We start from the raw sequence: 461,373 nt of genomic DNA, 5'->3' as shown, positions 1-461,373 counted from the left end.
CTTTACACGACAAAAAGTTACGGTTGATGACCTTAACCCTTATTGGAGTCCAGGTCATGCCGACACTATGAAGCGCAGGGTGGCAGCATCTAAATCCGGTTTATTTTTGCCGCTATCTGATAAATATGAAGTTATAGCTATGCCAGGAGCTGTAGGTGGCGCTAACTGGGGTAACACGGCATCAAACCCTAAAAAGGGAATAGTTTACGTAGCATCCATGAATCATGGTTCTATTTATAAGTTAACTAAAACCCCGCCGCGCAATACGCCAATGTCTTCAGTTGCATTATCGGCAGCGCAAACTGCTTACGTACAAAATTGCCAAACCTGCCACGGCGCTAACCGCGAAGGTGCAGTTGGCCCGGCAATAAACAATATTGCGGCCCGCATTAATTTGGATGCTTTTAAATCTTTGGTAGCTACGGGTAAAGGCCAGATGCCTCCTTTTGCGCATATAGACGAGACTACGTTAGCGGGGATCTACAGCTTTATTACAGGCAGAGGAGTCGGCGGCCCTCCTGCCGGAGCGGGTGGTGCAAGGCCCGGCGCTTTTGGCGGTGCGCCGCGCGCAGCTACTGTACCTCAAGGACCGGTAGTAGCTACCGGAGGCGCGCCTGACGCCGTTGCGTTTAATGCGCAAAGGCCCACTAAAACCATGAATGACTACCCGGAAGGCGTTGCTAATTTTGACAGGTATACCACACCTTATGGCCTTGCAAACACAGATCTGGTGAGCCCGCCGTGGACAACCATTACCGCATACGATCTTAATAAAGGTGTAGTGCTTTGGAAAAAACCCTTCGGGCAAGACGAGCGAATTCCTTTAAAAGCGGGTCAGGAAGAAATGGGAGTACCTGCGGGATCGCAGCGCAAAAGTATGATAGTAACCGCTACAGGTGTACTATTTGCTACTATAGCCAACGGACAGTTATACGCATTTGATGCAGATAACGGTAAGCTTTTATGGAAATACAACCTGCCTAAAGACACAGACGCACCAATGACTACCTATCAGGTTAACGGCAAGCAGTACCTGGTAGTTCCGGCCATGAGCGCGTTTGGGGTTGAAGCGGGCGCCCGTGCAAAAATACCCGGCCTTTACCCTGCGGGATATATGGTGTTTGCATTACCTGATAAAAAGAAATAAATTGCTTAACCAATTGAAGAAGAACAGCCAATTACACACAATCTAAATAGAGAAAAAATGAAACGTACTATTTCAACCCTACTGTTAGCCGGCCTGGCTGCATTTTCGTACGGGCAGGATTTTAACGGTGACTTTAACGGCAAGAGCGTAAACCTTAAGCCCGATTATGTATTTAAAGGATCGGCACTTACGGGATGGCACACGTTAGGGAACGCTAACTGGCAGGCTAATAATGGCGTTATAACAGCAAAGGCAAGCGGTACCGGTTATCTTATTTCAGACAAATCTTTTCAGGATGTGGGTATCCGTACGCTATTTAAACCTGATGCCAGTACCGAGGTAGGGTTTTTATTTCGTCTTGAAAAAACAGCCGACGGTATGCAGGGCATCCTTGTGTCTTCAAAAGGTGGCGAAATAGGATCATACAAAGTAAAACTCGATGCGCAGGGCAAGGAAAAAAGTCGCGAAAAGCTACGCAATGTTAACGGTATAATTCGTCAGGCACCTGTGATTGACCCTAATGCACCTGCAAGGGGCGCCGGTGGGCCTGGTGGCACAGGCCCTCGTCCCGGAGGACCGGGCGGACCGGGTAGCGCAGGCGCGGCAACTGTTCAGTTACCATTAACCCGCCCTAATACGGCTGTTAAACCCGGCGAATGGAACCAGTTTGAAGATATACTTGACCTTGACGTGATGCGCGCCTACTTTAATGACGGTGGCGAGAATATGACGGCAACTGAAGAGAGCAACGGTTTTGGCGCGATAGCTTTGATGGTAAACGGCAGCGGCGAAGTACAATTTAGTGAATTTGGTTACACCGATGTTGCTATGAAAAAAATGCCGGATGAAAAGAGTTCGTCGCGCTTTAAAGTTCAGCATATACAGGATATGTATTACTCATGGGCAGCTGGAGCAGGCGATTTTAACCGCGATGGAATCATGGACGTGGTTGCGGGTCCAATAATTTATTATGGACCTGATTTTACAAAATCGCGCGAGATTGAATTTGCGTCATCAGTAAGTCCGTCAAAAAACTTTACAGCTTATAACTGCCAATATACTTATGATTTTAACGGAGATGGCTGGCCGGATGTGTTAACAGGCCCTTCAACAAGTTCATTATTTATTAACCCTAAAGGAGAATCGCGTCGTTGGGAGAAATACACAGTTGTACCTGGCGTACAATCAGAAATAACTCTGTTTAAAGATATTGACGGCGACGGCAAACCCGAATTGATATATGGAGGCGGCGGACAAATGAAGTTTGCCAAACCCGACCCTGCGGACCCAACAAAACCATGGATCCAAACAGCCATATCAGAGCGCGGCACATCCAATGCCCACGGTATTGGAGTAGGTGACGTAAACGGCGATGGACTGTTAGATGTGCTGAATGTTAACGGCTGGTGGGAACATCCAAAAAATTATGATGGCAAAGCATTATGGGAATATCATCCCCAGGCTTTTGGCCGTTACGGACACCGCGGATCGCACGTAGGTGGTTCTGCAATGGGTGTTTATGATGTTAACGGCGATAAATTGAATGATGTAGTTACCAGCCTGAATGCACACGGTTTCGGCTTGGCATGGTTTGAACAAAAACGCGATGCTGCCGGTAAAATATCATTTGTTAGACACATGATAGCAGACGATTATTCTACAAAGAACGCCGGCGACGTAACCTTTTCTGAAGCGCATGGCGCCGCATTTGCAGATATTGATGGCGACGGCATAATGGATTTCATTACGGGCAAACGCTACTATAGCCACCTGGACACGTTTTTAGATCCGGACCCATACGGAGCACCGGTTGTATATGTGTACAAAACCGTACGCGATGCCAAAGCACCGGGCGGTGCCAAATTTGTTCCCGAACTGGTGCACAACCGTTCGGGTGTGGGATCAGATGTGTTGGCCACAGATTTGAATAAAGATGGCGCTGTTGATATTGTTACCGCAACAAATCGTGGCGTGTTTATCTATTGGAATACACCTAAAGCGGGAGCAAAAGCTACCGCAGCTAAAAAATAATTTTCGGCTAATTTTAGTACATCAAGCCTTCCTGAATTATCGGGGAGGCTTTTTTGGTTTTAGGCAGTTAAAAAATCAGGTCGTGCCGAACTTGTTTCAGCACTCATCATCCAAGGCACCTTGCTATTAACCATTTGAGATGCCGAAACAAGTTCGGCATGACTTGCGTTAATGTATTAAAACCAGATTTGCATTTATCGTATATTGCAGCAATTCCGAATTAAACATGTTGATCAAAATATATCCCGAAAATCCTAACGAGAAAACCATCCAGCAGGTGGTGGAAGTATTGCGCCGGGGCGGATTGATCATCTACCCTACTGATACGGTGTATGGGTTGGGATGCGATATAACCAATCATAAGGCCATTGAGCAAATAGCTAAGATCAGAAACATAAAACTGGAAAAAGCCAATTTCTCTTTTGTATGTTATGATCTGAGCCATATATCCGACTATATAAAACCTATTGATAATGCCACTTTTCGCGTGTTGAAAAAGGCTTTACCGGGGCCGTTTACCTTTATTTTTAATGCCAATAACAATGTGCCCAAGCTGTTGAGTTCCAATAAAAAAACGGTGGGTATACGCGTGCCCGATAATAACATTGCCCGCTGTATTGTAAAAGAACTTGGCAACCCTATCCTATCCACCTCAATACACGATGATGATGAGGTGATCGAATACTCCACCGACCCTGAACTTATCCATGAAAAGTACCAGGATCTGGTTGATCTGGTGATAGACGGCGGTTATGGAGACAATGTACCATCTACGGTTGTTGACTGCACTTCCGGCGACTTTGAGATCGTTCGTGAAGGTAAGGGTGAGCTGGAGACGTATTTGTAAATGATTTATTTTAAATACTGTAGTCAGAGACTACAGGCATAGTCATTCAGCGTTATTACAGCATTTGCATTTTATATTACCTAATTGGGTTTCGTTACATTTTATTGTACTTTCGATAAGCCAAATCTCGTCAAAATGAAAAAATCACTATTTATGAAATTTGTGTTGCTCAGCTGTTTATTTCTGTTCAGCGATGAATTGTTTGCCCAAGTCGGTGCAATGCCCAATAACAATGGGATGATCAGTCGCCGTACCGATACCCTGGTATATAAAACCAGCGCTTACGTTATCCAGCCAAATGATAAATTAGATGATCTGTTAAAACGTTTACCCGGCATAACGGTTGATAACCAGGGCAAAATATATGCGCAGGACGAAAGACTGCAACGGCTATTGCTTGACGGCGAGGAGTTTTTCAGCGATGATCCACTCTCTGCCGCGCATGTTTTACGTGCCGACAAAGTAGATAAAATTATGATCTATTGGAGGTGGAGCGATCAGGCGGCTTTTACAGGTGCTGAGGACAATATTAAAATTAAGACAATAAACGTTATATTAAAAAAGTAATAAAAACCTGCAAGACTGATAGTTGGCTATCACAAGTAGTTGGCAGCCCAATGTTTAGTCGCCTCCGGAGTTTAATTCTTTAGCGGATTCCCGGAACGGTTTTAGGTTTAATGTCGGGGTTTTTGAATACTATTTTAAACCCGCTACCTTCCTTTTTTCTAATGGCCGGATTATCGGTTGGCAAAATCACGCCACGGACCCGTCTTTGTATAAATTGAATAAGATCATAATCAGTGGCTGATTGGATAAAATCGAAAGAAGGCCGGTTATCTGCCATAAAATTTTCAAGTTGCTTGCCTTGATATCCTGTTATTCTGCCTACCAAATCTTTAGTAAACCTGTTGTCTATTATATCATCGTTGTACCGGCTTACAAATACCTGTTGCAAGCGCCGTGCATTTTTACCCTCCTTGCTAAAATTGCTGTAAAGTGCATCAAGGCTAAGGCCCACACCCATATGCCGGTAATCACCATTGAATGAAAACAAATGGCTGTTGTCGCCTATACGGTATATTTGCTTGTAGTTTTCCTGATTTTTTCTAAATTGCGCTAATGGGCTTAACCTATGGCCGTTTATTGTTGCCTCGGACAATACACGTGAAAGTGGTTGTAAAGTAATTGCAAAAAGAGTTTGACCACTAACTATAGTTGTATCGGTTTTACAGTTAAAAAAAACAGTTACCAGCGTATCGCCCTTACTGCCGTTAATTTTAAAGTTCCCCTTAACATCAGTTAACGTTAATTTTTGGATTGAGATATTTTTAACAATTGCTCCACTTAAAGGGGTTAGACTGTCGTTAACCGAGCCGGATATGGACTGGCCAAATGATACATGAATGCTTAGCAAAAACAAAAGCGGCAGACAAAAGGGTAAACGTTTGACGTGATAATTTTTGGCTTGCAGCATTAATGGTCAAGGTAAAAAGGTACTTGGAAGCAAGTAAATTTACTAAATTCATCAAGTTAAAACAAGACAAGTAGCCTCATCGATTTGTGCTGTTGCGGTCTCTGACCCAACGACTTTATAGAGCCGCTCTGAAAAAAAGAGATTTCACGCTGTTGCAAAAGTGTTGCTAAACTGTTGCTATTGTGTTGCTAAAGCGTTGCACAAAAACAAAGACCAATAATTTATATTTATTTGATAATGAGGAAATTATTTGATTTACAGATAATTCTCAGGCTTAAATTACCAACAAACAAAAATGGTTAATAAACTGATATACAGATAATTGAACTTTATTTTTTTGGGGGACGCATTTTTTTTGCAACACCTCTTTTTAAATAGTTTTGTCGTATTTGATCTTCAGGTCTTGAATCTTTTCCATCTTGCCTAATACCTGGTTCACTTTAGTTTTCCGTATGCTTATTTGAAGGGTGCAAAGGGTATCAAATTGCTGGCTTAAAAGGGTTAGATTATTCTCTTTAACCAAACGCATCACATCGTTCATCTGCTCATGGGCAAACTGGAGGTCGTATATATCCTGTGTAGATTTTTCAATTATGGTAGCATTATCAAGAGCATCCATTGCGGCCTGCTTATAGGCGTTGATAAGCCCGGGAACGCCCAGTAGCGTGCCGCCGAAGTAACGCACAACAACAATCAGCACATTAGTTACATCGCGGGAAAGCAGCACATTCAGAATCGGTCTGCCGGCCGTGCCGGACGGTTCGCCATCATCGTTTACACGAAAAACGGAGCGGTCTGTTCCCTGGCGCATTGCCCAGCAATGGTGGTTAGCTTTTGGGTGTTCTGCCTTTAGGCGGGTTACTACATCCTTGATTTCGGCATCAGATGTAATTGGAAAGGCAAAAGCCATAAACTTACTGCCGCGGTCACGAAATACACCCTCAGAATTAGTTTTTATAGTTACGTAGGTATCGTCAAACAGCATACAGCAAAACTACGCGTTATACCATATCTCCAACAGGTCATCACCTGATGGATGTTCATCATGCTTAGCACCTGTTACTTGTGGCGCGGGTATGCCCTTTTCTAAAATGGTTGTGCCTGTAAAAACGCGCGCTTCATCCCACATACCCGCCTCTATAAAAGTTCGCAGCGTATTCGCGCCACCCTCGACAATAACCGACTGAATATCCTGCAGATACAGTTGGTACATTATATATTGCGGTACATACCGGTCAAAATCTTCCAGGGCTATGTACTTATTTTTACCAACTGTTTTGGTCTCCACCTGGTTAAATATCAGTGTCTCAACCGAGTTGTCAAACATGTGCAGGCTATGATTCAACTCCAACCTGCGGTCTATGACAACCCGCTTAGGATTTCTGCCGTTACCATAGCGTACATTCAGTTGCGGGTTATCAATAGCAGCTGTGTTTTTACCCACCAGCACAGCGTCCTCTTCACCCCGCCATTGGTGCACCAACTTGCGCGACTCCAGGCCCGTTATCCACAACTGTCTCTTATCATCAGGCGCAAAGAAGCCGTCGGCAGTTTGTGCCCATTTTAAAATAATGTAGGGGCGGTGCTTTTGTACCCGGGTAAAGAAGCGACGGTTAAGGTCGCGGCAGTCCTGCTCCAACACGCCTAAAGTTACGCTAATCCCTGCCTCTTGCAGTTTTTCGATGCCTTTACCGTCCACCTGGTCAAACGGATCGCGGCAGCCAACTACCACTTTAGGGATGCGGTGCTTAATGATCAGATCGGCGCAAGGCGGTGTTTTGCCGTAATGCGCGCAGGGCTCCAGGGAAACGTAAATTGTGGAGTGCCGGAGTAACTCCTCACCATTCTCAAACCGTTTAAGGGCATCATTTACAGCATTAACTTCTGCATGCGGGCCGCCGTACTTTTGGTGCAACCCCTCGCCTATTAATTTGCCGTCATGAACTATAACTGCACCAACCATTGGGTTAGGGCTAACCACGCCTTTGCCCAAAGCGGCAAGGTCAAGGCAACGGCGCATATACAATTCGTCAGTCGGCATGGTACAAAAGTAGCTTTTTATGTTACTTTGCGCTATGGAAACCGTTAAAGATGTATTTGCTGCCTACAGAAATGGATTACAGTCTTTGTATGATGTGCGGGAAGCTGATGCAATAGCCTTAACGGTACTTAAAGAGGTTACAGGTAAATCAAATGCTTATTTAAAGGCATTTCCAGATTATGAAATTACCGCTGCCATAAAGGTTAAGCCGAAGGAAATTCTGGATCAGTTAATAACAGGACAACCACTTCAATATGTGCTTGGGCATACAGAGTTTTATGGTCTTCCATTTAAAGTAAATCCATCTGTATTGATACCCCGGCCGGAAACAGAAGAATTGGTTGATTGGGTATTAAATAGCGATCTGCCGCCATCAGCTATTAATATTTTAGATATTGGCACCGGCAGCGGTTGTATTGCTATCAGCTTAAAAAAGAATTTGCAGCATGCGACGGTGTGGGCAATAGATATATCAGCAACAGCACTAAGAACGGCTAAAGAAAATGCTGAGCTGAACAGTGTTCCGATTAATTTTGTTGAAGCAGATGTATTAAACTTATCATCTACAACCCAAAACCTGCAACTCAAATACGACCTTATAATATCCAACCCTCCCTACGTTACCCCGACTGACAAGGAACTGATGCACATTAACGTAACCGATTTTGAGCCGCATACGGCGCTGTTTGTATCGCAACAAGATCCATTATTGTTTTATAAAGCGATAGCAGACTTAGCTACTGACCAGCTGGTTAAAGGCGGCCTGTTGTTTTTTGAGATAAATGAGAGTTATGGCATTGAAACGGTTAGTATGCTGACAAATAAGGGGTTTAAAGAAATTGAATTACGAAAAGACATGAGCGGTCGGGATAGGATGATAAAAGCGGTCTTGTAATATTTTTTGTAACTTTATACATCTGAATCATCTGCCATGGAAAAACAAAAATTTCACTACGCCACTGTATCCGAAGCTATAGCGCAATTACGCAAACAAGGCTTCACCTGCGATTTTAATCTTAAACAAAACCAATTGTTGGTTGGCGAACAAGCCTATACTGCCGATGAATTTGAAATTGTGGATGTATACCGATATGAAGGACAATCAGATCCAGGAGATGAAGCCACAGTTTACGCCCTGGCATCACCATCCGGCTTAAAAGGCATACTGGTATCTGGTTATGGCGCGTCGAGCGATGAGGCCTCAGAAGATACTTTAAAACGTCTTCATTATAAGTATCAACAATCAGCCGGTCAAAATTAAACGAGCTAAATATAAAAGCTATTAAATTTGCCAAGCTCCGGGTTATAATTATATTAGCCATCAGTAAAACGGATACCTACCCCACATCCGTGCTATTGAGGATAACTAATGATCAACCTTCGTTTGCAAATTTGCGGTATTTTAAAGCAGTGTTGCTGGTTAACACTTTTACTCATAAGCCCATGCTCTGCCCAAACCCCACAAATTGACAGTGTAAAATCAGAACTTAAAAAGAACCTTCCCGATACCGTGCGCATTAGGCTATTAAAAAAAATGGCCACCGCCTACACTCCTATTGATCTGAAACAACGGTTGTACTATGCTGCCCTGAGTAAAGATCTGGCGGTTAAAATACACGACGATAAATCTGTAGCCGACGCCTTTTTAAATATGGGCGTAGCTTACACCATCCGCGGAATTAACGACAGCGCTATTTATTATTACAACAAAGCTTATAATCAGGCCGAGGAAAGTAAATACGACATGGTTATGGGCAAGTGCCTGTCCAATTTAGGCCTGCTTAATGATAGGCTGGACAACGACAAGGAAGCTATACAATATTATTTTAGGGGATTGGAAGTATTTAAGCGGATGAAATATTCGCCCGGAATAAACCAGTGTTACATTAATATCGGTTCGCTTTATTCTGACCTCGGTCAGAACGAAGTTGCGAAAAGTTACTTTGAACAAAGTCTGAAAATTGCTACTGCAGAAAAAGATGAAAAGGGAATTGCCTACGGATTATTTACGCTTGGCAGCTGTTATCAGGCGCTTAAAAAAGACCAACTTGCATTAACTTACCTTAATAAAAGCCTTGCCATTAGAAAAAAACTGAACGACGACAACGGAATAGGTGTAGTGCAAAGGGCTAAAGGGCTCGCTTATTATCATCTTAAAAACTATAGTGAAGCCATAGCCAATATAGATAGCGCGCGCATCACCATGCAAAAGTTGGGCGATAAATACCAGGAGGCAGCAATGATGCTGGCATCAATTGATGTGTATTTAGCCATGGGGAATAAAGATAAAGCGGAATATTATGGGCTAAATGGATTGCAGATAACCCGGGACATAGCGTCAAAATCCGGCACTTCATTGTTTTTAGAAAAACTGGTGAGTGTTTACAAAAGCAAAAACGACATACCAAGTGCGTTCAAATATCAATCAGAATATGTAGTAATTCAGGATAGCATAAAAATTGAGAAGCAGCTAAAAGACGTAACGCTTGCAGAAATTAAACGCACCAGGAGTGAGAATGCCGCTCTCTCCGACAACAATAGGGCCATATCATCAGAAAACACAAGTTATCTTACAAAATTACAGCAGTATACTAATATTCTTATAGTTATTGCGGCGATACTGGCGTCAGTTGTGCTGATTGTGATTGTGTTGTACAGGCGTAACAAGGAAAAGCAATTAGCCAACCAGCAGTTGCTCCACCAAAAGGAAGAAATAGCGCAGATAAACAAAGAACTTGAGTATCTTAATGAAGAGATAAATACCCAAATGGAGCTTACATCGGCTCAAAATACAGAACTGGAAAGGCTTAACGCGGTAAAAAACAAATTCTTCTCTATCATCTCGCATGATCTGCGTGGGCCGCTTAATACCCTGCAATCCTTATTTAGCATTTATCGTGAGGGCGATATAAAAGAAAGCGAGTTACGCATGCTGCTTGTCCGTTTAGAAGACACTATATTAACTACGGGTGCATTTTTGGATAACCTATTAGAGTGGTCAAAAAGCCAGTTGGAAGGCATAGTTGTTCGGGCTGTTGATTTTAATATAACGGATACAATAACAGACAACGTGCATTTGTTTAAAACCAAAATAGACCTAAAAGGGCTCAAGGTGACCAATAAGGTTAAACAACCTGTTTTTGTATATGCCGATCCGAATATGGTAAGGCTCGTGGTACGAAACCTTTTATCAAACAGCGTAAAGTTTTGTCAAAACGGCGACAAAATAGAAATAGCGGCCAACATTGAAGGCGACAGGGCCATTATCATTATAAAAGATACCGGACCAGGTATCAGTGAAGCCGAGGTGGAAAAACTATTCAGTTTAGAGCACGCTATCAGCACCAGTGACCAGGGCGAAAAAGGTAATAGATTGGGTTTGATACTTTGCCGCGATATGATCGTTCAAAACGGAGGCACACTGACACTTGAGACGAAGCTAAACCACGGAACTGCCTTCAGGATAGATCTACCTGCGGGTAAGCCATCAGGTACACTATTTTAACAAGGCATCTTTTTCTTTGGCGAAAACGTTATAAACCAGTTTATCCAAAAGGGAAGGTAAAACTTTGCTTAGTAAAACGGTTAACTTGCCCTGACCCGTCATAATTAAAGTGCGAGCCCTGTTCTCCACGCCATCAACAATAACAGCGGCAACCTGCTCTGCTGTCATCATTTTCTCTTCATGCAAAGTACTCTCTCCTTGTTGCACGCCATTTTTGTTCAGCGCCGTATTACGGATGTTTGAGGCGGTAAACCCCGGGCAGGCCGTAAGCACATGAACGCCTGTTCTTAAATTCTCTACCCTTAATGCGTCTAAAAAACCATTCATAGCAAATTTTGACGCCGAATAACCTGTGCGGCCGGGTAAACCTTTATAACCTGCAATTGATGATACACCTACCAGCGTTCCCTTTGTTTTTAAAAGCTCGGGCATGGCGTATTTAGTGCAGTATACCATTCCCCAAAAGTTAACGTCCATTAATGATTTAAGCACCTGTACATCTGTATCCTTAAACAGCGCGCGCATAGATATACCTGCATTGTTTATCAACACATCTATTTTGCCAAAAGTTAAAATGGTTTGCTTAATTAAATGCTCACAGTCAGTTTCTGAAACAACGTCACACTGCACAGCTACTACCTTCGCAGCATATTGCTTTTCAAGAGATTGCGCTATTTCGCACAGTGCTACGTACTGTCGCGCACCCAACACCAGGTTGGCGCCGCGTTTTGCAAATTCAATGGCTAATGCTTTGCCGATGCCCGAAGAGGCGCCGGTTATAATAACTGTTTTATCCTTCAACTTCATATTGCGCCGGGTACAGCTGTATGCCCGGTACTTTTATCTCAGGCAGTTTAAACAGGTACTTGGAGGCGAATATAATCATAGCACCATAAAAATGCTTTATGAACGCCCAGCTAAATTTTGGATTGTACTGGCTTTTAAAGTTGATAACATATGTTTTTGGGTAATAGTAGTTTTTTAAACCCGCCAAACGCATTCTGTAGGACAGGTCAATATCATAACCATACAATTGGAAACGCTCATCAAAACCACCAATCTCATTAAATACATTTCTGCGTACCAGCATAAACGCGCCGTTCAGAATATCTATCTCAGAGGTTTGGAACTCCTGAACCCACTCTTTGTTATTACGATTGGTTAGGCGCGATTTTGGAAATTGCTTTGCCAGACCGGTCAGTTTAAAGAAGCTTATCCAGGGCTTTGTAAGCCCACGGTTTGACTCCTGAAGAAATGTTCCTTGAGGCCCTAACATGCGCACACCCAAGCCACTAACATCCTCATGTTCATTCATATAGTCAGTGACCTTTTCTAAGGTCTCTTTTCCTAAAATAACGTCAGGGTTGACTAATAAAATATACTCTCCTCTTGAAGCCTGTATACCCCGGTTAGCTGCCTTGGCTATCCCCTCATTAATGTTGTTGGTTATCAGCCTAAACTGCGGGTAATCTGCGGTAAGTACTTCAACGGTGTTGTCTGTAGATGCATTATCTACTATAATTACTTCATTATCAACCCCATTTGCGGATTTAATTAAAGAATTAAGCGTAAGCTTTAACAGATCACATCTGTTATGATTTACTACAACTACAGATAATTTCATACTACTTGGTTAATGAGTTTTCATACGGAACACGCGTTACAATAGACCTCCCTAAAGTGATCTCATCAACGTACTCTAACTCACCTCCAAATGCTATGCCACGGGCAATAGTTGAAATGTTTATGTTGAAATGTTTTAATTTTTTGTGCAGATAGAAAATAGTAGTATCTCCCTCCATGGTAGCGCTAAGGGCAAATATCACTTCTTTAACCTCACCATCCGTTAGCCGCTCTATTAAAGAATCAACCTGCAGATCTGCCGGGCCTATGCCATCCATGGGCGAAATCAAGCCGCCCAATACGTGATATAAGCCGTTAAACTGGCTGGTATTCTCAATAGCCATAACGTCCCGTGTGTCCTCAACAACGCAAATAACGCTGACATCACGCTTTGGCGATGAACAGATCTCGCATATAGCCTGATCGGATATGTTGTGGCAACGACTGCAAAACTGTATTTCGTTGCGCAACTTAGTAATAGCATGGCTGAATTGCTCTACCTCCTGCTTATTTTGGTTAAGCAGGTGCAGCACCAAACGCAACGCTGTTTTTTGCCCTACCCCGGGTAGTTTGGCAAATTCGGCAACTGCGTTTTCCAAAAGTTTGGATGAGAAATTCATATGGCGAAGATAGGTAATAGTCGGGAAGTCGGGAAGTCTGAAAGTCTAATGAGTTTAAATTATGGAGACTTACACATTTCGGAAATAACTTTAATTTGGAATGTATTTTCGTTATCTATACCTTGTCGTCAAACTTTCGGACTAACGGACTTTCCGACTTCCGTAATAAAAAGCAAATATGTCATCTGGAGTATTATTATCTTTTATAATTGGCTATTTCCTGGTACTACTGGTTATCTCGTGGATAACATCACGCAAATCAGCAGATAACGATACGTTTTTCTCTGCTAACCGCAATTCCAAATGGTATTTGGTGGCGTTTGGCATGATAGGTACCGCGCTTAGCGGAGTAACCTTTATTTCTGTACCCGGTAAAGTTGGTGCACCAAGTGGCGACCAATTTGCTTATTTCCAGTTTATTTTAGGTAACGCTGCAGGTTTTATAGTGGTTGCAACAGTATTGCTGCCTTTGTATTACCGCATGAAGCTAACCTCTATTTACAGTTATATTGAGCATGCTTTGGGTACGTGGAGTTACAAAACTGCAGCAGGTATATTTTTGCTAAGCCGTACCATTGGCTCAGCTTTCAGGCTTTACCTGGTGGTTATTGTTTTGCAGCATTTTATTTTTGACAGCTACGGCATACCGTTTTTTGCTACCGTAATAATTTGTTTGTTGCTGATATGGGCCTACACATTTAAAGGTGGCCTTAAAACCATTATTATAACAGACAGTTTGCAAACGTTGTTCCTTGTATCATCCGTTTTCTTGTCCATCTACTTTATTTGCCGCAGCCTTGATATGAGTGTGTTTGAGGCAGTGGAAGCGGTAAAAAACAGCAGCTATTCTAAAATATTTTTCTTTGATGATTTCATGACCAGCCACTTCCACATCGGCAAGCAGTTTATAGGCGGCATTTTTATTACCATCGGCATGGTTGGCCTTGATCAGGACCTGATGCAAAAAAATCTCAGTTTAAAAAACATCGGCGAAGCGCAAAAAAACATGTTCAGCTTTACCGGGGTGTTTGTGGTGATCAATATCTTCTTTTTATGCGTTGGCGCTATGCTGTATATGTATGCGGCCAAGTACGGTGTTACTGTTGAAAAAACCGACTATCTGTACCCTACCATTGCGCTGAAGTATCTTGGGGTTATACCGGCAATAGTTTTTATGCTTGGGTTAACTGCGGCTACTTTTGCCACTACAGATTCAGCGCTTACGGCGCTCACCACATCTTTTTGTGTTGACTTTTTAAACTTCAATAAGGGCAAAGATGTCAACAGTAAAGCAAATGTGGCTACGCGGCATTACGTTCACGTAGGCTTCTCAGTTTTGCTATTATTAACGATAGTTATCTTTAATGCTATAAACAACGATGCGGTTGTTAGCGCTATCTTCAAAGTAGCATCTTACACATATGGGCCGTTGCTCGGTCTGTATTCATTTGGCTTATTTATGGCCAATAGGCAGGTAAGGGATAAGTTGGTACCGTTTATTTGCCTGATATCGCCGGCAATATGTTATTATCTAAGCTCGCACTCAACAGCGCTTTTTGGTTATACATTTGATAACGAATTAATATTGGTAAACGGCCTGATAACTTTTATAGGGCTGTTTATTACATCAACAGCAAAAAGTGGGAAACTTAGCGCCTGATTTACAGAAAGAATTTTTGAAACAGATATACATTATTAAGGTTTAAAGAGATATGACCGGAGACGAAAAATTAAGAAGAGCATTTGATAACAAGAACTGGCAAGAGATAAAGGTTACCGACTCATGGCAGATATTTAAAATAATGGCCGAATTTGTTGACGGCTTTGAAAAACTGGCTAAAATTGGCCCATGCGTATCTATTTTTGGATCTGCACGTACCAAAACCGATCATATGTACTATCAGATGGCCGAAGATATTGCCCGTTTACTTTCGGAAAGAGGTTACGGAGTAATATCTGGCGGCGGGCCGGGAATTATGGAAGCCGCCAACAAAGGCGCTTACGAGGCCGGCGGTAAATCTGTAGGATTGAATATTGAACTACCTTTTGAGCAGTTTCATAATAAATATATAGACAGGGATAAGATTTTGGAGTTTGATTACTTTTTCATTCGTAAAGTAATGTTCATGAAATACTCGCAGGGTTTTATTGTGCTGCCAGGTGGTTTTGGCACAATGGACGAGGCGTTTGAAGCGATGACACTGATACAGACAGGTAAGATAGCCCGTTTCCCGATAGTGTTTGTAGGCACCGATTACTGGGGCGGTTTGTTTGATTGGGTATCAAAAAACATGCTTGAAAAAGAACACAACATACATCCGGACGATTTGAACCTATACCGTTTAGTTGATACCGCAGAAGAAGCAACTGAACATGTTTTCCGTTTCTATGATAAGTATGTATTGAAACCTAATTTTTAATCAATCACTTATCTTAATTAATGGAACTACCCGAAAAGCAAAAGAAAGCAAGCCTGGGCTTTATTTTTGCCACTTTACTTATTGATGTTATGGGCTTGGGTATTATTATACCTGTTGTACCCAAACTGATTGCACATCTTATACACGGCAACATTAGCGATGCTTCAGCTTATGCAGGCTGGCTTACGGCAGCTTATGCGATAATGCAGTTTGCATGCGCCCCTTTTATAGGAAATTTAAGTGACAAGTTTGGCCGCAGGCCGGTGTTGTTATTTTCTTTGTTAGGGTTTGGTGTTGACTATTTGTTTTCTGCTTTTGCACCAACGATCGCCTGGTTATTTGTAGGGCGAATTGTAGCAGGTATTACAGGAGCCAGTTTCACCACAGCCACCGCCTATATAGCTGATGTAAGCGCGCCTGAGAAGCGCGCGCAAAACTTCGGAATGATTGGAGTGGCTTTTGGTCTCGGCTTTATTATAGGGCCTGTAATTGGCGGCGTACTGGGCAAGCATGATATGCATTACCCGTTTATAGCCGCGGCTTTATTGGCTTTTGCCAATGCAACATACGGATACTTTATGCTACCAGAATCATTACCTATTGAGCACAGGCGACCGCTTGACCTAAAAAAGATCAATCCGTTTACATCTGTTTTTCAATTAAGAAAATATGATTCCGTAGTTGGCCTGGCTGTTGTTTTATTTTTGGTTTATTTTGCTGCACAAGCCGTACAAAGCGTATGGACATTTTATACCATGTATAAGTTTCATTGGAACGAAGACTGGGTGGGTTACTCTTTAGGTTTTGTTGGATTGATGATAGCGGTGGTGCAGGGCGGTTTGATAAGAATAATATTACCGAAACTTGGCGAGCAGCGCAGCATTTGGGTGGGCTTGTTATTATACGCTGTAGGATTAATGCTCTTTGCATTTGCCACAACAGGCTGGATGATGTTTGCAATATTGGTTCCCTACTGCCTTGGCGGTATAGCCGGGCCGGCCATACAGGGTTATATGAGTAATAAGGTGCCCGCAAATGAGCAGGGTAATTTACAAGGCGGCCTTACCGGGTTAATGAGCCTGAGCTCTATATTCGGGCCATTGGTGATGACAGAGTCTTTTTATTACTTTACGCGGCCTGATAATAAAGTGCATTTTCCGGGGGCACCGTTTGCAATTGGCTCGCTTTTAATGCTGATAGGGGCATTATTAGCGATAAGAAGTTTTAAAAGAAACACAAAGTTAACTTAGTGGTTATTAGTAAAATTTAACTTCGGCCTTTTAAAATATGTCTGCACAACTTCCGCCTGAGTCTGATAATGTTTCTGCAAAAAAACCCGGCAAAAAGCGCTCGGCGGCATTAGGTTTTATTTTTATCACCATTTTTATTGACGTGTTGGGTTTGGGTATAATTGTACCTGTATTACCTAAGCTTTTAGAAACACTTGGCCATATAGATGTAAGCACAGCTTCAAAATACAGCGGCTGGCTCAATTTTGTATATGCCAGTATGCAACTGCTGTTTGCCTCAATTATAGGCGGCCTTAGCGATAAATATGGTAGGCGCCCGGTACTCCTCATCTCTTTATTTGGCTTTAGTATAGATTATCTGTTTATGGCCTTCGCCCCTTCTATCGCCTGGTTGTTTGTGGGCCGGTTTATAGCAGGTGTTGCCGGTGCAAGTAATGCTACGGCCACGGCCTATATTTCTGATATCAGTACCGGCCATAAACGTGCTGCAAACTTTGGTTTAGTGGGTGCCGCTTCGGGTTTTGGCTTTATTATTGGCATTGGACTGGGTGCCTATCTGGGCGACCTCAATTTAAAATTTCCGTTCCTGGCTGCCGCCGGGTTTGCATTTTTTAATGCTTTGTACGGATTCTTTGTACTGCCGGAATCATTAAAACCACAGCACCGCCGCAATTTTGAATGGCGCCGGGCAAATCCTGTAGGTGCATTGATTACCATTTTTAAACGCCACCCTGAATTGGGGGGATTAATAAGTGTGCTTACGCTGGTTTACACGGCGCAAAAATCCGTAGAGTACCTTTTATCGTTCTATCTATTTGAGAAGTTTGAGTGGACGCTAAACAGCGTAGGAACATTGGGTATTTTTATCGGTGTGTTGCTTGTTGCCATACAGGGAGGACTGATCCGTTACACCATACCTAAATTTGGTCAGCAAAAAAATATAGTGGCAGGGTTGATTTTTTATGCAGTCGGGCTTATTCTAATAGCATTTGCAACCCAGGGATGGATGATGTATTTGTTTATGATCCCTTATTGTCTTGGTGGTATAGGCGGCCCGGCTTTGCAGGCATTTGCTACAGAAAAGGTTGCTAAAAACGAGCAGGGTGAACTACAGGGAGCAATAACGATTGTTAACAGCCTGAGTGTTATTATAGGCCCCTTGCTGTTTGGTTATACGTTTTATGCCTCTACTAATAAAAATGGCGCGTGGTATTTCCCAGGCTTTTCCTACCTGATAGGCGCCTTAATGGTGTTAATTGCGATGTTTATTGTGATAAGAAGTTTCAGAAAGGCTGATGCTGCCAAGCATAAGCGCGTGCCTAATCCAGTCCGCTTACCCCTCCAGAAATAACAAACTTCATCATATCAGCTGCATTTCTATCAATGGGTTTAACTTTATCTGCAGCTATAATTACAACTTGCCCTGCAAACGAGTAGGAATAAGGAAAATAAACCGCTACATCCCCCGGCAGCCCAAGTTTTGTTAGATCTTTTTGAACCAAAAAACCTATTTTTTTTAAGCCGACCTCGTTTACTTCAACAATTACTGCCTCGTTAAACTTCTTTTCGTCGCCTACAAAAGCAACAGTCAAATCTTTTATAGATGAGTATAGAAATTTAAATAACGGCAGCTTATTGATCCATCTGTTAAACCATTTTTTAATGGGATCAGTAATTACATTGGTTACCAGCACGCCGGCAATCATTATCACAACAATAACGTTTAGAATACCCAATCCGGGAATATGGATGGGTTCGCCTTCTTTATCAGCTAAGATAACATCACTTAAATTAAGGGCGTTATCAATTGTTGATACTGCCCAATAGATCAAAAACATAGCGGCGCCGATAGGAATAACAACTATCACACCTTTCAGAAAATAATTTAACAGCGCCCCAAGTATCCTCTTCATGTTTTCCGAATATTTCTACTCGTAAAAGTACACCCTTTTTACGCGTTGTGAAATATTAGTTAAAATTTCATAGGGTATGGTTCCAATTTGGGTGGCCAACTCCTCTATACGATATTCATTATTGAAAACTATAACGTCATCCCCTTCTTCTACATTTAGCGCAGTAACATCTATCATGGTCATATCCATTGATATATTGCCTATGGTGGGGACAAGGGTACCGTTAACTAACATTTTGCCAACGCCATTGCCAAATGCGCGCAAGTAGCCATCTGCGTAACCTATACGCACTGTGGCTATTTTGCCGTTATCAGCCATCAAACCTTTTCGCGAGTAACCTATCGTATCCCCGGCATTCACCTTGCGCACTTGCGAAACGCTGGTTTTCAAAGTAGCAATGGGTTGTAAGCCACTTTCTGTAGGCGATACAGCTGCATCAACACCATATAAGCCAATCCCTAACCTCACCATATCATACTGTGCTGCGGGCCAGCGCGTAATACCTGATGTATTGCACAGGTGTTTAATTACTTTATATCCTAAAGCTTCCTCTATCTTTTTATAGGCGGCGTCAAACCGTTTTATCTGCGTCTCGGTAAAACCGTCGTGCTCCGCGGCATCGCTTGCTACCAGATGAGAGAATACCGATTTAACCTGTATGTACTTGTTTATTTCAAGCATATCACAAAGCGTATCAACCTCAAACTCTTCAAAACCAAGGCGATGCATACCCGTATCTAACTTAATATGTACCGGGTAGGCAGAAATTTCATTCAGCTGGGCATATTTAACAAATTCATCCAACAAACCAAAGCTGTACATAACCGGCTCCAATTTATATTCAATCAGTTTATCAAATGCAGAATATTCGGTGTTCATTACTGCTATAGGCAGCGTTATGCCGGTTTGTCGCAAAGAAACTCCTTCATCCGCGTAAGCAACAGCCAGGTAATCTACTTTGTTATATTGCAGCATATTAGCCAACTCAAAAGTCCCGCTGCCGTATGAGAATGCTTTTACCATGGCCATGACCTTAACACCTGGTTTTATTTTGGCCTTATAATAATTCAGATTATTAAGCAAAGCATTCAAATTGATCTCCATCACGGTCTCGTGGTTTTTCTGCGATAGCAATCTGCTTATCCGTTCAAACTCAAAACTGCGCGAGCCTTTTATCAGGATGGTCTCGTCTCTAAACCGTAAGCTACTTAGTTTAGCCAGTAAGGCATTGGTATCAGCAAAAAAATGCTTTTCTGGCACATCAATGGCATCCTGCCTTCTCATAAGGGCGTCTCCCACGCCAATAAACCTGTCTATGGTTTTACTATGCACAAGCTCAGCCACCTGTTTATACAATAGATCATCCGTCAATCCCGACTGAAAGATATCAGATAGAATAAGTGTCTTCTTTTTATGCTGATTTTGTTGATTTAGAAAATTAAGTGCAATCTCCAAAGATTGGATATCAGAATTATAAGTATCATCAATAACAGAGCAATCATTTGTCCCGGTTTTAAGCTCCAGGCGCATACTCACGGGACTAAGCCGCTCAATACGCTTATCAGCTTCAACCGCCGAATAACCCAATGCCAGCATTGTTGCCCAGCAAGTTATAGCGTTCTCAACAGAGGCCTCGTCAGTAAATGGAATAAGGCACTCTATTTCCTGCTCTTTGTATTTTGCCCGCAAGTAGTAATTTTTGGAGATAACCGTCTCGCTGAAAACGTACAGATCAGCCTGCCTGAAGGTGCGGCTCCAGGTAAAACAGGTGTCAGCTATTATTTCGTCTTTGTAATCTGTTACCTGGTCGTAATTATAAATTACCAATCTGCAGCCAACAAATAACTTCAATTTTTCGCGCACTTTGCCTTTAAAATCCTCAAAGCCTTCATTGTGGGCAGGGCCCAAATGGGTAAGTACACCAACCGACGGTTTGATAATCTGTTTTAACCGCTCCATTTCACCAGGCACAGAAATACCGGCCTCAAAAATGCCCAATTCGTTTTTTTCAGTCATTTGCCACACAGACAGGGGCACCCCTATTTGCGAGTTATAGCTTTTGGGGTTACGCACTACATTTTTATCAATGGCAAATAACTGGTATAGCCATTCTTTTACAATAGTTTTGCCATTACTGCCTGTAATGCCTATTACTTCAATATTAAAGCGATCGCGATGATAGGTAGCCAATTGCTGCAATGCAGAAAGCACATCAGGTACGATAAGGAAGTTTGCAAGAGGTAACTTTATCTCAGGCCCTTGCTTTACTACAAAATTTCGAATACCGGCAGCGTAAGCCTCGGCAATAAAGGCATGCCCATTGCGCCTGCCGCTCAGTGCAAAAAACAAACCATCGGCAGCATTGGTAATGCGGCGGCTGTCAGTAAGCAATACGTTTATAACGTCATCTATAATAATATCGCCTTCGGCCTTAATAATATCTTTAACCTGCTGAATGGAGTACTGATTGCTGAGCATATATGACGCTAATTTGCTTATATTTCTGCCAATAGAAGAAATTTTTGGCATTTTTGGTTTTAATGGACGTTCCGAAAAAACAAAAAATAATTGATGAGAAGCTTGCGCTTGACAAGGCCGGGCATTATTGTGCCTACCAGGAGCGCTCACAACAGGAAGTTAGAGATAAATTATACGAGTGGGGTCTTTGGCCTGCCGCGGTAGAAAACATAATTGTAAAGCTTATTGGTGATGGCTTTTTAAATGAAGAACGCTTTGCTAAAGCATATGCTACAGGTAAATTCAGGCAGAAGGCCTGGGGCAAAATTAAAATAAAACAGGGTCTTAAACTAAAGAAGGTGCCTGATGTTTTGATAAAGAAAGCGCTAAACGGAATTAATTACGATGACTACCTGGAAACCTTGCGCATTATAATTGAAAAGAAATCGACTATATTGAACGAAAGCAATGCTTATAAACGCCGTTATAAGCTGCAACAATACGCGTTGGGCCGTGGCTTTGAAAGCGATCTGATAACGGAGGTTTTGAAAGACAGCGAGTTATAAAAACATTCAAAAAAAATATAGTTTTCCCTTGCAGAATATCCTTTTCTGTCTATATTTGCACTCCGCAAACGCGAATGTGTTGAACGGAAATACAAAATGCGAAAGTAGCTCAGTTGGTAGAGCACGACCTTGCCAAGGTCGGGGTCGCGAGTTCGAATCTCGTCTTTCGCTCCAATAACTCCCTTCTGAACTAACAGAGGGGTTTTATTTTTAAAAGGTTAACGCCTGCTCAGATGGTGGAACTGGTAGACACGCAGGACTTAAAATCCTGTTCCCGTAAACGGAGTGCGGGTTCGATTCCCGCTCTGAGTACAAAGCCTGATACACGCCCGTATCGGGCTTTGTTGTTTTAATACGTTAGATCAAGATTACTGTACCTATTGAGGCTTTTTACATTAGACGTTCTTTCCGGACTTGTTTTGTTTTTCAGGTTGAGGTACCTGCGGCGATTCATTTGATTTAGCTAACGAGATCAACCCTCCCATAGCTCCCAGATTCATTGAGTCTAATGCAGAACTTGGTACAATAACCATAGACCCTTTTTCTTTTAACCCTTCAAACAACATATTCATCCCTCTAAGATGCAAGGCCACCGGATTATTAACATAGTGCAGGCTTGCCTCTGCAATTTCTGTTTCGGCAGTCCCAAGTATAACCCTTGCTCTACGTTCTCTCTCTGCCTGTGCCTCCTTGCTCATGGCATCGTTTAGATTTCAAAATTTAATCTTTTTTAACACCAAACCTGTAAGAAATTCTGACTTTTGAAAGTATGAAGCCTGGTAAACGCCCTATATAGGCATTGTTGTGTTAAATAAATTACAGTTTAATTCTTACATCTGCCAACTCAAGGCACGGTATTGGCATACTGTAACAGACTATGAAATTGATACTGTTAGGCATCGTTTTTTGTGCAGTTATAAATACAGCTGCTGCACAAAACCAAACCCCCACTCCTATCGCTGTAAAAAACAGACCGGATGAGCTGATGGATCCTAAAAAAGACATTCCGGCAAATATCTTAGCGCTACAGCAATCTTCTATATTTTTAAGATCTCTTGATGTTAGTGGCCTAACTCAAACCTTCAATAACCCTGGACCGTTAACCGTTTTTTTACCAGCCGACAGCGCGTTTAATAAATTATCGCCCGGTATGCTGGATGCCCTGTTAACGCCTAAAAAAAAGCACGATCTAATTTCTTTAATAACTTACCATGTTTTACCGGGTAAAGTTTCTGCTAAAAATATTGCTAAAGAAATAGGTCGGGGCAAAGGACTGGCTGTTTTTAGAACACTCTCAGGCGCCTCGCTAAAAGCACAGTTTGACGAGAGCGGAAATATTATACTGATTGACGAAGCTGGTGGTAAAAGTACTATTCAAAAAAGCGATCTGAAACAGCATAATGGCCTGATACATCTGGTCTCGGCTGCGTTGATACCTAAAATAAAACAGATTTAAATTTATTTCATAGACTATAAAAAATTGCAAATGTGAGCTTTTAGCGCGAGTAACAAATTAACTTTAATGCAAATCAAAAGAATCGGCTTTTTTGGACACAAGTATAACCGCTCACATATACATCTGATTTATAAATTAACATTTGTCTATCAAATATATTATCTTTGGTAGCAAACGGGAAGCGATCAAGACGCTTATCTTAACTACCCTAAAATCCGTTTACCTTTAAATAAATAAGGTGACCTGATTTAATACAAAACTTAAACCGTTGCATAGACATGGAGAACCAAATTCTTGACAAGAAAAACAGATACATTCTTTTCCTATGTGTATTTTTCTTTGGTTTCCTTTTGTTCAAAAATTACCAATACCAATTGTTTGATAACCTAGACCCATCATGGATCTTTACATTAAATTATGCGTCTTCGCACAATTTAATGTATGGTAACGACATTGTATTTACTTACGGTCCTTTAGGATTTCTTGGATATAATAGCATTGTCGCCGGACTGGATATTCCTTTGCTACTCCTTTCTATTATTATAAAAAGTGGGTATTCAATTTATTTCTTTTTTATAATCGCTGATGTTGCTAATAAAATAATAAAAAACGAGTCGAAAGATTTGTCAACGGTTGTCAAATATATTTTGGTACCCTGGTTTTTTTTTAAATTCGCAGTGTACGGTGAATTCACAATATTTTTTTTGATATGTCTAATTCATTCAACGATAGTGATTCTTTCGGATCGTTTACAATCGCCGCTGTTCGCGTTCCTGGCATTTAAAAAAACACTTGTTGCCGCATTTACAGGTTTTACAACATCAATGCTTTTTTTTGTAAAGGTTAGCTTCTTCCCTTTTTTAATTTTAGTGTCTTTTTTAGTATTAATGGCATTTCTAATTAAGAAACAAGGAAAGAATAGTATTATTTTCTTGATATCCGCGATAACGACTTTTACTGTTATTTATTTATCAACTAATATCAATTTATCAGGCTACCTTCTCAATTCTTTAGAAATCATTAATGGATACAAAAAGGCCAATCAAATATTTACGTGGCCCAACTATAGTTACGATGTATACCTGAGCATCGCACTAATACTACTTTCCACGGGATTGCTGTTAACAAAAACTCCGGTTGAATTTGTTAAAAAGAATATTCTATTACTTCCGTTGTTCTTTCTGACCATTTATTTTCTATTTATATATTCTTACACCCGTGGTTTTACCGGAGGACTTATATTCAATGTGTCGTTCTTTGCTATAATTTTATTTTGGTTATCCACTCTTCACGGCAATGATGTTGTCTCACGGCAGTCTAACAATGTCATAATATTGATTCTCTTCCTGAGCTTTGTATTTTACGCGGATAAAACCAGCGTCATTCAGAAAAAAACTTTCTACAGTAAGATACCTTCAAAATTTTTAAATAAATCTGAAACTTTTGACATATACCCTTACTTAACATCTCTTTGCTATAGCAACGGATTAAGGTATTTACCCCGACCTGTTTTGCAGTCATACTCCGCTTATACGAAGAAATTAGATTCATTAGATGCCTCTTTCTTTGCTAATAAAAAAGTAGATAACATCATTTTTCATAGTAATAAAACTGGAGAATTTGGCGGGATTAACACAATTGATGGTAGATATTTTATGTATGATGAGCCTTTAAGTAAATTAGAGATTTTAAAAAGTTATTACGTTAAGAATCAAATTAACGATTCCTTATTTATCGCTTCCAAACGACAGAAACGTTTGTCACTCAATTTAAAGTTAATAAGGAGAAAAGTAATTAAGCTTAATGAAGTTTACCAGGTAAACGCAGATAGCAACAAACTTTTATTTTTTATAGCTACAGTTGATTATACTAGGAAATCAAAATTACTTTCGCTGATTAAGCGCATGCCTTATTTAAGGGTAAAACTATTTTTGGATGGCGGAAGAGATACTACTTTTAATTTAGTATCGGATTTACTTCAACATCCATGTGTGTTAAACAAATACTGCGCAGATTATAACGACTACTTTAAGTTAATGAATACTTCTTCCACTCTTACTAAGTTACCAAATATACGGGGTATAAAATTTCTTGCCAACGTAGGCTCTTACCAAGATGTGATTGATTTTAAGGTGTACGAAGCTTTGTGAGTTATGCTTTTAAAAGGATGCATATCGTCAGGAAAAAATTAATTTTCTCTAAATCAAAATAGAATGCTCAAATTAAGTGTAGTAATACCTGCTTACAACGAAGAGGAGACGATTACCGAAACGATTACCACGCTTTATCAACGGTTATCTGAGGAAAATATTGATCATGAAATTATTGTAATAAACGATAATTCAAAAGATGCCACATTAGAAATTTTAACAAATCTTTCTTTAACCATTCCGTCTTTAAAGTTTTTTACTAATACCGGACTAAATGGCTTTGGCTTTGCGGTGCGTTACGGTTTAGAGCGTTTTGAGGGAGACTGCGTAGCAGTAATGATGGCAGACCTTTCTGACAGTCCTGACGATTTGGTTAAGTATTATTATACAATGCTTGCTAACAAAGTGGATTGCGTATTTGGATCGCGATTTATAAAAGGAGGCAAAGTTTATGACTACCCTAAGTTGAAATTAATCATCAACCGTATAGCAAACGCTATTATTAATATTAGCCTCGGCATTGGTTATAATGATTCAACTAATGCTTTTAAGTTATATAGAAGGCATACAATAGATGGTATAAAACCATTTTTAGCACCCCACTTTAACTTAACAATTGAATTACCATTAAAGGCTATAGTCCGAGGTTATAGTTATGTGGTGGTTCCTAATACCTGGCGAAACCGAAAAGCCGGTAGATCTAATTTAAATATAAAGGAAATGGGTAGCCGCTACCTTTTTATTTTATTATATGTACTTATTGAAAAGTTTTTTTCAAAAAGTGACTTTAAAAAGAAATGGGACTAATTAAAAATACTCTTTGACAAGTTTACCGGCACTTACAATTATATTATGCCAATTTTTCAATTATATAATTCAAATGATACATGAAAATATTGATTACCGGTATTTGCGGTTTTGTTGGATCTTCAATCGCAAAAGAATTACTCAAAGACAATCCTGGTGCAGAAATTTTCGGAGTAGATAATTTTTCTAGGTCAGGAAGTTGGATTAATAAACCAATTCTTGAAAGTATAGGCATAGAGATCTACCACGCAGACGTGCGCCAAGCCAGCGATTTGCAGGTTCTGCCACGGGCAGATTGGGTTATTGACGCAGCCGCAAACCCAAGCGTGTTAGCAGGAGTGGACGGCAAGACCAGTACGCTACAGTTAATTGAAAATAATTTATTTGGCACCATTAATTTATTAGAATATTGTAAGAAACATACCGCGGGCTTTATCTTACTATCTACCAGCAGGGTTTATTCAATACCACCACTTGCTTCTCTTAAAGTTAAAACAGTGAACGGTGGGTACGTACCTGATGAGAACCAGCATTTTGTAACAGGTTTAAGCGGTGCCGGAGTATCTGAAAATTTCTCAACAGCATCGCCAATCTCTTTATACGGCTGTACAAAACTTAGTTCAGAGCAGTTAGCTTTAGAGTATGGCATAACATTTGGTTTTCCTGTATGGATAAATCGTTGTGGGGTTATGGCCGGAGCTGGGCAATTTGGTCATCCGGGGCAGGGAATTTTCGCCTATTGGATACATAGTTTCAAAGAACAAAAAGAACTTAAATATATTGGATTTAATGGTACCGGTAGCCAGGTAAGAGACTGTTTGCACCCTAAGGATTTGATCCCATTATTTAAAAAACAATTTATGGAAGCACTATTAAGCACCCAACCACGCATAATCAACATAAGCGGGGGGATTGAAAATAGCATGTCTTTAGCTCAATTAACACATTGGTGTGTAAAAAGATACGGAGAAAAACAGATTATTTCAAGCAATACAGAACGCCCATTTGATATTCCATGGATGGTGCTTGATTACTCAAATGCAAAAAAAACATGGGATTGGGCACCAAAAACCTCAATAACAGAAATCTGTGAGGAAATAGCGGGTTTCGCCGAAACTCAAAATAATTGGTGTGATATTTCATCTTCTTAATTGTAGACTGCCGATCTATCTTTTACATACTTTGAAATCTGACCTATGACGACAAACTGCAACTAACCAATAAATGTATCATTAACAATGTAATAAGAATTGGTAAAATGTAGGCGTTTTAAGCTAAAAGTTATGTATCACAAAACCGTTTTTATTAATTAGGGAGCACTATTTTCTTATTGTTAGCTACTTGATTTTTAAAACAGCCAGACACATTTCTTGGCAAAACAGTCTTTTTAAATTGAGTCTTTAACTGGTGAGATGCCATTTAAATCTACTTTTTTATGACAAACCGATAACTTAGGTTTTGCGTAATTTTGATAAACACAATAAAAAATATGAGAAAGATAGCAGCAAGCCTGTTAATATTATTTAGCATAGTTGCGGTAGGTTGCCAGGATAGCAATGGCCAGCAGGTTAAAAGAACATTGGCCAAAACCGATGCGGAGTGGAAAAAGATACTTACGCCTAACCAATACCATATTATGGTTGAAAGCGGTACCGAGCAACCGTTTCAAAATGCCTATCATGATAATCACCAAAAAGGTGTATATGTTAGCGCAGCAACCGGCGAAGTCCTTTTTTCATCAGAAGATAAATTTGATAGCGGAACGGGTTGGCCCAGTTTTGTAAAACCCGTTGATGCTAAAAAAGTAGAAATAGTTGTAGACAACAGCTACGGCATGGAGCGCGACGAAGTTATTGAGCGTAGCACCGGCTTGCATTTGGGCCATGTGTTTGATGATGGCCCTAAGTCTCGCGGCGGCAAAAGATACTGCATGAATTCGGGTGCGCTTAAATTTATCAAGCAGTAAGCCTTCTGTTTACGTTAATTGAAGGTCGCACTTGTTGCGGCCTTCTAACACCACTCTCAAAATTTAGCGCTGCAGTAAGGTCTATCCAATCAGGGTTAACAGGCCTGATCATTCTTTCTTTTTGCGGGCGGGTGTATGTACTTACCATTTTAAAGCGCTCCATCGCCATCTCTTCGTTATTTATCTCTTCAAAATAAACCAGGCGATTTAGCTGCTTTGAGTTATCAAAGAACAAAGTAGGCATCTCATTATAAAATTTGATGGTTTTTAACAGGTCTGAACACAGGCCAACATGCAGGTTATTGCGGTTTCTGTCGGTGATGATATAAATAAAGCGCTTCATTTGATAATAAAATTTGCTGATGAAAAAATAATTACTAACTTTATGAGCATAAAATTACTAATTATTTTAGCAATTCCAAGTTTTATGGCAAATATTTCTTTAAATATTAAATTCCTCCGGAAGAAAAAAGGTCTTACCCAGCAACAGTTTGCAGATGAGGTAGGTATAAAACGGTCATTAGTGGGTGCGTATGAAGAAGAACGCGCAGAACCCAAGTATGACTTACTAAAAAAAATAGCAATATATTTTGATATTAGTCTTGACGACTTTATTAATGAAGAAATAAACGAAAAATGGGCGCCCAAACCGAAAGGCAATCCTGATAATTTGCGCATTCTCAGCATATCAGTAGATAAAGAAGATAACGAGAATATAGAAATGGTGCCTGTAAAAGCCGCCGCCGGTTATTTAAATGGATATGCTGATCCGGAATATGTGGCCAAGCTGCCCAAGTTCTATTTGCCGATGTTTAAACAAGGGACTTACCGGGCTTTTGAAATTAATGGCGACTCTATGCTGCCGCTAACATCAGGCACAACCATAATAGGCGAATATGTTGAGAACTGGGCAGATGTTAAACCCGGCCAAACGTATGTGGTGGTATCAAAAACGGAAGGCGTGGTTTATAAACGCATAGGCAATAAATTTAAAGACAATAAGAAACTAAAGCTGGTATCAGACAATCCTGTTTACGATCCTTACGAAATAAACGGGGAGGATGTGCTTGAATTATGGAAGGCCAAAGCCTATATATCTATGCAATTACCAGAGCCTACGCCAGAGCCTACCATGGAAAGCCTCACCAATATGATGGCGCAGATGCAAAGATCAATAAGCAATTTACAGCAAAATAAAAATTAGATCATTCTATTGCGGGGATAAATAATGGCGTCAAAAGTTGATGATTTTATACAGCAACATTTAAGTTACATAGTAAAAATTAAACCTTTAGCGTATACCTTTATCTTACACTAAAACAATAAAAACCGTAGAAAAATGAAAAAAGTATTATTAGTAGGCGCTTTCGTATTAGGCATCAGCGCTGTTAGCTTCGCACAAGGCGGTGGCCAGGGCGGCGGCAGAAGAGGTGGTACACCTGAACAACAAATTGAGCGTTTAAAAACTTCAGTTACAGGTATCACCGATGATCAAACAGCTAAATTAATGGTTGTTTACCAAACTGCTGCTAAAAGCAGAGATAGTTTAACTACTGCTTTAAATGGCGATTTTGGTGCTATGAGAGAAAAAATGGCTCCGATTACTGCAGCTACGACCGCAAAGTTAAAAACTATTTTAACTGCTGACCAGTTTGCAGCTTACGAAAAAGCACAAGCCGCACGTATGCAAGGTGGTGGCGGTCCTCGCTAATTTACCTCTTATGTTCTAATAAAAAAGCCTTCCCTAATTCCGGAAGGCTTTTTTATTGTTCCAATATTTTTTAAGAAAAAAAATCCGCCCTGATAAAATCAGGACGGAAACAAAAACTAAAAAGGGTAACTTGTAATGTGCTTATTTAATAGCTTGAAAAAAAGCAAGGCCTTCATTTGGAACTGCTTTCAAAATAACCTCTTTATTTCCTTTTACCAGGTCAACAAAATAAACCAATGGCTCTACAGTAGTATTTTCGTATTGTATAACATGGCTAACAGTATAGTCGGCGTATTTAGCTTTAATCTCTTTACGGTTAGTTTCAGGTAAAAGCAATAAAGATACTTCTTGGGTGCGACCAAGGTAATCTCCTTCAAGGTCATAAAATGCAGTGAATTTTCCGCTTTCGGTAACAAACTCAACTTTTTGGCAGTTTGGAGTTACTGTCCAAACAACATTTGAAGCATTTTCAAATTCGGCAGAGAATTTGGTAAGTGCAGTATATGATACGTTTTTCTCACCATCAGCTTTAGCTTTTTTTCCACCATCTGCGAACGCAGTTACACTAAACATTGTAGCGATTGCTGCTGTAATAAATAATTTTTTCATAGTCTTAAATTTTAAATCCATAACAAAAGTAAGGCAACGTTAATGATTTGGCAAATAAATTTGAATTTTTATGAAAATTTCATAACAATGGGTAATAAGGGATGCTATTTTTTCATATTTTCAAACAACAAGGTGTACAAATTACAATATCTTCAATCAGCTTAGTGTATAAAATACAATAAGAAAATTCAATTGTGTAACAAACACACTAACATAAACCTAAAACAGACCAAAAAGTGCCAAATTTTAATTCTAACGCCATTTTTACACCAATTTAACACAATGACACTTTGCTGACAAACGTGTTTTTTACTGCGATTTTACCGTAATTTCAGTTATAAAATTCTACCCGTTTTGAACTAAAATTTAACTGAAAAGGCTTCATTTTCAACAAAATCCTTTAACGATTTGCTATTCAAATTATCATATCGTAATATTGCGATATAATAATGGGCGTAACACGTACAGATATATTCTCTGATGAGCAAAACCGTTTAGCGGTTATGCTGAAAGCTATTGCGCATCCGGCACGCATTGCTATCCTGGAACACATTATAAAAGCCAATGCCTGTATTTGCGGTGATTTGGTAGATGAACTGGGACTTGCGCAAGCAACCATATCGCAACACTTAAAAGAACTGAAAAATGCAGGGCTTATACAAGGCACCATTGAAGGTGCAAGCGTTTGCTACTGTATTGAGCCTAAGGCCTGGGCCATGTTAAAAACAAACTTGAATAAGTTTTTCGATTCGTATACCGAGCCTAAAAGCTGCTGCTAAAAAAATTTGAATACAACCATCGTAATATTGCAATAACACATTATATACAGTTAGCATGGAAACAATAAAATGGCAAATGTTTAAAGAACAATTAATTGCCAATACAGCGTTAACGCTACAATTTAAATACGCCGAAGACAAATGGGTAGGTGCCGCTTATCATATAACAGAGATAAAACAAGCACCCATCACCTCTGTAGACTGTGGTGGCGTAATGAATGCCTGGACCGAAATTATAGTGCAGCTTTGGGAACCTTTGGGTAAAGCAACAGAAAGAGCCATGCAAGTAAGCAAAGCGCTATCTATAATTACTGTGGTTGAAAAAGCTTTACCCTTAAACCCAAATGGCATAGTTAAAATAGAGTTTGGTAACTCAAAATTTGATACGCGGCAAATGCTGCCGCAGGCTTTGCTTATTGAGGGAGATAATCTTGTGGTGGATCTTCGGCCCGACACAGTGCAGTGCAAGGCAATTGAAAGAGGTGGCAGCTGCGGTACCGATGAAAAAGGCGATGAGTGCTGCACACCCGTTACAGCAGCTAAACCAATTACCCAATTAAAAAATCTGGCGGTTGCTACTGATTGTTGTACACCTGGTTCGGGCTGCTGTTAAATGTTAGCCGTTATTATTAAATATAAAAAGGCAATTGTAATCACAACATCAGTTGTGGTTTTGCAATTGATCTTTGGTTGGGATGCAAAATTCTTCATCATCAATCTTATATGGTTATTAGTGTAATTTATATATATGAAGAAAGTTTTAGTACTATGCACAGGCAATAGCTGTCGCAGCCAAATGGCACACGGATATTTACAGTTTTTTGCTGGTGATGCCGCACAGATCTACAGCGCGGGTATAGAAACCCATGGCGTTAACCCTAAGGCCATTAAGGTTATGGCAGAAGATGATATCGATATATCCGGTAATACATCCAACAATGTGAACGAATACGCCGCTATAGATTTTGATGCAGTTATAACCGTATGTGATAATGCTAACGAGGCTTGCCCCTACTTCCCCGGTAATGTGCAGCGCTTTCATCAAAACTTTCCTGACCCTGCAAAGGCAACAGGTTCGGCAGAGCAAATACTGGATGAGTTTAGAAGCGTGAGAAATATGGTAAAAGCTTACTCAGCAGATTTTGTGCTCAAGCATCTTCAATAACGAGTATTTTGTATAAACTGTTAATAATAAGCCTGATATTTATTAATAAGTATGGGGCGTATTGTTAATTAGTGGTAGCTGCTATCGCTCAGGCTTACATCTATACATATGGTTAACACCCTATTGCGATTATAATTGTTTATATTGCACAAGCTCCCGCTTTATAAACCATTACAATTTTAATTGATGAAGACACGGTATTGTGCATTATTGCAGAAATTCTGCTTACGTTTTTTTGCATTCCTTTGTCTTCCTCTTTTTTCATTTGCAGAAGATCCCGCTATATTAAAATCTGATTCGCTTTACCGAAAAGCCGACTACCGGCAAGCTATTTCTGTTTTAGAAGCTCGGCTTACCCTGGCTCAAAAAAACAAAGAAAACGTCATCAAAATAGTTCTGTATAATAGTTTAGGCAAGGCTTATTCACAATTGGGCGAAAGTGTTGAAGCACTGAAGAATTATCAGCTGGCTATAAAAATGACCGAAGTAACCGGCGACAAACAACGCACCGGGAAGATCTTAAAAAACATAGGCGCACTTTACGAGGAACAGAAAAACTTCACGCAGGCCCTATCCTACTATGATAAGGCACAGGATATAGCCATAGCAATTAAAGATCAATCGTTATTAGCCGACTGTTATAATAACAGGGGTATTATTTACGAACAGCAATTGAAATATGATAATGCCTTGGCGGTTTATAAAAAAGCGCTTGCTATTTACCAAAAGCTGAACATACCTGACAGGATAGCGCTTAGCTTAAATAATATTGGTATCGTATATAAATTCCAGAAAAAATTTCCCCAATCGCTTGAGTATTATAACCGGTCGCTTATATATTCTGAAAAATTGGGTGATCGTTTTTTTGTGGCCGCTAACCTTAATAATATGGGCAATGTGTATGCCTTAATGAGCAATTACCCTAAAGCAATAGAATTTAATACCAGAGGCTTAAAAATTGCCGAAGATATTAAAGCGACCAATATTATGGTAGAAGCTTACGGTAGCCTGGCAGATGATTATGCGGGAATAGGTGATTTGCAAAAAGCTTTAGAACTAAAGAATAAATTTATTGCCGTTAAAGACGAATATATCAATGTGGAACGCTCAAGCCAAATGGCAGAAATGCAAACCCGCTATGAAACCGAGAAAAAGGAAAATCAGATCGTCACATTAAAACAACAACAGCAAATAAGCTCGCTTAATATTGAACAGCAGCAATTGCAGCTGCAAAAAAGAAATTACCAGGTATTAACTATAACAGGTGTAACTATCAGTTTGGTAATTTTTGGCTATTTGTACAATAATCGGCAGCGCGCAAGGCAGCAATTAGATAAACTGAAGGCGATAGCCGACACCGAAAAACAAGAACGCACACGTATTGCTAAAGATATACATGATGATATGGGCTCGGGCCTGTCAAAGATCATTTTGATGTCGGGCATGATAGAGGAGAAAATAAAAACAAGCGGCTACGGAACTAAAGAGATCAGCAGCATAAAGCAAATATCGCAGGAGTTGGTAGACAATATGCGCGATCTTATTTGGGTGCTTAACCCGGAAAATGCTACCCTTGATAATTTGGTGGCACGTATACGCGAGCACTGTTCAGACTACCTTGACGGCCTGTTGGTTAAAACTGAGTTGGATATACAACACGATGTGCCTTATGTGCGCATATCGCAACAAACACAGCGCAATATATTCTTAACCATTAAAGAAGCCCTGCACAATTGTGTGAAACATGCCAATTGCGACAAAATAACTATCGGGCTTACTTTTAAGGACGGCTTGCTAACCGTTAGCGTTACAGATAGTGGTAAAGGCTTTGAAGCCGATGAGTTGAAACGCAAAGGCAATGGGTTGCGTAATATGCAGCAGCGGATGCAATCAATAGGCGGAAAATTTACAATTAACTCCGGCTTGGGCCAGGGTACAACCATACAAACCAGTATACAACTGGCTTAACACGAATATGCCCCAATACCATAATACTACTTTAGTGTAATTGATGGTATTGTTATATAGGTATAATTTTATAGCATGGCAATAAATGTGGCGATAATAGAAGACCAGCAGGACCTGCGCGATGTGCTTGTGGTACTTATAAATGGCAGCAGCGGGTTTAGTTGTGCCGGCGCATTTGAAAATGCGGAGGACGCCATCACTTCCATCCCCTTGCTTAACCCGGATGTGGTTTTGGTAGACATCCACCTGCCCGGCCAATCAGGCATAAGCTGTGTTGGTAAGTTAAAGCAACAATGTATAGATACACACTTCGTAATGTGTACTTCGCTTGAAGATAACGAAAGCATATTCAACGCCCTTAAAGCGGGCGCAGCAGGGTATATCTCAAAATCATCTTCGCCTGTAAAAATACTGGATGCCATTACCGACGCCTATAATGGCGGCGCGCCCATGAGCAGCCAGATAGCACGCAAGGTAGTTGCTTCGTTTCAACCCGATAAAAACGCTAATTCAGAATTACAGAAACTATCGGTGCGTGAACAAGAGATCTTACAGTACCTGTCAAAAGGTTATCGTTATAAAGAAATATCGGGCCTTTTGTTTATCAGCATAGAAACAGTACGCAAACACATCCACAATATTTATGATAAGCTGCAGGTAAACTCCCGTACTGATGCGCTTAATAAAATTACTAAAGGCGGTATCACCTGGTAACGCTCCGACCCTTACAATTACAACTAAAGTGTAATTGATGCCCACCCGCTTGCTGATTAGGTTTGAGAAATAAAAAATCACCCTTAAAAGCAAAATCATGGAAACACTAAAACAAAGTATTTATTACGCCTTTACCTGCTGCATACTGTTGAGCGCCGTAAGCTGCAAAAAAGACAAACAATCTAACGAACCGACCTTTACCTGCGCCAATTGCAAAACCGCACCCGATGCGAAGGCTGAAAACAACGTTATAAGCAAAGGCGTTTACAAAGGCGTAGTAGTAGGTTCAACCGGAACCATTAGTATTGACGTATTGAACGGAGGCTCAACCATTGCGGCTACCTTAGTATTAGACGGACAAACCATCAATTTAAGTTCTACCGCAGTGTGGGCAAGCGGTACACCGTTAACTGCAGGCTTTACCGGTACTGCTGGCGGTCAAAACTACTCTTTCACTTTTACTGTGCAGGCTAATGGCACCAACCCATCTACATCTTCTTACACTATTCCGGGTCACCCTACTATTTCTTTTCAACTCATTAAAGAAACCTCAGACAATTTGATAAAATGCTACCTGGGTACAACCGAAGGGAAAAAGAATTCGGGCGTGTTGCAAAGCTCGGTGCTTAATATCATTACTTCCGGCAAAACCAACACTTGGTTTGGTTTGTCAAAAGACAATGCTTCGGGCTCTATCTCTACTTCAGATGGCACCATAAGCGGCAACACCATTAACTGCAACTGCGGCCCTACCACTACTGTTACCGGTACCATTACGTCTGACCAGATTGACGGAACTTACAAAGGATCAGACAATCAAGGAACATTTACAGCTAAACGCACACTTTAATCGTCTTATCACATAAAAAATGAAAAAGATCAGTTTATTGCCATTGCTGCTACTGTTAACGGCAACGCAAATTAAGGCACAGGAGACAGTAAAAGAATTATCAAAACAGGCTTATAAAGGTTATTTATACGATGTTAAAAACACAAACAACGCGTTAAGCATCACCTATAAAATACCTGGAGAAAAAAAGAACAGCGATGCACTGTTTGAAACGTACAGTTTTGATGCCGCCAACAAATTTGTTAAAGTGGAGAACACCAATGTGGCAAAAGAGGAAAAACCGGATATAAATGTTACTCAGTTTTTTGCCTATGTGGGTGGTTCATCATCATTTGATGTATTAAGCATGAAATTAAAGCTTAACCGTAAAGAGCTTATAAAAAGCTGGAGCCATGAAAAGCAGGCTTACGTAGTTAGCAAGGTGTTAAAGAACGAGGCCATTAAACCTAAAAACGATAACGGTAAAACTTACAAAGGCTATGCTTCTTTTGTAACCGAAACGCAAGGCGCCCAGGATGATCTGTTTATCCTGGCAGCTAATGACAACAAAGACAAAAAACTGGGTAACCAATACTATGTTTTGAATGTGAACAGCAATCTGGAAATAAAAGAAACGCCTGTTGAGCTGACCGGCGCACAAACGCTGGTGTATTGCGACCAATTACAGGGAAGCAATGATGTTGTAATGGTATTTGCACCCGAAAAAGGTAACGGCGATGCAAGCAGCTACACGTATTTAAGATACAGCCAAAAGGGTGAATTTAAAACGAAGGCCACTTTTAAAAGTCCATCAACCAACCTGCTTATTATGAACGTAAACGAAGCCATGGGCTCGATTTACTTCTGCGGCACATCTACCAAATCATCCGATGCTTTCGACGAAGTCTTTTCAGAATTTGCATCTATTTACAATCCCGGCTCTACGCAGGGCGGCGCAAATAAGGTTGATATTAAATGGCAAAAAAATGCTGAGGAAAAAATGGACAGCTTTCATTTGCTTAAGTTTACCGGCAACCAACTTGATTTTGCCTCGACAGCCGCCATAGATGCTTTTAAATCAAAGTTTGTAGCATCGGGTAAAGGCGCATCGGTATATAAAGGCAACAGGTTTTTTGTTGAGAATTTCTTCATCACACCCAACCAGGAATATTTAATAGCCGGGCAATTAACAAGTTCTGTTAATATGGGCATGGGTAATCCGGTAAAATCTTACGAAGATCTGGTTTGCCTTTATTTTGACAAGGCAGGGCAACTTAAAACGCAGTTCGGTGTAGGTAAGCTTAACAACGATAAAAAGAGCGAGATCTTTGATATGCTCCAGGATTTTCGCCTGAGTAAAGACGGAAAGAGCATTTATTGGGAAATTCAGGAAGTTAAAGGCGTTAAGGGATACCAATCGTTTTTAAACGCGTACTATGATGGTTCGCCTTCATTATACGCAGTGTATTTCCCGCGCATTGCAAAAATTGATCTGGCTGCCAATACAATTGGCGAGTTCAAAACCCTTGGCGATGAGAAATATTACCTGCGCAAAGATTTCAAATCATACTTTAACAAAGCCGAAAACAGCGTAACCTATTTAGGTCACGACGAAGATTTTAAAAAGCTTTGGCTGGCTAAATATGTATTTGATTAATAAGATATTTTGACTAAAAAGCCGCTTATTTATACGTAAGCGGCTTTTTTAATAGCAGTTAAACACCGTATTGCTCATCCGTCACCTGTTCCATCCAGTCAACCGGCGATCCGTTAAGTTTTTCTTGTATAGCTATGTGGCTCATGGCCGTAGTAGCTGTGGCACCGTGCCAATGCTTTTCGCCGGGCGAAAAATATACTACATCGCCCTGGCTGATATCCAGCCGTTCCTCTCCCTCGCGCTGTACCCAGCCTGCACCTGCTGTAACAATTAGCGTCTGACCCAATGGATGCGTATGCCAGGCAGTGCGCGCTCCGGGCTCAAAAGTAACAAGTGCCATGGCAACGCGGGCAGGCTCGGGCGGGGCAAATAACGGGTCGATACGTACTGAGCCGGTAAAATATTCTAAAGGGCCTTTTCCCGAAGATTGCGAGCCGCTGCGTTTTATTTCCATGGTATATTGATTTATTAGTACAACCAAGATAATTAAAGTTTAGTTTCTCGCGGTAACAATATTACATCACCACGTTAAAATTGAAATAATAACACACCTTGGCGCGTTATTTGCATTTCGAGGGGGAATGAGAAGAAGCTATTTAGCTTATGGCATTATTTTATTGTGGTTAGCAGCAAGTGTGAGCTGTGGCCCTATACGTTCAGTGGGAAGGAATCCCAAGGGTGCCGCACTTAATGGGTGGGACACCTTGCCGAATTACAAAAAAGGCGCTTTTCAAAACCTCAGCGAACGGCTCGACTCGGCAGTCACTTACAAGCGCTGGCTCTTTCTGCATAAGCGGCCCTCCACCATCCGACCATCAAAACCGCTGCCATGGGTTAAAACTGACCTCAAAGCATTGGCTGCTCCTGCCCCTACCGTTGTTTGGTTCGGTCACTCCTCTTTGCTGATCAAAACCGGGCAGGGTAATATCCTTATTGATCCTATTTTTAGTAATCATGCGGGGCCGGTACCAGGCCTGGTTACGGCTTTTAAAGGCACCACGAACTATAACGCCGAGGACATGCCGCCAATTGATGTGCTCATTATATCGCATGACCATTATGATCATCTTGATTTTCGCACGCTGAAAAAATTAAAAAATCGCATTAAAATGGCCATAGTGCCGGTGGGTGTAGGCGCAGATCTGCGTTACTGGGGGTTTGACGGTAAAAAGATCATCGAACTAAACTGGAACCAATCTGCAACGTTACCAGGTGGCCTTACAATAACGGCCGCCCCTGCACAGCACAAAAGCAATCGAACAACCTACAATACAGCCAATAAAACACTTTGGGCAGCATATGTAATACAGGCAGGCCAATACAAGTTATTTTATGGTGGCGATGGCGGCTATGGGCCGCATTTTAAGCAAATAGGTAAGCAATATGGCCCTTTTGACCTTGCACTATTAGAATGCGGGCAATACAGCCCAAATTGGGCATGGACGCACCTTACATTCGGCGAAACTGCCAAGGCAGCCACCGACCTGCAGGCGCGTTTGCTACAACCTATCCACTGGGGCAAATTTGTAGCTGCCGATCATCCCTGGAACGAACCTATAGAAAAATTGATCCCGGCAGCTGAAAAGGCGGGGATTGCGTTAAACGTTCCGCGTATTGGCGAGCCATATACTTTGGGTGATGCGCCTAAGCGTACTGTTTGGTGGGATTTTGAATGAGGTAATAATTAGCATTAAGAATCCAAATAGTTGGGCCATCCTTTCCTATATCATAAGTTAGTTTATCTTTGGGCTCAATTTTGAAAAATATATATAATGGCAAAAGCATCCGAAATTAAAGTAGGCAATATACTACGCTTCAATGGCGAACTGGTAACCGTTACTGAAGTAATGCACCGCACCCCGGGAAAAGGTGGGGCATTTTATCTGGACAAGTTTAGAAATATTAAAACCGGTAAAATTGTAGAGGCACGTTTAGGCACAGACGAGCAAGTAGAGATTTGCCGTGTTGAAACCAATGACTTTCAATACTTGTATGAAGATGGCGATTTTATGGTGATTATGGACAATGTAAGCTTTGAGCAGCATACCATTCCGAAAGCACTTTTTGGCCCGGCTGTAAAATTTCTGAAAGAAGGCATGAGCGTGATCGTTTCGTTTGAAAGCGAAGAACCCATTATGGCGCAGGCCCCTAATTTTGTAGAACTGGAAATTACCTACTCAGAGCCCGCAGTTAAAGGTGATACCTCATCGGGCGCACTTAAGTTGGCAACAACAGATAATGGCATTGAAGTTAGAGTTCCTCTTTTTGTGAACCAAGGCGATAAAATAAGGGTAGATACACGCACCGGAGAATATACCGAGCGAGTAAAATAAGCATATTTAACTGCACAAAAAAGCCGGTAACTAACAATTACCGGCTTTTTGATTATGCATGATATCAACAAAAAACCCGACCATTTCTGATCGGGTTTCATTCTATTAAGAGCGTAATCTCTTAGTTTTTTGGCTTTACGTAAACGTAAGCGTTTGGATAATGACCATGTTTTTTATAGTATGCTTTGCGGTAAGCCGCACGTTCTCTTTTTTCGCGGGCCTTGCGGGTTTCGTTACCTACAACGTAACCGCCGCCTGCACCAATGGCACCTCCAATTAACGCGCCGCCCACATTTTTACCTGCAATGCCGCCAACAACTGCGCCGGCTGCACCACCAATTATTGCGCCTTTACCCTGGTCGCTTACCTGTGCTTTTGCCAGGTTGCCTGTAAACATTAACGAGGCTACAATTCCGGTATATAAAATTAGCTTTTTCATAAGTATCTTGATATTATTTTCAGAAGATAGGCAAATAGCAAGCCAGTAGTAAATTATGGAGGTAACAATTTACTATAGCGATGGCAATGTATGGTATAGTGGTCGATTAGCATACTTAAATTATACTTCTTGCGTTAAATATGTCAGATTGGTATAGGCATAAAAGCTGGTCGAAGTCAGATGAAGAATATTTCTTCGCAAAGCTTGCACGCGCAAGAAAATATAGTCGTGCTCAATATTTGAAAATTCAGGCAATCGAATTAACTGCAACCGAAAATCCTCAGCTACTTGATGTTGCTGAAGAACTTATCAATAAATTATTTGCAGAGTACCCCGACGATAGATTTAATCGCCCCGGTTCGCTCGTGACATTAGGAGATATTTACAAACTGAAAGGAAATCTCGATAAAGCTATAAATTACTACAAAGAGGCTCTTGACTTTGAGTTGGTATATCCCCAGGTAAAAACACAAGCCTACAGTGACTTCTCAGAATTGGTTGTAAAAACCCAAAAAACAGAATTTTATGATTTTGTTGAGAAAACTATAATAGAAAGAGTTAATACATCCTTTTTTCCAATTGAGAAATTACAAAGGATACTCTATTCTTTCGATTATATATAGTTACAGAAAGGATTTTGAAAAGGCTGCCTATTTTGAAGCATTAGCAGAACAAAATGCAACTGCCGAAACTTCCGGTTTAAGGTATCACAAATACTTAGGGGTTGTCAAAGAACGGGATAGTTGGTTAGATAAATTGGTTCGAAGGAAATAAAAACAAAAAACCCGACCATTTCTGACCGGGTTTTTTTTCATTAAGTGCGGAAGAAAGGACTGGAGCCCCCACGTCGTGAAGTAATTTTCCTATTTCTTAGTTTTACGCATCTCCATAGCTTCGGCGCTTATTTGCCGGATATCTGTATTTTTGAATGAGTTATGTTGCCAACTCGTATAATCAAACGGGTCGCGATTGAGCAGCATTATAAAACGCTCTGCGTCAACTTCACCCAAAGCATCCATTAGCGCACCCAAGCCTCTTTTTTTGATATCTGTATCTGTTATAGTACTCATAGTTCCTCTATTTCGGTGATGAATTCAACGGGATTAATCACATTGATCTCCTCTATGCCTTTTAACTTTTTCAGTATAAGGCTATCAGTTGTTAAAAAATACCTGCATTGTGCTTCAATAGCGCATCCAATATGGAGCGCATCTTTACCTCTGAGTCCTTTATCGACGAAGCTTTCCGCTAATTGCAATATTTGCTTTGTTTCTTCAACGTCAATAACCGACAAATATTTCCACTTTTCTATCGTATATTTCCGTTCCAAAAAAGGATTAGCTTCATTTTCAAAGTCGAGGATATACGACCAGGCCAATTCTATCTTCCGCTCTTTAATAATCGTCTGAACATACAATTTAGCGTCAGTTTCAAGTTTAACGCGTATACCTAACTGATTGTCAAATGGTCTGTTAAAGCAACAATTATCAAGATATACTCGAACAATCAAATATACTAAATGATAATTAAATTTAGACAACACGTAAATTACTACTCGCAACGTAAGCTATGATTAATGTTCAGCTCCCGTTGGTACTGTCTCAGTAACCTTAAAACAAAAAACCCAGCCATTGCTGACCGGGTTTCTTTCATTAAGTGCGGAACCTGTGCAGGTGTTAGAACACCTTGAGGATATTTTATTAGTAATCAAATCGATAATTGGGGAATGTTAATTTGACGGCGCCATTGCGAATCGCTGTTCCAGTGGATCTTCTTTCCACCACATCTCGGCTTCATCCCACAAATCAATTATCTCTTTTGCTCTTTTTTTATAGATATTACCCAAAAGAGGCTCTTTACTAAAATCAAACCAGTAGTCACCTTTATTTTTTATACTGCCAATCCTAAGTCGTTTATACATATCATGAGCACTACATTTTGACGGACTAATCTCCTTGCCCCATGGTGTCACGATTCCATTTGGAGAACAATTAGATATTTCTACGACAAATTTTGATGAATTTAAACTAAATTGAAAAGTTAAAAGATTAATCCGATCATCTTGAAATCTTCTAAAATGAGGGAGAGATCCCTTGAAGCCCTGTTCTCTTAAAAATGGAATTGTTATTTCCTTTATGGTATTGTTCATTAAAACTCTCTTTTCACTTCCAGTCATGATAAGTAATTTTTCGAAGTTAAATTAACAAAAAAGCTGCTAACTTATTCAGTTAACAGCTTTTTAAAATCTTTCGCCGCCGGTTATGGCTTTGCAAAGAATGTGCGGAAGAAGGGACTCGAACCCCCACGCCGTGAAGCGCCAGATCCTAAGTCTGGTGCGGCTACCAATTACGCCACTTCCGCATTAGGATTTTTAATGAGTGGCAAAGATAGCGTAATTTAACACATTAAGAAAAGTAATTTAACATTTTTAGTTACCGGGCTGTGCCCCTGCCATTTAACTTAACCCCTTACAATTTCGTCTCGCAAATACGCGCATTGGTCTACTTTAATGGTGTGCATTATATTTTTTATATACTTTTAAGTCGAACTTAAATGAACATGAGGATACACCTATTTGCCCTTGCAGCATTTATAATGCTTGCGGTAGCTACCAAAGCCGCCACACCCCCTAAAAACAAACTGTACATAGCTAACTTTGAAAATGTGCTGGGTACATCTTTTGAAATTAAAATAAAATCCCAAACCGATGCCGGCGCCCGAAAGGCCGAGGCAGCGGCTTTGGCAGAAATAGACAGGTTAAATAAAATTCTAAGCGGATACGACGCCGGCAGTGAGTTTAGCAGTTGGATGCGCGCTCCGCAAAAACCTGTAAAGGTGTCAACCGAGCTCTATGAAGTATTAGCTTTGTTTGATACCTGGCACGAAAAAACAGGCGGCGCGCTCAATGCATCAGCCGAAACCATCAACAAGGTTTGGCGCGAAGCTGCCGCTAAAAATAGCCTGCCTTCTACCGTTCCATTAAAAGCAGCACTGGCGCAGGTAAATCAGCAGCATTATGTGTTAGATGCTACTGCGCATACCGCGCTTCGTACTGATGACGCTCCTTTAATGCTCAACTCGTTCACCAAAAGCTATATCATGAATAAAGCCGCGAAAGTTGCCATGGCCGTTAGTGGAGTTAACGGGTTAGTGTTGAATATTGGCGGCGATATTTTGATACGTGGCGACCATACCGAGCAAATAAACGTAAGCGACCCTAAAGCCGACTACGAGAACGCTGCTCCGATAGCGGAGTTAATGATCTCCGGTAAAACGGTGGCAACAAGCGGTAATTATCGCCGTGGTGAGCAGATCGGGGGCGTTTGGTATTCGCATATAATTGATCCACGTACCGGCCAACCGGCAAGCGGGGTTATAAGTGCAACGGTGGTAGCCGCTAACGCTACCGATGCAGGCGCGTTAGCAACTGCCCTAAATGTATTAACCCCCGCAGAAGGTGAAAAATTGGTAGCAACCGTACCGGGTGCCGAGTTTATGCTGATAACTGCCGATGGCAAACGTGTAGAAAGTGCGGGTTGGAAAAAACTGGAACGCCCATCTGTAAAAACTGAAATTACAACACCTTTAGCATCGGTTATACAACAAAGCTGGGACCCGAATTATGAATTGGCCATTAATATAGAACTGGCAACGCAACAGGGTATGCGCTCCAATCGCCCCTATATTGCGGTTTGGTTAGTTGATGCCGATAAAAAGCCTGTGCGCCAAATAGCGCTTTGGATGCGTACAGATAAGGAGAAGTATGTGTGGGATCTGCGATCATGGTATGCAATTTATTATAGAGATATGATTACTGATAAGCCATCAGTCAGCTCAACAACGAGCGCCACCAGGCCGGCAGGTAAATACACGCTTAAATGGGACGGTAAAGATGATAAGGGCAATTTGGTTAAACAGGGAACTTATACGGTGTACATTGAGGCTGCACGTGAACATGGCACCCATCAGCTGATGCAACAGGATATAACGGTAAGTAAACCGCAGCCGCAGCATTTTGACATAGCAGGAAATATCGAGGTTAGCTCAGCGTCAATAGATCTTCGTAAAAAAGCAGAATGAGAAAGAGGACCATAACTGATACGACGATAAAACAACCCAAAAGCGTTTTTGAGAAAAAAACCGCTTCGTTTTCGCGCTGGCTGCATATTTACCTGTCAATGCTCAGCTTTGTGGTGGTGCTTTTCTTTTCGGTAACGGGGCTTACCCTTAACCATGCCGCCTGGTTTGACGGAAAAGAAATTGAACAGAAATACACCGGAAATGTACCTATTGCCTGGGTGAACGCCACCGATACCTCCCACATAAAAAAACTGGAAATTGTTGAACTGTTGAGGAAAAGCTATAGCATTAAAGGCTATGTAAGTGATTTTATGATTCAGGACGACCAATGTTCCATATCCTTTAAAGGCCCGGGCTATAGCGCCAATGCCTTTATTGAACGAAAGGACGGAAAATTTGAATTGACGGAACTTAAAATGGGAATGGGTGCCGTATTAAACGATCTGCATAAGGGCCGTGACACGGGTAAGAGCTGGGGCTGGCTAATTGATGTTTCGGCAGTATTCCTAATTCTGATCTCGTTAAGTGGGTTGGTGATGCTTTTGTTTTTAAAGAAGAAAAAAGTAAACGGCCTGCTGATAGCCATTTTAGGGGGAGCTATATGTTGGTTAATGTATTACCTACTGGTGCCTTAACCGGTATTGGACGAAAAGGCTAAACCTATTTCAGGACGAGACATATTGGGACAAAAAGCAGGCATTTAACAATAAATTGATTTTCAACAACTTATAGCAATTTTACAGTTAAAATCCCTGACTTATAAGTAGTCTCAATTTGTCCCACTTAAAACATCAAACTACTAATTGTCAAATACTTACTAAAAAGGTGTCCCACTTTGTCCCGATCTGTCTCACACCCGCGTGAGACAAACGTTACTGCGCGGTGTTGTAGATCTGGTATACACCACTAATGCTTCGTTGTTCTGTTGAGCCTACTAACAGGGTGGTTATTTTCTTCTCCATCATCACCTGCTCAGCCGCGCTGATAAACTCGTCATCATTAACAACAACCGGGTTGGCTGTCATCATATCTTCAACGCTCAGCTTTGAAGTATCAGGATTCTTAAGCAAAGCACGGCGCAGGTCGCCGTCTGTGATAATGCCTTCTACCCTATCGGCATTGCCAACAATCACCAGTCCCAATCGCCCGGTAGACATGCGCATTAAAACATCGGTAAAAGCGGCTTCATTTGCTATAAAAGGCAGGTCGTCGCTACGCATAAGGTCCTTAACCTTGGTAAGCAGCTTACGGCCCAAACTACCGCCGGGATGAAACCGGGCAAAGTCTTCTTCCTTAAAACCGCGCTGCTCCATCAGGGCAACCGCCAAAGCATCGCCCATTACCAAAGCCGCCGTGGTTGATGATGTAGGCGCAAGGGCCAGTGGGCAGGCCTCGCGCGTTATAGTGCCGTTTAAATGGTAGCTACTGTTTTTAGCTATGGTTGATGCCGCGTTGCCCGTTATGCTGATAATAAGGTTATTGTTCCATTTTAAAAATGGGATGATGCGCAGCAGTTCATCGGTCTCGCCAGAGTAGGATATCAGTAACACAGCATCATTGGTTCCTACTATACCCAGGTCGCCATGAAAAGCGTCGCCGGGATGCAGAAAAAAGCTGGGTGTTCCTGTGCTTGCCAAAGTAGCAGATATCTTCTTCCCAACAATCCCCGACTTACCTACGCCTGCCACAATAACCTTTCCGCTGCATTGCAGTATGGCTTGTACAACATTGGTAAAGGTATCATCCAAAGAGGCAGCTACCTTCTGCAGGCTCTCAATCTCAATATCAAAAACACGTTTAGCTATCGCTTTCATTTTAGAGTTATCAATTGAAACTTACAGCAATGGTTTAATCACTTCTTCCAACAAGTGAAGCTTAACCATGTTAGGGCCGTCGCTCAGGGCATTATCCGGGTCAGGGTGCGCCTCCATAAAGTAACCATCGGCATCAAAAGCTTTAGCTGCAAGCGCCATCATGGGTACAAAAGTGCGGTCGCCACCGGTTTTGCCACCGGCACCACCCGGACGCTGCACACTATGAGTGCAGTCCATGCAAACCGGATAACCAAAGCCTTTCATGTCATAGATATTTCTAAAATCAACCACCAGGTTGTTGTAGCCATACATGTTGCCACGCTCGGTTAGTATCACCTGCTCATTGCCTGCTTCAATTACCTTTTGTGCAGGGTAAAACATATCCTGGCCCGAAAGGAACTGAGCTTTTTTAACATTCACTATCTTTCCCGTTTTAGCAGCGGCCACCAGCAAATCTGTTTGGCGGCATAAAAAGGCCGGTATCTGTAAAACATCAACTACCTGAGCGGCTATATCCGCATGCAATGGTTCATGAATATCAGTAGTAACGGGTAAGCCAAACTGCTCTTTTACTTTTTGTAGCATCTCCATGCCTTTTTCAATGCCGGGCCCGCGTTGTGAGTGGATAGAGGTACGGTTAGCCTTATCAAAAGATGATTTAAAAACAACCGGGACACTATATTTCTGTCCTATGTAAGCCACCTTTTCGGCAACCGTAAATAGCAAATCCTGGCTCTCCATTTGGCATGGGCCAAGTATAAAAAACGGCTTTTGCCGCATCTGGTCAAATAACATATCAGGCTTTATTTTGAGCAAAGATAGATTTTTTATAGGTTGTACGTAATACGGCGTAAGTTTTACGCTTTTACTTAACACCTACCACCTAAAACGTATAACTTTGCCTTATGATCAACTATTTTGATTTTTACGCCATACCGGAAAGCTTTAATCTGGACGCAGCTTTTTTGAGAAAGAAATTTTACGAGCTAAGTAAAGAATATCACCCTGATTTTCACGCTAATGAGAGCGAGGAAAAGCAGCAGGAAATATTGGAGCTGTCTACCATTAATAATAAAGCTTATCAGACATTATCAGATCCCAATAAAAGACTGGAATATATTCTGCGCCAACACGAGCTGGTAAGCGACGGGGCTAAACCGCAGCTTCCCGGCGATTTTTTGATGGAGATGATGGATATAAACGAGCGACTAATGGAGACAGATGATAAAGATGAACTATCACATTTAACCAATGAGGTGCTTGCCATTGAGGGCGACCTGAACGATCAATTAAGCACACTTACAGCAGGTTACGAGCAGCTGGACGATAAAGCCAAAGAGAGTAAGTTAAACAATATTGCAAATATTTATTTCAGGCAAAAATATCTGTTGCGAATTAAGGAGAGTTTAAATACATTTGCATCCCGCTTCTGAGGACTTAAATCCACCCTCAACAGCACGCCCAGCTGGCGGAATTGGTAGACGCGCTGGTCTCAAACACCTGTGGGAAACCGTGCCGGTTCGACTCCGGCGCTGGGTACTTTAAGGCAGGTTTTGATTTGGTGACATTTCAAAACCTGCTTCTAAAGCCTTTAAAGAGGGAGCAACAGTGACCGAACACCATATGATCTAAGAACGATTTTTTCTTTATTGGCGAAAGCCGCACCTTCTTTTGATGGGAGAGGGTAGCTGTTCGCGCGAATTTTTGCTTTTTGCCAAACTTTATTTTGCGTTTTATAATTCTCTAAATTTCTTTTTTATAAGAAAAGAGTGTTACAACTGTTACAGAATTAAATTTTGTAAGGTAAATATCTGATTAACTTGAAGTTAAAAGGCGAAAATTTTGTAACAAAACGTGTAACAATACGAATTGTAACGTTACAAACTGTTTCGCTATTGTTACAACTGTTACTGAGTGTTACAACACAAAAAATTGATATTCAATTAAGTAACACAATTTGTAACGCTGTAACGTTGTAACAATACGTTTCGACAAATATTTTTTTTTAAGTTTTTTCTTTTTTTTATACTGCCGCTGGTGCAAAAAAGGATAATTTGCATGTATAAATCTGTCTTGTCACGATGATTAATTTAATCCCGCTCTTACCTGTTATATCAACACTTGATTCCCTTAAAAAAAGCTATCCGGATATTATAGATAATATAGCAGCTTCGGCCAAATTATCTAGAGCTGAACTATTTTCAGTGGGCACACCTGTTTTAGTGTTTTTTCTGACTTTATTGTTAAACCATATCCTTTCCTCCCGGAAACGAAGCAAAGTAAGAAGTCAATATAAAGAGAATTTGGATCTGCTAATGATGGATATTAATAATGGATTCATTTCACAATTGAATGAAACTGAAGTGAATTCTGCTCCTGATTATCCATTAATATTTTATCCTCAACTAAAAGTTTTAAAATTTGTAAACAACCCAATTTTGTTTGAAGCATATTTCTCTGGCATCCGTCCGTTGTTTGGCACTAAGCAACATTTGGAGTCGTTCAACAAAGTAATATCCAATATTGCGGATATTCAAGCCCTGCAGGAATTGAATAATAGAATTTCAAATAATATCGAGGATATCAATGATAATTTTTATCCTCTTTGGAATTCCCATGAAGAATTAAGGATCACATTAATATCTGTGAATCCGCAATTATTAGAAAGAGAGAAGGCAGATATAGTTGTTTATTTTTTAGTTGATCTATTAGAGACGCTTGGGCGGACAAGCCCCGAATTATTATTAAAAAAGGCTCAAGAGGAGATTAATAATATTAAGAAAGTCCAATCAAACTTTGTCAAAGAACGCTCTGACGAACTTATAAGCGTTTTAGGCATCGATTTAGCGAGAAAACTACTTATGGAACTTCATGTTCTTCTATCCAGTTACATTTACCGTTATGATAGGGTTATTGAATACTATGCGTCCATGAAAACAATCTGGCAACAGATAAAGGAAGGAGGCGTTTCAATTTCGCTACATAAGGATAGAATGAAAAATAAATTTCATTTACATGGCTAACATCTAATTTAATGTGATACGGTAATAAACTATGATAATCTATTTTGTTAATTTGAAGTATGACCGATTTCTATTTTGCTGACAATATCATCAGCAATAATTCGCTTTCAGTGAAGATTTTAGTGCATGACCTCAGCCTGCCATTTACACCGGTATGGGACAAGTTTTTGTTGTACGGAAATAGCGTTGCGTTTGAAATCGTATCACCGGTTGTTCAAGCTGAAGAAGTAGCAGCTGCATTGAAGTGGTATGCGCACGCCGTACTATTAGATATCGCTGTCGTTTATCTTCCCAATGCCGTTTGCGTTCTTTAGGTATGATCAGCAACTTCCCCAAATTAAGAGGGTATACACTTATTCGGGTCCTCCTCATTTCGGCTTATACCAAGTCATCAGGTATTGGCCTATCCAACTTCCCTCTAATGCACCAGCACACTGGATGGCGACGATCAGCTGTGCGCAATTATTGCGGTTAAACCTAACCGGTAACGACTTAACCAGAAGGGACAAAAGAGCATGTTTTTAAGAGACTGTATAATTATGGTAGTGAACAGTGGAGCGTTATAAATATAGTTCAAAGATAGGACACCAATTATCAACTCTTTTTATTCCCTTATCTGTTACGGTTGTGATCGTGTCGCCTTGAGTATCTCTTAAATTGCCACCTGATACAACCCCATCAATACAGTATGTAAGTTTTAAATCTTTTGGGTTTTCCACACACTCAAAAATCAGCGTATTGCCGCCCGAAATAGTTACTTTTTTAATGATATTCACGCCTAAAGCGTTTAATAGCAAAAAACCGTAGGTTGAAGAAGGCGTAGTGAACTGTGAATTGATAGATGTATCAAGAACCAGATTCCCTGAGGGGACGTGCATTTTCATTGAGAGTACCCATTTTGTATTATCCGTGCTTTTATCAACCTTCCATGACAGTGGCTTTATCGGCTCCATCTTTTTACCGTCTATCGCACTCCGTTTTATTGCTACTCCTACTGTAGCATCCATAACCATAAAGTCATCGTACGTTAGGTGCAGCGCATCTGAGTATTTATACTGATACATAGCTGTGCCAAAAATCACGTTTGGCATATCCATCGAAATTTGTAACGTTGCCAATGAGGGTTGGACGCTAGCCTGGGTGTTGTTTGCAGTGTTTTTAGCGAATGATGCTATTTGATAAGTTACAAACCACTGATCTTTGGTTTTACCTAAAAGCGCCTTAATATCCGTATTGAGACCAGTGAACAGTGATTTTAAATTTCCGTACCATTGAACATAGGTCTTGTTTTTATCCGAACTAGCCTCGCCTTGAAAATAGCCTACACACAACAGATCGTAGTTTTTCCTTTCTTTCAACGCAAAGTCATGCGCGTATTTGATAGACTCCAATAATCGGCGGTAAGGCTTTCCTGTTTTAAGCGAAAGGTTGTTAAAGTTTTCACCTGACACCCCCGTTGCGTTAACCAACATTGTAACATGACTTCCCGCAGCGGTACCGTTTTCGTCGTGAATGAGTTTCTTGATGATTGCCGCTGCCGGTTTAGTGCGATCTTTTCCCGTAGTAGGCACAGCGATAAGTCCAGTACCGTAATATGCATCCCGCGCCACCGCACTGTCAGGATCATATTCTGTCAGCACACCACCGGCAAAAGTTTTCATGTCACCGAAAAAAGTAGCCGGCACTCCTCTGCTGCCCAAAACGGATAAGCTTTGACCATACCAATTTATATGAAGAATACTTGCTTTATCTGACTTAATATCGTTATTAGCAACATTGATTTTGTTGTTGCTTTTTGAGTAATTATTTTCTGATGTTCCGTCCGATTTTCTTTCATTTTTGGCCAAAGGAACCGCCATCCCTTTTTCACTTTGTGCGTAAACCGACAAGCAAATTAATAGGCATATAAATAATGAAATAACTTTTTTCATAATCAAGACTTTTAAGCAAATATGAATATAATTGAATTAGGCTTTGTTTGTTTAAGAGAGTTGATTGCCTTACGGCCTTTGCACCTTATACCCCAACCCAATATTAACATTCACAAAAACACCACTTTGCTTATTGTTAGGTCCGTTGTTAAGGTTGTAGTTATTGTCAATTTTCCAGTTACTGTTTGTGGCTTGAAGATAATAACCTATTCTAACGCCGATAGGGATATTGCGATGGATGGTATAGTTGTCTACCTGTTTGTCTTTTACCGGGATAAGGTAATCAAAACCACCGCCAAACTCCAATCCGAAGCGGGGATTCCACAACGTTTTACTGGATGTTGAATTTAACAATTCCTGCGAAAAGTCCGAGGTGCTTTGCGTGCGTTTGTCATCTCGGATCCGCAACAGGGCTTGCGAAAAATTTAATCCCACAAAAGGAAACAAACGCATGTTTTCACGTGCGGCAACGTTATAGCCGGCCCTTGTATAAACCTGCAATTGGTTGTACTTGGCATGGATACCGTTTGTGCTGTTAGGCGCCGAAGTGGAGGTGAAACTTCCACCGATACCGTCCTCAAATACAAATTTTTTATGCACGTGGTTCATTGACAGGTTTATCCAGTAATTGTTATCCGGCAACGATGGGATGCCGTTAGCATTTAAAATACCGTTAAGCGGCCCCAACTTGCTCTCGCGAAACATGCCCTGGATCTGCATAGCGCCTGCAATATCTTTTTTCATGGTGCTTTGTGCATTGGCCGCATTAGTGATTGCTGCAATGCCTATAGAAAACGCCAGTGTTCTGGTAAATTTATTCATGATAGATGATATATTGATGTATTTATATAATAAAGAAGATTGAGTTTTGTTTTGCAAGGATGCCGGAACCATATAGTTACAAGTTGTGCGCCAAACTCAGCATATATGCTTACGGCTTAGTTTGACGTATATTCGGCTTTATTTTTGAATGCATCTGTTTATGAGAAAAACATTATCAATTAGCAATACCCTGGCTTTGGCTATCACTATAGCCGTAAATTACCTCTCTAACACGGGATTGATCAACGGTAATACGATGAAGACAGTTTCTGACAGGTATGAAAATTACTTCACACCAGCAGGATACGCGTTTTCTATATGGGGAGTAATCTATTTGGGTTTGGCTGGTTTTATTTATTACAGCTGGAATACCGTTAATGAAAAAGGCGATCAAACCACATCAAAAATTGGCTGGTGGTTTGTTTTGTCTTGTATAGCCAACGCTTTATGGGTGGTGGTTTGGCTTTACGATCAGATAGGATTATCAGTTCTGTTGATGACTTTATTGTTCATTTCATTGTTAAAGATCTTACAAAACGCCGGAATATTAAGTAATAGATCGGCCAATACTAAAACCTTGCTATGTGTCTACTGGCCATTTTCCATCTACTTTGGCTGGGTATCTGTAGCATTTATAGCTGATGTTGCCGCGTATCTTACTAAATTGGGTTGGAGCGGCTGGGGAATTCCGGCTATAAACTGGACCGTTATTATGTTGTGTACAGCGGGATTAGTTAACGTATTGGTAGTTTATACAAAAAAGTTATATACTTATGGCCTTGTGGGCATCTGGGCTGTGTTGGCCATTTCGGTCTCCAATCAAAACAGCAGCATTGTTTACACTTGTTATGGGGTAGCAGCCGTCGTGGTTTCGTTTATAGCCATTAATTTATTGGGAAGAAAATCTATTGCCGCTTAATAAATGGCTAAACGGCTTAACGACACAGAACTAACTTTTCAACAGCGGCTTTCTGCCCTGAAAAACCTGCCCGCACTTTTTAGTCTGGTATGGCAAAGCAGTCCAAAAAAAACTATTTTAAGCTTTAGTCTGCGCATACTACGGTCTGCCATGCCTGTTGCCTTGTTGTATGTAGGTAAACTTATTATAGACCAGGTAGTTAATTTAAACAGAAATGGCGGCGATCAGCATGACCTGTGGCGACTGGTTACCATTGAGTTTGGATTAGCTATACTGACCGATGCTCTTAACCGCGCTATAACTTTAGTAGATGGTTTACTTGGCGACTTGTTTTCTAACTATACTTCTATTAAGATAATGCGCCACGCTGTCACGCTTGATCTGGAACAGTTTGAAGATTCTGTATTTTATGATAAGCTGGAACGTGCAAGGCAACAAACTGTGGGGCGCTCTATCCTGCTATCGCAGGTAATGAGCCAGATACAGGATCTCATCTCTATGGTTCTGCTGCTTACTGGCTTGGTCACCTTTAATCCCTGGCTTATCGTTTTGCTTTTAGTTGCCATTATCCCATCTTTTTTAGGCGAATCATATTTCAATAGCAAAAACTACGCTTTAACCCGTAGCCAAACGCCGGAACGCCGCGAACTGGATTACCTGCGTTACCTGGGCGCCAGCGACGAAACCGCCAAAGAGGTTAAAATTTTTGGCCTGTCAGACTTTATTATCGGGCGCTTTAAATCGCTGGCCGATAAATTTTATGCCGATAACAGCAAGCTTGCGATTAAACGCTCTGGCTGGGGAACGTTTTTTTCTGTATTGGGGAGCGTGGGATATTACGCTGCCTACGGGTTCATTATTTATCAAACTGTAAGCGGCCAATCTACGGTTGGTATGCTTACGTTTTTGGCGGGCTCGTTCCGTCAGTTAAGTTCGTTGATGGCAACTATGCTTAGTCGCTTTACAAGTGTTTCGCAGGGTGCTATTTATCTAAATGATTTTTTAGAATTTTTTGAAATACAACCTAACATTACTGTTAAGCAAAATGCTATTCCCTTTCCAAACCCAATAACGCAAGGTTTTACTTTTGAGGACGTTGGCTTCAGGTATCATAATGCGGAAAGATGGGCTAACCGGAATCTTACTTTTACCTTGCGTCCCGGTGAGAAACTTGCGCTTGTTGGAGAGAACGGCGCAGGTAAAACCACGCTGGTAAAACTATTGGCCCGCTTGTATGATCCCACCGAGGGACGAATACTGTTAGATGGCATTGACCTGAAAGAATATGATCTTGCAAGCCTGCGACAAAACATAGGTATTATTTTTCAGGATTATCTGCGCTATCAAATGACGCTATCGCAAAATATAGCGGTTGGCAATATTAACGAAATAGCTAACGCGCCATTAATAAAAAAAGCAGCGCAGGAAAGCTTGGCTGATGCGCTAACAGAAAAATTGCCGGGACGTTATGAGCAAGCGCTGGGCAGGCGGTTTAACAATGGCGTAGAGCTATCTGGCGGCGAATGGCAAAAGGTAGCACTGGCGCGCGCGTACATGAAAGACAGCCAGGTATTGATACTTGACGAGCCAACCGCGGCTTTAGATGCCAGAGCAGAATACGACGTATTTCAGCGGTTTGCTAAATTAACGCAAGGCAAGTCAGCAGTGCTAATATCGCATAGATTTTCTACCGCGCGATTGGCAGACAGGATCTTGGTGCTCAATAACGGCACAATATTGGAAAGCGGCACCCACGATGAGTTACTGGCAAAAAACGGCCAGTACGCCGAGTTGTTCAGATTGCAGGCTAAAGGGTACTTATAATTAAAGTTTGAAAGCTGATTGCATGTCGAAATTAAACTTATTATAACTTTGCCACCTACATGACAACTCAAAAAAAAATGAGCGATTTTGTCTTATTGATAACGGCTTTGATGACAGCGCTTATTGCAGGACTATTTTATGCCTACAGCTGTTCGGTAAACATAGGCTTAGGCCGTTTGCCTGATGATGAGTATCTAAATGCAATGCAAAAAATTAACGCGGCTATTTTAAATCCCTGGTTTTTTGCCAGTTTTATGGGCACGCTGATACTATTACCTGTAAGCACCTGGTTACATTTTTCCGCAGGCAATACTCCTCGGCTTTATCTTTTGCTGGCTGCATCAGTAATTTATGTGGTAGCTGTTTTTGGCGTAACAGTAATTGGTAATGTTCCGCTTAATGGCCAACTTGCTGCCGCTGACTTGCAAAAATTGTCTGCCCAACAAATGAGTGAGTTGCGTGCGGCTTTTGAAAAACCTTGGTTGCTTTATCACCTTATACGAACAGTAGCTGTAATATTTACTTTAGTATTGGTGCTAACATCACTCCTTCAGTTTAAAATCTCAGATCAGTAAAAAATGATAGAACCCGAAAAATGCGAAAACATGCTGGAGATAAGAACAGAGATCGATAGCATTGACAAAAACATTATTACATTAATTGGCAAGCGGTATCAATACGTAAAAGCCGCTGCAAAATTTAAAACGAGCGAAACATCGGTAAAGGCACCTGAACGATTCAAAGCCATGCTGGTTGAACGCAGGACCTGGGCAGAACAACAAGGTTTAAGCCCGGATATGATTGAAAAATTATATTCAGATATGGTAAACTACTTTATCAGTGAAGAGCTGAAGCTTTTTAAGAAAGAATAGATATCAAATTTCTGATAGCAGCTTCCGTCATTTGCTTGCGGGTATAAGCTGCTGCAGTGCCAATATGCGGTGTAATTAATAGATTGGGAATATTAGCAATTGCAACATCACTCAATGGTTCGGGGTCAGTGACATCCAATGCCGCCGAAGCTATTAAACCACTTTTCAAATACTCATATAGTTTTGCATTGTTAATCACTTTGCCACGGGCCACATTAACCAGTATGGCAGTTTTCTTCATTAGCTTTAGCTCGGCTTCATTAATATAATTTACGGTATCTTCTTTCAGCGGAATATGCAGGGATATAACATCGCTTCGCCTCAGCAATTCTTCTTTGGTACAATACTCCCAGCCGTTATTTTTATCGCTATTGGCCGTGTATATAACATTACAATTAAAAGCTTTAAGCATGTTGGCAAGCGCAACCCCAATTTTGCCCATGCCCATAATGCCCCAGGTTTTACCGTACAAATTATCGCCCATATAAAGGGTTAACCCGGTGTTGTCCCACTCCCCCCTTTTTACGTAATTATTAGAGCTGCTAATGTTGCGAATACAATTTAAACCTAAAGCCAAAGCAAGCTCTGCCGTAGCATACACGTGCTCTGTAGCTATGCCTATTATTTTAATACCTTTTGACGCCAGAAAAGGCTTGTCCATATAATCCTGCCCTGTGCCATAGCTTGAAATTGCCTTTACTTTACTATTATCACCAAATAACCTGCTGTCAATCTTTACAGTATGGGTGGTTATTACGCCTTCGTAATTATTGAATGCATGCCTGTAGGCATCGTCAGTAATGGTGGTTGGTTCAGACCAGCAATCAATCTTAACATTCTCAAAAAGATGCTTTACTTCGTCTAAAAACGGAAGGTTATCAGCGCAGAATATTTTATAGGTTTTGCTCATAATTTTAATACGGTTATCCCAGCAACTCGCCTACATGTTTATGTATGTTGGCACATATGCGGTTTACTGGCAGGTCGTTAGCGTCATAACCAAAAGGGTCTTCAATTTCTTCGGCAATAAGCTCAAGGCTGGCCAATACAAATAATACGAAAGCCACCAACGGCACCACCAGGTATCCTAAGCTAAACGACCAGCCATAAGGCAAAGTCATGGTGAAAAAGAAGATAAATTTTTTGATGAATACACTGTATGAAAATGGTATCGGCGTGGTCTTGATCCGTTCGCAAGCGCCGCAAATATCCGTTAATCCAGCCAGATCGGGACCGATAAGCAACAGCTCTTCCCTGCTTATCACGCCTTCGCGATGTAGACTATAAACACGATCCGTTAACAATCCAGCTATCTGATTAGGCACATGCATCTCAGGATCAACAAGGATAGTTGGCACACTTTCAACATCCCAAGTTTCATTACGCAAATGCTGGCGCAGTGCATCAGCATACATAGGTATTGCAGCCGTAAAAAAAGCACGCTGACTATTATCAATGTTAACTGCTTTTAATTTAATAGCCAGGTTGCGGCAGGTATTGGTGAGCGAGCCCAGCATGCGCCTTGCTTCCCACCAACGATCATAAGCCGTGTTTGTACGGAAAACCAGCAGCATGGAGATAACAAAGCTCAATATGGTATGTACCAGGCTTATGTTTTTGATATGACTGTTTTGAGATAATTGAAACACATTCGTTTCCAGGTAAACTATAACGCCGGAGTACACGGCTATCGCCAGCATCAGCGGCAGCAGCTTACGAAAGGTGTCGGCTTTATGAACGCGAAAAATAAATGTGAACCAGCTTTTAGGATTGTAGTCTATCATAGATTACAAAGGTGGGAAAAGAAGCACATAATAAAAGAAAAATTCTACATCCACGCATCTACACTCCCGCCTTTAAACCTGCCCTCCGCCCATCTCACCATTTCATCCATCATTGGCCCCAACTCCTCGCCATCTTTGGTTAAGCTATAAGTTACCACAGGTGGCACTACATTTTCTGAATGGCGGTTGATCAATCCATCTTCCTGCAGTTCTTTCAGGTGCTGTATCAACATCTTTTCGGTTACCGTTGGTATGGCCCTTTTAAGTTCGCTATATCGCCTCTGTCCGTGCATTAACTCAAACAAGATGAGAGGTTTCCAGTTACCACCCAATTTGCTGATAACAAAGCTAACCGGGCAGTTGGCCCTGTTGGCTCTTTTGTTAATGTTAATGGTTGAAGATTCTTTTATAGCCGTCATGATACATACTTTAGGGTAAGTACTTGTAAAAAAGTAAGTACAAATATACTTTTGCTCTCAACAAAAACAAATACAATCATGAAAATAATTATCACAGGGTCATTAGGCAATATAAGCCGCCCACTTTCAACACAACTCGCAGCAAATGGTCATAACGTAACCGTTATCAGCAGCGATAGCAACAAAGCCGATCAGATAAAAAGCATTAATGCTACACCGGCAATAGGCTCAATTACTGACGAAGATTTTTTAACCAAAACCTTTACAGGCGCTGATGTAGTTTACCTTATGGTACCTACCGATTTTTCAGCACCCGATATTAAAGCATATATAGCCATAGTGGGCGGGCATTATGCCAGTGCCGTAAAAGCGGCAGGCGTTAAAAAACTGGTAATGCTAAGCAGCTTGGGTGCGCATTTAGCAGAAGGTACAGGGCCAATTGTTGGGATACACCGGGTAGAAGAGATACTGAAAAAACTGGATGGCGTAGATCTGCTTATGCTTCGCCCATCTTACTTCTACAATAATTTTTATGCCGATATCAATATGATAAAACATGCGGGTATTATAGGATCAAACTATGGTGCAGATCAGCGATTGGCGATGGTTGACCCGGAGGATATTGCGGCAGTAGCAGTAGAGTATATTGAGAAAGGATTTACCGGTCAAAGCGTTTTGTACACAGTAAGCGCAACGCCAACACTTGGCGAAGTTGCAGCCACCTTAGGCAAGGCCATTGGCCAACCGGAACTACCTTGGGTTGAGTTTACAGATGAGCAAGCTTTTGCCGGCATGACAGATGCGGGCCTCCCTGAGAATATAGCCAAAAACTATGTAGAAATGGGTGCGGCTATAAGAACCGGTTTAATTTGGGATGATTTTGATCTGGATAAAGCCGAGTTAATTGGCAAAACTAAACTGGAAGATTTTGCAGTTAAGTTTGCTGCGGCTTACAACAGCTAAGTTTAAAGAAAGGGTTGGGCGATGCGATTCCCCTCTTGAGAGGGGTGTAGGGGTGTGTTACGTGAGCGGCTTAACACACCCCCGCAGCGGCACTTTACCCACGCGCCCCCTCTTAAGAGGGGAGTTTTGGCGGGTATAAGGTTCTCCGAAAGCAACAGAGATTATACCTATCGCACCAATAGCCGTTGCAGGTCTAAGCTATCCCCCTTGAAGGCATTAAAATCAACCACATGATTAATGCCATTTATCGTCGCTTTATCAGAGTGTTGCCAGAACCACCAGTTGGTGTTGGCGGCCAGTTTCAACTCACCCTGGTAATAATGAGCTATCCATAAAGGATAGTCATCAAAATGCCCGGCGAGATAGTCTTTGTAAAAACTGATTCCTGTATAAATAATGGGTTTAACACCGGTTACAACTTCCACCTTTTTTATGTAAGCCTTCAACTCCTTACGCATCTTCTCCGGAGATACGCCATCAAGCACCTCTATATCCACTACCGCAGGCAGATCACCCGCCTCCAATTTCACATTCTGTAAAAAGAACCACGCCTGCCATAAGCCGTCTTTCTTGGGTCTGAAGAAATGGTAAGCGCCGCAGACAATCCCGGCTTTGGCCGCCTCGCGCCAGTTCCGTTTAAAATATCGGTCGGCAGTTAACAAACCTTCGGTAGCCTTAATAAAGGCAAACTTTATGCGCACACTGTCTTCTTCCATGGCCCGCACTTTTTGCCAGTTGATCTTGCCTTGGGCATAAGAAACATCAATGCCATGGATCTTATAATTAACCGGGATGCGGATATCGAAACTCTGATAGGTGCGGTAGTTTGGAGATTCTCCAATATCAGTTACCCAGCGCCACGTAGCGCTAAAAAACTTGAGCACATAACCGTAGTAAAAAGGTGAAAGCAGGATGAGTAATACGCCAGCCAGCAGCAACTTCCACGAATAATTTTTCTTAGCGGCTTTCTTTTTCCTGACCGGGGTTTTCTTTATGGGTTTGGCATTGGGTTTTCTTGCTGGCACGGGGCAAAGGTAAAAATGCGAAAGCTAACATCCGATGTCATGCCGAATTTATTTCGGCATCTCACAAGTTATTCACGCCTTGTTGGTTTACAACTTGTATTGCGTTTACCTGTATGACGGGGTGCCGAAATAAATTCGGCATGACGGTTGAGAAATTAGCTATACTTCTCTGCTATATATTTCATTGAATCTGCTGCCATCTTCTTCAAAATATCTGTATCAACATCTGCCAGCCTTTTTATGTAAACACAAGCCTTAGCCTGAGTATGTTTACCAAATTTGGCCAGCAATTCGTCGCGACCGGGGAAGCTACTGGAAAGATAAAGCGAAATGGCATTTGCACGTGGCGAAAACCCAAATAAAGGCGCGTCACCTTCCCTCCCGCTCTCGTATTTATAATGGTAGCTGCTAAAGCCAACAATAGCCGGGCCCCACATTTTGGCCGGGAAGCCTGTGTGCTTTTCAATCAGCTCAACAATTTTAAAGCTATCAGTGCGCTTTCCTTCGTCTGTAATGCCGTTTAAAAAATCAGCTACGCTGCTTTCGGTTTCGGTCGTTTTGTTTGTATTCTTTGCCATAATTAGGGCCTTAGTTGGCTTTTACTGTAATTAATAACGGACTATCAAAAATTGCAACAGGCGATATCACAGGTTCATTTAACGGTATGTTATTGCCGTAATGCTCCTTTAATTTCCCCTTTACAGCCTGGCTGCTCAAATCAAAATCTTTCAGTTTCTTCAGCTGTTCCACTTCAATGCCCGCGCCTTTTTTATAGATCTTCCATACCAGTTCTGAGCAGTAGATGCGGTCATCGCTCCATTCAAAAGTGCCATCGTAATCCTTACCCATAAATTGCTTTCCGGTTTGTTTCATTTTGCTTATAGCAGAAGGGGTTAGCGCCTGGCTTGCATTTGTTAGCCGTTTTATAACAAATTTGCCACCCTGTCCCCCGGCTGTCCACTGATCCAGCGGTGTCGAGCGCACAGGTTGTACGGCTTCATAAACATACCACGCGCCTTTCTCTTTAAAAATTATTCCGCAATGCGAGTATTTGGATTTGGTAGCCAATTGGATAGCAACACTAAGCGGTGAGTTTGAGCTTTGAAAGATGATATCGCCATCTTGCAGATCATCATGTTTTTTTGATGCCGTTGTTTCTTTGGCGTAGCTATGTCCTATAGCAGAAACAGCTAAGCTTAACGTGCATATTACCAGCGCCGAAAGGAATATCTTCTTCATGTTTAAATATAATTAATTGGATATGATTTAAAAACGGAATTTTACATGTTTTATGTTGGGATGGGTAGCACGGTCATGATCATAGCGATGGGTTGGAAACCAGAGGTGTTTGTTAGTATGGTATGTCATATTGAGCGATAGCGAAATATCTTATAGGCCTACTAATCATGCGGACTGGCACGCTTTATTATCAGTTTTACAAGATTCTTCGCTATCGCTCAAAATCAAAATAGGCGCCCCGCAAGTCTCTTCAACATTTGCATTATAATTATACCTTTGTGAAATTTTTTTAAATACTATGTTAAAAAGAGTTGTAGTAACCGGCATTGGCGCGCTAACCCCGCTAGGTAATAATGTTAAAACTTTTTGGGATAACGCTATAAAAGGCGTAAGCGGTGCGGGCAAGGTTACTCGTTTTGATGCTTCGTTATTCAGATCGCAGGTGGTATGCGAGCTCAAGGATTATAACGTTGCCGATTTTTTAGACAGGAACGATATCAAAAAAACGGACGCCTATACACAGTATGCCATGATAGCTTCAGACGAAGCCATTAAAGATTCTGGCTTTGACATTAACACAATGGACCCATTTGACGTGGGTGTTATATGGGGATCGGCCCAGGGTGGTATGGAAACCTACGAAACCCAGGTGCGGGAGTACGCTTTAGGCGACGGCCATCCGCGCTTTAATCCCTATCTTATTCCTAAATTTTTGATCAACATGGCGTCTGGATTGATCTCTCTGCGTCACGGCTATATGGGTGTTAATTATGCACCGGTTTCGGCCTGCGCTACGTCAAACACCGCCATAATGGATGCTTTTAATTACATCCGTTTAGGCAAGGCTAAGATCATTGTAACAGGTGGTTCAGAAGCGCCTGTTTCTCCTGCTTCTTTTGGTGGTTTTAGTTCGATGAAGGCGATGTCGCACCGTAACGATGATCCACATACGGCATCCCGCCCTTTTGATGTGGACCGTGACGGTTTTGTAATGGGCGAAGGCGCAGGCGCCTTGGTGCTTGAAGAATATGAACATGCTGTTAAACGTGGAGCAACTATCTACGCAGAGGTTTGCGGGGCCGCTATGACAGCCGACGCTTACCACATGACAAGTACCCATCCCGAAGGTAAAGGTGCCACCAAAGCCATGCAACTGGCCTTAGCAGAGGCAGGAATAACAACCAACGAGTTGGATTACCTGAATATGCACGCAACCTCTACCCCTGTGGGCGATCTCTCAGAGATTAACGCGGTGTTGAACCTTACGGGGGGAGAAAAGAATAACATCCAACTAAGCGGTACCAAATCTATGACGGGTCACCTTTTGGGCGCTGCCGGTGCCATTGAAGGTATTTTGAGCATTTTGGCTATTCGTAATGGCATTATCCCACCAACTATTAACACACAAAACCTTGATCCCGCTATTCACGATAGCATGAACATAGTTTTAGGCGAAGCCATTGAGCACAATGTAAAATATGCCATGAGCAATACCTTTGGTTTTGGCGGGCATAATGCTACGGTGGTGTTTGGGAAGGTGTAAATTCGTTACTTATCGCTTGATTGACCCATCGCACTTGGCTAAGGCCGCGGAGGCCTTTTTTCTTTTTCTTGATAAAAGAAACAAAAATCAAGTCAGCAGAGAGGCTTCTTTGCCGCACATGGCCTTTGCCCTGCAAAACGCAATGCGCCACGGCTACGCTAGGTTGCGGCGGACTAACCTATCTTTTCATTAACCTGTAACCGCAATGTTCCTAATGCCTTTGCCAACACACAAGCCCAACCTGCGCATTGCGTTTTCAGCCGAAGCTTATCTGCTTACGAATTTTTCAAAATGGAAAAAAGTGTGTAAATTCTATTAGGGTATTCTTTTTATTATCGCAATATTCTATAGTGAAGCACTAATGGTCAGCCGCGCAGCTTCGGAAAGGAGCAGGTAAAACAGCTGGCCTGTGTGTGGGAAAGGGCATAGTAAATTTTTGCTAAAGCAAGAGCCTGTGCGACAAATGGGGCAAAAAGATTACAGCCCGTGGTTTTACCTGATCGCGGGTAAAGGCCTTGTGCGAAAAAAAGCATCGTGGCTGACTTGATTTTTTGCTTCTTTTTTTTCAAGAAAAAAGAAGAGGGCCTCCGTCGCCATAGCGGGGCAAGCTGCGTGCGTAATGGCAATCATTTTCACTTTCCTTGCGAATCTATAATACTCTTAGCAAACTCATCCGTTCTCCCAAACTCATACCCTTTACTCTTCCCCCAGGCAATAAAATTCTTTATGCGTTTAACAAAGGCATCGCCGGAGTTTTTAGAGACATAACCGGGGAAACCGTATTTTTCTGGCTGATTTAAATCGGTAAACTCCCAGGGATGGAAGTACAAATTAAGGTAGCCGTCTTTGCGGTGAGCAGCAGCTGCCATCCATTTAATAACAGACATGGGCAGGTTATGGAAAGTTAACCAAAACAGCGGCCAGCGAAGCAAGGGAGAAACTGAAGCGGGTATTTGAAGTACCCCCTGATCAAAAAACCAGCTGCGCGGCTTGCTAAAGTTATTATACCTACCGGGAATAAACGTTGGGTTGATAGATGAGTTATACGCATATCCTGCCTTTTGTATTTCCCTTTCATCAACCGGCATCATCCTCGCCATCCGGAACCCGGTAACATCGGCACCTGAGAGTTCCTCCAGCTTTTGTTTTGATTGCAACAAATGCTCCACCTTAAACTCAGAATGGTAATATCCATGCGAGGCCAGTTCATGCCGGGCATCCACTATCTTTTTGATGATATCGGGTTTGTTAACGGCGTAGTTAGCCGTGCAGAAGAACGTGGCCTTAATACCTGCTTTATCCAATATTTCCAAAATGGTATTGGTGCCTTTGGTAGATACAGCTAATTGCTCATCAAAAGGCAGGGTTTTGCCGTATTCAAGCGGCATATCAAACTCTTCCACATCAAAGCCTAACAGTATCATGTTTACTTCGGCAGATTAGTTGATCGTACGATATAAGTTGGGCGCTGCTTGGTTTGCATAAATATCTTGCCCAAGTATGATCCGATTATGCCCAGCACCAAAAGCTGCAACCCGCCAAAAAAGGCAACTGTAGCAATTAATGATGCCCAGCCAGATACCTTGTCGTAATCTGTAAAATAGCTGATAAGCACATAAGGAATATAAAGGACTGCTGCCAACGAAAAGAAAAGTCCTAAACCAGTTGCAATATATAAGGGCCTTACACTGAATGCCATTATACCTCCCACCGCCAGTTTAAACAACCGGAAGAAAGAATAACTGGCTTCGCCGGTATGGCGCTCGGCAGGTGTATAAGGTATTCCCCTTTGCTTAAAACCCACCCATTTTACCATGCCGCGGAAGAAGATCTCGTATTCGTTGATCTGCTTCAACTCATCCACTACTCTCTTATCCATCAAACGAAAATCTGATATACCATTCTCCAGTTTGATATCTGATAAGGTATTTACAATTTTATAAAATGTTTTAGAGGCAAAGCGTTGGTATGCGCTGGCATGGCGGTTAGCCTCGTTGCGGTAGGTGTAAATAATATCGTAACCATCTTCCCAGTTCTTAAGCAGCTCGGGCAACAGGTTCGGCGGGTGCTGCAGGTCGGCATCCATAGTTATGATAGCATCTCCATTAGCTGCGTCAATACCGGCTTTTAGGGCGTAATCCTTACCAAAGTTTTTTGAGAGCTCTATAAAGAACACATGCGGATATACTTCTGCCTGCTGTTGTATAGCCTCTAAAGTATTGTCCCTGCTTCCATCATTCACAAAAATAAGCTCGTAATCATATCCTGTGCTGCTGATTGATTTGCTCAGCTCCGCAATAAGGTGAGCTATGTTCTTCTCCTCATTGTAAGCAGGTATCACGATGGAAAGTTTTTTCTTCATACCGTCTGTGATGGCAAGTTTAAATCCTTTTTAGTGAAATTACGGAATAATGTTTCAAATATGATCTTCAGCCAAATCAAAAAGCAGGGTAAGGCCTTTAAAGCATAAGGCTCGACATAGGTTTTCTTTATGTACCGCGGGAAAAGATCAGACGGTGAAAGACTGGTTAATATCAGCGCGAACACCAACAGCCCTATATCCAATTTACTCAACGGTCGCGCGGAATTAATGAACCAAATTGCCACACCCACAAACGCAATGATATATGTGGGCGACTCGGAACCGGTACTAAATATCACCGGAAAGATAAGCGTTGATGATAGTATCAGCAATTGGAAATTGAGATTTCTGAACGCCTTTATGCGCAAATAGGATAATGCAAACAATGCAATTCCCGGGATGAGCACAATAACATTAGAAAGATTTGGGAAAGCTATCTTTCTGATCATCCCCATTACTGATACATCCACACGGGTTGAGGTTTCGTTCTCCGCATTTTTGGCTACCAGATCAAGATACCAATCGTGGTAGGTTTTAACGATGAAAGATGGTGAAGAGATCAGCATCGGCAAAACAAACAACACAGCAGACCAAAACAGCAGGCTGCCTATCAGCTTGATCTTATTGTTTGAAAAGAAAAAGAATGCCAGCCCAACCACCCCATAAAGCTTAATGAAAATACCTAAAGCAATAGTCAGCCCGGCCCAAAAGTCTTTCTCTGTACGTATAAATGTAAAACTGAAAATAATTAGCGCCGCCACCAGCGGATTGATCTGCACATTGGCGGTTGACGTCATCAATTCATGCGCACATAACAAGATAATAAGCAAGTAATGTTCGCTCTTAATCGGCAATTGCTCAACCGACTTTAACAATAGCCATGCCGTAAAAACCACCCATAGTAACACGCCTAACCAATCTGGCAGTACAGCAAATGGAGCAATAACCAGCGAAAATATAGGACCGTAATGGTTCAGATCAAAATATTGATCTGGATAATAGGAAAACAGGTTCTGTTGATGTATTACGTGGAAAAAATTGCCTTTGTATACAAAGTAATTATTATGAATATGGCTATGCCCCTCAATAACACTTTTAATTACCGGAAACAAACAAAGCCCGAACCATAAGGTGAGCACAAAGGGTTTGCTTGTTAATACCCGGGTAACTTTATCCATTTATAAAGGGCGATTTTTGGTGAGCGAAAATAGGAAAAATGGATAGAAATAAGAAAGGCTCCTTTTAAGAGCCTTTCTGTACAACAAAGCCGTAAGGCTTATGTTAATTTACCGAAACTAAGCTGACCCCCGTTAGCTGATCGGCAAAGGCAAGGAATGCCTTTTCATCATATATACGTTGCTTATTGTCAATCAGTTTGCTCAAATTTAGTTTTCCGATAATATATTTATAACTGCCTGAATAATAGCGCTCTTTTATTTCTTTAAAATCCAGGGCAGCTATTAAATCATCATTTTCATAACGCAGGTACACGCAAAGCTCAATATCATTGGTGAATTTAAGGCCGGTGTTGGTCTTAAGTTTTTTGTACTCGTATTGATAATCATAACGCAGCGCGGCTATATCAGACAGTACAGCAGAACCGGTTGGATGTCCTCCAGCTCCTTTCCCGAAGAAAAATTGCTGATCTGCAAAGGCGGCCTGTACTATTACGCCGTTATACTCATACTCTACGTTATATAAAAACTCGTTTTCGGTTACCAACTTTGGTAGTACAAACAGCGCTACGTGCTGGTCGTCTAACTCTTTAGCTACCGGTACCAATTTTATTTTCAAACCTTTTTCACGGGCGTATTGGATATCGCTGGCGGCCAGATTTTCTATACCGATATTCAATACCGCATCAGGCTCAACCACAACGCCATAGGCATGTGCAGCAGCTATTACCAGTTTAAATTTAGCATCATAGCCCCCAACGTCCATGGTAGGGTCGGTTTCGGCAAAGCCAAGATCCTGGGCTTGTTTTAACGCGGTTGCATAATCCATCCCTTCTAAAAACCCTTTAGAAAGTATGTAGTTGGATGATCCGTTAAAAATACCGCAAATAGAGTGCAGGAGCTCATTATCATAATATTCTTCCAGGTTACGAATGATAGGGATACTGCCGCAAACGGCCCCTTCGTAAAGTAACGAAGTACCATACTCTTCCTGAATTTTAAGCAGCTCTTCTAAATGAAGCGCTATCATTTTTTTGCTTGCAGATACTACATTTTTACCCGATTTAAGCGCTGTTGATACAATTTCGAAAGCAGCATCGGTATCATTAATAAGTTCAATAATGGTATTGATCTCGGGGTTATTCAGTAATTCGTTTTTGTCAGTAGTAAAATAGCTCTCCGGTAAAGAACGCTCCTTAGCAGCATCTTTAATTGCTATTTTCTTTATTTCGATATTAAGGTTTTTGGTTTTGACTATATCATAAAGTCCCTGTCCCACAACTCCGAAGCCAAAAAGGCCAATAGTAAGTTTTTTGCTCATTACGCGGTTTTCTGTAATCGGATGATCTTTCCTTTTACATCTGTTTTATAAAATGAAGTAATAATTTTTGTAAGGGCATCAGTCTCAATCAAAAAACCATCATGCCCGTAAAACGAATCCAGCTCGGCAAATGCGGCTTGAGGAATGTTCCTGAAAAGGTACTCCTGCTCATCAACAGGAAAAAGCACATCAGAACGAATGCCGATGACTAATGTGCGTGCTTTTACCATACTAAGCGCTTTTTCTATCCCGCCCCTGCTGCGACCAACATTATGCGAGTCCATAACTTTTGACAGGTACCAGTAACTATAAGCGTTAAAACGATTAACCAGCTTATCGCCCTGGTAACATTGGTAGCTGGATGCACGGAAATCGTCCTGAACGGCATCATCTTCTTCCTGCTGACTTATCTTGTATGTTTTATAAGTGCGATAGGATAATAAAGCCATACTACGCGCTGCCTTTAATCCTTTTTTACCACCTTCGGGCATGCCCGGTAAAAAAGTTTCATCAGCTAACAACGCCAATCGCTGCGATTCATTAAATGCAATTCCCCATGCGGAGTGACGTGCATTTGTAGCAATAATTATCAGGTTTTTTATCAGATCAGGTTGTATTATAGACCATTCTAATGCCTGCTGTCCGCCCAGCGAACCGCCTATGGCAATTTCAATACTGTCAATGCCCAGGTATCCGGCAAGCAGCTGATGCGCATTAGCCATATCGCGAATGGACACCTTAGGGAAATCTAAATAATAAGGCTCGCCGGTTTGCGGATTTATGCTGAGCGGGTTACTGGTACCATACGGTGAAGTAAGCACGTTAGCGCAAACTATAAAATGATCAGTTGGATTAAAATAGTCGTTCTCTCCGAACAAGCCTTTCCACCAGTCCAGCACATCAGAATTGGCGGTAAGGGCGTGGCATACCCAAATAACGTTATCGCCATCCGCATTTAGCTTACCATAAGTATGATAACCAATTTCCAGCCCGTGCAGCAATTGGCCCGATTCCAGTTCAAAAGGTTGTGAATATTTATAGGTCTTTGCGATCATTAGTGTAAAAGTGGTTAGATAAACTTGATCCGTTTTTGCCTTGCGACAGCGCACAAAGCCGGATGATTAACTGTATCAGCAACAGCGGCGCATATACATGCCCATGGCATAGCAATGCGACGTACCTAAACAGGTATTAAAAAAGTTTACTTGAAGGGTGTTTGTTAAATTTTCCATATTGTTAATTTATATTTCCCGGGATATTTACCGGGGCAGGAATTGGCACCTTCTCTGCATTTGCAGAGGGTTGCCAGCGGGTCATTGAGCCTGATCTCTCGCCGCTTCTTTATAAATCAAATATGCCTGAAAGGAATACTGATCAATTACATCGCTATTGCAATGTGCTGCAAATATAGGTTTTGATTGTGTAAAAGCAAATTTATTTAAGCCGTAGGCCAGAAGCTAAAGCAGAAAGGCAAAATTCTATGGAGCGCTGTGTACTATCATTATTACTTTAGGCTTTTAGCTTTCCGCTTTAAGCCACCGAAAGCCCCTGCTTTATATCCGCAGTCAAATCATCAATATGTTCTAACCCAACTGATATCCGCAGTAAATTGAAAGGAGTTTTAGTATCGGGTCCCTCCATTGTTGCACGGTGCTCAATAAGGCTTTCTACACCGCCCAAACTTGTGGCGCGGGTAAACAATTGCAGTTTATTGATAACGCGATCAGCGGCTTCCGGGCCATCCTTTAAAGTAAACGATAACATGCCGCCAAAACCTGTCATTTGTTCCTTTGCAACCTGGTGACCGGGATGGGATGGCAAGCCAGGGTATAAAACCTGTTCAACACCGGGTTGTTCCTGCAGAAACTCTGCCAGTGCCTGCGCATTACTCACATGCCCGCGGATGCGGTAAGGAAGCGTTTTTATGCTCCTGGCAAGCATATAACAATCCTGTGGCGACGGTATTGCACCTCCCATCGTCTGGATCTGGCGGATTCTTTTCCACCAATCGTTATCCTCAGCAGTTATCAATGCCCCTCCCATCAGGTCGCTATGGCCGCCAAAATATTTGGTAGATGAGTGCATCACCAGGTCAGCCCCTAATTGCAATGGCTGCTGGCAAATCGACGAGACAAAAGTGTTGTCGCAGGCCACTTTTATATTGTGCTGGCGCGCAATGGCCACTACCTTTTTGATATCGGTTATTTTTAAAAGCGGATTAGATGGCGTTTCTATCCATATTAAACCGGTATTAGGCTTAATATGCGCGTTTAATACCTCGCTGTTGTTAACATCAATAAAATCAAACTCAAGTATGCCGGTAAATAATAGTTTTAATTGATTACGCAGGCCATGGTACATATCATCAGGCGCAATAATGTGCGTACCGGGTGCCAGCGACTGAAAAACAGTCATACCAGCTGCATTGCCGGATGAAAACGCGGCTGCATCAACACCATTTTCTAACTTTGCCAATACATTTTCCAACGATGCACGGTTGGGGTTTGATGCTCTGCTGTAGATGTATCCCTCTCGAAAGCTGCCATCTTTCATCCGCTCAAAAGTGGTTGACAGGGTTATGGGTTGTACAACCGCACCGGTAAATTCGTCGGTATGGTTGCCTGCATGTATGGCTATGGTTTCCTGCTTCATAAAGGCAAACTTAATTAAATAGGCTTAACCTTAAATCATTACAATGTGTTTTTTGATTTGGTATGTTAGCAGATTTGAAGGGTGTTTCGTTTCATGTGAATATAACATTGTTGGAAACAAGCGAAACGGTTTACTTCGTAAGTAATTAAATATTAGCAGCTTATTTTTTCGAGTGAAACAAAGTGAAACTACTTATTCGTCAGGAAGATTAGCTGTAAATATCGTTTAGGCCACTAATTTTCAGATGCTTATAAAACCCGCCCTTTTCATCTGGGGCATGAAACGCTTTTGGGTTGAAACGTTTGGTTACAGCTGTACTGAATTACTTTCTTCTTTTATAAAGCCGACGGCAAATTTCAATTCACAGCTGTACTTTATCCACAAAAGTTGCATTACCATTACATTAACATTTGTTACTTTTGCCAAAAGTTTTTTTAATGGGAGCTGAAGGCAGATTACAAATATTACTACAAGATCCCGGCCTTTCTGCTGATCTGAAACGAATTGCAGAGAAGGTGCTGAATACTGAGCGCATCAGTTTTGACGAAGGCGTTTTACTGTACCAAAAAGGAGAGCTGGCGTATCTTGGCACACTGGCCAATTATATCCGTGAGCAGCGCCATGGCGACGTAACTTATTTTAATCGTAATTTTCATATTGAGCCTACTAACCTTTGTGTTTACGATTGTAAATTCTGTTCGTACTCAAGGCTGATCAAACAACGGTCTGAAGGTTGGGAATATACAATGGATGAAATGTTCGACATCGTTAAAAAATACGATGGCGAACCTGTTACAGAGGTACATATAGTTGGCGGTGTATTACCGCAATATGATGTGCCGTTTTACGCGGAACTTTTTAGCAGGATAAGAGCGCACAGGCCCGACCTACATGTAAAGGCACTCACCCCGGTAGAGTATCACTACATCTTTAAAAAAGCTAAAATAGATTACGCCACCGGCATGAAAATGATGATGGACGCCGGTTTAGGCTCTATCCCCGGTGGCGGCGCAGAGATATTTGATGAAGGCATCCGCGATCAGATAGCCAAGGATAAGTGTACATCACAACAATGGTTGGATATACACCAGGAATGGCACAAATTAGGCGGCCGCTCTAATGCTACCATGTTATACGGGCATATTGAAGAATTCCATCACCGGGTTGACCATATGGAGCGTTTGCGCCAACTACAGGACAGAACCGGCGGTTTCCAAACATTTATTCCGCTTAAATTCCGCAATAAAGATAACCAGATGTCGCACGTGCCAGAGGTAAGTGTTATTGAGGATCTGCGTAATTATGCCATAGCACGTATCTATCTGGATAACTTTGACCATATAAAGGCGTACTGGGCCATGATAAGCCGTAACACTGCGCAATTATCGCTCAATTTTGGTGTAGATGACATTGATGGTACGCTAGATGATACCACCAAAATATACTCAATGGCAGGCGCAGAAGAGCAAACACCGGGCATGAGCACTAAGGAATTGGTAGAGCTGATAAAACAAGTTGGCCGCCATCCCATAGAACGTGATACTTTATATAATGTGGTTACAGATTATAAAGACCATCAGTTTGCCGAAGAAGCAAAACCGCAGTTTTATAAGCTGCCGGTGATTAATTAAAGCCACACCTAAATCCTCCCCGATAGGGAGGACTTTTTGATCGGGGCAAAAACAAACAAAAGTCTCCCCTACCGCGGGAGATTTAGACGGGGCTAAATGACGAAAACAATTTATATAGTCCGCCACGGGCAAACAGAACTAAACAGGCTGGGTATAGTACAGGGGCGCGGTAAGGATACCGACCTGAACGATGAGGGCCGTAAACAGGCTAACCAATTCTACCAGGCGTACAAAAATGTCGCTTTTGATAAGATTTACATCTCGGCGCTAAAACGTACACAGCAAAGCATACAGCAGTTTATTGACCTTGGAATACCTTATGAGAAACTCACAGGCCTTGATGAGCTGGCTTGGGGCGTACACGAAGGGCAACCCAGCACACCCGAAACAAAGGCTGCATTTTTACATATAGTTAGAGATTGGGTAGCCGGAAACCTGGATAGCAAATTTGAAGGCGGAGAAAGCCCCAACGAAGTACAGGCCAGGCAGCGCGAAGCGCTTGATGTAATTATGTCTCATCCGGAGGAAGAAACCGTTTTGATATGCATGCACGGCAGGGCAATGCGTTTGTTTCTATGCCTGTTAACCGGCAAGCCTGCGAGCGAGGCAGAAGATTTCCCGCACCAGAATCTTGTGTTGTACAAAATTATCTTTGATGGCGAGAAATACAAAATTGCCGATTTTAATAACGCCGACCATTTAAAAGATCACTAAGCGCCATACGTGGAAAAAATAAAAATATCAGCAGTTAGCTATACCAATTCAAAGCCTTTTATATACGGCATTCAACATACCGATATTATAAATAAAATAGATCTTAGCCTTGATATACCGGCCGATTGTGCGCGAAAGGTAATTGATAACACGGTTGATATCGGCCTTATCCCGGTTGCTGCTACGCTTAATATGCCGTACTGGAATATTGTTGCAGATTACTGCATAGGGGCAAAAGGCGCTGTAAACTCTGTTTTTATATTTAGTAATTGCGAAATACAGCAAGTAAAACGGCTTCAACTGGACCCAGAATCGCGCACATCAAACAACCTGGCGAGGGTACTGCTTAAAAATTACTGGAAAGTAGATCCTAAGCTGATAGCAGATGCGCCTGATTATTCAAATTTAACTGATAATCAAACTGCCTTTGTACAAATAGGCGATCGCACTTTTGGGAAAAAAGGCAAATTTGCGTTTGCTTATGATCTTGCAGAAGAGTGGCAAAAGTTTACCGGTCTACCCTTTGTTTTTGCGGCCTGGATAGCTAATAAGCCTGTTTCGCAAGCTTTTATTGACGAGTTTAATGCTGCGCTTAAATATGGCTTGGCGCATCGCGAAGCTTTATTTGCAGAAATACCTGCAAGGGATGACTTTGATATTCAGGATTACTTAATGAATAAAATAGATTTCGATCTGACCGAAGATAAGAAAGAAGCATTGCACCTTTTTTTAGATTACTTAAAGGCGTTGTAGATTTCAGGGGTTATTGTTTGTAATTAATATCAATTCTCTCAGACCAGTCAATTTCCGTCGGCAATGCAGCCTTGCTAAACTCAACATGGATAACGCGTCGTTTGCTATCATTAACCGTCCGGTTAGACGCGTGCATCAGCAACGGACGCATGAACATAACCCCGCCAGCTTTAACATCACAGTAAACTTCGCCACTGTTACTTACACCATCTGTGATCAATTCCGTCACCAAATGAGAGCCGGGAATGACTTTTAAAGCGCCGTTATCTTTATCGGTATTGTCAAGATGGATGCGGATAGTAAAGTTTTCTTTTAAGATACCTAACTGTGGCTGTACAGCATATTGGTTTTGCTTTACTGTCCAATTTATAAAACCTGGCAGTACTACTTTTTTATTAACTGATATAGTAAGGTCGCGGTGCCATGCTACAAACCAGTTAGATTTTTGTGGCTTATCAAAGTAAATAGATTTTGAGACAAAGTAGTCAGCGCCAAAAAGTGCAGTTATTAGGTCAGTTAGCTTTTCGTTAAATATAAAAGGCAATAGCGCCGGAATTTCTTTTAAGAACTGCCTTATGGCAAACAGATCATCACTTTTTCTGAAGGTATCTTTGGATTGATCTACAGCATCAATGATTGAAATTAAACATTTTAATTCGTCGGCAGTATAAATCTCATTTAAAACAGTAAAGCCTTGCGTTAACAAGGCTTTACGATGATTTGAATTATCTTTCATTACCACTTAAGGTATAATTTATACTGTTTTTAGCTCCTTATTTCTTCTGAATATAGCCATTAGTGTGCCTATCACCATTACGATAGTTCCGGCCCACAGTAAATTGATAAAAGGGAACTGAATAGCGCGCATTACGATATACTTACGCGCGCTTGGCGGCTGTTGGTAGAGCGTAATTTCAACCATATTCTTCTGAGGAATTATTTTAGAGAAGCGCATTTTAATACCCAGGTCATCCACTTTGTGGGCAAAATCAAAAGCATTGTTATTTTTTATCAGGTAAATTGGCGTGGCCTCATAGGTTTTACCGTTTGATACCACCTGTAATTTAGCTTCAACAGCTACATCCTTCTCGCCAAGCTCAATGCTTTTTACTTTATTGATCTTGGTAATGCTTTGCAACAATACATAGCCTTCTCTAAATGGAAGGGTATCTCCTACAGCAACCTCGTATACCAGTGGCGCTTCGTACTTACTGTCATCCTCCTCTCCCTCGTGCGCATCAGCTTCGGCTGTTTCATCGTAAGTAATAGAGTTGGCCATGTTTACATGGGTGTAGATATCGCTAAACAGGTAGTGCCGCGTATCAGGCGATGAGATCAATCCCATTTTGCGGTTGGCCTGCGCATTGGGTTTCAATATAAAGTCTTCGCTAACCTTGCCATCTTTGTCAAACGCTTTGTATTGCACTTTAAAATAATGGTTAGGTGGCGCTATCGAGTCGCCTACATAAGTTACCTGATACTTACCCATTTGCACCGGTGTATTTTTATACATGGTAACATTTTCAAGCGGATTGTTTTTCCCTTTGATAAAATCCTCGGAATATTGCACACCGGCAGTATTCTCTGATATCACCTTACTGGTACCCGCAGATATAAGCGCACCAACCAGTATCAAACCAAAACCAATATGCGCCACTGCAGATCCTGCCAGTTTAAATTTACCCTTTATAGCTTCGGATAATATTTTACCGTTAGCTAAAATAGAATAAATGCTACCCAACATAACCAGCACAAACGCAAAATTGAGTTTATATACTCCGGTTAAGTAAGCTATCGCACCTGTTAAAAGTGCAGCAATGCCTAAATAAACCCCGGTTGTAATTAAAAACCGCGTGGTATCCGTCTTTTTATATTTTAAAAACTGGGTAAAGCCGGTAAGCAAAGCAATTATTATTGCAAATGATGCCTGAATTATGTTGTAGTGTTTTATGGGATCAGTAGGCGGTGCCAGCTTGGTGCCAAAAGCAGCGTTCCATACCGGGATAGAAGAAACTACAACCAGGTGGAAACACGACAGGCATAAAAATACCGAGCCCACAAACATCCAAAACTCGCGCGAGTAAGTGTCTTCGTCTTTTTTGGTGGTAGGCAGTTCTTTCCAGCGTATTACCAGTAAAACTATGGCTACAACCAGGAATAGTATCACATCAATAGCCAAATGCCAGAACATACCTGCGTCTGTAAATGAGTGCACTGAGGTATCACCCAAAACACCGCTACGGGTTAAGAAAGACGCGTAAAGTACCAGCACAAAACTCAAAAGCGTCATGATGGTGGCTGTAATGTAGGAGTGGCCAGAGTTTTTGTAAACGATAAGCACGTGTACCGCACCAACCAATATTAGCCATGGAATGATAGAGGCATTCTCTACCGGGTCCCATGCCCAGAAACCGCCAAATGTAAGCGACTCATACGCCCAAAATGCGCCCATTATAATACCCGTGCCTAAAACCATCATGGCAAATAAGCCATAAGGAATAGCAGGCTTTACCCACTCGGTATAACGTTTTTGCCACAAGCCGGCAATGGCATAAGCAAATGGTATTATCATTGATCCAAAGCCCAAAAACAATGTTGGCGGGTGTATCACCATCCAATAGTTTTGCAGCAGCGGGTTCATGCCGTTGCCGTCTTTGATATAGCTTAGATAATTTAAGTATAACTCCGGATTAGTGGTGAATATTGGTGCAGACTTAAGATCAACTGCTTCGCGGAGTAAGATAAAAGGTGACGAACCTATACGAGTGCCAAATATTTCAACGCCCATTAAAAAAGTAGCGAGCATTGCCTGAGAGAATGCAACAACCGTAATGACCGGCGCCTCCCATGATTTTGCCTTCCAGATTAAAACATTACCTAATACAGCTTGCCAGAAGGTCCACAGCCAAAAGCTACCCTCCTGTCCATCCCAAAAACTTGAGACGATGTATTGAACAGGCAGCGCTCTTGAGGAATGCTCGTGAGCGTAATAATATTCAAAAAGATGATTTAAAATGATGTAATACAGGCATATGCCTATCCCAACAACCGAAATTGAATTTATGTAGAAACCAATACGACCAAGGCGATTCCATGATTTATCGCCGGTTTTGTCATTAGTAGCGTAGAAGTAAGCAATTGCAGAAAATAGCGCAGAACCGAATGCTAAAACTATAAAAAACTGGCCTAACTGGCCCGGTAAAAGGTGTTCGCCTTTAAAAGCTGTATCCATTAAAATTGGTTATATATTGGCTTGCTTAGCTTTGACCTCTGTGATCTCAACTTTACCATCTGTGTATTTAGAAGGGCATTTCATCAATATTTTTGATGCATGAAACTCCTTGCCCTGCATTTTGCCTGTTAATACAATATCTTCAGACCGTTCAAAATCCTGTGGTTTTGTGCCGGAAAAAATAACTTTGCACTCCTCGCCGTTACCGTCTTTCATATAAAATGAAAAGTAATTGGCATTTTTAGTTGCGTCATAATGCAAATCCTTCTGCTTGTTTAGCTGACCTTTTACCTGCAACTCACTTTCGGTTTTTTTTGCATCTTCAAAAAAACCGTACGTGCTGGCACTGCTGTACACGCTTATAATAACCGCAATAGCTATTGCAATTATCACTAAACCAAAAATTGAACTCTTTTTCATTACAGGTTTATCCCTATTTAATTAGCGACCACAAAAATACAAAACGTTGAGTTAATAATTTTTATTACGTGGGATATGTTTTATTTAGAATTGTTATTAATAAACACCACTATTTAATGATGCTTACATAGCCGCTTCTGTTAAATTTGGTGTGGTAATATCCGTCCGTCCCCTCAAACAGCCAGTAGTAAGTACCCGCCGGCAGCGGGCGGCCGCCAATGTAACCATCCCAGGTATATGTTTGCTTATTGGTTTTATATAAAACCTGCCCTGATCGATTAAAGATACTTAATGTGCCAAAATCTACATAACCTTTAATAGTTATATTAAACATATCATTTATACCATCATTATTAGGTGTAAACACAGTTGGGGCCAAAATTGAATAAGGGTCTGGCGGTGTTATGCTTATAATTACCGAAACAATTTTTTCGCAACCGGTTGCGCTTATAGCCTTAATGTAATATCTGCCGGTTGTTCCTATCTTTTGATAATCTTCAACCGTGATGGTTGCCTTTGCATCTTTATAAAAAGAATAGTTATAGCCGGGTTGCTTTACATAAGTTGAGGAAAGATCTATCGTGCCGGGATACGGCACAGGTGCCGGATCAGTAATAACTATACTTGGCGGATCATAATACTTCAATTCTACGGGTAAAGTGTTAGAACATCCTTCAGCATTGGTTGCCTTGATGTAATAAATGCCTGGCTTTGTTATTTTATCCGGATCGCGCAAATACTCCTCTGTGACGGGATCTGTGTAATATTCAAACGGAAGCAACCCGGTAGAACTGCCCTCGGTAATGTAAGCCGCTTTTAAATTAAACGTCCCCCCCTCGCAAATGTAAAATACCGGCTGCTTTATTTTGAAAGTAAATGATGCGGGCGATTTGAAGATAGTTGTATATAAAGTATCGCGGCATCCTAATCCCTGTATAGCATCAATCACCAGGCTGTATTCAGTGCCCGGCGCAGGTGCCGGACTTAGTTTCAATACTTGCGTTGTGTCTAATACAGTATTCATATCATTTTTAGCATACCACTTGTAACTATTAAATCCACGGGGGCCTCTAAGCGTTAAAAAACTTTGCCCTTCGCAATAGGTATTTCCTGTAATAGGGCTGGTACATTGCTCATTTATATCAAAATATGCGTAGCCAAAGTGCCCACCTTGTTTACAATCATTCGAGTTAAAGGTTAAGCGAATAGTTTTACCCGCATAACCTAAAAGGTTAATAGTAGTAGTTGTCCAGTCCTGATAATATATTGATGTAACGTTGGTATTACCTCCCTGCCCAGTGGTTGTAGTTTCTACATCAGAAAGCTTAAACCTGGAATTATTCGTAGCAGTGAAACTAAACGCGGGGCACGCTAATTCCTTATCATCTGTTACATTATAGGCGTTAATTGCAAATCTTGGTTGTTCGACGTCGGTATGATTAGGATTTTGTAATACGGCTGCGTAGTTCACAATCAAGCCATATTGTCCCGTCTCGGGTACGGTAAAAGTATAAGTGAGCCTATCAATCATTCCGCCGGTCTGCGCATCTCCTAACCGCACTGCATAACCACTACCATTAGGACTTGTGGTAGGAAAATGCCCGTAGGGGTCAAGTGCCTCACTGCTGGCCTTCATAATTACTACACGAGAGCCCAATGGTTGGCTAACTTCAATTACGGGTGATGAGGCCGCCCTACTTTCTTGGCCCGCATAAATTTGCCAGTTTTTAAGGGAGCCGTCTTCAAAACCAATATTTTCGGGGCACTGCGCGTAAACTCCGCTCCCGGCAAATATTAATATGGTAACCAGAAGTTTAAACAGTCGGCTCATTTTTTTGGATAAGGTAAATTTAACCTTTTAGAAATGAAATTTACAAGTTATTAGGTTGCAACTTGTTTGTAACAAAAAAGGACCTACTTCCGCAGGTCCTTATCGTATTTATCGTATTTCATTATGGCCATACACCTAAATTTTGGTAGGATATGGCTATTTTGTTAATTACAGCCACTAATGCTGCTGTACGCAAAGTGTCTATCTTAGGATTGGCTTTGTAGATCTCCCTAATCTCATGGTAAGAGCGGATCATTGTATCCTCTAAACCCGAATTAACCAACTCAAGCTCAGACGCTCCTTTAACAATAGTTGCCCTTTGCAAAGGTGTAAGCGAAAGACCTGTAATTCCCTCAACCATATTTACCAGGTTAAGGTTAGAGTTCTCTTCAAAGCGCCTGTTTATACGGCCAAACGCAACGTGCGAAAGGTTTTTTAGCCACTCGAAATATGATACGGTTACACCGCCGGCGTTGGCATACAGATCTGGCACCACAATGCCGCCTTTTTTATAAAAAATGGCTTCAGCTTCGGGAGTAGTGGGGCCGTTGGCTCCCTCAACTATGATCTTTGCCTTGATATTGGCCGCATTTGCCTCGGTAATCTGATTTTCCAATGCTGCAGGTACCAGGATGTCACATTGCTGTTCAAGCCCTTCGCCCGAATTGTTGAATTCTTTTTTTGCACCGCTAAACCCAAGTATAGAACCTGTTGATTTACGGTGTTGGAAAACCTCCTCAACGTCTAAACCATCCTCGTTATAAACCGCACCTTCAAACTCGCAGATCCCTACAATCAGGCCGCCGAATTCAGCGAGGAATTTTGCAGAATAGTAACCCACGTTACCCAAGCCTTGCACTATTATCTTTTTTCCTGCAATACCCGGAGTAAGGCCTAATTTAGCCATATCTTCGGCAACGCTAACGCATTCGCGTGTGGCAATAGCCACTCCCCTTCCGGTAGCCTCGCGGCGGCCGTGAATTCCATGCAGCGCTATCGGCTTGCCTGTTACGCAGCCCATAGCATCTAGCTGGCCGGGGTTCATGGTAGCATAGGTATCAGCTATCCAGCCCATTTCGCGCTCGCCCGATCCATAATCAGGAGCCGGAACGTCAATGCTCGGGCCTATAAAATTTTTCTTTATCAGTTCAACTGTATATCGCCTGGTGATGTTTTCAAGTTCCTGAACGGTGTAGTTTTTCGGGTTTATTTTTATACCGCCTTTTGCGCCGCCAAATGGCACGTTAACAATAGCGCATTTATAGGTCATAAGGGCGGCAAGCGCCATTACTTCGTCCTCGTTAACCATCTCGCTGTAACGGATACCGCCCTTTGTTGGCGATTGATGGTGCGAGTGTTCAACGCGCCAAGCGTCTATAACTTCAAAACCGTTTCCTCTGCGAATAGGAAAGCGAAAACGGTAAACGCTGTTACATGATTTGATCTGGTCTAATAAACCAGCATTGTGTTGTGTGAATTGCGCTGCATAATCAAAGTTTTTACAGACATCGGCAAAAAAGTGAGTATCGCTATCAGCGGCTGAAATTAGAGTAGCCATAGTGTGTTAATAATTATATTTTTCTTAAAATAGAACGCAAATGTGGTACAATTTTTATCAATATTGCAAACTATTAAGCAGAACTATTTTTATACTGTTATTAACAATGGTATGAAAACTATGTTTAAACAAACATAGATTATTTTAGGAGGATTATTTTTCTTTTTCGATCTTTCTTAATCGCCTGTCTATAGTGAAAAGATATATCGATAAACCTGCAAAAACAATAACTATAGTTGCTATAACTACATAGATTTTACCATTGCTCTGCATAACATCCGCCATTTCGGGCACTTCGTTATTCTGCGCAAAACAAGTTACGTAGCTCAATAAAAGTAAAAGGAATACAGGTAACTTTTTCATTAATTTATTTCGTTCTTTTTATATTCAATTAAACGGATGCGATAACGTATTGTAGCTATCCATACAGCAAATAAGGCCCATGCAATAAAGGCAGGATATAATACAACCCGCATCCTGTTGTCCATATCCATTTTACCAAAAGCAGGGTTGCCACCATTACCGGGGTGCAATGAGTCGGTTAACCGTGGCAGCACCATTATCAATACTATCATTATCGGGAAAGCGAAAATGTTGTATATGGCAGATATCTTTGCACGTTTTTGCTCTTCATCAATTGAGGTGCGCAGTACAGAGTAAGCGCAATAAAGTAAAAAGGCAATAGCAGCGCTATTCTGTTTGGGGTCATTACTCCAATATTCGCCCCAGGTATATTTGGCCCACATCATGCCGGTTATTAATCCCAACACAAAAAAGAACAGCCCGGTATTGGCACTTTCTACCGCTATAAGATCATATTCTTCTTTACCGGTAGCCAGGTACCTGATGCTATAAATTACCGAAATGGTAAAAACCGTGAACATAGCTATCCACATAGGTACGTGGAAATATGTATTTCTGATGGTTTCGTGCAAAATGAACGTTTTTGGCACGCCTCCTAAAAAACCTGCTATTAATGTGTAAAATATCATTACAACAGCAAGCACCTTCCACCAGGTTTGATAAATAAACTTCATATTGATTTATAGGGCACAAATGTAGTAATTATTTGTATTGTGCCTTTGTAAATTGTTTACCTCAATTTAGCGGCGCGGATGGTGTATAATCTACCGGCAACAGTTCAGACAAACGCGGTTTTGACCAGGAGCCTTCAAATAACGGACTTTCACCTACCACAATTCCGTTACTATCAAATAGGGCGTAAGGCGGGTTATTAAATAACGTTAATATGCTCACTTCATAATTAGGCATATCAAGGGGGCGATAAACATCTTTAAAAGCTTCGGTCTCTTCCCGGTTTTTATAGATAACATATAAATATTCGGGGAAGGTGATAGCATATAACCCCGGCTGTGGCCCTTCTCGAAGTAATTCAAGGCTAAACCACGGTATGGTTGATATTTTTTGATGAACGTATTTTGGGCTGTTGTAAAGATTATACCAATACATAAAAGAGTCGCGCATCATAGTGCCGTTAAACTGTTGCATTTTCTTCTGAATAATGGCTGCTGATGGGCGCATAGGGTCTTGTTCGCGGCTTAACCTCCGCGTTTCAAAACCTTCCTGATTTAGCTTATTTTGGTAAAGCGATCTAAAAAAATGCATTGATGAACCATAATAAGCGCGATCTCGTTTAATCTGCCATTTCTTTTTTTGAGCCGAGCTGCCGGGTAACTCTTCAAAAAGACGACTCCCCTGGTAGGAGAGCCTGCCCTCTATTTTATCGGAACTAAAGGCGTTCAACAAAAATTTAACCCGATAGCCCAAGGCTTTATTTTCTACAATTAAAAACTCGTCGCTGCTTGCTGTAAGGGTTTGCTTTGATTTTCGGTAGGTAAAATCCAACACTTTCGGATTTATTACTACACACTCTTTTGCGTTCTCATCGGTACCTATAAATTCACTTTTAAATAAGGCATAATTACGGTTCCAGTCTGCACGGCTGGAACCCGATATAGTTACCTCCCGCAACATTATCGCCCTCGGCTCCATGGTAATGGTCATATCTGCAATATCCCCATTTACCATAATAACTTTGTTGTACTCAGCAAAGCCAACAGCGGTTACTACAAGGGTATATTGGCCAGGTTTAAGGCGATTTAGCGTGAACACGCCTTCGGAAGATGAAGTGGTGCCGAATGATGAATTACTTAAAAAAACGCTTGCTCCGGCAAGGCCGCGGCCACTTTCTTTACTAACTATCTTACCGCTAATTGTAAAGCCCTGCCCATGCAAAATTGCAGGCACAAAAAATAACAGAAATAAAATCCGTCTGACAAGCATTGGTTATTATTAGCGACGAAAAATAATTCTAAAATAAGCAATTACAAAACAGCTCTTTAAAATTTCTTTCGTTAGTCGCGCCACAAATACGGAAACAAAATTAAGGCTGTAGTAATTACAATTGCATTTATTGCAGCCAGAGCGCCCATATCACTGTAACTAAAGCTACGGTCTATTCCATCCATAGCGCGTTTGCTTAAACGTATAAGAATTAATATTATTGGAATAATAACCGGAAAACTTAAAATAGCCATAAGGGTGCCGTTATTGCCTGCTTTGGATGCTATTGCCGATATCATGGTGAATACAGTTGAAAAGCTGAAGGCGCCCAATAAAACTGCAATAAAATAAAACAGCGGATCGCCGAGCGTATTTTCAAAAAACAACAAGTAAACTAATAAAGCCAGTGTGCTAAGCAACATCGTTAACGCCACATTGTATAGCGTTTTTGATAAGATTATTGCCTGCGGACTTGCTATTGAATAATAATAAAGCAGCCGGGCCTTACTTTCCTGCATAAAACTTTTAGCGATGGCATTAACCGAGGCAAAAAGAATTATTATCCAGAACAAAACGTTCCACACTATTTTATAGCCTTTGTAGTCCTTAGAAGAAAAGCCGGGAGTAAGGTGAAATGAAATATAACAAATAAAAACGGTTGAAACTATGTATAACAAAACGCCATTAAAGGCGTATTTGGAACGCCACTCCAGTAATATTTCTTTTTTAAGAAGATACCAGGTCTGGTCAATAAGTTTCATGCAGCAAATGTAAGCGATTGGTTGATTAGATTTCCTGCCGATTTCTTATTTTAAAGCAAAGGCACATAGCTATGCAATTAATTTTTTTCGCCTTTTTCAAAAACAAGGTGTTGAATTTTTTGGTGCAGATGCTCTGGTTGGAACGGCTTAGAAAGCACATCATTCATCCCGGCGGCAATTGCTTCCTGCTGCTCATGGTCAAAAGAGGCTGCGGATAACGAGATAATAGGAATACTGCGCTTAGGCTCGGCGAAGTCAAGCCTGATTTTTCGGGCGGTTTGATACCCATTCATCTCGGGCATGTGTGTATCCATCAGAATAATATCGTAGTTATTTTCGGTAAGTTTATCAAGCACCTTTACGCCGTTACTAACAATATCAACATTCACATTCCAATCTTTCAATATTTTAGATAACATAAACTGGTTGATTAGATTATCTTCGGCAACCAGAATACTTAAGTTGTCAAATTCATGAAGATTACTGCCAGCTACAATTTCTTCCTTAGGCTTAACAGCCAGATTGTACCAATTTGTAAAAGTAAACACGCTTCCCTTATTTATTTGGCTTTCAACCGTTAACTGCCCGCCTTTTAACTCGGCTAATTTTTTAACAATAGCCAGCCCTAAACCTGTACCGCCAAATTTGGTGGCGGTATCATCTTCTGCTTGCTCAAAAGAGTCGAATATGGCATTTAAGCGATGTGCCGGAATACCAATTCCGCTATCTTCAACCGTAAACTTAATTTGCGCTTTATTCTTTTGTGTGTCTACAACTGTTACTTTAAGTCTTACATGCCCGCGTTTGGTAAATTTTAAAGCATTGCTCAATAAATTCATTAATATTTGGTTCAATCGTAATGAGTCAAATACTATAAATTCTGGAACGTCAGGATCAATTTCTAAAAAGAATTCAATAAATTCTTCATCTGCCTTAAACTTCAGCAACCGATAAACAGAGCGTAGTACATCATAGAGATTGTGGGGCGAGCGTACGATACTGAACTTTCCTGCATCTATCTTTGAAATATCTAAAACGTCATTAATTACACCAAGTAATGACTGCGAAGATACTTCAAGCAGTTCTATCATACTGCTTTGCTGATCGGTTAGTTCGGTTTTACGTAACAGGTTACTCAAACCAATAATTCCGTTAACCGGCGTACGCAATTCATGGCTCATGTTCGCTAAAAATGTTTCCTTAGCCTTTTTACCATACTCTGCTAATTGTTTCGACTTGATAAGCTGTTCCTGATAGCTTTTTTGGGCAGATATATCACTTATGTTTAAAAACAAAGTGCGGTTACGGTAGGCTATCCGGCATTCAACCCAAATAACCGACTTGGAAAATGTAACAAATTGGAACTCAAAAACAGATGATGCGATATTGTCTTTTATCAAGGTGCCTAAGGCCGCCCTGAATGCATTTTTATCCGAATCGGCAGCACGATCAATCACACTTGTTCCTACCAGGCTGGCAGGCTTAAAGCCTAATATTCTTTCAACCGCCGGATTAATTGAAATAACGCCAAAATTTTCAGCGTTAACCACACAAATAATATCTGCAGAATTTTTAACTATCAATGAAAAATCCTGCAACTCTTCATTTTTTTGGATAATATCTGCCTGATACCTGGCCAGTTGAATAAAGGAATCAACTTTGGCTGAAGTTATATATGGATCAAGTGGTTTATAGAGATAATCAACAGCCCCAACACCGAGCCCTTTAACCGCGTACTTAGTATCTTTGGATATGGCAGTTACAAAAAGTATCAGTATGTCTTTGGTGCGTGGGTTTGATTTAAGCATTTCAACAAACTCAAAACCGTCCATTTCAGGCATCTGTACGTCTATTAATCCAATAGCGATCTGATTTTCCCAGGCTATTTTAAGCCCTTCGTTAGGCGAGGTGGTTGAAAAAATTTTGATGTCGTCTCGGGCAAGTAGCGCTTCAAGAGCCACTATATTCTCTTCGCGGTCATCAACAATCAGGATATTTACAGGGGTCGGCATGAAAAATTGTGAGGGGAATTAAAATTATGTTTTAAATAGGTCAAGTATGTCGTCTGTTTTTAATACATATTCAGCGGCGTTTAACTTAATTGCCGCCCTTGGCATTTCGGGCATTTCAGCTTCGTCCGGGTCCTGCGCTATCGTCAGTGCTCCGTTATTCCGCAATGAAAGCAAGCCTCTGGCACCGTCCTGGTTAGCCCCCGAAAAAAGTACAGCAGTACACTTATCTTTAAATACTTCGGCTGCGCATTCAAAACTCACGTCAATAGATGGTTTTGAATACCATACTGCCTCTGATACATCAAGACCGAAACTACTCTTGCTTTCTATTAGTGTGTGATAATTTGTCGGCGCTATGTATACTGTATTTTTATATATAACGTCCTTATCACTAACTTCACGTAAAGACATACGACTATTTTCTGCAAACAGATTTTCTATTTCGCTAAAAAAGTTCTTTTTTCTGTGAATAATAATTAAAACAGTTTTGTTAAGATCAGCCGGAAATACGCGTACGGCGTTGTAGATATGTTTGAAGGAACCGGCTGATCCCCCAAGTACCAGGAACTCAGACTTGCGCCATTTTGCTATTATATTTTCGTCAAGAGCCAATTTTTTGGTAAATATTTTCTTTTTGATTGATAACCTTAAACCTTTTTCTAAACGCCTCAGATCTTATAGTCTCTTTTGTGCCGAGGCACAAAAAGCCTAACGGCGCCAGGCTATTGTAAAAAAGCTCAAGAACATGTTCTTGCAGTGCGTTTTCAAAGTATATAAAAACATTGCGGCAACTTATTAACTGGAATTCGTTAAACGCACTGTCTGACACCAGGTTATGCACAGAAAACAAGGTGTTTTGCTTCAATTCATTATGAATTGTGGCTGCATCATACAAAACGGTAAAATGGTCTATTATAGATCCGCTTAAGCCTGCCATTTGGTAATTCTCAGCATAGCTCTTTATTTTCCGCAGGCTATAAATGCCTTTGCGGGCTTCGCTAAGCATCTCAGTGTTAATATCCGTACCATAAATAAAAGCCTTTTTCCGTAATCCGGCTTCATTAAGTAATATAGCAAGCGAGTACGCTTCCTCGCCTGATGAGCAGCCGGCGCACCATATTTTAGAGTGCTGGTAGGATGACAGGTAAGGTATTATTTGTTTATTAAGCGCCTGATAAAAGCTCGGGTCGCGAAACATCTCGGTTACATTAACCGTCACCTCTTCTAAAAAGTGCTGAAAAAAATCGGGTTTATTAACCAGTTGGTGTTTTAAATCATAAAAAGGCAGTTTCTGAAGCTGCATTATCCTGATAATGCGTCTGCGTAGTGATGCCTTTGAGTAGTTGCCAAAATCAAACCCATATAACTTTTCAATCAGAGCAATCAGTTCAGTAATTTGCTGAATGGTTATATCGATTTGCGTTTGCATATTATTTTTCCAACCATAACTGCATTAATGATATAAGCCTGTCAATATCAACCGGCTTTGTAATATAGTCGTTGGCGCCCGCTTCAATACATTTTTCTCTGTCGTCTTTCATTGCCTTTGCTGTCAGTGCTATAACCGGTAACCTTGCCCACTTGTTTTGTTTACGTATGTGGCGCATGGCTTCATAGCCATCCATTTTAGGCATCATTATATCCATCAGCACTATATCGATATCCGCTATATCTTCCAGCTTTGCAATAGCCTCTTCGCCGTCCCCGGCAATTTCAACCTCCATTTCGTAACTCTGCATGGCGCTGCTTAATGCGAATATATTGCGCATGTCATCGTCAACAATCAGCACTTTTTTGCCTTTTATACCAGTTTTGCCGATAGTTGAAACCGAAGATTTAGCCTTTGGGGGCGGTGGAAGCGTACTGCTTATTTTATTCAAGAACAGATTCACTTCGTCTATCAGCCTGTCAGACGATTTATTGGTTTTTACCACCATCGCGTTGGCATATTTCATTAGCCGTGTTACTGATGTTTTATCCAGCTCCATAGCGGTGTTAATGATCACAGGTAGAGAAGCAAACTTTTCAACTTCCTTTATTTTGTCTAGCAGGTCAAGGCCCGAAATATCAGGAAGATTTAAGTCAAGGATAACGCATTGATAGTCGTTCAGGTTGAGCATGCGGAATGCCGACTCACCGTCAAAGGCCTGATCAACAGATATGCCGTTGTTTTGCATCATCTCTTTAAGCGCCTGGCTTTGCGCCTTATGGTCTTCAACCAGCAATATCTGCTTAAACTTGGTACCGGTACTTACCATTATATCGCCAAACAGCTTGTCGAGTGTATTGGTATCGATAGGTTTTTTCAGGAAACTTATAGCGCCTTCGCGGCTTACACGATTAGCGGCAGCATCACCTGCGGACATTAAATGTACCGGAATATGCGCAGTTTTCTCGTCAGCCTTCAGTTCCTTTAATATTTGCCAACCATCTTTTCCGGGCAGCATTATATCCAATATTACCGCATCGGGTAAATGTTCTTTTACAACTTCAACCGCGTTGGTACCTTCGTTTACAATAACCGATTTATAACCATGATCGGTAGCGTAATCATGCAAAATGCCCGCAAAATTTTTGTCGTCTTCAACAATAACTACTAAAGGTTCCCTGCCTTCCTGGCCAGCGGTACGTTGGACAGCCTGTTGTAAAGGTATTTGCGGTATAAATGTTTGAGCTGTTGGCAATAGTTCTTCCTGTTCACTCTTAACTGTTGCCTTTGCCGCAAACGGAATGGTTAGTGTAAACACACTACCTTCGCCTTGCTTACTGGTTAACGAAATTGAACCACCCAACAGCGCTGCCAATTCGCGGCTGATAGAAAGGCCCAGGCCCGTACCCCCATATCTGCGGCTGGTAGACCCATCAGCCTGCTGGAAGGCTTCGAAAATTATTTTCTGCTTATCTTCAGGTATGCCAATGCCAGAGTCTTGTATCCGGAAGCTGATGGTTTGCGGTGCCTTGCCCGGCAGTGCGCTGATACTAATAACACCATTTTCGGGTGTAAACTTAAAAGCGTTTGAAAGCAGGTTTTTAATTACTTGCTCAACTCTAACTTTGTCTGTAAATATAGTTGCTGGCGTATTTTCTGTTAATGTTGTAAAACTTATTTTTTTGTTACTTGCAACCTCAGCAAACAGCATCTCCATATCATAAAGGATGTCAGCTACTTTGATGTCCTCATTCTGCATATCCAGCTTCCCGGATTCTATCTTGGAGAGATCAAGAATATCATTAATAAGCGTGAGCAGATCATTACCGGCGTTGAAGATTACGCTTGCATATTTTATCTGATCCTCTGAAAGATTATTGGGTTTGTTATCTTTTAATATGCGTGCCAATACCAGTATGCTGTTAAGTGGTGTACGGAGTTCATGGCTCATGTTTGCTAAAAACTCCGATTTGTATTTACCGGTAGTTTCCAGCTCCTGCACTTTCGTATTGATAGCTTGCCTTGCTTCCTCAATAGCCTGGTTCTTTTCTTCCAGCAGACTTGCTTTTTCCTCCAGTTCGGCATTTGTAGTGCGCAGTTCTTCCTGTTGCACGCGAAGTTCCTCTTCTGATGCTTCCAGCATCTCTGTCTTCTTTACCAGTTCTTCGTTGGTAACACGCATCTCTTCTTGCTGGGCAGATAATTCTTCTGCTTGCTGTTGCGTCTCTTCATACAGATCATGCATTATGGTTCGCGCCTGCGAAGTATTAACCGCCACACCAATATCATTGGATATTAAGGATATAAAGTCTTTTACATTACCTACAATTTCGTTACGGAAGGCAAGTTCAACCACCCCTTTAAGCTTTTTATCAAAAAAGAAGGGAACCAGGTAAATTTCAGCAAGTTCTTCATTTGCTAATGACGACTCCAGACTGAGTCTGTCGTTTATTTTACCTTTTATTAAAGTGGCTTGCTTGGTTAGTAAAACCTGCCCCAACCAACCTTCACCGGCTGATATTGTCCTTTTAACCGCGCTTAAATTTGAAAACGCATAAGTGGCATAAAGGTCAAGCCGGCTTTCAGCTTCATTATATAAATAAAAAGAACCGGCTAAGGCACTGGTATATTTACCGATTTCGGCCAATATATTGGCTGCCAGTTCCTTCTCATTTTGCTGGCCCTGCATTTTTTCATTAAGCTGCCCGGTACCTGTAAGCAGCCAGTTTTTTGTTTCGTTTTCCGCCAGAACTTTTCCCAGTTCTTCGTTGGTCACCAGAATTTCCTGCTCAACCTTTTTCTGCCTCTCAAATTGTCCTTGTATGTAATAGAAAAGTAGAATGATAATAATAAGAAAAACGGATGACCCCGCGACAATGAATATTATGGCGTTACTTGATGCTTGTTTTGAGTTATCCTTACGTATAGCAAGCAGATTGTTTTCGGTATCAATTATGGCCGTAATAATCTTGCGGATATTATCCATATTTTGCTTGCCGTTAACAAACATGTTGTTTTGCACCATAAACTCTAACCCTTTGCTTTCGCGGGTTTCAATATTGGTTTTTAAGATATCAAGCTGATCGGCGACATTTTCTTGTAAAGAGTCTATTCTTGCCAGTTGCTGTGGGTTATCAATAACCAAGTCCCGTAACTCTCTTAGGTCATTATTAATTAAAGGGATAGCTTTTCTATAAGGCTGTAGAAACACCTTCTTTGCGGTTGCGCCATAACCACGCATACCGGTTTCCGCATCAATTAATCCTTGCAACAGGTTGTTTGAACGTTTAATAACCTGTTGGGTGTGCTCAACCATCTCGGTGTCACTCTCCAACTGGTTTATACTACTGTAAGAAAGTATACCTACAATAAAAACAAGCAGGATAGAAAACCCAAACCCAATAAGTACCTGGCTACGAAAGGATAATTTAAACATTCGCGGACGTGTTTATGATTTAAATATATAGTTGCCCCGCATATATACGCAGGATGTTTATTAGACGATTTATAAAGATATAAGTTTTATAAAACAGAATTATTCCCTTTTGATAATTGCCTGGTTGAAAAAGCGCCTATTAAAGCCATAACAGGTCCCGCAAACAGCAAATACCAACCCCATTTAAATTTTATTTGCCTGGATAAAAAGCCTGCAAGAGATTTAAATGGGATAAAGCTAAAACTGGTATTTACCTTTAAAACCGCCGCTAAAAGCAACAATACAACAAGCCCCAAAGATAACCAGGCCGTTAATTTAACCAATTGAAGGCGGTTTAATACCGTACCTATTATACCCATTACTGCAACCAACAATATTACCATACCGTAAGGCTGGCTTAGTTTAAACAGATTCATGTTAAACAAGCCGAACGGGCGCAACAAAGGGCAATAGGCGCCTGCTATTAATAGTACAAAGCCAAAAAATGATACAAACGAACTTATCCGCATTTGAATTTGATTATCTGGTGATCTCCATTTTATCAGCAAAGTGGGCACAATAGTCGCGCAGGTCTTCTACTATGTTTTTTTCGCCGGTCGCACGCAAAAAGGTATCGCCCATGGTTTGAAGTGTTTCGTAGAAAAAACGCTTCATTTCATCAACAGGCATATCTTTCGTCCATAAGTCAATACGTAAAGTATTTTTATAGTGGTGATCCCACAGAGAAAGCATAAACGAATTTACAGGAAGGGCCTCCTTATTTGCAGAATCTGTTGATTCCCACATTATACGTTCCGGAACGTTATTATCATCCAATTCCACAATAAGCTTTATTTCGGCAGTTTTCATTAAGAAGTTCTATTTAACAAGTAAAAAAATAACAAGAGCCAAAGTTATAAAGCTTAACTCTATTAGCCACAATTTTTTGGTATCACTGAAGAAATTACGGAAGATTATATCCAGAAATGACACTACAAAAGCAAACAGCAAAAATATCAAACTAATAGCGATCGACATGTTAGCGAATGCTACTCCAGCAATCTTAACTGCCTTTGTAAAAACAAGCACCGCCAGTATGATAAAAAAGGCTGCGGCAAAGTTTAAGGGGGTAATTTTTATCTTCATTAATATTTTTTCCTGGGTTTTGATCTTTTTGGCTGCCCAACATGCCCTACCCTTTTTGCTTTTGCAGCATCGAACTTTTTACGCTGATTAAGTGTTTTTTTCTCGTGGAAAGCGCCCTTAAAGTCAGGATCTTCTTTACGCTTTTGCAAGTCTATTTCTTTAGCCTGATCCTGTCTTTCCTCATAAGGCGTTTCTTCTATAAAAACATCAGCAGGGATTTTATGCTCGGGTATAGTTTGACGGATCAGCTTCTGTATCTTTCCTAAATAATACTCTTCTGCCGGGTTACAAAAAGTAATGGCTACGCCACTTTGCAGTGCCCTGCCTGTACGGCCTATGCGGTGCACGTAATCCTCAATAACAACTGGCACATCAAAGTTAATAACATGGCTTACATCACTTACATCAATACCGCGCGACGCCACATCGGTAGCCACCAATATCTTAACCTCATCATTTTTAAAGGCATTCATAGCGTTGATGCGTGTGTTTTGCCCTTTGTTGGCATGCAGCACCTTTACCTTATCCTCCCCAAATTTGCGCGATAAAAATTTATAAACATCTTCTGCGGCGGTCCTGGTTTTGCAAAAAATCATGAGTTTGGTTATGTCCCCTTCTTCGTCCAGCAGCTTTTTAAGCATGTTTATTTTTGTGCGCACGTTTGGCACATAATAAAGCTTCTGCTCTACAGTCTGCGCCGGTGTAGCCTGGGGCGTAACCTCAATTACTGTAGGAAATTCCAAGAAATTAGCCGATAGCTGGTGTATTTTGTCAGACATGGTAGCAGAGAACAACAAATTTTGCCGTTTACGCGGCACAATCTCCAATATCCTGTTTATCTGGGGCATAAAGCCCATATCCATCATTTTATCTGCCTCATCTAATACAAGCACCTGCAGTGTTTTGGTAACAATATGCCCGGCAAGGTAAATATCCAGGTAACGGCCAGGAGTAGCTACAATAACATCAACCCCTTTATTAATATTTTCGATCTGCGTTTTGGGGCCAAGCCCGCCGTATACGGTCACCACACGCAGATCTGTATATTTCGCATAGGTTTTTACATTCTCTTCAATCTGCATGGCCAGCTCGCGTGTTGGCGACAGGATGAGTGCGCGGGCGTGATCGCCCTGGGCATATTTAAGGCGCATAATTATAGGCAACACGTAAGCAGCCGTTTTACCGGTACCTGTTTGCGCTATGCCCATAACGTCCTGCCCATTTAAAATAGGCGGCATTGCCTTTAGTTGTATGGGCGTAGGTTCGGTATAGCCTGCATCGGCAATGGCATTTAACGTTTGCCTGTTAAAATCAAAATCCTCAAAAGTAGCTGCCATTTGGCAAAGATAGGTTTTTTGTTGAGGCTGAAAGCAGAAAGGTAAAAGCTGAAAGGCAAAAGGCTTGTTGGGGTCTATAGGGGTGGCTGTGAGCCGGCTGAGCCGTGTGAGTATTTGTGAGCCCCCTGCAAAATAATATTACCAACCCTTCAGCTTTCGGCTTCATAAACTATATTTGCTATATGTCTACCATCCTCATCAAATCAGCTATTATAGTTAACGAAGGCAAACAGTTTAGCGCCGATATTTTTGTTAAAGACGGGCTTATTGAACGGATTGACAGGCAAATTGATGTACTTGCCGATGAGACCATTAACGCAGAAGGATTATATCTTCTTCCAGGGGCTATCGATGACCAGGTGCATTTCCGCGAGCCGGGACTTACGTACAAAGCTGATATACATTCAGAATCGAGGGCGGCAGTTGCAGGTGGAATAACATCTTTTATGGAGATGCCTAACACCGTGCCCAATACCCTTACGCAGCAACTGTTACAGGATAAATATGATATTGCCGCACAACAATCATTGGCCAACTACTCATTTTTCATGGGTGCATCTAACGATAACCTGGATGAGGTTTTGCGTACAGATGCCCAAAATGTGTGCGGCATAAAAGTGTTTATGGGTTCTTCAACCGGCAATATGCTGGTAGACAACCCAACAACATTAGAGAATTTATTCTCGCAATCGCCCATGTTGATAGCGACCCACTGTGAAGACGAGGCCACCATAAAAAGCAATCTGGCACACTACAAACAAGTATTTGGCGAAAACGTACCGGTTAGATTGCATCCAAAAATCAGAAGCGAGGAAGCTTGTTACCTGTCATCATCAATGGCGGTTGCATTGGCAAAGAAGCATAACGCACGGCTGCATATACTCCATATCTCGACAGAAAAGGAAACACACCTGTTTGATAATACTACGCAACTGAAAGATAAACGCATTACTGCCGAAGCCTGCGTGCACCACTTATGGTTCAGTAGTGAAGATTATGAAACAAAGGGCAACCTGATTAAATGGAACCCTGCGGTTAAAACGGCCAAGGACCGCGACGGCATTTTAAAAGCTGTACTTGATGGACGGATAGATGTTATTGCTACCGACCATGCACCCCATACTATTGAAGAAAAAGCGCAATCTTATTTACAGGCACCATCCGGCGGCCCGTTGGTGCAACATGCTTTGCCCGCCCTGCTTGAACTTTATCATCACGGTAAAATAACGCTTGAACAAATTGCTGAAAAAACAGCACATAATGTGGCTATCTGCTTTCAAATAGCTAAGCGTGGTTTTATCAGGGAGGGGTATTATGCCGATTTAACACTTGTTAACATAAACAAACCCTGGCAGGTAAATAAGAACAATATTTTATATAAATGCGGATGGAGCCCGTTTGAGGGCTCAACATTCCGGTCAAACGTAGAACACACTATTGTATCTGGTAAATTGACCTGGAGCAAGGGCGCTTTTGTTACTGATGAATCTGGGCAACGGATGACTTTTGATAGATAGAATATTAACGGGGTGTCATGGTGAGCCTGTCGAACCGTAGCGCGGAGAGGCCTTTACGCGCCGCTCTTCGACAGGCTCAGCGTGACACCCAGGTTCGTCACTTTACTGTTTGCCCTTCAACCAGCTCTTTCATTTTACCAAAAATAGCCTGCCAGTTTTGCTCTGAATGTTGCTTAGCGGCTTCATCTTTTATATTATCCTGCCCCACTTCCAGCGTGGTAATGCCGTTACTTTCGGTTAAGGTATAGCTAACGTTTTGATAGTTTTCCGGTTTATCCTCCGTGCCGCTCATGCTGCTCCAGTAGCTATATTTAACATACTTACCGGCATCAATCTCCAGCACCTCGCCCTTATCCTCATAAGTCTTACCCTCCCACTCGCCGCTCCATATAACAGGGCTTCCCTTTTTCCAGTCGGTTTTAAGGTCGGTTCCAAAAAAATATTGTTTAATAATTGCCGGGTTTGTCAGCGCATCCCAAACCTCCGCAGCGGGAGCGTTTATGTCAATCTTTGTTTTTAAGCTTACATTTTCCATGACTTTTTTGCTTTTATATTTAACGGGCTTTATGCCAGTCTGTTTGCAAAAAAACGTTATGATTTGACAACCCTATGTCAGTAGAGTAACCGGGCTTTCTATTTTTCTTAAAATATCTTCGGCTATATTTTTGATCCGATCTTTTAAACTCTCAGGCTCCATGATCTCAGCTTCATCGCCAAACATCATTAGCCATCGGGCAAAACCTTCTAACGAGGTCGTCAAGAAAGTCATTTCAATAATATCTCCCATCGCCTTTTCAGATACAAAACCGCTGTAGTATTTTTGATGCTCCAGATGCGAATGAATAGCTTTGTTTATATTGATCACCACACGTTCCATCTGTCTTTCGCACGCGGTTTGCGCTATATAATCTTTTAAGGTAGGGTGTTCGCTGGTGAAATGCTCTTCGGTAATCGCCAGATTTTTTATTCTGTCTATTCTAAAATCGCGGTAAGCATTGCGCAACCTGCACCAACCTATTAAATGCCAATAACCCGATAAGAAAAATATTCCAACAGGTTCCACATAACGTTTGGTTAGCTCCTGGCTATGTTGGGCAAAATAGTTAAGTGTAAGCAGCTTTTTTTGGGATATACTGTAAAGGATGGTTTGTATATGATCTGTAGGCGCTACGTTTGCACGCGCCATGCTTTTCAGCACTTCTATCCTATCATCCATCCCTTCCAGCAGTTCCTTTTCGGTATTTTTCAACACAGCCCTTACCTTGTACATAGCAGAGCGGTAGTTTGCGCTGGTAGATGTGTCTGTAAGTGTTTCTATAAATTTTTCGGCAGTTAAAAACGCGGTAGCTTCTTCGCGGGTAAACATTACCGGCGGCAAGCGGTAGCCGTCCATTATGGAGTACCCAACACCGGCCTCGCCAATTAAGGGTATGCCTGCTTCTTCAAGAGTTTTTACATCGCGGTAAACGGTGCGCAAGCTAATGTTGAAACGCTCGGCTATATCTGCCGCTTTTACTACCCTGCGCGACTGCAGTTGTATCAAAATAGCGGCTATACGGTCAATGCGGTTCATTATCTGCCAAATTAAGAAATGTATACGGGATTAAAAAAAGCTTACCGGCAAGATCAACTCTATTCTGTTTTTTCCTAAACCTCCAAAAATATCATCATCCATTAAATAACTGTAACGCAGACCAAATGTAAGCGGGTGCTGGTTAAACCATTTGGTATCAAAATAAAGCTCCGCGCCGGCTGTGCGAAAATCAACACTGAAGGGTGTTCCATTACTAAATTTATCGCTGGCACGGGTATAATCATAAAATAAATTGGCGCGTATCCGCATAAAATAAACCGTTTGCGCAAGCCCGGCATCGGGGTAAAATAATGGCAGGTGATAGTTTATGCCGATCCTGTTCATCTGACGAAGATTTTCTGCCGTGTAGCCTCTGGAGAATGGGAAATTGTTAGAGAAACCTACCGCATTGGTCTGCCCTTTTTCCTGATGGGCCACGTTAATTACCAGGTTATGATTAAGCATTACACCCGGCAAATAAAGCGTTCCATTAGCCAGAAACTGAGTGGCGTTTAAATTGGTGATGGCATGCCGATAACTTAAACTGATGCTTTGACCAAAACGTGGATAAATATGCTGCCTTGCCTGTTGTATGCGGTTGCTAAACGTTATTGAATGATTAAGGTAGGTATAATCACGATCTCGAAAACGGGAGCGGAATGCGTCCTGAATGGTATTGCTGGTATAATACACGTCGCTACCGACAGAAAGTGATGTAATATGCCTGCCGTTGCTGAAGTTTAAGGGCAATCGCAGCCCAACATAAACATCCTTTTCATCAAAATAAATGCGTTCGCCGTTAAACAGGCTGCGCCGGTCAACCGTGTAATTAACGCCGCCTCTTATAAATGGGAACAGCCCTCCATACACCGCGTCAAAACCAAACTGCTTATAGCCTTCATCGCGGTTGTAGTTAAATGAAACCTGCGACTGGAACGTGTTCAGCACATTCTGTCCCACTAAAGAAAGGCTGTAGTTAGGGTCGCTAAAGTCGGGTATCAGACTATGAAAGTTAAATAAGCCATGCGCCTTGCTGTATTTAGAAACGGTGAGTTGCGGTGTCGATGCGTCACTTAATAAATTTGCTGCTGAGTCTTTTTGGAGCACGCTTATGTTGAAGTTGGAAAGCAGTTGACTAACAGGGAATGGTGCTTTTGCCCATTTTGCAGTATTGTTGTTAACCTGGCTTACCTTGTAGCCATTTGCCGTAAACTCAACCCACGCTATTTTACCGGCTGACAGAGCAGGTTGATATTGGTTAAGGCTTGAGTCATCTGCATTAAATTCCAACAGCTTTTCGGTTGCCGGATCAAAAGAAAATAACCTATCGTTTTTACCGGATGTAGCAGAAAAATAGATGAGATTGTCTTTAACAGCAATAAAACCAATTGGGTTATAACCAAACGGCTGCAAGTGTTTAACTGCGCCGGTCTTTATGGTAATAAATGCCAGCGTCATCTCACCTGTTGGGGTTCTAGCAGCCGTTACCAGTGTTTCGTTGTTAAAAAACTTCGGGTAAGTATAGAGTAACTTTTCCGGATTGGGTATTTGGCTAATAATTTTACCAGATGTCGCATCCAAAATATGCAGCCAACTTTGGCCCGCAACCGTTTTCACAGCAACTACCAGGGTGCCATCGGTATTAAAAGCCGGGGCGAAATATTTAGTTGACCGGGTAAGTTGCTGTTCTTTACGTGTGTTGAGATCTAAAATGCGCAGTTCGCTGTAGTCGCGATAGGTCCAGCGGAGATCAGGGCGGTAAGCCGCATAAACAACTTTGCCATTACGGTAATCAAAATAATTATCTAGCGATTGCGAGCGAACACTTACCTTAGTTTCAACACCATTTTGGTTTATGGTAAACTGCGGTAGCTTGTTATAAGCAGATCTAACGTATATGAGTGTACTATCGTTGACATAAGCAGGATACTCCTGGCTAATTACTGAATTATTGGAGGGTTGAGTTGCTAATTTATATTGATATTGTTGTTGAAAATATTTAAGGCCATCAGTGCTGAAATTTTTAAAATTTGACCTCGTATATTTTTTGATAGCACTTTGCATTGGGTAAAATAAACCCTTAAAAGATGCCGCATCGTGAGTAACATTGCGCCAAACATCATTACCATACTTCTCCCTTCCATAAGACACCAGCATATAGCCCATAGGGTACCAATCGGGTATGAAGTCTTTGTAGGAGCCGTTACGCAGCTTCATCCAGCTATAATTTTTGTCGGCTGCCCACAGCGCGCGGTAGCCGTTATAAAAATAAGGCAGCCGGCCCCTGCCCTGCTTACTAACAAGTGTTTCATTATAAACAGCATCGCCTTCAAAAAACCAGTCGGGTATGGATAGGCTGTTAGCCACTGCCTGCCCGCCCTGACCAAAAATGATTGACGCTACCTTTGATAACCCTACATTAAAATTATTGTATTGTTGCACATGCCGGTATTCATGTATAGCCAGCTGAGCTGACCATGGCAGGCTGCCCAGTTCAAAGCTGTTCTGATCTGGAGTTAAATAGAATTCGCTCCTGAATGGTGCCAGGCCAACATACGCGTTTGGGATGGTGGTTTTATCCTGCAAAAGTATGCTCACTCTCTTTTGTTTGCTGCCTATGGTGGGCTGCACAGATGGGTTTATGCGATCAATAATTCCGGCAATGTTAAAGGCCATTGAATCCAGACCTTGAGAGAATATTACCTTTACAGCAGGTGTATTAATTTGTTTCCACTTAACAGACGGCGGGTTGCCGCCGAACTGCTGGGCAACTACCCTTGTACCAGTTGTAATTGACAGCAAAAGAATTAGAAAATACCCGGCAGGCGATTTGGTGTTCATGTTTGTTATGCTACGCAATTTATGCCTTTTGATGCAATTCACAATATCATGACACAGCATAGGGCAAAACTATATACCTTTGCCCCTTGTTAACGTAACACCATGGCTAAAGTTTCTATCAACCTGGCAACAGGCTCTCTACAAAAAGAAGAAATTATTGTAGGTATTGATTTGGGTACAACCAATTCGTTGGTGGCCTTTATCAATCCCGACAAAAACCCACAGGTGATAAACGATACAGGCAAGGGTGTTTTGGTACCGTCAGTTGTGCATTTTGGCGCAAGCGGAGATATCAAGGTAGGTAACGAAGCCAAGAATTACCTGATAACTGATCCGCAGAACACTATATTTTCGGTTAAAAGATTGTTAGGTCGGTCTTACAAAGACGTGGCTAATTACAAAGACTTTTTCTCTTACAAAGTAATTGACGATGACAGCGAGAGCCTGGTTAAAATAAACGTAGGCGATAAATTTTACACCCCTATAGAGCTATCATCACTGATATTAAAAGAATTGAAAGCACGTGCTGAGCACGCGCTTAAAACGCCTGTAAACCGGGCTGTAATTACGGTGCCGGCTTATTTTAATGACTCGCAACGGCAGGCTACCCGCGATGCAGGTAAACTGGCCGGATTAGACGTTTTACGTATAGTGAACGAACCAACAGCTGCAAGTTTAGCTTACGGCATCGGCTTAAATCCTGATGAAACTAAAACCATAGCCGTTTATGACCTGGGCGGCGGTACGTTTGACGTATCTATTATGCAGATCCAGAACGGCATTTTTGAGGTACTTTCAACCAATGGGGATACCTTTTTAGGTGGCGATGATTTTGACCGCGCCATTGTTGACTACTGGATTGAGCAAAACCAACTGAACACCACCGAAGTAAGCCAAAACCGCGAACTGGCGCAGCAACTACGTTTAAAAGCGGAGGAAGCTAAGAAAGCCCTTTCCCACCAAAGTTTGTTTAACGAGAAGGTTGGTGATATTTGGTGCACGTTGGATAAGGTAACTTTTGAGCAATTGATACTGCCTAAAGTGCAGCAAACTATCACAGCCTGCGAGAACGCGCTGAGAGATGCCAAATTAAACGTGAAGCAGATTGATGAAGTGGTAATGGTAGGCGGCTCAACACGTACCGCATTGGTGAAGAAAATGGTATCCAACTTTTTTGGCCGCCCGGTGCATGATGATGTGAACCCTGATGAGGTGGTTGCCCTGGGTGCCGCCATTCAGGCGGATATTTTAGCGGGTAACCGCAGGGATATTTTATTGCTTGACGTTACACCCCTTTCATTAGGTATTGAAACCATGGGCGGGTTGATGGATGTCATCATCCCCCGTAACAGCAAGGTACCTACTAAGGCCGGCAGGCAGTATACCACCTCTAAAGACGGCCAGGTAAACATGAAGATAGCTGTTTACCAGGGAGAACGCGACCTGATAAGCGAGAACCGCAAACTGGCCGAGTTTGAATTGAAAGGCATCCCACCTATGCCGGCTGGTTTACCTAAAGTGGATATTAACTTTTTGCTGAATGCTGACGGTATTTTAAAGATCCAGGCAATTGAGTTACGCTCAGGTGTTAAACAGGAGGTTGAAGTTAAGCCGACCTACGGCATTACAGACGACCAGGTGGAACAAATGCTGATGGACAGCATTACCCATGCAAAAGACGACGTAGCGCAGCGCATGGTTATTGAGGCCCGTACCGAAGGCGAGCAAATGATCTATACTGTTGAGCGCTTTTTACAAAAGAACGGCGAGCACGTTACCATTGAAGAAGCTGTAGAAACCAACAAACTGCTTGATACCTTGAGAACAGAACTAACAGCCGGCGACAAGGACCGCATCCACAAAGCTATTGACGCACTTAACGAGTATACTCGCCCCTTTGCCGAGCGATTGATGGATACCGCCATAAGCCATGCCATGAAGGGAAAGAAAGTAGACTAACATTTGTGAATGAGCGGTTTTATGCGGGTGTTGCAAAAAATATATGCTCGCCATTTGCTAAAAAGGTAATTAACTGATTATTAATAAGTTGCTAATTTTATATACAAGTACTTATTCGTTAGGAAATCAGCTATAAATAGGTTGTAACGTACTTATAATAAGCGTGTTGAAAAACGTCTGCATCGGCGACTTTTTGAGGTTTTTTGCAACACTTTAGCAACAGAATAGCAACACTTTTGCAACAGCGAGGATCGCCGGTTTTAAACTATATATAGTTCAAAACCTAAAGTATTTTAACAAACAAAGCCACCCAAAAAGGTGGCTTTACTGTTTAATTTAAATTGGGTCAACTCATCAGAAACGGAGCATCCTCTCATCCTCCAATGCTACTAATCCTAGTCAACTACTTAGTCCTCGTTAATAGCTTTAACACCGGGCAACTCTTTACCTTCCATATATTCTAACAATGCGCCGCCACCTGTTGAAACATAGCTAACATCGCCAGTCATGTTAAATTTAGATACCGCTGCTGCAGAGTCGCCGCCACCGATCAACGAAAATGCTCCTGCTTCTGTAGCTTTAACAACTGCTTCGGCAATAGCTTTGGTTCCTATTAAAAATTTCTCCATTTCAAACACGCCCATCGGGCCGTTCCATAGTGTAGTTTTTGATTCTTCAACAACTTTGCTAAATAGTTTAACGGTTTCCGGGCCAATATCCAATCCCATCCATCCATCAGGAATTTCGCCGGTTTTGGCTATGCCTGTATTTGCGTTATTGTTAAAATCGTCAGCGGTAACATTATCAACCGGTAATAAAAGGTTTACGCCTTTAACTTTCGCTTTCTGAATTAGATCAAGCGCCAGCTGTTGCTTGTCCAACTCCACTAATGATGTACCTATATTACCGCCGTTGGCTTTAGCAAAGGTATAAGCCATGCCGCCGCCTATTATCAGGTTATCCACCTTATCCAGCAAACGTTCTATCAGCAATATCTTATCAGATACTTTTGATCCGCCCATAATGGCTGTAAAAGGGCGCTCCGGGTTGTTCAATACCTTTTCGGCATTATTTAACTCAGCTCCCATTAAATAGCCAAAGTACTTAGCGTTCGGGAAAAACTGAGCAATTACAGCAGTTGAAGCATGCGCACGGTGAGCTGTGCCAAAAGCATCGTTCACGTAAATATTGCCTAAGGCGGCTAACTTCTTAGCGAACTCGGCATCGCCTTTTTCTTCTTCTTTATAAAAACGAAGGTTCTCCAGTAACAACACCTCGCCGTTTGACAGCTCTTTGGCTTTAGCTACAGCGTCTTCGCCTATACAGTCATCAGCAAACTCAACTTGTTGACCCAACAAGTCTGACAGGTGTTTTATAACATGCTTTAGTGAATCCTTTTTGTTAGGTCCGCTTTTTGGCCTGCCTAAATGCGACATCAATATTACCGCACCACCATCCTTAAGAATTTTCTTTATAGTTGGTAGTGCCGCTGTAATGCGGTTATCGTCGGTTATATTACCGTTCTCATCAAGCGGAACGTTAAAGTCTACACGTATAAGTGCTTTTTTACCTAAAAAGCTTATTTGATCTATTGTTTTCATACCAATTTATGTTTTGAGCTTAGCAGCGGCCAAAATCAGCATTTTAATTCTAATACTCCAATGCTAAGTGAAAATATTAGGTGAGAGATGAGTGACGGTGACGGCAGTGGGCTAATTGGTGTTTGCACCTGCTTGCAATTAGTGTTGCTCTTTCAAATTTACGTACATCACATAATGCGGCCCTATGCCCGGCACTTCAAATTGGGGCGAGATTATTTCAAAGCCCAACCGCTCATAAAACTTAACAGCAACCTGGCGTGCATTGCACCATACGTAGTCCGCTCTGGTCTTTAGCAAATGGTTCTTTGCAAATTCCACAAGCCGGTTACCATTGCCCTTTCCTTTGTAGCCATCAGCCGTAGCCATGCCGCGAAGCTGATAACCCTTGCCTTGGTATTCGCCATAATTTTGAGGGTGAAAAGAAGCGATGCAGATGAGCTTTTCATTATCAAAATAGCCCAGATGAAAATTACCCGGTAAATTATCCGAAGGAAATCGACATTCATCGGGCGTTAATTTTCCTTCGCGCAAAACAACGTTGCGTAACGGTAAAGCCTCTTCAACAGTTATAAACCTAATCATTAATTTAACATGCGTATTTTTTCAACAAGGTCGGCAAGGCGGGCACTATAGCCGCTTTCATTATCATACCAGCCTACTACTTTAACCATATCGCCAACTATTGAGGTAAGCAGCGCATCAAATACACAACTGTGAGTATTATTCAATATATCTGCCGATACAATAGGGTCCTCGGTATATTCTAAAATTCCGTTCAAACCGCCTTGACCTGCGGCTTTAAAGGCCTCATTAATTTGGCCTACTGTTGGTTTTGCTTTAAGCAGACAAGTAAAATCAGTTAGTGATCCGTTAAGAACAGGAACACGAATGCCAGCGCCACCCAGTTTACCTTCCAGATGAGGAAATATCGACGTAATGGCTTTGGCCGCACCCGTAGTAGTTGGTATGATTGATGTAGAAGCCGCCCTTGCCCTGCGCAGGTCTTTATGCGGCGCATCGTGCAGATTTTGGTCGCCGGTCATGGAGTGTACGGTAGTAATGTAGCCGTCAACAATGCCCCAGTTCTCGTCTAATATCTTTACCATTGTGGCTACGTTATTAGTGGTACATGAAGCATTGGAAAGTATTGGGGAACGCAGATCAATAGCATCCTCGTTAACTCCTAAAACTACAGTAGGGACGCTTTTGTCTGTTGATGGTGCAGATAGTATCACTTGCTTTGCACCGGCAGTAATATGTTTTTGAGCGCCAACACTTGAAGTAAATTTGCCGGTTGCTTCAATAACCAGGTCTATCCCTAATTCCTTCCACGGCAATGCCTCGGGTTTAGTTTCGGCAAGGATCTTTATCTTTTGATTATCAACATAAAGGTATTCGTCGTCACAGCTAACATCGCCTTTAAACCCGCCATGTACCGAATCATATTTAAAAAGATGCGCCAGCGTGCCGGTATCCGTAAGATCGTTAATTGCTACAACCTGTATTTCGGGTTTTGTTAAAATACTGCGTAAAAATATGCGGCCTATTCTGCCAAATCCGTTAATAGCTATCTTCATTCTGAAGGCATTGGTTAAAGCCCAAAATTACCAAAAAGAAGGGTTACATTAACACGGCCCTACAAAAACAGACATTAAGATTAAACAAACAAATTGCGCAGCGCAATACTTTCGCGTTCTTTTGAGCGGATAAGGAACGTTACCATCCAGTTAAACAACATGGATATAAAGAATATCATTAAAATAAGGGTGTAGTTGCCCAGGTTGGTAAATAAAAGTGTAATTGCTATAGTAAGGATATTTATTGTAGCAAGTATAAAGGTGGTTTGCAAATGTGTATATCCTAACCGCAACATACGGTGATGGATGTGGTTACGGTCGGCCGTAAAGGGTGGTACACCATTTAAAATCCGTATAAAAAATATTCTTAACGTATCAAATATGGGCCCTATTAAAATGGCCACAGTTAGTGCCGGGGCCGAGTAGATAAGCGGAGAGCCGGAGGTAGAGAATTTATTACCCTCAATAAATTCAATAGCCATAATAACCGAGATCAAACCGATGAAAAGCGACCCGGTATCCCCCATAAAAATCTTAGCTGGATTTATGTTAAACCGTAAGAATCCGGCAATTGCACCAACCATTATGGCCGAAATAAGTGCTAAATGATACTGATGTGTGTACATAAAAAGCGCAGCAAACGAAACATGAGTAATAATGCCTGTTACCCCGGCCAATCCATCTATACCGTCTATAAGGTTAAATGCATTAATTAGCATTATTATAACCAATACTGTTAAAATGCAGCTCATTGTATACGGAAGCTCATATACACCTAAAACACCGTACATACTTGTTAACCGTACATCGCCCCAAATAACTAAAATTAAAGCGGCTATTATTTGCACAACAAGTTTAGTGCTTGGGTTTACCCCCGAAAGGTCATCCTTAAGGCCCATTACAACAAGTACTATAGCCGCTGCCAGTATATAACCTACCGGAAATTTATTATCAATTCTAGAACATAAAAGAGCAACCAGAGCGAAACTCACAAAAATGGCCACACCACCCAGTCGGGGTATGCCATGATCATGCTGCTTCCTGAAATGTCCGATATCATCATATAAATGACGCGCCCGGGCTACATGTAATATAGATGGTATAACAGCCCAGGAAAAACCCATGGACAATAAAAACACAAAAATGGAATAGGACAGTGGATTAGTAAGAAGGATATCGGCCATGAGGTTTATTATAAGTGTTAATATGCTATGTTTTAATTTATAAACATATTAACACATTTGTAATTCGTATTTAAAAGTACTGCACCAATTTTCGTAATGGTTAAAAAATTACGCTATATGGGGAAATAAATCCCCATTTTTACCCATCTGTGTAAATTTCAAACATTTATCAGGATGTTTGAAATTTAATTATTTGGCTCTCACTATACCATTTAAACGCTAAACGTGTTTAGTTAAAAGCAATTACCTTATTGAGATACATGAACCTCAAGATTAATCCACTCCATGCAAAGTGTTAAACTTTGCTCTAAACACCCAATGCATTGAAAATCAACAAATTGTATTAAAAATTCGGATACTGCAGCATCTATTCCCTGTAAACGAAATACCTTTATAAATCCTGATTGCCACCTACGTATTATAGTTTCATTTGGTTTTTACGTATTCCCGAATGTCGTCAGCACTGCTACTTCATTGTTTATAAACGCCTTAGCTAACCAATTACCGCCATTTATCAGTAGAACAATCGTCGGCATTTAATACTCCAACTATACAATAAGTCGCAATTTTAATGCCCTATTAAATGATTTTATGAGATTGACACCAGCAGAGGTATCATCCTACGGAACACAACTTTTGGAGCAATTTACAATAGCACGGATTTTAGGCTTTTTTTTGACCGTTAAAGTGTATAAAAAGCATTTGATTATGTGCGGTGCCCAAAAAAATTATCCGGATGAAAAAGATTGATCAGGATATTTAGTAACTTGGTTTCAGAGCGTAATACAAGATCTAATCTATAGGCAACATGCTTTTTTTTGCATTGCTATCTCGCAAGAAAAATTTGGTGGGAAAACGTAGGTTTGGCGGACTGTTTTACAAAAGAGACATGGTTCATGTCTGATTGCAAATTAAAAATTTAATGAGCTACTTAAACACATGATGATTTTAAAAAGTAAGGCTGTAAAGTTTTCGATAACGTTTATTGCGGTGTTTCTTGCCTTCTATTATTTCAACACAGGTTTCTTTAGTATCACAAGCGCGCAATCTGCAAATTATAATAGCTTTATAGCATCTAATTTTAATTATATACGTTTACTCCGGCACATATTGTTGTTTTGCACCTCGTTCTTTTTACGCTGCGTAGGCTTTAGTAATGTTACAAATGAATATGAGTTGCTGATAGCAGGACGCGGGGGGATTAGGTTAATTTATTCCTGCCTTGGGTTAGGTTTAATGAGTTTTTTTACCGCTTTTGTAATAGCCTACCCAAAGCCGTTCAAAAAGAAGTTAGTTTTTTTAATTGCCGGGCTGGTTATAATTCAGGTGCTTAATGTTTTACGGATGGCGTTGGTAGCGTTGTTTTGGGGCAGGAAAGCTCAACACATAATTGACCACCATATTGTTTTTAATAGCATTATATACATAATTATAGCAATTGGCCTTTATTTTTGGGTTACTGCCAACGGCGATAAAAAAGATGTAAAAGCTAATTTTGCCATTTAATTAATTAGCAAGCTTGTAGTCGGGCTTATAGGAAGATGTGAAATTGGCACTCATTGTCGCTCAGCAGGCAGCTGCGATTGTTAATTCTGCGCTGTCAGACCAGGAGAGAGTCATTATTATCAGAACATTGGCACAATGGAAGGTGCATGCGGTTGGCCAGACCGCCCTGTCATTTAAAAAAGTTGTTAAACTTTCTTCTCAGTTGATTTGGAACGTACATAGATGTCGCCAAATCTGGTTTCGATAAATTTGGGTGAGTTAACAAACATTATCATTTCGTCTGCATTCAACCATTCACCGGCGGAAAGTTCCATAGATTCACCCTCGCTGTAATTAAGTTCAATATCAGCATTGCATTGCCGTATGCGGTTAATACATTCAACAACTTTGTGTGTTAGTTCAGGTACAGTATACTCAAAACTCATCATGGGCACCTTATGCGTAAGCCCACCCAGAACCTCCAATTCGTAACCTTCCACATCAATCTTTATAAAAGCAGGCAGGCCATACAGTGCAATCAGTTCATCTAAGGTGGTCATCTCCATGTCAACAGGCTGGGCGGCCCAGGTATACATATTAAATCTGTCGTCTTTCACAGAACTGATCCACTCTTCAGAAAACGACGACATTGGAGACACATTAGATACGTAAAAAGACTTTATGCCCTTAATCTCCCCTACGCCTTTTTGCACAATGGCTATCTTTTTCCCGAATTTTTTCGTTAAAAAAGCAATACAATCCTGCTGCGGTTCAACAGCTATTACTTTTGCACCAAGCAACAAAAACGGTTCTACACGGTTGCCCATGTTGGCGCCAATATCAAAACACACTTCGCCTTTTTTAAGAAAGGAACTGTAAAAATTGGCTCGTTGCTGTACCTCAGCCTTTTTTGCAGCTGTTATCTGCCTCTGCACTTCAGAAGGAAATATTTGCCTGATGAAGGTGATAGCCGGTTGCGGTAAAACTCGCTTTAATAACGACTTCATCTTCCCGATCGTTGCTTTTTTAATATCTCGCCAATTTTAACATCCACGAGTGTTCTAAACCAGAATCCCTGAAGGAAGTGAAACATCGTACCTGTTCGTCCGTCCAGAAAACCTAACTGAAATATATAACGATATGTAAAATACAACACAGGTCTTATATATCGCGGCAGTTTCCACCACCTTTTTTTTAGCCATGCTGTACGTTCGTCCGGCGAGCCGAAGAAATTATCGGCAACTGTTTGGCTACGTAGCTTTTGCATTCTTTCAATCTCTTCTGTGGCCAGCAGGTCGCTATAACGGTTGTGTTTGGCAATCCAAAAGCTGATATCGTTTTCTTTATGGTTCTGTTCTACAATATAGCCGGTTTTCCATATCACTGTTTTCCCGGGCACCACAATGCGATGATCCATGTTTTCGTTTAGGTCAGAATAGCCGACACCATATCTAAACATTTTTAGCAGGTAAAACGGAAAATAACCACCATGTCTGATCCACTTATTCTTGAAAATAAATTTCCGGTTAAAATAGATTCCATCGGTACCGATATATTCGCCGAGCTCAAATTCTGTTAATAAGGCTTTCAGTTCATCTGTGACAACATGATCAGCATCCAGACAAATTACCCACGGCGTAGTAACAGCAAAACACTTTAAAGCATGAGCCCATTGTTTCGGATGGTTCTGGAAAGGATGTTGCTGAACAATGGCCCCGGCGCCTTCGGCAATGGTAACCGTGCCATCTGTGCTGCCCGAATCCAAAACAAACACAGGCGCCCGCAGATCAACAATAGAAGCCAATAATGCGGGAAGATGTATTTCCTCATTATAAGTGAGTATGATAAAAGAAAAATGCGGGTTTACATACGCACTCATTTTACTTTTTGATTTACTATATCAGCGTATAACATAACGTAACGCCCGGCAAGGGCAGCTTCGTCAAAATCAACGCGGATAATATCCGGTGCGTCTTTCCTTATTCTGCGAATTTTATCCTCGTCAGCGGCAATAGTATTGATAGTCTTGCCTATCACGCCGGGTTCTGCTGCGCAGATCCAGCCCAGATCATGATGAGTGATATAATCTGCAAGACCCACAAAGGGACTTACTAATACTGCTGTACCCTGGCTCAGGCTTTCAATTAACACGTTACCAAAGTTTTCATCCTGTGAAGGTAATATTAATAGGTGATGCGTTGCGAGCAAATCGAATTTATCAACGCTCTGCAAGCCCAGCCATGTAATATGCTCCATTGTGCCGTTTTGTTGCGCCAGTTCTTTTAATTGATTTACATATTCCGCTTCACCGGGACCGGCTATAGTTAGCGTAAATGAAAAATCAAGGAAAGGCAATGCTTTGATCAGTAAATCCACCCCCTTCTTTTCATCAATGCGGGAGAAAAACAGCAAGCGAAAGGCCCCGGTAGATGGCGGATATGATAGGTCCGTTTTTTCTGAGGGCAGTTTGACAAAGTTTGGCAGATTTGATATACTTTTTGGCCTGATGATGTTTAATATCGCTAACTCTTCGCGTTCTGAAGTTACATGGATGTGCGCATGCTCCAGCAATGCTTTGCCGGCAAGCCGGTGGATGATCGCTTTTGCATAGCTGTTCCGCTTAGTGAAAGAATAATCGCTGAGGGTGCCCCTTGGCGAAATGACAGTCTTTATTCCGCGCATCCGCGCAATAAGGCAGGCGCCAAGTGATACCAAGTTCCACCAGGCATGTATATGGATAATGTCAAAGTCTGCGGCATGCACCCATATCTTCCTCAACAGGGCGGGCGAAAGGTGGGTATGATCTCCTGTCAATCGTTTGAAGTAAGTTACCGGAACACCATCTATATCCAACGCCATCCCCGTAGTAACCGCTAGTTCTTCTTTACCGTTAGCTGTGGTGGTATAAACCTGCGTAGCTATTCCAAATAAGCTTAGTTGCTCGCTTAACATAGAAACAGACATGGTTGGCCCTCCGTATATGAAGGCAGGTTTATATGCGGCGCAAATTTGTAATATCCTCAAACCTTTTGCAATATATTACGCGACCGTAAGATCTTAAACACTATCCACATACTTACATAACTCCAGAATACATTATTAATTAGGAATTCAAAGCTTAGCCCTCTCCATAATAATTGAAACAGACCGCTGTAGATCAAAGCAGTACCCAAAACATAGCCTCCAAACAGCTCTTCGGCTTTAACGGCTATAAATTGCGCAACAGCGCCGTATAAAAACAAACACACCAGAATTCCTGTCGCGCCATACGACAGATAGGCGTCTACAATAAACGCAGGTTTGGCAGAAACGCTTGAGTTTTTGTTAACCACACCGGCATCATAAACCCGCTGCATAACTAATTCCTCCGTACTCGGTTTTGACGGCCAAAATATTCTTGGTACCAAGGCAATCCCAGACTGCTCCAATATTTGAAAACCATAGAAATCAATTTTTTCGGGAGTGTTTTTTACAAATTTTGTAAACATGTCCACCTCACTAAAACGGTAAACTAAAAAGTTCCAGTTCGTGTCATCATTTTCATCGTTCAACGCGGCGTCCAGTGCAGCCTGGCTGGCTGCTCCTGCCTCTTCCCCTTCTGCCCAAACGTTCCCACGGAAACTATTTACATAAGTAGGAAGGATAAGGAAGAGCATGACCAACGCCGGAACGAACACAATGGTGACAATTTTTTTATAGTTAGGATAAAGAAAGACTGCTAAAACCAGCACACTTACAATTACCGGTTCTTTGTAACCCGAAGTTAACGCCTGGTAAAAGTTAAAAAAATATAAGCCGAGGCAAATGAGCGTATTGGTATATTTCTTTAAAGGAATGGCAAACGCCAGCGCCAGCGTACCGGCAATAAAGCTTAATGAGCTGCATTGGTAGTAAAATTGCGACAGGCCCGGCAGACGCAAAAACAACAACGAAACCGGGAACAAAATAAGCGCAGTTACTAACAGTAAATTCGCTATCACGTCACCCTCCACATAGTATTTTTTCTTAACAGGGTACTTCATAAATATCAAAATACCGGATACGAAGGCGGCATGGCCAAGGCAATAGTACTGCTGGCATTTAGCGGTTACCACCAAAGTATCTTCGTCGAAAACGAGCAGACCAATCTCTTTACTAAGGTACTTGTATCCTAAAACGTTTAAAAAATAAAATATGGATGAACAAGCCATAAAACCGGCAAAGATGATCTGGACAATAATGATGGGCCGCATTAGTTGTTCTGCGAAGGTCCTGTCATTGGGCAAGGGTTTTATTTTACCGATAAGACTCACATAAAAAATAAAAAACGATCCTAACCATGCAACCAGGTACGAAGCTATGGGAATGGGCTCAAGTACCAATGACATCATCCAGGGCAAAAAAAGAATAAAATGTCTGCCCAGCTTATTTTGTTCGTCCATTGGTTATGTTTATCAATGTCTTTTCTATGGCTGTAGCAATAGCGTTAAAGTTCCAGTCTTTTATTAAGGCCACAGATTCTTTTCCATAACTTACGCAAATGTTACGATCTTTTGTTAGAAAATGAAGCTTTTCTGCCAGGTCGGTCACATTACCTGATTCAAATACCAGCCCGTTTACTTTGGCGCTCACAAGATCTTTCGCACAACCCACCCTATCGGAGACCAATACCGCTTTTCCGCAGGCCATAGCCTCGTTAACTGCAAGTCCCCAGGTTTCTCCGGGCCCGGTGGAAGGAAGGCAAAAAACATCGCAGGCTTGATACACTGCCGGCATTTCAGACTGATTAGTAAAATCTAAAAAATGAACATGCGATTGTCCATCGGCCTTTAATTTCAATTCGGCCTCCAACTCGCCGTTTCCGGCAAACAGCAAATGTACGTTTGGGTCAGCGATTGCCATAAAACCATCCAGTAACAGCAGGGGCGCTTTTTTTGTGCTCAGCTTACCGGCAAACAACACAAGCACGCTATCGGCAGGTATTCCTAACTCACTGCGGATATCCCTGCTATTTGTCTTTTTTGTCGCAAAGCGTTCATTGTCTACCGCATGCGGTGCAAATACCAACTGATCATCCTTTAAACCGTAATGTTTAAAATAAGCCTTGTTGTTACTGCCGACATATAATGCTGCGTCAACGTGCCGGTATACCCATTTTAACAACAGGTATTTTAAAAGCGACCGCGCCGCGCCGGTTTGATCCAGCAGGGTAGAATCTCCGCGAAAAATTACAGGAACCTTGTTTTTAAAATATCTGATAACACCTAAATGGCCGCGATAACTCCAGCCAAATACCAACAAGGCATCGGGCTGCCACGCCGCCACGCACTCAATCAAATCCGGGGTTTTTACGCCGCTAAAATGATGAGAACCCGGTTTTTTTGCCGTATTGTTTACCCAGGTATAGGGATAGCCCTCGGTTAAAGGAATATCCCAGTTAATGGTTCTTTCAAAACCCGGATCATGGCCCAACTGTACAGCATGCTGTCCCAGCGTATAAAATACCATAATTTGTATTTTTTGCCGCTGCTGCAACAGCGTAAAAACCGGTGCATAATATTGTATAGGATGTGTTGTGATAATGGCCAGCCGTTTCATTGCTGTTCGGGAAGTATTGCGCCTGGTGTTTCCTTGCGTGGGTTGAGTCTTATTTTTAAAAACGGTCGTTCCAGCAAGTTGTAACTAAGCAAAGCGATGGGGTAAAGAACCACAGCACTTATAAACGTTGTGGCCATAGGTGCGGCAATTCCGTGCAAAGCAGGAAGATAGGCAATAACCCATCCGGTTATACCGGGGTAAATCAAAGCATGGAGTAAGTAAAAGCTGTAAGAGATTCGTCCCATTTTTTTAAACAACCTGTTTCCCAAAAAACGATGCAATTTTTGAGTGGATGTAATGGACAAATATAAGATACCTGCAAACCCTGCCCCCATTAAAGTAAAACCCGCCAGTTTGAACAAATTATAGTAATTAAGTGACAACCTTAGCACCTGCCCGGAAACCAGCACCCTGCCCGCATAAACAACGATAAGAAACAGAATAAACCACAGAACACGGTTTTTAAAAATATTTATTGCTATTGATAAGCAACCGGGCAGCCAATACACCAAATCCAAATTCTATGCCGCGGAAAAGGAAAGTGCCGGTAAGATAGTCGCTTCCGTTTTTTAAAATGAGTACAGATATTACTGCCGCTAAAAAAACAATCCCAAAAATAGCTGAGAAGCATTTTTTAAAGCCTGCTGTGTTTAGCCAGATCAGTATAAATGGGAGCACAAAATAGAATTGCCACTCCACGGTAAGCGTCCAAAAGTGCGATGCGGTAAAATAGTTGCCTAATAAGTGATCAAGATAGAATAAGCTATGCACCATGTTCATCACAAGGTTCACATCGCGATGGTAGATGTATTTATCTACCAAAATATAAATTAGGCTTGCCACGTAGAAAGCGGGCGACAGCCTGAGCCACCGCTTTAATAAAAAGCGATACAGATCAGCATACGAAAAACCTGTTCTGGATGCATAAAAATAATACATACAAAAACCGCTGATCACAAAAAAAAGCTCCACGCCGTTAACCCCAATAGCTAAAAAATTGGCGATGTCAACAGAGCCGATAAAGAACCTCGGGTTGTGGTGTATCGTCCAGCAATGGATCCATAAAACCCCCATTGCCGCCAGGAACCTTAAGCCGTCTAATGCCTCAATTCGTTGCTGCATGTTGGTCAATTACAAGGTTAAAAACATCCGTTTGCAAGCGGGTAAGGTTGCGCGAACTGTAAGCATCAAAAGCCGGCAGTGTTTCTACAGCGATTAATGTTCCTGATGCCCATTGTTCCAGAACCCGGTAAACATCTTCCTGGGTAATACCTCGGCTTTCACTAAACGTTTCAAGCTGCCCATTTTTTGAGCATTCACTGATAATCTCAACCGCACTGCTTTTTTCATGCATAATAGCCAGCAAAGGCTTTTTCAAAAGCATGTACGGATAAATTTTTGATGCCGTGTACTGTGGATCTGTTGAGCCGGGGATAAACAGTGCATCAGCTTGTTGCAGGGTAGCCAGGGCATGGTAATAACTAAAGCGGTCGGTTATCTCAACAACGCTATCCTCCACTCCGTACTGTTTTGCCAAAGGCGAAATAGTAGGTATGCCCTTACCGGCCGCGGCATAGCTGGTGCCGATAAAATAGAACTTTAATTTACGAAAAAGCGCAGGATTGGCTTGCAGCCCTTTTTGCAGTGCGGCGAAAACCGGTTCAATGGCCCCTTGCATATCTTTACCACCCCGGCCAATATAAACGACGTTGATAAAGCCATCTTGCAATAAAGGAGCGAACAATGCCTTATTAGCTGCCGCGATCTGGAGATCGGGCTCAAACGCGCCAAAAGTGATGGTGGCGGCAGGTATACTGCTAATATTCGGATAGCGTGTTTTTAAGCTTTCAATATATTGCGCAGACACACTGATCAAACCATCTACTTTGTGCATGGCTACGGGTTCTAAATATTTATTAAGGCGGTAAGAGAACCAGTATTTACGTGGCCGCTCTGCCTTTGGCTTGCCCTGATAAAAATCAGAGTGCCAAGGATCTTGCATATCAATTATGTACGGCACGCCGAAACGTTTTTTCCAATATGCCCCCAATGTGGAAACCGGGAACTGAGTGGTAGAAAAATAGATAAGATCGTATTTTTCTCTCGCCAACAGTTCGTTTACTTTTTGTTTATAATACCAAAGCGACCGCAATGCGATACTTCCCAAGCCCAATTTAGCGGTCAGATTTTTTTTTAGCGCTGCTACTTTGTGTATCCTCGTTTGTGGTGGTACGCTTTGTAATAACAGATCGTCGCGGTTCACATCGGCATATTGTTCATCTACTATTACTATTTCTGCATCCCAACCAAATAAGGCAAAATAGGGTAAACTGGTGCGTACGCGCTGCATATCTGCCGTGTTAAGCGGTGCAAAATAAGGAGATATGATCAGCACACGTTTATTCATGTCAGATGCCTTCAATAAGGTCTACAAATTTTGAGCGCTCATTTTCCCAGTTTAATGTGGTTTGTCCCAATTCATAATTTGCCAGCCGGGTTCTATACAGTTCATCTGGGTTTTTCAAATAATGATCCAAAGCTTCAACTAATGATACTTCGCTCGTTTTAATGTATAAACTCCCGGTATCAGGATATTGCTGCAAAAACAGCGTTTGCGCCTGCGTATCACTGGCGACAATAGCCAGGCCGCATTGTAAGTAAGTAAATATCTTGTTAGTGAGACAAATGTCACGGTTCACAGTCGAAGCAGTCTCACTTGCGATACCGATATCAAAGTTGGCGGCAAAGCTAAAAAGCTCATCCGGCGCAACCGGATGATGAAATTGAACTGCGCCATCATTTAAGCCACATTCTCGCGCCAGCGCGAGAAATGCCGACCGGTATTGGTCAGCGCAGTAGCCCATTAAGTGCAGTTCTATCCTACCTGCTGTTTTCGCCATGGCTTTGATAACCATTTCCAACCCTCTGTCAGACCCAATAGTTTGCGAGAACCAGAAAAGTCTGAGGCACTTGCCTTGGCCGTAATGCTGCTTGATACTAAATTTGACCTTCGGAAATACGTTATTAATTACCACAGGCGCTAAATATGGATAAGACTTTGCATAGCACTCCGCAATTAGCGGGCTTGCAGCGCTGAAGTAATCAGTAGAGCCGAAATACCGCTCCTCTATAAATTTATTAAGCCGATAACCAGGTTCGTTTTTGGAGTTATATTGAGCCGAATGCATGTCCTCTGCATCATAGCCCACTTTTGCGCCCATAACTTTGGCTGCCATTACCGCCGCCGGTAAGGCCCCAAGGTTATGCGCAACAAAAATGTCGGTTGGTATGGTTTTGGCCAGGGCAAGCGCTTCAGTGTGCGTTCTGCTGATGGCATTTTCAGCTATCCCGGGCAAGTTCAGATATTTAAACAGTACGTTGCTAAACCTCTGACGTATACGCGTTCTCAGGTAAGTTTTTTTATCATTAACCGGATCTCCGCCGCAGGTCATAAACACTCCGGCGTGATTTGAAATCAGCTCTTCATCAAAACGCTGCGCCCATTGTTGGTAAAAACAATAGATCACCCTTACCTGGTACCCCAGCTCTATTAAACACTCCACCTCTTTTACCAAACGCGGATTGGTGGTGGGCTGGCCGGTTGTAATAAATGTAACGCGTTTCAATGGGCGGTTATCAATTTCTTGTAAAGCTCCTCATATTGCCTGCCCAACACGGTGGCACTGAACTTGGTTTCCGCTTTTCTGCGGCATTCGGCGCGGCTAAGTTCAGCGGCCCTTAATACCGCTGCTTTCATTGCTGCAACGTCACTGCAGATAAATCCGTCAACTCCATTATCAACAATTTCGGGCAGCGCTCCGCGGTCAAATCCTATTACAGGTGTACCGCAGGCCAGGGCCTCTGCCATCACTATCCCGAAGGGTTCATCCCAGGTTACTGGCATTAGAAAAGCCAGCGCCTTGCCCAGCAGTCCGTTCTTCTGAACATTGTCGACCGGGCCAATATATTGGATTTTTTCTCCATCTATATAGGGCTTCACCTGTTCCTCAAAGTATCGGCGATGGATGGCTTCGTTGGGAACATTGCCTGCAATGATAAGATTACGATGTGAACTAAGGGCCACTTCTATGGCAATAGCCGTACCCTTTTCCTGCTGTATTCGCCCTAAAAAAACCAGCGGGGCATCTTCCTCAACTTTACTGGTAAAGGTATATTCTGTAATATCTACTCCGTTAAAAATAGTGGTAACCGGAGCAACGGCAGCAATTTGGCGGGCAATGTAATTGCTGCATGCCGTAAAATGAAGCGACCCTGAACGAGCAAATCGCATTGCTTTTTGTACCTGCGATAGTGTAGGTGGTAATTGGTAGGATACCACCTTAGGGATGCGGCTCAGCATCAGCAAGGCTATATTGTTCATCCGCCCAAAGGTGTGCACAATATCATAGCCGCCTCGTGCTATTTCAAAGGTGAGTTTGTTGATCCTTATCTGATCTTTCCAAGTGTAGGATTTATCCTCAGTATATGGAATCAGCTGGCAACCGGGATCAGAATCAGGATGCGCATACAACGTTACCTGATGCCCGTACTTTATGAGCTCCTGTATCAGCATATAAACTATGCGTTCTATACCGCCATAATGTGTGGGCGGCACGGGAATGAGGGGATTGACAATGATGGCGATCTTCAAAACAGGTTATTTACTGCGCATCGATTCTTTAAAACGCAAGCCGGTTTGCTTGATCAAAAAATCGTAAACATTTAATTGTGATTTCAGGTACTTTTTGATGAAAGGCAACTGATGTCCATTTTTGATAAGCCACTTTGCTGTAATATACCAATCGCGCAGGCTGAAATACTTAAGATAAGAAGTTCTTTTTAATATAAGGACATTAGCCAAAAAGAAATTGGCTATGGGGCTTGGCTGCTGTGAGCGATAAAAATATAAACTATTTTTAAACTCATCCTCCGGGTTGGGTGCGGTTTCAACAAAACTTGCCAGCATCATTATTTGGTTGGCTATCCATACATAAGGGTTGGCTGAACGGTTGGTAGCCAGTGTAATTGCAAAATTAGCCAAAGGGCGTTGCACCAGGCAAAGGGGATGTTCAAAAGAACGCTCTCTGATCAATTCCACGGCGTTCAAAAGCACGTTTTCTGGTACCTGGTAAGCTGATGCATGCGGACCCCTATAAAGCAATGCACTTGTAGAATGCAGTGCTGAAAAGGCCTGCTGCTTTGCGGGCCAGCTAAACAAACTTGTGCCCTGTAATATTGGCCAAGTGGTGCGTTTGGTATTAACCCATTGGTTGTCCTGCTGTTCCTGCCACAGTTGCATATTACCCCACACCACGTTTAGTTGTGGCTGCTTTACCAATATACTTAACATCTTTTCTAAAAAATCTGGCTCCCACCAATTGTCGTCTTCCAGCATGCTGGCGTAGGGTTCGTTGCAGCCGGCGAACGCTAAATTAAAACTACGAACCGCCCCTAAGTTAACTTCGTGATCTACAATAATGAACCTATCATCATTTAATCCACGAACGTAAGTCGCGGGGAAAGGATCCTCCGGATTATCGTTGTGCAACTCGCAAACCCAGTCTTGAACAGTTTGCTGTAACAAACTATTCACAGCACGGGGCAACAGTCGATTTCTGTTATAGGTAAATAAATAAATGCGGCACTTGGGCAATTTGGTTAAAATCATTTACTATTATATTTTCCCCATGGCGCCAATAATTCTATTCTTGCTTTATAAGCGCTTCGTAAAATGCTCAATGTTTCTACCGTTTATATTTTGAGTAAAGCCGCTGCAATTTTTTGGCGACACGCCATCCAAAAAGGCCTGCTATTGTATTAATTATTTTGCCTCCCATTACCGGAACATATCTCCACTGCGGGTAAAAAGATAATTCTTTGCTAATAGTGTTATATAAACCAGGTTGAGTTATATAACACGTGATCTGCAACTCTACTAACTGCTTATAGGTGGCTTTTTTAGCTGGGATAGTTTCGCCAAAGCGGTAAAGATATTCGGCTTTAAGCTTTATAGAACGATAAAGGCTTTGCAATGCCGCGACGGATTGTGTTGATGATAAATTGCGGTTGCCGGCAGAGAATTTACGGTAATACACTTTTCCATCTGTTTTAATAATTCCAGCCGAAGCCAGCATAACACGCGCAAAAAACTCTCCGTCATCGTCCAATGTTAAGCTTTCGTTCCAAGGGCCGGCCTCGTCAATGATATCTCTCGGCACAAGCCACGCTGCAGGTTGTACCATCGATCCACGGAAATCATAACCACCCAGCAAACGGATCAGGAAATCTACAGGGTTGTCGCAGTTATATAAAAAACCCTCATCATATGCGCTGGGCTGACTCGCTTCAAGCTCAAAACCGTCTTGAAAATGAACCGTACTGCACACCGCTATTTTACCCGCGTTATTTTGAAGGGCTGCCATCTGTTCCGCTATTTTATCGGCACTTAACAAATCGTCTGCATCCAGAAACTGAATATAGGCGCCGCCTGCTATTGAAAGCCCTTTATTGCGGGCCGCACTGGCACCTTTGTTTGATTGCTGCAAGATTTTAACGTTATTGGCCTGATACCGTTTCGCCAGTTCATAAGAGGAATCAGTAGAACCATCATCCACAACGATCACTTCAATACAGGGCCATGACTGACTTAAAGCCGAGGTTATGGCTGCATCGATATACCTTTCTGCGTTATAAACAGGTATTATAACAGAAACCAACGGAAGCGTGGCTTTTAAATCAGTTTTTTCCACGCAGTGGTATAATATGCTTTTTTTGACTGGTCAACGTAATGATGCAAAATGCCTTTATTATGGCTGACAGCGTCATCTCCCGGATTAACAATGTAATCCTGTTTATCTAAAATCAAACATGTTTGTTTAGCTACCAGCATGGCAGAAAGCGCCTGCTCAAGGTAATATGTTTTTCCCTCCTGTGTTTCAAGCGTGGCGGTCCAATCTTCCAGCTCCTGCCAGCAGATGCTGCTGCTTTGCAGACCGATAACGCCAACATTAAGTAATGCCGGTATTTTTGCAGAAGCAAGCTGCTCCATTAGTGCTATTGGATAGCCATAAGATTCGGTGCAGTCTACCATATGTACAGGTTTGCTGCTGTTCTTTAGCCAGGCTATCAGTTGTGTTGGTTCCCCCCAAAACAACATGTCCGAATCGAGTACTAATTTCCAGTCCTTGCCTGGTAGGGTATGTACATCCGTCAGTTTTTTAATGTGAGCATATTCGGCGCGCTTATGGTTTAAAACAGGATATTTATTCGCAGGCAATGCTGTCTGAATATTATCTTCAATGCTTTGCTTTTGAATGATGGCCGCTCCCGGGAGTTGCCTTTTTATAAGCGAGATCAGTTTTTCATCAAAACTACCATCATCGATCAGAATAAACTTGAATTGCTCTGCTGAACATTTGGTTAACGATGTTATGCAAAACAGAGTTTGGTACAAATAATTTTTACCCGTCAGAAAATAAACGGGCAACCCGTTAGCAGAAGAATGTACCGGAGATAATTTAAATGCAGCGCTGCGCATTTGCCTTTGCCCCTGCTTCATACTACGGTAACTAAGAATTCCCCCCATACTATTAACCCTTTTCAGGTAAGAGAGCGGATACCGGTATAAAACGTTGATAATTGCTTGCAGCATATGGTTAATTTAGCTTGCCGGAGTACGCGCCGTCAGCTTACGCCCGGCCAGTATAGACGGTTGTTCCACCCACTTATACATCAGCCATGCCAATACACTAATGAAGGTATAAACCACCAGATCACCAAGTAAGTTGAGTAAGGGTTGCGTCTTGTACCGCCCTGCCAAAACGCCCATTATATAAACCCCTATGGGTACATGGATAAGATAAACAGAATAAGCATGTTGCCCCAATATCGAAAAAAAGCTTGGGCCGGATGTAAAGAAATGACTTAAAACGATGAGCGATAGCGTTGCAAGTGTAAAGACAGCGTAAGTGGAATAACCGAATTTAATGAACAATGCGGTGATATTAATAAGAAACAGCGGGACCGCGTAATACAGCCTGCTATGGTAATGAAAAAAGTAGTAAACGCTTATGCCCAGGCCAAACGCGGGCCATTGTGCTAAAAAAAACAAAGGGCCGGTAGGCGGGCCAATGAAGACTGACGCGAATGAAACTCCTATTAATAAATAGATCCTGAACCGCCGGGGAAACACACCTACCAGGGCAACGGTAAGGTAAAAAAACAATTCGCAGGTTAAGGTCCAGTAAACCCAGTTCATGGTAGGAATAACGGTAAAAGGTTCTGTAGTGAGGGTTAACGCCGCAACAACACCTTCAAAGTTGCGGGGGATACCTTGCACTGCATTAGCACCTGTATAATACCGTTGAAAGCATGCCGCCACCAATACAATGGCCAGGCTTATCCAGTAAGGAGGAAAAATGCGTAAAAGCCGCCTGACCAGAAAATCACGCGCATTATCTGTATGATCTGCCGACAAGGCGATACAGTACCCGCTAATAACAAAAAACATAGGCACACCCAACCAACCGTATTTAACCAGATCACGATACCAGTTATCTACCGGTTGCACGGCTTGGTTCAAGTGGAACAGTACCACCATGAACGATGCTACGAAGCGAAGCACATCAAGCGAATAGTTATGCTTTTGCAATTGTTCAGATCGATGCCAACCCATCAAATTGCCCGCAGGCACCTTTCCATTTAATATAATTTTCTTTACCTGCCCATGCGCGCAAACTAACCCACGCCTTGGCTTTTCTAAGTGGAACGGTCCATGACGGAATTTTTTCCCAGGGATTAATGTGATGTTTATTGAGCACCTGTATCCACGATTTGCCGGTGTCATTTACTAACCGGCAGATATACGCAAACTGAGTGCGTTCCAACGGGATAATATGCGTTAAGCTTAATTGCGGAAAATAGCCTGTTTGCCATCCGGCCCGGAGTGTTGCCAGTACAATATCATTATCGCCGCCAGAGTTGAGTTGCCCTGCCGTTCTGTCGGCAATAGCAGCATGCGAATTTGTTGCGTCTGATCTGTATTGAGTCAATGCGATGCGTCTGATGCCCATTCCTGCTCCAACCGGAGCATTTGAGGGATAGGTATTGTTCCATTCTGCGATTAATACCGTCTCACCCAGATCGCGAAGGGCAAGGTTACCATAAAACGGCCTCAGCCATTGCGGTGGCGGACTTGCAAAGCGTGGCGCTAACTTGCCGCCCGCGGTACCAAGACGGGGGTGAGCCGCAAACAACGCCGCCATGTTTTTCAGATAGTCCTTATCTAATACATTATCATCATCCACCATCACAATTATATCCCCTTCAGCAACTTCAAAGCCCTTTAGTCTGGCGTAGGTAAGGCCCTGTCGGTTTTCGGTTACTATGCTTGCATGTGGATGCCAACTCAGATCCGCTTCTATCGGTAAGGTGGAGTTATTATCTATCAGAATAAGTTCCCACTGCGAAAGCTCCAGCGACTGCTCTCGAAGACCATTCAAGGTTTCGCTTAAACGCCCCGCATCCGGATTAAATGATGGAATAATAACAGAAATTAACTTATTCATCACGCTGTTTTATCACCGCACATGGCGTGCCTAATGCAACCGAATACGCGGGAAGGCTTTTAGCAACTACAGAACCTGCACCAATAACGCAGCCGTTGCCTATGCTTACTCCTGCCAATATCTTTACCCCCGCCCCAATCCAAACGTCGTTCCCAATTTTAACCGGGGCCGGTATATCCGGCTGGGATCTGATCAATATCCCTTGCGTCGGAACTGTATGATTGGCACTCACAATAACAGTGTGCATGGCAATGAGGGTATTACTTCCCACTTCCACACCACCATGACCATAAATTATGCAATATTCGCCTAAGAACGTGTTACGGCCAATATTGATTTGGCCACCGTAAGCCTTTAAAACAACCCCTTGTGATAACTCACAATCAGGCCCTATAATTACCTCGCCTTTTTTTCCGTTGGCATATCCCCTGGAAATATAAGTCGAAGGCCAAATTTTAACTTTGCCTTCAATTACTATTCCGCACATACGAAAGAAGCAGGCATATATAAAGGAAATAAATCTTAACATAAAAATTTATTAAGTGTGGCTGAAAGCGTTTTTATTCCCAAGTCAGTATTTGTTTTATCCTTAAAATCAAGATAAAAGGCCTGATATTGGAGCCTGCATACTTCAGCCAACCGCTGGTAACAGGGTTTGAACGAATCTCCCTCCGGGAAGAGTTCAAGAATACTTGTCCCCTCCGAACATAAGTATAAGTTACTCAGCCCCGCGCCGTGGGGTGAAATTACGTGCGTTGCATCTTGAAAAGCTAATATGGTTTCCTCGGTATTCATTTCTGAGAGGTCCAAAGGTTGGATATTAGCGTACAATGCCAATACCTCTTGTTCCCATGTTATGGTCCGGCTGTTGGCATCTTTCCTGCTGATCCAAATCGCTTTTTGTTGCGCCTTGACAGCTATATTTTTCTCACTGCGCATTAAACTTCTTAAGGCATCAACGCACCACTGGTTGGCTTGTTGATCGCCGATCAACTTATTGGTAAACAATAACTGATCGCATAAATAGTGGCTCGCATTTGTCACCCAAATAATCTTTGAACTGTCAATGTTAGCCCGGTCTATCCACTTTTGTTTCCATGCAGTTTGCGGCCCGTTAAAAAGAAAATGATCTGCATGCTTCATCATCCCCGCAAACATTCCGGCTTTCACCAATGATTCTAAAAGAAAATGATAGAAGCCGCCGTCGGCACCAAGCGTGAGAAAAGACAGGGTAATGCCGGGTAAATGTTCGTGGCCAGATAGCCGATAAGCATTTGTATAGGGAAGATCTTTAAGGTCAAGCGTCCAGTCAGCAGTAGATTCAGCAATGAAACATCTTTTGTCAGGATCGTAAACCAAGCCCATTTGCCCCAATATGCTCGCGCCCGATATGCTATAAACTACCCTGTCGGGAGCTTTGAAAAATCCTCGTGCCTTAAAACGCGGCAAGCCGTTTAAATGCCTTTCTACCCAGAACTTGTCATTTAAAAATCGTGGTTGGTTGTAATAGCAAATCTCTCCCTCTTGTTGAACCATTATAGCAGAAAGTGATTCCGGACGATCTACGGCTGCTCCCGGCACCTGGCGGTAAAGTTGATGAAATGGCCTGATACGCCAGGGAGTATCAGAAAAACATACGGTCATTATTTTTTTTAGAAAGTTGACTTTCATGCCGTTACCTGCCTTTTATTAAAAAATAAATTACGTATGCGGGGTTGAACAATTATTTCAGCTACATAAGATAAACCAAATGTAGCACCGATGGCCATTATAAATCCGGTTATCAACAATGTTGGCCCCGAATATATCTGTGATAACCCGATATTAAGAAAATAGCATATGGGAAAGTGAAGTACATAAACAGCAAAGGATATTTTTCCTACTGGCGCCAGCGTTTCAAAATAACGGTAATTAGTTTTAAGCCACATTAATAGCATGCTTAAACAGAAGAAAACTGTACCATACATCCAGTCGTTGTTTTGGCGGATGTCGTGCTTAAAATAAACCAGGCAAGCAATATTTAGCGCTGGTATTACAATAGCTGCAATTTTTAGCCAAAGTTCATATTTAAAATCTCGACCAGTAATATTTAGCATCAGTAGCAAGCATACGGGTATAAATACAAGATCAGCGGGCATAATATGTTCAATGCCGGCAAAATCTAAATGCATCAGCCTAAGATAAAACCCACCCGATTGAAGGCGGTAAGTTGCCAGTATGATGAGTATATAACTGATAAACGGCATAGATTTACTATTTACGCTCTTTTTCTGTAAGCGCGCCAGGTACAGGCCAGCCAACCAAAATACCCAACCAATAAATAATGACCGGATAGCATTGTTATTATGACCAATAAATAACGCGCAAATCAAAATTATTAAGCATATATAAATATAAAGGTTTTTGGAGCGGCCATTAAACGCCCAAACAATAATGAATAACAGGTAATAAATAAACTCAAAACTAAGCGACCATAGCGGCGTGTTGCTTGATAGTGTTTCTACCAAAACCTCCTGCAAAAAGAATACATGACCGATAACCTGTGTTGCATATAGAGACCGATAACCAAAAACCACGCATATCAATAAAGCTACAACGTAGATGGGATATAGCCTTACTATGCGCTTCATTAAATAGGTTTTTACGTTTTGTACATTAAATGGTGTGTAGATATGATTAATACCCATTACATAGCCTGAGATTATAAAAAATATCAAGACAGCCACCTGAGCAAATTGGGTATGTATGATGATGTCTACTACCGTATTTTTTTCGATGCCAAAAAAACTAAACCCAAAAAAGTGCGCAATAAATACAACAAGCGCGCATATTCCTCTTAACCCTTCAAGGTTTTTATTGTAGACAGGTGAGGTTAAACTATTCAAGCTATTTGCGAAATGCTGTGCGTAATTGAAAAACTCTTAACGGTATTCTTATGCCCGCCGGCAGTACGGTTTTTAAAATACGCCAAAGTGTTGATTTGTTGTCTGGTACCGTAACGCCGCAGGATTCGCTCAATCTAAGCGCCTTTGTCGCTGCAGATGCGTCGCCAAGAAGTATAAAATTGCTTGCCGCCAAATTTGCCTGCCGGCCTATTTCTTTTTGCTCTGCCCTGCCCTTAAAATTTTTAGCGTAGGCGGTTAACAGATCAAGGCGGGTAAGCCAGCCATGATGCTGATTTGCACTTGCAGAATTATTATAACGCAGCGCCCGGCAAAGCACTTCTTCTATTACATGAAATTTAGATTTGTTTTCGGCCAACTTAACATGTAGGTCAGCATCTTCCCATATCCTTATCTCGGTATTAAAACCGCCGGCCTCAGTAAATTTACTTTTTCTGTATAAGCCGTTGATTCCGCCAATTGGATGGGCGATTGTATAAGCAACCGTGTTTTCATTGATCTGGCTGTTAGAATATGACCAGCTAAGTAAAACTTGCCGGGACGCCGCGTCGTGCCAATCTACGTTGCAAAGTACTACATCTACAGATGCATTACTTTCAACTATGGCCGAAGTTTTAACTAAATATTCAGGCTCAAGTTCATCATCTATATCATGGAAATGTATCCACTGGCTTTTGCAGTTTGCAGCCAGTTGATTTCGCGCATACCCGGGTCCCCGGTTTTTATCGCCTTTTAAAACGCTATAACCCTTAGCTGTTAAGTGATTGTAAGTGCCGTCTGTACTGGCATCGTCATAAAAAACAACCTCATCAAATGGCAAAATTTGTCGTGTCAAATTATTCAGGAAGCCTTCAATAAATTGCTCTGCATTGTAACAAGGCACAAGGATGGCGTAACTCATTCTTTTTCTTACGTGCGTTTCATCCAAAAGCTGAAACCGGCTGTATGATCAATATTTAAGTTGAAGTTTTTGTCTTTCAATTCGGCATTGGCAAGCTTAAGTGTATTGACAATCTCAGCATCATTTTGCGACATATAATAAGCAGGATACACCACTTCAAAACCGTTAAAACCGCCCAGCATCAGCGCCGCCAAAATATACTGCTCGCTCCATAATTGACGCGAAACATTTTCGGGGTAGTCAAATGGTAAATAAATATCATGTATGTGAATTATAACATCTTTAGGCACCGACGGCAAAAAGTTAAAGAAAAACAATAGCGTATCGTTGCCCTGAAAAACGTAATGCGAGCCATCTAAAAATAAAATATCCCCGCTTTGCAGAGCTAATGAAGAATCATTTATTATGTTTTCAAAAGGTTGGCGGATGATCATATCTGCCACATTATCAATTTCGGCACGCGGATATGGATCAATGCAGATGATCTTGGTATCTAAAGTCAGCCTATCTTTATAAAGCTTCATGTACCGGGTTGATATGCCGGAACCGATCTCCACTATTTTTGCGGGCTTAAATGTTTGCATTACCGCCCCTAAAACTGCAGCATCAAATACGCCGAAGTAATAATTGTCAAGATAGGGCAAAGTGTGATCTTGCTCCTGTATGGGTAAACCCAAAATTTGCGCAACATTAATTGCGATAGTTGCGCTGAGTGGATATTTATCTTCGGTGGCGCTTAGTAAACCGGTAAACTGGGTTTTAACAGGTGCGGAAAAAGAATCGCGCCCTTTTTTGTTATCATAGTAAATGGGGAAGTATAAACGGATGATATTTACACCAAATCCTTCTATACCGGCTTTATCAAACAAGCGCCAGGCATTTCTGCCTTTTACTATTTTAACAAACAGTAAGTACTCCAGCTTGAACATTGCCCGTTTTACGGCAGATTTTATGGCCTTTAGCAAAATATGTAATTAAATTGTTTTGTTAGTTTAACCATCTATAGATCTTGTTACGAATGCGGTTGATAATTGCCAACCTGTTCCAATTTAGAACAGGGCCATGTGCATCCGTGCTGCATATCAGCAAATGATCTGCTTGCCACTTCGCCTCCATTTTTGGATCAGATGTCTTGGCATCGGCATGTACATTAGTTATAGACAGCAGCGCTTTAATTAATTTCTTTTTTTGACCTTTTACCATGCGCAACCAAAGTTCATAATCAAGAGAACAATGCAGCTCTTCCCATATTGGCTGGTGTATAGCAGCGCTCCAAAAACACGAGGGTTGCGCCAGGGATGGGAAGCGGATGAGGTGGTCATTAATGGGCACTATTTTATTCAATGGCCTGAATTTTTGCTCCTCCACAAGGTAGTCAAGCGAGTAACCATAAACAAAATCACATTTCGAATTGATAGAGGTATTGATTGCTTTATAGAAAGCCTCTTCAGTATAATAATCGTCACTGTTTATCCATGCATTATAGCTGCCTGCTGCCAGGCTAAAACCCTGGTTAATTGCGTGGCTTTGACCCCGATCTTTTTCGCTGTGCCAATAACTTATCCATGGCTCATATTTTTTTAGTATCTGAGACGTATTGTCTGTGCTTCCACCGTCTATAACGATGAACTCCAGATTAGGGTAATTTTGCAGCAATACAGCCCGAATGGTTTGCTCAATAAATTGCGCCTGGTTAAACGATGGTGTAACGATGCTAAGTTTAGGCCAATCAGCGCGGGTATGGTAAAGCGATGGATCTACTTCTGTTGTCCATGGCCACCCGGTGTGTTGTATTTCAGGTGTAGGAAGTTTGCGCAATATGCCTCCAGGGTAGGATGCCACTGTTGGCAAAGGTAATTTAACGCCCCTTTGTTCGAATTCGGCTTTATAACCTTGAAGATCAGGTAACTTAATATTCAAACGACGTGTAATTTGTAAAATTTTAGAACTCGATATAAACCTGCCAAAATTCCGGCTCGTATTTTTCAAAGGCGTGGCAACCAAAAGGAAGTTGGCCGTTCAATTTTTTTAGTGATTCGGCCACTGAATGCTCTACGGCAAAGCGCAACGCAATATCATCCGGCGGAAGCCGAAATAGTGGATGAAGCAAATTTCCCCAGTATTTAAAGAATCCATCTTCGTTATTAGTGCCCCATCGCAGCGTTTTTGAATGCAGCAATTTTAGCAGCCAGATACATTTTGCGGTATTGCGTAATGAAAATCCGCCATTCCCTACATTGCTTATACGGCGTTCTGTACCAAAAAGGCGGTTTACGGCACCAATAAACCTGGTATATCCTTTCAAGAACTGCATTTCGCCTGCCGCGTTTTGATGGGGCGGATGCGGCGCGCCGATAAAGTCAAAACCCTTATCGCACCAATAAACCAGTTCATCTTTAAACACATAAGCGTCAAGCTGATGAATCAATATATATCGGTAATTCTTAAATGAATTGTAAAAATAAACAGATAACATCAGTCTGTTATAGCCTGCTATATTTTCGAAATAGCTATTCTCAAATCTTTTAAATACGAATGGCACCTTGTCATCGCATAAAGCGGAGTAGGCCGTGGTGTCCATGCTCTCAGGACCAAAAAAAATAATAGGATGATTTTTCAGAACACTTAAACATTGTTTTAGTGATACAAGTTCTGTATGGGTAGGCTGCGCTTTGTAAACCGGGATAACAACTGCTACCGTATCTTTCATTTCTTCCCGCTGAGTTTTTCAATCACCCGTTTTACAATATGCTTTATACGGTTTGTATAAAACCTCAGGGTTGGATCCAATAATATGTGGTAACGTTCATACTTATCCGCCTGCTTGTTTACCGCAATTGCAGTCGGGTGGCGTATCTCTGTCAGATCATAGCGCTGCATTTTTGATTGAACCGAATATTGATCGGTAGTATGGGTAGCGTTTTGTCCAAAACCGATATTGGCGACCATATTTTTCCAGGGAACGATGCAAACGCCGTTATTTTTCCACATCCAATACATCCATTGATAATCCCATGCGTCAAGGCCGTTATCAATCATTCTAAGATTATTTCTCCAAAGCCTTACTTCGCGACGGGTCGTAAAAACTTTTCCTAAAGCTGCGAGTCGCTCGACTTCGCCGTCTTTAATAAGTTCAAAACTATAATTTGCCCACGCCCGTTTCCAGGTGGCCCAACCCCAGGCGTGAGGATATCGCGAAAAATAATAAGAATCCGAGGTTAACGCCTTAGGCTGATAGCTCGTTCCGCAAATCATCATTACCTGGGGCTCGTTTGTGTATTTATCCAGCAGCATTTCGCAATAGCCAAAAAAACTATCATTAGGCAAACAATCATCTTCCAGGATGATACCCGCATCCACATGGTTAAAAAACCATGTGATAGCTGTGGCAGGAGCACGTCCGCAACCGAGATTGACATCATGGTAAAGTGTTGCTACTTCACAGTCCCAATCTATTGTCTCAACAGCCTCACGCGCCAACCGGCAATTGACAGCATCTTCAGCGTTGTCCTGTCTTGGGCCGTCTGCGGCAATAAATAATTTCTTGGGCTTATGGCTACGTATCTGATCAAAAACCTGCGCGGTTGCTTCCGGGCGATTGAATAAGAGCAGCAGTATCGGCGTTGACAACATATACAATATTAGCCGGCGTGCACCCCTAAAATGCGTTTAAGCATAGCAGCATGCTCAATAATTCTTTTTTTATTTTGAACAAGCGAGGCGATAGTTCCCCTGCACGATTGAAGATCCAGGCGTTGCTTTAGCAACGCAGGTTCGCCTTTCAATATTTTTTGCTTTGTAATTTGATAAAACAATCTGGCGCGTTTCTTTAAAGCAAAAATAAGCCAATCACGCAGTTTTTGTTTTATCGTCCGTTCATCCTGCTCAATTATTGCCAGATAATTACTTAATAAAACATACGAATAACCAATGCCATATTCCAGTTTAAGTAAATAATTAATATTCTGACGAGCCGTGGGAACAAAATGATCAAATTGCAGACGGTCGTCAGCCTCAATTTTATATCCATTTAAAAAAAACATAAAGCATATCTCTACATCTTCAGCCGCGCCCATGGTGTTGCCAGCTCGGCCCACTGCGATAGGCTGCCATCCGTCTTTATAAAATTGCGTTAATGCACTTTTTCTGTAAGTTGCGGCAGCGCCATACACCCAATGCTGTGTGCTTGCCCAAGTCTGCGACCCGTTAACATAACAAGATTTGTATTTTTCGGCGTCCGCCCATACAGGCTCCTGAGGTTTGAATATGCCGCAGCCGCCTAATACACCTATCTTATCGTCAGCACTCATTATTTCGTAAACCGTGGCTACATATTGGTCTGACAGCCAATTATCATCATCACAAAAAATTAGATATTCATATGCAGCACTGAGCAAGCCTTTTTCCCTTGCATACCTTAAACCGGCAGCTGGTTCGGCAATCACCCGGAATGGCACATCTTGCATACGATGACACGCCCATTCAGATATTGCCAATTGTGCTGTATTATCCGTCGATGCATTATCAATAATAACAATCTCCCATTTTACCCATGGAGGTACGCGCTGCAAAGCTAAATGTTTAATGGTTTGCGGTAAGCGGTCAGCACCGTTAAAGCAGCATACAACAACAGACACTCCTTTTTCCATCAACCCTACTTAGGTACTATATAAGACATCCATATTTTTCTTAAATGATGCATAAGTGAAAATCTCTTTATACCGCTGGTATCCCGCATGTCCAAACTGGGTACGTTCATCGCCGTCATTAAGTAATTGTAGCATGGCACCAGCCTGCTTTTCTGCATCATTTGCATCTGCAAGAATCCCGTTGTAACCGTTTACCACAGATTCCGGCAGCCCCCCGGCATTTGAAACAATGCAGGGTAAACCGTGGGCCATAGCTTCTACTACAGCAATGCCATGTGTTTCGTAAATACTGGGCTGATAATAAATTACTGCGCTTGCCAAATAGTCTTTAGGGTTGTTTCTGTAACCCTCAAAACGTATGCGATCAAAATCTCTAACCGATTTTTCGAAATCGCTGTAAAGCGGTCCGTTACCTACCCATTTAAAAACAACATCGGCGTTATTTGCTGTAACCATTTTGGCGACAGTTAACCATGTGGTTGGATTTTTATAGTCAATAACGTGCCCCAGAGTTAAAACAACTTGTTGGCTTTCAGATTTAACGTGGGGTTTTATATCCTTTTCGTAATCGGCCGGCAAACAATTATACACTACCTTAACAAACTGCTTTTTGGGATCTGTTATCTCCCAGTTTTTTAAAATTACAAGGCGGTTGGCATTTGATACGGTTACAATTGCTTTCTTCTGTCCGAGCGTTTTATTGCAGGTAAAGGATGTAAAACCTGTATATTTTGGTTGAGGAGTGGAATGTAGAAAATAAAACACCTTTACAAATGGTAACCACAACAAATAGAGATACTTTTCTGACTCGGCCGAGCATATATTTACGGTAACGCAATTATACTTCAGGCTCAATAATTTGATTACCGCAATAGTGGAGATAATTTTAAAAAACTCCTTTACGTTAGTGGTAAAACGATACCGTAAATGGGCGTAAGGGTGTAAATTGGGTTGTAAAATCACTTTTACATCCGCCTCATCCGTAATTTCCTTTAAATAGTTAAGTTCATTAGCGGTGGCAAGAACAAGGATAACATTATCCTTTCCCAAATAGGCAATTAATTGCTTAAGGTGATTATTGGTGCCCCCAAAATCATATAGTTTGGTAATTATTAAATGTTTTTTCTTTCCTTGAGCCATTACGTAGTAGCGAATTTCAGGCGCCAGAAAAACATGCATTTTAGGGCCAGTTTTACATATTCAACACTTGTAAAATACTGTCGATAATTATTTTGAGCTTTGATTTGCTTTAAAAACAATTTAGGAGTATAGGCTGGCACCGTTAGAAAAAAACGACGAATTACACCTTTCTTTTTTGTGCGGACATAGCCATCAAATAATTGAGGCGCATAGTAATTACCTTCTTTGTTTGTTTCTACAATATTGTCCATCCATTTCACAATGGTATTCAATTCCTCTATGTTATTTAACGTAGCGTCCCGAAACAAAAATTCGCGGGTATATAGATCTGTTAAAGATGCATTTTCCCAAAGGCGGCGTAACATATTCACTCGGCAAATGTCAGAGTTTGCAACCTGTAGGGGCTTAATTGTTTTAGATACCTGATGTGGATGTTCCCGGTACCAGAGCAAAATGTCGGTCAGGTTCGCCATTTTGCCTAACCAAACACACCGAGTCCACAATTCATAATCCTCGGCGCCGGTAAACGAAGCATCGTACCGCAGTTGATGCCCGGTAATAAATGATTTGCGCATGAATACACTTGGATGTCCCATTGGACAAAAGTCGAGCATGTAAAATTTGATCTCGTCATGCGTTGCGGGAAAGTAAACTTCTCTATCAGAACCTATAGAGCGATAAGCGGAACCACATATGTCCACATCGCTATGCTGTTGCATATATGCAAGCTGTTTTTCAAGCCGCAATTCGTTGCTTATGTCATCACCGTCCATCCGAGCTATAAATTCTCCGCACGCCCTTTCAAGGCCAATATTCAAGCTGGCCACCAGGCCCGTATTTTGTGGCTTTTTTATAAGAACTATTCGTTCATCTTTAAATTTCTCCACCATGTCAACGGTTCTATCTGTGGAGCAATCGTCAATAATAAGCAACTCAAACTGCGTAAATGTTTGCTTTAATATGCTTTCAATGGCCTGCCCTACAAACGCTTCCACATTGTAAACCGGCATCAATACACTTATAAGGGGCATTAGCATTATAATAAACGAAATACAATCTTTTTTAACAGCTGATTGCTGCCTAAAAACTTGCTTAATATGCTAAGAACTGCCAGTCGTGCGCTGCTATCGCCAAAAACAACCTTTATATGTTTAAGATAGTAGTCCGTATCAATAGGTTGAAAAATGAGCCATTTAAGTCTGTTCTTTAGCGCCGTGCTCTCGGCAGGAATAACCTTGCTTTGCACAAGATCCATATAACAATGTAATAGCCCATACGCATTAGCTACAATTTGCTTGCTGCTTTGGTCACCATGAACCCGGTAGTTAAATAAAAAATCAGGAATACTTAAAAATCGGGATCCTTTAAAGAGCAATTTGAGCCATAAATGATAATCTTCGTTGTTCTGTATAACAGGTTCTTCGCTAAAAAGATCGACCTGTAGTAACGCTTCCTTCCTCACCAGTGCCGAAAGTATGGGTATCTGGTTAAGGTCAATAAAAGTTTCGCTGTCCTGCTCCCTGCTCCATTCTTTTACAGTAACATAAAAGAATTCGCGTTCCACTTGATCGCTAACTATATATCCCGGGGAAAAAACGAGATCAATATCAGGGCGGGCACTCAATACCTGCCATTGTAATTGTAGTTTACACGGCAGCCAGCTATCATCAGCATCTAAAAATGCTATTAGTTCTCCGGAACTTTTACGAATGGCCAAATTTCTTGCTTTACCCTGGCGACCCCTGTGTTGGTGCAGATATTGGATACGGGTATCATTTGTTGTAAAGGTATGTATTACCGATGCCGTATTGTCGGTAGAGCCATCGTCAACAATCAATAGCTCCCAATTGGCATAAGTTTGTGCCAGTACACTTTTAATACTTTCGGCAATATATTTGCCGGCGTTGTATGCCGGCATTATAATAGAAATGAGCGGTTCAGCTGGCATTGGCTATCACAATCCAGTTTTTGGGAATGTAGTCGTCTATATTGAATATTACCTGGCGCGGATTAAACCATTGCGCCGGAGCAATGGTAGTTCCAGGCCTTTGCGCCAGCCAGGCCCCCCACCAGCTAAAGCTGCTATTGGCAATTATGTGGTGTGTACATTTAGTCATAAGCGCCATATCTTTCCAGCTTTCTTTGCCCGTGTTATGACTTATAAAATAAGCGTTTGGTAAATTCAGATTCTCTTTGGCCCAGCTTATATCATCAGAAAAAACGTAAAATGTAAGTTGATCATATTTTGCTTTCAGATAAGCTATCGCCTGCTTGTAATAAGATAAAGGGATCAGGCCGTGAACATCTCTGATAGCACTTGAACGGACATAATCTCCCCGGCGGATATGTATGCTTACCGCGTTGATGGTGGTGTTAATGCCAGCTTGTAAAGCTTTATTGTCATCATCCAGTGCAGGAAATTCGAAATCATTAAGGAGCTGCTGCCTGATATGTTCAAAATATTTGGCAGATTGGAAATATCCTTCCAGGTAGATCTGATACTGCTGAAAATCTGGCAGGGCCATGTAGTTCGCGTCCGGTTGTTTTATATAAATCGGTTTCCGTCTCTGAAAGGCACGCAGTAGTTTATAATAGATGGCCTGACTTTTAAACAAAGACAGTTTATGGGCAGTAGCAGAATATACGCTGAGGTTCCTGAAGATGCCCAACTCAAACTCCCGCGCAGTGAAATGCGCTGTATCAGAACTGTGCGCAAGCAAAAAACCAGTATCCAAACCAACCTCCGCTACCCCATTTACCAGCCCTCTTGCTGCAGCGTACTGAAACATCTGGTTGCCCAACCCGCCTTGTAATTTAATTATCACCTTAGCTTTTAACATAGCTAATAATAGTACCGCTGTTATGAATCTGTAGCAGACCTTTGATCTTCTTCCTCAAGTTTCTTTACTATTAATAGCGCTTCTTCTTTATCGTAGGTCCACCATTGTGAAGCGAGAATCTTTTTTATCTTCTCTTCGGAAAAACGATATTTTAAAACTTTGGCTGGCACTCCGCCTACAACAGCATATGGCGGAACGTCACGGTTTACAAACGCGTTCGCGCCTACAACGCATCCTATACCCAACGTAACTCCTCTTCTGATCGTAACACCAGAACCGATCCAAACATCGTGTTCAATGCAACAATCAAGTTGGGTAAGCTCTTCATAACCCATATTAGTGATGAACGAACTTGTTGATATAAGATCCAGCCGGTGTTCGCCATGGCCAATATTGACGTTATTTGCTATGGAAGTATATCTGCCTATTTTTGTTTTAGAGATGAACGTATTTATGCCAATATAACTATAGCTATCAACACTACTGTTTTGACAAATCCATGAACCATTCATTACCGTAATGTGGTGCCCCACTAATGCCTCTTGCGCCACATAGGTAGACCGGATATCATTATTTAAGTTAATATCATTTTGTGCTGATTCATTTTGTTTTGATACAGTCCTGGTTTTTAACTTAAATATTTTTACCAATCGCTTCATTTGCTATCACTGGTCTTTGCCCAAACCGGTGTTAAAAACAGTAGTCCGGCTGATTTGGGCAGGCTGCGTCCTGTTAACTTCCCACCATCTATCACCTCAAACGAAATACAATCCTCCAAATAATCATATATTTCTGTACTCGATGTATCACCCGCGTAAAGGCTTAAATAATAGGTTCCCGGATAAAATCTGATATCGTCCAGTTTAACACGGTAGGAACTATACCGGTCGCCCGTTGCAGACACACCGAATCCTGAATCCTGATCGATCATATTGGCAATTTTGATGCCGTCTACCGTTTTTAATTCTATGGATGTACGAATCAATGACTGGTTTGGATTATTGAACTGCAGGGTAAATGAGATATACAATTCGTTGCCGATAGAAAATATACGGTTCCGTTCCGTTTGATTTTGATTGGTAAGCGATACTTCTGTAAACCGTACCTTGCCGTTGCCCAGCCGCTTGATGTTTGTTGTTTGAAGGTCTGTATAAGGCGCAGATACAATATCGGTTTTAAGATAATGATCTACCGCCTTATTCACGGGGGAGTTCATGGTCAGCATGCCGTTCTCTAATAGAACCCCCCGGTTACACAGTTGGTTTATAGCACCCATATTATGGCTAACGAATATAACTGTCCGGCCCTCGCCTTTGCTTACATCCTTCATTTTGCCCAGGCATTTTTTTTGAAATTCCGCGTCGCCCACGGCTAACACCTCGTCGATAATCATAATTTCTGATTCCAAATGAGCAGCCACCGCAAAAGCCAGGCGCACATACATGCCCGACGAGTAACGTTTAACAGGTGTATCTATATATCGCTCTACACCTGCAAAGTCCAGTATCTCATCAAATTGGCGTTTTATCTCCGCTTTGCGCATGCCAAGTATCGCGCCATTCAGATAAATATTTTCCCGGCCGCTCAGGTCCGGGTGAAAACCGGTGCCAACCTCCAGCAAGCTCGCAATTCGGCCCTTTATCTTAACCGATCCGGTGGTAGGTGCCGTTACCCGGCTGAGTATCTTTAACAAAGTGCTTTTTCCCGCTCCGTTACGCCCGATTATCCCGATCGCATCCCCCTGTTCAACATTGAAACTTATATCATTCAAACTCCAAACCACATCACTGGTGCCCTTCTCTGCCCGGTTGTTAACCTCTCCTATCTTTAAAAATGGGTCTTCTTTTCCGCGTAGTTTAGCCCATGACCGTTCCAGATCACGTGACAGCGTCCCCGTGCCAATATTACCTAATTGATAGGCTTTTGAAAGATGGTCTATTTTTATTGCTGTAGACATGGTTATACGGTATCAATAAAATTGCGTTCCACCCTGTTAAATATGATGATGCCTATTAACAAGATCACCATGGTTGAGACGGCAGTAACCAATAGCGAAGTCATCGTAAAGGTACCTCTCCCCAAAAAACCATACCTGAATGATTCAATGATCGCGGTCATTGGATTGTATTCTACCAGCCATTGGTATTTAGGATATTTTACCTTCACTGTAGACAGTGGATAAATTACCGTAGTAAGGTACATTATTAGTTGCACACCAAAGCCGATGAGGAAAGACAGGTCTCTGTATTTGGTTGTCATTGCCGATATGATCATACCCAAACCAAGCCCCAACATGGCCATTAATACTAATAGTGCCGGGAACAATAGCAAATATGCATTGGGGTGAAATGCGTTGCCTTTTAAAGCGAAATAAGCCATCATCGAGATAAAGAGCAGCATCTGCACACCGAAGCGTATCAGATTAGAGACAACGATACTTAAAGGAACGATCAGTCTCGGAAAATAAACCTTTCCGAACAGCCCCGCATTGGCCGTAAAAACAGATGAGGTTTTTAACAGGCAATCGGCAAAATAATTCCAGGCGGTAATACCCGCCAGATAAAATAAAGGTTGCGGCAGGCCATCGGTAGAAATGTCGGCAAGCCCGCCAAATACAAAAGTGTAAATAACTGTCGTAAAAAGCGGTTGGATAAAAAACCACAGCGGGCCAAGTACAGTTTGCTTATAAAAAGATACAAAATCACGCCGCACCAGCAATAACAAAAGATCGCGGTAGTGCCATATCTCTTTTATCTTCAGATCAAACCAATGGTTTTCTGGAGTCAGCTCTATGTCCCATTCTTCATCCGGTTGCATATTCATTCTGTTAACATTGTTTTAAGGCGTTGCCGGTATTGGCTTTCGCTGAAATACGAAAGGCATTTTTGTTGCAGTTGTTGGCGCTCTATGGCTGTAAGCGGCTGTTCCAATTGTTCAATAATTGCTGACTGCAGCTCGGTTGCATCATCAGCATTAACAGCCCTGCCCAATTCCCCGCCGCGTATAGCATCAATGCTGCCGTCGGCATCACCGCATATTACAGGCAGACCGCAGGCCATTGCTTCTATAAACACAATACCAAAACCTTCCTTTTTGCTAGGTAATACAAACAGATCGGCAAGCAAAAAATGATCAGCGAGCTCTTCATCCGGAATAAAGCCGGTTAAAATGATATGGTCGGCCAGGTCATAATGCTTAATCAGCTTTTGTATCCTTGCTTGCTCCGGCGCATCATATTTTCCAGACAGTATGTATTTAATATCGGGGTATCTGTTTTTAATAGCACTCACCGCCTCAATAACACGTTCATAACCTTTGTATTGCTCGGTAGAAGCCAAACGGGTCAAGGTAAAAATAACAGGTTGACGCTGGTTTAAATGATACCTATCAAGCAAATAAGCGGGTTTTAATATTTCGGCCGGCAATTTTATTAATGGGTCAACCATATTGTTTAACACCACGCATAGGTCTGGCGGCGTTTGATGCCGCAAAATCATTTGTTCTCTGGTGAAATTACTAACGCATATAATTTTATCGCAACGCTGTAAAAAATATCGCTTTATTGGCGAAAGCGGTCGCCATACTTCAATGCCATGCGCAATAAGCCATACTTTGCAAGATGGATTGATTGTTTTTATTATTAGGCCAATAACAGCAAGGTTAATATGACTAAAAATAAATACATCGGCCTTTGTAGCCATGCTGATTGACCGCATTGAAAAAAACCTGCGATTAGCGCCAAATCCTCTGAAGCAGGAAGGGTCAAGATAGTGCGAGAAAATATCCGTCTGCTTATCGTAAACCGACCAAAGCTCGAAATTACAGGCACCTTTCCCCAATATTTGCGACAAAGAATAAGCCAACGCCCTGCACATTTTTTGAATGCCACCCGTAGCGCTAAAAGTTTCTAATGTGAAGAGAAGCACTTTTTTAGACATGATCTCTTATTTGATAGAGCGCAAAAGCCTTTGACCAGTGGACACGATTTGCCTTAAATTTTCTTATCGTGTTTTTAGCGATCGCGCCTTTATAAAAACTGTCCTCGCTAATTGTAGGATAGTTACTCATCCATTGCTGAAGCGGGAAGGAAAAACCCATTTTGCGTCTGTTCCAAACCTGCTCGGGCAATAAGTCGCCATAACTTTCAACCAGCAGGCTTTTTGGCTGCCGGGCGTCAAATCGGATCTCGGGCGACAGACTCTCAACCAGGTCCGTAAAATCTTCATCCAGAAAAGGTACGCGCACCTCTAACCCATGGCTCATGCTCATTACGTCGGTATCCCGCAGTAATTGGTTTTGCATGTAATAGTTTACTTCTAACCACGAGGCGTACACAGAAGTATTCATATCCTTCGCCCTTGCAGGTACAGCATCAAATAAAATGTTCTTTATTTCCCCGGTGCCTGCATCCAGTATTCGGGCTATCTCTTCCGAAGAAAAAAAACCGCGTAGCGAAAGGAAATCAGCGGCTGCGGAATCGTGATTTAAAAAACTTAATTTTTTGTAAGAATCGGGCAGGAGGCTATTAAAACCAGATAATATCTGTAAAGGCAGTTGCCTCATTCGTTGTAAATATTTTATCCGGCCGAAAGATGGATAACCGCCAAAATATTCGTCGGCCCCTATGCCTGATAACACCGCTTTAAGGCCGTTTTCATGAGCATACTTACTAATAAACCAGCTATTTATACCATCGGTGGTCGGTACATCCATGGCAGACATAACCTGCGGAAAAAAAGCTTCAAAATCCTGCTGTGTAACCATGTGCAGGCAATTGTCTATACCGGTCTTCTGCAGTATAAGCTGCTGAAAAGCCCGTTCGTCATACGCTTTTTCATCGAAGCAAATGGAAACCGATTTAAGCGAATGCTTCTTTTGCCGGCTCGCCAATAAAGTAATAAGACTTGAATCGACACCGCCACTAAGGAACACACCCAACGGGGCGTCGGCAATCAACTGTCTTTGTATACTTAGATCCATTGCGCTTTTCACCAGTTCCCTGGCCTCTGCCGGGTCTTTTATCTCTGGTAATAAGCGCCGTTTGGGGTAAGCAGCTATGGTATAGTTGTCTTTGCTATGATCCCAACATAAATAATGACCTTTAGGGAGACTGAATACATGTTTTAGTTGTGTGTAGGGTTCAGGCAAATGGCCAAAAGCCAGAAACCTTGCCGTCCAGTTGGGGTCTGTATCTACGGCTATACCTGCAGCAACAAAGGCTCTGGTTTCTGATGCGAAGCTCAACTGGCTGCCTTTAACGCAATAGTAGAGTGGTTTTATGGCTGCTGTATCACGAACCAGATAGGTATGGCCCTTTATCGAATCGAATAAAGCAAAGGCAAACATACCCCTGAGCCTTGAAAAACCGGCTGTACCCCATTGTAGATACACGGCAAGAATAACCTCTGTATCGGTCTGTGTTACAAAGCGGTAACCCAGCTTGGCCACTTCTGCGCGAAGTTCGCGGTAGTTGTAGATCTCACCGTTAAACGTTAACCATGTTTGCTGCTGCACGTCAGACATGGGCTGGTGGCCGCTGGCGTTCAGTTCTATAATTGCCAGGCGACGATGCCCAAAAACCAATCGTTGCGCGTCATTGTAATAAATGCCCTCATCATCCGGTCCTCCAGGTTCAAGTGCCCGGCACATCAAAGCCACGCGCTTCTTTAACTCACTATAGGTCAGCCTTTTGTCAATTATACCCGCAATCCTGCACATTTCCTAAAGTATTGGCAAAGCAAAGCCTGGTAAGTCACATAAATTAAATGCAACTTACTGATTTACAAAGATTTAAATCCTGTAACACGCTATTATCTATAACCTTCCGATATAGGATGCCGCCATATGGATAATGATGGAACATCCTATACTCTCCAGCCTTACAATGATCTTTTTTTGTAATCGCTGGCCCACTACCTCGCCATGCAATCCTTTTAAAGGGCCAGCCTTAACCACTATTTTTTCCCCGGGCAACAAAGCTCCGGTAGTGATCTCCAACTCGCACGGGCTGGCCATTAATAATTTTAACGACTCGATCTGGCGTTGGGGCATGGATGCAATTTCACCCGAAAAATAAATAAACCGTGCTACACCTTTTGTATTTAATATATTATGCTTGTCTTGTTCCCCGATCTGAACAAACAAATACGAGCGGATAAGTGGCTCCTCTACCCATTTTTTACGGTCGCTCCATTGCTTTAACTGACGCTGAAGTGGTAAGTAAACTTCTATCCCTTTATTTATTAATGCTTCAGCTACTTTTTTTTCCGCCCTGGCTTTTGTACAAACAGGATACCATTTCAATTCAATCTCATTCAATTCAGCCATGCTTTACTTGAACCACAGTTTATCCCACCATTTTTTGCTTTCGTTCTCTACATAATAACCAGAGCTTTCGTATCCGTTATAATCTGAATAATAGTAATATTTGCTATCAGGGTCACCTGAAAACTTAGTGGTATAATACCTGGAATGTAAAAGGTTTTGTTTATAAGCATTCAAAATGATCAGGGTATTATCCAGCTGATATTCGTGGGCAATACGCTGAGGAACCGTTGCTGCATAATATTTTGATTTACCGGCACGGATGACAAAGAGATTAACATCGCAAGCCCGGATCAAAGGAATGGCGTCGGAAACCAACCCGATCGGCGCTGTATCTATCATGACAATTTCGTAAATAGTCTTCAGTTTTTCAATAAGTTCAACCATTCTGGCGGAGTGCAATAATTCTGAAGGATTAGGCGGCACGGGGCCTGAGACTATCACATCCAGATTTTGCTGTGAAGTAGGAAGGATGATCTCCTCCATCTCGCATTGCCTGGCCAGATAACTACTTAAACCCACAGAATTATCGGCGCCGAATGTTTTATGCATTTTTGATCTGCGTAGGTCACCGGCAATCAAAATTACCCTTTTATCTATCAATCCGAGGGTACTGGAAAGATTAATAGCAACGAAAGATTTCCCTTCGCCTGCGATCTCCGAGGTGATGCAGATAACTTTAGACGTTTTCTCCGAGGCCAGAAAGCTCAAATTGGTGCGGACAGAACGCACTGATTCCGCAAAAACAGATTTGGGATGACTCAGCGCCAGTACCTGCGAACTGTATTCGTCTATAGCTTCAGGATATTTTTTTATCACACCAATTATTGGCACGGAGGTAAGGCTTTCAATTGTTTCCTTGTCAAAGATATATGGATTTAAAACCCGGGTTAGTATGATCAGCCCCACACCTATCGCCAAACCCATCACCTCTGCCATTCGTTTCACGCTACCTTCATCGGGCGCAATGGGGTTCATGTTCGGCTGGGCAAAATCAATGATTGTTGCACCAGGCAAAATACCCGCGGTTGTGATCTGTGCACCAAGCTTTTTCTCTGAAAGTAAAGAATATACTTTGTTATTGATCTCGAAATCGCGTTGCAGACCGACTAATTCGCGTTGCGCAGAGGGCAATTGGGCTATTTGGCTATTTACCGGCGTAAGCTGGTTTTGCAAAAATCTGATCTTGTTTTCAATTAAACTATGGGTAGCATTAATGCTATTGATCAGATCATTTTTTATTTGAAGGATGCGCTGATCTATATCTCTGATAAAAGCGGAATTTACGGTATATGTTTTTGTGGCCACCTTTCTTTCAGCAATCAGATTATTAAGATTGGTTATTGCGGTGTTGGCCTGGTTCTGTTCAACTGTACCTAAATTAAAATTGGGCAGCGGGGCATCGGTAACGCGGGCAACCTCGCTTTTGAGCTGATCAAGCGCGACCATGTCAATTTTAAGTAATGATGTCTGAGATTCTAAAACGTTTGCCTTTTCCATCATTCGCTCTGAATTAGAAGTCACGTTTAAAATTTTGTCGCGGTCAGGCTTCCGCATTCTTGAGGTATCCGGCCTCTTTAGTTCCGCCGCCAGAAACTCAAGCTGACTATCAATAAAACGGATCATTTGCGATGCTGACTGGGTTCTTTGGCCCACATCGTAAAGTAGATATTGCTTCATGATGGCATTTAGAATGTCAGCTGCAAATATCGGATTGGCATCCGATTCGGTCAGAGATATGATATTCGAATTTTTTGCGGTCTCTGCTGCACGCAAGCCCCCCCTCACCCTGCCGTAGAAGTCTTCGGGCGCGTTAAGCTTGAAAAGAATAACCGAATTAAGTGGAAGGTCTTTTGAATGCTTAATACTGAATGATGTAGGCCCGATGGTGAATGGTTCGTCATAACGTTGCCGGCTAACGTTCTCCTTACCGGCTTCCTGGTAAGTAACGCTGAAATAAACGTTATTGATAGCTTTAAAAGTAATCAGGTCATGGTAAAAATTCAGGCTGTCAAATTTTATCAGGTCAATCTGTAAGGGCTTTTGGGGATAGAGCTCATTAGTACGCCCCAGTACCCGCCCAACCACATAAAAGCTTATCCGGAAATCTAATTGCTTTACGGCATTGGTGATCAGCGCCATACTTTGCAACACGATGGTTTCGCTCTGTATTTTTGACACGCTGTTACGATCTGTTGTGCCTGGAACATTTATCAAGTCGGCTATCTCAGATTTCTTCTCTTCAAACTTGAGGGTTGAGCCCGTGGCGTAGGTCTTGGGCATATACCACAAATAAAGCAATGCTATCCCATAACAAACCGCTACAGAACCGGCAACGAGGTACCATCTACTCCAAACAACCTTTAAGATTTTGATGTAGTCAATTTCCTGATTAGGCAGTTTAGGCTGCGGTTTTTTTATTTCTTCCATTAGCGGCGAATCAGCGTATAAAGAATTAAAGCTGCGTTAATAATCAATAGGAAGGGTTGAAGGTTAGACGATGAAAAGTTTTGGAAATTTGCACTTTTTGCCGCACGTTTATTAAGGGAGATATAAACGATATCTCCATTCTGTAATATCGCTTTAGGATCATTGATGGCTTGTATATCAGTCATGTCAACAATGGTTACCTTCGGGTTTTTCTGCGTCCCTCTTATTATCTGTATATTTGTTGCATCAGCTCTTTCCGTGAGTCCGCCGGCAGCGCCTATCATTTCTGTCAGACTCATATGTTCCTTAGTCAGGCGGAAACTCCCCTGGGCTTTCGCTTCACCAAAAATTATAACCTGAAGGCTGGTTATCTTAAGCTCAATAATTGGGTCTGTAAATACATTTTTTCGATAAGCCTGATCAACCAGTTTTTCCGCTTGCTGCCGCGTATAGCCGGCAACTTTTATTTTACCTATGGCTGGCAGCAGCACCATACCGTCATCACCTACCTGGAAAGTTTGAAGGTCCGCAGGCGCGGTACCCGATCCAGTGCCCTTAAGCCCTACTGAACTTGTATTGATATTATTGAGCAGTATTTCACCACTCTGTAAATTCCTTACCTGAATAATATCCTGGGCTTTGATCTTGTAATTTTCCAGGCTGTCCACTTGTATATAAGCGTTGTCTTTAAAATTATTCGCCGCTTGAAAAAGAGGTTGATATTGCACTTGAGAGCAGGCAGAAAAAAGTATGCAGTAACCGGCTAATATGATTATGTTGAAATAATTTTTTTGGAAACTCATCTAACTTTGTTAAAAACAACAACTCCAAATTTAACATTTTTGCGGGTATTCGGTTAAATTTTTTATCTGTCGCGTGGTAGCAATGGTCTATCCTAACTCCGGGGCATAATTAGGCCCGCATCCATTGCTGTGGCAAACCCAAACCTATGTAAAATCGTTAAAATAAAGTCTACGTCCGCAGTATCGTAGTCAACCATCTGAGGCATAAAAAGCAAAGTGATTTATAAGATATATTGAAGAATTTTACGAAACGGTTTACACAAAATAGCGAAGGCCGGAAATAAAACCCCGTTATTGCGCATTGCCTTATAGTCAAAATGCCAGGCTCTGATACGGTTTGCCGGGTTTTTATTACTTACTCCGCCAACACTCATTTTAACCATCGTTTTTTTTAATATTGCCACCTTTATATGATGGAAATGAATAAACCTAAGCATTAACTCATAATCTGCCGCAGTGCCGTAGCGAATGTCATAATTACCCAACCGATCAAAAACAGATTTACGACAATAGAAGGTGGGATGAGGAGGCATCCAGCCGAAATTAAACAAACCCGGCCTATACGCCTTAGAACGCCATTTTCGAATAACTGTGCCATCCTGCCTAACGTAATCCAGATCACCATACAATGCATCGATCTGAGGATCAGCAAATACTTCTGCCACATCGCTCATAACCTTATCATCGGCCAAATAATCATCAGCATTCAATATCCCAATAACGTCTCCAGTCGCTAAGGCAATTCCCTTGTTCATTGCGTCGTATATACCTTTATCGGGTTCAGAAACTAAAATTTCTACATTACTTTTATAGCCACTTATGATTTTCAGTGTCCCGTCGGAAGAATTCCCGTCAATAATGATGTATTGAAGCCGCGAATGATCCTGACTAACTACCGACCGGATACAACGCTCAATGGTTTTCTCTGCATTGTAAGCAACGGTAATTAATGATATAGTTATATCCTGCATTCTTATAAAAAAGAGGCTAAGTTATAGCGGCATTTTCTTTTATTTTTGGCGTAACTGTAAAAACCGCCTCGCATTATATACACATATTTCATGTTTTCTGTCGCTTTACTTACATCTACTTTCATAAAAAAGATAATGTTGACACGCCCTCGACTGCAATTACTAAGGTGGGCTAATATAGGTAAACAATTATAATTTAAGAAGAGGCGTTCTGCTGATAACGTACGCAGCAAAAGCTTATGTGGGCAGTAAATCAGATCTTGGTAAATAGGGTAATCTCCGCTAAATCTAATTGAACAGGCGCTGGTTATAGGGTTCAGGTTAATTGCGTACTTTTGGGTACAGAGACGATAAAAAAAGCATGCAAAAAATAGAACTTTCTGCTTATAACAATTCGCCCTATCATCCGGGGGGTAATATGCTAAAACGACTTGTTTGGTACTATGTTAATGCGATAGTATTTAAAAGCAGTCTCTTCCCTTTCTACGGGATTAAGAATGTTATACTTCGGCTTTTTGGAGCGCAAGTTGGCAAAGGAGTTGAAATAAAGCCTTGCGTAAATATAAAATATCCGTGGCTGCTTACCATAGGCCACCACGTTTGGATTGGCGAAGAGGTTTGGATTGACAATCTGGTAATGGTTACCATAGGCTCTAACGTATGTTTATCGCAAGGGGCGCTTTTACTAACCGGCAGTCATAATTATAAAAAGCATACCTTTAATTTGATAACCGGCAATATTGCCCTTGAAGATGGAGTTTGGATAGGTGCAAAAGCAATTATAAATCAAGGAGTTACAATTGCATCGCACGCGGTACTAACAAGTGGATCCGTAGCAACAAAAAACCTTGAACTTTACAGCGTTTACCAAGGTAACCCGGCGGCGAAGGTAAGAGACCGCGTGTTATAAATTTGTTTTTCTATGAGCCACGATCATTCTCATCATCACCATGACCATACCCCAAAGCTTGACCATATTAATAAGGCTTTTATTTGGGGCATAGTACTTAATTCTCTCTTTGTGATAGTGGAGGCTGCAGCAGGCTTTATAACCGGCTCACTTTCACTGTTAACTGACGCGGGCCATAATTTAAGTGATGTTGCCAGTTTAGCATTGGCACTGCTTGCCTTTAAAATGGCTAAGATTGGCGCCACCAAGTTGTATACTTACGGTTATAAAAGAGCTACAATTTTAGTGTCGTTTTTTAACGCTTTTATTTTGGTCGCAACGGTTTTGGTGATTTTCTATGAGGCCATTGTTCGGCTTATGCACCCGGAACCAATTTCGGGAGAAGCAATGGTATGGGTTGCCCTGATAGGAATAGCCATAAACGGATTTACTGCATGGCTGTTTATAAAAGATAAAGATAAGGACCTTAATATCAAAGGTGCCTACATGCATATGGCTGTTGATGCAATGGTATCATTAGGTGTGGTGATATCAGGAATTATAATATGGATTACAGGCCTTTGGTGGATTGACAGCGTTGTGAGTATAATAATAGGCATAGTAATTTTGCGTGGAACCTGGGGGCTGTTTAAGGATAGCCTGAGATTAGAAATGGACGGCGTACCGCGCGACATAGACCTGGAAAAGGTAAAAGTAGAACTGCTTAAAAACACCAATATAGTTGATGTGCACCATATGCATGTTTGGGCAATAAGCACAACGCAGAATGCGCTAACCGCCCATGTAGTGGTATCGAAAGACAGTTTACATACATTTGATGCGATAAAACATGATCTGCGGCACCGGTTGCAACACTTGAATATAAGTCACAGCACTTTTGAGCCTGAGTTTGTCGATGAAAAATGCCACGAGCAGGACTGCTGATATTTACTACCCATAACAAAAAAGCCTCCGAACTATCGGAGGCTTTTTGTCAAGTATGTTTTAACTACGCTTTTTTTGCAGCAGCTTTCTTAGCTTTTGGTGCTTTTTCTCCCTCAGGCGTATCGGCTTTAGCTGTTACAGGAGTTTCTGCTACAGCAGATACCTCTGCAACCGGAGTTTCTTCTGTTACTGCCTCTTCAGCAACCGGTTGCTGAGCCGCCTCGTTAAACAACGGCAGATCTTTAAGTATATAGTACCAGGTAATGATCTTTTTTATATCGGAAGAATAAACCCGTTCTTCATCATGGTCTGGCGCAACTTCCCTGAAAAAAACCCTTAAGGTTTTTCCGTCAGCCTTCGCTTCCGGCACTTTAGCGGCGCTTTTAATTCGCTCAAAAATATCGGTTAGCTTAATATCGTCATTGTCACCAAAAACGGTTATCTCATCCAAAGCAGCCATTTTAGCTGTTGAAAGGTTAGCCACCATCTTGGTTTTTTGCGCATCAAGGCTTTCCAAAATAAAACCAGTTTTATTTTGCACTAAAGCCTTCCATAACCCCGGCTTACCTGATACCGCTACAATTGCCTGTAAATTCATATGCTTAGAATACTATTCTTCTGTGATTTCAATACTGGTTATTTTATCTCCCTGCCTAAGGTCGTCTACCACATCAACATTCTCAATAACCTTACCAAAGCAAGTGTGGTTTCTGTCTAAGTGAGCAGTATTATTACGGCTGTGGCAAATAAAGAATTGTGAACCGCCTGTATTACGGCCGGCATGTGCCATTGACAGTACACCACGATCATGATGTTGCAGTTCTCCGGTAAGCTCGCAATCTATATGATAACCCGGGCCGCCGCTGCCTGCTTTATAGGCGGTTGCAGCATCCTTAGAGAACGGGCATCCACCTTGCACCATAAAGTTTGGAATAACACGGTGAAAAGATAATCCGTTGTAAAATCCTTCTTTCGCAAGTTTTTTAAAATTTGCTACTGTGTTAGGGGCGTCAGTATCGTAAAACTCAACTGTCATATCGCCTTTTTCAGTTTTTATAATTGCTTTGCTCATAGTATGATGTTAGCTTTTTCTTTATTTTTAATGGGTAGCAAAGGTAGTAAAAATTGGCAATTGCAGAAAGATCGTGTTTTCAAATAGCGATGGGTTTGAAACCCATCGCTATTTGAAAACTTACCCGCCATGCTATTAAAGATTTTGTATTGGAAATCGAAAATTCGAAATCCAAAATCCTTAAAAAATCCTATCTTTGCCCATGCAAGAAAAAATCCTCATTCTTGACTTCGGCTCTCAATTTACTCAGCTAATTGCACGCCGTGTCAGAGAACTCAACATCTACTGCGAGATTCATCCCTTTAATCACATTCCAGAAATTGACGACGATACCAAAGGCATCATCCTTTCGGGCAGCCCCTATTCGGTGCGCCAAGAAGATGCATTGCACTTTGACTTTGCCAAATATCATGGTCAGTTGCCTATTTTAGCTATCTGTTACGGCGCGCAGTATGTTGCACATTTTAACGGTGGCGAAGTTTTGCCATCAAGCACCCGCGAGTATGGCCGCGCGCACTTGCAGTTTATTGAAAACGCTAATCCTTTATTTAAACAGATCTATCCGGGCTCACAAGTTTGGATGTCGCACGGTGATACAATCGCCAAAATAGCTGATAACTTTGAGGTTATTGCCAGTACGGACAGCGTTCGCGTTGCGGCTTATCAAATAAGCGGTACGCACACTTATGGCATACAGTTTCACCCTGAAGTTACCCACAGTATTGACGGAAGACAACTGTTGGAAAACTTTTTGGTTGACATTTGCGGTTGCGCTCAGGACTGGACCTCAGACTCATTTATTGAAACTACAATCGCTGGACTTCGTGAAAAACTGGGCAATGATAAAGTGGTGTTAGGATTATCAGGCGGAGTAGATTCGTCTGTAGCGGCGGTATTACTGCACCACGCTATTGGCAAAAACCTGCATTGCATATTTGTTGATAATGGCTTGCTGCGCAAAGATGAATACCAATCGGTATTAGATTCTTATCAGCATATGGGCCTTAATATTAAGGGCATTGATGCCAAACAACGCTTTTATGATGCCCTGCAAGGTATAAGCGACCCTGAAAAGAAACGTAAAGCCATTGGCCGCGTGTTTATTGAAGTATTTGATGATGCAGCGCACGAGGTGCAGGATGTTAAATGGTTAGGACAAGGCACCATTTATCCGGATGTTATTGAGTCGCTATCAGTAAAGGGACCATCGGCCACTATCAAATCGCATCATAACGTTGGCGGCTTGCCAGATTTTATGAAACTTAAGGTTGTTGAACCTTTAAATACGTTGTTTAAAGACGAGGTACGCCGCGTAGGGAAGGCTTTAAATATTGACACAAATATTTTAGGTCGTCACCCTTTCCCGGGCCCTGGGTTGGCAATCAGGATATTAGGTGAGGTTACACCGGAAAAAGTTGCTATTTTACAAGAAGCTGATGCGATTTATATAAACAATTTACGCGCTTCTGGTCTTTATGATAAGGTTTGGCAAGCCGGAACCATCTTTTTGCCTGTGCAATCTGTTGGTGTTATGGGCGATGAGCGTACCTACGAAAACGTAGTTTGTTTGCGCGCGGTTGAATCGTTAGATGGAATGACGGCCGATTGGTGCCATTTACCGTATGATGTGCTGGCTAAAATCTCTAACGAGATTATTAACAACGTAAAAGGAATTAACCGGGTAGTATATGATATCAGTTCAAAACCACCTGCTACAATTGAGTGGGAATAAATGGTTATGGTTGTTTTTAATGGTGATTGGGCTGGGTGCATGTTCTCCAAAAGTGCAGCCCCCGGCCCCATCAGTAAAAACAGAAACTGAAAAAAAGCCCGAGATAGTTAAGGAACAACCCAAACCCGTTGTCACGCCACCCGCGAAAACAAGTGTGATTTCGTTGATATTACCTTTTGCGCTAAACAATTTAAGTTCCGGCTACACAAATGATGGACTTAAACAGGCCAACCTATCTGTTGATTTTTATCAGGGCTTTAAAATGGCGCTTGATTCGCTTACCTCATTTGGTTATAATTATCAGCTTTACGTTTTTGATTCGCAGGGACAAGCGAGCCAGGCGCATGCATTGGCCTATAATTCGCAGGTGCGGGCAAGCGATCTGATTGTGGGCCCGGTATTTCCTGATGATATGAAGACCTTCGCGGGTGTATTGACAGGGCAGCGCAATCCCATAGTTTCGCCTCTGTCTCCCGCCGCTCCGTCATCTATCAGCAATCAAAATCTAATAACTGTTGCTCCACCTTTACAATATCATGCTTTAGCAGCTGCACGATATGCCACCGGCAAAATAAAGGCCAAGAGGATATTTATTTTAAATTCGGGCTCCACGGCAGACAAGGAATATCTTGGTTATTTCAAAAGATCGGTAGATAGTCTCACAAAAAAAACAGTCCAGTTTACCGAAATTATTGTTTCAAAAGGCGACCTGGGCGCTATTATCCCTCGCCTTTCAGCAACAACAGAGAATGTATTTATTGTACCTTCAACCAATCAGCAGTTTTTAATGGTGACACTACATGCGCTTGATGATTTGAGCACCAAATACCCTGTAATATTATTTGGGCACCCTAACTGGGAAAAATATACCTTCTTAAAAATAGATCTGCTGCAACGCCTTAAAACGCACATTACCAGTTCAGACAGGGTAAACTACAAGGCCACGTCAACTTTAAGCTTTCTACGTAACTATCGCAGGGTATACAAAATCGAACCATCGGAATATTCGATAAAAGGATTTGACGAAGGCATGTATTTTGGTAAGTTGCTTGCCAACAGCGCTTCGGAAAATATAAAACCCGATTTGGAGAAAAACCGGTTAACAGGTATTCACAACAACTTTAATTTTGTGCGACTACCTTATGTGGGATGGGTAAACACCGCTGTAGATGTGTTAACTTACGCCAATTTCGATTTAAAAAAGGTAGAATGAAGGCAATAAACCAGCTTAAAACGTTTCAGCGGATTGTGGATGAATATCCGGCAGAGACGCCTTTAAGCAAATTTTTACCCGGCTTTTACCGGCTGAATAAGCAAATGGGGTCGACAGACCGGCGTGTGGCAGGCAGACTTATTTACAATTACTTTAGATTAGGCCGGGCTTTAAGCGATTTCCCTGCCGACGAACGCATTGTAGTAGCTGAATTTCTATGCAACACGCAAACCAACTCTTTCCTTCAGCATTTTAAGCCCGACTGGGCTGCTTGTGTTAATTTTGATATTGACGAGAAGATAGATCTGCTAAAAAAAACATACCCTACGTTTAATTTGACAGATGTTTTCCCCTGGGTTAATGATCTTTCTGAGGGAATTGACCGCGAAGCGTTTTTAAGGTCTTTTTTTATACAGCCCGACCTTTTTATCAGGGTAAATCCGGGCTTTGAGCATTTGGTTAAGGCGGAACTGGGTAATGCTTCCATAATTTTTAGAGATGAAGGTAATGGCTGTTTGGCTTTACCCAACGGCACCCGGCTTGAGTCGGTTATATCCAACCCTCGCTGGTATGAGGTGCAGGACAAATCATCACAACAAACAGCTAATTACTTTAAACCACACAAATGGGATGCATGGTGGGACGCCTGCGCAGCATCTGGTGGTAAATCTCTTTTGTTGCATGGTTTAGAACCCAATTTAAGGTTAGTGGTGTCAGATATCAGAGAATCGATCTTAGCTAATCTGGATGAGCGTTTCCGGTCGGCGGGCTTGTTAAAATATCAAAAAAAGCAATTGGACCTGATGCAAAACGTGGATCAGGAATTATACAATTACGCCTTTGACGGTATTATTTTGGACGCTCCTTGCAGCGGCTCGGGCACCTGGGGCAGAACGCCCGAAATGATAGCTCAATTTGATACCCATAAAATTGAATTCTTTCACCGCCTGCAAAGGACCATAGCGGCCAATGTTATAAAATACCTTAAACCCGGCAAGCCACTTATTTATATCACCTGCTCTGCTTTTAAGGCCGAAAACGAAGATGTTGTTAATTATTTGATAACAGAAAAAGGTTTAAAGCTGGAAGAAATGAAAGTCTTAAAAGGATATGAGGACAAGGCGGATACCATGTTTGTGGCAAGGTTAATTACCTGAGCAGCGTTACAGAACCACTTTTACTTAAATTTTTCCCAGTATTATTGGTGTAAGTAACCATCCAGTAATATACACCTGCAGCAACAGCTTTGCCATTTTGTTCTCCCCGCCAACCATTTTGCAAAGCATTTGAGTTAAATAGCAACATGCCGTTTCTGCTATAAATTTTTAAATTATAGTTAACAGCATCACTGCCTTGATTAGGTTCAAAAATATCATTAATTCCATCGCCGTTTGGTGTAAATGCTGAGGGCAATTTCATTACATCGCATGGCAATTTCGCTACATCAATATGATAAGAATCAAAAATGCAGCCATTGGGCTTAAATACAACAAAGTCATATCCCCCCTCATTTAATTTAAATTGATGATCAAAGGGAAAAATGGAGTTATGCAGTTTAATTATATACCCATTACTATTAGCCGAAATATTGAATTTAACAAGTCCCTGCAAATCGCATTCGGCATCTGCTTTACTTATAGAAACGGCAGGCGATAATGCCTTATAATCAGGAATAGTAATATCAAATTGTTTGCTATCTTCAATAGATGAGACTGTTACGCTATAATTCCCTGGACTTAAGTTGGTAAACAACCCATCATTATTTACACCGCCGCTACTCAGTTTATATGTGTAGGCGTAGGTATGCGGCTTGCTGTTAATCTGTACATGGCCCTTAAAAATAACGTCGCACTCTTGCTCAATGGCTGGGGCTAAAAGTTCTATTTCACATTTACTTCTGCTAACCGGGACGTCAATTTTTTTTAGTACGCAACCATCGGGCTTTATAATTTCAAAATGATAGCTTCCTGCAATTGTGACGGAAAAAATATGGTCAAAAGCATAAATATTAGTGCTAAACTTAATTTTATAAGGACCTTCTTTTCCGTCGGAAATTACAAATTTAACACTTGCTGAGGCATCGCATAATAAGTTGTTTACTTCAAATTGTACCGATGGTTTTGTGGCATTATAATCCGGTACCGTTACTGTAATTATTTTTTCGCCATCAGCATTGGTAATTTTCAAAACATGATCTCCAGCTATAATATTGTTGAAAACACCTGTATTGCTGGTCAGATTAGCATCTAATGAATAGTTATAAATGTCTGTATGCGGCAGCGTTTTGACATTAATTACCCCCTTGCCGGGATTGTTGCATTCCTCGGCAATATCTGTTGCGCTGTATTGTATAGCGCATTGATTTTTTATCAGTACAACCTCTTTAACAGCAAAAAGGCAACCATCGGGTTTATATATGCTAAACTGATAAGTGCCGGCTACAAAACCGGTAAACATATGAGCCAAAGGGAATGTTGAAGATAAGTATTTAACTGTGTAAGAAGCAAAATCAGCAACAGGCAATGTAAATGATATGGTACCCAATACATCACATTGAACATTGGTTGCAACAGTTGATATAATAGGTTTAGCAGCATTATAGTCGGGCACTACAACCTGTATATCTTTAAACTGGCCATTTGACGATGCTATATGAATGTTGTAGTTGGCCGGATCAAGATTTGTAAATAAGCCTATATTATTAACAGAAGCTCCCAAAGTATAAGTATAAACATCATTGGTTACAGTTGTTGTTAATTGAAGCCTGCCTTTTCCCGGCGAATTACACTCTTCGTTTATTAATATTTGTGAGATGGTTACCGGACATGGCGGCTGGGTTAAAACCAAATCAATTTTATCAACCTCGCAACCACTTTGGTTTAATATTGAAAAATGATAGTTTCCGGCAGCCAGATCTGTGAAGGTTTGGCCTAAATTGTAAAGATTACCGTTGTATTGAATTTTATAAAGATTATCGCCAGGTAGGGCTGCTATTTTAATTCTGCCTTTTTCTGCACATAGAGGATTATTTTGTGTAATGGTTAAAGTTGGTTTTTCAACAACATAGTTCACTGCTATAGGACTTGTGACAGTTTCACCGGGAGATTTTATCGTGGCAGTATAAGCACCGGCCGGAACATTGTTAAAAACACCTGTGTTGTTGGTTATACCGTTTAGCGTGTAGCTATAGTCAATCAATGCGTTGTCGCAAATAATCTGTACGGTGCCCCTACCAGTGTACGGACAGTCGCTAACGGTTTGTACCGTTCTGATTGCAATTGGCTGCAGCGTTCCATCCTCGGCATCGCTTGCAGCGTCGTCACTTTGAAAAGGCAAGGTAGCGATAATGCTTCCAAGAGTTTTATTAGGTATGTCAACTTCGTAAATGCTGGTTACATTGTTGTTCACAGCCATGGCGTACAACTTATTTTGCGTACTGCTATATGCTGCAGTGGTTATGCTAAAAATTATAAGATTACTTGGTATTGTAAGTTTACTTAACTGGGTGTCGCTTAAATTTATTTCAACAATCCCTGCTGGAGACGCCATATATAAAACGCCGTTAAAAAAAGCCAGATCGCCTGCTGAAGTAAAAGGCATTTCTCCAAGTAGAGTGGTTACTCTATTCTGATCGGTTTTGTATAAATAATGTCCGTTTACAGAATATAAGTTACCCTCCTTGTCAATGGTAAGGGCATTTGAAAGCGGTATATTTGAGATCGGGCTGCAGTTGATTAATGTATTGCCAGAGATAGTAGCCTGATATTGTACATAGCCGTTTGCAGTATACAATACATTTTTATGGATGGCCATAGATCCCATAGATAGATCGGGGCATGTTGCTATGTCCTGATAAGTTGCATTGTTGCCATTTATTGTAACTCGTTTAAGTTGACCCATATTGGTGCCAACATAAAACGTCTGGCCGAATGCTGCACAGCTCCAAAAAAACAATAATCCTAAAACGTACTTAATCATTACTGTGATAAGGCTTTTATTTCTATCCAATTATAGCAAAAAGAAGTAATAAAACAGCTGATGAATCACCTCACCATTATAAGGCTGCATTGTTAGTTTTTTTTCCGGCCATCACTTATCTATCCTGATCGTACCAAAAGTTAAAAAATGTTAATCTTTTTATTATCTGCACGTTAGGCTTTATTTTAGCGTGTAAATAACGCGTACCTTATGCTGCAAAATTACTTAACTCTTGCCTGGAGAAACATATGGAAACATAAATTCTTCTCGCTCATTAATATATTTGGCCTTTCCATAGGTATTTCGTTTACGCTGGTTATAGCTGTATATGTATGGCAGGAATCTACAGTTAACGGCCAATTAAGAAACGCCAATAATCAATATATTATAAAAAGCCGCTGGAAACAAGCGGGCCTGGGTTATGATTTTGCGACACCTGCCGGATTGCCACGGGCTTTAAAACAAAATTACCCGCACCTGGTTGCCAATTATTACCATTGGGATGGCGTAACCTCTAACGTTTCAAAAGGCGGCAAGGCTTTTCGCGAAAGCCTGCAGGTTGGCGATAGCTCGTTTATAAACATGTATGGTTTTAAACTTTTGCATGGCGATGCTACTACGGCTTTAAACGACCCGTTTTCTGTTGTGATAACCGCAGAAAAGGCAATAAAATATTTTGGCACAACAGATTGCGTTGGCCAAACGCTTACCATAGAAAGTTTTAAGGGCGATAAGCACGACTTTGTGGTAACCGGCGTATTGGCTAAATACAGCAAAAACTCAGTAACCAATGTAATTGAACAAAGTAACAGCACCTTCTTTTTACCGGCATTAGCTGTAAATTTTTTGGGGCGCGATCTTGACAACTGGGCCAATACCGGCATTGTTGGTTTAGTAGAGTTGAAACAGGGGGTTAAACCGCAGGATCTTGCAATGCCGATGAAGATGCTTATAAAAGCGAATGCACCTGCGCAAATTGCAGCAAATCTTGACCCTTATCTGGTTAATATTCAGCGCTTTTATCAGGATGCCCCGGTAGTAAAAAAAACGCTTTTTACGCTTACCTGCATCGCTTTATTTATTCTGCTGATGGCTGTTATCAACTTTATAAATATTTGCATCAGCCGCTCGGCAGAGCGTATGAAAGAGATGGGTATCCGCAAAGTATTGGGTGGTTTAAGGCAGCAACTTATAGGTCAGTTTTTAACTGAGTCGGTGCTGATGGTATTGATTGCTACGCTGTTAGCGCCCGGAATATATGTACTTACCAAACCTTTTTTTGCAAACCTGTTGTTTACCGAGATGACCGGCGTATTATCATTCCCTTATTATTTCTATTTGGGCCTTATACTATTTGCACTGGTGATTGGCCTTGTAGCGGGTTTATACCCTGCAATGGTATTATCATCCTTAAAATCTGTCGATTCGTTAAAAGGTAAACGCGACCGCGTAAAAGACAACGTTTTCTTCAGGAAGGCATTGATCATGTTTCAATTTACAACAGCAGCGGTTGCGCTGATAGCCGCTATAGTTATTTCAAAGCAGATCGATCTTTTCTTCGGCAAAAACCTTGGGTTTGATAAAGAGTATGTGGTATACGCTCAGCTGCCCCGCAATTGGTCGAAAGCCGGAGTGCAGAAAATGGAGGACATTCGTTACAGGCTCTCGCAATTAAACCAGGTAGAGTCTGTATCGCTGTCGTGGGAGATACCTGATGGCAGCAACAGTGGCTATTTGCAAACGTATAAAGCCGAAGATAACGTTGAACAGGCATTTGCATCGCAATTAATGATAAGCGATAACCAATATGCTAAAACCTACAATATACCCCTAAAAGCAGGTGAATTTTTTAAACCAGAATATGTGCAACCTGACTCTGCCCTGGTGGTGATCAACGAAACGCAATCAAAAGCGCTCGGTTTTAAATACCCAAAGGATGCCATAGGCAAACAATTTAATGCCCAAAACAACCCTACGTTTACCGTCTGCGGCGTGGTGGCCGATTTTCAGTTCGGCCCGATGACCGGAGCTGTTATGCCGATGACATTTATGAACGTTCATCAAAACAACCTGTACCGTTATTTTTCAATAAAGCTTAAACCCGGTAACACACAGGCCAACCTTACGGCCCTGCAAACAAAATGGACAGAGCTTATGCCCGGTGCACCATTTGAATATAATTTTATGGATGATGCGCTGGCCAAGATCTACAAAACAGAATTGCAATTGAAAAAGGCATCGTATCTGGCAAGCGGCCTGGCTATAGTAATTGTGTTATTGGGTGTTTTAGGGTTAATATCACTAAGCGTTCAAAAACGAACCCGCGAAATTGGTGTACGTAAAGTACTGGGATCATCAGTCAGCAACATAATTGTTTTGTTTTTGAAAGACTTTTTGAGCGTTGTGGCATTGGCCGGCCTTATCTCTTGCCCGTTGGCCTACTGGATGATGAGCAGTTGGCTTAATGCTTATGCTTATAAAACGCCTTTAAATGTGATGCCGTTTGGGATTTCGGTGTTATTGCTGTTAGTTATAACCACAGTATTGATAGCAGTACAAACCATGAAAGCGGCGTCTGCTAACCCGGTAAAAAGTTTGAGGACGGAGTAACGTTGAGAATCAAGACACAAGAATTAAGAATTAAGAATTAAGATCCCTTATCTCTTGGCTCTTGAGTTTTTACGCTAACTTTTATAGGCCGGTATTATTTCTGAACAACTTAATAGCTATAGCTAAAAGAATAACCCCAAAAGCTTTACGCAGGATTTCAATACCGCCGACGCCAAGTAATCTTTCAATCCACTTCACATTTTTAAGCACCAGGTAAACAAACAGCGTATTTATAATTATAGCCGCTATTATATTTTGGGTAGCATATTGCGATTTAAGCGACAGCAGCGTAGTCATGGTGCCTGCCCCGGCAATTATAGGAAAAGCCAGCGGAACGATAGACAATGTGGACGGCAGGTTATCATTAGCTTTAAAAAGATGAATGCCCAATATCATTTCCATAGCAATGATAAATATCACCAGCGAACCGGCAATAGCAAACGATGCTACATCTAAGCCAATAATATCAAGCATCTTCTCGCCTACCATTAAAAAAGCTATCATGAGCACCAATACCGCCACGCTTGCTTTTTCAGATTCTACGTGGCCCGCGCGCTGCCGCATTTCAATAATTACCGGTACAGAGCCAACAATATCAATTATGGCAAACAGGATCATGGTAACAGAAAGTATCTCTCTAAAATTTAAAGCGAATGATTCCATAATAGGTGTTTAAATCAAAAATACTCAGCAAAGACAAGAAAGGCTCCCGATAAACCGGGAGCCTTTGTAAAATTATTCTACAAATTTTGGATTCGGCGGATCGTTAGTGCCGTCAACTTTTCCGTGGCGCACGTGTGAGCGCTTAATGCTGTAGGTGAAATAAATTATCATTCCTATTCCCATCCATACAAATAAACGCAGCCAGTTGTCTAACCCCTCGCTGCCCATCATACACAAACATATAACTGCACCTAACGGGCAAACAATGAAATAGAATGGCGTTTTAAAAGGGCGAACAATTGTAGGGTCAGTTTGGCGCAGAATAAAAATACCCAGACATACCAATACAAACGCAAACAATGTACCTATACTCACCATGTCGCCAACTATACTATCTGGAATAAAGCCTCCGAATATAGAAACCATCACAAAAAACAACCATTGCGATTTGTAGGGCGTTCTGAACTTGGGGTGTAATTTAGAAAATACAGGTGGGATTAAACCGTCAATACTCATGGTATAGAAAACCCGGGTTTGTCCAAGTAACATCACCAAAATCACCGATGAGAAGCCAGCTAAAATAGCAATAGTAACCAGTTTACCCAGCCAGCCATAACCATGCATGGCAGTCTGTATAGCGTAGGTAACAGAAGCCTCTTTGCCTTGAACCAGAAAGTCTTTGTAAGACACCAATCCGGTTAACACATGCGAGAACAGGATATAAAGCACTGTACAAAACACTAAAGAGATCAAAATACCTTTCGGCATATCTTTCTGAGGATTTTTTGCTTCCTGGGCCGCTGTAGATACAGCATCAAAACCAATAAAAGCGAAGAAAACCACACTTGCACCACGCAATATACCCCACCATCCGTGGTTAAATGTATCAGCATAATTTACTGTGCCGGTGTTTGTTTTAACGATGCCCGCATCAGCAGGTATCATATAAGGTGTATGGAAAGCCGGGTTGATAAAGTGCCATCCCAAACCAATAATCATTAATACGATGGCAACCTTTACAATTACAATTACATTGTTTACCGCTGCAGACTCTGCTGTACCTTTTATTAACAGCAAAGTAAGCATCAACAATATAAAAATAGCAGGTAAATTTACAATTCCATGGGTGCCCAGCTCGCTGGCATACATGCCCGTATTGGTGGTTGAAACCTCAAAAGGCGAATGGGAGAGCGCAAAGGGTATATGGACGTTAAAGAAGGTGTCGAGAAAGGTATTAAAATACTGCGACCAACCGATAGCAACTGTAGCTGCACCCAATGCATATTCTAATACAAGGTCCCATCCTATTATCCAGGCAATAAACTCGCCCATAGTAGCATATGAGTAAGTGTAGGCCGAACCGGCAATAGGAATCATACTGGCAAACTCAGCATAGCAAAGGCCGGCCAAGGCACAACCTGCTGCTGCAATTAAAAAAGAGATGGTAACCGCCGGGCCCGCGTGCTGGCCTGCAGCTGCTGCCGTTCGAACAAAAATACCGGCACCAATAATAGCACCAATACCCAGAGCGATGAGCGAGCCAACACCGAGTGTGCGCTTTAATGTTTTTTCCCCCTCCTTGGAAGCGGCCATTAATTGCGCAAGTGGTTTTTTAATAAATAGCTTCATGTTTAAATAAAAAGTCAGTTAATGTTATCTCAAACATAGTTAATTTTTCGCTAAAAAAATGTTTGGGAACCGCGTACCGCACAATTTTAACCAAGCTGTTTAAAATTATTGTATTTTTAAAAATAAAGCTAACTTTTGAGAGAGAAGAGCAAACAAGTCGGTAATGTAATTTTTATGAGCGTAGAAGAACAAATAGAAGATTATATCGCTAGCCAACCTGAGCCAAAACGTAGTGAAATGGAGGAGCTGCACCAACGCATCCTTAAAGTTTTACCAGGTTGTAAATTATGGTTTGAGGATGGTAAAAACAGCGAAAACAAAATTGTTGCCAACCCCAACATAGGCTACGGCGAATACACCATAAAATATGCTGATGGAAAGATGAGGGAGTTTTTTCAAATTGGTCTGAGTGCTAACACAACCGGCATATCTATTTACGTCATGGGTATTAAAGATAAAAGCTACTTGCCCCAAGCCTTTGGGAAAGAAATAGGCAAAGCCAGCGTAACCGGCTATTGTATTAAATTTAAAACGCTAAAAGGTATAAACATTGATGTGCTTGAAAATGCGATACGAAGTGGAGTCGACCTAACTAATGAAAAATAAGCTTTACCAATAGCTAAGTATTGCTTATAAACAAAAAGGGGAAGCCGTTTGGCCTCCCCTTTTTTATTTTAAAAACGGTTTATTATATCTTTTTATCCATTTTAATTACATGCGCGGCAACTACCGGTTTATTTAACTGGTGTTTTGCTATGGCTACAGTAGCTTTATTGGCGTTTAAGTGCGGTGCAATAACCAATGATACGATAGACATCAATTTGATCAGAATATTCATGGATGGACCAGAAGTATCTTTGAACGGATCGCCAACGGTATCGCCTGTTACTGATGCTTTGTGTGGCTCTGATTTTTTGTAGTGCATCTCGCCGTTTATCTCAACACCTTTCTCGAAGGATTTTTTTGCATTGTCCCACGCGCCACCGGCGTTGCTTTGGAAAATACCCATTAACACACCCGATACGGTTACACCTGCCAAAAGGCCGCCCAGTACTTCAGGACCAAAAGCAAAACCTATGATGATTGGTGTGATCAGTGCTATCAAACCCGGGGCAACCATCTCGCGGATAGAAGCTTTTGTAGAGATGGCCACACATTTTTCGTACTCAGGCTTAGCTTTGTACTCCATAATGCCCGGAATTTCGCGGAACTGGCGGCGAACTTCTTCAACCATTGCCATAGCCGCACGACCAACCGCCGAGATACAAAGTGCAGAGAAGATGAAAGGGATCATACCCCCCACAAATAAACCCGCTAAAACATCGGCTTTATAAATATCAATATGCTCAATACCGGCTACACCAACAAAAGCAGCAAACAGTGCCAAGGAAGTTAATGCCGCCGAAGCGATAGCGAAACCTTTACCTGTTGCAGCAGTAGTGTTACCTACGGCATCCAGGTTGTCTGTACGGTGACGAACTTCGGGAGGTAGCTGGCTCATTTCGGCAATACCACCTGCGTTATCAGCAATAGGGCCAAAAGCGTCAATAGCTAATTGCATAGCTGTTGTAGCCATCATACCGGCAGCTGCAATAGCAACACCGTATAAGCCTGCAAAGTGGTAAGAGCCATATATTCCTCCTGCCAAAACAATTATAGGTAATACGGTTGATTCCATACCGATTGCCAAACCACCAATGATATTAGTAGCATGGCCGGTTGATGATTGCTTAATAATGCTCAACACGGGGCGTTTACCCATGGCGGTATAATACTCAGTAATGATTGACATTAAGGTACCAACCACTAAACCAACTACTATAGCGCTAAATACACCGTTCTTTGTAAAAGATAGTGCTTCCGGTTTTAGCGTATCCGTTCCGGCTATAAAATCTCTTTTAAGATGAAGGACTTCATTCGGCAGCATCCATTGTACTACAAAATAAGTTGCAATAGCTGTTAAAACTATTGATGCCCAATTACCTATGTTCAACGCATTTTGCACACTATCGGTCTCATTTTTAATGCGGACAAATGCAGCGCCTACTATTGAGAAAATTAAACCTAAACCGGCTATCACCATTGGTAATAAAATCGGTGCTATTCCGCCCATATTGTCATGCGATACGATCTCCCGGCCCAATACCATTGTGGCCAACATTGTAGCTACGTACGATCCGAACAAGTCAGCCCCCATACCGGCAACGTCACCCACGTTATCGCCTACGTTATCGGCAATAGTTGCAGGGTTACGCACATCATCTTCAGGGATACCCGCTTCTACTTTGCCTACAAGGTCAGCACCCACATCGGCAGCTTTAGTATAGATACCACCGCCTACACGTGCAAAAAGTGCTATGGATTCTGCACCTAAAGAAAACCCGGCCAATACATCCAATGCTTTAGCCATCGCTTCGCCATTTACATCGCCGCCAACGCTTTTAACATACATGGTGTAAAATAATATGAATAATGAGCCCAATCCTATTATAGCCAAACCAGCTACGCCAAGGCCCATAACTGTACCACCTGTAAAAGAAACTTTTAACGCTTGTGCCAGGCTTGTTTTTGCAGCCTGTGTGGTGCGCACGTTTGATTTTGTAGCTATACGCATACCAAGATATCCTGCAAAAGCAGAAAGGAACGCGCCAATAATAAATGATACGGCAATTACCGGGCTTGAATTAACAACTGTTGTACCGCTCCAGGCCAATAATATGGCGGCTACAGCTACAAAATAGCCTAATATTTTCCATTCGGCTCTTAAAAAAGCCATGGCACCATCGGCAATGTAGCCTGAAAGCTCAGCCATTTCTCCGCTACCGGCGTCTTGTTTGGTTACCCAGGCCGATTTTATGGCCATAAATAAGATTCCCACTAAACCAAATACGGGAATAAGGTAAATTAAGTAAGTGTTTAAAAAATCCATATAATAATTATTCAGTTAGTTTTGGTTCTCAGTATCAGGACTGAGGTTTATAATTGGTGACGCAAAATAGAGAAAATTAATTTCTTTACAATAGTATGTCAATTTAAAGTTTTTTGATAGCTTAGAACTTTAAACCCCTCAAATTTCATGAGTAAAACAACTGATCAACCTAAACTAAAACATTCTCTGGGTTTGCTTGACGGCACCATGCTGGTTGCCGGGTCAATGATCGGATCAGGTATATTTATAGTAGCTGCGGATATTATTCGTAATGTTGGCTCAGCAGGTTGGCTTATAGCAGTTTGGCTCATTACCGGCTTTATGACGCTTACGGCTGCCGTAAGCTATGGAGAGTTAAGCGCCATGTATCCAAAAGCAGGCGGTCAATATATTTACCTAAAAGAAGCTTACAACAAATTTGTTGCTTTTTTATATGGATGGAGCCTTTTCGCAGTAATACAAACAGGCACCATAGCAGCCGTTGGGGTGGCGTTTTCAAAATTTACAGCTTATCTTATTCCTGCGGTAAGCGAGGATAATATACTTTTCACTACCATGATAGGGTCATGGCAATTTAAGCTCAACGCGGCGCAATGTGTTTCTATTGTGCTTATTTGTTTCCTTACTTTTATTAATACCCGGGGTGTAAAAAGTGGCAAGATCATACAAAACACGTTTACGGTTACCAAACTGGCCAGCTTATTTGGCCTGATAATTTTTGGTTTCATTATGCTAAAGGGCGATGTTTGGACCGCCAACTGGACCAATGCCTGGGATATCCATCAGCTTAACAAAGACGGTAGCACTGTACCTTACACCGTTGCCGCCGCATTAGGCGCTATTGCCGCCGCCATGGTTGGTTCCATATTTAGTAGCGATGCATGGAACAACGTAACTTTTATAGCTGGCGAGATGCGTAATCCGAAGCGTAATGTAGGGTTAAGCTTGTTCTTCGGAACGCTGATAGTTACCATAATTTACGTGAGCATTAACCTGGTATATACCGGTGTGCTGCCTTTAATTGACATCGCGACAGCAGAAAAAGACCGTGTAGCCGTGGCTGCATCACAGGTAATATTTGGCAATGTAGGCACACTTATTATAGCGTTAATGATAATGGTATCAACTTTTGGTTGTAATAATGGCCTGATTATGTCGGGCGCACGAGTGTATTATACAATGGCTAAAGATGGTTTGTTTTTTAAACGCACCGGCACACTAAACGAGTTTGAAGTACCCAGCTTTGGTTTATGGATCCAGTGCCTTATAGCCTGCATACTTTGCCTCAGCGGCAAATACGGCGATCTGCTTGATATGATATCATTAGTAGCAGTTATCTTCTATATGCTTACCATCATCGGCATATTTATACTACGCGCCAAACAACCTAACGCCGAACGACCATACAAGGCGTTTGGATATCCGGTTTTGCCAGCCTTATATATAATACTGGGTTTAGCGTTTTGCGTTTTACTTTTGCTATATAAGCCACAATACGCGTGGGGCGGTTTAATAATAGTTTTAATAGGTATCCCAATATACTTTGTGGCCAACCGTTACTTTAATAATGGACAACAAGAGGTTAGCAGTACTTAGTTTACTTTTATTGACTGCATGCACGGCATTTGCACAAGTAACGCTGCAGCAGCAAATATCAGCGGCGTTTAATAAGCTGCAAGCGGATGAACAGTGCAAGTATGGTACGGTATCATTAACGGTACTTGATGCTAAAACCGGCGAACAGGTGTTTGCCGGAAACCCCAATGTGGGTATGGCACCGGGTTCTACCATGAAAACCGTTACCACCATTACTGCATATAACCTGCTGGGCAGCAATTTTACTTATCAAACACCCTTCGGATATACAGGTATCGTAACCAACGGAACGCTGAATGGAGATATTATTGTTAAAGGCAGCGGCGACCCGACACTGGGCAGCTGGCGCTGGGCAACAACTAATCGGCCTAACATATTAAATCAGCTGGTGGGGGCGCTAAAAAAAGCGGGCATCACTAAAATAAACGGAAGAATTATTGGCGATGACGGTTTGTACGGCACACAGGCCATACCGGATGGCTGGATCTTGCAAGATATCGGCACCTATTATGGCGCGGGCGTTAACGCGCTGTGCTGGCACGAAAACCAGTTTGATATTAACCTGCGCACGGCTGCTGTCGGCTCGCCTGTGAGCGTAACAGGCTCAACACCTGCAATGCCTTATCTTACTTTTAAAAGTGAATTGACCACGGGCGCAGCCGGTACCGGCGACCAGGCCTATCCTTACCTGCCAACTGCAGCAAGCAATTTAATGTACCTGCGTGGCACCTATGCTATTGATAAAGCTGAAAAATCGGTAGCAGCTGCCATTCCTGATCCCGCCTTTGATATGGCCTACCGCTTGTTAGATACTTTAAAGCGCCTGGGTATTGCAGTTAATGCTACGTCCGAATCAAGCTTAACTTTAGCCGCTAAAGATCAACCAATGCCTGTTATAGCCAATAACCTGCTCAATGTTACTTCGCCATCACTGGGCCAAATTGTTTACTGGACCAACCGAAAAAGCGTTAACTTATACGCAGAGGAATTGCTGAAAGCTGTGGCCGTTAAAGCCGGGAAAACTGCAACTACCAACAACGCTGTTGAGGTTTTGCAAAATTACTGGAAAGGCCGTGGAATTGACCCGCACAGTATGGACGTTGCCGATGGCAGCGGCCTCTCCCCTGCCGACCGCATTACATCGCTTACCATAGCCACCATTATGCAAAGTACCCGCAAGGAGGCCTGGTATAATGAGTTTTATGATAGCCTGCCTATTTATAACGACATGCACATGAAAAGCGGCAGCATTTACCACGTGCTGGCTTATACAGGTTTTATAACGCACCAGGGGCGGGAGCTCTGTTTTTCTATTATGGTGAATAACTATAATGGCAGCACCAGTGGTGTTAGGGGTAAGATGTTTAAGGTGTTGGATGTGTTGAAGTAGGATATTGTTTTGTTCGACTTCCGTCATGCCGAACTTGTTTCGGCACCCCACTTGCTAAGCAAACCGCTGTACATAAACGACCATGGAACGTTATTTATATTTAATGAGGCACCGAACCAGGTTCAGCGGAGGTCAGCCCATCCAAGCATCTTGCTTGGATGCCAACACGTTTAAGCGTCTCGCTTAAATAAACCTCCTATTAAACGTCAACGGAAATCAATTTAAGCGAAAACGCTTAAATTATATATATGTCCAAGCTCCAAGCTTGGGCAGGCGATTGACATTTACTTAGTCTATATTACGTGCAAATCTCGTTACCTATCCGTGGGGTGCCGAAACAAGTTCGGCATGACGTGAGTTGTGCTTTTCTATTATAGTGAATAATTATAATGGATCAACCAGTGGAATAAGGGGGAAGATGTTTAAGGTGTTGAAGTAGGATATTGTTTTGTTCGACTTCCGTCATGCCGAACTTGTTTCGGCACCCCACTTGCTAAGCAAACCGCTGTACATAAACGACCATGGAACGTTATTTATATTTAATGAGGCACCGAACCAGGTTCAGCGGAGGTCAGCCCATCCAAGCATCTTGCTTGGATGCCAACAGGTATAGGCGTCCCGCTTAAATTAAACCTCCTATTAAACGTCAACGTATATAATTTAAGCGAAAACGCTTAAATTATTTATGTCCAAGCTGCAAGGTTGGGCAGGCGATTGACATTTACTTAGTCTATCTTACGGGCGAAGCTCGTTACCTATCCATGGGGGTGCCGAAACAAGTTCGGCATAACGCGATGGGATATTAAGCTTACTTCACCGTCAAATCACCCACGCCATTAATTACAGTATTCACACCTACACCCTGAACAATTATTTTAAACTTACCTGTAATATCGCCTGTAAAAAAAGAAAAAGACGCTTCACCTTTTTCATTAGTAATTAAACCGGGTTGCCAGAATAAGGTAGAAAGATACTGTGGCTCCAATAAACCATCCGGCTCGCGATTAAGACCATAAAATTCGCGGGTGGTAAAAACTGCCGGAACTTGTTGCCCATTTTCTGTACATCCCTGATATATCCCTGCAGAAGTCATCTCACCCTTAACAGGTGGCCTCACGTTACTGTTCCAGGGTTTGTGATTATTGCAATTCAGGATGTTAAATTGACATATATAATCCCCACAAGCGTTTGCATGGCCATACATGGATTCATCTTTTTTATTAGCCCTGATATTTGCCTCCTTTAAAAGGATGCTCTTCTCAGATCCTTTAAGCTGCTGATCTATACTGCTTTCTGCGGCTTTGGCAGTGCCCGTTGTTATTAGCACAACATCTTCCGATATACGCCTATTTATCTCGACAAACGGATTTATTACCTTAAGATCATACCCTTTCGCATCACTCATATCTATCCACAGACGCACATTTTTGCCTTCTTCAACTTCTAATTGATCCTGCTTTAAAATAAAAGTACCGTCTTTTTCTGTACTAAATTTATCAATAAGTGTATTGCGGAAAATTGCTATATCGCGCGGTTTTTTTAGCGGCTTACCATCGTAGGTTAAACTGCCTTTAACCAGCGGAGTAGGACCAACGCTTAAGGTATCAGTAGCGTTACTTTGCATCATGCTTTGCCAGCTATACCTGCGCCAGCCGCGCACCAGGAACATATCTTCCAGGTATGGCCGGTTTTCAAAACCTTTGCCCAATGGGTCGGGCGGCAGGTTGCCTAAATCGTGGGTAAGGTATAGATAGCTTTCTATATCCTGCCGTTTGGCTCTTTCTATCCGGTTTTCCTGAATGGCAGCTATAGAAAATAAACCCTGCACCGGGGTATTTCTATGGTCTTTTAAGCCAATGGTTACCGCTACGCTATCCCGCTTACTGTAAATTGGTTTATTAGTACTTATGGTCGCGGTTATTTTTTGGTCATAATGTGCAAAGAATAATCGCTCGGCAATCGGCCGGCCTTCTTCATCCAGTATTGTTACGGTACATACACCTTTCGGCAAAGCTGGCAGCACGAGACCTAACTTTTTGCCTTCAGGATAAACTTCCGTATCAAACAGCGAAAAAACATCTTTGTAATTATGCACAACTACCTGCACCTTTCTTTGTGCATTGCTGTAAAGTATCATCCGTAGCGTATCGTTTACCACGGCCTGGTTAAACCGCATACTTACGCCATTTTCAATTATGTTTGGCAGGTGATAAGTACTGTCTTTATCAAGGTAATTGTTAGCCTTTACCTTGAAACTATAACGGCTGCCTTTATCCGCCTTAAAATTAAAACGCCCTATGCCATAACTATTGGTGCTTAAGGTGTCAATGGCTGTATCATTCTTATATAATATACCGGTTAAGGGTACCTGTAAACCTGTTTTTGTAGTGGTTTCTATCGCTACGGTACTTTCTAACCCATAAACCATGTTACCTCCTTCCGGAAAGAAGCGTATATTCAGCCCTTTTGGCTGCATGTGGGGCAGCTTTACATTCAGGTAAAGCGTGTCATAGTTATAGGCTATTGCTGTAAGCAAAACAGGATCAACGCCGGTTATTTGAGACACAGGTATGATCAAACTGGCGCTGCTTTGCTTGTCTGATAAGGTAATTAGCTGTGTTTTGCTGCTTCCCGCTGTATAGGCTATGGTAGGTTTACCCAGTCTTATTTCGTCTTTAAAGTTTAATATAACGCTTGCTCTTACAAAACCATTTACCGCAACGGTATCCAGCAGGGCCAAAGTAGCATTGAATCTGCGGTCTGAAATGCTTTTAATAGTAACAGGCTGCGAGAATACGGCTACCGGTTTGCCATATTGATCAAGTAAGTTGGTGCAGGCATTAAACAGGTAATTACCGGGCGGCACATTGTCTGGTATTATCAAACTGCCATTGCTAAGCCCCTGCTCCATTACGTTTTGTTGCTGGCAAACTATCCGCCGGTCATCCTCCCGCATCAGCGATACAGACATTATTGTGTGGGCATCATTGCCGCCTAATCCATCATTAATTAAATATCCTGCAAACCATATGGGCTCGTTATTGGTGTAAAGGGTTTTATCTGTATGTACATACAGCAGCCCCGAAGCATTGATTTTTGAGTAAAGCGTAAGTTTGGTCTGTAAAATATCGGGGTTAATGTCTTTCGTTTGCGCACATGCACTGCTTGCAAAGTACATGGAAAACATACACAGCGATAGCATTACCTTTATTTTCATTTACGGGTCAGGCTTAATGGCTTTAGGTTTGTATACTAAAGGTATAGTTAATATTTACACTTACAAAATTGCTTTACACAAATACATGGAAGCGATGCGAAAAATAAATTTACGCTGTTGCAAAAGTGTTGCTATTGTGTTGCTAAACTGTTGCTAAACTGTTGCATAAAAATAAAGCGCAATCATCTGATATCGATCTGATAATAAGGGAATTAAGCTATTTTACGAGTAAATTACCTACAAAAAATCGCGACAAATAAATATTTAGTCAACTGATATATAGATAGTTAACTATTAATTTCTGGGGAACATGTATTTTTTGCAACACCTGCATTTTTTCATATTTCTTCTGCCGGTGTAGCAAAAAATTGCTGGTTAAAGTTAACCAGAAAAAGCTCCTGAGTTGCCCGCGTGCAGGCTGTATAAAACCAGCGCAAAAAGTCGGTATTCACCATCTCGTCGGTAAGGTAGCCCTGATCAACAAATACGGCCCCCCACTGCCCGCCCTGCGCCTTGTGGCACGTAATGGCATAGGCAAACTTTATTTGCAGCGCGTTATAGTAGGGGTTGGTTTTAAGCTCGTTATGCTTGGCGCGGCGGTTGGGTATATGGTCGTAATCCTTCATGGCCTCCTGGTAAAGCCTCTTCTGGTCATCAGCCGTTAATGCCGGCGATTCGGTATACAGCGTATCCAGCAGCAGTTTGCAATCCAATATAGGGTCCTCCGCATAGTCGGTCAGCTCAATCTGCACATCCGCAAAGCGGAAACCGTACATATCTTCAATTTTGCGCACCTTGCGTATTCTGGCAATATCGCCATTGGCAATAAAGGCCGTGCTTCCCTCCTCTTTGTCCTGCAGCCAGAAGTAGTTGTTCTTTACCACCATTATCTGGTCGCCGCCAGTTAGTTCCTCTTCGCGGTAAAGCAAGCGATTACGGATCTGCATATTATACAAGTTGGCGCTCTTGTTACTCCTGCAAATCACCAGCGTATCGTCATGCCCGTATTTGCCGTAAGCATACTCCAATCCTTCGGGCAGTCGCTCACCCGTCATCCTGAAAACATCTTTAAAGCCTTTCGTGGTTATCTTAGGGATGCTCTCTTTTTCCTGCCGGATGATATCGCGTACGCGGGTTACATTATAAAGTATACCTGAGTCCTTTTGCTGGCGCAGTACATCGGTAAGCTCAAAACTGTGTACATCAAGACCGTATTCCTTTTTTACAAAAACGGCATCAAGGGCAGGGCTATCATCCGAACCTACAGGCGGCAGCTGGGCGGTGTCGCCCACCAGCATCAGTTTGCAGTTTTTGGTGTTGTATACGTAATTTACCAGATCGTACAGTAACGAGTTGCGGTTGCTACCGTTAGACTGATCAGATATCATAGATGCTTCATCTACAATAAACAGGGTGTTATTAGCCATATTCTCGGCTATCATAAACCTGTCGTCAATGTCGAGCGCTGTTTTTTTGCGGTAGATGCGTTTATGGATGGTAAAAGCCTTTCGGCCGGAGTATGAAGATATTACTTTAGCCGCCCGGCCGGTTGGCGCCAGCAGCACCGATTTAAAATTGTAACTGCGCAGCGCTTTAACCAGTGCGCTTACAATAGTTGTTTTACCGGTACCGGCATAACCGCGCAAAATAAAGCATTCGTCGCCTTCGTCTTTATTTAAAAAGTCGTCTAACAAGCCAAAGAGCTGCAATTGCTGATCGGTAGGCTCGTGCGGAAATGCTTTACGAATATGTTCGGTTGCTGACACGCTGCAAAAATGCTGATAAGTAGCCTAATTAGGTAATGCAAAAAATATTACTTTTGCTGATAGCATGGGCGAAATAAATTATTCCTATCAGCACGAGGATTTTAACCTTAACCTGGCATATTACTATACATTAGTACTACAGGTAAACAGTACCCGCTTTACTTATGCCGTTCTTTACGACGACAAGCTAATGGCGCTGGCCGAGCATTGCAACCTTGACGAGTTGGTTAACCCCGCCGACATGGCAAATGAGCTTTTTGCTAATTTTAAGGATATTGTGGTGGGTGTAGATGCTGATAATTTTACCCTGGTTCCGGTTGAATTATACCATGCAGACAAGGTTGCCGGCTACGCTCGCTTTTTGGATGTAAAAGAAGATGAAAAAGTTTTAGCCCAACAGCTTGACCTCGACAATTTTATAATTTACAAAATTACCGCGCCTGTTTTTAACGCCATTGAAAAATTTGACCTAAACCGTTGTATATACAGCAGCAAGGGGTGGATAAATGCTATTGCAAACACTGATCCGGCTTATAATACTATTTACGTAAATATTGAAGAAGGACGCGCAGAACTGCTGCGGTTTAAAAATGGCAAGATAAGGTTATATAACGCTTTTGAGTATAATACAACAGACGACCTTGCGTACGCTGTCTCAATGGTTTTTAAACAAATGGGGGTTTTACAAAGAGAAATTCATTTGAGTTTAAGCGGCTCTGCATTAAACAAAGAACATAAAGCCCGTTTGACTGATTTTTTCCCGGTGGTGGATACAAATAAGTTAATAATAGCAAAACTGCCGGAAGAGCTGAACCCCGGCCAGTGGCTCAAATTATCTGCACTGCTGCTATGCGTATCATCGGAGGCACACTAAAAGGGCTGCACTTAAATCCGCCAAAAAACTTACCTGTTCGCCCTACTACCGATCTGGCTAAGGAGGCGCTGTTCAATATCCTGCAAAACCAAATAACATTTGATACTATAAACGTGCTTGACTTATTTAGTGGCACCGGTAACATAGCCTTTGAATTTGCATCGCGTGGAGCAGAACAGGTGATGTCTGTTGATCGCAGTATCCATTGCATCCATTATATAAAGGATACCGCCAGGCAACATCAGCTTAACAACATAAAAACCTTTAAGGCTGATGTTTTTAAATACCTTGATGTGGAAAGCGAAAAATACGACCTGATATTTGCAGATCCGCCTTATGACCTTAATCGTATACCCGAAATACCCAAGGTTGTATTTGAAAAGAATTTGTTATTACCGGATGGCATGCTGATAGTAGAGCATCAGTCCATGCAGAATTTAAGTAATCATCCAAATTTTGTGGAGCAGCGCAAGTACGGGCATTCTTCGTTTTCGTTTTTCAGGTAGCCAATAAAAAATCTTAGCTAATACCTATAAATTGTAACTTTACTTAAAATACCCAGTTCATGAAAATCGCCCTCTTTCCGGGATCGTTTGATCCGGTTACCAAAGCCCACGTTGACATTGTTAAACGCTCGGTAGGATTATTCGATAAAGTGTACATAGGTATCGGCGACAACAGCTCCAAAAAAGGTTTGCTGTCTATTGAAAAACGGGAGCTAATGCTGCGCGCCATTTTTGACACTGAACCCAAAATTCATATTATAGCCTATGACGGCCTTACTGTAGATTTTTGCCGAAGTATTGGTGCCGGCTATATGATACGCGGTATACGTACAGTATCAGATTTTGAATACGAAAAAGCTATTGCCCAAATGAACCACTCGCTTGCGCCCGATATTGAAAGTATTTTTATTGTTAGCAAACCAGGTTACTCTTCCATCAGTTCAACCATTGTGCGCGAAATTTTGCGTTACAACGGCGATGTAAGTCAGTTTATCCCTAAAGAGGCCATTGCCTTTCTTTAATAAGATTAGCTTTCTCTAAAACATCCATTATTGACGGAAAGGTATTTGAAAGGATAGGATCAATATCATCGCGCTTAAACCAGCGTACATCTGTTATGCCTTCCTCAAGCTGTGGTTTAAGTTTATTTTGCCCCTTGCATCTCATGTTATACCACCAGGTCTTTTTCAACACCACCTCGCCCCTTGAGATATAAACGTGATAGGTTTTACATATTATGTCGTCAAGCTTGCTAACAGTTATGCTGCATTCTTCTTCAACCTCACGTACGGCAGCTTCTTTAACAGTCTCGTCTTTTTCTATTTTACCCTTTGGCAGGTCCCATTTATCATTACGATATATAAACAAAAAAGCCTTTTTTTCGTTTTTAACCAAGCCACCGGCTGCTTTTATCAGTGTGACACTTTGTTTCACTAATTTTAAAAAAGCTTTAGCGTTTGGGCACAATACGTAAAACAATTTGCTTTTATGAGCAAGTATCCAGGTATAAATAATTTTCAAATCAAAGGTCTGGCTGTCAATTTGTTGATAGTCATCCAATGCTTCTGGAAGCGTTTCTGTTAATAAGATAACTTTTTCGTTAATATAAATTCTGTATTTTTGAGCCATGTTGAATACCGGTGAAACTGAACATCAAGTAGCGGAGTTCCTGCTGCAAATTAAAGCAATTAAATTACAACCTAATAATCCTTTTATATGGGCTTCGGGCTGGAAGTCGCCAATTTACTGCGATAACCGCATTACTTTATCACATCCAACTGTGCGCACCTATATACGTCAGCAGTTATCAAAAGCTATACAAGAAAAATTTGGCTCTGTTGGCTGCATAGCAGGCGTTGCCACAGCCGGCATACCCCAAGGCGCCTTAGTTGCCCAGGAACTTGGTTTACCTTTTATTTATGTACGCGCTAAACCTAAGGAACATGGCCGTGGTAATATGATTGAAGGCGACGACAGCATGACCGGTAAACGCATTGTTGTTATTGAAGACCTTATATCAACAGGCCAAAGCAGCTTACAGGCCGTAACAGCCTTACGCGAAGCCGGATATAATGTTGCCGGGCTTGCCGCTATTTTTACCTACGGATTTAATATTGCCGAAGAGAATTTTAAAAATGCCAATTGCCCTTACGTAACGCTTTCTAATTACACAGCACTTGTAAATTACGCAGAGGAACATCAATATATAACCCGCAAGGATGTGGATATGCTAAGATCGTGGAGGGAATCCCCTTCAACGTGGGGAGTATAATATCGCTATTATGAGCACCTTTAAAAGTACTGTAACCATTAATCACCATGCTGAAGAAGTTTTTAACTTTTTGGCAGATTTTAATAATCACCAGGATTTAATGCCGGATAATGTAGTTAATTGGTCATCCGGCTATGATGATGCCAGTTTCGAGGTGCCAAATATGTTAAAGCTTAGTTTGAAGATAACTGAGCGCAGACCCAACAGTTTCATTGAAATTTCGCCTGTAGAAAAACCGCCTTTTGCCGTAAACTTAAATTGGGAAATAAAAAGCGGTAATGATACCAGTGAAGTTACTTTTACCATTACCGCTGATTTGAATATGATGATGAAGATGATGGCGTCAGGCCCTCTGCAAAAGCTAGCCCAACATCAAACGCAGGCATTGGTTAACCTGCTGAAATAAACCATTATATTCTTTGTTTAGACTCGCTCGCCTTGCCTGCCAGTACCAAAATATTGACAACTACCAAGCTTATTATAATTACTAACATAGTTTTACAATTTGGGGTTAATTGGTTATTTATAATTGATAGAATACAAAACTCGTGCCTTAAAGTAAAAACTTAAAAAGCGCGTTTTCATTATTAATTAACAAGATTTTTACTTTAAGGCAACAAAATAGTGAGTAATTGCTTCCTCAAATATGTTTCGGCTTATAAAATTGGTGCAATACTTTCTACTTATACGCAAACTCAAATCAATTTGTTTAACCCTTTTTTAACTGTATTTTTGCGGCAAACACAGGTGCAGCATGATAACAGTATCCAATCTATCTTTACGCTACGGAAAGCGTACATTATTCGAAGACGTTAACTTAAAATTTACCCCAGGCAATTGTTATGGCATTATTGGTGCCAACGGCGCGGGTAAATCTACTTTTTTAAAAATACTGTCGGGGGATATTGATCCAACAAGCGGTTCGGTAAGTTTTACGCCCGGCGAACGCATGGCCGTTTTAAGCCAGAACCACTACGCATTTGATGAGTTTTCCGTTCTGGAAACAGTAATGATGGGGCATAAGGAGATGTATGCAGTGATGAAGGAAAAAGATGCCATTTATTTAAAAGAGGATTTTAACGATGCTGATGGTGAACGGGCCGGCGAACTGGAAAATCTCTTCGCCGAAATGGATGGATGGAACGCCGAAAGCAACGCTGCCACCCTATTGAGTAACCTCGGTATAAAAGAAGAATTTCATTACAGCCTGGTGAAAGATCTGGATAATACCCAAAAGGTACGTGTTTTATTAGCGCAAGCCCTTTTTGGCAAGCCAGACATATTGTTATTAGATGAGCCTACCAACGACCTCGACATACATACAGTTAGCTGGTTAGAAGATTTCCTGGCCGGTTATGAAGCCATTGTTTTAGTGGTATCGCACGACAGGCACTTTTTGGATACTGTTTGTACCCATGTGGTTGATATTGACTTTGGTAAAATGACCATTTATACCGGTAATTACTCGTTCTGGTATGAATCGAGCCAGTTGGCCCTGAAACAACGTAGCGACCAAAACAAGAAAACTGAAGATAAGGTAAAAGAGTTGCAGGAGTTTATCCGCCGCTTTAGCGCCAATGCTTCTAAATCAAAACAAGCAACCAGCCGTAAAAAAGCGCTGGAAAAGATTGATATTACTGAAATACAGGCATCAAACCGCAAATATCCGGGAATTATATTTAATAACCTGGGCCGCGAAGCGGGAGATCAGATATTACAGGTTGAGAAATTAAGCAAAAGCCTTAATGGGGAGCCGTTGTTTGCCAATATTAACTTTATGGTTAATAAAGGTGATAAGATAGCTGTACTGAGCCAAAACAGTTTAGCCACCACCGCGCTTTACAGTATTTTAAGCGGTCGCGATAAAGATTTTAAAGGCGAATTTAAATGGGGTGTAACCATTAATACTGCCGATATTCCGATGGATAACGCGGAATATTTTGCAGGCAAGAATGACAACCTGATAGATTGGCTGCGAGAATATTCTCCGGGCGAGAAGGACGATCAGTTCATCCGTGGCTTTTTAGGCAGGATGCTATTTTCGGGGGAAGAAGTGTTGAAAAAAAGCAGTGTGCTATCCGGAGGAGAAAAAATGCGTTGCATGTTTAGCCGCATGATGCTTCAGGGAGCTAATTTGCTGATGTTTGATGAACCCACCAACCACCTTGACCTGGAATCTATCACTGCGTTAAATAACGGCATGAAGGACTTTAGGGGCACCATGTTGTTTACCTCGCGAGATCACGAGCTGGTAGAAACTGTCGCCACACGTATTATTGAACTTACACCGGGGGGTATAATTGATAAGTTAATGACTTACGACGAATATATTACCAGCGATGCGGTGCAAAAACAAAGGGATGAATTGTATGCAATGGCATAAACTGATGAAAAGTACTTTCCTTATCGCATTAATCTTACCTGGCGTGGTTGCAAACGCCCAAGTGATAAAAGGTAGCGTTAAAGATGCTAAAACTGGTGAAACATTGCCCTATGTAAACGTGGGCATCATCAATCGGGCTATAGGTACCGTTAGTAATGATGCCGGCAATTATAGCATTACATTAAACAGTAATGAATCTGATAGTCTAAGATTTTCTATGATTGGTTACAAACCGCAGGCTTTTGCTGTTAAAGAACTGGCTATCAGGCAAAGTGCTTTAAATATTTTGCTGGTGCCAGACGTTAAACAATTGGGAGAAGTTAAGGTAACTAACCGCAAATGGAAGACGGCGGTTTTGGGTAATACCACAAAATCACAATCAACCAATGCCGGTTTTCAAACCAATGCGCTTGGCCATGAGATAGGCATTATCATCAAAATAAAAAGATCCCCTACCTGGTTGAAAAGCTTTAATGCGTCGCTTACCGAAAATAATCTCGACTCTGTAAAACTACGCCTTAATGTTTACAGCGTAAAGGATGGCCTGCCGGTTAAAAGCTTGTTGCATGACAACATTTTTGTAACGGTTAAAAAGGGCCAGAAAGCAATTGATGTGGACCTTACCCCATACAACATTATGGTGGAAGATAAATTTTTTATTGGTTTAGAGTGGATAAAAACAGTGCCGGGACGTGGACTTATGTTTTCGGCATCACTATTTTTCAGCAATCCCATCATATCTCGCGAAACCAGCCAGGCAGCCTGGGAAAAATTGGGTATTGCAGGTGTAGGTTTTAATGTAACGGCTGAGTATTGATTATTGAGAGTTCTTCTAATGGTCACCGTAGCTAAATAATTGTTTGAATTTACGGTATAGACTTTAATTAAGTCTATTTCAAAACATTATAAGGCTTGCCGTGTCATTACGTGTATGAAACAGCTGTTGTATGTTTGTACCGTTCTGATCTTTCTGTGCTCTTGTTATGGTGAAGATAAACCCAATTTTGTTTATACTGCACCTGTAACCAATAAAATTGATGCCCCAGCCCCGGACGCCGTTGCATTGGCTCCATTAAAACCAGACGGCGCCGGCTACACAAGTATTGCAACCGGAAAATTAGCCCCACCTGAGTTAATACGATATGCCGAAACATTTAAGGGAGTTCCTTACCTGTACGGTTCAATCGACCCCTCGAAAGGATTTGACTGCTCGGGCTTTATTACTTACGTTTTTAATCATTTTAATGTGGCAGTACCCCGGCAATCGGTTGGGTTCACTTACGTTAACCGGCATATAGATATAAAAAACGCCAAAACTGGCGACCTGATCCTCTTTACCGGCACCGACAGCACTACAAAAGTTGTGGGCCATATGGGGATCCTTAAAGTTAATCCCGGCAAAGAGATCAATTTTCTTCACTCTACATCGGGTAAGGACGATGGCGTAACAGAAACCCCACTGAATGCCTATTACCAGGGGCGTTATATGTATACTGTCAGAATTTTTCCGCAAAACGACAGGTAGTTTAAACGGCCCTAACATTTATATTTGCCGGCAAGTTAAACTTATCGGCAAATGAAAGGACATAAATTTTCTGAAGAACTTTTTCTAAAAGTGCCCATAATTGGCATAGTAAGAGGAATGCCCTTTGACACCATTAAAAACATCCTTTCTGTTTATGCGGATGCCGGGCTTAGCACTATCGAAATAACGATGAATACCGAGGGCGCTGCTGAAATGATAGCGTTTATTACAGATAACTTTGGCAACAAACTTAACATTGGCGCTGGAACAGTTTGCACCCAGGCCGAGCTTGACAGCGCACTAAACGCCGGGGCACAATTTATAGTTACACCCGTTGTAAACCAAAAAATTATTGAGCGTTGTGTAAATATGGGTGTACCGATATTCCCGGGAGCGTTTACGCCAACCGAAATTTATAATGCATGGGAAATGGGCGCCTATATGGTAAAAGTATTCCCGGCTACCCAAATGGGACCTAACTATATTAAAGAGGTAAAAGCCCCGCTAAATAAAATAAGGTTAGTACCAACAGGAGGCATCACTCTTGAGAATATAGAAACCTTTAAGAACGCTGGTGCGGACGGCTATGGATTAGGCAGCTCGTTATTCGACAAAAATTTAATAGAACAGCAAAATTGGGAGGGGCTTAAAACTCACCTTCAAAAATTTGCAGAGAAATTTGCTTAAACGGATTTTCTATTAATTAGTACGTATGGCCTCTACAGGGTCAAGTTTTGAGGCGAACCACGCCGGTACAATACCTGATATAGTGCCTATCCCTACAGATGCCCCAATACCAATAATGATATTTTTCATGTACAGCTTAATTGTTATATCGGCCAGCGCTGTAACAAGTAACGTGCCGCCGTACACCAGTAATAAGCCTATTATACCACCCATAAGGCAAAGCACAATTGCCTCAATAAGAAACTGAAGCAAGATAAAGTAGTTTTTTGCGCCTAATGATTTTTGAATTCCGATAATATTGGTGCGCTCTTTAACGGAAACGAACATGATATTGGCAATGCCAAAACCACCCACCAAAATGGAGAAAATACCTATAAATAACCCTGCTTTATTAATAATGCTGAAAACGATATCCAACTGAGCAGTAAGCATAGTACTCTCGTTTAAAGAGAAGTTATCATCCTGCCCGGGTTTTAAGCTTCGGATAGAGCGCATAAGGCCATGCAGTTCGCCAACTACCTCTTCTACCGGGATACCCGCTTTACCTTTTACCACCACAGATGGGTTATATCTTTCTGCCTGAACATCTATAACGTTACGGGCAAAATTAAGCGGAATCAAAACCTGTTTATCGCTTGATATACCCAGCATATCATCGCCCTCTTTTGTAAAAACGCCAATAATGGTAACATATCTGCCCATTACCTTTATCTTTTTCCCTACCCCATTACCACCAGGGAAAAGGTTTTCAGATATATCATTTCCAATTACAGCAACAGGTGCGCCGTTCCTTGATTCCATTTCGGTAAAATACCGCCCGTCTTGTAAGTCAAAATTCCACGTTTTATCATGATCATGAGACGTAGCGTAGATCTGAGCACCTTCTATCGAGTTGCTGTTATACTTAATAGTACGATTAGAAATGCTTACTTCATATGAAATTGCTTCGGCAGTTTGGCTACGCCGTTCCAGCTCGTTAAAATCTTTCAATTTAGAAACCGGGCGTTGCATATACTTCCACCACGGGAAGCTGCTATCACCTACCCAGGGCCATTTTTCAACATAAACACTGTTGCTGCCCAGTTTATCAACGCTGGTTTGCAGGTTGTCCCGCAAAGTGTCAACAGCAGAAAAAACTGCTATAATAGTAAATATGCCTATGGTAACCCCAAGTAAAGACAACATTGTACGCAAGCGGTTTTGCCTGAGGGCATCAAACGCGAACAAAAAGCTTTCCCTGAAGAGTTTTAAGAATATCATATTACCTATTGCTTGTTTTTAGCCTGATTTTCACAGATTTTCAAACTCAATTGAAAATTCTGTGTTATATATTAGATTTATAAAACGCCCTTAAGTTACATCAATTAATTAATAAAGTTAAAACCTTTGTAAGCTTTGAGTAAGTGTATGTAATTAAGCAATATATCAATGTGTTCATCAATATAATCAGCATAATCAACAAATATATTTGTACATTTGCGCCCTGAAAAATTCCTATTTATATAAACAATGAAGTTATCTCAATTTAAATTCAATCTGCCCGAATCACTTATTGCCCACACCCCTTCGCAAGAGCGGGACGAGGCTCGTTTAATGGTTTTACACCGCGATTCTGGTAAAATTGAGCATAAGGTTTTCAAAGACGTACTTGATTATTTTGACGATAAGGACGTAATGATCCTTAATAATACGAAAGTATTTCCAGCCCGTATGTACGGCAACAAAGAGAAAACCGGCGCTACTATTGAAGTTTTTTTATTGAGGGAACTTAATAAAGAATTACGCTTATGGGATGTGCTGGTTGACCCGGCCCGTAAAATACGCGTAGGCAATAAGCTTTATTTTGGTGACGACGATCTGCTGATTGCAGAAGTTGTTGACAACACAACCTCACGTGGCCGCACAATACGCTTTTTGTTTGATGGTACTGATGAAGAGTTTCGTCGTAACGTAGAAATATTAGGCGAAACACCGCTACCTAAATATATTAAACGTAAAGCTACTACCGAAGATAAAGAGCGTTATCAAACCATTTACGCTAAACACGAAGGTGCAGTTGCAGCCCCAACCGCGGGATTGCACTTTAGCCGTGAGCTGATGAAACGCCTTGAATTAAAAGGTGTTGAATTTGCAGAGGTTACTCTACACGTCGGCCTGGGTACATTCCGCCCTGTTGAAGTAGAGGATCTTACCAAACACAAAATGGACTCAGAGCAAATAATAATAGAGGCCAAACAGGCAGCTATTGTAAACAAAGCCATTGAGGGTAAAAGACGTGTATGTGCTGTTGGCACTACCAGTATGCGCGCTATAGAATCTGCAGTATCTGCAGGGAAAATATTAAAGCCAATTAACGATTGGACAAGCAAGTTTATCTTCCCTCCGTATGAATTTAGCATAGCTAACTCAATGATCACCAATTTCCATACGCCTGAGTCAACTTTATTGATGATGATATCAGCATTTGGCGGTTATGAGCACGTGATGAATGCTTACGAAGTTGCTATAAAAGAAAAATACCGCTTTTACAGCTATGGTGATGCAATGCTGATTATTTAATTAGTTGAAAATATAAATTATGAAATGTGAGATTGGAAACGGCCTCACATTTTTTGTTTACTAATGTTATGTATGCGAAGCTATGATACCACAAGTACTCGAGTTAATTGAAATTAAAAATGAGATCGCCGGTATTGATTCCTATAAAAATATTCCGCTTTCAATAGTTAATGATCACAATGTCAGGCTAAGTATAATGGTTGAGGCATTTTACTGGCATTACCACCCCAATTCCGACGAAACTTTTTTTGGGATAGAGGGCATATTGATTATTGAATTGCAAGATAAAACCGTTGAAGTTGGACCGGGCAAGTTGTTTACTATTCCTGCAAATGTCATTCACTGTACAAGACCCAAAAATGGCCGATCTGTCAATTTAACTTTTGAACGCAAAGACATTGATACAGTAAAGGTTGACATTGATTAACCTGCTTCATATTTCTTTATTTTTGCTATAGCAACCATGACTCATTTCCAATCACATTACGCAATTATCGTCGCCGGCGGATCAGGCACACGCATGGGTTCTGTAATGCCCAAGCAGTTCCTGTCGTTAAACAGCTTGCCTGTGTTAATGCATACTTTATTAGCATTTCATAACAGCACTTTAAAACCCCGACTTATTTTAGCGCTGCATGCCGATTTTCACGATTACTGGAAACAGTTGTGTAATACCCACAATTTTAACATTCCACACGCCTTAGTTAAGGGCGGCGAAACACGTTTCCATTCTGTAAAAGCAGCGTTTGAAACAATAACTGATATGAATAGCTTAATTGCCGTTCATGATGCGGTGCGTCCGCTTACGTTAAGCACTTTAATTGATGCAGCATATAATCAGGCCGAGAGGGATGGGAATGCTGTAGTGGCTGTTAAAAGCCGGGATTCTGTTCGGCAGATAAATGGGGGTAAGTCTTTGGCGCTGAAACGTGAAGACATCTATTTGGTACAAACGCCGCAAACGTTTCAATTTGATCAACTAAGATCGGCTTATTTACAACCATATAATGATGCATTTACTGACGATGCAAGCGTGGTAGAAGCTGCTGGTTTTGATATACACCTTATTGAGGGGGATCATCAGAACATTAAAATAACATTTCCGGAAGATATAGCGATAGCAGAATTAATATTGAAAAATCGCGGCGTTGTTAGCTTCTAATGATTCTTGGGATAATCGTAATAAACTACCTTTCCACTGTTTGAAGTAACCGAAGCCCAAAATTCTGCATCAAATTCAATAACTGCCACCGCACACGTTGGCACATCTTGGGCCGCGCCGGTAAAATAATAGAGTAATTGCCCTATTCCTGGGTTGTGCCCTACCAAACCAATGCAGTCAATATCATCGGGAAGCTCTGTTACTATTTCAACCAGATCATCCATATCCGCTTCATAAATGCCTTTTATTTCTTCGGCTGCAGGGATACTCAGATGCTGCGAAAATATGTTGGCCGTACTTATTGTGCGCAGCGCAGGACTGGATATTAGCATTTTAGGAGCCTGTTTATTCTCTTTTAAACGTCCCGCCATTATTGCTGCATCGTGCATGCCGCCGGATGTTAATGGCCTTTCAAAATCGACATAGCCACTTTCGTGGGTTGCTTTTGCATGCCTTATAATTACAAGCTTCTTCATAATAGTATTACTTTATAAGGTAACCCAAGCCAACAGAGAATACCCTATTCTTTACAACACTTGTACCGCTATCTTGTTGCGATAATGATGCAATATTATTTAAGCCGAGCGAATATCCTACATTAAATACCAAACGGTTACGGAGTTCAAACCCGGTCGAAAAATAAAGGCCTGTATCAAATTTTTTAACATCATTATCCTTACCGTATTTTATTATATCTGATGTATAACTACCCGGCGTTTCGTAATCAAGATTCCCTTTCCAGCCCATAGCCAGATACCCCCCAGTACCAATGAAAAATATACCGGTGTTGCCAAACGTGAATTTTTTAAGCACGCTTACCGGCATCTCTAAATAAGTTAAATGCGTTGTGGTAGTTAACGCATCATCATAAACAACAGAGCCTTTATTGGCTATACCTAAGCCTGCGCTTAACCAAAAATCATTTTTTAAAGGCGCCTGCGCAAAACCGTAAACGTTAAATGTTTTAACGCTGCTGCCGATTGTGCGCACAATTGAACTTTTAACCTCCTGATATGCAAGTCCACCGGATATGCGTACGCCATATAAAATCTGTGCCTTCAGGTTTGTACAGCCTATCAAAAGCAAAAAACATAAAATAAATAAGCGCTTTGTCATTATACAAATTTGAGTAATTTATTTACAATAACATTGGGTGTTATGTTATGCAAGCATGCGTAATCTTTTCTAAAACAAGGCTTCTTGCCGTAAACGGAACACGGCCTGCAAGCTATATCATCTGCAACGATATTTTCTTCGGATTGCCCATAGCCCAAAAAGCCGGCAAAGTGATGAGTAGCACCCCAAACAGATATTGCCGGAACTCCCCGTAATGAGGCTAAATGCATTCCCGCAGAATCCATACTTAGCATTACGTTCAAGTTACTTATTAGCTGCAATTCCTGCTGCATATTTAAACGATTTACAGTTGATGTGACATTAGCAAAAGTTTGCTCCCAAAGCTCACAAATTTCCTTGTCGCGCGGAGTACCGCCAAAAAGAAAAACTTTCACCTTATACTGTTGCAGCAGATTAAGTACTTCCGCCATTTTTTCTTCGGGATAGATTTTCCCTGTATGCTGCGCAAATGGTGTTATCCCTATCCATGCTTCCCGCTTCTCGCCTGATACTTGCTTTATTTCGTCCGTTAAAACCGTTGCCTTTCTACGTAATTGATAGTCTAGTTCAAGCGGAAACCCTAGACCTGTAAAAACATCAGCGTAACGCTGTGCGGTACGTTTTAAAGGTTTTAAAACCTTGCCGGGAAAACGGGTAAGGAGCTTTTTTTCCTTACGGCCCTTGTCAACCCTTTTAACGGGTATCCCAGAAAATTTAAATAATGAGCTTACTATATTTGAACGTAAATTATTATGTAGATCGGCAATCGCATAATAAGTTCCCTTGCTTTTAAGCTGATTATACAACCTTAAAAGCCCGGGAAGACCATTATATTCCGATTTAAAATCAACAGCAAAATAATTAAGCCTGGGGATTTCTGAAAAAAAGCTGCTGAAACCCGGGCGCGAAATAAAAGTTACCGTAAGATCAGGATACTGGTTTAACAACGTTTTAACAACAGGCACGGTCATGGCAACATCGCCCATTGCCGAAAAGCGCATCACTAGTAAGTGCCTGGGCGTAGTCATTTATTGCTTATTATATAAAACAGGATTCAGTGTTGGATCATTGTACATTTTCATCTGGCGGTATACTTTCATGTACTTATCGCCTTTTTCTATGTCCTCCAACAATTCATCAATAGCTAAAGACAAATCATCTCGCTGTTGTAAAAGTACAGCCAGTTTTGTGCTGTTCTTTTTGCGCTGCTCCTCATCAATGTTGGCGCGTGTAGTTTCCTCGCGCATATGGTATATCTTCAATAAAAGAATAGAAAGGCGATCAATAGCACCGGCAGGGCTTTCTGTGTTGAAACGCGCAGAAGCTTTAGGTTTAACATCCTGATATTTAATGAAGAAATAATCGTCAATAACTTCTACAATATCGGTACGGTCCTGGTTTGACTTATCTATCCTCCGTTTCCATTGCACAGCTACCTGCGGAACTATAGAGGGATTACGGATCTCATCCTCCATATGCCATTGGGCTGTATCTATCCAGCATTTGGCATAAAGCAAGTGTTCTAAGGTCTCAGCTTTAAAGGGGTTTTCGGCAACGTAGTCTATATCGTTAAAACGATGATAATCGGTAATAACCTGTTCAAATATTTTATTGCACTGCTCGCTAAACATATTAAAATAACAAAGCCAAAGATAAACATTTAAGCTATTGTGCTTAAATGTTAATGACCTTTGATTTTTTGGATAATAGAGGTAGATGAAAAACCATCAACAAAATCTATAGTTTTTACCTCACCGCCATTTGCAATCACCTGTTTTGCGCCAACAATGTTGTCAATTGTATAATCTGCGCCTTTAACTAATATGTCGGGCATTAATTGAGTAATCAGGTCAAGCGGTGTATTATCATCAAACAAAACTACCGCGTCTATGAAGAAAAACGAGGCCAATAACAATGCGCGACTCTTCTCATCATTCACGGGTCTGTCAGGGCCTTTTAAGCGCTTTACAGAGGCGTCAGCGTTTAAACCAACGATTAGCTTCTCTCCCAATTCTGCTGCCTTGGTAAGGTATGTTATGTGCCCGGTGTGCAAAAGATCAAAAACACCGTTGGTAAAAACTATTTTCTTATCCTGAAAGCGCCAGGCAGCCAACTTACTTTTAAGTGATGAAATATCTGTTATTTTATCCAACAAGGTTTTTTCTAACTGTAATCTCATCTATACTATTTTAAAAGGATTATATGATCAAACGGTCATATCATTCAATATTTCATCAATTGTTGCAGATGCACTGCCTACTTGCCTTATTACGATAGCCGCTGCGTGGTTAGATACCTCGCAAGCCTCCTCCACACTAAACCCGACGGCCATAAAGTACGCTATGGCAGCAAGTACCGTATCGCCTGCGCCGGTAACGTCAAAAACCTGCGTAGCTTTAACCGGCAGCGCTTTATATGCCAGCTCGCTTAAAATAACCATTCCCTCTTCAGATAAAGTTACCACCAGGTAAGCTGTTTGCGTTTGAGCAAAAATTACCTTTGCAGCTTCCTGTAGGTCGTCAATATCTTTAATTTTTTCAATTTTAGCTGCCTCGGCAAGTTCCTTACGGTTGGGTTTTATCAGGTAGGCTCCTTTATACTTGTCGTAATTCAATCCTTTCGGATCAACAATCACTTTCTTTTGCTTTTCATTCGCAACCTGCATCAATCTCTGTGTAAGAACCGGCGAGAATAACCCTTTATTATAATCAGAAAAAACAACGATATCGGCGGCGTCAATATTTTTACTTACCTTTTCTATCAGATCATTCTCTATTAAGATGTCAACCTGATCTGCAACTTCTCTGTCTATCCTCACCAATTGATGACTACCGGCTAATACCCTTGTTTTTACTGTTGTAGGTCGGCTATTATCAGTTATTATGCAATCTGTTATAACATTTTCTGCAAGCAATATCTCTTTTAATTGGTTGCCGGTTGCGTCATTTCCAATTACCCCGGCCAATATCACCTTAGCACCCAACGCCACCAAGTTTTGGGTTAAATTTCCGGCCCCACCCAAAGTGGTCGATTCGTTCTTGACATTTACAACAGGAACAGGCGCCTCCGGCGAAAGCCGCGTGGCCTCGCCCCATATATAATGGTCAACCATCAAATCCCCTATCACTAATATAGTTGGTGCTGCTTTGCTATCGCGTACAGAAAGTACTTTATCCTTAAGCATTTATTGCGTTTTCGGTTAATATTTTGGTTTTAAAGAACCTGGTTATCTCTACCAGTGAAAGTGCATTCAGACATCTTTCTTTATATAATCCCCCTTTACGTGCAGCCAGTACGCCGTAATGCATATCGTTAAAGCCCTCAATGCGATGCGCATCCGGGTTTATTGAGAGCCAAACGCCTTTATCTAAAGCATACTGATGCCAGCGCCAGTCAAGGTCTAAGCGTAGGGGATTAGCGTTTACTTCAATCACCACATTATTTGCAGCACATGCGTCTATTACCTTTTTATAGTCGATCTTATAACCGTTACGACTTAAAAGCAATCTGCCTGTTGGATGGCCCAACATGGTGGTATATGGATTTTCTATTGCTTTAATTAACCTTGCCGTGGCTTTTTCCTCATCCATTTTCAAGTTTGAGTGGATGGAGGCGACAATAAAATCAAAACGTTTCAGTATTTCCTCTGGATAATCTAAAGATCCATCGCCCAAAATATCCGACTCTACACCTTTAAATACATAGAACTCTTCGTGATTTTTATTGTAATAATTTATCTCTTCATGCTGTTGTAAAATGCGCTCTATGCTAAGCCCCTTGGCATACACGGCGCTCTTGCTGTGGTCTGATATCCCTAAATATTCCAGATTCAGGTTATCCCGGCAGTAAGCAGCCATTTCTTCTATAGTATTAACGCCGTCGCTCCAGGTACTGTGGTTATGTAATGATCCTTTCAGGTCACCAAATCCTATTAATTGCGGAAGCTTATCTGTTGCAGCTTTTTCAATAAACGTATCACCCTCGCGTAGCTCAGGCTGCATGTAGGCCAAACCCGCTTTCTGATAAATAAGCAACTCACTTTCCGGCTGATCAGACTCTTCTGTTTCGCGTGCCATTACTGCAGCAACATGTTCGTCATTCCCTGTTTTAAAGAAAAGCGTTCTGAAAAAATAGCGCCTTTCCACACAGTGTATCTTTACTTTAAGGCCGTTAGCCGTTTCTGCAATAATGCAGTCGCCGTCGCTTGTTATCTTATGTAAAGCAGATGATGTAGAGAGCGTATGGGCAGCCATATCAGGATCTCGCGTGCCCAGTACCAACACCAATTCGGTAATGATCTCGCATTTTCTTCTGTATTCGCCTGCAAAATCTATTAAAACATTGTCAAAAACACTCCTTATCTCACCCATCAACGCTTTGGCTTCAGGTTCTACCTGTGCATATAAAAACTTGCCATGGCTTGCCATTACAAATTCTATCACCTTAAGTATATCTTCCTGAGTTTTTAAACCGAAACCTTTTGCTTCTATAAGGCGATTTTCGTTACAAGCATAATAAAGCTCGCCTACGGTTTCAATGCCCATATCGCGCCATATTATAGCTACCTTTTTGGGGCCAATGCCTTTTATGCCCATCATTTCAACCACACCGGCAGGGGTATTATCAATAAGGTTGTCCATTTCTGCCATGGTGCCGGTTTCCAGCAACTCAACAATTTTTGCGGCCAGGCTTTTACCTATGCCGTCAATCTTTTCCAGTTCGGCATAGTCTTTACCTGCAAGTTTAAATGGCAGTTTATCAACTTTAAAAGATGCGTTGGCTATAGACTTGATTTTGAATGGGTTAATATCATGCAATTCCATCAGCTGCGAAAGCAATCGGAGTTTGCGTGCAATGGCTTTGTTTTCCATAATTTAGCTGAAGCAGTAAAAGTACAAAAGCTGTCGCTTACTTCATAACGATAACAACATAAGCTATTGTTTGTTGCCGCCGATGTGTACCCTATTTTATTTCAACATTATAAAACATGCGCGCCTGGGGTATGCGCATTATTTGAGTAAGCCCTTTTATTTGCTTGTATATACCGTAATTTTCTCCCAATTCGGATTGTACCATGCTTTCGCGGATCTTAGCACTAAAATTTGCCCCGAGGCTTTTCAATACACTTTTTTGATCAGGGTAATCTACCACGCGATACTCTTTTAATTTGGCCATTTTAGCTGCAGACTTAACTGCGTCATTAAGGCTGCCTAAACGATCAACCAAAACCTATTTTTATAGCCTGTTCGCCTGTCCATACACGGCCCTGACCAATACTGTCAATGTATTCGCGGGTTTTATGGCGGCCGTCTGCTACAGCTTTGGTAAAATCAAAATATCCTCTGTTAACTTGTGCCTGTAATATGGCACGTTCCTCAGGTGTGAGCGGCCTGTCAACAGAGCCCATATCTGCGTACTTGCCTGTTTTTACGTTATCAAAGGTTATCCCAAGTTTATCGTTTAACAACTTTTGCATGTTAGGGAGTATAGCAAATATCCCAATTGAACCCGTTACGGTGTTAGGCTGAGCGTAAATAGAATCTGCCGCGCAAGCGATATAATACCCGCCCGACGCCGCCATATCCCCCATAGAAACAATAACCGGCTTTACCTTGCGTGTTAACATTACCTCGCGCCAAATCACATCAGACGCTAAAGAACTGCCTCCCGGCGAATTTACACGTAGTACAACGGCTTTGATCTTATCATCGGTACGAACTTTACGCAGTGCTTTTGAAAGGGTTTCTGAGCCGATGTTATTATCACTTCCTTCTCCCCCTGCTATTTCTCCCGACGCGTAAACCATAGCTATGCGGTTAGTTGATACTTCGCTATCCTCGTTACCTGCTGCGTTGGTATAATCAACCAGATCAATGGTATTTAAATCGCTTTTTAAGCTTACTCCGGTACGTTTTTTTAAATCGGCTATAATTTCATCCTTGTATTTCAAACCGTCTACCAAGCGGTACTTGACAGCGTCCTCGGGCTCTTTTATATAAAGATCATCGGCGTATTTATATAACGAGTCTTTATTTATGCCGCGGCTCGCGCCGATACCTTTTAAATAATGGTTGTACAGCGAATTGATGTATGAGTTTACCTGTAAACGATTGGCATCGCTCATTTTTGTGAGGATATAAGGCTCCACAGCACTTTTATAAGTACCCACCTTAATTACCTGTGCCTCAATCCCCAATTTATCAAGCGCGCCCTTATAAAAAGTTACGTCTGAGCTAAATCCATCAAATTCAAGCATGCCTTTAGGGTTAAGGTAGATCTTGTCTGCTACCGATGCCAGATAATAGAACCCTTTGGTGTAGACTTCGCTGTAAGCGACTATAAACTTACCCGACTTTTTAAAATCAATAAGCCCATTGCGTATCTCTTCAGTAGTGGCCTGCCCTGATTGCATGTAGCCTTCATCCAGGAAAATACCTTTTATTTTGTTGTCGGTTTTAGCCTTTTTTATATTGGCCAAAATATCCTTTAAACCTATATTCTTATCGCCGCCGAGGCCTAAAAAGTCAAGGCCCTCAAGCGGGTTTTGAGGCGTGCGTTCTTCAATTGTGTTTTTTAACGATATATAAAGTATGCTATTATTATCAACAATAGCGCTTTTTTCGCCACCGGCAGATGATATTATTCCCCCCAAAATAAGCACCAAAACCAGCGTCAATACCAAAACCGACAAAACTACGCCAACAACAGTTGCTAATACAAACTTGAAAAATTGCTTCATTTAATATTATTATATAACTATGCAAACTTAATAAAAGGCAAGATATTAAGTTAGTATTAAGAGCCTTGCTCCTTATATTTGTTACAACAATGAATAACGTTTTTTTATTATTGGGAAGCAATCTGGGAGACAGAAAGCTGTTATTACAAATGGCTGTAACGAAGATAGCAGAGCGGGTTGGCGGGGTATTGAAACAATCAGCCTTATACGAAACACAATCATGGGGGAAGGCGGGCGAACCTGATTACTTGAACCAAGTTGTTTTTTTACAAACTCAACTGTCTTCAAATAAGGTGCTTAATGAAATACTGAAAATAGAGACCAGTATGGGACGCATACGCGACGAAAAATGGGGATCGAGATTGATAGATATTGATATTTTGTTTTATAATGATGAGATCATCAAGCAAAATGACTTAGTAGTACCTCACCCTGAATTGCATAACCGGAGATTTACGTTAGAACCCCTTGTTGAGATAGCGCCCGAACTGGTTCACCCGCTGCTTAATAAAACAATGTTAGAATTGAAAAAAAATCTGACAGACAGTTTGATCGTAAAAAAATTATAAATTTGAATCATTAACCTTTTATATGACAGAAATTCCTTCCGGACCTGACTTTGACCTGGCCTTGTTATTGGAGATAGCTGATGGCAGCGATGAATTTATTGTTGACTCGATAGATATGTTCATGCAACAAACTCCGGAATCATTACAACAGGTAATTGAGGCCATCAACGCGCAGGACTGGCCAACAGCCGGATCGGCAGCCCACAAAATGAAATCAACTTTTGGTTTTTTTGGAATGCTGGAAAGCCAGGCGCTTATCCATCAAATTGAGTTAAGCTGTAAAGGTGGCTCGCCGAACGTTGCCGAGGTTTTGACACAATTTAACCAGGTTGAGGCTAATCTTGCCGAAAACACAAAAAGATTACTTAAAATAAAAGCTGACGCAGGAGCCTAAACCTGTTCTAATTTAAAGCTGTAGCTTTCCATTATTAAATTTGCCAGCAAGTTTTTACATGCCTGATCAACTTTAGCATGGGCAGCTTGCTCATTTTCGGCCTCTATTTGCAATGAAATATGTTTGCCGATACGTACATTCTGAATTTCGGATAATCCTAAATTTTTCATGCTTCCTGTAACCGCTTTTCCTTGCGGATCAAGAATTTCTTTTTTTGGCATTACGTCAATTTCAGCCTGGAACTTTGTCATTTGCAAATTTAAATTGAATTATAGATAGGGTGATGTAGATAAAAATAACCACCGGAACAGCGACAAATTTAAAAAATAGTATCAATATTGCCGAAAACAGCAGTAATAAATAACGGTAAATATTTCTGTTAAAATCGCGGTTTTTGAATTTAAGCGACATTAGCGGCATTTCCATAACTAACAGGGCGCACATCACAATAATAAATACAGTAAGGCCATATGGATTGAGAATGAAACGCGACAGCGACGGATACTGTTGTAAAATAAGCGGAAAAGAAGCGATAAGAATAGCGTTAGCCGGTGTAGGCAGGCCAATAAATATTTCTGCCTGCCGGGTATCAGTATTAAATTTTGCCAGCCTTAATGCAGAAAATACCGGAATAAGAAACGCGGAGAAATTTAAATAGGTACTTACCTTATCAATTTGCGGAGCCTGTAAAAATAGTTGATAAAGTATTACAGATGGCAACACCCCAAAGCTTACCATATCTGCAAGCGAATCAAGGTCCTTTCCAATTCCTGAAAATGATTTTAAAACCCTTGAAGCAAAGCCATCAAAAAAATCAAATATGGCAGCTAAAAAAAGCGCGTATGCTGCAAAAATAAGTTCTCCCTGAAAGGCAAAGACTATCCCTACACAACCACTGAACAAGTTTGCACAGGTGATAAAATTGGGGATATGCTTTCTAACTCGTTTCCTCATTATGCAGCTAAGGTAAAGCTAATACCTTAAATAAATTAATAATTGCTTATTAAGTTAATGGTGAGTGGTTGATTAGGTGAATAGTTAGCAATGTAAAGGTTGCTAAACCACTCAATCAACCTTATAAACCACTCACTTAACCCACCAAAACTATTAAGAATTCATTGAAATAAGGAATTCTTCATTGGTTTTTGTACCCCTGATCTGGCTTTGCAGAAACTCCATTGCTTCCAACGAGTTCATATCAGCAAGGTGGTTACGCAATATCCAGATGCGTTGAAGGCTTTCGCGATCAAGCAATAAATCGTCTCTACGTGTGCTTGACGCAGTTATATCAATAGCAGGGAATATACGTTTGTTAGATAATTTTCTATCCAGTTGCAGCTCCATGTTACCGGTACCTTTAAATTCTTCAAAGATAACCTCATCCATTTTAGAGCCTGTTTCTGTTAAAGCTGTAGCTATAATAGTTAATGAGCCGCCATCCTCAATGTTACGTGCCGCACCAAAAAAGCGTTTAGGTTTGTGCAACGCGTTGGCATCAACACCACCAGATAATATTTTGCCTGATGCAGGAGCCACGGTATTATACGCACGCGCCAAACGGGTGATAGAATCCAATAAGATAACCACGTCATGGCCGCACTCAACCATACGCTTAGCTTTTTCAAGAACAATATTGGCTATTTTTACATGGCGCTCAGCAGGCTCATCAAATGTTGACGATACAACTTCTGCACGTACGCTACGTGCCATATCGGTCACCTCTTCAGGGCGCTCATCTATCAAAAGAATAATCAAGTATACTTCAGGATGGTTTTTAGCAATAGAGTTGGCTACATCCTTTAACAACATGGTTTTACCTGTTTTAGGTTGCGCCACAATTAAACCACGCTGCCCCTTACCTATAGGCGAGAAAAGATCCATTATACGGGTTGAATAATTACCCGGATCAGTAAACAAATTCAATCGCTCTGATGGGAACAAGGGTGTTAAGTGGTCAAACGGAACACGGTCACGTACTTCGGCAGGTATCCTGCCGTTAATGGCTTCTACGCGTACCAACGGAAAGTATTTCTCCCCCTCTTTTGGCGGGCGAATGCTACCGCGCACGGTATCGCCTGTTTTAAGGCCGAAAAGCTTTATCTGCGATTGCGATACATATATATCATCAGGAGATGTTAAATAGTTATAATCAGAAGAGCGCAGGAAACCGTAGCCATCAGGCATGATCTCTAAAACACCTTCGTTAACTATAACATTATCAAAATCAAGATTTATGGCAGGCTCCTGTGGTTTTTGCTGGTTATTAACTCTCCGTTCAAATTTCTGCGGGCGTGTATCAGCAGCTTCTTCCGGTGCTTGTGCCGGCGTCTCAAATTCTGCTGCAACAGGGCTCGCTTCTGGTTCAACATCTTCGGCAGGCGCCTCGTCTTCCGCCTCAAACAGATTAGTATCGTCTAACGGTACTTCAATACGTGGTTTTGTGCCTTTTATAACGCGGCTTCTTTTACGCGGCTTATCATCTGCATCTTCACCCACCGGTGCGTTAACAGGTGTGTAATTATTTTCAACGGTAGCTTGCTGTGAACGCGCAGCTTCAATAAGCTGCTGCATTTCAACAATGCCGGATATTAATTGTGGTTTCCTAAGCTCGTCGGCGTCGGCTATACCTAAACTTTTTGCAATTTCGCGCAGCTCAGATACGAGCTTGTCGTTCAATTCGGTTGTATCAAACATAAATGAAGTTAATTCAAAGGGGAATTTTTTTTGTATGTATTATTGGTGAGCGTCAGTTTTTATACGCGTGTCGGCTCTACAGTTTGTTTTTTGAAATAATCTTTCCGCAACATGTAAAGTTATCGGATAGACAATAATTAAGAAATTTAATCTGCAACTTGTGTTTCAGCATTTAAACCCGGGAAATTTATATTATAATTAAATAACGTGGGATTTAAAATTTGTTTCTTTAGTGCAAGAAAATTCAGGAAAACAGTGCAATTCTACTCAAATAATTTTAAAAAACAAATTTTTAAAAAAAATATGCTTAATAGATGAACTGTTGTATTAATTTTTAGTTTTTTTGAACCACCGAAAATACTTAATCCCCTGCAATTAACTTATGATCTCGCGCCAGGAACTGATAAACCAGATAAAGCAAAAAAAATCTTTTTTATGTGTCGGCCTTGATCCCGATATTGACAAGATACCACACTTTCTGCTGTCCTACCCGGATCCTGTATTTGAGTTTAACAAACGGATTATTGACGCAACAAAGGACTTATGTGTTGCATATAAACCCAATTCGGCTTTTTATGAGTGCCGGGGCATAAAAGGCCTGCAAAGCTTGATAGCCACATGGGAATACCTACCCAAAGATTGCCTTACTATTATTGATGCCAAACGCGGTGATATTGGCAATACCTCTGATAAATATGCCCAGGCATTTTTAGATGAAGCCTCATCAGGAATGAGCTTTGACGCCATTACGGTTACGCCGTATATGGGTAATGATAGCATTTTACCTTATTTGAAATACGAGGGTAAATGGATAATTATATTGGCGCTTACGTCGTCTGTAGGTAGTAAAGATTTTCAGTATTTACCCACAGCGGATGGGCATTTATACGACACTGTAATAAAAAAAGCCAACAGCTGGGCAGGTGCCGATCGGCTAATGTACGTGGTGGGTGCAACAAAAAGCACTGAGTTTACAGATATACGCAAATACGCTCCTGATAATTTCTTACTGGTACCCGGCGTAGGCGCGCAGGGTGGCAGTTTGCAAGAAGTATGCAAATACGGCATAACCAAAGATTGTGGTTTGCTGGTAAATTCATCGCGCGGAATTATCTACGCGAGTAATGGCGAAGATTTTGCAGATGCCGCCCGCGCCGAAGCACTTAAGCTACAACAGCAAATGCAGATTGAGTTGGAGATGGCGAGTATTATATAGCGTCAAGAGCCAAGAGTTAAGCCTATTTATCGACTTACCATCTTGACTCTTGGTTCTTGGCTCTTGATTCTACACCTCTACTTTCCCTTCAATGGAATCATCAAGTGTTTTACCGATAGCGGCCCCCACTAACATTTTAACAAATGCTACCGCATTACCGTGTTTGTTGTCCCAATAATATCCTTCGGAGGGTTCTACTTTTAATACCGCTATACGCGGATCTTCCTGTCCTTCGGTAAACCAAGTTTTCATTAAAGGATCCCATAGCTCAGCAATTTTTTGCTTGTCTGCACTTGATGAAGCCACGCCGTAAATATTTAAGAAGTCTGAGTGCTCTGAGCCTTTAAATAACATATGCACAAAAGGATCAGCATTTATTTCCTGGAAGGTATGGCTATCATTGGCAAACAAAAACCAGAAGTTACCTTCGTCGTCTATTTGTTGCACAGCCATTGGCCTGGTGGAAAAAGGGATGCCTGTTTTAATGTTGCTGCAAAAGAAGCAGGTAGCTTTATCAGCGAGTTCTTTGAATTTTTTTACCGCTTCCGGGCCGGCAAGATCTTTTTTATTGTCTTCGGGTTGTTGTTGATTGATACTATTCATAATAATATATGCTTTAACAAACTATATCAAATAGCCCGCCAAAGCATACATCGCAATTAATAAAATTAATTACTAAGAATAAAAAAGCAATATTATTGATAAAACCCGAAGTAGTCGCGAGCATTGTTGTAGCAAATATCTTCTACAATTTTGCCTGTCCACGCAATGTCGTTAGGCAACTCCCCGTTTTCTATATCATTGCCAAACAGGTTACATAGTATCCTTCTGAAATACTCATGCCGCGGGAACGACATAAAACTACGCGAATCTGTAAGCATACCTACCATGCGGCTTAGCAAGCCTATATTTGAGAGCGAATTCATTTGATTGATCATCCCCTCTTTTTGATCCATAAACCACCAGGCAGAGCCGAACTGTACTTTTCCAACTACAGATCCGTCGTTAAAATTGCCAGCCATTGAAGCAAACAGGTCATTGTTAACAGGGTTGTTGTTGTACAAAATAGTTTTTGCTAATCTGTTGTCGGTATCTAACTTGTCTAAGAACCTTGAAAGACTTTTGCCATGTGTAAAATCTCCTATCGAATCCCAGCCAGTGTCCGGTCCTAAAGTTGAAAGCGCACGGGTATTATTATTGCGTAAAGCACCCACGTGATACTGCTGCACCCAACCTTTTTCATGATCCCACAAAGCGAATTGGTAAAGCAGGGCCGACTTGAACTTTAAATTCTCATCTGCAGTGATCTCGCTATTGCTTCTTATCTTTTTAAATATCTGCACTATCTCGGCATCGGTATAATCAGCCGCATAAACATAATCTAAGCCGTGATCTGATAGTTTGCCTCCGTTGGTGGCAAAATAATCATGCCGTGATTTTAAAGCTAAAAGGTATTCGTCGAGGTTGGTGATGTGCGTGTCAGAGATTTTTTCAAGCCTATCTATATACTCATTTAGCGCCGCAACGCTATCTGCATTCATGGCCTTATCCGGGCGAAAGGAAGGCAGCACTTTTACTCCAAAATTATCTTCTTTTATTTTTTTATGATCAGCCAGATTATCTAAAGGGTCATCTGTTGTACAAACAACCTCAACTTGGTTTTTTTTCAAAAGGCTGCGGACACTATATTCAGGCGATTGAAGTTTTTCAGTACATTCATCATATATCCTTGCAGCGGTTGCAGGCGAAAGAACATCCTTAATTCCAAAATAGCGTTGCAACTCAAGATGCGTCCAATGAAATAGCGGGTTACGCAAGGTATAAGGCACTGTGGCCGCCCACATTTCAAACTTTTCTCTATCACTTTTATTACCAGTTATGTAGGCCTCGTTTACCCCATTGGCACGCATAGCACGCCATTTATAATGATCGCCTTTTAACCAAATCTGGGTGATGTTAGCAAATTGTTTATCAGAGGCAATTTCATCCTGAGGCAAGTGACAATGGTAATCTATAATAGGCTTACCGGCTGCGTAGTCATGATACAATAGCTGCGCCGTTTTAGTATCCAATAAGAAATTGTCATCGAGAAAATTCTTCATTAAGTTCCTTGTATTTGCGGATGGCAATAATACCATTATCCACAATTACTTAGGTTCCTTTTTCCAAAAAAAAAATGTTAAAATACTATATCGTTTTCGGCTTTTGGAAAATCAAAATCTTTTACGCACGACACGATCTTTCACCTCTTTTATTACAATGAATCACGATCTATAGAAGCATCTATCCTACCGCCTGATTTAAAGCGATAATAGCTGGTTTAAAATCTTGCTTAGCCACTACAAACTGAATATTCACCTTGCCTTTGGCTACGCCGGCGCTTAGGATATTGATATCTGCTTTTGCCAATCCTGCCGCTGCTTTAGCTAACAACCCGGGCTGATCCATATTGCTGCCCAACAGACAAACCATCGCAACAGGCTCAGTAGTTACTCTTTCAAAATTTTGCTGCAGCTCGTCTATCAGTTCCTGTTTGAGGTCATTCTCCCAAATAACAATACTGATGCTGTTGGCGCTGGTAACTTTATAGGTATAGCTGATACCATGGTTATAAAAAGCCTGCATTATGCGTAAGTCGCTGCCTACGTTGCCGGTCATTAATGGATCGTAAATATCAATCATTAATTGCTTATCAGTTCCGGTTATAACTTCTACCCTTTTTATGGTAGATACATAACCGTTTGTTATGAGCGTACCCGGATGCTCGGGCTCGAAGGTGTTTTTTATGCGTAAATGGATGCCGGCCATTTCAAGCGGTTTGGCGGCTTTTGGGTGGATAGCCTCCATACCCACATCAGCAAGCTGATCTGCAATATCAAAGTTTGTATGACCAACAGGGCGTACGTTCTCAATACCAACCAGGCCGGGATCGGCAGTAGATAGGTGGTACTCTTTATGAATAATAGCTTCCTGTGGCTTTAGTATCTCAGCTATCTTGCTGAATGTCACTTCCGAGTAACCGCGGTCAAACTCACGCATAATACCCTCAGTTCCTTTTGCATAGCCGGTAGCGATAACCACACAGCTGTTCAGGTCGATTGTTGAAAATGCGTCTTTTATGCGCTCGCTGATGGTAAGCGCACGGGCATCGTTAAGGCCGGCTAAGTCAAGCAAATGGGCATTTATACCTTTTTGCTTAAGGATACTTGATAATACATAAGCAGAATGTGTTTCGCCAAGCGATGCAAGAATCTCCCTGGCTGCCAGTAAAATGCCTTCGTTCAGGTATCCTGAGGCCAGCATGGTAACCGCACCCTCCAGGTAGTTAAGGGCAGTTTGCATGGTACTGTCAACCATGGCATCGGCTTGTGTCAAATCAAGGCCAAGTGGCTCATATTGCTTGTTCAACTCTTTAAGATGCACAGCAACAGCGTTTAACTCCGCGCGGAAATCTTCGTGGCTTGCCAGTTTTTGGTATACACCGGGCGCTTTAGTCTTCTTGTTCTCAAGTAACACGTTGGTTACGCCAGAAAACGCCGATACAACAAAAACACGGTTGTACACGTCTGCGCCGGTTTTGTTGTATAATACAATATTATCTATTACTTGGTGAAGCGCACTCATTGAGGTGCCGCCAATTTTCTCTACAGTTAGCATAATTGTTAAAAAGGGCTCAAAACTACATAATTTGTTTTAGACGTGCACGCTGTCCCACACGCGTGTGAGACAAAATGGGCCGGGATGGGACGCATTTTGTAGTAAATGGTTGGCAGTAAGCAGTTTGCAATTTTGTAGTGGGACAAAGTGAGACTACTTATTCGTCAGGAAAATTACCTGCAGATTTGGCATAACTACTTAATTACAAGCGAATTGAAAAAAAATGATTTTTCGTCCCAATGTCTCGTCCTGAAATAGGTTTACACATTAAGTAAACAAAGATGGACGAAAGAACAGCAGAATCGATACTTATGGATCGTAATTTATTGGGATTAAATTACCGAGCTTTAGAGAAAAAGTACGGAATATCCCGTGCGCAAATCCACCGGATGGTGATGTCAAAGCAAAAGAAAGAAAAGAAGCCGGCAGCAATTAAAGCCATTTCAGTAGAAGACACAACCTTACCGGATGATGTTAAGACGCTCCGTGAGGAGCTTCGAAAAGCTCGTCTGAAGATTGAGTTACAGGATCTGATGATCGATATATCCAGTAAGGAGCTGGGTATAGACCTGCGAAAAAAGCATGGCACCAGGCGGTCCAAATGAAAATGCAAAGCTGCTCACGGGGACTTCGTGAGCTTTGCAGACTGCTTGGTCATTCGCCACAGGCGTATTATCAATATCAAAAAGCATTAGGAAAAAGTGTACTGGAGGACGACCTGATAATCGCTCAGGTGCTTGCTCACCGCCTGCTTCAACCGAAACTTGGAGGACGAAAGTTGTATGCGATGATGGAGCCATTTATGGCAGATCATCATATCGTCAGGGGCAGAGACCGGGTGTTTGACCTGCTGCGTGAAAACGGTTTGTTAAACAGAAAGCGTAGGCACAGTAAGCCCCGGACAACGGACTCGAATCACTGGATGAAGAAATACCCCGACCTGATAAAGGGTATCGTATTAAGCCGTTCAGAAGAATTATGGGTGAGTGACATTACCTATATACGACTGAAAAAGAGCATATTCGCTTATCTGAGTTTGGTTACAGATGCTTACAGTCGTAAGATCGTGGGTTACCACATGAATAAGGACCTATCAGGTCAGGGGCCTGTGGCGGCTCTGGAAATGGCGCTTAAAGAAAGGACGGGTAATGAACTGTTGATCCATCATTCAGACCGTGGTTCACAATACTGTTGTGAAAACTATATCGGTTTGTTAAATCAAGCCGCTATCGCTATCAGCATGACCCAAAGCGGTGATCCCAGGGATAATGCCATTGCAGAAAGAGTAAACGGAATACTAAAGCTGGAGTTACTTAAGGAAGTATATCCCCACCTTACAAGCGCCCGGGAGTCGGCAGTAACAGCTGTTGAGATTTATAACAGCGTGAGGCTGCATAGCAGCATTGATATGATGACCCCTGACCAGGCACATGGGCAAACCGGCCCGATCCAACGTAAATGGAAGAGTTGGGTTAACAGACCCTGCAGAAATCGGGTACCACAGTTTTAAACAAAAGAAAGGAGACAGTAAAAAGAAAAAAGAAGCAAAAAACGAAAAACATGTGGAAATATGGAAAACTGAAGGAGTTTCCCACATTCCCACACAACAAGCAAACAACAATAGTTTATTCTTTATATTTAGAAAAGTGTAAACCTATAACAGGACTAAAATTAAAGTGTAAACTTATCACAGGATTAATCATTAAAAGTGTAAACTTTTTTCAGGACGATACACAATTTGTCCCATTATCAATTGTTAAAGATTAATATTATAGCTGTGTTTATTCTCGCACATTACAAAGGTGCTGTGCGTACTGCCTATGCTGGTTACCGATCCTAATTTGTTGAATACAAAATCCTGATAGTGCTTCATATCCCTGGCGTAAACCTTCAATAAAAAGTCAAAATCGCCCGAAATGTTATAACATTCCACCACCTCGTTTAACTTCATTATATCGGTTACAAACTTATGCCCTATGCTTTTATCATGCTGTTTAAGCTTGATATTACAAAAAACTATTAATCCGTAATTAAGCTTTTCAGCATCTATTATGGCAATGTATTTTTTTATGTAGCCACCTGTTTTTAGTTTTTTAACTCTTTCAAAGACCGGCGAGGGCGATAGGTTTACCTTTGCGGCCAACTCTTTTATAGTGATCTCAGAGTCCTCGCCAAGCATTTTCAGCAGTCGTATATCGGTTTCGTCTAATTCCTCCATAGAATAATTATCTGTTTCGTTTTAAATTAGGCTAATTCAAAAGACTAATTACCTTTAATAATTATCAAATATAGATTTTATTACTGATTATAAAATCAAATACAGCATTTAAATCTACATAAATAGCTTTGTAAAGAATTTAATTCACCGTAATGTAAGTTCTATTCTTTCAATTTATCTATCTAAAATGCTAACGCAAAACCTGGGCTATCCGCGAATTGGTGGCCAACGACAATTAAAAAAAGCTTGCGAACAATACTGGGCAGGCAAAATCACCCTGGGCGAATTAAAAGAAGTTGCCCGCCAAATAAAAGAAACTAATTGGCAAACGCAATTAAATGCGGGTATAGACCTTATTCCCTGCAATGATTTTAGCTTTTACGACCATGTGTTAGACACCAGCTTAATGCTGGGCGTTATCCCGCATCGTTATACGCCATTGTTGTCCAAATTAACTACCAACAACGAGTATGACCTTTATTTTGCCATGGCGCGGGGTTATCAAAAAGACGGCCTGGACATTACCGCTATGAAAATGACCAAATGGCTGGATACCAATTATCATTACATAGTACCTGAATTTACAGCTAAGCAGGAGTTTCGTCTGTTCAATGAAAATATTTTTGGCGAGTATACAAGCGCTAAAAAGGTGCTTGGCCAAAAGGCCAAGCCTGTGCTGGTAGGCCCGGTAAGTTATTTGCTGCTGGGCAAAGAAAAAGAAGAGGGCTTTGAACGCGTTGATCTGATAAAAAAACTGGTGCCTGTTTATGTGGAGATCATCAATCGCCTTAAGCAACTGGGTGCAGAATGGATCCAGCTGGACGAGCCTTGCCTGGCGCTTGATCTTACAAAAAAAGAAAAAGAGGCATTTGAATTGGCTTATAAAAGCATTGCCAACCGGGTTAGCGGCGTTAAGTTATTGGTGGCAACCTATTTTGAGGCCCTGTTGGATAACGCACTGTTAGCCGTTAACCTGCCGGTTGCTGCGTTACATATTGACCTGGTGCGCGCACCCGAGCAATTGGATGAAGTGCTTGCCATTATTCCGGCTAACCTTCAACTTTCTATTGGTGTGGTAGACGGGCGTAACGTTTGGAAGAACGATTACGAAAGATCGCTAAGCCTGATCAACAGTGCTGTTGAAAAATTGGGGGCTGATAGAATTATCATTTCTCCCTCCTGCTCATTACTGCATAGCCCCATAGATTTAGAAGGCGAAACCACCATCGACCCGGAAATTAAAAACTGGATGGCCTTTGCCGAGCAAAAGTTGAATGAAGTAAGTGAACTGAAACAGATAGCAGACGGCAATACCGGGTTGCTTGAGGCCAATAAAAAAGCCATTGAAAGCAGGCGCACATCGCAAAAAGTGCATAAACAAGCTGTAAAAAACCGTGTAGCCACCATAACCGATGCAGATGTTACCCGCAACAGCGCCTTTACTGCAAGGCAGCATATACAGCATGAGCGTTTTAAGCTACCGGCTTTCCCTACAACGACAATTGGTTCGTTCCCACAAACTGATGATATCCGCCAGTTACGCGCTCAATTTAAAAAAGGCAATCTGACGTTAGAACAATATGAAAAACAAATAGAGCAGGCCACCATTGACGTAATACGCTGGCAGGAAGAAATAGACCTCGATGTGCTGGTACATGGCGAGTTTGAGCGCAACGATATGGTTGAATATTTTGGCGAACAGTTAGATGGATTTTTATTCACCAAAAACGGATGGGTGCAAAGTTATGGCAGCCGTTGTGTAAAGCCGCCAGTTATTTATGGTGATGTAAGTCGCCCGAAAGACATGACTGTACGCTGGACCAGGTTCGCGGCGGCACAAACCAACAAAACCATGAAAGGCATGTTAACCGGCCCGGTTACAATTTTGCAATGGTCGTTTGTGCGCGATGACCAGCCGAGGGATATAACTACCAATCAAATTGCTTTTGCCATTCATGATGAGGTTGTAGCCTTGGAGGCGGCTGGCATCGGTATTATTCAGATAGATGAAGCCGCCATTCGCGAAGGTTTGCCGCTGCGTAAAGCTAAACAACCTACTTATCTGGATTGGGCAGTAAAAGCTTTCAGGATAACGGCGAGCGGCGTTAACGATGAAACCCAGATCCATACACACATGTGCTACAGCGAGTTCAATAACATTATTGAACATATAGCCGCTATGGATGCTGATGTTATCACTATAGAAACATCGCGCTCGCAAATGGAGCTTTTGCAGGCTTTCGCGAAGTTTAAGTACCCGAATGAGATTGGCCCCGGTGTGTATGATATCCATTCGCCCCGCGTGCCAACAACAGATGAGATGGCTTTGCTTTTGGCTAAAGCGGCAGAATTGCTGCCTGTACGGCATTTATGGGTAAACCCGGACTGTGGTTTAAAAACCCGTAAATGGCCTGAAACAAAGGCGGCTTTAATAAACATGGTGGCCGCAGCTAAAAAGGCAAGGGAAACAATAAAATAATAAGATAAAACGACGAATGCTCGACGAATAAGAACGAAGCGGTGGTTGGAGCGATTCCCCTCTTTGAGACGGTGTGGTGGGGTGTGTTATATATGCGGCATAACACACCCCGCAGCCACGCAGTCAAACTCACCCCCTCTCAAAACGGGAGTTCGCTTTAACACACTTTGTTTTAAATCGCAACTTACATTCCCGGCAACTTTATGCCCGCATCTTTTACGTCCTGCAATATTGCCTCCTGTATGGCCAGCCTGGTATCCTGAAATCCATGCGCATTTACCCATACATTTATTGCAAGCAAATATCCATCGGGTTGTAGTTCGCCAACTCCTATCCTTCGCTCAGGTTTCACCAGTACATTTTCGCAATGATCTATTGCCTGGTTAACTACTTTTTTAACCTCCCTGATATCAATAGCATTCGGAATTTTCATATTAATATCCAGGCGTCGGTTTCCCTGTCTTGTTATATTAATTATTACCTCGTTAGAGAGTTTGCTGTTAGGTACTATCACCACCCTGTTATCAAAAGTGGTTACAATGGTGTAAAACACTTCTATTTCTGTAACTGTGCCTTCCAAACCCTGTGTAATAATGTTATCGCCAACCGAAAATGGTTTTAGCAGCAAAATTAATATCCCGCTGGAGAAATTTTGCAAGGTACCAGACAATGCCAAACCGGCAGCAACGCCAAAAGCACCAACAATGGCTGTAAACAACGTAAGCTCAACCCCTATTATCTGCATTACGCCCAATACAAGCAGAATGCGCAGCGCCACACCCAATAAGCTTAGCAAAAAAGGTTTTACAGAGTCTGCTACATCCTTATCATGCATTTTTTGGTGCGAGCGGTTTACTATCCACTTTATTACCTTTAAACCTATAAATAAAACCAATACGCCAACAATTATCCTGGGGCCATAATCAAGCATCCAGTTATAGGCGTGATCGTATAACTTATCTAATGTCCATGCTTCTTTTTTTTCTACAACTTTTTTAACGTCAATCATACTTTCACAACAATTAATTATAAAAAGTGTTGAGTTTTGATGAATCCAATGTTGTTTTGCTGAAATAATGATCTTTGTTGTCTCTTTTATGAAACCTGCAGGTATGGCACTTTATCCTTTTATATTGGTTAAAAGAAAGGAGCTAAAAAAGGACAAGGTATTGATCCGCCACGAACAGATCCACCTGCAGCAGCAAAAAGAGTTATTGATACTGCCGTTTTATTTGATGTATCTACTTTGCTATTGCTATAATTTAATTCGCTTACGTAACCATCATAAAGCTTACATGCAAATCCCCTTTGAACGCGAAGCTTACAGGCACGAAAAAGAGCCGGATTATTTAAATAAGCGAAAATTTTGGGCGTGGTTGCAAAGCTAAGGCTGGCCGTAATTTTTAAAAGTACACCAATTATTAGCTTTGTCTTTTTTTTATTGCTGAAATAAGCTAATTTACCGCAACTACATTTTAAATATGGTGAGTGATATAAACAACTGTAGAAGTTGCGATAATGCAGTTACGGAGAAATTTTGCGGCAATTGCGGCCAGGCAGTTCATGTAAAAAGAGTTGATTTTCATTACGTCTGGCACGAAGTACAGCACCTGCTGCATTTTGAAAAAGGTTTTCTTTACACCATACAAGAATTGCTTATCCGGCCGGGAACGAGCGTTAAAGATTTTATTTCTTTTAACCGCAGCCGCCTTGTTAAGCCTGTTATCTTCCTTATAATTGCCTCACTGATCTATTCAACAGCCGAACATTTTTTTCATATAGAAGGAGAATACATTAACTACAGTTCAGACAAAGTTTCGGCTACCAGCGCTATTTTTTCATGGATAGAAGGCCATTATGGTTACGCAAACATTATGTTGGGCGTTTTCATCGCGGTGTGGATCAAAATATTTTTTAAACGGTATGCTTTCAACCTTTTTGAAATATTGATACTGCTGTGTTTCGCCATGGGAATGGGTATGTTAATTTTAGCCATAGTTGCTGCTATTGACGGGCTGTTTAAAGTTAAATTGATGGAAATAGGCGGTTATGCATGTGTGCTTTATTGCTCATGGGCTATAGGTAACTTTTTCGACAGGAAAAAGGTAATGAGTTATGTAAAAGCACTAATCGCCTACCTTTTTGGGATGATAACGTTCACCGTTATAGCTTTACTTGTGGGAGCGCTGGTTGATATTATTAATAAACATTAAAAAAAGCTTATCCGCTGTAACGTTTCGTCACTAACTATCGTCTACCTAATAAATAGGGAAGTGTGCCCGCATAACCGCCAAAAATATTTACACTAAACTGGCGTTTATATGGCAGCTTAACCCGTAATTTTGTAGTATAATTTTAAAGCCGATGAAACGTAATCTCATCATCACAATTATTTTAGCAGGAAGTTTGTTTGCAGGCACGGCCATGGCACAGCAAGCTGCTTTAGCTCCGGATCAAAATCCGCGTTATCATGAAAGCGCCAACAGGTATATGCTTGTGGCCGACTCGATAAACCGCCTGCAAGGTACAACCGTGCAAAACACTTATAAGGCTTACGATTGGTATACCGCCCGTGAAGAGCGCCGCCAGCAAAACCGCCAGTGGCGCAATACCTACGGCGGGTATAATAACTACTCGCCCGGATGGAGCCTGTATAGCGGTTATTCTTCTTACTATCCGTTTTACAACTCGTTTGGTAACTATGGTTATGGCTATGGTAACCGCTGGGGTGGTCGGGGTGGTCGCTGGGGTGTAGGTTTTGGCTACAGCTGGTAAAACGTTCAATAATCTAAATCATTTACAATTCATATATATGAAAATCAATAATCTATTAGCCGTTGCAGCTATTTCAGCGTCGGCATTGTTCTTTACTGCCTGCTCAAGGCAAGTTACCCGTGTTAGCACTGATGAAACAATAGATGTAAGCGGCTCATGGAACAACAGCGACTCGCGTATGGTGGCGCAGGACCTTACTAACCAGGTACTAAACGGCCCCTGGATAACTAACTACGCCCAAGCACATCCGGCTAAAAAACCTACCGTAGTTGTAGGTTTGGTTCAAAATAAAAGCCACGAGCACATTGAGGCCGAAACTTTTATAAAAGATGTAGAAAGTGCCTTTGTTAACACCCAGCGTGTAAGATTAGTGCAAGGCGGTAAAAAACGTGAAGAACTGCGCGCAGAAAAAGCAGATCAGCAAACCAACGCCAGCGTATCAACCATGAAGAAATTTGGTTTAGAGAACGGCGCTGATTATATTTTGCAAGGCTCTATCAACTCTATTGTTGATTCGCACAAACGCCAAAAGGTTGTTTATTACCAGGTTAATTTAGAGCTTACCGACATACAAACGAACGAAGTGGTTTGGATAGGCGAAAAGAAAATTGCCAAATACGTTAAGAACTAAGTTTACTAATGTATGCCCCCGCCCTGCCCCTTTTTACGGCAGATCAAATTTTATAATGACATTTATTAAAAAGTATTTTTTTGGAGCATCGTGCCTTATAGCACTGATGCTCTTTTTATCGGGCTGCGCCACGTATAATGAGCAGGTGTTGCCTTATTATAAAAGCGTGCGGACGGGCAATTATGCTAAAGCGGAAAAGCAACTGAACAAAAACAGCCTTATTCAAAAACCCCGTAACCAACTGCTGTTTTTAATGGAGAAGGGCCGTATTAGCCATTTAAACGGCGAGTACGAAAAGAGCAACCAGTATTTTAACGGGGCTGATTCATTATTAGAGAAGGGCCTAACTGATGCGGGCGATGCCGCTGTTGGTGTATTGGTCAATTCCATGTCGCAACGTTACAAGGGCGAAGACGTGGAGAAATTTATGATCCACTATTACAAAGCGCTTAACTACATCTACCTGGGCAAAAAGGAAGATGCCATTGTTGAGGCCCGCCGTATTACCTTGCAGGCACAGGAACAAGGGGATAAGTTTAACGACAAAACCAATCGTTACAGCAATGATGCGTTTTCGCTGATGCTGCAAGGAATGCTTTATGAGAGTGACGGCGACATAAACAATGCTTTTATATCCTACCGCAACGCTGCAGAACTATATCAAAACAGCCCGGATAAAACATGGTACGGTACAAGTATGCCAGCTGGACTAAAACTTGACCTGATACGCACCGCTAAGCTAAACGGCTTTACTGCTGATGCCGATATGTATGAGAAAATGTATGGCATTACGTATATGCCAATACCGCCATCGGCTGGTGGCGAACTGATATTTTTTTGGGAAAATGGCCCTGCCCCTATTAAAACCCAGGTAGATATGTATTTCGGGTTGATAAGGAACAGCAACGGCGACCTGTTTTTTAGCGATGCTACCGGCGGCTGGGTGATTCCTTTTAATTATACCGGCGACCGCAGGCGGGTAAATACCAAATCGATAGAGAGTTTAAGGGCAGCATTCCCTAAATACATCCCGCAGAACCCCTATTTTACAAGTGCAGTACTCAGCAACGATTCTGTAAAGGTAGGCCTTGAAAAAACGGAAGATGTGAACGAAATAGCTATTAAGACACTACAGCAACGCACCTTAAGCGAAGCCGCAAAGGTACTATCGCGTTTAGCGGTTAAAAAAATAGCCGAATATACCTTGCGCGAAAGTGCCAAAAGTAGCAACGGCCAAACCAATACACTTTTAGAAGGATTAGGTTATGGCATGCAGCTTTATAGCCTGCTATCAGAAAAAGCGGATACGCGGAGCTGGCAATCATTGCCCGGAAGTATATCTTACGCCCGCATCGCCTTAAAAAAAGGCGAGAATCAGATCAGCATTACACTTAAAAATCCGCAAGGAATAGACGAGGTAAAAACCATTAAAATTAACGGCAACGGTAAACTGCAGTTTTATAATTACGCCAGTCTGAGGTAATTAATCTAACCCCGGCGCCAGCAGATCCGGGTTTACATGGCCGTCATTCGCTTCAGTTATTTTTTGAAGACTATAACGTAAACCGCCGTCCTCATCAGTAGCAGCAATCAATCCTTTTGTATGCCATTCTGTTAGTATATGGTGCACGCCTGCTATCAGGTCTTTTCCTGCCGCATCATTATGCAGGTCCATCAGTTTCGCAGCTACTTCATCGGCAGTAGCATTGCCTAATTGCCCTAAAGCATACAAGGTTTGATCTTCTATAGCTGCAGCAGCATCAAAATGTGCGGGCACGTTCAAGGGTTTGTATTCTTCGCGAAATTCTTTATCGGTCATAAGTCAATTGTTTTGTTAATAACAAGACTTTAAACGTTTTGTTAAGCCTTTCTAAAAATTACGCTTTTTTATTCTTTTTCAGTTTCAGGTTCAGCACCTCTACCAATACAGAGAAAGCCATGGCAAAGTAGATATAACCTTTAGGTATATGCTGATCCAGCGCCTCGGCCAACAAGGACACCCCTATTAAAAGCAGAAAAGAAAGCGCCAGCATTTTAACGGTAGGGTGCTTATTAACAAAGTTGGCTATGCCACCTGCCGCCCAAAGCATTACCCCTACGGCCAGTACTACCGCAATTATCATGATTTCTACATGCTCGGCCATACCTACTGCGGTTATAACAGAATCAAGCGAGAAAACGATATCTAACACTACAATTTGCGCTATGGTGCCCCAAAAAGAGCGGCCCTTTCCGGCGCTAATACTTTCGTCTTCGTCTTCCAGCTTATGATGAATTTCGGCAGTGCTTTTATAAATCAGAAACAAGCCGCCTATCAATAAAATAAGATCTCGCCCGGATATGGCCAAATTAGCAACCCATTGCTCGTTGGTTACGCCTACCCAGTTAGCCACGTTAAAAATTGGGCTGGTAAGCGTCATTACCCAACTTATAGATAACAACAAAAGCACCCGGGTTACCATGGCAACGGATAAGCCAATTGTACGGCCTTTTTTTTGCTGATCTTTTGGTAGTTTATCTGTAAGAATAGATATAAATACAATATTATCTATCCCTAATACAATCTCGAGCACGGTAAGCGTTAAAAGTGATATCCAGGTGTCGGCCTGCGTAAATATTTCCATGTGGGCTAAATTACAAAATGAAAAACGGCATCAGGTCAATATTCAAGCATTTTCTGGCGCGTCTTCCCACTAAACATACGTTTTTGATAAGTGTTTGACAAAGCTCGTGGTATTAATGCAGATATTTGCTAAGTTATGAAACAAGCCTCCCTGCTGCTTCTGTTCCTTTTTTGTTTTACCGCCAGTGCCCAGGTATTGCGCAAGCGCACCACCAAACTAATGGGTGCCCGCTGGGATTTTACCATAGTAGCCAAGGACAGCCTGACCGCTGAACAAAACATTGATACCTGCATTGCCGAGGTTAGCCGGATAGAGAATTTGATATCTGACTGGATACCCGCAACACAGGTATCGCAGGTAAATAGCAACGCTGGCGTAGTACCGGTAAAAGTATCTGCTGAAGTATTTGAACTGACTAAACGCGCTTTACATTTATCGCAGATAACAGGTGGTGCGTTTGACATCACCTTTGCCGCAATGGACAGGATCTGGAAGTTTGATGGCAGCATGACAGAGATGCCCGGCCCCGAGGCAATAAAACGATCTGTAGAAAAAGTAGGTTACAAAAACATTTTTTTGGATAGCGTAAACTCTACCATTTACCTTAAATTAAAGGGGATGAAGATAGGTTTTGGCGCCTTAGGTGAAGGCTACGCTGCTGACCGTTGCCGTAGCATGATGCTGGCACGAGGCATCAGAGCGGGAATTGTGAATGGATCCGGCGATATGAGTACCTGGGGCAAGCAACCCAACGGAAAGTTTTGGACCATCGGCATAACAAACCCCGCTAAAACAACGGAACTTATCAAGGTGGTTGCACTAAAGCAGGGTTCGGTAGTAACATCAGGCAGTTATGAAAAATTTGTTGAGTTTAATGGTAAACGTTACAGTCATATTATTAACCCCAAAACGGGCTACCCTGCCACAGGGCTCACAAGCGTTACCATTTTTGGGCCGAGTGCCGAGGCTGCCAATGGATTCAGCACATCAATGATGGTGTTGGGCAAGGATGCCGCGTTAAAATTCATCAAACAGTTTCCGGCCTTTAAATACTTAATTATTACGGATAGCGGGGAGATTATAGCTTCAAAGCAATTGGGTATTAAAAAGCGGAAGCTTTAAGTAATAGTTAAGGACGTTTGTTATCCTGAGCGATAGCGAATGATGACAATTCTTTTGTTATACTCACCTAATAACAATCCGTGCGGATCTGATCTCTGGAGCGGTAGTAGCTTAACGTTTTGCCCGTTCTTTCATTGCAAATAATATCCAACAATTCAAAAACATCCTTCTGCATGGCTAAAGAGCCGCAGATCATTAAAACGCCTCCCCTTTCTAAAACATCTGTAACAAAGTCTGCATCGTTTTTTATCAGGTCGCTTACATATTGCTTTTTGCCCTCTCGCGAAAAAGCAATGGTATGTCGCCTAAGCTTACCGGTGGCTTTACTCCCCAAAATCAGGTCCTGATGTGCGGTATAAGATAACCGCTCTCTGAAACCGCAGTATAAATAGCAGGGAATGTGTTTATCGTTCTGATCTATCATGCCTAAAAAGGGAGCAATCCCGGTGCCGTTGGCAATCATAATTACTTCTCGCGCTTGCGCAGGGAAATGGAAATGATTGTTTGTCACCACACGCGCACGTATTTTCTCGCCAGCAGTTAAGGCATGCAAAAAACCTGAGCCTAATCCGTTTGGCTGCAGGCGCACACTCAGATGAATGTTACTGTCAACCACCCCTATAGAGTAAAGCCGTTCGCGGTGATCATTTGCCGGGTAAATAGCCAGCAGATCGCCTGATGTAACCTTAAGCCTTTTTCGCCCTTTAAGGCTGAGGGTAAATGTTCCGTCAACTCTTGTTGCGGCTGTATTAGCAGTTACTGTAAAAGTTTCCAGGCGATTATTATTAGTGTTGTTCAGTTGCAGCGTTGTTAGCTGTACGTTCGCTTGCTGCGACCATGCTTCGGCCCACAGGCCAAATTCTTCGGGTGAGCGGTCGTTTACGGTATGAATATCTATCAAAGCCGTTGCCCATGGTTGGGCGGCTAACTGCTGATCTACCTCAAAAGCATACTTACAAAAATCAGCATAAGCATGCGAGCCAAAACCCACTACTGAATAAGTGACCGAATTAACCTGAGGGTATTTTTTAAGCAGATCAACAAATTTAGTGGCATTGGTTGGCGCATCACCTAAACCGTAAGTGGCCGTCATTACTATTAAATGTTCGGCATTGGGGAATACCTCGTAATCATTTAATTGCGCTATATGCGATTTTTCTCCTCTTTTAAGCAGTTGCTGATGAATGGATTGCGCAAAACTGAAGGTGTTACCGTTTTCAGATCCCACCAGGATGATGAATTTACTTTCCTCAGCTTTGTATTTGTTTTTTTTGCGGTTGCGCAGCCGTTGCCAGGTTATGGCAAAGCCGGAGTAGATAAAGAAAAGAATATTTGCCGAAGCCACAGCTAAAATAACCGCCCAAACTATATTGGTTCTGCCTGTATGCAGGTCAAGGCTCAAATTGGTAAGTATTACCGCCTTTGGATATTTCACCTCGCTTAACACCTCGCCGGTAATTTGATTTAGTGCCAATTCGCCGGATTTTAGTTTGATGGTATAATAATCTTCAACGTCTTCTGAAAAAGGGAACTCAATGCTTTCCACCTCAGAAAGTTTGGTCTGTTTGAAAACACTAAAATCAGCAGCATTGCGCACCGGGCCTGATTTAATTTTATCGAAATCAACATCGGTAGATGCTTTATTGATATCGACTAAACCAAAGCGTGCTAAAGAAAGATAGGTACCGCTTAAAGCAATGATAAATATGGGAATCAGCGACCATCGCCCTAAAACAACGTGGTAAAACTGTGCGAAGTTATCGCGGGCAATGCGTGTGAAGAACCGCTTTACGCCCCGCTGCCGCTGGATAATAAGCGCTGTGCCTGATATGGTTATCAATAACAATAAAAAGGCTGTGAGGCCTATAAAAAACCTCCCTGTTTCGTGGATGAATAAGGAGCGGTGCAAAGCCGTTACCCATTGAAAAAACTCATCTTCAGGCTTTGGGGTACCTAATACTTTCCCGGTACTAGGGTTAACATAGGCAAGTAGTGCTTTACCATCTGCATCGCTGCCTTTTATCTGTACAAACTGGTGGGCGTCTACGGTTAATTCGCTTATACCCGGATAGGTTTTGCGGAGAACAGGTAAGGATTGCGCCAGCGTTACCTTATCAAGGTCGGCAGCGCGGTAAGGCTGCATTTTTTCCGTCACGGGCTGGAAAGCGAGAATAACACCCGTTACCGAAGCCAGCGTTAGTAAAAGAAAAGAAGATATGGCCAGTGCTAAATGGCTATATCTCCATACAGAAATTGTCATACTATGTTATAAAATCTGCTGGCTGTCAGGGTTGCAATGGCAATTTATTGTAACCCAATATTTATTTGTCATGGCGAGGGACGAAGCAATCGCGAACTTTGCATGCGGACCTTTCTCCGTGCAATTGCTTCGTACCTCGCAATGACAATTTATATTTTATGTTATTCGTAATTTTAGTTGGCGCTAAACCTTACATACCTGATGTACCCTGTGCCATCGGTTTTGGCAGCAAGCGCCTCGGTAGTCAATGGTATTTCAACGTCTTTAATATTGTAGGCTTTATCTTCTACAGCGCTTTCAAAACGCAGCTTATAGCCCGCGTTTACCTTGGCGTTCTCTATCTCTATTACATTTACCGCACGATCACCACCGGTTACTGATGCACCTGTTATAGCGTTAACTGCAGCTGGTTTTTTTAAGTAGAATTTGTTCCACTCTTTAATGGTTTTGTACCACTTCTTGTCAGAACCTAACACATAAAGCGTTTTTTCATAAGCGCCCTTGCTGTCTATTAACGATATGGCTATATAAGCGCCATCGCCCATGTAATTGGTCATCTGTATCATGCATTTGTACTTGGTAGTTTGCGCTAACGACGCGGCTGATTGTACACATATAATGGCTAAGGCAACAAATGCGGTTTTTATTATATTAGTTATCATATTATTTTAAGAAGGTAATGTCTGCTTTATTTTTTGATAGTGTTTCGTTCTCTTTTGCCAGATCAAATGCTGTTTCTTTAAAGGTGGTAACAGCATCCTTTTTAGCATCAATTGATAGCAGATATTTCAACATTGTATCATCCTTAGCTATCAGGGCTGCTTTGTGCAAGGCAGTGATGCCTTCTTTATTTTTGGCATTAATATCAATACCTAAAGGCTGCACACGTTTTACTAACGACAAATCATTCTTTGCTACAGCTAAATGATATAAAGTATTACCATCTTTTTGCGGCGCGGTGATATCCAAACCGGCTGTTTTAAGTGCGTTTAATTTATTGTCGAAATCCTCTGGTTTAGGCCCGCCCATGCCGGCGCCACCACGGCCACCTGCTGAACGATACGACTCAACCGCATAAAAAGCCAGGTTGTTACCTTTTTTATCTAATACTTTTACATCTGCACCTTTACTTATCAGGTAGCTAACCACCTCGGGCGAGTTGGCGCGTACGGCTAAGGTTAATGCAGTTTGACCTTGCAGGTTAGCCTGGTTAATGTTTTTTGTTTTAGGCAGCAATAACTCGTACACTGCAAGGTCGTGGTTAACCGCAGCCGCGCTCATCAATACATTGTTACCATCTTCGTTCACCTGGTCGGCAGATACGCCTTTTGCAAGGAAGTATTTTATTTGTTCTGCCTGGTTAGGTTTGCGGGCAATGGCATGTAATACATTCTCGCCATTTTTTGCAACGGCAGTTGGCTTTATACCAACACTCTCTAAATATTCAAAAATAGCCATACCTGTAGTTACTGGGGCAGCTCCACGGCCGCCACCACCTTGCGCTGCCATTAACATAGCATTAGCGTTTGGCTTCACTCCCTTTTCAACCAGTTTTTTCAAAAACTCTATGTTTCCTGAACGTGCCGCATAGCTAAATGCGTTGTTGCCCGCAGCGTCTGTACTGTTAAGGTTAACACCTTTTGATACGAAGTAATCAGTCAATACAAAATCCTTGTCGTTAGCTATGGCCAGCAAAAGTATGTTGGCGCCATCCTGGTTAACGTCTTTTTGCAGGTTTGCACCATTGGCTATAAACGCATCAAATATTTTGGTATTTTTTTGGCTGGCAGCAAATAACAACGGCGTACTGCCATGTGTGTCAACCAGATCCAATTTTGAACCTTTCTTCAACAGATACTCTACTAATTCAACATTACCACGACTGGCGGCCCAATGTAAATAGATTCGGCCATCGTGCGTTAATTTATTAACGTCGTTGCCGGGCTGCTCAATAAGATACTTTACAGTTTCTGTAGGCGCATTGGCGTTAATGGCCGTAACTACAGGGTCAAAACTGTTTGCGTTAAACTGCGATGGGTTATTTCCTTTAGCTATCTCGGCTTTTAGAGCGTCAACCGAAGGTGCGCCCTGCCAAAACGAAGCCTCTAAAAGCGTATTCTGCTGGGCTTGCGCTGTAAATGCAGCTAAAGCGAAAAATGCGATAAGTATTTTTTTCATGTCGATTTTTTAAAGTCCTCAAAGTTAATAGTAATCAGTCTAAATAAAAATATTATTTAAAATTAATCTAAATAGCCTTGACAAATTAATTTCTACATCTATATTTGCAGCCAATTAAGAATTAGTCTAAATAAACATACAATGAAAAACAAACTCTACACAATTTTACTTTCTCTCTTATTTATAACGGGTATAACCCTGGCCGATGACGGCGAAATAGAAAAAAACGGTAGCATAAAGGGCCATGTTCAAACCAGCGATGGTAAGCCTGCCGCTTTTGTAAGCGTTGGTATAACCGCTTCTAACAAGGGCACAACTACCGATGATAACGGTAATTATAAACTTACGGGCATAAAGGCGGGTACCTACACACTTAGAGTTTCTTTTGTAGGGATGCAAACACAGCAACAGCAAGTAACTGTAGCTTCGGGTAAGGAAAGCGTCCTTAACTTCACGCTTTCAGAGAACTCCTCGCAACTTAACGAGGTGGTAATTGCAGGTTCTAACCGACTTCACAAACCTGTTAGCGTGGGCAAATCAGGCTTAAAGCCAATGGATATCCCGCAGGCTATACAGGTGATTGACAGCACTATAATTACTGATCAGCAGATAAACCGCCTGGCAGACGTTATGAAAAACGTAAACGGCGTTGCTCTTGGTGAAAACAGAGGCTCAACAGGCGATACATTTTTTGCGCGTGGCTATTCGCTTGGCGGTAACAACGTATTAAAAAACGGCGCACGCACAACAATCGGCGGCTCGCCCGAGGCCAGTACACTGGAGTCGGTAGAGGTTTTAAAAGGTAGTGCGGCATTACTTTACGGTGGTGTAACCGGCGGAGCGGTGATAAATCTTGTTACCAAAAAACCTAAATTTAACTACGGTGGCGAGGTAAGCATGCGTGTGGGAAGCTATTCGTTTTACAAACCAACAGTTGATGTTTACGGTCCTATTTCTAAAAACGTGGCTTTCAGGATCATCGCGACAAAAGAAAACGCTAAAAGCTTCCGCGATGTGGTAAAAACAGATCGTTTTTATGTTAACCCATCATTGCTGTTTAAATTAGGCAAAAAAACAGAGTTGCTTGCTCAGGGCGACTACCTGAAAAGCAATTACACTCCCGACTTTGGCTTAGGCACTGTTGACGGTAAAATCCCTAACATTGGCCGTAACGCGTTTGTAAACACCTCATGGGCGTACAACAATACCAATACCAGCAGCGGGCAATTGAACTTAACTCATCATTTTAATGATAACTGGAAACTAAACGTTATAACTGCAGTTCAAAACTATAATCGTAATTATTTCGGTGCCGAGCGCCCGCAGCAAACAACAGCCGCCAATGGTACACCTGTATTAGCAGCACGCGCTTTAACCAGGTCAAAAACGGATGAATTTACCTACAATCAACAGCTTACACTTACGGGCAGCGCGTCAACCGGGTCAGTAAAGCACACCTTTTTGTTTGGTGCTGATGCGGATGAGTCGCTTACCAAAACCAATGCGTTTAAATATGGAGATCTGAGTACGTCGCTTACAACAGGTACTGCTACGCCAGTAAACTTGCTTGATCCATCTACTTATGCAACAAGTTTAGATATTCCTTATACACGCGTATATCAAACCACCACCGCGCCAATATACCGTATGGGTGCCTTTGCACAGGATCTGATAGCCTTGAGCGACAAATTTAAAGTATTGGCAGGCATCAGATATACTTATCAAAGAACACCAAAATCAAGCGCTTATAACGAAGATACCGGTGTAACTACCCTAGCCAACACCGGTATAGATGGCTTTAAAATAGACAAGGCGTTTTCTCCAAAATTTGGTTTGGTTTACCAGCCAATAAAAACAACATCATTTTACGTAAGCTACGCCAACAACTTTACATCTAATACCGGTGTTGATGTAAATAATAACCCAATGGGCCCATCTATTATTGACCAATACGAAGCAGGCGTTAAAAATGATTTCCTCGACGGTAAATTAACAGTGAATGTTACCGCTTACAGAATAGCCAATAACCGCTTTGCACAAGCCGCAATTATAAATGGCGTTACATCACCGGTTTTCAGAGAATTTGCCGGTGCCACCAAAAGCGATGGTTTGGAGATTGATATAACAGGTAAAATTTCTAAAGGATTATATTTTATTGCAGGTTATAGCTACAGCTATTTCCGTTACAGCAAAACGGCACCGGTTGTTGCAACACGCGTTGTTGATGGCAGTGGTAATCCTATTAATAACCCGGACGGTACACCCAGATTTACTTACACCGCAGGTATTACAGAAGGCGAACGTATTATCGGCACTACCCCGCATACTGCTAACGGAACAATATTTTACACCTTTACAGAAGGTGCTGTAAAAGGATTAAAACTGGGTGCATCCGGCTTTTATACCGGCAAGCGTAATATGGGCTTTAACACGCTTAAAGCGCCTGCTGCTGCACGTGGCGCCGTTGTTAACCTTGACGATTACGTTACTGTTGATCTGTCGGCAGGATACACTTACAAAAAGCTATCGTTATTAACCAAAGTATCAAACATAACTGACGAGCTTAACTTTATGGTTCATGAGAATTACAGTGTAAATCCAATACCTCCGCGTATGTTCTCTGCAACATTGTCTTACAAATTCTAATAGTTTAAACTAATTAATTAAAAAGCCGGATACTTAAAGTACCCGGCTTTTTTGTGTTTGACGCTTACAGACAAGTAGTTGGTACCTTAATTGTTACCGACAGTAAAGTTTAAAACATATAGCATTTGCAGTTGTATACTATAACATTGTAAATTGCGCTTATTAATTCAAAACAGATTTTATGAGATCAAAATTGTATAAACCGCTGGCACTGGCGGCCATAATGATATCGGTAACTACCGCGGGCATGGCCCAAACCGGCGAACCCGTAGAAAAAGCCAAAGCCAACAGCGATTATAAACCCGCTGTAGCAGGGCAAACGCGTATTGGCAGTGTTACCACCAAAACGCCATACACGGCAACAGTTATTAATACCGAATTAAAAGGCCCATGGGGTATTCATGTTTTGCCAGATGGGCGTTTATTAATAAGCGGTAAACCCGGCAACATGCAGATATTAACCGCTGATGGTAAATTAGATAAAACCATCACAGGTTTTCCTGATGTGCAATTTGCCAATCAAGGTGGCTTACTGGATGTAAACATTGATCCTGATTTTACTAAAAATCGCATGATTTACTGGACCTACGCCCAACCCGGTGAAGAAGGAGCTACCCTTGCAATTGCCAAAGGCAAACTTTCTGCCGATGAAACCAAGTTGGAAAATGTAAAAGTGATATATGAAGTTACACCGCGTTACAAAGGCGCCGGTCAGTTTGGCTCGCGTTTATTGTTTGATAAGCAGGGCAACATCGTTGTTAGTTCTGGCGACCGCATGGATGATGCCATACGCGTAAAAGCGCAGGACCTTGGCACTACCACCGGAAAAATACTCCGCATCACTAAAGAAGGTAAACCGGTTGCCGGCAACCCTTTTATTGGCAAAGCCGGTGCTAAACCCGAAATATATGCCTATGGTTTCCGTAACCAGGATGGCATGGCTTTTCACCCTGTTACCGGCGACCTTTGGGAAGTTGAGTTTGGGCCAAGAGGCGGCGATGAAGTAAATTTAATAAAACCCGGAGGCAACTATGGCTGGCCCGTAATTACCTATGGTATTGAATACAGGGGCGTAAAGGTTTATGATGGCATACAGCAAAAAGAAGGCATGATACAGCCGGTTTACTACTTTGACCCGGTAATATCGCCCGGCTGTATGATGTTTTACACCGGTAACATTGCCGAGTGGAAAAACAACATGTTTATTGGCGGATTAAGCAGTATGTTTATTACCCGCCTTGTTATTGAAAAAAATAAAGTAGTTGGCGAAGAGCGCTTGTTAGCTGATAAAAGAGAACGCTGGCGCTGCATTGCTACCGGTAAAGATGGTTTTATTTATGCAGGAACTGATAGCGGTAAGCTTTATAAGATCTCTAAGCAGTAGTATCCTTTAAACTGATATTGAAGCGCCCCGGATCAATGATCCGGGGCGCTTTTTTGTTATAGATTTATCAGCGGAATGATCAAGATACCGTTAATAGTAATTTACAATCACCTCCCTGATGTTGAGGGTGGTATTGATATGATAGCCATATTGCTTTCGGGCATTTTATATGCATTACCGTTTGCGCTGTGGCAGGCGTAAAACTTAATGTCAGATGCTTCATTTGGCCAAAGCTCATCAACAGTAAACGGGTTTTCGGGTATCACCATAACGCCATTGTTGGATACGGCTAAGCTATTTAGCGCTATATTTTTAATGTTAAACTGTGTGCCGCTTGGGTAAATAATATTCGAGGCTTCTTTTTTGCAACCTGCCATAACAACTACTGTCAGTAACAACAATAACTTTTTCATAATACAGTATTTAGGTGAGTTCTTCTTGGTTTAATAATGGTTTGTTTATACAGACAAAACTGCTCAACCTTACAACCTACAGCTATAGTACCGACAATGAAAAAGACGTAATAATTTGGTCTACAAAATCATCAACCCTTGTCAATCAAATAACGATAAGCTTTTCATATTTCATTCTAATACACAGCATCATCGTATTGAACATTTTTGATGCTGATTAAACTATTGGAACATGAAACTTAAAAACAAGCTAAAAATGCTGCTATTACTATTGGCAGTAACACCGGGCTCATATGCGCAAAACAGGAACACAATAGGTGCAAACCTTATGTATGGTGCCACAATGTTGGCCACACAGGGTGCTTATAAGGGGATTGGCCTTAATTACAATATAAGTACTGCCAATAGCCAGGCCGAGTGGACAAGGATGTTGAATGTAGAAAACATTACTATTGATGCCACTTTATATAATATGGACGGGGTTAGCGGCGGTACTGCTTTAACGGCGTACAATCCAAAGTTTAGCGAGAACGGATATTTTGGAACCCATGTGGCAGTATCAGGCGGTATTGACATCAGGCTGTTAAATGCTAATGGCTTTAAAGTTTTATTTGCACCTGGCCTGGGTCTGTTATATTCTACTAAGGACTATGTTACCACCGGCGGTGTAAACCAGGTTATGGGTGGCCGTTTAAATATTATAAGCAGCGCTAAGCTAAAGCTGGTTCTGCCGGTAGCTTACAATACTAATTTGCAAATAGGGGCCGTTATAGCGCATTGTTCAAATTCAAATACCAGCAAACCAAATGTAGGCTTAAACAAAATAGAGTCTTTTATCGGCATAACACAAGGCTTGTCGTCAAGCCGTGTACACGCTCCTAAGTTTAAGTTAGGCAGAAGCCCTGTTTCGTTTGAGCTTATTGCCGGATATACCGGCCAGATAACTACAGGTTTTTACCAGCTAAACGGTGTTAATTTACAACTGGATAAATCATTCCGAAAATCAACAACGCCCATTATTAAAGCCGGACTATCTGCTTCCTATAACCATTACCTAAATAATGTGCTGGGCCTTAAAGTAGGAACCGATATAGTTTATTCATCTAAAACATCCCCATTAGGATCTGCCACCAGCGATACCACAAGGTTTATACAAACATTCCAGGGAAATTACACGCCGGTGTACAGTAATCTTAATGTAGGTATAAATGCGGGTATAGACCTGCGTTTGGGCAGGGTAGTTTTTTCCGGCAGCTACGGCTATTATTTAGGCGGATATGAACGCTACATTTATAAAACAGGCGGAAACAGATTTGAATATGGCAGAATGTTTTATTCCACAGTATCAGCTAAGTACTTTATAACAAAACATATAGCCTTAAACGCTAAATCATACCTTAATAATTTTGGTGGTATTGGCGTTCAGGTAGGCATTTAAAATGCTTAGCTATTATATAACGCTAAAAATATACAGGAACGTATCTATACAGAAATTTATAAATTCATTTGTATGAAAACAGGAAGAACAATACAAAAAGAGGTAATGGCAGCTCTTGATGCCGAACCCAACCTGGATATAGCCAACATTGGCGTAAGCGTTAACCAGGGCGTGGTAACATTAAGTGGTCGGGTAACCAGCTATTCCCAAAAAATAACGGCGCAACAGGCTGTTTGGCACGTACCGGGCGTTAGGGCGTTTGTTGATCAGCTTGATCTGATATTACCTTTTGAAGAGAAGTTTACCGATGCCATTATTGCCGAAAAAATTCTGCAAACATTAGATAGTTTCAGTACAATAACAAATTACCACCTCCGGCTAAATGTAGATCAAGGGAGAGCCCAGCTTAAAGGCGAGGTTGATAGTGAAGACGAAAAACAGAAAGCAATTAATTCGGTATGGAACTTGCCTTATGTAAAGGATATAATTGATATGATAGCAGTTAGAACCGGGGTTGCCCAGACACAATCACTGCTTTAAAAATTTTTAATTGGAGTATTATCGCTACATTTAATCAGACCAAAAAACGCAACCTATTTACTTAAGCAATTACCGCGATAACTATGATCAGACATACGGACCAACTTTATGAAGTACTGGTAGTGGAGGATAATCCGGGAGATTTTATGCTTATTGAAGAAATGATTGCGGAGCAAATGACCGCCGTGGTGCACCGGGCCACAACGTTCAAACAAGCTAAAGGGTTGATTGAAGCAGGCAATTTCTATAACGTTGTATTGGTGGATCTTACTTTACCCGATAACACCGGCGAAGAATTGATACAGGATATGATGCAGTTGTGCCGCGATACACCGGTAATTGTATTAACCGGCATGACGGACTTCGACTTTGGTGTGCGATCATTAGCGATGGGTGTATCTGATTACCTGTTAAAAGATGAATTGACAGGCACAGCGCTATACAAGAGCATAGCTTATAGCGCAGAGCGAAAAAAGGTAATTTCTGCACTGGAAGCGTCGGAAAACCGTGCCCGCAGCTTTGCCGCGCAATTAAATACGGTATTAGAAGAAGAACGGTCGCGTATTGCACGCGAAATACATGATGAGTTTGGCCAGCAACTTACAGGCCTCAAAATGTCATTAACCGCGCTTAAAAGAAGCCAACCTGAAGGTATGGCACGCGAGACAATAATAGAGGGCCTGTTGGAAGAAGTGAACAACAGTATAACGTCTATTCGTAAAATTGCTAACGAATTACGTCCTGCCTTGCTGGATAAGTTAGGATTGTTTCCGGCGCTGGAGTGGTTGGCAAAAGAATTTTCAAAAAAAACCGGCATTGCTGCAGTTTGCTACTTTAAGCAGGAACCACCCGAAATGGACAGGGCGGCCCAGATCAATATTTTTCGGATATGCCAGGAAGCACTCAACAACACTGCAAAGCATGCACGTGCAACCGAAATTACGATGCTCGTCGAAAAAAAGAACGATCAATGGCAATTGATCATAGGCGATAATGGGCGGGGATTTGCCGCAAACCAAGCGGGTAATACTTTGTCTATGGGTTTGCTTAATATGCAGGAACGCGCCCATTTAATTGGCGCCGAATTAACAGTGGGCAGCAATTTTGCCGGCGGCACACTTATCATTTTAACATTGACTAACCATGCCCAGTAGTATATTAATAGCAGATGACCATTCGGCCATCAGAATAGGTGTAAAGCAAATTTGCGCAAACGAATTTCCCGGCATGCGTTTTGGCGAAGCGGTTAATTACACAGAGGTTTTTCAGCAACTTAAAAATGGTACCTGGGACATCCTGATCCTTGACATTGACCTGCCGGGACGCAACGGTTTAGATATCTTAAAGCAAATAAAGGCAGAAAAGATGAGAATTCCTGTTTTGATGTTTAGCTTTCACAGCGAGGAGCAGATAGCGGTGAGGGCACTTAAACTCGGCGCGGCCGGCTACCTGTCTAAAGACGCGGCAGACCTTGAACTGGTTAAGGCTGTAAAAAGGGTAATGGATGGCAAAAAATACGTCTCACCGGCGCTTTCAGAAAAACTGCTGGATCTGCTTGATGATACCAGTGATAAGGACCCGCATGAACTGTTATCAGACCGGGAGTACCAGACGCTGCTGCTAATCGCATCCGGAAAAACAGTTTCAGAAATAGCCGATAGCCTCTGTCTGAGCAAACCAACTGTAAGCACCTACCGTGCCCGCATCCTTGAAAAAATGCGCATGAAAAACAATGCGGAGCTGACGACTTATGCTATTACGCAGAAGTTGGTATAAAATGGGTGATTATCTTTAAAAGATAAGCATCTTGAATATGTGTTAGTTCTTCCGTGTTTTGTGCAAACCTGCACGGTATTAAAGGTAATACCTTTGATATCAACAAATAAAAAACACAATGTCAAAAATAATTTTAATTACCGGAGCGTCACGCGGCTTTGGTAAAATTTGGGCTAAGGCCCTTTTAGAACGCGGCGATAAAGTAGCTGCCACTGCAAGAAACACAGCAGATTTAGCCGATTTAGTAGCAACTTATGGCGATGCAGTATTCCCTGTGCAACTGGATGTGAATGATCATGACGCCGTTTTTGCAGCTGTAAAGCGCGTAAAACAACACTTCGGCCGTATTGATACACTGATCAATAACGCAGGTTATGGTTTATTTGGAGCCATAGAAGAAACAACCGAACAACAGGCGCGTGCCCAAATGGAAACCAACTTTTTTGGCCTGCTTTGGGTTACACAAGCTGTTGTTCCAATTATGCGCGAACAAGGATCAGGACATATTATCCAGGTGTCAAGCGTATTAGGTTTGGTAAGTTTACCGGTATTGGGCTTGTATAATGCCTCTAAATATGCAGTAAACGGGTTAAGCGAAACTTTGGCTACCGAGGTTAAAAGCTTCGGCATAAAAGTAAGCCTGATAGAACCTAATGGTTTCTCAACAGATTGGTCGGGCGCTTCTGCTTTCCAAACAGAAGCCAACGAGGTTTATGCGCCAATTAAAAAGGCATTTGCAGAAGGTGCGCCGGCGGAAAGCTGGGGTAAGCCCGAGGCAACAGTTAAAGCTGTACTTGCACTGATAGACAGCCAGAACCCACCATTGCACTTTTTGCTGGGTAAAGTAGCCTACCCCATGGCGCAGCAAGTGTACGCGGAGCGGGTGGCTGACTTTGAGGCATGGAAGGAAGTTGCGGTAGAAGCGCACGGTCATTAAAATATCATTTAAAAAATAGAACCGCAAGCTATATAAGATTTTATATAGCTTGTGGTTTATTAGCTTTGGTTTGAGCATGAAACATTATAAAAGTTTGATAGAGTTGCATAAGGATAATGGTTTTCCGCCGCCTGAGCACCCACTGTTTAGTATTTACCAGTGTAATAACAAGGGTGTATGCGCATTTGGCAACCGGGAGTTTACCAGTGATTTTTATATGGTGGGTTTTAAAAAAATGATTGCCGGTGTTATCCTTTATGGCCGTACCAAATATGACCATGAAAATGGTTCTATGATGTTTTTTAAACCGCAGCAAATCATCGAATTAAAAAATATAGAGTTAGAGGAAGACGGGTTTCTTATGTTCATTCACGAAGATTTTTTAAACGGGCATACGTTGCACGATGAGATCAAAAAGTATCATTACTTTGATTACGAGACCCATGAGGCGCTGCATTTATCGCCCAGCGAAGAAAAAACAATATGGGACCTTTACCGCAAAATAGAAACAGAATATACCAATAATCAGGATGAATACAGCCGCGAGCTGATTTTGGCCCACGTAGATGCATTACTGAAATACAGCCAGCGCTTTTATAAACGGCAGTTTCTTAACCGGACCGAACTATCGGGTAAAACCGTTACCAGGTTTAATCAGGAAATTGAACGGTATGTTGCCAGCGGGTTATTAGGTATAAAAGGGTTGCCATCTGTTCATGATATGGCCGGGCGTTTGAATATTTCGGCAGGGTATTTATCAGATGTTTTAAAACAGGAAAGCGGAAAAACAGCCCTGGAACATATTCATATCTATTTAATTTCTGAAGCCAAGAACAGGCTACGCGGTAAAGATAAATCAGTATCAGAGATAGCGTATGCTTTGGGATTTGAAAATCTTTCCTACTTCTCCCGGCTGTTTAAAAAAGAGGTCGGCGTTAGTCCGAATTATTTTAAAAAGCAAATGTTGAATTAAAACCGACCTTACCTCCAAACTACCTTCTCACTTAAAGGCACTTTACGTACGCCCTTGGGATATTCATCGGCATAACCTAAATAGATAACGCCCATTACCAGGTCTTCATAGCGCAGGTTTAAAAACGAATGCATAGCGGGTTTTAACACCATGCCACCAGTATTCCAGAACGAAGCAATGTTGAGTGCGGTTGCGCCTAACAGGATATTCTGCATAGCAGCAGCTGTAGCCGATATTTCTTCAAACGCGGGTATTTTAGGCAGATTGCCGCGCTGCATTATAGTAATTATAATATGCGATACCTTATCGCCCTGGGTATAAAGGTTATCATAACTGCCCTGTATAAATTCAACAGCCGGTGTGTTTTGTTTGTAGAGCTCGGCATGCTGATGGCAAAAGTCGGATGGCGTAACGTAAATAATAAAGCGCCAGGGCTCGGTTAAGGCGTGTGTGGGTGCCCAATCGGCCAGTTCAAGTAAACTCTGTACCTGCGCGTCCGGAATTTTACCGCCATTCATCATGAAGGGTTTTACGCTACGGCGGCTTTTAATTATTTCAGCTACGGTATTGAAGTGCTCGCTCATATAAACGTCCTTCGTTCAAATGGGTTGTAAAGTATATTTATATTCCCGTAAAATGCTAATATATCGGCGGGAACTTAGCAGGGTCGCTGTCGCTCATCATGCTGTACACCGCTTCAATTACATCATCTACAGATGGCTTGGTATAATAGTCACCGTCTGTTCCGTATGGCGGGCGGTGATCCTTGGCGCAAAGTGTTTTGGGTGGGCAATCCAACATATAATAACCGTTTTGCCCTTCAATAACCTTTTGCAATATATAAGCTGATGCCGCACCGGGTAGGTCCTCATCAACAACAAGCAGTTTATTGGTTTTGCTTAATGAGCTGCCGCATAAGTTCTCGGTATCAAAAGGGTATAAGGTCTGCGGATCAACAATCTCAACATTAATACCCAGCTCTTGCAGTTCATCAGCAGCTTCCATTACTATACGCAATGTTGATCCGTAAGATACTATGGTGATATCGCTACCCTCGCGCATTAATTCGGCCTTGCCTAACGGAACGGTGAACTCGCCCACGTTAGCAGGCAACTTTTCTTTTAGGCGGTAACCGTTAAGGCACTCCACCACAATCGCCGGCTCATCGCCACGCAAAAGCGTATTGTACATACCGGCTGCCTGTGTCATATCCCTTGGTACGCAAATATGCAGTCCGCGCATGGTACTTAATATCATACCCATAGGCGAGCCCGAATGCCATATACCTTCTAACCTGTGTCCGCGTGTGCGGATAATAACGGGCGACTTTTGCCCGCCTGCCGTACGGTAGCTAAGGCTGGCCAAATCATCGCTTATAACGGTTAGGCCGTACAGCAGGTAATCCATGTATTGTATCTCGGCAATTGGGCGTAAGCCGCGCATGGCCATGCCCACACCCTGCCCTATTATGGAAGTTTCGCGAATACCGGTATCAGATATACGCAAATCGCCAAACTTGGCCTGCAAGCCTGCAAAGCCCTGGTTAACATCACCAATGGCCCCTAAGTCTTCACCAAAAGCTACAATAGCTTTGTCCCGCTCAAAATTAGCATCAAAACATGCGTTAAGTATTTCGCGGCCATCCAACATACGGGCGTTAGGCTCGTATACTGCAGGCACGGCTTCAATTTTTAAAGGCGACTCAGGTGTATCAGAAAACAGCTTGGTATTGAAGCGCTGGTGATTCTTCCCGTTTTCTGCAACAAGCCAGGTAGCCAGGGCCTTTCTGGCATCTGTAGTTTCGGTAGCGGTTAGGCGCAAAGCCTTTCTGGCAGCAGCTATGGCATCCTTTCTCCCCGGATCTACACAGGCGCGCAGCGCTGCTACAATCACATGTATATCATCGCCAAAGGCCGAGTTATTAACCAGGTTGTCAAGCAACCGCGCAGCCTCATCTATATCTGTTTTTATTTCGGCGCCTAATTCGTTCCAGGCCTCCCGCTGAAAGCCGCGTACAGTTTTCTTGGCAATAGCCTCTAATTGTTCTAAGTCCTCCTCGGTTGCTATGGCTGCTTCTAATAACCATTTGCGCATTTGCAGCAAACAATCATGCTCGGCCTCCCACGCTAACCGTTCTTCAGACTTATAACGCTCATGCGATCCCGAAGTTGAGTGGCCCTGCGGCTGGGTCATTTCTGTAACATGGATCAAAACAGGGACATGCTCCTCCCGACATAGTTTTATCGCAATCTCGTAGGTTTCGCAAAGGGCAACATAGTCCCAGCCCCGTACCTTAAATATTTCGACACCGTTTGTGCCGGTCTCTCGCTGAAAGCCTTTTACAACCTCAGATATATCTTCTTTTACGGTCTGCAAACTTGCCGGAACCGAAATTGCGTAAGCATCGTCCCAAACAGACAGCGCCATAGGCACTTGCAATATGCCGGCGGCATTTAACACCTCAAAAAACAAACCTTCAGATGTAGCGCCATTGCCTATTGTGCCAAAAGCTACTTCGTTACCATTAACAGAGAAATTGGTCAAATCAGAAAGTTCTTCGTTCTGCCTGTATAATTTAGAGGCGTAGGCCAAACCCAGCAACCGTGGAATAGAGCCGCCTGTGGTAGAAATATCCGACGCACAATTCATGGCTTCTACCTGGTTAATCCAACTACCATCAGCATTAACAAAGCGGGTGCCGTAGTGGCAATTCATTTGCCTGCCGCCAGATGCTGGTTCTTTCTCGGTATCAGGATGGGCATATAATTGAGCAAAAAACTCTTTCATATTGGTCATCCCGGTAGCAAACATAAAGGTTTGATCGCGATAGTATCCCGCGCGCCAGTCGCCCTTGCGGAAGGCCTTGGCCATTGCTAACTGGGCTATTTCCTTACCATCGCCAAATATGCCAAACTTTGCCTTGCCTGTAAGCACTTCGCGCCTACCCAATAAGCTGGCCTGCCTGCTTTCGTAAGCTATTCGATAATCATTTATAACAATAGATTTAAAGTCGTCAAAGCTAAGCTCAGCAACGTTAAATTTATCGTGATCTATAATTGCAGCCTCGGGCATAAATATTTTTTTAGAATTGTAAAATTATAAAATTCTATCAGTATACCTAAACGTTGTATTTATTCTTAATGTGTAACTATTAGTTTTGATTTAAGGTTAAACCTTTTATATTTGTAATAATCAAACAGATATTATGAAAAGATTAGTTTTAATTTTCGCTGTAGTTTTAGGCTTCGCTTTTAATGCAGCTGCGCAAGGCGGTGCCAAGGCGGAATTTAAGTTTAATGAAGAAAAGCACGACTTTGGTAAAATACCTCAGGGCAAACCTGTTACCACTCAGTTTTTGTTTACTAATATTGGTGAGCAGCCATTGATACTAACCAGCGTTCAACCTACTTGTGGTTGCACTATTGCTGATTATACCAAAACCCCTGTTAAAAAAGGCGAGAAGGGAACAATCACTATTACCTATAATGCTGCGGCTGTAGGTGGCTTTACCAAAGCCATTGTGGTTACATCAAATGCTGCAACCCCACAAAAAAATCTTGTAATATCTGGCGAAGTAATTGCAGCGGCAGCGGCGGCAACAAGCACACGTTAAGAGTTTAAGTACCACACCCTTGATCTCTTAACCGGGAGATAGGGTCACAAAAAATATTTTGAAAACGGCCCTGGTAACAGAGGCCGTTTTTTTGTTATGTATAAATCCGTCACAGTATTATCTTTTTATTAATTTTGCCTTTATGCCAAATATATCCAAAAAGGGGCAGCGAATGCCTGCTTCCCCTATCCGTAAACTAACCCCTTTTGCTGATAAAGCTAAGCGGGAAGGCAAAACGGTATATCATCTAAACATTGGTCAGCCTGATATAGAAACACCCGAAGGTATGATCAGCGCCATAAAAAATATAGATTTTAAAGTCTGGGCCTATACACCATCCGAAGGGACCTTATCTTACCGGAACCAGTTAACCAAATACTATAACAGAAACGGGTACAACATTACCCCCGAAGATATAATTGTAACTACCGGCGGGTCTGAAGCTATATCCATCACGTTTATGACCTGCCTTGATGCCGGTGATGAAGTGTTGGTACCGGAACCGTACTACGCAAATTATAACGGCTTTGCCAGCCAAAGCGATATCGTGGTAACACCCATTTTATCTTATATAAAAGACAGTTTCGCATTGCCGCCTATTGCTGAATTTGAAAAGCATATCACACCAAAAACCAAGGCCATATTTATTTGTAGCCCCAATAACCCGACAGGTTATTTGTACTCGCGCGACGAAATGGAAGCATTAAAAACGCTCGTATTAAAATACGATCTGTATTTATTTGCTGATGAAGCTTACCGCGAGTTTGTTTACGGCGATCAGCCTTTTGTATCGCCTATGCATTTGGATGGGTTGGACGAGAACGTTGTGATAATTGATACTGTAAGCAAGCGTTATAGCGCCTGCGGGGCGCGTTTGGGTTGTATCATCACCAAAAACAAAAAATTCTGGCAAACCGCTATCAAATTTGCCCAAGCCCGGTTAAGCCCTGGCATGGTAGAGCAAATTGCCGGCGAAGCTGCTATTGATACGCCTGATGAATATTTTGAGCACGTAAAAGCGGAGTATAACAGCCGCAGAAATACCATTGTTAGTGCCCTTAACAAAATGGAGGGCGTTTACTGCCCCAACCCGGGCGGAGCGTTTTACGTAATGGCGCAGCTACCAATTGATAACTCTGATAAGTTTTGCCAGTGGATGCTGGAAGAATTTACCTACCAAAATCAAACGGTGATGATGGCCCCTGCTACGGGTTTTTACAGTACGCCGGGTTTAGGTTTAAACGAGGTTAGGTTAGCTTATGTATTGAATAACGACGATCTGCAAAAAGCAATGACCTGCCTTGCCGAAGCATTAAAGGTGTATCCGGGAAGAGTGGCTAAAAGCGGGGAGCTGAAAGCAGAAAGCGTTCATTAATAAGTTAGCTGAAAGCGAAAAGCTTTAAGCTTTTATTGTAATTGATATTTATGAAACTATATAAATTGTATTTGTTGTCGATAGCGCTTGTTCTGTGTATAAGCACGGTCAGCGCGCAGGATAAATCGGTGAATGGTGTATTGGCGGCCTATTTCACCCTAAAAAACGATCTGGTGGCTGATGATGCAGCAACTACAAAAACACATGCAACAGAATTAGCAGCGGCTATAAAAGCAGTACCTACCGATAAAATACCTGCCGCGCAGCTACCTGGTTGGAAAAAAATTGCACTGAGTACAGCCCGCATTAGCGAAGCTAAGGATATAGACGGACAGCGCGATTACTTTGCCATTCTATCTGATAATATGATAACTGTGACTAAGGCCGTTAAGGCTAATGCATTGCCTGTTTATCAGCAATACTGCCCTATGAAAAAGGTAAGCTGGCTAAGCGAAACTGCCGCCATTAAAAACCCTTATTACGGTAAACAGATGCTAACCTGCGGGCAGGTTACCGAGACACTGGCTGCTGCAAAATAATAACAACATTTTGTAAACAAAGCAAACGCAATGAGCGTTTTGCTATCACTATGGCTAAAAAAGCCGTATATTTGAGGTCTGCAAACTGGCAACTATAAAAACTGCCGACTAACAAATGGGGTCGACCGGAATTGACAGGATGGAGATAAGTAGGTAAGCATGCAGCGCGTTGTACGACTAGCGCTTAAATCTGAACGTTCAAACTTACAAATGGCGAAAATAACTACGCCTTAGCTGCCTAATTTAGAATTAGCATAGCTTTTGTCCCGCCGGTTTTCCGTTTCATCGGGCCGGCATCAGGGGCATCGAAAGATGAAACTGGTTTGCCGGTGGTACGGAAGGCAAACGAGAAACAGTACCTACGGAAGAAGGTATAGGTGAGTTACTGACCTTCCCCTTCCCTACAATTTAACAGAACTAAGCATGTAGAAAGCTTACCTTATACCATGTTTGGACGAGGGTTCGAATCCCTCCGGCTCCACTGAATTCAATGTCAAAACAGACTAAAAGCCTGCAAATCAAACGATTGCAGGCTTTTTATTTTGACGAAATGATCATTTTATTCATCAAATCGCAACAAATAGGTGCGTAATTTGGACGTTCCGGCAATATGTTACACCCTATTCCGTTGCAAAATTGACCACCCATTTGTTGGCAAAGAAATGCAGCAGATGCTGAAGCAGCATGACCGAAGATAGGCATTCTGCTTTTTTTCTTCTGATACTCCTTTTCTAAATTCCTTTTAATCTGTTAGCGTTTTGACTCACCTTCCACTCTGGATCGAGTATATTTTGGAGCGATATAAAGCGCCACAGCGCCTTCAATTGATCTTCTGGAACTATCTCAAGCCAGCTGGCTCTACGGAGACCTCCAGGGCTTTCTTTTTATTTCAACAGCCTTTATGAATCACAGGGGTGATCTGACGGCATGAGTTTCAAAATCAGGGGTGGTCAGTTTGCGCCGGATTAACTTGGTCAGTTTGAACCCGGAATGGGTGGTCACTTTAAATCGGAATTGGGTGGTCAATTTCAGCGGAATCTCCACATTGGCGGAGTAAGGAATACTCAATGTCCGCTAAGTATATGACCATCGAAACTTGGCGCGGCGATATTTTAACCGCTGACAACACCCTGCTGGCAACCTCGGCACCAGAGTTTGAAATACATTAAGATTATAAAAAGCGCTTTATGAGCGGATTCGTGGATATGTATTTTGGCAATTAGTATAAAAAACCGGGTGACTTTCTTCGCTAAAGAAAAGAAAATAACCGCTGGCGAACTACAAGAAAGTATTAACCTTATCGAAAAACCTAAATCTTAAAACATGCCCGTTCTGTTTGTTTTTTTATTAAAAATAAATATGGCATTGCTCCTGTTCTGTTTAGGTTATTACTGCGTGCTTGCGGCTATTTTGATTCAGATATTAAAGCGCTTTCAGACTTATGGAAATTAAACAATAAGCGGTGAAAATCGCAATTTGCCGGTGCGGCAGGGGCTGTTTTTGAGTTCGAACCAGTGACCCTCTGCTTTTAAAAGCGCGAATACATGTTGCAGCTAAAATCTGTCAGAAAATTATCCGTACCCCTGAGTTTCTGCAACACATTCCAATTAAGTATTTTTATAATTTTATCGTCAATGAAACAAAATATTCGAGTTGACATTTTTAAATCAGGAAGTGTACGTCGTTTGTTGACCCTTCTATTAAACACGCAACTCGTTCGAAACATCAAATAATCTACAGTTGTTAAGTATGGATTCACAAACTACGAAACTCGGCAGGGACAGTCTTATTGATAATTTAAAGGCATTCCTAATTATCACTGTTGTAGTTGGCCATTTTATTGAACCATATATCCATCAGGCAGCCTATTTCAAAGTAATATTTATATGTATATATAGCTTTCACATGCCCCTGTTTGTTTTTGTATCCGGGTATCTCTCAAAATCAGCTAGTTTAAATGCAAGTAAAACACTTACCAGCACTCTTATCCCTTATATCCTTTTTTGTTTGCTTTGGCGTTTAAAAGACTTCGTTCATTCGGGGGTATTAAATGTCGATATTCTTTCGCCTTCTTTCCATCTTTGGTATTTACTTAGTTTGTTCTTTTGGAAAATTATATTGCCTGTACTGAGGATTGTTAAACATTATATTATAATAAGTTTCATAATATCGTTAACTGCCGGATTTAGCCACGTAATAGGCGATACGCTGTCTTTGAGCCGAACCATGGCGCTGTTGCCATTCTTTATTCTGGGAACAGTTTGCCAAGCGTCTACTTTATATTCTATACACAAACAGAAATACCTGGCCTTCTTCGGTTTATTGCTGTTGTCAGTAATAATTTATATTTCCTCGCACTTTGACTTTAGCCTTAATATATTATTCTGGATGGACCCTTATCATAGAATCGGTTATAGTAATGGTGCTGGCTTCCTTCTTCGTGCCACATTAATGGCATCAGCATTATTAATCGGTGTATCAATTGTTGTTCTCACCCCTTCCGTGTCGACGCGATTTACTTCTCTCGGTTCAAGAACGCTAACCGTTTATATCTTTCACGGATTTTTGGTAGCATCATTTGCCAGGCGGTTTCCCTTGTGGCATCAAAACCTTTGGCGTGACTTAGTGATCATTGCATTTCCCATTTTTTTGATCTTCCTTTTGTCCCGACCGGTGATAACCAGGTTTTATAACAGTGCATTGGGTTATCTATCAGTTAAGCTGACCAATACTTAGCAACATCTATCGACAATTTTTTGTTATGATAAATAAAATTAAACTTTGTAGAATTAAATTCGTTATATACGATAATTTGGAATACAGTTAGTTGATTTTATATATTACAAGTTAGCAACGTTGCTTGAATTAAGCGCTGAGCCCCAGTTAACATTAATCTGCACAGCGTCCCAAGTATAATAGCGAATTCTGGGATGATGATTCAGTTGGATAAAGCAGAATTATTATCAATTCTGTTAATAAGCACTATGAAGAAAATTTTCACCGTATTTATTATACTTCAAGTTTCGGCTACTTTATTTACAAATAAAGCTGCTGCACAAACCATCCCGGTAGGGACGCTTTTATTAAATGATTACTACAGGCGCATGCAATTGCTTGGTGAGGTCGATTCCAATATCTCATTTACTGTACGCCCATTATTTCCTGCCGTGTCTTCTGAAGGTAATGACATGTTTGATCCAGATACACAATTAGAGCAAAATAACTGGGTAAGAGCAAAACCGGTTTCGTTTGCTAAACGACATGGCTTTTTCCACATTTTGCCGCTTACATGGCAGCAACAATATAATTCCCATCATCCATACGGCTGGAATGATGGTGCCATGATTCCGGCTAAAGGTTACCAAACCATGATTAGCGGTGGTTTCTTTTTTAAATATGGCCCGCTAAGCATACAATTCAGACCCGAATATGTATATGCAGCCAATCAAAACTTTAATGGATATGCATCAGGGCATGACGAATTAGACCTTAAATATTATTATTCATTCCATAATTTAATTGACGATCCTGAGCGTCACGGTATCGGCCCTTATAAAAAGGCCTTTTGGGGCCAAAGTAGCATAAGGTTAACTTTTGGCCCTATATCAGCGGGGCTATCTAATGAAAGCTTATGGTGGGGGCCAGGCATTAAAAACGCTTTGATATTAAGCAACAATGCGCCCGGTTTTAAGCACCTTACCCTAAATACCATACGTCCCGTCAAAACATTCCTGGGACATTTTGAAGGACAAATCATTGGGGGGCGCCTGGAAGGCTCGGGATTATCTCCGTTAACAACAAATGCACTACAAGACGGCACCAATCTATTTAATGCCAAACCTGATGACTGGCGTTACTTTACCGGTTACAATATTAACTATCACCCAAGGTGGATACCTGGACTGACGTTAGGAATGGCCAGAACATTTAATGCGTACAAAAAGGATGTGCAGGGCTTTGGCGGATACTTACCATTTTTTACGCCCTTTGCAAAAGCTGCAACTAACGACGCCGATGGCGTGCCGCAGGGAGATCCTTATCCGCGCGACCAGCTCACATCCTTTTACGCCAGATGGTTATTTGCGAAAGCGCAGGCCGAAATTTATTTTGAGTATGGTTTAGGTGATAATTCTTATAACGTGCGAGATTTTATAGGCGCGCCTGACCACTCCAGAGGCTACGTGTTCGGTTTGCGAAAAATGATACCAGTCAATAGCTCCTTCGGCGGGCATATTTTGATAGGCGGGGAGATAACGCAATTATCACAACATGCAGAAAGATCAATAAGGGAGCAAGGGCTTCTGTACATACATAGTGCGGTTAGAGATGGGCATACACATTTAGGCCAGGTGCTTGGTGCCGGCACCGGACCCGGCGGCAATATCCAATCAGCAGAAGTTAGTTGGGTATCTAAATTAAAAAGGATCGGCGTATCCTTTGAACGGTATGAGCACGATGTCGACTTTCAACAGGCGTTTCTGCCCGACTTAAGCAGCGGTAGTCGAAGGTGGGTTGATCTGGTCATGGCTTTAGAAGGAGAATGGACTTATAAAAACGTTCTATTCAGCGGTAAAATTCAAGGTGTGCAATCGCTAAATTATCAATGGATATTGAATAACTACGCACCCGGCCAATATTACGTTCCTAATAATTCAGTATATAACCTCCACGCTCAGTTAGGTATGACGTTCAGATTTTGACTTCATCATCAAAGACAACTCAAAGCGCACATTGCAGGAGGAACCTCGCAAATTAGCGCCCGATATTTTAATTAAAGTAGAAATATTCAATTTGTAACTATGAAATAAACAATTTTTGTACAAAAATGTTATAGTTCCATTAAAACATCAGTTTATAATTGACAAATTCAACCAAACCGATAAATTGGCATGATCAAAAATTTACAGATTTATATAGCATTCATTGTGGTAACTACATTCTTGTTATCGTCGTGCGGCAGCCCCAAAAGTATAACGTATTTTCAAAAGGCAGCCGGGCAAGGCGATAGTATCAACCTGCCGGCGGCTTATGTTGTAAAAATTCAGCCCGGAGATATTTTATCCATCTATGTTACGTCGCTAAATCCGGCAGCGAGCAGCTTTTTTAACCCCTATGCAGGCGGCAACATCTCGCAAGATCCCGCAACTGCAGTTGGAACTAATTTCGATGCAAACTCAGCGGTTAGGCTTGCCCGCAACGGCGCAGCCGGATATATAGTTGATGATGATGGGATGGTAGAGATACCCTTAATAGGGGCCTTAAAGCTTGGAGGTCTTTCTACATCGCAAGCCCGAAACCTGATAAAAAGTAAGTTAACCAACCTCCTCAAAGAGCCTATAGTTAACGTTCAGTTACTAAATTTTAAAATATCTGTACTTGGGGAGGTTAATCGGCCTGCATCATACGTAATCCCGAACGAGAGAATTTCACTTCCTGACGCACTGACTATGGCGGGCGACCTCACCATTTATGGTAAACGTACCAATATTATGATAATAAGAGAGGAGATGGGCGTTAAACAATTTGCAAATGTCGACTTAACTAAACGTGAAATTTTCACCTCACCGTATTATTACCTGCGGCCAAATGATATTGTATATGTAGAGCCTGTAAAGGCCAGAAGCGCACAAACCGACCGTACGAATGCATTACTGCCGGTTGTTTTTAGCGGGCTCTCTCTTTTAATAGTAGTATTTCAAACGTTCCGCAATTAATTATAATCGTTTTTAACCAATATGGCTTCCCATAGTTCCGTATCCTCAGTCCCGGTGGAAGAAAATGATTCCTTCGATCTGAATAATATACTGTCCCGATATTTATCTCACTGGTATTGGTTTGTACTGTCCGTACTGACATTTCTTTTAATTGGATTTATTTACATCCTATTTCAACCCCCCATGTACGAAATCAAGGGGAAGTTACTTATCAGGGATAATGCAAAAGCTAACACGGGTAATGCACCAACTGCAGCCAGTTTAAACGGATTTGACTTGTTTTCGTCAGGAAAAGTCTTAGATAATGAAATTGAGCTGCTAAAGTCGTCTACCTTTTTAGAAAGAACGATAAAAGATTTGCATTTAGAAACAAACGTTTTATTCAAAGAGAACCTTAACAAGGTAGATCTTTATGCTAATTCGCCACTGAGAGTTAATCTGGTTAAGCCAAAGGCAAGCGCCTTTGAAGATTATATAGAGTTAACACCTGTCTCTGCCACTGATTTTAGTATTGACGGTAAGACGTATCACTTTAACACGCTTGTATCCACACCCTATGGTTCGTTTATTTTCACTCAGGGTAAAAGCCTTAATAAATATATTGGGAAAACCCTTTTGCTGCAAGTTAATGACATAGAAGACCTTATAGATTATTACAACGGCTCGCTTTCGGTTGAGCAAGCATCTTCACAAGGCTCTATACTGGTGCTTAGTTTAAAGGATGCTGTGCCGCAGCGTGGTAAGGACTTTATTACCAAACTGATAGATGTCTATAACATTAATTCAATTGATGATAAAAACAGGATAACCTCGGTGAGTTTGAGATTTATTGAGGAGCGGATAGATTCGATTGCCAGAGAATTAACCGGCGTGGAGAAGAATGTCGAACAGTACAAATCAAGTAACAACATAACAGACATCAGCAACCAATCTCGCATTTACCTGGAAAGCCAACGGGAGAACGATGCGACACTAAACCGCGTTTTAATACAATTAAATGTAATACAAGACCTTGAGAATTACCTGCAGGGCAAACAGAATACAGGCTTACCCTCTACTCTCAATCTGGATGACCCCACCTTGAACGGCTTGGTAAGGCAGTTGAGTGAAACATTAAATAACAGACAAAGCCTTTTGCGGACCATACCTGAGGGTAATCCGATTATTCAATCCATTGATGACCAGATATCCTTGCTAAAAAAATCTGTATATGCCGGGGTTCAGAATATCAAATCGGGCTTATTGATTACACGAAACAGGTTGCAAACAAAGGGTAATCAGTTTGAGTCAGTTATGCAAAAAGTACCCGCAAAGGAAAGAGGCCTTATTGACGTGATGCGACAACAGGATATCAAGAACAACTTATTTATTTATTTGCTTGAAAAACGAGAAGAAACATCGCTTGCACTGGCTTCTAATATTTCCAGTTCTCATGTGGTAGATACGCCAAGATCCGGCAAACATCCCGTAAGTCCTAAAAAAACTATCTCTTACCTGGTATTTTTATTTTTAGGATTAATTTTTCCTGTAGTAGTCTTGTTTATTAAAGATGTGCTTAACTATAGGATTACTGCGCGACGTGATATTGAAAGAATTACATCCGTCCCGGTTATAGCAGAGATATCTTATTCAAGAGATAAAACCGCCCTACCTGTAACCGAGCGACCGCGTTCAATAGTAGCGGAGCAAATACGCTCACTCAGAACCAACTTGAGTGCAGAATCCGGGAATATCGCTCCTAAAACCATCTTGTTTACTTCAAGTGTAAGCGGCGAAGGTAAATCGTTTGTGTCGCTAAACATTGGTGCAAGTTTGGCCGCTACCGGCAAAAAGGTGTTGATTATTGAGTTGGATATGCGTAAGCCTAAGCTTCATACTAATTTAAATATTGAAAACAGGTTAGGCCTGTCAGACTTTATTACCGGTGAGCTGAATCGTGAAACAATTATTCAGCCTGTTGTGCAACAGCCTGGATACTTTATAATCACCTGCGGAACTATACCACCTAACCCTGCTGAATTGCTGATCAGCAATAAGCTTGATTTGTTAATTGATCAATTGAGGATGGATTTTGATCACATTTTGTTTGATGCACCACCGATTGGCTTAGTTACCGATGCGCAAATTCTGGAGCGTTTTGCGGAAGCAACAATGTTTATTGTTCGTGATAAATACACATTAAAAAAAGATGTTCAGATTATCAACAGATTCTTTGTACGAAGAAAATTCAAAAACATGAGCATCATCTTCAACGCCATTGCTGCGGAGGGCGAAAGATATAACGGCGGGTACGGTTACTATGAAGAACCAACTGAGGAAAGGTCATGGTATAAAAGAGTGTTTCAAAACAAGGCATTTAAATAGAAAGAAACGGATGAAAATAGGTGTTTTAGGAGCAGGAGTATCGGGATTAAGTTTTGCCAGATTAGTTGGAGATAAGTTCGATGTAGAAATTTTGGAGCGGAATAGCATACACGGCGGCATTGCCCGCACCAAGAATTCTAACGGTGTAGCTTATCATGTGGTTGGGGGCCATTGCTTTAATTCCAAGTATCCTGAAGTGATGGACTTTGTTTTTGAAACCGTATTACCAAAGGACAAATGGCACAATGTACAACGTGATGCCGTCATAAAAATGCAGGGAAATGAAGTGAGTTATCCAATAGAGTACGCTATTCAGCAGATCTTCACATTTGATCCGCAATTGGCGATGAACATTACTACCGATTTTTTAGGTGCAAGCGATGATTATGACTATAAAAACTTGGAAGACTGGTTCCGTAAAAAGTTTGGCGACACTTTAGCCGACATCTATTTTATACCATACAACACCAAAATATGGAACAGACCCCCTGTTGAAATGAGTCCTGCCTGGGTGGAAGGTAAGCTGCCAATACCCGATAAAAAGTCGTTTTTTAAGGGGCTAATAAGCAATGAAAGCGATATGATGCCCCATTCAAGCTTTTTTTATCCTGACACGAACAATCAAAATACATTTATTGATAGCCTGGCAGAAGGCCTATCTATTGTTTATAATTATCAAGTTACCGATTTAACGTATAATAACAATAGTAATAAATGGATTATCAATAAAGAGAGGGAGTACGATATAGTTGTTAGCACCCTCCCTTTAAACATCGCCCCCACGCTAATTACAAATGCTCCGGAAAATATATTAGCAGAGGCAAAGAAACTAAAGTACAACAAAGTGACTACCATGTTGTGGGAAACCCAACCCACTGAAAGAACCTGGACGTATGTGCCCGAATCGGGTAACTTTTTTCACCGCTATATTCACATCGGTAACTTTTTTAGTCCGAAAGGCAATTATAGTATAACAGAAGTAGTCGGCGAGAAAACATATGATGAAATGGTGGAAAACGGTAAAAAAGACCCTTTTCTAATCCGGCCCATTGACTATAATGTCTCTGATCATGCTTATGTAGTGTTTGATGACAATTACGAAGGCTCAACAGTAAGAATTAAAAATTACCTGACTGAAAATAAAGTGTATCCCCTAGGAAGATTTGGCGAATGGCAGTATTATAATATGGATGTCTGTATAAAAAGCAGCATGGACCTGGTAAAAAAGATCACCGATACATACAGCTAAAACACAATGGGTATACGAAAAAACATGGTCAGTAACCTGATCTTAACGTCATCAAACGTCCTTTTTCCGCTAATTACCTTCCCGTATATTACGCACACTTTGTCAAATGATAGTTACGGTCGCATATCTTTTATAGATGCATTTACAAGTTACTTTTTAACATTTGCTAGCATTGGCATACCATTTTATGGCATTAGGGAGATTGCCAAGGTGAAGGATGAGCCCGCACGTTATTCAAAGCTAGTTGTTGAATTAGCCGGTTTCCAGCTTTGCCTTTCCGTGTTTTTTTCGGTGGTATTTTTGGTTATTCAATTTTATATCCCTGCTGTTCACAGCAACTACGGCCTTGTCAAAATAGCCTGCATCATTATAATAGCTTCTTCATTTTCAATCGACTGGTTTTTCCAGGGCACTGAAAACTTCGGCTACATCACCAGTCGCTCACTGTTTACTAAACTGCTTAATGTTATTAGCATCTTTTTATTCGTAAAAGCTACTGATGACCATAACGTTTATTATCTAATATCCGCCCTGACCATTTTTTTGAATGCCGCATGGAATTTCATCTATTTTCTGCGCAAATTTTATCAGCCATTTATCGGCACATTAAGCATCAAGCCGCATTTAAAATCTTTGCTGGTTTTATTTAGCATAAACATTTCTATCAGCGTTTACACCGTGCTTGATACCATAATACTTGGTTTGTTTACAGATCCGGGTACCGTAAGTTTATACACGGTGCCTTTAAAATTGGTTAAAATGTTTTGGACCGTTGTAGGAAGCATTGGCGTTGTGCTAATCCCTAAAGTGGCTCATTTGTTCGTTAAGGACGATAAGGAAGCTATTGTTGAATTGATCAAAAAATCCAGCAATATCGTTTTCTTATTAACCATTCCTTTTGCAGGTTTCTGCTTGGTTTTTCCGCAAGAGATATTAATGGTAATAGCAGGCAACAAGTACCTTAAAACAATTGGCGCACTGCAAATTTTATCGATTGTGCCGTTAATAATTGGTTTTTGCAATGTATTAGGATCCCAATTTTTAATGCCAATTGGACACGAGAAACGCATCTTGCACGCTACCATTGTCGGCTTGATAATAAGCCTGGTATTAAATTTCTCACTAATACCCCACTTTAAACATCTTGGAGCTGCAATGGCTTGTGTTGCCGCCGAAGTAGCGGTTTGCATGTATGTCTACTTCTCCGCCAAAAAGCGAACTAAAATTATTTTTGACGGTTCACTTTTGACACTTATCACTTTTAGCTTGATAATATCATTGTCATTTGGCGTATTAATACGAGGAACGGTACATTCGCTTTTTTTGCTAATTATAACCGTTGGCGTTTATGCTCTTAGTTTTTTAGGTCTCCATCTCACATTATTTAAGAATCAGTTCCTCATTACATTATTTGATTTGAAAAAGCTCAGATTATCAAAAACTAATTATGGCGGTTAACAGAAACGGATAAAATGGAGGTAGTATTAATCATATTGTTTAATCACAAGTTTGAACGAAACGTGCCCCGGTTACGGCAAATCTATTCCGGGCGTTTTAGTAGTATATATTTTATTATGCCTTTTTATAAAGGCAACGAGCCTGAGGTGATAAGTGTCTATGAAAACTCATTCTACTTTCAAGGATATATAGCACAGGCTTTACAAAGAATTAAACGCTCCGGAATGAAACATTACATAATAATTGGGGATGATTTAATTCTGAACCCGGAAATTAACGAGCGAAACTACACCGAGTACTTCAACCTTGGTGTTGATGATGGTTTTATCCCGGAGGTTTTTTTATTGCATGACGAAGTTACGCCACGGCGACTTATGCGGAAGGCGCCGCATTGGTTCTGGAATTTAAATGCTGTCAATTTTCGCCCGCAAAAAAACGGCATGGAGATACAAAATGAGCTCCCAACGCCTGAGCAGGCTTATTCATTGTTACTTCAGCATGGTTATGCCTTTAAACCGGTGTTGGATAAAGAGCTGCTAACCGTAAATTACCCCGCATGGGGGGCCGAGAATATTACCGATGTTAAAACTTATGCAACCCACGTAGCCAACTGTTTTATAAATAATTATAAACTTAATAACGAAAAGCGGCGCACCATTCATTATCCAATGGTGGGTTCGTATTCGGATATCGTTATTATTCCAGGTAATAGTGTTGAAACCTTTACCCATTATGCCGGCATTATGGCCGCGCTTGATCTGTTTGTGGAGATTGCTATACCCACTGCATTGCTTTTGGCGGTTAAAAAGGTGGTTCAGGAGAAAGACCTACACTATAACGGACTTACACTGTGGAACGCAGCTAAAACAAAACAAATGGAAGAGGAATACAACAGTGCGCTGGATAGCTTATTCAATAATTTTCCGCCCAAAACGCTATACATTCACCCGGTAAAATTATCTAAGTGGAAATAGCTTAACACTACAAATATATGAATACTTCACTTAGCGTTGTTTTTACAATTGATGACCGGTTCGTTCAACATTTTACTGTTACCCTTGTATCGCTGCTAGAGAACAATAAAGATATTTCTCTTGATATTTATGTGCTTCATGATATAGAAGACGCGGCTACATTGAATAACACAGCGTCTTTCTTTCGCGATAATTACCAAATAGAGTTAAAACTTATTAAAGTTGATAACAGCATTTTTAACAATTACAGAATATCGCTTCATTATTCAAAGGCCGTATACTTTAGGTTGTTAATTACAGAGATATTGCCGCAATCAGTAGAAAAGGCCTTGTTTTTAGATGCAGATGTAGTGGTTGCAGGTTCGCTAAGAGAACTTGCATTGCATCAGTTTAAAGACGATGAGTATCTTTTAGCGGTCGACGATGTGGAGGTAACAACGCACGTTGCACGCCTTAATGCAATGGGCTTTCCAGTTACGAGGTATTTTAATGCCGGTGTTTTACTGATAAATGTCAGTGCTTGGCGTATAAACGGGCTATCGGCCAAGTTTATTGATATCGCTAATGAATATATGGAGCGGCTGGCCTGGTGGGATCAGGATATATTGAATATGTATTTTTATAAAGATTGGCAACCAATGAGTGATACATACAATGCGCTTCACCTGAGAAGGAAATTACCTGTAACGCCAGCGGTTATCCATTATGCAGGCTTGGCCAAACCATGGCTGTATGTACACGATCATCCTTATAAATCGCTGTATTGGGATTATATAAAGCTTACTCCTTTTAAACACTACCAGTATCCCGATCGTAATTTGAAAGAAATAATGAGAAAGGTTTACATAAAGATATTAGATGTTTTAAAACTGCGCGAACCTGCCATGTTTAAGGAGTGATATGCATATAAATTATCTGATATTAATACATAAATCTCCCAGGCAGGTTAAAAGACTGATAGAGTCACTGTTGGATAACCACACCAGTTTCTTTTTACACATAGATAAAAAGATAGATATAACACCGTTTAAAGAACAACTGATTGATTTTGCCAACGTTTTCTTTGTTCCTGATGATAAACGTATTGCAGGCCAATGGGGCGGTTTTGAGTTGGTAGAGGCAACGCTTAATACTATCGCTATAATTCCAAACTTTAGCCAAAAAAGCTATAACATATTATTAAGCGGGCAAGATTACCCCGTTAAGAGCCCAGCTTATATCCACACTTTGCTTAGCGACAACTATGGCACCGAATATATCGACGTCTTTACTGTTCCATCTAAACCATGGTGGCCATCGCCGTATGGCTTAGGGCGAATAGACAAGTACCTTTTTCGTAAATCACCCAGTCGTTATGATTTTGTTCTTTTTCCTTCATTGCTGGAAAAAGAGTTTTACAACGCGTTTTACATAAAAGAGCTAGGTAAACTTATAATACGTGGTCACTTTTCATTTTTAAAAAAGCTGTTGCGAAAAAGAACCTTTCCCACATATTTAATGCCCTATGGGGGCCACCAGTGGTGGGCGCTTACCGCAGAAACCATGCAACTTATTATGAGCTTTTTAAATCAACACCCTGATTACATTGAGTATCATAGGGATAGCCTTGTTCCTGACGAATTTTTTTTTCAATCCATTATTAAATGCATATTACCCACTGACACACCAATTAAGGCGTGCTTAACGTACGCCAATTGGACGCGGAAAAATGAAGTTTTACCCGTTACCTTTACCACTGAAGACCTATATGAAATTAAGGCGCAACAAAGCAACTTTTTATACGCTCGCAAGTTCGATATAGATCTCGGCGAACAAGTATTAAATTTGATAGATCAACAACTCAGGTATTAGATAAACAAGATGTTGTAGGCGCTTACTAAGCGATCAAGTTATTCTCCACAGGTACGTCAAGTTTTTCTTCAGTCATTTCATACACCCGTGAAATAATTTCATTGTCAACATCGCTGTCAAATTTTCTTGCAAACAACGCGTCAGATGCTTTTATCTCTTCCAGATGTTCCATGGTTAACGTTCGCGGATTCTCGACACAACCCTTCCAGTCTGTATAACGCAGTTCTTTGTTAGTTACTTTGTTCTTTGAGTTTAGCAGTACCGTTTGTATCCATACTTCGTCGCCACATAACGTATATTTAAATGATTTTAAAAACTCCGGATGCTTTTCTAAGTAGTTAATAATGTGCGCCATACCTTGTCGGTTAATGTTTACCCAATTCCATCCGCCATAGTACTTGAGCGGCTGCAACGTCCTTTTAAAGCCTGTTATTTTTTGTAATAACCGTACTACCGCGAAGGATTTCTTTAATATAAGTCCCCGTAAATCCTTGTTAAAGTCAAAGCCATAATAATAACTAACCCTCGAATATCCACCTTCAAAATCCCTCTGCCATGCTTTTTTAGGAAACGCTTCGTAATCGACAAAGCTTTTGCCTTTGTTTTGTGCGATAAACTCTTTTATCTGCAGGTTTGATTTTATGGGTATGTCCTGTCCACTTATCAGCAAGTAATAGTCATAATCTTTTTTAAAAGCCATGGTAAACAAAGCAGCGTCAGCCTGCACTTGCTGATAGCTCCCCCAGTTTATGGTATATCTTTCGGTCAGGTAAACGTTATCGTATTTCTTAAAATGATTTTCGTCAATGTTCCATTTTTTATCCAGATGAAGGTACACGTCAAAATCTTGGCAAAGTCTTCCTAACAGATGGTCTAATTGCGGCAGATTTTTATGGGCCAGTACTAATATCGCTATTCTTATCATTTCAGTTGTACGCTTTATGTTTTAAAGAATGTAATTATTGTTTTAGTATTAAAATTCTATATTTATTCAAAACTATCTATTGAAGATATTGTTTGAATTAAAGTTATATCAATGGAGATTCAAAAAATTAAGATAAGTGTGATCTTGCCCGTGTTTAATGGCGAGAAATTTCTGAAAGAAGCTGTAAGAAGTATACTCAATCAAACTTATACAAACTTTGAGTTAATAATTATTGATGATTGTTCGACCGACGCTACTCCAGATATCTTGACTCAGTTTAATAGTGACGTTCGTGTAAGGGTAATCCGTAATAAAGCCAACCTAAAAGTAGTGAAAACGCTTAATAAGGGTATTCAACTTTCACATGGTGAATATATAGCAAGGATGGATGCAGACGATATTTCGCATCCTGAAAGGCTGGAAAAGCAGGTGGCTTTTTTAGAAAGCAATCCCACAATCGGCATTTGCGGCACATGGGTAGAAACCTTTGGCGCAGAAAATAAAGTGATGCGGGCAGCAATTGAGCATGAGCACATAAAAGTGCGGCTGTTCTTCGTCAACCCAATGTTTCATCCATCAATTATGTTCCGCAGGGATGTGCTTCAAGCAAATGCGTCGGTTTATGATGAGCAGTATACCAACGCAGAGGATTACGGACTGTGGGTTAGGCTAATAGATAAGGTAAAGTTTGCCAATATCCCGACTGTGTTGTTAAAATACCGTATACATGACACCAACGTATCAGTCTTTAAAGAGAGTAACAAAGCCGTTTTAGATAGTATTCATTTTAACATATACAGTATTTTCCTGAATAAATTAGGCATTAATTTCAGTCAACGCGAACTGATTATGCATAGAAAGTTAGGCATGGTTCAAGTCGGCCACCTGCAACTATTGGAATTGGAGGAATATCTTATATGGCTCAAAAAACTCACTATTGCTAATAACAATGTAGCTTACTTTGACAAAGCACATTTCGGTAATGTTATCTTATCATACATATTATACGTCACAAAACAAACCTCGTCGATTACGCAATCTCTTAAGCTGGCCTATAAAGTTTTAGGCCATTTATATGAGATAAATGATTGCGCTAATTTTTTCATAAGTCGTACCAAGGTAAAATTAAGGCCGGTAAAATCTTTTTGACAAATGGGATCAAAATTTACATATGACTATTTAATTGTCGGGTCTGGCTTATTCGGAGCTGTATTTGCACACGAGGCCTATAAGAGAGGTAAGACCTGCTTGGTTATTGACAGGCGCGCGCACGCAGGCGGTAACGTGCACTGCCAAAATGTTGAAGGGATTAATGTGCATACTTATGGTGCCCATATTTTTCACACTAATGATAAAGCAATTTGGGACTACGTAAACTCGTTTGTAGAGTTTAATCGTTATACCAATAGCCCGCTAGCCGTGTACAAGGATGAGATGTATAATCTGCCCTTTAACATGAATACATTTTATCAACTGTGGAAAGTGCGTACTCCAGCGGAGGCTAAGGAAAAAATACGACAACAGGTAGAAAAACTGAACATTAAAGAACCTCAAAATTTAGAAGAACAGGCACAATCATTAGTTGGAACAGACATTTATGAAAAACTGATTAAAGGCTATACCGAAAAGCAATGGGGAAGATTGGCAACTGAACTCCCGGCTTTTATTATCAAACGATTACCCGTTAGGTTTACTTATGACAATAACTATTTCAATGATAAGTATCAAGGGATACCCATTGGCGGATATAACAAACTTTTAGATGGCTTACTAGCAAATATTGAGGTAAAATTGAACATTGATTACTTTGAGAACCGCAGCTACTGGGATTCCATTGCCGAGAAAGTGGTGTTTACGGGCAAAATAGACCAATATTATGATTTCCGATATGGGCAATTGGAATATCGAAGCTTGCGCTTTGAACATGAGGTACATGACGTAGAAAACTACCAGGGCAATGCAGTTGTAAATTACACCGAGCGCGAAGTTCCTTACACCAGGGTTATTGAACACAAGCATTTTGAGTTTGGTACACAACCTAAAACAGTAATAACAAAGGAGTATTCAATGGAGTGGTCGGCTGAAAAGGAACCCTATTATCCTGTAAACGACGCAAAAAATTCAGGAATTTATAAAAAGTATCAAGAGTTAGCATCACAAGAAGAGCACGTAATTTTTGGTGGACGCCTTGCAGAGTATCAATACTATGATATGCACCAGGTAATAGGCTCTGCACTTAAAAAGGTTAAAACCTGCCTTGGCGACGTTTCTAATGCATCCACTATTCAATCCAGTTATGCCAACACGGGTAGCTAAGTATCATTTCAGCATATTTGAATATAACAGCAAAACCAATAACTCGGCTGCAACAAAAGCGGTGCTTGATTGCAGCAGGCTATTCAGTGAAAAAGGTTATGCTGACCATATGCTTACCTTCAATAACAACTCCGAACGTGGGATTAAATTCTATATATCGGTATTAAAGGGAGTGCTTAGCTTTTTATTGGGAGTTAAGCATCGCGCGTTGGTTGGCACACAATACCCAATGCTAAACAATGTATTTAAATACTTCATCATTGCTGCACGCTCAAAAAACATAAAATTCTTTTGCGTAATTCACGACATCGAATCTTTACGTTTAGGAGGTAAAGAAAGGTCAGCAGTAGCTACCGAGTTAAAGAACTTAAATTACTATAGCAGCATCATTGTTCATAACAATAAAATGAAACAATGGCTTAGCATGAATGGTGTTACTACAAAAATGGTAGCGCTTCAGCTATTTGATTACATCTTTGAAATGGTCCCACAAAAAAGTAACGCTGCGTTTTCCAACAGTATAGCGTACGCCGGTAATTTGGGAAAGAGCAAATTTGTAAATTCGTTAGATATGATAAGCAATTGGAAATTCAACCTTTATGGGCCAAACTATACACCCTCAGATACTAAGACCAATACCACCTGGCATGGAGAATTTTCTCCTGCTCAAATTGTAAACGAGCTGCATGGCGATTTTGGCCTTGTATGGGACGGAGATGATATTGATAAAATGGACGACGTGTTAGGTAACTATTTAAAATACAACAACCCACATAAACTTTCGCTATACATTGCAGCAGGGCTACCGGTTATTGTACCTACAACTGCTGCTATAGCAGATTTTGTAAATCAGCACAAAATAGGCTTGTTGGTTAACCGTCTAAATGATTTGCAGAGCATAGATGTTAACTTAGATGATTACCAGGCAATGAAGATGAATGTCGCCCGTTTGCAAAAGAAAGTGGCCAGGGGTGAATATTTTTTAACAGCTCTTGAAAAAGTAGAAGATCAGTTAATCAGCGTTTAATGATAAAGATCGGCGTAGATGGCAGGTTACTGCAAGGAAATTTAACAGGTGTAGGCAAGTATGTGCTAAACCTGATAAACTTTGTATGCTCACACGATAAAAAAATTTTCTTCAGTATTTATACCAATAGACCGCTATCCTGCCAATTCAGCACCTCCCGTGTGCAGATATTTAACAGTAACAGTATAATGGCGAAAATAAAGCCAATGGTGTGGTCAAAACTGTTTTCTTTCTATCTTATTAATAAGGACAAGCCTGATATATTCTTTGCTGGTGATGCCTTTGTTCCATTGTTTTTACAACAAACGCGAATAGTATCAGTAGTACATGACCTAAACTCAGTTATTGCACGGGAAACAATGCCGCGATTAAGACTTATTACTGATGAATTATTTTTAAAAAGAGATTTGCGTAAAGCAGACACCATTATCTGTAACTCCTATGGAACTGCAGACAAGCTTAAACGATACATCAATATTGAAGCGGATTTAGTTATCCATCCTATTATTGATCCCTGGTATATAATATTACCTAAGAATGAAGTTAAAATGAAGCTGGCTGATTTATCGATTAACTTTCCTTACATATTATCTGTAGCAACCCAAGAGCCTCGTAAAAATCTTGACAAAACCATAAAAGCATTTATGTCGTTAAAAGACCAAGGACATTTGAGTGACTATAAATTACTTTTGATAGGATCTAAGGGATGGAAGTCTGATCAGATCGATCAGTTGTTACAAGTTTATGGTGACGACGTAAAGCATCTGGGCTATATTCCTGATGATATGATGCCTTACTTATACAATGGAGCCGATCTATTTGTCTTTCCGTCCTCCTATGAAGGTTTCGGAATCCCTGTCAGAGAAGCTATTTTATGTGGAATACCGGTGGTAACTACCGATATTCCGGAGCTTCGAGAAGCCAGTTATAACCAAGCAAAATATATCACTTTAACTGATCCAACAGCGTTTGAATATGCTATGCTTGAAACGATTAAACTTAAACAAGCCGGCGATCTGAGAGTAATAACATTTGTAAACAATGATCAAATTAATGAGTTGGTAAAAATGCTTATCACTAATTGAAATGGAATACCACGATTACCTTAACGGTATGCTGCGCATAAATAACTGGTTGCTTTTAATCAATAGTATCCTGATTGTGCATTTTTTTGTCTCGTGGTATTTGTCTTCTCTTAAAACGGGGTGGACAATTGATTTTTGGCATGTTACGCTTTTTCTAAGTTACTTCGTAACTTTTTTATTAATGTATCCATTTGCCTCTGCCAATTTGAACGCATTAGTAATAGGAAATCGTAACCTTCAATTCGCCCAGCAATCCATCACGTTGGCCTATTGCATATCCCTGGTAGGTTATTTTTCCATTTTCGTGGGCGGGACTGTTTTCAAATACTATAATAACAATACTCTTATATACGGCTTTTTAATTAGACCTGTAAAGATAACCCTGGGGAGTTTGTACAAAGATATATCCATTAACCGCAAGACAAGCAGGTTTGTAACATTCTTCTATTTCCTCGCGCTGTTTGCAGCTTTACTTTTCGCCTATCGTGGTGGCAAATTGAATGACCCGCGTGGATATTACGCACATAACAATCAATTTTTGTTCCTTTTTAACTTTGTCAATTCCTTAAGTGGTATTGTTAGCGGCTTTTTAATAGCCCGCATATTTCAGTTTAATAAGGTAATAGATAAATTATTGTTCGCTTTGTTTATAGCTGCAACTTTATTTATCGGATCCAGAGGAGGCATTATAGGCCCTTTGCTAGGCTATTTTACCTCATTAGTCTATTTTAAAATGAAGGGCAAGGTAAATATGCTAAAGGTTAGTTTCTTCCTGGCAGGCATGCTTTGTTTAATACTGGTATTGAGTTTTTTACGTGCCGGCGAATTTTCTATGGAAGTAATGATGAGCGCTTTTTTTGTGCAAATATTTTACGGTAACACATTTTCTGATCTGCGTGACTTTTCCTGGGTGCTTTCTGTATGGAACGGGCAATATTTTTACGGAAAAACATATTTGGCCGCTTTCATTTCATTTATCCCCAGTAGCGTTTCAGCTTTCAGAAGCGAATGGTCTATAGGTAAAGTAACGGCTATAATGGCCGGTTATAGTCCAAAAGAGCACCCAGGGATAAGGCCAGGCATGTTTGGAGAATCTTTCTTAAACTTTGGTATTATAGGAGTGGTTATTTTGGGAATATTGTTAGGGTATACATGGCGATACATTGACTTTAAGATTAAAGAGGCAGCTTTTACCGGAAACTATATAGAAGCAACAATTGCAGGTGTAGCATGCATGATAATTTCCGCCTTGCCTATAACAGCCGGATTTTTCAGTATCTACGTAAATATAGTTGTGTTTATACTCTTATATATTCTTCGATTATTTTTTATAACCTACAAGAGGCATGCTGTTTGATATCAGGATGATTAACTCGTCTGGCATTGGCACATATATAAGAGCGCTTTTGCCCGCCATTTGCCAACAATTTAAAACTACTCTTTTAACAAATGATCCTGATGTACTAACAGGTATCAACAATAATTTTGAGATCCTAAATTTTGAAGCGCCGATCTATTCTATCAAAGAGCAAATAAAATACATCACTTTACCACCCGTTGATATACTCTTTTCGCCACATTACAACAGCCCTATTTTGCCAGTGCGCGCTAAAAAAAGGGTGGTCACTATACATGATGTTTACCACTTGGCCTATTATAGTCAATTATCTTACACGCAAAAACTCTATGCAAACTTGGCTATTAACAGATCTGTCAAATTGAGTGATAGGATAATTACTGTATCAGACTTTTCTAAAACTGAGATCATTAAATACACAGGTTGCTCTCCAGAAAAAATATCTGTTATCCATAATGGCGTTAAACAATTAACAACGCTCCGGCCGCTTAATCATGTTCGCAAAAAGTATGGCTTACCTGATAAATATCTTTTATATGTTGGCAACGTTAAGCCACATAAGAACCTAAAGATTTTTTTAGATGCTTACTTATTGCTGGTTAACAGCATAAAGGATGAATATAAAATTGTAATTGCCGGCAAAAAGGACGGTTTTATAACAGGGGACAACAGTTTATTTGATTTTATTGATACAAACAGCGAGCTAAAGCACAATGTGATCTTTACAGGATATGTGGAGGACAACGATATGGATACATTGTATTCAGCGGCATCCCTTTTAGTATTTCCATCTTTCTATGAAGGTTTCGGATTACCGCCGTTGGAGGCTATGTTAAATAATTGTCCGGTAATTTCCTCCAACGCCGCCAGCCTGCCAGAGGTGTGTGGTGACGCTGCTATTTTTTTTGAGCCTTTTGATAAAGAAGATCTGGCGTTTAAGATCATGAAAGTTTTGCGAAACGGCCGGCTTAGAAGAGATTTAGTTAGCAAGGGGGCATTGCGCGTTAAAAAATTCGCTTGGGAAGTATCTGCTCAAAAACACCTTCAATTACTCAAAGACTTGTTGTAACCAAATTCGTAATGACATGCCTATCATTTTGCAGCGTATAATTCTTGTTTAACGATAATTAATTATATTTAACGAGACTAATCATAAACAATTTTAACAATAGCACGTTTTAAAGTAAAATTTCATGATGTTTGGTCTACCTAATAATTTCACCGAAGAAAATTTGGAATCACAACCTGACGCTTATGCCGGCGCTAATGCGCCGGTTTACGATGTAAAGCCTTTTGGAAAAGTTGCCATTATTCAGGAATGGTTAACGGTGATTGGTGGGTCTGAAAAGGTTGTTAAAGAAATTGCGTGTCTTTTTCCCAACGCCGATATTTATACCTTGGTTGCTAAGCGGGAAACTCTTACTGAACTTGGCATTAACCCTAACAAGACCCATACCTCTTTTATACAGGGCCTACCGTTTGCTAAAACAAAATATAAAGCCTACCTCGCCCTCTTCCCTTTAGCCATAGAACAATTTGATTTATCAGGGTATGACCTGATTATCTCGTCATCACATGCAGTTGCTAAAGGGGTATTGACCAATGCCAACCAAACGCATATTTGTTATTGCCATTCGCCTATACGTTATGCCTGGGATCTACATCACCAGTATATGAGGGAGGCTGGCTTAACTAAGGGGCTAAAAGGATTTATAGCTAAGTATATTTTGCATAAAATACGCTTATGGGACGTAATAAGCAGTGGGAGAGTTGACTATTTCATATCCAATTCTAATTTTATTGGCAAGCGGATAAAAAAAATATACAACCGCGATAGCATTACCATTTACCCGAATGTTGCAATAGGAGATTTTGACGTGGTTACACAAAAGGAAGATTATTATTTTACATGCTCAAGGTTTGTGCCGTATAAGAGAATTGATCTTATTGTAAAAGCATTTAGTCAATTACCAGATAAAAAGCTAATAGTTATTGGCGATGGGCCGGATTTTGATAAGGTTGTTAAGCTTGCTCGGAACAATATATTGTTATTAGGTTATCAACCATTTGATGTTTTAAAAAGGTATATGTCAAATGCCCGGGCAATGATTTTTGCAGCCGAAGAAGACTTTGGGATTGTACCTGTAGAAGCGCAGGCTTGTGGCACGCCCGTAATTGCCTATGGCAGAGGTGGTGTGTTAGAGAGCGTAGTTGATGGGATAACCGGCGTGTTTTATCCTGAGCAAACGGTTGAATCCATCCATGCGGCAATTAAGGTTTTTGAGGATACATCTTTTGACCCGTTTATTATCAGGCAAAACGCGGAACGTTTTAGCGCAGCCAGATTTATTAAAGAATTGTATAGCTTTATAAGGTCGAAACTGGTAGAAAGAATGAAATAATCATTTTATCTACCAGTTTTGCTTAAATACGTTCCTTACGTTAGAATACGGCTTGTGGCCAAGAAATGTTAACTGGAAGAAATTGAACTTTTTTGATATTGGTGCAGTTCCTGGTAAAGAGTAATAACGTGTTCTTGTAAGTTTACAATTTTGGCCTGGCTAACTTTTATCGTATGTCTGGCTTCGTCTAACTCACTCGCTTCCTGGTCACTAAGCTCATTAGTTTGCAGTATAAGCTGTGCTATAGTCTGATCAAATACATTTGCTATTTGTTCAAGACGAGAAATACTAACATCCGTAACGTCGGTTTCTATTTTAGAAAACGCCGCGACAGATATACCCAAGCGTTGCGCAACATCACTTTGCGACCAATTACGTTTTTGACGCAATAATCTGATCTTCTTTCCTAATTCAAGCATAATGTATCGGCTGATATTTGAACCTATGACTATAATAGGTTACGTTCAAATGTATAAAAAATAAATCGTCCTACTATTTCTTTAAGGAATAATTTGAGTGTAATTACCATTTGCTAATAACGAATTCAACTTTTAATTGAATTAAATTCTTTAAAACAGACCTGTATTTGCTTTAAAGAAAACAACAAAGAGACACTAACAAGACACCAGTGCATATCTGTACTAAAAAAAGAAATTTTGTAGGGTAACTTGTATTTTATTTAGAACACCAACTTAACTATTAATTGTATTTCTTATTATTTTAAGAATAAATTATAATCAAAAGATTCAAATCGACTTAAATAACAGCGTTTTGTTTGAATAATTGTCCTAAGACACGAATTATTATCTTTAAACTATAACTGGAGTGAGTTTTGTTAAATGATTTTTATAAGAAAATATTTTGCTTGTAAGAATACTTTAATAAACACAAATGGCATATCGTTACTCAAAATACTTACCGGCGTTTGCTTTCATTTGCGACCTCCTATTATTGAATATTGCTCTGTATCCCCTTTGTGATTCTATTCGCTATATAGAGCAGGTTCCTTCAAACTTCCTGATCATTGCTAATTTACTATGGGTCTTACTTGCACCTATTTTCAGGATCTATAAATTCTCAAGGCCACTGTTTTTAAAGGACAGCTTTAATAAATTTTTTCAGGCGCTGCTCCTTCATGTCGCGGGCTTTGCAAGTTATATCTATGTAAGTGACCAGTATCACGCCGTCGATTCACGCCAGATAACGATTACATACTGTATTTTCATATTACTTGTTTTTTTTCACCGAAATGCTTTGTCAGCGGGTTTAAATTACATCAGACGACTCGGCTATAATTGCCGCAACATTTTAATTATAGGCGACGAGAGCATCTCTAACCGGCTTTCAGAACACTTTAACAATCACCCCGAATATGGCTATGACATGATAGACAACGCTTTCGGAGAAGATATAAACAATTATAGCGATTCTGAAATAGAAGAGCGCCTGCTTCAGAAGAATCCTGACGAAATATTTGTTTGTTATCAGCAAATTGACGAACACTTTTTAAGTTTCTTAATATCCTTCGGAGCTCGTTATGCCATCAGGATAAAACAGGTCTCTGATCTTATATTGACTAACAATTATGCCCGCATTGTTAACTACGACAATCTGCCTGTGCTTCAAGTAAAGCATGAATTCAACGTAAGAAAAAGTGTTAAGATAGCAAAACGTTCTTTTGATATTTTATTCTCATCGGTTTTAATGATCGCCTTTTCGCCTATTTATGTAATCATTTACCTTATTACAAAATTCTCGTCTGAAGGCCCGGTATATTATAAGCAAGAAAGAGTTGGACTAAATGGCAGACCATTCAAAATTATAAAGTTTAGAAGCATGTACGTTGATGCTGAAAGACATGGTCCTCAATTAGCCACAGATAATGATCCCAGAATAACTAGATGGGGAAGAATTATGCGTAAAACGCGTCTAGATGAGTTACCTCAGTTTTGGAATGTTCTAAAAGGTGACATGTCTATTGTTGGTCCGCGCCCAGAGCGCTTACATTATGTTGAAAAAATTACGGAAAGGAAGCCACAATATGAACAGCTGCTTGCTATTAAGCCCGGAATAACATCTATTGGGCAGGTGCATTATGGATATGCGGAAAACATTGATCAAATGTGTGAACGAATGCATTATGATTTACTGTATTTGCAAGACATTAGTTTAAACTCCGATGTGAAACTAATTCTTAGAACCGTAAAAGTAATGGTACAGGGTAAAGGTAAATAACGTAATGTCATTGGGTATTGTAGTTAATTAATTTGTTTCTATTATGGATATAAACGAGTTCAATTCAATGAAAGTTCGCGATCGTGCAAAAATGGTTTACGGAACCGATTTCTTAGGCCACATGAAGTTTGATGACCATTATACGTTACTTTATGCTATTGAAAATTTCTATGTAGAAGTATGCTACTGTGTATGGACTGATCAAATAATCGGCGTTCACTCATTTGCTGACAGTGTTAGACTAACACCCTATCTGGAAGCTATTACTATAAGAAATTCGTTTTCTTGATGTTTATATCGCGCCTAAGCGATAAGCATCATCAGTCGCTTTGCTTCTAGATATTTCAAAACTAAAAGCGCCAGTGGCGGAAGAGTTAGCGCTAACGAATGTGTTCTGCCATGCATTGGTATCGGGTGAGCGTCATTATCAGATCCGTTTAACACATCACTTCCACCGTACTTTAAATTATCGCTGTTCAATATCTCCTGATAAAATCCGTGGATAGGTACGCCTATACGATAGTTCCGTCGCACCACCGGTGTAATGTTGGCTATAAAATCAATTGATCTTTTTCTTCATTGCATTTTCTTAACCAACTTATCACGATGTTTTTTGCATCATTTGGGCCTATCCTGCAGATTTCGCTCAAACTGACCGCCTGATTCCGATTTAAAGTGACCACCTATTCCGGGTTCAAAGTGACTAGGGTATTCCGCATCAAACTCACTAAGGAAGCAAGTTGACCGGGGGAGCCTCAGTATGTACGTGAAGTCGCCCTAGAACGCCTATTTAAGCGATAAGCGCCCATCAACCAAGGGACATACCCGGTAACTTACCCAAGTGCTAAGCTTCTAAAAAAATAAAGATGTTATAGCTTAAGCGGCAGCAGGATAAATGGAATCGGCGAATAATAATCTTTGTTTACGCCACTAAAGCATGAGTTGCATTTCTTTGCCAGCAAACAGTGGTCAGTTTTGCTACAGAATTGGGTGTAACATATCTCCGAAACACCCACAATGAGTTCATTATTTTGAGCATTTGCGGCTAGGGTATTCATGGCTAAGCAAGCCAAGGTCAATAAAGTTTTCATCGCTTATTATTTAAGTTGTTAATTATTTTGTTGCTATGGCTGGCGAGGCACTTTTGTTCAGGCCCAGGGAAGTGATAAATGACGATGGGGAAAAACTGATGCCTACCGAAAATTTACCACCGGAATAGGATCGCTTGGCATATTTAAGCGCATCGTTTACAGAGCCGATACTGCCAACGTCAGTCACTTGTGTCGCATAGTCGTTCACCCAAACCCAGCCGAAGTTAAAAGCGAAATCCTTAGTGACGGCATAATTAAAGCCGGCATAGATGTTCGATAAAGGATCTTTCGCGATCTTGATCCCGCCATATAGCCCGGTCCGCTCAAATAAATTATCTCCCAGCCAGTGCCAAACATTGCGGGATTCTCTTTCACCATCTTTGTGCGCGACTGATGACCAAAGGGGGCGAAAATTATCGACATCGCGTGGCAGATGGATCTCTAATAACGCATAAGCATCACTTTTCCAGGAAGTGGCCTGATCACTGCTGGGTTTTACTACTAGATTATTATCTGAAATGCTGATATTTTTCACATTAAGCTGGCTATTGGCTACCCCGATCTGGAAACTGGCCACGTTGCTTTCATGTATATTGAAAGTGAGGTCATTTTTGAACGACGGATTACTTAACACAAGGTCGCAGGGTGTACGCACCTTGTTAGGGTCTACTTTCACCAGGGTAATACCTAAATTGATCTCATTGGCCGCTCCCATCACACCCATCGCTCTTACTGCGGTCAACAGATCGGAAAAGCTTTGGCTGAAATAGCTTTTTTTATAATTGATCTTAACACTGGTTCCGGATAGTTTCTTTTCATTATCTGCCGCACTGCCGGCAGCATAGAAACTGTCGGGCATATCTACTAGGACTACATAAAGTTTTTTGGTTTCATAAAGATAATTGGAAATGCTGTTTGCGGTTACGTTATGAAAGACAATCGAATTGGTAATCGTGTTGGTTTGATCGGGGTCGGGAGCAAAAGTAGTTATGCCGGCAGCATTTGTAGTCGCAACCATTCTGCGATAAACAAAAATTACTCCGGCCCTTTTATCCGTGAAAGCGCTGGATATCTCTGCTTTTAATGCGGCCAGGTCGGCGGCATTGCCCGTGGTAGAAAGGGAGTTGTCCCCGGCGGCTAAAAAAGCCGTTAAAGCCTGGTAAGTAACCAGATTATCCGCTGAAAGCGAATTTACAAGTTTAACAGCCGCGCTATTTGCTAAAGTGCAAGAAAGACGCTTCGCTTCGTAAGTTTGATTGACGCCTGATTGCGCCATCAAGCTGGCTGCCATCGAAACGAAAAGCAGCGGAGTGAGTAAAAGTTTTGTTTTCATGAGTTATTGGGTTATAGGGTTAAAGATTTAAAGCTTGGGGCCGGGCTAACCCGGCATTTGCCCTTGTAGTTTTGCTGTAAATAGATCTTGTCCAGTTGGGCTTGCAATTGATCGAACGGGGTACCGGCGAGTTGAGAGAATGCTTTAAAGAAAAAGCTGTTAGTATCAAAACCTGCCTGGATCTCCGTAGTAGATGCTGCAATCACGGTAAGGAATGGGTGCTGAGCCGCAAAGGTTCCGATCAGTCCGTAGGCGTAGCAGCAATCCAGAATGAGTATCAGATGCCCGTTAGGCACCTGATTGCCAAAGCTGGTTATGATTTGACGGAAGTTATCCTCTGAATAGAATTCATGAATGTCTGGCGTATAAGTAGGTTTTAATTGCGCGTTATAAGTCACACACATGGTTTTGGCTTTCACCGGATCTACCGAAAGGAAATACTTGGTAGCGTGCCCTGTATAATAAAAAAGCACCCATTCATCCTTGTCCTTACAACCATTTATAACTTCTGTAAGCTTAGCTGAAATCAGCTGTACGGTGGCAGCAGTATCCACTAATGAGAAGGTATTTTTCCAGTTTCTGACTTCCAGCAAACTCTGCAGGTCCTTAATGTTCTTGTACACAAAGGGCAATGGCGGCAGGCCATTCCGGGATATAGCGTAGAAATCGCTCAATCCAACTGTAACGTTTATCTTTTTCATAAGAGTCAGTATGCTTTAGTGTAACTATTAATGGTATTGAGATCACCGTTAATATCGGCTATCTGTTGCTGCAGATCGGTGATCTGCTTGTTCAGCGCAGCCGCACTGAACCTGTCAACCTGTGAGTCTTCGTCGAAGTTTGGGTTGTCCAGTATGCTACCCAGGTACTGTTTTTGCAGTGTGAGTTGCGCGGTAGTGTCCTCCAGCTGAGATTGCCGCGCTGCTTTCAACTCATCAAGTTTGAATTGAGGTACCAGCTTTTTACCCACATAAACGCCTTGACTTAAACCCATCAGTACTACAAAGGACCAGGGCAGGAAAGGCACATACGGTACATTACCAAAATCACCCTCACGAACTTTGTTTTCATCATACATCCGTAAGGCGATCTTAACATAGTCTTCAGGTTTTGCGTGCATTACTGCGAAGTCGAAATCGTAAACCTTACTCTCAAAAACGCATATAGCCAGCAATGTCCAGACAAGCATCTGGCATTTGCTTAAATCCAGTCCATTGGGGCCTGAGATGATATCACTCCACTGCGCCTTCGTTTTAAAAGCGTTCACCGGATTTTGACTTTGCTGCATATTATTGACCGTTACGCTTTTTACGGCGACATAACTGGTCAAACTCAAACCAAGCAGCCACATAGCCGAGTCGGAGAAAGTAGGTTCATAATACCGGAACAGGTTGCCATTTTTATTAAATAGCAAGCTGAATATTTGACAAAACTGCGAAGCCATGATTACCACTGCCCAGATAGCTGCCTGCAGACGAGATAGGCTATAGGAGCCGCCGTCGCCGATTAGAAAATTAAGCGTACCTTTTTTATAAAAGGTCGCTCTGAGCCCTGCCGCTATGCCGATAAACAATAATATCGAGAACCATAAACAAAAAGCGAGTTGAACAATACCCCTGTAAAGAACCTCACCAGGGGATATCCATGCATAAGCACCGCCTAAGAGTGCGAGCGGGAAAATCAAAAGAACAGCCTGCCATAAATGGCTCAGCCGGACAGGTTTAACGGTTGGTGAATGCATCATCGTTTTGGGTCGCTGAACTTGATCAGACAGGTCAAAATTACCGAGGTGCTACGCGGCTTGCCTCAGGAAAACTCCTGAAATAAAAACAGGGATTTTCCTGTATGACAAGTTGTAACGAATGATGTCCTTTGGGATGCGGATCGGGAAAAGCGGCTTATGAAAATATGACCATAGGTGCTTGTAATATTGAATAATAAATTAGATATTAGAACAGTATATAAAAAGGTAGCGTGCCCCCAAAGCATCAAACCTGAACCTGTCCAAAATCGTCCTTACATGAAAATATCTATGGGTATCGCCGATGACCAGCAACTGTTTCTGCGCTCCTTGTCAAACTTGATCAGTTCGTTTCCCGAATGTGAAGTGGTGACCGAGGCTCTGAATGGACAGGAACTGCTTATGAATTTGGCAACACTGCAAGTATTGCCGGATATTATTCTGATTGATGTACAAATGCCGGTAATGGATGGCCCGACGACTGTCAAAGAGATCACCGCAAAATACCCGGCTATCGCGACGATAGCCTTATCCATGAGAGAGGATGATCATTCGATGTTAGGGATGTTGAGAGCGGGTTGTTCGGCCTATTTGCTGAAGGATGTGCACCCAAGGGAACTAAAGGAAGCGATAACGGAAGTGAAAGCGTATGGCTACTATAATGGAGATATGCTTGCCCGTAATCGCCGGAGATTATTGCGGGGGGACGTGGAAGAGATCAAACTTAGCGAGCGGGAAAAGGATTTTCTGAAACTGGCCTGCAGCGACTACACTTACAAAGAAATCGCCGCGAAAATGTATCTGTCAGAAAAAACGATCGACGGATACCGCGATTCGCTATTTCAGAAACTGAACGTCAAAAGCCGGACAGGCATGGCGCTGGATGCCATTAAAAGGAACCTGGTTACCCTGTAGAAATGAAAGAACTTAACTTAAATATCAACTTAACCATAAATCAATCATGGCAAAATTAAAATTAGAAGACGGCGAGTACGCTGTACAGGAGGGCGCCAGCTTTTCTATCAACAAGACAAAAGGCATTGTTGTCAACATCGGTCCTGATGGCTCTTCAATGGATATTATCGTCACTTACAAATTGAATAAGCCTAAGGATAATTTACAGGTAGGCCCGGCGAATATCAAGTATGAAAATGCTGGAGTTTTTATTACAGCTAATCCCATTAAATTTAAAAAGGTTAATAAATTGGCGAATATTACGCTCCGGACCGATAATAACGATCAGGTTATGATGGCATCTGATAAATCCGACATCGACGTAGTAACAGACGGCACGAAAGGGCGCGAAGGTAACAGCGCCATGTTAGCGCAAAAATACGTTGACGATAGCGGGATCAAGAAGCGTTAATAATTTCTGCCAGTTTTTGTAGTGATTCAATAGAGGATCGCTTGTCACATTGTCCTTCAGTTTAGCATCATCACTACAGTCCTGCAGGGGAAAAAAAATGCTGTAACCAGTTGGCTCGTACGGGATTGTTGCTTGGTCTCCCGAATCGTTGCCGGAAAGATAGATCCGGCTACCGGAAGACCGAGCGATGATCAGTGGGTTTTTGTTGACCTTTGTGACCTTTAGCAGATCTTGTATTGGTGTGATGATCGGGTTCACGAGCATACGTTTTGTTCCGCTGAACCAAGCATCAGCGGAACGGATTCCACGTACCCAATTTACAAGATCGACCGATTTGGTAACACCATGACTGAAATCGAAACAGACGGACCTGATATATTTAAGAAAATATTTGAGTTCGTTGCTTGGCATTGTTGGATTCAAAATCTCGTTGATCAGTTGCTGAACGAGTTTATCCCAGCGATTTAGCTGGATTTCCAATATCGGTTTTTTACCGATCCGCCTGGTCAAGTCTACCGCAAATATTTTGAATAAGTTGATCACATCCGGTTCAGCAGGATCAAGAATCACTGCTTTGGCATTCGAATAGGCACTATCTATCGTTTCTGCGCAAACTTTGGCTAAGGAAACAGCATCCACACTGTACTTGCCTGGTTTATCCTGGGGATTGATGTAGGTGAGGATGTCTTTAACACTGAAACCTGGGAGATCGATATCGCCCTGCGGTGCCACCAGGCAATGCACAGAATCTTTAAAAGCGTACATCGTATGCAAATTCATCATCCAGCAATTGTACATCAGTAACACACCAACTCTTTTGTTGGGTATCCAAGCCTTCAAGGCAGCATCCAGTTCCTGGTTCTTCAATATCTCTGGTACCAGAGGCGTGGCGTCAATACCGTCCATGGTACCTTCCGGGTATTCGGTATTCTTCTGCCTTTGGAATGAAAGTTTGCCTGTTTGTTTGTTATAATAGAATGGGGTCTTGTTTTTCAGGTGAAAATCCAGCATAGCCGTATTCTCTGCACTTTTTGGAGCTCCAGCAAGATCGCCGTCAATATAAAGACTGATAAACGCATGGTCGGACGCGCGCTTTTCCGCCCAATCATGTAGTTGCACTTCGTCTAAAAAGTATTTTAAAAAAGGGAATTGAGGCAAATTAGCATAGAATTGGTCCCTAGCGTCGGTAATTTTCAACGTCTGCTCCTGCTGCCTGAAAATGCCGAAAGATGAACCGTGATCCCAGGTCATCAGCATAACCTCCTCATCTTCGGCTACGTTTGTTTTTTTCAGGATACGTAAAATCCGTTCACTTTGCTGAAGTGGGTGATTGCCCTGTGCGGAACCACCAAGATAAGTGCTATTATCGATGGGCGTCCAATCACAGATCTTGTTCTGACTCCCGGAATTTTCTATGGAAAGCAGCCATGTTAAATCATTGATATGATTATTCGTTGTCTCCGGGAAATATCTGACACTATTGAGCGCAACGAACATTCGGGACTGCTTACTATCTATCGGCGTAGTGATAATTTCGCCAAAAAGGCTATTCAAGCCAACCTTCATCTTTTCGATTTTTTTTACATTATCAGGTGTCGTAAAATCTGCGTAAATTAAAAAAATTATTAGCCACCTTTTAGATTGAGTATCCGGAGCGCCTGCCATATTGCTTTTTTATTGATTGGTTTAAGTATGAACTGTTTAGGGCAGGCCAAACTCAAATTGTCGTTATTGAAGTACGGGCAATCTGAAGGCCTTTCCAGCTACAATATAAGGAATATTTTAAAAGACAAAAAAGGGTTTTTATGGATCGCTTCGCAAGATGGGCTTGCAAGGTTTGACGGACGCGATTTCAGACACTACACTAAACAGGCCCCGGCGGCGTCACAGTTATCAGGAGCTGATATACGGGCATTGGTTGAAGAACCAAATCAACATGCGCTCTTTGTTTTACCGGACCGGAATGGCCTGGATATGATAGGAACCAACAACGGAACAGTGCTGAAACATTTTGCAATTCCATCATACCATCCGCAGGACTGGAATATTACGATGGCTGCTTGCCGTAACAATTTGTGGATCGGTTCATTTTGCGGCCTGAAGATATTTGATCTAAAGCACCGGCGTTTTCTTAGCCTGCCGCGGCATATGCAGCAAAAGCGCAGTGCCACGGGAATTTATGAAGCCAATTTTATTATCAGGGATAATGCTGATAATGTTTGGGTGTGTTATACAGGATATGGCGTTGTGGTTTATGACGGTAGTAGCTTTGCCGAATTAGCGGTTATGCGTGTGCGCGAACTTGGTGACCATAACGCTAGCGGACGTATCCGAGTTAATGATATGGCTTTCCTGAATGACCACGAGGCGTTAATGGCGACCACGCAGGGTTTACGAAAGGTTAGCTTTGATAAAAACTACACTTTAAAGGCTGATGACCGACCAGTGAGGTCTTTGAGCACTCTGAACGATGTACAAACGGATGCGGTGTGCATTATCGGCCCCGGACAGTTGCTGATTTCGGGGAACAGCAACCTCTACCGGTTTGACGCACTTCTTGAAAAGTATGTTGTTTACGACGAAAGTATCGGGCAGGCAGAGAGCAAGTGGATCAATTATGTTCAGGCGATCTTCCGGCAGGGAAACGAGGTTTGGCTGAGTTGTCAACAAGGTGCTGCGATGATGCGTTTGGACGCCAGTCCTTTTACCAAATACTACTATGATGAAAAAACAGGTATCAAACTGGAGCATTTGCGTTCCATCTATGTCAAACCGAATAATGATATCCTGGCGGGGCTGAGCAGTGGCCTGGTGGAAATACAGCAAGCAGATAACGCGTTTACATTTTTAGACCGCAGGCACCTTTATCATCATATTTTTTCATTTCCCGGCAGTCCGGTGCTATTGTTCAGGGAAGATGGCATGTTCACACTTGCGTCGGGACGGATCAGCCCGCTTACGCGTACCTACCGGGAGTTCTCCCGCTACAGTACCTACGCGGTTAACAGCCATATCCTGCTCGGTGATACTGCAGTAGTATTAGGAACAGAGAATGACAACGGCATTTTGCTTTGGAACTACAAACGCCATCAGGTGAGAAAACTGGATATCTTTTCCAAGCCGGCGCTGGCCTCTAATTCCGTAAACAATATTTACCGTGACAAACGCGGCCGGTTTTGGGTTTTGTCCGATAAGGTGATCACTATCCTTTCGCCTGACCTCCTATCAGCTCAACCACTTCATTTAGCACATTTGGAGTTGTTTTTTGATATGTGTGAAGCCGGGGGCAATTACTGGCTCACTTCCTACGGGAACGGGCTGATAAAACTCGATCAGCGGTTGCAAGTTAAACAGCAGTTTGGAACGAGACAGGGTCTGAGCAATGACGGCGTCTACAACATTTTTAACCTTGGTGACAGCAGTTTACTGGTAACAACCAATAATGGCCTCGCTCATTATTTATTAAAAAAGAACATGTCCAAGAACTACTACGTCGAGAACGGCTTACAATCGAATAGCTTTGAAGAGGTAACTGCGGTTCGCGAACGAGGGAAAATCTACGCGGGGGGCATCAATGGATTCACAGTGATCGAACCAAATAAACTACGCTATCACAAAACCCCGCCGACACTTTATATTAAGAATATTGACATTAAATTATCAAACGGACGCAATCTGGTTAATACCGAACTAGGTATCCATTCGCTGAAAATACCAAGCGACTGGCTGCAGGTTAATATTGCTTTTGTCGGGCTTAATTTTACGGCCCCCAAACGCGTCAGTTTTAAATACCGGATCAATGAAATTGATACCAGTTGGGTTAGCAATGGTTTTCGCGACCAGATCAGCCTGATGGGGCTTCCGCCGGCTACTTACCGTTTGGAGTTTAAAGCAGCTAATGAGGACGGTTACTGGAGTACGCCCAGGTCGCTTCTTCTATATATACAACCCAAATGGTTCCAAACAATCTGGTTCAAAATCGCGATCATCTTATTGGTGGCGGCTATCATTACCGCATTTTATCAATACCGGATCAAACAGATCAAGATCCAACACAGTATTCGGCGGGAGATAGCCAATGATCTTCACGACGATCTGGGTGGCAATCTCAACGCGATCAAAATATTTACGCATCTGGCCATCGGTCAACTTGGTAAATTGGATGCATTGAATGAAATCGAGAATCTGATCAGCAATACGGCGGCCGGTTTACGGGATATGCTTTGGGTATTGGAGGGAACGCAGGATACGGCAGGGGACCTGGCCGAACGAATCAGGCGTTTTGCTGAACCATTGGCGGAAGCCCGAAAGATCAACTTCTGCTGTGATGTGGAATCCCGTGTGGCAGATGTGGCCTTGTCGAAGATCGAAAAAAGAAACCTTCTATTGATAGCCAAAGAAGCTTTCAACAATTGTTTCAAGTATGCTACATGCCAAAAATTGCATATTTTCATTAAATCAGAAACAGGCCAAAAAATAACACTGGGCATTAGCGATGACGGACTTGGATTTGATACGTTGGCTCAAAGCGGGGGCTACGGACTAAACAATATCAGATATAGGGCGAAACAGATTAATTACTCTGTCGAAATACAATCGTCACAGGGTAACGGCACTACTATCGTAGTGCAAAAAAAATAGGTTAGATTGGTTTAATAAGATTCTAATCCTCCATAATTAATAGGTTGCAAGCAACTGATTTATAGTCATTTTTAATAAGGTGGATCAATGTCGCGTTGATAACATTAACGTGGACGATCTCGAAAAAAAAGATTTTTTGTGTGAAGATACACCGATCCTATATTTATAGTCCTCTCTAAGTTCTAACAGGCATTGTATATACTAACCCAATATCCCATAAGGGAATCGAATCAGTTGCTGCAAAATGCGTAATCCCAATCGCGTGACAACAGCTCCGTTAATCCTGACGTGGATTCGGTAAGCATGCTATTCAAGCAGGTGGCAAAATTAAATAACGTGGCCGAAAGAATTTACCGTCAATATATAAATGATGTTAACGGATGACATTGCGTGGTACTGCTGATTGCCCATGCAGCTGCGGTAGACGGCTTCATTTCACCTCGCGCTATCGCGCCGGGTTCCATTGCGCCGTTAGCCTCGCTGCCACTGGCAGGAGTGATATTCGTTCCTCATAACACACCTGCCCTACCCCTTCCGAGAAAGGTATACCCCTTTCACCGCGTCTGGCAAAATTACCGACTTGCGGATGAAACGTAAAGGCTATACAAGCGAAGCGTTTTAATTTGTTTTTTAGCGGTGCTCCTGCTTGACATTTCACCCGCCTTGCGCTTTTGGTGCCTAAGCGTTAAAAATGGGATCGTCTGTACAACGCATATATCTTTTTTTTAACAACCCACGCTTAACTACAAAGTCATGTACGCCTGGACGGCGGGAGCGAAAAGAAAGTTAAGAAGAAATCCTGAACGATTCCCCTTTTTCAAATAATTGTTCTTAGCACGCATCCAAGGAAGCAAAGCGTTGTTTTTATAATTAATCTTTGAATATTGATTATAATTTTTAATTTTATTTAATTAAACCTTAATCACAAAAAAATGAAATCCGGTAAAAACCATTTTTTTTATTTAGCCGTAATATTACTAATTGCTTCAGCAACATTGTTTCTTAGGTGCAGAGGTAAATTGGGAAAGGAGGATAAATTCAATGCAGTAATCGAGCATTACAGCGAAAATCCTGCAGACAGTTTAAAATTGAAGGCCGCGAAATTCCTCATCAAAAATATTGAGGGACAAATGACTCTCGACACTTCATCTATAGAGTCAAACCAAGTCTATTTCGATTTGATTTACAATCATTGGTTGCATGAAAAGCCAAGAGTCGGGTTTAGATATCCGATTCAAACCAGAATAATTGATAGCCTTAACAAAGCCGACAATCTTCCTCAGGAGAATCCGAACGTTCGGTATGTAAATGACGCCGACTTAGTAACAGAGGAATTTCTAATTAAAAACATAGACAACGCAATTTTTGTCTGGAAATCAATGCCTTGGGCTAAAAATGTATCATTTAAAGAATTTTGTGAATATATTCTTCCATACAGGACCTCTACAACCTATTCCTTAGATGCCAGGGAGTTTTTTCTTAGAAAATATAAATTCCTTAAGGATTCAGTAAAAAACACAAGCAACCCTTTTGTCGCGAAGGATTTCATTTGCAAGGAAATGGACAAGTGGTTTCAAGAAGACCCCTCACTTCAAATAAGATACCCATACCTAAGTCCTATTAAGTTTTCCAATTTGCTGAAAGGAAAATTCGGGGAATGTCAGGATGCAAATTCGGTTCGCATTACTGCCATGAGGGCCATGGGAATTCCGGTTGTGATGGATGTTGTTCCCAACTGGGGTAATTCTAATATGGCTCACTATTGGTATAAATTAATTGCCCCGAAATATGACACCGTCAAAGGCAAGCTAACAAACATCAATGTTCGAAAGCCAACACAGCATATAATGACCTCGACATCGTTTGATGACCCGGAATATGAAGATCGGCCTGAAAATATACAAATTAGATACTGTAGGACTGTTGCTAAGGTTTATCGTGAATGTTTTGAACGGCAGAGTAATAGCCTTGGTGCGATAAAATCTCTTAATGATGAAGTTCCAATTAAATTGAATAGCGCTTGGATACAAGACGTCACAGAAAAATATGTGGAAACTGCTGATCTCACTGTCACGTTGAGAAAAACAAACATTAGCCAGAAATATGCTTATTTATGTGTTTTCGATAACCAGAGATGGGTACCTGTAGCATGGAGCAAAGTTTATGGCGTTGTCGCTAATTTTAAGAAAATGGGAAAAAACATAGTTTATCTTCCTGCGTACTACCAAGATCAGCAAATCGTACCTGCCGCAGATCCGTTTCTTTTGGGTACGAATGGAAAAGTGGTCAGTATAATAAATGCCAACCAGCGTGAGGCCGTTACCCTCTATGCAAAATTTCCCTTTAAGCCAAATGAGATGACTAACGCATACTCGATTGTTGGGGGGCGGTTTCAATTCGCTAACAAGCCAGACTTGTCGGACAGTGTGACAAGTCACACCGTTAAACATTTGACATTTAATTTTACCGACTTGAACGTTCGTGACAGCCGTAAGTATAGGTTTTTGGTATTTCAATTCAAAGGCATGCAGCAGATTCAGATGTCGGAGTTAGCGTTTTTCGGACTCAATAGTGAAGGTAAGGAAGTAAGGCTTAAAGGCAAACTTATAGGGAGCAAAGGGGCCTACCCACATGGTATTGAAACGTTGTATGATGGAGACAGGGCAACTTATTTTAAAAGCGCTTTAGAAGATCCGTTCACATACATTGGGATAGATCTTGGGCCTAACAACGCTTCCAAAGTGACGCGAATAGTTTATTTGCCACACAATGACGATAATAGTGTCGTTACCGGAGACACCTACCGCCTTTACTATTGGGATAATCGGTGGATTTCGCTTGGTGAGAAAAAGGCGGAGAACCCAAACAGTGTTGTATTTGATAAGGCACCCAAAAACGCACTGTTGTTAGTGGAAAATACAGCAGGGGGAAAGGAGCAAAGAATCTTTCAATACAAGAATGATCATCAGATATTTTGGTGATGATTTCAAGTGATATTTAACCAGTTTAAGGCATAATCTCTTTTACTACGCAAAAAGTTCGGCGATTATGGTGCACTTTTACTGGCAATTTGTTCTGTTTAAAAATCTATCACCTACCGAATCCAGAATAATAGCATCAGCTAGCTAGACTGCAACTAAAACCGACTATCTTCCTTGTTTCTAACAAATCAACTATGAGTACTTAACTAACATAAAAATGAGGCATTACTAATCAGTTATTACGTTTCTTCCCATCATATTTAATAAGTGTTTTAATGTCACTGTAAAAGGTATGACATGGTCATTTTCCAATTCTAAGCAGCGCTTTTTCTTATCAATTATTTTAACAAATCGCATATTAACTAAATAGGACTGATTAACCCTTATAAAGTCTTTTTGACTTAATTCGCTTTGAAACTTTGTGAGCGACTTTACTATTAAAACTCTATTACCTGTAATTAAATAAATGCTAGTATAGCAACTATCAGATTGACAAAATAAAATTTCGTCGGGATGTACAAAAAAAATATTATCCTGTTGTGATAAAATTATCTTCTCAGTGGTCATAAGGTTAGGTTTTGTGTAACAAATATATAGCATAAAACCGGTTTAGCAAATCACTTGAAAAAAACATGATAAACTGAAAAATCCTGGCAATGCTGATAAGTTGGTAGATTGCTTTAGATCAAAACACTGAAAGAGATTACAAACCATACCATATTTTATCAACAACTCCGTTATTACATCATTGGGTTATTAACCATTTATCTAAATGGATTATCAGACATGGTAGCGCATCATAAAGGCCCAAAAACGGGTTGGAACCGATGTTATAATTTATCCCTTAAAAAGCAATTTTGCGCAAATCTTCCAAGAAACAGTTCAAAACAAGCCAAGTGTGGGCTACTTATTTAATCAAATGAAGAGACTATACATTATTCTATAAGGGCAGTTTTCGAACGCCTTTTAGCAGAATGTCGCAAATATACATGCAAGCCCCGGCCGGTACGTCCTAACTTTAACGCACTTTAACATGGTTAGACATTAAATTGATTGGCCAATATAACTTTGGCTATAAATAACCAATCATTAGCAATTCCCTTTTGATTTTTTTTCAGATTTGATTTGAGTCCTGCAAAACGATATTTCAGGCTTACCGCATAACTCCTTAAGTTCTTATAGCAGTTCCATCAGCTCTTTTAATGTTATGGTAAACGGAATAGAATAGTCCTTGCTCATATTTATAAACTTTCGCTTTTTGTCTATTGCCTGAATATGATCCTTGTTTATCAAGTAAGACTGGTTCACCCTAATAAAATTCATTGCATGGAGATCGTCTCTTGCTACTTTGGCCAGCGACCTTACAAGTAGCAGATTATTGCCATCTACCGTGTACACGGTAGTATAACAGTTCTCAGATTTGCAAAAAATGATCTTATGAAAATCAATCAAATAGAGATAATCGCTTTGCGGAATGAGTAATTTATTATTAAGTGTCATATGTTTTTATAGGTTAGGTTAGGGTACTGTCGTCGTGTTCAAGTCATAGCTCCATTGCTTTATAGTATGATTGTTGATTCCGTAAGCCGTTTTTTATTAAGGGCGCAATTTTGGCCCGAAACCCTTTAGCATCATATTGATTGCCTTTTCCGGGTAGATTCAAAGCAGGCACTTGCGTGTTGGTTACCTTTGTCGCAAACCATGTCACATTTTCATAGGGAAGAGCAATGCCGAGGATCATTCCAGGCAGACCAAAGAAAGATTCAGGGCCGCCGGAAACGGGTATCTGATCAGTATAAAAGGCGACAACATAGACTGAATCCAATGTCAAACCATTGGCGCGATGGCAGGCATAGCCAGCAATATCCCGCGTTTCTCCAGTTAGTTTCCATTTAATTTTATTTGAGGTGTCCTTTATTAAAAACGTTTCACCAAGTATGGTGCGCTGACTAATGTAGCTATGGCTTCGCAGGTCGGTATAAGTTATTTTATGCTGGTGAGCCATGGGCAGATCGAAAAAGCTGTCCGATGAAGGTGGTTCGGGTTCAGGAGAAAATACGGTAATATGATCATTAAAACTAAGATTAGCAATAAGCGGTTTAAACTGCGGTTGGGTTTTTTTATATTGTTCAATTACCTGTGCTGTTACGCCATCCTTGTTTTCTGCATACGTCTTTGCTATAAGCGCAAACATATTAATACGTTTTTCAAATTCTATGGTCCCGCTCCTGATAAACCTGACACGTTGGGCAAAGGAACTGAAAATGGCCAGTGCCGTAAATACTATTAACATAAAGGTCGTTCTCATGGTTTGTTTATTGTTTTTTACTGTTAACCTGATTAAAATCCCAGGAAATGGAGAACATCAGGTATCTTCTTATTGTTGTGAAATTGCTTTGTGTAATGATATTTCCGGAGGCAGACCTGCTAAATCCGTTATTCTGATTCAACAGATCGTATGCAGATAAGGATAACTTTAAATTGTTTTCCTTCAAAAAGCTCTTACTTACAGTTGCGTTCCAAAGGGTACGTTTGAAGTTTTCATCAAAGCTTCGTGATTTACCGACAAAAGTGTATGTGATGTCTGTAGCCAACTGTAATTTTGCTGGTAAGTATAAGCTCAAAGAACTCTTGCCATTGAAACCGCTGCTGTTGCCATTGAACTGTTTTTGAAGTGAAGATTGGTTCTGGTTATAGGTTGGCCCCATAGAAATAGTGAAGTCATATTTTTTTAATACAGCCTTATGCAGATTAACTGACCCAGAATAGGTTGACGATGTGCTTTGAGCTAAAACATTGTTAATATAGTTATAGTACGAGTTACCATAAACATTGATGCTAACACCTATATTAAAATCGGGCCCCTTGATCTTTCTCCCCCAAAAAGTATAAAAACTATAAACATATGGCTTGTGTTTGTCTAAATTAACATATTGGATTGTACTGGCTCCGGTAGCAACATCTGTGACCGTCCAATTAATAACCTGATTAGTTGTATAGGAAAAATTACCGCCAATATTGAAAAACTGGCTCGTTAATGTGCGGTATGAACTATAAGAAATCACAAACCTGTTAGAAAAAGAGGGCTTCAAGCCTGTGTTCCCTAAAAAGACATTAAGCGGGTCTGTATTAGTACGAATAGGCTGTATTTGCATGATTGTAGGGGATTGTGCGTTTCCATTATAATTGAAAGAGAAGTTTGACTGCTGGGAAATCCTGTATAAATAAGAAAATTGCGGATACCAATTAACAAAATGCCTATTTAGTGTATTTGAATTATTTACATTCAACTGGTTGAACGCCACATCCGCCACTTTGCTGCCGAAGTTTAAGACCGTTTTTTTTCTTTTATAGTTAACAATAACCCCGGCTTGGTTTATCGTTTGGTTAAGATTGAAGTTGTTACTTAACGCAGCATCAAGGGCGCTATATACATTTGGAACTAAAGCGTTAAAAGATTTACGGTCAGAGGTGCTCCGGTTAATCACCAACCCGTAATTAATCACCACGGTAAATATCTTTCCGAGCGGCTCAGTGTAAGTCAGATTAGTATACAGTATATTGTTTTTACTGAGGCTTGTTTTATACTGATCAATAGCGGTTAAGCTATCGACTTGATTGTTGCCCGAAGGATTATAATAAGTTGTGGAGGACTTAAGATACCCTTGACTATCGCTATCATCACTATGCCCTCCCAAGTAGGCTGAAAGGGTCCGGTTTGGCTTCTTGAATTTTTTTGTGTAAAAAAGGCCAGCGTTATAAAAATGTTCGTGGCCGCTGTTCATTATGTCTCTGATGTTTTTATTTTGTAGCGTATCCATGCCTAGGTAACTGTACGCATTGTAGTTGGTTAGGGTGGAATTGTTTCTTTGAGTACCATCAAAGGTTATCTTCAATGTTGAACTTGTATCGAGAGCGATTTGATAAGAAAAGTCGAATTTCTGACGGAAAATAGAATTGCTAAAATTTTGATTTTCGACTGTATTGGTTTTGATTTTCAAAAAATTCTTTTGGGTCTGCACATTCTTATCGCCGTTCACATCGAGCCAACCGAATTTGTAATTCACATTCAGCGATAGTGCGTCAGCATTCCATTTATTATCATAATGGGCGCCTCCGGTTTTGGCACTGGGAATTCCTTGCCCATTATAGCGGCCGTCAAATGAATCAAGGTCATTATCACCCCCTGTCATATTGATCAAGACGCTCCCATCGATTATTTGCACATTGTTAGCATATGCGTAAGTTTGATTATCATCAAAACTTAAGCCGGTTTTGCCGGTATTGCCATTGGTTGTGTATAGAGCAAACTTGCGTTTGCCTTTAAAAGCGTTGTACATGCCTTGCACTTGATAATAACCGTCCGTTCCTTTACCCGCCTCCAACTTTCCAAAATAGCCATATTTCTTGTCCTCTTTGAGTTTGACATTTAATGTCTTGGTTTTTATTCCATCATCTACACCCGTGAAGGCTGCCTGATCACTCTTCTTGTCAAATAGTTGGACTTTGTCAACCATGTCGGCACGGATATTTTTTGTTACCAAGGTCGGGTCATCACCAAAAAACTCTTCACCATCAACCAAAACTTTGCTGATCGTTTGCCCCTGTGCGGTGATTTTTCCATCTTTGTCTACCTGTATTCCAGGCAATTGTTTCAACAAATCCTCAACCTTGTCATTTGGTTGAATAACGAAAGCTCGTGCGTTGTATTCTGTGGTGTCCCCCTTGAACTTGATAGCCGTTACCTCGCCTTTTATGATAACGTCGCGTAACAACTTCGATTTCAACTGTAAATTGATTGAACCAAAGTCTTTTGATCGACTATCATTGTTTACTGTGAAATCTTCCACGTAATCTGCATACTGAGGGTATCTAACAATGAGAGCGTACTTTCCAGACGAGAGGCCGTCGATTTTAAATGTTCCTTCAGGCGATACTCTAATAAAGTTGACCAATATAGAATCAGAAGAATTGATAACTACGACAGAAGCATCAGCCAACGCGATTTTTTCTGTGCTGTCGTTCACCATTCCTTTGATAGAATATGTATTTTGGGCAGCTGCTGCGATTGTAATAAAACAGAAAAATGTGATAAGGATAGGTTTCATAGGTTAATAAGCGTTTAAGAGTGTATTGCGGAAAGCTTCAACTACTCTGGTAAAACCCTCAGCAACACCTTTCCTGTTCCGGAATCTGTTTCCACAAGGAATTTACTGTCATCTTTACCTAAATCTGCCTCCCAGCTTTTGGTCTGTATATCTTGACCGGACTTTAATGTTATTTCGAGTTTCGTAAGTTTTCCCAGGATGTATGTCGGCGAGGATTTTAAAGTAAATCCTTGTTCGCTTAATTTATCACTGATTCGTCCGAATTCGTCGCTATCATAGCGGTTCGGGTAAATCAAATATTTAGAAACAATATTCGCTTTTCCACGAGCATTATTTTTTGTATCTATTGAAATGACACTTGTCGCCATATTTTTTTTTATAGCGCTTTTCGGCAAGGTTTGGCCCATTATTGTTTTTGCCGGTTTATTTTCCGTAAGATCAGTAATCTGGGTTGCGAAGTTGTTAACTGATTCGGAATCCTTGTTTTTCATCGTAATGATGTATATGGCCTCTTTTGTCTTATATTTTTTTAGCAGTGAATTATCTGTCAATACATATGATTTAAAAACATCCCGGCGTTTAAGACCCAGTACTATTTCTTCGCTAACGGATTTTCCATCAAGAAAGTAAAGCATTTTGGTGCCATTACCATCACTCACCTTGTTCATGAAGTTTCCGCTGGTATCCGATAGTTTTTCCCTGAAGTTATTCATCGATTGTAGATACATAAGCCGTTTTTGTTCAAAGCCATCCGGTTTTGAAAATTGGCTTCCTGATGCAAAGGCGGTAATTGTGAACAAAAAGGTAATTAAAAGCGTCAGAATACTGACTTTTCGCAAAGCGAGGAATAATGTAATTTTCATATGGTGATATATTTAGTTTAGTTGGTATTCATTTCGCTATAGAGTTTTTCAATCTATAGAAGGGGTAATTCGAAAGCAGTTTAGGCACAGCCTCGGTACGAAATTTACGTAAAGATACGATCATTTCGTTTGGTTGCAAATAAATTTAAAATTTTATTAAATAAGGAATAACAGATTTTCACATAAATCCTGTAATTCATGGTGATTTAATGTGAATCCTTGATGAGATACCTTAAATTCTAAATACATCTAAAACCCTGATAATTAATCAAAAAAATTAGGAGAAATTGCAGGAGAAATCTAAACCAACAACATACACTTTATCGAACCTAATTGGTTTGTGTATACATCTCAACCTGTTTAAACGTGAACTTCTCTAAGAAACTCTTATATATGCTAATGGGCGGGCTGATGGCCGCTATACTGTTAATTAATTCTTTTGTTTTTGATCGAGCCACGCTCTATCCTACCCAAAACGGTCAATTATTCTTTCTCATTATCTGCGGAATTTCGTTAGCTGTTTTAGTATCGCTTTACGCTATAATTGATTCTAAAAGAGTTCTTAGCTGTATTACATTTCCTGATATCTTGCTATTCATATTGCTGTTTTATTTCTCTATTCATACTTATTTGTTCTATAGGTCAAGAGCACCAATTGAAGCGATGGGGATTTTCGCATTGGTGCCTTTATATTTGACTGTGAGGTTATTGAAAACCGACCTCTTAATCTATCTGTTGATTGCATTAATGATCGCGGGGATAGGGCAAGCGATTTACGGGATGCTCCAGCTTTATGATCTGCTACCATCATATCATAATATTTTTAAAATTACCGGAGGTTTTTTTAACCCCGCACCCTACTCTGCCTATCTTATTACTGCTTTTCCTATTGCTATGGGGTACCTCCTTTTCAGGGAGAAAGCCTCCACTAACATGATAAGATTTTATGAAGCAATCGCCGCGATTACAGTGGTTGCTATCATTTGCATTCTGCCGTCAACTGCGTCAAGGGCTGCAATTATCGCGCTTGTTATTTCCTTCATCTATCTTATTCTGAAAAGATTTCCGAACAATCTCATAGTTCAGCGTAAAAAATACGCAATTATGTTCATCGGATTGTTCGCACTACTAGCATTGACTTTTGGTCTTTATAAGATAAGAACAACATCAGCTGACGGCCGACTACTTATCTGGAGGACCTCTTTACAAATGGTTTGGGAAAAACCGCTATTAGGCTATGGTTTTGAGCAATTCAAAGCTGAATACATGAAACAGCAGGCCAACTACATCACAAGGGGCGGCGCGTCAGATGTTTTTTCTTCGATTACCGAAAACGTTGATTATCCATTTAATGAGCCGCTACACATACTTATTGAGTTTGGCTTCATCGGCTTACTGATCTGCACGCTATTGGTCATTATATTGTTTTTCGAACCAGAGGAGCCAGAAAAAGAAGAAATAGACAGTCATCTTATTTATATGCTCCGAGCCGCCTTATTATCGCTGCTGGTGTTCAGCTGTTTTTCATATCCATTCGAAATATGGCCTGTACTTGTCAATACTGTCTTCTTACTTGCGGGAATTAGCAACCTAGGCAAGCCATTATCAATAAACAAATTAAACTCCACTGTAAAAAAAACAATAGTGATTCCGTTTGGTCTCCTGGTATGCCTTGTTGTGCCGATGCTATGGATCAAACTGAATCAAAAAAGGGACTCGTACCATAGTTGGAAATATGCTTCGCTCTTATACAATAAGCAATATTATCAAGAAAGTGTCACAAGTTATCGAAAAGCCTATCCAGCCCTCAATAATAATGGGCTCTTCCTCGCACATTACGGAAAAGCCCTGCTAATGAGTGGGCAATATGCTAATGCCGTAAAAATCTTGCAAGAAAGTCTTTTTTATCGCGCGGATCCGATTATATATACCGATATGGGTAACATTTATATGCAGGCAAAGTTGTTTGTCGATGCTGAGAAGATGTATCTGATGGCCTACCGTATGATGCCCTCGCGCTTTTATGCTCCGTATCTGCTCGCCAAACTTTATTACAGATCAAAAGAACCCGCTAAGGCGCTACGTATGGCACATGAAGTATTAGAAAAAAGAATTCGGATACCATCGCCGGCAATTACTGAAATAAAACAGGAAATGAAAGAATTAACCTATCAATTAAATAAAACACCATGAAAACTTTAACCAGGCTGTTACTTATAGTGTTCGCGGTCGCGATTCTATCATTTAATTTAAAAAAGAATCTTTTGAAGCACCAAACCACCACTCTTACACTTAACAATATAACAGCATTGCAGGCATCCGCATCGGAAGTCGGTTGTGATAATACGACTCAAAGCTATTGTGAGGCATCCCTCGGTGCTGTTACTGTTAGGGGTACGGGACAGCCTTTCATCAATTTTTGATCAATAACAACTATTATAAACATATCTTAAAAAAAACAAATCAGTATGAAAACAACTACAAAAGTAATGCTTGCCGCCTTTGCGGTAGGTGTAATGGGCTTCAATTTATTGAACGCAAAAACAACCAGTTCATCATCATCAACTGCGTTGTCATTTAACAATATCAAAGCGTTACAAGCGTCGGCTGGTGAATCAGGATGTGACAAGACTTCATCGGTGTATTGCAGTATAACCACTCCAAGCGGAACGTTAATCGAGGGTGAAGGTCAACCTTGGTACAAAGATTAATTCTAATTTTTAAATACTAATTAACGTTGTTATTGATCTGGTAAAGGATAAGCCTTGACCGGTAGTATCATGTATACAACCAGCGACTTTGTTGCTGGTTGTATTAATTATATGATTAAATGAAAATACCTATTCTACTCATAGCAGCTGTGTTTACCTGTGCCTCGTGTAGCCGGGAACCTAAAATCAATATATTTAAAACCCAAAAGGAGTTGACTGCCCAGGTCATCATTCAAGGTAAAAAACTAATTGACCCCTGGGATATAGAATTAAAAGACTCGCTTTTGATTGTGGCGAATGCTGGGGGGAGGCCACTTCTTGAAATTTATAACACGAATGGGAAGCTGATCTCAAAAGGACTCCCAGCCGATCAAAAGCAAATAACCCTCGTCGGCTTAATACAAAGCACTGATGTAGGCGGTCTGCTGTACGTCAATGATATGCATTCGCGCAATGTTTTCACCCTCACGTTGCACAATTTGCTCAAAAACCCGGTGGGGAAGCCTAATATATTGTCCGATGTTGTAGGTTCCCGATCGAATGAATATGAAAAAAAGATGGTCACCAATAAGTTTATTATCAGCGAAAGTGCATCACCAAAGGGCAGGATATGGTCTTTCAATAAAAGCGATCACCAAACAAAATATTATTTGCGGTATCCGGCAAAAATCAACAAAAAACTGACGGACCAGAAAAATGCGAAATTATTTAGTTCCTCTTTTGCGATCAGTCCTGATCAAACCAAGGTGGGCATGGCAACTTATAACTGTGACATGCTGAACATCATGCACGTCTCCTCCCAGGGCCTCGATTCGGTTTGGTCAAATTACTATTCTTTACCCAATAACATCAAAGTCGAAAAATTTCTTAATGCAATACAATATTTCGTAACAGATGAAACCATCAAAGGGTATTTACACACGGACGCATCCAATCGATATTTTTATGCTTTATATTCGGGTAAGAGATGTGGCGATCCCGACCGCCAGTTTGCAAATACTATCAGGGCCATAAGTTGGGATGGCAAACAGGCGTTAGAATACCATTGTAACCGTCTCATCAAACGAATCGCAGTATCGGCGGATGACCGATTTTTATATGCAATAGCTGTAAATAAACGTGACGACTCACCAGAAATTATAAAATTCAATCTCAAATAATTATGAAAAAAGTATGTTTTTTTATGTTGATTTCAGTTCTTATCTCATGTAAAGACAAAAAGCAGGTTGAATGGGATAATCAGGCCGAAAAATTCGTTGCCACCTGGGAACACAAGAAATTTTCTTGTCCGAAAGAGGCTCCCGTGTTTAATGACAAGAACGGCTTGCTCAAATATAATCAAAGTAAACCTTATAAGCTTATTACTTATGTAGACGGCACCTGCGGCACTTGTGTCAATGGGTTGTTATTTTGGAAGAACTTCTTAAAAGCAAATAACATACAGGATTCTAAGTGTGGTTTTCTGCCATACATTTTCGCTTTTGACGCGAACGACTTCCAGAAGGACGCCATTGAAAAATTAGATCTCGGCTTTCCGTGGCTTTTTGACAAAAACTCCAGCATAGTAAAACTCAACGGCATTTATGATAAACGATTCCAGACGGCGCTTGTCAATTCATCAGGGAAAGTGCTGCTTATAGGCGACCCTGTTTTAAATCCCGCGTTGAGCGAACTTTATGCAAAGACGATAAAAAACCTTCAATAAATTGGTCTTAGTCATTACAATATTGGCATGGGCCATTATATTTCTAATGCTGTTTTCACTCATAATGGTCATCGGGCATGTAGGAAAGGCTAAAGAAAAAGGTGTTTTAAAGATTTTAAAAGTACCCATCCTGTTTATGGCGGTGTTTATTGGCTGTATATTGGTCAGAGTATTTTTCTTCGAAGTCTATTATATACCCAGTGGATCGATGGAAAACACTTTATTTGAAGGCGACTATGTCCTGGTAAGCAAAATTAATTATGGGCCACGAATTCCTTCTAAAATTTCTGAGATACCGTGGCTCAATTTTTTTTCTAATGGTGAATCAGTAAACCCGTCTGAAAGACGTCTGCGAGGCATTGGAACAATCTCTGCTAATGATGTTCTGGTTTTTAATAATGTCCACGACGCCGACAACTACTACGTTAAACGATGCATAGGCTTGCCAGGGCAATCAGTTTCCATGAGAAATAATAAAATTTGCATTAACGGTAAAGAATATGCGGAAACAGAAAATATAAAAAATAACTTTCAGATAGTTTATGATGGGGAGAACTTTTCGGAAGCAATGCGGAATGCCGGTATTATTTACAACGAGGATTGGTTAAGCAGAAACAATACTCATAAGGAAATTTCACTTACGGCCATGCAAAAACTGAAGCTGCAATCTATTCCGTCCCTTAAATTTCTTGTTGACAGTTCAAAAAATGATAGCGTTACATTCGGACCACTTTGGATACCCAGGAAAGGATCAACAATTGATTTTCAGGGAAAAAATAAACTCTTATACCGAAATACCATCGCACAGTTTGAATCGAAAAGGTGGGTGAATAACTCTGCAAGGCCCTACATGTTCAGCAAAAACTATTATTTTGTTCTCGGAGATAATAGAGTTGCCTCAACCGACTCCAGGGTATGGGGGCTTTTGCCAGAAAGCTACGTTGTTGGCAAAGCAGTGATGGTCATATTCTCTTTTGGAAAGAACTCCGGAACCCGATGGAACCGATTCTTTAAGCCAATACGCTGACATAGGAGATATTTATTTAAAAAAACTACTGCTAAAATACTAATATCATTTTTGTTATATTGTTTGTAAATCATAACTTTACGAACCAACCGTAAGCAATGGAAAAATTGTCACACCAAGAGGAAGAAGCTATGCAAGTGATATGGCAGTACGGGGAGGGTTTTATTAAAGATTTTTTAAACGGAATCGAAGATCCAAAACCGCCTTATACCACCCTCGCTTCAACTATCAAAAATTTGGAACGTAAATCGTTTTTGAAAAGTGAAAAACTCGGCGGGTCTTTTTGGTATAAGCCAATTATCAAGGAAGAAGATTATAAAAAGCGCTTTATGAGCGGATTCGTGGATACGTATTTTGAAAATTCGTATAAAAACCTGGTGACTTTCTTCGCTAAAGAAAAGAAAATAACCGCTGGCGAACTACAAGAAATTATTAATCTTATCGAAAAACCTAAATCTTAAAACATGCCCGCTCTGTTTGTTTTTTTATTAAAAATAAATATGGCATTGCTCCTGTTCTGCTTAGGTTATTACTGCGTGCTTAGGAGACTCACGTTTTATTCGCTTAACAGGGTATACCTGGTTGCCGCCATCGTTTTTTCCAGTGTTTATCCTGTTGTGCATCTCGATGGTTTTTTCCGGCAGCATGAAAAGGCTGTTATGCCTGTAAAGAGCGTGGTTATGAGTTTTAAGGAACCTACCATAAACCTAATACGGCCAGTGGTCCAGGAAGCACAGCGGTGGCATTGGACAGAAGCTCTGTTTTACTTTGGAGTTGGCGCATTTGCTTTAAGATTATTACTTCAATTTCTTTCTTTATACCGGTTGTACAGAGAGTCAGTTCCAGGCGAGTTGTGTGGGCAACCGGTAAGGATTATTAAAAAGGACATCAGTCCGTTTTCATTTCTGCAAAACATTTATATCAATCCTACAAAACTAAGTAATGAGAACCTGCAAAATGTTATTAAGCACGAGCAGATTCATGTCAAGCAATGGCATACCATTGATATTCTCCTTGCTGAAACAAGTGCGGTGTTCTATTGGTTCAATCCCGGAATATGGCTTATAAAAAAGGCAATGCGAGAAAATATTGAGTTCATTGCAGACCAAAAGGTATTGCAAAAAGGTATAGACAGTAAGGCCTACCAATATAGCCTTTTAAATGTGAGCGTCAACGCATCAAATTCTCTTAATATTACAAGCTCCTTTAACTTTTTGACTTTAAAAAAACGGATTGTGATGATGAATGCCAAGAAGTCATCCCGATTCACATTGGCTAGGTATGTTCTTCTTGTTCCGATATTGAGCTTAGTGCTTTTATGTTTTACATTGTCGGCACCGATAGTAGTTAAAAATGCGGTCAAAGCTATCAACAATCTGGATATACCAAAACAAATAATTTCCTTAGATTTTAACAAGACAGACGCTTATGCTCAAAAGAAACCTATAACAACCGTTGCTCTTGCATCTGATGTATCCGATCATGCCGCGACTTCAAAAGTTCTTTTTTCGTCAGATAGCCGTGACTCATCAAACTATGTCCTTGAGGGGGAAAGCGTGCCAAAAGAAAACATTGGCCGATTGCATTCAGAAGATATCGGCGATATTTATGTTTTAACTTCTAAAGAAGCTGATAAGTTATCTTATCATTTTGATAGCACTAACCCAGTGGTCTTTATTTTTAAAGCTAAACAGACCGTTGTTTCGGCGTTGAAAAATAAACTACAGGAGATAACCAAAAGCAGACCATCGGGAGATCATATACTCCTTAACAGAAATAATAACACTAGAGGAAATCAAATCAATGAGAAACCTGCCATTTTTTTCTCATACAATAAAGAGGCTACCGAAGATTCTACCAACGTGACGTTTAACTTAATCGGAAAAGACTCTACAGTAACGAAATTAGCTAAAGTGTTTGGCTATGGCAATGCTGAATTTACATATAAGGAATTCAAAGTACAGGCGGAACTTATTGAATACGATAAAGATTCAGGAAAAGGGCTTGCAAGCGGAAATGTCATTGTCACAAAAAAAACCGAACTAGGTGACATTGCACTTAAAGGAAGCAAATTTGCATTCTCCCTTAATGATATGAAGTAGTTTCGTCAACAAAAAGGCCCCTATCTGACTTAAAAGTTAATAATAATTTCAAGAATTGAAGTAGGCAATTAACCGCATTCAAAACTGTAATACAAAAGATCACAGCTTAAGATTCCAAGGGTGTCCATTGAATGATCCTAGTCCAAAAAGAGGATACTTTTGAGGAGGGCTCTGAAAAGTAGTTCGCTCCTGACAACGCCCTTCTTTTATTAAAAATACAAATAACGGTAAGGAGAAGCGATTATTTTTAATACAAACATAAAATAATTATTGAAGCCGTTTACATTGTAATTTAGTTAATGTTCATATCTTCACTTATAAGATTTGCAATTAATCTGTACTCAAAAAATTGGTGAGTGTTTCGGTGAATAAGAAATCAACCAATTCTAAAATATTGAATATCAGCATCAAAAAAGGCAATTCAGATCCCTCCGCCTCCACTTAAATAACAAAGCCTGCCCGCAATAGCGGGCAGGCTTTGTTATTTAAACTGAATTAGTGTTTTTAAGTATTCACAAGGGGTCCAACTTCTCTCCTTAGTAGGTTGTGCATGGTCGCGCCAACGAAATTCCTGTAAAATTTAATTTTAACACACGCCTTTCTTTCATTTAAAAATAATTTGATTATCATTGAAACAGAAACTAAACCTATACACCAATCACCTATGCGGTCACTACTTATCGTGCTTACTATATCATTTTATCTTTTTTTTGCTTTGGCCCCGGCAGTGTTAGCCCAAAAAGTTATTAAAGTGGATTCAAGCGATGTTAAAACTTTGCGGATAGATCCATCAAATGCCGTTGGCGGCGTTGCTTCTGACTTTTTCAGCGAAGTAAATTATATTCCCTTAGAAACTACTAAAGAAAGTCTTTTTGGAAGTATATCTAAATTAGAGATAACTGATGATTACTTCATTATTTTAGATTATAACACCCACGCCATACTTATTTTTACCAAAGCAGGTAAGTTTCATGCTAAAATTAAAAGCTCGCAAAACAGCCAGAATTATATCTACAATTTCTCTGTCAATAAATGGGATAAGCAGATAATTTTTACCGCCGATGGTTATAAAAATCTAACTTATTGTGATTATGATGGAAAGGTTATTAAAACCACAAAATTGGGGGGCGAAACCGCACAAGACGAAATAAGCCAGAGCGAATTCTTTTTTTTAGGACCCGATAAAAGCGTAACCGTCGGAAGCGAAAACAGGCTACAGCCTACAGATAAGTACTACAAACCATTCGCTAAATCGCTTATAATATATGCGCAGACTGACCATAAAGTAACCGCACAAGGGCTGCCGTTCAAAAAATCAGAAGGAAAGATAGAGTATACCTATAATGGTTTAGGTCCCCTAACCAGTTTTGGTGTTGATACCGCTTATTTTTATTCAAAAACGTGGGATTACGCCATATATACAGTAACCCCTAATACCATAAAGTTTACTTATAAGTTTATTTTTCCATTATTAATATCGCTGCCTACTGATTTTATGACCAATAAACTTTACGCTGATAAAAAAGTGGAGTGGACAGAAAAAAACGGGAACGTATTAACTGGTTTAGGCAATTTTTTCAGAACGGGTAATAACCTTGTCTTTAAAACTTTCTCCAGAAATGGCTATAATAACAAGGAGGATAACCTGATCTATAACCTTAAATCAGGCAGCGTGATAGCGTATAAACATATTCTGCAGGATGAACGGTCATACTTTATGCCGATATATGACCAGGTGGGTTGGACGTTTAATGACAGGGGGATATTGGCTTGTACAGGAGGTAGCTTATACACCAGCGTATCAGGCGTGGGCATGTTTAAAGCATATGAGGGTAACGCCGACAAAAAAGTAACATATCCACCGGTTTTGGCCGAATACTTCAAAAAAGGCAGTATGAAAGATAACCCTGTCATTTTGCAACTAAAGTTAAAGGACCAGTTGTAACCCAATCAAGTCCCGCCACAATAAACACTTAAACCTAACACAATTATAAACCTTCAAACGTGAAGATAAAACTTAAGCTGCTTTTTGCTACCATAGCAGCAATTCTAACATTTAATGCAGCATCGGCCCAAACAGCTGCGCAGAAAAAAGACACTATAAATGTAGGCGAGGTTACCGGCCTGGTTAGAGATAGCCTACACAACTACGTTATGCAAGCCGCAACGCTTGCTATCTATAAAGCTCAGGATAAAGAGTTGGTTAGCTATCAGCTAACAAATAACTATGGTAAGTATCAATTTAAACTAATACCGGTGGGCATACCCCTGCGTATTATAGTTACTTATATTGGTTACCAATCATCAATGGTGGAGTTTACCATATCGCCTAAAACAAAAGCGGTAGAGCTTAAAACGATCAACATGGAGCGTGTTGAACATTCCCTTAATGAAGTAGTTATAACTGCGGCGGCGGCGCCTATGCAAATGCGGGGTGATACACTTGAATTTAATGCCAGTGCCTTTAAGTTGGATACCAATGCCGTAATTGAGGATTTGCTGCGTAAACTGCCAGGGGTAACCATTTGGGGCGACGGTGCAATAACCGTTAATGGCAAAACAATAAGCAGGTTATTGGTTGACGGGAAAGAGTTTTTTGGCGGCGACAACAGGATCGCACTTCAAAACATCCAAAAGAATGCGGTACAAAAAGTGCAGGTGTATCAGAACAAACAAGATCCGGACCCCATTTCTCCTAAAACCGAAATGAACATTGTACTTAAGAAAAGCAAAAAAGATGGCTTTTTTGGAAAGTTTGGTTTGGGTAGCGGCACGCAGGATCATTATGCGGGCGATGCAATGATGACTTACTTTTCGCCAAAAACGCAGGTAGCGGTAGCAGGCGCATATAATAATGTAAACAAAACAGCTTATTACGTTAACACCCTGATGAACTTCAACTCATTTAAAGGTGAGGGTATAAATAATGATTACCATACAGATTTTACGCAACCGGGGTCAAATACGTTTAAAGGGGGTGGCTTTACAGTATCTCAGGATTTTAGTAAAGATGGTGATACCCGCCAAAGCTATTACAAAACCAATAATTTGCGCGGCGAATACTTTATACGCGATGCTGCTAACAATACGCTAAGGCAAAGCATGTCTACCATTCAGCTAAACACGGGCGATATTGTACAACAAGGTTATAATAATAGCACAAATAACGAAGCCAGCCAACGTGGTAATGCAACCTACAATAAACGTTTTTTGCATGGCTCGTTAATGGGCTCGGTAAACTACAGTAACGGTAACACCACTTCTGCAAGCAACACTACCAATACTTCAATTAATGTTAATAATGGCAATCAGTCGTTGAATTTGCAACAAAGCAATTCAACCGCAGGCACAAGGCATTTAAGTGGCGACGTGACATTTTCTACTGATAGGTATTGGGATAACGCAAAGCAGAAACAACGATCGCTTAGCGCCACCATCAATTATCGGTTTGACATTATCGACGCTGACAGGGATAGTAAGAATATTACCGACTTAAAGGCAACAGATATTACGCAAAACAAATACATTAACCGCCGTTATTTAAACGATAATACATCTGCAAGCCACACCATAACTACCACTCTAAATGGCATAAATGGCTTGTTACAGCGCCGCACCCCATTTATTATCATTGATTTTAAAAACATGTTGGAAATAAAGGATTATAAAGAAAACAACAATGTTAGCGATATTTTGGCGGGCAACCCCAATTACACGCCCAACGCGGGCTTAACCAACATAACCCATTTAAAAACCATTGATGAGCGGCCGGGATTACAGTTTGTTAAATCTTTTAATAAAGGCCTGGATAACCGTTATTCTAAAAATTGGGATCTACGCCTGATGGCAGAGAACCAGTTTTTTATGCAGCGTAACTCGGCCTTGCAGTTGTTCCAAAACATAAACCGCAATTATTACTATTTTATTCCTTCGGCAACTTTTCGTTATTCAAACTACCAGTATGGCACCAGTAGCCAGACTTATAGCTTAGGCTACAATACCGCTGTAAATTTCCCGGAGATATCGCAATTAGCACCGCTTAATGACAATGCCAATGTTTATAGCATACAGATAGGAAATTTGCGTTTAAAACCTTCATATGATCATAAAGTGTCATTTAGTTACGACTACTATAGCCTTACCACAAAAAATCCATTTAGATGGCAACTGTCAGCCTCGGCAGGGGTTATAAAAAACAATATGTCTGATAGTTCAAATTATGACAATACCGGCGTGGTAGGCCGCTACATCCGTTCAACAATTAACCTTGGCGACAGAAAATATTTTAGCCTAAGCGGTAGTGTTGACAAAGCGCTTAATTTAAAAGATCATCAATTCTCTTTCAATGCAAGGCCAATCACCAATTATTACCGGTACCTGTTAAACTTAAACGGGCAAACGCGCGAAACTAAAACCCAAACACTCAACATATCGACAACGTTAAACTACACGTATAAATCAATATGGTCTGCAAGCTTTGGCGAAAATTTCGAAGGCAACCAAACCGAGCAATTGGGATTAAACAAGTCATCTTATTATAAATGGACAACCAACGCCGGCTTGGCATTCGCTTTTCCACGCAGCGTGTTTTTTAACACCCGGGTAAACTTCAATAACACTAAATCGTCGGGCCAAGCAGACAACGTTTATTTCACCATCTGGAATGCTGATATTGGCTATCGTTTCTTGAAAGGCAATGATGCCGAAATAAAGTTTTCGGTTTTAGATATCCTCCATCAAAATAAGGCTATTTATAACACTGTATATAATAACATCATCACCAGTAGCAGCAATAATGTACTACAGCAATACTTTATGCTAACCCTTGCTTATTACCCACGTAAATTTGGATTAAAGAAGTAAAATTTAATTTACAAACGTCTGCCATCGAATTCAGAACCTAATTTTAACCGAGATCCGAAATAACAGCGACAGTAGTCTCGTCTGACGCGGTGCAGCGGGTGCTGTGGTTAAGGCTATACTGATTTTGCCCTGATTTCTGGCAGTTCGCAGCGCTACTATATGAGAGACCACCGCCGGAACCAAAAATGTAAAAAATTTGCACAATACTAAATCTATTAGTATAAATTTGCGGTATTACCCATGAGTGAACTGAATACCGCCATGCAACTGGCCTCCGACTACCTGGAATCGACCAACACCGTCGTATTCCTAACAGGCAAAGCCGGTACGGGTAAAACTACCTTTCTTCAAAACCTTCGCCGCATTTCCAAAAAGAAACTGGCGATCATAGCACCTACCGGTGTGGCTGCGATCAATGCTGGCGGCATGACCGTGCACTCTTTTTTCCAGCTATCTTTTGCCCCGGTTATCCCGGGAACTCTCGGTCAGGATAGTTTTTACAGCGCAGAAAAGCGGGAACTTTTACAAAACCTGGAACTGCTGATCATTGATGAGGTTAGTATGGTGCGGCCTGACACGCTTGACCAGATCGATCTAATTCTGCGAAATATAAAAGGTTCCGGCCATCCTTTCGGGGGCGTGCAACTGTTATTGATCGGCGATCTTTCGCAATTAAGCCCGATCATCCGCGACGACGAGTGGGGCATCCTACGGCCTTATTACCACACACCTTATTTTTTCAGCAGCCAGGTCTTACAGAAGGCGTCGTATGTACGTATCGAACTGGAACATGTTTATCGTCAAAAAGAACAAGCTTTCGTTGATATTTTAAACGAAGTACGTAACCAACGGCTCAGTGAAACAAGCCTTGTTTTATTAAACGAGCGCTATGTAGCTGATTTCAAACCAGATGCTAACGATCCCTATATTACACTTACCACGCACAATAATATTGCTCAGCAAATCAATTCGGAATGGTTGAGCGCCTTGCCCGGTGAAGAAGTTGAATTTGCAGCTACCATCCGAGGTGAATTTCCTAAAGATGGCTACCCTACCGAAACCAACCTTAAATTAAAAATTGGCGCACAGGTAATGTTCGTTAAGAACGATAGTTCGGCAGAAAAACTGTTTTATAACGGTAAGATAGGTACGATAACGCGTATTGAAGACAAAACGGTTTTTGTGCAAAGTGGCAGTAAAGAAATTGCCGTTGAAGCGCTGGAATGGACGAACGTAAAATATGAAGCCACCGACGAGGAAATTAAGGAAACCAACGCCGGTAGTTTTGCGCAAATTCCGCTTAAACTGGCTTGGGCCATCACCATCCATAAAAGCCAGGGCCTTACTTTTGATAAAGCTATAATTGACGTCGCAGAATCTTTCGCCCATGGCCAGGCTTACGTGGCGCTGAGCAGATGCCGAAGTTTGAGTGGTATGGTCTTACGCAGTCCTATTGCTTCTCACAATATTATTGGTGACCCTGCTGTAGCCCGCTTTAATGAAAAAGCCGAATGGATCAAACCTGATGCTAACAGTTTATTACGCGACCAGGAACAATATCGCCTGTTCCTGCTAAGTGAACTATTCAATTTTGTGCCGCTAAAAACGCGACTCAAAGGTTTTGATATCATGCTGCCGACCTTTCAAACAGAGATAGTGGATGTTGCCGAAAAATTCATCCAGCGAATCAATGCGGAACGCAGCCAGCAGGCGGCCGGCTATTTCCTGGAGAAACTGCGTTCAGCGGTAGAAAGTATACACTTGCAACTACCGCAGCTGATTAACCAATCCAAAGACAAAGCGGCAAAAGCTGATCAGTTGATTATCTGGATGATGAATCGCTTGCGGTTGCTTGACCATTTTGCAACAAATCCATTTTCAACCGAAAGTTATTTAGCCCTCGGCAAAACCAAACTGAATAGTCATAACCATTCGTATCTCAAAGCACTGAACGCGGTGCCAAACGAAGCGCTATACGAACAGATCCTGATCTGGCGAGAAACTACGGCGGCTTCCGAAAAAGTCATGCCGAGCATGGTCCTATCCGAAAAAACTTCAGCAGCTATTGCGGAAAAATTACCGGCAACACTCAAAGCGCTTGGTGCAATAAAAGGTGTTGGCCCGCATAAGGCCAGTCTATATGGCGCAGCGCTTATCGGCTTAATTAGAAACTTCCAGTCCGGGGGTGAACCGGCGGGTTTATTTTAACTATTGGTACCGGTACTTTCCCATTTTACGCATATCAGCTTTGATACGTTAGCACCCATCCTCACTAACGGCTAAATCTGTTGGGGGGCAAGGTTTATTAAAAACAATGACTAAGACAGGTTAGAAAATGCTAATTACCCCATTTGCAAGATTTATGGATTAGCGCCGTCACTTTGGTAGTGCATAACATGTGCTCCTGAAGCAAAGTTTATACTATCTATAAATTTAAGCCCAAGTGGTAGATCTGAATTTAGCTTGCTAAATAAACGTGCGTGGCCCTTACCCGGCAGAACCGGCAGTATATTAAAATAATAATCATCTACCAGGTTCATCTTCGTTAATTCTTCGATAAGACTCAGGCTGCCGAAAGTTAACAATGCCCCTTTGTTATCGCGTTTAAAGGCGTTAATATAGTCGGTGTTAAGTTGATCAACTATGCTTGAGTTATGCCACGTTGTATTTTTAAGGGTTGATGAGAATACGATCTTAGGTATGTGGTGCAAAGCTTTGGCCATTTTCCTAACCCAGCCTGGCGTGTCTTCATTAATTAGCCTGCCGGGCCATCGGTCCTGAAACATCTCAAATGTAAGCCGTCCAAATGCAGCTACGTCCGCATTGGCCATCAACCCATGTGTAAACTCAAAGAATTCTGCATTAGCAATCACATTTTCGGCATCAGCAAATCCATCAGGGGTTACGCTGATCAGCACTATTACTTTTCCCATGGTTATTAATTAAAATTTAAAAGCTTTGTATGGGCCGCACCTCAATATTGGCGTTAGTGGCTAAAATGGGACAGGTTTTAGCCAGTTCAATAGCCGCATCAATATTCTTTGCCAGCACAATGGTGCAGCCGCCAATAACCCCTCTTCCTTCCCCGAAAGGAGCATCAATTACAATCTTTTCTGCGCCTTTAACCTGCTTACCTGTCTGCTCCAGTGGCTCGCTGGATACATGAAGCCCTTTGTTAACAAGGTCAAACACCCAGTTCATCATTTTTTCTTTAAGTACCTGTAGATCTTCCGGAGATTGATCAGGTTGATAGACATCGCTACCCCTGAATAAGAGCATAAATTTTTCCATTAGTTTGAAATTTTGTTGGTTAAAAACTAATGACGATTGATTTTTGGTAATTGGACAGGTAGGATAAGATATTTTCTTTTTGGCCCATACCCCGGTGAGTTATAGCCATGCCAATTACAGACAAGATTGGCGTTTCTTTGTGAAAAACAAAAAGCCATACTCCATAAATATTTAATAATTAACGAGTTAAGCAATTTTTACAGCTAAATTTTCTGACGAATAAGTAGTTTCATGGCGTTTCACCTAAAAAGCCAAACGTTTATTTATCAGACAGTTATAAAAGATAACGTTTCATTTGTTTCGCCTGTTTGATATATCTACATGAAACGAAACGGGGTTATTCTCAAGCTACCTTATCTAAAATCAAACCACAATGTACCCGATACCGGCGTTGTGTTTAACTGCACGTTCCTCTGACTTTGCGGCCCCATATCAGTAGCAGGATTAAACTTGGTGCCTATCGCCGGGATAGCCGTCATAAACCCAATGTTTCCTTCCGGAAACGCGGGACTGGTGTTATCATTAGGCGCACTCACAGGCTTGGCGGGTTTTAACATTTGCAAGTAAATGTGTTCATCGCCGGTATACACCGTAAAAGGATGCTCTTTGTTCTGGATTGTAACCCAATACAGGTTGGCATGATAGCCTTTAAATTCGGGATAGGTCCAGCTTTCGCCCGTTATGGTATTGTTGTAATCCTTTTGCCAAACATTAAGTGTGCCGCCTTTTAAACGGTTCTTCCAAACGCGGTAAGGGCCATCGCCCAGCCACTTCATCCCGGTAATGTTCTGCTCTGGATAATTGAAAGTGATACCATAGAAATCCGCATTGCCTCTGGGCAGGTAATTGTATTGCAACTGTACAGGTTTGCCGGGGGTAAAGGTCCATTTTACCTTGAAATTAGCGTCAGAGTATACAGGTTCTATCACCTGGCTATTGCCAGATACAGATCTACTTATTTCCTTAAACTGCATGCTCACTCCTGCCAATATCGGCCCGTCTGATAGGGAAATATCACCCGCTGCTCCTTTAACTTTTTTGAGGTAACCCGTAGCAGTGTCAAAATAATAGCTAATGGCATCGCAGGTTACAATGATCTGCCCATTCTCCTCCTTCAAACTGCTTGCGGTTGCAGCGCTGCCTGCGGTAAACCTGGCCGCAATAGTTTGCGTAACTGCTATAGGCCAGCTGCGGGTTACTATTTCTTTGCCTGCCGCATCGCTAACTGTAAGCAACAGCGCGTCGCTGTTTTTCCAATTGGTTGGCAGCTGTAGTTTAAGGTAACCGTTTTCGCCCGGAGCCAGATTGTAAGCCTTTACCGTACCCGACGAATTGATTGTTGGCATAGTGGCCTTACTCTGCGGTGATGCAAAGCTCACCAGTTTCCAGCTAAAACTGCATTGGCTTAAGTTGGTGTATAGATAGCGGTTCTCAATATTCAGCCTGCCATCAAAGTTTTGCGGCAAGGCGCTATTACTAATATAAACCGGCGACCAGATCTCCTTAATCGTATAAAAGCTTGCTTCCTTCTCGCGGTGCGGGCCAACAATCCCATCCGGGGCGTGGTTGCCATCGGCGTCTAAAATATTATCCTTATCGGTACGCACAATGGCGCCATCGGCATATACCCATAAAAAGCCCCCGGCATTGTGCGGACTGCTGAGCATCAGGTTCCAAAAATCGTCTAATCCGGCGCCATGCCCGCCATCGTAAAGGCCATGCATAAATTCGGTAGGGAAAAAGATATCGCTGCCGTACAGGTTGCTGTTTACAACGTAATTGTAAACCGGGTAATGCTTCGCATCAGTATTATTAAAACGTTCCCAGGGATGTATCACCGTACGTTTCTGCGGATCATACAGCGGATAATCTTTATCCAGATCGCGGTTAAAACCACCTTCGTTACCATTGTCCCAAAGCACTATACTCGGGTGATTTACATCGCGCACCATCATTTCTTTTACCAGTTTACGGCCAACGTTGTTGTCGTACTTGGCCTGCCAGCCGGTTAATTCATCCAGCACAAAAAGACCTAAAGAATCGCAAACATCTAAAAAACTCTGATCAGGCGGGTAGTGCGACATCCGCACCGCGTTCATGTTCATTTCCTTTATCTGCTTGATATCTAACAGATCAATAGCCTTGCTTAACGCTCGCCCAGACTCGGGCCATTCAGAGTGGTGGCAAACACCTTTAAATATCACTTTTTTATCGTTAACATAAATACCATCGCCTTTGCGCAGGTCAACCGTGCGGAAGCCAAAACGCTGGGTTATTTGGTGAATTACCTTATTACCTGTTTTAATTGAAACAACCAGGTTATATAGGTTTGGCTGTTCAGGATTCCAGGTGTTTATGTTCTTAAAGCCGGCCCGTAAAGTGATACTGTCGCCCTTAGCCTTTATAGTAAATGATTCACCTACGCGAACACCTTTCAATGTTTGCACTTCAGCCTGAATAATCTGGCTGGCGTTGGCATTTTTATCAAACACATCCAATCTTATCTGGCCGTTAGCTTTAGCGTCAATAGCAACACGATCTACGTAGCTTTCAGGGACTATCTCTAAATAAACCGGCCGATAGATCCCGCCAAATATCCAAAAATCGCCATTCCGCTCAGCGCGGTTCACAGATGCATCGGCAGACATCTTGCTCACTTTTACTTCAAGCAGGTTATCACCGCTTTTTACAAGGCCGGTTATATCATACTTAAACCTGTAAAAAGCACCCTGATGAACAGGGCCTGCTAACTGCCCATTGATCTTTACTTCGGTATCGGTCATCGAACCTTCAAACACAATGAAAACACGTTTGTGCTGCGCGTTAGCGCCTAATTTAAATTGGTGTTTGTATAAGCCTTCCTCATCGTTTTTTTGTTTGTCGTGGCCGTAATTGTAGCCACCAAAGCCTTGAAACTCCCAGTTTGAGGGTACCGGGATAGTTGTCCACTGCCCGCTTTTACGGCCCTTGGTGCAGAAAAAATCCCAGTTGACGGTATGATCTTTATCGGTACCTGATAAGTTTTGACGAATGGTTTTATTGGATGATGCTACAATGGGTAGCTGCGCCATGGTTATTCCGGCAAAAAAAACAAGGGTGATGCTAAGCAAAATTTTACGACTCATGCGGGTAGGTTTACGTCCGCAATCTAACGTTTTCTTCTTTTATTTTAATCGCACATTTAATGTTAGCCTTATAGGTTAACTTATTAAGCTACGTCAGTAATCGAAACGGCGTTTATTTGATTACATGCGAACAAAGTTTTTATTTGTGTGTTTAACGTTCGGCATACTAATTGATTTTGAAACCCAACAAGAGACATGAAATAACGCTTTAAACATGCCTGCTACTAAAGTACCTTCGACCGAGACCCTTAAAGCGTTAGAAACAGCGCCAAATATGTATTTAATACTGTCGCCGGATCTGTACATCCTGACGGCCAGCGACCTATATTTACAGGCAACTGAAACCACCCGTGAAGCAATAGTTGGGAAGCATATTTTTGAGGCTTTTCCAGAGAACCCCAGCCTGCCCGATGCCGACGGTGTGCAAAATATCAACGCCTCTTTACAAACCGTGCTGCGTACCAAAAAACCCGACAAAATGCGCATACAGCGGTATGATGTACCGGACATTGATAATCCGGGCAATTTTATTCAACGTTACTGGGACCCGAGCCATACGCCGGTCTTAGACAGTGATGGCAATATAACCTACATCATTCAGCTGGCTACTAATGTAACTGATAAGATATTGTCTGAACGCGCGCTGCTTAAAAGTCATATGGAGCAAGTGGAAACCACGGAACAGATCAAAGCGCTTAACGCAGACCTGCTTGCTGCCAATATGGATCTGCGCGAAACACAGGAGCAGCTTAATACATTGAACGGCCAGCTGGAAGAGCGGGTAGCCAAACGCACACATGACCTTGCACAGGCCAACGAAGAGCAGGCAGCCGTAAATGAAGAGATGGCCGCAAGCAATCAAGAACTTGTAGAGATACAGCAACATTTGGTTGACTCTAATCGTGAAATGGCGGCCAGCGCATCGCGGCTGCGCATGGCAGTGGAATCAACCGGGCTTGGAACATGGGATTATCTCCCATCAAGAGAAAGTCTTCACTGGTCTAAGGAATGTCGAAACATATTTGGTATTAGTGAAGAACAAGCGGTAGACTTTGATACTTATACACGGCACATCCATCCGGACGATAGGGAATGGGTAATGGCCCGCATCAATGAGAGCCTTCAGCCAGGCTCTACAGGCCGTTACGAAGTTAGTCATCGCATTACCCGCTTTGATAATAACGAGGTGCGTTGGGTAAATGCGCAAGGTACCGTTGAATTTGAACAGGATGTTGCCGTGCGCTTTATGGGTACCGTGCTGGATATTACAGACCTTAAACAGGTAGAGGAAAAAAGCGCCCGTTTAGCAGCTATTGTAGCATCGTCTGACGATGCAATAATCAGTAAAACGCTGGAAAGTGTTATTATGACCTGGAATGACGCTGCTGAGCGGATATTTGGTTACACTGCCGATGAAATGATTGGCGAGACCATTTATAAACTGATCCCTACAGACAGGCACGACGAAGAACCCATGATACTATCGCGCTTAAAAAGCGGAGAGCGCATTGAACATTACGAAACTAAAAGACAAACCAAGGATGGCAGGCCTATAGATGTGTCGCTCACCATATCGCCTATTAAGGATAGCCGCGGCAATTTGATCGGGCTGTCAAAAATAGCAAGAGATATCTCTGAGCGAAAACAAGATGAGGCACGAAAAAATGATTTTATCGGCATGGTGAGTCACGAGCTAAAAACCCCGTTAACATCCCTTACCGCCATTTTACAGGTATTAAATAATAAGTTAAGAAGATCAGACGACGCCTTTGTGCCCGAAGCCTTAAGCAGGGCCAACTTGCAAGTGAAAAGAATGAGCACCATGATAAACGGGTTTCTCAACATTTCAAGGCTTGAATCGGGAAAGATCCAGATAAATAAACAACCCTTTATCATCGGCGATCTTATTGTGGAGGTAATTGGCGAAATTAATCTCACAGGGCCGGCTCATATTATCGAACTCCAAAAATGCGATAAAGTGGTATTGCTGGCTGACAGGGAAAAAATAAGTTCGGTATTGGTTAACCTGCTTAGTAACGCCGTAAAATACTCGCCCAAAGGCTCTAAAATATCAGTAGCCTGCAGCTTGCAGCTTAACAAGGTTTGTGTGAGTGTTACTGATGAAGGGTTAGGGATCAGTGCAGAGGATTGCGATCATATTTTTGACCGTTATTACCGGGTTGAAAGCAACCATACGCGTCACATTTCCGGCTTCGGAATTGGGTTATACCTTAGCGCCGAGATCATTCAGCGCCACGAGGGGCAGATATGGGTGGAGAGTGAGCGTGGAAAAGGTTCAACTTTTTTCTTTACACTGCCGGTAAAAGCGCGTTGATATCAATAAGCCAGTGGCAGGTTGTTAACCAGGCGCATTACTTTATCAATCATATCTGACACATTAAACGGCTTGCTGATATAGTCGTTAGCATTGCACTCGGTGGCAATTATTTCAATATCGTTAGCTGTAGAGAGGATAATAACCGGAATATCTTTTAAAGCATTTACTTGCTTCATCTTTTTACAGAGGCGATGACCAGGGTGATTGTTAATAAATTCGTCTAACAGGATAAGATCAGGTTTGAATGGAATTATCTCATCCAGGTTCTCCGGTTCGGGTGTACTTAAGGTTTCAAACCCTTGTTCTTCAAGAATAAACTCCATGATATTCCGTATATCCGTGTCATTCTCAATAATTAATACTTTCTTTCTCACGCAGCGGGGTTAGGGCGCAAAGATAATGATTTTTAAATACTTGTAATAATGCGCGCAGATTGGTTATGCAACATTCTTTCCAATCATATCCTTTACCTGACAAAGAAGTGCCGCCATATCAAAAGGTTTGCTTAAAAAACCGTTCGCTCCGCAAGCATGGCTAAGTGCGCGCAGATCAGTTTCTGCAGATAAAAGCATTACGGGGAAACAACGCGTGTCTACATCAGATTTTAGCTGCATGCAAATAGCATCGCCGTTTTGGCCAGGCGGTTTAAGGCGCACATCCATTAATATTAAGTCAGGCATAATATCTTTTAAATGATGGCAAGCTTCGCCATCTGTAGAAAGTACAACTTCGTAACCTTCCGTTTGAAGTATAAGGTTCAGTATTTCTGATATATCTGCATCATCTTCAATGATGAGTATTTTCTTGGGCATAGCATCTATTTACATATACCCTGCAATAAGCCGTCCGCTATTGCATATTTGAGGGAATTAGGCTGAATTAACTCGTTTTTGGTTATAATAGCTAAAAAAGCAATTTATTATTAAGCGTCACCATACAATTTGTTTCCAATTAAGGTCTATAAAATCAGTCCTTAACAAGCATCAGGTTCAACCCTACCAGGAACTTGTTTTCTTGCGACAGGTCGCCAACCATTAACCGCACAGGCGCTGGCAGCTTTTTAATAAGTGTGGGCGTGGCTACGATCTGCTCTCCTTCTGCTAAATGGGGGTGTTTCAGTAGGTCAATAACTTCAATAGTATAAGCACCATTTAAATGTTGCTCGCAATATTTTTTAAGGTTATCAATAGCGGTTTTAGATTTATAAGAATCGCCGACTACATAAAGGCAGAGCTTAAAGTGTTCATTTTTCATAATGCTACTTCCTTTACCGCAGGCAACATCCGGCGTACAGTATTAAATAGCTCATCCAGGTCGAACGGTTTATACAAATAGCCATCGCAATTGGCAACTGAAGCGTCGCCGGGGTTTATGTAAGCCGAGAATATAATAACCGGGATATGGCTATACTGGGGCATTGCCTTTAATTGACGGCAAAGGTCGCTCCCTTTAGCGTCTGACAAGCGATGATCCAGCAGGATCAGGTCGGGCTTAAAGTCGCGCACAGCATCAAACAGTTTGCTACCCAACGAAATATCCATTACCTCAAACTGTGCATAGCTAAGCGCTTCCGTCACAATATCCAGTATATCGCGGTTATCGTCTAAAATTAAAATACGTTTATTCAAAACTCTGTATTTAACCTAATATATGGTTGATGGGGTAAGTAGAAGAGAACTTAAGCTATCCGCGGTATGGTAGGTGGTAAATTATATGAGTATAACAAATTAAACGCAAAATGTTTTGAGGTAGTATTGGCGTAGTACCTGGCATAACGCTTTACTTTTTTTTAATATCGAGAATAACCTCACGCGGGCGCATAGTAAGTAACGGCCATGCTTTAGGTATTGCTGATGTAGGTTTAATATCAAACTTGGAAAAAATGGCATGTAGTATAAACGATATCTCGGCCATAGCAAAGTTATTACCTACGCACATACGCGGGCCTCCCCCAAATGGAAAGAAGTTTTTTATACTCTTATTAATAGTTCCATCGCTTGTTATAAAGCGTTCGGGTTTAAATTTCTCAGGGTCTTCCCAATGAGCACTGTCACGGTGCATGCCATAAAAATAAGCCAATATAGTGGTACCGGCGGGATAGCTGTAACCATTAAAGTTATCGTCGTTTATTGTTTGCCGTTCAGTTAGCCAAACTGCCGGGTATAAGCGCATGCTCTCATTGATAACGGCATTTATATAGCTATCCCGTGGGCTATCCATTATATCTATCTCAGCCACACGGCTTTTCAACTTTTCTAAAACCTGGCTATCCGACGCGATAAGATATAACAGCCATGAAAGCGTAGCGCCGGTTGTTTCATGACCGGCAAACAACAATACCAAAAGTTCGCTCATCAGCAAGTCGTCTTCCATACCCTCATCAGTATCCTCATACCTGGCGCTTAGCAACATATTCAGTAGGTCGTTATGCGGCTTATCGTCGCCCCTTCTTTGGTCAATAATTTCTTTCAGCATTTTTCTGATACGTATCCACTGCTGTGCCACCTTTTTCTCTTCACCCGTAAACGGGTACATCAGTTTTTTAAACGGATGGAAAATATCTTTCAGCATAAAGGCCTGCATATCTACAAAAGTCTTGCATAGCTCATCTGTCATTTGCTTAGAAATATCAATAGTGAAAAGCGAGTTGATCAAAACAGAAAACGAAAGCTGGCGCATTAATGGAAACGCATCCACTTTATCACCCTGTGGCAAATCTGCTAACAATGTGTTGATAGTATCAATAACAGTTTTGTATAAAGCATGTATATTGCCCTGATGAAAAGCAGGTTGTATCAACCGCCTTTGCCTGCGCCAGTCATCGCCATTGGTAAAAAGCACGCTGCTTCCAAATTGCTTAACAGCTTCGGCGGTAACCAGGTCGGGCTTTTTATAATTTGTATGATTTTCGCGAAGCACATAATTGATCAAATCGCCATTCTGCGTAATTATGGTCCGACCCCTTCCCGGTATAAAGGCAGAATAAGTGCCACCAAACCGCTTTAACCTCATATTGACTAATGCAATTGGGTCGGTTAATATTTTATAAGCGCTTGTAATGCTTACTAGTCTGTTTACGCCGCTTGGTAAATTATACTTTTTACTCATGGTGATATATGGTTTATTGTAACACAAACCTAATGCTGAGCGGCATAAAAAAAATTAACAAATGCTAATTAATGCTGCTTGCCCTGTGCTATCCGTTTGCGGATTCGGCTAAGCGAAACCGGCGTAATACCCAGATAAGTGGCCAGGTGTTTATCAGGCACCCGGTTAACTATATCAGGTTTATCATGTACCAGTTTTAAGTACCTTTCGGTTGCTGACATCAGTACAAATGATTCTATCCTGTCTATCGCCTTCTCCAGCATTCGCAACTGGATATTAGAACGGTGGACGCCTATAGCCGGATTACGATCTGCAAATTCCTGCATTATTTTGTAGTCAATTTCCATAATCGTGGTATCTTCCACAGCCTCAAAAATAAAACGCGAAGGTTTTTGCCATGCAATACTGTCGTATGATCCTACAAACTGGTTTTCCCAACTCAGTGTAAGGGTTATTTCCTCGCCATTGGGTTTAAGCTGATATCCTCTTATCAGGCCCTTTTTTATGCGACCCATTTTTGTGGAGGTAGATCCCTCGGCAATATAAACCTCTCCGGCGCGCAGCTTTTTGATCTTTGCCGTTTTAAAAAGCCGGTAAACATCTGCAATGCTTACACCTTTTAAAAGGGATATGTAAAATTGAAGATCTTCCTGGCTTAGCATAGACGAATATAAGCGGTTTTGACGTAAAGGTAAGAAACCCGCATCTGCCAATTTGACAACAAACTACCTTTTGGAACAGGCATTGATAAGCAGGGTTGATACTTGAATATTTAACCGAAAAAATAAACTATAGCACTATGCAAGAAAAAGGAACGATCTCGATACATACCGAGAACATTTTCCCGATCATTAAGAAATTTTTATACTCGGACACCGAGATATTTTTGCGCGAGCTGGTATCAAATTCTGTTGATGCTACGCAGAAAATTAAGCGCCTGGCAGCACTGGGTCAGTACAATGGCGAGTTAGGTGATTTGCGCGTTGAAGTAGCTTTTGACGAAGCTGCAAAAACCATTACCATATCCGACCGTGGATTGGGCATGACCGCTGAAGAAATTAAAAAATACATTAACCAGATAGCATTCTCGGGCGCTACCGAGTTTATGGAGAAATTTAAAGAAGCCAAAGATGCCAACGAGATCATTGGTCGTTTTGGTTTAGGTTTCTACTCTGCCTTTATGGTGGCTGATAAGGTTGAGATTCAAACGCTATCTTACCAGGATGGTGCAGAACCTGCTTACTGGGTTTGCGATGGCAGCACAGAGTTTGAAATAGGCGTTGGCCAGTTGGAAGAAAGAGGAACTGAGATAACTTTACATATAAACGCTGAGTCTGAAGAGTTTTTGAGCAAACACCGCTTACAGGAAATTCTGGATAAATATGCCCGTTTTCTGCCGGTGCCTATTAAATTCGGCACTAAAACAGAAAGTGTTGAAGATGGTGTTGACGAAGAAGGTAAAACCAAATACACATCAGTTGAGGTTGATAACATTATTAACGATACCAACCCTATTTGGACCAAAGCGCCTTCTGAATTGAAGGATGAGGATTACCTCGACTTTTACAAACAGCTATACCCTTTCAGCGAGGAGCCTTTATTCTGGATCCATCTGAACGTCGATTATCCTTTTAATTTGACAGGCGTGTTGTACTTCCCGAAATTGAAGAACGATTTCGAGATGCAGAAAAACAAGATCAAGTTATTCTCTCGCCAGGTATTCATTACCGATGAAGTGAAGGACATTGTACCTGAGTTTTTAATGTTGCTGCATGGTGTTATTGATTCACCGGATATTCCGCTTAACGTATCGCGCAGCTTTTTACAGGCCGATAGCAACGTTAAAAAGATAAACAGCTATATCACCAAAAAAGTAGCAGACAAACTGGCTGAGTTATTCAAAGCCGACCGTAAAGCTTACGAAGAAAAATGGACCGACATTGGCATGTTTGTAAAATATGGTTTCATAAGTGAAGACAAGTTTTATGATAAAGCAAAAGACTTTGTATTGCTAACCAATACCGCCAAAGAAAACTTTACCCTAACCGAATACCAGGATAAAGTTGCACCAGAACAAACTGATAAAGAAGGCCAGGTAGTTTACATATACACCAATGATGCTGCCAAGCAGGACGCCTTTATCCAGTCGGCTAATAAAAAGGGTTATGATGTATTGCTGATGAACTCTGCCGATAGATAACCACTTTATCAGTCACCTGGAGCAAAAATTGGATAAAACTTCGTTAAAGCGTGTTGACTCTGATGTAGCTGATAAACTCATCAAAAAAGACGACGCACCTGCGCATGTTTTAACCGAAGAACAAGCAACCAAAGTAAAAACCGTTTTTGATAAAGCCATAGGCAAACCTGCTTACAAGGTTGAGCTGGAAAGCTTAAGCCCTGACGAGTTACCTGTAACTGTAACCATGAATGAGTTTATGCGCCGTATGAAAGATATGGCAGCCATGGGCGGCGGTATGGGCTTTTACGGCAACATGCCCGATAATTACAATGTAGTGGTTAACGGTAACCATAAACTGGTGAGCCGCATAGCGCAGGAAGAAAACGAAGATGTGCAATCGCAACTGGCCAAGCAGGCATTTGATCTGGCGCTTTTATCTCAAGGACTGCTTACAGGCGCTGAACTTACAGAGTTTGTAAACCGCAGCGTTAACCTGATATAATTTTTTTAAACCATTTAATGCAAAAGCTGTCCTACTGAGCGAGGGCAGCTTTTTTTGTTTATGCTGTTTTTTACTTAATTTTATATACCGTCTGCTGCCCTTTCTTTTAACCCTTAAAAGTTAACTATGAAAAAGTTATTAAATATTAATTACGCTATTCTTATTTGTTTGTTTTGCACAGGCACAGGTTTTGCCCAAAACACAAAAGCTGATAAAAAAGCAGCGCAAGCAGCAGAACTTAAACGTATAGTTGAGGGGAAGAAGTATGTTTTTAAAGCTAATTCTGCCAATCCAACGGGTAGTTCATCTGTGCAGGTGAGTGGTTCATCCATACAGGCGGGTAATCTTGCATCAATGATGGGTGGTGGGTCTGTAACGCTTACAAGCACGTATGATCTGACACTTTCTAACGACACTTTGACTGCCTTTTTACCTTATTATGGAGTAGCCTACACGGCACCATTAAACCCAACAGAAGGTGGCATAAAACTAAAAACAACAAAATTTGATTACAAGGTGACCGAAAAGAAGAAGGGGAGTATGGAGATCGTATTTAAGCCGTTGGATTTACAACAACGGGCACCGGCTGATGTACAAAGAATGATCTTAACAGTGAGTGCGGGAGGGTATGCTAATTTGCAGATAACTTTGCTTAACCGGCAGCCAATATCTTTTAGTGGAACATTGGAAGAAATAAAACCAAAAATTGATGCTACAAAGCCATTCTAAAAAACTTCAGAATGGCTTCTTTGTTTTATTATGACAATTTTGGTAACTTTAATACTAATAGTTAAACCTAATCCATTCAAAACGTCAAACCACATCCATTATGAAAAAATTAGTCATTTTAAGTGTGTTATGGCTGGCCATACTTGGTTCAAGCAGCGCTCAAACTACAAAAGCGCAGCTTGTAGCGAACAAGGTTGTTAGTTTAAATGAGATAATGAAATCTCGCAATTATATTTTTAAGGCTAATGCAGCTTACACTCCCGAGCTGGAGCGAAGGCCACTACCTGCGAGGTACGAAGTTACTATATCTGATGGTAAACTTCATGTGTTATTACCTTTGTTTCACAGGTATGATATGGGATCTATGGATCCATATGAGCAAAACGGGTCTGTATATAAAGTTTTAGTAACAGATTTTGACTACAAAGCTGAGGTAAATAAAAAAGGAAATTGGACAGTTTCTATAGTTGCCAAAACCTTCGATGGATTGAGGCTTAAATTAAACGTGGACAGATCGGGTTATGCGCAATTGTACGTAAGGAACGGAACATCTCAACAATTTGTCGGTGTTGTTGAGAGCAACAGTACTGATATTGTACAAGACAAATCATTATGATTTTCAGCGCTGTGCTCTGCAAGTTTTTGCTTAAGGTTAGCATCACACAATTTACCAAGGCAAAAAAGGCATCTCAACCTTGCAGCAAGCCTTCGTTATCTTTTAACCTGACGCCTGTCAGTTTATTTTTAAAGGCCTCCTGTATTATGTAAAAGATCTTCTTTGCGGCAGCGGTGCTGTTAAGTCCCTGCGGCCGGATGTTAGATATGCAGTTGCGCGATTCGTCTGTAAGCCCAGGTTTGGGATTGAAAGTTATATAAGCGCCCACACTATCAGCAGCGCTCAATCCTGGTCGCTCACCAATAAGTATCAGGGACAATTTTGCGCCCAATGCGTAGGCAATTTCATCACTGATGGCTACTCTGCCCTGTTTTACCAGTGTTATTGGAGCGAGTGTTACTTTAACCGCGGCCAGCATCGGCACAAGCAATCGCAGTAATGGTATAGTATTATTGTTAACCGCCGTAGCCGATAAGCCATCTGTAATAATTATAGCAACATCGCAGGGCGAATGGTAATTGCTTATTTCTTCTGCTGATGCTTCATCAAGCTTTCTTCCCAGATCGGGCCTTTGCAGGTATTGTTCGCGATAGGCAGCTGCACTGTGTAAAGTTATTAAAGGCAGGTCAAATTGGTCAAGATCAGCTTTCAAACCATCAACATCCAACTCAGAATAAACAGCATCGCGGGCGTGGGCGTGGGCCAGTTTAAATTCCTGAAAAGCTTTCAGCGGTATTCCCGATCCAGTGCGACCCAAACCAATTCGGGCCGGGGTAAATGCCCTTAAGGCATGTAGTAGGCCCTGCTTTCCTATTTCTTCGTTGCCCACGCTAAAACCCTCCGGATTTAAGTAAATTATGGCTTGCATTAACTTCAAGCAAGTTGCCTTTGTCGCCAATTATTCCCTGCTGCATTAACCATGCTTCAAACTCTGGTGCGGGGCGTAATCCTAACACCTTCCGCAGGTATACCGCGTCGTGAAAAGAGGTTGACTGGTAGTTCAGCATTACATCGTCCGAGCCTGGTATACCCATTACAAAAGTGCAGCCCGCCACACCCAACAGCGTAAGCAGGTTATCCATATCATCCTGATCAGCTTCGGCATGGTTGGTATAGCAAACATCAACACCCATGGGTAAGCCAAGCAGCTTTCCGCAAAAATGGTCTTCCAAAGCCGCGCGGATGATCTGCTTGCCATCATACAAATACTCCGGCCCGATAAAACCTACCACCGTATTAACCAGCAAGGGCTTATACCTCCGGGCCACGGCATAAGCCCGCACTTCGCAGGTTTGCTGGTCTACGCCGCAATTGCCATTGGCCGAGAGGCAGCTGCCCTGCCCGGTTTCAAAATACATAACGTTATTGCCAACAGTACCGCGCTTTAATGCTAATGTGGCATCATAGGCCTCATCCAGCAGATTTAAATTTATCCCAAAGCTACTGTTAGCCAATTGTGTACCCGCTATAGATTGAAAACAAAGGTCTATAGGGGCGCCGGTATTAAGCAGCTGCATAGTGGTAGTAATATGGCTTAAAACGCAGGTTTGGGTAGGTATGGAAAACTGCTGCCGCAGGGTATCCATTAGGCTAAGCAATTTTCCTACGGCAGCAGGACTATCACTTGCGGGATTTATACCAATAACGGCGTCGCCGCTACCGTAAAGCAAACCATCAATAATGCTGGCCGCCACACCTTTTGGATCGTCGGTGGGATGATTGGGCTGTAAACGGGTTGAGAAGTGCCCCTTCAGGCCTATAGTATTTCTGAATTTAGTAACGACCGCTATTTTTTTTGCTACCGCGATAAGGTCCTGGTTGCGCATTAGCTTGCAAACCGCTGCTGCCATTTCGGGCGTAATACCCGCTGACGTTGCTTTAAGTGTTTCGCTGTCCGTCTCCTCGCTTAGTAGCCAGTCATAAAACCCGCCAACGGTAAAATGACTGATAGGTGAAAAAGCAGTTTGCTTATGGCTATCCATTATCAACCGCGTTATCTCATCCTTTTCATAAGGGATCAGCGCCTCGTTCAAAAAAGCTTTTAAAGGTACATCGGCCAATGTGATCTGCGCCGCAACCCTTTCTTCATAGCTCGAGGCACATAGCCCCGCCAACTCATCGCCCGACCGAAACGGCGATGCCTTTGCCAGCAGCGCTTTCAGATCAGCAAAGCTGTATACCTTATTTTTAATGGTATGGCGGTACATGTTTATTTCATGGTTGGTGGTTGATGTTTAGTTCATAGTTGGTGGTTCATAGATCATGGCTTTTGGTATTAGTTGCATAATGGTTATATAAATCAAATCACTCAATCACTAACTCAATAAATCGTCATTCATTATTTTAGTTTTGTGTTTTCCCATCAGCATAAAAATAACTATCGCCACAGCTAACAACGCAAAAAATATCAGGCTTAATTCAACATTAAAATAGATAATTGAAACAAGGCACACTGCCGATAACACCAAAGCAATACCCGGAAAAAGAGGATAAAAAGGCGACGTAAAAGGCCTATCTAAATTAGGCTCCTTCTTCCGCAAAATAAAAAGACTCAGCATACTCATCATATACATAATAACAGCGCCTAATACCGATAGTACAATTATCTGCGCCGTGGTACCATTAATTATGGCTATAAAGCTTACCGCACCGCTTGCTATTATGGCCCAATGCGGCGTTTTAAATTTATGATTTACCTGCGCCAGTCCGCCAGGTAAATAACCACTGCGTGCCATAGCAAATATTTGCCGTGACGATGCCAGGATAATACCATGTAATGACGCGATCAAGCCAAAAAGGCCTATGCTGGCAAATATTTTGGTTAAGCCCGACGCTTTACCCATAACCAGCCCAATGGCTTCGGGCAGGGGGTAATCAAGGTTGCTCAATTTATGCCAGTCTGATACGCCGCCGGTTAATATCATTACCGCCAGAGCCAGCAGCACCAGCGTTGCCAGGGCAGAGATATATCCTTTAGGAATGTTCTTTTTAGGTTCCTTTACTTCCTCTGCAACCATGGCCATGCCCTCAATAGCCAGATAAAACCAAACAGCAAAAGGCAAGGCGGCAAATACGCCGGCCCAGCCAAAAGGCATAGGGTCGGTAAGGTAGTTTTGCATTTTAAAATGAGGCGCTATTACACCAATGTATAACAGCAATTCTGCTACCGCCAAAACGGTTATGAACAAGGAAAATACAGCCGACTCTTTAACGCCCGAAATATTTAGCAAAATAAAGACGGTATTAAAAACAAGTGCCGACTGTACTATGGGTATAGCGGGATACAGAAAATGCATATAGCTCCCCAACGAAACGGCAATGGCAGGGGTAGCAAGCAAAAAGTCTATCAAGGTAGCATAGCCGGCAATAAGCCCGCCGAATGGCCCCATTGCGCGATAAGCGTAGGCAAACGCGCCGCCCGCATGCGGTATGGCCGCTGTTAATTCGGTATAGCTAAAAATAAAGGTGATGTACATTACGGTGATAACCAGTGTGGCTATTAGCATGCCTATGGTGCCGGATACGCCCCAACCGTAGTTCCAGCCAAAGTACTCGCCCGATATTACCAGCCCCACCCCTATGGCCCATAGGTGCACCGGCTTTAAAACTCTTTTTAACTGTTCTGTACCGGGATTTGCCATAAGTTTTGTGATGCTTTAATAGCGGCATTAAGATAAGCATTATTTACTTACAAGTATCCTTTGTATATACAGCCACTATTGCTATAACTAACTATTTCGTTATCTTTAACCTATGCCTTTTTTAAAACCTTATTTTTTACCGGCCCTGGTGTTAACGCTATGTATAGTGGCCTGCCAAACAGGTAAGCCTGGCATTGAGCCACTCGATGCAAATACCATCATAAAAATGATGCCGGCAGGTATTGATACGACAAATGTGGTGGTGGACGACGCGGGCAATAAACTTAATTTCAGGCAATACATTGCCGTTGTATTTAATAATGAAGGGATGATTTACAGAAACCGCGAGGTTTTTAAGTTGCAACGGTATACAAAAATGGGCTTAGAAACCTTAAAGCACGATTTTATCGCCCGTTGGCCCCGTCAGAAAGCTTTCAATACAAGGGAGGTTAAAAAAACAAACGAAGAAAAATTCAGGGATATTGCTGCAACATTTTTAATGGCCGATAGTATCCTGGTGTTTAAAGGTCGTAGAATGATGCTACTTCAGCGAAAAGGTGCAGCTATTTTTCAGTTCGAGATAAATCTCGGAAGAAATCCCCTGGGAGATAAACAAAGTGATGGTGACGGGCGTACGCCTGAAGGAGTTTACTACGTAGATAATAAAACCGACAGGGACGATAAATATTATAAAAGTTTCTGGATATCCTATCCCAATGCCGCAGATAAGGCGGACGCTATTACACGGAACGTTAAACCGGGTGTAGGGATAATGATTCATGGAACACGCCCGGATCGAGTCGGGGCTAAGGACTGGACCAACGGCTGTATCGCGCTAAGCAATAAAGACATGGATACGCTGTTTAAATATGTGATATCAGGGACGGTGATTGATATAAGGAAGTAGGTGTGATTAGGCAACATGCTTCGCGGTTTTTAAATTAAGATAAAACTGTATTTTTGATTGAACATAAATGAAAAACGTCAAAGATGAATTACAACATATCGTTCTCGGAGATGAACCAATTGGCCAAGCAAGCCAAATCAAAAAAATCCAACGTTTCCTTAACACAAATGCGGAAACAGGCGTGGGAACTGAAAAACAGCAGCAATGCAAAGCTGAAGAAACAACAGCACTCTTAACCTTCGCTAAATAATAGGTGTTTCTTAACTAAATAACTACTATTTAAGATAGCAGTCCAATTTTTTATATATCCCCGCAACTTTTGTAGCGATCCCTTTAACATCAACTACTTTGTCTTCATCTAAGCTCTTTGTATATACGGAATTAGATAACTCATTCTCACCTCTGTGCACGTGAAGTATTATTCTATTGTAAACCTCATCATGTAAGTACAACTTCGCTCTGCCATTTCCTGACTCCCTATTTAATGAATAAACTAATATTCTATAATCTTTTTGAGTTTCATCAGCTTCTACATCAGCGGATTCCAAAAGCAACTCATCTTCCAAAAATAATTTTGAACTAATAGCGTCCTTATAATCATCCGTTATAACCCCTATAGATGAAAAATTTCCCTCTTCGCTATAATGTCCTAATTCTATTGTATTGAAACTTTTGTTAGACTTTAAATATTCAGTTACATCCGATAGTTTAATTGCAGAATTTTGAATATTTTCAATTAACCTCTCGTCCATTGTTGATTGAGGCGGAATACGCCCGCTACCCTCGTACACATCTATTAAAGTATCCTTTATTTTTCTAAACGCTTCAGAATTGTAAGTTATATCGCCCAAATTAAGCCCTTCTTCATCTGGTAATCTATACGTTATATAATTCAAATACTGATTAATAAATTGCTTTACTTTTTCTTGGTCAATGGGAAACATTTCCATTTGATTTCTTTGCTCAAATTCGATGTCAAAATTCAATTGGTAACTTCCAATTTTGGAGGGCTGAGAATAAACAAGCGGATTTAATGCCAAGTGACTTAAACTTTCGAGACTTTCTTTTAAATAGGCGTAGATTTTTTCACTCACACTATTTACGTCATAAACAAAAGCTTTATGTAAATCAGCCAACTTTCCTTTTAAACTAAATGTGAAATTTAATGAAGATGAAAATAGTTGTTCTGGAATGTATGAATTAGGATGTGGTAAGTAGTCAGATGGTATGTCGTTTAAAGGTACTTGATATGTTGCTATTTCAAAGTCATTTATGTCTTTATCAACAACAAAAACTTCTTGATTAGCCCTTATCAGTTCCCGATAAGATACTTTTCTATTAATAAAATCTGAATATTGTTTATCATCTAGCTCGATGGTAAAATATCTAAAAATATCATCTTCCTCTGATGCCAATGAGCTAAGAAGTATATTTCCGTATTTATTTGTTCCCGAAAATAATATAGGATATTCATCAAAATGGAGCACTCTGTAATTATCCCTAATTACAGGTAAAGTAGTAACAACATTATACTGATCTTTTATATCAAACATTACTCGGCCATTAACGGAATCATTGCAATAAGTTCGATCTTACTTACCAAAAAATCATCGTCTTTATAAAAATCATAATGGAACTCATTATATTCTTCAATTTGATTTGGCGTATGTTTTATCAAGCCACAATTGGGTTTCAATTTAATAACGCATAGATTTTTTTTAAACTGAGGACTAATTATGGCAGTTTGTAAATACTTACCCTTTAATAACGATGCACTCTGCTCATTCCATATTTCAATGGAAACTCCATGGTAGCCACAAATATCTTCGCAACTATTAAGCTCACTGACAACTCTATTTCTCTCTATATGGTTTTTGAAATCGGAATCTTTGAGGTTTCCTGAACGGCTTACCCTTCTTACAAAAGTATCTGTTAAATTCTCTTCAGCATCTGAAAAACAATCGCATGTAGTCTTAATTGTGATCTTTGTAAAATTCATTTAAAGGAAGTTCGGCTTGGTTTTGTCCACAAATATGTAATAATTCCCTAATATATAAGAATATACACGGCTAAATGTGATTTGCACCAACGACTTCTTTCGCTAATTGTTCCTTTTAATTACTAGTCCAAATTTCTATATTGCTCAAACAACAATCTTGAGTTGCCTTTGAATCACTCACCCCCGCATAAACGGATTAAAATTTCGTGTACCAATCGCCATTCCCGCAGCGCGGCAAACGGTTTTATCGCCAAATTTACCGTTGATATTATCCATAGCCTGGTACAGGCGGATGCGTTCCTCGTTTTCTTCAAACAGGTTGATCTGGTAACTACCGGGGCATAAATTGCTTAACCTTACCCCTATTAAACGCACCGGCCGGTTTTGGTTCCAGGCTTTTTTGAGCAGATTTTTTACGCCCGGGATCAAAATATGTTCTGCCGCTGTAAGGGGGATCTTCTCCTGCACGGTATGCGTTTCAAAATTGGCGTAACGCAATTTTATGGCCAGGCACGATGTTACCAAGCCCTCCCTTCGTAGTTTGGATGCCAGTTCTTCCGTCATTGATACCAGCGATGTTTCTAAGGCTTTAAGGTCGGCTACATTAGTGTGAAATGTATTTTCGGTCGACATGGATTTCCGGTCGTGACCGGCAACTACTTCGCCGTCGTCCAATCCGTGCGCCTTCTCCCAAATGTCCCGGCCGTGTTTGCCAAAAATAGTTTCTAAAAAACGTACGTCGGCCTTTTGTAAATGCCCTATCTTTTCAATACCAAACTGGTACAATTTTTCGCAGGCTTTTTGGCCCAGCATAGGTATTTTACGTATGGGCAGGGGCGCCATAAAAGCAGCCTCGCTGCCGTGCGGTATTAATAATTGTCCATTAGGCTTGGCTTCATTGGTTGCCATTTTTGCAACGGTTTTGGTTGAGGCCATACCAAAAGATATAGGCAGGCCGGTTTCGCGGATAACCCGTTGCCTAAGTTCAGAAGCCAACTGATAGCTGTCATGGTATCGGTCCATCCCCGTCAGGTCTATATAAAACTCATCAACTGATGTTTTTTGATAAAGGGGCACGCTGTCATGAATAATCTCTGTTACCTCGCGCGACGCTTCGGAATAGAGCCCATGCGAACCCCGTATAACGGTAGCATGAGGACACAAACGCAAAGCTTGTTTCATAGGCATAGCCGAGTGGATACCGAACTTACGCGCCTCGTAACTGCACGACGCGACAACACCCCGCTCGGCAGAGCCGCCTATTAAAACCGGTTTGCCATTTAGCGACGGATCAAATTTTCGTTCAACAGAAACAAAAAATGAATCAAGGTCAATATGTACTATCCACCGCTTGTGCTCCATAACACAAATGTCGATAAATAAATTTTAAAATACTAATATTTTTAGCAAAATTAGCTGCCCTTATCTGCATTATAAATGGAAAGCTATAAAGATTATTTAATGATCATTTCTCCGCCCGATGAGGTTATTAAACAGATAAGCAAATACAAGCGCGCCTCGGCCAATAAGATAGGACTGTTTAAGGGCATGCATGCTATCGCGCACATCAGCATAACCCACCAGGAACGCTGCAAACCGTTTATGGCTGAGCCATTTATTTTAAATATGGAAAAACGCTTGCTTAGTATGCAGCCTGTAGAACTGCAGATTAAAGGTTTTAATTATTTTACGCACGGCGCGGTTGGTTTTACCATTTATGCCGTGGTTAATGTGGCACCGCCCAATCATAACTGGTTTAAGCTGCTGCGCCAGCAAATGGGCATAAGAGTAGTTAACTTTGTTCCGCACATCACCGTGGTAAAAAACATTTCGCCTTCCCTTTTTAAAAAATTATGGCCCCACTTTGAAAACAGTAAGTACGAAACCAACTTTAAAGCCACCAGCCTGACCATATTACACCGCGAAACTTTTGCAGAGCATCCGGAATGGCGGGCTTATAAGGAACTGTTTTTCGGGAACAGGCTGATGCCTTTTTGATGAAGTAATTACAGTGATTTAGTTAACTTTACAAAAAACATTAAACCAACAACATGAAAAAACTAACTCTTCTATTCAGTTTGCTTGCTATTGCCTGTACAACTGCCTTCGCGCAAATAACTAAAGAACAAAATATTGCAGAATGGACCCGCGCAAAAGCTTATACCAAAGCTTATTTAGACGCCATGCCTGCAGACGGATATGCGTTTAAAGCCACGCCTGAGGTACGGTCATTCGCACAACAAATGCTGCACCTGGCAGGCGCTAATTACATGTTTACCGCCAGTGCGGTAGGTAAAACACCTCCAGCCGCAGCCGATGCTGAAAAATCTGTAACGCCAACTAAAGAGGCTGTTACCAAGGCGGTATTAGATAGTTATGATTATGCAATTGCCACCATACAGAGTATTCCCGCCGCAGAAATGACACAGGAGATAACCCTGTTTAACATGAAAACCACTAAAGGGCTTGCTTTAGCTAAGGCTTTCGAACATCAAACCCACCACCGCGGCCAAACCACACCTTACCTTCGTTTAAAAGGTGTTACGCCGCCGGCAGAGATGTTGTTCTAAGACTTAATTGTTCGCAAAAATATTCTATCCAAAAAAGCCTCTTTCTTAACAGAAAGGGGCTTTCTTTTTAAGCGAATTTGCTGTTGCAAAAGTGTTGCTAATCTGTTGCTATTGTGTTGCTAAAACTGTTGCTAAAAAACTCTATTTCCTTTTTCAATCTAATTGATAATCAATTCATTAACATCCTTATACAGCTAAATATGCACTTTTAGGTTATAGAACCCGAAAATTTCAACTAATTAATATTCAATTATTTAGCGCTTTTAGTAGAGGGTAATACATATTTTTTGCAACACCTCTATTAAATACTACATATAAGCGCGTTGGTTCTTACCTTCCATCCAGTTAACAAAGGCGCGGTTAACCACCTTGTTGCCACCCGGAGTTGGGAAATTACCCGAAAAATACCAGTCGCCCGTATGGTCAGGGCAAGCTATATGCAGGTTATCCAGCGTTTGATAAATTACATGCACTTCGCAGTTGATCTCCTTCGGCGTAATGATCTTCGCTATACGGTCAGAAATCTGCTGATCTGTAAATTGTTCGTAAATAGCTTTAACGTAATTGCTTGCTTCTTCTTTTGGTAAAGATGCGCTTGCTTTACATTTCTGGTAAGTATCTAATACAACGCTGTCTTTGCCCTGCTCCTTCAGCAAGCTGATAGCGGCCTCAAAAGCAACAAACTCGCCCATCCGCGACATATCAATACCATAGCAATCAGGGTACCGGATCTGTGGCGCAGATGATACCACAATTATCTTTTTAGGGCCTAACCTGTCCAGAATTTTAAGGATACTTTGCTTTAAGGTAGTCCCCCGAACAATTGAGTCATCCAGAATCACAAGCGTATCAGTACCGTTTTTAATGAGGCCGTAAGTGCTGTCGTAAACGTGTGCCACCATTTCGCTACGGTCGGCGTCCTGCGTAATAAAGGTGCGCAGTTTTACGTCCTTAATGGCTATCTTCTCTACCCGTGGCGCCATACACAGCACCTCGCTTAGTTCTTCTTCGCTTATCTTGTCCTCACGGTTAAGCAGGCGGTCGCGTTGGTACTTTTTAATGTATTTGTGCACGCCCTCAACCATTCCATAAAAAGCAACCTCGGCTGTGTTAGGGATGTAAGAGAATACAGTGTTTTTGATATCATTATTAACTGCATCTAATATCTGTGGGCAAAGCAATCTACCTAACTGCTTACGCTCCCTATAAATTGACGCGTCGCTGCCACGCGAGAAGTAGATGCGCTCAAACGAACAAGCTTTTCTTTCCTGTGGTTCGCTGAACATGCTCTCCGTTATCTTACCGTTCTTCTTAACGATAAGGGCATGGCCGGGCTTTATCTCCTTAATATCGTCAATAGGGATATTAAAGGCGGTTTGCAGGGCAGGGCGTTCAGAGGCCGCCACTACAATCTCGTCGTTATAATAGTAATAAGCTGGGCGAATTCCAACCGGATCGCGCATTACAAAGGCATCACCATGGCCAAATATACCGGCAATGGTGTAACCACCATCCCAGTTACGCGCAGATTTTGTAAGGATCTTGGCTACGTCCATATCATTGGCGATAAGGTTACTGATCTGCATGTTATCGTCAAGGCCCTCACGTTTGTACTGATCAAACAAGCCCTGGTTTTCGGTATCCAGAAAGTGCCCTATCTTCTCTAAAACAGTAACGGTATCGGCTTTTTCTTTGGGATGCTGACCGAGGTCATACAGTTGCTGTAAAAGCTCATCAACATTAGTCATGTTGAAGTTACCTGCAATTACCAGGTTACGCGTCATCCAGTTGTTTTGGCGTAAAAATGGGTGGCAGCTTTCAATGCTGTTTTTACCATGTGTGCCATAACGCAAATGCCCTAATAACACTTCGCCGGTAAAGCTAACATGTTCTTTCAGCCAGTCGGCATCAGCCATTTTCTCAGGCATTTCTTTCTGAATATCAGCGAATTTCTTCTGTATGTATTCAAAAATATCAGCCACGGCATTTGATGCCATAGAACGGTGCCTGCTTATGTACCGCTTACCCGGAGCTACATCTAATTTAATGGTAGCAACGCCTGCGCCATCCTGGCCCCGGTTGTGTTGTTTTTCCATTAAAAGATACAGTTTGTTTAAGCCATACAGCGCAGTGCCGTATTTTTGCTGATAATAAGAAAGTGGCTTTAGTAGACGGATAAATGCCACACCGCATTCATGCTTAATCTGATCGCTCATGATTGGTAATGAGCGGGCAAAGTTATAACTTTATCGTAAAGATGCGTTAACCTAAATGTCATTAATTGGTATAATATTGTCTGAACCTTGATCAGCAGGATTTAAGGATCATAAGATGCGTTGCGTCGCAATGAAAAAAAGAACAAAGCCGGGAATAAATCCCGGCTTTATTAAAAAAATCTTAAAATCCTTTAATAAGGCAAATCAAGGTTACAATTTCTCGCCGTGCTGGCTAATATCCAAACCTATTACTTCTTCTTCGCTGGACACACGCAGCGGAGAGATCATATCTGTTATTTTAAGCAACAACAATGAGCCGAAAAACGCAAATACCGATGCGATAACCATAGCAAATAATTGTACCAGGAATAAATGAGTTTCGCCGAAGAACAAACCATTGCCTGTAGTATTAGCGGCGTTTACATTGGAATGAGCAAATACGCCGGTAAGCAACATACCTACCATACCGCCTACGCCGTGGCAAGGAAACACGTCAAGCGTATCATCAATAGATGTGCGGGTGCGCCATTCAACAACCAGGTTACTAACTACAGATGATATAATACCGATTGCCAACGAGTGCGGCACTGAAACAAAACCGGCCGCCGGAGTTATTGCTACCAAACCTACTACGGCACCTATACATGTACCCATAGCAGACGGTTTGCGACCGCGTACCATATCAAAAAATATCCATGCTATACCACCCGCGGCAGAGGCCGTCGTGCTTGTAGCTAATGCTGTTACAGCCAAATGATTTGCCCCAAAAGCAGACCCTGCGTTAAAACCGAACCATCCGAACCATAACAAGCCTGTGCCTATTATAACGTAGGTAATGCGTGCCGGTGAATGGCTTTGTTCGTTACGTTTCTTTAAATATAGTGCTGATGCCAAAGCGGCCCAGCCGGCCGACATGTGCACAACGGTTCCGCCAGCGAAATCAAGTACACCCATTTTAAATAAAATACCATCAGGGTGCCAGGTAGAGTGGGCCAAAGGAGAAAAAATAAAAATGCTGAAAAGGCATAAAAACAGTATGTAAGAGTTAAAGCGGATGCGCTCTGCAAATGCGCCGGTAATAAGCGCCGGGGTAATAATGGCAAACTTAAGCTGATACATAGCAAATAAAAGCAAAGGTATTGTTGGGGCCAAAGGCCAGGTGTTGTTGCTCAACATACCCTTCATCATAAAAAAGGTAGCGGGGTTGCCTATAATACCGCCAATGCTATCGCCAAAGGCTAAACTAAAACCGAATATGCCCCACATTACGGTGATGATAACCATACATACTACACTTTGCAGCATGGTAGAAATAACGTTCTTTTTGTTAACCATACCACCATAAAAGAACGCAAGGCCCGGCGTCATGATCAAAACAAGCGCCGTAGACATTAGCATCCAGGCAACGTCGCCGGTGTTGTAAGTAGCATTTGCGGTCTTATCTATTTCCACAGAAGGAAAAACAAAGGTTAATATCAGCGCAATTACTATAATACTAAAAGGAACGTAACGTTTCATCGAATAATTTGTAGTTAATTTTAAAAAGTGGCTGAAATTATGATTTATATCACATATAAATCAAATAAAATTAATTTTTATTAATAAATGTTAATAAAAAACGAATTTTTTATAAAATATTCACAATAAGTGCCGGGAAAATACCGAAAAGCACAAGCGCAATACTTACTATAATTGCCAGCATTAGCAAATTTGTTGGCGCGGGGGACGCGTCAATAACTTCGGAGCGTTTTAGAAAAAGGTTTAGCGGTATTTTTATGTAGTAGAAAAGCGATACCACTGTAGTTAATGCGCCAGTTATGGTTAAAAAGAGCAATAAAAGGTTATTATTTTGCTGATAAACGCCGTATACCGAAGAAAACACCAATAATTTAGCATTAAACCCCGCAGTTACAGGCAAACCCGTTAATGAAATAAGGATAATTACAAAACAAACTGAAGCAACCGGATACTTAAGACCCAAACCTTTATAATTTGCAATATCATCAGAACCGGTTATATGCTCAAAATAGCTGACCAGTGCCAGGGCACCAATATTAGCGACAGCATAAACAGCCAGATAAAAAGTTAAGGTACTTATCCCCTCTGCACTAAAAGTTACAATTGCCATTAAAGCAAAGCCGGTATGCCCTATACTTGAATAGGCCAGCATACGTTTAGCGTTATTTTGCATAACCGCAGCAAAGTTGCCGGCTATCATGGTAATTATACCGATGACGGAAAGCGCTACTCTAAAATCAAAAGATTTCCAATCGGCGGAGGATATGAACGGTGTTAAAAAGTTAATCAGTAAGCCAAAAGCTGCTATTTTAGGTACGGTTGATAAGTAAGCCGTTACAGGTGTTGGTGCACCCTGGTAAACATCGGGCACCCAAAAATGTGCCGGAACAAATGACAGTTTAAATCCTAACCCTACTAAAACAAGCACGATGGCAAATGATACCGCTACTGCATTAGCCTGATTCAAACCTGATATAAAGCCCGCATCAAACAAGCCAAGCGTGCCGCATAAGCCATATAATAATGATATGCCATATAACATCACTGCCGAAGCTGCTGCACCAAATAACACGTACTTTAAGCCCGCCTCTGCACTAAAGGCGTTTTCTGAACGATAGGCTACCATTAGATACGACGCAATGGAAACCATCTCAACCGAAAGATACATGGAGAGCAGGTTGGACGCCATCGTCATTAAATGCAGGCCGAACACTGAGGCAATGGTTATGGAATAAAGGTCGCCCAGACCTTTCCCGTGCAATCTTAGTTTCTTGTCCCAATCAAAATACAAAAGCAGTATAAAAGCGGATACGTCGATGATCAACCTGAATATTAACGAAGTGTGGCTTTGCAGCAGCATATCGCCAAACAAAAGCCCAACGCCGTTCTTCAATTCAACCACCTGACCTAAAATCTGAATTATAACAGCAAGCATACCCATTAAGGCCAGCGCCTTGCATACCTTTGCCCATGTTTTGCCAACCAGCAGGTCGGCTAAAAGTACTACCACAAATATCACCGCCAGGTATATTTCGGGCACGAACTCATTTAGATCGCCCAGAATGCCTTGTAATTGCGTTGATATATGTGGCAGCAGTTGGTGCATAATGTTTATTTACCTATCTGTAAAAACTGAACGAGGGCCAACACAGAATCGTTTATCTTATCAAAAACCAATGATGGCATTATGCCCAATATTAAAGTGGCAGCGGCAAGTGGTATCAGTGCTACCAATTCGCGCCGGTTAAGGTCAACAAGTGCGGTTTTCCAGATCTCGCCGCCTTTTAATGATAGCGAACCGAAGAACACGCGTTGAAGTGTCCACAAAAAGTAAGCGGCACTAAACAAGATTCCAACAGCACCACACACCGCCATCCAGTAAGGCAGCAAGCCATTAACTGATGGCGACTTGAACGCTCCGGCTAACGAAAACGCCTCTGCTATGAAAGCGGAAAAACCCGGCAGACCTAACGAAGCAAAAAAGGCAATCATAATGAACACTGTATACTTAGGCATTAAACTGCTTAATCCTCTGAAATTGTAAATATCCCTGTCGTGCACGCGGTTGTACACCACCCCTACCAGGTAGAACAGCATGGCCGATAAAAAGCCGTGGCTCACCATTTGGATCACGGCTCCACTTAAACCTTCGGCCGTTTGAGAGGCAATACCCAATAGTACGAAACCCATTTGCGACACGGAAGAATAAGCTACCACTTTTTTAAGGTCGCGCTGTGCAAGGGCGTTAAAGGCCCCGTATAGTATGGAGATAACACCCAGCAGCCCTAACCAAAACGCACCGGAAACGGCAGCATCAGGGAAGATACCGATACAGATGCGGATAATGCCATACCCGCCTATTTTAAGCAAGATAGCAGCAAGTATTATAGACACCGGCGTAGGTGCTTCTACGTGCGCGTCGGGCAGCCATGTGTGCAATGGTACTACGGGGACCTTAATTGCAAAGGCAACAAACAGAACAATAAAGCCGATTATCCGCGCCGGAACGCCAAACAGCGTTTGCTGTGTCATTACAGAAAATATAGAACCAGGGGCGTAATTATTAGGGTTCATCATCTGCACCATATTGAAGGTGTGATTGCCTGTTGCAGGATCTGTAACGGATAGGTAAAGCCCTATCATTACCAGCAGCATAAACACGGAACCGAATAAGGTATACAGAAAGAATTTTATTGCGGCATATTCGCGGCGCACACCACCCCACATACCTATAAGGAAAAAGAGCGGAAGCAGCATCAGCTCGTAAAAAATATAGAACAGAAAGAAATCTAACGCACAAAACACGCCGATAACGGCCATATCCAATACCAAAAAAAGGATGAAAAAACCTTTAATATTGCTCTTTATCTCCCACGATGCAAGGGCAGCTATAACTAACACAAGCGAGGTCATAACCAGCAGAGGCAGCGAAATCCCGTCTATCCCTACAAAGTACTCAATCTGCATTCTGCCTAATGAGCCCAGGTTAAGGTTTATCCATGGTAGTTTTTGTACAAACTGGTATTGTGCTTCCTTGGCAACACCGGCAAAATCATGGCCAGTTTTAAAGTTTAGATAGATGTAAATGCTGATGGCTAACTGAACAAGCGTTGCCAACAAGGTGATATACCTGAAACTGCGGCGCCAATCAGACGGGATAACAGCTATAACTGCGCCGAACAGTAGAGGGATAAATATCAGCAGGGTTAATATCATTTGAGATCTGAAATTTGAGATTTGAGATTTGAGAAACCATTTGCTCTTCGGTAAGCCAGAATTAAGATAGGGGAGACAGAAAGCATACCAAAACGGTTTACTTTGCAATCAACATTTAAAAGCCTGTTTGAAATCTCAATTCTCATGTCTCAATTCTCAAATCTAAAAAAGTAAATAAATAAACAGCACCAACACAATTGCCATCATGCTAAAAAGGTAATACTGTATTTTGCCGCTTTGAAAATAGCGTATAAAGTTACTCGTTATCCGTACAATAAAAGTAAGCAGTCGCGACAGGCCATCAATAATATAGTAATCAAACCACGCGGCAATTTTTGATAGTCCAATGATGAAATCTGACAGCAGGTGGATAAAGCCGTCGATTATATTACGATCAAACCACGACGACGCACGACTTACCATCAGCACGCCGCCAACTATAACCTTTTTGTAAAAAGCATCAAAATACCATTCGTTATAACTCAACTTAAATAGAAACGAATGCTGCGGTGCAGACCACGAATTACGCTTTACGTAAACCGTGTAAGCAAAATAGATAACAAACACACTTACAATATTAACCCCCAGCGGAATAATGGTATGGTAGATATTTACCCTATCCAAACCTGTCTCGGTAGAAAAACCGCTGAACACCCAGGCATCTTCATATACAAACGGATTATATGAGAATATCGGGAACAAACAGCAAGCTGCCAGCATAAATAAAGGTACTTTATACTGCCATCCACCATCGCTGATGTGAAATTTAATATGCGGATGAAATTTTTCTAACTTAAACTGCCCGAAAAATACCTTTACTATCAACCTGCTCACGTAAAAAGCGGTTAAACCTGTGGTTAATATAGCGCCAATGGGTATCAGCATGTGCCATACACTACGTTGCTCGGCCCAGTCAACACACTGTATCAGGATGCCGTCTTTTGAGAGATAACCAGAGGTAAGGGGTAAACCAATTAACGCGGCAGCACCAATTAAGGCAGTCATAAAAGTGAATGGCAGCTTTTTACGCAGGCCGCCCATGTTAAGGATGCTTTGAGGATCTATATCCAGATCATTATCTTCTTTGATATGCGCCACCTGGTGAATTACTATACCCGCAACCAAAAACATCAGGCACTTGAAGAATGCGTGTGTAACCAGGTGAAAAAGCGAAGACGCGTATGCACCTATTCCCATACCCATGACCATAAAACCCAGTTGGGATATGGTGGAATAAGCCAGTATGCGTTTCAGATCGTTTTGCGTTAGGGCTATAGTTGCCGCCATAAACGCAGTAAAACAACCTATTGCAGCTAAAATATCCAGCTCTGTTGGTGTGAATAGGGGATATAGCCTACCTAACAGGAAAACGCCTGCCGCCACCATAGTTGCCGCATGTATTAAAGCTGAAACCGAAGTTGGCCCTTCCATAGCATCAGGCAGCCAGGTGTGTAGAGGGAACTGAGCTGTTTTTGCTGCTACGGCTAAAAATACGCCGCCGCAGGCCACATACTGCCAAAATACCGGCAGCGTGGTGCTTGCTCCTACCCAAAGCCCGTTAACCGTTTGCGATTGCACAATTAAACCATAACTGCCAAACAGTTGGTTAAGATCAAAACTGCCCGACTGCACAAAAATTATCATTATAGCTATCAGCAAACCAACGTCGCCGATGCGGTTAACTATAAAAGCCTTTTTATTAGCCATAACGGCCTTTTCGCGGGTGAACCAAAAACCAATAAGCAGGTAGGATGAAAAGCCAACCAACTCCCAGAATACGTAGAACGTTATCATGCTATCGGCGACTACCAGCGCCAGCATGCTGAAACAGAACAGGCTTAAATAAGTGAAATAGCGCTTGTATCGCTCATCGTGCTTCATGTAAGCGGTAGAGTAAATGTGCACGGGTAATGCTATGGCGGGCACCAATAACAGCATAATTACCGAGTGGTTATTGAGCCACATACCCGCGTACAAGTTGGTAGTGCCAATGGTGAACCACTTAAACTGCCAGTGCAATTGAGGCTGGTTCCACAGTTTGGTAAAGATTATAATTGCGCCTATAAAACTTAACAGAATAGCCAATGTTGACACCCAACCCGCCGCTTTGTTAGTTCTGCCGGGTAAACAAACATTAATTAAAAAGGCAAGCAAGGGTAGCAACACCGCCGCCAACGCAAGGAGTATTATTAAAGTTTGCTGATATGGTTGAAAGGTATCCAATATTAATCCTTCAAACTATTGACCCTACCCGGATCAATGGTTTTATATTTTCTGTAAACAGTTAAAATTATAGCCAACGCCACGGCTGTGGTAGCTGCGGCCAGCACTATAGCAAACAAAGCAAAGATCTGTCCGCCGTTGTTGATCTTATCGTATTTGCCAAATGCCACCAGGTTTAAAATGCCTGCGTTCAACATCAGTTCAATCCCTATTAGTAATTGAATGGCGTTGCGCTTGGTTAGCAGTATATATAAGCCAATGCAAAATAAAGCCGCACCAACTATCAGAAAATCATTTAATGATATCATGCGTCGGGCTCCTTTCTTGATATATGCGCCGCGCCTATTAATGCCATCATCAGTAAAATAGAAATCGCTTCAAAAGGCAGCAAATAGGTGGTCATTAAGTTAATGCCGATGTTATTTAAACCGTTATCAGTGGGCTTTATAATATTATCAGCAGCAATTGCTTGTTTTATCCAGCCCAGCTTATCCGCATCCATTTTTAATATCATGGCTACCATCGCAGCAAAAAACAAAACGGCCAATATAATGCCTGGTATTTTGCCACTGCTTATTAGTTTATCCTTTTGCTCGCCAAGGCTATTTAGTGTATCCTTGCCGGATAGCATAAACGCGAACAGTATCAGCACCAAAATACCGCCAACATATATCACTACCTGTGTAACGGCTACAAAATCGGCCACTGCCAAAACATATAATCCTGCCAGCGCGAATAGCGTCACGAAGAACATAAAAATGCCGCGTACTAAATTTTTTGTTGCCGCTACATACAATGCTGATGCCACGGCGATAAAAGCCATTGCATAAAAAAGCACCTGGGCTAAGTTCATGCGCCGCCCTCCTTTTTATTCATGGCAGCAAGTTTGGCGGCTTGCTTTTCTGCTAACTGATTTTCAAGCAAAGTTTTTTTCTCAGCGACTTCCTCGGCCGACATATTAGAAAATTCGTAGTTAAGATCTTTCAGTTCAAATACGCTCTTGTCGTACTGGTCTGTCATCACTATGCACTCCGTAGGGCAAACAATGGTACACAAGCCACAATACATGCACTTGGCCATGTCAATATCAAACTGAGCGGCGTAGATCCGTTTTGGTGATCCGTCTGACGTGTGACCGATCAATTCCGTAGCTTTTACCTGCTCAATAGTAATACAATCAACCGGGCAAATTTTAGCGCAAAGGTCGCATACAATGCAGTCATCAATCTCCACATCCAACTGGTAGCGGCCCACTTCCGGGCTTGGCAGCGCCTGCATAGGGTATTGAATAGTGTTGGTGCCTTCCAGTTGTTTAAAATAATTATCGTCACTAACAGGAATTACCTTGCGCTTCGCGTTTGAAGCAAAAAGGTGACTGATGGTAAGAGATAACCCCTTCCATGCCGTTGAAAATCCGTTTAGTGCTTTATTTATCATTTATTTATTGTGATTTCACAGATTAGTTAAGTGATCTCACAGATTATACTTAAATATTAAGTTCGAAATCGAACATTCGAAATTCGAAATCAAAAAACTACATTAACCACAACCGCCACACGCCCGATGCCAGCATACAGGCAAATGATAGCGGCGTTAGCACTTTCCAGCAAAGGTCCATTAACTGGTCAACCCGCAAACGCGGCAAGGTCCAGCGGATCCACATTTGTGCACCAACCAACGTTAAAGTCTTTATTGCTATCCAAAATATCCCCCATACAATTCCGGTTGTGCCATCTGCTAAATGCACTGCACCAATATTTGGCAGCGGCGTGTTCCATGCGCCTAAAAACAACACTACTGCTACCATTGATACCAGGAACATCATAGAATACTCTGCCAAAAATACCAAACCAAAACGCAAGCCGGTATACTCAGTATGAAAACCTGATACTAATTCTGATTCTGCTTCGGGGATGTCAAAAGGCGCCCGGTTGCTCTCTGCCAGCGATGCTATAAAATAGATAACAAAGGCAATGATAAGATGCGGCGCCCTGAAAATGTTCCACGCTAGAATACCGCCTGTGTGCGACACATCCCAAAAGCCTAAAAATTTTACGCCTTCTGTTGATAGTGTCCCCTGTTGCATGGCTATATCCTGCAAGTTAAGGGTCTGTGCTATCATTACTACTGATATTATAGCAAAACCTGCCGGTATCTCGTACGAAATGATCTGCGCTGCCGACCGCATGGCACCCAATATGGAGTATTTATTGTTAGACCCCCAGCCTGCCATTAAAATGCCCAGGGTTTCAATGGATATAATAGCAAAAATATAATATAAGCCCAGATTTATTTTGGAAGGGACCAAACCCGGCGCCCATGGCAACGCAGCAAAGCCCAGATAAACAGCTATAAAAATAATAGCCGGTGCAGCTACAAACAGCACTTTATCAGCTGCTGATGGCACTATCATTTCCTTTTGGAGCAGCTTTAAAATGTCGGCTACAGTTTGCAGCATGCCAAATTTACCAACTTCTGTTGGCCCCAGCCTGTCTTGTATAAAAGCAGAAACTTTACGCTCGGCGTATACAGCAAATAGTGCAAATACTGCCGAAAACGCAAATAAGCCCGCTGCAACTAAAATATATGTTAGGTAAAAATTCAACCCTTGGTTTGCTTTGGATGCAAACTTAACAAATGCTAAATAAAATAAGGCAGCTTACCTAAATAAGTTGACTAAATTGGTAGTATTTATTACCGACTTACTTACATGCCAGTTTGCTGACAGAAACATGCAATGACGTTACAGTTGCTGAAAAGAACCGCGAAGCATGGCGGTCAAACTCGGCGGTATCATCGGTTGTGTAAAACATTTTATTTTGGCCCCTGCTTAGGTTTTTCTCCATTGCCGGATGACGTTGCAGGTAATCAACCAAACTATTGGCTACTATGTCACCTTGGGCCAGCACCTTTATATTTTGGGGTAGGTAGGCTTCTATTTTATCCTGAATAAGGGGATAATGGGTACAGGCAAGTAATAGTGTATCAATATTGGCCGATTGCGTTATTATTCCGTCAAGGTATTCCTTCACAAAATAATCAGCCCCCGGCTTTTCATATTCGCCGCTCTCAATTAGGGGTACCCATAACGGGCATGCTTGCTGATATACTTTCAATTCAGGAAAGAATTTTTCTATCTCCAGGAGATATGACCCTGATTGCACGGTACCGTTAGTACCTAACACTCCTATCTCGCCCGTTTTTGAAAAGTTACCCACTACCTCGGCCGTTGGCCTAATAACGCCCAATACCCTTTTTGCGGGGTCAAGCGCCTGCATATCCTTTTGCTGAATGGTGCGCAGGGCTTTTGCTGAAGCCGTGTTACAGGCCAGTATAATAAGCGGACAGCCCTGTGCGAAAAGCCATTGCACGCACTCCCAGGTGTATTGATGAATGGTATTGAATGAGCGGTTACCGTATGGCGCCCTGCTATTATCGCCCAGGTAGATATAATCATACTCCGGCAAGGCGGCAGCAATAGATCTGAATACAGTAAGCCCGCCAATGCCCGAATCAAAAATGCCTATGGGTTTCATGAAGATTAGTTAATTGAAGATAAAAGATTGGCCCTAAAAATTTAATTCGGTGTTATCTATTCCTCAAAAATAAAAAAAGCGTCCCAACAATTGGAACGCTTTATAATGCTCTTTAAATGATTGGTTATTTTAAACCTAATTTAAGCTTTACCGGTGCCAATAGGTTATCAGCATCAGGTGCAACCAAAAGTTCGGTTGTGCTTGTATTAACAACGTATGAATAACCTTTTTCTTTTGCTACTGCAGTTATAGCAGCTCTAACTTTATCAAAAAGCGGTTTCATATATTCATCGCTTTTAGTTTGAACGCTTTTTGAAGCCAATTCCTGTTGCTCCTGATATCTTCTTTGCATATCCTGGATCTCAGCAACTTTTGTAGATTTAACAGCATCGGTCATTGTTTTTTCCTGATCCTGATACTCTTTTATTACTTTATTAGCAGTTTCATTTATAGTTTGCAATTGATCGGTCCAGGTTTTTTGATAAGCCGCCATTTGAGTTTGAACTGTTTTCAGCTCAGGAAGTGCAGTTATTACCTCGTCTTGTGCTACATAACCAATTTTACCTTGTGCCTTGGCAAAGTTGCCCGCTAACATCATGCATACTGCAACTAAGGCAACTTTAAATACATTTTTCATTGTTTTTGTCTCGTGTTTAATTAATAGTGCGATTATATATATAATAAATTTATTTAGCAAGTACTCCGGGTTTTAAACCTAAACGTGTTATTACCTCAGCGCTTTTGTCATAACGCGGATTAGCGTATAACATTATCACTTCGCTGTTTTTATCAAATATCACTTCCAGATTTTCGCTTTCGGCCACAGCCTGCACAGCTTTTGCAACCCTATCCTGTATCGGCTTTATAATGGCATTGCTGCGCTGCGAAAGCTCACCTTCGGGTCCAAATTTTTGTCGCTGAAAATCTTTTGCTTCTTTTTCTTTGACCACAATTTCCTCTTCACGTCTTTTCTTTACTTCGGCAGTCATTAAAGGTTGGTCGGCCTGGTAAGCTTTAAATAAGCGGTCTATATCCTGAAAACGGGTATCAACCTCTTTTTGCCACTGATCAGACAAAGCACCTAATTGCTTTTGTGCCGAAATATAATCGGGTATATGTTTTAGTATATACTCCGAGTCTACGTATGCAAAGCGCTGTGCCAATGCTGCCGTTACCGATAGGAACGTTAATGCAACAACTAAAATTATCTTTCTTTTCATTTTTTTTCCAATTAATTAAATCCACCACTTAAACTCTGCGAGATAGAGAAACTGAACTGACCTTTATTGGCTTGAGGTTGCCCCGGTATAGCATCAAAGCCATAACCGTAATCAAGACCCAGTAAACCAAAAATAGGTAAAAATATTCTCGTTCCAACACCTACAGAGCGTCTTATATTAAACGGATTATATTGTGAAAAAGTGTTCCAGGTATTACCGCCCTCTGCAAACGCCAGCATAAATATGGTTGCAGACGGGCTGGCAATAACAGGATGGCGAACTTCCATAGTAAACTTATTGTAAATAGTACTACCAGGGTTATTAGACGCTGTATAATTGCTACCTAAAGGCACTATAGAGAAGTTGGTATAACCACGCAAACCAATGATCTCGCTACCTTGTAAAAACTGATAGCTCTGCATACCGTCGCCACCGAGCTTAAAGCGTTCAAACGGTGATGGGCCTACCTTTGAGTTATACATACCCAGGAAGCCTGAGCGTATTTGCGACATAAGCACCAACTTGCCGGTTAATTTGGTAAACCATTGCGCATCAAACTTAAACTTATAATACTCCACAAAATGATATCTTTCTGCCGGTGTAGCAACATTATAGTTAACCTTATTAAATAACGAATATGGAGGTGTAGCCTGCACCGTAAATTTAATATTTGACCCTGTGGTTGGATATATAGGCGCATCAAGCGAGTTGCGGCTCAGATCCTGCGTAAGTTTAATGTTGTATGACGTACCATTAGAAAACAGGTAACCATTATAGTTATCCAGGAAGTAGTGGTCAAGGTTTAATGAGTAGTTAAGCTGGAAATGGTTATCCGGCCATCTTAAACGTTTACCCAAGGTAACGCCCACGCCATTTATTCTAAGATAATTGTAGTTAGGGTTGTCTTTGGCGTAATACTGCCCGGTAGAACTCAATTGGGTATATGCTGTTAAGGCAAAATAAATTGGTTTTTTACCACCAAGCCAAGGCTCAGAAAAAGTGAACGAAAAGTTCTGATAAATTCTACCGCTTGATTGCCCGCGTATGCTTAACTTCTGGCCATCGCCTTTTGGCAAAGGCCTGTAGGCTTTTAGATTAAATAGATTTCTTAACGCGAAGTTATTGAAAGTTAACCCCAGCGTACCCACTAACTGGCCACCACCAAAACCACCGGAAAGCTCAACCTGATCTGATGGTTTTTCAACCACGTTATAAAGCAAGTCAACAGTACCATCTGCAGGATTTAGATTTTCGGGGTGCGGCTCTGTTTTGGTATCGTCGAAATTACCTAACTGCCCAATAATACGTGTACTTTCAATTAGCAGTGCTTTGTTAAATTTTTGCCCCGGGATGGTCTGTAATTCGCGGCGTATAACTTTATCGTTGGTTACATCATTACCTTTAATTGTTATACGGTTAATGGTGTATTGCGGGCCCTCGTAAATTCTTATGTCCAGATCAATGGTATCATTATACAACCTGGTTTGCACCGGGTCTGAGTTGAATGTAAGGTAACCATCATTCATATATAAAGATGATACATCATCTCCGCTTGGCCCGCCGCCACTTAACCTTTTGCTAAGTAATTCTTCGCTAAAAACATCGCCTTTTTCAATGCGGAGCACACGTGTCAATATATCGTTAGGATAACGCGCGTTTCCAGACCATTTTATGTTGCCGAAATAGAACTTATGGCCTTCGAAGATATTTATCTTAACATCAACTGTGCGGTCATCATGTTTAGTTACTGTATCGGATAAAATAGCAGCATCTCTATAACCCTTATCCTGCATTTTAGCAATCAGGTTCTCTTTATCTTCCTGGTATTTATCTTCCTTGAATTTCTTTGAACCGAATATATTATAGAACCTGCGTTCGCGTGTTTTACTTAAAAACTTTTTAAGCTTTCCTTTTGAAAAGTCTTTGTTACCCTCAAAGGTAACTTTATGTATCATCACCTTTTTCTTCCTGTCTATATTCACATCCAATATAACACTGGTAGTATCGCTCGGATCAGGGCGTTGTTTTATTATAACTTCGGTATTAAAATAGCCTTTTTCTTTAAAGTGCCTTTTTATAATTGATGTAGTTGTATTCAGCAGGTTTTCGTTAACAATTTTGCCGGTTTTGTCGTTTAGCTTTTTTTGCACATCGTCTGCCTTACCTTTGCTTATCCCCAGTAAACGCATCCTGGATAGGCGCGGATGCTCGCTTACCTGTATCTCCAGATAAACAGTATCCAAATTTATCTTTGTAATATTAAGCTGTACATCATCAAAAAGCTGCTGCGCGTAAAGGTCCTTTATAACGTTTGAATTAGCTTCGCCGGGTAACATTATCTTATCCCCTACATTCAGTTTTGATATCTGGATCAATATGTCTTTATCCAGGTGAGTAGTGCCCGTAACAGCTATCCCGCCAATAATAAACTCTTTGGGGTTGTTATAATTTATAATTAAAGTATCTGATGTTGATGAGGGTCGGGAAATAGTTCGACCCGGTACCTGGGCCAGGGCAGCAACACTTATTATGGAAAAAAGAATAGCAAACAGAAATTTGTTCATTCGAATATTTTAGTGGGCTAAAAATAATTTATACAGTTGTTAAATTTTGTTAAACGAGAAAATTTAGTTGATCTGCTCGCTTGTTAAGCCAAAACGGCGCTCGCGTTTTTGGTAATCAAGTATTGCTTCAAAGAGGTCCTCCCTCCTGAAATCGGGCCATAATTTTGGTGTAAAATACAATTCTGCGTAAGCTATCTGCCAAAGCAAATAATTACTTATCCTGTACTCGCCGCTGGTTCTTATCAGCAACTCAGGGTCGGGCATATTGTGTGTGTATAAGTTATCCGCAAAAACGCGCTCGTCAATGTCAGCTTCGTTCAAACTACCGTCCTTCACCTTAGCTGCAATATTTTTTGCGGCCTGTAAAATCTCGTTGCGCGAACTATAGCTTAATGCCAGCGTAAGCACCAAACCGGTATTTGCAGCAGTGGTGTTCATGGCGTTGGTAAGTTCTTTAAAGCATTTAGCCGGAAGCAACTGCAGATCGCCAATGGCATTTAGCTTGATGTTATTATCCATAAAGGTTTTTATTTCTTTATTGATAGTATTAACCATTAGCTCCATTATAGCTGCCACTTCCAATTTGGGGCGGTTCCAGTTCTCTGTAGAAAAGGTATATAAAGTAAGGTATTTAACACCAACTTCAACCGCACCTTCTACAACATCGCGCACAGAAACTACCCCGTTATGATGGCCAAAAACCCTTAATTTGCCTTTCTCTTTAGCCCACCGGCCGTTACCATCCATTATAATAGCAATGTGCCTGGGTAGTTTCAACAAATCAATCTGGTCTTTATATTTCATCTTTATCCGGTCGTCCCATCACTTAATCGCGATAACACTTCTCCATTTTTTCAGGTGACAAAGGTAAAACTTCCTTTGTACTTTTTTAGTATACGCGCTTAAAAGAAAACTTAATTGCATATACCGTTATAAATGATGGCAAATTTTAAGTTTTTGAACGTAAAACAATGGCTTACATGTAAATGCTAATAATAGCATTTTGGCGTAATAAAGGTGTATGATAAGGAAAGCCCCACAAAAAAGTAGGTATCAAAGCGCCTGTTATCGCCCCTTTGCGTATTCGGGGCACCCAGGTAAACACCTGTTCTCTCGCCTGAGCGATCAGACAACGCAAGCGAAAGAGGATTATTGGGCAGATTAACAGGATCGGGATAGTTGCCGCTAACATCATCCAGATAATCAGTGCGTACATTGCGGTAGCCTATATCTGCAATCAAATTTAACCGGCCAGAAAAATTGTATTTAATACCGGCTCCGTACGGAATCGCTACCGCCATTTTACTGTAAGGTGTACCTTGCCCCTCCGTGGTGAGTGATCTAAGGTCGTACCTGTTACCTGCATAAACAGCCGTGGGGCTGTAGCGCACCAAACCCGCTCCGGCAAAAATAAACGGCGTAAATACGTTTTTGCTTACAGATGGTACGTAATCTAAAAAATTAAACTCGCCGGTTAGGCTCACCTCATGAAGGTTGGTTGAAAAACTCAGGTTACGGTCCCGGAATTGCGAGTTGGATGAGAGACTATCCGCAGCATTAATATTGCCAAAAGTATACCCAAGCTTAGCCGATAAATATGGGTTAAAGTTATACTTAACAAAGCCCCCGGCAGAAATACCTGATATTTTTATAGGATTGTTGGTATTCAGATCGCCCATGTAACCGGCCCCGCCAAAGCGTGCGCCAACTTCCCAGCTTTGTGCAAAGGCATGGCCGCATATAAAAGTTAAAAATATACCGGTTAAAATTTTGGGCATCCAACAAATTTAGTAATTGCGGGTATCCAATCCCCACAATAATTTGTTTCTTAACGTTGATAAATAGCTTTCATTGCTTAACCGGATAAGGTTAAGCTCAAAGTCTGCCTTATGCACTTTAAACCGCATGGTGCTGTCAATCACCGTTGTGCGCGAATCGCACGAGAGCAGGTAATTTGAGCTACGGCACTCCACTTCAAATGATAGTCTGCTGTTATCGGGCAGTACTATGGGCCGCACGTTTAAATTGTGAGGAGATACAGGCGTTACTATTATTGTATTTGATGCCGGGAACATAACCGGCCCGCCGCAGCTTAATGAGTAAGCTGTTGACCCGGTTGGTGTAGCTATAATTATACCATCGCCCCAATACGAATTTAAAAACTCGCCGTTTAAAAACATATGGGTAGTTATCATGGCAGAATCATCGCGCTTGTGAATAGTAACATCATTAAGCGCGAAATTGCTGTCGCCAAAAATATGCTGCTCAGAATCAATGCTCAGCAGCGCCCGGCTGTCCAACGTAAAATTCTTATTTACCACTGCCTGAATGGCGGAGGCTATGTCGTTTTTGTTAACGCTGGCCAAAAACCCAAGTCTGCCGAAGTTTATACCCATAACAGGCACACCTGTGTTGCCTATCAGGTTAACCATATCCAGCAATGTTCCATCCCCACCGAGGGTTAAAAAAACGTCAATAAAACCTTTTATCTGGTCATCAGCATTAAGGATCTTATACGCCGAGGTGCTTATTTTACCTTCAAGATGCTTGTTAAGCTGATGATGAACATATATATCAACTTGGTGCTGCAACAAATTGTCAAACACCAGTTGGATGTATGGAAATACTGCCGCATCATTAAACTGGCGGCCGTATATAGCTATTTTCATGTTTTATTTAGTCAATAGACCATAGTCCATGGTCCATAGTTTTAAATTCGTTATTTTCCATGGTCTATGGTCCATCGACTATTGACCTTTCTACTACAAATTAAGATAATTCATTAACGCGTCGTACCTATCCATCGCGCTGTCGCGGTTTTCGTTATGGTTAAAGGTGGCTTTAATTTCGTAGCCGTACCTTGAAAAAGTGGCTATAATACTTGAAATATCCTGCTTATTTACCTTTAGCGTAACCTCCATCTTTGTTGAGTCTGCAAAAGAACGCACATACGAACTTAAGATCTGCGCGTTATCAGACTCTACTATTTGCGACATATGCGCCAGCGAATTATTTTTATTACTTATCTCCAATACAATAATGCCGCCCGGATCAGTAACCGAGGTTATCCTGGCGAACCAGGTATTCATGGCATTGATTGATATACAGCCCAGGTAATTTTTTTTGATATCAAGCACGGGCACAATGGTTAACTGCTGTTCATAAAACAAGCGTATAACATCGTATATGTGCTGATCTTCGCGCACGTAAGGGTTAACTAATGATAGGGCTATAGCGCCAATAGCTGTTTGGGCATCCGGTTCAGCTATCAGATCGGGCTCTGCTACCAAACCTAAAAACTGCTGCTCGTTTACAACAGGCAGGTGCCTTACGTGAAACTCCGTCATGCGCTCCATAGCCCGCTGAATGGTGTCAGAGGTATGCAGAGGGATTATATCGTCGTTGATCAGTTCGGCTGCAAACATAATCTTAGTTTAAATATTCCGACCCTCTAAAAAATTCTTCAGCAGGCGGTTAAATTCGTGCGGATGCTCCATCATGGGCGCATGGCCGCACTTTTCTATCCATTGTAGTTCCGAATCGGGCAATAGCTGATGAAACTCTTCGGCTACCTCAGGTGGCGTAATTTTATCATTTCGCCCCCATATTAACGATACGGGCAAGCGGATCTTATGCAGGTCAGCTTTCATATTATGCCTTATGGCCGACTTAGCCATAGCCAGTAACCTAATTACGGCATGACGGTCGTTTACGGTTTTATAAACTTCGGCAATTAATTCCGGGGTAGCAACAGCCGGATCGTAAAAAGTGTACTCGCATTTCTCTTTCACAAAATCATAACTCTCCCTGCGCGGAAAAGTACCCCCAAAAGCGTTTTCATATAAACCGGAACTACCTGTAAGTACCAGGGCTTTTAACTTAGCCGGATGCGCCAAAGCATACACAAGGCCAACATGGCCGCCCAGTGAGTTGCCCAGCAGTACAACATCTTCCAGCTTTTTAAATTTGATAAACTTATGAACAAACTTGGAAAGCGTTTTTACACCCGTTGTTAAAACCGGGAAGTCATAAATAGGCAGTATGGGTAATATAACACGGTATTTTTTGCTAAACTCTGCTATAACAATTTCCCAATTGCTTAAACCGCCCATTAACCCGTGCAACAGCAACAGTACCTGCCCTTCGCCCTCGTCAATGTAAGTAAAACCATGGCCTTCTTTAAGCACGAATTTCATAAATGTATTTTGTGAGCGTTATAAAATATTAAAAACAAATATTTCTGTTGAACGAAGCAAGTATAAGCAATTATTTATACTGGTATATTACTTGTTTCACCTTTTAAATTAAATAATAACGCTATCCTAATAATTGCTTTACTACCTCTGATATCGTTCTGCCATCAGCCTGGCCGGCCAGTTCTTTATTGGCCATGCCCATTACCCTGCCCATATCCTGTATTGATGTGGCTCCTATCCGGCCTATTAACTCCTGCAAATAGCCTTCAATTTCAAAACGGCTCATTTGCTGCGGCAGGTATTCTTCAATTACTTTCAGTTCGCCTGCTTCTATCTGGTAAAGATCATCGCGGTTTTGGGTTTTGTATATCTCGGCAGACTCTTTGCGTTGCTTAGCCAACTTTTGTAATACCTTAACCTCGGCATCCTCTGTAATTTCTTCGGCAGCGCCTTTTTCTGTTCTGGCTAATAATAAGGCAGCTTTTATGGCTCTTAAAGCCTGCAACCTATCGGCTTGTTTAGCCAGCATAGCAAGCTTTATATCCTGATCAATTTTTGTTGTAAGTGACATTTTTGTTTATTTCTGATTATCTTATTTCGGATTTCGAATGTTCGATCCCGGATTTGTTTCTTTTTTATTTCGATTTCGAATGTTCAATTTCGAATTTCGCTATTATTTATTTGCACATCTGCACATTTACATATCTGCACATATACATATTCTGCACATCCTCTCATTTTCTAAAAATATTGGTAGCGCTTGCCTGGGCGGTGGGCATTACAACAATATCATTAATGTTAACATTTTTAGGCCTTGATGCTATAAACCAAATGGTTTCTGCTATGTCCTCTGCATTAAGCGGTTCAAAACCGTCGTACGTTTTCTTCGCGCGTTCTTTATCTCCTTTAAAACGCACTTCAGAGAATTCTGTTTCAACAGCACCCGGCTGAACGGTGCTAACCTTTATGCCATGCTGCACCAAATCAATCCGCATGCCTTTAGTTAAAGCATCAACCGCAAACTTGCTTGCGCAATAAACATTTCCGTTGGGATAAACCTCTTTGCCGGCAATAGAGCCGAGGTTGATAATATGCCCTGAACCATTTTTAATCATCCAGTTTGATACTACCTTGCTTACGTACAATAAACCTTTAACATTGGTATCTATCATGGTGTCCCAATCGTCAAAGCTACCATTTTGTATCGGGTCAAGACCCTGACTAAGCCCGGCATTGTTGATCAGCACATTAACCTTTTTCCATCTGGCGGGCAGTTTTTCCAAGTTCTCTACCACCTGGTCGCGGTCCCTAACATCAAAGTTTCCTATAGCAACTTCAACATTATATTTTTTATGGAGTTTAGCTGCCAACTTTTCCAAACGATCTAAACGGCGGCCGGTGAGGATCAGATCATATTTTTCGCGGGCAAACAAATTAGCACAGGCTTCGCCAATGCCAGCTGTTGCACCTGTAATTAATGCGATTTTTGCCATAAGTTTCAGTGTATGTGGCACGAAATTATGCTTTTTACGTAAGAATAAACAATTAAATAAGCGTAGCAAAGCAAGTCTTCTTATTCTCATTGCGAGGTATTCTCATTTAAGCATTGCTACATCAGAACATAATTGCAGCTTTCGGTGTTAATATTTCAAGTACTGTCGTGTAAAATTTGTTCCAACGGAACATCTGGTTGGTAGACGCATATACGCCTTTGGTTAGCGTTCCATAGGAACGCCTGGTGCTATTCCGGTTCGTTAAAGATGTATTGTTCATCCCACTCAATTTCAAATCGTGTCAAAAACCTTCTGTACTCATCCAAAAATGTTTCTTTCTGATGATGTTTCTCTTGATTTTTAATGTAAGTAACTACATCACGGACCTGGCTCTTAGCGTAAGAAAACGCTCCATAGCCCTCTTGCCATGCAAATGGTGAAGAACACAGCTTTTGAGCTTTAATCCATTTACTACTTTCTGTCTTTACATTTTGAACGAGCGACGAAATAGACTGATGTGGTCTAATTCCAATAAATATATGGATATGATCGGGCATGCTATTTATTTGAAGCATCTTATGTTTATTTTCCTGAAAAATACCAGTTATATATTGGTGCAACCTTTCCTTCCAATCCGCGCTTATAAGGGCGCCTCTGTACTTAACCGCGAAAACAAATTGAATATGAATTTGAGTATAGCTATTAGCCATATTATTAAAATTATTATTTACAAGGCGTCTACCACCAATCGTTCCTATGGAACGAAAATAATGAAAACTATTTTTCTACCAACCAATTGTTCCGCTGGAACAAACTTGCAGCATTCGGATAGTAAATAGTGGCATTTTAAAATAGAAATCAGTAGCAAAGTTTACTCGTAATGCAGACTAAACACAATTGTGTCTATCATCAATCATTCATACGGTAAAAAACAAGAAACTGTTTTCTACCAACCAATTGTTCCGCTGGAACAAATTGCGACTTTCGGATGGTAGAACGTAACATTCAAAATAGAAATCGGTAGCAAATTTTACTCAAAATGCAAACTAAACATAATGGTATGTAAACCCAAACTGTTAATAGGAGCAGAAAATGCGTTATTCTCGCGCAGCAACAGATTGCCAAACGAGTTGGAGATCTTTATTTCGGGCGATAGTTTAAAAAATTCAAAATAAATATCCATGCCTACGCCTACTTCGTATGATCCATATCCGTTTATCGTTTTCAATAATTTTGCAGAAGGTGCCGCATTATCATCTGAGTTTTCTTTATTGCCAAGCGCTTTTGAATATTTTATTCCGCCTAATAAATAGGCACGGTAATCGCCAAGTCGGTTTGATTTTAATTTTAATTGTAAGGGCAGATCAACCAGCGTAGCGCGAATAGATTTTGTTTGATCCTGCTCTGGTGTTACGTATTGGTACTTAACGCCCCGGTCGGCAAAAATAAGACCTGGCATTAATCGCACTTCAAGGTGGTCGTTAATACTATAGCGGCCCAAAAAACCAACCGCAAATCCCGGCGAGTTGTCTGACGTAATGTTGGTAAGCTCGTCTGTGACCTTAGTTCCGCCTGCGTCAAAATAAGGTTGCCGCCATTCGGGCTTTCTGTCAATTTTATAATAGCTGCTCACGTAGCTAAAACTAAAACCGGCGCTAAAATCCTTCTGATCGGCCCCTCCTCCCCATACCGGTACAGACTGCGCCAGTAAACCCTGGCAGCACATCAGTAAACCTATAAGGATAAGGTACCTGTTTATCATTTAACGCCTGTATAAATTGAACAGATACCAAACGCTAAAGGCATGCTTTTGGTATTTTTAAAGCCCGCGGCTTTCATTATCGTGGTGAACTTTTCGCCATCGGGAAAAGCAGCTACCGACTCGGGCAGGTAAGTGTATGCCCTCGAATCTTTTGAAAACAGTTTGCCGATGCCCGGCGTGATATAATTAAAATAGAAATGATACAGTTGCTTTACAGGGAAACCTTTAGGTTTTGAAAACTCAAGCACTACGGCTTTCCCTCCAGGTTTAAGCACGCGGTTAATATCAGACAGGCCTTGTTGCAGGTTCTCGAAATTGCGCACGCCATACGCCACGGTAACAGCGTCAAATTCGTTATCGCCAAAGGGTAGCTTTTCCGAATCGCCTAACTTTACTTCAAATTTATCGCTTAATCCACGTTTTTCTATTTTTTGCTTCGCGATGTCAAGCATGCCCTCAGAGATATCAACCCCTATAATTTTTTTTGGATTTAGGATGGATAAAGCCTCAAAGGCAAAATCGCCGGTACCGGTAGCTACATCTAAAATAAGCTGTGGCTTGTCGTTTTTAAGTTCATTAATTGCTTTTTTTCGCCAGATGATATCAATCCCTAACGACATGAAATGGTTCAGAAAATCGTAAGTTTTTGAAATGTTATTAAACATATCGGCCACCTGCTCTTTCTTGGTGCCCTGCTGATCCTGGTACGGGGTAACGGTTTTGCTCATTGGGGGCAAAGATAGTGATTGGTGGTTAGAGATTGGTTATGGAAGATTGGTTGTTAAAGATTGGATATTGAACATTACAAAACCAATCTTCAATTAACTAATCTTTAATAACTAATCTTTAATCGATAGAACATCGTATCGACTGCCACACGCTGGAAATACGAAGGAAACTCATTAATATCCGTTAAAACAAAGCCATTACGCTCGTAAAAGCGATGGGCTGCTTTCAAAACTGCCGATGTGCCGAGGTAAATATCTGTCATTTGCTTTTTAGCTGCTTCTTGTATCAATGTATCTAAAAGCCGTTGCGCAATGCCGGTGCCCCGGTGTCCATCCTTTACAAACATCTTGCGGATAGTACCTGCGTTATGCCTAATATTGATCAGCGCTATGGTGCCAACAAGCTCCTCGCCATTAAAGGCACCCCAGAAATTGCCGCCGCCTGCATGGTAATTTGCCTCAATATCCAACAGGTCGGGCTGGTCGCGCACAGTGATAGGGATATTAAACTCCTTTTGCTGAATATGGGTTATCAGCTCAACTATTTGGTCTGTGTAGTTATTGAAAATAGGTTGTATGGTGTAATTATCAATCATTGGTATGATTTGTTTTGGTTTTACGATGTCAATTTAGGTTTGTATCGTCCTGAAAAAAGTTTACACTTTTAATGATTAATCCTGTGATAAGTTTACACTTTAATTTTAGTCCTGTTATAGGTTTACACTTTTCTAAATATAAAGAATAAACTATTGTTGTTTGCTTGTTGTGTGGGAATGTGGGAAACTCCTTCAGTTTTCCATATTTCCACATGTTTTTCGTTTTTTGCTTCTTTTTTCTTTTTACTGTCTCCTTTCTTTTGTTTAAAACTGTAGTACCCGATTTCTGCAGGGTCTGTTAACCCAACTCTTCCATTTACGTTGGATCGGGCCGGTTTGCCCATGTGCCTGGTCAGGGGTCATCATATCAATGCTGCTATGCAGCCTCACGCTGTTATAAATCTCAACAGCTGTTACTGCCGACTCCCGGGCGCTTGTAAGGTGGGGATATACTTCCTTAAGTAACTCCAGCTTTAGTATTCCGTTTACTCTTTCTGCAATGGCATTATCCCTGGGATCACCGCTTTGGGTCATGCTGATAGCGATAGCGGCTTGATTTAACAAACCGATATAGTTTTCACAACAGTATTGTGAACCACGGTCTGAATGATGGATCAACAGTTCATTACCCGTCCTTTCTTTAAGCGCCATTTCCAGAGCCGCCACAGGCCCCTGAACTGATAGGTCCTTATTCATGTGGTAACCCACGATCTTACGACTGTAAGCATCTGTAACCAAACTCAGATAAGCGAATATGCTCTTTTTCAGTCGTATATAGGTAATGTCACTCACCCATAATTCTTCTGAACGGCTTAATACGATACCCTTTATCAGGTCGGGGTATTTCTTCATCCAGTGATTCGAGTCCGTTGTCCGGGGCTTACTGTGCCTACGCTTTCTGTTTAACAAACCGTTTTCACGCAGCAGGTCAAACACCCGATCTCTGCCCCTGACGATATGATGATCTGCCATAAATGGCTCCATCATCGCATACAACTTTCGTCCTCCAAGTTTCGGTTGAAGCAGGCGGTGAGCAAGCACCTGAGCGATTATCAGGTCGTCCTCCAGTACACTTTTTCCTAATGCTTTTTGATATTGATAATACGCCTGTGGCGAATGACCAAGCAGTCTGTAAAGCTCACGAAGTCCCCGTGAGCAGCTTTGCATTTTCATTTGGACCGCCTGGTGCCATGCTTTTTTCGCAGGTCTATACCCAGCTCCTTACTGGATATATCGATCATCAGATCCTGTAACTCAATCTTCAGACGAGCTTTTCGAAGCTCCTCACGGAGCGTCTTAACATCATCCGGTAAGGTTGTGTCTTCTACTGAAATGGCTTTAATTGCTGCCGGCTTCTTTTCTTTCTTTTGCTTTGACATCACCATCCGGTGGATTTGCGCACGGGATATTCCGTACTTTTTCTCTAAAGCTCGGTAATTTAATCCCAATAAATTACGATCCATAAGTATCGATTCTGCTGTTCTTTCGTCCATCTTTGTTTACTTAATGTGTAAACCTATTTCAGGACGAGACAGTTTGATGAGTGGGACAAAATATTAAGTTTTTGCAAAACGTCTGTTTATCAATCACTTAACACAATTTTACAGCAAATCTCCCTGACTAATAAGTAGTCTCACTTTGTCCCACTCAAAAAATGCAAAATACTTACTTACAATATCTTATCAAAAAAGGCGTCCCGCGGTGTCTCATTTTTTCTAGCAACGGCGCGGGACAGCATGAGGCAAAGCATCACTCCGCCAGCGCCAGTAAACCGTGCATATCCAGCTGACGGGTGTACATATCCAGTTCGCCATCCTCATTGCGTGGCCATTCCGTTTTGGGCCGGTCCCAGTACAGTTCAACGCCGTTCTTGTCGGGGTCATCCAGGTATATCGCTTCAGATACGCCGTGATCAGCAGCGCCGGTTACCGAATACTTAGCTTTCATTAAGCGCTTTACTATCTGCGCCAGGTCCTTACGCTCGGGGTAAAGAATAGCGGTATGGAACAAGCCCGGCGCATGAAGCGGCGCCGGCCCGGCACCCTTGCTCTGCCATGTATTTAACCCAATATGGTGATGATACCCGCCTGCTGATATAAACGCGGCATCAGTGCCATAGGTTTGTATCAACTCAAAACCCAGCAACCCACAATAAAAATCAAGCGAGCGTTGCAGGTTGCTTACTTTTAGGTGTACATGCCCGATGCGTGTGGCCGCGGGTATTTTATAATCCGTCATTTGTGCTATTATTTATACAAGTATAATTAACGGATGTATAAACGGCCAATTGACAATCATAACATTACAATGGGGTTATAAAGCGTGGCAGGGCAGTGTTCGGTGGTCGCTAAGTAACTAATCACTATCTTTGCCACATGTTAATTAAAACTGCCGAGTTTATTTGCAGCAATACGCAGATCTCAAAATTACCGCCGCCTGTAATGCCGGAGTACGCTTTTATAGGCCGCTCCAACGTGGGCAAGTCCTCGCTTATTAATATGCTTGCGGCTAAGAAAGGCATGGCAAAAACGTCGCAAACGCCTGGTAAAACACAGCTTATCAACCATTTTCTAATCAACGATAATTGGTATATTGTTGACTTACCGGGCTATGGCTACGCCCGTGTATCTAAAGACAGAAAAGAAGACTGGAACAAGTTTATCCGCACTTACCTTGATAAACGCGAAAGCCTTCAATGCGTTATGGTGCTGATAGATAGCCGGCTTGAGCCACAGAAAATAGATATCGAATTCTGTAACTGGCTCGGCGAAAAAGGTTTATCCTTTGTACTGGTTTTCACCAAGGCTGATAAACAGTCTGCTGTTAAAACTGATCAGAATATAGCCAAGTTTAAAAAGGCAATGATGGCCACTTTTGAAGAGGTGCCACCCTACTTTGTAACATCATCAGAAACGCACGATGGGCGCGATAAGGTGCTTGCCTTTATTGCTGATACCAACCGGCATTTTGTAGTACCCCCACAACCAACTTTCGACTAAAAGAAGTGCTCCTGCGTACCGATTACTAAAGACATCACACAGTAAAATATAAAGTGGACTTGTTTTTATAAGTTAAATTGTGCTACCTTGCGCACTTTAAAATAAAATTATAATGCAACAAGGAACAGTAAAATTTTTCAATGAAACAAAAGGATTTGGTTTTATCACACCTAACGGTGGTGGTGCAGATGTATTTGTTCATTCAACAGGTCTTATCGATGAAGTTCGTGAAAACGATAAAGTGGAGTTTGAAGTAGAGAACGGCAGAAAAGGCTTAAATGCGGTAAATGTAAAGGTTATTTAATTATAATAATACAATTAAACGTATCACATCCGCCCCAAAAAGGCGGATGTTTTTTTTGCACTTAATTTTCCTACACTTCACATCAGCAAGGCATTTATAGACACTTTTAGCAAAAGTGTAGGTTTTTATAAAATTTTTGCTGCTATACCACGCTAAACAGTAAGCATTCAGGCTTGGCATCGTTGTTGTATCAGTGTATATAACTACAAAACGAAAAACATTATGAAAGATCAATCAAGAGTTATAGCAGCACTATTAATTGGCGCTGCAGCAGGTGCTGTATTGGGATTGTTATTTGCACCCGATAGCGGAGAAGGAACCAGAGGTTCAATTGGGAACTTAGCAACCGATTTGGCTGATAAGGCTCGCAATAAAGCTAATGAGTTAAAAGATTACGGCAATAATACTGTTGACAGAGTAAAATCTAAATTTAATAGCGCGGCAGATGACCTGTACAATTACAGAGACGGTGTTGAAAGTGACGTGCGCGACCGGGCTAATAACATCGCAGGTGATGTGAGAGACCATGTTGACAATGCAAAATCGAGAGTGAAAAGCGCCGCCGACAATGTAAACGATTCTATACAACAAGCATAAGGCTCCAACCGGCAAACAAAAAAAGCGATGGGTTTACACTCATCGCTTTTTTGTTATAATGCCCCGGAGGATTTATATTACAATTTACCTAACTCCTGAACCAAATCAATCAGTTTGTTAGAGTAACCCCATTCGTTATCATACCATGATACAACTTTTACAAAGTTGTTATTCAATGCGATGCCCGCTTTAGCATCAAATATTGATGTGCGCGCATCGCCTTTGAAATCTTCTGATACTACTTCGTCTTCAGTATAACCTAAAATGCCTTTCAAGTCGCCTTCTGAAGCTTCTTTCATAGCGGATTTTATATCTTCGTAAGTGGCTGGTGTTTTAAGACGCACAACCAAGTCAACTACTGATACGTCAGCAACCGGAACACGGAATGACATACCTGTCAATTTACCTTTCAACTCAGGAAGCACCAAGCCTACTGCTTTAGCTGCACCTGTTGATGAAGGGATAATGTTTTGGTAAGCGCCGCGGCCACCTCTCCAGTCTTTTGCAGATGGCCCGTCAACTGTTTTCTGGGTAGCAGTAACGGCGTGGATTGTGCTCATTAAACCTTCTTCAATACCAAATTTGTCATTTAATACCTTTGCAATTGGAGCAAGACAGTTGGTAGTACATGATGCATTTGATACGATATGCTGATCAGCTTTTAATTGCTTGTGGTTAACGCCCATAACAAAAGTTGGGGTATCATCCTTTGCCGGTGCGCTCATTACTACTTTTTTAGCGCCAGCATCAATATGTTTTTGAGCGGTTTCTTGTGTTAAGAATAAACCGGTTGATTCTATTATCACTTCAGCACCAACTTCGCTCCATTTAAGGTTAGCCGGGTCTTTTTCAGCAGTTACACGTATAGTTTTACCGTTTACAACCAAATGGCCACCTTCAACAGCAATAGTGCCTTTAAACTGCCCGTGAGTTGAATCGTATTTTAACATATAAGCCATATAGTCAGGCTCAACAAGGTCATTTATACCAACAACTTCAACGTCGGGCCTTTCAATAGCAGCTCTGAAAGCCAGGCGTCCAATCCGGCCGAAACCGTTAATTCCTATTTTCATGATTTTAATTTTTATTTGAATAATACGTTAACAAATTATTTATTGGCTCTTTTATTATACTGGTTATCTGTAACCCTGCCAACGCGGCCTCATCACGCAAATGATCCTGAAAAGTGAAGGCTACCGAGCCTTCAAAATGCAGTGGTGCCTGCGGATGCTGCTTGTGCAAAGGTAACAAGTATGTATTTATAAGTTTATTAAACCCGGTTTTTATTACATTAACAAGATATTGATCATGCTGATGCTCTAAAAAGAACTCAGCAAATGAGCTTAGATATATTGCAGGCTGTTTTTGGCGATAAACTTTTTCTAACAGATTATTGCGGTCGGCATCGTACTTTATGGTGAACTTTTTCCTTAAATTTTCCGGAAGTGTTTCGTTCATAAAACCTTTTATCAATTGCCTGCCCAGCCAGTTGCCCGATCCCTCATCGGCCAAAATATAACCTAAGCCATAATTATTGGGTTTCACTTTTTTTCCGTCAAACCAGGCGGCGTTTGAACCGCTCCCGCAGATGCCTATAATCCCCGGTGAATTACGACAGCAGGCAATAGCCGCACCATCCACATCGTGCGCAACAGAAACCTTAGCAAATTTAAAGAACGATGAAAGCGCCGTGCTTACAATAGTTTTCAACTCATCAGCAGAAGAACCTGCGCCAAAAAAATAAACGCGTTTTACTTCTTCGGCGTGATGTATAAGTTTAATATTCTTATTGAGCAAATTTAAAATCTGCGTTTCGTCCATAAAATAAGGGTTGATGCCGCTGGTTTTAAAAGAAGCAAAAGTTCTTCCTTTATCAGCCAGCCGCCAGTCGGCATGATATGATCCGCTGTATACAACCGCTATCATTTATATTGATAAAATATCAACCATTTGCAACAAGTCGTCCTCCAACTTAAACTGGTGTCCGGTAAGGGCCTCAAAAAGCGGTGTCGTTTTTATAACATTTGCCTCAAGTCCCACCATCTCCTGAGTATGTCCGGCTAACAAGGCATTAACTGCTGCATACCCCAGGCGACTGCCTAAAACGCGGTCAAAACTACTGGGCGATCCACCCCTTTGCAGGTGGCCCAACACAGTAACTTTAATATCGTAATTAGTGATCTGTTGTTTTACTTTTTTAGCCAGATCATAAATGTTACCGCTTTTATCGCCTTCGGCAACAATTACTATACTTGATGATTTTTTATTGACCTCGCCTTTTTTTAGCAAATCAATCAATTCATCTATAGCTGTAGATTTTTCGGGAAGTAAAATGCCCTCGGCCCCACAGGCTATACCTGCCCGCAGCGCTATAGCGCCCGAGTCGCGACCCATTACTTCAATAAAAAAAAGGCGGTCGTGAGAATCGGCAGTATCACGAATTTTATCTATCGCTTCAATAACTGTATTTGTAGCGGTATCAAAACCCAGCGTATAGGTTGACCCATACAAATCATTGTCAATAGTGCCGGGTATACCCATCACTTTTATGTCCGCATATTCCTGCGAAAATTTAAGCGCTCCGGTAAAAGTACCGTCTCCGCCTATCACAACAAGCGCATCTATATCCTGTTGCTTTAAATTGTTATAGGCTGTTACGCGCCCCTCCGGAGTGCGGAATTCATCACAACGTGCAGTTTTTAAAATGGTACCACCAAGGTTAAGAATATTGCTTACAGAACGGGTTTCCATGCTGTACATATCGTTCTCTATCAGGCCTTTATAACCCTGCCTTATACCCACAACACTTATGCCATTGTAAATAGCTGTACGCACTACAGCCCTGATGCAGGGGTTCATTCCCGGAGCATCGCCACCGGAAGTAAGCACGCCAAGTTTTGAAATTTTTTGCATCGTTTTACTTAGGAATAATTTGCACGAATATAAGGTGTGATTGTTACACCATTAAATTTATTTTTATTTATTTTTGGTACCACAAATTAAGGCCCTTATATTAATAACTTTAAATATTTACCAGTTTGGAAGATAATACTCCCCCCTTTAATTCGATATTTTCTATTGACTGCCTGGTGTTTGGTTACGAAGCCGGCGAATTGAAAATATTATTGATTGAAAGAAGTGAAGAACCTTTTAAAGATTGGTATGCACTACCGGGTTATATAGTAAAACAGGAGGAGAGTCTTGACGATGCTGCTGAACGTATTGTATATGAGTTAACGGGCCTGCGCGAGCTGCCCATGAAACAGTTTCATACCTTTGGCGATGTTGACAGGCACCCTAAAGGTCGGGTAATTACAGTTGGTTATTACGCCCTTATCCGTATAAACGGACAAAAGGAATTACGATCAATCAGTTCAATGGCGCGTAAAGCATTCTGGCACCCGGTAAAGACCTTGCCCAAGCTGGCTTTTGACCATAGCGACATCTTCCATACAGGCTTTGCAAAAATACGGAGGCGCTTAACGCACCAACCTATAGCGTTTGATCTGCTGCCCGAAAAATTTACGCTCACCCAGTTACAGGGGCTTTATGAAGCTATGCTGGATAAAAAGTTGGATAAGCGAAACTTTCGCAAAAAAATGCTGAGCTACGGATATCTGAAGGAGCTGGTTGAAAAACAAAGAGGCGTTTCTTACCGGGCCGCTAAGTTGTATAAGTTTGACAGAAGAAAGTATGCCAAGATATTTCAGAACGAAATAGGGCCATCTGCGCAATAGGCGATAGTTATACAGATGCAAGAATCAAGAGCCAAGAATTAAGACTTATTATTATCTGCGTTGTCTGCTCTTGTTTCCTGGCTCCTGCTTCTAATTTTTAGCTTCCAAATGAAACTTCACCAGGCTATCTATAGGCGAGCGAATAATATTGCCTACCTGCATGCCATTTTCTGTTGCAACCTCCTCTAATATATTGCGGAAGTTATACGCTACGGAGCCAATACAGTTAAAAGTATGCTGTTGATAATTGGGATAACGCGTTACCAGGTTTTTAAAAAAATCCTGAAATGATGTTTTTACCAACCCGTGTGAATAGCCCAAATTAACGTTCATGTTATCATAAACAAATTTGCTGAAGCCGGCGCAAAAACGGCTTACCAAAGGTTTAGTATATACCTGCTCGTTAACATCATCGCGGGTTAGCTCATAAGTGTCCCAAAAATTTTGCTTAATGGCTTCGGGCATATATCCGCGCAAATAGTCTGTCAGTAGTTTTTTACCTATATAACAGCCACTGCCCTCATCGCCCAAAATATAGGCGCCAGAGTCAATGTTCACTGTGATCTTTGCACCATCGTATAAACAGGTGTTAGTGCCGGTACCCAAAATAGCTGCAAAACCCGCTTGCCTGCCCAACAAGGCCCGGGCAGCTGCCATCAGATCGTGGTCGATATTAACCTCCGAATGAGTAAAAACAGCACTAAGGGCCGTTTTAACGTGAGCGCGTTTCTCATCTGTTGAGCAACCCGCGCCATAATAGTTTACTTCGGAGATTTTATCAAGCTGCAGATCGGCAGGTAAATTATGTTTAAGAGAATTAATAATATAGTCAATACTTGCAAAATACGGATTGTACCCCTCTGTATTAAAATACGCTTTACTACCCTCGTCATTAATTAAACACCAGTTAGTTTTGGTTGAGCCGCCGTCAGCAATAATTATCATACCTCTTAAATATTATATGTGCTAAAAATATAGTTTTCCGGCGTAAAATTCTATTTATAGTTTAAAAAGGCCCTTTTTCTCGCACGTTTTTAAAAGAGATAATCGCTTTTATTGCCGATTGTAAAGCCTTTTCCTACGGAAAGGCATTATTCGTTTAACCCCTCGGAGTATTAGGGTATTGTACGTGGCCTTAGCAATAGCAGTGCACGGGTCGGCGTATTTAATTTTGATGTTAAATAAGCACCGATTACGCCCTTGTATTCGGTTGAAATAAAATTTTCAATTCAAAATTGCCCTTTTGCTACAAAATAAGCATCTTTGCACCGCACCGGGGTATCGGTGGCGATGGTCCCATAGCTCAGCTGGATAGAGCAACAGATTTCTAATCTGTCGGTCTCAGGTTCGAATCCTGATGGGATCACCAGGACCTCAAAAAATGGTCAACGGTTTAAAAGTCTAAAGGCGCATGAAAATGCGCCTTTTCTGATTAAATGCAGTTTAAATGCAGTATGCGCCAATCCGCAAAAAAAACAAACAAATCATTCCAGACCAAGCTAAATGGTGCCCTGTCGCAATTGGGCATTAGTTAATTATATTTAGGGCGCCAGTTCGGCAATCGCAAAGTGGGCCCTACTCCTGTTTAACTATTAATGTTCTTTTTGATCGGTATTCAGCGCGTCGGTAAATCCGATACAATTCTGCGGTTCCTCCAGTGAAATTTGATACGGATTCGCGTCTCGTTAAAATACAGCTGACCTAGTCAAATCCAAGGTCATTGACCTCTTAAATCGGTATCGTTTTTTAAAAAAGCGCCTGCTTCTTCACGCAGGCGCCCTCATAACTAAAATTAACTATTACCGAAAGAACAAATGAAGTATTTTAAATGCTTTTAATTGCTATTTGGCCGTTTCAGGGAGCAACACCATTCTTATATAATTTTCACCACTCACGTATTTGGTTGCCATTTGTTTCACGTCTTCAACCGTAATTCTTCCGACCTCTTCGCTGTAATGATCAACCACACCGAGCGGTTCGTTATTTTGGATCTGACTAACGATAAAGCTGTGCCAAAAATTGTTAGACTTAAGCTGCAGTTCGACGCTACGTTGCGTTTCGGCTTTAAACTTATCCAGATTTGTCTGCAGAGGGCCGGTTGTTCTTATTTTGCTGATCTCGTCAAGCGTAGAAGCTATCAGTTTCCCTACATTTTTAGGCGCGCAACCAAATGAAATCGTTAAGTAGAGAAGTGCTTGCGGGTATTTGCTGGATGTGGCGCGCACGCTTGGCGAATAAACACCTCCCTCATCTTCCCTCAGGCGCTCGATGAGCCTGATTTGCAGGGTCTCTTTCAAAGCGTCGAGCTTGAGTCGGTTAGTAAAACTGTAATCGAACGGCCCGGATAAAGTGAGTATTACATTGGCTTTATCTTCGGTACCTTTATAAACTGTCTTGGTAATTTTTCCCGCAGGAGTAGTAATGCCAAGATCTTTTGCCTGCTCATTTTTATGTAGAGCGGGTAAACTGCCTATATATTTGGCAAGCAATGGCTTTATTGCTACAGTATCTATACTTCCGGTAAACACGAAAGTGAAGCCTGAAGCATCTGCAAAACGCTCTTTATAAATATTGTACGCTTTATCAAGATCAATACGGTCCATGTCTTCGGCGGTTTGGGGGGCGCGGCGTACATCATAATTAGTTAATACAGCATTTACGGTATCGTTAAATACCTGTGCAGGATCATTCTGCCGGTTATCAAGCCCAGCTTTTGACCGCGCTATAATATTTTTAAACATGGCGGTATCCTTGCGTGGCTGAGTAATATATGCGTACATCAAACGCAATGCATCCTCCAGGTCCTTCACATTACTTGCGCCATTTATAGTCTGAAGACGTTCGCTGATAGCCGGGCGAACGCTAAATTGCTTGCCCGACAAATATTTTGACAAATCTGCGTCATTATAATTGCCGGCACCAAAGGCCGGTACAATATTAGCCGCATCTGCCGTGCGAAAGTTGGCATTGCTATACAACGAAGTACCACCGGCAGATAAACCGCTAAACAATATCTGGTCGTTCTTAAAATTGGTTGGTTTTAATAAAACTTTAACGCCATTACTTAAGGTAATGGTTGTAATGTTCAAACCTATATTATATTGACTTTTTATAATCTTGCCGGCTACTGGCGCTTTAGTTAAAAGATCCAGCTTGCTGGCACCGTCATTATACGCTGTTATATTTTCATTTTCAACAGCTTTCATCCACCCCAAAAATACATTTTCAGCTGGCAGAGCAGCCTTATCCTTTTCAGGAGCGGTTATCAGTATGTCACGATCTGTGGCTTTTATCACTTGTTTAACATAGGCGTTCATGTCGTTGGCGCTCAAGGTGGCCAATACATCTTTTAACACCTTAAACTCTATTTCAACACCTGGCGATGCCGTACCGCGTAAAAAATATTGCACATATTCTGCTACGTAATTGTCAGACGGAGTTTTGCTTTTTTCTTTTAACGCTGCTTCCATTTGATTGAAATAAGCACCTTTTGCCCGCTCCACTTCTGTTGTCGTAAATCCATGCTGCTTTGCCTGCTCGCTCACGCGCCAGGCACTTTTAAAACCGGCTTCTAATTCCCCGGTTTTGGCCGTTACTGACAGCGAATAATTATCCAGTCCCCCTAAAAACTCTCCCATTCCGGCTCCTGCTGAAAGAAACGGGGGGGCGGGCTGGCGTTGAAGATCAGCATAACGTTCACTTATCATGAAATTTACCAGCTGGCGCACGGTAAATTCCCGGTAATTGGCTGCGGTGTGCAATTCCAATCTCGGCTGTTTAATGTTTACTTCCACGCTGGTATGCGTAACCTCCGGGTCCGTAACCACCATAAACTGATCCTTCCCTGTTAGTGGAACAGTAAATAGCGGTCTTGCCCGCTCCTTTTCAGGATTTTTAAGGTCACTGAATTTGGCCTTTATATCCTTCTCCATCAGATCAAGGTCAACATCCCCTACTACGATCAGCGCCTGCAGGTCGGGCCTGTACCAATCCTGATAAAAGCGTTTGATCGCTTCGGGTTTAAAGTTGGTCAGCACTTCTTCCGTACCTATTGGCAGGCGGTTCGCGTATATTGATTTGTTAAGCAATAATGGTAGGTATTGGTTTTGCATACGTTCTGACGCGCCTTTTTTAAGGCGTTTTTCTTCAAGTACTACGCCGCGTTCTCTATCTATTTCCGTCGCATCAAGCGTTGCATCCTGAGCCCAATCCCGCATGATCTGCAAGCCATGTTGTACAATCTCAGGCTTGTCAGAGGGAATGGGCAACTGGTAAATGGTTTCATCGAAGCTGGTGGTAGCGTTCAGGTCGGCGCCAAATCGCACACCTGTTTTTTGCAGATAATCTACCAGCTCATTCTTGGGGAAATTTTTAGTGCCGTTAAAATTCATGTGCTCCAAAAAATGCGCCAGTCCCCTCTGGTCGTCATCTTCCAACACTGAGCCAACCTTATTGGCCAGATAAAAAACCACCCTGTTGGCAGGTTCTTCATTGTGACGGATGTAATAGGTAAAGCCATTAGGCAATTTTCCGGTGCGCACCGCAGGGTCAAAGGGTAATGTTTGCGCATGGCTGATGTAGTTCAGTCCTAATATTAGGGCTGAAAAAAAGATCTTTTTTAAGTTCATTATCGTTTTAAGATTGATTTTGTGTTATGCCCATCAGTGACAGGATATTTTCATTTCTAATGATCATCATTCCCTGGCGGTCTTCCGTAATGCCCCGCTCCAGTAGATAAGTATAGCGCGGGACTACACCTTCCATTACAGTAGGCATGTATGCAAATTGAATATTCGGGTGCTTTTCCAATGCCTCGCCTACTTCTATGATATGGGTGGATACGATAAACAAACATTTATTGTATTCCGCGAACGCTTCTGTTACGGCTAAGGTTCCATCATAAGCATCCTTAACATTGGTTCCTTTAAACAGTTCGTCAAATATCAAGAGCAGCCGTTTCCCCGTTGCAGTAGCTTCTGCCGCTTGTTTAACCCTTAATACTTCCGCATAAAAATGGCTATATCCTGCACCGATGTTGTCTCCTACATTGATACTTGAATAAATGCCATCTCGTACGGAAAACTCCATCGATTTAGCCGCAATTGGAAAGCCGATGTGTGCGAGGTACAGGTTGATGGCAATGGATTTCATCCAGGTAGACTTTCCGGCCATGTTCGCACCCGTCAAAAAAATAACATTTGAACCGCTTCTCATCTCTATATTATTTCCAACTGCACCGTTAATAACCGGATGACGAAGGTCGGTAGCCCTGAGAATATTGATTTCTTTTGGATAAGCCTTTGCATAGGCGAACTCTTTTGCCCTGGCCACTTTGCCTACTGCTATATTAACATCCACTTCGCAAATAAAATAGAGTAAAGCCGCTACCTGATCGCTGAGGGTATACCTTATCAAATAATCGTATACCGCAATGGTTTTAGGCGAGATAGCGCGATAAATGTCTGTGTCTATTAGTTTGGCCAAATCTTCATTTTTGAAGATCTGCATTAGCTGCTCAACCCGGCGCTTATAAAAATCGGGGATGGTCTCAGTGCCATTTATTATCACCAATAGGGCATAACATTTCTTTAATGTGGCGATCGCTGCCTGTAAGCCGAGTATCAATTGCTTAAATTGTTCATCCCGGGTTATCCTGGATGTGATCAATTTGAACAGCACACTTACATAATTTCCAAGATGTGTACTTGTAACTACACCGTCAACGTAATCGTACATCATACTTAATTGTTCCGGATCAAACGGAAAGGTGATATTCGCTTCGCCAAAAAACTCAAATACTGCCGACCTTTCATTGATCACCTCTTCCTCAAGGAGTGGATTTCTAAAAAGTTCATCTAAAAGTCGTTCGCCGCCGCTGCTTTTTACCTGTTTGAAAAGGAAGAATACAGAGCCGGGGCTGAACTTACCCAGTAAATTCAATTCATCTAAGGACTGTTTATCGATGCTGAATTCCGTAATTATATCATTCGCCATTTTTCTTTCCATTTTTTAAGGTTTCCAAAATACCCTCATTCCGTATGATGATCATTCCGTGGCGGTCATCCGTTACACCGCGCTGTAAAGTATAGGTGTACTGCGGCGTGGTTCCATTCATGATCGTTGGGAGGTAATAAAAGCAGATATTATTTTCCGAACTTAGTTGATCCGTGGCTTCAACAATGTGTGATGATATAATAAACCTGCTTGTTTTCATTTTGGCAAATGCGCTGGTCACCTCTACTGTCCCTTCGTGCGCGTCCTTAACATTAGTGCCTCTGAACAACTCATCAAATACAACAAATAATGATTTGCCCGCGCCTAACTGCGTGGCGATCTTTTTTACCCTCAAAACCTCCGCATAAAAATGGCTGGCCCCGATGCCTAAATTATCCGGGAGGTTTATGGTGGTGTATATGCCGTCCATTACAGAAAATTCCATGCGTTTGGCAGCAACAGGAAACCCTATGTGCGCAATGTATAGCGCAGTACTTACTGACCTTAAAAAGGTGCTCTTACCCGCCATATTAGCTCCCGTTAAAAATACCACGCTTTCATTGCTGTTCATCAATAGGCTGTTGGGCACAGCATGCTTAAGCTCGGGATGATATACCCCCTCAATCGCGAGAATACCCGAATCTTTTGGAAGCGCAAAAGGGAATACAAGATTGTGTTTGCGCGCGACGTCAGCAACGGAAATATAGACATCAATCAGGTAGATGAACTGCAGCACTTTGGCTAATTTTTCTTTTTCGCGCAGGCGGAACAAGGCATCATAAGCTGTCGCAGCAGAAAACGAGAGTTTTGTTTTGGGCTGCTCGCTAAATACCGGCGCCAGTGCAACTTCGTTTAACAGTGCTGATAGCCCGGCTAGTTCCTCCTCCATAAGTTTAACTCGGTTCAAATCGCTGTTCCCGACGAATTTTCGCAGAACATGGAACAACTCGATCACCGCACTAACACTTTCACTTATCTCTTTCTCGCCCAATTCCGGCTTTTTTGCATCGCCAATTTCATTTGCGTGTGACAGGTATTTTTCCACCTTGTCCAATAGCCAGCTCTCAAAGGGAAAACGAATCTCAAGCTCGTTAAAGGCTGATATAATACCCGCCCTGTTCTGTATGGCCTCCCGATTGGACGAAGGGCTGCGGAACATCTTTTCCAACAACAACTCACCGCCTCTGGTGAACGTACGGTTATATAGTTCGTAGATCCCTTTCTGCTGCTGCCTGGAAAATAGCCGAAGATCTTCAATGGTTTGTTCGTCTGTTTGTAGTTGCATTTTATTCTTGATTAACGTCGTTTTCTGCGCAGCCAGATAATAATGAAAACAGCAGCCAGAATGCCGGGGATGATGAATTTATACAAGTAATTTAAAAAAGGCGCGTCCGCTTTTCTTACGCGTATATCATTATCGATGGGATCCGGCCGCCGGTCATCAACGGGCACTTTTCCGTCAGATAACCAGAAAAAAACACCGGGGGCAATCTTACGGTTAGCATACTTTGCATCCGAAATAAGTCCACTGCTCAACCAATCGGCATCACCAAAAATTACTATCTTCTGCTTTTTTTGACCGAGGGTACGGGTTAGCGCAAGTCCGGTCAACATAGGTCCGGCTGCATCACCTTCTTCAGGATTATATTTCGGTACGTCATCTATAAAATTTTTCGTTTTTAATTCATTCCAGGAGCCAACAGAATCAACCAATTTAAGATCACTCAAAGAATCTGTTACCAACATAGGCGTGTATTTGAAATCGCCGGTAGGCTTATAAGATATTGCTACCGTGCCAGGCATCATGATCCACCAATCTTGAGCCGAAAAATGATAGGACATTTCGCTGCCCTCTTTTGTAAACGATGAGGTGATTGCATCCATTTGACGTTTAACGTTATGTTCTACAACTTGCCCCGGAAGAAAAGAGACGCCAAAACGAGCCACGAGTGGGTTCATAGCGTCCTGTCTGTTCAGGTCGCCGGCAATTAATAAGTTGCCGCCGCGATCAACATAACTATTCAGATTTTTGATCTCTTCAGTGGTGTAGGGCGTACTGGCATCAGCAATGACCAAAATTTCAATGTCTGTAGGAACAGGGGATGATAAGTTACATTCTTGTACATCCATGCCATTATTGATCAGGGAAATGCGCGATCTTTTTTCGCTGGCTAAAATTGAATAGCTACGATCACCAATATCTTTCAAGGTTCTTTCCTGATGCCCTGTAACAAAACCCGCCTTCGGCAAGTGCATAACCAGCCTTTTAAAAGCTGCGGTCATCTGCGCCTCTCCAGGAAATTTATCCCCATCATAATAGGTCCTTAATAGGGATGATTTTCCTTCCTCAGTCTCGATCTTGGCTACATAGCTATTTTGTTCTGCAACAAGATCTATTTCTTTGCGGAAATCTGTACCAGGCCTGAAAATGCTTTTATCCACTTCATAGGTATTCGCAACTTTCTCTATGGTCTGATCTAAGGTGAGCCCTTTGAACCTTGATTTGTGTATGTTCAGGAAATAAGGGTTTGTTTGAATCCCATAATAGTATTTGTACTGGTATTTGATATTCGGGTAGAAGTAATTATACCTGTCATATCGAAGCATGTCCAGCATCTGTGTAGATGGTGAAACGAAATTACCCCATTCAAAAAGGTTAACATAAGTGGTAATCTTGACCTTGCCTTTAAGTTGTGCCATAACTTTTTGACTTTCCTTGGTCAGAGTATGTACTTTTGCTTCTGTAGCATCATAAAACTTCATCAGGGCAGGTCTGGTACATATAAAACCTATTACAGCTACAATAGCAAAGCTTCCTGCGTATCGCCATATGGATATTGCTCTGCTGGTTTTTTCTCTCACACCTTTTAACCTGAATACTGTAAAGGCAATAAACAATGCCGGAATAAGGATTAGGTAAATCATATCTATGCTAAGAATAAGACCACTTAACATAGAGCTTACCCTCGCCCCGATGCTCATCCAGAAAGTAACGTCGCGCACGAAATCGATATCCTGCCATAACCTGTCAATAAAGCTCAGCCCGGAAAGAACGGCGAGCGTGCCGATGGCAGCGCCAATTTGATAGGATGTTAAAGAAGACATGAACAAACCTATTGCTGAATACGTACACATCATCAGGTATATCCCCAACAATCCGGTTAATACGGTAGGGTAATCAAAGTTTTCAATATTGATAACCGCGAATAGTACCTCGGGAACGATCAACATGACCATCAGCAAGTTGAAGATCATCATGCTTAAAAACTTACCCGATACAATTTGCAAGTTGGTTACCGGCGAAGAGTAGAGTAAATTGATGGAACCCGACGAAAATTCATGGCTTAGCAGCCCCATAGTGACAAGGGGAATATACAAGTACAAGGTACTGGCAAGCCCTGGAATTAATCCACCATTAGGGTCCGCAAAGAGGTTGTAAGTAATGTTCTCAATAGGAAAGCCCAGTTCTTTCGAATTGATATAGTAGTTAACGCCCAACATAAAAAGCACGGCGGTATGCAAGGCAAAGGCAATTAGAATAAGCCAGGCGATGGGAGAATAGAACATTTTCTGTAGTTCTATTCTGGCAACATCTATTATAGATTTCATAATTTTATTTTCTATGCATTTTTATTTGACAATTCCGAAAACACATCATTCAGGGAAGTTTTCTCCGGATGAATGGTTTCCAATCTCCAATTCCTCGTCACACACTCCAGGATAAATTGTTCGGCTATACGGCCGCTTCCGGCTATCTTCAACCTGTATTCGCCACCCCCCAATGCTTCTGCTCCCGTAACGCCCTCTATTTGCATGATGTGCTCTGCCGGTGGTGCTGCAAGCAGTCGCACAAAGAGGGTATCCGGTTTCAGATAATCGTCGAATTCCTGGGTCTTGCCCGAAAAAACCAGTTTACCCCGGTCAATCATCAGGATGTGATCACAGATAGCATTCACCTCGGTAAGAATATGAGTGGAAAATATAACCGCCCGCTCTTTTGCTATATCTCTAACCAACTTGCGCACCTCAATGATCTGATTGGGGTCAAGGCCGTTTGTTGGTTCGTCCAAAATAATAACGGCGGGTTTATGTATAATAGCCTGCGCTATGCCTACCCTTTGCTGGTACCCGCCGGAAAGGTTACGAATTAGCCTTTTCTCAAAATGAGCAATGGAAACCTTCTCCATCACCTCATTCACTGCCGATCTCACTTCATTTGCTGGAATCTTGCGCAACCGGGCGCAATTACTCAGGTATTCCTGCACGGTAGTGTCGGGATGTAAGGGTGCATGTTGAGGTAGAAACCCGATCAGTTTTTTGGCAGCAATCGGATCGCTGCTTAAACTAATGCCGTTAACAAGCACCTCTCCCTCTGTTTGTTTCAATACACCACTTATAATGTTCATGGTGGTTGACTTTCCGGCACCGTTTGATCCGAGCAGGCCGTAAACTCCGGTCTTGGGCAGATCGAAACTAATGCCCCTTATAGCCCATTGCGTATTGTAGCGATGAGAGAGATCTCTCACGCTAATTAATGATTTGTCCATAAATGTGAATGTCTTTTGAAGTTTTAGATCAACTTAAGGATTTTGCGTCCAGCCGGGATTAAACACCATTACCTGCACAGGAATTTGCAGTGTATAGCGCGCACTGCCCTGCGGCAAGGTTGCTATCAAATTATTGTTTTTATCAAGCCGCGTAACCTCAGGCATTTTGCCTTCGGCATTGAGCCTGCGCATATCTATCCACCGCATGCCGTTATAAGGGAATTCAAAGCTTCTTTCGAGCAAGATCTTGGCTACAACTTCATCCTGACTACCAGAAACGTATTTTTGATAGGTGTTAGTCGGGAATCGCTTTTTCCTTAGGATATCCAGATGACTGAGCGCTGTGGGAAGATCATTTGCGCGCGCAGCTGATTCTGCAATAATTAATTCCATTTCTGCAACCGTAGGCCCCCAACTGATCGTAGCTGTTCCCCCCTGCAAACCCGTTGAACGATACCTCACCACTCCACGGGTTGGAAAAGTATAATTACCCAGGTTGTTGTAATAAAATTTTAAACGAAGATCTGTGATATCAAAAGTTTTAAGGAATTTGACAGTGGGGATCTTATCCTGATTATAAGCCCTGCTCACTCTGGCATACATAACATCAGGCCGCACAGTCAGATCGCCAATTTGTTGGGCGCTGCTCATTGTAGTAAAATCCATGATGACTTTAGGACCAGCGTTAAGTGCCAGTTGGGCGTTCTCAGCCGCCTTAACAGAGTTGCCCATGTATTGATAAGTTCGTGCCAGGACCCCGTATCCGGCCGCTTTGCTTCCACGGAAACGATTTTGGCCATTATTTGCAGGCAGATTGGGAATAGCAGTAGTAAGATCGCTGATGATGTGATCATAGATTTCCTTCACGCTTTCACGCGGCGGTGTAGCATCATTCAGGTCATGCGAGGTTACGAATGGCACTGCCAGATCTGAAGCGGCAGTGGCCGGAGCAAAAGGCTTTCCATATAAATTAACCAGATACAGGTAACAATAAGCCCTTCCAAGTAAAGCTTCCGCTTTAAGAGAACTCTTTTGTGCAGCGGTGCCATCAACGGCTTCATCTATCCTGTTAATGACGGTATTGCAATAATAAATCTGTCTGTAAAAGTCTTTCCAAATCGCTGCTTCACCTGCAAATTGGTCTTCAGCAAACTGCGCCTGCCAGGTAAATACTCTTTCGTCAACCAGATTTAAGGGGAGATCGACAGTTGTCAGGTCTGTATTATCTGCTAGCAGGTTTAAAGCCTCGGGCGAGCCTGTAGTTAATTCCAGACTATTCAACCACTGATCGTAATCCTGTACGGTCTTCAGCAATTGCACGCCTTTGGGTTCTATGTCAAGATATTTTTTGCAGGAACCTAACATCAATGCCAGCATCAGCATAGGCAAAAACCGCCTGTATATATATAATTTCATCTTTTTTACATTTAAGTGGTTAAAAAACTAGAAACTGACATTCACTAAAAAAGTATAAGTTGGCGTCAGGTATGACTTTGCATAGGAACCTGTAGCCAGACTATAATTTTGTTTGTTTAACGCCACAGTATAAAGGTTAGAGCCCTGAACTTTTATCTCAAGATTGCTAAGCCCGGCCTTTTTGGCCCATCCTGTTCCTTTAAAACTGTAAGAAGCGGTAACATCTCCTAATGTAAAATATGCGGCGTTAACCGTGTACTTGTCTGAACGGCCTAATAAGCTGGTATACAGGTAACGTTGTTTTGGAAGTATATCCGGATTGGTCTCGTCCCCCGGCGCTTTCCAATAATTGTTTACCCCTTCCAACGGTCTTACCGAGGTTGCGTCAGGAATAGGTAGTGGGGTGCGCATTCCACCGAAATAGTTAACCATGGCGTATAAATAAAACCTGCCAATGTCTACCCGGTTACTTAAGCCCATATTGAACATCGGGATGCGACTTCCCGCATAAGAGAGATTATCTGTGACGAGCGCTGGGGTAATTTTTTGGGTTATACCGTTCTTATCGGTAATCAGCATTTCCCCGTCGGCATCAATACCTGCCTGTTGATAATTAAATATGGCTGAAAGCGGACGACCTATAATCCTGGACCGGAGCACGGGGTCTGGACTATAGTATTGTAGAACTTTATTGGTATTGTACGCCATTACTAAGCCTGTGTTCCAACTAAAATTTCTTTTGTTTATCCAAGTGCCATTCAGATTAAACTCCACTCCGTCGTTCTGTACAGAAGCTTGGTTAACTACGGCAAAACTTCCTCCTTTGGATGGATCGATCTGACTATTAGCAAGCAGGTCGGTACTCTTTTTCCGGTAATATTCAAAGCTGCCGGAGATGTTTCGGAAAATGGAAAAATCCAGCCCCAAATTAATGTTGTTTGTTTTCTCCCATCTCAATCCGCTATTGGCCTGAGACAGCAATGCGAGTGCCGGAATAGGATTGTTCTGATTGAAAAAATTGTAGGATGTTAGTGCGATAACCTGAGGAAGGGAGTTTTTAGCCACATTTCCGTTAAAACCATACGCCGCTCTAAGCTTCAAAGAACTTAACCACTTTAAATCTTGCATAAACTTTTCCCTATCAATATTCCATGCTGCGCCCACAGACCAAAGCGGTTTATATTGATATTTCGGATCGGTGCCGAACAGATTCGATTGATCAACCCTTAAACTACTGGAGAGCGAATACCTGTTTTTGAACGTGTAGATGAGGTTGGAGTAAAGAGAGACAAAACGGTTTTCGGCATAGGATAATTTAAACAGATCCTGATAAGATATATAAGGGTTAAGGGGTGCATATATCGACATGGAGTTACCGGTATATGTTTCTAAATACTTATAATCGACAGATTGGTGAACAAGTGTCTGATCGTCGTACCCGAGAACGGCAGACGAGTTTGATTTATCCACTATATCCCGTATTTCTCCGCCGGCGATTACATTGATAGCATGATCTGTACCCAACAACTTGTCATAGTTTACCTGGGCCCTTACGGTATAGCTGCGGCTGTCGCCCATGTTGTTTTTCAGGAAGCTGCCTTTAGGGAAATTCAATTTAAATCCTCCTATAAAGTCGTCTTCAGCATAAAAATTCATCAGCTGCCTTACAACAGCAGATTTCTCCGTGGCCAGATAGTTATTTTCTGACTTTGCTCTTTCATACACACCGCCAATATTAATGCTCAGGCCATCTGTAATTTTATATCTTAGGTCAGCTGTAATTCTGTTGTTTATTCCGTGTGTCTTATCTGATACTTCGTTAACTTCCTGAAGGGGGTAGTAAAGGTTGTCAGACAAACCGGCAGCCATTATGGTTTGATTGTAATAGGGATTGACCAATGATCTACTAAATACAGGCGCCGGGTTGCCGTTGGCATCCTGTAAACGTTCATAAGGGTAAAGCGATGCGATATCAGGCACAGGTGCGGCATTGTTTTTTGACTCCTGGTAGCTGATTCCCAAGTCAACCGAAAGTTTTTTTGAAAGGTTGAATGAAGTACGGCCTGTGAGCTGGAAGCGGTTATTATCGTTTTTGATCTGTGAGGAAGTACCCCCAACATAATTAGCAGAGAAATAATAGAGTGCATTCTCATTCCCGCCGGATAAATCTACATTGTAAGTCTGCGTAACGGCAGGGCGCAGGAATAAACGGCTGTAATCTTTCGCATTGTTATATGCCCCAAGCGATTCCAGCTTTTGGTTAACTTCGGCATCCGTCAGTATGCCGGCATTGCCCTGCGCCAGAATATTTACAGGTTCCGGGTAGGTAAAATAAGAGCCTAAGTAAATGTCGGGCAGAAACTCCCAAAGCAATGGGCCTTGAAAGTCACTCTCAACCCTTGCATTTTCAACTATCGCCTTATAGCCGTTTTTATCCCAACGGTACCTCTCGTAGTTTTCCTTCGGTTTAACACTGGTTGTCGCTCTAAAATTCACTACAGATCTGCCAACCTTTGCTTTTTTCCGTTCTATTACAATTACGCCATTTGATGAGCGCGCCCCATAAATGGTAGCAGCAGCAGCATCTTTCAAAATTGTAACAGACTCAATTTCATTGGGGTTGATGGATTCCAGATCCAGTTCAGTAGGATAACCGTCTACTACTATAAGCGGCTTTCTTATGCCGTTGAACGTAGAGATACCACGAATTTGAAAAAGAGGCTCTCCTTCATATGTAATATCGTTATTAACTAACAAACCCGGAAGTTTATTCTGAAGGCCGGTTACAAAATCTGTAGTATTAATTCTGGAGTTGAATTGCTGTTCGTTAATAGTTGCGATACTTCCGGTACTTTGTTCGGGTTTAATGCGCTGGTAACCGGTGCTAACCAGTTTAACTTCATCCAGGTTTGATACCTCTTCCTCCATCACTATATCAATTTTATTGCGGCCATTAACGGCTATTTCCTGCGTTTTAAGGCCAATACAAGAAAAGACAAGCACCACATTTGGATCAGGGGCTTCAATGGAATAGGTACCATCATCATTGGTCATTGTCGCTAAAGAAATCCCCTTTACCGATACCGTAACGTTACCAAGACGAGACCCGTATTTAAGGGAGACGATCCCGGTGACCTGAAAAGCGGAATTACCCTGGCTCACTGGTAACGTAGTCTTAATTTTAACAATGGAAACTATCTTATCCTCAATTTCAAAGGCAAGATCAAGGCCATTTAATGTCTTTTTTAACACATCAGTAAGGTCGGCGTCTTTAACGGAAACACTCACATGCTGAACTTCATTAACAGATTTTGCATCATAGATAAAGCTATACCCGGTCTGTTTTCTTATTTCCTTTAAGACGGATTCGAGACTTACATTATGCCTGTCCATCGTTATACGTTGGGCAAATGTGGATGCGCTCACCTGCATAAGGGTTGCTATTAAGATAACCGTCGTTAAGCGCATAATCAACAATATTTTAGCACATAGGGAATTTAGTAACCAAGGTTTGGTCGTATAATTTTTATACATTTGTTGAGTTTGGTTTTAGTTGTTGCCTTAACTTTCCACGGCGCGGGCAAAACTGTTGTGGTTAATAGAAATATTGACTTGTACCAATCTTCAGCCAGGCCTTACTTTAAGGTCTGGTTGTTTTTCGTTTTTTTGAGGTAATTTTTTTTCGATATTTTCCTTTCTTTTTTAATTTCCTGCATACAATTATTTGCTAACATATATTTTTCGTCCATTTACTTTAAAATGAACAATTCCGGCTGATTCAATAGAATGGAGGACAGCCGATAATTTTTCATTTCTTGATACCCAACCGCCAATTTCCATGTCGTCAGGAACCGATGAGTTGTAAATAACTTCTACATCATACCACCTCGCTATTTTACGCATTGCTGTTTTGAAATCGATATGATTTACGTAGAACTCATCATTTTTCCAGTCCATTGCCTTATCGATATTTGCTTCGCTTACATTTACTACGCCATCAGCATTTACAGCCTGTTCGCCGGGTTTTAATAGTTTCTTTAAACTTCCGGTAGTAACTTTGACCGAGCCTTCTAATAAGGTGGTAACCAACGCGGGTTCATTGATATAGGCATTGACATTAAAATGCGTTCCGAGCACTTGTACTTCCTGGCCAGCGGCCTGCACTATAAAAGGATGCGATTTGTCTTTAGCCACCTCAAAATAAGCTTCTCCTGAAAGTTTAACCCTACGTGCTCCGGCTTCCGTCAAGGCGGGCGAATAAGTTAGGCTTGAAGCGGCATTCAACCAAACCAGCGAACCATCTGGTAATTTGACCCGGTAGGTCTCTGCATTGGCGGTGCTTATCGTGTTGAGCTGGTGGGTTTCAGTGCCCGAACCGGTTATCTCATAAACAAGTTCCCCATCTGCTGCTTTGCGGATAGTAACACCGGCTTGTTCTACAAGCTTTCCGTTCAGTACATCAGATAGCCTGATTTTTTTGCCATCAGCCAGTGTGAGGGTGGCACCCTGTTTACCCGGCTCAATATCATTTTGAACAACATTATGCTGTATTGAAACCTGATTGTTGGTCAGGCTTCTAAAATAAAACAAACCGGCACCAATGAACAGTAGCGCTAGTGCCGCTACAGCAATTCTGGGCCATAGTTTTATTGTATGGTAATCACTTTTTTGAATTAGATCCTTTTTAATGGTGGCCCACATTTTGGTACTTGCCAAATTCAATTTTTTTTCTGTGAGGTCAAGTTCTTTATCCTTGTTAAGTTGAAAAAGCCAGAGTTTAGCAATTCTCTCCTCTTCAGGAGTGCAATTTCCCGAGTCAACTTTCTTAAGAACTTCCTTAATGTCGTCTTTTTTCATTTTCTTGAGGACTATTTTCGCCCTAACAATTACTAAGACGCAGAACATAGCCAAAAAAATTACATCGAAGTAACATTTTTTACATAAAATTTAAAATTGATGTTAAAATTGCAGCGAAAAGGAGTAATAATCGTGCAACAGGTGGGCGAAACGCTAATTATTCACTATAAAAATCACGTAAATTACAAGCCCTAACTTGCTTCTTAGGTGTTTAAGGGCGCGCTGCAACTGTACTTTGACAGTATGCTCAGAGATACCCATTTGTTCTGCGATTTCCTGTGGCGACTGCTTAAACTTATATTTTAACTCGTAAGCCTGCCGCATTCTTGGGGGCATTGCTGCTATTTCTTTGTCTATTATATCCGTGATATCCTTTTCCCTGATAAGGTAATCCGTTTCATTCGTATCTACATCAATATAATGATTGCCCTCAGCAATGTACTTTCTAATAGTCTGCTGACGTCTGAAAATATCAAAGATCCTATTTAACACGGATTTATATAAATAACTGGACAGCGAAGTGTTCAAAGTGAAGTTTCCTCTTTTTGCGATAAGCCCGGTGAACACATCCTGAACAACATCCATGGCCTCATCTGAGTCCCCTATTTTCCGGTACGCAAAAATGTACAATAACTTGTCAAAACGCTGGTAGATCTCCCTAAAAGCAGCATCATCATTTGCATTAAACAATGCAACAAGTTCTGAATCACTGTATCTGCTATAATCTTCCATTGCGTCCTGACTTCCAAACTTACTTAAAAAGAGGTATATACCGTAAATCTCACAGCAGATTTGTTTCCATGGCTTTGACGGTCAATCACTACCCCAAAAGAAAAACCCTCCCAATGATAAATTCCCGCCCTTTCTAACAAGTTTGCCCAATCTAATGACTACCAATTCCGCGATTTTCTGGCAGGGTATAACTGACGACCTTGTTTAATAATTTAATAGTTGTTTTGAATGAACCGAAAGCTTACGGACAGTGTTATGAAATGGGCAGTGATGATATTTTAACGGGCGATCAGTTGATTGATGAAGCAGCGGACGTTGATATAAACCAACTCCATCTCAGTAAAAGACACGAAAGCAAATGTGCCGGGTGATATTTGCTGTAAATATTGCACTATATTAATTAGTTTCACCAATTAATATGTTTTATGAACAACGATCAAATGTCAAAAACCCAACACTTAATTGCAGCAGCATATAATGGCTTCAATAGTAGGAATATTGACAGTGTTCTGCCACTTATGCACCAAAATATTCGCTGGCCAAAAGCTTTCGAAGGCGGATATGTAATTGGCAAGGAAGCCATTAGAGAATATTGGACAAGACAATGGAGTGAAATAAATCCCTTAGTAAAACCGCAAGCCATCACAGTACGTGAAAATGGAAAAGTGGAAGTCCTGGTTCATCAATTGGTTAAAGACCTTGAAGGCAATGTATTGTTTGATGGTGATGTTAAACACGTCTATGAGGTAAAAGATGATCTCTTGTTCCAAATGGATATTGAGACCGATTGAATGTAGAATGCATATGAAATTGCTCTTGCCATACCGCCCCTCAACTCAGGGTACAAGTACCACTTTGCCATAAGCTGTGCGTGATTCGGCCAATTTCATGGCGGTTATTATATCGGTCAAAGGGAATCGGGCGGCAATTTGCGGTTTGAGCACGCCACCCGCCAGCAAAGTGGTGAGTTCCGCGAAAGTTTCCCTTAACTGTTTTTGGAAAGCTTCGGTTCCTTTTCCATCCCAGATATTGTAGAAATAAGCTTTACGGCCATTAGGCAAAATGTTCCACCAAGCTAACTGCGCTATTACTTTTATAAATGGTAGCAAAACATTACCGGTATCTTTTAATGCTGAGGCAATGGCATAACATACCAGCACGCCACCTTTGGCAAGCAGGCCGAAAGACCGGGCAAAGCTTGGCCCGCCTAAATGGTCAAATACTGCATCTACGCCACCGGGTGCGAGTTTTAAAACACTCTTGGGTAAATTAGTATCGTTATAATCTATTGGTTCTACGCCTTGTGCGCGCAATGTTTCATGGTGGCGAGGTGAAGCAGTTCCGATTACCCGGACGCCGGCATGAATGGCCAGTTGTGTCAGAATTGTTCCGACACCACCATTAGCTCCGTGAACCAGGATCGTTTGTCCGCGCGTGATCCGGGCTTTGAGGTGCAGCATTTGCCAGGCTGTAATGCCGTTAACAATTAACGTTTCAGCCTCTAAAGGATCAATGTCTTCAGGAACAGGCAGCAGGTCGCTGGCCGAAAGCAGCACATGGCTTGCCCAGCCGCCAATTTTCGTCATGGCAGCAACACGCTTGCCAATTAAGTTTGGATCAACGCCGGTGCCTGCTGCAACCACGGTACCAACCAGATCATAGCCCGGGACGAATGGAAACTTAGGTTGCTCATAATACCTGCCACGGCGCATAGATTGCTCAGCAAAAGCGATACCGCTTGCTTCCATTTTTACAACTACCTGCCCGGCAGCAGGGTTAGCTAATATACGGGTTTCAAGTAATAGGCCCTCTGGCTCAATGATACCTGGCATGATGACTTCTGTCGTAGTAAAACTGTTTGGTGTTAAAGGCTGAGCGTTTTGCTGATTTTTTGTAAGTGATTCCATTTTGCTGCTGTTTAATTTGAATGAACAGTACAAATGTATCAGCACAGACCGGGGCGAAATTGTAAGAAAACGAAATGGCTACTCAGTTATGGCTGCCCCGGATACGTATCGGCAACTACGCAGAAACTGCCATTGTTTAAGTTTTTAATAAATTGCTGGGGGGCCAGGCCCAGGAAATACTGAAAGTCTTTGATCAGATGACTCTGGTCGTGATAATCATGCGTAGCGATCAGCTCAAAAATGTCTATTTTCTGACTGCTCCTGGCCAATATATAAGCGATAACTTCTTTGAAACGTAAAAACCGGAGCAGTTCTTTAACAGAATAGCCGGTATGCTTTTGAAACTTCAGTTGAATGCTTCTTTCAGAAAGACGGGTATCAGCCGCTATGGCCTTCACCGGGTCAACACGGGGATTGAAAAACTGGGCGAGGTTACCGATTACCGTTTGTATTACCTGATCATTTTCTTTTAGCAAACCTATGGCCGACTGTTTCAATAAGCTTACTCTTTCCTCAGTTGTAGAAAGCATTGCTAACTCTTCCCAAAGACTATCAAAACGGCCTCCATCTGGTAAAATCTCTGCACTTGTCAGGTTATTGCCGGTCAATCCTGTTAAAGGCATACCAAACAGGCGTTGAAAACCATTGAACTTAAAGTTGACAACTATAGCGTCTGCGCCGGGCAGCAGTTCATAGTTCAACATTTGGCGGAGTGGTCCAATTACAGTGGTACGCCCGATAACTTCAGTATCCAGCGGGTAATTATGAAAGGACACGCGCACAGGTATGCCAAAGTTAAATATCAGCATCATTTCCAAATTGGGGCAAACGTGCCTGGTGACAAGTTTTTCGTCTGACGGAACAGACAGGTGATAGAAGCTGGTGATCACCTCGTCTAATGGTGGTTCAACCAAAAATAATGCTTCGTTTATATCAGTTTGTTCCATTACTTCCTTTCGTTTTCTTACAATTATGTGGTTCGCCACCTTGCGATGTTTGTCCTATCAAATTTAATCAAATCATACGATGAAAACGACCTGCCTGATTAACTTCCTGTCTTTGGTTTTGGCAATAGCCTGCGACTATGCATTTTCCGACGTTCCTTATTTTAATAGCGTAGTTCTAAATGCGTATCACAACTCACTGGCTTTCCTAAAGCTTCTTTTTAAAGTTTCAACGGTCTAAATTTCAACCCAATTCATTTCAATCGCATGCAGGCGCTTACGTTAACTGGCAGATAAAACACAAACCCGATGAAAACAAATGAACAATTAAAAGACATGGAACTTCCGGCAGACATACGCGAACGGCATGTTCAGGCGTAAAGGGACTAACCGTGCGGGTATGTTTTCAAATTAACGGGCCATGCATCCGTTAGGCCTACCAAGGTTTACGCCAAATTTTAAATCAGGAGCTCGGCAAGGCAATAGACATCGACGATATTAAAACTGCAAGAAGCTCAATAAAACATTAAAGGTTAATCAGGAGTGTCCTGTTGCAAGCGTTTAAATGTATTGAGCGCCTGTGCCACAACCTGATCCATGTTATAATATTTGTAAGTAGCTAATCTGCCCACAAAATACACATTTGACTGCCGCGCCAGTTCCATGTACTTGTTATAAAGCGCCGAATTTTCAGGCCGGGGAATGGGATAATAAGGATCCCCGTCATCCGTTGGAAATTCGTAAACAACACTGGTTTTATGATGCCTTTGGCCTGTTAAGTGTTTAAACTCTGTTACGCGGGTAAACGCATAATCATTGGGGTAATTAATTGTTCCTGTTGGCTGAAAATTTTCCTGATCAAACGTTTTAGATTTAAAGTTTATAGATCGATATGGGAGTTTGCCATAGCACCATTCAAAATATTCATCAATTGGCCCGGTATAAATTATTTTACCATAGTTTATTTCCTCTTTAAGTTCTTTGAAGTCGGCATTCAGCATTATTTTAATATTTGGATGGCTAAGCATGGTTTCAAACATCTTAGTATAACCATACAATGGCATTACCTGATATGTATCCGTAAAATATCTATCGTCTTTATTTGTACGGGTGGGTATCCTTGCCGTTACGGACGCATCCAATTCAGATGGATCCAGATCCCACTGCTTTTTGGTATAACCTTTAAAAAATTTTTCATAAAGATCACGCCCTACTGCCTTTAACACTACATCCTCAGACGTTCTTACCTGCTTGATGTCTTCGCCCTGTTCTGCCAGGAATTTTTCAATTTCACGGCTACTTAAGTTAAGGTTATATAAAGAGTTGATTGTGGTAAGATTGATGGGAACTGGCACCATCTGGCCGTCTATGTGTGCTAAAACCTTATGCTGATAGTTGCGCCATTCTGTAAATTTTGACAAGTAATGGTATATTTCTTTACTGTTGGTATGAAAGATATGCGGTCCGTATTTGTGAATGAGGACACCGTCATTATTATAATAATCATAGGCGTTACCGCCAATATGGCTGCGCTTATCAATCAGCAATACTTTTTTGTTAGCAACTGTTGCCAACCTTTCTGCTAAAACGCTTCCGGCAAAACCCGCTCCTACTATCAAATAATCAAACATATACTTAAGCGGTTATCATGGTTAATTGCTGCGCCTTGATATCACTTATCGTTCGCGGCTTTTTACGGTATAAGTTGGAGGAGGCCAATTGCCAGACAGCGGCGCGTTTAAGGGCGCGTAAGTTGATGATCAGATAATTTACCGGAGCGTTATTTGCCTTAGCCATATTGCTGAGATGCCGATAATAAAGATCTGATGTAGCAATTTCCCTACTCTTATCAGGCGCGGCCTGCCTGGTAAACCGGTATTTAACCGCACGGAATAATTTTGCAAGGCGCATAAAGGCGGCAAATATCAGTTGACTTTCCAAAACTTTTAGATAGGGAATATTTGCCAGGCTGGCAACTGCTACATTGGCCCGGTACTCATTCCCCCATAATTGATCAATATTAGCAGCAGTCGTCTCGTTATGTACCTGGTTATGATACCTGTTTGAATTAAGTTGCCAACTAACTACTGGTTGCCCTGTATAATAAAATTTACCACCACCGTGCTTTATGGCTTGCGCAATAAACACCCTGTCAGTGGTACGTGGCAATTGCGGGTCGAAACGGATGCCATTATCGATGAGAACCTGCGTGCGGAAAATGTGCTGTTGCAAAACGCCCAATGAATTAAACTCCAGATAATCAATATCTATGAAAGTCTTGTTAATATAATCACTGAGTTCTAAAACAGCCTCTTCCTGCCAATTTGGATGTTGATAGTCACCACACATCACATCGTTCATCACCAAGGCGGCTCCCGGGTTATTTTTTAAGTATTGTAGACATTCGGCAACCTTGAACTTTAAAAAACGATCGTTAACATTCATTAAAATCAAATACTCTCCGCCTGCCAGGTCAAGCACCCTGTTCCAGTTTTCAATACGCCCAACATTGCTTTCGTTTTTATGATAAACAATATTGATATAATTGCTTTTGAGCATTTCGATAACCTTTGCTGTATCATCTGTCGAGCCGTTATCAACAATAAGTACCTCGTAAGCTTCCGCAGGCAACCCAAGATTGGCTACCGACTCCAACAACTGGGTGAGGTTATGGCCACCATTGTAAGTAGGTACGCCGATAGTCAACAAGCCTTTTTTTACCATAACTTTTCTTAAATTTCTTCTAAATCCAAAAATGCTGCATATTCATTGGGCGTACCCAATATGTAATGCTTCTCTGCTTTGTCGAGTCGGTACTTTTTGCCTTTTTGTATGAGATAATTGTACATTGGGGCGATATAATATTCGCCTTTGGTAGTTAGCTCATTGTCTGTATGAAACTTATATGTTTCAACGAAATCATGCACTGTTTTGAACGTATACAAACCTGTTAAGGCATGGTTAGATATAGGCTCCTTCTCCTGTACATCACTCACAAACTCGCCATCTTCGTCAAGGGCAGCGAATGAAAATCTATTTTCGACACTATTAAAACACCCTAAAATACCGTCAACGCTTTTGTCCTGTAGTTTCTCAGTCAGTGTTGATGAGCTAAAAAAAGTGTCAATATTAAAAACGATCAACGGTTCGTCATGATGGCAAAACTCCAGTCCTAACCATGTAGTTTCGGCCTGGCCACGGGTAACCTCATCTAAAAAAACAAATTTGAAGTTCATGTCAGGATATAGCTCCTCAATCACCCCTTGAAGGTTAAACTTTTCGTTGTGCTCGTTCAACCCCACAAATACTACCACATTGGCCAATTGTAACGGTAGCGAATCGAGGCTCCATTGAAGCAACGTTTTGCCATGTGCCTCCAGTAGCATTTTAGGTAGTTTATAACCGGCCTGAACAAACCTGGCGCCATGCCCCGCCATAGGGATTACGAAATTCATACGGCGGGTTCTTTATGCAGTTGTTTTTCTTTAGACATGGGTAAATTGCTTCCATCACTTTCTATGTCATTCCATCTACTAAACCTGTAAGCGTTGTCATCTATATAAACATCGGCATGAGGTTTTCCAAAGTAGATCTCATCATAGGGCACGCCATATTTTTCCAGCCAATTAAGCGTTACCAAAGCTATTTTGGCGCCCACCTGCCCTAGGTTGCCCTGGCAGGTTTTCATGTGGCGGGCGGTATTTATAATAATATAATGGCCGCTGTCTCTTAAGGCCTGCAGGCTTTCGGGGGCTCCGTCAACCGGCAAAAGGTCTTCATATTTTTCGCCGGGGTTTTTAAGGCGGCATATCACGCCGTCCAGATCGATACAAATTCTCATAGGTGTTATAAATTTTCGTTAATTAATTTTATTCCGTGTACGTACATTACTTTTTGTCGGGTAGCCGAATCGTTGTGGAGAGGTGGCATGGTTAAAAACAGGGTGCCAACCAAGAGCATAATATCTTTAACCCGGTAGCCCAGATTGGTAACAACCTGCTCGGCTTTATCGGCTATAATGGTATTGCTGTCCTTCTTCAATATTTTATAATTTACCTGGTGGCCGTTAAATTCAATCTGGTACAGGTTGTTTACCAGATAATCATATCCGCCCACGGCCGAGTGAAGCAGCTTGGCCAGATCATATTTTATATCGCCATATAACCCTTTGTATTTGTTGCCGAAGCTACCGCGAGGGTCTATCAATCTGATCAGTCGGTGCGAGACGTCATAAAGAAGGTTATTAAAGCAGAAATCGCCATGCACAACGCAAAAATCGTCTTCAGAATAAAGCTGTTCAATACGTTCATAAAGCTTGGGCTTTATTTTTTCGAAGCATTCATAAGTCAATCCATTTATGGTGAGATCATCAGTTACCAAATACTTACAGTCCTCGCCAAGCTGGCCGTAAAACTCTTTAACACGCTCATCAATTTTTCCGGCGTAAAACTCCAGGTAGGCTTTTTTTCCTATGGAGTAGTTATGAGAAAGGAAGAGTTTAAATACTGTCTCTATGTCTAAAAAAATGCGTGTCCATAGCTCGTCTTTAAGGTCCCAAAACAATTGTAACTCGGCAATGCTTGGATAACCATAGAACTCCATGCTGTAACAGCCGCGTTTGTTTTCGGTATCATAAGAAAAGCCGTTAATAATGCGCGGAAACAATACCGCCAACCTTGGCGGCAATGAGGATATAAACTCCTCCTCGTTTTTTAGCTTTTCATGATTACTTGACTGCTTCCTCAATATGCCAAGTTCACTCACCGTTACAGAATTAAAGGAGCGGCTGGATATTAGTTTTAACTTAGACGGATAGTAATTAATATCGTGCCCGGCATCAATCCATTCGTTCTCAACAAACATTATATAGCTTGCCAGGTACCGGTCCTGCTGGTTTAGATAGGCAAATATCTCCATCAGGTCAGACCGGTGAACGATCTGATTCAATGCTTTGTGCAAAATGGCTGTATCAATGCTAAAAACACCGGTAAATGCATTACCCAATTTTTTTGTTGGGTTTGATTTAAACAGGAATTCTATTCTTTCATCCTTTACATTAATGCAAGACCAATCGTTATTATACGAAAGCTGGCTCTCCAGGCAAACCGTTTGATCATGTGGAAAAACTACCGGGATAGTAGTTACTAAATTTACTACGGTTTGAGCGGTGTCCTCAATCTGTGTGAGCGCAAAATGCAGTGATGCGTTTACCCCGTGCGAGTTGGGAACCTCTATTATATCAAAGTTAAACTCATTTAGGTTTACGCTTTCCTGTATAAACAGCGTGTCTTTCTGGTTTACAACCAAATGAATTTTGCAATCATAACTACTATAAAATTCAAGATGGTAAAGTATGAGTGGTTTGGTATTAATAGGTATAAGCGCAGGCGAAGCATAATAAGGCTTAATAAAAGCAAGCTTATTAGATATATTGCCGGCAGCAAGTATAATTACGTTTTTCATTTAAATTCAGGTAGTTGTTAAGGTTATGCTTTGGGCTGTTCAAACACGAGTGGTTCTTTCTGCACTGTAAAAAACTTACTTAAGCCATGGGTTAGCAGTTTTGATTTAGCGCGATTAATAATCAGTGCAACATTTGTTGCATATACCTGCGTTATCAAACCCAGTTTGAATAATGGAGAGACTCCCTTAGCATATTTTTTGCTTAAACTCCGCCATTCTTCATGGGTATACAAATCATCAAAAGGATACTTAATAAAGCGCTCGGGCATTAATACGCCAACCTCGTTGGGGTCTGCAATAACAAAGTTGTTGATGATGGACATATCCGAGTTTACTATCGTGTCGACAGGAAGATCACCAAAATGCTTCAGTTCCATATCAAGGCCATTTTTCTTACAGAACGCATACCATACGTATTGTTCTGACCCAAACTTCATCCTGTAAAATGAGTTTTCCAACGAATTGTTAATGATGCGTTTTTCAATAGGAAAAGCTCTGGTAGTTTCCGGTTCGGGTTGTAAAGGAATGTTCCATAAATTTAGAAGGTCCTGCAACAGGCCAACCTGAAATATATCGCTGGGATGAATAAGTTGTGGTATGCGCCGTGGATTGCGGGAAAAGTGGGTTAAAATAATTACACGCTCTTTAAAGAATTTATATTGATCAGCCCTTGGATAATCCTTAAGGTATGCTATGAACCCGGTATGCTCAATTTTGCAGTCGCCACGCATTTTTATAGCATATTTTTTTGTGGCGGCTTTAAGACCAGCGTAGGTTGACACAATTTGCCTGTTATTATTATTAAAAAACGAAGGATCATGTATGTGATAAGCAGTAGCACCCGGGTCTTCACTGAACACCACTTTGTCGTATTGTAAATGCGAAACATCGCTTCCCTCCCAGGTGGATATAATAATTTCGGCATTCGGCATCAGCTTTCGTACACTTTCAATGCACTGCAGGGTGAACTGCTTTTCGTAGGCGTCTCCCGGTGCACCAAACACCTTCCCTTGTATAACCACAGAGATATTATTTATGATGTTGAGATTTTCCATAGGTTAATTTGTTAAGTAATGCTTAGTACGACCAATTAAAGGCTTAATGCCATGATGCCACAAAATTTTGGGATAGTAAAGCATATAATGGTAAACGAAATATTGCGTCGCTCTTGAAAGGATGACTAAGGGACCATACAAAGGGCGATCAATAAATACTTTAGAAAGCCTCTTTGCCTGTGCAAGGGTATAATTTGATTTTGGCCTGAAAACAGCGTACAGCCGGTCAGGAAATTGGATTCCCATTTCATGGGTATCAAAAAAAATAAAGTTGTTGAACAGGTACTTTTCCGACGCTAAAAAATACTTCAGATTAATATACCCCCATTTTGGTATACTGTAATTCAGTTGTTTTTTGCGGTAAATGTTGTGTACAAAGAAGTATTGTTCAGAAACTATTTTGGTTGTATCGTCATCATTAAAATAATACTCACGGGGTGGTAACGGTACGTCAAAATGAGACAGAATATCGTCTTTTTCGCCCATTAAAAAGATGTCGCTTGGATGAAAAACCAAATTGAGTTTTATCGGATTGCGTACATAGTAAATTGTTGAAAGCACGTATTTATTAAAGACTACGTACTTGCCATTAATCGGCGTGATATGCCCTAAATGGTCGTAAAGGTTGTTACCAGTAAAAATGATATCCGTACGTGTTTTTACCACGTAACGATGCGATGCTTTTTCAATCCCTGCCTTGGTACTCAGAATTAAACGGTTATAATTCATGGTAAGTCCGCCCAGCTTAAAGCCGCCCGGGTCTTCGCTTAAAACCAATTTGTCATAAACAAGGTTGCTCGTATCTGTGCCCTTCCATGTAGACAATATGATCTCCGCTTCCGGGTAGTGCTTTCTTATACTTTCTAACACTTCGGCTGTAGTATATACGCCAGCCTCTTTTTTGGGGTTGGCAATTACCGGCCCCTGTACAACAAATGATATTTCTTTCATTCTCTTAATCATTCTTCAACCAGCCAATTAGTGCGTACTAAACCTGTGAATCCACGTGCATTTACCAGATATTTTCTACCAAGGCCGTTAATATTTATCAGGCTGAATGACAGGTTGCACCGGTTATCATCTATTATCGCTTCCTTGTTATGCACACCAAAATCAAAAGCTATTTTGTAAGAACCTTCGGCCAGCGTATTGGCCGGTATCTTAAAACGCTTTTTAAATTTTTGCGCCGCAAATGGGGTATGCTCGCTTTCGGCATCATCATGCAGAACATAAGCCAGTTCATAATCATGCGGCGACCACAGCCGGAAACCCATTACCAGATCCATGATAGGCCTGAATGCTTCCCCTTCTATTTCAATAAATACATCGGTGTTGGTGTGAAACCCGTTAATTGCATCAGCCGGATAAACAGCGGTTCTGAATATGCGCATATCCCTATTACCCTCGCTCCCAATCCACTCCTGCCTGTCAATTGTCTCTATATCGCCCTGGTAAGCCGCTATTACCGAGTTTATTTTGCCGCTGTTTATCAGCTGCCCGTTCTTAAGATAAATGCCGCTATTACAAAGTGTACTAACTGCAGACATGTTGTGGCTCACAAACAAAACGGTTCTGCCTTCCCCTTTGGTAACGTCGCCCATTTTGCCTAAACATTTCCGTTGAAACTCCGCATCGCCTACAGCCAACACCTCATCAACGATCAATATTTCCGACTCCAGATGCGCGGCAACAGCAAAGGCAAGGCGAACATACATCCCGCTGCTGTAGCGTTTAACAGGTGTATTTATGTACCGCTCAACTCCCGAAAAGTCAACTATCTCATCGAATTTGCGTTTGATCTCGTGTTTACGCATCCCCAAAATGGCACCATTTAAGTAGATATTTTCGCGCCCCGTAAGTTCCGGGTGGAAGCCGGTGCCAACTTCAAGCAAGCTGGCTATGCGGCCATGGGCCTTAATTAATCCGGTTGTAGGTGCGGTGATCTGACTAAGCAGTTTTAGCAGTGTGCTTTTACCGGCGCCGTTACGGCCAACAATCCCTATGGCATCACCTTGTTTAACTTCAAAGTTTACATCCTTTAAGCTCCATACAATATTGCTGGTGCTTTTTACTGTACGGTCATTGGTCTCTCCTACTCTTAAAAAAGGATCGCCTTTGCCACGTACTTTGCTCCACCAACGGTTCAGGTCGTGCCCCAGGGTACCGGTACCTATCTCGCCAAGGCGATATACTTTTGATATGTTTTCTGCTCTAATTACAACGCTCATGCTATCAGCTAAAAATTTATACGGTGTCAATAAAAGTGCGCTCCGCTTTGTTAAAAAACGTTACGCCGATTAAGGCTATGATGCTTATTACTATTGCGCTTGTTGCAAGCGACGACCAGGAGAAAGTGCCTGCCCCGAGAAAACCATAGCGAAAGGTTTCAATAAGTGGTGTCATGGGATTTAATGCTACCAGGTGCCTGAATTTTTGGGGTGCCGCTGATAGCGGATAAACAACTGTTGATGCCCACATTAACAATTGCACAGCAAAGCCTACTAAAAAAGAAAGATCTCTGTACTTGGTGGTCAATGCAGATACTATCATTCCTACCCCCAGCCCCAGCATTGCCATTAATAAAAGCAGCACGGGTAATAACAAAGCATAGTTGTTCATGCCTTGCAACTCGCCTTTGTGCAGGTACCAGCCCATCATTAAAAACATTAACAGCAGGTATATGCCAAATTTTATAAGGTTGCTACAAACAACACTTAGCGGCATAATAATTCTTGGGAAATATACCTTGCCAAACACATGGGCATTTTCTACAAAAACGCCTGAGGTTTTATTTAAACACTCGGCAAAATAATGCCAGCAGGTAATACCGGCCAGGTAAAAAATTGGTCTCGGAATGCCATCAGTGCCAATTCCGGCCAATGACCCGAAAATGTAAGAATATATTAAAATAGTAAATACCGGTTGTAAAAAGAACCATAGTGGCCCTAAAACTGTCTGTTTATAAAATGATACGAAATCTCGGCGTACCAGCAGCCAAAACAAATCACGATATTGCCACACCTGGCCTAATCGTAGTTTAAATACATTGTCATGTGGTTTTACAACTATGTTCCAATATTCGGCATCTGCAGTATAATCAACTGTAACTTTACTCATCTACTTTAAATTAAAGCGCATTATTGAATGAATTTGCCGTAAGTCTAAGTCCGTCTGCTGCACTTAAAGGCAAAGATTTTTTTAATACCGATTTTATTTTAGCGTTGCTAACTACATAGTTTTCGGTAAGTTTATTTAACCGGTCTGTAGTAAGCGGAAGGTGTAGTGCGTCGCAGACCCGTGCAAAAAAGCTCACCATCATGGTAGGAACTTTCCAGAGTTTTGGCGTTTTGTTAACCGCGTTAGCCAGAATGGAAACCACTTGCGCCGTAGAAAGGGGTTGATCATCAGACACATTATAAACATCAGCCGGTATATCGTCTCGCTCTATAATTTCATTGATTATAAAGCATAAATTATTAACGCTTAAAAATGACCGCCTGTTATTAAAGGCCGCTAAAGGATAAGGTATTCCTTTGTGAACAATTTTATACAATAAGTTTAAATTACCCTTGTTCCCATCCCCGTGCGTCATGCAGGGCCTTAGGATATAGAATGCTTTGCCTACAGGTAAGGGTTGCCTTAACAGATATTGCTCAGCCATAAGCTTGGTGCGGCCATATTCTGTTTTAGGGTTAGGCAACATGCTTTCCGTTAATATTCCATCCACTTCATCGGCTGCCGCCTTCACCGAACTGATGAAAATGAATTTTTTTGCAGTTGAGTTTAAGAATCTATCATACAAGCGTTTAGTAAGCTCAAAATTGGCTTTATAATAACTTTCCTTATTGGCTCCGCGTTTTAAATCGTGAGCTAACCCGGCAGCGTGTACTACGGTATCACAAGCATCGAAATCAATTTTGCCGAGGTCATATAACTGCTTCCTGCCTAAATTGATACAGGTTTGGCCCTCCTGCTCTAAATATTTGATGAGATTTTTCCCGATAAACCCCGAACTTCCAATGGTGATGCACTTTTTCATAATTATTGAAGTATTGAATTAGCCTGGAGATTGAATTCTTCCATAAAAATTTCTGTTTCTACCTGCGCTACAGCTGTGGCAAAATATTTTCCTACCCGTAAATCATTGCTTATTTTTCTTACGTTCTCCCTCATTTGCTGATAGTCCTCTTTTGTAATGACAAAATCTTGTAACTTAATAAGGTCATCTACCAGGATACCAACGCCGTGGTCTTTAATAAAACTGCTAATGGCTGATTCACGTGGGGCTATAACCGGGAGGCCGGCCGCCAGATAAAGCGACAGTTTATGCGGATAGTTATATTTGAGATAATTGCCATAATCGGCATCTAACCGGTCTATGTATTCCCCATCCCATACCAGGCCAAAAGCGCCACGTATGTTGGTGAGTATCTCATCCGGGCTTAGGGAACCGTGCCAGCAAATATTTTTTACAACCGCAGCCCTTTGCGGCGAATAATTAGGTCCGTATAAATTGAACTCCCACTTATCAATTATATCAAGTGTATATATAAACGGGCTTTTAGATAAATTACCGGCGAAGGCGATTTTATTAAGTGGTTGCAGTTCAATTTTATTTGGAGCGACATTATCTACTACCGATAAATAGTCGAAAGCATGTAGCACAAGCACAGGGGATGTTAACCCATTATCCTGCAGCCAATTTTTCATTGCATCATTATGCACAATTACATTATCATAGCTATTTAACGCCTCAACGTCTTTGCTCTTTGGCGTATTCATGCCATTCCGTAGGTCATCAACATCGTGAACTACGCAAAAGAATTTTATACCCTTTGCCCTGGCCGCTCTTATAAAATACTTGAATTGCGAATTCCCACTTAGCAACGGATATTGAATAGCTACAAGGGAGTTGGGTTTTATTTTAAAAAAGAACTTAACAACACGACTGAGTAACTTGGGGAAATAAAAGCGGTCGTTTAGATTGATATCCTCTATGCTCGCGTCCTGGTATCCTAATTCAGACAATATGCTCTTGCAATCTTGCACCGCCTTTGAAGCAGCAGTATTTGCTTTATCATTAAATGCTATATGAAATTGGTATTTGTGCATGCTTACGCAAGTTTTAAATTATTGTTTTGTGATACCTGGTTGTAAGCTGCAATTTGGTCGTCAACATAAGCCTGCCTGCTAAAATCCGTTCGCTTAGACAATGCGTTAACAGACATTTTTTTTACTAATGCGCGGTTACGGTATAGCTTTAAGATAGCTTCGCGTATCTCAGAAACGGTAGGGTTATCACTTAGCAGCAGGCCGTTAAAATCGTGTCGGATAAGGTCGTGGCATCCTCTTGAATCAGACGTAATTACAGGTACGCCCATTGAAAGGGCCTCCATAATACACACCGGCATACCTTCTTTTTCGCTTGGGAATACAAACACATCCGCAATAGATAAATAAAGGTTCACATCTGCCGTAAAATCAATTTTCACTATGTGCTCGTTATTTTTGTACTCAACCAGTTCCTGTAAATTTAATCCGCTTGAGTGTATGGGGTCTTCGCCCCCAATAATCAGTAATTTAATATCCGGAAGCCTGTAATGATTAACTAATGAGTTAAATGCTTTTATTAATTTATTAAAGCCTTTAAAGGATGTAAAGCGCCCGGTAAAAACAAGTACAAAATCACTGTCCTTAATCAATAGCTGGCTGCGGGTTGCAGCCTTAGTCTCTTCAGCCACGTTAAAAGGATCAAATCTTTCAAGGTCGTTTCCTACACCGTAGGATTTATATTTGAAGGTTTTTTCGGGATGTATTTGTCTTACTAAATCGAAGTCAAAATCATTTATTAAATAAATTTGATCAAGCCTGTTGAAACAAAATTTTTCAACCGCTTGAAAAATCGCCTTCTTGACAGTACTTTTTATCATGGGATAGCCTACTCCGTGGATGGTGCCCACCGTAAATTGCGTGGGTTTACGCCACAATAAAGTGGTGAAAATGCCTGTGGTAAAATGTACGTTGATTAAATATGGGTTAATGTTATTTATGATGGTATGTATTTTTCTGGAAGCGGCTAATTGCTTAAACATATTGAACGATCGCGGAAAGTTAACGTAGTGAAACTTGATCCCCAGTTCGGCATACGGATGTTTATCTACAGTATTAATTACTTTGGCCGGCGAACAGATAACATGCACTTCGTAATTGTTGCTAACAAGCTTTACCGCCAGCTCAGACAAAAAATTGTTAAAACTTCCGTAGTCTGTAATGATTAATAATATTCTCATGTTCCCTGTTCATTGTTAAGCACCGCTAAGAGATATGAGCACAAGTTTGAAATGGAAGCGCAATAAAACGATTTGATCAGCAGTTTAAATTCCCTTGTCAACTATACCGTGGCGTAAGCCACACCTTGTTATAAATGCTATTGAAAAAACAGCATCGGGGTATATAGGTTTTCTGTGTAAGTACCTGATTATTATGAATTAACACGCCGTGTTTACGTAAAAATACGAGCGTAAAATGAGGAAACTACGTGTTTGCGTTCTTCTGAAAACATATTTGTTGTTGCCGCATTTGTTAGATACCTTCTATATCTAATCAAAACATCAGGGCAACTATGACATACAAAAAAGTAATAAAAACACTTTTATTACTACTACTGATCCTGGCGAGTTTTTTTCCGGCGGTAGCACAAAACAACTATTCAAATATTAAGGTAGACCAACTTACCGATGCGCAGGTAAGGCAACTTATGGAAAGTGGTGCATCAATTGGTTATAGTGATGCGCAGCTACCCCAAATGTTTGCTGCCCAAGGCATGCCAAATGCCGAGATTGAGAAACTAAGAACACGAATAAGCAGGATACTGCAACAGGAGAACAGAAGTTTTCAAAATATCCAGGCAACACCCGGAAACAGTAGAATATCAAACATCGATACTTCGGGGAACCCTATAAGCGCTACAACTGCTTATAGTAACGGGTACGGTAACGCGTCCCCCCAGATTTTTGGTGAGGAACTTTTTAGAAACAGTAAAATAAGTTTCGAACCTAATTTAAGAATGACAACACCACGCAATTACATCATAGGCCCTGATGATGAATTGCTGATTGACCTAAGCGGCAATAACGAAGCAAACTATAATCTAAAGGTGAGCCCTGAGGGAACCGTGCGAATTCAATATGTAGGCATAATTGGCGTGAGTGGGCTTACCATTGAACAAGCCACGGCAAAAATTCGCCGGGCCATGATCAAAACATATCCCGGTCTAACCAGCGGCCAAACCAGTATAGCCGTTAACTTGGGCAACATCAGGGGGATTAAAATTACGCTAATAGGCGAGATTGTAAAGCCGGGCACCTATACGCTAACCTCATTAGCTACTGTGTTTAACGCGTTATATGCATCTGGAGGACCTAACAAAAATGGTTCATTTCGTAACATACAAGTGGTACGTAACAACCGTGTAATATCAACCATTGATGTTTACGACTTTTTATTGAAAGGCATACAGAACAACATTCGTCTACAGGATCAGGACGTAATTAATGTACCGGTTTACCAAACCCGGGTTGAAATGAGCGGACAGGTAAAACGCCCGGCATTGTTCGAAGTAACCGGTAATGAACATTTGCAAGATGTGATCAACTTTGCAGGTGGATTTACCAGCAGAGCTTACAGCGCACGCGTAAAGGTTTTTCAGAATAACAGTCGCGAACGACGTATTCTTGATATTGGCGAAGGAGACTTTGCTACACACAAACCTTTAAATGGCGACAAGTATGTGGTTGATTCTATCCTAAACAGGTTTGAAAACAGGGTTGAAATAAGCGGCGCAGTTTTCAGGCCCGGAAGTTTTCAGTTAGAAAAGGGCATGACGCTAAAGGGCCTTATTAATAAAGCGGACGGTATAAGAGAAGATGCTTTTCTTAACAATGCTTATATATACCGCCTTAACACAGATAATACGCTCTCGCTTATTCCTTTTAACGTGGATAAAGTTTTAAAGGGCACCGAAGCCGACACCCCTTTGCAACGTGAGGACAAAGTTACCATCTCGTCGATATTTGATTTGCGGGATGAATATTTGGTCGAGATACAAGGCGAAGTTAGAACGCCGGGTACGTTCAGGTATGCTGAAAATATGAACGTCGAATCGGCCATACAAATGGCCGGTGGTTTTAAAGAAGGCGCAACACCCAACCGAATCGAGATCTCGCGCCGTGTCCGTAATAGCGATGCGTTGTCTAAAACTGCCGCTACAGCAGAAATTTTTATAGTTAATATCGACCAAAACCTACGCACAATAGGTCCGCCGTTCACTTTGCAACCTTTTGATATAATTACAGTAAAGAGTTCCGAAGGTTACACGGTGCAGAAAAATGTCACCATTGAAGGAGAAGTGTTGTTTCCGAGTAAATATACAATTCAGCGAAAGGATGAAAGAATATCAGATCTGATAAAACGCGCAGGTGGATTAACTGCCATGGCGTTTCCCGCCGGAGCATCTTTACGACGTCCGGGCCCATCAATTAAAAGACCGGACAGTACTGCAACACGCAGCACCTACATAGAGACACGCGAAGAGGAACGCGATAGATTATTAAGTGTGCAAAAAATACAACAGCAGGCAGGCCTAACTGATACCACCGCGTTAAGCAGAGATCCTTCCATTATAAAAAGTGACCTGGTGGGAATAGATCTTTCTAAAATCCTACAAGAACCAGGTTCAAGATTTGATCTTTTATTAGAAGACGGCGATGTTATACGAGTGCCTAAGCAGCTGCAAACGGTGCGTATATCAGGTGAGGTTTTAAAGCCGACCAACATTGTTTATGAGCCAGGCAAGAGCGTTCAGGATTATATTAATGAATCGGGCGGCTTTACATTTAACGCAAAAAAGAACGGGGCCTATGTTGAATATGCTAATGGCTCAATAAAATCCACAAAAAGGGTGCTTTTCTTTCACAGCTATCCAAGAGTAAAACCCGGTGCCGAAATCTTTGTACCAAAACGCCCACCCAGAGAACGGCTTAATTTACAAACCGCACTTGGCTTAGGTTCTGCGTTGGCATCATTGGCTGTAGTAATTGTGGCGTTAATTAAGTAAGGCAATGAGTATGTTGCAGCGTAACATAGACAAAACCGATACCTCTTTAAATCAGGAGATCTCATTTAAAGAAATTGTGCTCGGCATCACTGCCTGGATAAAATACATCCTGTCTAAATGGAAAATTATCTTGCTGGTTGCCATTGCGTTTGGGGTTTACAATTTTATCCAGGCCAATAGAAAACACTTGTTGTATGTTGCTGCAAGCACATTTGTTTTGCAGGAAGGCGGCGGTGCTCAACCCGCGGGGCCAAGCGGCATAGCATCGTTTCTGGGCCTTGATAACGGCGGTGGCGGCGAAAGTATATTTCAAGGGGATAACCTGTTAGAGTTATACCGCTCACGCTTCATGATAAAGAATGCGCTGTTAAGCAAAGTACCCGATAGTACCGACCATTTTGTTGATAGATACATTAAAATAAATGGCTTGCGCGAGTATTGGAAAAAAGAAAATCCATCCCTAAACAAGATCAACTTTTTTAAAAAGGGAAATAAAAAGTATACCCGCATCCAGGATAGCTTGATGACCTCTTTTATAGATAATATCCGCGCTAATTATTTGGGTGTTGATCATATGGGCAGATTAAGTCTCTTTCGCGTGGAAGTTCGGTCTATTGATGAAGATTTTTCAAAAATGTTTAATGAGCAAATTGTAAAAACCGTAAATGATTTTTACATCCAGACAAAAACACTCAGATCAACTGAAAACATCAGGTTGATACAACACCAGGCCGATTCTATAAACAGGGCCCTAAACGGTGCCATGTATCGCGTGGCATCATCTACGGATGTTACCATTAATGCCAATCCCGCAAGGCAGGTGTTACGCTTACCCTCACAACGCAGCCAGGTAGAGGCCGAAAACAACCGGGCTATGCTGAATGAACTGGTACGTAATCTGGAACTGTCTAAAATGGCTTTACGTAAAGAAACCCCACTGATCCAGATTCTTGACGGGCCTGTTTATCCACTTGAAAAACGCAGGGAGAGTCGTGCAAAGGCCATTATAACAGGCTGCGTTGTAGGAGGCCTTCTAACTGCTGCGGCTTACTCATTGTTGTTACTTTACCGTAAAATACTGAAATAGAAAGGCATGAAAGAAAAGAAAATATGTTTTTTTATTTCATCATTAAGCAACGCCGGTGGTACAGAAAGGGTGTGCACAGAGATAGCTAACCATCTGTCGCAATCGGGCTTTTTGGTGACTATATTATGCATGTATGCCGGCCAGCCTTTCTTTAATCTTGATAGTAATGTTACTACGCTTTATGTCCACACCAAAAAAAGTTACTCCAAAATATTAATTCCGGCCACTATTTTTAAAGTAAGGCAAAAGCTAAAAAACATCGCACCCCACGTACTGATAAACGTAGATTCTGCATTGTTTGTTTATTCAGCCGTAGCCGGCGTAGGTTTGAAAATAAAGAATTTGGTATGGGAGCATTTTAATTACAATGCCGGTAGATATTCAGTTGCAAGAATTTTATCCAGAAAATTGGCCGGTAAATTTAGTGACGCGATAATTACCTTAACCAATGCCGACAACAGCAATTGGACCAACAACCAGCTTTGTAAAGCGCCGGTAATAACAATCAACAATCCTTCGCCGCCAATACCCGCAGATCTTCAGGCTGGTTCAAGCCGGGAGCTCGTTGTACTTGCAGTGGGCAGATTAAATCTTCAAAAAGGGTTTGACCTGCTACTTGATGCGTGGCATATAGTAAATTCCAAAAATACCGGCAATTGGCAACTGCACATTATAGGCTCGGGCGAGTTAAAACAAGAACTCGAACAAAAAGTGAGGGATTTAAACTTAAAAAACAGTGTAAAGCTTATCCCCGCTACACCGGCAATATATCCACATTTCAACAGGGCAGGTATCTATTGCCTTTCATCCAGATATGAGGGCTTTCCGATGGTGTTGCTGGAGGCGCAAACTTTCGGTTTGCCAATTGTAAGTTTTGATTGCGAAACCGGACCGAAAGAAATCATTAAGCATAATGAAACGGGGCTATTGGTACCAAAAGACAATACTCAGGCATTGGCAAAAGCATTGCTGTCTTTGAAAAATGATGACGCTAAACGTATTGAAATGGGTGCAAATGCTTTAAAGCGAGCGTTAGATTATAACATCGAAAGTATCATTAAGAAGTGGGAAAAGCTGCTAACAACAATCTGACCGTGAGGATATGAAGATATTATACTTGATAACGGGTTTAAGGCTTGGCGGCGCCGAGAAGCAATTATTACTTCTGGCCCGCGAAATGAAACTTGCAGGTAATACTGTTTTGGTAGCGGCAATGGAGTCAAACGGCGTGATGGCCCGGGATTTTGTGGAAAGTGGAATTGAAGTGCATGGCCTTGATGTAACCAGCATTAAATCCATACCGGCGGCATACAAAAAATTGAAACGGGTGGCAACCAATTTTACGCCCGACGTTGTGCATGCACATATGATCCATGCTAATTTCCTTGCGGCATATTTTAAGCTGTTTAACAAAAACACCAAGGTTATTTGTACAGCACACAATGTTCGGGAAGGGAGCGGACTGCTCATGGCAGGCTATCACTTTGTGAAGAAAGTTGTTGACTGGTCGACGAATGTAAGCCAGGAAGCCTTTGATCACTTTATAAAAAAGAAATACTTTAGCCCTCATACATCTTCTTTTATACCGAACGCGACAGATACTGCTGTATTTGATCCGACTAATTATAAAAAAAAGCTGATTCGCAGGGATCTTGGTGTTGACGACGAAGCCTATGTATTCTTTTCGGCAGGGAGGCTGCATTACCAAAAAAATTACCCTGATCTATTAAAAGCTTTTTCCATCGTATGCCATAAAATACCTAATGCCTTACTATACATAGCAGGAGAAGGCCCTGATCTGGGAAAACTTTTAGTTTTAAGTGTAGAACTAAACTTAAACAACAGGGTGGTTTTTTTAGGCCGTAGAAACGACATACCGGCATTAATGGCTATGAGCGATTGCTTTGTTCTCAGCTCTAAATTTGAGGGGTTTGGACTGGTTGTAGCGGAAGCTATGGCCATGCAACTACCGGTGATAAGTACTAACTGCGGCGGTGTTAAGGAAGTAATGGGCGGCATAGGAAAACTGGTTGATAACGGGGATGTAGCTGGTTTGGCTAAGGCGATGGTAGCCGTTAGCCAAACCGGATGGCTTTGTTACTGCAATAGCAGAAAACATATAACCGAAAATTACGGAATACCCGTTGTTATTGATAAATGGAAACAGCTTTATAATAACTTATGATAGGCAAAATCCACTTCCGTAATATATGGGTAGTTTACTTTTGCATTAAGCTATTTTATATGGTGTTTGCCATATTTGTTTTTTCCCGCTTAACCACACTGGGCGATACTTTCGACTATCTTCACGCTCCCCTATACTTTTCGCCAAAAATTTTTTACTCATCAACTGCTATGATGCAGTTTTTAGGTGCAGTATGTAAGCTAATCTTTAGGGCAGATGTTTTAGCGTGTTTGCCTTTTATGTTACTGTCGTTTTATGGCGTGTACTATGCTGTAGACCGCCTGAACCTGTACCCATACGCTACCTATGTATTAGTACTTTTCTCGCTCCCCAATTTTGGCGTATGGACAAGCATTTTAGGCAAGGAAGCCGTTGGCTGCTTTTTTAGTTGTGTTATAGCCGTTATATTGATCAAAAAAATTAAAGGTCAATATCAGTTAAAGTTAATTGACTACGCAGCACTATATCTGTGCGCTATCTTTAAGCCGCAGTACCTGTTATTCATTATGCAGGCGTTTGTATTTCTATTTATCACAAAAAGGTTTAGCGATAAAAAATATTTCCCGTTGGCGCTCGGCATAGCGTTCATCGCCATTAACGTTCTGGCACTTTATTACTTGCGAGACCTGGTTGATGGCCTTGCCAAAGGCATGGCAATTCACTTTAGAAGCAGTGACCCTAACCTGGCCCACTCAACCCGCAGCGAAGCGCCATGGCTAATGCCATACGGCTTTTTTTATGCTGCGCCATACGGCATGTTCATCGCTTTTTTTGGCCCAACTCTTTCTGAAATGCTTTCAAAACCAGCGCAGCTGATCGCCGGATTAGAAAGTATTGTTATGATTATCTGCCTGGTATTATTGGTGTTCCCGAGGTCGGGGTATATTTTAAAACACTTAAGGTTTAACCCAACAATATTTATAACCTACTTCATAATCATTATAGGTATTTTATTTATTCACTATCCCTTTGGTTTTTTAAACCCCGGCTCAGCAATAAGATACCGCAGTAATTTTTATGCCTTGTTCGTTTTAATGCTGCTTTACTTATTTGTCAATCAAATTCAGCGTTTCAAATTACCGGGCGCTGCGCCTCAATTATAAAACAAATACACCTCTGTCGTGATCTCGAAAACTGACAACATTAATAGAGATTATCTAATTGATAATTTAAAATCGGTTCTTATTTGCTGCGTGGTGATAGGCCACTTTATAGAACCTTACATTCATCAGGCGGCTTATTTCGAGATCATATTTGTATGTATATACAGTTTTCATATGCCCGTGTTTGTTTTTTTATCTGGTTACTTATCTAAATCAAACAACAGCATAAGTGCTTACAAAATGGTAACCACGCTTCTTATTCCTTATATAATTTTCAGCTCTCTTTGGCATTTAAGAGAGAACATTCATACCCGTACATTAGATTTTGACCTGCTGTCACCTACTTTCCACCTCTGGTACCTGTTAAGCCTTTTCAGCTGGAAATTGTTGTTGCCGGTGGTACAAACTATTAAACATTATGTTATTGTCTGTTTCACAATATCGTTGGCTGTCGGGCTCAGTCCGGCTATCGGCAACACCGCATCATTAGGAAGAACGTTTTCGTTATTACCTTTTTTTGTTTTAGGTACCGTTTGTTCATCATCGGTATTACATACCATCCACAAGCGTAAATATTTAGCTGTAGCAGGCTTAATTACCATTTGCACAATAGCCTATGTTGTGGCCTTTTATCACCCCAATTATCGCATTATAGGTTGGACAGACCCTTATCATTTTGCAGGCTACAGTAACAGCAGTGGCTTGTTTATTCGTTTAATGCTAATGATCGTATCGGCGCTAATAGGGATTGCAGTTATTACATTAACACCGGCAAGAAAAATATTTTTTACCGCCTTAGGAGCCCGGACTTTAACTGTATATATTTTCCATGGCTTTTTAGTAAAATCATTTTCGGTTAGATTTCCAATATGGCATCAGAGCGTGTTAAATGACCTGATAATAATTGCTTTTCCTATATTATTAATCCCATTGCTCTCGTTACCCATCGTCTCTGATATTTATCATAAGGTGATGAATTATATTGCTCAAAAGCTTACAAACGCTGTGCATTGAGATCAGCAAGGCAGGCTAAACCAGAAATCAGATCCTTCATTTTCTTTGCTCTCCACCCCCATTTTGCCATGATGGCGGGCAACTATCTCCGCCGATATAAATAGCCCAAGCCCAAGCCCGTCAAATTTTCCCGGTGGCAAGGTATCTACCCGGTAAAATCTATCAAATATCCGTTTTTGCTTATCTGCGGGTATTCCTATACCATGGTCGCAAACGTGGCATAATGCACGGCCATCAACTGTATTCAAATCAATTTCTACACTCGCGCCGTCCGGCGAATATTTGATAGCGTTGTTAACAAGGTTAGTTATCACTTGCCCAATACGGGTTCTGTCTATGGTGAGTTTTACGGGCTGATCTGGCAGTGTTAGTCTTAACTGATGACTGCTTGTAGTGGTACCTATGGCCTCTACAATTTCTGTAACGCATTCGCGAAGGTCGCACTCTTCAAAATGGTACTGTAATGCTCCTGCCTTAATGTGGGTAACGTTAAGCATATCATCAATCAACCCGAGCAGTTTACCTACCTGAAATTCAAGCCGGCTTTGCACATTCAAGTATTTGCCGTTATCCTCCTTTTTCAACTGCATCTTAAGGAGTTGTAAGTAGCCCTTAATAGCGGTAATGGGATTTTTAAGCTCGTGCGCCGCCATATGCACAAAGTCTTCTTGCTGCTTTTGCGCATTCATGCGTTCTGTTATATTGCGCACATGAATAATAACCGCCTTTACCAAATCATCATTAAGCAAGTTATTTAAACAGCACTCGGCCCATGTTACCGCCCCGTCTTTGTTTTTGATACGGACTTGTACAATTTTTGACGAGTTGCCTTGCTGCACCTGCAGGCGGAGAAACTGGAAACGGAAATTTTTATTATCCTCCGGAGCAACGAAATCAAAAAATGATCTTTCCAATAAATCCGGCGCATCAAGAGACAACATGCGGCCGGCTGCTGCGCAGCTATATATAATTTGTCCATCGGCGTTACACAGTAACAAGCCCTCTGCGCTTTTATCTATTATACGCCTAAACTTCTCCTCGCTCTGCGTTACCGAATTTAAGAGTTTCTGTAAGTAATGAAATACCGTAACAATCAGTAACCCGACCATGCAAAATAACACGACCTCTGACAGGGTGTAATTATCCGGATATATACTATCTACACTATAAACCTGGTGCAGCCAAATGCAACTGATGGTTAAAATCAAACTGATAAGAGCCGTTCGCCAGCCGCCAAGCACACCGCTTAGAAATATAACGGTTAAATTAATTAATACCGTTACCGCAGACCCTTCAGTAACAAAATAGAAAAAATTGATGCAGCTGCCAAGCGCGGTTAACAATAACGCCGTTAAGGCATACCATAGCCAGTGGTGCGACTGAAGGAGCAGTTTACACAGGTAACGAACAACCATAAAAGAGGTTTATTATTAAGCTTCAACAGGAACTTGCAAAAGCGTAAGCTGTTGAATCATTATTTCGGTTTTGTATTGCTTAACGCCCTCGGCGTCTATTATCGTGCGGGTTTGAATTTTCCCCGTAATATGCAGTGTTGCTCCCTTTGCAATTTCTAATCCATGTATGTCCTGATGCTGGCCATCAATAAATACATGGTGCATTTCTACATGCTCTATTTGCTGGCTGCCTTTTTTAATAGCCTCACTTGTACTTAACACAAAGTGGATGCGTTGATTACCGCCATTATTTGTATGTTTTTTGGGCGTTGTCTCTACGCAACCAACCAGAAATATTTTGTTTACGCCGGATGCATTACTCATGTATAACTCCTAACGTTCGCTTGTTTGTATTGGATTTTATTAGCGCCTGTACCTGATCAATTAGGTGCGATAAATCAAAAGGCTTAGCTATAAAAGCATCGCAGCCATAGGTTCCTAATGAATTAAACACCCTTGGATAAGCCGAGAAAAGGATAACCGGCAATTTGTCCGTTTCTGGAAAAGACTTTATCTGATGACACAGTTCCCCACCGTTAATGCCGTTAAGCATATAATCTATAACCACCAACTGTGGGTCGATTGCCTTTACCAGTTTACAAATATCCTGCGTTTCTTCAACTACAGTCACTTCGAAACCTTCATAGCCCAAAGCTTCCTGCATTATATCTAAAATGGCAGGATCGTTATCTATTACCAATATTTTTTCCATGCGGGGTCCGTTAATGGTGTAAAGGTAGGGCCTTAGAAAGTTACGGTTACCGTATTTATACGGTGGAAAATGGTGAGCCTATACTGATTTTCTTATCAGTAGCAAAAAATTTCTTATTATTCAATAACGTAACTTTTAGTTGATTACGCCATGCGCCATAGCAAAGCGAATAAGGGCGGCAGTGTTGCGAACGCCGGTTTTACTGATCATGCTTTCGCGATAACCTTCAACCGTTCTTTTACTGGCAAAAAGCTTATCGGCAATTTCCTGGTTAGTTAACCCGTCAGCTAATAACGTCAAAACTTCCACCTCTTTTTGGGAGAAAGGTGCGTCAATTATAAGCTGGTTATCAACAGGCTCAGGGATAGTCAGTACGCGGTTTAAAAATTTTGTGGTAAGTTCTGAACAGATGTAATAATTGCCATTAAAAACATGGCGGATAGCAAAAAGCAGTTCCTGGGTGGTAACACTTTTTAATACAAAACCCTCTGCGCCAGCTTTAAACGATTGGATGACATATTTTTCATTATCCAGCGCGCTTATAACTATGGTATTAATATGAGGATATTTTTCTTCTATAAGGCGGGTGAGCTCTAATCCGCTTAATACAGGCATATTCATATCAGTCAGGATGATATCAACAGGCAAGCCTGCCTCCAGCAATTTTACCACTTCTTGCCCATTGATCGCTTCTGCAACAACCTCCAGATCAGGCTCCCCGGCTATCAATGATCGCAGGCCATCCCGTACAATGTTGTGGTCTTCTGCCAGAATAATCCTTATCATGATTAATGCCTGTTAAATTTTAACACTACCGATATCCTTCGTCTTTGGGATATTTATCTTTGCTGATAGATGTTAAAAGTTCTTTTAAACGTTCTATGTGCATATGCAGTTCGGCCGCGCGGCCATGCTCATCCCTATCGCTTATGGTCTGACCATTGCTACCTGTACGTCCGGCCATGATCATCAACAAATTCCTGCGTTCTTCCAGCATACGAATGCAAACCCATAGCGATTCCTCAAGCGCTTCATTCTGCTTTTCTGCAAGCGTTCCTTCGGTGTAAACATGGCCTGTATGGCAACGGTAACGCTTAATAGGATCATTTTTTATGCGCCACAGCCCGCCACCGCAGTCGGGGCAGGTAAAATTGCTGTGTTCGCCAATTTTTGCCATTTCGTCAACGTCGCTTATCATGCGCTCGGTAATATCCGCTTCCAACTGCACATCATCCGGAATGGATACATGGGGTTTGCTTGGCCGCGTAAATATATCATCCAAAATGTAGCCCATATCTGCAACCGGCACACGGTGATCTACATCAACCTGTTTAAGCACGCTTGCAGGCATATCCGGGTAAGTAGCATCCTGCGGGTCCTGCACCAGGCAAGTACCCCCGCTCCGCTTAATGGCAGACATACCGGATGTTCCGTCGTCAAGCATGCCGCTCAGTATAATGCCAATAACGCGCGAGTCATAATTAGCTGCCGCCGAGCGGAAAAGGGCGTCAATAGAGGGCCGGTACCGGTTCTCGTGCGGGCCCTTGGTTAGTTTCATCCTGTCTTTTTTTATCAGCAGGTGGAAATCTGCGGGGGCCAGGTAAATTTTACCCTTCTGAATTTCTTCCTCATCCACCGCTATGCGGCACTCATAGGAAGAAAACTTTTCCAGGTGGTGCCGGATGATCTCAGGCGATGATGAGCGCGCCAAATGCATCACAATAAATATGGCCGTTGGCAGATCAGGCGGTAAGCGCGATATTAGCTCAGTAACGGCCTTAAAGCCCCCTGCTGATGCGCCTATAACAATTATATATTTAATATCAGTGTCGTTATTTTGATTGGTCATTGTCCTCCAGTTTAATGCGGATAACGGTGCCCTTACCGGCAGCGGCATCAATACTCATTGTTCCCTTATATAAGCTGATCCGGTTCCTGATGCTGGCTAAACCGGCACCGTGCGTAGGTTTATCAGACGCAGGCAAAAAGCCTATCCCATTATCTTTTACAACTATATCAATGTATTTGTTTTTCTTAACTTGTATTTGTACCGCGCTGGCCCCCGAGTGCTTCATGCAGTTATTGATCAGTTCCTGAACAATGCGGAAGATCATACTTTCCATCACCAGGTTGCGCGGGTTAGAAAAGCCCGAGCAAACAGCCGATATTTTCATTTTAGACGAAGAAAGCCGCTCTGCTAATTCAACAATTGCCGAAGCCAGGCCAAAATCAGTTAAAATGGATGGGGCCAACTCAAACGAGATATTCCGGGTTTCCTGAATAGCCAGATCCAGTAATTGGTGCAGCTTGGCCGCAGTGGACTGAACATCCTGACCGCTAAGTTGGCTCAGCTGTATTTTGATGCCATATAGCAGTTGGCTAACGCTATCGTGCAGGGCTTCGCTGATGCGCACACGTTCCTTCTCTTCTGCTTTTAAAGCAGCCAGGGTAATTTCCTGCTGGCGCATCACCTCTTCATCTTTAGCTATTTCTGCCAGTTTTGTCTTTTCGGTAATGTTGCACATAATGCCAATGAAGCGCATTTCCGCATCTGTCTCTCCCCTAACCAAATGCCCGCGAATATTAGCGACACAAAGGTTTCCGTTCGCGTCGTTAAACCGGCAAACAAGGTCTATCTCGCTTTCTGAATTAATGGCTTTGCGAAAGTATTGATCCGCCTCATATCTATCATCCGGATGAACCAATTGGATAAATCCGGCATAGGTGCCATCAAATGCTGTGGCGCCGCACATGCGGGTATTAATTTCATCCAGATAAAATCGCATAGCGGGTATGTGCAGCTCCCAGGTGCCGGCTGCTGATGCTTCAAGCGCCAGTTGCAAACGGTCTTTAGTTTCGGCTAAGCTGGCGCGTGCCAGTATTGCCTCCGTTACATCTACTAATGCTACATAGCAGGTTTGCAAAGACCCAACAAAACGCCCCTCCAGCAAGCCATAAAATTCATCCCCGTGCGTATTTATAAACTTAAACTGGCTCCCATGCCTTTCATCACTACTCAGTAATTCTTTAAAAAACAGGTAAAAATTGTCAGTTTCATCGGGTTTGATAAAACTTTGCAGCCGCTTACCCCTCACACTTCCTTTACCCGCGCCCAACAGGCTTACCCCGGCCAGGTTAACATCCTCAATGGTGCCAAACTGGTCTAAAATAAAATAGCCAACCGGTGCCAGGTTGTAAATACCTTCAAACTTTAGGCGCTCTAATTCGGTCTCTTCGCTGGCCCGCAATAATTCCTCATTTTGCAGCTCCAATTCAATTTGATGCACCTGCAGTTCCTGCAATAAAACTTCTACGTCTTTTGCATCGGCAGGTTTGTCATGCGGTTGCAACCGCGTAAAAGACTCCTCAGCGGTTTTACGCAGTCCGGCAAATTTCACGTCGTTTTTTTTGTTCACCGTTATTTAATTTTGCAATTCACTCACAGTTATTAATGTAGATAACACCTGGTTGTTAATACCGTCCCGCAACTCATTAGCAGAAAAATCGTACCGTTTTTCTCCCACAGATACGGTCATAGAAACCGTTTCCGCAGTTTTCTCACTTTCTTCTATTAGTTTTAACACGCCGGGTGCCTTCCAGTTATCGCGGCAGTAATCGCCAAAGTGCTTCCCTTTTATATCATGCTCGGTTACAGCAAAAGTATCCGCGAATGATTGATTTACAGCCGCAACCTTTTGCTGCTGATCTAACTGCAATGCGGGCTGCTTTAGCTGGTGTATAACAGTCTGCAGGTATTGCCCTTGTTGTTGTAAACGGAACTGCATATTTTTATACCCGGTTAACAACGTAAAAGTTAATACCGCGCCTGATATAAAATTGTCCATGGTGCGGTAAGGCATTATTCTAACGCTGAACCATTCGCCGGTTTTGGTTTTAACCTCTACCTCCCTGGTGGCTAATCGGTCAATTACTTCCTTTATTATTTCTTCTACATGCTGGTAATCAAAATTGGATACAATGTCCGACAAAGATCGCCCCACATCACTCGGGATGATATTGAACATCTTTTTTATCGGCGGCGTGTAACGTAACAGCTCCAGGTTGTTATTTAAAAATATGATGCCTATCTCGGTGGCATCAAGCAGGTTCTTCATATCATTGTTCAGCCTGCTTAATTCCTCCGCTTTAGATTGATACTGCATATTCACCGTCATTAACTCCTCGTTAAGCGATTGCATCTCCTCCTTCGTTGTCAGCGATTCTTCGTTAGTGCTTTGCAGCTCCTCGTTAGTGCTTTGCAATTCTTCGTTGGTTGATTTTAACTCTTCTAACGATGTTTCCATCTGCTCAATGGTGCTGCTTAACTGCTGCTTGGTATAAACAAGCTCTTTTTCCATCTCGCCTGCGGCCCTGCTTTCGCCTCCATCCTCACCGTTCTTTTTCCTGCTGCTCTTTTTTACAGTTCCCTTTTCCTCTATTACCACCAGCACAAAGCCTTGCGGGCTATTTTCATCCAGCGGGCTGGCGTGCAGCGTTAACAATTTGGTTTCGTTGCCTTCTTTAAACCTGATGTCAGATATACTCACTAAACCTTTCTGACTGCGGGCCTGGTGTATCACATTGCCCAGTACGTATCTCAACTCCTCCTTCACCATTTTATGAATGTTCATTGCCACTTCGCCTCTAGGCAACTGCAGGTAACTACCGGTCTTTCCGTTAGTGTACAAAATATCGCCCTTATCATTTATAAGCAACGAGTTTGGAGTAAAATTCTCCAATAGGATTTTATTGAAGGTGTCGGCCACTGAGTTTTTTTTGTTAACTGTTGACTTTTCCTGATCATAAGTGCGAAGCAGTGAAGCAGGTTGTTTGGCAACGTGAAAAGGGAAATCTATCATTTTATTTAGCGCCGCGCTTCCGTCCTTTCGCTCAAACAGCTTCCATTTAGGGTCGATAGACGAAAAAAGTTCGGTAAAACCGCCAATAGTTTCTGCCGGGCCCATAAACATTATGCCTTTGTTGTTAAGCGAGTAATGGAATATAGGGATGATCTTTTTTTGCAGTTCGGTAGTTAAATAGATCATAACGTTGCGGCAGCAAAGCAGATCAAGCCGGGTAAAAGGTGCGTCTTTAATTAAATTATGCTGCGCAAAAACTATCATTTCGCGTAGATCTTTATGAACATTATAGCATTCATCCGTCTTTATAAAAAATCGCTTTAACCGCTCAACAGAAACGTCTGCCGCAATGTTATGATGATAACTGCCCGCTCTGGCAGTCTCAATAGCTTCAGGATCAAGGTCCGTGGCAAAGATCTGCACCTTGGGCGCTCTTACTTTAGGGTTAAGGTCTATACATTCCATCAGCAGCATAGCTACAGAATAAGCCTCTTCGCCGGTAGAACAGCCTGCAATCCAAACTCTTATAGGGTCATTGCTTTTTTTCTGTTGGATAAGCTGACATAACTTCTGTTTAAGCGAGTCAAAGGCTGCCCCGTCTCTGAAAAATTTGGTTACGCCTATCAGTAATTCATTAAAAAGAACATCAATCTCCAGCGGGTTTTCGCGCAGGTAGTTTACATACTTTACATAATCAGCCAGTTGGTGGAAAGCTATACGACGATCAATCCGCCTTAAAATGGTGCTTTTTTTGTAAAGCGAAAAATCATGCCCGGTATGCGACCGCAGCAGCATCAATATTTTTTGAACCGAGGTAGAGTTACGGATCTCTGAGCGTGCCTGTTCGGTGGGCTCCTCTGCCAACACCGGGTGGTTAAGGTACTGGATCAGCTTGAGCGGCATTTCTTCCGGAGACAACACATAGTCTACCAGGTTGGTACCTATGGATGCTTTTGGCATGCTGTTGTACTGTGCCGTTTCCGGGTCCTGCACCATGGCCATACCCAGCTTTTCCTTTATCATGCGCAAGCCTGTTTCACCGTCAGATCCCATGCCAGACAAAATGATGCAAACCGCTTTGTTCCATTGGTCCTCTGCCAAACTTTGTAAAAAGTAATCAATAGGTTGCCTAAACCCGTTGGGCGTAGCCGCATTAAGCAGCAACAGCTTGCGGTTATGTATGCCCATGTCTTTATTAGGCGGTATTACATAAATATGGTCCGGTTGTACCAAAAGACCATCGGTTGCCTCTAAAACGGGCATGGATGTATAATTGGCAACGATAGCACCAATTTGCCCTTTATGATTAGGGTCTAAATGCATCACTATCACAAAGGCCATCCCGCTATCGGCCGGCATATGGCTGAAAAACTTTTCGAACGCCGAAAAAGCGCCTGCTGAGCCACCGATGGCTATTATTGGGAAAGACTTACCCGCGCTGTGTTTTTTTTGAGTTGGTGTGACTTTGGCTCCGGTTTTTTTTTCAGATTTTTCAGGCATAGTATTTTCTTATATAGTACTTACGCAGGTAGTAAGATCAGTTGAATTAAAAGTAAACCGGTTATAGGTTCACCACGGATATCATTGGTATCAGCCTGCAATGGGGTACAAAAGCAAGCTTAACAGTAAGATAAATAGCAAAAAATTAGTTGGTCGCAGAAAAGTACTAACACAAATATCATAAAATAAATGGTTAATTTTTTATAAAAATTTAACAATAACCCGCCTGTGTTTTAACTAATCAGCATTTTACCTTCTTCATCTTATCTAACAGATAGCTTTTTTAAACCTGCGTTAATAGCGGCTTGCGCTTTTTGCCGAAGTACGGCATCGCCCTTATCAGCTTTTTGCAATAACTCCCGGCACTCCTTTAAAAAACGGGGACCGAAATTAGGATCATATTCTGCAATTTCTTTTGAGTTATCAAGTACATCTGCATATTTAATAGTTTGCGCCATCGCGCTTGTATGGGCCGTGCGCTCCGCCTCCATTGCCTTGCGTTTCTTGCGGTTCCATTGCGGATAGGCCTCTTTGGTATAAACATCCGTTAATTCTTCAACAAGTTTAACGGTTTCAACCGCCGTGTCTGCATCCATTACAGCGTATAAGAATGTTAACATTTGGCCGGCCTTTATCTGGGTATCTTCAAGCACATCATGTAAAACAGCCGCGGCAAGTGCGGCCGGGTTAGCGGTATACTCACGGCAGATCTTCATCACCCGTACCGGATGGACAATATAGCGTTCAGGCGTGTATTTTCGCATCTGCGCGTCGTGCGCTTTGTCTGCAAAGGCTATAATTTTTTGCAAAGTGTCTTCCATTTATAAGCAACAATTAAAGCAAAATAATGATGATGCAGTATGCAAAATTGGGTATTTGCCACATTTCAATCAGGTATTTATTTCAAAAACAGGTATTAAGCGGCCTTGTTAATTGAATTTGATATGTATTAACCCAACTATTGAATGAGTAAGCTACGCAGCGAATACAATTTTTTTTGCTCACAGTCGCGGCAAATGCGGGTGCTGCTGCTTACTAACATGGTTTACGCACTGGTTATCCCGGTTATTGAGCTGTTTTTAGGCGCATACATCATCAGAAAATCTAATGATGTAAGCCTGGTAATGGTTTATCAGCTGGCCCAAGGCACCGGCATCCCCGTAACGTTTATATTAAACGGATTTTTGTTAAGGCGCTTTTCTATAGCGGCCCTTTATTCCATCGGGATGATCATCAGCGGGATAGATATGGCCGTAATGATGGTGCTGCCGGAGTTGCAGATAGGCGGGGTAGCGCTTATTGGTTTTATAATGGGCCTATCTTATGGCTTTTTTTGGGCCAACAGGGTTTTTTTGGCGCTGAACGTAACCAATAACAATAACCGTAATTATTACTATGGCCTTGAAACCTTCTTTTTTACAATAGCATCTATAATAATGCCCTTAATGGCAGGCTACTTTATTGCAGCCACGCAAAAGCTAGGCTGGTTAGGTGGCGATGTTAATATGGCCTACTATGTACTTACAGCATTGGTTATTGTGTTAACTATAGCCGCCTCTATAATTGTGCATAGGGGCAACTATACTAACCCGCCCGCGGCCCGCTTTATTTACTTTAACTTTCACCGCTTGTGGAAAAAAATGTCGGGCCTGGCTGCCTTAAAAGGCGTAGCACAGGGCTTTGTAATTGCCGCGCCGGTAATGCTGGTTATGCGTTTGGTTGGCGAGGAAGGGTCTGTAGGCTCTATCCAATCATCCGGTGCATTGCTCTCTGCGGGCATGCTTTATTTTTTGGGAAGAAAAAGCAGCCCAAAACATCGACTAAAAATATTTGCAGGGGGCCTTGGCCTGTTTGTAATAGGCGCAACAATTAACATGGCGCTATACAACGCCCTGGGCGCCATAATATTTGTGGGTTGCCTGGTGTTTGCGCGCCCGCTGCTTGATCTGGCTTACTTCCCTATTCAATTGGGTGTTATTGATTGTGTGGCCGGCAAAGAAAAACGTAACCAGTTTGCCTATATTTTTAACCACGAGGTGGGGTTGTATATGGGCCGTTTAATTGGTTGCGTAGCCTTTATCATTATCTCGCGCAACGTAAGTGAACAGGCGGCTTTGCGTTATGCCCTGCTTGGCGTTGCCGTTATACAGTTTGCAAGCATATTTGTAGCCAAATCTATCACAACCGACCATGAATGGTGCGAAGCATCAGAACGTATGCCTTTAGATCCGCAGGCGCTTAAAGAGCCGGCGGAGTTGTAGTAACTGACGCACTCGCTTTCTCCGCCAACGCTGAAAAGAACAGTTTTAATGCAGCAAAGCAGGGTGAGTCAATACAAGCCACTCAATTAATGCTCCCCTTGATTTTTTACGCGTCCGCTTGGGTCGGCGTTGCCACTGTTGGTTGTGCTGTCCCTTTTTGTGTTGGGCGTATCAATGGTTGTTTGTCTGCGCGCACTGTCTAAGTGTTTGGCGCTTTCTGTAAACACAGTATCGGCAGATCCACCTGCTGATGCTTTATTCCTTTCTGGATCGCATGACGCTAATGTAAAAGTTAATACGCCTGCTATTGCTGCTCCTTTTGTAATCCTGATCTTCATGATGATAATTCCTGTTTGTTCATTATAAAAACAGCGATATCAGCCTGGTGTTTGCAGGTATAACTACGGTATTTACCTGATTAAATGCGTTTTATAACAGCCGCCGGTTCGGAAACTACCCGTTTTGATTTTAATAGAAACCCTTGGTGCAATAAAGCGTGTTAATGATTAAAAAAAGAAAAACATGCAAAACGACAATGGTCAACAACAGGCATCGCAAAACAATCGCACAGGCGATGAGATCATTTCAGGCGCTAATAACGAAAGTCAGCTGGATAGCCTGAAAGAAACAGCATCAACACAAGGTACCCGGGAGGAAGCTACCCAACAGGGCACCGAGCCGAGTACAGGAGATGAAAATTTGGATACTGGTGACGGACAAACTAACCGGAGCGAAATTGACCAACCCGGCGATGATGGAAGCGGCGCCGAACTTGGCGGCATTACTAACCTGTCGCTCGATCAGCTGAAAAAAGAAGGCGATAACAACGACACAAACATATTATAACTCACAACTTTTTTAACAATTAACATCTAAAACTATGAAAAACGGATTCAAACTTTTAACTACAGCCATGGCAATTAGCCTGGCGGTTACGGCCTGTTCTGGCAACAAAAACGGCGAAAATGCCGACAGCACCACAGCCGACTCGGCAAACACAATGGACAACATGTCTACAGACACCGCCGGAATGGGGACTGATACTGCGGGCCAAATGAACAGTGGCGGCGCTAACGGAAGCGGCAGCGGTGTAAACGGTATAGAAAATAGCGGCAGCGGTGGTACTAACAGTAATGGCAACGGAAGCGGTACCAACGGTAGTGGCAGCGGCAGTGGAACGGGCAGCGGCAGTGGAACGGGAAGTGGCAGCGGAACGGGTAGCGGCAGCGGAACGGGAAGTGGCAGCGGAACCGGTAACGGCGGCGGAAGCGGCAGCGGTACAAACGGTAATGGCAGTGGTAGCGGTAATGGTAGCGGCCCGCGTAGATAATTTTAATTATTAAACCATGAAAAAACTAATCAATCTATTGGCAATAGCCGGTGCAATAAGTATCCAATGTGCAACAGCGCAGGTTACCACGCAAGCCACCACAGATACAGCCACCCTTAACTTTGTTAGCAAAGCCAGCCAGGGCGGTATGATGGAAGTTACCACGGGTAAGCTTGCTGCCAGCAAAGCGCAAAGCGCCGACGTGAAAGCCTTTGGCGAACGCATGGTGCGCGATCATTCAAAAGCGAATGAAAAATTAATGAGCATTGTAAAGGCAAAAGCCATTACCGTACCCAACATGCCGCCCATGAAAGATGACATGCTGAGCAATGCAAGCGGTAAAGAGTTTGATCGCCAATATGTGCAAATGATGGTAAAAGACCATGAAAAGGATGTGGCTATGTTTGAAAAAGCTGCCGGAACTTTACCTGATAACGATGTAAAAATGTTTGCAAGCGAAACGCTGCCTACTTTAAAAATGCATTTGCAGGAAATTAAGGCCATTGCAGCAAAAATGAATATCAAATAGCCCTTGTTAGCATTTGTAGTGTGTTTACCGGATCGTCGCCACGTTGCGATGGCCGGTAAACTTTTTTATTGGGAGAGGCTTATAGCATGTATTTCTTAATCCTGAAATAGGTTTAAAAATTGGGACAAAAAACCGGCTAAATACAAGCAACTGATTTTAAGATAATTAGCTGGAATTTACAGCTAAATTCCCTGACGAATAAGTAGTCTCACTTTGTCCCACCATAAAAAGCTAAATATTTAAATAACAATAGGTTACTTAAATAAGTGTCCCAACATGTCTCACACTGTCCCGCACGCACGTGGGACAAACATGGCGTTGCCTGCCTTGGCAGGCATAACACGTATTTATCATCCCAAATACCGTATTTACCTCCAAAACATGTAATCAATTAGCCTTGTTGCCTTTATAAACTACACCTATGGAAGAGAACAATAAAATGAGCCGAAGAACCGCGATAGGCGGCATAGGCACAACGTTGGCTGCGGTTGCCATCTCGCCCGTTTTGGCGGGTAGCACATCCAATAATACATATGATGCCGGAAGCCAGGCGCTGGAGGACCCGGCAAACAAGTACCCAAAACCACCTTTTAAAGAACAGTTTCAGCCCTGGCCCGGCTTAACCAGCAAAATGGACCCAAAACCGGATCATGGCGAAACCAGCTATAAAGGTTCCGGCAGGCTTAAAGGGCGCAAAGCGCTCATAACCGGCGGAGACTCGGGCATGGGCCGTGCGGCAGCCATAGCCTACGCCCGCGAAGGAGCCGACGTAGCCATTAACTACTACCCCACCGAAGAACCGGACGCCCAAGAGGTGATAGCCCTGATGAAGAAAGAGGGGGTAAAGGCCATAGCCATCCCCGGCGACCTGCGCGAGGAGTCATTCTGCAAACGGCTGGTTGATGACGCGGTGCGGCAGTTAGGAGGCCTTGATATTCTGGTAAGCAACGCCGGCAGGCAACAGGCACATGATTCCATTTTGGACATCTCTACCGAACAGTTTGACTGGACCATGAAGACCAACATTTACGCCCCGTTCTGGATCATTAAAGCTGCTTTGCCTAATCTTAAGCCGGGGTCGGTCATCATAGGTACTACTTCTGTTCAGGCCATGGATCCAACACCAGATCTGTATGACTATGCGCAAACTAAGGCAGCTACCACCAATTACATACGGTCTTTGGCTAAACAGCTGGGGCCAAAAGGTATCCGTGTAAACGGTGTTGCCCCCGGGCCAATATGGACACCACTACAGGTAAGCGGCGGCGCAAAAATGGAGAAGCTTAAGAACTTCGGTTCGCAAACGGTGTTTAAACGTCCAGGGCAACCGGCAGAGCTGGCGTCCATATATGTTCAGTTAGCAGCAAGCGACGCAAGCTTTTCTACCGGCCAGATCTACGGCGCTGCTGGCGGAGAAGGCCAACCTTAACCCATAACAATTAACAGCTACATATGTACACATTAGGAATAAATGCCGTATTTCACGACTCGGCGGCTTGCATTATAAAGGATGGCCAACTGCTGGCTGCATCAGAGGAAGAGCGCTTTACACATATTAAACATGGTAAACGGCCTGTGCCGTTCTCTACTTGGGAACTCCCCTTTCATGCTATTGACTATTGTTTAAAGGTGGCGGGGATTCATATCAATGATGTTGATCATGTCGCCTACTCATTTGATCCGTACCTGCTGATTGGCGAACAGCATAAGGGCAAACCTACGATTGAAATACCATTTGAACCTGGTAGTGGCTTACCCTATCAACAATGGCTTAATCCCTGGGATCCGCTGTTCTTATCATCAATACTTAACGCCCGCCAACAGCTTAACGATGGCTATCCGCATCACCTGCAAAAAAGATTCATTGGCGCCAACATCAAACCAGAACAATGGCATTATGTAGAGCATCATGTTGCACATGCGGCAAGCGCATTTAACTGTTCGCCTTACAAAACCGCCGCAGTAATGACGGTTGACGGGCGCGGCGAACTGGCCACTACCACTTACAATATTGGCAATGGTCAGCAATTAAATCGCATTGGCCAGGTAAACATGCCGCACTCATTGGGTTTATTATATGAGGAAGTTACTACCTATTTAGGTTTTCTTCACTCCTCAGATGAATACAAGGTAATGGCCCTGGCATCATACGGCAAGCCCGTTTTTGTTAAGGATTTCAGAGAGATGATACAGCTCGGCATAAACGGGCAATACACAGTAACCAATCAACGCCTTGAGCAAAGATTCGGCCCGAGACGTTTGCGCCACGAAGAATTTACTGCACACCATTTCAACATCGCTCATTCACTACAGTTGGTATTGGAAGAAACCCTGCATGAATTGACAAGTTGGCTGCAAAAAGAAACCGGAGAAATCAACCTTTGCATGGCAGGGGGTGTAGCGCTAAACTGTGTCGCTAACGCACGCATTCGCGATAGAGGTTTGTTCCATAGCATTTGGGTACAGCCAGCGTCAGGCGACGATGGTACTGCCTTAGGAGCCGCGTTATGGATTGATGCCCAACAACGTAAAAGCAACCAGCGCGACTTTGTGATGGAGCACGCCTATTGGGGCCCTGAATATAGCGATGATGAGATAGAGAAATTTATGAAATGGTGCAAAGTGCCTTACCGCAAGTTGGATAACGTGGCTGAAGAAGCTGCCGAAATCCTGGCGCAGGACAAGATAATCGGTTGGTACCAGGGACGCATGGAATTTGGGCCACGCGCGCTGGGTAGCCGATCTATATTGGCATCGCCCATAAACCCGGAAATGCAGGCACGCTTAAATGAGGTAAAGGACCGTGAGGATTTCCGGCCGGTTGCACCGGTAGTATTGGAAGAAGAAGCCGGCAATTGGTTCAAACATGCAGTCTATTCTCCATTTATGCTTTTTGTTTATGATGTACTGGAAGACAAAGCAGACAAGATACCAGCTGTTAGACACACAGACGGCACGGCCCGCATACAAACGGTTAATGAGCATCAGCATAAAGCATATTATGATCTGCTTAAAGCATTTCAGCGTAAGACAGGGGTACCTGTGTTGGTAAATACCTCCTTTAATACCCTTGGCAAACCTATTGTTTGTACCCCGCGCGACGCCATTGAGTGTTTTTGGTCATCGCCGTTTGACGCATTGATCATTGGTTCATTTGTAATTGAAAAGGATAATGAGAATATCGGTAGTAATCCCCACCTATCAGAGGCCGCACTTGTTAACTAAATGCTTAAATGCATTATCGGCCCCAAATTTCGATAAAAGGGATTTTGAAGTAATTATAGTTAGCGACGGACCCGACGAACAAACGAAACACGCGATAGATGCTTATGCCGGCAGCGGCACTAATTTACGCTACCTGTGCCTGCCCGAAAAAAAAGGCCCCGCTGCAGCGCGTAATTACGGATGGCTGAACGCAAAGGGAGGAATAATAGCTTTTACCGATGATGATTGTATTCCGGATAAAAATTGGTTAAGGGAAATTGCGGTATGCTTACAACCTGATAAACTAAAAGCCATAGCCGGAAAAGTGATTGTACCCCGCAGTAAACGTCCTACTGATTATGAACAAAATATCGCAGGGTTGGAAACCGCCGATTTTATAACCGCGAATTGCGCATGCAGCAAGCTAACCCTATTAAAAACAGGCGGTTTTGATGAACAATTCAGCATGGCCTGGCGTGAGGATAGCGATCTGGAGTTCAAACTACTCTTAGAAAGGATTCCTATAAAACGAGAAGAGGCTGTGATAGTGACCCATCCGGTAAGAAAAACTGATTGGGGGATCAGTATCAAAGAGCAGAAGAAAACTTTGTACAACGCACTGCTGTATAAAAAGTATCCCCAATTATATCGGCAAAAAATACAGCCCGTCCCGCCGGTATTGTATTATGCCATTATCCTGGCCTTTTTTATTATGCTGGCAGGCGTACTTGTACATAGCAGCAACGTTACCGCTTTTGGCTTTGCCATTTGGGCGGGCCTGTACATTCATTTTATTATTAAGCGGTTGTATGGTAAAAGTTTGTCGCCAAAGCACATAATTGAGATGGTCGCTACGTCTTTGGTTATTCCGTTTTTGTCGGTTTACTGGCAATGGTATGGCGCAGTTAAGTACAAAGTGTTATTTATTTAAATGATGAAATTATCACCGCGTATAAAAAAGATAGGGATCTTCAGGGCACTGCAGTTAGGTGATATGCTTTGCATAATACCGGCTATACGGGCTTTACGCGCTGCTTATCCGCAAGCAGAAATTGTTTTGTTAGGATTGCCATGGGCCCAAGGTTTTACAGAACGGTTTAATGAATACTTTGACCGTCTTATCCATTTTCCCGGATATCCCGGCTTGCCGGAACAGCCTTTTAACGCGACGTTGTTTGCTGAATTTTTGCCGCGCATACATGAAGAGCAATTTGACTTGATCTTACAGATGCAGGGTAACGGATCTGTTGTAAATTCAATGGTTCAGCTATTGGGAGCTAAACAAACAGCAGGATTTAAAGTTGCGGGACATTACGCGCCCGACAATGACCTTTTTCTTCCCTACCCGGATAGTTTACACGAAATTGAACGGCACGTATTGCTGATGGAATATCTGGGTATACCGGCACAAGGCAGTGATCTGGAATTTCCGTTAACCGACGATGATTACAACGAATTGCGGGCGGTTTACCCTGATCTGCAGCCACAGCAATACGTTTGCGTACACCCGGGATCGCGGGGGGCGTGGCGGCAATGGCCGATAGAAAATTTTGCAGCTTTGGCGGATTATTTCGCGGAGCAAGGGTTTACGGTGATACTAACGGGCACCAAAGACGAGTTGCCGATAGTAGATGCGGTTAGTTCAAAAATGAAGAATGAGCCAGGTAACGCGGCGGGTAAAACATCATTGGGAGCAATTGGCGTACTAATAAAAAACGCGGCGATGTTGATATCGAATTGTACGAGCGTATCGCACATAGCAGCCGCCTTTAAAACGCCAAGCATTGTCATTAGCATGGATGGCGAGCCCGAACGTTGGGGACCGATGAATAAACGCCTACACCGCACAATTAACTGGTTAAAGCTACCGGACTTTCATGCTGTTTTCAGAGAGACCGTAGATTTAGTCGCTTTATTAGAGGATCAGACGGCCAAAGGTTAATTAAACCTCAATATTTTTTAATTGTCCTTGCGCTAAATCTTCTGCTGCTTTCACCACTTCGTCGGCAGATGGAATGGGCGCATGTGATGAATACAACTCATTATTAACCCAGCGGATGATTTCGTTTTTACTACGCATATGCCCTTCAACACTGTATTGTAACACTTTACATGGCACCTTCCATGGCGTATGCTGAGGATTGGTTTGAGCGTAAAGCACAACTACACGTGTACCAACGGCAGCGGCAATATGAACAGGGCCCGTATTTACTGACACTATCAGGGGTGCATTTTTAATCAGGCAAATAAATTCATCCAATGCAAAAACGCCGCTAAGCGAATAACTGCCTGCCCCGGTTTTTGATTGCAATTCGTCTGTAAGATTTCTGTCTGTAGCCGAGCCGGTAAACAACACCTGGTAACCACGATCAATAAATTGTTTTGCAACAGCAATCCAGTTTTGTACGGGATACTCTCTTTTCTTTTCGCTTACTCCTGCGTGTAAAATTAGCCACGGCGAGTGGGGCCTTATGCCTTTTTGTGTTAATTTTTGAAGCACATTGTGTTTCCACAAATCATCATCAACGGTAAGGCATAACTTATCCCCGGCGCTTTCTACGCCTATCGTGCTCACAAGGTCAAGATCTCGTTGTACCTGGTGCTTTATTAATACAAAAGGTTCTTTGTCAGGAACCCAGTGGGTAAGTAAGCCGTACGGATTTTCGCGACAGTATCCCAATACTTTTGGAATACCCGCCTGGTAGGCAAGCATAGCTGACGGAAGTGCGCTTTGGCTATACACCGTAAATATTACAGCACCATCAAAGTACCTTAGTCTGAGTTCGCTTACAATTCCCGAAAGATCATCATCGGCTTTATCAGTTTTTATCCAGGGCAGATCAAAAACTATAGTGTTATCAATCTCTGGCATATGTTTAACAATGGCTGCCGCCATTGATGATGTTAGCACAGTGATTTTACAGTTGAAGGTGTGTTTTAGTGCTCGAATAGCGGGGCCGCTCATAATCAGATCGCCCATGTTGTCGGGCCTGATACAGAGAATATTTTTGCAGTCCGCCCAGCTTTCCATTACGCTAATTGTTTTTGTAAGATGTAGTCAGCCGCTTCGTTAATGCTTTTACAAGTCATTGTTGGCGTTCGGAAGTCATCGCCAATCCATTCCGTTTCGTTGCCATTGTCTATTAAAATACTTTTGCAGCCTGCGCGATTTCCGGCTTCTACATCGTTCAGAATATCACCTACCATCCAAGAGCTGTTTAAATCGATGTTATGCTCTTGCGCCGCCTTTAATATCATGCCCGGCAGCGGCTTGCGGCAGTCACACTTAACAGCGTAATGCGGGCAGTAATAAAAGCCATCTAATCGCAAATTATACCCGGCTAATAAGACTTGTAGTTTTGCTTCGACGTTAACAAGAGCTTCCTCTTTAAAATATCCACGCTCCACCCCCGACTGGTTGGAAATAACTATCAATAAATACCCTTCCTTCTTTAAACGCTGCAAGCCCCCAACTGTATTACTTGTTAAGATTATTTTTTTCGGATCAACATTGTAGGGTATATCAGGAACCAATGTGCCATCCTTATCAATAAATATCGCCTTGTTCATTAAGCTGCTCTGCTTTCCTCCATCGCTCCAATATTTATACCAACGCCCGGTTTTGTGGTTAACTGGCGGTAAAGCGCTCCTACCTGTTCTGCAACTTTGTGCCAGGTGAAGTTTGTATTTACATGCTCAATAGCGTTTTGCCCCATTTGATCTAATTTATTCTGATCGCTTATCAACTCAAATATTTTTTGAGCGAGTGATTGCGGGTCATCCGGGGGCACCAACGCGCCGGTGATATTATCAGCAACACTATACTTAACTCCGCCAACGTTGGCTCCAATCACCGGTGTGCCACACGCCATCGCCTCGAGTGGTGTTATGCCAAATGGTTCGTACCATGGCGTGGTAATAAACACATCTGCTGCGGAGTAATAATATTTTAACAGATCACGATCTCGGGGTCCTATAAACTTAACCATTTGCTGAACGCCGCAAGTTGCTGCTATGTTCATAAGGCGTTTATATTCCTCGCAATTTTCAAGTTCCTTTTCGCCCCCTACAATTACCAGGCGATAATGCTTACTGCTTTCTGGCAAATATGCCAGCGCTTTTATTACATTATCTATGCCCTTGCGCGGCACCATCCTGCCAAGTTGCAACAGAACATGGTCGTCTTGCGGCAAACGTGTTAAGCGGCGCGCTAATTCTTTTTTAACCGGATAAAATTCGGTGTCGCTAAAGCCGCACGGTATTATGGTTATTTTTTGTTCATTAGCAGCGTAGTATTCAATAAGATCGTTCTTATCCTGCGGACATTCGGCTATAATGCCCGCGGCTTCATCTACTGCTGCTTTTTCAATTGCTAAACGTTCAACCGGAAATTTGTCATTCCCTGCCTGATGCAACCGACGCACTTGGCCGAGTGCATGAAATGTTACTACGAAAGGAATATCAAGCTCTTCTTTTATACCCATAGCCACCAACGCCGACATAAAGAAATTGGCGTGCACTAAAGCGTAATGCAAATGACGGCCAATTATAAATTGGAGCATATTGTCTTTAAATTCAGGCATATACTGCAGCATTTCTTCCTTAATAATGCTTTCTTGCGGACCTGCATTAATGTGGATCACCCTTACGCCGGGGATCCAGTTTACTATTTCATCACTTTCAGTATCGTCTCTACGGGTGTAAACATCAACAACATAACCCTGCCTTGCCAAATATTTGGCCAATTGCGCTACATACACGTTCTGGCCGCCGGTATCAACACTTCCCAAGCTGGCTAATGGAGACGCGTGTTCGCTTATCATCGCAATTCTTGTTTTATGCTTGCTCATAGGTACTGCTACTTTTTGTTAACTTATTTTCGCGATTTATTACTTCAGAAAAGAGTTGTTGCCAATCGTTTGTAAATCGTTTGATGTTAAAGCGTGTCATGGCTATTTCGCGCCCGTTCTGCCCTATATCGCGGGCCAGTTCGGCATCTTCCAACAGCATGTTCATCTTATCAATTAAGTAATCAATGTCGGTATGTATAAAACCGGAGTAGCCGTTATCTATCACGGCAGAAAGTTCTGTAGTTGCAAGGCCAACTACCGGAATACCCATCATCATGGCCTCGCAAACAGCCAGGCCCAGGCTGGTGTACCTTATTGGATTAAAAAAGAACCGATACTTGCTTTGGAAAACCGGTAATTGTGGATGCAGCACCTCGCCCAATCCAATGTCTTCGGTACCCATTCCTATCAGGTCCATCGGCACTTGCTTTTTTACCTGCTGAAAAATATCATACCCTAAAAGGCGGCCACGTGTAGCCAAATTATTAATCACTACTAAACCTTTATTTAAATGCCCCGAATATTGAACTGTTGGATCCATTACTCCGTGCTCTATTACGCGTGTAGGTACATCTCCATTATCCCACATAAGACGGTTAAAATGGGTAACATGTACAACGGTAACATCAGGGTCATCAACTATATGCCGTGTATTGGTTGGGTGCACACGTGGTGGATCATGCTCCAGGTATACCCGTGGCAGTTGCCGTTGTTGTTCTGACAGGATCTGGTATTGGTCTACCTGATAATTGTGATTGGTTTGAAATAATATACAATCAAACTGTTGCTGCCGCACTTCTTCGGCCGGAATCTCAATTACGTTCGGTCCAAACGGAAAGGTTTCGCCCCGTCCATAATAGCCTTCAGTTTTACTTTCTTTTACGGGGATGTAAATTTCGTAGTCGCCTTGCGATAGGTAGTATAAATAACTACCGTGAATGTGCCATGTGAATATCTTCATACTTAACAGTGTAGCAAGAAGGAGCCGTTCCAACTTGTAGCAGCTATAACTGCCTGTGTTGCACAGACAGCGTTCGCTTTTTTTAAAGTTCAACAGGTTTATAGCACGCGGGGTTTGTGGGATAACTACGGGAAATGGCTTGAAAAACTACCCGTTTTGAAAAACTTAAAGGTGTTAGACAAAATATCGGGCGTATTTATTCAAAAAATTTAAACCTTTAAAATAAATGGCTGTTAAAATGTTTAACTATTATCCATTTTTTGCAGGTTCATTTTCTTTTATATGCTGAAAGGTTTTAATGGAATAATACTGTCAACATAAAAAAATTCGTAATAGAAAATCCATCATGATAAAAATCATACTGGCAGACGATCATAACATCGTAAGAAACGGAATAAAAAATCTGCTCGAGAAAGAAAACGACATTCGGATTATTGGCGAGGCTACAAATGGGCAGGAAGTGCTGGATATGCTGAATAATGGCCTTATCCCAGACATAGTACTGGCAGATATGAATATGCCTGTGCTGGGTGGCATTGAGCTTACGCAGCAATTACAACGCGTTTCGGGTTTGATAAAAGTGTTGTTGCTTACTATGCACGACCATGAAAATTACGTTATAAAAGCATTTAATGCCGGAGTAATGGGCTACCTGTTTAAAAACATCAGCGCAACCGAGCTGCTTTTTGCTATACAACAAGTGCATAACGCCAAAAAATATATGTGCGTTGAACTAACCCAACGGTTGCTTACGCGTATGATAAACATACCCACAATGACAATAGAAGACAAGCCAATTGACATTGATTTTTCAAAACGCGAGTTGGAGATCCTTGAACTTATTGCCGAAGGTTACACCAACCAGGAAATTGCTGATAAGTTATTTACCAGCCGCCGTACGGTTGAAGGGCATCGTCAATCGCTGATTGATAAAACAGGTGTTCGCAACACGCCAGCACTGGTTAAATTGGCGGTAAAAAGTGGTATTATTAACTGATGAAATTCTGCTGCAATTTAACTATAGCAATATTTCCTAAATTATAGTCATCTCAGGGAGCAACAACATTATTATATAATTTTAAGCACTTATGTCTTTGGTTGCCATTTGTTTCACGTCTTCAACCATTATTCTGTAAACGTGCTCGCTCTAATGGTTAACCACACCGAGCGGTTCGTTATTTTGGATTTGACTTGTCTATAAAATCATTTTGGGAACAAAAAGTCTGTTTTAGTATAAACAGTCGATGTTTTTCCGTTAAATTTATCCGGCACAAATAACTTTGGATGACAATATTATTGCAGGACTAATTTATGCTTGTCAGGAGAGTTTTAAGGCACACATTTTCCCTCTTAAATGTGGATTATGTAAAGTTAAGCAGCAAATGGAATTATCGTAACGTGATCAGTCCATATCATCGCATTTATTTTATTGATGATGGGGAGGGCGAACTGTCCGATTCTGAAAAAACGCTAAAATTAGAAGCCGGCTATTTGTATATCATTCCAAGCTATACGCTGTGTGATTTGATTTGCCCCAACTATCTCAGTCAATATTTCGTTCAATTTTTTGAGGAGTCGCTGGAAGGGGGATCTTTGTTTCCTGCAAATCCTTCCATATTAAAGGTCAAGGCGGGCGAAGTTGATGCTTTAAACTTCAGAAGATTAATCGCCATCAACCCCGGAAGGGGTATCAATCGCTCAGACAACCCACAGGTATACGAAAAACATATTTATTATAATGAGTACCAGCAGCTTAACAATCAGCAAAGTTTAGCTATCTTTCTTGAAACCCAGGGCATTCTTTTGCAATTTTTGTCAAGATTTGCACTTCCGGAAATATTTCAAAAAAGTGGTCAACAATATGTGCCGGAAAAAATCCTTGATGCCATGCGATTTATCTCAGCCAATCTTCACCTGCCGCTTACCGTCAAGTCCCTTGCAGACAGGGCCAACCAAAATGCAGAATATTTTTCAAGAACGTTTGAACAACATACCGGTACCCGGCCGCTTGCGTATATAACACAGAAGCGCATTGAACGTGCGCAACATATGATAGGAGCCAGCAGGCTTTCTTACGCATCCATAGCAGAGCTTACCGGCTTTAAAAGCTTATCCAATTTCTCCAGGACCTTTAAAAAAGTGGCTGGTACATCTCCCGGTGCATATAAACAACGCATCGCTCACACTTATTCAATGTAGTTTACGAATGGGTACTTAGTGCGTTTTATTTCAATTGTTTTGCGAGGTAAAATGCATTCTACTATTTGGGTTTGTTATAAAGCCCACTCCCACCACCTTTATCCCGTCAAAAGTCTTTTTCGGTAAAATTTCGTAATAAAAAAGTCTGTTTTAGTCAAGTCAATGCGTGGACTGTTTAATATATTTGTGAGAGAAGAAAACTTTCCACGCGTATTTTGCCGCCATATGGAATTGTTATAGCTACAACCAATTATTATCTATAAACCAAAATGAAAAAATTATTTTATCTGTTTATCCTGATCAGTCTATCAGCTGCTGTGCATGCGCAAAGCGGGCGGTCGGTTTTGGATTTTGATCAAAACTGGACGTTTAATCTTGGCGACGTAGCCAACGGCCAAAACGTTGATTTTAATAATGCCGGCTGGCGAAAATTAAATTTACCTCATGACTGGGGCATAGAGGGCGAATTTAAAAAAGAAAACCCTACCACTGTTGAAGGTGGCGCTTTACCGGGCGGTATAGGTTGGTACCGTAAAAACTTTACTATCCCGCAAACTGATAAAGGCAAAATGATCTATATTGCTTTTGACGGTGTTTATCAAAAAAGCGATGTCTGGATAAACGGACATCATTTAGGTTATAGGCCAAACGGTTATATTAGTTTCAGATATGACCTTACGCCGTATTTAAATTATGGCGGTAAAAATGTGATAGCCGTAAAGGTTGATAATTCTTTACAGCCAAATACACGCTGGTATTCCGGTTCGGGCATTTACCGCAATGTTTGGCTGATAAGCACCAACAAAATTGCCGTTAGCCAGTGGGGTACTTTTGTAACCACACCAAAGGTAAGTGCCGCCCATGCCGATGTTAACCTAAGCGTTAGCATAAAAAACGCGGCCGGCAGTACTAAACCTGCCACTGTTGTCAGCAGTATTTATGCTGATGGTAAAGTAATAGCAAGCAAAACCCTTACCGGCGTTAGTTTAAAGGATTCGGTTACTACTGTAAGCCAAAATTTCGGTGTTAATAACCCGGTATTATGGTCGGTTAACAAACCGTTCCTGTATAAAGTACAAACTAAAATATTGGTGAATAATGTGGTGGTTGATCAGTATGAAACGCCGCTGGGGATCCGTTATTTCAATTTTGATGTAGATAAAGGCTTCAGCCTGAACGGTGTTGATATGAAAATAAACGGCGTTTGCCTGCACCATGACCTGGGCGCGCTGGGCACAGCATTTAATGTGCACGCGCTTGAAAGGCAGTTTAAAATATTAAAAGAATTCGGCGTAAATGCCATACGTACCTCGCATAACCCGCCCGCACCGGAATATTTAGACCTTGCAGACCGTATGGGCTTTATTATTATGGACGAAGCATTTGACGTTTGGCAGGTTCATAAAAGACCTCAATTTGACTCTCATCTTTTTTTTAATGAATGGCACAAACGCGATTTGGTAGATCAGATACTGCGGGACAGGAATCACCCTTCGGTGATGATATGGAGTATTGGTAATGAAATACCCGAGCAAAGAGATACCAGTGCTACGCGGATAGCCCGCGAGCTTTCTGGTATCATCCACCAACTGGATACCTCAAGACCGATCACCACAGCTAATAACGAACCCGGCCCCGGCAATAAAATTGTTGAATCGGGTGCTGTTGACTTGATAGGTTATAATTACCATAACCCGCGACTGGCCAATTTCCAGAAGGACTATCCCGGTAAAATATTCATCGGTACTGAGACTGCTTCGGCGCTGGAAAGTCGCGGTGTTTACATTACATCGCCTGATACAATTCAACGGTGGCCGGGAAGAAGAATGCCTAAGAATACCAATAATACCGTTAACGCTTACGATAACATTTCGGCACCCTGGGGCTTTACCCACGAGGAAACCTTGAAAATATATAAAAAATATGCTTTTCTATCAGGGCAGTTCGTTTGGACCGGGTTTGACTACATTGGCGAACCATGGCCTTACCAATGGCCATCGCGCAGTTCGTACTTCGGGATAGTAGATCTTGCCGGTTTCCCTAAGGATGTTTATTATTTGTACCAGGGCGAATGGACCAATAAAACAGTGCTGCATTTATTACCGCACTGGAACTGGCAAGCTGGTAAAGTGGTTGATGTTTGGGCCTATTACAGTAATGCCGACGAGGTTGAACTGTTTTTAAACGGCAAATCATTAGGTACAAAATCAAAACAGGCGGACAGTCTGCACATTGCCTGGAAAGTAAAATATGAACCGGGTACCCTAAAGGCCGTATCACGCAAAAATGGCAAAGTTGTAAAAACTACCGAAGTTAAAACCGCAGGGGCGCCGGCCAGAATAGAATTAAGTGCCGACAGGAGCAGCATACGTAAAAACGATCATGATCTTTCTTATATCACCGTTAAAATTGTAGATAAGGATGGCATAATGGTGCCTAATGCTGATAATGATATCAAATTTAAATTATCAGGAGCAGATAGCTTCCTGGCAGGCGTTGATAATGGAAGCCAAACCAGCATGGAATCTTTCAAAGCAGATCATCGTAAAGCATTTAATGGTTTGGCCCTTGCAATTATTGGCGCTAAAAGTAAACCGGGTACGGTGATAATAACAGCAACAGCCGATGGCTTACCATCTGCATCGTTGCCAATTACGATTAAATAACCCGCCTTGTTAAAAGTATAGGCCTTCCACAGCGGGCTATTTATTTTGTTTTTTGCGGGGGCTCTGGATATTTACCAGGCCTCCGCTTTTGGTTGCTTACCTTGTGAAAATGAACTCGTGTGTCCTTGAATCGGATGGGTATCGCATAGTGGGTTAAAAAGCGTCCTATTGTATTTTTTCGATATGCCGCATTTAGAACATACTTATTTGAATAACGAAAGATCTACAGATCCGCCCATGACGCGGTAACCCAGCTTACTTGGATGCAGGTAATCGCCTGATTGGTTGGCAGGTAAGATGGCCGCCTCATCGTTAGGGTCCCTGATCGCTTTGTCAAAATCAATAACGGCATCAAAATGCCCGCTGGTGCGGATCCATTTATTCACTGCGTTACGTGCCGCATCCTTATAGCTTGTGTAATAAAACGAACGCTTGACAGGGGTTATGGTAGCGCCATACACCTTGATACCCTGCGCATGCGCTTGTATAATCATTTTATCATACGCGGCGATGAGGTTTTTTGCAACTTCTGCAGCGCTGGTACTGTCCCTTGTGGCGCCCAGATCATTTATACCCTCAAATATAACCAACCAGCGAACGCCTGACTGCTGAATTACCTCTCTGTCGAACCGGTCGAGCCCGGATGGGCCAAAACCTGCCCTAAGCACGCAATTGCCCCCAATACCCATATTAAGCACACCTACCTGTTTAGTAACGTTGTTTTCGAGCAAAGCGATCTCCAAAACATCCGGCCACCTATTCTGCTCGTTGGTGCCCGATCCATTTCCGTCGGTAATTGAATCACCAAAAACAACTACAGCACCCACAGATTTTGATGTTTCTACGTCAATGCCTTTTATACTGTACCAATGTTGGGTCATAAGGGCTTCCTTAAAATCCGCGTTCGGCGCAGCATGTTCGCCGGCAAGCAGGTACGAAGTGGTAAACGAGCCGGGATGACCGGTCATAATCGCAGATGTTTCTCCATAAGAAATGGTGATGGCAACCTGCATTCTCGGTTTCAGATCAAACGCAACCGGGTCTGCAGCAATTTCAGCGCCCGCTTCCATTGTAACATCCTGCCGGCCATTAAATGCTAAAGTTTTAGCGGTGGCTGGATCAATTCCGCTGCCGCCTGTTGATACGGCTATTTGTACCGCTTTCATAATAACAGGGCTTTTGCCGAATTGGTTGGAGAACTTTAACCGCAGCCTTTTCCCGCCTATGGAAACACACACCACCTGGCGTAGCGTGTTATTGCTTAGGCCGGGCGCCGGTGGCATATTCCTTGCTTCAACGGCTTGAAGTCCGGTACCCCATGTACCTACCCAAACTTTAGCTTTGGCTCCACCCTCAGTTGAGTGGTTATGACCCGAAAAGGCCGACAAATTAATTGTACACAGTAATAAGCATAGCACAGGTATTATTTTAAACAGACTTTGAATTGCAAAGAAATATTTAAAAAATACCGGGTACCGATTTGATTGTTTATTATTCATCGCCAGCCAGTTTAATTGACTGCAATATAATGCATAAGCCCGAAAAATTGAACTTTAATAATCAAGTCAACTAAAACGCAACTACCCTTTACATCCGTGCTTCTGCTATGGTATTCAACTTATTAAACCAAGATTGAAATGACAAATAGTTCCATTGGCTTACTCCTGCCTTTAAGCACGGTCTCTCCAACTGTTGTTACCTCGTAGCCAGCAGGGAGATCAAGTACTTTAACCAAGTCCTCGGATACCAGAAGGTCGGCACCGAATTGATTACATAGGCCCTGTATCCTGGCTGAAGTATTCAGGACATCACCTGTAAATATTATTTCCTTTTTAAGCGATCCTATCTCTCCGGCAGTAACTGTACCATAATGCAACCCGGCTTTAAACCCGGGCAGTAAACCAAATTTGCTGATATATTCATCTTGCTGTATTTGGAGCCTGCGTTGCATATCAAAGAAGCAATTTACACTGTTGTTGTTTTTTAATCCATCCTTTAGTTTCCAGGTAAGGATCATTTCATCACCGGCATATTGATAGATTGCACCGGCATGGTCGATCACAGCACCTGAAAGATCAAAGAAGTATTCTTTTAACATTTCGAAGTACTTGACGTGTCCCAAATTTTCAGCGATCGTTGTTGATGACTTCATATCAACGAACATAAACACCCTTTCTTCGTAAACGGGATGATGATACTTTCCCAGAAAAAAGTTATTCAATGTATTTAGCCCTATGTTTTCCCTGAACTCAGCATAGAATTGTGTGATTACAACTATAGAAGCGACGTATAGCAAAATGCCGATTACAGAGTAATTTGTAAAAAATGTCCAAACTGGCGATGATAACTTAAAGAAAGATTGTGCATCGTTCGCAAATAACGCATTGACAAACGAAAGGATGATCAGGAACACCATGATGATGACCAGATAAACCATTGACTTCAGTAAAACCTTTCTGGTAAAGCTATTTTTAATAAACCTTTTATTGAAATAACTGATTTCCAGGACACCGGTCAATAATCCCATTATCAAGCCAGCGGCAGGAATTACCGCGATGTTTCCTGCGAAATTATACTTAACACCAGATGAGGGGTAGTGATCAAGATTTGCGAGGAGACTTTTCTCCAACATGCAATATAACAGGCTAAAAACAAACCATAACACGCCGAAAGGAATGATACGTTTGATATCTCTTCTGATTTTCGGTGAAAGCATTGAATTCTCTTGTTGAATGTTCTCTGAATATAACAAAAAATTCTAAACCATCTTATAATAGATGAATCCAGCAAGCCATTTCCGAAAATACCGCTCAAATTTATAGGTTTATACGAGTCTGTTTTACTTTACTTAAATCTAACAGGTTAGGATAATTGCCGCCACAGGGTATAATTAATGTTTTTCGCACCGTCCGGTTCAACATAGTTAAGCAGTTCCCTAACAAAAACATTATAGCATTTTACTCTTCTACTGTGAACTGCTTTTTTAGCTTAATGTCTTCTGATGAGTGGCCTATCATCACTTGGAATTTGCCGGGCTCTACGGTCCAGTTCATATTTTTATCCAACAAGGCCAGATCATCTGGATGCAAAGTAAATCGTACAGTTTTCGTCTCGCCCGGCATTAGTGTTACCCGTTCAAACCCGCGCAGGTCAAATTCATAAGTAGTAACGCTGCTTAGTTCATCTTTCAAATATAATTGCACTACATCATCACCTTTAAATTTACCGGTATTGGTTACATCTACGCTTACTTCAAGGTCAGCCTGTTTGTGAATCTTCTCTACCAACTTTAAGTTGCTGTAATCAAAAGTAGTGTAGCTAAGGCCGTAACCAAACGGATACAGTGCACCGTCTACACTCGATTTCCCCCAGCCATTTGAACCACCCTGTCTTGCCTGAGAGGAAGGTTTAAAAGGGAAGTTCAATTCTATTTGCCCCGTAGTTTTAGGAAATGTTATAGGCAGTTTACCACCGGGATTATTATCGCCAAACAAGGTTTCAGCAATTACTTTTCCACTTTGCGGGCCCGGGAACCAGGCTTCTAAAATAGCGGGTACATATTTATTCTCCCAGTTTATCGTTAAAGGTTGCCCGTTTATCATAACCATTACAACCGGCTTTCCTGTAGCCTGCAGGGCTTGTATCAGTTTAAGCTGTCTGCCGGGTAAATTCAGGCTGGTGCGCGAAAGGCTTTCGCCAACCTGGTCAACACCTTCGCCTACAACGGTTATTATTACGTCAACATCTTTAGCCTTGTCCACAGCATTCTTTATATCTGCTTGCTCTTTGTCAGTTAACGGCGTTTCAATAATTTCGCTTTCGGGCCATGTAGCATCTATTATCTCACAACCCTTTGCGCTAACTACGGTGCCTTTATCACCCACATAATCTTGTATCCCCTTTAAGATACTGGTTACCGGTTGATGAGACGGACCATAACGACTGGTGGCATACTCGATATTTTCGGCGAGCGGACCCGCAACTAATATGCGCGGTGTCTTTTTTAGATCCAGCGGAAGCAGATTATTGGTGTTTTTAAGCAATACCATACTCTCCCGGTTCATTTGTAATGACATGGCTTTAGCCTGTTCATTATAAACAATTTTGTCTGCCGCTTTAGGATCTTTTACATAAGGGTCATCAAATAGACCCAGCCGAAACTTTACCCGCAATACATCAGCAACGCGTGAGTCGAGCGTTTTTTTGGATACTTTACCTTCGGCAAGTAATTCACGTAACGGCAGAATGTAAGTTTGTGGCATACTAAAATTGGTACGCACATTCAAGCCGGCCTCAAATGCCTGCCGAACGGCTTCCTTACGATCAGCAGCTACATGGTGTTTACTAAACAAATATTCGGCGGCTTCGCTATCTGATACCACGTAGCCATTAAAGCCAAATTGCTGACGTAATAATTCAGTTAAAAAATAATGACTGCCGGTTACCGGCACCCCGTCCCAATCGTTATAACTGCTCATTACCCCCATCGGGTGTGCCTCCTGTATCACCCGTCTGAAAGGATATAAATAGAGCTGGTGCATTTCCCGCGGAGCCACATGCGGGTCGGTTCTTGCCGAACCATCTCTGCCACCTTTTGGAATACTATAAACGGCATAGTGTTTTAACGTAGATGCAACGCCTTCTTCTTGTATGCCCAGCGTCATTTCCTTACCCATTTCTGCAATGTGAAAAGGGTTTTCACCATAACATTCAACTACTCGTCCCCATCGCTGATCGCGGGCTGGGTCCAGAATAGGTGCATAAACATTGGTATAACCTAAAGCCTTAGCTTCCCTGCCTACTACCTGGCCTGCTTGCCGTACTAATTGTTTATTAAAAGTACTGCCTATGTTAATCGGCGCAGGTAAGGGCGTTGCCCTGTCATGGTTCAGGCCATGTATGCCTTCATTGGTAAAGTCGACAGGAATACCCATACGGGTTTCCTCTACAAACCACTTTTGTATGGTATTAATAGCATCGGCGTGTTTGCTATAGGGATAACTGTATTGAGTTGTTGCTGCATCGGTACGGGAAGTAAGGTTATTTAACTCCTCGTCTATATTGGCAATACCATCTTTCCAAATCTCGTTTTTCCAGGACGGACCGGGCATCTCTTCTTTTAGCACCCGTTTATAACCATACAATGAAGCTAACTGGCAGGTTTTTTCTTCAATAGTCATTTGACTTAACAGATCATTCACCCGGTTTTCAACCGGCCGCGCAGGATCTTCAAAGACATCCATCTTTCCGTTCTTATTGAAATCAACCCATCCTTTATGGTATATAGATTTTTGCTGAGCAAAAGCCGAACCGGTGCTAATTAACAGGCCTGCCATAAGTTTTGATAAGGATGTTCGGGAGAAAACCATAATGATGAAAAAGTTTATAATTGAAATGCTAAAGTGATGAAAGATGCCGAACACTGCAAATATTATTCAATGGCTTGTCTAATTCAGTTTATTTGAAACACGGATTAGTTCGCAATGGGCAATGTAAACCAGACCGTGCTGCCTCCCCTACCATCCCGGCATAAATATTTATAGAAAACGCCTTTAAATCCAACAACGTTCTAATGCCTATGCCAATATTTTCTACTTGTTGGTGTCAGATCATGTTTTGACATAAATTGAGTCACCATAAGACTTATCTTCGTGTATGCTTTTTCAGTTTGGGCTGCGCAGTTCGCTGTTATTAATCTTTTTCACGCATTTGTGTGTTTATGCCTTTCTTTTTTGGAAACGCGGCATACGGCAGGAACGGCTGTCGGACAACATTTTAGGGGCCTTTTGTTTACTGTCAGCCCTTTTTATTTTTCCCTGGATGTCAGGTTTCGCCGGTTGGTATGATAGCCAACCCTACAGGGAGATCCTTTTTTATACACCCTTTATTCATGCGCTGTTCTTCGGTCCGTTACTATTTTTCTATCTTAAAAGTTTGACCAATGTGCAATACCGCTTAACTCGTCGCGACTGGTTTCATTTCATACCGGGAGCTTTATACCTGGTCTGGTGCATGATCATTGTAGTCACAGATAAGCTGTTGATTGGAAAATACTATTTGATGAATGGTGAAACGGATCCTGACTTTGATGCCTGGTACGGCTGGACATGGGGTGCCAGTATCCTATTTTATCTGATCTTATCAATCCGGTACTACCGCCAATATATAATCTTCACTGATTTTGAGTATTCGTTTGCAGATACAGCCAGCTTTAAATGGTTGCGCAATTTTTTGTATGCCTTTTCTTTATTGACCGTCCTGCTGCTTTCCGAACATATCGTCTCCCTGTTTATCGAATTGTTCTATGTACGTTCCTGGTATTATTTTTTCGCTTTCGCCTTGATAACCTATTACATGGCGATCAGCGCCTACAGTGCCGAACCTATTATCAAACTTAATTTTGAGCCGCGGCTGCTCACCACTTATACCGAGCCGCTGTTGTTAATCTCCGGAACAATCGATGTTCCCAACCAGGACCAGTCCTGGATGCTGGACTGGAAGTTAAAAGTAGATGGATTGATGAAGGAACAAAAAATCTATCTTGAACCAGAGCTAACCCTAACTGATCTCGCTAAAAAGATCGGCACGAATCCCTCCTTATTGAGTAAAGTTATTAACGGAGTTTACAATAAAAACTTCAACGACTATGTGAACGAGTTCCGGGTGCAGGAGGCTATCGCTTTGCTGCAAACACCCGGTTACCAGAATTTCAGTCTGCTCGCCGTCGCTTATGATGCAGGTTTCAACTCCAAATCCACCTTTAACCGGGCATTTAAAAAAGTGACGGGTAAAAGCCCGAAGGATTACCTGGTCAATTAGTGGATTCAAATCATGTTTTGAAGCGAAGAGGCTGCCTGATACCCCCACTTTTGAGCCATGAAAAAATCATTGCTCGCTATTTTTAGTTTTTTTACATTAACTGCAGCCGCTCAGGTAAGCGGAAAGGTTACTGATGATAATGGTATGGCTTTACCAGGCGCTGTTGTGTGCCTGTTTACCCAAACAAAGCTTAGCAAAACAATATTAACCGATACAGCGGGCTATTTTAGTGTGCCTGTGCCAAATTTGGACCACCTGATCATTACATCCACAGGTTTTATACCCGATACGATTTACTCTGCGGAACGGTCTTTAGGTACAATACGTCTTCAACCATCCGTCAATCAGCTTAAAGAGATCCGCATCCAGAGCAGACAGGCCCTGATCCACCAACAGACCGACCGTAGTGTAATCAGCGTGAACGACGCGATTAAAAAACTGGCGGCTAACGGGCTGGAGATTGTGAGCCTTGCACCGGGTATTACCATCAGTGACAATGAAGACGCCATCATGATGAGCGGCAAATCAGAAGTTCAGATCTTTATCAATGATAAGTTGGTTCAAATTACGGCAGGCGACCTGGCTAAGCTACTCAAAGCAATGCCAACCGGTAGCATCAAACAGGTGGAGTTAATGAGTAATCCGCCCGCTAAATACGAGGTTAATGGGAATACCGGCATTATAAACATTAAAACTAACGCCGTGGTAAAAGGCGTTACCGGTAACGCAGACCTGAGCACCTCTCAGGCCATCCATAACTGGGCCGATCTTTCGGGGCTCTTAAACTACGGCGCAGGTAAACTGGCGGTTAGCGGATACGCAGCCTGGCATAGCGGTGGCTACCTGACGGAGAACGTCAAAGCACGTCAGTTAAATCCCGGTGTATTAAATCAGCAAAACATTAACCTTGATAAATGGAGCGATCCCGTTTTCAGAGTAGCTCTGGATTATGGGCTTAACCGGAACAGTACTTTTGGCGGTATCATTGAACGGGAAGCCAGTACCAATACCGGCAGTTATGATACTTACTCACAGCAGGAGACTAATAGTTACCATACCATCAGTCAAAATCCTAATGTCCGCCACTGGAACACCTATAACCTGAACTACCGCTACATTGATACATTAGGTAGAGAACTGACCGTAGACCTTGACCGTGCTGATTTTAGCAAGAACAGCCAGATAACTTTGCTAACTACCGGTCAGGCCCCGATCAATTATGCCACCCTTACCACTATCAGAATCAACACGCTCAAAGCGGATTATGCACATAGCTGGAAGAACAAACTGAAGGCCGAAGCAGGTTTAAAGATCGCCGGTGTGGAGACCGGTAATAGCCAGGACATGAACCAATTCCATTACAGCGAGCAAATTCATGCTGCCTATACCAGTTTATCCAAATCCTATATCAGATGGGGTTGGCAATTGGGTTTAAGGGTGGAACAAACTAATGCCAAAGGAGAAACCAGGCAACTCATCAAACCTGATACCGGTTATTTCAACCTGCTGCCTTCAGCTTACCTAACCTGGATGCCCAATGCCAAACATCATTTTCGGTTATCGGTAAGCCGCCGCATCAGACGGCCGGATTACGGTGACCTGCAACCCTTTGTATACGTACAGGACCCCTTGAACCTGCAAACGGGCAACCCCGGCCTGCGGGTGCAGCGCAATGATCAGGCAGAGCTGGCCTACACTTTCAATGACCGCATTACACTACTAAGCACTTACAGCCGGGCCAATGACTACTTTAGTACCATTTATCAACAAGCCGGCAATATTTTGATAGCGATGCCGGGCAATACCGGTAAAATGCAAACGCTTAACTTTGATCTTAACTATCCTATTAGGGTCAGCAAATGGTGGAATATGCTAAATAAGGCTAATGTTGGCAACGATCGTTTTAACGGCGCTTTATTTCAGGGCCGCCTAGATCTGGATAAATGGCGATACCAGTTATCCACCAGCCAGCGTTTCGTTCTGCCGGGCGCCTACCAGCTGCAGCTGAGCGGACGTTATACTTCTGCTTCGCAAAACCTGATCTATTATCAGCAAAGCAGCGCCAATGTCAGCCTAAGTATCAGCCATAAACTATTTAAAGAACAGGCATCCCTTCGCTTCGGTATCAGCGATATTTTTAAAACGCAGCGTAATTATACCCGTGTAAGTTTCGGCAGCCTGAATTATACCGATCTGGGCACTTTTGAGAGTCGCCGGGTGTCGTTTAATTTCACCTGGCGATTTGGCAATACCAAAATTCGCCAGACCGAGGAGCGCGATCGAGGAGACGCTGAAGAAAAGGGGAGGAGCAGCAATTAACGGCTAATAAAGATCACAATTACCGCGATACCGTTTAACAGGATCTTTTTTAAACATGCCTATCATTTCCTTGACTGCGCAATTTTTAACTAAGTAATCACCAGTTTGATTTGAGGTATTCCGTATGCCCTCCCTAAATGCATCAGCAAAGAAGTAATTCTTTTGTGCAGTTGGTACGCTTAAAAACTACGTTCATCGGAAATTGCTGTTAAAAACTCCCGATACACCGCATATTCGTTTTCATAATCACGTAAATATGAAAACGCCGTCTCTCATCATCATGCTGATCTTTGCCTTTTTTGGCGCTATTGCACAAACCACAATTTCAGGTACGGTAAAAACAAAAGACAATCAACCTGCAATTGGTGTAAACGTAACCCTTGTCAACACTTACGACGGCGCTTCCACCGATACCGCAGGGAGATTCAGTTTTTTGACATCTGAAAAAGGCCGGTTCACTATCCGCTATTCAGCGCTTGGCTTGACAACCGACAGTATTACTATTGATGTAAAAGGCCAGCCCATCCAATTAACTTTAGTAATGGCAGAAGCCGCAAATGAGCTTAATGCAGTAACCATAACTGCTGGTACACTGGAAACCGGCGATAGTAAAAAAGGCGCTGTTTTAAACTCGCTGGATGTAGCTACTACTGCCGGTGCATTGGCCGATGTTGTTTCGGCGCTACGAACACTGCCGGGCACCAGCCAGGCCTTCGGCGAAAATGGTCTGTTTGTACGGGGTGGTGCAGCATCAGAAACACAAACTTATTTTGATGGCTTGCTGGTAAAAGATCCATTTGGCAGCCAGCTTCCAGATCTTGCTTCAAGAGGGCGTTTTTCTCCGTTTTTATTTAAAGGCACTACCTTTTCTACAGGCGGCTATTCTGCCCAATACGGGCAGGCGCTGTCATCAGCATTGCTTTTGGAAACTAAGGACCTGCCGGCCAAAACATCTACTGAGTTTTCATTAATGACTGTTGGAGTCGGCGCAGCGCATACTGAACGGAAAGAAAATAGTGCTTTAACAGTTGGGGCTAATTATTACAACCTCGGCCCGGCCTATAGTGTATTTAAGCAAAATGTTAACTGGGATGTGGCACCAGATCAACTTACCGCCAATGTGCAGTACAAATGGAAACCGACAAAAAATGGGTTCCTGAGGGTGTTTGCTCAATATGATGGCAAAAATGCGTCTCTGTTTACAAATAATAATGCTGTGGCTAATTCAGCACACATCATTAACCACAATAAAAATTATTACTTCAACTCCACCTACCAGGATATGCTGAGCCAAAACTGGAAGATACAAGGCGGTGTGGGATACGGCAACACGCACGAGACAGGTTTAATTGATAACAATACTTACCAAAAAAACACCGACCTGTTGCAAGGCAGGATCACACTTACCCATTATCTGGGTGGTGGCTCATTAATAAGAGCCGGTGGCGAAGTATCCAACAGCGGCCGCTTAGAAAGCTGGAACATGCAAAGCCGCAATTTTAATAATCAAATGGCGGCGGGCTTTGTTGAAGGCGAGATCAGGCTGAATACTTTTTTGATAGCACGCACCGGCTTCAGAGCAGAGTATCAAGATTTTAATAAAGGATGGACTGCCGCTCCACGCTTATCCCTGGGTATAAAAACCGGTGCCAAGAGCCAGGTGTCTTTAGCTTTCGGTAAATTTTACCAAAATCCGGATGAGGAATACCTGATCCAAAACAAGCAGCTTAACAGCGAACAGGCCAGCCATTTCCTGGTTAATTACCAGCATGTAGATGATGGCAGAACCTTTAGGGTGGAAGCCTTTTACAAAAGTTATAATGGCCTTACTAAGTATGATTTTACCGGCATTGCGCCTACCTATTCGGTTATCAACTTTACCAACCTTAACAACGGCGGCTCAGGCTATGCAAAAGGAATAGACATTTTTTGGCGGGATAAAAAAACCATCTCTGGCGGGGATTATTATATCTCTTATTCTTACCTGGACACTAAACGAGATTTTAGAAACTATCCGGCGCAGGTAACGCCTCCATTTGCCGCAAAACATACACTGAGCGCTGTTTACAAACAATATATTCCTTCTGTCACGTCAGAAATTGGCTTAACCTATTCTTATAGCAGCGGGCGCACATATTATAACCCTAATAACGCGGTGTTTTTAGCAGATGAGACAAAGAGCTTTAATAACCTCAGTTTTAACATCAGTTACCTTACCCGCTTGTTTAACAACTTTGCCGTAATATATGCGTCAGCAAGTAACCTGCCGGGTTTCAATAATGTGTATGGGTATAATTATTCGGCGAACGGCCAGTCGCGGGTACCCATAACTCCCGCAGCAAAACGCGATTTTATTATGGGCGTGCTCATTACCATAGGCGATAACACATTCAATCACTAACATAAAAACGATAAAAAAATGAAAACACTAAAATTAACATTGGCCATATTGCTGTTTGCAATATGCGCAAACGCACAATCAGGCGCCAATTACTTAAACGCCATGAAAAAAGGTCTGACAGCTTTTCAAAGCGACAGTTCATCGGCACAGCTGGTGCAATCTGCCAATTATTTTGAGCGCATTGCACTGGCAGAATCAAAGGAATGGTTACCCTTATATTATGCCGGCTATTGTAATTTGCTTGTAGCTATTGATGCTAAACAACCCAACCAAAAAGATGCTTTGTATGATAAAGCCATGGATTTTGCGCAGAAAGCGGATAAGCTGAGCCCGAAAAACAGCGAGATTGCTACCCTAATGGGTTACGTAACGTTTATGAAAATGGCTGTTGATCCAACAAACAGGGCCATGAATATGATGGGTGAAGCCAGTGGTTATTTAGATCTGGCGATTGCATTAAATCCGGAGAACCCACGCCCCTACTTTGTTAAGGGACAGAACACTTTTTACATGCCCATTGCTTTTGGCGGCGGCAGCGCAAACGCCAAACCATTATTTGTTAAGGCGCTGGAAAAATATGCAAAAGAAAACATTACAGGTATAGAGCCATCATGGGGTAAAGAGCGCTGCCAGGTTTTATTAAGCCAGTGCAAATAGACATTCTATTCAAATGTTGTATTTTAGTAAATTAGAGCAATAAATGTACGGGCAAAATATGTCTTTTAAGGGTGAGAGTATCTGGGTATGGAACATCCGGTACGGGCTCATAGGGATCGCTATTGGAGTAATTATCAATATTATCATCAGCGCGCTCAACGCCCATTTTTCGTCTATGCGAGAAATGTTACTAAACATTTTGTTCAGCTTGTTTATATCGCTAAGCATTACCAACAGCGTGTTTGTATACGAACGTTATTTACGTAATTGTAAAAGTAACTTATGGGCTTTTATTGCCGGGTATTACTTATGCAACCTGATTGGTATGGTAATAGGCGCTGAGTTGTCTTATTTTATTGTATCAGTAATTTTTAAAACACATTACAGTTTTTTAAACCACTTGCAGGACTACCGATTTAACGTTGTAATTGTGCTGATTGTTGGGACCTCCATGCTTTTGTTCAGAGTTCAAAAGGTATCGCTTCAAAACAGGATCAGTAAAACAGAATTAGACCTGGTTAAACTAAATCAGCTTAAAACGCAGGCGGAGCTACAAACCCTTCAATCGAAGATCAACCCGCATTTTTTATACAACTCCCTTAATGCCATTGCCAGCCTTATCCATGAAGATGCGGATAAAGCCGAGGCCATGACATTGAACCTTTCGCGGCTTTTTCGATACAGCCTCAACTCCAGCCAAGAAAACCTGTGCACTATAAGGCAGGAGATAGAAATATTGGAAACATACCTGGCAATAGAAAAAGTTCGTTTTGGCGAGCGGATAAAATTCAAAATAGATGTTGCTGAAGATTTATATGAAGAAAAGATCCCTCGTTTCTTGCTGCAGCCGCTGGTTGAGAATGCTTTTAAACACGGCTTAAATAATGTGGCAGAGCATGGCCTTTTGGAAGTAAGCATATTCAAAAATAGTGCAGTATTAGAGATTAATGTGGCTGACAACGGAAGCGCTTTTCCGGAGGAAATGGATATGGGTTATGGACTGCAGAGCACGTATGAAAAGCTCGACTTGATCTATCCGGATAATTACCAGGTGCAAATATTCAATCAACCCAAAAAACAGATCAGGATAAGCCTGCCCGCAAGCAATTGAGTTATGATTTGGACAACACTAATAGTTGATGATGAACAACTGGCCAGGCAACGCCTGAAACGTCTGCTGGAGCCATTTAACGAGATAAATATCATAGGCGAGGCGGCTAATGGCCTGGAGGCCTTAAACCTTATTGAAAAATTAAAACCCCAATTACTTTTTTTAGACATTGAAATGCCTGTGTTAAATGGCTTTGAGATGTTAGAAAGGCTAAGCACACAGCCAAAGGTGGTTTTTACTACCGCGTATGACCAATATGCTATCAAGGCTTTCGAAGAAGGTTCGATCGATTATTTGCTGAAGCCCGTTGAAAAGGACAGACTGGAAAAAACAGTAGCACGCTTAAAAACGCATCAACAGGAGCAGCAGCAAATTCCGATAGCAACATTATTGCAGCAATTGCAACCAAAAAATTCAGCAAAAAACCTGACGGTAAAGATCGGCGACAGAATCTTGCTCATAAAACCTGCAGACATAGTTTATGCCGAAGCGGAAGACAAATACGTATTTGTTTATACAAATGATGGTAAAAAGCATATAACAGATTATACCATTAGCGGGCTGGAGCAAAAGCTAAGCGAGCAGTTTATACAGATCAATCGCGGCGCAATTATCAATACTGATTTTATAAAAGAGATAAGAAAAGGCTTTAATGGTGCCAGGATATTTGTGATGGATCATAGCCCGGAAGTAAAACTGACATCGGGCCGATCATTTAACAGTTTGATCAACAACAGATTTGAGCTATAATAGTACTAATCAATCACAAATCTCCAATATTATAAAGGCTGACATTACTTTATGCGCTCAGCGAGGGAAAGTCAACAGGTATGCCGGAAATACCAATCCTCTTTTGGTATTTTCAGGCTATTGGTTGATTTTAAATCTATACTTTTGGTCAGTTAAAAAAACTCTGCCATGTTTGTTGCTATTCTAAAAAAACTTTATCTGCGTGATCTGGGTAAACTTCGCACCGAGATCGAACTATACCACAATGAGCAAAAACTTTGGTATACAGAGGAGGGTATCACCAATTCAGCGGGAAACCTTTGCCTGCACTTAGTAGGGAATTTGAATGCTTACATTGGTGGCGTGTTAGGTAATACAGGATTTGTTCGTAACAGGCCATCGGAATTTTCTTTGCGCGATGTACCGCGTGCTGAACTTTTAAAAAGTATTGATGACACCATTAACATGATTGCTACAACGCTTGATAAATTAAGTGATGATATTTTAGCCGAAGAGTATCCACAGTTGGTTGCAGAGGAAACGGTTACTACAGGATATTTTTTGAGCCATCTTTCATCGCACCTTATGTACCACCTTGGCCAAATTAATTATCATCGCCGTTTGTTAGACAAAAATCAAACGGATTGAAGCTGTTTTATGCAAACATCAACTTAGCTCGTGTAAATCAGTTATGTAATTAAATTCCCACAAGTTGTGGAAACTGAATATTCTATTGGGTAAAAAAAATCGCAATAATTCCACAGTTTCTAAACAGTTAAATTAAAACGACCAAAGTTTAATTTAAGAGCAATTGGCTGGCTTTTTGAACGTAAAACGGCAAAACCCCCAAGTCATGATTATTAAAATCTTCTCATCAATAGGTTTGATAACGCTCACATTAGTTATCATAACAATGGTTTCTATCCAGTCAATAATTAACAAAGGTCCATCCGACAGCGTATGGGAATATGTGCTTTTGCTTTTGTGCCTGGTTTTACATACCTGGCGAGCAATCCTAAGCACACGGTTAAATAACTCAGGCCCTATTAAACGCAAAGAAGCTGTTTCTCAATAGCGTCTCAATCGTCTACCTTTTAATTCTATGCATTATGCCCGTCAGAAACAGGACATTTGAGAACATGCTGCAATTTATGTTTGGTCTGCTCATCTTAATTGTAATTGCAGACGCTATATATAAACTCATTAAAAGCTTCCTTTAAGTACAGGGAGTAGTACGGCAACAAACAACGGCGCAGCTGCACCATCTTGCCAGTTGCTGGCGAACTGAGTTAGCCTGCCATTTGCGCATGCCACCCAAATGCTCTGGTTGATAGAAGGAGCATACCGGCGCTTTCAATCCACTTTTGCGTAAATGCCAATTACTGCATTTAGGCGCACACCCAACAAAAACATTATTTTTTTGTTAAATTCACGACTTTTGAAGTGGTAATGGCGTATTTCTGAACCACGTGCAAAAGGAAAATAACGTTAATAATTAGCATGTCAGTATTATTGGTAGAAGATGAGCCGAAGGTAGTATCGGTTGTTAAGCGCGGGCTTGCCGAGTATGGTTTTGATAACATAAGCGTAGCAACTGATGGCCTTACGGGGCTGCAAATGGCTGCAGGCTATCCGTTTGATCTTATTATACTTGATGTTATGCTGCCCAATATAGATGGTATACAGTTGTGCAAGCGCATAAGGGCTATTGACACACGCACCCCCATATTGATGCTTACTGCGCTTGATTCTACCGAAAACATTGTAATGGGGCTTGAAAGCGGCGCAGACGATTACCTGGCAAAGCCATTTAAAATGGCCGAACTTGCAGCCCGCTTAAAAACGCTGCTAAGGCGCAGCGGAAACGAGCCTAAACAAGATGCTACCACTTATACCTGGGAGGACCTTGAACTGGATATGGATGCCAAGGTACTGTCTCGCAATGGCAAGCAACTTAACCTGTCGCCCACAGAATATAGGTTAATAGCGTATTTTATGAAAAACCCCCGAAAGGTACTGTCGCGGGTACAGATATTAGAAAGCGTTTGGGATATAAATTTTAATTTAGGCACCAACGTTGTTGATGTGTACATAAATTACCTGCGCAAAAAGCTGGATAAAACTAACCTGACACGTTATATCCAAACCGTTTTTGGTATGGGTTACATGCTAAAGGAGGAAGAGTAATTGAAGATCACCAGCAAAATAACCTTGCTTTTTCTGGTCTTGTCTACAGGTATATTGCTGTTGCTTAACGCCTTTATCCTCTATTTTGAATACCAATTTAATTACCGCGACTTTTTTAAACGACTTGAGGCCCGTACTAATCTTACAGCCGAGATAAATTTGCTGCCCGGCGGCGATAAAGATGCCTACCAGGAAGTACGCAACCGCTACCTGGAGCGCCTTGACGGCGAAACAGAATATATTATTAAAGCAGATAAAAAAGGCCACTATAAAAACCCCGGGGTACCCAAAGCTTTTTTTCAGGATATTATTGATCTTAACAGCATAACTTACCGTAAGGGAAACAAGTTTTTTGCCGGCAAAGTGTTTAAAGTAAAGAACGACAGCTATATAGTAATAGCCACGGCACTAAACGCATACGGCCTGAGAGAGATAGTAGAATTGCAAAAAATATTATTGATTGGCTTTTTTGGTGCACTGGTTATTGTATTTTTTGTAGGCAGGGCATTTTCTAATTACACATTTGCACCGGTACGTAAAATTATCCAAAAGGTTAACGGTATTACGTCTGATAATTTGCATCTGCGGCTTGACCAGCCTCGCGGTAAAGACGAAATAGCGGAACTGTCGCACACTTTTAACGACATGCTTAACCGGTTGGAAACCGCCTTTGAAACGCAGAACAATTTTGTCAGCAATGCTTCACACGAGTTGCGTACTCCATTAACGGTAATAAACAGCGAGCTTGAGCTGGCGCTTAATAATAGTCAGATTGACGACAAGCATCACGAGGCACTGAGCGTCATACACAATGAAACCGACAAGTTGATACAGATGCTTAACAGTTTATTATCATTAGCACAAACCGGCTTTGACGGTAAAAAACAAAACTGGCAGCCTATACGCATGGACGAACTTGTTTTAACAGCAGTTGAATCGGTAAAAAAAATTATCCCGACAAGCAAAATTGAAATAGATTTTTCGGGCTTACCACCGGATGCTGAGAACCTGCATGTATCAGGCAATTTAAACCTGCTTAACCTGGCCGCCACTAATATTATCAGCAACGCATGTAAGTACTCGCACAACGATATGGTGAACGTTAAACTGTTTTGTAGGAATAACAGTATTGTATTTTCTGTAACCGACCAGGGTATTGGCATACCCGCCACGGAGGTACAACATATTTTTGAGCCTTTTTTCAGGGCATCAAACACACACGACTATAGTGGGCACGGCGTAGGTTTGCCTTTAACCTTAAATATCATCCGTTTACACAATGGCACCATTGGCATACGCTCTGAAGTAAACACAGGTACAGAGATACAGGTATTTTTACCGCTTGATGGTGTTAAACTCTAATTAAAATATAATAAGTCTCTTAAAGGTTCTTAATAAGCTCGGAGTACAATTGTAACATAACAATTAGTGCTCACTTAAAGCTTCAAGAACATGAAAACAGTACTTATTCCAACCGACTACCGAACCGAATCACTACAATACATTCCTAAGTTATTATCAAAGTTCTATCCTGAAAAGGTTGACGTAGTTATGGTGCACATGATGAGCGTTACCGACTGTGTTAGGGAACTGCTGATGCTAAGCCGCCGCTCTGAAGAATACAAACACATTTCTGATGATTTTTACAAGGCCTGCATCAGCCTTAAAAACGAGCACCAGCATCAGCTTAATAACATCCGTCTGGAGTTTTTTTACGGCAATACTACGGTAGCTTTTAAAAACTTTATGGAGTTGCATAACATTGATGCCGTTTTGCCGCTTAAAGACTATAAATACCAAATGCTTAATAAATCAAGCATAAATCCTGATGAAATGATTGGTCGTTGCGGCAAAAAGATAGCGACGATAAATGGCATAGAACTGGAGATAAAACCGGTTGCATTAAAACCGGAAGTGATTAGAGAGAGGGAACAAGAACCTATGCTTGCTGACCAATATGTATAACCAAACTTAAAAACGCTATGTTACTAAAGAAAAACATTCCGGTAAGCTACGTTGTAGGCAAAATAAAAATGGAACTGGCACTACTTGGCATTTACTCCAGCTTAGTATATATTGCCCATACCGTATGTAATTTTCCCGGCGTATCTATACCTATTGCCATACCTGCAATATTGGGTACCATTATATCATTATTGCTTGCTTTCAGGTCTAACCAGGCGTACGACCGCTGGTGGGAGGCCCGCACGTTGTGGGGCTCAATCGTAAACGATTCGAGATCGTTCGCACGTCAGACACTTACTTTTGTTGACAATTCATATGATGATGAAGACAGGTCTGCCTTGCGCGAACGTATAATAAAAAGACAAATTGCCTGGGTTTACAGCTTAAGCAAACACCTAAGGGGGCAAAACGCGCACGAAACACTTAATAACCTGATATCTGAGGAAGAAAAACGGGCGGTTTTAAGGCTTGATAACACACCGTTGGCGTTGTTAGAGCAACATGGCAATGACCTGCGCTTATTGCTGCGCCTGGGCTGGGTTAATGAATACCAGCAGATTGCCATGGACGAAACGCTTAACCGCTTCTCTAACGCTATGGGTGCCTGCGAGCGGATAAAGAATACCGTGTTCCCGGTTACTTATAGCTTGTACATTCATATGCTGGTGATACTGTTCGCGCTGCTGATGCCCTTTAGTTTGATAGAGTTTTTTGGCATATTCCAGATCCCGCTGGTTGTGGCTATATCGGCATCGTTCTTCCTGATAGAGAAGATGGCTATTCATCTACAGGACCCGTTTGAGAACAAACCTACGGACACGCCTATGACGGCGATAAGTAAAAAAATTGAAAATGACCTGCGCCAGCTGCTTAAAGATGAGTACGCCAAAGTATCTGAACCCGGAACTGCGCCGCAAAATAACGTCATGTTCTATATTTTGTAACACGACGATAATAAAGGGTGGTCTGAAATAAATTACAGCCACCCTTTACCATTGTGATTAATACAGTTTAGCCAATGAATTTTCTTCTTTGATAGCCGCAACCAACTCATTGATCTTTATGTAGCCGGCATTATACAATATACCTGCCATGCTTATTCGCTTTACGCCGCAATCGGCTAATAGCTGCACGTTGGCAATGGCGGATACACCAACAACATTTACAGGGAGATTAACTGCTGATACAATTTCTTTAATTATTCCGGTATCGCTTACTCCCGTTACAAACAAACCATTAGCACCGGCCTGCTTGTAACGCCCTGCCCTTGCTATCACTGTTTCTACAGGATCGGGTAGTTTTTGAAGGAACACATCAGTACGGGCATTAATAAATAACTGCTGATTAGTGCTTTTAAGGTATTCGCTAACAGCATATAGCTTCTCTAAATAAATTTCCTCGCCCTGGTTATCTTCCAGGTTGATGCCTACCGCCCCAATGTCAATAATCTGCTGGATGTTACTGGTTAGTTCTTCCAGATCATTTGTATAACCCCTTTCCATATCAACAGATAAGGGAACATTGATAGCCGATTTTATCCGCCCTATGATGTACAACATTTCGTCGAACGGGATTTGCTCGCCATCCTTGTAGCCCAGTGAGTCGGCAATGGCGCCGCTTGATGTGGCAACCGCGTCAAATCCTGTTTTTTCAATGATCTGAGCGCTTCTGGCATTCCAGGCATTGCCAACTAACAGCGGCTTTGATTGGTGATGAAGGTTATAAAATATCTGATAGTGATCCATAATGATTTTACAAAGCGGGCTTTTCTACTGCCCCGGTAGTAATTAACGTAAACAGACTATGTTCAATAAGCTGTTTCCAGGCAGTTGAGCAGCCCTCAAAACATTCAACATTTGTATCTAAACCAAGGTGTGTAAATTTGATCTGCGTTTCTTCGTCTTTTCTGCTGATGTCAAAAATTATTTTCGTACCCGTCCATTCATTTTTATCCTCCACAAAATTGATCTCACTTTCCGTAACCAGCCATACCACTTTTTCACCGGGGATTGATTCAACCACGCGTTGCTTTGAATAGTGCATGTCCTGGTACCTGTATGTAAATTCATCACCAAGATTTTTGGTATCACCTTCAAATTCTCCAGACCACCACTCACGCGGGCTGTTAATAATGTCAAAAACTTCTGTTGGTGTTTGATCTACCGTTATGGTAGTAGTAAAATCTGATGCTTGCATGTTAGTTAATATTAAGTATGACATTTTTTTAGACGATTACGCTATTTAAAACAATTTTTCCGGCGGCGGCTTAACACCTGCCAGGCGCAGGTAAACAGTGGTCTGCCCCCTGTGATGTGCCTGATGCTCTAAAGCTTTGGCTAAACCTGTTCTTTTAGGCATATCAAAGCTTCCTATCATTTTAACGTTCTGGTCTAACTGCGCTTCGGGCATCTTTTTTATCTGATCAATAACAAAATCATAGCTGGCCAATACTACTTTAGTTACGTTCGCTTTGGTTTTATCCGGGCTCTTTTCCAGATCGCCAACCGTGTATGCGCTCTTTATCCCTATAGCTGATGAAGTAAGGCCATAGTTAGCATCTGCCAGATGCAATAGTTGTTCAGCAAATGATCGCATCTCGGGCGTTGGTTTTAATGTGTAACCGCTTTCGGGCATGGCATCCATATACTCTTGGGTGTAAGTTTTTGACCTTTCCCATTCTTTTACAATATCAACTGCTTTTACCTGTGCCTTTGCAAAATGACCGGCCATAATTAAACATATTGCGATTATTAATTTTTTTAGTTTCATATGCGTATCTGAATTTTATAAAGCAAATCTAAATGTAATACAGGCACCCGGGATAGGGTAAAATAGACATTATGATGGGTTGATTTGGACAATCGAACAGCTTAACTTTACGGACATGAAACACATTACTATAATTGCCCCCGACGCTCAGACCAACCTGGGTACCGTAGCTTGTATAGCGGGTGCCTATGAAATACTAACCAGGGCAACTCAATATTTTAAAGAGAGCGGCAGCAAGGAGGTGTTTAAAATTGAGATAGCAGGACTATCTCAAAATACAGGGTTGGCAGGTGGACTTTTCTCTATTAAAACACATATCCATATTAACGATGTTGGTAAAACCAATTTGATCATCATACCATCTTTAGAGAGTTTTGAGATTGCGCAAAAAGGCAACACGGAAATTGCAGACTGGATAACAAAACAATATAAAAACGGCAGCGAAATAGCCACCATGTGCAGCGGCGCGTTTATGCTTGCCTCTACCGGTTTATTGGATGGCAAGAGCTGCTCTACCCACTGGAACTATGCCAATAAATTCAGGGCATTATTTCCTAATGTAAACCTGCAGCCGGATGAGTTGATAACCGATGAAAACGGTATCTACACCAACGGCGGCGCCTACTCCTTTTTAAACCTTGTACTCTATCTGGTTGAGAAATACTACGACCGCAAAACAGCCATTTTTTGCTCCAAAGTCTTCCAGATTGAAATAGACAGGCAACGCCAGTCGCCATTTATAATTTTTAAGGGGCAAAAACAACACAGCGACGAAATGGTGAAGGATGCACAGGCCTACATAGAAAGCCAATTGACGGACAAGATCTCCATTGAGACCCTATCTGCTAAATTTGCAGTAGGCAGAAGAAATTTCGATAGGCGGTTTATAAAAGCTACGGGAAACACCCCCATTGAGTATATGCAGCGTGTTAAAGTTGAGGCAGCAAAGAAAGCATTCGAAACCACCCGCAAATCAATTAACGAAATTATGTATGAGGTAGGCTATTCTGATCTGAAGGCTTTCCGCGAAGTGTTTAGAAAGTTTACAGGTGTTTCGCCGTTGGTGTACAGGAGTAAGTATAATAAGGACGCGGCGGGTATTTAACATAGCAATGGTTTTGAAACCTTGAATGTTCGAAAGAAATGATATGCCAACAAAACTCCCCTCTTGAGAGGGGGTGCGTAGGAATTGCGCGGCTGCGGGGTGTGTTAATCCGCTCACATAACACACCCCTACACCCCTCTCGAGAGGGGAATCGCACCGCCCGCCGCTCTTTTTAAATCCTCCAAACAATCTTATTTTCAAACCCTCGCAATAAACAGCGAACCTCAATTTCAGACATTTTCTTAATTAAATTTGCGTAGTTAAATAACTACATATATATTTGTAGTCAAATAGCTACATAATGAATTTAAGACGAGATGTATTTCAGGCCATTGCGGACCCTACCCGCCGAGCCATTTTACTTTTGCTGGCATCGCAAACCATGACGGCCGGTGCAATAGCCGCCAATTTTGATACAGCCCGACCGACGGTATCTAAACATTTACAGATCCTTACGGAATGCGAATTGCTGGCGCAAACACAAACAGGGCGCGAGGTTCACTACCATATTAATGCGAAAAAAATGAAAGAAGTAGCAGCGTTTATTGAACCCTTCCGCCAAATGTGGGACGACAGATTCAACAAACTAGAAGCCATTATGAAAACCTATCCGCAGAAAAAATAATAAACCTTTTATGGAACTAAAAACAAAAGTTGCTGCCGACGACGGTAGGCACGATCTTACCATTACCCGCCAATTTGATTTACCAGTGGCCTTACTTTTCAAAGCCTACACCGAGGCCGAAATTATAGAACAGTGGATGGGAACCAAGGTGCTTAAACTGGAAAACAGAAAGCACGGTAGTTACCGCTTTGAAACTACCGACCCGAAGGGTAATAAATATGGGTTTAACGGTGCTATTCATGAGTTCATCGCCGATGAAAAGATAATCCGCACCTTTGAGTTTGAGAACATGCCCTTTGATGTGCAACTGGAGTTTCTGGAGTTTGAAAAACTGACAGATGATACCAGCAAACTCACCATCCATACCATTTACCGCTCTGTTGAGCAGCGCGACGCGGTACTGCAAATGCCATTTAAACAAGGCATTAATATGGCGCATAATCGTTTACAAGAGATAGCCGATAAATTACAATAACACCATGACAAAGAGAAACACTATAATTTATTGGATAGCCACGCTTTGGCTGTCGTTAGGAATGTTATCCACCGCAATAGTGCAATTATTGAAAGTAAAGGATGAAGCAACCATGATGGCGATGCTGGGTTATCCTTTATATCTGCTTAACCTATTGGGCATATGGAAAATTTTAGGCGTGATGGCATTGCTAATTCCTAAATTTGGTTTAGTAAAGGAATGGGCCTACGCGGGTTTTTTCTTCGCTATGTCGGGAGCAGTGTATTCGCATTTGGTCGTCGGGGATAAAGCTATCTCGCTTTTTGGCCCCGCGTTATTAATAGTATTAACCATTGTATCGTGGTATTTCAGGCCCGCAGAAAAGCGGGTAATATCCGTTAATTAATAAATTATGAGCAACAAAAAAACATTATCACCACAGCAAAGCACAGAATTGCTGGGCATCCTTAAAGCACGTTTTGAAAGCCATATGCAGCGCCACAGCGGCATAAGCTGGGCTAACGTACAGCGAAAACTGGTGGCCGATCCTGAAAAAATATGGGCATTAAACGAAATGGAATTTACCGGCGGCGAACCGGATGTGGTTGGCTTTGATGATAAAACCGGCAAGTATATTTTTTTTGATTGCTCGCCAGAAAGCCCCAAAGGGCGCCGAAGCGTTTGCTACGACCGTGCAGCATGGGAAGGTAGAAAAGAGCACAAACCTGAAAATACCGCGATGGATCTGGCTGCAGAAATTGGTGTTGAAATATTGAACGAAGCCCAATACCGCGAACTGCAAAAGTTGGGCAGCTTTGATCTAAAAACTTCAAGCTGGATAAATACGCCCGCAGATATCAGAAAATTAGGCGGTGCAATTTTTTGCGACCGTAGGTATAATACGGTGTTTGTTTATCATAACGGCGCAGAGTCATACTACGCAGCAAGGGGATTTAGGGGAGTGTTAAGGGTGTGATGAAAACTATTTTGTCATTCTGAGCGATAGCGAAGAACCTTATAAAACTGACAGGTAAAGCGCAGACTGGCCGCAAGATTGGCAGGGCTTTCTATCTATGAGATAAATAGAACACATCATTGCAAACTACTACAACATTCAAATTTACTGTTAAGCTTTAGATACATTCTGAATAGCACAAAGCCTGTGCAGCACGGCCACATAAAATTATCTTTGCCCTAAATATTATAAATACATGGCAACAAAACTTACCATTAACAATAACGGTTCGGTTAAAATAGACGGCGATTTTGAAATAGTAGATATGCAGGGCAATGCCTACGGCTTGCAAGGCAGAACAGTAGTATCTATATGCCGCTGCGGCTTATCTGCCAACAAACCATTTTGCGACGGATCGCACAAAGGGCACTTTGAACATAACGCTATAGCGTTTGATCTGCCGCCTAAAAAGGTGTAATTACCTTTGAGACGAAACATGACTACAAATAGCGATGGGCTGAAACCCATCGCTATTTGTATATTTACCCCTCAATGCTCTCTCAATACAACAAACTCAACAACCTATTAGGCTGGCTGTGCTTTGCCATTGCCGCCATAACTTATACACTTACTTTAGAGCCAAGCGTAAGTTTTTGGGATTGCGGCGAGTTTATTTCATGCGCCTATCGTTTACAGGTGTCCCACCAACCGGGCTATCCCCTCTTTGCCATGTTGGGCAAAGTATTTTCACTACTCTCATTCGGCGACCGAACTAAAGTTGCCTATTTTACCAACTTAGGTTCGGCTATAGCAAGTGCAACAACGGTTATGTTTTTGTTCTGGACCATTACGGCCATCGCCAAAAAATTACTGGCAAATAGTAAGCAATGGACCGGCCAACAGCAAACCCTTTTAATAATGGGTAGCGGTTTAGTTGGCGCACTTTGTTTTGCTTTTTCTGATACTTTCTGGTTTTCGGCGGTAGAAACCATTGTGTTTGCCTTATCGGCCCTATGCACCGCAGTTGTTTTTTGGGCGATATTAAAATGGGATGCTCATGCTGATGAGCCCGGCGCCGATAAATGGCTGATATTTATCGCTTATATAGTTGGCCTGTCCATTGGTATCCACTTGCTTAACCTGCTTACTATTCCGGCTATTACGCTGGTGTATTTTAACAGACGCAACCAGGTAATTACCTTAAAAAAATTAGTCATTGCCCTTTTTGTAAGCGTAATTATTTTAGCTGTAGTACAATTCGGCATAAGGCAGTTTACCATAAAGGCAGCCGCTTATGTTGATCTCTACTTTGTTAACTCGCTTGGCTTTGCCTTTAATACCGGGGCCATTTTATTTTTTATAGTGCTGGTATTGGTATTAGTCTGCGCTATCATCTACAGCATAAAAAAGCAAAAACCCACTTTAAACCTTATATTGCTGTGTACTGCATTTATTTATTTCGGTTATGGCTCATTTGCTTATATCCCTATCCGGGCAGCAGCAGGTACCAACATGAATAACTCAAACCCCGACAATGCCTTCACGCTTAACAGCTATCTAAACCGCGACCAGTACGGGCAAATGCCTTTACTTTACGGGCCTTATTTTGATGCCAACATAGTTGAGCGGAAGGATAACGGCACCATGTATATTAAAGGAGAGAAACGCTACGAAGAATCGGGCAAGAGGCCTGCTTATACATATGATCATAATACGTTCTTCCCCCGTATCTTCAGTCGTGACGGCGGCGACGTGGGCTTTTATCGCCAATGGCAGCAAATTCCGGCAGACCGGGCACCTAACTTTATTGACAATATTGGCTTCTTTTTAAGCTGGCAAACGTACCAGATGTACGTGCGCTACTTTATGTGGAACTTTGCCGGCAGGATTAACCAGATGGATGGGCAGCAGCACATGGGCGGCTTTAAAGGTTATGTTGATGGCGACTGGACCACCGGCATTTTAGATGGTTTTAAACAGCTCCCTAAATCGGTTACCCAGGGCACTAATTACATCCCACTGTACGGGCTACCGCTTATAATTGGTTTGCTGGGTATGTGGTATCATTTTAAACACCGCAAGCGCGACGCTATTGTTGTGCTGTTGCTTTGGTTTTTTACGGGCATGGCCATTGTATTATATGTTAATCAGCCCGCCGTACAACCCCGCGAAAGAGACTACTCCTATGTATGCTCGTTTTATGCGTTTGCAATTTGGGTAGGCATAGGTGCAATAGCATTAGCTACGCTGCTTAAAAAAATGCTGACAACACAAGGAGCCGTTGTAGCTGCTTTAGCTGCATGCCTGTTAATGGCACCGGTTTTAATGGCTTGCCAGGAATGGCGCGGCCATAATAGGTCTACCAAAACTGTTGCCCGCGATATAGCTTACAATTATCTTATGTCCTGCCCGCCAAATGCCATATTATTCACTTATGGCGATAACGATACCTACCCCTTATGGTACGCGCAGGAGGTAGAAAACATTAGGCCCGATGTGCGTGTGGTGAATATCAGCCTGCTATCAGCAGATTGGTACATCCGCCAAATGCAGCGACCAATGAATCAATCTGCGGCCTTGCCTATTACCATGCCATTCAGCAAATACAAAACCGGTGTACGCGACGTAGTTTATTACCACGACAGCGGCGCAGAGGGCTGTAAGGAGCTGAAAGACGTTTTTGATGGTATTATTTCAGACGAAGGCAGTTTTAAAGGGCAAAACGGTGCAGTTTTTAATACCCTCCCTACAAAAGACCTTAAAATAACCGTTGACAGCGTAGCAGTTAAAAGAAACAATGTAGTAGATTCTAAGCAGCGAGCATACTTAGGAGACAGCGTTACATGGCGGTACAACTCCGACTATATAATGAAAGATGATCTGGCCATTTTAGATATCCTGGCGCATAACAATTGGAAACGACCGATATGTTTTACCGTTACTATAGGCAATGCAAACCTGGCGGGCTTGCAAAACTATCTGTATCGCGAAGGATTCACTTACCGTTTTTTGCCTCTGAAATCAGATACAACGCTGGCGGACCAAACGTTGAAAACCAACAGCGCGGTTATGTATAATAACCTGATGAATAAATTCAGGTTTGGCAACTACAAAAATGCAAAATACCTGGACGAAGAAAGCCGAACCATGTTTTACTCGGTAACAACAAATGCCTTTACGTTGCTGGCAAACGATCTGATAAAACAAGGTCGCTCTGCTCTGGCTGCCAACGTTATCCGCAAGTATGACAAAGAAATGCCCGAAATATTTGCAGATATGCGGGGGGCAAATAACAGGCTTACTATAACCAAACTGGCTTATCAATTAAACCAAAAAGCCATCGGCACAAAAATGGCGGAAGGCCTTGATAATTACGTAACAGACCAGCTTGACTATTACGCACGGCAATTGCATAGCGGCAGCGTTAATGGCTATAATATTGTTACCGGTATACAAATACTGAAAGAGCTTGCCGATTTAAGCAAAAAAAACGGCCAGACCGGGCTTAATAAAAAACTAAGCGATAAAACCAACCATTACCAGGTTAAATTTGCTGAAGTGATAGCTTTCATGAACAACGAAAAACAAGATAAATAACAGCGTAAAAACATTATTACATTTTTTTATATCGTTTTACCAGACTATTTATTTTACCTTGTGGCAGCATAAACCGCAAAACACACTCAAATATTGAAACCCAAAGTTGTTAAGTCTGCAGACTATAAATGTCCTAAATGCGGCGCTCCGTTTCATTTTAAACAACGCCGCGGGCTTTTTGTACGAATATTTCTGCCATTTTTACCTATAATGAAGCTATTTTGTGCAAAATGCAGTAAAGGCAGATACGTTTGGTTGCGCGATAGTAACTAGTGCGGCGTTAACGTTTGCGTAGTTTATTTACGCTGTTTTAGTTGGATATATATAACTTTAAATTCCAATTAAACCTACTGATGAATATCAATGAAAATTCCCGCAGACAATTTTTAAAGCAAACGGCTATGGTAGCCGGAGGCAGTATACTTCTTCCACCGGCAATTGCATTTGCTTCACCCCCTCCTCCACCGGCTGTAAAAGCAGCAGATGCCAAAATACGTTTCTCGGTAATAGGTATTAACCACAGCCATATAAACGCCATGGTTGATGCCGTAACACGCGGCGGCGGGCAATTAGTTGCTGTTTACGCCAAAGAAGCCGATCTGCTTGCCGGTTTTATGCGCCGATACCCAACTGCCAAAAAAGCCGCAACTGATACGGAAATATTAGAGGACCCTTCCATTCAGCTGATATTGAGCTCCGGAATTCCGGTAGACCGCGCTCCGCTGGGCGTAAAAGTGATGCAGCATGGTAAAGATTACCTGGTTGATAAACCCGGCGTGATAACACTGGCCCAGCTGGCCGAGGTGCGTAAAGTTCAAAAGCAAACCAAACGTATCTACTCCATAATGTACAGCGAGAGGCTGGAAAACCGCGGCAGCGTTAAAGCCGGCGAATTGGTACAGGCAGGCGCCATAGGCAAGGTGGTGCAAACCATCAACATAGCCCCGCATAAAATGACGCCCAAAAGCCGCCCCGATTGGTTTTTTGACACTAAATATTACGGTGGAATAATCACTGACATCGGCTCGCATCAGTTTGATCAGTATCTGTTTTATACAGGCTCTACCACGGCTGAGGTTACAGCATCGCAGGTAGCCAATGTACATAACCCGCAATACCCCAAATTTGAAGATTTTGGCGATGCAATGGTGCACGGCAACGGTGGTATGGGCTACGTACGGTTAGATTGGTTCACACCGGATGGCGTAAGCGTATTTGGCGATGGCCGCCTTACCATTCTGGGTACCGATGGGTATATAGAAGTGCGTAAGTACATTGATATAGCCGGTCGCCCGGGTGGTAGTCATTTGTTTTTGGCTGATAAAAAAGGCATACAATATATTGACTGCTCAACCCAGGTGTTGCCATTTGGCGAGCAGTTTGTAAACGATGTTGTTAACCGTACCGAAACCGCCATGCCGCAGGCCCACTGCCTTTTAGCCACCGAATTGGCACTGCAGGCACAGGCTAAAGCCAAGCGGTTAGATTTGAAGCTTTAGTAGAAGCTAAATATTGAACACCGAATGCTGAATTTCTAATAATGAAGTTAACACATCGGCGTTGGACATTCAGCGTTCGGTGTTTGAATATTAAAGTCTTCCCCACAGGGGGGAGATTTAGAGGGGGCTAAAACCTTTTAAAACTTTATAAGTTATATCATCATGGCAAACTTCAACGAAATAATAGCATCAGATAAACCGGTACTGGTAGATTTTTCGGCCGAGTGGTGCGGGCCATGCAAAATGATGCCACCCATTTTGCAGCAGCTTAAAAGCACAATGGGCGATAAAGTAACGGTTATAAAGATCGATATAGATAAAAACCCCACAGTTGCCAACGCTTACCGCATCCAAAGCGTACCCACGCTAATGGTATTTAAAAACGGCGAAAGCAAGTGGCGACAAAGCGGCGTGGTACAGGCAGCGCAGCTGCAACAGGTGCTAACACAATACTTGTAAACTTAATACAGGCTTAGCGCCCGCTTTATTTAAGTCTTTTAAATTTATACTATAATTTTTAACGCATAATTAACATTCACACCGCAATATTTTGCGCGGAATAATGTTTCAATTATAAGCATCTGCATAAAAAATTACAGCTATCTATAAAAAACGGAGGGTATATGTTACAGCAATTAGGGTTTTTGCCACAGCGTCAGTTTCATGTGTTAATTAACCTGCCCGGGCAGGAACTTAACCTAACCGTTTTACCCCATAACGACGGCCATTTCAGGGTGATGGAACACGGTGAAGTATTAGGCGAAGTTGACCTTACCCCAGACCATACCTGCGTACGCCGCAGCGGAGACCTTAAAAAAAGCGTTATGGACCAGCTGGAGCAGCACATAAAAAACTACTACCGCGAGTTTAAGAGCTTGTTTGCGTGACCTTCGCCAAGCTCAGGTTGACACCACCCGATAGATATAAAGCAGCAAAGGCCCCAAATGGGGCCTTTGCTGCTTTAAAAAGAATAAACACTTATTTAATTTCTATCTGGCGGCGTACCGCTTTAGCTTCCTCGCGTTTAGCTATGTCAATTTTTAAGACGCCATCGGTATAGGTGGCATCAATCTGCTCGGCGTTGGCACTTTCGGGCAGGGTGAAAGAGCGCACCCACTGGGTGTAGCTGTACTCGCGTTTGCTGTAATTTTTCTGAACGTCGTTTTGTTCATTGCGTACTTCAACGGCAATGTTCAGCACGTTACGGTCAAGGTTTAGTTTAAAATCTTCCTTTTTTAAGCCCGGAGCAGCCAGCTCCACATGGAAGTGGTCCTCAGTTTCGCTGATGTTGGCGGCAGGTACCCGCACAGTCATACGGTCGTTAAAAAAGGTATCGTTAAAAATAGAGTCGAACACGTCATTAAAGCCTGGCATTAATGAACCATTGTTCCTTTTGTCGGGATTAAATTTAACCAACGTCATAGGTCTTTCCTCCTTAATTTGTTAATGATTAAAACTTATAATTAATTAAACTATCTACCCTGTTTCAAGCCTTGTGCCAAACCAAAATGTGGTATTTTTAACTGAAAAAATTTCATTTCCGACTGAAAATTTTTCAGTTAAAATGTCAAAATTTCGCCGACTTAAGTTAATGGGGTATTGGCAGTATAACCCGCCAGCTCAGCGGCCAATGTTTCCAGCAGGGCTATGCCTTTTAGCAGCTCTTCCTCATTATTTACCTTACTAACGGTTTCGGCTTGCAAACCATTGATATAATCATCCAAATATGCATAAGTCCGTTGCAAAGTTATGGATGAACGCTTTAAACCTGCCCGCCTTGGCGACAGGAACAACGAGATTATGACCGAATTTATCCTATAATTCAACACCTGGATCTGCTCCAGCCGGGGCAGATCAACGACACCCGGTTCAACGCGGGCATGGCGGATTCCTTCAGACAATCGCGCCAGCCGCAAATGGGCCTCCTTGCGGGCCAGCCACACTTTTGCCTGGGCATCTTCATTAACTACGGCTAATAAAAACATTTTATTGCCTTCAACCGCGGCCCGGGCCAGTCCATCCAGCTCACTCCGTATCCATACCGGGAAAATAAAGATCCCGGCGAAAGCCAGCGCGCATCCCGCCAGGGTATAGCCTATACGGGCCGAAAGTATCATTACCGGCCCGCCGTGGTAAACGCTTAAACACAACACTACCGATATGGTTACACAGCAAACGCACCAGCTATAGCGGTACCGGTTCCAGGTGAAAAAGCCAAACAGCGCTAACACCGCTATGGCAAGCAGCACCACTGGCGACGATATAATTAAAAGCATTAAACTGGCCAGCGCAACACCCACCATGGTACCTGCAAGTCGCTCCAGATTGCGTTGCCAGGTAATGGCCAGCTTGGGGCGCGATACGATCAATATAGTAAGCAGCAGCCAATATGTGTATGGGTCTTTAACCACCAACACCGTAGCCAAATAGCCCACGGCAAACATCACCGTTAGCCGTAACGAAAAACGCAGCACCGGCGACCGGAAATTTAAATGCGAAACTATCTTGGCCCTATAACTACCCGCTCCCGACAGAAATATGCCCAGGTTAGCGCTTTCCGGTCGGCCTGTATCTAATTGCGGTAAAGCATCCTCGCGCTTGGTGCGGATGGCGTCTAAAAGATTGCGGATAGCATCGGCATTTATTAGTAAGCCGTTTATCACTGCCGCATCGGGTTGTGGTATTTGCCCTGCCAGCGTGGTTAAGCGGTTCACCAAGTTGTTATATTGGTCTGTACCGCCCGGCGCAGCTAACAATTTGCTAATGGGCACCACCCTGCTTAGCCACCGGGTTTCGGCGGCCTGTAAGCGGATGAGCTGTGCGGTAATAGCCAAAGCGCCCGATTGTTGCAGCCGCTGATGCACCTCTACATAATCATAATGCGTAGCCGTAACCTGCTCATACAGCCGTATAGCCTGTATAGCCGTATTGATCAAACTTTTAACATACGCACCCGAAGCGCGCATAGCCAGATCATCGCCCAATAAAATCTGCCTTACCACTTCCTGCTTTTCGGCCACGCGCAGGTGCAGCACAATGGTGCGCTTATAACTCTCTGCCAGCGGCACGCCCGGATCATAACAGGCAGCTTTGGCTTCCAGGAAGTCGGCTGTAGCGGCCAGCACCTCGCGCAGCGCCTGGTGTAACGACCGGAAGGGCCACACATACACCTGCACCAAGCTCACCAGGTAAAACCACGTTCCGCCTAAAAAAATATAGCAACTAAATTGTAGCGGATGCGCCGGGTGCAAACCCAACATAAACACCATCAGCGCTATGCCCATACCCCCCGCCCCTGTAGACCGGCCACCCAAGGCGCCCAACATGCTCAGCACAAAGGTGAGCACAACAAGCGTAATACCCGTTGTTACGGGGCTGTTTAAACTCAGCGAAAACACCACAGCCGTTACCAAAATAATGGCCAGGCTTTGCAGCGCGGTAAGCGTTTTATTGCGCCGGTTACCCGGTAAATCTGTTAAGCTGATTAGCAGGGTGCCAACGGCCATACCCGTAGCCAGTTGGGGGTAGCACGTGTAGAGTAGTAAAAGCGGCAGCAGCACCAAAATTGTATTGCGCAGCGCATCGCCGACATTTTCGTGTACCCTAAAATGCTTCCACCTGTAAACCAACAAACGCCTTAATTGCCTAAACACCGCTGTAAAAATAAGCAATCTTTAGCGGTGCGACGGCCTGGGCACATGTTGTTTGATACAGATGTTGGTAATTCGCTGCATTTAATCCGGGCGTTCCCTCGCGCTTAGCTTTCCCCGCTAGGGCCGCGGAGGCCTTCTTCTTTTTTCTTGATAAAAAAGAAGCAAAAAATCAAGTCAGTAGAAATGCTTCTTTGCCGCACATGGCCTTTGCCCTGCAAAATGCAATGCGCCGCGGCTACGTCCCGTTGCGGCGGACTAAATCATCGCTTTGTTAACCTGTAACCGCAACGTTCCTGACGCCTTTGCCAAACGCACATGCCACCAACGCATTGCATTTTCACCCGAAGCTTATCTGCTGAGATAAGCTTTGCTGCTAAACCAAAGTGTTGTTCATTACAAAGGCCAAAGCATTCCATACTCCCGGTCGCGCACCCTGACAGCCCTTTGCGCTTCTTTTTTATTGATTAATCCCATTTGTCATTGCGAGCGATAGCGTTGAAAACTATACACGTTAGGTAGCTGGTGTTGTCACGAGTACTCAGCCCGCTTGTCCTGCGCTGCATACTCGCGCCTGTGTGGGGGTGGTGAGCCGAAATTATTAATTGCTGATAAGTTTATATTTATGAGTTCTTTCGGAAGCTCCCGGGGGGCTTTTTTATTCAGATGTGGTTAGATAAATCATACCTTTAATAACAATTATAACCAACATGCCTAATTTTAAAATCACGGTTAAGATAGCCATAGTGGCTGTTAACTTTTTGTTTGTCAATTCATTTGTTAAGGCCCAAACGCTGGTGACCCCGCCCTTTAAGCCGGCCTACTGGTCTTACCCCTACCAGCCATTCCGTATTGCGGGTAATCTATATTATGTAGGTACTTATGACTTGGCTTGCTATCTAATTACTACACCGCAGGGAAATATTTTGATAAATACAGGCGTGGCACCCGTAACTGAAATGATACGTGACCATATTGAACAATTAGGTTTTAAGTTTAGTGATATCAAGATATTGTTAGCCACCCATGCCCATTGGGATCATGTTGCAGGTATGGCTGATATTAAAAAAGAGACAAATGCCAAAATTTGGATAAACGAACATGATGCCCCTGTATTGGCTGATGGTGGTGCATCCGACTATGTTTTTGGTAGTAAGGGGCCTACTTTTAAAGCAGTTAAAGCGGATAGAATATTACATGAGCACGATACCATAAAATTGGGTGGCATGAAAATAGTTGCTTTGCATACTCCTGGGCATACCCTGGGTGCTAACAGCTTTTTGTTTGATGTAAAGGATGATAAGCGCACTTACCGGGTTTTTATAGCCAATATGCCTACCGTGTATGATGATGCCAATTTACATGGAATGGCTACTTATCCTGATATTGATAAAGACTATAAGTACACTTTTGATCTGTTAAAAAAGCAACAGTTTGATCTGTTCCTGTCTTCGCATGCGGAACAGTTTAAAATGCACGAAAAGCATAAGCCGGGTGATCCCTATAACCCTGATGTATTTATTGACCGTACAGGCTATGATGATGTTATAGCGAATTTTGAAAGGTTATATCAACAGAAATTTGGACAAAGATGAAAAACGAAATTGGAACTAAAGAAAATCCCATAGTTGCCGCGTGTGACAAAATTAGTTAGTGTTCGTTCGGTAAGGGAATGCGACAGTTTGCAACAACCGAACACCATACAAACCTTAAGCGTGACCCTTGCGGGAGCGAGGGCATGGAAAAAACTTAATACTAATCGGTTTTATAAAACACGCTCTTCCAGGAACGCTCCTCACCTACTACGCCAGATTTCGCATTCGTCTGAACAGAAATAGACCTTCCATCATTGCTCAACTTCCAAACCTCTGTTACATTAGTTAACTCTTGCTTCTGCGTATTTTTGCCAAAATATTCTGGAGGCCCTATCATCAGGCTTACAATAGTGTTAATAGTAATAGTCTGGCCATCAGCAGACAACTTTGCGATAAACTTTTTTCCTCTTCTCGGGCCACGAATAATTTCGCTTGCTTTACCGTTAAAGGCCAACTTCTCCCGACTTTTAGCCCCCGCGTTGCCCGATGACAGGTTGGGTACTTCTATGGTTAGAAAATTTTGCTGCTGCGCTATTTTCATGGTATTAAATTCCATACGATCAGCCTCGTCATATAAGCAAACAATATTTCCGCCCATACTTATCGACTCCTTGGCTTTCCATTCGCCCGAAAAGTTAGCGCGTTGGGTACTTTTTTTTTGCTGAGCCTGTACGGCAAAATAAATACCGCCGGTTAGTACTACAATCAGGCTGTACAAAACAATTCTTTTGTTTTTCATATGGTATCAAAATTGATTTAGCGAATCTACCTTGATAATTTCCGACGCGGCTAATTTGGATTGTAAATTAAAATGTAAATTTTGTAAATAATGTGCAGAGAGCTGCCCTAATGGTGCGGTGACAACACCGACCATGGGCTGAATCTATCAACTATATTACATTTCAGGAGCAAGGAGATAGGCTTAGTTTCAACTAAGATTTATATCTTCGATAAGCTGATTATAATTCTACTTTAAAATTTAATTCATGAACAAGAAAAAAAACTTTCAACCCATCGCCTTAGCGATAGGACTCTTTTTTAACAGTGCAGTTCTTATGGCCCAGACGCCCCAGCCTGCCCAGACTTCGTCCCCGGCCCAGTCTTCGCCCCAAACTGCCCAGACTTATCCCGAGCCGTTTGACCGCGAAGGCGCAACCAAATTGTTTGAGAACGATCGTGTTAAAGTTTGGGACGTTTCTTGGTTGCAAAAGGCCTATCCCACACACAAACATCTATACGACTATGCCGGCGTTTATTACACCAACGGCGACCGGGTCGTAGTGTCTCCGCAAGGCCAGCGTTCGCCAACCCACAGCACCGCTTGGGATCATTTCTTTTACCGCAGGGACGTAACGCACAGTGAAGAAGGGGTGGGCACGGATGTGCTGCGGGCAGTGTTTCTTGAGCTTAAGGAACCCGCGGCGTTGGGCGGCGCAACCACCGCTTCCACAGGGCTCGGCAAGCAGGTGCGCGAAAGCAACCGCCTGATCATTTGGGAGGACATTGCCGCGCAGGGCGCTCAACCATCGGCGCACCAGCATGAAAAGGATGCTGTGGTCGTGTCCTTTACAGGCCAGAAACCAAAGATCACGTTCGTTAAGCGTGGCACCGCGGACCAAGGGAAGGAAACCGCCGGAGCGGACCGGACGTATACTTTCGAGTTGAAGTAAAGACCTCACTATCCGTAGAGTTCCGCAGGGCTCTACGGATTCCCAGATAAAATAGAGTCCCCATAGCTGGCGCACGCGTGCCGCGTGTGACAAATTGGTTAGTGTTAGTTTGGTAAGGTAATGAAACAGTTTGCTACAAGCGAACACCTCATTAACCACAAGCGGGACGCTTGCGTGAGCGGAGTAAATGCTTGAATATATTAAATCAACAATACGGGAGATGTAATTGTCGGTTTTAATAAATAGAAATGCCGCATTCAATTATAAATGCGGCATTTCTATTAAGAGACTAAGTCTTAAAAGAGAAGTTTCTACCGTGTTTGCGGCATATTTTTATCTTCTATTTAGGTCGTTGCCCTCCCTTATACGCTGGAGTCGCAGTCATGCTAAATACTGCCTTGTCCTTATCTGCATCCAACAACAAAAATTGCGGGTTTTGAGCGGTATAAGGTTTCCAGGTACTTCCCAGTTTACCATTAGGGTTGCCTGACTTAGCAAAATTGGTCCAGAAGTCAACCATTGTCTTACTTAATTCTTCGTCGCCGGCTGTAGACGGGCGCCAGCTGTGGCGTAGCGAGTGGAAAATGTACCATAGGTCGGCAGAGTGGAAAGCGCCACTTGCATCGCCCGGAAGCTGACGCTGAAACATATAAGCAAATGTTGGCTTTGTGCTCTGGCCTGCACGCAATGCAGCGAAATCGCTGATTGGCTTGGTCATGTCACTTAGATCATTAGATGTAAAACCAATCATATATGGGATATCTGGTATCTCTCTGGCCATTGCAGCTTCTGAAAAAGTTTTCTTTAAGAAGTAGTTGTCAATAACAGGGCTCCAAGCCAAACGCATTTTGGTAGCTTCAGTGTATTTTTGAGACATTTGAAGCAGTTCGTCGAAAGATAGGGATCTCATTTCGGCTAGCGTTTTCTTATCGAAGTGATCCATCATTCTTTTGTTTTGTAATTGCGCAGTGTCTAAAGAAAGTCCTGGCCTGCCATTTGTATTAAGTCCGCCACCGCTCATGCTAATGGCTTTACTTATCATGCTTTTAGAGACAGGAGAAGCACATAAAGATTGTACGCTACCGGCACCGGCGCTCTGTCCGAAAATGGTGATATTTTTAGGATCACCACCAAATTGTTCAATGTTTTTGTACACCCATTTCACGGCTGCTGCCTGATCCATCAAGCCATAATTGCCTGATACTTTGTTCGGGCTTTCAGCCGACAAAAGCGGGTGAGAGAAAAAGCCCATCACTCCAAGACGGTAAGTAACAGATACCAGAATTACGCCGCGAGAAGCCCAATCTTCACCTCCGTCCATTTCAGGTTCGAAAGCAAATCCTTCGCGGTAGCCGCCACCATGAATCCACACAGCAACCGGAAGTTTTTTAGTTTTTTGGCCAGCTGCTGGTGTCCATACATTCAGATAAAGGCAATCTTCTTTAAACGGAACACTGCCGCTGGCACGCCATTCTTTACCATAAAAACTGTTCGGATCCCAGGTAACCTGCATAGCTGCTGCTCCGTATTTGTCAGCTGTTTTTACGCCTTTCCAGGGCAATACAGGCTGAGGTGCGCTCCAACGCAGGTTGCCTACAGGCGGAGCTGCAAACGGAATTCCTTTGTAGGCAATAATTCCTTTAGTGGGGGTCGGAACTCCTTTAATTTGTCCTCCCTCAACGGTAAGTACCGGATTGGTGTCTTTTCCACTCCAGGAGGCAAAAAACACTGCAACAGCCAGGAATAGAAACGGGATAAATAATTTCTTCATACGAGTAATTGGTTTTTTGGGTGGTTAGTTAAAAGTGATTTGATTTATAAAGCAATAAAATGCAATTTAATCAGAAAAACTGATTAAGCAAGTTGTTTTAAGGGGTATCAACCCCCTGCTCCCGCAAGCGTCCCGCTTGTGGCCACCCGGTGTTCGTTCGGTAAGGGAATGAGATAGTTTGCAACAAACGAACAGGGTTAGTTGATTAGTGAATGGTGATTGGTGATTAGGTTTACCCCTCTCCGAGCATCATTGCGAGGAACGAAGCAATCCCCGAGCGATAGGAATAGGAGGCTGTTTGTCACGAGTGCTCAGCCCGATTGGCCTGCGCTGCATACTCGCGCCAGAGTGGGAGACACTTTGCGACAACCCAACACCTCATTAATAATGATAATGCTTGCGCTCGGCGGGGCAAAGGCTTGATGCTTTAGGAATTCTTTTAACGTAAAGGTCTGTACCTAATACTGAGTTGAAAAAGAAGTCGACAGCGGCCTTAAAATTGTCAATGTCTGCTTCGGTATTCATTAAATTGGTAACGGTGTCCGTCACTTCAAAAAAGTACCTGCATTTGGGTATAAAACCGCCCTGCTCAATGTATAAGGTGGCCTCAATAACAGGTGTGTCGCCGGGTAAAGTGGTGGTGGCGGCATCTAATACACGCAGTTTTAAATTGGCTTCCACGTGTGTTATAATCGTTATTCCTTGTTCTGTAGCTACTTTAAACTTTTCCATATCCTTATACTTTACCATACAAAAATTGCTAAAAATGTTAGCAATTACAAGGCTTATTCTTTTAATTTGTGAGATAAAAAAGAATGGCTTATGGCAGATGCAAACAAGCACAATGTAAATTATGAACAGCTTTTAACCGAAGCGCTTGATCTGCTGGGCGATGTACAGCAACGCTTAGGCATGTTTGAAAGACAGGACTACTGGAAGATTAAGCTAAAGGCCGATAGCCTGAAGCAGAAAGTCGATGAGGGAGAAACTAATGCCACCGCGTAAGTTTAGAAAAGTGTACCTGATTTGCCAGGACAATAAAATATTTGGCGACCTGAATTTTGCCATGGTTAACATGTACCGCGAACGCAGATACGCAGAAAGCGTTTGCAAAAGGCAAATTGAGATAGAAAAAGGCGAACTAACCAAAATGTATAATAAGGACCTTAAGCTAAGCACCCGCAGCGTACACGCCTTTTACCTGGTACACGAAAGCTATTTTGATGAGCATAAAGATAAGTAATGTACGTTCAGTAAGGGTATGCGACAGTTTGCAACAACCGAACACTTTATTAACCACAAGCGGGACGCTTGCGGGAGCGATGGGAAACTTCAGCTTTACTGGCAATACGGATTTTCGTACCTTTCCTTAATGGACCAGCATCTGATTTCCCAAGTTTATCTAAAGCAGTTCGGTTACCAAGACAAAAATGCGCAATGGCGCGTCGCAGTATTGGAGAAGTCGAAGTTTCACCTGATGTCGAAGAACAACAAGCGTTGGATTGCACATAAAAGCGTGGGCTCCTTGTTAGCAAGAAACGACTTTTTTGATTTTGATGGTCCCAAAGGTGATCCCTTTGTTCGAATTATTGAATCAGCAAATTCTGAAGTAGAAACGCGACTGCCGGAACTGTATCAGGAGCTTGCAGCAAGGGGACCTTTGTCGAACAAGGGCGAATCGATCCTAGCACATTTTGCGTCCAATCTTTTTGTCCGCACCTCTTATTTCGATGCTTGGCTAGCTGACATTATTAGCGTCGGTGGTTTCCAACGGCTGCTTGATGAATGTTTATGGTATCATGCTGATGCGGACCAGGTTATGTTCAAAAAGATGATGAATCACCCCGATTTTGAAAGCAGGAAGAATCAGACGAATATGCTACGTTTTTTGTTCTGGGACTATTTTCTGCATAGACTAGGCAATTTCCAGTATTATATCCTTGAGCCCTATCCGGGTAAATTTTGGATCACTTGCGACAATCCGGTCGTCGTACTCAACCACGTAAATGAATTCTCTGTGATAGCCTTTGAAACGGAAATTGTCTTTCCGATAAATAGTCAGAAACTTGTGCTATTCAAGATGGAACGGTCAAATAAAATATCCAGGATCTTCGAGGGCGCGGTATTCAAGGGTACAACGGTCGCTAGCAGTGAACTCACAGAAGAAATAACTCACATCATTTCAGGAACGGCGGAAGACATGGTGATAATACCGCATATGCAGGATCATCGAGAGTTTTAAATCTGATCCCCGACTAGCGCCAGTACGCAGCGTAGGTCTGCGGTTTGCATACTCGTACCCTACTTGCTTAGTAGCTTAAGGCTATAATGTTCGTTCGGTAAGAAAACGCAACAGTTTACAACAACCGAACACTTCATTAACCACAAGCGGGACGCTTGCGGGAGCGGGGGTTGCGCTGTATAGTAGCGCGCCAGGGAAGGCTTACTACTGATCAATATCTTGCTGCTGGTTTGACTTTTATCGTTAGACGACGCTCCGCTCCTACCTCGGCTTCGACAAAGTCAGCGGATGATCCGGGCGATGTTGGATTAATAGTTATAGAATCTCCAAAAAAAGGTTTCAAAATTAGCTCGTAAGAGACGTAATCGTTGGTAAAATAATCACTACGATAAGTGCCATATGCAATATAACCGTTTGTTAATTGCTTTAACCCTCCAGTAACTGGGTCAGTATAGTTCAGATAGCGAACTATAGCATTTTTCTCGCCTTGCTCCCTCCTTCTAAAATGTGGTAAGATCCAAACTGTTCGCTGTGTTGCACTAAAGTAGGGCCTTATTATTGTCTTGTTTGAATTTATCAATCTTGGAGCATCGTGCCACCATCCTACTTCTTTCATTCGGTTATATTCTGCTGTAGAAATACCTGATGATGCTTTAGTGCCGCCATCATAAAATTCTGTTGTTGCAGAATCTATTTCAGCACCGTCCGGAACGCTAGCCTCTATCATTGTTTCGGTATCCGCTACAGTCATTTTTTGGCTCAATACGCCAATTTCGACCTTATTACTCAGTCTATAAGTATTATCTATTTCCTTTAAAATATATTTGAATGGATACCTAGGATGTAAAAGGATTGTGCTGGAAAAACTTACGATAGTTTTTGATTCCCGCTTACTTGTAATAGTAAATTTAATCCTCCTTGCCTCAGTATCACTAAAATGACCCGTTAGATCAGTCGCGGGTATCTGGATATATGCACTTGATGTGCTTGCACGAGTATGTAGGGGATATTCTTTGTCTCCAACAACAACTTTATGTTGATTTACTGAATTAACAAATGCATTTCCTGTAAACGTAATTTCATATACGCCGTCATTTTTAAAAGATTGGGTAATGCCATCAATCATATAGATTTCAAATTGATTTTTAACCGTAGGCAATGAGTTAACAATGTTTTGCAAATTGGCCGATGAAGTAGCCAGGAATTGCTCAAAGTTTACCGTAGACTTGTCTACAGTCTTGGCCAATATACCATCCAGTTGCTTTAATGTAGCTTGACGTTCCTCGCTCAACTTATCCAGAGTTTTAATGCCTTGGTTTTCAACAAAATTTTTCATTCCATCTAACATTAAGCCGACATCCTTCATTCGAGCTTCCAAAATAAAGTCTTGTCGGTCTATAGCGTGATCCATTAATTGTCTCATACGAAGCGACATTCTGTCTATTGCATTAGAAGCAGTTTCATCTGCCTTGTCGAAAACTGATTTATAAGTATAGCTCTGACCTTGGGCAATGGATAGGTTGATTACTACCAAAACACAGAAGACAGTAAGTTTCTGAAAAACATTCATAATTGTGATAATCATTTAGTACTTATAAATATAGAAAAATTCACGTAAAAAGCGACCAACTGTATATAATTTCTTTTTTAGGTAAGTATACACGGGGTTAACGAACTCCTATGCTGACGTGTGTATGTAGCGCAAGGCAATCGGTTGAGTACTCGTGACTAACATCAACATCCTCCACAGCCTATCGTGTAGAGATTGCTTCGTATCCCCCCAATAACGCTTTATTATTTTTGCTTCGTCACAGAACATCCCAAAAACGCGCGAGAACGTGCGAGTTTTGATCAAGTTTATTACAAAAACAATTGATTTTTCCGCGTTAGGGATAGCAGCGGATACCGGCCTTTTTTAGTTGGCAGTAGCAGATGGCAGTGTGCAGTTGCATTTTGCCAACTAAAAAAAGAGCCTAAGGCCTGCAGGCGTATGAGCGGATAGCCCGGCCATTGTTAGTTGATTAGAGATTGGTTGATTAGTGATTAGGCTTAGTTGAGGGTAACCTATGGCCGCACCCCTGCCAACTGCCGCAATCATAAGCAACAACTCACATCTCAAATCTCAAATCTCAAATCTCAAATCTCAAATCTCAAATCTCAAATCCCCCTACGCCGTAGCCACCAGCTTGCTAACGCTGCGGTACAGGTAGTTGTTAAAGATATGCCTGCGCGCAAAGCGCCCCGGCGAATCGGAATTGATGAGCTTTACATAGATGGCCTTGGGCACATCAAAATATTCGTACTCGCTGCCATCAACAAACGATACTTTTAGCACCTGCGAGCGGTACTCAAAATCGAGCATGTTTGATGTTGTGGTAGTAAGGTTGTATTCGGTAAGCGTTTGTGCGTGTGTTTCGGGGGCAATGCTTACTAAAAAATGGTAAGCTTCAATAATCTGTTTACTTTTCTCTTCAGCTTCCAGCTTGGCCTCTGCACTTTCCTGAAACTTATCCGGGTGCCATGTCTTCATCAATGATCGGTAGGATGTTTTCAGTTCCTGTAGTTCGGCCGCGCCGGTTACACCTAATAGCTTACGGTGGTCAACAATTTTTTTCATGCTTTTTTATTATTGCATTATTGCGTGTAAATGCAACAATTTCGCAAAGGTACGGTATCTTACGTTAAGGTGCGAGGATTAGTTGGCGGTTGGTAGTAGGCAGTTTGCAGCAGCAGTGGGCGTTAGGTTTTTGTCCCAAACGTGGGACAAAAATAGTAAGATCAGCAGCCATACTGAATATCAACACATTAACCTAATTTCACAGCTAATTTTCCTGACGAATAAGTAGTCTCACTTTGTCCCACATTGTCTCAGCTTAAAACTGCAAACTGGTAACTGCCAATAGCTTACTAAAAAAGAGTATCCCGCGGTGTCTCCAACTGGCTCGCAAACGTGTGAGACGAAACACGCGGCATTACTTGCAGAATTGTGGCTAAAGTTTGTACTTTTAAATGGCCGGCGAGCCGCTGCACCCTAATGCAGCAAAGCCGGTTATAACCAATTTAAACGTAACCAACTAAATAGCATAAGCAATGGAAGAATCGCGTCGTAAATTCATTAAACAGGCGTCGTTGGCGGCCGGTGGGTTGCTGGTAAGCAAGCAAAGCTGGAGTGCCAAGAGTTATAAACGCATTATAGGCGCTAACGAGCGGGTGCGTATTGGCGTGGTGGGCTACTCAGACAGGCACCGCAGTTCGCACCTGCCCTGCTTTATGAACCACTATAAAGAGCTTAACTTTGAGGTAGTTGCGGTATCAGACATATGGAACAAACGCCGGGAGCAAGGCGCCGCCACCTGGAAAGAACGCATGCAAAACGACGTTAAAGCCTACCGCAATAACGAGGAGATGTACGCCAGCAAAACGGTGGATGCGGTGTTTATCAGCACGGCAGATTTCCAGCACGCCCTGCACACCGTAGAGGCCGTAAAAGCCGGCTGCGATGTGTATGTAGAGAAGCCCTTCGCCGAGACGATGTCTGACAACAAGGCGGCGCTTAAGGCTGTTAAGGAGAGCGGCAAGATAGTGCAGATAGGTTCGCAGCGCCGCAGCGGCGCTAACTACCACGCTGCCAATGAGTTTATACGCTCGGGTCAGTTTGGCCCCATCACCATGGTTGAGCTAACCTGGAACGTTAACCAGCCCGGCCGCTGGCGCCGCCCCGACCTGCTGGGCCAGATAAAAGAAAGCGACACCGACTGGAAGCGTTTCCTGATGAACCGCCCCTACGAGGCGTTTGATCCGCGTAAGTATCTGGAGTTCCGGTTGTTTTGGCCGTACTCGTCGGGTTTGCCGGGTCAGTGGATGGCGCACCAGATTGATACGGTGCACTGGTTTACGGGTCTTAGCCATCCACGCAGCGTTACCGCCAACGGGGGAATCTATGCCTGGAAGGATGGTCGTCGCAATTGGGATACGCTCTCGGCCGCGTTTGATTACGGTCCGTTGGATGATATGAGCAATGGTTTCCAGGTGAGCTTTATGTCGCGCCAGCACAACGGTGATGATAAGCCGGCCGAGATCTACTACTCTACCGGCGGCGAGTTGAATTTGATCACCAATAAGATCTCGCCAACGGGCGGCCTTACACAGCGCAACGCCTCGGCTATGGGCATGAAAGCTAACCTGCTGCCCGAGATCAGTTTGAAGAATACCGAAGCGGTGGTATCGTCTGCCAATACCGGGGCCGATGTGCTAACCTCTAACCACATACGCAACTGGATGGAATGTGTGCGCAGCCGCAAGCAGCCTAACGCGCCTGTTGAAGCAGGCTATAGCCACTCCATAGCCAACATAATGACCAGCGCTGCCGTTCATACCGGCTACAAAGCCACGTTTGACGAGAAAGCGCAGGAAGTTATGGCTAATGGTAAGGTGTTTAAGTATTAGGGAATATCGGATTTCGATTTTTAGTACCGAATGAACAAACGGTTCAAAAGAGGTGATAAAAAAGGCTCACGATTAAATCGTGAGCCTTTTACTATTCATAAATCCTAAATCTAAATATGTATCGGCCTGTTAGCTGTAGCTGCTAAACAAGCTTCGCGCATGGCTTCGGTGTAGGTTGGGTGTGCGTGGCTCATGCGGGTAACGTCCTCTGCGCTCGCACGGAACTCCATGGCGCATACGGCCTCCGCAATCATATCGGCAGTACGCGGACCAATCATGTGAACGCCTAAAATCTCGTCAGTAGCTTCATCAGCTAACACTTTTACAAAGCCGTCCATATCGCCGCTGGCTACTGCCCTTCCGCTTGCGCGGAATGGAAACGAACCTGACTTATATTTAATGCCCGCCGCTTTTAACTGCTCTTCGGTTTGACCAACAGCTGCAACCTCCGGCCAGGTGTAAACAACGCCCGGTATCAGGTTATAGTTGATGTGCGGTTTTTGGCCTGCAATGGTTTCGGCAACATAGGTGCCTTCATCCTCTGCTTTGTGGGCCAGCATTGCACCGCGCACCACATCGCCTATGGCGTAAACACCCTTTACGCTGGTTTCCATATGGTCGTTAACAGTGATTTTGCGACCGCGTTCTTCAACGGTGATGCCTATTTTATCTAAGCCAAGGCTATCTGTATAAGCTACACGGCCTACGGCTACCAGACAGTAATCGCCTTTCAGCTCTTTCTTTTCGCCTTGCGGAGAATCAAAAGTTACGGTAACCTCTTTACCTTTAACAGTAGCACCGGTTACTTTATGACCAAGGTAAAACTCCATACCTTGTTTTGCCAATACCTTTTGCAGCTCTTTACCCAGTGCTTTATCCATAGTTGGGATAATGCCATCCATAAACTCAATTACAGATACTTTGGCACCTAAACGGGCATATACAGAACCTAACTCCAAGCCTATAACCCCGCCACCTATTAGCACCAGATGTTTAGGTACTTCAGTAAGCGTTAAAGCTTCGGTTGATGTAATGATGCGTCTTTTATCTATCTGGATAAATGGCAGGCTTGACGGTTTTGAACCGGTAGCGATAATTACATTTTTGCCCGTTATCTCTTTTGTACTGCCATCGGCAGCAGTAATAATTACTGTGTTTTTATCTTTAAACGACCCCATACCCTGGTAGCCATCTATTTTGTTCTTTTTAAAAAGGAAACTAATGCCGGCAGTGTTTTTTTGCACAACTTCGGTTTTGCGCTTCATCATCTGGGCGATATCAACCTTAAGGTCTTTAAGGTTAATGCCATGGCTTTGAAAAGTGTGGCCCGCATTGTAAAAATGCTCCGAAGAATCTAACAAAGCTTTTGATGGTATACAACCAACATTTAAACAGGTACCGCCATAGGTAGCGTATTTTTCAATACAGGCAGTTTTTAAACCCAGCTGGGCGCAGCGTATGGCAGCCACATAGCCACCCGGCCCCGAGCCGATCACGATAACATCATATTGCATAATTATTGTTTTGGTGCCCAAAGTTAAGTTTTTTAACAAATTAGCGAACAGCGAAATAGAGATTAGTTACCGGGAAAACAAAGTTTTACATTTTTTACCGTAAGATGTTACAAAAGGATTGTGTCTGTTGACGTAAAACATTATTGATAATGCCTTGACACCTTTTCAGCGATTGTGCGTACGGTTCATCAAGTATGCGCAAGTTCAATGTATTGTCAGGCAATTGCTGATCCCACAAACCACTATGGTGCCAGTACTTCAAATTGTCCCAATCCGGGCGGTCAATTATAGGATATAAACATATACCCCAAAACGGAATGCCGCTTTTCAGTACTTTTAAAGTCTCTCCGGTTATAAATTCTATCCAATTTGCCCTATGTTCTCCGGGATGACTGGTTTCACTTAAAACGATAGGCTTATTATATCGTGCGTGGGCATCAGCAATCAAATCCGATAAGGGTCTCCAACGCGGATCGTTGCTTTCATTTAGCCACGGCAGAAACTCTTCAAAGCCCAGCACCCATTGGTTATTGTAATAAAAATTGAAACCCAGCACGTCTACCAGATCGGACGAGCCACCTAATTCGGGGCATATTGTGCCCATTAGCATATCTAATGTTTGATATTGCTCCTCATTTACCCTATGTGCTTGCAGAACTTCCTCTTGCGAAGCGTTTAATGGCGGCACAATATTTACAATTGGTTCGGTAGTTAATATTCTTATTTGCGGGCTTATGGCTTTCATGGCGCGAATGCCTTGGATATAAGCTCTCATCAAAGCGTACTTAACATTCCAACCGTTGTTTTTGCAATATGGTGTGGTGTTTCCTACTTCTCCACTCAGCCAGGACAGAAAACTTACTTCATTTATGGGCGTAACTATTAACTCCCGTCCTGGACGTTGAGCCGTATAAAACTTAGCAAAGGCGACGCAAAGTGACACAAAACGTGGGGTAAAGAGTGGATGTAACGGATGAAGATCATCCGGAAACCCGAAGTGACAAATATCCCATATTTGTTGAATGTTAGCGGTTTCACCTGCTTTTAGCATAGACTTCACTACAGTAAAATCATACTCGTAAGGACGTTTCTCTACCTGGCTCCAACAAATTCCTTCCCTTACTGTAATTATGTTAACGCTGTGTAGCCGCTCATAATCCTCGGCCACGTTGTCAAGATGCCCTGTTATCGCTAACATATCCACCCGGTTGCCTTCGGCATTTAGATGGTCGGCACATTCAAAGCCAGCCATCCAGAACGACTTTAGTATATTTTGAAGCATTAAACTATTCTTGCAATCCGGGTTTGTGTTTTTTGTATCATAGTATCTTTAATAACAGTAAGCATTTTACTGCAAGTTTTATCCCAGGAATTAAGGTTTAAAAACCGGTCTACCTGGTTTAGCCATGCTTTTTTTTGTTCAGAAGACAGCGCACAATAATATTCGGCTGCCTTAATAAACTCTGCTGCGTTGGCACCTATTTGCACCAGATTGTTACCGGCATAAGGGTTTATAACATCTTTTATGGCAGTAGATATAACAGGGAGGCCCGCTGCTAAATATTCCGGCGTTTTTGTGGGACTGATATAGCGGGTGGATTCATTTAATAAAAAAGGTATAAGCGCAATGTCCCACCCGGCCATGTATTGAGGTAGATCCTGGTAACTTTTAGGTCCTAAATAACTGATATTATTGTTGTGTGGTAGGGTTCGCTCATCGATCTTAACCACCGGACCTATGACCTGAATTTCCCAGTCAGGGCGTGCGGCAGCTATTTCTTTTATAAGATTTGTATCAAAGCGTTCATCAACAACGCCATAAAAACCCAGCGTAACGCTCGCTACACCTGACTTTTTAGTAGTACCGGCAATCTGTCTTACGCGGTTAAAATGTTTTTTATCAATGCTACTGGGAAAAGGGTATATATTGGCATGCTGATGTTTCTTAGCTTCGTACAAAGAACGGCCTCCTGTAAAAACAATGTCGCTTATTCTTAGCAGTTCCTGTTCTAAAGTTTTTAAATGAACAGGCGCAAATTTGAAAGCCGACAACTCGTCCATGCAGTCGTAAACCACTAATGCAGGGTTAAACTTACCGCTAAATTCCAGCGCCATAGGAGTATAATACCAAAACGCATAGTTTAGCAGATCTTTGTTTGCCATGTATTCATTAAATAACACTTTCAATGCATCATTTTTATCCTTTGGCGAAAGTTGATCAGAAACATGAGGCGTAATAATGACAATGCCTTCGCGCCGTTTAAAAGAATAATAAGGCTTCTTATCCGCACCGGTCAAAGGTTCTTCAACAAAAGTTATGTTAAAATCATTAGCCAATCTTGTTAATAAATGTTGTGGCCGCTGGTAAACAAAATCCCATCGTAGGTGAGAAAAGACTATAAGATTTTCAGGCAATCCGTGTTTATTAAGAGCCTCTTTAATTGATTTAGTAGGATGTATTATTTTCATGTTGGTATATTGCTGTAATACAACAAAATACGCTCCATATTTTTAATACTTGTTTTAATGTTGGCTTGATATACAGCCAAACCATTTTAAATAGCGTATTTACAGCGCGCTATTGCGTATTATACACGTACTTCCTGCGCAAATTACTTCCCTAATTGTAGGTGCAAAAGTTCAGCAGCGTATTCATATAATAATATCTTAGAGTATTGATTACTTATCATTCAATCTAAGCGCGCAAATTGATATAGTTGCCACTTAATATTATATTTGAGTCCGTTAACTGCAAATTATGAAACTTACCCGTATCCTCCTGATCTTTTTAGGGCTTGTGCCCTTTTGTACCCAAGCGCAACTGCTTAAAGCGAAGCCGAAATTTACGCGTGCCGACACATTACGTGGCATGCTTACCCCGCTCCGCACCTGCTATGATATCAATTATTATCACCT

Annotated in this window: 417 protein-coding genes, 5 tRNA genes, 1 other RNA gene, 2 pseudogenes and 1 riboswitch (2 of these 426 running past the window's edge); of the genes and pseudogenes, 185 read left to right on the top strand and 240 right to left on the bottom strand. The window is 41.8% G+C overall.

Features of this window, described 5'->3' with window-relative positions; translation table 11 throughout:
- The 4 genes from ACVW2L_RS04140 to ACVW2L_RS04125 form a co-directional block, all read left to right on the top strand.
- Positions 1–1,147, top strand: the end of a protein-coding gene (locus tag ACVW2L_RS04140) for an outer membrane protein assembly factor BamB family protein (protein ID WP_457126690.1). Its footprint begins 1,190 nt before the window's first position; 1,147 of the gene's 2,337 nt are visible here — the last part of the coding sequence; its start codon lies off the left edge, out of view; it ends in the stop codon at positions 1,145–1,147.
- Positions 1,148–1,204: 57 nt separating this feature from the next.
- Positions 1,205–3,178 carry an FG-GAP repeat domain-containing protein gene (locus tag ACVW2L_RS04135; RefSeq protein ID WP_457126689.1) on the top strand — a complete coding sequence of 658 codons (1,974 nt, stop codon included), beginning with the start codon at positions 1,205–1,207 and terminating at the stop codon, positions 3,176–3,178.
- 226 nt (positions 3,179–3,404) lie between these two features.
- Complete coding sequence (locus ACVW2L_RS04130) at positions 3,405–4,025, top strand: L-threonylcarbamoyladenylate synthase (RefSeq protein WP_457126688.1); 621 nt, start codon at positions 3,405–3,407, stop codon at positions 4,023–4,025.
- 135 nt (positions 4,026–4,160) lie between these two features.
- Entirely contained in the window at positions 4,161–4,592 is a 432-nt protein-coding gene (locus ACVW2L_RS04125) for a hypothetical protein (protein ID WP_457126687.1), read from the top strand.
- A gap of 79 nt (positions 4,593–4,671) precedes the next feature.
- Here the strand turns inward: ACVW2L_RS04125 and ACVW2L_RS04120 are convergent, their stop codons facing one another.
- The 3 genes from ACVW2L_RS04120 to ribD form a co-directional block, all read right to left on the bottom strand.
- Positions 4,672–5,499 carry a hypothetical protein gene (locus ACVW2L_RS04120; RefSeq protein ID WP_457126686.1) on the bottom strand — a complete coding sequence of 276 codons (828 nt, stop codon included), beginning with the start codon at positions 5,497–5,499 and terminating at the stop codon, positions 4,672–4,674.
- Positions 5,500–5,869: 370 nt separating this feature from the next.
- On the bottom strand, positions 5,870–6,484 hold the full coding sequence (locus tag ACVW2L_RS04115) for an IMPACT family protein (RefSeq protein WP_457126685.1): 615 nt from the start codon (positions 6,482–6,484) through the stop codon (positions 5,870–5,872).
- A 9-nt stretch (positions 6,485–6,493) separates the two neighbouring features.
- On the bottom strand, positions 6,494–7,540 hold the full coding sequence (gene ribD / locus ACVW2L_RS04110; protein WP_457126684.1) for a bifunctional diaminohydroxyphosphoribosylaminopyrimidine deaminase/5-amino-6-(5-phosphoribosylamino)uracil reductase RibD: 1,047 nt from the start codon (positions 7,538–7,540) through the stop codon (positions 6,494–6,496).
- Between the two features lie 34 nt (positions 7,541–7,574).
- Here ribD and prmC point away from each other — a divergent pair, with 34 nt between their 5' ends.
- From prmC to ACVW2L_RS04095, 3 genes are all read left to right on the top strand, one after another.
- On the top strand, positions 7,575–8,435 hold the full coding sequence (gene prmC, locus ACVW2L_RS04105) for a peptide chain release factor N(5)-glutamine methyltransferase (protein WP_457126683.1): 861 nt from the start codon (positions 7,575–7,577) through the stop codon (positions 8,433–8,435).
- A 36-nt stretch (positions 8,436–8,471) separates the two neighbouring features.
- Complete coding sequence (locus tag ACVW2L_RS04100; RefSeq protein WP_457126682.1) at positions 8,472–8,801, top strand: phosphoribosylpyrophosphate synthetase; 330 nt, start codon at positions 8,472–8,474, stop codon at positions 8,799–8,801.
- Positions 8,802–9,074: 273 nt separating this feature from the next.
- Complete coding sequence (locus ACVW2L_RS04095; RefSeq protein ID WP_457126681.1) at positions 9,075–11,045, top strand: tetratricopeptide repeat-containing sensor histidine kinase; 1,971 nt, start codon at positions 9,075–9,077, stop codon at positions 11,043–11,045.
- Here ACVW2L_RS04095 and ACVW2L_RS04090 read toward each other — a convergent pair.
- From ACVW2L_RS04090 to recR, 3 genes are read right to left on the bottom strand one after another with little or no spacing between them, the layout of a single operon-like run.
- A complete protein-coding gene (locus ACVW2L_RS04090; RefSeq protein WP_457126680.1) occupies positions 11,037–11,852 on the bottom strand; it encodes an SDR family oxidoreductase in 816 nt (271 codons plus the stop codon). The genes ACVW2L_RS04095 and ACVW2L_RS04090 overlap by 9 nt on opposite strands.
- Positions 11,836–12,669, bottom strand: coding sequence for a glycosyltransferase family 2 protein (locus tag ACVW2L_RS04085; protein ID WP_457126679.1), 834 nt, complete (start codon positions 12,667–12,669; stop codon positions 11,836–11,838). The genes ACVW2L_RS04090 and ACVW2L_RS04085 overlap by 17 nt, the downstream gene beginning before the upstream one ends.
- A 1-nt stretch (position 12,670) precedes the next feature.
- Entirely contained in the window at positions 12,671–13,288 is a 618-nt protein-coding gene (gene recR, locus ACVW2L_RS04080) for a recombination mediator RecR (RefSeq protein WP_457126678.1), read from the bottom strand.
- Between the two features lie 178 nt (positions 13,289–13,466).
- On the opposite strand from recR, the gene ACVW2L_RS04075 reads away from it, so the two are divergent.
- Genes ACVW2L_RS04075 through ACVW2L_RS04060 form a run of 4 tightly spaced genes read left to right on the top strand, consistent with a single transcriptional unit; the run spans position 13,467 to position 18,309 of the window.
- Positions 13,467–14,948, top strand: coding sequence for a sodium:solute symporter (locus tag ACVW2L_RS04075; protein ID WP_457126677.1), 1,482 nt, complete (start codon positions 13,467–13,469; stop codon positions 14,946–14,948).
- A gap of 52 nt (positions 14,949–15,000) precedes the next feature.
- Positions 15,001–15,708: an LOG family protein gene (locus ACVW2L_RS04070; protein WP_457126676.1), complete on the top strand. Its 708-nt coding sequence runs from the start codon at positions 15,001–15,003 to the stop codon at positions 15,706–15,708.
- Positions 15,709–15,728: 20 nt separating this feature from the next.
- Complete coding sequence (locus ACVW2L_RS04065) at positions 15,729–16,958, top strand: TCR/Tet family MFS transporter (protein ID WP_457126675.1); 1,230 nt, start codon at positions 15,729–15,731, stop codon at positions 16,956–16,958.
- A 37-nt stretch (positions 16,959–16,995) separates the two neighbouring features.
- On the top strand, positions 16,996–18,309 hold the full coding sequence (locus tag ACVW2L_RS04060) for a TCR/Tet family MFS transporter (protein ID WP_457126674.1): 1,314 nt from the start codon (positions 16,996–16,998) through the stop codon (positions 18,307–18,309).
- Here ACVW2L_RS04060 and ACVW2L_RS04055 read toward each other — a convergent pair.
- Both ACVW2L_RS04055 and ACVW2L_RS04050 read right to left on the bottom strand, forming a co-directional pair.
- On the bottom strand, positions 18,278–18,871 hold the full coding sequence (locus ACVW2L_RS04055) for a DUF502 domain-containing protein (protein WP_457126673.1): 594 nt from the start codon (positions 18,869–18,871) through the stop codon (positions 18,278–18,280). The genes ACVW2L_RS04060 and ACVW2L_RS04055 overlap by 32 nt on opposite strands.
- A gap of 15 nt (positions 18,872–18,886) precedes the next feature.
- The gene (locus tag ACVW2L_RS04050) at positions 18,887–21,400 is read right to left on the bottom strand and encodes a bifunctional UDP-N-acetylmuramoyl-tripeptide:D-alanyl-D-alanine ligase/alanine racemase (RefSeq protein ID WP_457126672.1); all 2,514 of its coding nucleotides are present in this window, start codon (positions 21,398–21,400) and stop codon (positions 18,887–18,889) included.
- 11 nt (positions 21,401–21,411) lie between these two features.
- Between ACVW2L_RS04050 and ACVW2L_RS04045 the strand changes: the two genes are divergently transcribed.
- The 3 genes from ACVW2L_RS04045 (at position 21,412) to ACVW2L_RS04035 (ending at position 22,206) form a co-directional block, all read left to right on the top strand.
- Positions 21,412–21,894: a regulatory protein RecX gene (locus ACVW2L_RS04045; RefSeq protein ID WP_457126671.1), complete on the top strand. Its 483-nt coding sequence runs from the start codon at positions 21,412–21,414 to the stop codon at positions 21,892–21,894.
- A gap of 98 nt (positions 21,895–21,992) precedes the next feature.
- A tRNA-Gly gene (locus ACVW2L_RS04040) sits at positions 21,993–22,068 on the top strand.
- A gap of 53 nt (positions 22,069–22,121) precedes the next feature.
- Positions 22,122–22,206 (top strand) — tRNA-Leu (locus ACVW2L_RS04035).
- 83 nt (positions 22,207–22,289) lie between these two features.
- Here ACVW2L_RS04035 and ACVW2L_RS04030 read toward each other — a convergent pair.
- Positions 22,290–22,592 (bottom strand): hypothetical protein, encoded by a 303-nt coding sequence (locus ACVW2L_RS04030; protein WP_457126670.1) that lies wholly within the window; start codon positions 22,590–22,592, stop codon positions 22,290–22,292.
- Between the two features lie 179 nt (positions 22,593–22,771).
- Between ACVW2L_RS04030 and ACVW2L_RS04025 the strand changes: the two genes are divergently transcribed.
- The 5 genes from ACVW2L_RS04025 to msrB all read left to right on the top strand — a co-directional run bounded on the left by ACVW2L_RS04025 (position 22,772) and on the right by msrB (position 28,273).
- The gene (locus ACVW2L_RS04025; protein ID WP_457126669.1) at positions 22,772–23,350 is read left to right on the top strand and encodes a fasciclin domain-containing protein; all 579 of its coding nucleotides are present in this window, start codon (positions 22,772–22,774) and stop codon (positions 23,348–23,350) included.
- A gap of 278 nt (positions 23,351–23,628) precedes the next feature.
- A complete protein-coding gene (locus tag ACVW2L_RS04020) occupies positions 23,629–25,500 on the top strand; it encodes a hypothetical protein (protein ID WP_457126668.1) in 1,872 nt (623 codons plus the stop codon).
- Between the two features lie 63 nt (positions 25,501–25,563).
- On the top strand, positions 25,564–26,307 hold the full coding sequence (locus tag ACVW2L_RS04015) for a glycosyltransferase family 2 protein (protein WP_457126667.1): 744 nt from the start codon (positions 25,564–25,566) through the stop codon (positions 26,305–26,307).
- An 80-nt stretch (positions 26,308–26,387) separates the two neighbouring features.
- Entirely contained in the window at positions 26,388–27,458 is a 1,071-nt protein-coding gene (locus ACVW2L_RS04010) for an NAD-dependent epimerase/dehydratase family protein (protein ID WP_457126666.1), read from the top strand.
- Between the two features lie 338 nt (positions 27,459–27,796).
- Complete coding sequence (gene msrB / locus ACVW2L_RS04005; RefSeq protein WP_457126665.1) at positions 27,797–28,273, top strand: peptide-methionine (R)-S-oxide reductase MsrB; 477 nt, start codon at positions 27,797–27,799, stop codon at positions 28,271–28,273.
- On the opposite strand, the gene ACVW2L_RS04000 is transcribed toward msrB, so the two are convergent.
- Entirely contained in the window at positions 28,263–28,616 is a 354-nt protein-coding gene (locus ACVW2L_RS04000; protein WP_457126664.1) for a GIY-YIG nuclease family protein, read from the bottom strand. The two genes, msrB and ACVW2L_RS04000, sit on opposite strands and share 11 nt — an antisense overlap.
- Before the next feature lie 84 nt (positions 28,617–28,700).
- Here ACVW2L_RS04000 and ACVW2L_RS03995 point away from each other — a divergent pair, with 84 nt between their 5' ends.
- Both ACVW2L_RS03995 and ACVW2L_RS03990 read left to right on the top strand, forming a co-directional pair.
- Positions 28,701–29,477, top strand: coding sequence for an XRE family transcriptional regulator (locus ACVW2L_RS03995; protein ID WP_457126663.1), 777 nt, complete (start codon positions 28,701–28,703; stop codon positions 29,475–29,477).
- Positions 29,478–29,612: 135 nt separating this feature from the next.
- Positions 29,613–29,984, top strand: a complete 372-nt coding sequence (locus tag ACVW2L_RS03990) for a hypothetical protein (RefSeq protein ID WP_457126662.1) — start codon at positions 29,613–29,615, stop codon at positions 29,982–29,984.
- Positions 29,985–30,125: 141 nt separating this feature from the next.
- On the opposite strand, the gene ACVW2L_RS03985 is transcribed toward ACVW2L_RS03990, so the two are convergent.
- A complete protein-coding gene (locus ACVW2L_RS03985) occupies positions 30,126–30,593 on the bottom strand; it encodes a hypothetical protein (RefSeq protein WP_457126661.1) in 468 nt (155 codons plus the stop codon).
- A gap of 449 nt (positions 30,594–31,042) precedes the next feature.
- Here ACVW2L_RS03985 and ACVW2L_RS03980 point away from each other — a divergent pair, with 449 nt between their 5' ends.
- The 7 genes from ACVW2L_RS03980 to ACVW2L_RS03950 all read left to right on the top strand — a co-directional run bounded on the left by ACVW2L_RS03980 (position 31,043) and on the right by ACVW2L_RS03950 (position 37,705).
- Positions 31,043–31,372 carry an ArsR/SmtB family transcription factor gene (locus ACVW2L_RS03980; protein ID WP_457126660.1) on the top strand — a complete coding sequence of 110 codons (330 nt, stop codon included), beginning with the start codon at positions 31,043–31,045 and terminating at the stop codon, positions 31,370–31,372.
- Positions 31,373–31,427: 55 nt separating this feature from the next.
- Positions 31,428–31,985: a DUF6428 family protein gene (locus ACVW2L_RS03975; RefSeq protein ID WP_457126659.1), complete on the top strand. Its 558-nt coding sequence runs from the start codon at positions 31,428–31,430 to the stop codon at positions 31,983–31,985.
- Between the two features lie 135 nt (positions 31,986–32,120).
- Positions 32,121–32,537 carry an arsenate reductase ArsC gene (locus tag ACVW2L_RS03970; RefSeq protein ID WP_457126658.1) on the top strand — a complete coding sequence of 139 codons (417 nt, stop codon included), beginning with the start codon at positions 32,121–32,123 and terminating at the stop codon, positions 32,535–32,537.
- 186 nt (positions 32,538–32,723) lie between these two features.
- The gene (locus ACVW2L_RS03965) at positions 32,724–34,505 is read left to right on the top strand and encodes a tetratricopeptide repeat-containing sensor histidine kinase (protein ID WP_457126657.1); all 1,782 of its coding nucleotides are present in this window, start codon (positions 32,724–32,726) and stop codon (positions 34,503–34,505) included.
- A gap of 75 nt (positions 34,506–34,580) precedes the next feature.
- Positions 34,581–35,219, top strand: a complete 639-nt coding sequence (locus ACVW2L_RS03960; protein WP_457126656.1) for a response regulator transcription factor — start codon at positions 34,581–34,583, stop codon at positions 35,217–35,219.
- 97 nt (positions 35,220–35,316) lie between these two features.
- Entirely contained in the window at positions 35,317–36,069 is a 753-nt protein-coding gene (locus tag ACVW2L_RS03955) for a hypothetical protein (protein ID WP_457126655.1), read from the top strand.
- Between the two features lie 19 nt (positions 36,070–36,088).
- Positions 36,089–37,705: a hypothetical protein gene (locus tag ACVW2L_RS03950; RefSeq protein WP_457126654.1), complete on the top strand. Its 1,617-nt coding sequence runs from the start codon at positions 36,089–36,091 to the stop codon at positions 37,703–37,705.
- A gap of 58 nt (positions 37,706–37,763) precedes the next feature.
- Here ACVW2L_RS03950 and ACVW2L_RS03945 read toward each other — a convergent pair whose 3' ends face one another.
- Entirely contained in the window at positions 37,764–38,159 is a 396-nt protein-coding gene (locus ACVW2L_RS03945) for a (R)-mandelonitrile lyase (RefSeq protein WP_457126653.1), read from the bottom strand.
- Positions 38,160–38,286: 127 nt separating this feature from the next.
- Here ACVW2L_RS03945 and ACVW2L_RS03940 point away from each other — a divergent pair, with 127 nt between their 5' ends.
- Together ACVW2L_RS03940 and efp are read left to right on the top strand one after the other, a co-directional pair.
- Positions 38,287–39,381: an MBL fold metallo-hydrolase gene (locus ACVW2L_RS03940; RefSeq protein WP_457126652.1), complete on the top strand. Its 1,095-nt coding sequence runs from the start codon at positions 38,287–38,289 to the stop codon at positions 39,379–39,381.
- Between the two features lie 96 nt (positions 39,382–39,477).
- Positions 39,478–40,038, top strand: a complete 561-nt coding sequence (efp, locus tag ACVW2L_RS03935) for an elongation factor P (protein WP_457126651.1) — start codon at positions 39,478–39,480, stop codon at positions 40,036–40,038.
- A 121-nt stretch (positions 40,039–40,159) separates the two neighbouring features.
- On the opposite strand, the gene ACVW2L_RS03930 is transcribed toward efp, so the two are convergent.
- A complete protein-coding gene (locus ACVW2L_RS03930; protein WP_457126650.1) occupies positions 40,160–40,477 on the bottom strand; it encodes a glycine zipper domain-containing protein in 318 nt (105 codons plus the stop codon).
- 140 nt (positions 40,478–40,617) lie between these two features.
- On the opposite strand from ACVW2L_RS03930, the gene ACVW2L_RS03925 reads away from it, so the two are divergent.
- Positions 40,618–41,100 (top strand): hypothetical protein, encoded by a 483-nt coding sequence (locus ACVW2L_RS03925; protein WP_457126649.1) that lies wholly within the window; start codon positions 40,618–40,620, stop codon positions 41,098–41,100.
- Between the two features lie 240 nt (positions 41,101–41,340).
- Here the strand turns inward: ACVW2L_RS03925 and ACVW2L_RS03920 are convergent, their stop codons facing one another.
- The 4 genes from ACVW2L_RS03920 to ACVW2L_RS03905 all read right to left on the bottom strand — a co-directional run bounded on the left by ACVW2L_RS03920 (position 41,341) and on the right by ACVW2L_RS03905 (position 42,838).
- Entirely contained in the window at positions 41,341–41,547 is a 207-nt protein-coding gene (locus tag ACVW2L_RS03920; protein ID WP_457126648.1) for a hypothetical protein, read from the bottom strand.
- Entirely contained in the window at positions 41,544–41,987 is a 444-nt protein-coding gene (locus ACVW2L_RS03915; protein WP_457126647.1) for a hypothetical protein, read from the bottom strand. The genes ACVW2L_RS03920 and ACVW2L_RS03915 overlap by 4 nt, the downstream gene beginning before the upstream one ends.
- Before the next feature lie 219 nt (positions 41,988–42,206).
- Entirely contained in the window at positions 42,207–42,653 is a 447-nt protein-coding gene (locus tag ACVW2L_RS03910) for a DUF4304 domain-containing protein (RefSeq protein ID WP_457126646.1), read from the bottom strand.
- 103 nt (positions 42,654–42,756) lie between these two features.
- Positions 42,757–42,838: transfer RNA gene (locus ACVW2L_RS03905), tRNA-Leu, on the bottom strand.
- Positions 42,839–43,036: 198 nt separating this feature from the next.
- Here ACVW2L_RS03905 and ACVW2L_RS03900 point away from each other — a divergent pair.
- Positions 43,037–44,557, top strand: a complete 1,521-nt coding sequence (locus ACVW2L_RS03900; RefSeq protein ID WP_457126645.1) for a DUF2271 domain-containing protein — start codon at positions 43,037–43,039, stop codon at positions 44,555–44,557.
- Positions 44,554–45,192, top strand: a complete 639-nt coding sequence (locus ACVW2L_RS03895; RefSeq protein ID WP_457126644.1) for a PepSY-associated TM helix domain-containing protein — start codon at positions 44,554–44,556, stop codon at positions 45,190–45,192. The genes ACVW2L_RS03900 and ACVW2L_RS03895 overlap by 4 nt, the downstream gene beginning before the upstream one ends.
- A 237-nt stretch (positions 45,193–45,429) precedes the next feature.
- Here the strand turns inward: ACVW2L_RS03895 and ACVW2L_RS03890 are convergent, their stop codons facing one another.
- A complete protein-coding gene (locus ACVW2L_RS03890; RefSeq protein WP_457126643.1) occupies positions 45,430–46,371 on the bottom strand; it encodes a KpsF/GutQ family sugar-phosphate isomerase in 942 nt (313 codons plus the stop codon).
- A gap of 21 nt (positions 46,372–46,392) precedes the next feature.
- A complete protein-coding gene (gene kdsA, locus ACVW2L_RS03885; RefSeq protein WP_457126642.1) occupies positions 46,393–47,187 on the bottom strand; it encodes a 3-deoxy-8-phosphooctulonate synthase in 795 nt (264 codons plus the stop codon).
- 89 nt (positions 47,188–47,276) lie between these two features.
- Here kdsA and hscB point away from each other — a divergent pair, with 89 nt between their 5' ends.
- From hscB to ACVW2L_RS03865, 4 genes are all read left to right on the top strand, one after another.
- On the top strand, positions 47,277–47,804 hold the full coding sequence (gene hscB / locus ACVW2L_RS03880) for a Fe-S protein assembly co-chaperone HscB (RefSeq protein WP_457126641.1): 528 nt from the start codon (positions 47,277–47,279) through the stop codon (positions 47,802–47,804).
- A 26-nt stretch (positions 47,805–47,830) separates the two neighbouring features.
- A tRNA-Leu gene (locus tag ACVW2L_RS03875) sits at positions 47,831–47,910 on the top strand.
- 542 nt (positions 47,911–48,452) lie between these two features.
- Entirely contained in the window at positions 48,453–49,394 is a 942-nt protein-coding gene (locus ACVW2L_RS03870) for a hypothetical protein (RefSeq protein ID WP_457126640.1), read from the top strand.
- A gap of 59 nt (positions 49,395–49,453) precedes the next feature.
- The gene (locus tag ACVW2L_RS03865) at positions 49,454–49,708 is read left to right on the top strand and encodes a hypothetical protein (RefSeq protein WP_457126639.1); all 255 of its coding nucleotides are present in this window, start codon (positions 49,454–49,456) and stop codon (positions 49,706–49,708) included.
- Positions 49,709–49,954: 246 nt separating this feature from the next.
- On the opposite strand, the gene ACVW2L_RS03860 is transcribed toward ACVW2L_RS03865, so the two are convergent.
- Positions 49,955–51,325 (bottom strand): sialate O-acetylesterase, encoded by a 1,371-nt coding sequence (locus ACVW2L_RS03860; RefSeq protein WP_457126638.1) that lies wholly within the window; start codon positions 51,323–51,325, stop codon positions 49,955–49,957.
- A 69-nt stretch (positions 51,326–51,394) separates the two neighbouring features.
- A complete protein-coding gene (locus ACVW2L_RS03855; RefSeq protein ID WP_457126637.1) occupies positions 51,395–52,147 on the bottom strand; it encodes a hypothetical protein in 753 nt (250 codons plus the stop codon).
- Positions 52,148–52,307: 160 nt separating this feature from the next.
- Between ACVW2L_RS03855 and ACVW2L_RS03850 the strand changes: the two genes are divergently transcribed.
- From ACVW2L_RS03850 to ACVW2L_RS03835, 4 genes are read left to right on the top strand one after another with little or no spacing between them, the layout of a single operon-like run.
- Positions 52,308–53,066 (top strand): hypothetical protein, encoded by a 759-nt coding sequence (locus tag ACVW2L_RS03850; protein WP_457126636.1) that lies wholly within the window; start codon positions 52,308–52,310, stop codon positions 53,064–53,066.
- A 3-nt stretch (positions 53,067–53,069) separates the two neighbouring features.
- Positions 53,070–54,890 carry an ABC transporter ATP-binding protein gene (locus ACVW2L_RS03845; protein ID WP_457126635.1) on the top strand — a complete coding sequence of 607 codons (1,821 nt, stop codon included), beginning with the start codon at positions 53,070–53,072 and terminating at the stop codon, positions 54,888–54,890.
- Between the two features lie 59 nt (positions 54,891–54,949).
- Complete coding sequence (locus tag ACVW2L_RS03840) at positions 54,950–55,465, top strand: anthrone oxygenase family protein (RefSeq protein ID WP_457126634.1); 516 nt, start codon at positions 54,950–54,952, stop codon at positions 55,463–55,465.
- Between the two features lie 3 nt (positions 55,466–55,468).
- Positions 55,469–55,762: an isochorismate lyase gene (locus ACVW2L_RS03835; protein WP_457126633.1), complete on the top strand. Its 294-nt coding sequence runs from the start codon at positions 55,469–55,471 to the stop codon at positions 55,760–55,762.
- On the opposite strand, the gene ACVW2L_RS03830 is transcribed toward ACVW2L_RS03835, so the two are convergent.
- The 3 genes from ACVW2L_RS03830 to ACVW2L_RS03820 are packed head-to-tail and all read right to left on the bottom strand — an operon-like array spanning position 55,749 to position 57,965.
- Positions 55,749–56,672 carry an NAD(P)-dependent oxidoreductase gene (locus tag ACVW2L_RS03830; RefSeq protein WP_457126632.1) on the bottom strand — a complete coding sequence of 308 codons (924 nt, stop codon included), beginning with the start codon at positions 56,670–56,672 and terminating at the stop codon, positions 55,749–55,751. The genes ACVW2L_RS03835 and ACVW2L_RS03830 overlap by 14 nt on opposite strands.
- A gap of 13 nt (positions 56,673–56,685) precedes the next feature.
- Positions 56,686–57,546, bottom strand: a complete 861-nt coding sequence (locus tag ACVW2L_RS03825) for a bestrophin family protein (RefSeq protein WP_457126631.1) — start codon at positions 57,544–57,546, stop codon at positions 56,686–56,688.
- A 44-nt stretch (positions 57,547–57,590) separates the two neighbouring features.
- Positions 57,591–57,965, bottom strand: coding sequence for a winged helix-turn-helix transcriptional regulator (locus ACVW2L_RS03820; protein ID WP_457126630.1), 375 nt, complete (start codon positions 57,963–57,965; stop codon positions 57,591–57,593).
- Between the two features lie 78 nt (positions 57,966–58,043).
- On the opposite strand from ACVW2L_RS03820, the gene ACVW2L_RS03815 reads away from it, so the two are divergent.
- Complete coding sequence (locus ACVW2L_RS03815; RefSeq protein WP_457126629.1) at positions 58,044–58,928, top strand: NAD(P)H-binding protein; 885 nt, start codon at positions 58,044–58,046, stop codon at positions 58,926–58,928.
- 167 nt (positions 58,929–59,095) lie between these two features.
- On the opposite strand, the gene ACVW2L_RS03810 is transcribed toward ACVW2L_RS03815, so the two are convergent.
- The 3 genes from ACVW2L_RS03810 to ACVW2L_RS03800 all read right to left on the bottom strand — a co-directional run bounded on the left by ACVW2L_RS03810 (position 59,096) and on the right by ACVW2L_RS03800 (position 61,192).
- Entirely contained in the window at positions 59,096–59,953 is an 858-nt protein-coding gene (locus tag ACVW2L_RS03810) for a glycoside hydrolase family 25 protein (protein ID WP_457126628.1), read from the bottom strand.
- Positions 59,954–60,108: 155 nt separating this feature from the next.
- A complete protein-coding gene (locus ACVW2L_RS03805) occupies positions 60,109–60,531 on the bottom strand; it encodes a DUF1801 domain-containing protein (protein ID WP_457126627.1) in 423 nt (140 codons plus the stop codon).
- A gap of 10 nt (positions 60,532–60,541) precedes the next feature.
- Positions 60,542–61,192 (bottom strand): YiiX family permuted papain-like enzyme, encoded by a 651-nt coding sequence (locus ACVW2L_RS03800; RefSeq protein WP_457126626.1) that lies wholly within the window; start codon positions 61,190–61,192, stop codon positions 60,542–60,544.
- Positions 61,193–61,490: 298 nt separating this feature from the next.
- On the opposite strand from ACVW2L_RS03800, the gene fabF reads away from it, so the two are divergent.
- Positions 61,491–62,735, top strand: a complete 1,245-nt coding sequence (gene fabF, locus ACVW2L_RS03795) for a beta-ketoacyl-ACP synthase II (protein ID WP_457126625.1) — start codon at positions 61,491–61,493, stop codon at positions 62,733–62,735.
- A 632-nt stretch (positions 62,736–63,367) separates the two neighbouring features.
- Here fabF and ACVW2L_RS03790 read toward each other — a convergent pair.
- The 6 genes from ACVW2L_RS03790 to ACVW2L_RS03765 all read right to left on the bottom strand — a co-directional run bounded on the left by ACVW2L_RS03790 (position 63,368) and on the right by ACVW2L_RS03765 (position 70,245).
- On the bottom strand, positions 63,368–64,159 hold the full coding sequence (locus ACVW2L_RS03790) for a polysaccharide deacetylase family protein (protein ID WP_457126624.1): 792 nt from the start codon (positions 64,157–64,159) through the stop codon (positions 63,368–63,370).
- A 2-nt stretch (positions 64,160–64,161) separates the two neighbouring features.
- Entirely contained in the window at positions 64,162–65,097 is a 936-nt protein-coding gene (locus ACVW2L_RS03785; protein ID WP_457126623.1) for a glycosyltransferase family 2 protein, read from the bottom strand.
- Positions 65,094–66,275, bottom strand: a complete 1,182-nt coding sequence (locus ACVW2L_RS03780) for a glycosyltransferase family 87 protein (protein ID WP_457126622.1) — start codon at positions 66,273–66,275, stop codon at positions 65,094–65,096. Before ACVW2L_RS03780 ends, ACVW2L_RS03785 begins: the two co-directional genes overlap by 4 nt.
- Before the next feature lie 103 nt (positions 66,276–66,378).
- On the bottom strand, positions 66,379–67,593 hold the full coding sequence (locus ACVW2L_RS03775) for a homoserine dehydrogenase (RefSeq protein WP_457126621.1): 1,215 nt from the start codon (positions 67,591–67,593) through the stop codon (positions 66,379–66,381).
- Positions 67,593–68,648, bottom strand: a complete 1,056-nt coding sequence (locus tag ACVW2L_RS03770) for a homoserine O-acetyltransferase family protein (protein ID WP_457126620.1) — start codon at positions 68,646–68,648, stop codon at positions 67,593–67,595. Before ACVW2L_RS03770 ends, ACVW2L_RS03775 begins: the two co-directional genes overlap by 1 nt.
- Positions 68,649–68,831: 183 nt before the next feature.
- A riboswitch (SAM riboswitch) is annotated at positions 68,832–68,943 on the bottom strand.
- A 180-nt stretch (positions 68,944–69,123) separates the two neighbouring features.
- Positions 69,124–70,245, bottom strand: a complete 1,122-nt coding sequence (locus tag ACVW2L_RS03765) for a trans-sulfuration enzyme family protein (protein WP_457126619.1) — start codon at positions 70,243–70,245, stop codon at positions 69,124–69,126.
- A gap of 437 nt (positions 70,246–70,682) precedes the next feature.
- Between ACVW2L_RS03765 and mqnE the strand changes: the two genes are divergently transcribed.
- The 3 genes from mqnE (at position 70,683) to ACVW2L_RS03750 (ending at position 73,343) form a co-directional block, all read left to right on the top strand.
- Positions 70,683–71,876: an aminofutalosine synthase MqnE gene (gene mqnE, locus ACVW2L_RS03760; protein WP_457130177.1), complete on the top strand. Its 1,194-nt coding sequence runs from the start codon at positions 70,683–70,685 to the stop codon at positions 71,874–71,876.
- 96 nt (positions 71,877–71,972) lie between these two features.
- Positions 71,973–72,590, top strand: coding sequence for a histidine phosphatase family protein (locus tag ACVW2L_RS03755; protein WP_457126618.1), 618 nt, complete (start codon positions 71,973–71,975; stop codon positions 72,588–72,590).
- Between the two features lie 9 nt (positions 72,591–72,599).
- Positions 72,600–73,343 carry a menaquinone biosynthetic enzyme MqnA/MqnD family protein gene (locus ACVW2L_RS03750; RefSeq protein WP_457126617.1) on the top strand — a complete coding sequence of 248 codons (744 nt, stop codon included), beginning with the start codon at positions 72,600–72,602 and terminating at the stop codon, positions 73,341–73,343.
- Positions 73,344–73,353: 10 nt separating this feature from the next.
- Here ACVW2L_RS03750 and ACVW2L_RS03745 read toward each other — a convergent pair whose 3' ends face one another.
- The 17 genes from ACVW2L_RS03745 to ACVW2L_RS03665 form a co-directional block, all read right to left on the bottom strand.
- On the bottom strand, positions 73,354–74,079 hold the full coding sequence (locus ACVW2L_RS03745) for a phytanoyl-CoA dioxygenase family protein (RefSeq protein ID WP_457126616.1): 726 nt from the start codon (positions 74,077–74,079) through the stop codon (positions 73,354–73,356).
- 18 nt (positions 74,080–74,097) lie between these two features.
- Positions 74,098–76,575 (bottom strand): cytochrome c biogenesis protein CcsA, encoded by a 2,478-nt coding sequence (ccsA, locus tag ACVW2L_RS03740; RefSeq protein ID WP_457126615.1) that lies wholly within the window; start codon positions 76,573–76,575, stop codon positions 74,098–74,100.
- A 9-nt stretch (positions 76,576–76,584) separates the two neighbouring features.
- Positions 76,585–76,995 carry a cytochrome c maturation protein CcmE domain-containing protein gene (locus tag ACVW2L_RS03735; protein WP_457126614.1) on the bottom strand — a complete coding sequence of 137 codons (411 nt, stop codon included), beginning with the start codon at positions 76,993–76,995 and terminating at the stop codon, positions 76,585–76,587.
- A 109-nt stretch (positions 76,996–77,104) separates the two neighbouring features.
- Positions 77,105–78,826 (bottom strand): gliding motility-associated C-terminal domain-containing protein, encoded by a 1,722-nt coding sequence (locus tag ACVW2L_RS03730; RefSeq protein ID WP_457126613.1) that lies wholly within the window; start codon positions 78,824–78,826, stop codon positions 77,105–77,107.
- Between the two features lie 121 nt (positions 78,827–78,947).
- Positions 78,948–80,384, bottom strand: coding sequence for a Glu/Leu/Phe/Val family dehydrogenase (locus ACVW2L_RS03725; protein WP_457126612.1), 1,437 nt, complete (start codon positions 80,382–80,384; stop codon positions 78,948–78,950).
- Positions 80,385–80,537: 153 nt separating this feature from the next.
- Entirely contained in the window at positions 80,538–80,747 is a 210-nt protein-coding gene (locus tag ACVW2L_RS03720; protein ID WP_457126611.1) for a CcmD family protein, read from the bottom strand.
- On the bottom strand, positions 80,747–81,421 hold the full coding sequence (gene ccsA / locus ACVW2L_RS03715; RefSeq protein WP_457126610.1) for a cytochrome c biogenesis protein CcsA: 675 nt from the start codon (positions 81,419–81,421) through the stop codon (positions 80,747–80,749). The genes ACVW2L_RS03720 and ccsA (ACVW2L_RS03715) overlap by 1 nt, the downstream gene beginning before the upstream one ends.
- A 61-nt stretch (positions 81,422–81,482) precedes the next feature.
- Positions 81,483–82,688, bottom strand: coding sequence for a carboxypeptidase-like regulatory domain-containing protein (locus ACVW2L_RS03710; protein WP_457126609.1), 1,206 nt, complete (start codon positions 82,686–82,688; stop codon positions 81,483–81,485).
- 71 nt (positions 82,689–82,759) lie between these two features.
- Positions 82,760–83,449, bottom strand: coding sequence for a heme exporter protein CcmB (locus tag ACVW2L_RS03705; protein WP_457126608.1), 690 nt, complete (start codon positions 83,447–83,449; stop codon positions 82,760–82,762).
- A 77-nt stretch (positions 83,450–83,526) separates the two neighbouring features.
- Positions 83,527–85,461, bottom strand: a complete 1,935-nt coding sequence (locus ACVW2L_RS03700) for a response regulator (protein ID WP_457126607.1) — start codon at positions 85,459–85,461, stop codon at positions 83,527–83,529.
- Positions 85,462–85,485: 24 nt separating this feature from the next.
- On the bottom strand, positions 85,486–86,073 hold the full coding sequence (locus ACVW2L_RS03695) for a chemotaxis protein CheB (protein WP_457126606.1): 588 nt from the start codon (positions 86,071–86,073) through the stop codon (positions 85,486–85,488).
- Positions 86,063–86,890: a CheR family methyltransferase gene (locus ACVW2L_RS03690; RefSeq protein WP_457126605.1), complete on the bottom strand. Its 828-nt coding sequence runs from the start codon at positions 86,888–86,890 to the stop codon at positions 86,063–86,065. Before ACVW2L_RS03690 ends, ACVW2L_RS03695 begins: the two co-directional genes overlap by 11 nt.
- A 1-nt stretch (position 86,891) precedes the next feature.
- Positions 86,892–90,326 (bottom strand): response regulator, encoded by a 3,435-nt coding sequence (locus ACVW2L_RS03685; RefSeq protein ID WP_457126604.1) that lies wholly within the window; start codon positions 90,324–90,326, stop codon positions 86,892–86,894.
- Between the two features lie 86 nt (positions 90,327–90,412).
- Entirely contained in the window at positions 90,413–90,835 is a 423-nt protein-coding gene (locus tag ACVW2L_RS03680; RefSeq protein ID WP_457126603.1) for a hypothetical protein, read from the bottom strand.
- Positions 90,836–90,845: 10 nt separating this feature from the next.
- Positions 90,846–91,175 (bottom strand): gliding motility protein GldC, encoded by a 330-nt coding sequence (gene gldC, locus ACVW2L_RS03675; RefSeq protein ID WP_294795052.1) that lies wholly within the window; start codon positions 91,173–91,175, stop codon positions 90,846–90,848.
- Positions 91,176–91,184: 9 nt separating this feature from the next.
- Positions 91,185–91,451: a hypothetical protein gene (locus tag ACVW2L_RS03670; RefSeq protein ID WP_457126602.1), complete on the bottom strand. Its 267-nt coding sequence runs from the start codon at positions 91,449–91,451 to the stop codon at positions 91,185–91,187.
- Positions 91,451–92,788 (bottom strand): DEAD/DEAH box helicase, encoded by a 1,338-nt coding sequence (locus ACVW2L_RS03665; protein WP_457126601.1) that lies wholly within the window; start codon positions 92,786–92,788, stop codon positions 91,451–91,453. The genes ACVW2L_RS03670 and ACVW2L_RS03665 overlap by 1 nt, the downstream gene beginning before the upstream one ends.
- A gap of 182 nt (positions 92,789–92,970) precedes the next feature.
- Here ACVW2L_RS03665 and ACVW2L_RS03660 point away from each other — a divergent pair, with 182 nt between their 5' ends.
- The gene (locus tag ACVW2L_RS03660; protein WP_457126600.1) at positions 92,971–94,305 is read left to right on the top strand and encodes a dihydroorotase; all 1,335 of its coding nucleotides are present in this window, start codon (positions 92,971–92,973) and stop codon (positions 94,303–94,305) included.
- A gap of 97 nt (positions 94,306–94,402) precedes the next feature.
- Here ACVW2L_RS03660 and ACVW2L_RS03655 read toward each other — a convergent pair whose 3' ends face one another.
- From ACVW2L_RS03655 to ACVW2L_RS03645, 3 genes are all read right to left on the bottom strand, one after another.
- The gene (locus ACVW2L_RS03655; RefSeq protein WP_457126599.1) at positions 94,403–94,840 is read right to left on the bottom strand and encodes an SRPBCC family protein; all 438 of its coding nucleotides are present in this window, start codon (positions 94,838–94,840) and stop codon (positions 94,403–94,405) included.
- A 72-nt stretch (positions 94,841–94,912) separates the two neighbouring features.
- The gene (locus ACVW2L_RS03650) at positions 94,913–95,878 is read right to left on the bottom strand and encodes a helix-turn-helix transcriptional regulator (protein ID WP_457126598.1); all 966 of its coding nucleotides are present in this window, start codon (positions 95,876–95,878) and stop codon (positions 94,913–94,915) included.
- Positions 95,879–95,908: 30 nt separating this feature from the next.
- Positions 95,909–98,719 (bottom strand): hypothetical protein, encoded by a 2,811-nt coding sequence (locus ACVW2L_RS03645; RefSeq protein WP_457126597.1) that lies wholly within the window; start codon positions 98,717–98,719, stop codon positions 95,909–95,911.
- A 102-nt stretch (positions 98,720–98,821) separates the two neighbouring features.
- Between ACVW2L_RS03645 and hscA the strand changes: the two genes are divergently transcribed.
- On the top strand, positions 98,822–100,678 hold the full coding sequence (hscA, locus tag ACVW2L_RS03640) for a Fe-S protein assembly chaperone HscA (RefSeq protein WP_457126596.1): 1,857 nt from the start codon (positions 98,822–98,824) through the stop codon (positions 100,676–100,678).
- Positions 100,679–101,085: 407 nt separating this feature from the next.
- Here the strand turns inward: hscA and ACVW2L_RS03635 are convergent, their stop codons facing one another.
- The 4 genes from ACVW2L_RS03635 to ACVW2L_RS03620 form a co-directional block, all read right to left on the bottom strand.
- Entirely contained in the window at positions 101,086–102,279 is a 1,194-nt protein-coding gene (locus ACVW2L_RS03635) for a phosphoglycerate kinase (RefSeq protein ID WP_457126595.1), read from the bottom strand.
- Between the two features lie 138 nt (positions 102,280–102,417).
- Entirely contained in the window at positions 102,418–102,861 is a 444-nt protein-coding gene (locus ACVW2L_RS03630; protein WP_457126594.1) for a GNAT family N-acetyltransferase, read from the bottom strand.
- On the bottom strand, positions 102,861–103,856 hold the full coding sequence (gene gap / locus ACVW2L_RS03625) for a type I glyceraldehyde-3-phosphate dehydrogenase (RefSeq protein ID WP_457126593.1): 996 nt from the start codon (positions 103,854–103,856) through the stop codon (positions 102,861–102,863). Before gap (ACVW2L_RS03625) ends, ACVW2L_RS03630 begins: the two co-directional genes overlap by 1 nt.
- 80 nt (positions 103,857–103,936) lie before the next feature.
- Positions 103,937–105,040 carry an MraY family glycosyltransferase gene (locus ACVW2L_RS03620; RefSeq protein WP_457126592.1) on the bottom strand — a complete coding sequence of 368 codons (1,104 nt, stop codon included), beginning with the start codon at positions 105,038–105,040 and terminating at the stop codon, positions 103,937–103,939.
- Between the two features lie 939 nt (positions 105,041–105,979).
- On the opposite strand from ACVW2L_RS03620, the gene xrtY reads away from it, so the two are divergent.
- Entirely contained in the window at positions 105,980–106,546 is a 567-nt protein-coding gene (gene xrtY / locus ACVW2L_RS03615) for an exosortase Y (RefSeq protein WP_457126591.1), read from the top strand.
- Positions 106,547–106,731: 185 nt separating this feature from the next.
- Here the strand turns inward: xrtY and ACVW2L_RS03610 are convergent, their stop codons facing one another.
- The 37 genes and pseudogenes from ACVW2L_RS03610 to ACVW2L_RS03430 all read right to left on the bottom strand — a co-directional run bounded on the left by ACVW2L_RS03610 (position 106,732) and on the right by ACVW2L_RS03430 (position 144,629).
- Positions 106,732–107,532, bottom strand: a complete 801-nt coding sequence (locus ACVW2L_RS03610; protein ID WP_457126590.1) for an FkbM family methyltransferase — start codon at positions 107,530–107,532, stop codon at positions 106,732–106,734.
- A gap of 8 nt (positions 107,533–107,540) precedes the next feature.
- Positions 107,541–108,404: pseudogene (locus tag ACVW2L_RS03605) on the bottom strand (glycosyltransferase family 2 protein); the annotation flags it as partial.
- Positions 108,401–109,549 (bottom strand): XrtY-associated glycosyltransferase XYAG1, encoded by a 1,149-nt coding sequence (locus tag ACVW2L_RS03600; RefSeq protein ID WP_457126589.1) that lies wholly within the window; start codon positions 109,547–109,549, stop codon positions 108,401–108,403. The gene ACVW2L_RS03600 and the pseudogene ACVW2L_RS03605, both read right to left, overlap by 4 nt.
- On the bottom strand, positions 109,546–110,946 hold the full coding sequence (locus ACVW2L_RS03595; protein ID WP_457126588.1) for an exosortase Y-associated Wzy-like protein: 1,401 nt from the start codon (positions 110,944–110,946) through the stop codon (positions 109,546–109,548). Before ACVW2L_RS03595 ends, ACVW2L_RS03600 begins: the two co-directional genes overlap by 4 nt.
- Positions 110,930–112,102 (bottom strand): glycosyltransferase family 4 protein, encoded by a 1,173-nt coding sequence (locus ACVW2L_RS03590; protein WP_457126587.1) that lies wholly within the window; start codon positions 112,100–112,102, stop codon positions 110,930–110,932. The genes ACVW2L_RS03595 and ACVW2L_RS03590 overlap by 17 nt, the downstream gene beginning before the upstream one ends.
- Positions 112,099–112,347, bottom strand: coding sequence for a hypothetical protein (locus ACVW2L_RS03585; protein WP_457126586.1), 249 nt, complete (start codon positions 112,345–112,347; stop codon positions 112,099–112,101). Before ACVW2L_RS03585 ends, ACVW2L_RS03590 begins: the two co-directional genes overlap by 4 nt.
- 217 nt (positions 112,348–112,564) lie before the next feature.
- Positions 112,565–113,224 carry an acyltransferase family protein gene (locus ACVW2L_RS03580; RefSeq protein WP_457126585.1) on the bottom strand — a complete coding sequence of 220 codons (660 nt, stop codon included), beginning with the start codon at positions 113,222–113,224 and terminating at the stop codon, positions 112,565–112,567.
- Positions 113,208–114,509: a hypothetical protein gene (locus tag ACVW2L_RS03575; RefSeq protein ID WP_457126584.1), complete on the bottom strand. Its 1,302-nt coding sequence runs from the start codon at positions 114,507–114,509 to the stop codon at positions 113,208–113,210. The genes ACVW2L_RS03580 and ACVW2L_RS03575 overlap by 17 nt, the downstream gene beginning before the upstream one ends.
- A 1-nt stretch (position 114,510) precedes the next feature.
- Positions 114,511–115,728 (bottom strand): glycosyltransferase, encoded by a 1,218-nt coding sequence (locus ACVW2L_RS03570; RefSeq protein WP_457126583.1) that lies wholly within the window; start codon positions 115,726–115,728, stop codon positions 114,511–114,513.
- Positions 115,725–116,753, bottom strand: coding sequence for a glycosyltransferase family 4 protein (locus ACVW2L_RS03565; protein WP_457126582.1), 1,029 nt, complete (start codon positions 116,751–116,753; stop codon positions 115,725–115,727). The genes ACVW2L_RS03570 and ACVW2L_RS03565 overlap by 4 nt, the downstream gene beginning before the upstream one ends.
- Positions 116,754–116,759: 6 nt before the next feature.
- A complete protein-coding gene (locus ACVW2L_RS03560) occupies positions 116,760–117,770 on the bottom strand; it encodes a glycosyltransferase family 2 protein (RefSeq protein ID WP_457126581.1) in 1,011 nt (336 codons plus the stop codon).
- Between the two features lie 76 nt (positions 117,771–117,846).
- Positions 117,847–118,851: a glycosyltransferase family 2 protein gene (locus ACVW2L_RS03555; RefSeq protein ID WP_457126580.1), complete on the bottom strand. Its 1,005-nt coding sequence runs from the start codon at positions 118,849–118,851 to the stop codon at positions 117,847–117,849.
- A complete protein-coding gene (locus tag ACVW2L_RS03550; protein WP_457126579.1) occupies positions 118,833–119,753 on the bottom strand; it encodes a hypothetical protein in 921 nt (306 codons plus the stop codon). The genes ACVW2L_RS03555 and ACVW2L_RS03550 overlap by 19 nt, the downstream gene beginning before the upstream one ends.
- Positions 119,754–119,762: 9 nt before the next feature.
- The gene (locus ACVW2L_RS03545) at positions 119,763–120,752 is read right to left on the bottom strand and encodes an acyltransferase family protein (RefSeq protein ID WP_457126578.1); all 990 of its coding nucleotides are present in this window, start codon (positions 120,750–120,752) and stop codon (positions 119,763–119,765) included.
- Between the two features lie 4 nt (positions 120,753–120,756).
- A complete protein-coding gene (locus tag ACVW2L_RS03540; protein ID WP_457126577.1) occupies positions 120,757–121,668 on the bottom strand; it encodes a glycosyltransferase in 912 nt (303 codons plus the stop codon).
- Positions 121,661–122,197 carry an acyltransferase gene (locus ACVW2L_RS03535; RefSeq protein ID WP_457126576.1) on the bottom strand — a complete coding sequence of 179 codons (537 nt, stop codon included), beginning with the start codon at positions 122,195–122,197 and terminating at the stop codon, positions 121,661–121,663. The genes ACVW2L_RS03540 and ACVW2L_RS03535 overlap by 8 nt, the downstream gene beginning before the upstream one ends.
- Complete coding sequence (locus ACVW2L_RS03530; RefSeq protein ID WP_457126575.1) at positions 122,191–123,339, bottom strand: glycosyltransferase family 61 protein; 1,149 nt, start codon at positions 123,337–123,339, stop codon at positions 122,191–122,193. Before ACVW2L_RS03530 ends, ACVW2L_RS03535 begins: the two co-directional genes overlap by 7 nt.
- Positions 123,336–124,553 carry an acyltransferase family protein gene (locus ACVW2L_RS03525; RefSeq protein ID WP_457126574.1) on the bottom strand — a complete coding sequence of 406 codons (1,218 nt, stop codon included), beginning with the start codon at positions 124,551–124,553 and terminating at the stop codon, positions 123,336–123,338. The genes ACVW2L_RS03530 and ACVW2L_RS03525 overlap by 4 nt, the downstream gene beginning before the upstream one ends.
- 1 nt (position 124,554) lies before the next feature.
- A complete protein-coding gene (locus ACVW2L_RS03520) occupies positions 124,555–125,472 on the bottom strand; it encodes a glycosyltransferase family 2 protein (protein ID WP_457126573.1) in 918 nt (305 codons plus the stop codon).
- An 8-nt stretch (positions 125,473–125,480) separates the two neighbouring features.
- Entirely contained in the window at positions 125,481–126,437 is a 957-nt protein-coding gene (locus ACVW2L_RS03515) for a class I SAM-dependent methyltransferase (protein ID WP_457126572.1), read from the bottom strand.
- 22 nt (positions 126,438–126,459) lie between these two features.
- A complete protein-coding gene (locus tag ACVW2L_RS03510) occupies positions 126,460–127,314 on the bottom strand; it encodes a glycosyltransferase family 2 protein (RefSeq protein ID WP_457126571.1) in 855 nt (284 codons plus the stop codon).
- A gap of 100 nt (positions 127,315–127,414) precedes the next feature.
- A complete protein-coding gene (locus ACVW2L_RS03505) occupies positions 127,415–128,182 on the bottom strand; it encodes a DUF5672 family protein (RefSeq protein ID WP_457126570.1) in 768 nt (255 codons plus the stop codon).
- A complete protein-coding gene (locus ACVW2L_RS03500) occupies positions 128,179–129,105 on the bottom strand; it encodes a nucleotide-diphospho-sugar transferase (protein ID WP_457126569.1) in 927 nt (308 codons plus the stop codon). The genes ACVW2L_RS03505 and ACVW2L_RS03500 overlap by 4 nt, the downstream gene beginning before the upstream one ends.
- 8 nt (positions 129,106–129,113) lie before the next feature.
- Positions 129,114–130,121: a glycosyltransferase gene (locus ACVW2L_RS03495; RefSeq protein WP_457126568.1), complete on the bottom strand. Its 1,008-nt coding sequence runs from the start codon at positions 130,119–130,121 to the stop codon at positions 129,114–129,116.
- Positions 130,122–130,130: 9 nt separating this feature from the next.
- Positions 130,131–131,300, bottom strand: coding sequence for a glycosyltransferase family 4 protein (locus tag ACVW2L_RS03490; RefSeq protein WP_457126567.1), 1,170 nt, complete (start codon positions 131,298–131,300; stop codon positions 130,131–130,133).
- The gene (locus ACVW2L_RS03485) at positions 131,261–132,292 is read right to left on the bottom strand and encodes a glycosyltransferase family 2 protein (RefSeq protein WP_457126566.1); all 1,032 of its coding nucleotides are present in this window, start codon (positions 132,290–132,292) and stop codon (positions 131,261–131,263) included. Before ACVW2L_RS03485 ends, ACVW2L_RS03490 begins: the two co-directional genes overlap by 40 nt.
- A gap of 5 nt (positions 132,293–132,297) precedes the next feature.
- Positions 132,298–133,209: a glycosyltransferase family 2 protein gene (locus ACVW2L_RS03480; RefSeq protein WP_457126565.1), complete on the bottom strand. Its 912-nt coding sequence runs from the start codon at positions 133,207–133,209 to the stop codon at positions 132,298–132,300.
- A complete protein-coding gene (locus ACVW2L_RS03475; RefSeq protein WP_457126564.1) occupies positions 133,199–134,101 on the bottom strand; it encodes an alpha-1,2-fucosyltransferase in 903 nt (300 codons plus the stop codon). The genes ACVW2L_RS03480 and ACVW2L_RS03475 overlap by 11 nt, the downstream gene beginning before the upstream one ends.
- A 20-nt stretch (positions 134,102–134,121) precedes the next feature.
- Positions 134,122–134,760: a CatB-related O-acetyltransferase gene (locus ACVW2L_RS03470; RefSeq protein WP_457126563.1), complete on the bottom strand. Its 639-nt coding sequence runs from the start codon at positions 134,758–134,760 to the stop codon at positions 134,122–134,124.
- Positions 134,757–136,058, bottom strand: coding sequence for an ABC transporter ATP-binding protein (locus ACVW2L_RS03465; RefSeq protein WP_457126562.1), 1,302 nt, complete (start codon positions 136,056–136,058; stop codon positions 134,757–134,759). Before ACVW2L_RS03465 ends, ACVW2L_RS03470 begins: the two co-directional genes overlap by 4 nt.
- Before the next feature lie 2 nt (positions 136,059–136,060).
- Positions 136,061–136,924, bottom strand: coding sequence for an ABC transporter permease (locus tag ACVW2L_RS03460; RefSeq protein ID WP_457126561.1), 864 nt, complete (start codon positions 136,922–136,924; stop codon positions 136,061–136,063).
- Entirely contained in the window at positions 136,921–138,039 is a 1,119-nt protein-coding gene (locus ACVW2L_RS03455) for a glycosyltransferase family 4 protein (RefSeq protein WP_457126560.1), read from the bottom strand. The genes ACVW2L_RS03460 and ACVW2L_RS03455 overlap by 4 nt, the downstream gene beginning before the upstream one ends.
- Entirely contained in the window at positions 138,032–139,819 is a 1,788-nt protein-coding gene (asnB, locus tag ACVW2L_RS03450) for an asparagine synthase (glutamine-hydrolyzing) (RefSeq protein ID WP_457126559.1), read from the bottom strand. Before asnB ends, ACVW2L_RS03455 begins: the two co-directional genes overlap by 8 nt.
- A 96-nt stretch (positions 139,820–139,915) precedes the next feature.
- Positions 139,916–140,428 carry a UpxY family transcription antiterminator gene (locus ACVW2L_RS03445; protein WP_457126558.1) on the bottom strand — a complete coding sequence of 171 codons (513 nt, stop codon included), beginning with the start codon at positions 140,426–140,428 and terminating at the stop codon, positions 139,916–139,918.
- A 3-nt stretch (positions 140,429–140,431) separates the two neighbouring features.
- Entirely contained in the window at positions 140,432–142,855 is a 2,424-nt protein-coding gene (locus ACVW2L_RS03440) for a polysaccharide biosynthesis tyrosine autokinase (protein ID WP_457126557.1), read from the bottom strand.
- Entirely contained in the window at positions 142,855–143,658 is an 804-nt protein-coding gene (locus ACVW2L_RS03435) for a polysaccharide biosynthesis/export family protein (RefSeq protein ID WP_457126556.1), read from the bottom strand. The genes ACVW2L_RS03440 and ACVW2L_RS03435 overlap by 1 nt, the downstream gene beginning before the upstream one ends.
- A 221-nt stretch (positions 143,659–143,879) precedes the next feature.
- On the bottom strand, positions 143,880–144,629 hold the full coding sequence (locus ACVW2L_RS03430) for a glycosyltransferase family 2 protein (RefSeq protein WP_457126555.1): 750 nt from the start codon (positions 144,627–144,629) through the stop codon (positions 143,880–143,882).
- 361 nt (positions 144,630–144,990) lie between these two features.
- Here ACVW2L_RS03430 and ACVW2L_RS03425 point away from each other — a divergent pair, with 361 nt between their 5' ends.
- Positions 144,991–145,539, top strand: a complete 549-nt coding sequence (locus ACVW2L_RS03425; protein ID WP_457126554.1) for a WcaF family extracellular polysaccharide biosynthesis acetyltransferase — start codon at positions 144,991–144,993, stop codon at positions 145,537–145,539.
- A gap of 12 nt (positions 145,540–145,551) precedes the next feature.
- On the top strand, positions 145,552–146,463 hold the full coding sequence (locus tag ACVW2L_RS03420; RefSeq protein ID WP_457126553.1) for a cation diffusion facilitator family transporter: 912 nt from the start codon (positions 145,552–145,554) through the stop codon (positions 146,461–146,463).
- 64 nt (positions 146,464–146,527) lie between these two features.
- Here ACVW2L_RS03420 and ACVW2L_RS03415 read toward each other — a convergent pair whose 3' ends face one another.
- Both ACVW2L_RS03415 and ACVW2L_RS03410 read right to left on the bottom strand, forming a co-directional pair.
- Positions 146,528–147,061: a DUF5606 family protein gene (locus tag ACVW2L_RS03415; protein ID WP_457126552.1), complete on the bottom strand. Its 534-nt coding sequence runs from the start codon at positions 147,059–147,061 to the stop codon at positions 146,528–146,530.
- Positions 147,062–147,073: 12 nt separating this feature from the next.
- A complete protein-coding gene (locus ACVW2L_RS03410; RefSeq protein ID WP_457126551.1) occupies positions 147,074–147,535 on the bottom strand; it encodes a peptidylprolyl isomerase in 462 nt (153 codons plus the stop codon).
- A 202-nt stretch (positions 147,536–147,737) separates the two neighbouring features.
- Between ACVW2L_RS03410 and guaA the strand changes: the two genes are divergently transcribed.
- The 3 genes from guaA to ACVW2L_RS03395 are packed head-to-tail and all read left to right on the top strand — an operon-like array spanning position 147,738 to position 151,637.
- Positions 147,738–149,267: a glutamine-hydrolyzing GMP synthase gene (gene guaA / locus ACVW2L_RS03405; RefSeq protein ID WP_457126550.1), complete on the top strand. Its 1,530-nt coding sequence runs from the start codon at positions 147,738–147,740 to the stop codon at positions 149,265–149,267.
- Entirely contained in the window at positions 149,224–150,480 is a 1,257-nt protein-coding gene (locus ACVW2L_RS03400) for an ABC transporter substrate-binding protein (RefSeq protein WP_457126549.1), read from the top strand. The genes guaA and ACVW2L_RS03400 overlap by 44 nt, the downstream gene beginning before the upstream one ends.
- Complete coding sequence (locus tag ACVW2L_RS03395) at positions 150,477–151,637, top strand: RsmB/NOP family class I SAM-dependent RNA methyltransferase (protein ID WP_457126548.1); 1,161 nt, start codon at positions 150,477–150,479, stop codon at positions 151,635–151,637. The genes ACVW2L_RS03400 and ACVW2L_RS03395 overlap by 4 nt, the downstream gene beginning before the upstream one ends.
- Here ACVW2L_RS03395 and ACVW2L_RS03390 read toward each other — a convergent pair.
- A complete protein-coding gene (locus ACVW2L_RS03390; RefSeq protein ID WP_457126547.1) occupies positions 151,630–154,458 on the bottom strand; it encodes a gliding motility-associated C-terminal domain-containing protein in 2,829 nt (942 codons plus the stop codon). The two genes, ACVW2L_RS03395 and ACVW2L_RS03390, sit on opposite strands and share 8 nt — an antisense overlap.
- Before the next feature lie 210 nt (positions 154,459–154,668).
- On the opposite strand from ACVW2L_RS03390, the gene ACVW2L_RS03385 reads away from it, so the two are divergent.
- Complete coding sequence (locus ACVW2L_RS03385; protein WP_457126546.1) at positions 154,669–157,068, top strand: ABC transporter permease; 2,400 nt, start codon at positions 154,669–154,671, stop codon at positions 157,066–157,068.
- A gap of 81 nt (positions 157,069–157,149) precedes the next feature.
- Here the strand turns inward: ACVW2L_RS03385 and ACVW2L_RS03380 are convergent, their stop codons facing one another.
- On the bottom strand, positions 157,150–157,731 hold the full coding sequence (locus ACVW2L_RS03380) for a MarC family protein (RefSeq protein ID WP_457126545.1): 582 nt from the start codon (positions 157,729–157,731) through the stop codon (positions 157,150–157,152).
- Between the two features lie 72 nt (positions 157,732–157,803).
- Entirely contained in the window at positions 157,804–159,360 is a 1,557-nt protein-coding gene (locus tag ACVW2L_RS03375) for an amino acid permease (protein ID WP_457126544.1), read from the bottom strand.
- Positions 159,361–159,534: 174 nt separating this feature from the next.
- Here ACVW2L_RS03375 and ACVW2L_RS03370 point away from each other — a divergent pair, with 174 nt between their 5' ends.
- A complete protein-coding gene (locus ACVW2L_RS03370) occupies positions 159,535–159,966 on the top strand; it encodes a DUF1801 domain-containing protein (protein ID WP_457126543.1) in 432 nt (143 codons plus the stop codon).
- Between the two features lie 82 nt (positions 159,967–160,048).
- Here the strand turns inward: ACVW2L_RS03370 and ACVW2L_RS03365 are convergent, their stop codons facing one another.
- Complete coding sequence (locus ACVW2L_RS03365) at positions 160,049–162,289, bottom strand: sodium-translocating pyrophosphatase (protein ID WP_457126542.1); 2,241 nt, start codon at positions 162,287–162,289, stop codon at positions 160,049–160,051.
- A 147-nt stretch (positions 162,290–162,436) separates the two neighbouring features.
- On the opposite strand from ACVW2L_RS03365, the gene ACVW2L_RS03360 reads away from it, so the two are divergent.
- The gene (locus tag ACVW2L_RS03360) at positions 162,437–163,885 is read left to right on the top strand and encodes an APC family permease (RefSeq protein ID WP_457126541.1); all 1,449 of its coding nucleotides are present in this window, start codon (positions 162,437–162,439) and stop codon (positions 163,883–163,885) included.
- Positions 163,857–165,275 (top strand): D-alanyl-D-alanine carboxypeptidase/D-alanyl-D-alanine endopeptidase, encoded by a 1,419-nt coding sequence (dacB, locus tag ACVW2L_RS03355; RefSeq protein ID WP_457126540.1) that lies wholly within the window; start codon positions 163,857–163,859, stop codon positions 165,273–165,275. The genes ACVW2L_RS03360 and dacB overlap by 29 nt, the downstream gene beginning before the upstream one ends.
- 808 nt (positions 165,276–166,083) lie before the next feature.
- On the opposite strand, the gene ACVW2L_RS03350 is transcribed toward dacB, so the two are convergent.
- Both ACVW2L_RS03350 and ACVW2L_RS03345 read right to left on the bottom strand, forming a co-directional pair.
- Positions 166,084–168,492, bottom strand: a complete 2,409-nt coding sequence (locus ACVW2L_RS03350; RefSeq protein WP_457126539.1) for a hypothetical protein — start codon at positions 168,490–168,492, stop codon at positions 166,084–166,086.
- Between the two features lie 338 nt (positions 168,493–168,830).
- The gene (locus ACVW2L_RS03345) at positions 168,831–170,258 is read right to left on the bottom strand and encodes an ATP-dependent DNA helicase (RefSeq protein WP_457126538.1); all 1,428 of its coding nucleotides are present in this window, start codon (positions 170,256–170,258) and stop codon (positions 168,831–168,833) included.
- A 64-nt stretch (positions 170,259–170,322) separates the two neighbouring features.
- Here ACVW2L_RS03345 and ACVW2L_RS03340 point away from each other — a divergent pair, with 64 nt between their 5' ends.
- The 3 genes from ACVW2L_RS03340 to coaD are packed head-to-tail and all read left to right on the top strand — an operon-like array spanning position 170,323 to position 172,159.
- Positions 170,323–171,132, top strand: coding sequence for a DUF3822 family protein (locus ACVW2L_RS03340; RefSeq protein ID WP_457126537.1), 810 nt, complete (start codon positions 170,323–170,325; stop codon positions 171,130–171,132).
- A complete protein-coding gene (locus ACVW2L_RS03335; RefSeq protein WP_457126536.1) occupies positions 171,108–171,638 on the top strand; it encodes an RsmD family RNA methyltransferase in 531 nt (176 codons plus the stop codon). The genes ACVW2L_RS03340 and ACVW2L_RS03335 overlap by 25 nt, the downstream gene beginning before the upstream one ends.
- Positions 171,639–171,697: 59 nt before the next feature.
- A complete protein-coding gene (gene coaD, locus ACVW2L_RS03330; RefSeq protein WP_457126535.1) occupies positions 171,698–172,159 on the top strand; it encodes a pantetheine-phosphate adenylyltransferase in 462 nt (153 codons plus the stop codon).
- On the opposite strand, the gene ACVW2L_RS03325 is transcribed toward coaD, so the two are convergent.
- Positions 172,134–172,766, bottom strand: coding sequence for an NUDIX hydrolase (locus tag ACVW2L_RS03325; RefSeq protein ID WP_457126534.1), 633 nt, complete (start codon positions 172,764–172,766; stop codon positions 172,134–172,136). The genes coaD and ACVW2L_RS03325 overlap by 26 nt on opposite strands.
- Between ACVW2L_RS03325 and pyrE the strand changes: the two genes are divergently transcribed.
- The 6 genes from pyrE to ACVW2L_RS03295 all read left to right on the top strand — a co-directional run bounded on the left by pyrE (position 172,765) and on the right by ACVW2L_RS03295 (position 178,004).
- Positions 172,765–173,409, top strand: a complete 645-nt coding sequence (pyrE, locus tag ACVW2L_RS03320; protein ID WP_457126533.1) for an orotate phosphoribosyltransferase — start codon at positions 172,765–172,767, stop codon at positions 173,407–173,409. The two genes, ACVW2L_RS03325 and pyrE, sit on opposite strands and share 2 nt — an antisense overlap.
- A 10-nt stretch (positions 173,410–173,419) precedes the next feature.
- A complete protein-coding gene (locus ACVW2L_RS03315) occupies positions 173,420–173,815 on the top strand; it encodes an SRPBCC family protein (RefSeq protein ID WP_457126532.1) in 396 nt (131 codons plus the stop codon).
- 348 nt (positions 173,816–174,163) lie between these two features.
- Positions 174,164–175,792, top strand: a complete 1,629-nt coding sequence (locus ACVW2L_RS03310) for an ABC-F family ATP-binding cassette domain-containing protein (protein WP_457126531.1) — start codon at positions 174,164–174,166, stop codon at positions 175,790–175,792.
- A gap of 4 nt (positions 175,793–175,796) precedes the next feature.
- On the top strand, positions 175,797–176,609 hold the full coding sequence (locus ACVW2L_RS03305; RefSeq protein ID WP_457126530.1) for a carboxypeptidase-like regulatory domain-containing protein: 813 nt from the start codon (positions 175,797–175,799) through the stop codon (positions 176,607–176,609).
- A 114-nt stretch (positions 176,610–176,723) separates the two neighbouring features.
- Entirely contained in the window at positions 176,724–177,317 is a 594-nt protein-coding gene (locus ACVW2L_RS03300) for a C40 family peptidase (protein ID WP_457126529.1), read from the top strand.
- A 51-nt stretch (positions 177,318–177,368) separates the two neighbouring features.
- Positions 177,369–178,004 carry a bifunctional 4-hydroxy-2-oxoglutarate aldolase/2-dehydro-3-deoxy-phosphogluconate aldolase gene (locus ACVW2L_RS03295; protein ID WP_457126528.1) on the top strand — a complete coding sequence of 212 codons (636 nt, stop codon included), beginning with the start codon at positions 177,369–177,371 and terminating at the stop codon, positions 178,002–178,004.
- 12 nt (positions 178,005–178,016) lie between these two features.
- Here ACVW2L_RS03295 and ACVW2L_RS03290 read toward each other — a convergent pair whose 3' ends face one another.
- On the bottom strand, positions 178,017–179,264 hold the full coding sequence (locus ACVW2L_RS03290; protein ID WP_457126527.1) for an ABC transporter permease: 1,248 nt from the start codon (positions 179,262–179,264) through the stop codon (positions 178,017–178,019).
- Positions 179,265–179,513: 249 nt separating this feature from the next.
- Here ACVW2L_RS03290 and queA point away from each other — a divergent pair, with 249 nt between their 5' ends.
- The 3 genes from queA to ACVW2L_RS03275 all read left to right on the top strand — a co-directional run bounded on the left by queA (position 179,514) and on the right by ACVW2L_RS03275 (position 181,725).
- Positions 179,514–180,563 carry a tRNA preQ1(34) S-adenosylmethionine ribosyltransferase-isomerase QueA gene (queA, locus tag ACVW2L_RS03285; RefSeq protein WP_457126526.1) on the top strand — a complete coding sequence of 350 codons (1,050 nt, stop codon included), beginning with the start codon at positions 179,514–179,516 and terminating at the stop codon, positions 180,561–180,563.
- Positions 180,564–180,645: 82 nt separating this feature from the next.
- Positions 180,646–180,990, top strand: a complete 345-nt coding sequence (locus tag ACVW2L_RS03280; protein ID WP_457126525.1) for a cupin domain-containing protein — start codon at positions 180,646–180,648, stop codon at positions 180,988–180,990.
- Between the two features lie 36 nt (positions 180,991–181,026).
- Positions 181,027–181,725 (top strand): 2-C-methyl-D-erythritol 4-phosphate cytidylyltransferase, encoded by a 699-nt coding sequence (locus ACVW2L_RS03275; RefSeq protein WP_457126524.1) that lies wholly within the window; start codon positions 181,027–181,029, stop codon positions 181,723–181,725.
- On the opposite strand, the gene ACVW2L_RS03270 is transcribed toward ACVW2L_RS03275, so the two are convergent.
- From ACVW2L_RS03270 to sppA, 9 genes are all read right to left on the bottom strand, one after another.
- On the bottom strand, positions 181,722–182,201 hold the full coding sequence (locus tag ACVW2L_RS03270; RefSeq protein ID WP_457126523.1) for a SixA phosphatase family protein: 480 nt from the start codon (positions 182,199–182,201) through the stop codon (positions 181,722–181,724). The two genes, ACVW2L_RS03275 and ACVW2L_RS03270, sit on opposite strands and share 4 nt — an antisense overlap.
- A gap of 7 nt (positions 182,202–182,208) precedes the next feature.
- On the bottom strand, positions 182,209–182,841 hold the full coding sequence (locus ACVW2L_RS03265; RefSeq protein ID WP_457126522.1) for a porin family protein: 633 nt from the start codon (positions 182,839–182,841) through the stop codon (positions 182,209–182,211).
- On the bottom strand, positions 182,841–183,869 hold the full coding sequence (locus ACVW2L_RS03260; RefSeq protein WP_457126521.1) for a glycosyltransferase family 9 protein: 1,029 nt from the start codon (positions 183,867–183,869) through the stop codon (positions 182,841–182,843). The genes ACVW2L_RS03265 and ACVW2L_RS03260 overlap by 1 nt, the downstream gene beginning before the upstream one ends.
- A complete protein-coding gene (locus ACVW2L_RS03255) occupies positions 183,870–184,472 on the bottom strand; it encodes a DUF4254 domain-containing protein (protein WP_457126520.1) in 603 nt (200 codons plus the stop codon).
- A 50-nt stretch (positions 184,473–184,522) separates the two neighbouring features.
- Positions 184,523–185,020 (bottom strand): D-glycero-beta-D-manno-heptose 1-phosphate adenylyltransferase, encoded by a 498-nt coding sequence (rfaE2, locus tag ACVW2L_RS03250; protein WP_457126519.1) that lies wholly within the window; start codon positions 185,018–185,020, stop codon positions 184,523–184,525.
- Positions 185,021–185,047: 27 nt separating this feature from the next.
- Entirely contained in the window at positions 185,048–186,025 is a 978-nt protein-coding gene (gene rfaE1, locus ACVW2L_RS03245; RefSeq protein ID WP_457126518.1) for a D-glycero-beta-D-manno-heptose-7-phosphate kinase, read from the bottom strand.
- Positions 186,018–187,712, bottom strand: coding sequence for a helix-hairpin-helix domain-containing protein (locus ACVW2L_RS03240; RefSeq protein ID WP_457126517.1), 1,695 nt, complete (start codon positions 187,710–187,712; stop codon positions 186,018–186,020). Before ACVW2L_RS03240 ends, rfaE1 begins: the two co-directional genes overlap by 8 nt.
- A 91-nt stretch (positions 187,713–187,803) precedes the next feature.
- Positions 187,804–188,067, bottom strand: coding sequence for a hypothetical protein (locus ACVW2L_RS03235; protein ID WP_457126516.1), 264 nt, complete (start codon positions 188,065–188,067; stop codon positions 187,804–187,806).
- Positions 188,060–189,580, bottom strand: a complete 1,521-nt coding sequence (gene sppA / locus ACVW2L_RS03230; RefSeq protein WP_457126515.1) for a signal peptide peptidase SppA — start codon at positions 189,578–189,580, stop codon at positions 188,060–188,062. Before sppA ends, ACVW2L_RS03235 begins: the two co-directional genes overlap by 8 nt.
- Positions 189,581–189,669: 89 nt before the next feature.
- On the opposite strand from sppA, the gene folK reads away from it, so the two are divergent.
- Positions 189,670–190,149 carry a 2-amino-4-hydroxy-6-hydroxymethyldihydropteridine diphosphokinase gene (folK, locus tag ACVW2L_RS03225; protein ID WP_457126514.1) on the top strand — a complete coding sequence of 160 codons (480 nt, stop codon included), beginning with the start codon at positions 189,670–189,672 and terminating at the stop codon, positions 190,147–190,149.
- Positions 190,150–190,171: 22 nt separating this feature from the next.
- Positions 190,172–190,543, top strand: coding sequence for an Hpt domain-containing protein (locus tag ACVW2L_RS03220; RefSeq protein ID WP_457126513.1), 372 nt, complete (start codon positions 190,172–190,174; stop codon positions 190,541–190,543).
- Here ACVW2L_RS03220 and purS read toward each other — a convergent pair.
- The 3 genes from purS to rho all read right to left on the bottom strand — a co-directional run bounded on the left by purS (position 190,540) and on the right by rho (position 193,237).
- Positions 190,540–190,764 (bottom strand): phosphoribosylformylglycinamidine synthase subunit PurS, encoded by a 225-nt coding sequence (gene purS / locus ACVW2L_RS03215; RefSeq protein WP_457126512.1) that lies wholly within the window; start codon positions 190,762–190,764, stop codon positions 190,540–190,542. The two genes, ACVW2L_RS03220 and purS, sit on opposite strands and share 4 nt — an antisense overlap.
- Before the next feature lie 10 nt (positions 190,765–190,774).
- Positions 190,775–191,497 carry a CDP-alcohol phosphatidyltransferase family protein gene (locus tag ACVW2L_RS03210; RefSeq protein ID WP_457126511.1) on the bottom strand — a complete coding sequence of 241 codons (723 nt, stop codon included), beginning with the start codon at positions 191,495–191,497 and terminating at the stop codon, positions 190,775–190,777.
- 153 nt (positions 191,498–191,650) lie between these two features.
- The gene (rho, locus tag ACVW2L_RS03205) at positions 191,651–193,237 is read right to left on the bottom strand and encodes a transcription termination factor Rho (RefSeq protein WP_457126510.1); all 1,587 of its coding nucleotides are present in this window, start codon (positions 193,235–193,237) and stop codon (positions 191,651–191,653) included.
- A 385-nt stretch (positions 193,238–193,622) separates the two neighbouring features.
- Here rho and pyrF point away from each other — a divergent pair, with 385 nt between their 5' ends.
- Positions 193,623–194,453, top strand: coding sequence for an orotidine-5'-phosphate decarboxylase (gene pyrF, locus ACVW2L_RS03200; RefSeq protein ID WP_457130176.1), 831 nt, complete (start codon positions 193,623–193,625; stop codon positions 194,451–194,453).
- 69 nt (positions 194,454–194,522) lie between these two features.
- Here pyrF and ACVW2L_RS03195 read toward each other — a convergent pair whose 3' ends face one another.
- The 3 genes from ACVW2L_RS03195 to ACVW2L_RS03185 form a co-directional block, all read right to left on the bottom strand.
- A complete protein-coding gene (locus ACVW2L_RS03195) occupies positions 194,523–195,056 on the bottom strand; it encodes a pyridoxamine 5'-phosphate oxidase family protein (protein ID WP_457126509.1) in 534 nt (177 codons plus the stop codon).
- Between the two features lie 92 nt (positions 195,057–195,148).
- Positions 195,149–196,555: a glucuronate isomerase gene (gene uxaC, locus ACVW2L_RS03190; protein ID WP_457126508.1), complete on the bottom strand. Its 1,407-nt coding sequence runs from the start codon at positions 196,553–196,555 to the stop codon at positions 195,149–195,151.
- A 181-nt stretch (positions 196,556–196,736) separates the two neighbouring features.
- Positions 196,737–198,110 (bottom strand): aspartate kinase, encoded by a 1,374-nt coding sequence (locus tag ACVW2L_RS03185; RefSeq protein WP_457126507.1) that lies wholly within the window; start codon positions 198,108–198,110, stop codon positions 196,737–196,739.
- A gap of 281 nt (positions 198,111–198,391) precedes the next feature.
- On the opposite strand from ACVW2L_RS03185, the gene ACVW2L_RS03180 reads away from it, so the two are divergent.
- Together ACVW2L_RS03180 and ACVW2L_RS03175 are read left to right on the top strand one after the other, a co-directional pair.
- Complete coding sequence (locus ACVW2L_RS03180) at positions 198,392–198,715, top strand: hypothetical protein (RefSeq protein WP_457126385.1); 324 nt, start codon at positions 198,392–198,394, stop codon at positions 198,713–198,715.
- Positions 198,712–199,620: an IS3 family transposase gene (locus ACVW2L_RS03175; RefSeq protein WP_457126506.1), complete on the top strand. Its 909-nt coding sequence runs from the start codon at positions 198,712–198,714 to the stop codon at positions 199,618–199,620. Before ACVW2L_RS03180 ends, ACVW2L_RS03175 begins: the two co-directional genes overlap by 4 nt.
- 246 nt (positions 199,621–199,866) lie before the next feature.
- Here ACVW2L_RS03175 and ACVW2L_RS03170 read toward each other — a convergent pair whose 3' ends face one another.
- Positions 199,867–200,328, bottom strand: coding sequence for an Lrp/AsnC family transcriptional regulator (locus ACVW2L_RS03170; protein ID WP_457126505.1), 462 nt, complete (start codon positions 200,326–200,328; stop codon positions 199,867–199,869).
- A gap of 187 nt (positions 200,329–200,515) precedes the next feature.
- Between ACVW2L_RS03170 and metE the strand changes: the two genes are divergently transcribed.
- The gene (gene metE, locus ACVW2L_RS03165) at positions 200,516–202,807 is read left to right on the top strand and encodes a 5-methyltetrahydropteroyltriglutamate--homocysteine S-methyltransferase (RefSeq protein ID WP_457126504.1); all 2,292 of its coding nucleotides are present in this window, start codon (positions 200,516–200,518) and stop codon (positions 202,805–202,807) included.
- Between the two features lie 184 nt (positions 202,808–202,991).
- Here metE and ACVW2L_RS03160 read toward each other — a convergent pair whose 3' ends face one another.
- The gene (locus ACVW2L_RS03160) at positions 202,992–203,816 is read right to left on the bottom strand and encodes a mechanosensitive ion channel family protein (RefSeq protein WP_457126503.1); all 825 of its coding nucleotides are present in this window, start codon (positions 203,814–203,816) and stop codon (positions 202,992–202,994) included.
- A gap of 103 nt (positions 203,817–203,919) precedes the next feature.
- Between ACVW2L_RS03160 and ACVW2L_RS03155 the strand changes: the two genes are divergently transcribed.
- From ACVW2L_RS03155 to ACVW2L_RS03135, 5 genes are all read left to right on the top strand, one after another.
- Positions 203,920–204,195: a hypothetical protein gene (locus tag ACVW2L_RS03155; protein WP_457126502.1), complete on the top strand. Its 276-nt coding sequence runs from the start codon at positions 203,920–203,922 to the stop codon at positions 204,193–204,195.
- A 93-nt stretch (positions 204,196–204,288) separates the two neighbouring features.
- Positions 204,289–205,020 (top strand): DUF3667 domain-containing protein, encoded by a 732-nt coding sequence (locus ACVW2L_RS03150; RefSeq protein ID WP_457126501.1) that lies wholly within the window; start codon positions 204,289–204,291, stop codon positions 205,018–205,020.
- 151 nt (positions 205,021–205,171) lie between these two features.
- Positions 205,172–205,582 (top strand): hypothetical protein, encoded by a 411-nt coding sequence (locus ACVW2L_RS03145; RefSeq protein WP_457126500.1) that lies wholly within the window; start codon positions 205,172–205,174, stop codon positions 205,580–205,582.
- Positions 205,583–205,619: 37 nt separating this feature from the next.
- Entirely contained in the window at positions 205,620–206,213 is a 594-nt protein-coding gene (locus ACVW2L_RS03140) for a penicillin-binding protein activator LpoB (RefSeq protein WP_457126499.1), read from the top strand.
- 55 nt (positions 206,214–206,268) lie between these two features.
- Entirely contained in the window at positions 206,269–207,696 is a 1,428-nt protein-coding gene (locus ACVW2L_RS03135) for a COG3014 family protein (protein WP_457126498.1), read from the top strand.
- Here the strand turns inward: ACVW2L_RS03135 and ACVW2L_RS03130 are convergent, their stop codons facing one another.
- Together ACVW2L_RS03130 and ACVW2L_RS03125 are read right to left on the bottom strand one after the other, a co-directional pair.
- Positions 207,697–208,032, bottom strand: coding sequence for a hypothetical protein (locus tag ACVW2L_RS03130; RefSeq protein WP_457126497.1), 336 nt, complete (start codon positions 208,030–208,032; stop codon positions 207,697–207,699).
- Between the two features lie 58 nt (positions 208,033–208,090).
- Complete coding sequence (locus tag ACVW2L_RS03125) at positions 208,091–208,837, bottom strand: TerC family protein (protein ID WP_457126496.1); 747 nt, start codon at positions 208,835–208,837, stop codon at positions 208,091–208,093.
- Positions 208,838–208,972: 135 nt separating this feature from the next.
- Between ACVW2L_RS03125 and ACVW2L_RS03120 the strand changes: the two genes are divergently transcribed.
- On the top strand, positions 208,973–209,959 hold the full coding sequence (locus ACVW2L_RS03120) for an FAD:protein FMN transferase (protein ID WP_457126495.1): 987 nt from the start codon (positions 208,973–208,975) through the stop codon (positions 209,957–209,959).
- Positions 209,960–210,026: 67 nt separating this feature from the next.
- On the opposite strand, the gene ACVW2L_RS03115 is transcribed toward ACVW2L_RS03120, so the two are convergent.
- The 3 genes from ACVW2L_RS03115 to ACVW2L_RS03105 form a co-directional block, all read right to left on the bottom strand.
- Complete coding sequence (locus ACVW2L_RS03115) at positions 210,027–212,219, bottom strand: PepSY domain-containing protein (protein ID WP_457126494.1); 2,193 nt, start codon at positions 212,217–212,219, stop codon at positions 210,027–210,029.
- Positions 212,220–212,392: 173 nt separating this feature from the next.
- Entirely contained in the window at positions 212,393–212,881 is a 489-nt protein-coding gene (locus ACVW2L_RS03110) for a DUF2271 domain-containing protein (protein WP_457126493.1), read from the bottom strand.
- Between the two features lies 1 nt (position 212,882).
- On the bottom strand, positions 212,883–214,397 hold the full coding sequence (locus ACVW2L_RS03105) for an ankyrin repeat domain-containing protein (RefSeq protein WP_457126492.1): 1,515 nt from the start codon (positions 214,395–214,397) through the stop codon (positions 212,883–212,885).
- 141 nt (positions 214,398–214,538) lie between these two features.
- Between ACVW2L_RS03105 and ACVW2L_RS03100 the strand changes: the two genes are divergently transcribed.
- Positions 214,539–217,043: a TonB-dependent siderophore receptor gene (locus ACVW2L_RS03100; protein WP_457126491.1), complete on the top strand. Its 2,505-nt coding sequence runs from the start codon at positions 214,539–214,541 to the stop codon at positions 217,041–217,043.
- Positions 217,044–217,224: 181 nt separating this feature from the next.
- Complete coding sequence (locus tag ACVW2L_RS03095; protein ID WP_457126490.1) at positions 217,225–218,427, top strand: PQQ-dependent sugar dehydrogenase; 1,203 nt, start codon at positions 217,225–217,227, stop codon at positions 218,425–218,427.
- A gap of 107 nt (positions 218,428–218,534) precedes the next feature.
- On the opposite strand, the gene ACVW2L_RS03090 is transcribed toward ACVW2L_RS03095, so the two are convergent.
- A complete protein-coding gene (locus ACVW2L_RS03090) occupies positions 218,535–218,840 on the bottom strand; it encodes a hypothetical protein (RefSeq protein WP_457126489.1) in 306 nt (101 codons plus the stop codon).
- A 232-nt stretch (positions 218,841–219,072) separates the two neighbouring features.
- Here ACVW2L_RS03090 and ACVW2L_RS03085 point away from each other — a divergent pair, with 232 nt between their 5' ends.
- The 6 genes from ACVW2L_RS03085 to ACVW2L_RS03060 all read left to right on the top strand — a co-directional run bounded on the left by ACVW2L_RS03085 (position 219,073) and on the right by ACVW2L_RS03060 (position 224,504).
- A complete protein-coding gene (locus tag ACVW2L_RS03085; RefSeq protein ID WP_457126488.1) occupies positions 219,073–220,278 on the top strand; it encodes an acyloxyacyl hydrolase in 1,206 nt (401 codons plus the stop codon).
- Positions 220,279–220,350: 72 nt separating this feature from the next.
- A complete protein-coding gene (locus ACVW2L_RS03080) occupies positions 220,351–220,818 on the top strand; it encodes a BON domain-containing protein (RefSeq protein ID WP_457126487.1) in 468 nt (155 codons plus the stop codon).
- Between the two features lie 83 nt (positions 220,819–220,901).
- Positions 220,902–221,972 carry an ATP-binding response regulator gene (locus ACVW2L_RS03075; RefSeq protein WP_457126486.1) on the top strand — a complete coding sequence of 357 codons (1,071 nt, stop codon included), beginning with the start codon at positions 220,902–220,904 and terminating at the stop codon, positions 221,970–221,972.
- Positions 221,962–222,594, top strand: coding sequence for a response regulator (locus tag ACVW2L_RS03070; protein ID WP_457126485.1), 633 nt, complete (start codon positions 221,962–221,964; stop codon positions 222,592–222,594). Before ACVW2L_RS03075 ends, ACVW2L_RS03070 begins: the two co-directional genes overlap by 11 nt.
- Before the next feature lie 118 nt (positions 222,595–222,712).
- Complete coding sequence (locus ACVW2L_RS03065) at positions 222,713–223,531, top strand: SDR family NAD(P)-dependent oxidoreductase (RefSeq protein ID WP_457126484.1); 819 nt, start codon at positions 222,713–222,715, stop codon at positions 223,529–223,531.
- A gap of 76 nt (positions 223,532–223,607) precedes the next feature.
- Positions 223,608–224,504 (top strand): helix-turn-helix domain-containing protein, encoded by an 897-nt coding sequence (locus tag ACVW2L_RS03060; RefSeq protein WP_457126483.1) that lies wholly within the window; start codon positions 223,608–223,610, stop codon positions 224,502–224,504.
- Positions 224,505–224,512: 8 nt separating this feature from the next.
- On the opposite strand, the gene ACVW2L_RS03055 is transcribed toward ACVW2L_RS03060, so the two are convergent.
- The gene (locus tag ACVW2L_RS03055) at positions 224,513–225,088 is read right to left on the bottom strand and encodes a nitroreductase family protein (protein ID WP_457126482.1); all 576 of its coding nucleotides are present in this window, start codon (positions 225,086–225,088) and stop codon (positions 224,513–224,515) included.
- Between the two features lie 55 nt (positions 225,089–225,143).
- A complete protein-coding gene (locus ACVW2L_RS03050; protein ID WP_457126481.1) occupies positions 225,144–227,576 on the bottom strand; it encodes an alpha-ketoacid dehydrogenase subunit alpha/beta in 2,433 nt (810 codons plus the stop codon).
- A 133-nt stretch (positions 227,577–227,709) separates the two neighbouring features.
- Here ACVW2L_RS03050 and ACVW2L_RS03045 point away from each other — a divergent pair, with 133 nt between their 5' ends.
- The 13 genes from ACVW2L_RS03045 (at position 227,710) to ACVW2L_RS02985 (ending at position 243,641) form a co-directional block, all read left to right on the top strand.
- Complete coding sequence (locus ACVW2L_RS03045; RefSeq protein WP_457126480.1) at positions 227,710–228,117, top strand: DUF1573 domain-containing protein; 408 nt, start codon at positions 227,710–227,712, stop codon at positions 228,115–228,117.
- Between the two features lie 142 nt (positions 228,118–228,259).
- Positions 228,260–229,492, top strand: a complete 1,233-nt coding sequence (locus tag ACVW2L_RS03040; protein WP_457126479.1) for a pyridoxal phosphate-dependent aminotransferase — start codon at positions 228,260–228,262, stop codon at positions 229,490–229,492.
- Positions 229,493–229,542: 50 nt separating this feature from the next.
- Entirely contained in the window at positions 229,543–230,031 is a 489-nt protein-coding gene (locus tag ACVW2L_RS03035; RefSeq protein ID WP_457126478.1) for a DUF3347 domain-containing protein, read from the top strand.
- A gap of 117 nt (positions 230,032–230,148) precedes the next feature.
- Positions 230,149–230,515: a transfer-messenger RNA gene (gene ssrA, locus ACVW2L_RS03030) on the top strand.
- A 1,265-nt stretch (positions 230,516–231,780) separates the two neighbouring features.
- Positions 231,781–232,767, top strand: a complete 987-nt coding sequence (locus ACVW2L_RS03025) for an acyltransferase family protein (RefSeq protein ID WP_457126477.1) — start codon at positions 231,781–231,783, stop codon at positions 232,765–232,767.
- A gap of 248 nt (positions 232,768–233,015) precedes the next feature.
- The gene (locus ACVW2L_RS03020) at positions 233,016–234,731 is read left to right on the top strand and encodes a capsule assembly Wzi family protein (RefSeq protein ID WP_457126476.1); all 1,716 of its coding nucleotides are present in this window, start codon (positions 233,016–233,018) and stop codon (positions 234,729–234,731) included.
- A 189-nt stretch (positions 234,732–234,920) separates the two neighbouring features.
- Entirely contained in the window at positions 234,921–235,745 is an 825-nt protein-coding gene (locus tag ACVW2L_RS03015; RefSeq protein ID WP_457126475.1) for a polysaccharide biosynthesis/export family protein, read from the top strand.
- A 21-nt stretch (positions 235,746–235,766) separates the two neighbouring features.
- Positions 235,767–238,109 carry a GumC family protein gene (locus tag ACVW2L_RS03010; protein WP_457126474.1) on the top strand — a complete coding sequence of 781 codons (2,343 nt, stop codon included), beginning with the start codon at positions 235,767–235,769 and terminating at the stop codon, positions 238,107–238,109.
- Between the two features lie 10 nt (positions 238,110–238,119).
- Positions 238,120–239,358, top strand: coding sequence for a protoporphyrinogen/coproporphyrinogen oxidase (locus ACVW2L_RS03005; protein WP_457126473.1), 1,239 nt, complete (start codon positions 238,120–238,122; stop codon positions 239,356–239,358).
- Between the two features lie 6 nt (positions 239,359–239,364).
- Positions 239,365–240,816 (top strand): flippase, encoded by a 1,452-nt coding sequence (locus ACVW2L_RS03000; protein WP_457126472.1) that lies wholly within the window; start codon positions 239,365–239,367, stop codon positions 240,814–240,816.
- A 224-nt stretch (positions 240,817–241,040) separates the two neighbouring features.
- On the top strand, positions 241,041–241,790 hold the full coding sequence (locus tag ACVW2L_RS02995; protein ID WP_457126471.1) for a hypothetical protein: 750 nt from the start codon (positions 241,041–241,043) through the stop codon (positions 241,788–241,790).
- 17 nt (positions 241,791–241,807) lie between these two features.
- The gene (locus ACVW2L_RS02990; RefSeq protein ID WP_457126470.1) at positions 241,808–242,689 is read left to right on the top strand and encodes a glycosyltransferase family 8 protein; all 882 of its coding nucleotides are present in this window, start codon (positions 241,808–241,810) and stop codon (positions 242,687–242,689) included.
- A 1-nt stretch (position 242,690) separates the two neighbouring features.
- Complete coding sequence (locus tag ACVW2L_RS02985) at positions 242,691–243,641, top strand: beta-1,6-N-acetylglucosaminyltransferase (protein WP_457126469.1); 951 nt, start codon at positions 242,691–242,693, stop codon at positions 243,639–243,641.
- A 25-nt stretch (positions 243,642–243,666) separates the two neighbouring features.
- Here the strand turns inward: ACVW2L_RS02985 and ACVW2L_RS02980 are convergent, their stop codons facing one another.
- Positions 243,667–244,566, bottom strand: a complete 900-nt coding sequence (locus ACVW2L_RS02980; RefSeq protein WP_457126468.1) for a beta-1,6-N-acetylglucosaminyltransferase — start codon at positions 244,564–244,566, stop codon at positions 243,667–243,669.
- A gap of 111 nt (positions 244,567–244,677) precedes the next feature.
- Between ACVW2L_RS02980 and ACVW2L_RS02975 the strand changes: the two genes are divergently transcribed.
- The 7 genes from ACVW2L_RS02975 (at position 244,678) to ACVW2L_RS02945 (ending at position 252,753) form a co-directional block, all read left to right on the top strand.
- Complete coding sequence (locus ACVW2L_RS02975) at positions 244,678–245,715, top strand: glycosyltransferase family 2 protein (RefSeq protein ID WP_457126467.1); 1,038 nt, start codon at positions 244,678–244,680, stop codon at positions 245,713–245,715.
- Positions 245,716–245,718: 3 nt separating this feature from the next.
- Positions 245,719–246,882, top strand: a complete 1,164-nt coding sequence (gene glf / locus ACVW2L_RS02970) for a UDP-galactopyranose mutase (RefSeq protein ID WP_457126466.1) — start codon at positions 245,719–245,721, stop codon at positions 246,880–246,882.
- Positions 246,863–247,909 (top strand): hypothetical protein, encoded by a 1,047-nt coding sequence (locus ACVW2L_RS02965; RefSeq protein WP_457126465.1) that lies wholly within the window; start codon positions 246,863–246,865, stop codon positions 247,907–247,909. The genes glf (ACVW2L_RS02970) and ACVW2L_RS02965 overlap by 20 nt, the downstream gene beginning before the upstream one ends.
- A gap of 188 nt (positions 247,910–248,097) precedes the next feature.
- The gene (locus tag ACVW2L_RS02960) at positions 248,098–248,994 is read left to right on the top strand and encodes a glycosyltransferase family 4 protein (RefSeq protein ID WP_457126464.1); all 897 of its coding nucleotides are present in this window, start codon (positions 248,098–248,100) and stop codon (positions 248,992–248,994) included.
- A gap of 1 nt (position 248,995) precedes the next feature.
- Positions 248,996–250,351 carry an O-antigen polymerase gene (locus ACVW2L_RS02955; RefSeq protein WP_457126463.1) on the top strand — a complete coding sequence of 452 codons (1,356 nt, stop codon included), beginning with the start codon at positions 248,996–248,998 and terminating at the stop codon, positions 250,349–250,351.
- The gene (locus ACVW2L_RS02950) at positions 250,341–251,420 is read left to right on the top strand and encodes a glycosyltransferase family 4 protein (RefSeq protein ID WP_457126462.1); all 1,080 of its coding nucleotides are present in this window, start codon (positions 250,341–250,343) and stop codon (positions 251,418–251,420) included. The genes ACVW2L_RS02955 and ACVW2L_RS02950 overlap by 11 nt, the downstream gene beginning before the upstream one ends.
- A gap of 124 nt (positions 251,421–251,544) precedes the next feature.
- Positions 251,545–252,753: a glycosyltransferase family 4 protein gene (locus ACVW2L_RS02945; RefSeq protein WP_457126461.1), complete on the top strand. Its 1,209-nt coding sequence runs from the start codon at positions 251,545–251,547 to the stop codon at positions 252,751–252,753.
- A gap of 68 nt (positions 252,754–252,821) precedes the next feature.
- On the opposite strand, the gene ACVW2L_RS02940 is transcribed toward ACVW2L_RS02945, so the two are convergent.
- Positions 252,822–253,172, bottom strand: coding sequence for a helix-turn-helix domain-containing protein (locus ACVW2L_RS02940; protein ID WP_457126460.1), 351 nt, complete (start codon positions 253,170–253,172; stop codon positions 252,822–252,824).
- Positions 253,173–253,644: 472 nt separating this feature from the next.
- On the opposite strand from ACVW2L_RS02940, the gene ACVW2L_RS02935 reads away from it, so the two are divergent.
- Together ACVW2L_RS02935 and ACVW2L_RS02930 are read left to right on the top strand one after the other, a co-directional pair.
- The gene (locus ACVW2L_RS02935) at positions 253,645–254,988 is read left to right on the top strand and encodes a sugar transferase (protein WP_457126459.1); all 1,344 of its coding nucleotides are present in this window, start codon (positions 253,645–253,647) and stop codon (positions 254,986–254,988) included.
- Positions 254,989–255,055: 67 nt separating this feature from the next.
- A complete protein-coding gene (locus tag ACVW2L_RS02930; protein WP_457126458.1) occupies positions 255,056–255,277 on the top strand; it encodes a hypothetical protein in 222 nt (73 codons plus the stop codon).
- A gap of 14 nt (positions 255,278–255,291) precedes the next feature.
- On the opposite strand, the gene ACVW2L_RS02925 is transcribed toward ACVW2L_RS02930, so the two are convergent.
- The 5 genes from ACVW2L_RS02925 to ACVW2L_RS02905 all read right to left on the bottom strand — a co-directional run bounded on the left by ACVW2L_RS02925 (position 255,292) and on the right by ACVW2L_RS02905 (position 259,156).
- The gene (locus tag ACVW2L_RS02925) at positions 255,292–255,525 is read right to left on the bottom strand and encodes an alpha amylase C-terminal domain-containing protein (RefSeq protein ID WP_457126457.1); all 234 of its coding nucleotides are present in this window, start codon (positions 255,523–255,525) and stop codon (positions 255,292–255,294) included.
- Positions 255,526–255,857: 332 nt separating this feature from the next.
- Positions 255,858–256,079, bottom strand: coding sequence for a hypothetical protein (locus tag ACVW2L_RS02920; RefSeq protein WP_457126456.1), 222 nt, complete (start codon positions 256,077–256,079; stop codon positions 255,858–255,860).
- A 22-nt stretch (positions 256,080–256,101) separates the two neighbouring features.
- Positions 256,102–257,412, bottom strand: a complete 1,311-nt coding sequence (locus ACVW2L_RS02915) for a hypothetical protein (RefSeq protein WP_457126455.1) — start codon at positions 257,410–257,412, stop codon at positions 256,102–256,104.
- 11 nt (positions 257,413–257,423) lie between these two features.
- Positions 257,424–258,113 (bottom strand): hypothetical protein, encoded by a 690-nt coding sequence (locus ACVW2L_RS02910; RefSeq protein ID WP_457126454.1) that lies wholly within the window; start codon positions 258,111–258,113, stop codon positions 257,424–257,426.
- Between the two features lie 5 nt (positions 258,114–258,118).
- Positions 258,119–259,156, bottom strand: coding sequence for a hypothetical protein (locus ACVW2L_RS02905; RefSeq protein ID WP_457126453.1), 1,038 nt, complete (start codon positions 259,154–259,156; stop codon positions 258,119–258,121).
- A 174-nt stretch (positions 259,157–259,330) separates the two neighbouring features.
- Between ACVW2L_RS02905 and ACVW2L_RS02900 the strand changes: the two genes are divergently transcribed.
- Positions 259,331–260,068 (top strand): response regulator, encoded by a 738-nt coding sequence (locus ACVW2L_RS02900; protein ID WP_457126452.1) that lies wholly within the window; start codon positions 259,331–259,333, stop codon positions 260,066–260,068.
- A 46-nt stretch (positions 260,069–260,114) separates the two neighbouring features.
- Complete coding sequence (locus tag ACVW2L_RS02895) at positions 260,115–260,519, top strand: hypothetical protein (protein ID WP_457126451.1); 405 nt, start codon at positions 260,115–260,117, stop codon at positions 260,517–260,519.
- Here the strand turns inward: ACVW2L_RS02895 and ACVW2L_RS02890 are convergent.
- Positions 260,475–262,184, bottom strand: coding sequence for a hypothetical protein (locus ACVW2L_RS02890; protein ID WP_457126450.1), 1,710 nt, complete (start codon positions 262,182–262,184; stop codon positions 260,475–260,477). The genes ACVW2L_RS02895 and ACVW2L_RS02890 overlap by 45 nt on opposite strands.
- Before the next feature lie 27 nt (positions 262,185–262,211).
- Between ACVW2L_RS02890 and ACVW2L_RS02885 the strand changes: the two genes are divergently transcribed.
- Both ACVW2L_RS02885 and ACVW2L_RS02880 read left to right on the top strand, forming a co-directional pair.
- Positions 262,212–265,160, top strand: coding sequence for a two-component regulator propeller domain-containing protein (locus ACVW2L_RS02885; RefSeq protein WP_457126449.1), 2,949 nt, complete (start codon positions 262,212–262,214; stop codon positions 265,158–265,160).
- Between the two features lie 932 nt (positions 265,161–266,092).
- Complete coding sequence (locus ACVW2L_RS02880; RefSeq protein ID WP_457126448.1) at positions 266,093–268,141, top strand: hypothetical protein; 2,049 nt, start codon at positions 266,093–266,095, stop codon at positions 268,139–268,141.
- 228 nt (positions 268,142–268,369) lie between these two features.
- Here ACVW2L_RS02880 and ACVW2L_RS02875 read toward each other — a convergent pair whose 3' ends face one another.
- The 5 genes from ACVW2L_RS02875 to ACVW2L_RS02855 all read right to left on the bottom strand — a co-directional run bounded on the left by ACVW2L_RS02875 (position 268,370) and on the right by ACVW2L_RS02855 (position 274,112).
- Positions 268,370–268,708, bottom strand: a complete 339-nt coding sequence (locus tag ACVW2L_RS02875) for a LytR/AlgR family response regulator transcription factor (RefSeq protein ID WP_457126447.1) — start codon at positions 268,706–268,708, stop codon at positions 268,370–268,372.
- 609 nt (positions 268,709–269,317) lie between these two features.
- Entirely contained in the window at positions 269,318–269,641 is a 324-nt protein-coding gene (locus ACVW2L_RS02870; RefSeq protein ID WP_457126446.1) for a LytTR family transcriptional regulator DNA-binding domain-containing protein, read from the bottom strand.
- Between the two features lie 43 nt (positions 269,642–269,684).
- Positions 269,685–270,449 carry a GLPGLI family protein gene (locus ACVW2L_RS02865; protein ID WP_457126445.1) on the bottom strand — a complete coding sequence of 255 codons (765 nt, stop codon included), beginning with the start codon at positions 270,447–270,449 and terminating at the stop codon, positions 269,685–269,687.
- 7 nt (positions 270,450–270,456) lie between these two features.
- Entirely contained in the window at positions 270,457–273,249 is a 2,793-nt protein-coding gene (locus ACVW2L_RS02860; RefSeq protein ID WP_457126444.1) for an outer membrane beta-barrel family protein, read from the bottom strand.
- Between the two features lie 41 nt (positions 273,250–273,290).
- The gene (locus ACVW2L_RS02855; protein ID WP_457126443.1) at positions 273,291–274,112 is read right to left on the bottom strand and encodes a hypothetical protein; all 822 of its coding nucleotides are present in this window, start codon (positions 274,110–274,112) and stop codon (positions 273,291–273,293) included.
- A gap of 399 nt (positions 274,113–274,511) precedes the next feature.
- On the opposite strand from ACVW2L_RS02855, the gene ACVW2L_RS02850 reads away from it, so the two are divergent.
- The 10 genes from ACVW2L_RS02850 (at position 274,512) to ACVW2L_RS02805 (ending at position 288,728) form a co-directional block, all read left to right on the top strand.
- The gene (locus ACVW2L_RS02850; protein ID WP_457126442.1) at positions 274,512–276,305 is read left to right on the top strand and encodes an O-antigen ligase family protein; all 1,794 of its coding nucleotides are present in this window, start codon (positions 274,512–274,514) and stop codon (positions 276,303–276,305) included.
- Positions 276,306–276,580: 275 nt separating this feature from the next.
- Positions 276,581–276,823, top strand: a complete 243-nt coding sequence (locus tag ACVW2L_RS02845) for a hypothetical protein (protein ID WP_457126441.1) — start codon at positions 276,581–276,583, stop codon at positions 276,821–276,823.
- A gap of 119 nt (positions 276,824–276,942) precedes the next feature.
- A complete protein-coding gene (locus ACVW2L_RS02840) occupies positions 276,943–277,983 on the top strand; it encodes a hypothetical protein (RefSeq protein WP_457126440.1) in 1,041 nt (346 codons plus the stop codon).
- A 23-nt stretch (positions 277,984–278,006) separates the two neighbouring features.
- Entirely contained in the window at positions 278,007–278,528 is a 522-nt protein-coding gene (locus ACVW2L_RS02835) for a hypothetical protein (RefSeq protein WP_457126439.1), read from the top strand.
- A 46-nt stretch (positions 278,529–278,574) separates the two neighbouring features.
- Positions 278,575–279,555, top strand: coding sequence for a signal peptidase I (gene lepB, locus ACVW2L_RS02830; protein WP_457126438.1), 981 nt, complete (start codon positions 278,575–278,577; stop codon positions 279,553–279,555).
- Positions 279,556–279,653: 98 nt separating this feature from the next.
- On the top strand, positions 279,654–280,016 hold the full coding sequence (locus ACVW2L_RS02825) for a BlaI/MecI/CopY family transcriptional regulator (protein WP_457126437.1): 363 nt from the start codon (positions 279,654–279,656) through the stop codon (positions 280,014–280,016).
- A 3-nt stretch (positions 280,017–280,019) separates the two neighbouring features.
- Positions 280,020–281,657, top strand: a complete 1,638-nt coding sequence (locus tag ACVW2L_RS02820; protein WP_457126436.1) for a M56 family metallopeptidase — start codon at positions 280,020–280,022, stop codon at positions 281,655–281,657.
- 664 nt (positions 281,658–282,321) lie between these two features.
- Positions 282,322–283,602 (top strand): 6-bladed beta-propeller, encoded by a 1,281-nt coding sequence (locus ACVW2L_RS02815; RefSeq protein ID WP_457126435.1) that lies wholly within the window; start codon positions 282,322–282,324, stop codon positions 283,600–283,602.
- 59 nt (positions 283,603–283,661) lie between these two features.
- Positions 283,662–286,520 (top strand): outer membrane beta-barrel protein, encoded by a 2,859-nt coding sequence (locus ACVW2L_RS02810; protein WP_457126434.1) that lies wholly within the window; start codon positions 283,662–283,664, stop codon positions 286,518–286,520.
- Positions 286,521–286,760: 240 nt separating this feature from the next.
- On the top strand, positions 286,761–288,728 hold the full coding sequence (locus tag ACVW2L_RS02805; protein WP_457126433.1) for an AAA family ATPase: 1,968 nt from the start codon (positions 286,761–286,763) through the stop codon (positions 288,726–288,728).
- Between the two features lie 152 nt (positions 288,729–288,880).
- Here the strand turns inward: ACVW2L_RS02805 and ACVW2L_RS02800 are convergent, their stop codons facing one another.
- The 3 genes from ACVW2L_RS02800 to ACVW2L_RS02790 form a co-directional block, all read right to left on the bottom strand.
- On the bottom strand, positions 288,881–289,453 hold the full coding sequence (locus tag ACVW2L_RS02800) for a dihydrofolate reductase family protein (protein WP_457126432.1): 573 nt from the start codon (positions 289,451–289,453) through the stop codon (positions 288,881–288,883).
- Positions 289,454–289,469: 16 nt separating this feature from the next.
- Positions 289,470–289,811, bottom strand: a complete 342-nt coding sequence (locus tag ACVW2L_RS02795) for a YciI family protein (protein WP_457126431.1) — start codon at positions 289,809–289,811, stop codon at positions 289,470–289,472.
- Positions 289,812–290,164: 353 nt separating this feature from the next.
- Entirely contained in the window at positions 290,165–292,936 is a 2,772-nt protein-coding gene (locus tag ACVW2L_RS02790) for a glycoside hydrolase family 2 TIM barrel-domain containing protein (RefSeq protein ID WP_457126430.1), read from the bottom strand.
- Positions 292,937–293,150: 214 nt separating this feature from the next.
- On the opposite strand from ACVW2L_RS02790, the gene ACVW2L_RS02785 reads away from it, so the two are divergent.
- A complete protein-coding gene (locus tag ACVW2L_RS02785) occupies positions 293,151–295,271 on the top strand; it encodes a PAS domain S-box protein (RefSeq protein ID WP_457126429.1) in 2,121 nt (706 codons plus the stop codon).
- Between the two features lie 2 nt (positions 295,272–295,273).
- On the opposite strand, the gene ACVW2L_RS02780 is transcribed toward ACVW2L_RS02785, so the two are convergent.
- From ACVW2L_RS02780 to ACVW2L_RS02755, 6 genes are all read right to left on the bottom strand, one after another.
- The gene (locus tag ACVW2L_RS02780) at positions 295,274–295,648 is read right to left on the bottom strand and encodes a response regulator (RefSeq protein ID WP_457126428.1); all 375 of its coding nucleotides are present in this window, start codon (positions 295,646–295,648) and stop codon (positions 295,274–295,276) included.
- A gap of 63 nt (positions 295,649–295,711) precedes the next feature.
- Complete coding sequence (locus tag ACVW2L_RS02775; protein WP_457126427.1) at positions 295,712–296,086, bottom strand: response regulator; 375 nt, start codon at positions 296,084–296,086, stop codon at positions 295,712–295,714.
- Between the two features lie 154 nt (positions 296,087–296,240).
- Positions 296,241–296,528 carry a circadian clock KaiB family protein gene (locus ACVW2L_RS02770; RefSeq protein WP_457126426.1) on the bottom strand — a complete coding sequence of 96 codons (288 nt, stop codon included), beginning with the start codon at positions 296,526–296,528 and terminating at the stop codon, positions 296,241–296,243.
- Positions 296,525–296,902 (bottom strand): response regulator, encoded by a 378-nt coding sequence (locus tag ACVW2L_RS02765; RefSeq protein ID WP_457126425.1) that lies wholly within the window; start codon positions 296,900–296,902, stop codon positions 296,525–296,527. Before ACVW2L_RS02765 ends, ACVW2L_RS02770 begins: the two co-directional genes overlap by 4 nt.
- Before the next feature lie 151 nt (positions 296,903–297,053).
- A complete protein-coding gene (locus ACVW2L_RS02760; RefSeq protein WP_457126424.1) occupies positions 297,054–298,382 on the bottom strand; it encodes a cytochrome P450 in 1,329 nt (442 codons plus the stop codon).
- A 68-nt stretch (positions 298,383–298,450) separates the two neighbouring features.
- Entirely contained in the window at positions 298,451–299,044 is a 594-nt protein-coding gene (locus tag ACVW2L_RS02755) for a Crp/Fnr family transcriptional regulator (RefSeq protein WP_457126423.1), read from the bottom strand.
- A gap of 137 nt (positions 299,045–299,181) precedes the next feature.
- Here ACVW2L_RS02755 and htpG point away from each other — a divergent pair.
- The 3 genes and pseudogenes from htpG to ACVW2L_RS02740 all read left to right on the top strand — a co-directional run bounded on the left by htpG (position 299,182) and on the right by ACVW2L_RS02740 (position 302,411).
- Positions 299,182–301,066, top strand: a pseudogene (gene htpG, locus ACVW2L_RS02750) (molecular chaperone HtpG).
- Positions 301,067–301,192: 126 nt separating this feature from the next.
- Positions 301,193–301,795, top strand: a complete 603-nt coding sequence (locus tag ACVW2L_RS02745) for a DUF4251 domain-containing protein (RefSeq protein WP_457126422.1) — start codon at positions 301,193–301,195, stop codon at positions 301,793–301,795.
- 100 nt (positions 301,796–301,895) lie between these two features.
- Positions 301,896–302,411 (top strand): DUF4251 domain-containing protein, encoded by a 516-nt coding sequence (locus tag ACVW2L_RS02740; RefSeq protein ID WP_457126421.1) that lies wholly within the window; start codon positions 301,896–301,898, stop codon positions 302,409–302,411.
- Between the two features lie 73 nt (positions 302,412–302,484).
- On the opposite strand, the gene eutC is transcribed toward ACVW2L_RS02740, so the two are convergent.
- The 3 genes from eutC to eat all read right to left on the bottom strand — a co-directional run bounded on the left by eutC (position 302,485) and on the right by eat (position 306,052).
- On the bottom strand, positions 302,485–303,279 hold the full coding sequence (gene eutC / locus ACVW2L_RS02735) for an ethanolamine ammonia-lyase subunit EutC (RefSeq protein WP_457126420.1): 795 nt from the start codon (positions 303,277–303,279) through the stop codon (positions 302,485–302,487).
- Positions 303,242–304,618 (bottom strand): ethanolamine ammonia-lyase subunit EutB, encoded by a 1,377-nt coding sequence (locus ACVW2L_RS02730; RefSeq protein ID WP_457126419.1) that lies wholly within the window; start codon positions 304,616–304,618, stop codon positions 303,242–303,244. The genes eutC and ACVW2L_RS02730 overlap by 38 nt, the downstream gene beginning before the upstream one ends.
- 108 nt (positions 304,619–304,726) lie before the next feature.
- Positions 304,727–306,052 (bottom strand): ethanolamine permease, encoded by a 1,326-nt coding sequence (eat, locus tag ACVW2L_RS02725; RefSeq protein WP_457126418.1) that lies wholly within the window; start codon positions 306,050–306,052, stop codon positions 304,727–304,729.
- Positions 306,053–306,164: 112 nt separating this feature from the next.
- Here eat and ACVW2L_RS02720 point away from each other — a divergent pair, with 112 nt between their 5' ends.
- Together ACVW2L_RS02720 and ACVW2L_RS02715 are read left to right on the top strand one after the other, a co-directional pair.
- Positions 306,165–306,959: a L,D-transpeptidase family protein gene (locus ACVW2L_RS02720; protein ID WP_457126417.1), complete on the top strand. Its 795-nt coding sequence runs from the start codon at positions 306,165–306,167 to the stop codon at positions 306,957–306,959.
- 67 nt (positions 306,960–307,026) lie between these two features.
- Positions 307,027–307,209 (top strand): hypothetical protein, encoded by a 183-nt coding sequence (locus tag ACVW2L_RS02715; RefSeq protein ID WP_457126416.1) that lies wholly within the window; start codon positions 307,027–307,029, stop codon positions 307,207–307,209.
- 25 nt (positions 307,210–307,234) lie between these two features.
- Here the strand turns inward: ACVW2L_RS02715 and ACVW2L_RS02710 are convergent, their stop codons facing one another.
- The 3 genes from ACVW2L_RS02710 to dinB form a co-directional block, all read right to left on the bottom strand.
- On the bottom strand, positions 307,235–308,512 hold the full coding sequence (locus ACVW2L_RS02710; RefSeq protein WP_457126415.1) for a hypothetical protein: 1,278 nt from the start codon (positions 308,510–308,512) through the stop codon (positions 307,235–307,237).
- Entirely contained in the window at positions 308,512–308,958 is a 447-nt protein-coding gene (locus ACVW2L_RS02705) for a hypothetical protein (protein WP_457126414.1), read from the bottom strand. Before ACVW2L_RS02705 ends, ACVW2L_RS02710 begins: the two co-directional genes overlap by 1 nt.
- 177 nt (positions 308,959–309,135) lie before the next feature.
- Positions 309,136–310,320 (bottom strand): DNA polymerase IV, encoded by a 1,185-nt coding sequence (gene dinB / locus ACVW2L_RS02700; RefSeq protein WP_457126413.1) that lies wholly within the window; start codon positions 310,318–310,320, stop codon positions 309,136–309,138.
- A 75-nt stretch (positions 310,321–310,395) separates the two neighbouring features.
- Here dinB and ACVW2L_RS02695 point away from each other — a divergent pair, with 75 nt between their 5' ends.
- Both ACVW2L_RS02695 and ACVW2L_RS02690 read left to right on the top strand, forming a co-directional pair.
- Positions 310,396–310,956: a 2'-5' RNA ligase family protein gene (locus tag ACVW2L_RS02695; protein WP_457126412.1), complete on the top strand. Its 561-nt coding sequence runs from the start codon at positions 310,396–310,398 to the stop codon at positions 310,954–310,956.
- 53 nt (positions 310,957–311,009) lie between these two features.
- On the top strand, positions 311,010–311,528 hold the full coding sequence (locus tag ACVW2L_RS02690; protein WP_457126411.1) for a DinB family protein: 519 nt from the start codon (positions 311,010–311,012) through the stop codon (positions 311,526–311,528).
- A gap of 308 nt (positions 311,529–311,836) precedes the next feature.
- On the opposite strand, the gene ACVW2L_RS02685 is transcribed toward ACVW2L_RS02690, so the two are convergent.
- The 27 genes from ACVW2L_RS02685 to ACVW2L_RS02555 form a co-directional block, all read right to left on the bottom strand.
- On the bottom strand, positions 311,837–313,744 hold the full coding sequence (locus tag ACVW2L_RS02685) for an amidophosphoribosyltransferase (protein WP_457126410.1): 1,908 nt from the start codon (positions 313,742–313,744) through the stop codon (positions 311,837–311,839).
- A 210-nt stretch (positions 313,745–313,954) separates the two neighbouring features.
- Complete coding sequence (locus tag ACVW2L_RS02680) at positions 313,955–315,262, bottom strand: ammonium transporter (RefSeq protein WP_457126409.1); 1,308 nt, start codon at positions 315,260–315,262, stop codon at positions 313,955–313,957.
- Between the two features lie 109 nt (positions 315,263–315,371).
- Positions 315,372–316,868 (bottom strand): NADH-quinone oxidoreductase subunit N, encoded by a 1,497-nt coding sequence (locus ACVW2L_RS02675; RefSeq protein WP_457126408.1) that lies wholly within the window; start codon positions 316,866–316,868, stop codon positions 315,372–315,374.
- Between the two features lie 5 nt (positions 316,869–316,873).
- Positions 316,874–318,478, bottom strand: a complete 1,605-nt coding sequence (locus ACVW2L_RS02670) for a complex I subunit 4 family protein (RefSeq protein ID WP_457126407.1) — start codon at positions 318,476–318,478, stop codon at positions 316,874–316,876.
- 162 nt (positions 318,479–318,640) lie between these two features.
- On the bottom strand, positions 318,641–320,701 hold the full coding sequence (locus tag ACVW2L_RS02665) for an NADH-quinone oxidoreductase subunit 5 family protein (protein WP_457126406.1): 2,061 nt from the start codon (positions 320,699–320,701) through the stop codon (positions 318,641–318,643).
- Positions 320,702–320,703: 2 nt separating this feature from the next.
- Complete coding sequence (nuoK, locus tag ACVW2L_RS02660) at positions 320,704–321,009, bottom strand: NADH-quinone oxidoreductase subunit NuoK (RefSeq protein ID WP_457126405.1); 306 nt, start codon at positions 321,007–321,009, stop codon at positions 320,704–320,706.
- Complete coding sequence (locus ACVW2L_RS02655; RefSeq protein ID WP_457126404.1) at positions 321,006–321,554, bottom strand: NADH-quinone oxidoreductase subunit J family protein; 549 nt, start codon at positions 321,552–321,554, stop codon at positions 321,006–321,008. The genes nuoK and ACVW2L_RS02655 overlap by 4 nt, the downstream gene beginning before the upstream one ends.
- Complete coding sequence (locus ACVW2L_RS02650; RefSeq protein ID WP_457126403.1) at positions 321,551–322,138, bottom strand: NuoI/complex I 23 kDa subunit family protein; 588 nt, start codon at positions 322,136–322,138, stop codon at positions 321,551–321,553. The genes ACVW2L_RS02655 and ACVW2L_RS02650 overlap by 4 nt, the downstream gene beginning before the upstream one ends.
- Before the next feature lie 97 nt (positions 322,139–322,235).
- A complete protein-coding gene (gene nuoH, locus ACVW2L_RS02645) occupies positions 322,236–323,306 on the bottom strand; it encodes an NADH-quinone oxidoreductase subunit NuoH (protein WP_457126402.1) in 1,071 nt (356 codons plus the stop codon).
- 97 nt (positions 323,307–323,403) lie between these two features.
- Entirely contained in the window at positions 323,404–324,237 is an 834-nt protein-coding gene (gene murI, locus ACVW2L_RS02640) for a glutamate racemase (protein WP_457126401.1), read from the bottom strand.
- A 124-nt stretch (positions 324,238–324,361) separates the two neighbouring features.
- Positions 324,362–324,874 (bottom strand): OmpH family outer membrane protein, encoded by a 513-nt coding sequence (locus ACVW2L_RS02635; protein WP_457126400.1) that lies wholly within the window; start codon positions 324,872–324,874, stop codon positions 324,362–324,364.
- A 49-nt stretch (positions 324,875–324,923) separates the two neighbouring features.
- Positions 324,924–325,457, bottom strand: coding sequence for an OmpH family outer membrane protein (locus ACVW2L_RS02630; RefSeq protein WP_457126399.1), 534 nt, complete (start codon positions 325,455–325,457; stop codon positions 324,924–324,926).
- Positions 325,458–325,468: 11 nt separating this feature from the next.
- On the bottom strand, positions 325,469–328,021 hold the full coding sequence (gene bamA, locus ACVW2L_RS02625) for an outer membrane protein assembly factor BamA (protein ID WP_457126398.1): 2,553 nt from the start codon (positions 328,019–328,021) through the stop codon (positions 325,469–325,471).
- Between the two features lie 63 nt (positions 328,022–328,084).
- A complete protein-coding gene (locus ACVW2L_RS02620) occupies positions 328,085–328,825 on the bottom strand; it encodes an isoprenyl transferase (protein WP_457126397.1) in 741 nt (246 codons plus the stop codon).
- Positions 328,826–329,010: 185 nt separating this feature from the next.
- Positions 329,011–329,799 (bottom strand): type IX secretion system protein PorG, encoded by a 789-nt coding sequence (gene porG / locus ACVW2L_RS02615; RefSeq protein WP_457126396.1) that lies wholly within the window; start codon positions 329,797–329,799, stop codon positions 329,011–329,013.
- A 9-nt stretch (positions 329,800–329,808) separates the two neighbouring features.
- A complete protein-coding gene (locus ACVW2L_RS02610; RefSeq protein ID WP_457126395.1) occupies positions 329,809–330,690 on the bottom strand; it encodes an NAD kinase in 882 nt (293 codons plus the stop codon).
- 93 nt (positions 330,691–330,783) lie between these two features.
- Entirely contained in the window at positions 330,784–331,446 is a 663-nt protein-coding gene (locus ACVW2L_RS02605; RefSeq protein ID WP_457126394.1) for a CBS domain-containing protein, read from the bottom strand.
- A gap of 9 nt (positions 331,447–331,455) precedes the next feature.
- Positions 331,456–332,217 carry an alpha/beta fold hydrolase gene (locus ACVW2L_RS02600; RefSeq protein WP_457126393.1) on the bottom strand — a complete coding sequence of 254 codons (762 nt, stop codon included), beginning with the start codon at positions 332,215–332,217 and terminating at the stop codon, positions 331,456–331,458.
- 121 nt (positions 332,218–332,338) lie between these two features.
- Complete coding sequence (locus tag ACVW2L_RS02595) at positions 332,339–332,788, bottom strand: GatB/YqeY domain-containing protein (RefSeq protein WP_457126392.1); 450 nt, start codon at positions 332,786–332,788, stop codon at positions 332,339–332,341.
- A gap of 163 nt (positions 332,789–332,951) precedes the next feature.
- Positions 332,952–333,710 (bottom strand): SDR family oxidoreductase, encoded by a 759-nt coding sequence (locus ACVW2L_RS02590; protein ID WP_457126391.1) that lies wholly within the window; start codon positions 333,708–333,710, stop codon positions 332,952–332,954.
- A 248-nt stretch (positions 333,711–333,958) separates the two neighbouring features.
- Complete coding sequence (tnpA, locus tag ACVW2L_RS02585) at positions 333,959–334,420, bottom strand: IS200/IS605 family transposase (protein WP_457126390.1); 462 nt, start codon at positions 334,418–334,420, stop codon at positions 333,959–333,961.
- Between the two features lie 320 nt (positions 334,421–334,740).
- On the bottom strand, positions 334,741–335,472 hold the full coding sequence (gene porT / locus ACVW2L_RS02580; RefSeq protein ID WP_457126389.1) for a type IX secretion/gliding motility protein PorT/SprT: 732 nt from the start codon (positions 335,470–335,472) through the stop codon (positions 334,741–334,743).
- Positions 335,469–336,200: a bifunctional demethylmenaquinone methyltransferase/2-methoxy-6-polyprenyl-1,4-benzoquinol methylase UbiE gene (gene ubiE, locus ACVW2L_RS02575; protein ID WP_457126388.1), complete on the bottom strand. Its 732-nt coding sequence runs from the start codon at positions 336,198–336,200 to the stop codon at positions 335,469–335,471. The genes porT and ubiE overlap by 4 nt, the downstream gene beginning before the upstream one ends.
- Before the next feature lie 104 nt (positions 336,201–336,304).
- Positions 336,305–336,796 (bottom strand): GNAT family N-acetyltransferase, encoded by a 492-nt coding sequence (locus ACVW2L_RS02570; RefSeq protein WP_457126387.1) that lies wholly within the window; start codon positions 336,794–336,796, stop codon positions 336,305–336,307.
- Positions 336,797–337,060: 264 nt separating this feature from the next.
- Positions 337,061–337,969 (bottom strand): IS3 family transposase, encoded by a 909-nt coding sequence (locus ACVW2L_RS02565; RefSeq protein ID WP_457126386.1) that lies wholly within the window; start codon positions 337,967–337,969, stop codon positions 337,061–337,063.
- Positions 337,966–338,289, bottom strand: coding sequence for a hypothetical protein (locus ACVW2L_RS02560; protein ID WP_457126385.1), 324 nt, complete (start codon positions 338,287–338,289; stop codon positions 337,966–337,968). Before ACVW2L_RS02560 ends, ACVW2L_RS02565 begins: the two co-directional genes overlap by 4 nt.
- Before the next feature lie 256 nt (positions 338,290–338,545).
- Positions 338,546–339,034 (bottom strand): VOC family protein, encoded by a 489-nt coding sequence (locus ACVW2L_RS02555; protein WP_457126384.1) that lies wholly within the window; start codon positions 339,032–339,034, stop codon positions 338,546–338,548.
- 137 nt (positions 339,035–339,171) lie between these two features.
- On the opposite strand from ACVW2L_RS02555, the gene yihA reads away from it, so the two are divergent.
- The 3 genes from yihA to ACVW2L_RS02540 all read left to right on the top strand — a co-directional run bounded on the left by yihA (position 339,172) and on the right by ACVW2L_RS02540 (position 340,696).
- Positions 339,172–339,795: a ribosome biogenesis GTP-binding protein YihA/YsxC gene (gene yihA, locus ACVW2L_RS02550; protein WP_457126383.1), complete on the top strand. Its 624-nt coding sequence runs from the start codon at positions 339,172–339,174 to the stop codon at positions 339,793–339,795.
- Positions 339,796–339,907: 112 nt separating this feature from the next.
- Positions 339,908–340,099 carry a cold-shock protein gene (locus tag ACVW2L_RS02545; RefSeq protein WP_377098646.1) on the top strand — a complete coding sequence of 64 codons (192 nt, stop codon included), beginning with the start codon at positions 339,908–339,910 and terminating at the stop codon, positions 340,097–340,099.
- A 222-nt stretch (positions 340,100–340,321) separates the two neighbouring features.
- Entirely contained in the window at positions 340,322–340,696 is a 375-nt protein-coding gene (locus ACVW2L_RS02540) for a YtxH domain-containing protein (protein WP_457126382.1), read from the top strand.
- A 77-nt stretch (positions 340,697–340,773) separates the two neighbouring features.
- Here the strand turns inward: ACVW2L_RS02540 and gap (ACVW2L_RS02535) are convergent, their stop codons facing one another.
- Genes gap (ACVW2L_RS02535) through pfkA form a run of 3 tightly spaced genes read right to left on the bottom strand, consistent with a single transcriptional unit; the run spans position 340,774 to position 343,609 of the window.
- Positions 340,774–341,769 (bottom strand): type I glyceraldehyde-3-phosphate dehydrogenase, encoded by a 996-nt coding sequence (gene gap / locus ACVW2L_RS02535; RefSeq protein WP_457126381.1) that lies wholly within the window; start codon positions 341,767–341,769, stop codon positions 340,774–340,776.
- A 4-nt stretch (positions 341,770–341,773) separates the two neighbouring features.
- Positions 341,774–342,622 carry a hypothetical protein gene (locus tag ACVW2L_RS02530; protein WP_457126380.1) on the bottom strand — a complete coding sequence of 283 codons (849 nt, stop codon included), beginning with the start codon at positions 342,620–342,622 and terminating at the stop codon, positions 341,774–341,776.
- Positions 342,623–343,609, bottom strand: a complete 987-nt coding sequence (gene pfkA, locus ACVW2L_RS02525; protein ID WP_457126379.1) for a 6-phosphofructokinase — start codon at positions 343,607–343,609, stop codon at positions 342,623–342,625.
- 125 nt (positions 343,610–343,734) lie between these two features.
- Between pfkA and ACVW2L_RS02520 the strand changes: the two genes are divergently transcribed.
- Positions 343,735–344,433, top strand: coding sequence for an NUDIX hydrolase (locus tag ACVW2L_RS02520; protein ID WP_457126378.1), 699 nt, complete (start codon positions 343,735–343,737; stop codon positions 344,431–344,433).
- A gap of 90 nt (positions 344,434–344,523) precedes the next feature.
- Here ACVW2L_RS02520 and ACVW2L_RS02515 read toward each other — a convergent pair whose 3' ends face one another.
- A complete protein-coding gene (locus tag ACVW2L_RS02515; RefSeq protein WP_457126377.1) occupies positions 344,524–345,378 on the bottom strand; it encodes an N-acetylglucosamine kinase in 855 nt (284 codons plus the stop codon).
- Between the two features lie 347 nt (positions 345,379–345,725).
- Here ACVW2L_RS02515 and ACVW2L_RS02510 point away from each other — a divergent pair.
- A tRNA-Arg gene (locus ACVW2L_RS02510) sits at positions 345,726–345,802 on the top strand.
- Between the two features lie 472 nt (positions 345,803–346,274).
- On the opposite strand, the gene ACVW2L_RS02505 is transcribed toward ACVW2L_RS02510, so the two are convergent.
- The 9 genes from ACVW2L_RS02505 to ACVW2L_RS02465 all read right to left on the bottom strand — a co-directional run bounded on the left by ACVW2L_RS02505 (position 346,275) and on the right by ACVW2L_RS02465 (position 361,979).
- Positions 346,275–349,061, bottom strand: a complete 2,787-nt coding sequence (locus tag ACVW2L_RS02505) for a M16 family metallopeptidase (protein ID WP_457126376.1) — start codon at positions 349,059–349,061, stop codon at positions 346,275–346,277.
- Positions 349,062–349,068: 7 nt separating this feature from the next.
- Positions 349,069–350,439 carry a MutS-related protein gene (locus ACVW2L_RS02500; RefSeq protein ID WP_457126375.1) on the bottom strand — a complete coding sequence of 457 codons (1,371 nt, stop codon included), beginning with the start codon at positions 350,437–350,439 and terminating at the stop codon, positions 349,069–349,071.
- The gene (locus tag ACVW2L_RS02495) at positions 350,417–351,712 is read right to left on the bottom strand and encodes a MutS-related protein (protein ID WP_457126374.1); all 1,296 of its coding nucleotides are present in this window, start codon (positions 351,710–351,712) and stop codon (positions 350,417–350,419) included. The genes ACVW2L_RS02500 and ACVW2L_RS02495 overlap by 23 nt, the downstream gene beginning before the upstream one ends.
- 11 nt (positions 351,713–351,723) lie before the next feature.
- A complete protein-coding gene (locus ACVW2L_RS02490; protein WP_457126373.1) occupies positions 351,724–354,036 on the bottom strand; it encodes a Gldg family protein in 2,313 nt (770 codons plus the stop codon).
- A gap of 11 nt (positions 354,037–354,047) precedes the next feature.
- Positions 354,048–354,974, bottom strand: coding sequence for an ABC transporter ATP-binding protein (locus ACVW2L_RS02485; RefSeq protein WP_457126372.1), 927 nt, complete (start codon positions 354,972–354,974; stop codon positions 354,048–354,050).
- A gap of 33 nt (positions 354,975–355,007) precedes the next feature.
- A complete protein-coding gene (locus ACVW2L_RS02480; protein ID WP_457126371.1) occupies positions 355,008–356,390 on the bottom strand; it encodes a RagB/SusD family nutrient uptake outer membrane protein in 1,383 nt (460 codons plus the stop codon).
- Positions 356,391–356,417: 27 nt separating this feature from the next.
- The gene (locus tag ACVW2L_RS02475; RefSeq protein ID WP_457126370.1) at positions 356,418–359,858 is read right to left on the bottom strand and encodes a SusC/RagA family TonB-linked outer membrane protein; all 3,441 of its coding nucleotides are present in this window, start codon (positions 359,856–359,858) and stop codon (positions 356,418–356,420) included.
- A gap of 252 nt (positions 359,859–360,110) precedes the next feature.
- Entirely contained in the window at positions 360,111–361,247 is a 1,137-nt protein-coding gene (locus ACVW2L_RS02470) for a FecR family protein (RefSeq protein WP_457126369.1), read from the bottom strand.
- A 153-nt stretch (positions 361,248–361,400) separates the two neighbouring features.
- Positions 361,401–361,979, bottom strand: a complete 579-nt coding sequence (locus tag ACVW2L_RS02465) for an RNA polymerase sigma factor (RefSeq protein WP_457126368.1) — start codon at positions 361,977–361,979, stop codon at positions 361,401–361,403.
- 425 nt (positions 361,980–362,404) lie between these two features.
- Between ACVW2L_RS02465 and ACVW2L_RS02460 the strand changes: the two genes are divergently transcribed.
- Positions 362,405–362,770, top strand: a complete 366-nt coding sequence (locus ACVW2L_RS02460; RefSeq protein ID WP_457126367.1) for a nuclear transport factor 2 family protein — start codon at positions 362,405–362,407, stop codon at positions 362,768–362,770.
- 45 nt (positions 362,771–362,815) lie between these two features.
- Here the strand turns inward: ACVW2L_RS02460 and ACVW2L_RS02455 are convergent, their stop codons facing one another.
- The 14 genes from ACVW2L_RS02455 to ACVW2L_RS02390 form a co-directional block, all read right to left on the bottom strand.
- The gene (locus ACVW2L_RS02455) at positions 362,816–363,886 is read right to left on the bottom strand and encodes a medium chain dehydrogenase/reductase family protein (protein ID WP_457126366.1); all 1,071 of its coding nucleotides are present in this window, start codon (positions 363,884–363,886) and stop codon (positions 362,816–362,818) included.
- A gap of 86 nt (positions 363,887–363,972) precedes the next feature.
- Positions 363,973–364,833 carry a helix-turn-helix domain-containing protein gene (locus ACVW2L_RS02450; RefSeq protein ID WP_457126365.1) on the bottom strand — a complete coding sequence of 287 codons (861 nt, stop codon included), beginning with the start codon at positions 364,831–364,833 and terminating at the stop codon, positions 363,973–363,975.
- 530 nt (positions 364,834–365,363) lie between these two features.
- On the bottom strand, positions 365,364–366,461 hold the full coding sequence (gene glf, locus ACVW2L_RS02445) for a UDP-galactopyranose mutase (RefSeq protein WP_457126364.1): 1,098 nt from the start codon (positions 366,459–366,461) through the stop codon (positions 365,364–365,366).
- Between the two features lie 4 nt (positions 366,462–366,465).
- On the bottom strand, positions 366,466–367,554 hold the full coding sequence (locus ACVW2L_RS02440) for a glycosyltransferase family 2 protein (protein ID WP_457126363.1): 1,089 nt from the start codon (positions 367,552–367,554) through the stop codon (positions 366,466–366,468).
- An 8-nt stretch (positions 367,555–367,562) separates the two neighbouring features.
- Complete coding sequence (locus tag ACVW2L_RS02435; protein WP_457126362.1) at positions 367,563–368,285, bottom strand: glycosyltransferase family 2 protein; 723 nt, start codon at positions 368,283–368,285, stop codon at positions 367,563–367,565.
- Positions 368,282–368,671 carry a hypothetical protein gene (locus ACVW2L_RS02430; protein ID WP_457126361.1) on the bottom strand — a complete coding sequence of 130 codons (390 nt, stop codon included), beginning with the start codon at positions 368,669–368,671 and terminating at the stop codon, positions 368,282–368,284. Before ACVW2L_RS02430 ends, ACVW2L_RS02435 begins: the two co-directional genes overlap by 4 nt.
- 5 nt (positions 368,672–368,676) lie before the next feature.
- Positions 368,677–370,293, bottom strand: coding sequence for a hypothetical protein (locus ACVW2L_RS02425; RefSeq protein WP_457126360.1), 1,617 nt, complete (start codon positions 370,291–370,293; stop codon positions 368,677–368,679).
- 23 nt (positions 370,294–370,316) lie between these two features.
- The gene (locus tag ACVW2L_RS02420) at positions 370,317–371,348 is read right to left on the bottom strand and encodes a WavE lipopolysaccharide synthesis family protein (RefSeq protein WP_457126359.1); all 1,032 of its coding nucleotides are present in this window, start codon (positions 371,346–371,348) and stop codon (positions 370,317–370,319) included.
- A 3-nt stretch (positions 371,349–371,351) separates the two neighbouring features.
- Positions 371,352–372,299 (bottom strand): WavE lipopolysaccharide synthesis family protein, encoded by a 948-nt coding sequence (locus ACVW2L_RS02415; protein WP_457126358.1) that lies wholly within the window; start codon positions 372,297–372,299, stop codon positions 371,352–371,354.
- Between the two features lie 8 nt (positions 372,300–372,307).
- Entirely contained in the window at positions 372,308–373,576 is a 1,269-nt protein-coding gene (locus ACVW2L_RS02410; RefSeq protein ID WP_457126357.1) for an ABC transporter ATP-binding protein, read from the bottom strand.
- A 16-nt stretch (positions 373,577–373,592) separates the two neighbouring features.
- Positions 373,593–374,465 carry an ABC transporter permease gene (locus tag ACVW2L_RS02405; RefSeq protein WP_457126356.1) on the bottom strand — a complete coding sequence of 291 codons (873 nt, stop codon included), beginning with the start codon at positions 374,463–374,465 and terminating at the stop codon, positions 373,593–373,595.
- Between the two features lie 10 nt (positions 374,466–374,475).
- Positions 374,476–375,387, bottom strand: a complete 912-nt coding sequence (locus ACVW2L_RS02400; protein ID WP_457126355.1) for an NAD-dependent epimerase/dehydratase family protein — start codon at positions 375,385–375,387, stop codon at positions 374,476–374,478.
- A 2-nt stretch (positions 375,388–375,389) separates the two neighbouring features.
- The gene (locus ACVW2L_RS02395; protein WP_457126354.1) at positions 375,390–376,460 is read right to left on the bottom strand and encodes a hypothetical protein; all 1,071 of its coding nucleotides are present in this window, start codon (positions 376,458–376,460) and stop codon (positions 375,390–375,392) included.
- Positions 376,461–376,462: 2 nt separating this feature from the next.
- Positions 376,463–377,638, bottom strand: coding sequence for a glycosyltransferase (locus ACVW2L_RS02390; RefSeq protein WP_457126353.1), 1,176 nt, complete (start codon positions 377,636–377,638; stop codon positions 376,463–376,465).
- Between the two features lie 332 nt (positions 377,639–377,970).
- Here ACVW2L_RS02390 and ACVW2L_RS02385 point away from each other — a divergent pair, with 332 nt between their 5' ends.
- The 6 genes from ACVW2L_RS02385 to ACVW2L_RS02360 are packed head-to-tail and all read left to right on the top strand — an operon-like array spanning position 377,971 to position 385,852.
- On the top strand, positions 377,971–380,463 hold the full coding sequence (locus ACVW2L_RS02385; RefSeq protein WP_457126352.1) for an SLBB domain-containing protein: 2,493 nt from the start codon (positions 377,971–377,973) through the stop codon (positions 380,461–380,463).
- 4 nt (positions 380,464–380,467) lie between these two features.
- Positions 380,468–381,550 carry a lipopolysaccharide biosynthesis protein gene (locus tag ACVW2L_RS02380; protein WP_457126351.1) on the top strand — a complete coding sequence of 361 codons (1,083 nt, stop codon included), beginning with the start codon at positions 380,468–380,470 and terminating at the stop codon, positions 381,548–381,550.
- Positions 381,551–381,556: 6 nt separating this feature from the next.
- Positions 381,557–382,642 carry a glycosyltransferase family 4 protein gene (locus ACVW2L_RS02375; protein WP_457126350.1) on the top strand — a complete coding sequence of 362 codons (1,086 nt, stop codon included), beginning with the start codon at positions 381,557–381,559 and terminating at the stop codon, positions 382,640–382,642.
- 10 nt (positions 382,643–382,652) lie between these two features.
- Positions 382,653–383,735 carry a glycosyltransferase gene (locus ACVW2L_RS02370; RefSeq protein ID WP_457126349.1) on the top strand — a complete coding sequence of 361 codons (1,083 nt, stop codon included), beginning with the start codon at positions 382,653–382,655 and terminating at the stop codon, positions 383,733–383,735.
- Entirely contained in the window at positions 383,732–384,838 is a 1,107-nt protein-coding gene (locus ACVW2L_RS02365; RefSeq protein ID WP_457126348.1) for a hypothetical protein, read from the top strand. The genes ACVW2L_RS02370 and ACVW2L_RS02365 overlap by 4 nt, the downstream gene beginning before the upstream one ends.
- An 18-nt stretch (positions 384,839–384,856) precedes the next feature.
- Entirely contained in the window at positions 384,857–385,852 is a 996-nt protein-coding gene (locus ACVW2L_RS02360) for an acyltransferase family protein (RefSeq protein ID WP_457126347.1), read from the top strand.
- Between the two features lie 2 nt (positions 385,853–385,854).
- Here ACVW2L_RS02360 and ACVW2L_RS02355 read toward each other — a convergent pair whose 3' ends face one another.
- The 8 genes from ACVW2L_RS02355 to ACVW2L_RS02320 form a co-directional block, all read right to left on the bottom strand.
- Positions 385,855–387,267: a PAS domain-containing sensor histidine kinase gene (locus ACVW2L_RS02355; protein ID WP_457126346.1), complete on the bottom strand. Its 1,413-nt coding sequence runs from the start codon at positions 387,265–387,267 to the stop codon at positions 385,855–385,857.
- A 15-nt stretch (positions 387,268–387,282) separates the two neighbouring features.
- The gene (locus tag ACVW2L_RS02350) at positions 387,283–387,630 is read right to left on the bottom strand and encodes a single-stranded DNA-binding protein (protein ID WP_457126345.1); all 348 of its coding nucleotides are present in this window, start codon (positions 387,628–387,630) and stop codon (positions 387,283–387,285) included.
- Positions 387,623–388,018 carry a response regulator transcription factor gene (locus ACVW2L_RS02345; RefSeq protein WP_457126344.1) on the bottom strand — a complete coding sequence of 132 codons (396 nt, stop codon included), beginning with the start codon at positions 388,016–388,018 and terminating at the stop codon, positions 387,623–387,625. Before ACVW2L_RS02345 ends, ACVW2L_RS02350 begins: the two co-directional genes overlap by 8 nt.
- Before the next feature lie 135 nt (positions 388,019–388,153).
- Positions 388,154–388,804 (bottom strand): response regulator, encoded by a 651-nt coding sequence (locus ACVW2L_RS02340; protein ID WP_457126343.1) that lies wholly within the window; start codon positions 388,802–388,804, stop codon positions 388,154–388,156.
- Between the two features lie 25 nt (positions 388,805–388,829).
- Positions 388,830–389,867, bottom strand: a complete 1,038-nt coding sequence (locus tag ACVW2L_RS02335; protein WP_457126342.1) for a chemotaxis protein CheB — start codon at positions 389,865–389,867, stop codon at positions 388,830–388,832.
- Positions 389,851–391,434 (bottom strand): PAS domain-containing sensor histidine kinase, encoded by a 1,584-nt coding sequence (locus ACVW2L_RS02330; RefSeq protein WP_457126341.1) that lies wholly within the window; start codon positions 391,432–391,434, stop codon positions 389,851–389,853. The genes ACVW2L_RS02335 and ACVW2L_RS02330 overlap by 17 nt, the downstream gene beginning before the upstream one ends.
- A gap of 6 nt (positions 391,435–391,440) precedes the next feature.
- Positions 391,441–394,377 carry a CheR family methyltransferase gene (locus ACVW2L_RS02325; RefSeq protein WP_457126340.1) on the bottom strand — a complete coding sequence of 979 codons (2,937 nt, stop codon included), beginning with the start codon at positions 394,375–394,377 and terminating at the stop codon, positions 391,441–391,443.
- A gap of 263 nt (positions 394,378–394,640) precedes the next feature.
- Positions 394,641–395,198, bottom strand: coding sequence for an HD domain-containing protein (locus ACVW2L_RS02320; protein ID WP_457126339.1), 558 nt, complete (start codon positions 395,196–395,198; stop codon positions 394,641–394,643).
- A 144-nt stretch (positions 395,199–395,342) separates the two neighbouring features.
- Here ACVW2L_RS02320 and ACVW2L_RS02315 point away from each other — a divergent pair, with 144 nt between their 5' ends.
- On the top strand, positions 395,343–396,638 hold the full coding sequence (locus ACVW2L_RS02315) for an MFS transporter (protein WP_457126338.1): 1,296 nt from the start codon (positions 395,343–395,345) through the stop codon (positions 396,636–396,638).
- A gap of 86 nt (positions 396,639–396,724) precedes the next feature.
- Here the strand turns inward: ACVW2L_RS02315 and ACVW2L_RS02310 are convergent, their stop codons facing one another.
- Positions 396,725–396,976, bottom strand: a complete 252-nt coding sequence (locus tag ACVW2L_RS02310; RefSeq protein ID WP_457126337.1) for a hypothetical protein — start codon at positions 396,974–396,976, stop codon at positions 396,725–396,727.
- 184 nt (positions 396,977–397,160) lie between these two features.
- Here ACVW2L_RS02310 and ACVW2L_RS02305 point away from each other — a divergent pair, with 184 nt between their 5' ends.
- From ACVW2L_RS02305 to ACVW2L_RS02275, 7 genes are all read left to right on the top strand, one after another.
- Positions 397,161–397,484: a hypothetical protein gene (locus ACVW2L_RS02305; RefSeq protein WP_457126336.1), complete on the top strand. Its 324-nt coding sequence runs from the start codon at positions 397,161–397,163 to the stop codon at positions 397,482–397,484.
- 34 nt (positions 397,485–397,518) lie between these two features.
- The gene (locus ACVW2L_RS02300; RefSeq protein ID WP_457126335.1) at positions 397,519–397,968 is read left to right on the top strand and encodes a hypothetical protein; all 450 of its coding nucleotides are present in this window, start codon (positions 397,519–397,521) and stop codon (positions 397,966–397,968) included.
- A gap of 16 nt (positions 397,969–397,984) precedes the next feature.
- Positions 397,985–398,497: a DUF4142 domain-containing protein gene (locus tag ACVW2L_RS02295; RefSeq protein WP_457126334.1), complete on the top strand. Its 513-nt coding sequence runs from the start codon at positions 397,985–397,987 to the stop codon at positions 398,495–398,497.
- 421 nt (positions 398,498–398,918) lie between these two features.
- Positions 398,919–399,926: an SDR family oxidoreductase gene (locus ACVW2L_RS02290; protein ID WP_457126333.1), complete on the top strand. Its 1,008-nt coding sequence runs from the start codon at positions 398,919–398,921 to the stop codon at positions 399,924–399,926.
- Positions 399,927–399,949: 23 nt separating this feature from the next.
- A complete protein-coding gene (locus ACVW2L_RS02285; RefSeq protein ID WP_457126332.1) occupies positions 399,950–401,722 on the top strand; it encodes a carbamoyltransferase family protein in 1,773 nt (590 codons plus the stop codon).
- On the top strand, positions 401,712–402,632 hold the full coding sequence (locus ACVW2L_RS02280; RefSeq protein WP_457126331.1) for a glycosyltransferase: 921 nt from the start codon (positions 401,712–401,714) through the stop codon (positions 402,630–402,632). Before ACVW2L_RS02285 ends, ACVW2L_RS02280 begins: the two co-directional genes overlap by 11 nt.
- Positions 402,633–403,643 (top strand): glycosyltransferase family 9 protein, encoded by a 1,011-nt coding sequence (locus ACVW2L_RS02275; protein WP_457126330.1) that lies wholly within the window; start codon positions 402,633–402,635, stop codon positions 403,641–403,643. It begins immediately after the preceding gene.
- Here the strand turns inward: ACVW2L_RS02275 and ACVW2L_RS02270 are convergent, their stop codons facing one another.
- From ACVW2L_RS02270 to ACVW2L_RS02255, 4 genes are read right to left on the bottom strand one after another with little or no spacing between them, the layout of a single operon-like run.
- Entirely contained in the window at positions 403,644–404,732 is a 1,089-nt protein-coding gene (locus ACVW2L_RS02270; protein ID WP_457126329.1) for a glycosyltransferase family 9 protein, read from the bottom strand.
- Positions 404,732–405,271 (bottom strand): D-glycero-alpha-D-manno-heptose-1,7-bisphosphate 7-phosphatase, encoded by a 540-nt coding sequence (locus tag ACVW2L_RS02265; RefSeq protein ID WP_457126328.1) that lies wholly within the window; start codon positions 405,269–405,271, stop codon positions 404,732–404,734. The genes ACVW2L_RS02270 and ACVW2L_RS02265 overlap by 1 nt, the downstream gene beginning before the upstream one ends.
- Complete coding sequence (locus ACVW2L_RS02260) at positions 405,271–406,551, bottom strand: glycosyltransferase family 4 protein (protein ID WP_457126327.1); 1,281 nt, start codon at positions 406,549–406,551, stop codon at positions 405,271–405,273. The genes ACVW2L_RS02265 and ACVW2L_RS02260 overlap by 1 nt, the downstream gene beginning before the upstream one ends.
- Positions 406,538–407,512, bottom strand: a complete 975-nt coding sequence (locus ACVW2L_RS02255; RefSeq protein ID WP_457126326.1) for a glycosyltransferase — start codon at positions 407,510–407,512, stop codon at positions 406,538–406,540. The genes ACVW2L_RS02260 and ACVW2L_RS02255 overlap by 14 nt, the downstream gene beginning before the upstream one ends.
- Positions 407,513–407,858: 346 nt before the next feature.
- Between ACVW2L_RS02255 and ACVW2L_RS02250 the strand changes: the two genes are divergently transcribed.
- From ACVW2L_RS02250 to galB, 3 genes are all read left to right on the top strand, one after another.
- Positions 407,859–408,509, top strand: coding sequence for a response regulator (locus tag ACVW2L_RS02250; protein ID WP_457126325.1), 651 nt, complete (start codon positions 407,859–407,861; stop codon positions 408,507–408,509).
- Positions 408,510–408,823: 314 nt separating this feature from the next.
- Positions 408,824–409,711: a helix-turn-helix domain-containing protein gene (locus tag ACVW2L_RS02245; protein ID WP_457126324.1), complete on the top strand. Its 888-nt coding sequence runs from the start codon at positions 408,824–408,826 to the stop codon at positions 409,709–409,711.
- Between the two features lie 269 nt (positions 409,712–409,980).
- Complete coding sequence (gene galB / locus ACVW2L_RS02240) at positions 409,981–412,377, top strand: beta-galactosidase GalB (protein WP_457126323.1); 2,397 nt, start codon at positions 409,981–409,983, stop codon at positions 412,375–412,377.
- Positions 412,378–412,580: 203 nt separating this feature from the next.
- Here galB and ACVW2L_RS02235 read toward each other — a convergent pair whose 3' ends face one another.
- From ACVW2L_RS02235 to ACVW2L_RS02225, 3 genes are all read right to left on the bottom strand, one after another.
- A complete protein-coding gene (locus ACVW2L_RS02235; RefSeq protein WP_457126322.1) occupies positions 412,581–413,765 on the bottom strand; it encodes an SGNH/GDSL hydrolase family protein in 1,185 nt (394 codons plus the stop codon).
- A gap of 233 nt (positions 413,766–413,998) precedes the next feature.
- The gene (locus ACVW2L_RS02230) at positions 413,999–415,093 is read right to left on the bottom strand and encodes an adenylate/guanylate cyclase domain-containing protein (protein WP_457126321.1); all 1,095 of its coding nucleotides are present in this window, start codon (positions 415,091–415,093) and stop codon (positions 413,999–414,001) included.
- 241 nt (positions 415,094–415,334) lie between these two features.
- The gene (locus ACVW2L_RS02225) at positions 415,335–417,713 is read right to left on the bottom strand and encodes a glycoside hydrolase family 3 C-terminal domain-containing protein (RefSeq protein ID WP_457126320.1); all 2,379 of its coding nucleotides are present in this window, start codon (positions 417,711–417,713) and stop codon (positions 415,335–415,337) included.
- A gap of 319 nt (positions 417,714–418,032) precedes the next feature.
- On the opposite strand from ACVW2L_RS02225, the gene ACVW2L_RS02220 reads away from it, so the two are divergent.
- From ACVW2L_RS02220 to ACVW2L_RS02170, 11 genes are all read left to right on the top strand, one after another.
- Entirely contained in the window at positions 418,033–419,196 is a 1,164-nt protein-coding gene (locus ACVW2L_RS02220) for a helix-turn-helix domain-containing protein (RefSeq protein WP_457126319.1), read from the top strand.
- A gap of 57 nt (positions 419,197–419,253) precedes the next feature.
- The gene (locus tag ACVW2L_RS02215) at positions 419,254–421,515 is read left to right on the top strand and encodes a TonB-dependent receptor domain-containing protein (RefSeq protein WP_457126318.1); all 2,262 of its coding nucleotides are present in this window, start codon (positions 419,254–419,256) and stop codon (positions 421,513–421,515) included.
- 256 nt (positions 421,516–421,771) lie between these two features.
- Entirely contained in the window at positions 421,772–423,916 is a 2,145-nt protein-coding gene (locus tag ACVW2L_RS02210; protein WP_457126317.1) for a TonB-dependent receptor, read from the top strand.
- A gap of 18 nt (positions 423,917–423,934) precedes the next feature.
- Positions 423,935–424,573: a hypothetical protein gene (locus ACVW2L_RS02205; RefSeq protein WP_457126316.1), complete on the top strand. Its 639-nt coding sequence runs from the start codon at positions 423,935–423,937 to the stop codon at positions 424,571–424,573.
- Between the two features lie 58 nt (positions 424,574–424,631).
- Positions 424,632–425,684 carry a sensor histidine kinase gene (locus tag ACVW2L_RS02200; RefSeq protein ID WP_457126315.1) on the top strand — a complete coding sequence of 351 codons (1,053 nt, stop codon included), beginning with the start codon at positions 424,632–424,634 and terminating at the stop codon, positions 425,682–425,684.
- 3 nt (positions 425,685–425,687) lie between these two features.
- A complete protein-coding gene (locus tag ACVW2L_RS02195) occupies positions 425,688–426,434 on the top strand; it encodes a LytR/AlgR family response regulator transcription factor (protein WP_457126314.1) in 747 nt (248 codons plus the stop codon).
- Positions 426,435–426,602: 168 nt separating this feature from the next.
- Positions 426,603–427,061 carry a DinB family protein gene (locus ACVW2L_RS02190; RefSeq protein ID WP_457126313.1) on the top strand — a complete coding sequence of 153 codons (459 nt, stop codon included), beginning with the start codon at positions 426,603–426,605 and terminating at the stop codon, positions 427,059–427,061.
- Between the two features lie 852 nt (positions 427,062–427,913).
- The gene (locus ACVW2L_RS02185; RefSeq protein ID WP_457126312.1) at positions 427,914–428,600 is read left to right on the top strand and encodes a response regulator transcription factor; all 687 of its coding nucleotides are present in this window, start codon (positions 427,914–427,916) and stop codon (positions 428,598–428,600) included.
- A complete protein-coding gene (locus ACVW2L_RS02180; RefSeq protein WP_457126311.1) occupies positions 428,601–429,962 on the top strand; it encodes an ATP-binding protein in 1,362 nt (453 codons plus the stop codon).
- A gap of 90 nt (positions 429,963–430,052) precedes the next feature.
- Positions 430,053–430,565 (top strand): hypothetical protein, encoded by a 513-nt coding sequence (locus tag ACVW2L_RS02175; RefSeq protein WP_457126310.1) that lies wholly within the window; start codon positions 430,053–430,055, stop codon positions 430,563–430,565.
- A 17-nt stretch (positions 430,566–430,582) separates the two neighbouring features.
- The gene (locus ACVW2L_RS02170; protein WP_457126309.1) at positions 430,583–431,509 is read left to right on the top strand and encodes a bestrophin family protein; all 927 of its coding nucleotides are present in this window, start codon (positions 430,583–430,585) and stop codon (positions 431,507–431,509) included.
- 57 nt (positions 431,510–431,566) lie between these two features.
- Here ACVW2L_RS02170 and ACVW2L_RS02165 read toward each other — a convergent pair whose 3' ends face one another.
- From ACVW2L_RS02165 to ACVW2L_RS02155, 3 genes are read right to left on the bottom strand one after another with little or no spacing between them, the layout of a single operon-like run.
- Positions 431,567–432,310, bottom strand: coding sequence for an isocitrate lyase/PEP mutase family protein (locus tag ACVW2L_RS02165; protein WP_457126308.1), 744 nt, complete (start codon positions 432,308–432,310; stop codon positions 431,567–431,569).
- A 7-nt stretch (positions 432,311–432,317) separates the two neighbouring features.
- Positions 432,318–432,785 carry an SRPBCC domain-containing protein gene (locus ACVW2L_RS02160; protein WP_457126307.1) on the bottom strand — a complete coding sequence of 156 codons (468 nt, stop codon included), beginning with the start codon at positions 432,783–432,785 and terminating at the stop codon, positions 432,318–432,320.
- A gap of 21 nt (positions 432,786–432,806) precedes the next feature.
- Positions 432,807–433,334: a DinB family protein gene (locus ACVW2L_RS02155; RefSeq protein ID WP_457126306.1), complete on the bottom strand. Its 528-nt coding sequence runs from the start codon at positions 433,332–433,334 to the stop codon at positions 432,807–432,809.
- Positions 433,335–433,449: 115 nt separating this feature from the next.
- Here ACVW2L_RS02155 and ACVW2L_RS02150 point away from each other — a divergent pair, with 115 nt between their 5' ends.
- From ACVW2L_RS02150 to ACVW2L_RS02105, 10 genes are all read left to right on the top strand, one after another.
- Positions 433,450–434,439 carry a GlxA family transcriptional regulator gene (locus ACVW2L_RS02150; RefSeq protein ID WP_457126305.1) on the top strand — a complete coding sequence of 330 codons (990 nt, stop codon included), beginning with the start codon at positions 433,450–433,452 and terminating at the stop codon, positions 434,437–434,439.
- Between the two features lie 301 nt (positions 434,440–434,740).
- The gene (locus tag ACVW2L_RS02145; protein WP_457126304.1) at positions 434,741–435,064 is read left to right on the top strand and encodes an ArsR/SmtB family transcription factor; all 324 of its coding nucleotides are present in this window, start codon (positions 434,741–434,743) and stop codon (positions 435,062–435,064) included.
- 10 nt (positions 435,065–435,074) lie between these two features.
- Positions 435,075–435,539 (top strand): SRPBCC domain-containing protein, encoded by a 465-nt coding sequence (locus ACVW2L_RS02140; RefSeq protein ID WP_457126303.1) that lies wholly within the window; start codon positions 435,075–435,077, stop codon positions 435,537–435,539.
- Positions 435,540–435,543: 4 nt separating this feature from the next.
- Positions 435,544–435,924, top strand: a complete 381-nt coding sequence (locus ACVW2L_RS02135; RefSeq protein WP_457126302.1) for a DoxX family protein — start codon at positions 435,544–435,546, stop codon at positions 435,922–435,924.
- A 6-nt stretch (positions 435,925–435,930) separates the two neighbouring features.
- Complete coding sequence (locus ACVW2L_RS02130; RefSeq protein ID WP_457126301.1) at positions 435,931–436,494, top strand: DUF4256 domain-containing protein; 564 nt, start codon at positions 435,931–435,933, stop codon at positions 436,492–436,494.
- A 235-nt stretch (positions 436,495–436,729) separates the two neighbouring features.
- A complete protein-coding gene (locus tag ACVW2L_RS02125; protein ID WP_457126300.1) occupies positions 436,730–436,951 on the top strand; it encodes a CDGSH iron-sulfur domain-containing protein in 222 nt (73 codons plus the stop codon).
- A gap of 74 nt (positions 436,952–437,025) precedes the next feature.
- Entirely contained in the window at positions 437,026–440,070 is a 3,045-nt protein-coding gene (locus ACVW2L_RS02120; RefSeq protein ID WP_457126299.1) for a glycosyltransferase family 117 protein, read from the top strand.
- 353 nt (positions 440,071–440,423) lie between these two features.
- A complete protein-coding gene (locus tag ACVW2L_RS02115) occupies positions 440,424–441,569 on the top strand; it encodes a Gfo/Idh/MocA family protein (protein ID WP_457126298.1) in 1,146 nt (381 codons plus the stop codon).
- 162 nt (positions 441,570–441,731) lie between these two features.
- Positions 441,732–442,028, top strand: a complete 297-nt coding sequence (gene trxA / locus ACVW2L_RS02110) for a thioredoxin (RefSeq protein ID WP_457126297.1) — start codon at positions 441,732–441,734, stop codon at positions 442,026–442,028.
- A gap of 164 nt (positions 442,029–442,192) precedes the next feature.
- Entirely contained in the window at positions 442,193–442,456 is a 264-nt protein-coding gene (locus ACVW2L_RS02105; RefSeq protein ID WP_457126296.1) for a hypothetical protein, read from the top strand.
- Positions 442,457–442,547: 91 nt separating this feature from the next.
- On the opposite strand, the gene ACVW2L_RS02100 is transcribed toward ACVW2L_RS02105, so the two are convergent.
- Both ACVW2L_RS02100 and ACVW2L_RS02095 read right to left on the bottom strand, forming a co-directional pair.
- On the bottom strand, positions 442,548–442,991 hold the full coding sequence (locus tag ACVW2L_RS02100) for an Hsp20/alpha crystallin family protein (RefSeq protein ID WP_457126295.1): 444 nt from the start codon (positions 442,989–442,991) through the stop codon (positions 442,548–442,550).
- A gap of 161 nt (positions 442,992–443,152) precedes the next feature.
- Entirely contained in the window at positions 443,153–445,240 is a 2,088-nt protein-coding gene (locus tag ACVW2L_RS02095; RefSeq protein WP_457126294.1) for an FUSC family membrane protein, read from the bottom strand.
- A gap of 689 nt (positions 445,241–445,929) precedes the next feature.
- On the opposite strand from ACVW2L_RS02095, the gene bla reads away from it, so the two are divergent.
- Positions 445,930–446,814 (top strand): subclass B3 metallo-beta-lactamase, encoded by an 885-nt coding sequence (bla, locus tag ACVW2L_RS02090; RefSeq protein ID WP_457126293.1) that lies wholly within the window; start codon positions 445,930–445,932, stop codon positions 446,812–446,814.
- Positions 446,815–446,974: 160 nt separating this feature from the next.
- Here bla and ACVW2L_RS02085 read toward each other — a convergent pair whose 3' ends face one another.
- Entirely contained in the window at positions 446,975–447,553 is a 579-nt protein-coding gene (locus ACVW2L_RS02085) for a hypothetical protein (protein ID WP_457126292.1), read from the bottom strand.
- Positions 447,554–447,800: 247 nt separating this feature from the next.
- Here ACVW2L_RS02085 and ACVW2L_RS02080 point away from each other — a divergent pair, with 247 nt between their 5' ends.
- A complete protein-coding gene (locus tag ACVW2L_RS02080) occupies positions 447,801–448,484 on the top strand; it encodes a hypothetical protein (protein WP_457126291.1) in 684 nt (227 codons plus the stop codon).
- A gap of 340 nt (positions 448,485–448,824) precedes the next feature.
- Here the strand turns inward: ACVW2L_RS02080 and ACVW2L_RS02075 are convergent, their stop codons facing one another.
- Entirely contained in the window at positions 448,825–450,255 is a 1,431-nt protein-coding gene (locus tag ACVW2L_RS02075; protein ID WP_457126290.1) for a carboxylesterase/lipase family protein, read from the bottom strand.
- Positions 450,256–450,636: 381 nt separating this feature from the next.
- Positions 450,637–451,005 carry a hypothetical protein gene (locus tag ACVW2L_RS02070; protein ID WP_457126289.1) on the bottom strand — a complete coding sequence of 123 codons (369 nt, stop codon included), beginning with the start codon at positions 451,003–451,005 and terminating at the stop codon, positions 450,637–450,639.
- A gap of 72 nt (positions 451,006–451,077) precedes the next feature.
- Between ACVW2L_RS02070 and ACVW2L_RS02065 the strand changes: the two genes are divergently transcribed.
- The 3 genes from ACVW2L_RS02065 to ACVW2L_RS02055 all read left to right on the top strand — a co-directional run bounded on the left by ACVW2L_RS02065 (position 451,078) and on the right by ACVW2L_RS02055 (position 452,497).
- Positions 451,078–451,260: a hypothetical protein gene (locus ACVW2L_RS02065; protein ID WP_457126288.1), complete on the top strand. Its 183-nt coding sequence runs from the start codon at positions 451,078–451,080 to the stop codon at positions 451,258–451,260.
- Positions 451,232–451,498, top strand: coding sequence for a hypothetical protein (locus ACVW2L_RS02060; protein ID WP_457126287.1), 267 nt, complete (start codon positions 451,232–451,234; stop codon positions 451,496–451,498). Before ACVW2L_RS02065 ends, ACVW2L_RS02060 begins: the two co-directional genes overlap by 29 nt.
- A gap of 129 nt (positions 451,499–451,627) precedes the next feature.
- Entirely contained in the window at positions 451,628–452,497 is an 870-nt protein-coding gene (locus ACVW2L_RS02055) for a DUF4238 domain-containing protein (RefSeq protein ID WP_457126286.1), read from the top strand.
- A 211-nt stretch (positions 452,498–452,708) separates the two neighbouring features.
- Here ACVW2L_RS02055 and ACVW2L_RS02050 read toward each other — a convergent pair whose 3' ends face one another.
- The gene (locus ACVW2L_RS02050; RefSeq protein WP_457126285.1) at positions 452,709–454,082 is read right to left on the bottom strand and encodes a hypothetical protein; all 1,374 of its coding nucleotides are present in this window, start codon (positions 454,080–454,082) and stop codon (positions 452,709–452,711) included.
- Positions 454,083–454,664: 582 nt separating this feature from the next.
- A complete protein-coding gene (locus ACVW2L_RS02045; protein ID WP_457126284.1) occupies positions 454,665–455,114 on the bottom strand; it encodes a KTSC domain-containing protein in 450 nt (149 codons plus the stop codon).
- A 473-nt stretch (positions 455,115–455,587) separates the two neighbouring features.
- Between ACVW2L_RS02045 and ACVW2L_RS02040 the strand changes: the two genes are divergently transcribed.
- Positions 455,588–456,943: a Gfo/Idh/MocA family protein gene (locus ACVW2L_RS02040; protein ID WP_457126283.1), complete on the top strand. Its 1,356-nt coding sequence runs from the start codon at positions 455,588–455,590 to the stop codon at positions 456,941–456,943.
- Between the two features lie 110 nt (positions 456,944–457,053).
- Here ACVW2L_RS02040 and lpdA read toward each other — a convergent pair whose 3' ends face one another.
- The 3 genes from lpdA to ACVW2L_RS02025 all read right to left on the bottom strand — a co-directional run bounded on the left by lpdA (position 457,054) and on the right by ACVW2L_RS02025 (position 460,926).
- Positions 457,054–458,457 (bottom strand): dihydrolipoyl dehydrogenase, encoded by a 1,404-nt coding sequence (gene lpdA / locus ACVW2L_RS02035; protein WP_457130175.1) that lies wholly within the window; start codon positions 458,455–458,457, stop codon positions 457,054–457,056.
- A gap of 94 nt (positions 458,458–458,551) precedes the next feature.
- Positions 458,552–459,739: an amine oxidase gene (locus ACVW2L_RS02030; protein ID WP_457126282.1), complete on the bottom strand. Its 1,188-nt coding sequence runs from the start codon at positions 459,737–459,739 to the stop codon at positions 458,552–458,554.
- Positions 459,739–460,926, bottom strand: coding sequence for a glycosyltransferase (locus ACVW2L_RS02025; RefSeq protein ID WP_457126281.1), 1,188 nt, complete (start codon positions 460,924–460,926; stop codon positions 459,739–459,741). Before ACVW2L_RS02025 ends, ACVW2L_RS02030 begins: the two co-directional genes overlap by 1 nt.
- Before the next feature lie 289 nt (positions 460,927–461,215).
- Between ACVW2L_RS02025 and ACVW2L_RS02020 the strand changes: the two genes are divergently transcribed.
- A protein-coding gene (locus tag ACVW2L_RS02020; RefSeq protein WP_457126280.1) for a M1 family metallopeptidase crosses the window boundary here: on the top strand, positions 461,216–461,373 show its beginning. Its footprint extends 1,498 nt past the window's final position; the window shows 158 of its 1,656 coding nt (coding positions 1–158); it begins with the start codon at positions 461,216–461,218; the stop codon falls past the right edge of the window.

The sequence above is a fragment of the Mucilaginibacter sp. HD30 genome (genome assembly GCF_054061755.1).
Note: the sequence above shows the minus strand (reverse complement) of the source record. Positions and strands in the feature narration are given on the sequence as shown.

Bases quoted from the DNA above. Each gene is read 5' to 3' on its own strand.
- ACVW2L_RS04125 (WP_457126687.1), top strand. From the start codon at position 4,161: ATGAAAAAATCACTATTTATGAAATTTGTGTTGCTCAGCTGTTTATTT.
- ACVW2L_RS02075 (WP_457126290.1), bottom strand. From the start codon at position 450,255: ATGAAGAAATTATTTATCCCGTTTCTATTCCTGGCTGTTGCAGTGTTT.
- ACVW2L_RS02200 (WP_457126315.1), top strand. From the start codon at position 424,632: ATGTCTTTTAAGGGTGAGAGTATCTGGGTATGGAACATCCGGTACGGG.
- ACVW2L_RS04030 (WP_457126670.1), bottom strand. From the start codon at position 22,592: ATGAGCAAGGAGGCACAGGCAGAGAGAGAACGTAGAGCAAGGGTTATA.
- ACVW2L_RS03180 (WP_457126385.1), top strand. From the start codon at position 198,392: ATGGACGAAAGAACAGCAGAATCGATACTTATGGATCGTAATTTATTG.
- ACVW2L_RS04015 (WP_457126667.1), top strand. From the start codon at position 25,564: ATGCTCAAATTAAGTGTAGTAATACCTGCTTACAACGAAGAGGAGACG.
- ACVW2L_RS03900 (WP_457126645.1), top strand. From the start codon at position 43,037: ATGAGGATACACCTATTTGCCCTTGCAGCATTTATAATGCTTGCGGTA.
- ACVW2L_RS03075 (WP_457126486.1), top strand. From the start codon at position 220,902: ATGATCAGACATACGGACCAACTTTATGAAGTACTGGTAGTGGAGGAT.
- ACVW2L_RS03790 (WP_457126624.1), bottom strand. From the start codon at position 64,159: ATGATACTGTTAGGCTTTGATGTGGAAGAGTTTGATATGCCGCTTGAA.
- ACVW2L_RS02325 (WP_457126340.1), bottom strand. From the start codon at position 394,377: ATGCCTGAAAAATCTGAAAAAAAAACCGGAGCCAAAGTCACACCAACT.
- ACVW2L_RS02220 (WP_457126319.1), top strand. From the start codon at position 418,033: ATGCTTTTTCAGTTTGGGCTGCGCAGTTCGCTGTTATTAATCTTTTTC.
- ACVW2L_RS03100 (WP_457126491.1), top strand. From the start codon at position 214,539: ATGAAAAACAAACTCTACACAATTTTACTTTCTCTCTTATTTATAACG.
- ACVW2L_RS03155 (WP_457126502.1), top strand. From the start codon at position 203,920: ATGGCACTTTATCCTTTTATATTGGTTAAAAGAAAGGAGCTAAAAAAG.
- ACVW2L_RS03425 (WP_457126554.1), top strand. From the start codon at position 144,991: ATGCAAAAAATAGAACTTTCTGCTTATAACAATTCGCCCTATCATCCG.
- ACVW2L_RS02995 (WP_457126471.1), top strand. From the start codon at position 241,041: ATGAAACATTACATAATAATTGGGGATGATTTAATTCTGAACCCGGAA.
- ACVW2L_RS03350 (WP_457126539.1), bottom strand. From the start codon at position 168,492: ATGAAAATAAAGGTAATGCTATCGCTGTGTATGTTTTCCATGTACTTT.
- ACVW2L_RS03280 (WP_457126525.1), top strand. From the start codon at position 180,646: ATGATACCACAAGTACTCGAGTTAATTGAAATTAAAAATGAGATCGCC.
- ACVW2L_RS02600 (WP_457126393.1), bottom strand. From the start codon at position 332,217: ATGAAATTCGTGCTTAAAGAAGGCCATGGTTTTACTTACATTGACGAG.
- ACVW2L_RS03025 (WP_457126477.1), top strand. From the start codon at position 231,781: ATGGATTCACAAACTACGAAACTCGGCAGGGACAGTCTTATTGATAAT.
- ACVW2L_RS02695 (WP_457126412.1), top strand. From the start codon at position 310,396: ATGGAAAGCTATAAAGATTATTTAATGATCATTTCTCCGCCCGATGAG.
- ACVW2L_RS03805 (WP_457126627.1), bottom strand. From the start codon at position 60,531: ATGGCAAAGAATACAAACAAAACGACCGAAACCGAAAGCAGCGTAGCT.
- pfkA (WP_457126379.1), bottom strand. From the start codon at position 343,609: ATGCAAAAAATTTCAAAACTTGGCGTGCTTACTTCCGGTGGCGATGCT.
- ACVW2L_RS03645 (WP_457126597.1), bottom strand. From the start codon at position 98,719: ATGAACACCAAATCGCCTGCCGGGTATTTTCTAATTCTTTTGCTGTCA.
- ACVW2L_RS03265 (WP_457126522.1), bottom strand. From the start codon at position 182,841: ATGACAAAGCGCTTATTTATTTTATGTTTTTTGCTTTTGATAGGCTGT.
- ACVW2L_RS02475 (WP_457126370.1), bottom strand. From the start codon at position 359,858: ATGCGCTTAACGACGGTTATCTTAATAGCAACCCTTATGCAGGTGAGC.
- ACVW2L_RS04095 (WP_457126681.1), top strand. From the start codon at position 9,075: ATGGCCACCGCCTACACTCCTATTGATCTGAAACAACGGTTGTACTAT.
- ACVW2L_RS03240 (WP_457126517.1), bottom strand. From the start codon at position 187,712: ATGGAAAACAAAGCCATTGCACGCAAACTCCGATTGCTTTCGCAGCTG.
- ACVW2L_RS03055 (WP_457126482.1), bottom strand. From the start codon at position 225,088: ATGAGCGAGCACTTCAATACCGTAGCTGAAATAATTAAAAGCCGCCGT.
- ACVW2L_RS02785 (WP_457126429.1), top strand. From the start codon at position 293,151: ATGCCTGCTACTAAAGTACCTTCGACCGAGACCCTTAAAGCGTTAGAA.
- ACVW2L_RS02130 (WP_457126301.1), top strand. From the start codon at position 435,931: ATGAGCAACAAAAAAACATTATCACCACAGCAAAGCACAGAATTGCTG.
- ACVW2L_RS03080 (WP_457126487.1), top strand. From the start codon at position 220,351: ATGAAAACAGGAAGAACAATACAAAAAGAGGTAATGGCAGCTCTTGAT.
- ACVW2L_RS03060 (WP_457126483.1), top strand. From the start codon at position 223,608: ATGAAACATTATAAAAGTTTGATAGAGTTGCATAAGGATAATGGTTTT.
- eutC (WP_457126420.1), bottom strand. From the start codon at position 303,279: ATGCAAGCCATAATTTACTTAAATCCGGAGGGTTTTAGCGTGGGCAAC.
- ACVW2L_RS02675 (WP_457126408.1), bottom strand. From the start codon at position 316,868: ATGCACCAACTGCTGCCACATATATCAACGCAATTACAAGGCATTCTG.
- ACVW2L_RS02215 (WP_457126318.1), top strand. From the start codon at position 419,254: ATGAAAAAATCATTGCTCGCTATTTTTAGTTTTTTTACATTAACTGCA.
- ACVW2L_RS03995 (WP_457126663.1), top strand. From the start codon at position 28,701: ATGGCAAATATTTCTTTAAATATTAAATTCCTCCGGAAGAAAAAAGGT.
- ACVW2L_RS02065 (WP_457126288.1), top strand. From the start codon at position 451,078: ATGGCAGATGCAAACAAGCACAATGTAAATTATGAACAGCTTTTAACC.
- ACVW2L_RS02850 (WP_457126442.1), top strand. From the start codon at position 274,512: ATGGGCGGGCTGATGGCCGCTATACTGTTAATTAATTCTTTTGTTTTT.
- ACVW2L_RS02045 (WP_457126284.1), bottom strand. From the start codon at position 455,114: ATGAAAAAAATTGTTGACCACCGTAAGCTATTAGGTGTAACCGGCGCG.
- ACVW2L_RS03680 (WP_457126603.1), bottom strand. From the start codon at position 90,835: ATGCGGATAAGTTCGTTTGTATCATTTTTTGGCTTTGTACTATTAATA.
- ACVW2L_RS03370 (WP_457126543.1), top strand. From the start codon at position 159,535: ATGAGCGTAGAAGAACAAATAGAAGATTATATCGCTAGCCAACCTGAG.
- ACVW2L_RS03045 (WP_457126480.1), top strand. From the start codon at position 227,710: ATGAAAAGATTAGTTTTAATTTTCGCTGTAGTTTTAGGCTTCGCTTTT.
- ACVW2L_RS02480 (WP_457126371.1), bottom strand. From the start codon at position 356,390: ATGAAATTATATATATACAGGCGGTTTTTGCCTATGCTGATGCTGGCA.
- ACVW2L_RS02610 (WP_457126395.1), bottom strand. From the start codon at position 330,690: ATGAAAATAGCTATATACGGCCGCCAGTTTAATGATGCGGCAGTATTT.
- ACVW2L_RS03305 (WP_457126530.1), top strand. From the start codon at position 175,797: ATGAAAAGTACTTTCCTTATCGCATTAATCTTACCTGGCGTGGTTGCA.
- ACVW2L_RS02545 (WP_377098646.1), top strand. From the start codon at position 339,908: ATGCAACAAGGAACAGTAAAATTTTTCAATGAAACAAAAGGATTTGGT.
- glf (WP_457126364.1), bottom strand. From the start codon at position 366,461: ATGTTTGATTATTTGATAGTAGGAGCGGGTTTTGCCGGAAGCGTTTTA.
- ACVW2L_RS02085 (WP_457126292.1), bottom strand. From the start codon at position 447,553: ATGAAAAACAAAAGAATTGTTTTGTACAGCCTGATTGTAGTACTAACC.
- ACVW2L_RS02670 (WP_457126407.1), bottom strand. From the start codon at position 318,478: ATGATATTAACCCTGCTGATATTTATCCCTCTACTGTTCGGCGCAGTT.
- ACVW2L_RS02340 (WP_457126343.1), bottom strand. From the start codon at position 388,804: ATGATAAGGATTATTCTGGCAGAAGACCACAACATTGTACGGGATGGC.
- folK (WP_457126514.1), top strand. From the start codon at position 189,670: ATGAATAACGTTTTTTTATTATTGGGAAGCAATCTGGGAGACAGAAAG.
- ACVW2L_RS03310 (WP_457126531.1), top strand. From the start codon at position 174,164: ATGATAACAGTATCCAATCTATCTTTACGCTACGGAAAGCGTACATTA.
- ACVW2L_RS02040 (WP_457126283.1), top strand. From the start codon at position 455,588: ATGGAAGAATCGCGTCGTAAATTCATTAAACAGGCGTCGTTGGCGGCC.
- ACVW2L_RS02840 (WP_457126440.1), top strand. From the start codon at position 276,943: ATGAAAATACCTATTCTACTCATAGCAGCTGTGTTTACCTGTGCCTCG.
- ACVW2L_RS03865 (WP_457126639.1), top strand. From the start codon at position 49,454: ATGACCGATTTCTATTTTGCTGACAATATCATCAGCAATAATTCGCTT.
- ACVW2L_RS02690 (WP_457126411.1), top strand. From the start codon at position 311,010: ATGAAAAAACTAACTCTTCTATTCAGTTTGCTTGCTATTGCCTGTACA.
- ACVW2L_RS03775 (WP_457126621.1), bottom strand. From the start codon at position 67,593: ATGAGCAAAAAACTTACTATTGGCCTTTTTGGCTTCGGAGTTGTGGGA.
- ACVW2L_RS03360 (WP_457126541.1), top strand. From the start codon at position 162,437: ATGAGTAAAACAACTGATCAACCTAAACTAAAACATTCTCTGGGTTTG.
- ACVW2L_RS03550 (WP_457126579.1), bottom strand. From the start codon at position 119,753: ATGCTGCAAGCAATTATCAACGTTTTATACCGGTATCCGCTCTCTTAC.
- prmC (WP_457126683.1), top strand. From the start codon at position 7,575: ATGGAAACCGTTAAAGATGTATTTGCTGCCTACAGAAATGGATTACAG.
- ACVW2L_RS04120 (WP_457126686.1), bottom strand. From the start codon at position 5,499: ATGCTGCAAGCCAAAAATTATCACGTCAAACGTTTACCCTTTTGTCTG.
- ACVW2L_RS02275 (WP_457126330.1), top strand. From the start codon at position 402,633: ATGATGAAATTATCACCGCGTATAAAAAAGATAGGGATCTTCAGGGCA.
- ACVW2L_RS03855 (WP_457126637.1), bottom strand. From the start codon at position 52,147: ATGAATAAATTTACCAGAACACTGGCGTTTTCTATAGGCATTGCAGCA.
- ACVW2L_RS02230 (WP_457126321.1), bottom strand. From the start codon at position 415,093: ATGCTTTCACCGAAAATCAGAAGAGATATCAAACGTATCATTCCTTTC.
- rho (WP_457126510.1), bottom strand. From the start codon at position 193,237: ATGTTTGATACAACCGAATTGAACGACAAGCTCGTATCTGAGCTGCGC.
- ACVW2L_RS02120 (WP_457126299.1), top strand. From the start codon at position 437,026: ATGCTCTCTCAATACAACAAACTCAACAACCTATTAGGCTGGCTGTGC.
- ACVW2L_RS03300 (WP_457126529.1), top strand. From the start codon at position 176,724: ATGAAACAGCTGTTGTATGTTTGTACCGTTCTGATCTTTCTGTGCTCT.
- ACVW2L_RS03485 (WP_457126566.1), bottom strand. From the start codon at position 132,292: ATGCCCCTTATAAGTGTATTGATGCCGGTTTACAATGTGGAAGCGTTT.
- ACVW2L_RS04130 (WP_457126688.1), top strand. From the start codon at position 3,405: ATGTTGATCAAAATATATCCCGAAAATCCTAACGAGAAAACCATCCAG.
- ACVW2L_RS03150 (WP_457126501.1), top strand. From the start codon at position 204,289: ATGGTGAGTGATATAAACAACTGTAGAAGTTGCGATAATGCAGTTACG.
- ACVW2L_RS02310 (WP_457126337.1), bottom strand. From the start codon at position 396,976: ATGAAGATCAGGATTACAAAAGGAGCAGCAATAGCAGGCGTATTAACT.
- eat (WP_457126418.1), bottom strand. From the start codon at position 306,052: ATGGCAAATCCCGGTACAGAACAGTTAAAAAGAGTTTTAAAGCCGGTG.
- ACVW2L_RS02105 (WP_457126296.1), top strand. From the start codon at position 442,193: ATGTTACAGCAATTAGGGTTTTTGCCACAGCGTCAGTTTCATGTGTTA.
- ACVW2L_RS03255 (WP_457126520.1), bottom strand. From the start codon at position 184,472: ATGTTTAGCGAGCAGTGCAATAAAATATTTGAACAGGTTATTACCGAT.
- ACVW2L_RS02030 (WP_457126282.1), bottom strand. From the start codon at position 459,739: ATGCTTCAAAATATACTAAAGTCGTTCTGGATGGCTGGCTTTGAATGT.
- ACVW2L_RS02740 (WP_457126421.1), top strand. From the start codon at position 301,896: ATGAAAAAATTAGTCATTTTAAGTGTGTTATGGCTGGCCATACTTGGT.
- ACVW2L_RS02225 (WP_457126320.1), bottom strand. From the start codon at position 417,713: ATGGCAGGCCTGTTAATTAGCACCGGTTCGGCTTTTGCTCAGCAAAAA.
- ACVW2L_RS03920 (WP_457126648.1), bottom strand. From the start codon at position 41,547: ATGAGTACTATAACAGATACAGATATCAAAAAAAGAGGCTTGGGTGCG.
- ACVW2L_RS04100 (WP_457126682.1), top strand. From the start codon at position 8,472: ATGGAAAAACAAAAATTTCACTACGCCACTGTATCCGAAGCTATAGCG.
- lpdA (WP_457130175.1), bottom strand. From the start codon at position 458,457: ATGCAATATGATGTTATCGTGATCGGCTCGGGGCCGGGTGGCTATGTG.
- ACVW2L_RS02195 (WP_457126314.1), top strand. From the start codon at position 425,688: ATGATTTGGACAACACTAATAGTTGATGATGAACAACTGGCCAGGCAA.
- ACVW2L_RS03365 (WP_457126542.1), bottom strand. From the start codon at position 162,289: ATGGATTTTTTAAACACTTACTTAATTTACCTTATTCCCGTATTTGGT.
- ACVW2L_RS02415 (WP_457126358.1), bottom strand. From the start codon at position 372,299: ATGAAAGAAATATCATTTGTTGTACAGGGGCCGGTAATTGCCAACCCC.
- ACVW2L_RS03990 (WP_457126662.1), top strand. From the start codon at position 29,613: ATGAAAAAAGTATTATTAGTAGGCGCTTTCGTATTAGGCATCAGCGCT.
- ACVW2L_RS02115 (WP_457126298.1), top strand. From the start codon at position 440,424: ATGAATATCAATGAAAATTCCCGCAGACAATTTTTAAAGCAAACGGCT.
- tnpA (WP_457126390.1), bottom strand. From the start codon at position 334,420: ATGGCTAATAGCTATACTCAAATTCATATTCAATTTGTTTTCGCGGTT.
- ACVW2L_RS03585 (WP_457126586.1), bottom strand. From the start codon at position 112,347: ATGGGACGAATCTCTTACAGCTTTTACTTACTCCATGCTTTGATTTAC.
- msrB (WP_457126665.1), top strand. From the start codon at position 27,797: ATGAGAAAGATAGCAGCAAGCCTGTTAATATTATTTAGCATAGTTGCG.
- ACVW2L_RS02160 (WP_457126307.1), bottom strand. From the start codon at position 432,785: ATGTCATACTTAATATTAACTAACATGCAAGCATCAGATTTTACTACT.
- ACVW2L_RS02635 (WP_457126400.1), bottom strand. From the start codon at position 324,874: ATGAAAAATGTATTTAAAGTTGCCTTAGTTGCAGTATGCATGATGTTA.
- ACVW2L_RS02295 (WP_457126334.1), top strand. From the start codon at position 397,985: ATGAAAAAACTAATCAATCTATTGGCAATAGCCGGTGCAATAAGTATC.
- ACVW2L_RS03655 (WP_457126599.1), bottom strand. From the start codon at position 94,840: ATGGAAAATGTAAGCTTAAAAACAAAGATTGACATAAACGCTCCCGCT.
- ACVW2L_RS04090 (WP_457126680.1), bottom strand. From the start codon at position 11,852: ATGAAGTTGAAGGATAAAACAGTTATTATAACCGGCGCCTCTTCGGGC.
- ACVW2L_RS03860 (WP_457126638.1), bottom strand. From the start codon at position 51,325: ATGAAAAAAGTTATTTCATTATTTATATGCCTATTAATTTGCTTGTCG.
- ACVW2L_RS02150 (WP_457126305.1), top strand. From the start codon at position 433,450: ATGAAACACATTACTATAATTGCCCCCGACGCTCAGACCAACCTGGGT.
- ACVW2L_RS02050 (WP_457126285.1), bottom strand. From the start codon at position 454,082: ATGATTATCACAATTATGAATGTTTTTCAGAAACTTACTGTCTTCTGT.
- ACVW2L_RS02055 (WP_457126286.1), top strand. From the start codon at position 451,628: ATGGACCAGCATCTGATTTCCCAAGTTTATCTAAAGCAGTTCGGTTAC.
- ACVW2L_RS03730 (WP_457126613.1), bottom strand. From the start codon at position 78,826: ATGAGCCGACTGTTTAAACTTCTGGTTACCATATTAATATTTGCCGGG.
- ACVW2L_RS03735 (WP_457126614.1), bottom strand. From the start codon at position 76,995: ATGAAAAAGAGTTCAATTTTTGGTTTAGTGATAATTGCAATAGCTATT.
- ACVW2L_RS03175 (WP_457126506.1), top strand. From the start codon at position 198,712: ATGAAAATGCAAAGCTGCTCACGGGGACTTCGTGAGCTTTGCAGACTG.
- ACVW2L_RS02135 (WP_457126302.1), top strand. From the start codon at position 435,544: ATGACAAAGAGAAACACTATAATTTATTGGATAGCCACGCTTTGGCTG.
- ACVW2L_RS02915 (WP_457126455.1), bottom strand. From the start codon at position 257,412: ATGAAAACAAAACTTTTACTCACTCCGCTGCTTTTCGTTTCGATGGCA.
- ACVW2L_RS04025 (WP_457126669.1), top strand. From the start codon at position 22,772: ATGAAATTGATACTGTTAGGCATCGTTTTTTGTGCAGTTATAAATACA.
- ACVW2L_RS03970 (WP_457126658.1), top strand. From the start codon at position 32,121: ATGAAGAAAGTTTTAGTACTATGCACAGGCAATAGCTGTCGCAGCCAA.
- ACVW2L_RS03845 (WP_457126635.1), top strand. From the start codon at position 53,070: ATGGCTAAACGGCTTAACGACACAGAACTAACTTTTCAACAGCGGCTT.
- ACVW2L_RS03500 (WP_457126569.1), bottom strand. From the start codon at position 129,105: ATGTTGTCAACGCCGATACTGCTGCTCTTATTCAATCGCCCGGAAGCA.
- ACVW2L_RS03415 (WP_457126552.1), bottom strand. From the start codon at position 147,061: ATGAATTTACAGGCAATTGTAGCGGTATCAGGTAAGCCGGGGTTATGG.
- dinB (WP_457126413.1), bottom strand. From the start codon at position 310,320: ATGGAGCACAAGCGGTGGATAGTACATATTGACCTTGATTCATTTTTT.
- ACVW2L_RS03495 (WP_457126568.1), bottom strand. From the start codon at position 130,121: ATGGAAAAAGGAGTGTCTGTTGTTGTATGCTGCTTTAACGGTGCTGAC.
- ACVW2L_RS03980 (WP_457126660.1), top strand. From the start codon at position 31,043: ATGGGCGTAACACGTACAGATATATTCTCTGATGAGCAAAACCGTTTA.
- ACVW2L_RS03070 (WP_457126485.1), top strand. From the start codon at position 221,962: ATGCCCAGTAGTATATTAATAGCAGATGACCATTCGGCCATCAGAATA.
- ACVW2L_RS03375 (WP_457126544.1), bottom strand. From the start codon at position 159,360: ATGAAGCTATTTATTAAAAAACCACTTGCGCAATTAATGGCCGCTTCC.
- ACVW2L_RS02210 (WP_457126317.1), top strand. From the start codon at position 421,772: ATGAAAACGCCGTCTCTCATCATCATGCTGATCTTTGCCTTTTTTGGC.
- ACVW2L_RS03395 (WP_457126548.1), top strand. From the start codon at position 150,477: ATGAAGGCAATAAACCAGCTTAAAACGTTTCAGCGGATTGTGGATGAA.
- ACVW2L_RS02950 (WP_457126462.1), top strand. From the start codon at position 250,341: ATGCTGTTTGATATCAGGATGATTAACTCGTCTGGCATTGGCACATAT.
- ACVW2L_RS03650 (WP_457126598.1), bottom strand. From the start codon at position 95,878: ATGAACCGCATTGACCGTATAGCCGCTATTTTGATACAACTGCAGTCG.
- ACVW2L_RS02855 (WP_457126443.1), bottom strand. From the start codon at position 274,112: ATGAAAATTACATTATTCCTCGCTTTGCGAAAAGTCAGTATTCTGACG.
- metE (WP_457126504.1), top strand. From the start codon at position 200,516: ATGCTAACGCAAAACCTGGGCTATCCGCGAATTGGTGGCCAACGACAA.
- ACVW2L_RS03110 (WP_457126493.1), bottom strand. From the start codon at position 212,881: ATGATAACTAATATAATAAAAACCGCATTTGTTGCCTTAGCCATTATA.
- ACVW2L_RS02285 (WP_457126332.1), top strand. From the start codon at position 399,950: ATGTACACATTAGGAATAAATGCCGTATTTCACGACTCGGCGGCTTGC.
- ACVW2L_RS03835 (WP_457126633.1), top strand. From the start codon at position 55,469: ATGATAGAACCCGAAAAATGCGAAAACATGCTGGAGATAAGAACAGAG.
- ACVW2L_RS02800 (WP_457126432.1), bottom strand. From the start codon at position 289,453: ATGGGAAAAGTAATAGTGCTGATCAGCGTAACCCCTGATGGATTTGCT.
- ACVW2L_RS02960 (WP_457126464.1), top strand. From the start codon at position 248,098: ATGGCGAAAATAAAGCCAATGGTGTGGTCAAAACTGTTTTCTTTCTAT.
- ACVW2L_RS03780 (WP_457126622.1), bottom strand. From the start codon at position 66,275: ATGGATAAAGTTACCCGGGTATTAACAAGCAAACCCTTTGTGCTCACC.
- ACVW2L_RS02375 (WP_457126350.1), top strand. From the start codon at position 381,557: ATGAAAGAAAAGAAAATATGTTTTTTTATTTCATCATTAAGCAACGCC.
- ACVW2L_RS02385 (WP_457126352.1), top strand. From the start codon at position 377,971: ATGACATACAAAAAAGTAATAAAAACACTTTTATTACTACTACTGATC.
- ACVW2L_RS03410 (WP_457126551.1), bottom strand. From the start codon at position 147,535: ATGAGCAAAGCAATTATAAAAACTGAAAAAGGCGATATGACAGTTGAG.
- ACVW2L_RS03785 (WP_457126623.1), bottom strand. From the start codon at position 65,097: ATGAAGAAAAAACTTTCCATCGTGATACCTGCTTACAATGAGGAGAAG.
- ACVW2L_RS03755 (WP_457126618.1), top strand. From the start codon at position 71,973: ATGACGAAAACAATTTATATAGTCCGCCACGGGCAAACAGAACTAAAC.
- ACVW2L_RS03220 (WP_457126513.1), top strand. From the start codon at position 190,172: ATGACAGAAATTCCTTCCGGACCTGACTTTGACCTGGCCTTGTTATTG.
- ACVW2L_RS03910 (WP_457126646.1), bottom strand. From the start codon at position 42,653: ATGACTGGAAGTGAAAAGAGAGTTTTAATGAACAATACCATAAAGGAA.
- ACVW2L_RS02395 (WP_457126354.1), bottom strand. From the start codon at position 376,460: ATGCACAAATACCAATTTCATATAGCATTTAATGATAAAGCAAATACT.
- fabF (WP_457126625.1), top strand. From the start codon at position 61,491: ATGTTAAAAAGAGTTGTAGTAACCGGCATTGGCGCGCTAACCCCGCTA.
- ACVW2L_RS02175 (WP_457126310.1), top strand. From the start codon at position 430,053: ATGAAAACAGTACTTATTCCAACCGACTACCGAACCGAATCACTACAA.
- ACVW2L_RS03505 (WP_457126570.1), bottom strand. From the start codon at position 128,182: ATGAAAGATACGGTAGCAGTTGTTATCCCGGTTTACAAAGCGCAGCCT.
- ACVW2L_RS03435 (WP_457126556.1), bottom strand. From the start codon at position 143,658: ATGAGTTTCCAAAAAAATTATTTCAACATAATCATATTAGCCGGTTAC.
- ACVW2L_RS03020 (WP_457126476.1), top strand. From the start codon at position 233,016: ATGAAGAAAATTTTCACCGTATTTATTATACTTCAAGTTTCGGCTACT.
- ACVW2L_RS03745 (WP_457126616.1), bottom strand. From the start codon at position 74,079: ATGAAAGATAATTCAAATCATCGTAAAGCCTTGTTAACGCAAGGCTTT.
- ACVW2L_RS03895 (WP_457126644.1), top strand. From the start codon at position 44,554: ATGAGAAAGAGGACCATAACTGATACGACGATAAAACAACCCAAAAGC.
- ACVW2L_RS03850 (WP_457126636.1), top strand. From the start codon at position 52,308: ATGAGAAAAACATTATCAATTAGCAATACCCTGGCTTTGGCTATCACT.
- ACVW2L_RS02460 (WP_457126367.1), top strand. From the start codon at position 362,405: ATGAACAACGATCAAATGTCAAAAACCCAACACTTAATTGCAGCAGCA.
- dacB (WP_457126540.1), top strand. From the start codon at position 163,857: ATGGACAACAAGAGGTTAGCAGTACTTAGTTTACTTTTATTGACTGCA.
- ACVW2L_RS02190 (WP_457126313.1), top strand. From the start codon at position 426,603: ATGTTTGTTGCTATTCTAAAAAAACTTTATCTGCGTGATCTGGGTAAA.
- ACVW2L_RS03700 (WP_457126607.1), bottom strand. From the start codon at position 85,461: ATGCCGACCCCTGTAAATATCCTGATTGTTGATGACCGCGAAGAGAAT.
- ACVW2L_RS03660 (WP_457126600.1), top strand. From the start codon at position 92,971: ATGTCTACCATCCTCATCAAATCAGCTATTATAGTTAACGAAGGCAAA.
- ACVW2L_RS04045 (WP_457126671.1), top strand. From the start codon at position 21,412: ATGGACGTTCCGAAAAAACAAAAAATAATTGATGAGAAGCTTGCGCTT.
- ACVW2L_RS02715 (WP_457126416.1), top strand. From the start codon at position 307,027: ATGAAAAACGTCAAAGATGAATTACAACATATCGTTCTCGGAGATGAA.
- ubiE (WP_457126388.1), bottom strand. From the start codon at position 336,200: ATGAGCAAAACCGTTACCCCGTACCAGGATCAGCAGGGCACCAAGAAA.
- ACVW2L_RS02495 (WP_457126374.1), bottom strand. From the start codon at position 351,712: ATGCAACTACAAACAGACGAACAAACCATTGAAGATCTTCGGCTATTT.
- glf (WP_457126466.1), top strand. From the start codon at position 245,719: ATGGGATCAAAATTTACATATGACTATTTAATTGTCGGGTCTGGCTTA.
- ACVW2L_RS03000 (WP_457126472.1), top strand. From the start codon at position 239,365: ATGGGTATACGAAAAAACATGGTCAGTAACCTGATCTTAACGTCATCA.
- ACVW2L_RS02705 (WP_457126414.1), bottom strand. From the start codon at position 308,958: ATGAATTTTACAAAGATCACAATTAAGACTACATGCGATTGTTTTTCA.
- ACVW2L_RS02335 (WP_457126342.1), bottom strand. From the start codon at position 389,867: ATGACCAATCAAAATAACGACACTGATATTAAATATATAATTGTTATA.
- ACVW2L_RS02865 (WP_457126445.1), bottom strand. From the start codon at position 270,449: ATGAGAACGACCTTTATGTTAATAGTATTTACGGCACTGGCCATTTTC.
- ACVW2L_RS03195 (WP_457126509.1), bottom strand. From the start codon at position 195,056: ATGAATAGTATCAATCAACAACAACCCGAAGACAATAAAAAAGATCTT.
- galB (WP_457126323.1), top strand. From the start codon at position 409,981: ATGAAAAAATTATTTTATCTGTTTATCCTGATCAGTCTATCAGCTGCT.
- ACVW2L_RS02570 (WP_457126387.1), bottom strand. From the start codon at position 336,796: ATGATTGATAATTACACCATACAACCTATTTTCAATAACTACACAGAC.
- ACVW2L_RS02430 (WP_457126361.1), bottom strand. From the start codon at position 368,671: ATGAGAATTTGTATCGATCTGGACGGCGTGATATGCCGCCTTAAAAAC.
- ACVW2L_RS03665 (WP_457126601.1), bottom strand. From the start codon at position 92,788: ATGGCAGCTACTTTTGAGGATTTTGATTTTAACAGGCAAACGTTAAAT.
- ACVW2L_RS03870 (WP_457126640.1), top strand. From the start codon at position 48,453: ATGATTAATTTAATCCCGCTCTTACCTGTTATATCAACACTTGATTCC.
- ACVW2L_RS03955 (WP_457126655.1), top strand. From the start codon at position 35,317: ATGGAAACACTAAAACAAAGTATTTATTACGCCTTTACCTGCTGCATA.
- ACVW2L_RS03260 (WP_457126521.1), bottom strand. From the start codon at position 183,869: ATGACTACGCCCAGGCACTTACTAGTGATGCGCTTTTCGGCAATGGGC.
- ACVW2L_RS02990 (WP_457126470.1), top strand. From the start codon at position 241,808: ATGAATACTTCACTTAGCGTTGTTTTTACAATTGATGACCGGTTCGTT.
- ACVW2L_RS03105 (WP_457126492.1), bottom strand. From the start codon at position 214,397: ATGAAAAAAATACTTATCGCATTTTTCGCTTTAGCTGCATTTACAGCG.
- ACVW2L_RS02805 (WP_457126433.1), top strand. From the start codon at position 286,761: ATGAGTGAACTGAATACCGCCATGCAACTGGCCTCCGACTACCTGGAA.
- ACVW2L_RS02080 (WP_457126291.1), top strand. From the start codon at position 447,801: ATGAACAAGAAAAAAAACTTTCAACCCATCGCCTTAGCGATAGGACTC.
- asnB (WP_457126559.1), bottom strand. From the start codon at position 139,819: ATGTGCAGGATTGCGGGTATAATTGACAAAAGGCTGACCTATAGTGAG.
- ACVW2L_RS03270 (WP_457126523.1), bottom strand. From the start codon at position 182,201: ATGAAGAAGCTTGTAATTATAAGGCATGCAAAAGCAACCCACGAAAGT.
- ACVW2L_RS03535 (WP_457126576.1), bottom strand. From the start codon at position 122,197: ATGTTAAGATTTATTTCCTTTATATATGCCTGCTTCTTTCGTATGTGC.
- nuoK (WP_457126405.1), bottom strand. From the start codon at position 321,009: ATGATATCATTAAATGATTTTCTGATAGTTGGTGCGGCTTTATTTTGC.
- ACVW2L_RS02620 (WP_457126397.1), bottom strand. From the start codon at position 328,825: ATGAAATATAAAGACCAGATTGATTTGTTGAAACTACCCAGGCACATT.
- ACVW2L_RS03005 (WP_457126473.1), top strand. From the start codon at position 238,120: ATGAAAATAGGTGTTTTAGGAGCAGGAGTATCGGGATTAAGTTTTGCC.
- ACVW2L_RS03540 (WP_457126577.1), bottom strand. From the start codon at position 121,668: ATGAATAAGTTAATTTCTGTTATTATTCCATCATTTAATCCGGATGCG.
- ACVW2L_RS02265 (WP_457126328.1), bottom strand. From the start codon at position 405,271: ATGAACAAGGCGATATTTATTGATAAGGATGGCACATTGGTTCCTGAT.
- ACVW2L_RS04055 (WP_457126673.1), bottom strand. From the start codon at position 18,871: ATGAAGAGGATACTTGGGGCGCTGTTAAATTATTTTCTGAAAGGTGTG.
- ACVW2L_RS03160 (WP_457126503.1), bottom strand. From the start codon at position 203,816: ATGATTGACGTTAAAAAAGTTGTAGAAAAAAAAGAAGCATGGACATTA.
- xrtY (WP_457126591.1), top strand. From the start codon at position 105,980: ATGATGATTTTAAAAAGTAAGGCTGTAAAGTTTTCGATAACGTTTATT.
- coaD (WP_457126535.1), top strand. From the start codon at position 171,698: ATGAAAATCGCCCTCTTTCCGGGATCGTTTGATCCGGTTACCAAAGCC.
- hscA (WP_457126596.1), top strand. From the start codon at position 98,822: ATGGCTAAAGTTTCTATCAACCTGGCAACAGGCTCTCTACAAAAAGAA.
- ACVW2L_RS02505 (WP_457126376.1), bottom strand. From the start codon at position 349,061: ATGAACTTAAAAAAGATCTTTTTTTCAGCCCTAATATTAGGACTGAAC.
- ACVW2L_RS03210 (WP_457126511.1), bottom strand. From the start codon at position 191,497: ATGAGGAAACGAGTTAGAAAGCATATCCCCAATTTTATCACCTGTGCA.
- ACVW2L_RS02345 (WP_457126344.1), bottom strand. From the start codon at position 388,018: ATGGAAAAAATATTGGTAATAGATAACGATCCTGCCATTTTAGATATA.
- ACVW2L_RS03595 (WP_457126588.1), bottom strand. From the start codon at position 110,946: ATGGACGAACAAAATAAGCTGGGCAGACATTTTATTCTTTTTTTGCCC.
- ACVW2L_RS02350 (WP_457126345.1), bottom strand. From the start codon at position 387,630: ATGAGTAATGCATCCGGCGTAAACAAAATATTTCTGGTTGGTTGCGTA.
- ACVW2L_RS03930 (WP_457126650.1), bottom strand. From the start codon at position 40,477: ATGAAAAAGCTAATTTTATATACCGGAATTGTAGCCTCGTTAATGTTT.
- ACVW2L_RS02425 (WP_457126360.1), bottom strand. From the start codon at position 370,293: ATGAAAAACGTAATTATACTTGCTGCCGGCAATATATCTAATAAGCTT.
- ACVW2L_RS03455 (WP_457126560.1), bottom strand. From the start codon at position 138,039: ATGTCTAAAAAAGTGCTTCTCTTCACATTAGAAACTTTTAGCGCTACG.
- ccsA (WP_457126610.1), bottom strand. From the start codon at position 81,421: ATGAAGTTTATTTATCAAACCTGGTGGAAGGTGCTTGCTGTTGTAATG.
- ACVW2L_RS02540 (WP_457126382.1), top strand. From the start codon at position 340,322: ATGAAAGATCAATCAAGAGTTATAGCAGCACTATTAATTGGCGCTGCA.
- ACVW2L_RS03130 (WP_457126497.1), bottom strand. From the start codon at position 208,032: ATGACCGATAAAGAATTTCGCGAAGAATACAAACCCTTGAACGTGCCC.
- ACVW2L_RS02465 (WP_457126368.1), bottom strand. From the start codon at position 361,979: ATGGAAGATTATAGCAGATACAGTGATTCAGAACTTGTTGCATTGTTT.
- ACVW2L_RS02500 (WP_457126375.1), bottom strand. From the start codon at position 350,439: ATGGAAAGAAAAATGGCGAATGATATAATTACGGAATTCAGCATCGAT.
- ACVW2L_RS03140 (WP_457126499.1), top strand. From the start codon at position 205,620: ATGAAAATCAATAATCTATTAGCCGTTGCAGCTATTTCAGCGTCGGCA.
- ACVW2L_RS02790 (WP_457126430.1), bottom strand. From the start codon at position 292,936: ATGAGTCGTAAAATTTTGCTTAGCATCACCCTTGTTTTTTTTGCCGGA.
- ACVW2L_RS03390 (WP_457126547.1), bottom strand. From the start codon at position 154,458: ATGATTAAGTACGTTTTAGGATTATTGTTTTTTTGGAGCTGTGCAGCA.
- ACVW2L_RS03575 (WP_457126584.1), bottom strand. From the start codon at position 114,509: ATGAATAAACGTGTGCTGATCATATCTCCTTATTTTGCACCGCTTAAC.
- ACVW2L_RS03520 (WP_457126573.1), bottom strand. From the start codon at position 125,472: ATGAGTTACGCCATCCTTGTGCCTTGTTACAATGCAGAGCAATTTATT.
- ccsA (WP_457126615.1), bottom strand. From the start codon at position 76,575: ATGGATACAGCTTTTAAAGGCGAACACCTTTTACCGGGCCAGTTAGGC.
- ACVW2L_RS02985 (WP_457126469.1), top strand. From the start codon at position 242,691: ATGCATATAAATTATCTGATATTAATACATAAATCTCCCAGGCAGGTT.
- ACVW2L_RS02365 (WP_457126348.1), top strand. From the start codon at position 383,732: ATGATAGGCAAAATCCACTTCCGTAATATATGGGTAGTTTACTTTTGC.
- ACVW2L_RS03085 (WP_457126488.1), top strand. From the start codon at position 219,073: ATGAAACTTAAAAACAAGCTAAAAATGCTGCTATTACTATTGGCAGTA.
- ACVW2L_RS02070 (WP_457126289.1), bottom strand. From the start codon at position 451,005: ATGGTAAAGTATAAGGATATGGAAAAGTTTAAAGTAGCTACAGAACAA.
- ACVW2L_RS03145 (WP_457126500.1), top strand. From the start codon at position 205,172: ATGAAACGTAATCTCATCATCACAATTATTTTAGCAGGAAGTTTGTTT.
- ACVW2L_RS02410 (WP_457126357.1), bottom strand. From the start codon at position 373,576: ATGAGCGTTGTAATTAGAGCAGAAAACATATCAAAAGTATATCGCCTT.
- ACVW2L_RS03580 (WP_457126585.1), bottom strand. From the start codon at position 113,224: ATGCAGCAACGAATTGAGGCATTAGACGGCTTAAGGTTCCTGGCGGCA.
- ACVW2L_RS02895 (WP_457126451.1), top strand. From the start codon at position 260,115: ATGGCAAAATTAAAATTAGAAGACGGCGAGTACGCTGTACAGGAGGGC.
- ACVW2L_RS03690 (WP_457126605.1), bottom strand. From the start codon at position 86,890: ATGCAAACGCAAATCGATATAACCATTCAGCAAATTACTGAACTGATT.
- ACVW2L_RS02775 (WP_457126427.1), bottom strand. From the start codon at position 296,086: ATGCCCAAGAAAATACTCATCATTGAAGATGATGCAGATATATCAGAA.
- ACVW2L_RS03325 (WP_457126534.1), bottom strand. From the start codon at position 172,766: ATGGCTCAAAAATACAGAATTTATATTAACGAAAAAGTTATCTTATTA.
- ACVW2L_RS02860 (WP_457126444.1), bottom strand. From the start codon at position 273,249: ATGAAACCTATCCTTATCACATTTTTCTGTTTTATTACAATCGCAGCA.
- ACVW2L_RS02300 (WP_457126335.1), top strand. From the start codon at position 397,519: ATGAAAAACGGATTCAAACTTTTAACTACAGCCATGGCAATTAGCCTG.
- ACVW2L_RS03720 (WP_457126611.1), bottom strand. From the start codon at position 80,747: ATGAAAAAGTTACCTGTATTCCTTTTACTTTTATTGAGCTACGTAACT.
- efp (WP_457126651.1), top strand. From the start codon at position 39,478: ATGGCAAAAGCATCCGAAATTAAAGTAGGCAATATACTACGCTTCAAT.
- ACVW2L_RS02060 (WP_457126287.1), top strand. From the start codon at position 451,232: ATGAGGGAGAAACTAATGCCACCGCGTAAGTTTAGAAAAGTGTACCTG.
- ACVW2L_RS03040 (WP_457126479.1), top strand. From the start codon at position 228,260: ATGCCAAATATATCCAAAAAGGGGCAGCGAATGCCTGCTTCCCCTATC.
- ACVW2L_RS02305 (WP_457126336.1), top strand. From the start codon at position 397,161: ATGCAAAACGACAATGGTCAACAACAGGCATCGCAAAACAATCGCACA.
- ACVW2L_RS03470 (WP_457126563.1), bottom strand. From the start codon at position 134,760: ATGAAGCGATTGGTAAAAATATTTAAGTTAAAAACCAGGACTGTATCA.
- ACVW2L_RS02885 (WP_457126449.1), top strand. From the start codon at position 262,212: ATGAACTGTTTAGGGCAGGCCAAACTCAAATTGTCGTTATTGAAGTAC.
- ACVW2L_RS02320 (WP_457126339.1), bottom strand. From the start codon at position 395,198: ATGGAAGACACTTTGCAAAAAATTATAGCCTTTGCAGACAAAGCGCAC.
- ACVW2L_RS03635 (WP_457126595.1), bottom strand. From the start codon at position 102,279: ATGAAAACAATAGATCAAATAAGCTTTTTAGGTAAAAAAGCACTTATA.
- ACVW2L_RS03035 (WP_457126478.1), top strand. From the start codon at position 229,543: ATGAAACTATATAAATTGTATTTGTTGTCGATAGCGCTTGTTCTGTGT.
- ACVW2L_RS02450 (WP_457126365.1), bottom strand. From the start codon at position 364,833: ATGGAACAAACTGATATAAACGAAGCATTATTTTTGGTTGAACCACCA.
- ACVW2L_RS02965 (WP_457126465.1), top strand. From the start codon at position 246,863: ATGCCAACACGGGTAGCTAAGTATCATTTCAGCATATTTGAATATAAC.
- ACVW2L_RS03460 (WP_457126561.1), bottom strand. From the start codon at position 136,924: ATGAATATGCAACCGGATGAAGAATGGGACATAGAGCTGACTCCAGAA.
- ACVW2L_RS02595 (WP_457126392.1), bottom strand. From the start codon at position 332,788: ATGTCACTTACAACAAAAATTGATCAGGATATAAAGCTTGCTATGCTG.
- ACVW2L_RS02890 (WP_457126450.1), bottom strand. From the start codon at position 262,184: ATGGCAGGCGCTCCGGATACTCAATCTAAAAGGTGGCTAATAATTTTT.
- ACVW2L_RS02555 (WP_457126384.1), bottom strand. From the start codon at position 339,034: ATGACGGATTATAAAATACCCGCGGCCACACGCATCGGGCATGTACAC.
- ACVW2L_RS03430 (WP_457126555.1), bottom strand. From the start codon at position 144,629: ATGCAGGATATAACTATATCATTAATTACCGTTGCTTACAATGCAGAG.
- ACVW2L_RS02935 (WP_457126459.1), top strand. From the start codon at position 253,645: ATGGCATATCGTTACTCAAAATACTTACCGGCGTTTGCTTTCATTTGC.
- ACVW2L_RS02820 (WP_457126436.1), top strand. From the start codon at position 280,020: ATGCCCGCTCTGTTTGTTTTTTTATTAAAAATAAATATGGCATTGCTC.
- gldC (WP_294795052.1), bottom strand. From the start codon at position 91,175: ATGAAAACTGCCGAAATAAAGCTTATTGTGGAATTGGATGATAATAAC.
- ACVW2L_RS02205 (WP_457126316.1), top strand. From the start codon at position 423,935: ATGAAAACACTAAAATTAACATTGGCCATATTGCTGTTTGCAATATGC.
- ACVW2L_RS02905 (WP_457126453.1), bottom strand. From the start codon at position 259,156: ATGATGCATTCACCAACCGTTAAACCTGTCCGGCTGAGCCATTTATGG.
- ACVW2L_RS03115 (WP_457126494.1), bottom strand. From the start codon at position 212,219: ATGACAATTTCTGTATGGAGATATAGCCATTTAGCACTGGCCATATCT.
- trxA (WP_457126297.1), top strand. From the start codon at position 441,732: ATGGCAAACTTCAACGAAATAATAGCATCAGATAAACCGGTACTGGTA.
- ACVW2L_RS02145 (WP_457126304.1), top strand. From the start codon at position 434,741: ATGAATTTAAGACGAGATGTATTTCAGGCCATTGCGGACCCTACCCGC.
- ACVW2L_RS02845 (WP_457126441.1), top strand. From the start codon at position 276,581: ATGAAAACAACTACAAAAGTAATGCTTGCCGCCTTTGCGGTAGGTGTA.
- ACVW2L_RS03010 (WP_457126474.1), top strand. From the start codon at position 235,767: ATGGCTTCCCATAGTTCCGTATCCTCAGTCCCGGTGGAAGAAAATGAT.
- ACVW2L_RS02455 (WP_457126366.1), bottom strand. From the start codon at position 363,886: ATGGAATCACTTACAAAAAATCAGCAAAACGCTCAGCCTTTAACACCA.
- ACVW2L_RS02560 (WP_457126385.1), bottom strand. From the start codon at position 338,289: ATGGACGAAAGAACAGCAGAATCGATACTTATGGATCGTAATTTATTG.
- ACVW2L_RS02920 (WP_457126456.1), bottom strand. From the start codon at position 256,079: ATGAAAACTTTATTGACCTTGGCTTGCTTAGCCATGAATACCCTAGCC.
- ACVW2L_RS02720 (WP_457126417.1), top strand. From the start codon at position 306,165: ATGCCTTTTTTAAAACCTTATTTTTTACCGGCCCTGGTGTTAACGCTA.
- ACVW2L_RS03170 (WP_457126505.1), bottom strand. From the start codon at position 200,328: ATGGAGGAATTAGACGAAACCGATATACGACTGCTGAAAATGCTTGGC.
- ACVW2L_RS03610 (WP_457126590.1), bottom strand. From the start codon at position 107,532: ATGAAGTCGTTATTAAAGCGAGTTTTACCGCAACCGGCTATCACCTTC.
- ACVW2L_RS02710 (WP_457126415.1), bottom strand. From the start codon at position 308,512: ATGTTTGATATAAAAGATCAGTATAATGTTGTTACTACTTTACCTGTA.
- ACVW2L_RS02745 (WP_457126422.1), top strand. From the start codon at position 301,193: ATGAAAAAGTTATTAAATATTAATTACGCTATTCTTATTTGTTTGTTT.
- ACVW2L_RS03275 (WP_457126524.1), top strand. From the start codon at position 181,027: ATGACTCATTTCCAATCACATTACGCAATTATCGTCGCCGGCGGATCA.
- ACVW2L_RS04115 (WP_457126685.1), bottom strand. From the start codon at position 6,484: ATGCTGTTTGACGATACCTACGTAACTATAAAAACTAATTCTGAGGGT.
- ACVW2L_RS03940 (WP_457126652.1), top strand. From the start codon at position 38,287: ATGAGAAGAAGCTATTTAGCTTATGGCATTATTTTATTGTGGTTAGCA.
- ACVW2L_RS02680 (WP_457126409.1), bottom strand. From the start codon at position 315,262: ATGAAACGTTACGTTCCTTTTAGTATTATAGTAATTGCGCTGATATTA.
- ACVW2L_RS03095 (WP_457126490.1), top strand. From the start codon at position 217,225: ATGAGATCAAAATTGTATAAACCGCTGGCACTGGCGGCCATAATGATA.
- mqnE (WP_457130177.1), top strand. From the start codon at position 70,683: ATGGGAGCTGAAGGCAGATTACAAATATTACTACAAGATCCCGGCCTT.
- ACVW2L_RS02565 (WP_457126386.1), bottom strand. From the start codon at position 337,969: ATGAAAATGCAAAGCTGCTCACGGGGACTTCGTGAGCTTTACAGACTG.
- gap (WP_457126381.1), bottom strand. From the start codon at position 341,769: ATGAAAATAGGAATTAACGGTTTCGGCCGGATTGGACGCCTGGCTTTC.
- sppA (WP_457126515.1), bottom strand. From the start codon at position 189,580: ATGAAGCAATTTTTCAAGTTTGTATTAGCAACTGTTGTTGGCGTAGTT.
- ACVW2L_RS04135 (WP_457126689.1), top strand. From the start codon at position 1,205: ATGAAACGTACTATTTCAACCCTACTGTTAGCCGGCCTGGCTGCATTT.
- ACVW2L_RS03315 (WP_457126532.1), top strand. From the start codon at position 173,420: ATGAGCACCTTTAAAAGTACTGTAACCATTAATCACCATGCTGAAGAA.
- ACVW2L_RS02170 (WP_457126309.1), top strand. From the start codon at position 430,583: ATGTTACTAAAGAAAAACATTCCGGTAAGCTACGTTGTAGGCAAAATA.
- ACVW2L_RS03975 (WP_457126659.1), top strand. From the start codon at position 31,428: ATGGAAACAATAAAATGGCAAATGTTTAAAGAACAATTAATTGCCAAT.
- ACVW2L_RS02165 (WP_457126308.1), bottom strand. From the start codon at position 432,310: ATGGATCACTATCAGATATTTTATAACCTTCATCACCAATCAAAGCCG.
- ACVW2L_RS02400 (WP_457126355.1), bottom strand. From the start codon at position 375,387: ATGAAAAAGTGCATCACCATTGGAAGTTCGGGGTTTATCGGGAAAAAT.
- ACVW2L_RS03840 (WP_457126634.1), top strand. From the start codon at position 54,950: ATGACAACTCAAAAAAAAATGAGCGATTTTGTCTTATTGATAACGGCT.
- lepB (WP_457126438.1), top strand. From the start codon at position 278,575: ATGCTGTTTTCACTCATAATGGTCATCGGGCATGTAGGAAAGGCTAAA.
- ACVW2L_RS04000 (WP_457126664.1), bottom strand. From the start codon at position 28,616: ATGAAGCGCTTTATTTATATCATCACCGACAGAAACCGCAATAACCTG.
- ACVW2L_RS03620 (WP_457126592.1), bottom strand. From the start codon at position 105,040: ATGGCCGATATCCTTCTTACTAATCCACTGTCCTATTCCATTTTTGTG.
- bla (WP_457126293.1), top strand. From the start codon at position 445,930: ATGCCTAATTTTAAAATCACGGTTAAGATAGCCATAGTGGCTGTTAAC.
- ACVW2L_RS02940 (WP_457126460.1), bottom strand. From the start codon at position 253,172: ATGCTTGAATTAGGAAAGAAGATCAGATTATTGCGTCAAAAACGTAAT.
- porG (WP_457126396.1), bottom strand. From the start codon at position 329,799: ATGCCCAAAATTTTAACCGGTATATTTTTAACTTTTATATGCGGCCAT.
- rfaE1 (WP_457126518.1), bottom strand. From the start codon at position 186,025: ATGCTTAAGGATAAAGTACTTTCTGTACGCGATAGCAAAGCAGCACCA.
- ACVW2L_RS03820 (WP_457126630.1), bottom strand. From the start codon at position 57,965: ATGACGGCTATAAAAGAATCTTCAACCATTAACATTAACAAAAGAGCC.
- ACVW2L_RS03705 (WP_457126608.1), bottom strand. From the start codon at position 83,449: ATGAAACTTATTGACCAGACCTGGTATCTTCTTAAAAAAGAAATATTA.
- ACVW2L_RS02390 (WP_457126353.1), bottom strand. From the start codon at position 377,638: ATGAGAATATTATTAATCATTACAGACTACGGAAGTTTTAACAATTTT.
- ACVW2L_RS02100 (WP_457126295.1), bottom strand. From the start codon at position 442,991: ATGACGTTGGTTAAATTTAATCCCGACAAAAGGAACAATGGTTCATTA.
- ACVW2L_RS03965 (WP_457126657.1), top strand. From the start codon at position 32,724: ATGAAGACACGGTATTGTGCATTATTGCAGAAATTCTGCTTACGTTTT.
- ACVW2L_RS03380 (WP_457126545.1), bottom strand. From the start codon at position 157,731: ATGGAATCATTCGCTTTAAATTTTAGAGAGATACTTTCTGTTACCATG.
- ACVW2L_RS02420 (WP_457126359.1), bottom strand. From the start codon at position 371,348: ATGGAAAATCTCAACATCATAAATAATATCTCTGTGGTTATACAAGGG.
- ACVW2L_RS04050 (WP_457126672.1), bottom strand. From the start codon at position 21,400: ATGCCAAAAATTTCTTCTATTGGCAGAAATATAAGCAAATTAGCGTCA.
- rfaE2 (WP_457126519.1), bottom strand. From the start codon at position 185,020: ATGAGATTACAGTTAGAAAAAACCTTGTTGGATAAAATAACAGATATT.
- ACVW2L_RS02980 (WP_457126468.1), bottom strand. From the start codon at position 244,566: ATGATAAGAATAGCGATATTAGTACTGGCCCATAAAAATCTGCCGCAA.
- ACVW2L_RS02815 (WP_457126435.1), top strand. From the start codon at position 282,322: ATGCGGTCACTACTTATCGTGCTTACTATATCATTTTATCTTTTTTTT.
- bamA (WP_457126398.1), bottom strand. From the start codon at position 328,021: ATGAACAAATTTCTGTTTGCTATTCTTTTTTCCATAATAAGTGTTGCT.
- ACVW2L_RS03465 (WP_457126562.1), bottom strand. From the start codon at position 136,058: ATGTCTACAGCAATAAAAATAGACCATCTTTCAAAAGCCTATCAATTA.
- ACVW2L_RS02825 (WP_457126437.1), top strand. From the start codon at position 279,654: ATGGAAAAATTGTCACACCAAGAGGAAGAAGCTATGCAAGTGATATGG.
- ACVW2L_RS02355 (WP_457126346.1), bottom strand. From the start codon at position 387,267: ATGGTTGTTCGTTACCTGTGTAAACTGCTCCTTCAGTCGCACCACTGG.
- ACVW2L_RS02290 (WP_457126333.1), top strand. From the start codon at position 398,919: ATGGAAGAGAACAATAAAATGAGCCGAAGAACCGCGATAGGCGGCATA.
- ACVW2L_RS03830 (WP_457126632.1), bottom strand. From the start codon at position 56,672: ATGAGCAAAACCTATAAAATATTCTGCGCTGATAACCTTCCGTTTTTA.
- ACVW2L_RS02435 (WP_457126362.1), bottom strand. From the start codon at position 368,285: ATGAATTTCGTAATCCCTATGGCGGGGCATGGCGCCAGGTTTGTTCAG.
- ACVW2L_RS03135 (WP_457126498.1), top strand. From the start codon at position 206,269: ATGACATTTATTAAAAAGTATTTTTTTGGAGCATCGTGCCTTATAGCA.
- recR (WP_457126678.1), bottom strand. From the start codon at position 13,288: ATGAATTTCTCATCCAAACTTTTGGAAAACGCAGTTGCCGAATTTGCC.
- ACVW2L_RS03385 (WP_457126546.1), top strand. From the start codon at position 154,669: ATGCTGCAAAATTACTTAACTCTTGCCTGGAGAAACATATGGAAACAT.
- ACVW2L_RS02630 (WP_457126399.1), bottom strand. From the start codon at position 325,457: ATGAAAAGAAAGATAATTTTAGTTGTTGCATTAACGTTCCTATCGGTA.
- ACVW2L_RS03950 (WP_457126654.1), top strand. From the start codon at position 36,089: ATGAAAAAGATCAGTTTATTGCCATTGCTGCTACTGTTAACGGCAACG.
- ACVW2L_RS02760 (WP_457126424.1), bottom strand. From the start codon at position 298,382: ATGAGTAAAAAGTATAATTTACCAAGCGGCGTAAACAGACTAGTAAGC.
- ACVW2L_RS04085 (WP_457126679.1), bottom strand. From the start codon at position 12,669: ATGAAATTATCTGTAGTTGTAGTAAATCATAACAGATGTGATCTGTTA.
- ACVW2L_RS03490 (WP_457126567.1), bottom strand. From the start codon at position 131,300: ATGCATGTTTTTCTGGCGCCTGAAATTCGCTACTACGTAATGGCTCAA.
- purS (WP_457126512.1), bottom strand. From the start codon at position 190,764: ATGCCAAAAAAAGAAATTCTTGATCCGCAAGGAAAAGCGGTTACAGGA.
- ACVW2L_RS02315 (WP_457126338.1), top strand. From the start codon at position 395,343: ATGAGTAAGCTACGCAGCGAATACAATTTTTTTTGCTCACAGTCGCGG.
- ACVW2L_RS03065 (WP_457126484.1), top strand. From the start codon at position 222,713: ATGTCAAAAATAATTTTAATTACCGGAGCGTCACGCGGCTTTGGTAAA.
- ACVW2L_RS02955 (WP_457126463.1), top strand. From the start codon at position 248,996: ATGGAATACCACGATTACCTTAACGGTATGCTGCGCATAAATAACTGG.
- ACVW2L_RS04070 (WP_457126676.1), top strand. From the start codon at position 15,001: ATGACCGGAGACGAAAAATTAAGAAGAGCATTTGATAACAAGAACTGG.
- ACVW2L_RS02870 (WP_457126446.1), bottom strand. From the start codon at position 269,641: ATGACACTTAATAATAAATTACTCATTCCGCAAAGCGATTATCTCTAT.
- ACVW2L_RS02260 (WP_457126327.1), bottom strand. From the start codon at position 406,551: ATGAGCAAGCATAAAACAAGAATTGCGATGATAAGCGAACACGCGTCT.
- ACVW2L_RS03560 (WP_457126581.1), bottom strand. From the start codon at position 117,770: ATGATTTTAACCAAATTGCCCAAGTGCCGCATTTATTTATTTACCTAT.
- queA (WP_457126526.1), top strand. From the start codon at position 179,514: ATGAAGTTATCTCAATTTAAATTCAATCTGCCCGAATCACTTATTGCC.
- ACVW2L_RS02370 (WP_457126349.1), top strand. From the start codon at position 382,653: ATGAAGATATTATACTTGATAACGGGTTTAAGGCTTGGCGGCGCCGAG.
- murI (WP_457126401.1), bottom strand. From the start codon at position 324,237: ATGAAACCCATAGGCATTTTTGATTCGGGCATTGGCGGGCTTACTGTA.
- ACVW2L_RS04075 (WP_457126677.1), top strand. From the start codon at position 13,467: ATGTCATCTGGAGTATTATTATCTTTTATAATTGGCTATTTCCTGGTA.
- ACVW2L_RS03710 (WP_457126609.1), bottom strand. From the start codon at position 82,688: ATGCTTGTCAGACGGATTTTATTTCTGTTATTTTTTGTGCCTGCAATT.
- ACVW2L_RS04065 (WP_457126675.1), top strand. From the start codon at position 15,729: ATGGAACTACCCGAAAAGCAAAAGAAAGCAAGCCTGGGCTTTATTTTT.
- ACVW2L_RS02795 (WP_457126431.1), bottom strand. From the start codon at position 289,811: ATGGAAAAATTTATGCTCTTATTCAGGGGTAGCGATGTCTATCAACCT.
- ACVW2L_RS02875 (WP_457126447.1), bottom strand. From the start codon at position 268,708: ATGACCACTGAGAAGATAATTTTATCACAACAGGATAATATTTTTTTT.
- ACVW2L_RS02270 (WP_457126329.1), bottom strand. From the start codon at position 404,732: ATGGAAAGCTGGGCGGACTGCAAAAATATTCTCTGTATCAGGCCCGAC.
- ACVW2L_RS03925 (WP_457126649.1), top strand. From the start codon at position 40,618: ATGTCAGATTGGTATAGGCATAAAAGCTGGTCGAAGTCAGATGAAGAA.
- ACVW2L_RS02185 (WP_457126312.1), top strand. From the start codon at position 427,914: ATGTCAGTATTATTGGTAGAAGATGAGCCGAAGGTAGTATCGGTTGTT.
- ACVW2L_RS03530 (WP_457126575.1), bottom strand. From the start codon at position 123,339: ATGAAAGTCAACTTTCTAAAAAAAATAATGACCGTATGTTTTTCTGAT.
- ACVW2L_RS04010 (WP_457126666.1), top strand. From the start codon at position 26,388: ATGAAAATATTGATTACCGGTATTTGCGGTTTTGTTGGATCTTCAATC.
- ACVW2L_RS02485 (WP_457126372.1), bottom strand. From the start codon at position 354,974: ATGGACAAATCATTAATTAGCGTGAGAGATCTCTCTCATCGCTACAAT.
- ACVW2L_RS02685 (WP_457126410.1), bottom strand. From the start codon at position 313,744: ATGAGCGATCAGATTAAGCATGAATGCGGTGTGGCATTTATCCGTCTA.
- ACVW2L_RS02440 (WP_457126363.1), bottom strand. From the start codon at position 367,554: ATGGTAAAAAAAGGCTTGTTGACTATCGGCGTACCTACTTACAATGGT.
- ACVW2L_RS03335 (WP_457126536.1), top strand. From the start codon at position 171,108: ATGCGTATCATCGGAGGCACACTAAAAGGGCTGCACTTAAATCCGCCA.
- yihA (WP_457126383.1), top strand. From the start codon at position 339,172: ATGTTAATTAAAACTGCCGAGTTTATTTGCAGCAATACGCAGATCTCA.
- ACVW2L_RS03090 (WP_457126489.1), bottom strand. From the start codon at position 218,840: ATGAAAAAGTTATTGTTGTTACTGACAGTAGTTGTTATGGCAGGTTGC.
- ACVW2L_RS04020 (WP_457126668.1), top strand. From the start codon at position 23,629: ATGGAGAACCAAATTCTTGACAAGAAAAACAGATACATTCTTTTCCTA.
- ACVW2L_RS03120 (WP_457126495.1), top strand. From the start codon at position 208,973: ATGAAACAAGCCTCCCTGCTGCTTCTGTTCCTTTTTTGTTTTACCGCC.
- ACVW2L_RS03050 (WP_457126481.1), bottom strand. From the start codon at position 227,576: ATGCCCGAGGCTGCAATTATAGATCACGATAAATTTAACGTTGCTGAG.
- ACVW2L_RS03725 (WP_457126612.1), bottom strand. From the start codon at position 80,384: ATGGCTACTCTAATTTCAGCCGCTGATAGCGATACTCACTTTTTTGCC.
- ACVW2L_RS02930 (WP_457126458.1), top strand. From the start codon at position 255,056: ATGAAAGTTCGCGATCGTGCAAAAATGGTTTACGGAACCGATTTCTTA.
- ACVW2L_RS03475 (WP_457126564.1), bottom strand. From the start codon at position 134,101: ATGTTAAAAGCTAAGGTGATAATTAAATTACAAGGCGGGTTGGGCAAC.
- gap (WP_457126593.1), bottom strand. From the start codon at position 103,856: ATGAAGATAGCTATTAACGGATTTGGCAGAATAGGCCGCATATTTTTA.
- ACVW2L_RS02835 (WP_457126439.1), top strand. From the start codon at position 278,007: ATGTTGATTTCAGTTCTTATCTCATGTAAAGACAAAAAGCAGGTTGAA.
- ACVW2L_RS03420 (WP_457126553.1), top strand. From the start codon at position 145,552: ATGAGCCACGATCATTCTCATCATCACCATGACCATACCCCAAAGCTT.
- ACVW2L_RS02730 (WP_457126419.1), bottom strand. From the start codon at position 304,618: ATGTACCGCCATACCATTAAAAATAAGGTATACAGCTTTGCTGATCTG.
- ACVW2L_RS02590 (WP_457126391.1), bottom strand. From the start codon at position 333,710: ATGGCAAAAATCGCATTAATTACAGGTGCAACAGCTGGCATTGGCGAA.
- ACVW2L_RS03815 (WP_457126629.1), top strand. From the start codon at position 58,044: ATGAAAATAATTATCACAGGGTCATTAGGCAATATAAGCCGCCCACTT.
- pyrE (WP_457126533.1), top strand. From the start codon at position 172,765: ATGTTGAATACCGGTGAAACTGAACATCAAGTAGCGGAGTTCCTGCTG.
- ACVW2L_RS02880 (WP_457126448.1), top strand. From the start codon at position 266,093: ATGAAATCCGGTAAAAACCATTTTTTTTATTTAGCCGTAATATTACTA.
- ACVW2L_RS02975 (WP_457126467.1), top strand. From the start codon at position 244,678: ATGGAGATTCAAAAAATTAAGATAAGTGTGATCTTGCCCGTGTTTAAT.
- ACVW2L_RS03670 (WP_457126602.1), bottom strand. From the start codon at position 91,451: ATGAAGATAAAAATTACCCCCTTAAACTTTGCCGCAGCCTTTTTTATC.
- ACVW2L_RS02380 (WP_457126351.1), top strand. From the start codon at position 380,468: ATGAGTATGTTGCAGCGTAACATAGACAAAACCGATACCTCTTTAAAT.
- ACVW2L_RS03400 (WP_457126549.1), top strand. From the start codon at position 149,224: ATGATATCAGTTCAAAACCACCTGCTACAATTGAGTGGGAATAAATGG.
- ACVW2L_RS03440 (WP_457126557.1), bottom strand. From the start codon at position 142,855: ATGGAAGAAATAAAAAAACCGCAGCCTAAACTGCCTAATCAGGAAATT.
- ACVW2L_RS02770 (WP_457126426.1), bottom strand. From the start codon at position 296,528: ATGAAAAATGAACACTTTAAGCTCTGCCTTTATGTAGTCGGCGATTCT.
- ACVW2L_RS02255 (WP_457126326.1), bottom strand. From the start codon at position 407,512: ATGAAGATATTCACATGGCACATTCACGGTAGTTATTTATACTACCTA.
- ACVW2L_RS02655 (WP_457126404.1), bottom strand. From the start codon at position 321,554: ATGAACTTAGCCCAGGTGCTTTTTTATGCAATGGCTTTTATCGCCGTG.
- ACVW2L_RS03960 (WP_457126656.1), top strand. From the start codon at position 34,581: ATGGCAATAAATGTGGCGATAATAGAAGACCAGCAGGACCTGCGCGAT.
- ACVW2L_RS02910 (WP_457126454.1), bottom strand. From the start codon at position 258,113: ATGAAAAAGATAAACGTTACAGTTGGATTGAGCGATTTCTACGCTATA.
- ACVW2L_RS03770 (WP_457126620.1), bottom strand. From the start codon at position 68,648: ATGATCGCAAAGACCTATAAATATTCACAACCTTTTGAACTGGAATCG.
- ACVW2L_RS03185 (WP_457126507.1), bottom strand. From the start codon at position 198,110: ATGCTAACTGTAGAGAAAATTGGCGGCACCTCAATGAGTGCGCTTCAC.
- ACVW2L_RS03340 (WP_457126537.1), top strand. From the start codon at position 170,323: ATGGGCGAAATAAATTATTCCTATCAGCACGAGGATTTTAACCTTAAC.
- ACVW2L_RS03800 (WP_457126626.1), bottom strand. From the start codon at position 61,192: ATGAAGAAGATATTCCTTTCGGCGCTGGTAATATGCACGTTAAGCTTA.
- ACVW2L_RS03890 (WP_457126643.1), bottom strand. From the start codon at position 46,371: ATGAAAGCGATAGCTAAACGTGTTTTTGATATTGAGATTGAGAGCCTG.
- porT (WP_457126389.1), bottom strand. From the start codon at position 335,472: ATGATAAACAGGTACCTTATCCTTATAGGTTTACTGATGTGCTGCCAG.
- ACVW2L_RS02945 (WP_457126461.1), top strand. From the start codon at position 251,545: ATGATGTTTGGTCTACCTAATAATTTCACCGAAGAAAATTTGGAATCA.
- ACVW2L_RS02140 (WP_457126303.1), top strand. From the start codon at position 435,075: ATGGAACTAAAAACAAAAGTTGCTGCCGACGACGGTAGGCACGATCTT.
- ACVW2L_RS02530 (WP_457126380.1), bottom strand. From the start codon at position 342,622: ATGATAGCGGTTGTATACAGCGGATCATATCATGCCGACTGGCGGCTG.
- ACVW2L_RS03445 (WP_457126558.1), bottom strand. From the start codon at position 140,428: ATGGCTGAATTGAATGAGATTGAATTGAAATGGTATCCTGTTTGTACA.
- ACVW2L_RS02490 (WP_457126373.1), bottom strand. From the start codon at position 354,036: ATGAAATCTATAATAGATGTTGCCAGAATAGAACTACAGAAAATGTTC.
- ACVW2L_RS02605 (WP_457126394.1), bottom strand. From the start codon at position 331,446: ATGTTTGCAGCCGAACTGATCAACGACGATATAATCCCTCTGCATACC.
- ACVW2L_RS02125 (WP_457126300.1), top strand. From the start codon at position 436,730: ATGGCAACAAAACTTACCATTAACAATAACGGTTCGGTTAAAATAGAC.
- ACVW2L_RS03945 (WP_457126653.1), bottom strand. From the start codon at position 38,159: ATGGAAATAAAACGCAGCGGCTCGCAATCTTCGGGAAAAGGCCCTTTA.
- ACVW2L_RS03480 (WP_457126565.1), bottom strand. From the start codon at position 133,209: ATGCCAGCTGAACCGCTCATTTCTATTATAATGCCGGCATACAACGCC.
- ACVW2L_RS03765 (WP_457126619.1), bottom strand. From the start codon at position 70,245: ATGAAGCAGGAAACCATAGCCATACATGCAGGCAACCATACCGACGAA.
- ACVW2L_RS02405 (WP_457126356.1), bottom strand. From the start codon at position 374,465: ATGAGTAAAGTTACAGTTGATTATACTGCAGATGCCGAATATTGGAAC.
- ACVW2L_RS02755 (WP_457126423.1), bottom strand. From the start codon at position 299,044: ATGCTAAGCCAGGAAGATCTTCAATTTTACATATCCCTTTTAAAAGGT.
- ACVW2L_RS02155 (WP_457126306.1), bottom strand. From the start codon at position 433,334: ATGAAACTAAAAAAATTAATAATCGCAATATGTTTAATTATGGCCGGT.
- ACVW2L_RS02245 (WP_457126324.1), top strand. From the start codon at position 408,824: ATGCTTGTCAGGAGAGTTTTAAGGCACACATTTTCCCTCTTAAATGTG.
- ACVW2L_RS03630 (WP_457126594.1), bottom strand. From the start codon at position 102,861: ATGATTAGGTTTATAACTGTTGAAGAGGCTTTACCGTTACGCAACGTT.
- ACVW2L_RS03825 (WP_457126631.1), bottom strand. From the start codon at position 57,546: ATGATAGACTACAATCCTAAAAGCTGGTTCACATTTATTTTTCGCGTT.
- ACVW2L_RS03685 (WP_457126604.1), bottom strand. From the start codon at position 90,326: ATGTTTAAATTATCCTTTCGTAGCCAGGTACTTATTGGGTTTGGGTTT.
- uxaC (WP_457126508.1), bottom strand. From the start codon at position 196,555: ATGAAGAATTTTCTCGATGACAATTTCTTATTGGATACTAAAACGGCG.
- ACVW2L_RS02650 (WP_457126403.1), bottom strand. From the start codon at position 322,138: ATGATAAATAAAGCACTAAACGGATTTTCAACGGCATGGAAGGGGTTA.
- ACVW2L_RS03125 (WP_457126496.1), bottom strand. From the start codon at position 208,837: ATGGAAATATTTACGCAGGCCGACACCTGGATATCACTTTTAACGCTT.
- ACVW2L_RS02470 (WP_457126369.1), bottom strand. From the start codon at position 361,247: ATGAAAAAAGACGACATTAAGGAAGTTCTTAAGAAAGTTGACTCGGGA.
- ACVW2L_RS04060 (WP_457126674.1), top strand. From the start codon at position 16,996: ATGTCTGCACAACTTCCGCCTGAGTCTGATAATGTTTCTGCAAAAAAA.
- ACVW2L_RS03290 (WP_457126527.1), bottom strand. From the start codon at position 179,264: ATGATATTCTTAAAACTCTTCAGGGAAAGCTTTTTGTTCGCGTTTGAT.
- hscB (WP_457126641.1), top strand. From the start codon at position 47,277: ATGATCAACTATTTTGATTTTTACGCCATACCGGAAAGCTTTAATCTG.
- ACVW2L_RS02250 (WP_457126325.1), top strand. From the start codon at position 407,859: ATGATAAAAATCATACTGGCAGACGATCATAACATCGTAAGAAACGGA.
- ACVW2L_RS02025 (WP_457126281.1), bottom strand. From the start codon at position 460,926: ATGAAAATAATACATCCTACTAAATCAATTAAAGAGGCTCTTAATAAA.
- ACVW2L_RS03590 (WP_457126587.1), bottom strand. From the start codon at position 112,102: ATGAAACGGCTGGCCATTATCACAACACATCCTATACAATATTATGCA.
- ACVW2L_RS02515 (WP_457126377.1), bottom strand. From the start codon at position 345,378: ATGATAATTATTGCTGACGGCGGCTCAACCAAAACTAACTGGTGTTTA.
- ribD (WP_457126684.1), bottom strand. From the start codon at position 7,540: ATGCCGACTGACGAATTGTATATGCGCCGTTGCCTTGACCTTGCCGCT.
- guaA (WP_457126550.1), top strand. From the start codon at position 147,738: ATGCAAGAAAAAATCCTCATTCTTGACTTCGGCTCTCAATTTACTCAG.
- ACVW2L_RS03015 (WP_457126475.1), top strand. From the start codon at position 234,921: ATGATCAAAAATTTACAGATTTATATAGCATTCATTGTGGTAACTACA.
- ACVW2L_RS03985 (WP_457126661.1), bottom strand. From the start codon at position 30,593: ATGAAAAAATTATTTATTACAGCAGCAATCGCTACAATGTTTAGTGTA.
- ACVW2L_RS03295 (WP_457126528.1), top strand. From the start codon at position 177,369: ATGAAAGGACATAAATTTTCTGAAGAACTTTTTCTAAAAGTGCCCATA.